The 452,552-nt window shown below is 40.7% G+C and carries 501 protein-coding genes, 2 tRNA genes, 1 other RNA gene, 31 pseudogenes and 2 riboswitches; of the genes and pseudogenes, 234 read left to right on the top strand and 301 right to left on the bottom strand.

All coding sequences use genetic code 11. From position 1 onward, the window contains the following. Window positions 1-148 precede the first annotated feature (148 nt). The 14 genes and pseudogenes from DXZ23_RS06930 to DXZ23_RS06865 form a co-directional block, all read right to left on the bottom strand. Complete coding sequence (locus tag DXZ23_RS06930; RefSeq protein WP_017806164.1) at window positions 149-478, bottom strand: hypothetical protein; 330 nt, start codon at window positions 476-478, stop codon at window positions 149-151. A gap of 238 nt (window positions 479-716) precedes the next feature. Next, complete coding sequence (locus DXZ23_RS06925) at window positions 717-1,457, bottom strand: hypothetical protein (protein WP_017806165.1); 741 nt, start codon at window positions 1,455-1,457, stop codon at window positions 717-719. Between the two features lie 3 nt (window positions 1,458-1,460). Next, the gene (locus tag DXZ23_RS15415; protein ID WP_017806166.1) at window positions 1,461-1,646 is read right to left on the bottom strand and encodes a hypothetical protein; all 186 of its coding nucleotides are present in this window, start codon (window positions 1,644-1,646) and stop codon (window positions 1,461-1,463) included. Between the two features lie 31 nt (window positions 1,647-1,677). After that, on the bottom strand, window positions 1,678-2,328 hold the full coding sequence (locus tag DXZ23_RS06915) for an IS1595-like element ISHpa1 family transposase (protein WP_035695512.1): 651 nt from the start codon (window positions 2,326-2,328) through the stop codon (window positions 1,678-1,680). A 53-nt stretch (window positions 2,329-2,381) separates the two neighbouring features. Beyond that, window positions 2,382-3,602 (bottom strand): annotated as a pseudogene (locus DXZ23_RS06910) (tape measure protein); the annotation flags it as partial. A 55-nt stretch (window positions 3,603-3,657) separates the two neighbouring features. Beyond that, window positions 3,658-3,897, bottom strand: coding sequence for a hypothetical protein (locus DXZ23_RS06905; protein ID WP_017806168.1), 240 nt, complete (start codon window positions 3,895-3,897; stop codon window positions 3,658-3,660). A gap of 71 nt (window positions 3,898-3,968) precedes the next feature. Further along, window positions 3,969-4,199 carry a phage tail assembly protein T gene (locus DXZ23_RS06900; RefSeq protein ID WP_026138525.1) on the bottom strand — a complete coding sequence of 77 codons (231 nt, stop codon included), beginning with the start codon at window positions 4,197-4,199 and terminating at the stop codon, window positions 3,969-3,971. Between the two features lie 44 nt (window positions 4,200-4,243). Continuing rightward, a complete protein-coding gene (locus DXZ23_RS06895; RefSeq protein WP_017806170.1) occupies window positions 4,244-4,660 on the bottom strand; it encodes a hypothetical protein in 417 nt (138 codons plus the stop codon). A gap of 58 nt (window positions 4,661-4,718) precedes the next feature. Continuing rightward, window positions 4,719-5,375 carry a hypothetical protein gene (locus tag DXZ23_RS06890; protein WP_026138526.1) on the bottom strand — a complete coding sequence of 219 codons (657 nt, stop codon included), beginning with the start codon at window positions 5,373-5,375 and terminating at the stop codon, window positions 4,719-4,721. A gap of 2 nt (window positions 5,376-5,377) precedes the next feature. Continuing rightward, window positions 5,378-5,722, bottom strand: a complete 345-nt coding sequence (locus DXZ23_RS06885) for a DUF3168 domain-containing protein (RefSeq protein ID WP_035695927.1) — start codon at window positions 5,720-5,722, stop codon at window positions 5,378-5,380. Further along, a complete protein-coding gene (locus DXZ23_RS06880; protein ID WP_017806172.1) occupies window positions 5,719-6,198 on the bottom strand; it encodes an HK97-gp10 family putative phage morphogenesis protein in 480 nt (159 codons plus the stop codon). The genes DXZ23_RS06885 and DXZ23_RS06880 overlap by 4 nt, the downstream gene beginning before the upstream one ends. Further along, on the bottom strand, window positions 6,191-6,514 hold the full coding sequence (locus tag DXZ23_RS06875; RefSeq protein ID WP_017806173.1) for a phage head closure protein: 324 nt from the start codon (window positions 6,512-6,514) through the stop codon (window positions 6,191-6,193). The genes DXZ23_RS06880 and DXZ23_RS06875 overlap by 8 nt, the downstream gene beginning before the upstream one ends. Before the next feature lie 10 nt (window positions 6,515-6,524). Then, complete coding sequence (locus DXZ23_RS06870) at window positions 6,525-6,848, bottom strand: head-tail connector protein (RefSeq protein WP_017806174.1); 324 nt, start codon at window positions 6,846-6,848, stop codon at window positions 6,525-6,527. Window positions 6,849-6,887: 39 nt separating this feature from the next. Continuing rightward, on the bottom strand, window positions 6,888-7,238 hold the full coding sequence (locus DXZ23_RS06865) for a phage major capsid protein (protein WP_242510704.1): 351 nt from the start codon (window positions 7,236-7,238) through the stop codon (window positions 6,888-6,890). A gap of 31 nt (window positions 7,239-7,269) precedes the next feature. On the opposite strand from DXZ23_RS06865, the gene DXZ23_RS06860 reads away from it, so the two are divergent. The 8 genes and pseudogenes from DXZ23_RS06860 (at window position 7,270) to DXZ23_RS06830 (ending at window position 14,067) form a co-directional block, all read left to right on the top strand. After that, entirely contained in the window at window positions 7,270-7,920 is a 651-nt protein-coding gene (locus tag DXZ23_RS06860; RefSeq protein WP_035695940.1) for an IS1595 family transposase, read from the top strand. Between the two features lie 22 nt (window positions 7,921-7,942). Next, window positions 7,943-8,299 (top strand): annotated as a pseudogene (locus tag DXZ23_RS06855) (terminase small subunit); the annotation flags it as partial. Further along, window positions 8,280-9,629 (top strand): PBSX family phage terminase large subunit, encoded by a 1,350-nt coding sequence (locus tag DXZ23_RS06850; protein ID WP_035695559.1) that lies wholly within the window; start codon window positions 8,280-8,282, stop codon window positions 9,627-9,629. The pseudogene DXZ23_RS06855 and the gene DXZ23_RS06850, both read left to right, overlap by 20 nt. A gap of 2 nt (window positions 9,630-9,631) precedes the next feature. Next, a complete protein-coding gene (locus DXZ23_RS06845; RefSeq protein ID WP_017806178.1) occupies window positions 9,632-10,939 on the top strand; it encodes a phage portal protein in 1,308 nt (435 codons plus the stop codon). After that, window positions 10,884-11,612, top strand: coding sequence for a phage minor head protein (locus DXZ23_RS15410; RefSeq protein WP_017806179.1), 729 nt, complete (start codon window positions 10,884-10,886; stop codon window positions 11,610-11,612). Before DXZ23_RS06845 ends, DXZ23_RS15410 begins: the two co-directional genes overlap by 56 nt. A gap of 33 nt (window positions 11,613-11,645) precedes the next feature. Then, window positions 11,646-12,365 carry a phosphoribosyltransferase gene (locus DXZ23_RS15405; protein ID WP_017806180.1) on the top strand — a complete coding sequence of 240 codons (720 nt, stop codon included), beginning with the start codon at window positions 11,646-11,648 and terminating at the stop codon, window positions 12,363-12,365. Window positions 12,366-12,583: 218 nt separating this feature from the next. Further along, the gene (locus DXZ23_RS06835; protein WP_017806182.1) at window positions 12,584-13,009 is read left to right on the top strand and encodes an HD domain-containing protein; all 426 of its coding nucleotides are present in this window, start codon (window positions 12,584-12,586) and stop codon (window positions 13,007-13,009) included. Between the two features lie 2 nt (window positions 13,010-13,011). Further along, window positions 13,012-14,067 (top strand): DUF2213 domain-containing protein, encoded by a 1,056-nt coding sequence (locus DXZ23_RS06830; RefSeq protein ID WP_026138527.1) that lies wholly within the window; start codon window positions 13,012-13,014, stop codon window positions 14,065-14,067. A gap of 132 nt (window positions 14,068-14,199) precedes the next feature. Here DXZ23_RS06830 and DXZ23_RS06825 read toward each other — a convergent pair. From DXZ23_RS06825 to queA, 8 genes are all read right to left on the bottom strand, one after another. Further along, a protein-coding gene (locus DXZ23_RS06825) for an IS3 family transposase (protein ID WP_114995481.1) occupies window positions 14,200-15,539 on the bottom strand; the annotation gives its coding sequence in 2 pieces (ribosomal slippage) (window positions 14,200-15,089 and window positions 15,089-15,539; 1,341 coding nt in all). 108 nt (window positions 15,540-15,647) lie between these two features. Further along, window positions 15,648-16,541 carry a protein translocase subunit SecF gene (gene secF, locus DXZ23_RS06820; RefSeq protein WP_021724529.1) on the bottom strand — a complete coding sequence of 298 codons (894 nt, stop codon included), beginning with the start codon at window positions 16,539-16,541 and terminating at the stop codon, window positions 15,648-15,650. 85 nt (window positions 16,542-16,626) lie between these two features. Further along, window positions 16,627-18,477, bottom strand: coding sequence for a protein translocase subunit SecD (gene secD, locus DXZ23_RS06815; protein ID WP_017806187.1), 1,851 nt, complete (start codon window positions 18,475-18,477; stop codon window positions 16,627-16,629). A 34-nt stretch (window positions 18,478-18,511) separates the two neighbouring features. Further along, the gene (yajC, locus tag DXZ23_RS06810; RefSeq protein ID WP_017806188.1) at window positions 18,512-18,811 is read right to left on the bottom strand and encodes a preprotein translocase subunit YajC; all 300 of its coding nucleotides are present in this window, start codon (window positions 18,809-18,811) and stop codon (window positions 18,512-18,514) included. A 276-nt stretch (window positions 18,812-19,087) separates the two neighbouring features. Beyond that, window positions 19,088-19,315: a hypothetical protein gene (locus DXZ23_RS06805; RefSeq protein ID WP_017806190.1), complete on the bottom strand. Its 228-nt coding sequence runs from the start codon at window positions 19,313-19,315 to the stop codon at window positions 19,088-19,090. Then, entirely contained in the window at window positions 19,308-19,826 is a 519-nt protein-coding gene (locus DXZ23_RS06800) for a hemerythrin domain-containing protein (protein WP_017806191.1), read from the bottom strand. The genes DXZ23_RS06805 and DXZ23_RS06800 overlap by 8 nt, the downstream gene beginning before the upstream one ends. After that, entirely contained in the window at window positions 19,819-21,021 is a 1,203-nt protein-coding gene (tgt, locus tag DXZ23_RS06795) for a tRNA guanosine(34) transglycosylase Tgt (RefSeq protein ID WP_021724525.1), read from the bottom strand. Before tgt ends, DXZ23_RS06800 begins: the two co-directional genes overlap by 8 nt. A 59-nt stretch (window positions 21,022-21,080) precedes the next feature. Further along, window positions 21,081-22,172 (bottom strand): tRNA preQ1(34) S-adenosylmethionine ribosyltransferase-isomerase QueA, encoded by a 1,092-nt coding sequence (queA, locus tag DXZ23_RS06790; protein WP_021724524.1) that lies wholly within the window; start codon window positions 22,170-22,172, stop codon window positions 21,081-21,083. Window positions 22,173-22,298: 126 nt separating this feature from the next. Between queA and DXZ23_RS06785 the strand changes: the two genes are divergently transcribed. Then, window positions 22,299-23,638 (top strand): IS3 family transposase gene (locus DXZ23_RS06785; RefSeq protein WP_114995479.1). Its coding sequence is split into 2 segments (ribosomal slippage): window positions 22,299-22,749 and window positions 22,749-23,638, totalling 1,341 coding nucleotides; the frame shifts between segments, so codons are not numbered across the junction. A 50-nt stretch (window positions 23,639-23,688) separates the two neighbouring features. On the opposite strand, the gene putP is transcribed toward DXZ23_RS06785, so the two are convergent. Continuing rightward, window positions 23,689-25,188, bottom strand: a complete 1,500-nt coding sequence (putP, locus tag DXZ23_RS06780) for a sodium/proline symporter PutP (RefSeq protein ID WP_017806195.1) — start codon at window positions 25,186-25,188, stop codon at window positions 23,689-23,691. 17 nt (window positions 25,189-25,205) lie between these two features. Next, window positions 25,206-28,646: a bifunctional proline dehydrogenase/L-glutamate gamma-semialdehyde dehydrogenase PutA gene (gene putA / locus DXZ23_RS06775; RefSeq protein ID WP_017806196.1), complete on the bottom strand. Its 3,441-nt coding sequence runs from the start codon at window positions 28,644-28,646 to the stop codon at window positions 25,206-25,208. A gap of 186 nt (window positions 28,647-28,832) precedes the next feature. Between putA and DXZ23_RS06770 the strand changes: the two genes are divergently transcribed. Then, window positions 28,833-29,483, top strand: a complete 651-nt coding sequence (locus tag DXZ23_RS06770; RefSeq protein ID WP_035695940.1) for an IS1595 family transposase — start codon at window positions 28,833-28,835, stop codon at window positions 29,481-29,483. Between the two features lie 170 nt (window positions 29,484-29,653). Here DXZ23_RS06770 and DXZ23_RS06765 read toward each other — a convergent pair whose 3' ends face one another. The 4 genes from DXZ23_RS06765 to DXZ23_RS06750 form a co-directional block, all read right to left on the bottom strand. After that, a complete protein-coding gene (locus DXZ23_RS06765) occupies window positions 29,654-31,012 on the bottom strand; it encodes a Na+/H+ antiporter family protein (protein ID WP_021724520.1) in 1,359 nt (452 codons plus the stop codon). Between the two features lie 40 nt (window positions 31,013-31,052). Then, complete coding sequence (rnt, locus tag DXZ23_RS06760; protein WP_021724519.1) at window positions 31,053-31,700, bottom strand: ribonuclease T; 648 nt, start codon at window positions 31,698-31,700, stop codon at window positions 31,053-31,055. A 93-nt stretch (window positions 31,701-31,793) separates the two neighbouring features. Then, complete coding sequence (gene gloA, locus DXZ23_RS06755; protein ID WP_017806198.1) at window positions 31,794-32,201, bottom strand: lactoylglutathione lyase; 408 nt, start codon at window positions 32,199-32,201, stop codon at window positions 31,794-31,796. Between the two features lie 85 nt (window positions 32,202-32,286). Beyond that, window positions 32,287-32,988, bottom strand: coding sequence for a YggS family pyridoxal phosphate-dependent enzyme (locus tag DXZ23_RS06750; RefSeq protein ID WP_017806199.1), 702 nt, complete (start codon window positions 32,986-32,988; stop codon window positions 32,287-32,289). A gap of 302 nt (window positions 32,989-33,290) precedes the next feature. Here DXZ23_RS06750 and thrA point away from each other — a divergent pair, with 302 nt between their 5' ends. From thrA to DXZ23_RS06725, 5 genes are all read left to right on the top strand, one after another. Then, entirely contained in the window at window positions 33,291-35,738 is a 2,448-nt protein-coding gene (gene thrA / locus DXZ23_RS06745; protein ID WP_021724517.1) for a bifunctional aspartate kinase/homoserine dehydrogenase I, read from the top strand. Between the two features lie 9 nt (window positions 35,739-35,747). Beyond that, a complete protein-coding gene (gene thrB / locus DXZ23_RS06740; protein WP_017806200.1) occupies window positions 35,748-36,692 on the top strand; it encodes a homoserine kinase in 945 nt (314 codons plus the stop codon). 525 nt (window positions 36,693-37,217) lie between these two features. Beyond that, window positions 37,218-38,492 (top strand): threonine synthase, encoded by a 1,275-nt coding sequence (gene thrC, locus DXZ23_RS06735; protein ID WP_017806201.1) that lies wholly within the window; start codon window positions 37,218-37,220, stop codon window positions 38,490-38,492. 2 nt (window positions 38,493-38,494) lie between these two features. After that, complete coding sequence (locus DXZ23_RS06730; RefSeq protein ID WP_017806202.1) at window positions 38,495-38,746, top strand: DNA methyltransferase; 252 nt, start codon at window positions 38,495-38,497, stop codon at window positions 38,744-38,746. A 137-nt stretch (window positions 38,747-38,883) separates the two neighbouring features. Then, on the top strand, window positions 38,884-39,765 hold the full coding sequence (locus tag DXZ23_RS06725; RefSeq protein WP_017806203.1) for a phage integrase N-terminal domain-containing protein: 882 nt from the start codon (window positions 38,884-38,886) through the stop codon (window positions 39,763-39,765). Between the two features lie 126 nt (window positions 39,766-39,891). Here the strand turns inward: DXZ23_RS06725 and DXZ23_RS06720 are convergent, their stop codons facing one another. From DXZ23_RS06720 to DXZ23_RS06700, 4 genes are all read right to left on the bottom strand, one after another. Continuing rightward, the gene (locus DXZ23_RS06720; protein WP_017806204.1) at window positions 39,892-40,260 is read right to left on the bottom strand and encodes a hypothetical protein; all 369 of its coding nucleotides are present in this window, start codon (window positions 40,258-40,260) and stop codon (window positions 39,892-39,894) included. A 304-nt stretch (window positions 40,261-40,564) separates the two neighbouring features. Continuing rightward, complete coding sequence (locus DXZ23_RS06710; protein WP_017806205.1) at window positions 40,565-41,272, bottom strand: AAA family ATPase; 708 nt, start codon at window positions 41,270-41,272, stop codon at window positions 40,565-40,567. A 2-nt stretch (window positions 41,273-41,274) separates the two neighbouring features. Next, on the bottom strand, window positions 41,275-41,871 hold the full coding sequence (locus DXZ23_RS06705; protein ID WP_017806206.1) for a C39 family peptidase: 597 nt from the start codon (window positions 41,869-41,871) through the stop codon (window positions 41,275-41,277). Beyond that, window positions 41,834-42,682, bottom strand: a complete 849-nt coding sequence (locus tag DXZ23_RS06700; RefSeq protein WP_103846642.1) for a hemin receptor — start codon at window positions 42,680-42,682, stop codon at window positions 41,834-41,836. The genes DXZ23_RS06705 and DXZ23_RS06700 overlap by 38 nt, the downstream gene beginning before the upstream one ends. Window positions 42,683-42,800: 118 nt before the next feature. Between DXZ23_RS06700 and DXZ23_RS06695 the strand changes: the two are divergent. Then, a pseudogene (locus DXZ23_RS06695) lies at window positions 42,801-43,465 on the top strand (integrase domain-containing protein); the annotation flags it as partial. A 404-nt stretch (window positions 43,466-43,869) separates the two neighbouring features. Here the strand turns inward: DXZ23_RS06695 and DXZ23_RS06690 are convergent. Both DXZ23_RS06690 and DXZ23_RS06685 read right to left on the bottom strand, forming a co-directional pair. Continuing rightward, window positions 43,870-44,670: a replication initiation protein gene (locus DXZ23_RS06690; RefSeq protein WP_021724514.1), complete on the bottom strand. Its 801-nt coding sequence runs from the start codon at window positions 44,668-44,670 to the stop codon at window positions 43,870-43,872. Between the two features lie 161 nt (window positions 44,671-44,831). Further along, the gene (locus DXZ23_RS06685) at window positions 44,832-45,968 is read right to left on the bottom strand and encodes an RNA-guided endonuclease InsQ/TnpB family protein (RefSeq protein WP_035695615.1); all 1,137 of its coding nucleotides are present in this window, start codon (window positions 45,966-45,968) and stop codon (window positions 44,832-44,834) included. A gap of 45 nt (window positions 45,969-46,013) precedes the next feature. Between DXZ23_RS06685 and tnpA the strand changes: the two genes are divergently transcribed. Then, entirely contained in the window at window positions 46,014-46,430 is a 417-nt protein-coding gene (gene tnpA / locus DXZ23_RS06680) for an IS200/IS605 family transposase (protein WP_017805593.1), read from the top strand. A gap of 90 nt (window positions 46,431-46,520) precedes the next feature. On the opposite strand, the gene DXZ23_RS06675 is transcribed toward tnpA, so the two are convergent. The 10 genes and pseudogenes from DXZ23_RS06675 to DXZ23_RS06630 form a co-directional block, all read right to left on the bottom strand. After that, complete coding sequence (locus DXZ23_RS06675; RefSeq protein ID WP_017806211.1) at window positions 46,521-47,186, bottom strand: DUF799 domain-containing protein; 666 nt, start codon at window positions 47,184-47,186, stop codon at window positions 46,521-46,523. Then, on the bottom strand, window positions 47,183-47,551 hold the full coding sequence (locus DXZ23_RS06670; RefSeq protein ID WP_017806212.1) for a DUF4810 domain-containing protein: 369 nt from the start codon (window positions 47,549-47,551) through the stop codon (window positions 47,183-47,185). Before DXZ23_RS06670 ends, DXZ23_RS06675 begins: the two co-directional genes overlap by 4 nt. Window positions 47,552-47,568: 17 nt before the next feature. Then, entirely contained in the window at window positions 47,569-48,237 is a 669-nt protein-coding gene (locus DXZ23_RS06665) for a CsgG/HfaB family protein (RefSeq protein ID WP_017806213.1), read from the bottom strand. A gap of 141 nt (window positions 48,238-48,378) precedes the next feature. Then, entirely contained in the window at window positions 48,379-49,176 is a 798-nt protein-coding gene (locus DXZ23_RS06660) for a 4Fe-4S cluster-binding domain-containing protein (RefSeq protein WP_017806214.1), read from the bottom strand. After that, window positions 49,176-50,706: pseudogene (locus DXZ23_RS06655) on the bottom strand (YjjI family glycine radical enzyme). Before DXZ23_RS06655 ends, DXZ23_RS06660 begins: the two are co-directional and overlap by 1 nt. A gap of 151 nt (window positions 50,707-50,857) precedes the next feature. Beyond that, window positions 50,858-53,107 (bottom strand): DNA topoisomerase IV subunit A, encoded by a 2,250-nt coding sequence (gene parC / locus DXZ23_RS06650; protein ID WP_017806215.1) that lies wholly within the window; start codon window positions 53,105-53,107, stop codon window positions 50,858-50,860. Window positions 53,108-53,166: 59 nt separating this feature from the next. After that, window positions 53,167-54,162 (bottom strand): copper-containing nitrite reductase, encoded by a 996-nt coding sequence (nirK, locus tag DXZ23_RS06645; RefSeq protein ID WP_026138532.1) that lies wholly within the window; start codon window positions 54,160-54,162, stop codon window positions 53,167-53,169. Between the two features lie 381 nt (window positions 54,163-54,543). Next, window positions 54,544-56,445 carry a DNA topoisomerase IV subunit B gene (gene parE / locus DXZ23_RS06640; protein WP_017806217.1) on the bottom strand — a complete coding sequence of 634 codons (1,902 nt, stop codon included), beginning with the start codon at window positions 56,443-56,445 and terminating at the stop codon, window positions 54,544-54,546. Window positions 56,446-56,557: 112 nt separating this feature from the next. Then, window positions 56,558-59,203: a PqiB family protein gene (locus DXZ23_RS06635; protein WP_017806218.1), complete on the bottom strand. Its 2,646-nt coding sequence runs from the start codon at window positions 59,201-59,203 to the stop codon at window positions 56,558-56,560. Further along, window positions 59,172-60,440 (bottom strand): annotated as a pseudogene (locus tag DXZ23_RS06630) (PqiA/YebS family transporter subunit). Before DXZ23_RS06630 ends, DXZ23_RS06635 begins: the two are co-directional and overlap by 32 nt. A gap of 324 nt (window positions 60,441-60,764) precedes the next feature. Between DXZ23_RS06630 and proQ the strand changes: the two are divergent. From proQ to DXZ23_RS06605, 5 genes are all read left to right on the top strand, one after another. Then, window positions 60,765-61,385 (top strand): RNA chaperone ProQ, encoded by a 621-nt coding sequence (gene proQ, locus DXZ23_RS06625; RefSeq protein ID WP_017806221.1) that lies wholly within the window; start codon window positions 60,765-60,767, stop codon window positions 61,383-61,385. Window positions 61,386-61,461: 76 nt separating this feature from the next. Further along, window positions 61,462-63,516, top strand: a complete 2,055-nt coding sequence (prc, locus tag DXZ23_RS06620) for a carboxy terminal-processing peptidase (protein WP_017806222.1) — start codon at window positions 61,462-61,464, stop codon at window positions 63,514-63,516. Window positions 63,517-63,596: 80 nt separating this feature from the next. Then, window positions 63,597-65,087 carry a L,D-transpeptidase family protein gene (locus DXZ23_RS06615; protein ID WP_017806223.1) on the top strand — a complete coding sequence of 497 codons (1,491 nt, stop codon included), beginning with the start codon at window positions 63,597-63,599 and terminating at the stop codon, window positions 65,085-65,087. Between the two features lie 96 nt (window positions 65,088-65,183). Next, window positions 65,184-65,744 (top strand): peptidoglycan L,D-endopeptidase MepK, encoded by a 561-nt coding sequence (gene mepK / locus DXZ23_RS06610; RefSeq protein WP_021724507.1) that lies wholly within the window; start codon window positions 65,184-65,186, stop codon window positions 65,742-65,744. A gap of 67 nt (window positions 65,745-65,811) precedes the next feature. Beyond that, a complete protein-coding gene (locus tag DXZ23_RS06605) occupies window positions 65,812-66,444 on the top strand; it encodes an MBL fold metallo-hydrolase (RefSeq protein WP_017806225.1) in 633 nt (210 codons plus the stop codon). A 188-nt stretch (window positions 66,445-66,632) separates the two neighbouring features. On the opposite strand, the gene DXZ23_RS06600 is transcribed toward DXZ23_RS06605, so the two are convergent. After that, on the bottom strand, window positions 66,633-67,571 hold the full coding sequence (locus DXZ23_RS06600; protein ID WP_017806226.1) for a Kdo(2)-lipid IV(A) acyltransferase: 939 nt from the start codon (window positions 67,569-67,571) through the stop codon (window positions 66,633-66,635). Between the two features lie 118 nt (window positions 67,572-67,689). On the opposite strand from DXZ23_RS06600, the gene hldE reads away from it, so the two are divergent. Beyond that, window positions 67,690-69,117 carry a bifunctional D-glycero-beta-D-manno-heptose-7-phosphate kinase/D-glycero-beta-D-manno-heptose 1-phosphate adenylyltransferase HldE gene (gene hldE, locus DXZ23_RS06595; RefSeq protein ID WP_017806227.1) on the top strand — a complete coding sequence of 476 codons (1,428 nt, stop codon included), beginning with the start codon at window positions 67,690-67,692 and terminating at the stop codon, window positions 69,115-69,117. 424 nt (window positions 69,118-69,541) lie between these two features. Here the strand turns inward: hldE and DXZ23_RS06590 are convergent, their stop codons facing one another. Both DXZ23_RS06590 and DXZ23_RS06585 read right to left on the bottom strand, forming a co-directional pair. Continuing rightward, entirely contained in the window at window positions 69,542-69,826 is a 285-nt protein-coding gene (locus DXZ23_RS06590; RefSeq protein ID WP_017806228.1) for a YcgL domain-containing protein, read from the bottom strand. Window positions 69,827-69,990: 164 nt separating this feature from the next. Continuing rightward, window positions 69,991-70,593: a peroxiredoxin C gene (locus tag DXZ23_RS06585; RefSeq protein ID WP_017806229.1), complete on the bottom strand. Its 603-nt coding sequence runs from the start codon at window positions 70,591-70,593 to the stop codon at window positions 69,991-69,993. Window positions 70,594-70,751: 158 nt separating this feature from the next. Here DXZ23_RS06585 and metC point away from each other — a divergent pair, with 158 nt between their 5' ends. Then, the gene (metC, locus tag DXZ23_RS06580; protein ID WP_017806230.1) at window positions 70,752-71,945 is read left to right on the top strand and encodes a cystathionine beta-lyase; all 1,194 of its coding nucleotides are present in this window, start codon (window positions 70,752-70,754) and stop codon (window positions 71,943-71,945) included. An 83-nt stretch (window positions 71,946-72,028) separates the two neighbouring features. Here the strand turns inward: metC and recR are convergent, their stop codons facing one another. Together recR and DXZ23_RS06570 are read right to left on the bottom strand one after the other, a co-directional pair. Next, window positions 72,029-72,634, bottom strand: a complete 606-nt coding sequence (recR, locus tag DXZ23_RS06575; protein WP_017806231.1) for a recombination mediator RecR — start codon at window positions 72,632-72,634, stop codon at window positions 72,029-72,031. 87 nt (window positions 72,635-72,721) lie between these two features. Further along, window positions 72,722-73,051 carry a YbaB/EbfC family nucleoid-associated protein gene (locus DXZ23_RS06570; protein WP_017806232.1) on the bottom strand — a complete coding sequence of 110 codons (330 nt, stop codon included), beginning with the start codon at window positions 73,049-73,051 and terminating at the stop codon, window positions 72,722-72,724. Between the two features lie 114 nt (window positions 73,052-73,165). Here DXZ23_RS06570 and DXZ23_RS06565 point away from each other — a divergent pair, with 114 nt between their 5' ends. From DXZ23_RS06565 to DXZ23_RS06545, 5 genes and pseudogenes are all read left to right on the top strand, one after another. Further along, window positions 73,166-75,103 carry a DNA topoisomerase III gene (locus DXZ23_RS06565; protein ID WP_021724503.1) on the top strand — a complete coding sequence of 646 codons (1,938 nt, stop codon included), beginning with the start codon at window positions 73,166-73,168 and terminating at the stop codon, window positions 75,101-75,103. Between the two features lie 51 nt (window positions 75,104-75,154). Continuing rightward, window positions 75,155-75,805 (top strand): annotated as a pseudogene (locus DXZ23_RS06560) (IS1595-like element ISHpa1 family transposase). Window positions 75,806-75,971: 166 nt separating this feature from the next. Beyond that, a complete protein-coding gene (locus tag DXZ23_RS06555) occupies window positions 75,972-76,919 on the top strand; it encodes an IS110 family transposase (protein WP_017805811.1) in 948 nt (315 codons plus the stop codon). A 173-nt stretch (window positions 76,920-77,092) separates the two neighbouring features. After that, window positions 77,093-77,431 carry a preprotein translocase subunit SecG gene (gene secG, locus DXZ23_RS06550; RefSeq protein ID WP_017806236.1) on the top strand — a complete coding sequence of 113 codons (339 nt, stop codon included), beginning with the start codon at window positions 77,093-77,095 and terminating at the stop codon, window positions 77,429-77,431. A 19-nt stretch (window positions 77,432-77,450) separates the two neighbouring features. Next, window positions 77,451-77,536 (top strand) — tRNA-Leu (locus DXZ23_RS06545). A 283-nt stretch (window positions 77,537-77,819) separates the two neighbouring features. On the opposite strand, the gene DXZ23_RS06540 is transcribed toward DXZ23_RS06545, so the two are convergent. From DXZ23_RS06540 to DXZ23_RS06530, 3 genes are all read right to left on the bottom strand, one after another. After that, window positions 77,820-77,969 carry a YadA-like family protein gene (locus DXZ23_RS06540; protein ID WP_165381621.1) on the bottom strand — a complete coding sequence of 50 codons (150 nt, stop codon included), beginning with the start codon at window positions 77,967-77,969 and terminating at the stop codon, window positions 77,820-77,822. Then, window positions 77,947-78,444 (bottom strand): hypothetical protein, encoded by a 498-nt coding sequence (locus DXZ23_RS06535; protein WP_021724500.1) that lies wholly within the window; start codon window positions 78,442-78,444, stop codon window positions 77,947-77,949. Before DXZ23_RS06535 ends, DXZ23_RS06540 begins: the two co-directional genes overlap by 23 nt. Before the next feature lie 451 nt (window positions 78,445-78,895). Continuing rightward, window positions 78,896-79,918, bottom strand: coding sequence for a branched-chain amino acid aminotransferase (locus DXZ23_RS06530; protein WP_017806238.1), 1,023 nt, complete (start codon window positions 79,916-79,918; stop codon window positions 78,896-78,898). 487 nt (window positions 79,919-80,405) lie between these two features. On the opposite strand from DXZ23_RS06530, the gene DXZ23_RS06525 reads away from it, so the two are divergent. Then, the gene (locus tag DXZ23_RS06525) at window positions 80,406-81,296 is read left to right on the top strand and encodes a transcriptional regulator GcvA (protein ID WP_017806239.1); all 891 of its coding nucleotides are present in this window, start codon (window positions 80,406-80,408) and stop codon (window positions 81,294-81,296) included. Beyond that, the gene (gene rlmM, locus DXZ23_RS06520; RefSeq protein ID WP_017806240.1) at window positions 81,289-82,380 is read left to right on the top strand and encodes a 23S rRNA (cytidine(2498)-2'-O)-methyltransferase RlmM; all 1,092 of its coding nucleotides are present in this window, start codon (window positions 81,289-81,291) and stop codon (window positions 82,378-82,380) included. The genes DXZ23_RS06525 and rlmM overlap by 8 nt, the downstream gene beginning before the upstream one ends. 150 nt (window positions 82,381-82,530) lie before the next feature. Here the strand turns inward: rlmM and DXZ23_RS06515 are convergent, their stop codons facing one another. Then, window positions 82,531-82,722 (bottom strand): hypothetical protein, encoded by a 192-nt coding sequence (locus DXZ23_RS06515; RefSeq protein WP_017806241.1) that lies wholly within the window; start codon window positions 82,720-82,722, stop codon window positions 82,531-82,533. 121 nt (window positions 82,723-82,843) lie between these two features. Here DXZ23_RS06515 and DXZ23_RS06510 point away from each other — a divergent pair, with 121 nt between their 5' ends. Next, complete coding sequence (locus tag DXZ23_RS06510) at window positions 82,844-83,212, top strand: helix-turn-helix domain-containing protein (protein WP_017806242.1); 369 nt, start codon at window positions 82,844-82,846, stop codon at window positions 83,210-83,212. Between the two features lie 173 nt (window positions 83,213-83,385). Continuing rightward, window positions 83,386-85,569 carry a DNA helicase II gene (gene uvrD, locus DXZ23_RS06505; protein ID WP_021724496.1) on the top strand — a complete coding sequence of 728 codons (2,184 nt, stop codon included), beginning with the start codon at window positions 83,386-83,388 and terminating at the stop codon, window positions 85,567-85,569. Between the two features lie 134 nt (window positions 85,570-85,703). Here uvrD and dolP read toward each other — a convergent pair whose 3' ends face one another. The 4 genes from dolP to DXZ23_RS06485 are packed head-to-tail and all read right to left on the bottom strand — an operon-like array spanning window position 85,704 to window position 89,027. After that, window positions 85,704-86,297, bottom strand: coding sequence for a division/outer membrane stress-associated lipid-binding lipoprotein (gene dolP / locus DXZ23_RS06500; RefSeq protein ID WP_017806244.1), 594 nt, complete (start codon window positions 86,295-86,297; stop codon window positions 85,704-85,706). Window positions 86,298-86,338: 41 nt separating this feature from the next. Continuing rightward, window positions 86,339-86,923, bottom strand: coding sequence for a D-sedoheptulose-7-phosphate isomerase (locus DXZ23_RS06495; RefSeq protein ID WP_017806245.1), 585 nt, complete (start codon window positions 86,921-86,923; stop codon window positions 86,339-86,341). A gap of 12 nt (window positions 86,924-86,935) precedes the next feature. Beyond that, window positions 86,936-87,298 carry a YraN family protein gene (locus tag DXZ23_RS06490; protein ID WP_021724495.1) on the bottom strand — a complete coding sequence of 121 codons (363 nt, stop codon included), beginning with the start codon at window positions 87,296-87,298 and terminating at the stop codon, window positions 86,936-86,938. 1 nt (window position 87,299) lies between these two features. Further along, window positions 87,300-89,027: a penicillin-binding protein activator gene (locus tag DXZ23_RS06485; protein ID WP_017806247.1), complete on the bottom strand. Its 1,728-nt coding sequence runs from the start codon at window positions 89,025-89,027 to the stop codon at window positions 87,300-87,302. 74 nt (window positions 89,028-89,101) lie between these two features. Here DXZ23_RS06485 and rsmI point away from each other — a divergent pair, with 74 nt between their 5' ends. From rsmI to DXZ23_RS06455, 6 genes are all read left to right on the top strand, one after another. Beyond that, entirely contained in the window at window positions 89,102-89,944 is an 843-nt protein-coding gene (rsmI, locus tag DXZ23_RS06480) for a 16S rRNA (cytidine(1402)-2'-O)-methyltransferase (RefSeq protein WP_017806248.1), read from the top strand. 135 nt (window positions 89,945-90,079) lie between these two features. Further along, entirely contained in the window at window positions 90,080-90,703 is a 624-nt protein-coding gene (locus tag DXZ23_RS06475) for an L-threonylcarbamoyladenylate synthase (RefSeq protein WP_017806249.1), read from the top strand. A gap of 44 nt (window positions 90,704-90,747) precedes the next feature. After that, on the top strand, window positions 90,748-91,743 hold the full coding sequence (gene rluB / locus DXZ23_RS06470; protein WP_017806250.1) for a 23S rRNA pseudouridine(2605) synthase RluB: 996 nt from the start codon (window positions 90,748-90,750) through the stop codon (window positions 91,741-91,743). 282 nt (window positions 91,744-92,025) lie between these two features. Next, window positions 92,026-92,997, top strand: coding sequence for an HTH-type transcriptional regulator CysB (cysB, locus tag DXZ23_RS06465; protein WP_017806251.1), 972 nt, complete (start codon window positions 92,026-92,028; stop codon window positions 92,995-92,997). Window positions 92,998-93,137: 140 nt separating this feature from the next. Further along, window positions 93,138-93,965, top strand: coding sequence for a 2,3,4,5-tetrahydropyridine-2,6-dicarboxylate N-succinyltransferase (gene dapD / locus DXZ23_RS06460; protein WP_017806252.1), 828 nt, complete (start codon window positions 93,138-93,140; stop codon window positions 93,963-93,965). 305 nt (window positions 93,966-94,270) lie between these two features. After that, window positions 94,271-95,089: an OmpA family protein gene (locus DXZ23_RS06455; RefSeq protein ID WP_017806253.1), complete on the top strand. Its 819-nt coding sequence runs from the start codon at window positions 94,271-94,273 to the stop codon at window positions 95,087-95,089. Window positions 95,090-95,153: 64 nt separating this feature from the next. Here the strand turns inward: DXZ23_RS06455 and uspE are convergent, their stop codons facing one another. Both uspE and fnr read right to left on the bottom strand, forming a co-directional pair. Continuing rightward, complete coding sequence (gene uspE / locus DXZ23_RS06450) at window positions 95,154-96,074, bottom strand: universal stress protein UspE (RefSeq protein WP_017806254.1); 921 nt, start codon at window positions 96,072-96,074, stop codon at window positions 95,154-95,156. 124 nt (window positions 96,075-96,198) lie between these two features. Continuing rightward, window positions 96,199-96,972: a fumarate/nitrate reduction transcriptional regulator Fnr gene (fnr, locus tag DXZ23_RS06445; RefSeq protein WP_017806255.1), complete on the bottom strand. Its 774-nt coding sequence runs from the start codon at window positions 96,970-96,972 to the stop codon at window positions 96,199-96,201. A gap of 126 nt (window positions 96,973-97,098) precedes the next feature. Between fnr and DXZ23_RS15400 the strand changes: the two genes are divergently transcribed. Beyond that, entirely contained in the window at window positions 97,099-97,257 is a 159-nt protein-coding gene (locus DXZ23_RS15400) for a hypothetical protein (protein ID WP_017806256.1), read from the top strand. A gap of 13 nt (window positions 97,258-97,270) precedes the next feature. Here the strand turns inward: DXZ23_RS15400 and ftnA (DXZ23_RS06440) are convergent, their stop codons facing one another. From ftnA (DXZ23_RS06440) to moeA, 5 genes are all read right to left on the bottom strand, one after another. Beyond that, window positions 97,271-97,771 carry a non-heme ferritin gene (ftnA, locus tag DXZ23_RS06440; RefSeq protein ID WP_017806257.1) on the bottom strand — a complete coding sequence of 167 codons (501 nt, stop codon included), beginning with the start codon at window positions 97,769-97,771 and terminating at the stop codon, window positions 97,271-97,273. 13 nt (window positions 97,772-97,784) lie between these two features. Then, window positions 97,785-98,273, bottom strand: a complete 489-nt coding sequence (gene ftnA, locus DXZ23_RS06435) for a non-heme ferritin (RefSeq protein WP_017806258.1) — start codon at window positions 98,271-98,273, stop codon at window positions 97,785-97,787. A 208-nt stretch (window positions 98,274-98,481) separates the two neighbouring features. Continuing rightward, a complete protein-coding gene (locus DXZ23_RS06430) occupies window positions 98,482-99,393 on the bottom strand; it encodes a LysO family transporter (RefSeq protein ID WP_017806259.1) in 912 nt (303 codons plus the stop codon). Window positions 99,394-99,396: 3 nt separating this feature from the next. Beyond that, window positions 99,397-100,143 carry a molybdopterin-synthase adenylyltransferase MoeB gene (gene moeB, locus DXZ23_RS06425; protein WP_017806260.1) on the bottom strand — a complete coding sequence of 249 codons (747 nt, stop codon included), beginning with the start codon at window positions 100,141-100,143 and terminating at the stop codon, window positions 99,397-99,399. A 2-nt stretch (window positions 100,144-100,145) separates the two neighbouring features. Continuing rightward, entirely contained in the window at window positions 100,146-101,360 is a 1,215-nt protein-coding gene (gene moeA, locus DXZ23_RS06420) for a molybdopterin molybdotransferase MoeA (RefSeq protein WP_021724491.1), read from the bottom strand. Window positions 101,361-101,502: 142 nt separating this feature from the next. Between moeA and folE the strand changes: the two genes are divergently transcribed. From folE to DXZ23_RS06380, 9 genes are all read left to right on the top strand, one after another. After that, window positions 101,503-102,156: a GTP cyclohydrolase I FolE gene (gene folE / locus DXZ23_RS06415; RefSeq protein ID WP_017806262.1), complete on the top strand. Its 654-nt coding sequence runs from the start codon at window positions 101,503-101,505 to the stop codon at window positions 102,154-102,156. A 247-nt stretch (window positions 102,157-102,403) separates the two neighbouring features. Then, window positions 102,404-103,630: an MBOAT family O-acyltransferase gene (locus tag DXZ23_RS06410; protein ID WP_017806263.1), complete on the top strand. Its 1,227-nt coding sequence runs from the start codon at window positions 102,404-102,406 to the stop codon at window positions 103,628-103,630. Next, window positions 103,617-104,771 carry an SGNH/GDSL hydrolase family protein gene (locus tag DXZ23_RS06405; protein WP_017806264.1) on the top strand — a complete coding sequence of 385 codons (1,155 nt, stop codon included), beginning with the start codon at window positions 103,617-103,619 and terminating at the stop codon, window positions 104,769-104,771. Before DXZ23_RS06410 ends, DXZ23_RS06405 begins: the two co-directional genes overlap by 14 nt. Window positions 104,772-104,779: 8 nt before the next feature. After that, window positions 104,780-105,922: a GDSL-type esterase/lipase family protein gene (locus DXZ23_RS06400; RefSeq protein WP_017806265.1), complete on the top strand. Its 1,143-nt coding sequence runs from the start codon at window positions 104,780-104,782 to the stop codon at window positions 105,920-105,922. Window positions 105,923-106,194: 272 nt separating this feature from the next. Continuing rightward, window positions 106,195-106,776, top strand: a complete 582-nt coding sequence (locus tag DXZ23_RS06395) for a fimbrial protein (protein WP_021724487.1) — start codon at window positions 106,195-106,197, stop codon at window positions 106,774-106,776. Between the two features lie 76 nt (window positions 106,777-106,852). After that, window positions 106,853-107,554 carry a fimbrial biogenesis chaperone gene (locus DXZ23_RS06390; protein WP_338010249.1) on the top strand — a complete coding sequence of 234 codons (702 nt, stop codon included), beginning with the start codon at window positions 106,853-106,855 and terminating at the stop codon, window positions 107,552-107,554. Window positions 107,555-107,589: 35 nt separating this feature from the next. Next, on the top strand, window positions 107,590-109,923 hold the full coding sequence (locus DXZ23_RS06385) for a fimbria/pilus outer membrane usher protein (RefSeq protein ID WP_021724485.1): 2,334 nt from the start codon (window positions 107,590-107,592) through the stop codon (window positions 109,921-109,923). Then, a complete protein-coding gene (locus DXZ23_RS15865; protein WP_341476326.1) occupies window positions 109,863-110,036 on the top strand; it encodes a FimD/PapC C-terminal domain-containing protein in 174 nt (57 codons plus the stop codon). Before DXZ23_RS06385 ends, DXZ23_RS15865 begins: the two co-directional genes overlap by 61 nt. 85 nt (window positions 110,037-110,121) lie before the next feature. Beyond that, window positions 110,122-111,105: a fimbrial protein gene (locus tag DXZ23_RS06380; RefSeq protein ID WP_017806269.1), complete on the top strand. Its 984-nt coding sequence runs from the start codon at window positions 110,122-110,124 to the stop codon at window positions 111,103-111,105. A 106-nt stretch (window positions 111,106-111,211) separates the two neighbouring features. Here the strand turns inward: DXZ23_RS06380 and DXZ23_RS06375 are convergent, their stop codons facing one another. Then, window positions 111,212-112,141, bottom strand: coding sequence for a gluconeogenesis factor YvcK family protein (locus DXZ23_RS06375; RefSeq protein ID WP_017806270.1), 930 nt, complete (start codon window positions 112,139-112,141; stop codon window positions 111,212-111,214). Between the two features lie 207 nt (window positions 112,142-112,348). Further along, window positions 112,349-112,490, top strand: a riboswitch (molybdenum cofactor riboswitch). Here DXZ23_RS06375 and moaA point away from each other — a divergent pair. The 21 genes and pseudogenes from moaA to cra all read left to right on the top strand — a co-directional run bounded on the left by moaA (window position 112,479) and on the right by cra (window position 130,481). Further along, entirely contained in the window at window positions 112,479-113,492 is a 1,014-nt protein-coding gene (moaA, locus tag DXZ23_RS06370; protein ID WP_017806271.1) for a GTP 3',8-cyclase MoaA, read from the top strand. (Overlaps the previous riboswitch by 12 nt.) Window positions 113,493-113,506: 14 nt before the next feature. Beyond that, entirely contained in the window at window positions 113,507-113,992 is a 486-nt protein-coding gene (gene moaC / locus DXZ23_RS06365) for a cyclic pyranopterin monophosphate synthase MoaC (RefSeq protein WP_017806272.1), read from the top strand. Further along, window positions 113,989-114,234, top strand: a complete 246-nt coding sequence (moaD, locus tag DXZ23_RS06360; RefSeq protein WP_017806273.1) for a molybdopterin synthase sulfur carrier subunit — start codon at window positions 113,989-113,991, stop codon at window positions 114,232-114,234. Before moaC ends, moaD begins: the two co-directional genes overlap by 4 nt. Before the next feature lies 1 nt (window position 114,235). Further along, a complete protein-coding gene (gene moaE, locus DXZ23_RS06355) occupies window positions 114,236-114,688 on the top strand; it encodes a molybdopterin synthase catalytic subunit MoaE (RefSeq protein ID WP_017806274.1) in 453 nt (150 codons plus the stop codon). Window positions 114,689-114,889: 201 nt separating this feature from the next. Further along, complete coding sequence (locus DXZ23_RS06350; RefSeq protein ID WP_017806275.1) at window positions 114,890-115,549, top strand: curli polymerization inhibitor CsgI-related protein; 660 nt, start codon at window positions 114,890-114,892, stop codon at window positions 115,547-115,549. A 58-nt stretch (window positions 115,550-115,607) separates the two neighbouring features. After that, window positions 115,608-116,258, top strand: a pseudogene (locus DXZ23_RS06345) (IS1595-like element ISHpa1 family transposase). Between the two features lie 78 nt (window positions 116,259-116,336). Beyond that, window positions 116,337-116,786: a methylglyoxal synthase gene (mgsA, locus tag DXZ23_RS06340; protein ID WP_017807593.1), complete on the top strand. Its 450-nt coding sequence runs from the start codon at window positions 116,337-116,339 to the stop codon at window positions 116,784-116,786. Window positions 116,787-116,822: 36 nt separating this feature from the next. Beyond that, window positions 116,823-117,005: pseudogene (locus tag DXZ23_RS06335) on the top strand (FUSC family membrane protein); the annotation flags it as partial. A gap of 53 nt (window positions 117,006-117,058) precedes the next feature. Continuing rightward, window positions 117,059-117,709: an IS1595-like element ISHpa1 family transposase gene (locus DXZ23_RS06330; RefSeq protein ID WP_017805306.1), complete on the top strand. Its 651-nt coding sequence runs from the start codon at window positions 117,059-117,061 to the stop codon at window positions 117,707-117,709. Window positions 117,710-117,726: 17 nt separating this feature from the next. After that, a pseudogene (locus DXZ23_RS06325) lies at window positions 117,727-118,296 on the top strand (YccS family putative transporter); the annotation flags it as partial. A 232-nt stretch (window positions 118,297-118,528) separates the two neighbouring features. Further along, entirely contained in the window at window positions 118,529-119,158 is a 630-nt protein-coding gene (rlmE, locus tag DXZ23_RS06320) for a 23S rRNA (uridine(2552)-2'-O)-methyltransferase RlmE (protein ID WP_017807398.1), read from the top strand. A 92-nt stretch (window positions 119,159-119,250) separates the two neighbouring features. Further along, a complete protein-coding gene (ftsH, locus tag DXZ23_RS06315; RefSeq protein ID WP_035660357.1) occupies window positions 119,251-121,143 on the top strand; it encodes an ATP-dependent zinc metalloprotease FtsH in 1,893 nt (630 codons plus the stop codon). 99 nt (window positions 121,144-121,242) lie between these two features. Further along, window positions 121,243-122,148 (top strand): peptide chain release factor N(5)-glutamine methyltransferase, encoded by a 906-nt coding sequence (gene prmC / locus DXZ23_RS06310; RefSeq protein ID WP_017807396.1) that lies wholly within the window; start codon window positions 121,243-121,245, stop codon window positions 122,146-122,148. Beyond that, window positions 122,148-122,966 carry a SirB1 family protein gene (locus DXZ23_RS06305; RefSeq protein WP_017807395.1) on the top strand — a complete coding sequence of 273 codons (819 nt, stop codon included), beginning with the start codon at window positions 122,148-122,150 and terminating at the stop codon, window positions 122,964-122,966. The genes prmC and DXZ23_RS06305 overlap by 1 nt, the downstream gene beginning before the upstream one ends. 16 nt (window positions 122,967-122,982) lie before the next feature. Next, window positions 122,983-123,837 carry a 3-deoxy-8-phosphooctulonate synthase gene (gene kdsA / locus DXZ23_RS06300; protein WP_017807394.1) on the top strand — a complete coding sequence of 285 codons (855 nt, stop codon included), beginning with the start codon at window positions 122,983-122,985 and terminating at the stop codon, window positions 123,835-123,837. A gap of 76 nt (window positions 123,838-123,913) precedes the next feature. Further along, window positions 123,914-124,855, top strand: coding sequence for a 2-hydroxyacid dehydrogenase (locus tag DXZ23_RS06295; RefSeq protein ID WP_017807393.1), 942 nt, complete (start codon window positions 123,914-123,916; stop codon window positions 124,853-124,855). 76 nt (window positions 124,856-124,931) lie between these two features. After that, a complete protein-coding gene (locus DXZ23_RS06290) occupies window positions 124,932-126,122 on the top strand; it encodes a lipoprotein-releasing ABC transporter permease subunit (RefSeq protein ID WP_026138616.1) in 1,191 nt (396 codons plus the stop codon). A 54-nt stretch (window positions 126,123-126,176) separates the two neighbouring features. Continuing rightward, window positions 126,177-126,866 (top strand): lipoprotein-releasing ABC transporter ATP-binding protein LolD, encoded by a 690-nt coding sequence (lolD, locus tag DXZ23_RS06285; protein WP_017807391.1) that lies wholly within the window; start codon window positions 126,177-126,179, stop codon window positions 126,864-126,866. Beyond that, entirely contained in the window at window positions 126,867-128,120 is a 1,254-nt protein-coding gene (gene lolE / locus DXZ23_RS06280; protein ID WP_017807390.1) for a lipoprotein-releasing ABC transporter permease subunit LolE, read from the top strand. 128 nt (window positions 128,121-128,248) lie between these two features. Continuing rightward, on the top strand, window positions 128,249-129,337 hold the full coding sequence (gene aroG, locus DXZ23_RS06275) for a 3-deoxy-7-phosphoheptulonate synthase AroG (protein WP_017807389.1): 1,089 nt from the start codon (window positions 128,249-128,251) through the stop codon (window positions 129,335-129,337). 157 nt (window positions 129,338-129,494) lie between these two features. Further along, window positions 129,495-130,481, top strand: a complete 987-nt coding sequence (gene cra / locus DXZ23_RS06270) for a catabolite repressor/activator (RefSeq protein WP_017807388.1) — start codon at window positions 129,495-129,497, stop codon at window positions 130,479-130,481. Here cra and DXZ23_RS06265 read toward each other — a convergent pair. Next, window positions 130,478-131,173 carry a SanA/YdcF family protein gene (locus DXZ23_RS06265; protein ID WP_017807387.1) on the bottom strand — a complete coding sequence of 232 codons (696 nt, stop codon included), beginning with the start codon at window positions 131,171-131,173 and terminating at the stop codon, window positions 130,478-130,480. The genes cra and DXZ23_RS06265 overlap by 4 nt on opposite strands. 170 nt (window positions 131,174-131,343) lie before the next feature. Here DXZ23_RS06265 and metX point away from each other — a divergent pair, with 170 nt between their 5' ends. Next, window positions 131,344-132,435 (top strand): homoserine O-acetyltransferase MetX, encoded by a 1,092-nt coding sequence (metX, locus tag DXZ23_RS06260; protein WP_017807386.1) that lies wholly within the window; start codon window positions 131,344-131,346, stop codon window positions 132,433-132,435. A gap of 30 nt (window positions 132,436-132,465) precedes the next feature. Here metX and DXZ23_RS06255 read toward each other — a convergent pair whose 3' ends face one another. From DXZ23_RS06255 to DXZ23_RS06225, 7 genes are all read right to left on the bottom strand, one after another. Further along, a complete protein-coding gene (locus DXZ23_RS06255; RefSeq protein WP_017807385.1) occupies window positions 132,466-133,293 on the bottom strand; it encodes a metal ABC transporter permease in 828 nt (275 codons plus the stop codon). After that, window positions 133,286-134,143, bottom strand: coding sequence for a metal ABC transporter permease (locus tag DXZ23_RS06250; RefSeq protein ID WP_017807384.1), 858 nt, complete (start codon window positions 134,141-134,143; stop codon window positions 133,286-133,288). Before DXZ23_RS06250 ends, DXZ23_RS06255 begins: the two co-directional genes overlap by 8 nt. Further along, the gene (locus tag DXZ23_RS06245; RefSeq protein ID WP_017807383.1) at window positions 134,143-135,042 is read right to left on the bottom strand and encodes an ATP-binding cassette domain-containing protein; all 900 of its coding nucleotides are present in this window, start codon (window positions 135,040-135,042) and stop codon (window positions 134,143-134,145) included. The genes DXZ23_RS06250 and DXZ23_RS06245 overlap by 1 nt, the downstream gene beginning before the upstream one ends. Beyond that, entirely contained in the window at window positions 135,032-135,922 is an 891-nt protein-coding gene (locus tag DXZ23_RS06240) for a metal ABC transporter substrate-binding protein (RefSeq protein WP_017807382.1), read from the bottom strand. The genes DXZ23_RS06245 and DXZ23_RS06240 overlap by 11 nt, the downstream gene beginning before the upstream one ends. An 86-nt stretch (window positions 135,923-136,008) precedes the next feature. Then, window positions 136,009-136,341 carry a TusE/DsrC/DsvC family sulfur relay protein gene (locus tag DXZ23_RS06235; protein ID WP_017807381.1) on the bottom strand — a complete coding sequence of 111 codons (333 nt, stop codon included), beginning with the start codon at window positions 136,339-136,341 and terminating at the stop codon, window positions 136,009-136,011. A gap of 60 nt (window positions 136,342-136,401) precedes the next feature. Continuing rightward, window positions 136,402-137,064, bottom strand: coding sequence for a Bax inhibitor-1/YccA family protein (locus DXZ23_RS06230; RefSeq protein WP_017807380.1), 663 nt, complete (start codon window positions 137,062-137,064; stop codon window positions 136,402-136,404). Window positions 137,065-137,192: 128 nt separating this feature from the next. Then, the gene (locus DXZ23_RS06225; RefSeq protein WP_017807379.1) at window positions 137,193-138,566 is read right to left on the bottom strand and encodes a Do family serine endopeptidase; all 1,374 of its coding nucleotides are present in this window, start codon (window positions 138,564-138,566) and stop codon (window positions 137,193-137,195) included. A gap of 299 nt (window positions 138,567-138,865) precedes the next feature. Between DXZ23_RS06225 and DXZ23_RS06220 the strand changes: the two genes are divergently transcribed. After that, complete coding sequence (locus DXZ23_RS06220; protein WP_017805306.1) at window positions 138,866-139,516, top strand: IS1595-like element ISHpa1 family transposase; 651 nt, start codon at window positions 138,866-138,868, stop codon at window positions 139,514-139,516. A gap of 18 nt (window positions 139,517-139,534) precedes the next feature. Here the strand turns inward: DXZ23_RS06220 and DXZ23_RS06215 are convergent. The 4 genes and pseudogenes from DXZ23_RS06215 to DXZ23_RS06200 all read right to left on the bottom strand — a co-directional run. Then, window positions 139,535-140,218 (bottom strand): annotated as a pseudogene (locus tag DXZ23_RS06215) (phage late control D family protein); the annotation flags it as partial. Beyond that, window positions 140,211-140,438 carry a tail protein X gene (locus DXZ23_RS06210; RefSeq protein ID WP_017807377.1) on the bottom strand — a complete coding sequence of 76 codons (228 nt, stop codon included), beginning with the start codon at window positions 140,436-140,438 and terminating at the stop codon, window positions 140,211-140,213. The pseudogene DXZ23_RS06215 and the gene DXZ23_RS06210, both read right to left, overlap by 8 nt. Then, entirely contained in the window at window positions 140,422-141,348 is a 927-nt protein-coding gene (locus DXZ23_RS06205) for a phage tail protein (protein ID WP_017807376.1), read from the bottom strand. The genes DXZ23_RS06210 and DXZ23_RS06205 overlap by 17 nt, the downstream gene beginning before the upstream one ends. Before the next feature lie 8 nt (window positions 141,349-141,356). Then, the gene (locus DXZ23_RS06200) at window positions 141,357-144,206 is read right to left on the bottom strand and encodes a phage tail tape measure protein (protein ID WP_114995477.1); all 2,850 of its coding nucleotides are present in this window, start codon (window positions 144,204-144,206) and stop codon (window positions 141,357-141,359) included. 46 nt (window positions 144,207-144,252) lie between these two features. On the opposite strand from DXZ23_RS06200, the gene DXZ23_RS06195 reads away from it, so the two are divergent. Continuing rightward, window positions 144,253-144,531, top strand: a complete 279-nt coding sequence (locus tag DXZ23_RS06195; protein WP_017807374.1) for a hypothetical protein — start codon at window positions 144,253-144,255, stop codon at window positions 144,529-144,531. Here the strand turns inward: DXZ23_RS06195 and DXZ23_RS06190 are convergent. The 10 genes from DXZ23_RS06190 to DXZ23_RS06145 form a co-directional block, all read right to left on the bottom strand. After that, a complete protein-coding gene (locus DXZ23_RS06190) occupies window positions 144,516-144,692 on the bottom strand; it encodes a GpE family phage tail protein (RefSeq protein WP_238544447.1) in 177 nt (58 codons plus the stop codon). The genes DXZ23_RS06195 and DXZ23_RS06190 overlap by 16 nt on opposite strands. Next, complete coding sequence (locus DXZ23_RS06185) at window positions 144,664-144,933, bottom strand: phage tail assembly protein (protein WP_017807373.1); 270 nt, start codon at window positions 144,931-144,933, stop codon at window positions 144,664-144,666. The genes DXZ23_RS06190 and DXZ23_RS06185 overlap by 29 nt, the downstream gene beginning before the upstream one ends. A gap of 90 nt (window positions 144,934-145,023) precedes the next feature. Then, window positions 145,024-145,542, bottom strand: a complete 519-nt coding sequence (locus tag DXZ23_RS06180; RefSeq protein ID WP_017807372.1) for a phage major tail tube protein — start codon at window positions 145,540-145,542, stop codon at window positions 145,024-145,026. 13 nt (window positions 145,543-145,555) lie between these two features. After that, window positions 145,556-146,941, bottom strand: a complete 1,386-nt coding sequence (locus DXZ23_RS06175; RefSeq protein ID WP_017807371.1) for a phage tail sheath family protein — start codon at window positions 146,939-146,941, stop codon at window positions 145,556-145,558. 10 nt (window positions 146,942-146,951) lie between these two features. Next, a complete protein-coding gene (locus DXZ23_RS06170; RefSeq protein WP_035695585.1) occupies window positions 146,952-147,422 on the bottom strand; it encodes a Gp37 family protein in 471 nt (156 codons plus the stop codon). 1 nt (window position 147,423) lies between these two features. Then, window positions 147,424-147,858, bottom strand: a complete 435-nt coding sequence (locus DXZ23_RS06165; RefSeq protein WP_017805317.1) for a gp436 family protein — start codon at window positions 147,856-147,858, stop codon at window positions 147,424-147,426. A 9-nt stretch (window positions 147,859-147,867) separates the two neighbouring features. Beyond that, the gene (locus tag DXZ23_RS06160; protein WP_017805318.1) at window positions 147,868-148,134 is read right to left on the bottom strand and encodes a DUF7210 family protein; all 267 of its coding nucleotides are present in this window, start codon (window positions 148,132-148,134) and stop codon (window positions 147,868-147,870) included. 66 nt (window positions 148,135-148,200) lie between these two features. Continuing rightward, window positions 148,201-149,124, bottom strand: a complete 924-nt coding sequence (locus DXZ23_RS06155) for a major capsid protein (protein ID WP_017805319.1) — start codon at window positions 149,122-149,124, stop codon at window positions 148,201-148,203. A gap of 23 nt (window positions 149,125-149,147) precedes the next feature. Continuing rightward, the gene (locus tag DXZ23_RS06150) at window positions 149,148-150,254 is read right to left on the bottom strand and encodes a hypothetical protein (RefSeq protein WP_017805320.1); all 1,107 of its coding nucleotides are present in this window, start codon (window positions 150,252-150,254) and stop codon (window positions 149,148-149,150) included. 387 nt (window positions 150,255-150,641) lie between these two features. Continuing rightward, window positions 150,642-151,133, bottom strand: a complete 492-nt coding sequence (locus tag DXZ23_RS06145; RefSeq protein WP_103846667.1) for a phage virion morphogenesis protein — start codon at window positions 151,131-151,133, stop codon at window positions 150,642-150,644. 71 nt (window positions 151,134-151,204) lie between these two features. Between DXZ23_RS06145 and DXZ23_RS06140 the strand changes: the two genes are divergently transcribed. Further along, a complete protein-coding gene (locus tag DXZ23_RS06140; protein ID WP_103846668.1) occupies window positions 151,205-151,411 on the top strand; it encodes a hypothetical protein in 207 nt (68 codons plus the stop codon). Here DXZ23_RS06140 and DXZ23_RS06135 read toward each other — a convergent pair. The 27 genes from DXZ23_RS06135 to DXZ23_RS06030 form a co-directional block, all read right to left on the bottom strand. Further along, window positions 151,371-151,550, bottom strand: a complete 180-nt coding sequence (locus DXZ23_RS06135) for a hypothetical protein (protein WP_026138637.1) — start codon at window positions 151,548-151,550, stop codon at window positions 151,371-151,373. The genes DXZ23_RS06140 and DXZ23_RS06135 overlap by 41 nt on opposite strands. A gap of 130 nt (window positions 151,551-151,680) precedes the next feature. After that, window positions 151,681-152,964 (bottom strand): phage minor head protein, encoded by a 1,284-nt coding sequence (locus tag DXZ23_RS06130; RefSeq protein WP_114995474.1) that lies wholly within the window; start codon window positions 152,962-152,964, stop codon window positions 151,681-151,683. Beyond that, window positions 152,965-154,419 carry a DUF935 domain-containing protein gene (locus tag DXZ23_RS06125; protein ID WP_021724090.1) on the bottom strand — a complete coding sequence of 485 codons (1,455 nt, stop codon included), beginning with the start codon at window positions 154,417-154,419 and terminating at the stop codon, window positions 152,965-152,967. Between the two features lie 119 nt (window positions 154,420-154,538). After that, complete coding sequence (locus DXZ23_RS06120; protein ID WP_114995472.1) at window positions 154,539-155,852, bottom strand: terminase large subunit domain-containing protein; 1,314 nt, start codon at window positions 155,850-155,852, stop codon at window positions 154,539-154,541. Further along, window positions 155,839-156,408 carry a DUF3486 family protein gene (locus DXZ23_RS06115; protein WP_114995438.1) on the bottom strand — a complete coding sequence of 190 codons (570 nt, stop codon included), beginning with the start codon at window positions 156,406-156,408 and terminating at the stop codon, window positions 155,839-155,841. Before DXZ23_RS06115 ends, DXZ23_RS06120 begins: the two co-directional genes overlap by 14 nt. 22 nt (window positions 156,409-156,430) lie before the next feature. Further along, window positions 156,431-156,721 (bottom strand): VpaChn25_0724 family phage protein, encoded by a 291-nt coding sequence (locus tag DXZ23_RS06110; protein ID WP_021724093.1) that lies wholly within the window; start codon window positions 156,719-156,721, stop codon window positions 156,431-156,433. A gap of 2 nt (window positions 156,722-156,723) precedes the next feature. Further along, window positions 156,724-157,053 carry a DUF2730 family protein gene (locus DXZ23_RS06105; RefSeq protein WP_017807569.1) on the bottom strand — a complete coding sequence of 110 codons (330 nt, stop codon included), beginning with the start codon at window positions 157,051-157,053 and terminating at the stop codon, window positions 156,724-156,726. Beyond that, window positions 157,050-157,178: a hypothetical protein gene (locus DXZ23_RS15860; RefSeq protein WP_017807568.1), complete on the bottom strand. Its 129-nt coding sequence runs from the start codon at window positions 157,176-157,178 to the stop codon at window positions 157,050-157,052. The genes DXZ23_RS06105 and DXZ23_RS15860 overlap by 4 nt, the downstream gene beginning before the upstream one ends. Next, on the bottom strand, window positions 157,171-157,428 hold the full coding sequence (locus DXZ23_RS06100; protein WP_114995470.1) for a DUF2681 domain-containing protein: 258 nt from the start codon (window positions 157,426-157,428) through the stop codon (window positions 157,171-157,173). The genes DXZ23_RS15860 and DXZ23_RS06100 overlap by 8 nt, the downstream gene beginning before the upstream one ends. Then, window positions 157,425-157,667, bottom strand: coding sequence for a DUF2644 domain-containing protein (locus DXZ23_RS06095; RefSeq protein ID WP_017807566.1), 243 nt, complete (start codon window positions 157,665-157,667; stop codon window positions 157,425-157,427). The genes DXZ23_RS06100 and DXZ23_RS06095 overlap by 4 nt, the downstream gene beginning before the upstream one ends. Further along, window positions 157,668-157,808, bottom strand: a complete 141-nt coding sequence (locus tag DXZ23_RS15390) for a hypothetical protein (RefSeq protein WP_165381614.1) — start codon at window positions 157,806-157,808, stop codon at window positions 157,668-157,670. A gap of 142 nt (window positions 157,809-157,950) precedes the next feature. Beyond that, entirely contained in the window at window positions 157,951-158,496 is a 546-nt protein-coding gene (locus DXZ23_RS06090; protein WP_114995468.1) for an N-acetylmuramoyl-L-alanine amidase, read from the bottom strand. A gap of 84 nt (window positions 158,497-158,580) precedes the next feature. Then, window positions 158,581-158,943, bottom strand: coding sequence for a Mor transcription activator family protein (locus DXZ23_RS06085; RefSeq protein WP_114995466.1), 363 nt, complete (start codon window positions 158,941-158,943; stop codon window positions 158,581-158,583). Continuing rightward, complete coding sequence (locus DXZ23_RS06080) at window positions 158,936-159,412, bottom strand: gp16 family protein (protein WP_243398576.1); 477 nt, start codon at window positions 159,410-159,412, stop codon at window positions 158,936-158,938. The genes DXZ23_RS06085 and DXZ23_RS06080 overlap by 8 nt, the downstream gene beginning before the upstream one ends. 58 nt (window positions 159,413-159,470) lie before the next feature. Continuing rightward, on the bottom strand, window positions 159,471-159,791 hold the full coding sequence (locus tag DXZ23_RS06075; protein ID WP_017806862.1) for a hypothetical protein: 321 nt from the start codon (window positions 159,789-159,791) through the stop codon (window positions 159,471-159,473). Next, window positions 159,788-160,099: a hypothetical protein gene (locus DXZ23_RS06070; protein ID WP_017806861.1), complete on the bottom strand. Its 312-nt coding sequence runs from the start codon at window positions 160,097-160,099 to the stop codon at window positions 159,788-159,790. Before DXZ23_RS06070 ends, DXZ23_RS06075 begins: the two co-directional genes overlap by 4 nt. A 2-nt stretch (window positions 160,100-160,101) precedes the next feature. Then, on the bottom strand, window positions 160,102-160,269 hold the full coding sequence (locus tag DXZ23_RS15385; RefSeq protein WP_017806860.1) for a hypothetical protein: 168 nt from the start codon (window positions 160,267-160,269) through the stop codon (window positions 160,102-160,104). Next, window positions 160,266-160,433, bottom strand: coding sequence for a hypothetical protein (locus DXZ23_RS15380; RefSeq protein ID WP_165381788.1), 168 nt, complete (start codon window positions 160,431-160,433; stop codon window positions 160,266-160,268). The genes DXZ23_RS15385 and DXZ23_RS15380 overlap by 4 nt, the downstream gene beginning before the upstream one ends. Next, complete coding sequence (locus DXZ23_RS15375) at window positions 160,423-160,596, bottom strand: hypothetical protein (RefSeq protein ID WP_165381789.1); 174 nt, start codon at window positions 160,594-160,596, stop codon at window positions 160,423-160,425. Before DXZ23_RS15375 ends, DXZ23_RS15380 begins: the two co-directional genes overlap by 11 nt. Window positions 160,597-160,751: 155 nt before the next feature. Beyond that, window positions 160,752-161,258: a host-nuclease inhibitor Gam family protein gene (locus DXZ23_RS06065; protein ID WP_017806857.1), complete on the bottom strand. Its 507-nt coding sequence runs from the start codon at window positions 161,256-161,258 to the stop codon at window positions 160,752-160,754. Between the two features lie 9 nt (window positions 161,259-161,267). Continuing rightward, complete coding sequence (locus DXZ23_RS06060) at window positions 161,268-161,468, bottom strand: hypothetical protein (protein ID WP_114995463.1); 201 nt, start codon at window positions 161,466-161,468, stop codon at window positions 161,268-161,270. A gap of 10 nt (window positions 161,469-161,478) precedes the next feature. Then, complete coding sequence (locus DXZ23_RS06055) at window positions 161,479-161,712, bottom strand: hypothetical protein (RefSeq protein WP_021723750.1); 234 nt, start codon at window positions 161,710-161,712, stop codon at window positions 161,479-161,481. Then, window positions 161,702-162,007 (bottom strand): HI_1482 family protein, encoded by a 306-nt coding sequence (locus DXZ23_RS06050; RefSeq protein ID WP_035695611.1) that lies wholly within the window; start codon window positions 162,005-162,007, stop codon window positions 161,702-161,704. Before DXZ23_RS06050 ends, DXZ23_RS06055 begins: the two co-directional genes overlap by 11 nt. Then, the gene (locus DXZ23_RS06045) at window positions 162,004-162,927 is read right to left on the bottom strand and encodes an AAA family ATPase (RefSeq protein WP_035695826.1); all 924 of its coding nucleotides are present in this window, start codon (window positions 162,925-162,927) and stop codon (window positions 162,004-162,006) included. The genes DXZ23_RS06050 and DXZ23_RS06045 overlap by 4 nt, the downstream gene beginning before the upstream one ends. Window positions 162,928-163,179: 252 nt before the next feature. After that, on the bottom strand, window positions 163,180-163,479 hold the full coding sequence (locus tag DXZ23_RS06040; protein WP_017806855.1) for a hypothetical protein: 300 nt from the start codon (window positions 163,477-163,479) through the stop codon (window positions 163,180-163,182). A gap of 17 nt (window positions 163,480-163,496) precedes the next feature. Next, window positions 163,497-165,491 (bottom strand): transposase domain-containing protein, encoded by a 1,995-nt coding sequence (locus DXZ23_RS06035; RefSeq protein ID WP_114995461.1) that lies wholly within the window; start codon window positions 165,489-165,491, stop codon window positions 163,497-163,499. A gap of 11 nt (window positions 165,492-165,502) precedes the next feature. After that, on the bottom strand, window positions 165,503-165,730 hold the full coding sequence (locus DXZ23_RS06030; protein WP_017807582.1) for a helix-turn-helix domain-containing protein: 228 nt from the start codon (window positions 165,728-165,730) through the stop codon (window positions 165,503-165,505). 212 nt (window positions 165,731-165,942) lie between these two features. Between DXZ23_RS06030 and DXZ23_RS06025 the strand changes: the two genes are divergently transcribed. Continuing rightward, complete coding sequence (locus DXZ23_RS06025; RefSeq protein WP_035695855.1) at window positions 165,943-166,437, top strand: DNA-binding protein; 495 nt, start codon at window positions 165,943-165,945, stop codon at window positions 166,435-166,437. Between the two features lie 364 nt (window positions 166,438-166,801). Here the strand turns inward: DXZ23_RS06025 and DXZ23_RS06020 are convergent, their stop codons facing one another. From DXZ23_RS06020 to DXZ23_RS05965, 12 genes are all read right to left on the bottom strand, one after another. After that, the gene (locus DXZ23_RS06020; RefSeq protein ID WP_017807486.1) at window positions 166,802-167,290 is read right to left on the bottom strand and encodes an N-6 DNA methylase; all 489 of its coding nucleotides are present in this window, start codon (window positions 167,288-167,290) and stop codon (window positions 166,802-166,804) included. A 34-nt stretch (window positions 167,291-167,324) separates the two neighbouring features. After that, window positions 167,325-168,038, bottom strand: a complete 714-nt coding sequence (locus DXZ23_RS06015; protein ID WP_051185311.1) for an HP1-YO09 family phage-derived protein — start codon at window positions 168,036-168,038, stop codon at window positions 167,325-167,327. 1 nt (window position 168,039) lies between these two features. After that, window positions 168,040-168,225 (bottom strand): hypothetical protein, encoded by a 186-nt coding sequence (locus tag DXZ23_RS06010; protein WP_017807558.1) that lies wholly within the window; start codon window positions 168,223-168,225, stop codon window positions 168,040-168,042. Between the two features lie 2 nt (window positions 168,226-168,227). Further along, entirely contained in the window at window positions 168,228-168,557 is a 330-nt protein-coding gene (locus DXZ23_RS06005; RefSeq protein ID WP_017807559.1) for a hypothetical protein, read from the bottom strand. Between the two features lie 2 nt (window positions 168,558-168,559). Continuing rightward, window positions 168,560-168,757 (bottom strand): hypothetical protein, encoded by a 198-nt coding sequence (locus tag DXZ23_RS06000; RefSeq protein WP_017807560.1) that lies wholly within the window; start codon window positions 168,755-168,757, stop codon window positions 168,560-168,562. A 15-nt stretch (window positions 168,758-168,772) separates the two neighbouring features. After that, window positions 168,773-169,006, bottom strand: a complete 234-nt coding sequence (locus tag DXZ23_RS05995) for a hypothetical protein (RefSeq protein ID WP_035695852.1) — start codon at window positions 169,004-169,006, stop codon at window positions 168,773-168,775. Window positions 169,007-169,060: 54 nt separating this feature from the next. Further along, the gene (locus tag DXZ23_RS05990) at window positions 169,061-169,456 is read right to left on the bottom strand and encodes a hypothetical protein (RefSeq protein ID WP_051185287.1); all 396 of its coding nucleotides are present in this window, start codon (window positions 169,454-169,456) and stop codon (window positions 169,061-169,063) included. Beyond that, the gene (locus DXZ23_RS05985; protein WP_021724380.1) at window positions 169,453-169,770 is read right to left on the bottom strand and encodes a hypothetical protein; all 318 of its coding nucleotides are present in this window, start codon (window positions 169,768-169,770) and stop codon (window positions 169,453-169,455) included. The genes DXZ23_RS05990 and DXZ23_RS05985 overlap by 4 nt, the downstream gene beginning before the upstream one ends. Before the next feature lie 84 nt (window positions 169,771-169,854). Next, complete coding sequence (locus DXZ23_RS05980) at window positions 169,855-170,700, bottom strand: hypothetical protein (protein WP_017807511.1); 846 nt, start codon at window positions 170,698-170,700, stop codon at window positions 169,855-169,857. A 16-nt stretch (window positions 170,701-170,716) separates the two neighbouring features. After that, window positions 170,717-171,337 carry a YqaJ viral recombinase family protein gene (locus tag DXZ23_RS05975; protein WP_017807512.1) on the bottom strand — a complete coding sequence of 207 codons (621 nt, stop codon included), beginning with the start codon at window positions 171,335-171,337 and terminating at the stop codon, window positions 170,717-170,719. Further along, window positions 171,334-172,113 (bottom strand): phage recombination protein Bet, encoded by a 780-nt coding sequence (bet, locus tag DXZ23_RS05970; protein ID WP_021724378.1) that lies wholly within the window; start codon window positions 172,111-172,113, stop codon window positions 171,334-171,336. The genes DXZ23_RS05975 and bet overlap by 4 nt, the downstream gene beginning before the upstream one ends. 205 nt (window positions 172,114-172,318) lie before the next feature. Next, window positions 172,319-172,966, bottom strand: a complete 648-nt coding sequence (locus DXZ23_RS05965; protein ID WP_021724377.1) for a P22AR C-terminal domain-containing protein — start codon at window positions 172,964-172,966, stop codon at window positions 172,319-172,321. Window positions 172,967-173,588: 622 nt separating this feature from the next. Between DXZ23_RS05965 and DXZ23_RS05960 the strand changes: the two genes are divergently transcribed. Continuing rightward, entirely contained in the window at window positions 173,589-173,771 is a 183-nt protein-coding gene (locus DXZ23_RS05960) for a ribbon-helix-helix protein, CopG family (protein WP_017806436.1), read from the top strand. 41 nt (window positions 173,772-173,812) lie between these two features. Here the strand turns inward: DXZ23_RS05960 and DXZ23_RS05955 are convergent, their stop codons facing one another. The 3 genes from DXZ23_RS05955 to DXZ23_RS05945 are packed head-to-tail and all read right to left on the bottom strand — an operon-like array spanning window position 173,813 to window position 175,297. Continuing rightward, window positions 173,813-174,748 carry a hypothetical protein gene (locus tag DXZ23_RS05955; protein ID WP_114995456.1) on the bottom strand — a complete coding sequence of 312 codons (936 nt, stop codon included), beginning with the start codon at window positions 174,746-174,748 and terminating at the stop codon, window positions 173,813-173,815. A gap of 2 nt (window positions 174,749-174,750) precedes the next feature. Continuing rightward, window positions 174,751-175,032 (bottom strand): hypothetical protein, encoded by a 282-nt coding sequence (locus DXZ23_RS05950; protein ID WP_114995454.1) that lies wholly within the window; start codon window positions 175,030-175,032, stop codon window positions 174,751-174,753. Beyond that, window positions 175,022-175,297, bottom strand: a complete 276-nt coding sequence (locus DXZ23_RS05945) for a hypothetical protein (protein ID WP_051185310.1) — start codon at window positions 175,295-175,297, stop codon at window positions 175,022-175,024. Before DXZ23_RS05945 ends, DXZ23_RS05950 begins: the two co-directional genes overlap by 11 nt. Between DXZ23_RS05945 and DXZ23_RS15370 the strand changes: the two genes are divergently transcribed. After that, the gene (locus DXZ23_RS15370; RefSeq protein WP_021724373.1) at window positions 175,277-175,447 is read left to right on the top strand and encodes a hypothetical protein; all 171 of its coding nucleotides are present in this window, start codon (window positions 175,277-175,279) and stop codon (window positions 175,445-175,447) included. The genes DXZ23_RS05945 and DXZ23_RS15370 overlap by 21 nt on opposite strands. A gap of 95 nt (window positions 175,448-175,542) precedes the next feature. Here the strand turns inward: DXZ23_RS15370 and DXZ23_RS15365 are convergent, their stop codons facing one another. The 6 genes from DXZ23_RS15365 to DXZ23_RS05920 all read right to left on the bottom strand — a co-directional run bounded on the left by DXZ23_RS15365 (window position 175,543) and on the right by DXZ23_RS05920 (window position 178,585). Further along, window positions 175,543-175,707, bottom strand: a complete 165-nt coding sequence (locus DXZ23_RS15365; RefSeq protein ID WP_017806441.1) for a hypothetical protein — start codon at window positions 175,705-175,707, stop codon at window positions 175,543-175,545. After that, window positions 175,704-175,949: a hypothetical protein gene (locus tag DXZ23_RS05940; protein WP_017806442.1), complete on the bottom strand. Its 246-nt coding sequence runs from the start codon at window positions 175,947-175,949 to the stop codon at window positions 175,704-175,706. Before DXZ23_RS05940 ends, DXZ23_RS15365 begins: the two co-directional genes overlap by 4 nt. Continuing rightward, window positions 175,927-176,265, bottom strand: a complete 339-nt coding sequence (locus tag DXZ23_RS05935) for a hypothetical protein (protein ID WP_035695848.1) — start codon at window positions 176,263-176,265, stop codon at window positions 175,927-175,929. Before DXZ23_RS05935 ends, DXZ23_RS05940 begins: the two co-directional genes overlap by 23 nt. Window positions 176,266-176,359: 94 nt before the next feature. Beyond that, window positions 176,360-177,031, bottom strand: a complete 672-nt coding sequence (locus DXZ23_RS15685; protein ID WP_017806444.1) for a P22AR C-terminal domain-containing protein — start codon at window positions 177,029-177,031, stop codon at window positions 176,360-176,362. Between the two features lie 384 nt (window positions 177,032-177,415). Further along, window positions 177,416-177,898, bottom strand: coding sequence for a hypothetical protein (locus DXZ23_RS05925; protein WP_103846589.1), 483 nt, complete (start codon window positions 177,896-177,898; stop codon window positions 177,416-177,418). A 465-nt stretch (window positions 177,899-178,363) separates the two neighbouring features. After that, window positions 178,364-178,585, bottom strand: coding sequence for a hypothetical protein (locus DXZ23_RS05920; RefSeq protein ID WP_017806446.1), 222 nt, complete (start codon window positions 178,583-178,585; stop codon window positions 178,364-178,366). A gap of 14 nt (window positions 178,586-178,599) precedes the next feature. Between DXZ23_RS05920 and DXZ23_RS05915 the strand changes: the two genes are divergently transcribed. Further along, window positions 178,600-178,770, top strand: coding sequence for a YegP family protein (locus DXZ23_RS05915; protein WP_017806447.1), 171 nt, complete (start codon window positions 178,600-178,602; stop codon window positions 178,768-178,770). A gap of 560 nt (window positions 178,771-179,330) precedes the next feature. Here the strand turns inward: DXZ23_RS05915 and DXZ23_RS05910 are convergent. The 5 genes from DXZ23_RS05910 to DXZ23_RS05890 form a co-directional block, all read right to left on the bottom strand. Then, entirely contained in the window at window positions 179,331-180,146 is an 816-nt protein-coding gene (locus DXZ23_RS05910; protein ID WP_026138546.1) for a DUF3037 domain-containing protein, read from the bottom strand. After that, entirely contained in the window at window positions 180,143-180,880 is a 738-nt protein-coding gene (locus DXZ23_RS05905) for a HipA family kinase (protein ID WP_017806449.1), read from the bottom strand. Before DXZ23_RS05905 ends, DXZ23_RS05910 begins: the two co-directional genes overlap by 4 nt. A gap of 31 nt (window positions 180,881-180,911) precedes the next feature. Continuing rightward, a complete protein-coding gene (locus tag DXZ23_RS05900; protein ID WP_017806450.1) occupies window positions 180,912-181,130 on the bottom strand; it encodes a hypothetical protein in 219 nt (72 codons plus the stop codon). A gap of 74 nt (window positions 181,131-181,204) precedes the next feature. Further along, window positions 181,205-181,672, bottom strand: a complete 468-nt coding sequence (locus tag DXZ23_RS05895; protein WP_017806451.1) for a helix-turn-helix domain-containing protein — start codon at window positions 181,670-181,672, stop codon at window positions 181,205-181,207. Beyond that, window positions 181,669-182,121, bottom strand: a complete 453-nt coding sequence (locus DXZ23_RS05890; RefSeq protein WP_017806452.1) for a helix-turn-helix domain-containing protein — start codon at window positions 182,119-182,121, stop codon at window positions 181,669-181,671. The genes DXZ23_RS05895 and DXZ23_RS05890 overlap by 4 nt, the downstream gene beginning before the upstream one ends. A 132-nt stretch (window positions 182,122-182,253) precedes the next feature. Between DXZ23_RS05890 and DXZ23_RS05885 the strand changes: the two genes are divergently transcribed. The 10 genes from DXZ23_RS05885 to DXZ23_RS05845 are packed head-to-tail and all read left to right on the top strand — an operon-like array spanning window position 182,254 to window position 186,562. Then, window positions 182,254-182,451, top strand: coding sequence for a helix-turn-helix domain-containing protein (locus DXZ23_RS05885; RefSeq protein WP_017806453.1), 198 nt, complete (start codon window positions 182,254-182,256; stop codon window positions 182,449-182,451). Window positions 182,452-182,499: 48 nt separating this feature from the next. Beyond that, complete coding sequence (locus tag DXZ23_RS05880) at window positions 182,500-182,940, top strand: YmfL family putative regulatory protein (RefSeq protein ID WP_017806454.1); 441 nt, start codon at window positions 182,500-182,502, stop codon at window positions 182,938-182,940. Between the two features lie 46 nt (window positions 182,941-182,986). Then, window positions 182,987-183,763, top strand: a complete 777-nt coding sequence (locus DXZ23_RS05875) for a Rha family transcriptional regulator (protein ID WP_017806455.1) — start codon at window positions 182,987-182,989, stop codon at window positions 183,761-183,763. Beyond that, window positions 183,760-184,101, top strand: coding sequence for a replication protein (locus DXZ23_RS05870; protein ID WP_017806456.1), 342 nt, complete (start codon window positions 183,760-183,762; stop codon window positions 184,099-184,101). The genes DXZ23_RS05875 and DXZ23_RS05870 overlap by 4 nt, the downstream gene beginning before the upstream one ends. Then, window positions 184,098-184,550 (top strand): hypothetical protein, encoded by a 453-nt coding sequence (locus DXZ23_RS05865; protein ID WP_017806457.1) that lies wholly within the window; start codon window positions 184,098-184,100, stop codon window positions 184,548-184,550. Before DXZ23_RS05870 ends, DXZ23_RS05865 begins: the two co-directional genes overlap by 4 nt. Continuing rightward, window positions 184,543-184,728: a hypothetical protein gene (locus DXZ23_RS15855; protein ID WP_243398552.1), complete on the top strand. Its 186-nt coding sequence runs from the start codon at window positions 184,543-184,545 to the stop codon at window positions 184,726-184,728. Before DXZ23_RS05865 ends, DXZ23_RS15855 begins: the two co-directional genes overlap by 8 nt. Next, window positions 184,664-185,395, top strand: a complete 732-nt coding sequence (locus DXZ23_RS05860; RefSeq protein WP_021724368.1) for an ATP-binding protein — start codon at window positions 184,664-184,666, stop codon at window positions 185,393-185,395. Before DXZ23_RS15855 ends, DXZ23_RS05860 begins: the two co-directional genes overlap by 65 nt. After that, a complete protein-coding gene (locus DXZ23_RS05855) occupies window positions 185,392-185,583 on the top strand; it encodes a hypothetical protein (protein WP_017806459.1) in 192 nt (63 codons plus the stop codon). Before DXZ23_RS05860 ends, DXZ23_RS05855 begins: the two co-directional genes overlap by 4 nt. A gap of 24 nt (window positions 185,584-185,607) precedes the next feature. After that, a complete protein-coding gene (locus DXZ23_RS05850; RefSeq protein ID WP_017806460.1) occupies window positions 185,608-186,147 on the top strand; it encodes a DNA N-6-adenine-methyltransferase in 540 nt (179 codons plus the stop codon). Then, window positions 186,137-186,562 carry a recombination protein NinB gene (locus DXZ23_RS05845; protein WP_017806461.1) on the top strand — a complete coding sequence of 142 codons (426 nt, stop codon included), beginning with the start codon at window positions 186,137-186,139 and terminating at the stop codon, window positions 186,560-186,562. Before DXZ23_RS05850 ends, DXZ23_RS05845 begins: the two co-directional genes overlap by 11 nt. A gap of 108 nt (window positions 186,563-186,670) precedes the next feature. On the opposite strand, the gene DXZ23_RS05840 is transcribed toward DXZ23_RS05845, so the two are convergent. The 4 genes from DXZ23_RS05840 to DXZ23_RS05825 all read right to left on the bottom strand — a co-directional run bounded on the left by DXZ23_RS05840 (window position 186,671) and on the right by DXZ23_RS05825 (window position 188,551). Further along, complete coding sequence (locus DXZ23_RS05840) at window positions 186,671-186,907, bottom strand: hypothetical protein (protein WP_017806462.1); 237 nt, start codon at window positions 186,905-186,907, stop codon at window positions 186,671-186,673. Between the two features lie 66 nt (window positions 186,908-186,973). After that, window positions 186,974-187,630: a KilA-N domain-containing protein gene (locus DXZ23_RS05835; RefSeq protein ID WP_021724365.1), complete on the bottom strand. Its 657-nt coding sequence runs from the start codon at window positions 187,628-187,630 to the stop codon at window positions 186,974-186,976. Between the two features lie 276 nt (window positions 187,631-187,906). Continuing rightward, on the bottom strand, window positions 187,907-188,335 hold the full coding sequence (locus DXZ23_RS05830; protein ID WP_017806464.1) for a type II toxin-antitoxin system HicB family antitoxin: 429 nt from the start codon (window positions 188,333-188,335) through the stop codon (window positions 187,907-187,909). Between the two features lie 30 nt (window positions 188,336-188,365). After that, the gene (locus DXZ23_RS05825) at window positions 188,366-188,551 is read right to left on the bottom strand and encodes a type II toxin-antitoxin system HicA family toxin (protein WP_017806465.1); all 186 of its coding nucleotides are present in this window, start codon (window positions 188,549-188,551) and stop codon (window positions 188,366-188,368) included. 75 nt (window positions 188,552-188,626) lie between these two features. Between DXZ23_RS05825 and DXZ23_RS05820 the strand changes: the two genes are divergently transcribed. The 5 genes from DXZ23_RS05820 to DXZ23_RS05800 all read left to right on the top strand — a co-directional run bounded on the left by DXZ23_RS05820 (window position 188,627) and on the right by DXZ23_RS05800 (window position 190,752). Beyond that, window positions 188,627-189,226 carry a recombination protein NinG gene (locus DXZ23_RS05820; protein WP_017806466.1) on the top strand — a complete coding sequence of 200 codons (600 nt, stop codon included), beginning with the start codon at window positions 188,627-188,629 and terminating at the stop codon, window positions 189,224-189,226. Further along, the gene (locus tag DXZ23_RS05815) at window positions 189,217-189,621 is read left to right on the top strand and encodes a hypothetical protein (protein WP_017806467.1); all 405 of its coding nucleotides are present in this window, start codon (window positions 189,217-189,219) and stop codon (window positions 189,619-189,621) included. Before DXZ23_RS05820 ends, DXZ23_RS05815 begins: the two co-directional genes overlap by 10 nt. A gap of 69 nt (window positions 189,622-189,690) precedes the next feature. After that, window positions 189,691-190,014 (top strand): type II toxin-antitoxin system RelE/ParE family toxin, encoded by a 324-nt coding sequence (locus DXZ23_RS05810; RefSeq protein ID WP_017806468.1) that lies wholly within the window; start codon window positions 189,691-189,693, stop codon window positions 190,012-190,014. Beyond that, window positions 190,004-190,288 (top strand): helix-turn-helix domain-containing protein, encoded by a 285-nt coding sequence (locus DXZ23_RS05805; RefSeq protein ID WP_017806469.1) that lies wholly within the window; start codon window positions 190,004-190,006, stop codon window positions 190,286-190,288. The genes DXZ23_RS05810 and DXZ23_RS05805 overlap by 11 nt, the downstream gene beginning before the upstream one ends. Window positions 190,289-190,434: 146 nt before the next feature. Continuing rightward, window positions 190,435-190,752 carry a hypothetical protein gene (locus DXZ23_RS05800; protein WP_147277873.1) on the top strand — a complete coding sequence of 106 codons (318 nt, stop codon included), beginning with the start codon at window positions 190,435-190,437 and terminating at the stop codon, window positions 190,750-190,752. A gap of 125 nt (window positions 190,753-190,877) precedes the next feature. Here the strand turns inward: DXZ23_RS05800 and DXZ23_RS05795 are convergent, their stop codons facing one another. Further along, window positions 190,878-191,204 (bottom strand): hypothetical protein, encoded by a 327-nt coding sequence (locus DXZ23_RS05795; protein WP_017807584.1) that lies wholly within the window; start codon window positions 191,202-191,204, stop codon window positions 190,878-190,880. Between the two features lie 103 nt (window positions 191,205-191,307). Between DXZ23_RS05795 and DXZ23_RS05790 the strand changes: the two genes are divergently transcribed. The 7 genes and pseudogenes from DXZ23_RS05790 (at window position 191,308) to DXZ23_RS05760 (ending at window position 193,665) form a co-directional block, all read left to right on the top strand. Beyond that, window positions 191,308-191,640, top strand: coding sequence for a phage holin, lambda family (locus DXZ23_RS05790; protein ID WP_017807585.1), 333 nt, complete (start codon window positions 191,308-191,310; stop codon window positions 191,638-191,640). After that, the gene (locus DXZ23_RS05785) at window positions 191,633-192,040 is read left to right on the top strand and encodes a M15 family metallopeptidase (RefSeq protein WP_017807118.1); all 408 of its coding nucleotides are present in this window, start codon (window positions 191,633-191,635) and stop codon (window positions 192,038-192,040) included. Before DXZ23_RS05790 ends, DXZ23_RS05785 begins: the two co-directional genes overlap by 8 nt. Next, window positions 191,997-192,362 (top strand): DUF2570 family protein, encoded by a 366-nt coding sequence (locus DXZ23_RS05780; protein ID WP_228523718.1) that lies wholly within the window; start codon window positions 191,997-191,999, stop codon window positions 192,360-192,362. The genes DXZ23_RS05785 and DXZ23_RS05780 overlap by 44 nt, the downstream gene beginning before the upstream one ends. Then, window positions 192,328-192,543: an Rz1-like lysis system protein LysC gene (gene lysC / locus DXZ23_RS05775; protein ID WP_046097555.1), complete on the top strand. Its 216-nt coding sequence runs from the start codon at window positions 192,328-192,330 to the stop codon at window positions 192,541-192,543. Before DXZ23_RS05780 ends, lysC begins: the two co-directional genes overlap by 35 nt. Then, window positions 192,527-192,781 (top strand): hypothetical protein, encoded by a 255-nt coding sequence (locus tag DXZ23_RS05770; RefSeq protein WP_021723600.1) that lies wholly within the window; start codon window positions 192,527-192,529, stop codon window positions 192,779-192,781. The genes lysC and DXZ23_RS05770 overlap by 17 nt, the downstream gene beginning before the upstream one ends. A gap of 10 nt (window positions 192,782-192,791) precedes the next feature. After that, a pseudogene (locus DXZ23_RS05765) lies at window positions 192,792-192,956 on the top strand (terminase small subunit); the annotation flags it as partial. Between the two features lie 58 nt (window positions 192,957-193,014). Then, a pseudogene (locus DXZ23_RS05760) lies at window positions 193,015-193,665 on the top strand (IS1595-like element ISHpa1 family transposase). A 21-nt stretch (window positions 193,666-193,686) separates the two neighbouring features. Here DXZ23_RS05760 and DXZ23_RS05755 read toward each other — a convergent pair. Further along, window positions 193,687-194,658: a calcium/sodium antiporter gene (locus DXZ23_RS05755; protein ID WP_017806477.1), complete on the bottom strand. Its 972-nt coding sequence runs from the start codon at window positions 194,656-194,658 to the stop codon at window positions 193,687-193,689. Window positions 194,659-194,839: 181 nt separating this feature from the next. Further along, a tRNA-Asn gene (locus DXZ23_RS05750) sits at window positions 194,840-194,915 on the bottom strand. 426 nt (window positions 194,916-195,341) lie between these two features. Between DXZ23_RS05750 and uvrB the strand changes: the two genes are divergently transcribed. From uvrB to DXZ23_RS05730, 4 genes and pseudogenes are all read left to right on the top strand, one after another. Beyond that, window positions 195,342-197,378 (top strand): excinuclease ABC subunit UvrB, encoded by a 2,037-nt coding sequence (uvrB, locus tag DXZ23_RS05745; protein WP_017806479.1) that lies wholly within the window; start codon window positions 195,342-195,344, stop codon window positions 197,376-197,378. A 229-nt stretch (window positions 197,379-197,607) separates the two neighbouring features. Further along, window positions 197,608-198,018, top strand: a pseudogene (locus DXZ23_RS05740) (glycosyltransferase family 25 protein); the annotation flags it as partial. Continuing rightward, window positions 198,011-199,060, top strand: a complete 1,050-nt coding sequence (locus DXZ23_RS05735) for a glycosyltransferase family 9 protein (RefSeq protein ID WP_017806481.1) — start codon at window positions 198,011-198,013, stop codon at window positions 199,058-199,060. The pseudogene DXZ23_RS05740 and the gene DXZ23_RS05735, both read left to right, overlap by 8 nt. Before the next feature lie 128 nt (window positions 199,061-199,188). Then, window positions 199,189-199,878: a glycosyltransferase family 25 protein gene (locus DXZ23_RS05730; protein WP_017806482.1), complete on the top strand. Its 690-nt coding sequence runs from the start codon at window positions 199,189-199,191 to the stop codon at window positions 199,876-199,878. 38 nt (window positions 199,879-199,916) lie between these two features. Here the strand turns inward: DXZ23_RS05730 and DXZ23_RS05725 are convergent, their stop codons facing one another. Then, window positions 199,917-200,072: a fructosamine kinase family protein gene (locus DXZ23_RS05725; RefSeq protein ID WP_114995452.1), complete on the bottom strand. Its 156-nt coding sequence runs from the start codon at window positions 200,070-200,072 to the stop codon at window positions 199,917-199,919. Here DXZ23_RS05725 and DXZ23_RS05720 point away from each other — a divergent pair. Next, entirely contained in the window at window positions 200,072-200,722 is a 651-nt protein-coding gene (locus DXZ23_RS05720) for an IS1595-like element ISHpa1 family transposase (protein ID WP_017805439.1), read from the top strand. The genes DXZ23_RS05725 and DXZ23_RS05720 overlap by 1 nt on opposite strands. Here DXZ23_RS05720 and DXZ23_RS05715 read toward each other — a convergent pair. Then, a complete protein-coding gene (locus DXZ23_RS05715) occupies window positions 200,719-201,507 on the bottom strand; it encodes a fructosamine kinase family protein (RefSeq protein ID WP_017806483.1) in 789 nt (262 codons plus the stop codon). The genes DXZ23_RS05720 and DXZ23_RS05715 overlap by 4 nt on opposite strands. A 152-nt stretch (window positions 201,508-201,659) precedes the next feature. Here DXZ23_RS05715 and DXZ23_RS16125 point away from each other — a divergent pair. The 3 genes and pseudogenes from DXZ23_RS16125 to DXZ23_RS05700 all read left to right on the top strand — a co-directional run. Continuing rightward, a pseudogene (locus DXZ23_RS16125) lies at window positions 201,660-201,725 on the top strand (glutaredoxin); the annotation flags it as partial. 216 nt (window positions 201,726-201,941) lie between these two features. After that, on the top strand, window positions 201,942-203,153 hold the full coding sequence (locus tag DXZ23_RS05705; protein ID WP_017806484.1) for a tyrosine-type recombinase/integrase: 1,212 nt from the start codon (window positions 201,942-201,944) through the stop codon (window positions 203,151-203,153). A gap of 88 nt (window positions 203,154-203,241) precedes the next feature. Further along, on the top strand, window positions 203,242-203,742 hold the full coding sequence (locus DXZ23_RS05700; RefSeq protein ID WP_017806485.1) for a hypothetical protein: 501 nt from the start codon (window positions 203,242-203,244) through the stop codon (window positions 203,740-203,742). Window positions 203,743-203,747: 5 nt separating this feature from the next. Here DXZ23_RS05700 and DXZ23_RS05695 read toward each other — a convergent pair whose 3' ends face one another. Further along, window positions 203,748-204,143, bottom strand: coding sequence for a helix-turn-helix domain-containing protein (locus DXZ23_RS05695; protein ID WP_017806486.1), 396 nt, complete (start codon window positions 204,141-204,143; stop codon window positions 203,748-203,750). Window positions 204,144-204,274: 131 nt separating this feature from the next. Here DXZ23_RS05695 and DXZ23_RS05690 point away from each other — a divergent pair, with 131 nt between their 5' ends. The 4 genes from DXZ23_RS05690 (at window position 204,275) to DXZ23_RS05675 (ending at window position 206,349) form a co-directional block, all read left to right on the top strand. Further along, window positions 204,275-204,652 carry a hypothetical protein gene (locus DXZ23_RS05690; RefSeq protein WP_017806487.1) on the top strand — a complete coding sequence of 126 codons (378 nt, stop codon included), beginning with the start codon at window positions 204,275-204,277 and terminating at the stop codon, window positions 204,650-204,652. A gap of 9 nt (window positions 204,653-204,661) precedes the next feature. Beyond that, a complete protein-coding gene (locus DXZ23_RS05685) occupies window positions 204,662-205,435 on the top strand; it encodes an LEM-3-like GIY-YIG domain-containing protein (protein WP_017806488.1) in 774 nt (257 codons plus the stop codon). A gap of 13 nt (window positions 205,436-205,448) precedes the next feature. Continuing rightward, window positions 205,449-205,802: a hypothetical protein gene (locus DXZ23_RS05680; RefSeq protein WP_017806489.1), complete on the top strand. Its 354-nt coding sequence runs from the start codon at window positions 205,449-205,451 to the stop codon at window positions 205,800-205,802. A gap of 400 nt (window positions 205,803-206,202) precedes the next feature. Beyond that, window positions 206,203-206,349: a helix-turn-helix domain-containing protein gene (locus DXZ23_RS05675; protein WP_017806490.1), complete on the top strand. Its 147-nt coding sequence runs from the start codon at window positions 206,203-206,205 to the stop codon at window positions 206,347-206,349. Window positions 206,350-206,415: 66 nt separating this feature from the next. Here the strand turns inward: DXZ23_RS05675 and DXZ23_RS15850 are convergent, their stop codons facing one another. Continuing rightward, on the bottom strand, window positions 206,416-206,958 hold the full coding sequence (locus DXZ23_RS15850) for a primase C-terminal domain-containing protein (protein ID WP_017806491.1): 543 nt from the start codon (window positions 206,956-206,958) through the stop codon (window positions 206,416-206,418). 177 nt (window positions 206,959-207,135) lie between these two features. Next, window positions 207,136-207,513 carry a replication initiation protein gene (locus DXZ23_RS15845; protein ID WP_017806492.1) on the bottom strand — a complete coding sequence of 126 codons (378 nt, stop codon included), beginning with the start codon at window positions 207,511-207,513 and terminating at the stop codon, window positions 207,136-207,138. Window positions 207,514-208,180: 667 nt separating this feature from the next. On the opposite strand from DXZ23_RS15845, the gene grxB reads away from it, so the two are divergent. Both grxB and thrS read left to right on the top strand, forming a co-directional pair. Beyond that, a complete protein-coding gene (grxB, locus tag DXZ23_RS05665) occupies window positions 208,181-208,738 on the top strand; it encodes a glutaredoxin 2 (protein ID WP_017806493.1) in 558 nt (185 codons plus the stop codon). Window positions 208,739-208,931: 193 nt separating this feature from the next. Then, complete coding sequence (thrS, locus tag DXZ23_RS05660) at window positions 208,932-210,863, top strand: threonine--tRNA ligase (RefSeq protein ID WP_021724351.1); 1,932 nt, start codon at window positions 208,932-208,934, stop codon at window positions 210,861-210,863. Window positions 210,864-210,947: 84 nt separating this feature from the next. Here the strand turns inward: thrS and DXZ23_RS05655 are convergent, their stop codons facing one another. Further along, entirely contained in the window at window positions 210,948-211,154 is a 207-nt protein-coding gene (locus DXZ23_RS05655) for a hypothetical protein (protein ID WP_017806495.1), read from the bottom strand. 180 nt (window positions 211,155-211,334) lie between these two features. Between DXZ23_RS05655 and DXZ23_RS05650 the strand changes: the two genes are divergently transcribed. Together DXZ23_RS05650 and DXZ23_RS05645 are read left to right on the top strand one after the other, a co-directional pair. After that, window positions 211,335-211,607 (top strand): BrnT family toxin, encoded by a 273-nt coding sequence (locus tag DXZ23_RS05650; RefSeq protein ID WP_017806496.1) that lies wholly within the window; start codon window positions 211,335-211,337, stop codon window positions 211,605-211,607. After that, window positions 211,588-211,875 (top strand): BrnA antitoxin family protein, encoded by a 288-nt coding sequence (locus DXZ23_RS05645; protein WP_017806497.1) that lies wholly within the window; start codon window positions 211,588-211,590, stop codon window positions 211,873-211,875. Before DXZ23_RS05650 ends, DXZ23_RS05645 begins: the two co-directional genes overlap by 20 nt. A 92-nt stretch (window positions 211,876-211,967) precedes the next feature. Here the strand turns inward: DXZ23_RS05645 and DXZ23_RS05640 are convergent, their stop codons facing one another. From DXZ23_RS05640 to tehB, 4 genes are all read right to left on the bottom strand, one after another. Then, on the bottom strand, window positions 211,968-213,569 hold the full coding sequence (locus DXZ23_RS05640) for a VWA domain-containing protein (RefSeq protein ID WP_017806498.1): 1,602 nt from the start codon (window positions 213,567-213,569) through the stop codon (window positions 211,968-211,970). A gap of 198 nt (window positions 213,570-213,767) precedes the next feature. Further along, on the bottom strand, window positions 213,768-215,291 hold the full coding sequence (locus DXZ23_RS05635) for an AAA family ATPase (RefSeq protein ID WP_017806499.1): 1,524 nt from the start codon (window positions 215,289-215,291) through the stop codon (window positions 213,768-213,770). A 147-nt stretch (window positions 215,292-215,438) separates the two neighbouring features. Further along, window positions 215,439-216,089 carry an IS1595-like element ISHpa1 family transposase gene (locus tag DXZ23_RS05630; RefSeq protein WP_017806138.1) on the bottom strand — a complete coding sequence of 217 codons (651 nt, stop codon included), beginning with the start codon at window positions 216,087-216,089 and terminating at the stop codon, window positions 215,439-215,441. A 176-nt stretch (window positions 216,090-216,265) separates the two neighbouring features. Next, entirely contained in the window at window positions 216,266-217,126 is an 861-nt protein-coding gene (gene tehB / locus DXZ23_RS05625) for an SAM-dependent methyltransferase TehB (protein ID WP_017806500.1), read from the bottom strand. Window positions 217,127-217,361: 235 nt separating this feature from the next. Here tehB and nrdR point away from each other — a divergent pair, with 235 nt between their 5' ends. From nrdR to degS, 3 genes are read left to right on the top strand one after another with little or no spacing between them, the layout of a single operon-like run. Beyond that, entirely contained in the window at window positions 217,362-217,811 is a 450-nt protein-coding gene (nrdR, locus tag DXZ23_RS05620) for a transcriptional regulator NrdR (RefSeq protein WP_017806501.1), read from the top strand. A gap of 1 nt (window position 217,812) precedes the next feature. Then, window positions 217,813-218,937, top strand: a complete 1,125-nt coding sequence (gene ribD / locus DXZ23_RS05615; RefSeq protein ID WP_017806502.1) for a bifunctional diaminohydroxyphosphoribosylaminopyrimidine deaminase/5-amino-6-(5-phosphoribosylamino)uracil reductase RibD — start codon at window positions 217,813-217,815, stop codon at window positions 218,935-218,937. 13 nt (window positions 218,938-218,950) lie between these two features. After that, window positions 218,951-219,973 carry an outer membrane-stress sensor serine endopeptidase DegS gene (degS, locus tag DXZ23_RS05610; RefSeq protein WP_035695864.1) on the top strand — a complete coding sequence of 341 codons (1,023 nt, stop codon included), beginning with the start codon at window positions 218,951-218,953 and terminating at the stop codon, window positions 219,971-219,973. A gap of 190 nt (window positions 219,974-220,163) precedes the next feature. Here degS and DXZ23_RS05605 read toward each other — a convergent pair whose 3' ends face one another. Beyond that, window positions 220,164-221,042 carry an RsiV family protein gene (locus DXZ23_RS05605; RefSeq protein ID WP_017806504.1) on the bottom strand — a complete coding sequence of 293 codons (879 nt, stop codon included), beginning with the start codon at window positions 221,040-221,042 and terminating at the stop codon, window positions 220,164-220,166. A gap of 138 nt (window positions 221,043-221,180) precedes the next feature. Between DXZ23_RS05605 and folP the strand changes: the two genes are divergently transcribed. From folP to sixA, 3 genes are all read left to right on the top strand, one after another. Beyond that, window positions 221,181-222,005 carry a dihydropteroate synthase gene (gene folP, locus DXZ23_RS05600; RefSeq protein WP_017806505.1) on the top strand — a complete coding sequence of 275 codons (825 nt, stop codon included), beginning with the start codon at window positions 221,181-221,183 and terminating at the stop codon, window positions 222,003-222,005. A 131-nt stretch (window positions 222,006-222,136) separates the two neighbouring features. Further along, window positions 222,137-223,471 (top strand): phosphoglucosamine mutase, encoded by a 1,335-nt coding sequence (gene glmM / locus DXZ23_RS05595; RefSeq protein ID WP_017806506.1) that lies wholly within the window; start codon window positions 222,137-222,139, stop codon window positions 223,469-223,471. 65 nt (window positions 223,472-223,536) lie between these two features. Further along, a complete protein-coding gene (sixA, locus tag DXZ23_RS05590; protein WP_026138554.1) occupies window positions 223,537-223,998 on the top strand; it encodes a phosphohistidine phosphatase SixA in 462 nt (153 codons plus the stop codon). A gap of 143 nt (window positions 223,999-224,141) precedes the next feature. Here sixA and DXZ23_RS05585 read toward each other — a convergent pair whose 3' ends face one another. Together DXZ23_RS05585 and DXZ23_RS05580 are read right to left on the bottom strand one after the other, a co-directional pair. Then, complete coding sequence (locus tag DXZ23_RS05585) at window positions 224,142-224,363, bottom strand: hypothetical protein (protein WP_017806508.1); 222 nt, start codon at window positions 224,361-224,363, stop codon at window positions 224,142-224,144. Between the two features lie 228 nt (window positions 224,364-224,591). Continuing rightward, window positions 224,592-225,803, bottom strand: a complete 1,212-nt coding sequence (locus DXZ23_RS05580) for an aromatic amino acid transport family protein (protein WP_017806509.1) — start codon at window positions 225,801-225,803, stop codon at window positions 224,592-224,594. A 222-nt stretch (window positions 225,804-226,025) separates the two neighbouring features. On the opposite strand from DXZ23_RS05580, the gene ribH reads away from it, so the two are divergent. From ribH to DXZ23_RS05530, 9 genes are all read left to right on the top strand, one after another. Then, window positions 226,026-226,499, top strand: coding sequence for a 6,7-dimethyl-8-ribityllumazine synthase (gene ribH / locus DXZ23_RS05575; RefSeq protein ID WP_017806510.1), 474 nt, complete (start codon window positions 226,026-226,028; stop codon window positions 226,497-226,499). Between the two features lie 17 nt (window positions 226,500-226,516). Continuing rightward, a complete protein-coding gene (nusB, locus tag DXZ23_RS05570) occupies window positions 226,517-226,945 on the top strand; it encodes a transcription antitermination factor NusB (RefSeq protein ID WP_370445005.1) in 429 nt (142 codons plus the stop codon). Window positions 226,946-226,971: 26 nt separating this feature from the next. Further along, complete coding sequence (gene thiL, locus DXZ23_RS05565; RefSeq protein ID WP_017806512.1) at window positions 226,972-228,006, top strand: thiamine-phosphate kinase; 1,035 nt, start codon at window positions 226,972-226,974, stop codon at window positions 228,004-228,006. A 5-nt stretch (window positions 228,007-228,011) separates the two neighbouring features. Further along, on the top strand, window positions 228,012-228,512 hold the full coding sequence (locus tag DXZ23_RS05560) for a phosphatidylglycerophosphatase A family protein (protein WP_017806513.1): 501 nt from the start codon (window positions 228,012-228,014) through the stop codon (window positions 228,510-228,512). 11 nt (window positions 228,513-228,523) lie between these two features. Then, entirely contained in the window at window positions 228,524-229,159 is a 636-nt protein-coding gene (locus DXZ23_RS05555) for a LysE family transporter (RefSeq protein WP_017806514.1), read from the top strand. A gap of 14 nt (window positions 229,160-229,173) precedes the next feature. Beyond that, the gene (dapB, locus tag DXZ23_RS05550) at window positions 229,174-229,986 is read left to right on the top strand and encodes a 4-hydroxy-tetrahydrodipicolinate reductase (RefSeq protein ID WP_103846582.1); all 813 of its coding nucleotides are present in this window, start codon (window positions 229,174-229,176) and stop codon (window positions 229,984-229,986) included. Between the two features lie 991 nt (window positions 229,987-230,977). Next, a complete protein-coding gene (yfaE, locus tag DXZ23_RS05540; protein ID WP_017806518.1) occupies window positions 230,978-231,226 on the top strand; it encodes a class I ribonucleotide reductase maintenance protein YfaE in 249 nt (82 codons plus the stop codon). Window positions 231,227-231,325: 99 nt separating this feature from the next. Then, window positions 231,326-232,633, top strand: coding sequence for a type II toxin-antitoxin system HipA family toxin (locus DXZ23_RS05535; protein ID WP_017806519.1), 1,308 nt, complete (start codon window positions 231,326-231,328; stop codon window positions 232,631-232,633). Next, a complete protein-coding gene (locus tag DXZ23_RS05530) occupies window positions 232,633-232,959 on the top strand; it encodes a helix-turn-helix transcriptional regulator (protein WP_017806520.1) in 327 nt (108 codons plus the stop codon). Before DXZ23_RS05535 ends, DXZ23_RS05530 begins: the two co-directional genes overlap by 1 nt. 40 nt (window positions 232,960-232,999) lie before the next feature. Here DXZ23_RS05530 and nrdB read toward each other — a convergent pair whose 3' ends face one another. From nrdB to DXZ23_RS05510, 4 genes are all read right to left on the bottom strand, one after another. Continuing rightward, window positions 233,000-234,130 carry a class Ia ribonucleoside-diphosphate reductase subunit beta gene (gene nrdB, locus DXZ23_RS05525; protein WP_017806521.1) on the bottom strand — a complete coding sequence of 377 codons (1,131 nt, stop codon included), beginning with the start codon at window positions 234,128-234,130 and terminating at the stop codon, window positions 233,000-233,002. Window positions 234,131-234,291: 161 nt separating this feature from the next. Beyond that, a complete protein-coding gene (locus DXZ23_RS05520) occupies window positions 234,292-234,714 on the bottom strand; it encodes a Z-ring associated ZapG family protein (RefSeq protein ID WP_017806522.1) in 423 nt (140 codons plus the stop codon). Between the two features lie 88 nt (window positions 234,715-234,802). Next, the gene (ycaO, locus tag DXZ23_RS05515) at window positions 234,803-236,572 is read right to left on the bottom strand and encodes a 30S ribosomal protein S12 methylthiotransferase accessory factor YcaO (protein ID WP_017806523.1); all 1,770 of its coding nucleotides are present in this window, start codon (window positions 236,570-236,572) and stop codon (window positions 234,803-234,805) included. A 106-nt stretch (window positions 236,573-236,678) separates the two neighbouring features. Then, window positions 236,679-237,410, bottom strand: coding sequence for a class I SAM-dependent methyltransferase (locus DXZ23_RS05510; RefSeq protein ID WP_017806524.1), 732 nt, complete (start codon window positions 237,408-237,410; stop codon window positions 236,679-236,681). A gap of 17 nt (window positions 237,411-237,427) precedes the next feature. On the opposite strand from DXZ23_RS05510, the gene gloB reads away from it, so the two are divergent. Both gloB and hemA read left to right on the top strand, forming a co-directional pair. After that, complete coding sequence (gloB, locus tag DXZ23_RS05505; RefSeq protein ID WP_017806525.1) at window positions 237,428-238,129, top strand: hydroxyacylglutathione hydrolase; 702 nt, start codon at window positions 237,428-237,430, stop codon at window positions 238,127-238,129. Between the two features lie 147 nt (window positions 238,130-238,276). Next, window positions 238,277-239,581: a glutamyl-tRNA reductase gene (gene hemA / locus DXZ23_RS05500; protein WP_017806526.1), complete on the top strand. Its 1,305-nt coding sequence runs from the start codon at window positions 238,277-238,279 to the stop codon at window positions 239,579-239,581. Window positions 239,582-239,623: 42 nt separating this feature from the next. Here the strand turns inward: hemA and DXZ23_RS05495 are convergent, their stop codons facing one another. After that, a complete protein-coding gene (locus DXZ23_RS05495; protein ID WP_017806527.1) occupies window positions 239,624-240,142 on the bottom strand; it encodes a PepSY domain-containing protein in 519 nt (172 codons plus the stop codon). Between the two features lie 138 nt (window positions 240,143-240,280). Between DXZ23_RS05495 and DXZ23_RS15680 the strand changes: the two genes are divergently transcribed. From DXZ23_RS15680 to DXZ23_RS15670, 3 genes are all read left to right on the top strand, one after another. Further along, window positions 240,281-240,853, top strand: a complete 573-nt coding sequence (locus tag DXZ23_RS15680) for a TonB-dependent receptor plug domain-containing protein (protein WP_017806528.1) — start codon at window positions 240,281-240,283, stop codon at window positions 240,851-240,853. 115 nt (window positions 240,854-240,968) lie between these two features. Beyond that, window positions 240,969-241,622: a TonB-dependent receptor domain-containing protein gene (locus DXZ23_RS15675; protein WP_017806529.1), complete on the top strand. Its 654-nt coding sequence runs from the start codon at window positions 240,969-240,971 to the stop codon at window positions 241,620-241,622. Beyond that, window positions 241,594-242,385, top strand: coding sequence for a TonB-dependent receptor domain-containing protein (locus DXZ23_RS15670; RefSeq protein ID WP_017806530.1), 792 nt, complete (start codon window positions 241,594-241,596; stop codon window positions 242,383-242,385). The genes DXZ23_RS15675 and DXZ23_RS15670 overlap by 29 nt, the downstream gene beginning before the upstream one ends. 79 nt (window positions 242,386-242,464) lie before the next feature. Here DXZ23_RS15670 and DXZ23_RS05485 read toward each other — a convergent pair whose 3' ends face one another. Beyond that, window positions 242,465-243,949 carry a leucyl aminopeptidase gene (locus DXZ23_RS05485; RefSeq protein WP_021724338.1) on the bottom strand — a complete coding sequence of 495 codons (1,485 nt, stop codon included), beginning with the start codon at window positions 243,947-243,949 and terminating at the stop codon, window positions 242,465-242,467. A 109-nt stretch (window positions 243,950-244,058) separates the two neighbouring features. Between DXZ23_RS05485 and lptF the strand changes: the two genes are divergently transcribed. Continuing rightward, entirely contained in the window at window positions 244,059-245,156 is a 1,098-nt protein-coding gene (gene lptF / locus DXZ23_RS05480; RefSeq protein WP_021724337.1) for an LPS export ABC transporter permease LptF, read from the top strand. 23 nt (window positions 245,157-245,179) lie between these two features. Next, window positions 245,180-246,247 carry an LPS export ABC transporter permease LptG gene (gene lptG, locus DXZ23_RS05475; protein ID WP_017806532.1) on the top strand — a complete coding sequence of 356 codons (1,068 nt, stop codon included), beginning with the start codon at window positions 245,180-245,182 and terminating at the stop codon, window positions 246,245-246,247. Window positions 246,248-246,289: 42 nt separating this feature from the next. On the opposite strand, the gene DXZ23_RS05470 is transcribed toward lptG, so the two are convergent. After that, window positions 246,290-247,629 (bottom strand): IS3 family transposase gene (locus DXZ23_RS05470; RefSeq protein ID WP_114995450.1). Its coding sequence is split into 2 segments (ribosomal slippage): window positions 246,290-247,179 and window positions 247,179-247,629, totalling 1,341 coding nucleotides; the frame shifts between segments, so codons are not numbered across the junction. A 47-nt stretch (window positions 247,630-247,676) separates the two neighbouring features. On the opposite strand from DXZ23_RS05470, the gene DXZ23_RS05465 reads away from it, so the two are divergent. The 4 genes and pseudogenes from DXZ23_RS05465 (at window position 247,677) to DXZ23_RS05450 (ending at window position 251,382) form a co-directional block, all read left to right on the top strand. Continuing rightward, complete coding sequence (locus tag DXZ23_RS05465; protein WP_017806534.1) at window positions 247,677-248,594, top strand: mechanosensitive ion channel family protein; 918 nt, start codon at window positions 247,677-247,679, stop codon at window positions 248,592-248,594. A 274-nt stretch (window positions 248,595-248,868) separates the two neighbouring features. After that, window positions 248,869-249,453, top strand: coding sequence for a fimbrial protein (locus DXZ23_RS05460; protein WP_017806535.1), 585 nt, complete (start codon window positions 248,869-248,871; stop codon window positions 249,451-249,453). A 95-nt stretch (window positions 249,454-249,548) separates the two neighbouring features. Further along, window positions 249,549-250,240: pseudogene (locus DXZ23_RS05455) on the top strand (fimbria/pilus periplasmic chaperone). Window positions 250,241-250,311: 71 nt separating this feature from the next. Continuing rightward, window positions 250,312-251,382, top strand: coding sequence for a fimbria/pilus outer membrane usher protein (locus DXZ23_RS05450; protein WP_238544420.1), 1,071 nt, complete (start codon window positions 250,312-250,314; stop codon window positions 251,380-251,382). Here DXZ23_RS05450 and DXZ23_RS05445 read toward each other — a convergent pair. Continuing rightward, a pseudogene (locus DXZ23_RS05445) lies at window positions 251,383-252,033 on the bottom strand (IS1595-like element ISHpa1 family transposase). Between the two features lie 31 nt (window positions 252,034-252,064). Here DXZ23_RS05445 and DXZ23_RS05440 point away from each other — a divergent pair. Beyond that, window positions 252,065-253,492, top strand: a complete 1,428-nt coding sequence (locus DXZ23_RS05440) for a fimbria/pilus outer membrane usher protein (RefSeq protein WP_026138557.1) — start codon at window positions 252,065-252,067, stop codon at window positions 253,490-253,492. An 11-nt stretch (window positions 253,493-253,503) separates the two neighbouring features. Then, on the top strand, window positions 253,504-254,640 hold the full coding sequence (locus DXZ23_RS05435) for a fimbrial protein (protein WP_017806536.1): 1,137 nt from the start codon (window positions 253,504-253,506) through the stop codon (window positions 254,638-254,640). 229 nt (window positions 254,641-254,869) lie between these two features. On the opposite strand, the gene pta is transcribed toward DXZ23_RS05435, so the two are convergent. Beyond that, window positions 254,870-257,008 (bottom strand): phosphate acetyltransferase, encoded by a 2,139-nt coding sequence (gene pta / locus DXZ23_RS05430; RefSeq protein WP_017806537.1) that lies wholly within the window; start codon window positions 257,006-257,008, stop codon window positions 254,870-254,872. Window positions 257,009-257,079: 71 nt separating this feature from the next. After that, window positions 257,080-258,282: an acetate kinase gene (locus DXZ23_RS05425; RefSeq protein WP_017806538.1), complete on the bottom strand. Its 1,203-nt coding sequence runs from the start codon at window positions 258,280-258,282 to the stop codon at window positions 257,080-257,082. A gap of 251 nt (window positions 258,283-258,533) precedes the next feature. Between DXZ23_RS05425 and yfbV the strand changes: the two genes are divergently transcribed. From yfbV to DXZ23_RS05380, 11 genes are all read left to right on the top strand, one after another. Next, window positions 258,534-258,974, top strand: coding sequence for a terminus macrodomain insulation protein YfbV (gene yfbV / locus DXZ23_RS05420; protein ID WP_017806539.1), 441 nt, complete (start codon window positions 258,534-258,536; stop codon window positions 258,972-258,974). Between the two features lie 148 nt (window positions 258,975-259,122). Then, complete coding sequence (locus DXZ23_RS05415) at window positions 259,123-259,632, top strand: CvpA family protein (RefSeq protein ID WP_017806540.1); 510 nt, start codon at window positions 259,123-259,125, stop codon at window positions 259,630-259,632. 13 nt (window positions 259,633-259,645) lie between these two features. Continuing rightward, window positions 259,646-261,157, top strand: coding sequence for an amidophosphoribosyltransferase (gene purF / locus DXZ23_RS05410; protein WP_017806541.1), 1,512 nt, complete (start codon window positions 259,646-259,648; stop codon window positions 261,155-261,157). Beyond that, entirely contained in the window at window positions 261,157-261,738 is a 582-nt protein-coding gene (locus tag DXZ23_RS05405; RefSeq protein WP_017806542.1) for a UbiX family flavin prenyltransferase, read from the top strand. The genes purF and DXZ23_RS05405 overlap by 1 nt, the downstream gene beginning before the upstream one ends. Before the next feature lie 357 nt (window positions 261,739-262,095). Continuing rightward, window positions 262,096-262,755, top strand: coding sequence for an IS1595 family transposase (locus DXZ23_RS05400; protein WP_017805094.1), 660 nt, complete (start codon window positions 262,096-262,098; stop codon window positions 262,753-262,755). Between the two features lie 159 nt (window positions 262,756-262,914). Further along, window positions 262,915-263,487 (top strand): tetratricopeptide repeat protein, encoded by a 573-nt coding sequence (locus tag DXZ23_RS05395; protein ID WP_021724328.1) that lies wholly within the window; start codon window positions 262,915-262,917, stop codon window positions 263,485-263,487. Beyond that, on the top strand, window positions 263,488-263,661 hold the full coding sequence (locus DXZ23_RS15360) for a hypothetical protein (RefSeq protein ID WP_017805851.1): 174 nt from the start codon (window positions 263,488-263,490) through the stop codon (window positions 263,659-263,661). Beyond that, window positions 263,661-264,674 carry a tetratricopeptide repeat protein gene (locus DXZ23_RS05390; protein ID WP_021724327.1) on the top strand — a complete coding sequence of 338 codons (1,014 nt, stop codon included), beginning with the start codon at window positions 263,661-263,663 and terminating at the stop codon, window positions 264,672-264,674. Before DXZ23_RS15360 ends, DXZ23_RS05390 begins: the two co-directional genes overlap by 1 nt. Window positions 264,675-264,730: 56 nt before the next feature. Next, entirely contained in the window at window positions 264,731-265,066 is a 336-nt protein-coding gene (locus tag DXZ23_RS05385; RefSeq protein WP_021724326.1) for a hypothetical protein, read from the top strand. Between the two features lie 12 nt (window positions 265,067-265,078). Further along, entirely contained in the window at window positions 265,079-265,339 is a 261-nt protein-coding gene (locus DXZ23_RS15235; protein WP_017806543.1) for a hypothetical protein, read from the top strand. Next, window positions 265,240-265,977, top strand: a complete 738-nt coding sequence (locus DXZ23_RS05380) for a tetratricopeptide repeat protein (RefSeq protein ID WP_081637496.1) — start codon at window positions 265,240-265,242, stop codon at window positions 265,975-265,977. The genes DXZ23_RS15235 and DXZ23_RS05380 overlap by 100 nt, the downstream gene beginning before the upstream one ends. Window positions 265,978-266,046: 69 nt before the next feature. Here the strand turns inward: DXZ23_RS05380 and purE are convergent, their stop codons facing one another. Continuing rightward, a complete protein-coding gene (gene purE, locus DXZ23_RS05375) occupies window positions 266,047-266,547 on the bottom strand; it encodes a 5-(carboxyamino)imidazole ribonucleotide mutase (protein ID WP_017806546.1) in 501 nt (166 codons plus the stop codon). Window positions 266,548-266,853: 306 nt separating this feature from the next. On the opposite strand from purE, the gene pepN reads away from it, so the two are divergent. The 7 genes from pepN (at window position 266,854) to DXZ23_RS05340 (ending at window position 274,830) form a co-directional block, all read left to right on the top strand. Next, the gene (pepN, locus tag DXZ23_RS05370; RefSeq protein ID WP_017806547.1) at window positions 266,854-269,463 is read left to right on the top strand and encodes an aminopeptidase N; all 2,610 of its coding nucleotides are present in this window, start codon (window positions 266,854-266,856) and stop codon (window positions 269,461-269,463) included. A 148-nt stretch (window positions 269,464-269,611) separates the two neighbouring features. Beyond that, window positions 269,612-270,628 carry a quinone-dependent dihydroorotate dehydrogenase gene (pyrD, locus tag DXZ23_RS05365; RefSeq protein WP_017806548.1) on the top strand — a complete coding sequence of 339 codons (1,017 nt, stop codon included), beginning with the start codon at window positions 269,612-269,614 and terminating at the stop codon, window positions 270,626-270,628. A gap of 343 nt (window positions 270,629-270,971) precedes the next feature. Beyond that, the gene (rnm, locus tag DXZ23_RS05360) at window positions 270,972-271,808 is read left to right on the top strand and encodes an RNase RNM (protein WP_021724321.1); all 837 of its coding nucleotides are present in this window, start codon (window positions 270,972-270,974) and stop codon (window positions 271,806-271,808) included. A 153-nt stretch (window positions 271,809-271,961) separates the two neighbouring features. After that, on the top strand, window positions 271,962-273,038 hold the full coding sequence (locus tag DXZ23_RS05355) for a 3-deoxy-7-phosphoheptulonate synthase (protein WP_017806549.1): 1,077 nt from the start codon (window positions 271,962-271,964) through the stop codon (window positions 273,036-273,038). Window positions 273,039-273,056: 18 nt separating this feature from the next. Then, on the top strand, window positions 273,057-274,181 hold the full coding sequence (gene tyrA / locus DXZ23_RS05350; protein ID WP_017806550.1) for a bifunctional chorismate mutase/prephenate dehydrogenase: 1,125 nt from the start codon (window positions 273,057-273,059) through the stop codon (window positions 274,179-274,181). Window positions 274,182-274,210: 29 nt separating this feature from the next. Then, the gene (locus tag DXZ23_RS05345) at window positions 274,211-274,501 is read left to right on the top strand and encodes an FMN-binding negative transcriptional regulator (protein ID WP_017806551.1); all 291 of its coding nucleotides are present in this window, start codon (window positions 274,211-274,213) and stop codon (window positions 274,499-274,501) included. A gap of 29 nt (window positions 274,502-274,530) precedes the next feature. Continuing rightward, entirely contained in the window at window positions 274,531-274,830 is a 300-nt protein-coding gene (locus DXZ23_RS05340; protein WP_081603141.1) for an FMN-binding negative transcriptional regulator, read from the top strand. 199 nt (window positions 274,831-275,029) lie between these two features. On the opposite strand, the gene DXZ23_RS05335 is transcribed toward DXZ23_RS05340, so the two are convergent. Beyond that, window positions 275,030-275,827 carry an MOSC domain-containing protein gene (locus DXZ23_RS05335; protein ID WP_017806554.1) on the bottom strand — a complete coding sequence of 266 codons (798 nt, stop codon included), beginning with the start codon at window positions 275,825-275,827 and terminating at the stop codon, window positions 275,030-275,032. 191 nt (window positions 275,828-276,018) lie between these two features. Between DXZ23_RS05335 and greA the strand changes: the two genes are divergently transcribed. After that, window positions 276,019-276,495: a transcription elongation factor GreA gene (greA, locus tag DXZ23_RS05330; RefSeq protein ID WP_017806555.1), complete on the top strand. Its 477-nt coding sequence runs from the start codon at window positions 276,019-276,021 to the stop codon at window positions 276,493-276,495. A 130-nt stretch (window positions 276,496-276,625) separates the two neighbouring features. Here the strand turns inward: greA and yhbY are convergent, their stop codons facing one another. From yhbY to xseB, 4 genes are all read right to left on the bottom strand, one after another. Continuing rightward, window positions 276,626-276,922, bottom strand: a complete 297-nt coding sequence (gene yhbY / locus DXZ23_RS05325) for a ribosome assembly RNA-binding protein YhbY (RefSeq protein ID WP_017806556.1) — start codon at window positions 276,920-276,922, stop codon at window positions 276,626-276,628. A 350-nt stretch (window positions 276,923-277,272) separates the two neighbouring features. Then, window positions 277,273-279,132, bottom strand: a complete 1,860-nt coding sequence (gene dxs, locus DXZ23_RS05320) for a 1-deoxy-D-xylulose-5-phosphate synthase (RefSeq protein WP_017806557.1) — start codon at window positions 279,130-279,132, stop codon at window positions 277,273-277,275. 78 nt (window positions 279,133-279,210) lie between these two features. Next, a complete protein-coding gene (gene ispA, locus DXZ23_RS05315; protein ID WP_021724314.1) occupies window positions 279,211-280,101 on the bottom strand; it encodes a (2E,6E)-farnesyl diphosphate synthase in 891 nt (296 codons plus the stop codon). Between the two features lie 41 nt (window positions 280,102-280,142). Beyond that, window positions 280,143-280,430, bottom strand: coding sequence for an exodeoxyribonuclease VII small subunit (xseB, locus tag DXZ23_RS05310; RefSeq protein ID WP_017806559.1), 288 nt, complete (start codon window positions 280,428-280,430; stop codon window positions 280,143-280,145). A gap of 586 nt (window positions 280,431-281,016) precedes the next feature. On the opposite strand from xseB, the gene thiI reads away from it, so the two are divergent. Beyond that, the gene (gene thiI / locus DXZ23_RS05305; RefSeq protein WP_017806561.1) at window positions 281,017-282,465 is read left to right on the top strand and encodes a tRNA uracil 4-sulfurtransferase ThiI; all 1,449 of its coding nucleotides are present in this window, start codon (window positions 281,017-281,019) and stop codon (window positions 282,463-282,465) included. 103 nt (window positions 282,466-282,568) lie between these two features. On the opposite strand, the gene folK is transcribed toward thiI, so the two are convergent. From folK to dksA, 3 genes are all read right to left on the bottom strand, one after another. Next, window positions 282,569-283,048: a 2-amino-4-hydroxy-6-hydroxymethyldihydropteridine diphosphokinase gene (gene folK, locus DXZ23_RS05300; protein ID WP_017806562.1), complete on the bottom strand. Its 480-nt coding sequence runs from the start codon at window positions 283,046-283,048 to the stop codon at window positions 282,569-282,571. Then, the gene (gene pcnB, locus DXZ23_RS05295) at window positions 283,048-284,355 is read right to left on the bottom strand and encodes a polynucleotide adenylyltransferase PcnB (RefSeq protein ID WP_256593727.1); all 1,308 of its coding nucleotides are present in this window, start codon (window positions 284,353-284,355) and stop codon (window positions 283,048-283,050) included. The genes folK and pcnB overlap by 1 nt, the downstream gene beginning before the upstream one ends. Before the next feature lie 300 nt (window positions 284,356-284,655). After that, window positions 284,656-285,093: an RNA polymerase-binding protein DksA gene (gene dksA, locus DXZ23_RS05290; RefSeq protein WP_017806564.1), complete on the bottom strand. Its 438-nt coding sequence runs from the start codon at window positions 285,091-285,093 to the stop codon at window positions 284,656-284,658. 354 nt (window positions 285,094-285,447) lie between these two features. Here dksA and DXZ23_RS05285 point away from each other — a divergent pair. Next, window positions 285,448-286,329, top strand: a pseudogene (locus tag DXZ23_RS05285) (aldehyde dehydrogenase family protein); the annotation flags it as partial. Window positions 286,330-286,346: 17 nt separating this feature from the next. Here the strand turns inward: DXZ23_RS05285 and DXZ23_RS05280 are convergent. Beyond that, a pseudogene (locus DXZ23_RS05280) lies at window positions 286,347-286,997 on the bottom strand (IS1595-like element ISHpa1 family transposase). 50 nt (window positions 286,998-287,047) lie between these two features. On the opposite strand from DXZ23_RS05280, the pseudogene DXZ23_RS05275 reads away from it, so the two are divergent. Then, a pseudogene (locus tag DXZ23_RS05275) lies at window positions 287,048-287,623 on the top strand (aldehyde dehydrogenase family protein); the annotation flags it as partial. Window positions 287,624-287,857: 234 nt separating this feature from the next. Here the strand turns inward: DXZ23_RS05275 and argA are convergent. Continuing rightward, complete coding sequence (gene argA / locus DXZ23_RS05270; protein WP_017806569.1) at window positions 287,858-289,171, bottom strand: amino-acid N-acetyltransferase; 1,314 nt, start codon at window positions 289,169-289,171, stop codon at window positions 287,858-287,860. 115 nt (window positions 289,172-289,286) lie between these two features. Beyond that, complete coding sequence (locus DXZ23_RS05265) at window positions 289,287-289,550, bottom strand: GrxA family glutaredoxin (RefSeq protein ID WP_017806570.1); 264 nt, start codon at window positions 289,548-289,550, stop codon at window positions 289,287-289,289. A gap of 174 nt (window positions 289,551-289,724) precedes the next feature. Here DXZ23_RS05265 and DXZ23_RS05260 point away from each other — a divergent pair, with 174 nt between their 5' ends. Together DXZ23_RS05260 and ycfP are read left to right on the top strand one after the other, a co-directional pair. Further along, the gene (locus DXZ23_RS05260) at window positions 289,725-290,669 is read left to right on the top strand and encodes an ATP-grasp domain-containing protein (RefSeq protein WP_017806571.1); all 945 of its coding nucleotides are present in this window, start codon (window positions 289,725-289,727) and stop codon (window positions 290,667-290,669) included. A 142-nt stretch (window positions 290,670-290,811) separates the two neighbouring features. Beyond that, window positions 290,812-291,351: pseudogene (gene ycfP, locus DXZ23_RS05255) on the top strand (alpha/beta hydrolase YcfP). Between the two features lie 41 nt (window positions 291,352-291,392). On the opposite strand, the gene DXZ23_RS05250 reads toward ycfP, so the two are convergent. Next, window positions 291,393-291,629: a hypothetical protein gene (locus tag DXZ23_RS05250; protein WP_017806573.1), complete on the bottom strand. Its 237-nt coding sequence runs from the start codon at window positions 291,627-291,629 to the stop codon at window positions 291,393-291,395. Window positions 291,630-291,690: 61 nt separating this feature from the next. Here DXZ23_RS05250 and DXZ23_RS05245 point away from each other — a divergent pair. Then, window positions 291,691-292,350, top strand: a pseudogene (locus DXZ23_RS05245) (IS1595 family transposase). Here DXZ23_RS05245 and DXZ23_RS05240 read toward each other — a convergent pair. Genes DXZ23_RS05240 through DXZ23_RS05225 form a run of 4 tightly spaced genes read right to left on the bottom strand, consistent with a single transcriptional unit; the run spans window position 292,318 to window position 294,901 of the window. Then, a complete protein-coding gene (locus DXZ23_RS05240) occupies window positions 292,318-292,734 on the bottom strand; it encodes a hypothetical protein (protein ID WP_021724308.1) in 417 nt (138 codons plus the stop codon). The pseudogene DXZ23_RS05245 and the gene DXZ23_RS05240 sit on opposite strands and share 33 nt — an antisense overlap. A gap of 53 nt (window positions 292,735-292,787) precedes the next feature. Next, complete coding sequence (locus tag DXZ23_RS05235; RefSeq protein WP_017806576.1) at window positions 292,788-293,177, bottom strand: SufE family protein; 390 nt, start codon at window positions 293,175-293,177, stop codon at window positions 292,788-292,790. 4 nt (window positions 293,178-293,181) lie between these two features. Beyond that, window positions 293,182-294,381: an aminotransferase class V-fold PLP-dependent enzyme gene (locus tag DXZ23_RS05230; RefSeq protein WP_017806577.1), complete on the bottom strand. Its 1,200-nt coding sequence runs from the start codon at window positions 294,379-294,381 to the stop codon at window positions 293,182-293,184. Then, window positions 294,371-294,901 (bottom strand): thermonuclease family protein, encoded by a 531-nt coding sequence (locus DXZ23_RS05225; protein WP_035660040.1) that lies wholly within the window; start codon window positions 294,899-294,901, stop codon window positions 294,371-294,373. Before DXZ23_RS05225 ends, DXZ23_RS05230 begins: the two co-directional genes overlap by 11 nt. A 124-nt stretch (window positions 294,902-295,025) precedes the next feature. Here DXZ23_RS05225 and DXZ23_RS05220 point away from each other — a divergent pair, with 124 nt between their 5' ends. From DXZ23_RS05220 to lolA, 6 genes are all read left to right on the top strand, one after another. Then, window positions 295,026-295,448 carry a CidA/LrgA family protein gene (locus tag DXZ23_RS05220; RefSeq protein ID WP_017806579.1) on the top strand — a complete coding sequence of 141 codons (423 nt, stop codon included), beginning with the start codon at window positions 295,026-295,028 and terminating at the stop codon, window positions 295,446-295,448. Beyond that, window positions 295,445-296,131, top strand: coding sequence for a CidB/LrgB family autolysis modulator (locus DXZ23_RS05215; RefSeq protein ID WP_017806580.1), 687 nt, complete (start codon window positions 295,445-295,447; stop codon window positions 296,129-296,131). The genes DXZ23_RS05220 and DXZ23_RS05215 overlap by 4 nt, the downstream gene beginning before the upstream one ends. Window position 296,132: 1 nt before the next feature. After that, on the top strand, window positions 296,133-297,485 hold the full coding sequence (locus DXZ23_RS05210; protein WP_017806581.1) for an anti-phage deoxyguanosine triphosphatase: 1,353 nt from the start codon (window positions 296,133-296,135) through the stop codon (window positions 297,483-297,485). Window positions 297,486-297,631: 146 nt separating this feature from the next. Next, the gene (gene lrp / locus DXZ23_RS05205; protein WP_017806582.1) at window positions 297,632-298,111 is read left to right on the top strand and encodes a leucine-responsive transcriptional regulator Lrp; all 480 of its coding nucleotides are present in this window, start codon (window positions 297,632-297,634) and stop codon (window positions 298,109-298,111) included. Between the two features lies 1 nt (window position 298,112). Next, entirely contained in the window at window positions 298,113-300,965 is a 2,853-nt protein-coding gene (locus DXZ23_RS05200; protein ID WP_103846577.1) for a DNA translocase FtsK 4TM domain-containing protein, read from the top strand. A gap of 81 nt (window positions 300,966-301,046) precedes the next feature. Then, window positions 301,047-301,667, top strand: coding sequence for an outer membrane lipoprotein periplasmic chaperone LolA (gene lolA / locus DXZ23_RS05195; protein WP_017806584.1), 621 nt, complete (start codon window positions 301,047-301,049; stop codon window positions 301,665-301,667). A gap of 51 nt (window positions 301,668-301,718) precedes the next feature. On the opposite strand, the gene DXZ23_RS05190 is transcribed toward lolA, so the two are convergent. Both DXZ23_RS05190 and DXZ23_RS05185 read right to left on the bottom strand, forming a co-directional pair. Next, complete coding sequence (locus DXZ23_RS05190) at window positions 301,719-302,027, bottom strand: helix-turn-helix domain-containing protein (protein ID WP_017806585.1); 309 nt, start codon at window positions 302,025-302,027, stop codon at window positions 301,719-301,721. Between the two features lies 1 nt (window position 302,028). Next, window positions 302,029-302,388 (bottom strand): type II toxin-antitoxin system RelE/ParE family toxin, encoded by a 360-nt coding sequence (locus DXZ23_RS05185; protein ID WP_017806586.1) that lies wholly within the window; start codon window positions 302,386-302,388, stop codon window positions 302,029-302,031. 187 nt (window positions 302,389-302,575) lie between these two features. Here DXZ23_RS05185 and DXZ23_RS05180 point away from each other — a divergent pair, with 187 nt between their 5' ends. The 3 genes from DXZ23_RS05180 to DXZ23_RS05170 all read left to right on the top strand — a co-directional run bounded on the left by DXZ23_RS05180 (window position 302,576) and on the right by DXZ23_RS05170 (window position 306,714). Beyond that, window positions 302,576-303,925 (top strand): replication-associated recombination protein A, encoded by a 1,350-nt coding sequence (locus tag DXZ23_RS05180; RefSeq protein WP_021724298.1) that lies wholly within the window; start codon window positions 302,576-302,578, stop codon window positions 303,923-303,925. Window positions 303,926-303,998: 73 nt separating this feature from the next. After that, window positions 303,999-305,288 carry a serine--tRNA ligase gene (serS, locus tag DXZ23_RS05175; protein WP_017806588.1) on the top strand — a complete coding sequence of 430 codons (1,290 nt, stop codon included), beginning with the start codon at window positions 303,999-304,001 and terminating at the stop codon, window positions 305,286-305,288. Between the two features lie 86 nt (window positions 305,289-305,374). Continuing rightward, a protein-coding gene (locus DXZ23_RS05170; RefSeq protein WP_114995446.1) for an IS3 family transposase occupies window positions 305,375-306,714 on the top strand; the annotation gives its coding sequence in 2 pieces (ribosomal slippage) (window positions 305,375-305,825 and window positions 305,825-306,714; 1,341 coding nt in all). A 302-nt stretch (window positions 306,715-307,016) separates the two neighbouring features. On the opposite strand, the gene asnS is transcribed toward DXZ23_RS05170, so the two are convergent. Then, window positions 307,017-308,420 carry an asparagine--tRNA ligase gene (gene asnS, locus DXZ23_RS05165; protein ID WP_017807517.1) on the bottom strand — a complete coding sequence of 468 codons (1,404 nt, stop codon included), beginning with the start codon at window positions 308,418-308,420 and terminating at the stop codon, window positions 307,017-307,019. A 261-nt stretch (window positions 308,421-308,681) separates the two neighbouring features. On the opposite strand from asnS, the gene DXZ23_RS05160 reads away from it, so the two are divergent. The 5 genes and pseudogenes from DXZ23_RS05160 to purU all read left to right on the top strand — a co-directional run bounded on the left by DXZ23_RS05160 (window position 308,682) and on the right by purU (window position 313,099). Then, on the top strand, window positions 308,682-309,332 hold the full coding sequence (locus DXZ23_RS05160; RefSeq protein ID WP_114995444.1) for an IS1595 family transposase: 651 nt from the start codon (window positions 308,682-308,684) through the stop codon (window positions 309,330-309,332). A gap of 38 nt (window positions 309,333-309,370) precedes the next feature. Continuing rightward, window positions 309,371-310,021, top strand: a pseudogene (locus DXZ23_RS05155) (IS1595-like element ISHpa1 family transposase). A gap of 140 nt (window positions 310,022-310,161) precedes the next feature. Next, the gene (locus tag DXZ23_RS05150; protein WP_017806591.1) at window positions 310,162-311,289 is read left to right on the top strand and encodes an ROK family protein; all 1,128 of its coding nucleotides are present in this window, start codon (window positions 310,162-310,164) and stop codon (window positions 311,287-311,289) included. A 64-nt stretch (window positions 311,290-311,353) separates the two neighbouring features. Further along, entirely contained in the window at window positions 311,354-312,082 is a 729-nt protein-coding gene (gene bioD / locus DXZ23_RS05145; protein ID WP_017806592.1) for a dethiobiotin synthase, read from the top strand. Between the two features lie 180 nt (window positions 312,083-312,262). Beyond that, window positions 312,263-313,099 carry a formyltetrahydrofolate deformylase gene (purU, locus tag DXZ23_RS05140; RefSeq protein WP_017806593.1) on the top strand — a complete coding sequence of 279 codons (837 nt, stop codon included), beginning with the start codon at window positions 312,263-312,265 and terminating at the stop codon, window positions 313,097-313,099. A 30-nt stretch (window positions 313,100-313,129) separates the two neighbouring features. On the opposite strand, the gene DXZ23_RS05135 is transcribed toward purU, so the two are convergent. Both DXZ23_RS05135 and cls read right to left on the bottom strand, forming a co-directional pair. Beyond that, the gene (locus DXZ23_RS05135; protein WP_017806594.1) at window positions 313,130-313,783 is read right to left on the bottom strand and encodes a histidine phosphatase family protein; all 654 of its coding nucleotides are present in this window, start codon (window positions 313,781-313,783) and stop codon (window positions 313,130-313,132) included. Between the two features lie 45 nt (window positions 313,784-313,828). Further along, the gene (cls, locus tag DXZ23_RS05130; RefSeq protein ID WP_017806595.1) at window positions 313,829-315,292 is read right to left on the bottom strand and encodes a cardiolipin synthase; all 1,464 of its coding nucleotides are present in this window, start codon (window positions 315,290-315,292) and stop codon (window positions 313,829-313,831) included. Between the two features lie 24 nt (window positions 315,293-315,316). Here cls and DXZ23_RS05125 point away from each other — a divergent pair, with 24 nt between their 5' ends. The 6 genes from DXZ23_RS05125 (at window position 315,317) to DXZ23_RS05100 (ending at window position 323,989) form a co-directional block, all read left to right on the top strand. Further along, window positions 315,317-316,021, top strand: coding sequence for a TIGR01621 family pseudouridine synthase (locus tag DXZ23_RS05125; protein ID WP_017806596.1), 705 nt, complete (start codon window positions 315,317-315,319; stop codon window positions 316,019-316,021). 84 nt (window positions 316,022-316,105) lie between these two features. Then, window positions 316,106-317,095, top strand: coding sequence for a phenylalanine--tRNA ligase subunit alpha (gene pheS, locus DXZ23_RS05120; protein ID WP_017806597.1), 990 nt, complete (start codon window positions 316,106-316,108; stop codon window positions 317,093-317,095). 42 nt (window positions 317,096-317,137) lie between these two features. After that, window positions 317,138-319,525 (top strand): phenylalanine--tRNA ligase subunit beta, encoded by a 2,388-nt coding sequence (pheT, locus tag DXZ23_RS05115; protein WP_021724293.1) that lies wholly within the window; start codon window positions 317,138-317,140, stop codon window positions 319,523-319,525. Window positions 319,526-319,529: 4 nt separating this feature from the next. Next, a complete protein-coding gene (locus DXZ23_RS05110; protein WP_017806599.1) occupies window positions 319,530-319,826 on the top strand; it encodes an integration host factor subunit alpha in 297 nt (98 codons plus the stop codon). 76 nt (window positions 319,827-319,902) lie between these two features. Continuing rightward, complete coding sequence (locus tag DXZ23_RS05105) at window positions 319,903-320,403, top strand: C40 family peptidase (protein WP_021724292.1); 501 nt, start codon at window positions 319,903-319,905, stop codon at window positions 320,401-320,403. Window positions 320,404-320,743: 340 nt separating this feature from the next. Continuing rightward, window positions 320,744-323,989 (top strand): S8 family serine peptidase, encoded by a 3,246-nt coding sequence (locus DXZ23_RS05100; protein WP_017806601.1) that lies wholly within the window; start codon window positions 320,744-320,746, stop codon window positions 323,987-323,989. A gap of 99 nt (window positions 323,990-324,088) precedes the next feature. Here DXZ23_RS05100 and ttcA read toward each other — a convergent pair whose 3' ends face one another. Beyond that, window positions 324,089-325,039 carry a tRNA 2-thiocytidine(32) synthetase TtcA gene (gene ttcA / locus DXZ23_RS05095; RefSeq protein ID WP_017806602.1) on the bottom strand — a complete coding sequence of 317 codons (951 nt, stop codon included), beginning with the start codon at window positions 325,037-325,039 and terminating at the stop codon, window positions 324,089-324,091. Window positions 325,040-325,283: 244 nt separating this feature from the next. On the opposite strand from ttcA, the gene mukF reads away from it, so the two are divergent. From mukF to ssrA, 8 genes are all read left to right on the top strand, one after another. Further along, window positions 325,284-326,609, top strand: coding sequence for a chromosome partition protein MukF (gene mukF, locus DXZ23_RS05090; protein ID WP_017806603.1), 1,326 nt, complete (start codon window positions 325,284-325,286; stop codon window positions 326,607-326,609). 12 nt (window positions 326,610-326,621) lie between these two features. Next, entirely contained in the window at window positions 326,622-327,521 is a 900-nt protein-coding gene (locus DXZ23_RS05085; protein ID WP_017806604.1) for a type II restriction endonuclease, read from the top strand. A gap of 1 nt (window position 327,522) precedes the next feature. Next, the gene (locus DXZ23_RS05080) at window positions 327,523-328,557 is read left to right on the top strand and encodes a DNA cytosine methyltransferase (RefSeq protein ID WP_017806605.1); all 1,035 of its coding nucleotides are present in this window, start codon (window positions 327,523-327,525) and stop codon (window positions 328,555-328,557) included. 11 nt (window positions 328,558-328,568) lie between these two features. After that, a complete protein-coding gene (gene mukE / locus DXZ23_RS05075) occupies window positions 328,569-329,285 on the top strand; it encodes a chromosome partition protein MukE (protein WP_021724291.1) in 717 nt (238 codons plus the stop codon). After that, window positions 329,285-333,796, top strand: a complete 4,512-nt coding sequence (mukB, locus tag DXZ23_RS05070) for a chromosome partition protein MukB (RefSeq protein ID WP_021724290.1) — start codon at window positions 329,285-329,287, stop codon at window positions 333,794-333,796. Before mukE ends, mukB begins: the two co-directional genes overlap by 1 nt. Before the next feature lie 77 nt (window positions 333,797-333,873). Then, window positions 333,874-334,749 (top strand): DMT family transporter, encoded by an 876-nt coding sequence (locus DXZ23_RS05065; protein ID WP_017806608.1) that lies wholly within the window; start codon window positions 333,874-333,876, stop codon window positions 334,747-334,749. Between the two features lie 4 nt (window positions 334,750-334,753). Then, complete coding sequence (gene sbcB, locus DXZ23_RS05060) at window positions 334,754-336,175, top strand: exodeoxyribonuclease I (RefSeq protein WP_017806609.1); 1,422 nt, start codon at window positions 334,754-334,756, stop codon at window positions 336,173-336,175. 451 nt (window positions 336,176-336,626) lie between these two features. Further along, window positions 336,627-336,991: a transfer-messenger RNA gene (gene ssrA / locus DXZ23_RS05055) on the top strand. A gap of 157 nt (window positions 336,992-337,148) precedes the next feature. On the opposite strand, the gene DXZ23_RS05050 is transcribed toward ssrA, so the two are convergent. The 7 genes from DXZ23_RS05050 to DXZ23_RS05020 all read right to left on the bottom strand — a co-directional run bounded on the left by DXZ23_RS05050 (window position 337,149) and on the right by DXZ23_RS05020 (window position 341,975). After that, window positions 337,149-337,631 (bottom strand): DUF2726 domain-containing protein, encoded by a 483-nt coding sequence (locus tag DXZ23_RS05050; RefSeq protein ID WP_081603142.1) that lies wholly within the window; start codon window positions 337,629-337,631, stop codon window positions 337,149-337,151. Window positions 337,632-338,424: 793 nt separating this feature from the next. Next, a complete protein-coding gene (locus DXZ23_RS05045; RefSeq protein ID WP_017806613.1) occupies window positions 338,425-338,895 on the bottom strand; it encodes a ClpXP protease specificity-enhancing factor in 471 nt (156 codons plus the stop codon). A 3-nt stretch (window positions 338,896-338,898) separates the two neighbouring features. Continuing rightward, window positions 338,899-339,537: a stringent starvation protein SspA gene (sspA, locus tag DXZ23_RS05040; RefSeq protein ID WP_026138565.1), complete on the bottom strand. Its 639-nt coding sequence runs from the start codon at window positions 339,535-339,537 to the stop codon at window positions 338,899-338,901. A 297-nt stretch (window positions 339,538-339,834) separates the two neighbouring features. Beyond that, window positions 339,835-340,227, bottom strand: a complete 393-nt coding sequence (gene rpsI, locus DXZ23_RS05035) for a 30S ribosomal protein S9 (RefSeq protein WP_017806615.1) — start codon at window positions 340,225-340,227, stop codon at window positions 339,835-339,837. A 16-nt stretch (window positions 340,228-340,243) separates the two neighbouring features. Then, window positions 340,244-340,672, bottom strand: coding sequence for a 50S ribosomal protein L13 (rplM, locus tag DXZ23_RS05030; RefSeq protein ID WP_017806616.1), 429 nt, complete (start codon window positions 340,670-340,672; stop codon window positions 340,244-340,246). 255 nt (window positions 340,673-340,927) lie between these two features. Then, entirely contained in the window at window positions 340,928-341,650 is a 723-nt protein-coding gene (gene truC / locus DXZ23_RS05025; RefSeq protein ID WP_026138566.1) for a tRNA pseudouridine(65) synthase TruC, read from the bottom strand. Then, on the bottom strand, window positions 341,643-341,975 hold the full coding sequence (locus DXZ23_RS05020; protein ID WP_017806618.1) for a YqcC family protein: 333 nt from the start codon (window positions 341,973-341,975) through the stop codon (window positions 341,643-341,645). The genes truC and DXZ23_RS05020 overlap by 8 nt, the downstream gene beginning before the upstream one ends. Window positions 341,976-342,115: 140 nt before the next feature. On the opposite strand from DXZ23_RS05020, the gene DXZ23_RS05015 reads away from it, so the two are divergent. Both DXZ23_RS05015 and DXZ23_RS05010 read left to right on the top strand, forming a co-directional pair. Beyond that, entirely contained in the window at window positions 342,116-342,892 is a 777-nt protein-coding gene (locus DXZ23_RS05015) for a Zn-ribbon-containing protein (protein ID WP_017806619.1), read from the top strand. A 54-nt stretch (window positions 342,893-342,946) separates the two neighbouring features. After that, a complete protein-coding gene (locus DXZ23_RS05010) occupies window positions 342,947-343,195 on the top strand; it encodes a hypothetical protein (RefSeq protein WP_017806620.1) in 249 nt (82 codons plus the stop codon). A gap of 16 nt (window positions 343,196-343,211) precedes the next feature. Here DXZ23_RS05010 and DXZ23_RS05005 read toward each other — a convergent pair. Continuing rightward, window positions 343,212-343,862 (bottom strand): annotated as a pseudogene (locus DXZ23_RS05005) (IS1595-like element ISHpa1 family transposase). Between the two features lie 253 nt (window positions 343,863-344,115). Here DXZ23_RS05005 and queF point away from each other — a divergent pair. The 4 genes from queF (at window position 344,116) to DXZ23_RS04985 (ending at window position 347,207) form a co-directional block, all read left to right on the top strand. Next, window positions 344,116-344,958 carry an NADPH-dependent 7-cyano-7-deazaguanine reductase QueF gene (gene queF, locus DXZ23_RS05000; RefSeq protein WP_017807410.1) on the top strand — a complete coding sequence of 281 codons (843 nt, stop codon included), beginning with the start codon at window positions 344,116-344,118 and terminating at the stop codon, window positions 344,956-344,958. 9 nt (window positions 344,959-344,967) lie between these two features. After that, entirely contained in the window at window positions 344,968-346,335 is a 1,368-nt protein-coding gene (ppnN, locus tag DXZ23_RS04995; protein WP_017807409.1) for a nucleotide 5'-monophosphate nucleosidase PpnN, read from the top strand. A 79-nt stretch (window positions 346,336-346,414) separates the two neighbouring features. Then, on the top strand, window positions 346,415-346,708 hold the full coding sequence (locus DXZ23_RS04990; protein WP_017807408.1) for a type II toxin-antitoxin system TacA family antitoxin: 294 nt from the start codon (window positions 346,415-346,417) through the stop codon (window positions 346,706-346,708). Beyond that, window positions 346,698-347,207 (top strand): GNAT family N-acetyltransferase, encoded by a 510-nt coding sequence (locus tag DXZ23_RS04985; RefSeq protein ID WP_017807407.1) that lies wholly within the window; start codon window positions 346,698-346,700, stop codon window positions 347,205-347,207. Before DXZ23_RS04990 ends, DXZ23_RS04985 begins: the two co-directional genes overlap by 11 nt. A 145-nt stretch (window positions 347,208-347,352) precedes the next feature. Here DXZ23_RS04985 and DXZ23_RS04980 read toward each other — a convergent pair. The 5 genes and pseudogenes from DXZ23_RS04980 to DXZ23_RS04960 form a co-directional block, all read right to left on the bottom strand. Continuing rightward, a protein-coding gene (locus DXZ23_RS04980; RefSeq protein WP_114995442.1) for an IS3 family transposase occupies window positions 347,353-348,692 on the bottom strand; the annotation gives its coding sequence in 2 pieces (ribosomal slippage) (window positions 347,353-348,242 and window positions 348,242-348,692; 1,341 coding nt in all). Window positions 348,693-348,748: 56 nt separating this feature from the next. Continuing rightward, window positions 348,749-348,952: pseudogene (locus DXZ23_RS04975) on the bottom strand (IS1595 family transposase); the annotation flags it as partial. Window positions 348,953-349,036: 84 nt separating this feature from the next. Beyond that, complete coding sequence (locus DXZ23_RS04970) at window positions 349,037-349,954, bottom strand: ABC transporter ATP-binding protein (protein ID WP_017807521.1); 918 nt, start codon at window positions 349,952-349,954, stop codon at window positions 349,037-349,039. Between the two features lie 92 nt (window positions 349,955-350,046). Next, on the bottom strand, window positions 350,047-350,583 hold the full coding sequence (locus DXZ23_RS04965; RefSeq protein ID WP_017807520.1) for an elongation factor P hydroxylase: 537 nt from the start codon (window positions 350,581-350,583) through the stop codon (window positions 350,047-350,049). A gap of 214 nt (window positions 350,584-350,797) precedes the next feature. Beyond that, window positions 350,798-351,745 (bottom strand): IS110 family transposase, encoded by a 948-nt coding sequence (locus DXZ23_RS04960; RefSeq protein WP_017805811.1) that lies wholly within the window; start codon window positions 351,743-351,745, stop codon window positions 350,798-350,800. A 189-nt stretch (window positions 351,746-351,934) separates the two neighbouring features. Here DXZ23_RS04960 and DXZ23_RS04955 point away from each other — a divergent pair, with 189 nt between their 5' ends. After that, window positions 351,935-352,594, top strand: coding sequence for an IS1595 family transposase (locus DXZ23_RS04955; RefSeq protein ID WP_017805094.1), 660 nt, complete (start codon window positions 351,935-351,937; stop codon window positions 352,592-352,594). 70 nt (window positions 352,595-352,664) lie between these two features. On the opposite strand, the gene htpX is transcribed toward DXZ23_RS04955, so the two are convergent. From htpX to malQ, 8 genes and pseudogenes are all read right to left on the bottom strand, one after another. Next, on the bottom strand, window positions 352,665-353,531 hold the full coding sequence (gene htpX / locus DXZ23_RS04950) for a protease HtpX (protein WP_021724283.1): 867 nt from the start codon (window positions 353,529-353,531) through the stop codon (window positions 352,665-352,667). 99 nt (window positions 353,532-353,630) lie between these two features. Continuing rightward, complete coding sequence (gene dinB / locus DXZ23_RS04945; RefSeq protein WP_017807403.1) at window positions 353,631-354,704, bottom strand: DNA polymerase IV; 1,074 nt, start codon at window positions 354,702-354,704, stop codon at window positions 353,631-353,633. 194 nt (window positions 354,705-354,898) lie between these two features. Continuing rightward, window positions 354,899-357,360: pseudogene (locus DXZ23_RS04940) on the bottom strand (glycogen/starch/alpha-glucan phosphorylase). Window positions 357,361-357,575: 215 nt separating this feature from the next. Next, window positions 357,576-359,015 (bottom strand): glycogen synthase GlgA, encoded by a 1,440-nt coding sequence (glgA, locus tag DXZ23_RS04935; RefSeq protein WP_021724279.1) that lies wholly within the window; start codon window positions 359,013-359,015, stop codon window positions 357,576-357,578. A gap of 75 nt (window positions 359,016-359,090) precedes the next feature. Next, window positions 359,091-360,398 (bottom strand): glucose-1-phosphate adenylyltransferase, encoded by a 1,308-nt coding sequence (gene glgC, locus DXZ23_RS04930; RefSeq protein WP_017807402.1) that lies wholly within the window; start codon window positions 360,396-360,398, stop codon window positions 359,091-359,093. Between the two features lie 38 nt (window positions 360,399-360,436). Continuing rightward, window positions 360,437-362,434 carry a glycogen debranching protein GlgX gene (gene glgX, locus DXZ23_RS04925; RefSeq protein WP_017807401.1) on the bottom strand — a complete coding sequence of 666 codons (1,998 nt, stop codon included), beginning with the start codon at window positions 362,432-362,434 and terminating at the stop codon, window positions 360,437-360,439. Window positions 362,435-362,446: 12 nt separating this feature from the next. After that, a complete protein-coding gene (gene glgB, locus DXZ23_RS04920; RefSeq protein ID WP_017807400.1) occupies window positions 362,447-364,726 on the bottom strand; it encodes a 1,4-alpha-glucan branching protein GlgB in 2,280 nt (759 codons plus the stop codon). A gap of 9 nt (window positions 364,727-364,735) precedes the next feature. Next, window positions 364,736-365,305, bottom strand: a pseudogene (gene malQ / locus DXZ23_RS04915) (4-alpha-glucanotransferase); the annotation flags it as partial. Between the two features lie 246 nt (window positions 365,306-365,551). On the opposite strand from malQ, the gene DXZ23_RS04910 reads away from it, so the two are divergent. Further along, window positions 365,552-365,830, top strand: coding sequence for a hypothetical protein (locus tag DXZ23_RS04910; protein ID WP_021723691.1), 279 nt, complete (start codon window positions 365,552-365,554; stop codon window positions 365,828-365,830). A gap of 3 nt (window positions 365,831-365,833) precedes the next feature. After that, complete coding sequence (locus DXZ23_RS04905) at window positions 365,834-366,022, top strand: DUF6900 domain-containing protein (protein WP_021724007.1); 189 nt, start codon at window positions 365,834-365,836, stop codon at window positions 366,020-366,022. A 20-nt stretch (window positions 366,023-366,042) separates the two neighbouring features. Here DXZ23_RS04905 and DXZ23_RS04900 read toward each other — a convergent pair whose 3' ends face one another. The 14 genes from DXZ23_RS04900 to DXZ23_RS04835 form a co-directional block, all read right to left on the bottom strand. Continuing rightward, window positions 366,043-366,897 carry a hypothetical protein gene (locus DXZ23_RS04900; RefSeq protein ID WP_114995432.1) on the bottom strand — a complete coding sequence of 285 codons (855 nt, stop codon included), beginning with the start codon at window positions 366,895-366,897 and terminating at the stop codon, window positions 366,043-366,045. Between the two features lie 58 nt (window positions 366,898-366,955). Beyond that, window positions 366,956-367,066: a Com family DNA-binding transcriptional regulator gene (locus tag DXZ23_RS04895; protein ID WP_082188684.1), complete on the bottom strand. Its 111-nt coding sequence runs from the start codon at window positions 367,064-367,066 to the stop codon at window positions 366,956-366,958. A gap of 161 nt (window positions 367,067-367,227) precedes the next feature. Then, a complete protein-coding gene (locus DXZ23_RS04890) occupies window positions 367,228-367,437 on the bottom strand; it encodes a cupin domain-containing protein (RefSeq protein WP_021724084.1) in 210 nt (69 codons plus the stop codon). Further along, entirely contained in the window at window positions 367,438-367,710 is a 273-nt protein-coding gene (locus DXZ23_RS15640) for a hypothetical protein (protein WP_035695718.1), read from the bottom strand. After that, the gene (locus DXZ23_RS15635; RefSeq protein WP_021724083.1) at window positions 367,688-368,326 is read right to left on the bottom strand and encodes a DUF4376 domain-containing protein; all 639 of its coding nucleotides are present in this window, start codon (window positions 368,324-368,326) and stop codon (window positions 367,688-367,690) included. Before DXZ23_RS15635 ends, DXZ23_RS15640 begins: the two co-directional genes overlap by 23 nt. Window positions 368,327-368,331: 5 nt before the next feature. Further along, entirely contained in the window at window positions 368,332-370,302 is a 1,971-nt protein-coding gene (locus tag DXZ23_RS15840; RefSeq protein ID WP_021724082.1) for a tail fiber protein, read from the bottom strand. 36 nt (window positions 370,303-370,338) lie between these two features. Then, complete coding sequence (locus tag DXZ23_RS04870; RefSeq protein WP_035695712.1) at window positions 370,339-370,908, bottom strand: phage tail protein; 570 nt, start codon at window positions 370,906-370,908, stop codon at window positions 370,339-370,341. Continuing rightward, window positions 370,901-372,013, bottom strand: a complete 1,113-nt coding sequence (locus tag DXZ23_RS04865) for a baseplate assembly protein (protein WP_035695710.1) — start codon at window positions 372,011-372,013, stop codon at window positions 370,901-370,903. Before DXZ23_RS04865 ends, DXZ23_RS04870 begins: the two co-directional genes overlap by 8 nt. After that, window positions 372,010-372,369: a GPW/gp25 family protein gene (locus DXZ23_RS04860; RefSeq protein WP_017807485.1), complete on the bottom strand. Its 360-nt coding sequence runs from the start codon at window positions 372,367-372,369 to the stop codon at window positions 372,010-372,012. The genes DXZ23_RS04865 and DXZ23_RS04860 overlap by 4 nt, the downstream gene beginning before the upstream one ends. A gap of 55 nt (window positions 372,370-372,424) precedes the next feature. Continuing rightward, window positions 372,425-373,036, bottom strand: coding sequence for a phage baseplate assembly protein V (locus tag DXZ23_RS04855; RefSeq protein WP_017807484.1), 612 nt, complete (start codon window positions 373,034-373,036; stop codon window positions 372,425-372,427). Beyond that, complete coding sequence (locus DXZ23_RS04850; RefSeq protein WP_017807483.1) at window positions 373,023-374,087, bottom strand: phage late control D family protein; 1,065 nt, start codon at window positions 374,085-374,087, stop codon at window positions 373,023-373,025. Before DXZ23_RS04850 ends, DXZ23_RS04855 begins: the two co-directional genes overlap by 14 nt. After that, a complete protein-coding gene (locus DXZ23_RS04845) occupies window positions 374,080-374,310 on the bottom strand; it encodes a tail protein X (RefSeq protein ID WP_026138631.1) in 231 nt (76 codons plus the stop codon). Before DXZ23_RS04845 ends, DXZ23_RS04850 begins: the two co-directional genes overlap by 8 nt. Next, a complete protein-coding gene (locus DXZ23_RS04840; protein WP_021724077.1) occupies window positions 374,291-375,217 on the bottom strand; it encodes a phage tail protein in 927 nt (308 codons plus the stop codon). The genes DXZ23_RS04845 and DXZ23_RS04840 overlap by 20 nt, the downstream gene beginning before the upstream one ends. Window positions 375,218-375,225: 8 nt before the next feature. Next, window positions 375,226-378,075 (bottom strand): phage tail tape measure protein, encoded by a 2,850-nt coding sequence (locus DXZ23_RS04835; RefSeq protein WP_021724076.1) that lies wholly within the window; start codon window positions 378,073-378,075, stop codon window positions 375,226-375,228. 46 nt (window positions 378,076-378,121) lie between these two features. On the opposite strand from DXZ23_RS04835, the gene DXZ23_RS04830 reads away from it, so the two are divergent. Continuing rightward, a complete protein-coding gene (locus tag DXZ23_RS04830) occupies window positions 378,122-378,400 on the top strand; it encodes a hypothetical protein (protein WP_035695708.1) in 279 nt (92 codons plus the stop codon). Here DXZ23_RS04830 and DXZ23_RS04825 read toward each other — a convergent pair. The 36 genes from DXZ23_RS04825 to DXZ23_RS04670 form a co-directional block, all read right to left on the bottom strand. Next, complete coding sequence (locus DXZ23_RS04825; RefSeq protein ID WP_238544447.1) at window positions 378,385-378,561, bottom strand: GpE family phage tail protein; 177 nt, start codon at window positions 378,559-378,561, stop codon at window positions 378,385-378,387. The two genes, DXZ23_RS04830 and DXZ23_RS04825, sit on opposite strands and share 16 nt — an antisense overlap. Next, entirely contained in the window at window positions 378,533-378,802 is a 270-nt protein-coding gene (locus DXZ23_RS04820) for a phage tail assembly protein (RefSeq protein ID WP_017807373.1), read from the bottom strand. Before DXZ23_RS04820 ends, DXZ23_RS04825 begins: the two co-directional genes overlap by 29 nt. A gap of 90 nt (window positions 378,803-378,892) precedes the next feature. After that, window positions 378,893-379,411, bottom strand: coding sequence for a phage major tail tube protein (locus DXZ23_RS04815; protein ID WP_017807372.1), 519 nt, complete (start codon window positions 379,409-379,411; stop codon window positions 378,893-378,895). Window positions 379,412-379,424: 13 nt separating this feature from the next. Further along, window positions 379,425-380,810 (bottom strand): phage tail sheath family protein, encoded by a 1,386-nt coding sequence (locus DXZ23_RS04810; RefSeq protein WP_017807371.1) that lies wholly within the window; start codon window positions 380,808-380,810, stop codon window positions 379,425-379,427. Window positions 380,811-380,820: 10 nt separating this feature from the next. Continuing rightward, window positions 380,821-381,291 carry a Gp37 family protein gene (locus DXZ23_RS04805; protein WP_035695585.1) on the bottom strand — a complete coding sequence of 157 codons (471 nt, stop codon included), beginning with the start codon at window positions 381,289-381,291 and terminating at the stop codon, window positions 380,821-380,823. A gap of 1 nt (window position 381,292) precedes the next feature. Then, window positions 381,293-381,727, bottom strand: coding sequence for a gp436 family protein (locus tag DXZ23_RS04800; RefSeq protein ID WP_017805317.1), 435 nt, complete (start codon window positions 381,725-381,727; stop codon window positions 381,293-381,295). 9 nt (window positions 381,728-381,736) lie between these two features. After that, window positions 381,737-382,003, bottom strand: a complete 267-nt coding sequence (locus DXZ23_RS04795; protein ID WP_017805318.1) for a DUF7210 family protein — start codon at window positions 382,001-382,003, stop codon at window positions 381,737-381,739. A gap of 66 nt (window positions 382,004-382,069) precedes the next feature. Continuing rightward, window positions 382,070-382,993, bottom strand: coding sequence for a major capsid protein (locus DXZ23_RS04790; RefSeq protein WP_017805319.1), 924 nt, complete (start codon window positions 382,991-382,993; stop codon window positions 382,070-382,072). Between the two features lie 23 nt (window positions 382,994-383,016). After that, window positions 383,017-384,123, bottom strand: coding sequence for a hypothetical protein (locus DXZ23_RS04785; RefSeq protein ID WP_017805320.1), 1,107 nt, complete (start codon window positions 384,121-384,123; stop codon window positions 383,017-383,019). 473 nt (window positions 384,124-384,596) lie between these two features. Then, window positions 384,597-385,088 (bottom strand): phage virion morphogenesis protein, encoded by a 492-nt coding sequence (locus DXZ23_RS04780; RefSeq protein ID WP_017805321.1) that lies wholly within the window; start codon window positions 385,086-385,088, stop codon window positions 384,597-384,599. Between the two features lie 196 nt (window positions 385,089-385,284). Next, window positions 385,285-385,515 (bottom strand): hypothetical protein, encoded by a 231-nt coding sequence (locus DXZ23_RS04775; RefSeq protein ID WP_017805322.1) that lies wholly within the window; start codon window positions 385,513-385,515, stop codon window positions 385,285-385,287. A gap of 129 nt (window positions 385,516-385,644) precedes the next feature. Further along, a complete protein-coding gene (locus tag DXZ23_RS04770; protein ID WP_017805323.1) occupies window positions 385,645-386,925 on the bottom strand; it encodes a phage minor head protein in 1,281 nt (426 codons plus the stop codon). Continuing rightward, window positions 386,926-388,380 (bottom strand): DUF935 domain-containing protein, encoded by a 1,455-nt coding sequence (locus DXZ23_RS04765; protein ID WP_021724090.1) that lies wholly within the window; start codon window positions 388,378-388,380, stop codon window positions 386,926-386,928. Between the two features lie 119 nt (window positions 388,381-388,499). Next, on the bottom strand, window positions 388,500-389,813 hold the full coding sequence (locus DXZ23_RS04760) for a terminase large subunit domain-containing protein (RefSeq protein ID WP_114995440.1): 1,314 nt from the start codon (window positions 389,811-389,813) through the stop codon (window positions 388,500-388,502). Beyond that, window positions 389,800-390,369 carry a DUF3486 family protein gene (locus DXZ23_RS04755; RefSeq protein WP_114995438.1) on the bottom strand — a complete coding sequence of 190 codons (570 nt, stop codon included), beginning with the start codon at window positions 390,367-390,369 and terminating at the stop codon, window positions 389,800-389,802. Before DXZ23_RS04755 ends, DXZ23_RS04760 begins: the two co-directional genes overlap by 14 nt. 22 nt (window positions 390,370-390,391) lie before the next feature. Next, window positions 390,392-390,682: a VpaChn25_0724 family phage protein gene (locus tag DXZ23_RS04750; protein ID WP_021724093.1), complete on the bottom strand. Its 291-nt coding sequence runs from the start codon at window positions 390,680-390,682 to the stop codon at window positions 390,392-390,394. 2 nt (window positions 390,683-390,684) lie between these two features. Continuing rightward, window positions 390,685-391,014 (bottom strand): DUF2730 family protein, encoded by a 330-nt coding sequence (locus DXZ23_RS04745; protein ID WP_017807569.1) that lies wholly within the window; start codon window positions 391,012-391,014, stop codon window positions 390,685-390,687. Continuing rightward, window positions 391,011-391,139 carry a hypothetical protein gene (locus tag DXZ23_RS15835; protein ID WP_017807568.1) on the bottom strand — a complete coding sequence of 43 codons (129 nt, stop codon included), beginning with the start codon at window positions 391,137-391,139 and terminating at the stop codon, window positions 391,011-391,013. The genes DXZ23_RS04745 and DXZ23_RS15835 overlap by 4 nt, the downstream gene beginning before the upstream one ends. Continuing rightward, the gene (locus DXZ23_RS04740; RefSeq protein WP_103846695.1) at window positions 391,132-391,389 is read right to left on the bottom strand and encodes a DUF2681 domain-containing protein; all 258 of its coding nucleotides are present in this window, start codon (window positions 391,387-391,389) and stop codon (window positions 391,132-391,134) included. Before DXZ23_RS04740 ends, DXZ23_RS15835 begins: the two co-directional genes overlap by 8 nt. Further along, complete coding sequence (locus DXZ23_RS04735) at window positions 391,386-391,625, bottom strand: DUF2644 domain-containing protein (protein WP_103846694.1); 240 nt, start codon at window positions 391,623-391,625, stop codon at window positions 391,386-391,388. Before DXZ23_RS04735 ends, DXZ23_RS04740 begins: the two co-directional genes overlap by 4 nt. A gap of 139 nt (window positions 391,626-391,764) precedes the next feature. Continuing rightward, complete coding sequence (locus DXZ23_RS04730) at window positions 391,765-392,310, bottom strand: N-acetylmuramoyl-L-alanine amidase (RefSeq protein ID WP_114995436.1); 546 nt, start codon at window positions 392,308-392,310, stop codon at window positions 391,765-391,767. A gap of 84 nt (window positions 392,311-392,394) precedes the next feature. Continuing rightward, entirely contained in the window at window positions 392,395-392,757 is a 363-nt protein-coding gene (locus tag DXZ23_RS04725; protein ID WP_035695609.1) for a Mor transcription activator family protein, read from the bottom strand. Further along, a complete protein-coding gene (locus tag DXZ23_RS04720) occupies window positions 392,750-393,223 on the bottom strand; it encodes a gp16 family protein (RefSeq protein ID WP_017806101.1) in 474 nt (157 codons plus the stop codon). Before DXZ23_RS04720 ends, DXZ23_RS04725 begins: the two co-directional genes overlap by 8 nt. A gap of 92 nt (window positions 393,224-393,315) precedes the next feature. Then, window positions 393,316-393,675, bottom strand: a complete 360-nt coding sequence (locus DXZ23_RS04715; RefSeq protein ID WP_017806102.1) for a hypothetical protein — start codon at window positions 393,673-393,675, stop codon at window positions 393,316-393,318. Further along, window positions 393,656-394,378 carry a DUF2786 domain-containing protein gene (locus tag DXZ23_RS04710; protein WP_017806103.1) on the bottom strand — a complete coding sequence of 241 codons (723 nt, stop codon included), beginning with the start codon at window positions 394,376-394,378 and terminating at the stop codon, window positions 393,656-393,658. The genes DXZ23_RS04715 and DXZ23_RS04710 overlap by 20 nt, the downstream gene beginning before the upstream one ends. Before the next feature lies 1 nt (window position 394,379). Beyond that, window positions 394,380-394,550, bottom strand: a complete 171-nt coding sequence (locus tag DXZ23_RS15355) for a hypothetical protein (RefSeq protein ID WP_017805651.1) — start codon at window positions 394,548-394,550, stop codon at window positions 394,380-394,382. Beyond that, the gene (locus tag DXZ23_RS15350; RefSeq protein ID WP_017805652.1) at window positions 394,547-394,714 is read right to left on the bottom strand and encodes a hypothetical protein; all 168 of its coding nucleotides are present in this window, start codon (window positions 394,712-394,714) and stop codon (window positions 394,547-394,549) included. Before DXZ23_RS15350 ends, DXZ23_RS15355 begins: the two co-directional genes overlap by 4 nt. Next, on the bottom strand, window positions 394,704-394,877 hold the full coding sequence (locus DXZ23_RS15345; RefSeq protein WP_017806104.1) for a hypothetical protein: 174 nt from the start codon (window positions 394,875-394,877) through the stop codon (window positions 394,704-394,706). The genes DXZ23_RS15350 and DXZ23_RS15345 overlap by 11 nt, the downstream gene beginning before the upstream one ends. 154 nt (window positions 394,878-395,031) lie before the next feature. Continuing rightward, window positions 395,032-395,538 (bottom strand): host-nuclease inhibitor Gam family protein, encoded by a 507-nt coding sequence (locus DXZ23_RS04705; RefSeq protein WP_017806105.1) that lies wholly within the window; start codon window positions 395,536-395,538, stop codon window positions 395,032-395,034. 9 nt (window positions 395,539-395,547) lie between these two features. Further along, window positions 395,548-395,748, bottom strand: coding sequence for a hypothetical protein (locus tag DXZ23_RS04700; RefSeq protein ID WP_017806106.1), 201 nt, complete (start codon window positions 395,746-395,748; stop codon window positions 395,548-395,550). Between the two features lie 10 nt (window positions 395,749-395,758). Then, entirely contained in the window at window positions 395,759-395,992 is a 234-nt protein-coding gene (locus DXZ23_RS04695) for a hypothetical protein (protein ID WP_021723750.1), read from the bottom strand. Then, entirely contained in the window at window positions 395,982-396,287 is a 306-nt protein-coding gene (locus DXZ23_RS04690) for an HI_1482 family protein (RefSeq protein ID WP_035695611.1), read from the bottom strand. Before DXZ23_RS04690 ends, DXZ23_RS04695 begins: the two co-directional genes overlap by 11 nt. After that, window positions 396,284-397,204: an AAA family ATPase gene (locus DXZ23_RS04685; RefSeq protein ID WP_021723751.1), complete on the bottom strand. Its 921-nt coding sequence runs from the start codon at window positions 397,202-397,204 to the stop codon at window positions 396,284-396,286. Before DXZ23_RS04685 ends, DXZ23_RS04690 begins: the two co-directional genes overlap by 4 nt. Before the next feature lie 252 nt (window positions 397,205-397,456). Further along, complete coding sequence (locus DXZ23_RS04680) at window positions 397,457-397,756, bottom strand: hypothetical protein (RefSeq protein ID WP_017807476.1); 300 nt, start codon at window positions 397,754-397,756, stop codon at window positions 397,457-397,459. Window positions 397,757-397,773: 17 nt separating this feature from the next. Next, entirely contained in the window at window positions 397,774-399,762 is a 1,989-nt protein-coding gene (locus tag DXZ23_RS04675) for a transposase domain-containing protein (RefSeq protein WP_114995434.1), read from the bottom strand. Beyond that, the gene (locus tag DXZ23_RS04670) at window positions 399,753-399,980 is read right to left on the bottom strand and encodes a helix-turn-helix domain-containing protein (RefSeq protein WP_017807536.1); all 228 of its coding nucleotides are present in this window, start codon (window positions 399,978-399,980) and stop codon (window positions 399,753-399,755) included. Before DXZ23_RS04670 ends, DXZ23_RS04675 begins: the two co-directional genes overlap by 10 nt. Before the next feature lie 229 nt (window positions 399,981-400,209). Between DXZ23_RS04670 and DXZ23_RS04665 the strand changes: the two genes are divergently transcribed. Further along, complete coding sequence (locus tag DXZ23_RS04665; protein WP_035695700.1) at window positions 400,210-400,695, top strand: DNA-binding protein; 486 nt, start codon at window positions 400,210-400,212, stop codon at window positions 400,693-400,695. A 386-nt stretch (window positions 400,696-401,081) separates the two neighbouring features. Here the strand turns inward: DXZ23_RS04665 and DXZ23_RS04660 are convergent. Then, window positions 401,082-401,576, bottom strand: a pseudogene (locus tag DXZ23_RS04660) (IS1595-like element ISHpa1 family transposase); the annotation flags it as partial. Window positions 401,577-401,695: 119 nt separating this feature from the next. Between DXZ23_RS04660 and DXZ23_RS04655 the strand changes: the two are divergent. From DXZ23_RS04655 to DXZ23_RS04560, 19 genes and pseudogenes are all read left to right on the top strand, one after another. Next, window positions 401,696-401,878 carry a DUF2635 domain-containing protein gene (locus DXZ23_RS04655; protein ID WP_017807454.1) on the top strand — a complete coding sequence of 61 codons (183 nt, stop codon included), beginning with the start codon at window positions 401,696-401,698 and terminating at the stop codon, window positions 401,876-401,878. After that, the gene (locus DXZ23_RS04650) at window positions 401,871-403,286 is read left to right on the top strand and encodes a phage tail sheath subtilisin-like domain-containing protein (RefSeq protein WP_017807455.1); all 1,416 of its coding nucleotides are present in this window, start codon (window positions 401,871-401,873) and stop codon (window positions 403,284-403,286) included. The genes DXZ23_RS04655 and DXZ23_RS04650 overlap by 8 nt, the downstream gene beginning before the upstream one ends. A gap of 9 nt (window positions 403,287-403,295) precedes the next feature. After that, window positions 403,296-403,670: a hypothetical protein gene (locus tag DXZ23_RS04645; RefSeq protein ID WP_017807456.1), complete on the top strand. Its 375-nt coding sequence runs from the start codon at window positions 403,296-403,298 to the stop codon at window positions 403,668-403,670. Beyond that, entirely contained in the window at window positions 403,670-404,041 is a 372-nt protein-coding gene (locus DXZ23_RS04640; protein WP_017807457.1) for a hypothetical protein, read from the top strand. Before DXZ23_RS04645 ends, DXZ23_RS04640 begins: the two co-directional genes overlap by 1 nt. A 77-nt stretch (window positions 404,042-404,118) precedes the next feature. After that, entirely contained in the window at window positions 404,119-404,256 is a 138-nt protein-coding gene (locus tag DXZ23_RS04635) for a hypothetical protein (RefSeq protein ID WP_238544448.1), read from the top strand. 46 nt (window positions 404,257-404,302) lie between these two features. Beyond that, on the top strand, window positions 404,303-406,732 hold the full coding sequence (locus DXZ23_RS04630) for a phage tail tape measure protein (RefSeq protein ID WP_017807459.1): 2,430 nt from the start codon (window positions 404,303-404,305) through the stop codon (window positions 406,730-406,732). A gap of 2 nt (window positions 406,733-406,734) precedes the next feature. After that, the gene (locus tag DXZ23_RS04625) at window positions 406,735-408,066 is read left to right on the top strand and encodes a DNA circularization protein (RefSeq protein WP_026138628.1); all 1,332 of its coding nucleotides are present in this window, start codon (window positions 406,735-406,737) and stop codon (window positions 408,064-408,066) included. Further along, window positions 408,056-409,201 (top strand): phage baseplate assembly protein, encoded by a 1,146-nt coding sequence (locus DXZ23_RS04620; RefSeq protein WP_017807461.1) that lies wholly within the window; start codon window positions 408,056-408,058, stop codon window positions 409,199-409,201. Before DXZ23_RS04625 ends, DXZ23_RS04620 begins: the two co-directional genes overlap by 11 nt. Continuing rightward, a pseudogene (locus DXZ23_RS04615) lies at window positions 409,201-409,858 on the top strand (phage baseplate assembly protein V). The gene DXZ23_RS04620 and the pseudogene DXZ23_RS04615 overlap by 1 nt, the downstream one beginning before the upstream one ends. Before the next feature lie 78 nt (window positions 409,859-409,936). Beyond that, window positions 409,937-410,287, top strand: a complete 351-nt coding sequence (locus DXZ23_RS04610) for a phage GP46 family protein (RefSeq protein ID WP_012341511.1) — start codon at window positions 409,937-409,939, stop codon at window positions 410,285-410,287. Between the two features lie 13 nt (window positions 410,288-410,300). Further along, complete coding sequence (locus tag DXZ23_RS04605) at window positions 410,301-411,365, top strand: baseplate J/gp47 family protein (protein ID WP_017807463.1); 1,065 nt, start codon at window positions 410,301-410,303, stop codon at window positions 411,363-411,365. Beyond that, on the top strand, window positions 411,365-411,952 hold the full coding sequence (locus DXZ23_RS04600) for a YmfQ family protein (protein WP_017807464.1): 588 nt from the start codon (window positions 411,365-411,367) through the stop codon (window positions 411,950-411,952). The genes DXZ23_RS04605 and DXZ23_RS04600 overlap by 1 nt, the downstream gene beginning before the upstream one ends. Before the next feature lie 3 nt (window positions 411,953-411,955). Further along, window positions 411,956-413,770, top strand: coding sequence for a tail fiber protein (locus tag DXZ23_RS15830; protein ID WP_021724071.1), 1,815 nt, complete (start codon window positions 411,956-411,958; stop codon window positions 413,768-413,770). After that, complete coding sequence (locus tag DXZ23_RS04585; RefSeq protein WP_035695702.1) at window positions 413,770-414,357, top strand: DUF4376 domain-containing protein; 588 nt, start codon at window positions 413,770-413,772, stop codon at window positions 414,355-414,357. Before DXZ23_RS15830 ends, DXZ23_RS04585 begins: the two co-directional genes overlap by 1 nt. Then, window positions 414,350-414,848 (top strand): annotated as a pseudogene (locus DXZ23_RS04580) (enoyl-CoA hydratase). The gene DXZ23_RS04585 and the pseudogene DXZ23_RS04580 overlap by 8 nt, the downstream one beginning before the upstream one ends. Window positions 414,849-414,855: 7 nt before the next feature. Next, entirely contained in the window at window positions 414,856-415,086 is a 231-nt protein-coding gene (locus tag DXZ23_RS04575; protein WP_017807578.1) for an Acb2/Tad1 domain-containing protein, read from the top strand. Window positions 415,087-415,238: 152 nt separating this feature from the next. Further along, complete coding sequence (locus tag DXZ23_RS04570) at window positions 415,239-415,370, top strand: Com family DNA-binding transcriptional regulator (RefSeq protein WP_080744072.1); 132 nt, start codon at window positions 415,239-415,241, stop codon at window positions 415,368-415,370. A 58-nt stretch (window positions 415,371-415,428) separates the two neighbouring features. Beyond that, the gene (locus DXZ23_RS04565; protein WP_021723659.1) at window positions 415,429-416,187 is read left to right on the top strand and encodes a class I SAM-dependent methyltransferase; all 759 of its coding nucleotides are present in this window, start codon (window positions 415,429-415,431) and stop codon (window positions 416,185-416,187) included. Further along, window positions 416,174-417,010: a hypothetical protein gene (locus tag DXZ23_RS04560; RefSeq protein ID WP_035695578.1), complete on the top strand. Its 837-nt coding sequence runs from the start codon at window positions 416,174-416,176 to the stop codon at window positions 417,008-417,010. Before DXZ23_RS04565 ends, DXZ23_RS04560 begins: the two co-directional genes overlap by 14 nt. Window positions 417,011-417,030: 20 nt before the next feature. Here DXZ23_RS04560 and DXZ23_RS04555 read toward each other — a convergent pair whose 3' ends face one another. The 3 genes from DXZ23_RS04555 to DXZ23_RS04545 form a co-directional block, all read right to left on the bottom strand. Continuing rightward, window positions 417,031-417,219 (bottom strand): DUF6900 domain-containing protein, encoded by a 189-nt coding sequence (locus DXZ23_RS04555; RefSeq protein WP_039088530.1) that lies wholly within the window; start codon window positions 417,217-417,219, stop codon window positions 417,031-417,033. 3 nt (window positions 417,220-417,222) lie between these two features. Then, window positions 417,223-417,501: a hypothetical protein gene (locus tag DXZ23_RS04550; protein WP_017806894.1), complete on the bottom strand. Its 279-nt coding sequence runs from the start codon at window positions 417,499-417,501 to the stop codon at window positions 417,223-417,225. Window positions 417,502-417,863: 362 nt separating this feature from the next. Continuing rightward, a complete protein-coding gene (locus DXZ23_RS04545; RefSeq protein WP_017807232.1) occupies window positions 417,864-419,387 on the bottom strand; it encodes a Na+/H+ antiporter NhaC family protein in 1,524 nt (507 codons plus the stop codon). Window positions 419,388-419,482: 95 nt separating this feature from the next. Further along, window positions 419,483-419,658, bottom strand: a riboswitch (Lysine riboswitch). Window positions 419,659-419,871: 213 nt separating this feature from the next. On the opposite strand from DXZ23_RS04545, the gene DXZ23_RS04540 reads away from it, so the two are divergent. Further along, window positions 419,872-420,267 (top strand): H-NS family histone-like protein, encoded by a 396-nt coding sequence (locus DXZ23_RS04540; RefSeq protein WP_017807231.1) that lies wholly within the window; start codon window positions 419,872-419,874, stop codon window positions 420,265-420,267. 231 nt (window positions 420,268-420,498) lie between these two features. On the opposite strand, the gene rnb is transcribed toward DXZ23_RS04540, so the two are convergent. The 3 genes from rnb to DXZ23_RS04525 all read right to left on the bottom strand — a co-directional run bounded on the left by rnb (window position 420,499) and on the right by DXZ23_RS04525 (window position 424,212). After that, window positions 420,499-422,478, bottom strand: a complete 1,980-nt coding sequence (gene rnb, locus DXZ23_RS04535; RefSeq protein WP_017807230.1) for an exoribonuclease II — start codon at window positions 422,476-422,478, stop codon at window positions 420,499-420,501. Window positions 422,479-422,548: 70 nt separating this feature from the next. Next, the gene (locus tag DXZ23_RS04530; RefSeq protein ID WP_017807229.1) at window positions 422,549-423,337 is read right to left on the bottom strand and encodes an SDR family oxidoreductase; all 789 of its coding nucleotides are present in this window, start codon (window positions 423,335-423,337) and stop codon (window positions 422,549-422,551) included. Window positions 423,338-423,456: 119 nt separating this feature from the next. After that, complete coding sequence (locus DXZ23_RS04525) at window positions 423,457-424,212, bottom strand: Nif3-like dinuclear metal center hexameric protein (protein ID WP_017807228.1); 756 nt, start codon at window positions 424,210-424,212, stop codon at window positions 423,457-423,459. Window positions 424,213-424,557: 345 nt separating this feature from the next. Between DXZ23_RS04525 and purR the strand changes: the two genes are divergently transcribed. Together purR and ppc are read left to right on the top strand one after the other, a co-directional pair. After that, window positions 424,558-425,568, top strand: coding sequence for an HTH-type transcriptional repressor PurR (gene purR / locus DXZ23_RS04520; RefSeq protein ID WP_103846672.1), 1,011 nt, complete (start codon window positions 424,558-424,560; stop codon window positions 425,566-425,568). A gap of 190 nt (window positions 425,569-425,758) precedes the next feature. Further along, window positions 425,759-428,398, top strand: coding sequence for a phosphoenolpyruvate carboxylase (ppc, locus tag DXZ23_RS04515; protein WP_021724126.1), 2,640 nt, complete (start codon window positions 425,759-425,761; stop codon window positions 428,396-428,398). A gap of 60 nt (window positions 428,399-428,458) precedes the next feature. Here the strand turns inward: ppc and miaB are convergent, their stop codons facing one another. Next, a complete protein-coding gene (gene miaB, locus DXZ23_RS04510) occupies window positions 428,459-429,883 on the bottom strand; it encodes a tRNA (N6-isopentenyl adenosine(37)-C2)-methylthiotransferase MiaB (RefSeq protein ID WP_017807225.1) in 1,425 nt (474 codons plus the stop codon). Window positions 429,884-430,196: 313 nt separating this feature from the next. Between miaB and DXZ23_RS04505 the strand changes: the two genes are divergently transcribed. Next, entirely contained in the window at window positions 430,197-431,369 is a 1,173-nt protein-coding gene (locus DXZ23_RS04505; RefSeq protein WP_026138601.1) for an FAD-dependent oxidoreductase, read from the top strand. Between the two features lie 48 nt (window positions 431,370-431,417). Here the strand turns inward: DXZ23_RS04505 and cpdA are convergent, their stop codons facing one another. The 6 genes from cpdA to DXZ23_RS04475 all read right to left on the bottom strand — a co-directional run bounded on the left by cpdA (window position 431,418) and on the right by DXZ23_RS04475 (window position 435,741). Then, complete coding sequence (gene cpdA / locus DXZ23_RS04500) at window positions 431,418-432,248, bottom strand: 3',5'-cyclic-AMP phosphodiesterase (protein ID WP_017807223.1); 831 nt, start codon at window positions 432,246-432,248, stop codon at window positions 431,418-431,420. A 132-nt stretch (window positions 432,249-432,380) separates the two neighbouring features. Further along, the gene (nudF, locus tag DXZ23_RS04495) at window positions 432,381-433,007 is read right to left on the bottom strand and encodes an ADP-ribose diphosphatase (RefSeq protein WP_017807222.1); all 627 of its coding nucleotides are present in this window, start codon (window positions 433,005-433,007) and stop codon (window positions 432,381-432,383) included. 118 nt (window positions 433,008-433,125) lie between these two features. Beyond that, a complete protein-coding gene (gene psiE / locus DXZ23_RS04490) occupies window positions 433,126-433,533 on the bottom strand; it encodes a phosphate-starvation-inducible protein PsiE (protein ID WP_017807221.1) in 408 nt (135 codons plus the stop codon). 19 nt (window positions 433,534-433,552) lie between these two features. After that, on the bottom strand, window positions 433,553-434,239 hold the full coding sequence (locus DXZ23_RS04485; RefSeq protein WP_017807220.1) for a M15 family metallopeptidase: 687 nt from the start codon (window positions 434,237-434,239) through the stop codon (window positions 433,553-433,555). Next, the gene (dapE, locus tag DXZ23_RS04480; RefSeq protein ID WP_017807219.1) at window positions 434,239-435,378 is read right to left on the bottom strand and encodes a succinyl-diaminopimelate desuccinylase; all 1,140 of its coding nucleotides are present in this window, start codon (window positions 435,376-435,378) and stop codon (window positions 434,239-434,241) included. The genes DXZ23_RS04485 and dapE overlap by 1 nt, the downstream gene beginning before the upstream one ends. 15 nt (window positions 435,379-435,393) lie before the next feature. Next, window positions 435,394-435,741, bottom strand: coding sequence for an ArsC family reductase (locus DXZ23_RS04475; RefSeq protein WP_017807218.1), 348 nt, complete (start codon window positions 435,739-435,741; stop codon window positions 435,394-435,396). A 411-nt stretch (window positions 435,742-436,152) separates the two neighbouring features. Between DXZ23_RS04475 and DXZ23_RS04470 the strand changes: the two genes are divergently transcribed. After that, window positions 436,153-437,100, top strand: coding sequence for an IS110 family transposase (locus DXZ23_RS04470; RefSeq protein WP_017805811.1), 948 nt, complete (start codon window positions 436,153-436,155; stop codon window positions 437,098-437,100). Here the strand turns inward: DXZ23_RS04470 and DXZ23_RS04465 are convergent. The 3 genes and pseudogenes from DXZ23_RS04465 to DXZ23_RS04455 all read right to left on the bottom strand — a co-directional run bounded on the left by DXZ23_RS04465 (window position 437,042) and on the right by DXZ23_RS04455 (window position 438,993). Continuing rightward, window positions 437,042-437,889, bottom strand: a pseudogene (locus DXZ23_RS04465) (DNA adenine methylase). The gene DXZ23_RS04470 and the pseudogene DXZ23_RS04465 sit on opposite strands and share 59 nt — an antisense overlap. Further along, the gene (locus DXZ23_RS04460) at window positions 437,886-438,506 is read right to left on the bottom strand and encodes an NlaIII/IceA1 family type II restriction endonuclease (protein WP_017807215.1); all 621 of its coding nucleotides are present in this window, start codon (window positions 438,504-438,506) and stop codon (window positions 437,886-437,888) included. Before DXZ23_RS04460 ends, DXZ23_RS04465 begins: the two are co-directional and overlap by 4 nt. Before the next feature lie 73 nt (window positions 438,507-438,579). After that, window positions 438,580-438,993, bottom strand: a complete 414-nt coding sequence (locus DXZ23_RS04455; protein WP_256593707.1) for a hypothetical protein — start codon at window positions 438,991-438,993, stop codon at window positions 438,580-438,582. 209 nt (window positions 438,994-439,202) lie between these two features. Between DXZ23_RS04455 and DXZ23_RS04450 the strand changes: the two genes are divergently transcribed. Together DXZ23_RS04450 and DXZ23_RS04445 are read left to right on the top strand one after the other, a co-directional pair. Continuing rightward, window positions 439,203-439,481 carry a hypothetical protein gene (locus tag DXZ23_RS04450; protein WP_021723691.1) on the top strand — a complete coding sequence of 93 codons (279 nt, stop codon included), beginning with the start codon at window positions 439,203-439,205 and terminating at the stop codon, window positions 439,479-439,481. Window positions 439,482-439,484: 3 nt separating this feature from the next. Continuing rightward, window positions 439,485-439,673: a DUF6900 domain-containing protein gene (locus DXZ23_RS04445; protein ID WP_021724007.1), complete on the top strand. Its 189-nt coding sequence runs from the start codon at window positions 439,485-439,487 to the stop codon at window positions 439,671-439,673. Between the two features lie 20 nt (window positions 439,674-439,693). On the opposite strand, the gene DXZ23_RS04440 is transcribed toward DXZ23_RS04445, so the two are convergent. The 20 genes and pseudogenes from DXZ23_RS04440 to DXZ23_RS15230 form a co-directional block, all read right to left on the bottom strand. After that, window positions 439,694-440,548 (bottom strand): hypothetical protein, encoded by an 855-nt coding sequence (locus DXZ23_RS04440; RefSeq protein ID WP_114995432.1) that lies wholly within the window; start codon window positions 440,546-440,548, stop codon window positions 439,694-439,696. A gap of 58 nt (window positions 440,549-440,606) precedes the next feature. Then, on the bottom strand, window positions 440,607-440,717 hold the full coding sequence (locus DXZ23_RS04435; protein WP_082188684.1) for a Com family DNA-binding transcriptional regulator: 111 nt from the start codon (window positions 440,715-440,717) through the stop codon (window positions 440,607-440,609). 161 nt (window positions 440,718-440,878) lie between these two features. Beyond that, the gene (locus DXZ23_RS04430; RefSeq protein ID WP_021724084.1) at window positions 440,879-441,088 is read right to left on the bottom strand and encodes a cupin domain-containing protein; all 210 of its coding nucleotides are present in this window, start codon (window positions 441,086-441,088) and stop codon (window positions 440,879-440,881) included. After that, entirely contained in the window at window positions 441,089-441,361 is a 273-nt protein-coding gene (locus DXZ23_RS15630) for a hypothetical protein (protein WP_035695718.1), read from the bottom strand. Beyond that, window positions 441,339-441,977 (bottom strand): DUF4376 domain-containing protein, encoded by a 639-nt coding sequence (locus DXZ23_RS15625; RefSeq protein WP_021724083.1) that lies wholly within the window; start codon window positions 441,975-441,977, stop codon window positions 441,339-441,341. Before DXZ23_RS15625 ends, DXZ23_RS15630 begins: the two co-directional genes overlap by 23 nt. Before the next feature lie 5 nt (window positions 441,978-441,982). Further along, entirely contained in the window at window positions 441,983-443,953 is a 1,971-nt protein-coding gene (locus tag DXZ23_RS15825) for a tail fiber protein (protein ID WP_021724082.1), read from the bottom strand. 36 nt (window positions 443,954-443,989) lie between these two features. Continuing rightward, window positions 443,990-444,559 (bottom strand): phage tail protein, encoded by a 570-nt coding sequence (locus DXZ23_RS04410; RefSeq protein ID WP_035695712.1) that lies wholly within the window; start codon window positions 444,557-444,559, stop codon window positions 443,990-443,992. Next, complete coding sequence (locus tag DXZ23_RS04405; protein ID WP_035695710.1) at window positions 444,552-445,664, bottom strand: baseplate assembly protein; 1,113 nt, start codon at window positions 445,662-445,664, stop codon at window positions 444,552-444,554. Before DXZ23_RS04405 ends, DXZ23_RS04410 begins: the two co-directional genes overlap by 8 nt. Next, window positions 445,661-446,020: a GPW/gp25 family protein gene (locus DXZ23_RS04400; protein WP_017807485.1), complete on the bottom strand. Its 360-nt coding sequence runs from the start codon at window positions 446,018-446,020 to the stop codon at window positions 445,661-445,663. The genes DXZ23_RS04405 and DXZ23_RS04400 overlap by 4 nt, the downstream gene beginning before the upstream one ends. A 55-nt stretch (window positions 446,021-446,075) precedes the next feature. Beyond that, window positions 446,076-446,687: a phage baseplate assembly protein V gene (locus tag DXZ23_RS04395; RefSeq protein ID WP_017807484.1), complete on the bottom strand. Its 612-nt coding sequence runs from the start codon at window positions 446,685-446,687 to the stop codon at window positions 446,076-446,078. Beyond that, entirely contained in the window at window positions 446,674-447,738 is a 1,065-nt protein-coding gene (locus tag DXZ23_RS04390) for a phage late control D family protein (RefSeq protein WP_017807483.1), read from the bottom strand. Before DXZ23_RS04390 ends, DXZ23_RS04395 begins: the two co-directional genes overlap by 14 nt. Further along, on the bottom strand, window positions 447,731-447,961 hold the full coding sequence (locus tag DXZ23_RS04385; protein ID WP_026138631.1) for a tail protein X: 231 nt from the start codon (window positions 447,959-447,961) through the stop codon (window positions 447,731-447,733). The genes DXZ23_RS04390 and DXZ23_RS04385 overlap by 8 nt, the downstream gene beginning before the upstream one ends. Continuing rightward, entirely contained in the window at window positions 447,942-448,493 is a 552-nt protein-coding gene (locus DXZ23_RS16120) for a hypothetical protein (protein ID WP_370444989.1), read from the bottom strand. The genes DXZ23_RS04385 and DXZ23_RS16120 overlap by 20 nt, the downstream gene beginning before the upstream one ends. Then, a pseudogene (locus tag DXZ23_RS16115) lies at window positions 448,494-448,774 on the bottom strand (phage tail protein). A 367-nt stretch (window positions 448,775-449,141) separates the two neighbouring features. Further along, on the bottom strand, window positions 449,142-449,306 hold the full coding sequence (locus DXZ23_RS15340; protein WP_172457184.1) for a hypothetical protein: 165 nt from the start codon (window positions 449,304-449,306) through the stop codon (window positions 449,142-449,144). Between the two features lie 954 nt (window positions 449,307-450,260). Beyond that, window positions 450,261-450,407 carry a hypothetical protein gene (locus DXZ23_RS15820; RefSeq protein ID WP_256593706.1) on the bottom strand — a complete coding sequence of 49 codons (147 nt, stop codon included), beginning with the start codon at window positions 450,405-450,407 and terminating at the stop codon, window positions 450,261-450,263. A gap of 230 nt (window positions 450,408-450,637) precedes the next feature. Beyond that, on the bottom strand, window positions 450,638-451,444 hold the full coding sequence (locus DXZ23_RS15815; RefSeq protein ID WP_256593705.1) for a phage tail tape measure protein: 807 nt from the start codon (window positions 451,442-451,444) through the stop codon (window positions 450,638-450,640). Window positions 451,445-451,476: 32 nt separating this feature from the next. Further along, complete coding sequence (locus tag DXZ23_RS04365) at window positions 451,477-451,662, bottom strand: hypothetical protein (protein ID WP_114995428.1); 186 nt, start codon at window positions 451,660-451,662, stop codon at window positions 451,477-451,479. A 309-nt stretch (window positions 451,663-451,971) separates the two neighbouring features. After that, on the bottom strand, window positions 451,972-452,076 hold the full coding sequence (locus tag DXZ23_RS04360; protein ID WP_256593704.1) for a GpE family phage tail protein: 105 nt from the start codon (window positions 452,074-452,076) through the stop codon (window positions 451,972-451,974). A 44-nt stretch (window positions 452,077-452,120) separates the two neighbouring features. Then, a complete protein-coding gene (locus DXZ23_RS15230) occupies window positions 452,121-452,393 on the bottom strand; it encodes a phage tail assembly protein (protein ID WP_147277872.1) in 273 nt (90 codons plus the stop codon). Window positions 452,394-452,552: the final 159 nt, after the last annotated feature.

The following is a 452,552-nucleotide window of genomic DNA, read 5'->3' as shown; positions in this document are numbered from 1 at the left end:
TAATCGTCTAATCATTATAATTTTATCCCACCTAATTATCAACATTTCTCGCCTTTTTACACGCATTTCGTCAAACTTACGTCAAACTAAAATTCCCTCTCTTTCATTATCAAAAAATGACCGCACTTTTATGCGGCCATCTTGATTATTAATTGTCTTTAACCTTACCACCTGCAAAGAGATAAGGATTAACATAGCCCTTATAGTCCTCTGGCACATAATCTTCTGGCTGCGCTTTGACTAATTCAGATAATGCCCACTCGTACGGGATTTGTGACCAATCAGGCACGCTCGGGATAGTAAAAGTATTGATCGACAATACCTCTTTACCCGCCTCTTTTTTAGCCTTAGACACATAAGATGCCATTGTGATGTAAGTAGAGTTATTCAGATAGTCCACTTGCAATCCTGTTACTTCGTGATAATTCACGCTCGCCCCTGTGCGGGCGTCTTCGATTTGTTTTTCGATGTATTTCATAAGTAGTTTCCTCTTGTTGAGATAAAAAAAACCGCCACGAGGGCGGTTGGTTTAATTAAATTAGGTTATTTTTATAGTTAAAGCATAAGGATTGGTGAACTGAACATTTTCATATATGCCGTTGGAGTATCTTGATGATGTCCGCTTTCTTTTTGCGTAACTACCAAAAAGAATACTATATTTTGATATGAGCCGTCCTCCCGCCCCAACGCCGATAGAGATTATGCCTGCGTGGTAATCAACCCGCCCCCCCACCACTCCAAGAACTAAAAGAAGAATCTTCGTGACCGATCGTATTAAGTAATACATATTCATCCGCCATAAGCCATTTATTCACTATTTTAGTCTTGCGATAAAAATCTGCGGGACTAACATCCGATTTGATGCAAAAAGACGGAAGATCCAATGGGATTATCCTATTCACATTGACAATACCATTTATTCCACTGCAATACACACACTCCCCTTGGCTTGAGTATGTGGCAATACCATATTTAGGGATTAAATGTGAGGGGATCGAGCGTATCACAACACCAATTTTTAGTTTTATATTAACCTCTTGTATTGGATATCGTGTATTCCTTAGATCGTATTGGGGATTTTTAAACCATTGCGCTTTTTCTAATTTATTATTATATAACCAATTATCTACTAGTGTGGGTAAATGCCCACAAATTAAAATCTGATATTTGTTTTGCCGAACCCTTATTTGTGGTGGTGCAATGGCTTGAATCCCTTCAAATACAAGTTCCCCGTTTGGATTTCTATAAAATTTTTCTTCAAAATCACCATATTTAACATAACAAGCATTTGAAAAAACCAATATATCACCTAAAGGTGTTCCTACAGGGATATTCGGTAAATCCAGCCATTTAGTTTTAAAAGATTTATCGCTAATATCTATTGTATCAACAATTCTAATCAATCTTTCTTTATCTAAATTAAATGGCAACCCCGCAGCATAAATTCCAAAATCCATTTTTTACCCCAACACGACCATTGCAACATCTTCCGCATAAACGCCACCACAAGGCACCCACTTCCAACTTATTGTGTTCCCATCAATGTGAATCTCTGGCCTTAACCTCTCAAGCGCAAATTCAAACCCAGATGGGGTTGACAAGATCACCCCAGAAACATTGGTTGTCAGCGTTTTTTGTCCTGCCATCCCATAATTTAAATGGGGCTGTCCTAGATAACTAGACTAAACTCCCTTTAACTAATTGTTTTAAAATAGAAATTTGACTTTTTATGTTGCTGTAATTAAAACGCCATTCACATTCCTTTAAATAAAGCTCAAAATGCGCTTTTGGGATACCATTAAATTTGCGTAAATGGCGTTTTGCTTGGCTCCAAAAATTCTCAATTCCGTTAATGTGGTTATGATTTTCAGCAAAATGTGTGCTGTGATTGATACGAAAATGACTAAATTCACTCACATCAAGCACGTCATAACTACGATAATTATCGGTGTAAACAATACTATCAGGCTTTACCTGCTCCCGAATAATGGGTAACAAGGTGGCAGATTGCGTATTTGGAACCGCAACGGTATAAACCTTGCCATTGTGCTTGAGAAGCCCGAATACCGCAATTTTCCCTGCCGCACCACGACCACGTTTGCCTTTGCGAGCACCGCCAAAATAACTTTCATCGGCTTCAATTTCACCTTCAAACATCTCTAAGTGAAGGCTGTTTTGATAGATGAGTTGGCGTAAACGATGAAAGTAATATGCGGCAGTCGTTTTGTTTACATTGACTAACTCTGCTGCTGTCCTTGCAGTAACACCTGCAACAAATAGCTCAATGAGTTTATTTTGTTTGTGCTGACTTAGACGACTTTTTCTCATTGGTTCATTCTAACCTAAATAGATTTTTTAGTTGTTATCTAGGACAGCCCCTTTTGTTTTGCGATGGCTTCTTCTTTAGTTAATGCAATAATTTGTGCCGCTTGAACTTTCATTTGTTCGCGTAATGCATGACGAGTTTTTTCAGATTGGGTTAATTTCAACTGTGCCGCAAGGCTTGCCATTTCTGTTTGAGCCGCAGTACGCATTGCAACGGCATTAGCATAAATTGCTTTTGTTTCATTTGTTACAGCAATAGTATTTTTAGCGTGCTGAAGGGCTTTTTGACCAAGAGAAAGAGAATACTTGGTAATATGACCAACTGCTAAAGCACCAATAAAAACTGCCGTTGCTTTGATGAGCACATCAAGGTTTTCAGCAACAAACTCTACGCCTTGCCCGAGTTTCTGTGTAACTCCATAGGCTGTATCAACCTGCCCCGCAAATTGGATCATTGATGTTTCAAGATTGGTAAAGGACATTGATAAGGTTTTGACACGTTTTTCAAAATCCGAATCAACTGAAGATTTAACTTTTTGAAGGGCTGCAATCACTTTACTGATCTGAAGCTCACCATTTTTCCCCATATCTTTTAAAGTACCAACACTTACACCCAATCCATCAGCGATCGCTTGTGCTAGTGCTGGGGTTTGCTCCATCACAGAATTTAGTTCATCTCCACGTAATTCACCACTTGCCATTGCTTGACCAAATTGCATTAATGCCGCTTCCGCAGATGCGGCACTTGCACCGGACATAGCAACTGATTTGGAAACCGTTTCAGTGAGCGAAGCAACATTCTCTTGTGATAATCCGAGTTGTTCCGCATTTTTTGCAAAGCGCTGGTACACTTCCGCAGTTGCGCTTACTGCCTGGTTAGTGCGTAATGAAATATCAAATACAGTATTAGTTACCGCAGCCATTTCATTTTGGCTATCTGTTACTAATCTCATCCGATTTTGCAATTCGGTGTAACTATCAGCATATCTCAATGTTTGCGATGCCGCAGATGACAAGTTGTTACCAGCCCAACTTGCTATGCTTGTAAAAAATGTTCTACTCGTTGTTTTATTAATTGAGATTGCCGCGCGTTCGATATTATTAAGGTATTCGGTTGTTCGTTCAGAGAATTGTCTTGCTTTGTTTTGTGCAGCAGAGAGATTGACTTCAAATTGTTTTGCGAATTTTTGAGACTGATAAGCGGACTTGCTAAGGCTTTGCTGAAATTGAACGCTATCTAATCCTAATCTAATGTTTAAACTGCCAAGCGATGACATATTTCCCCCAATAAAAAAGCTCGCCATAATGCGAGCTTCTTTCAAAAAATTGTTTTTAGTTGATGATAACGTATTTTACACGCACTTGTTCCTGCTTTATTTTTTCTAACTCAGCATAATATTTCTTCGTTTGAACGAATACCATAATCAACCGCACCAAAAAAGAAAGCACGAAAATACCAAAGAAAGCAAAAATATATTTAATATCAACTGCAAATAATAGAAAGAGTGAACCTAATGCAATTAATATACCAAAAAATACTTTTGCCCAAAACAGGATGAAATCAACTAGCATTTTTCTTTCCTTTATTTACTAATATCATTAAATTCATTATATTGCCTAGTGAATTACAAGGCAATAGATATTTAACGATTGGCTAGATAAGATTCTGAACCGTCATCATCGCTACCATCTTCTACATTCCTTTCAATAAAAAAAGGCATTAATTCATTCAGTGTTGTTGCTTTTTGTTTTGGATCACGATGGATAGCTGCCAACAAATGTGATATTTGGGCTGTACGATAATCTTCACGCCATAAGCCAAAAGGCTGTTCTTCATAAAATAGCATATATTCCTGAAAATGTGATTCAGGCATTGTCTCGATTTCAACCAGTGTTTTACCCAACGCAAGACTGAGAATTATTTGGAACTTGCGTCGGTCTGTGAGTTTTTTGGCTGTTCTCCCATTAATGCACGACTCAATTCTTCTGAAACAGATTTATCAAGTTTTGATAAGGCTTTCAAATCCTCTATATTTTCAAAATCAAATAGATTATTTCCATTTTCATCACATAAACGAATAGCTAGGTTTCTCGCCAATCGATAAGGATCATAAACTTTACTAAGTTGTTTAACTAATTCTTCAGGATCATCATAATTTAATTCAATCCCTTGTTCTTCAGCGAGATCGCACAGCACTTTTTGTTGCGCATATAAACTGTGATTCATATCTCCCACACTAAACTCACGGATAAAATACTCCGTATTACCAATTTTTACTTTCTGCAGTTTTGGTTGATTTTCTACCAATAATGATTCACGAGTGCCAATAGCCATTTTTTTTATCCTTATCAGAAATGAAAGGCCGCCCATACAGCAGCCTAATTTAAAACAATTACGCATTTACAGGTAAATGGTAATCACGTTTTGATTTTTTGATCGTTACACCAGATTCAAACTTACCTTTTACTTCGCCGCTCCAATTAACTCCAGTTTGAATAAATCCAGTTCCATACAATGAACCCTGTTTATTCTTTAACACCAGCATCCAGGGAAACGTTTCTTTAGCAAAGAATTTTTTGCGCAGATCAGCTTGTATCTCTGTTGCAGGAGCATAGCGAAAGGTGAGTTTTACGTTACCAAACTCAATATCGCCTGGTTCAGTTTCTGTGCCTTCACTGCACATTGTGGTCACATCTTCTTCTGTTAATGTATCCCCATCACCTTCAATATTTGTGATGGCACAGAAGTTATTTGACCAAATTACCCGCGCTACTTTGGCATTGGTAAACACGGTTGGTTTGTCTTGGTCTGCCCAATTCACTTCATCGGCAAAAATGATGTCATTGGTTTGAACATCTTTAACAGGGTAGTAGCCGTCTAACGAGCCAAGCCCAGTAATGCGGAGCAAATCCCCTTTTTTGTAACCGCTATTGGCGACGGTGATTTTGGCATTAGGGGTGATTTCGCACGCGGTGATATTTTTCTCCGCTTCAACCCCCTTGCCGATATAAAATTTTGTCCCCTGAAATGGGGTGGTTTGTGTGGCCATAGTTATTCTCCATAAGCTATTTGATACATCACTACACGACGGTGTAGTTTTGTATCGGGTTCATAATCACTAAAATCAGATAACCGTTCTGCAAAATCAAATTCATCTTCTACCGCTTCAAACAATGCTTCGCGCAAGTTAAAGATGTCATCAACTTGATTGCTGTAAATGTCGATTTGCACTTGGTAATCATCTAAATCCCCATCTTCTAGGGCAGAATTTGGGGTGATGGTGGGGAATTGATACACAATGACGGGATGGGGCGTATTGGTATCAGGGATCACTTCATAAAAACAACGCCCTGCAACCAAAGGCGACAGGGCGTTAAATAAGTCGTGTTGGATCATTTGTTTCCTTCCCTTAAGATTTCCTCTCGTAAGGTGGTAATAATGGCATTGGCGGCTTGGTCTTTCGTTTGTTCAAACGCTGTGCGCAAGAAAGGGCGTGCCGGCATTTTTGATGTGCCGAACTCAACAAATCGCCAATAATACGGATCGTTAGGGTTATATGCCCCGCCTTTCTGTGCTTTGGCTTTAAACTTTTCGATTTGTTTACCCGAAAGCTTTTTTACACCAATATAGGTGTTAGTTTTGCCATTTCGACCGACTTTGGTCTTGGATTGAATGGCTTTTTTTAATGTACCTGCACGTCGGTGCGGCACTTTCTCTTTTAAGGTTGGGGCGTTAGTGCGTGCTTTGTCGCGTACAATCGCCCCACCTTTGCGCATTGCTTTAACGGCAATACGGTTGCTTGCTTTTCGGCCGAGTTCTTTCATTGCTGCCGACAACACCCTTAATCCTTCCACTTTGACCGTGCTAGCCATTGACTTTTTCCTTACATAACAGTTGCAATGCGGTGTTTCGTCCTTGGTAATTCAGCACTTCAACAATCTCAAAATGCCGTTCGCCAAAAACCACCCGCATTGTGGGCGTAATGCCTGCCCGATAACGTAACCAAATTTGCATGGTAACTTCCGACTGCACCTGTTGCGCGGAAAAATATTCTTTCCCCGTTAAGGGTTTGACTTCCGCCCAACATCTAACAACATCTTGCCATTCGGTAACCAATGCACCGTAGTTGTTTTGGGTGTTAATTTGCTGCTGTAGGGTAATTCGATGGCGCAATCTTCCAATATTCATTGTATTTTCCCTAAATTGCTATATAGGTATAACGTTCGACAATCATTTTGACTGCTGGCGGAAAAGATGCATATTTAGCCTGATTTAGCTCATTAACCCCGCTACGATTTTCGTACAAATAAGCAACCAACATCAAAATAGCGATTTTCAGATCCGCACCCACTTCAAGTGCGTTATCTGGGGCATTATCAATTGGTAATTCTGAAAATAACTTGCGATTCGTATGATTCTCAATCATTGCTTTAGCAGATCTTAAAAATACTTTCAGCAATTCATCTTCTTCATTCCCATCGATTCGACACTGCAATTTAATTTCATCTAACGTAATGTCCATTTTTACCCCTTAATAGCGGCCGTTTGGCCGCTTTATACATTAACCTTTACCTGCCAATGCTTTGATTGCCGAAGCATCTTCAAGCACGCAGTCAAAGCGGTGGAAGGCTAAAAAGCCTACTTGATCAAACTCAGCATAACGCTCTACCAGACGACGTAATGTCATACCTGATACGCGACGGATCACGAAACGACTAAAATCACCGAAATAAACAAATTTTGCTCCTGCAGCAATATCTGCGATACCTTGATCAATAACATATTGATGACCGAGAATAGTCGCTGGTGCCACACCAGCCACATCAGGCAACCATAATGGACGTTTTTGTCCATCAACCATTTCTTTCAGTGCTTTTAAGGTTTTATCATTAGGGGCTGTCCTAGATAACAACTAAAAAATCTATTTAGGTTAGAATGAACCAATGAGAAAAAGTCGTCTAAGTCAGCACAAACAAAATAAACTCATTGAGCTATTTGTTGCAGGTGTTACTGCAAGGACAGCAGCAGAGTTAGTCAATGTAAACAAAACGACTGCCGCATATTACTTTCATCGTTTACGCCAACTCATCTATCAAAACAGCCTTCACTTAGAGATGTTTGAAGGTGAAATTGAAGCCGATGAAAGTTATTTTGGCGGTGCTCGCAAAGGCAAACGTGGTCGTGGTGCGGCAGGGAAAATTGCGGTATTCGGGCTTCTCAAGTGCAATGGCAAGGTTTATACCGTTGCGGTTCCAAATACGCAATCTGCCACCTTGTTACCCATTATTCGGGAGCAGGTAAAGCCTGATAGTATTGTTTACACCGATAATTATCGTAGTTATGACGTGCTTGATGTGAGTGAATTTAGTCATTTTCGTATCAATCACAGCACACATTTTGCTGAAAATCATAACCACATTAACGGAATTGAGAATTTTTGGAGCCAAGCAAAACGCCATTTACGCAAATTTAATGGTATCCCAAAAGCGCATTTTGAGCTTTATTTAAAGGAATGTGAATGGCGTTTTAATTACAGCAACATAAAAAGTCAAATTTCTATTTTAAAACAATTGGTTAAAGGGAGTTTAGTCTAGTTATCTAGGACAGCCCCAAAAATTATTAAAGGACACTCCGATCGCACTCCGTATTGAAGCATTACAAGATAAACATAAACAACGCCATAATTTAACGGTTGATGGGATTATTAATGATCTGCAAGAATATCTCGCTATATGTACAGGTAAGAAGCCATTAACCATTACTACTGTAATTAAAAACGCCCAAGAGGGAACAACGCAAGCGGTAGATGACCGATGTTTTGTGTTTGAACCAACTGGGGCTAATAAGGCGTTTGAATTACTTGGCAAGCATTTAGGAATGTTCAGCCAAAAAGTAGATTTAACCTCAAGCGATGGCTCTATGGCATTAGGCTCATTAAGGGATTTATTTTCAGATGACGCAGAAGCTGATTAGTAAATTTTTGCCTTTTATTGAGCCTCATCGCTACAAAGTGGCTTATGGTGGGCGTGGTAGTGGTAAGTCTTGGACGATAGCGAGGCTGTTAATTGAAATTGCCCGCCGATTATCAATCCGTTTTTTGTGTGCAAGGGAATTACAGAACTCGATTAGTGATTCGGTGATTCAGTTACTTGCCGATACAATCGAACGCTATGGCTATCAAGCCGAATTTGATGTGCAGAAAAACAAAATCTACAACCTTAAAACGGGGGCGATTTTCCTGTTTTACGGCATCAAAAATAACCCAACTAAAATTAAATCCCTTGAGGGGATTGATATTTGCTGGGTGGAAGAAGCCGAAAATGTGTCAAAAGAGAGTTGGGAAATTTTAATCCCAACTATTCGGAAAGAATATTCTGAAATTTGGGTTTCCTTTAACCCGAAAAATATTCTTGATGATACTTATCAACGCTTTGTTGTTTCGCCGCCAAGCGATATTGTCCTGATTAAAGTTAATTTCACAGATAATCCCTTTTTCCCCGAAACCTTGCGATTAGAAATGGAAGATTGCAAGGCGAAAGATTATGAGCTTTATCGGCATATTTGGGAGGGGGAACCCGTTGCAGATAGCGATAAAGTGATCATTAAGCCCGTATGGATTGATGCCGCCGTTGATGCACATATTCAACTCGGGTTTAAACCTGAAGGCAGAAAAATTGTCGGCTTTGATGTGGCTGATGAAGGGGCTGATGCAAATGCCAATGCGTTTTCGCACGGTTCAGTGGTGCTACGGGTTGATGAATGGAAAGGCGATGATGTGATTGCCAGTGCGGATCGCACAAGGCTCAACGCCATTGAGTTTAACGCTGATGAAATTGTATTTGATAGCATTGGCGTTGGGGCAGGAGTGAAAGCCCATTACAACCGCATTAAAGATAAAAGGCTCGTGATTAATGGGTTTAATGCAGGCGGGGCGGTGTTTGAACCTGAAGAAGAATATGTTTTCGGTAAAACCAATCGAGATATGTTCGCCAATATCAAGGCTCAAGCGTGGTGGCGGCTGCGAGATCGCTTTTACAAAACCTATCGAGCCATCAAGTATCAGGAAAGCTATCCCGTTGATGAGCTAATCAGCCTTTCATCGCAAATTCACGATCTGGATTATTTAAAAGCGGAGTTATCCCGCCCTTATGTGGATTATGACAATAACGGGCGCGTGAAAGTCGAGAGCAAAAAAGAAATGAAAAAACGGGGCATCCCCTCACCAAATAAAGCGGATGCCTTGGTGATGTGCTTTGCCCCGAAAGACGATGTGTTATCACGATTTATTGGATTAGGTAGTTAATTATGCCATTTAACCAAGACGGCTATGCCGATGCCTTAGGGCTAAACCACTTTCAAAAAACACCACAAAAAAGCACCGCACTTTTGGATTTAACCCTGTATGAACTAGGTGGGTTGGCGGCTCGGGTGGTAGATATGCCAGCCGATGCGGCGATTTCTCGTTCTGTTGAGATTGAAGGTGATGAGGATAACGTGATTTTCAATGACCTTGATCGCCTGAAAATTTTGCCAGCCTTGGCGGATATGGTGCGTTGGTCGCGGCTATTCGGTGGCTCGGTGATGTTGCTTTTAACCGATGACGGGGCGAAGCTCAGCGAGCCGTTGAACATCAATAAACTCAATCGCATTGATGAGGTGAGGGTGTTTGATTTAAGTCAAATTTCACCGACAACAAGACGCTATTTAGATCCACGCCAAACCAATTATGGGCGGTTTGAAACCTACCGCCTCAATATTGGGGCGGTGAATGGCTCTCTTGAAAGCCAAGTGGAAATTCACGAAAGCCGCTTGTTATTTATGGGTGGAGATCCAATGCCTGAGCGATTAAAAAAAGGGTTGCATTGGGTTGGGCGTAGTGTCGTGAAGACAGCGTATCAAAAAATCCGTGATTATCAAACATCGCTCACTTGGTCATCATTAATTCTGGAGCGTAAACAGCAAGCCGTGCATAAAATGAAAGGGCTTGCCCTTGCCATCGGTAACGGTTTAGAAGATCAGATTAGAGAGCGGATTAACCTTGTTGAACGGGGGCGCAATCTACTAAACGGGGTGGCGGTAGATTTTGAAGATGATTACACCATTTTAAACGCTGATTTAAATGGCATCGTTGATGTGCTTGATGAGTTCAAAATCGCCATCTCGGCAGATGTGAATATTCCCGTGGCAATTTTATTCGGGCAATCAGCAAAAGGAATGAACGCCACAGGAAAAAGTGATTTTGAGAGCTATTATGACCTGATTGAGGGTATCCAGCAGCACAAAATCAAACCTGTACTAGAGCGGTTGATTGAATTGATGATGTTGCAAAAACATATTAAGCCATTTGAAAACTGGCAAATTCACTTTCCATCACTCAATACGCCAACAGATAAAGAGCAAGCGGAAGCCCGTAAATTGAATGCCGAAGCCGCCAAAGCAGAAATCGGACGGCTGATTGACTTAGTAGATAGCGGGGCATTATCAACGCAAGAATTACGGCAGCAAATTGCAGAAGAATTGGGGATTACAGCGGCGGCTTTGCCAGAGGTAAGCGAAGATGACATTAACGACTATCAAAAAGCCCAAAAAGCAAAAACGGTGGCTGTTTCCTGAGGCGATTGAGCGGGAGTATGTGAAGTATTTGCAAGCTATCGCCAAGCAAATTAGTGATACAGCAAGAAAAAAACTGCCTGAAATTGCACCGCACTTAAAGAGAATGCTACGCCAAGATGACAGCATTGAGATTTTAGAGCAATGGCTAACCGAATTGTTACAGGCAACCACCTTTTACACCCGTGATAATGACATTCGCCCTGCTGTGCGACAATTCCTGTCGCAAACGGCAGAGTTTAACAAGAAACAATTTCACAAAGTGCTAAAATCTGCGTACAAAGTGGATATTTTTGTATCAGAGCCTTGGCTTGATGAGGCGTTAAAGCTCGCTGAATGGCAGAATATTAGTTTAATTAAAACGGTACCGCAGCAGTTACACGAAAAACTACGTTATCGAATGGTTGAAGCACTACGCAAAGGCGAAAGCTATAAAAGCCTTGCGGCGGATTTAGAAAAGCTCCTTGATATTCCTAAACGCCGTGCAACGTTAATTGCACGCGATCAAATCGGCAAGCTCAACGGACGACTCACCCAATTACGTCAAGAAAATATCGGCGTAAAATCCTATATCTGGCGTGGCAGTTTAGATGAACGGGAACGTTTATCACACATTGAACGAGAGGGAAAGGAATTTCGCTGGGACAATCCCCCTGATGACGGACACCCTAGGTAGCCGATTTTATGCCGTTGTAGTGCGGAGGCGGTATTGCCGGAGTTTGAGGAGTTGGTTAGTCAAGGTAATGTTGTTGCGACAGCTGCTGTTGCAGCAACTAATCTTAATAATGAAGAAAAGTCCGTTAAAAATGCTATAATTCGAACACCCCTAACCGCAAAAAGTAAAATTAGTATGCGTAGTGAATGGGATGATGATTTCCCAGATACAATAATTGACAGAAAATTAGGTGAGGCAACCTCACACCCTCTATATGAAAGGGCAAAGTCTGGCTGTGTGGGAGAGGCGTATAATCTCGCTAAGGATCTTGTTTCTGACGATGCCATTTCTAAACTGGAAAAAATGATACAGGGTAAAGATGTTATTTTAGTGCCGGTTCACGCGGAAGAGAGTGCGGGTAGAAATATGATTCCAATTGCTGTTGCAACAGTTATTGGAAAAAGATTGAATGTGCCTGTTGATTTGTCTATTGTGCAGTCCACAAAAGTTTCTCGTACTGGTAGTGATGGTTGGCATAGATTAATCTATACACCTAAATTTAGTGGCGATGTCCCCCAAAAGTTAGCCATTATATTAGATGATACTCAAACTCAGGGTGGGACATTAGCGAGCCTAAAAGGGTACATTGAAACAAATAATGGGAAAGTTTTAGGTTCTTATGCTTTAACTGGGAAACAATATTCAGTACAATTGAGACTGTCAAGAGATACATTATTAGAATTAAGGAGTAAGTATGGAGAAATTGAAAACTAGTGGATTCAAGAGTTCGGCTATGACTTCTCAAAGCTCACGGAATGGGAAGCAAGATTCATACTCAACTCACGTAAAACACCTGACGAAGTCCGAAATACGATCCTTGCAAGAAAGTAAACGAAATGCTTACTATGAAATGATGGCAATGAGTTAATTTAGTTTTCATAAAGAACCCCTGAAACGCATAAATTTTCAGGGGTTCTATTAAGGATCATTAAATGCTAGCCAAAAAAGCAGAACAGTTAGCAAGGGCTTTGCACCGTGATCAGGTAGATAAAGCGGGAAAGCCTTATGTAGGGCATTTGCAAGCGGTTGTAAATAATCTACATAATCCAACTGATGAAATGATAGCAGTAGCTTGGCTACACGATAGCGTAGAAGATACGTCTATAACACTTAATCATATTGCTTCTGAATTTGGACAAGTTATTTCCGATGCCGTGGAGGCTATTTCTAAACGATCTGGTGAAAATTATCAGGATTATTTATGCCGTGTTAAACAAAGTCCGATTGCAAGATGGGTTAAGATTGCTGACTTAACACATAATGCTGATTTAACGAGATTAGTGCAAATTACGGAAAAAGATATAGCGAGGCGAAATAAATATTTAATGGCAATGGATTTTTTATTAGCGGAGGACTAACCGTGGTAATGCGATACGATCGCCGTGCGATACAAGCAAGGCGAGATGATAACGGGTTTATTTTTGATACCCCAGTTCTAACAAGGACTGGGGTTTTTCTTTATCAGTTGCCTGATGGCACGGTACGGCGAGAATATCGCCCGCCTGAGGAAGTCTTTAATGCTGATAGTTTAAGGCTATATAAAGGCATTCCGATCACAGATGATCATCACGGGGTGATTACAAAAGATAACGCCCATCTGGTGGTGGGGTCTGTGTTATCTGAGGGCAAGCAAGATGGCAAACATTTAACGGCGGAGGTGGTGATCCATAATACCCAAGCCGTGGATTTTGGCAAAAAAGAATTATCGGTAGGCTATGCGGTAGAGCTTGAGCATAAAAGTGGCATTACTGAGGACGGCGAGCCTTATGATGCGATTCAACGCAATATTAAGCCGAATCATTTAGCTATCGTAAAACGTGGGCGTGCAGGTGATGCAAAGCTCAATATGGACGCGGCAGATGCCGTAGAATTTCGTGAAGATGGAGAACCTCAAATGAGTGAAACAAAACTTTCAGATATTCGCCTAGATAGCGGCATTACTTATCAAGCCGCCCCTGAGGTGATTGTTGAATTTAATAAATTGAAACAAGATGCCGCTAATGCGGTTGCTGAAAAGGATAAAGAAACCGCTCGGGCAGATGCGTTAGAAGCGAAAGTAAAAAGCCTTGAAATGGAGATGGAAAAGATCAAACAAGATGCGGTGAATATCGCCAAAGCCCGCGTTGAGTTAGAAGGTATTGCAAAAGCCCATAAGGTCGACGTGAAAGCGGATAGCTCAGATCGTGCTTTACGCGAAGCGGTGATTGGGGCTATTCGTCAAGATGGAGCGGATTTATCGCAAAAATCTGATGCCTATATTGAAGCGGCTTTTGATATGGCGATGGCTGAAGCAAAATCTCGCCAAGACGCGTTAGGTTCGCAACGTAGCCAAGTAACACAAACCTTTACCCAAGATGGGCAAAAAGGTGAAAAATTAACAGGTCGTGCGGCAATGCTTGCCAGCCGTAATCAATAAGGAGAACAGCAATGTACGAATCATTTCAACGCCCTGCGTTCGCAGGAATGAAAGGCGACAGCCGCTATGATTTAGTCGAAACCTTTGCCGCAGAAAGTGCGGTCAAATTTGATCTGCCCCCAAAAAGTTAGACTATATTCTAATTTCATTCAAGGACTGAGTTCTGTATTCCACAGGGCTTAGTCCTTTGAGCTTCACTTGAATACGCTCATTGTTGTAGTAATGAATGTACTCGTGAATCACTTTTTCAAGCTGTTCAAAGGTTTCAAACCGCTTGCCAAAGTAACATTCCGTCTTCAATCGCCCGAAAAAGCTTTCCATCGCACCATTATCAAGGCAATTGCCTTTTCTCGACATACTTTGCTTAATACCGTGTTTTTTCAATATCTCCCGATAACCCATCATTTGATACTGCCACCCTTGGTCGGAATGCAGTATCGGTTTTTCCCCCGCTAATCGGTTCACCGCCTGGGTCAACATTCTGGTTATCTGCTCAAAATTCGGACTTCTCGCCACATCATAAGCAATAATTTCGTTATTAAACAAGTCTTTAATCGGCGATAAATACACTTTGCCTTCCGCACATTTGAACTCGGTGATATCCGTTACCCACTTCTCATTCGGCATCGTTGCCGTAAAATCCCGTTGCAACAGATTATCGGCAATGTGTCCCACTTTGCCTTGGTAAGAACGATATTTTTTCTGCTTACTTTTTCCTTTTAACCCCAAACGTTGCATTATCGCTTGCCCCCTTTTGTGGTTGATAATCAAGTATTTCCTTAATTCCAAGGTAATTCGACGATAACCATAATTTTCGTCATTTTTGCGATAAATTTCCTCTATTTTCTGTGAAATCGCTACATTTTTATCCGACTTTGGCTTGAGATGATAAAAGAACGAACTGCGTGCCAATCCGATTAGCCTGAGTAACAATTCCAACGGGAAACGCGAGCGTAAGGCATTTACGATGACGGCTTTTTCTGCATTTTTTGTTGGTTGAGTTCCTGCAACTTTTTTAGCATTGCATTCTCCGCTTCTAATTCCAAAATTCGGTAACGCAAGCGTTCTTCTTCTGTTTTGGGCGTTGGTGGCATTTTAGGTGAGTTGAGTTTCATACTTGGACGACCTTTAGGTTTGAGTAATAACCCATCTATACCTTGTTTTTCAAAGCGTTGCAACCATTGACTAATTATCCCTGAACTGGGGATATCAAAGTGAAAGCAGGCGGCTTCAGCGGAGCACTGGCCTTTTTTGATAGCTTGAATAACCTTTAATTTAAACTCAACAGAATAACATCGTTTTTTACCTAACACAGCTAATCCATTGATTCCATTATGATTAAATTTCGCAATCCAACGTGCTAACGTGCTTTGGGGAAGCTGAAAATACTGGCGAGTAAGCGAACGGTTTTTTCCATTTTGATGATAAAAGTCGAGCACTTGTTGTTTGAAACGTTGAGTATATTTAGTCATAAAAAATCTGCACCTTAATCAGTTGGTTGTTTAGTCTAACTTTTGGGGTGCAGATCAATTTTAGTCTTTTTTTAGACCGCACTTTATAAGAAAAGTGCGGTGGAATTTTTACGGTATTTCATCAATATCGTCTTTATTCACTTTTTGAATAATCATATGCTCACGTTTTAAGCCGAGATCGAGTGCGATACTAATCGCGATATAGATGGTGGAATATGTACCAAATCCAATACCGATTAATAGGGCAAGGGAGAAGCTGTGAATGGTTGGGCCGCCAAACACAAATAACGCGATCACCACAAAAAGGGTTGTGATCGAGGTCATTAAGGTTCTTGATAAGGTTTGAGTGAGTGAAATGTCAATGATTTCCACCGTGTCAATACGGCGAATTTTGCGGAAATTTTCACGCACGCGGTCAAAAACCACGATACTATCGTTTAGGGAATAGCCCACCACAGAAAGAATTGCCGCGACGAAAGTGAGATCCATTTCAATTTGAAAATAAGAAAACACGCCGAGCGTTACGATCACATCGTGAGCAAGTGCCACAATCCCGCCAGCGGATAAACGCCATTCAAAGCGGAATGCGATGTAAGCAAGTAGCATTAAGAGCGTAATCAATGTGGCATAAATCGCTCCTTGAGTGAGTTCCTCACCCACATTTGGCCCCACAAATTCGACACTACGAATTTGAATATCGCTGTCTAGCTGACTTAGCATTCCTTTGATTTGCGTCCCAATATCCGCCCCGCCCGCAGAGGCAGGCAGGCGGATCATCACATCACGCACGCCGCCAGTGGTTTGCACCAATGGGCTTTCAATGCCATTTGCTTTTAAGGTGGCACGGATTTTTTCCAGATCTGCAGGCTGAGAAAAGTGGGTATCCACCACCGTTCCCCCAGTAAAATCCAAGCCCCAGTTAAAGCCTTTGGTTATGATGCTTGTAATACAAAGTGCAGTAATAATAAATGAGAAAATATAGCCGATAAGGCGATATTTCATAAATGGCGTAAACCGAAAAGGCAGAATAACCCCTTTATATTGATGCACTTTTTTATTTTGTGTTAATAAACTCACAGTAACCACCTTAGATTGATAATTTCTCTACACGTTTGCCGCCGTAAAGGAAATTGACGAGCATTCGCGTTCCTGTAATTGCGGTAAACATTGAGATCGCGACCCCAAGTGAAAGGGTAATGGCGAAGCCTTTAATCGGCCCTGTTCCCACAGCATAAAGGACGATAGAGGTTAAAATTGTGGTTAAGTTGGCATCAAAAATACTGCTAAACGCCCCGTTGTAGCCCTCGTTAATGGCTTGCTGCACGCTTCTTCCGTTGCGGAGTTCTTCTTTTATACGCTCAAAGATCAGCACGTTGGCATCAACGGACATTCCCACTGAGAGGATAATCCCCGCAATCCCTGGCATCGTGAGGGTTGCCCCTGGTAATAAGGACATTAAGCCCACAAGCAAGACCATATTTGCAAGTAATGCAAGGCTTGCGAACAAGCCGAATACTTTGTAGTAAATCACCATAAAGAGCAGGGTGATCGCTAAGCCCCAAAGCCCAGCTTGTAAGCCTTGTTCAACATTTTGCGCCCCAAGAGATGGCCCGACGGTGCGTTCTTCCACAATTTGAATTGGTGCGGTTAATGCACCAGAACGGAGCAATACTGCCAGATTTTGTGCTTCGCTTGGGCTATCAATCCCTGTAATTTGGAATTGGCTACCAAAACGCCCTTGAATTGTGGCGATATTGATCACTTCTTCATGTTTAGTAAGGAGGGTTTTGCCGTTTTCATCTTTTTTGCCACTATCTTTATATTCTACATATAAGGTAGCCATTGGCTTTTTCAGATTCATTTTGGTGGTTTGCGACATAATATCCCCACCTTCGCTATCTAGCGTTACGCTTACTTGTGGGCTGGCAGTGTGTTGATCCATACCAGATGACGCGTTGATAATATGATCGCCGCCCAATACCGCACGTTTATACAACACCACAGGGCGATTATTGCGGTCAAATTTTACTTCAGAATCTGAAGGTAGCATACCACGCATTGCGGCATCAACATTGGCATTTTGATTGACTAAGCGAAATTCTAAAGTGGCAGTTGCCCCCAAAATTTCTTTTGCTCGTGCGGTATCTTGCACACCCGGCAATTCAACCACGATACGATCTGCCCCTTGACGTTGAATGACTGGCTCAGAAACGCCAAGTTCTTCGACACGGCGACGTAAAATGCTTAAGTTTTGCTCAATGGCGTGATCACGAGTTTCATTGAGTGCTGCATCAGAAAGTGCCAACGAAAGGGTGTTATTAGACACTTCATTGACGACTAAATTCGGGTGAGCTTGGCGTAGCAACCGCTGAAGGCTAGAAAGTTGATCAGGGTTTTTCAAGGTGATCAAGGTACTATAATTTTCACCCGCACGAATGTTAGTGTATGGATATTTTGCTTTGCGTAATTCTGCATATAGCCCATCTTGCAACTGTTCTTGACGTTTGGTAAGAGCAGTATTCATATCTACTTCCATTAAGAAGCGAACACCACCACGCAAGTCCAAGCCCCATTTCATCGGGTTTCCACCAATATCTGCCAACCATTTTGGCGTAGCTGGGGCGAGGTTTAATGCCACAGAATAATTATTGCCTAATTTCTCGCTGATTTTATCTTTGGCAAGTAATTGATCGTCTGTATTATGAAAACGAGCAAGAATAGAACCGTTTTCTAATTTAATGGATTTTGTAGTGAGATGATTTTCGTTAAGAAGCGTTTGCACATTGCTAAGGGTTGTAGTGTTGGCTTCTTGGCCACGAGTTCCTGAAATTTGAACGGCAGGATCTTCGCCGTAAAGATTTGGAAGGGAGTATAAAACACCAATGGCGACCACGAGGATCACCATTATATTCTTCCATAAAGGGTAACGATTTAACATAGATTTTCCTGTTCCCTTGCGGAAAAGTTAAAAATTAAAGGCTTTTTAATGAACCTTTTGGTAACACAGCCACGATAAAATCACGTTTGATCGTGATTTCTGTGCTGTCATTTAATGCAAGAACAACGTAATCGCTTTCTGCACCAATTTTGGTGATTTTACCAATAATCCCACCAGAGGTTAGCACTTCCGTACCTTTTGCTAACTCAGCCATTAATTGTTTGTGGGCTTTATTGCGTTTCGCTTGCGGGCGATAAATCATAAAATAGAAAATCAGACCGAAAAGAACGAAAATAAATAACATTGACATTGGGCTACCTTGTTGCGCTTCCATTTTTTATCCTTCTATTAAAGTTAAATGATGAAAATATAGGGCGTTAAAATAGCACAAAATCCCTTTATTGACAAAGTGCTTTTGTGAAAGTGCGGGGAGTTATGAGGGCGTTTTTGCCAAAAAACGGGCTGAAAAAGCACCGCACTTTGGGTTTTGAGGAAAAGAAAACCTGTAAAAATACAGGTTTGGATAATTAATGTTTTTTAGCCAGCTGGGTTGCCAAATAAGCCCAACCAACCATAATGATTGCAAAAATCACTAAACCAAAGGTAAAGTTCATTTTTCTACCTCCTTTTTCATTTGATTAAATTTTCTACCCGCAATTAATCCGCTATATGCTGCAACAGCAAGTAAGCAGGAGTTGATTAATTTTAAATATAAAGGATCTTTTCCATAGAGTATAACAGGTATTGCTAAGATAGCAACTTTCGCAATATCGATAGAAATTTTTTTCCAATCCTCTAATGTTTCAGGCTCAATTGGACGCATTATAAGGTTAAACATTTATTCTCCTTCTTTCTCTCATCACTTCCCCCATCGACGCCAATTCCGCTTGTGGAATGTGCTGTTTGCCTAGTTCAAATAAAGGCTCTTCAATGGCGATATGGTTGTCGTAGCCCGCGATAAAATTTTCGATCAGATCGAGGGAAATGTGCGTTATTTCCTCATTAAGTAAGGCTTCAAGCTGGGCGGATAACGCCGCCCAGTTTTGATGCAGACTTTCGTGCTGGCTTTCTAACTGTTCCACCTCTGCCTTGGCTTGCGGATAATGTTTCAACAAAGCAGGGAAAAAATCTTTTTCTTCATCATCGTGGTGCAAAGGGGCGGCGAGATTGAAATAATTCAAAATCTGCTGCACGTCCTTTTTCACCGCTTGAATATTGCCGTTTTTTTCCAAATAGCTAGGCAAAATATTCAGCTGACGGCAGAACATTTTCACTTTGCCGTGGCAGGCGTAAAGCATTTCAATTGGCTCATTCCAGCTGGCAAATTGTTGCGGTTGAAGATTAAGCATTTTGTTCACCTTGTGGACTAGAAGATTGTGCATTAGCAGCTTGTGCGTTTTGTTGCACTTCACTTTGCAATGGAGGCACAGGTTTACCAATGCGAGCGTAGAAATCCACCACGAATTGATCGAAACGGTCTTCATCAATAGCTTGGCGAATTTGTGCCATTAAGCGTTGATAATAACGTAAATTGTGAATAGTGTTTAATCTTGCGCCTAAAATTTCACCGCACTTATCTAAATGGTAAAGATAGGCTTTGGTGTAATTTTTACAGGTGTAACAATCACATTCTGGATCAAGCGGGCTTGTGTCATCACGGTATTTCGCATTACGAATTTTCACAATCCCGTCTGTAACAAATAAATGTCCGTTGCGTGCGTTGCGGGTTGGCATTACGCAATCGAACATATCAATCCCACGACGCACGCCTTCCACCAAATCTTCAGGCTTTCCCACGCCCATTAAGTAGCGAGGCTTATCCGCAGGCAGTTGCGGGCAAACATATTCTAAAATGCGGTGCATATCTTCTTTCGGCTCGCCCACTGCCAAACCGCCCACCGCATAACCGTCAAAGCCGATCTCTACCAAGCCTTCAACGGAAACTTTGCGTAATTCTTCATACACGCCACCTTGCACAATGCCGAATAAGGCGTTTTGATTGCCTAACTCATCGAAACGGTTACGGCTACGTTTCGCCCAGCGGAGCGACATTTCCATTGATTTTTTCGCATAATCAAAGGTGGCGGGATAAGGCGTGCATTCATCAAAAATCATCACAATATCAGAGCCTAAATCATATTGGATTTCCATTGATTTCTCGGGGGATAAAAAAATGCGTTCGCCATTGATCGGATTTTGGAATTTCACGCCCTCTTCGGTGATTTTGCGTAATTTGCCAAGGCTGAACACTTGGAAGCCGCCGCTATCGGTTAAAATCGGGCGATGCCAGTTCATAAAATCGTGCAAATCGCCGTGCTTACGCATAATTTCTTGCCCTGGACGTAACCATAAATGAAATGTGTTGCCGAGTAAAATTTCCGCCCCCGTTTCACGCACTTCTTCTGGGGTCATTCCTTTCACTGTGCCGTAAGTTCCCACAGGCATAAAGGCAGGGGTTTGCACTTCAAATTCCCCTTGTGGACGTTGGAAAGTCATTGTGCCACGGCGTGCCGTGCCATCGGTTTTATGAAGTTTAAATTTCATTGTCATTATGTTTCCTTTTCGAATAAACAGTTCGAGGGTTAATTAATAGGCATTAGCGATTAATCTAAGCCCGTTACATTAGGATTTTTCGTAATAAACATTGCATCGCCATAGCTGAAAAAACGATAGTGATTTTGCACCGCACTTTGATAGGCATTCATCGTGTGCGAATAGCCCGCAAAGGCAGAAACCAGCATAATCAGCGTGCTTTCAGGTAAATGGAAATTGGTGATTAACGCGTCCACCACAAGGAATTTTTTCCCTGGGTAAAGAAAAATGGAGGTGTCGGAAAAATAAGGTTCAAGCAGTTGCGAATGATGATGTTCTTGGGCAAATAATGCCGCACTTTCGATTGAACGCACGGAGGTTGTGCCGACCGCAATGACTCGCTTACCTTGTGCTTTGGTGTGTAAAATCGCGTCCACGGTTTCTTGTAGCACTTCAACATATTCCGCGTGCATTTTATGATCTTCAATGTTTTCAACTCGCACAGGTTGGAAGGTTCCCGCCCCAACGTGCAAGGTAACAAAAGCAAAGTTCACGCCTTTGGCTTTCAGCTTTGCCAATAAGGCATCATCGAAATGCAAACCCGCAGTGGGGGCTGCCACCGCCCCTGGCACTTTGTTATACACCGTTTGATAGCGTTCTTGATCCGCTTCTTCATCTGGGCGATCGATATAAGGTGGTAGTGGTATATGCCCAATTTTCTGCAATACGTCTAAAAGTGCGGTGTTTTTTTCCGCGATTTTTACTTCAAATAAACTCTCGTGGCGGGCGGTCATTATCATTTTAATGCCCTTGCCTTCGCCCAATTTATCTTCCCCTAAAAAGAGTTCAGTTCCTTCTTTTGGTGCTTTTGATGAACGGATATGCGCAAGAAAACTGTCTTCGGATAAAATCCGCTCCACGAGCACTTCAATCTTGCCACCGCTAGCTTTGCGACCGTACATTCTCGCTGGGATCACGCGGGTATTATTAAAAATTAACAAATCCTCCTCGTTGATGAGATCTACCACATCAGCAAAAGTGCGGTGCGAAATTTCACCGTTTTCACCGTTAAGCTGCAACAAACGGCTAGCCGTGCGATCCGCTTTGGGATAACGGGCAATTAATTCATCAGGTAAATCAAAATAAAAATCGGAAACACGCATTGTTTTTGTCATCGTAAAAAATAATGGCGTAGTCTATTGGGATTTCATTGAGAGTACAAGAAAAATATCTGATCTGCACCCCAAAAGTTAGACTAAACAACCAACTGATTAAGGTGCAGATTTTTTATGACTAAATATACTCAACGTTTCAAACAACAAGTGCTCGACTTTTATCATCAAAATGGAAAAAACCGTTCGCTTACTCGCCAGTATTTTCAGCTTCCCCAAAGCACGTTAGCACGTTGGATTGCGAAATTTAATCATAATGGAATCAATGGATTAGCTGTGTTAGGTAAAAAACGATGTTATTCTGTTGAGTTTAAATTAAAGGTTATTCAAGCTATCAAAAAAGGCCAGTGCTCCGCTGAAGCCGCCTGCTTTCGCTTTGATATCCCCAGTTCAGGGATAATTAGTCAATGGTTGCAACGCTTTGAAAAACAAGGTATAGATGGGTTATTACTCAAACCTAAAGGTCGTCCAAGTATGAAACTCAACTCACCTAAAATGCCACCAACGCCCAAAACAGAAGAAGAACGCTTGCGTTACCGAATTTTGGAATTAGAAGCGGAGAATGCAATGCTAAAAAAGTTGCAGGAACTCAACCAACAAAAAATGCAGAAAAAGCCGTCATCGTAAATGCCTTACGCTCGCGTTTCCCGTTGGAATTGTTACTCAGGCTAATCGGATTGGCACGCAGTTCGTTCTTTTATCATCTCAAGCCAAAGTCGGATAAAAATGTAGCGATTTCACAGAAAATAGAGGAAATTTATCGCAAAAATGACGAAAATTATGGTTATCGTCGAATTACCTTGGAATTAAGGAAATACTTGATTATCAACCACAAAAGGGGGCAAGCGATAATGCAACGTTTGGGGTTAAAAGGAAAAAGTAAGCAGAAAAAATATCGTTCTTACCAAGGCAAAGTGGGACACATTGCCGATAATCTGTTGCAACGGGATTTTACGGCAACGATGCCGAATGAGAAGTGGGTAACGGATATCACCGAGTTCAAATGTGCGGAAGGCAAAGTGTATTTATCGCCGATTAAAGACTTGTTTAATAACGAAATTATTGCTTATGATGTGGCGAGAAGTCCGAGTTTTGAGCAGATAACCAGAATGCTGACCCAGGCGGTGAACCGATTAGCGGGGGAAAAACCGATACTGCATTCCGACCAAGGATGGCAGTATCAAATGATGGGTTATCAGGAGATATTGAAAAAATACGGTATTACGCAAAGTATGTCGAGAAAAGGTAATTGCCTTGATAATGGTGCGATGGAAAGCTTTTTCGGGCGATTGAAGACGGAATGTTACTTTGGCAAGCGGTTTGAAACCTTTGAACAGCTTGAAAAAGTGATTCACGAGTACATTCATTACTACAACAATGAGCGTATTCAAGTGAAGCTCAAAGGACTAAGCCCTGTGGAATACAGAACTCAGTCCTTGAATGAAATTAGAATATAGTCTAGCTTTTTGGGGGCAGATCAGATTTATCGCCCGTTTTTTAGCCTTATCTATTTTTGGTTATTATAACTTTCCACCGCTTTATCAAATGTATCTGCCACCTCTTTCGACACAGGCGAGAAGATCGAAGAAGTGAGAGTTACGCACGAGCAAGCCAAGAAGCCGGGAATGATTTCGTAGAGGTTGGCGAGATCTTTCCAGTTTAAGGTTTGCATTAGCGGTTTCCACGCCACCACAGTTAATGCACCCGCGATCATTCCCCAAAGGGCGGCGTTGGAGGTGATGTTGCGGTTGAATAGGGATAAGATGACTAATGGTCCAAAGGCTGCACCAAAGCCCGCCCACGCGTAGGAAACCAAGCCCATTACTTTGGAATTAGGATCTTGTGCGATAGCGATGGCAACAAGGGCGATGAGCAGCACCATTACACGCCCCACCCAAACAAGCTCGGTGCTGGAGGCGTTTTTGCGTAAGAAGCCGTGATAGAAATCTTCGGTGATCGCGGCAGAACACATTAGGAATTGTGCGGATAGGGTACTCATAATCGCAGCCAAAATGGCAGAGAGTACAATGCCGACAATCCAAGGATTGAAAATGGCTTTGGAAATTTCAATAAAGACGGATTCTGCAGAGTCTAATGCGATGCCTTTCACTTCAAAATAAGCTAAGCCAAAATAGCCTACCGCACAAGCACCACCAAGGCATAAAATCATCCAAGTGATCCCGATAAAGCGTGCTTTTTCTAAGGCTTGCACGGAGTTAGCTGCCATAAAGCGTGCCAAAATGTGTGGTTGCCCGAAATAGCCTAATCCCCAAGACAGGGCGGAGATCACGCCAATGCCAGACACGTTATATAACCAGTTAGAATAAGGAATGCCCGTTTGTTGCGATTTCACACTTAAAGCAAGGTTGATTTCTTCCCAGCTAATATTGAGCAGCACAATCACAGGGGCGAGTAATAAGGCGAAGATCATTAATGAGGCTTGGATCGTATCGCTCCAAGAAATTGCGAGATAACCGCCGATGAAGGTGTAAGCAATGGTGGCAATCGCTCCGAAAATAAGGGCGGTGCTATAATCAATGCCGAGTAAACTTTGGAATAATTTCGCCCCCGCGACAACGCCTGAAGCACAGTAAATGGTGAAGAAAAATAAAATCACGGAAGAAGAAATAATTTTTAAGGATTTCGCTCGTTTTGGGAAGCGAACCGCGAAAAATTCGGGTAAGGTGAGGGCGTTGCCGTATTGTTCGGTGAATACCCGCAAGCGTCCTGCTACAATGCGATAGTTCAGATATGCTCCAATGGTTAGCCCCACGGCAATCCAAGCTTCAGATAAGCCCGTTAGGAAGATCGCACCAGGCAAGCCAAGTAGCAACCAGCCTGACATATCGGAAGCTCCTGCGGACATCGCGGTAACGAAGCTACCCATTTTGCGACCGCCTAAAATGTAGTCGTTAAAATTTTTGGTTGAGCAATAAGCATAGATACCAATGCCTAAAATCACCAAAAGATATAACCCAAAAGCTGTGTAGATTTGATAATTCTGCATACTTTATCCTTCTCAAATTATTGTTCTTCAATCGCCATTAAGCTGGCGTTGCCTCCCGCAGCGGAAATATTTTCACTGCGGGAAAACTCATTATATAACAGCGTTAAATCTTGGCTGTTTGTCCAATCATATAGACAGAAAATGGCGGGATTATTCTCTGCAAATCGTTGGCGTGTCGCTAAGCTGAGCGGTGAAACAAACACGGCTTTCTGTAAATGTTGCCCTGCTTGCAAGCATTGTAGATCGGGTAACTCGTTGTTTAACAGCGGATTATCTTCTTCTACCACCACCTTGAATCCCGCTTGTTGTAGCCGTTGATAAGCGGCGATTAAGCGTGCCTGATGCTGACCGAGCAATAAAATCGTCGTGGTTTTGTAACTGATGCGATTTAATTCCCCTGTAATACTAGGCAATACCGTGTTTTTTGCAAGTAAAGAAGCATAATATTGTGATGTTTTGGTTAAACGTTGAACATAAAGCTCTCCGCCCGCCTTTGGTCCCGTGCCTGATAGCCCGTGTCCACCGAAAGGTTGCACGCCAACCACCGCACCGACGATATTGCGGTTAATGTAAAAATTGCCACATTCAAGGTGTTGTTCAACAAACTCGACATTTTTGCTAATACGACTATGGCAGCCCCCAGTTAATGCGTAGCCTTTGGCATTGATGGCTTGTAAATAATCCCCCAACTCGGCTTTTTTATAGCGAACAAAATGGAGAATTGGCCCGAACACCTCGCGGTTAATTTGCTCTAGGGAATCCACTTCATAAATAGAAGGTGCGACAAAATGACCTATTTTAGCGACATTCAGTTCAAAATATCGGCGAGAAAATGACCGCACTTTTTCTTGATAGGCTTGAAGATTGGCTTTCGCTTCTTCATCGATGACTGGTCCAATATCGGTATTGATCAACTCTGGATTACCGATCACCAATTCTTTCATCGCCTCTGTGAGCATTTGATATAAACGATCTGCAATATCTTCTTGCACCAATAAAATTCGCAATGCCGAACAGCGTTGCCCTGCGGAATCAAAGGCGGAGCTTAGCACGTCAGCGATCACTTGTTCCAACAAGGCGGAAGAATCCACTACCATTGTGTTTAATCCCCCTGTTTCAGCGATGAAAACGGGTTGATCTTCACGTTGAATGAGCTGTTGATGAATTAAATGAGCTACTTCTGTTGAGCCAGTAAACATCACCGCATTAAACGGCTGAGCCACCAATGCCGCCCCAACCTCACCTGCCCCAAGGGTGAGTTGCAAAGCGGATTGCGGAACGCCTGCTTGGTGCAAGAGTTTCACTGCATAATAAGCGATGCGTGAGGTTTGCTCCGCAGGTTTGGCGATGACATTATTACCCGCTGCCAATGCCGCTGCAATTTGCCCCGTGAAAATGGCTAAAGGGAAATTCCAAGGGGAAATACATAGCACCTTGCCTAGTGGCGGAGCGAGGGCATTTTTGCTTGCTAATAAACGGATTTGTTCAGCATAATAGCGTAAAAAATCCACCGCTTCCCGTAACTCACCAATGGCATTTTGCAAGGTTTTACCTGCTTCTTCAATAGCCAGTTTGAGCAACAAGCCCGTATTTTCTTCGTATAAAACTGCCGCACTTTCTAAAATCGCCGCACGTTCTTCCACGCTCTTTTCTTGCCAATCGCGGGTTTGCGTGACTTTAAACACCGTCTCCGCTTCCGTTGGCGAGATAAATTGCACCGGCGGTAAAGGCTGGCTTATTTCTGCGGGTTTTCTGCCTTGTTCGCTGAGGGCTGCTGCCACCTCCACGCCACAGAGCGAATGCACTTCGCCATATTCCGCTTGATTTAGTTGATGTTGTAAGGTGGCGAGATCCACTTCATTACTTAAATTAAAGCCAGCGGAATTGCGACGGTGTGGGAAAATCTCTGTAGGCAATTTGATCGCTTTATTAGGCTCACCCTTGAAGCGAGCAAATTTTTTCCACGGGGCTTCTACGAGAGCTTCAACAGAAATTTGATTATCCACTAATTGATGAACGAAAGAGGAATTTGCCCCGTTTTCCAATAAGCGACGAACCAAATAGGCGAGCAGGGTTTGATAAGTTCCCACTGGGGCGTACACCCGTACGCGATGGTTAAATTGATCCGCCCCAACAATATGATCATAAAGGGTTTCGCCCATTCCGTGTAAGCATTGAAATTCAAAGGTTTTTCCCTTGCCAAGTTGCATAATGGTGGCGAGGGTTTGCACATTATGGGTGGCAAATTGTGGGTAAATGACATCTTGGGCGGCGAATAATTTTTTTGCACAGCTTAAATAGGAAATATCCGTATGCACTTTACGCGTATAAACGGGGAAATCGGCAACGCCTTCGGTCTGTGCCCATTTGATTTCGCTATCCCAATATGCCCCTTTCACCAAGCGAACCATCATTTTACGTTGGAAACGGCGATTTAACGCAATAATGTAATCCAACACATAAGGACAACGTTTTGAATAGGCTTGCACCACAAAACCAATGCCGTCAAAGCCCGCCAAATCAGGATCTTGCAATAAACGCTCAAGCAAATCTAAGGAAATTTCAAGGCGTGCCATTTCTTCTGCGTCAATATTTAGCCCAATGTTGTATTGTTTGGCAAGGACGAAAAGCTGTTTTAAACGCGGATAGATTTCGCTCATTAAACGATCTTGTTGTGAACGGGAATAACGCGGGTGAATGGCGGAAAGTTTCACTGAAATCCCGTTTGCTTCATACAAGGATCTCCCCGTCAATTGTTTTCCCACTGCGTGAATGGCATCAACATAATCTTGCAGATAGCGATCTGCGTCTTCCATCGTCATTGCCGCTTCGCCCAGCATATCAAAGGAAAAGCAATAGCCCATTTTTTCTCGCGATTGAATATTTTTTAACGCTTTTTCCATTGTTTCACCCGTAACGAATTGCTCGCCTAAAATACCCATTGCTTTTTCAATGGCAGTTTTCATTACAGGGGCAGAAAGGCGAGAAAAACTTCGGCTCAGGGCGGAAGCAAGGTTTTCTTCATCTAGATTGACGCTGATTTTATTGCCCAACATCAAGCCTAGACTGGCGAGATTGGTGAACAGCGAACCTGATTTTTTCAAGTGTGCCTGCCAGTTGCCGAGCTGAAGTTTGTCATTAATCAACGCATAGCGAGTTTGTGCATCAGGAATACGCAACAATGCCTCGGCTAAACACATCAACGCAATGCCCTCATCACAGCCTAAAGAAAATTCGTGCATTAAGGCATCAACGCCATAGCGTTTTTGTTTTTTACTGCGGATTTTTGTGATCAACTGTCTTGTGACTTGTTCAATTTCCGTTTCTTGTTGAGGAGTAAAGTTTAAGGTGTGGAGCAAGTTTGTGATAGCGGGTTGTTCAGGGCAAGTATAGTGTTTACTAATAATTTTACGAAGTTCAGGTTCTATTGTCGGTAAAGGGGAATATTGATAGTACATTTTAAACTCCTTCCTATATTTAAGGCTCGACTTATTTATGTTGTCTAATTGTTAATATTATGTAAATGATTGTATGAAAAATTAGCAAGGAATACATATCGAATATTAAGAAATGTGACAGAGTTCAAAAAATAAGGGGCTGTCCTAGATAACAACTAAAAAATCTATTTAGGTTAGAATGAACCAATGAGAAAAAGTCGTCTAAGTCAGCACAAACAAAATAAACTCATTGAGCTATTTGTTGCAGGTGTTACTGCAAGGACAGCAGCAGAGTTAGTCAATGTAAACAAAACGACTGCCGCATATTACTTTCATCGTTTACGCCAACTCATCTATCAAAACAGCCTTCACTTAGAGATGTTTGAAGGTGAAATTGAAGCCGATGAAAGTTATTTTGGCGGTGCTCGCAAAGGCAAACGTGGTCGTGGTGCGGCAGGGAAAATTGCGGTATTCGGGCTTCTCAAGTGCAATGGCAAGGTTTATACCGTTGCGGTTCCAAATACGCAATCTGCCACCTTGTTACCCATTATTCGGGAGCAGGTAAAGCCTGATAGTATTGTTTACACCGATAATTATCGTAGTTATGACGTGCTTGATGTGAGTGAATTTAGTCATTTTCGTATCAATCACAGCACACATTTTGCTGAAAATCATAACCACATTAACGGAATTGAGAATTTTTGGAGCCAAGCAAAACGCCATTTACGCAAATTTAATGGTATCCCAAAAGCGCATTTTGAGCTTTATTTAAAGGAATGTGAATGGCGTTTTAATTACAGCAACATAAAAAGTCAAATTTCTATTTTAAAACAATTGGTTAAAGGGAGTTTAGTCTAGTTATCTAGGACAGCCCCAAAAATAATTTATTTTATTCTTGATTTGATATTGAGTTAAAAGAAATGGTAAATGTTTATTTTAGTTAATGGACAGTATAAATAATACAGCATTATTTCGATTTGTTTGTGTTATTTATACTGCCGGTAGGATGCCTGACTTATTTTGATATATTATAAATACATCGCAGCAAGCCAGCCGAAGATAATCAATGGGATATTGTAATGAATAAAAGTCGGTACGACAGAATCCCAAATGTGATCGTGTTTGCCGTCCATATTTAGCCCTGAAGTTGGTCCAAGAGTGGAGTCGGAAGCAGGCGAACCCGCATCACCCAACGCCGCTGCCACGCCCACAATGGAAACGGTGGCTAAAGGGCTGAAGCCTAGGCTCAAGCAAAGTGGCACATAAATGGAGGTGATAATTGGCACGGTGGAGAATGATGAGCCAATACCCATTGTGATAAATAGCCCTACGATAAGCATTAACAAGGCGGCTAAGCCTTTGTTATCTGCCCCCAGTCCGTGGCTGAAGGTTTCTACTAATTGGGTAACGCCGCCCGTGGCATTAATGACTGCAGCAAAGCCTGAAGCGGCGATCATTACAAAGCCGATCATTGCCATTAGGCGTAAGCCTTGTTGGAAAATGTCGTTACTTTCTTTTAATTTGAAAATGCCACAGACGGCGAAAATGATTAAGCCCGCTAAGCCGCCGATAATGGTGGAATCGGTGAAAAGTTGTAGCCCAAAAGTTACCACAATCGCAACAAGGCTTGCGATAACGTGGAAAGGTTTGATGTTGGCGATATGTTGCTCAATCTCTTCGGTTGTGAGGTGGTTGTCATCAACAGCGTATTCTCTTGGTTTGCGATAGGTGATGAACACGGCGGTTAATAGCCCTAAAATCATTCCAATCACAGGCAAGCCCATTGCGAGAGACACTTCGCCGACGCTGGTGTGTAAGCCTAATGGTTCGCCCACTTGGTTGATGTTTTTCACTAAAATGCTTTCGATAAAGATTTTCCCGAAGCCAACAGGCAAGAGCATATAGGTGGCAGTTAAACCAAAGGTTAGCACACAAGCCACCGCACGGCGGTCAATGTTGAGTTTATTGAAAATAGCAAGTAACGGTGGGATTACGATAGGAATAAACGCGATATGCACAGGAATGACATTTTGTGATGACATCGCAAAAATTAATAACACGGCAAACATCACATATTTGAAACTCGCCATTGAAAGCCCGCTTGGAGTGCGTCCGAGCTTTTGAATCACTTTGAATGCCAAGAGATCGGTAATACCTGATTTAGAAATGGCAACGGCGAAAGCCCCTAAAATGGCGTAGTTCATCGCCACTTCAGCACCACCACCTAAGCCGCCCGTGAAAGTTTGAATGGTTTCGCTCATTGTCAGGCTGCTGCATAAGCCGGCGGTTAAGGCAGAGATAATCAAGGCGATCACCACGTTGATCCGCAACAGGCTTAAGGCTAACAAGACAATGATCGAAATCACAACAGGGTTTGAGAGTAACATTGCATAGTCCTTATAAAAATAATGAAAAAAAGACCGCACTTTATTCCGCGATATGGTGCGGAAAACCACCTAATTGTTTGAGATGGTTCACCATATAACAGAATAATTCTGCGGTGCGTTCTGTATCATATAAAGCGGAATGCGCTTGTTTATGATCAAAAGGAATGTTCGCCGCTTGGCAGGCTTTCACCAGTACCGTTTGACCGAACATAAATCCGCTTAATGTGGCGGTGTCAAACATTCCAAAGGGGTGGAATGGATTACGCTTGGCTTGCACGCGTTCAGCCGCCGCCATTAAAAAACTTTGGTCGAAAGTGGCATTATGTGCCACGATAATGGAACGTTGGCATTCCGCTTGTTTTTGTGCTTGACGCACCATTTTGAATAATTCACTAATGGCGATATTTTCCGAAATCGCACCACGCAAGGGGTTATCAATATCAATGCCGTTAAATTTGAGTGAACCAGGATTAATATTCGCCCCTTCAAAAGGTTGAATATGAAAATGGCACTTTTGATCGGGCAATAAGAACCCATTTTCGTCCATTTTTACCGTAATAGCGGCGATTTCAAGTAACGCATCAGTTTTTGCGTTAAAGCCTGCGGTTTCTACATCAATAATTACGGGCAAGTAGCCACGAAAGCGGTTTTTCAGCAAATTATAATTAATTGGTTCGCTTGTTGTCATAACATTATGGACTATCAGATCAAAGGTGAGATAAAAAGTGCGGTGTAAAATTTGCGAAAATTTCCACCGCACTTTTTAACCGTTTATTTTAACTTAGTTGCCTAATCCGGCTTGTGCATTTTTATTTTCGATAAACTTGATTTTATAACCATCAGGATCTTCAACAAAGGCGATCACTGTTTTCCCCCCTTTTACAGGGCCTAGTTCGCGGGTAACTTTTCCACCCGCTTGGCGAACCGCTTCACAAGTGGCATAAATATCGTCCACGCCGATAGCGATATGCCCGTAAGCATTGCCCAGATCATATTCGTGTACGCCCCAGTTGTAGGTTAATTCAAGCACAGAAGCTTTGTCTTCATCGTCATAACCTAAAAAAGCAAGGGTATATTTATATCCTGGGTTTTCGCTGGTACGTAATAAACGCATACCTAACACATCTTGATAAAATTTAATCGAACGATCTAAATCGCCCACGCGTAACATTGTATGTAAAATTCGCATAATCATCTCCAATCATCAAAAAATTCTAGGCATTATGCCATAATTAGGGGGAAAAAGCATTACAGAGTTTTGTCTTAAATTTCGCTTATTTGCTATAGTCCCTTGCACCGAAAATCGCCGTGCCAACGCGTACCATTGTCGCACCGCATTCAATGGCGGCAGTTAAATCGTCTGACATTCCCATTGAAAGGGTGTCAATTTGACATTCGGGCAACGCGGTTTTTAATTGCTGGAAAAGCTGTTGCATTTGGCTAAAGGCCTGCTTTTGCTCAGCGATATTTTGCGTTGGGGCGGGGATCGTCATCAAGCCACGCAAACATAAGTGCGGTAGATTTTTGATGTGTTTTGCCAAATCGAGCATTTCCGCAGGTTGAATGCCTGATTTACTACTTTCATCGCTAATATTAATTTGAATCAGCACATTCAACGGTTTTTTGTAGTGGGGACGCTGATCATTAAGACGATCGGCAATCTTGGCACGATCGAGGGTTTGCATCCAATCAAAATGCTCCGCCACTAAACGGGTTTTGTTTGATTGCAACGGCCCGATGAAATGCCATTCGAGATCGAAACCTTGCCCCTCAAAATGCTGAATTTTTTCTACCCCCTCTTGCACATAGTTTTCGCCAAATTGACGTTGTCCCGCTTGATAGGCTGCTAAAATGGCTTCTACGGGCTTGGTTTTGCTCACTGCTAATAGAGTGATATCTGTGCTGGCTCGCTGAGCTTGCTCGCACGCTTGTTGGATTTGTGTTTGCAGCTGTTGTAAATTTTGTTGAATTGTCATTGTGGGCTTACCTATATCCTATGAAGTTTCGCATTATTTTAACAAAATCATTCTATATTATTCATTTTCTGTTTGACAAGGCGTGAAAATTTCGGTATTTCTAACACCATTATTTTTTTGTTAGGAAAATCACAATAATGCAACGCACAATGGCAATTATTACCACCACCATTATTACCATTACGATGAATGGGGCGGGTTAGTGCGTTAAAAACAGGATCACAGAAAACCCGCATTACAAAGTGCGGGTTTTTTTATAAGCATTTTTTGCATTCACAACATTTATACTGAGGAGAATTTCTATGCGAGTATTAAAATTTGGTGGCACTTCGCTGGCAAATCCAGAACGTTTTTCACAAGCGGCACGGCTGATCGAAAAAGCCTATTTAGAAGAGCAAGCCGCTGGCGTGTTATCTGCCCCCGCTAAGATCACCAATTATCTTGTTGCCCTTTCTGAAAAAGCAAGCCAAAACCTACCAACTGATACCGATTTTAATCAAGCACTTGAAATTTTCTATACCATTATTAATGGCTTATATGCGGAAAATGAAAATTTTGATCTCGCTGGAACAAAAGCTCTGATTGACGCAGAATTTGCCCAAATTGCAGAATTATTAGCAGAAATTCGTGCTAAAGGCGTGTTAGATGACGCGGTGAAAGCGACCATTGATTGTCGCGGGGAAAAATTGTCTATCGCAATGATGAAAGCCTGGTTTGAAGCCCGTGGCTACCAAGTTACCCTGATTAATCCTGTGGAAAAATTATTGGCTCAGGGTGGGTATTTAGAATCTTCGGTGGATATTGAAGAATCCACCAAACGCATTGATGCAGCAAGCATTCCGTCGAAAAATGTAGTGTTAATGGCAGGCTTTACTGCGGGCAATGAGAAAGGGGAACTTGTTTTACTCGGGCGTAATGGTTCAGATTATTCCGCCGCGTGCCTTGCTGCCTGTTTAAATGCCTCCGTGTGTGAAATTTGGACCGATGTGGACGGTGTGTTCACCTGTGACCCACGCCTTGTGCCTGATGCACGCTTATTGCCAAGCCTGTCTTATCGTGAAGCGATGGAGCTGTCTTATTTCGGGGCGAAAGTGATTCACCCTCGCACCATTGGACCATTGGTGCAAGCGAATATTCCTTGTTTAATTAAAAATACGGGCAACCCTGAGGCGAAAGGCACGATTATTGATAGCCACTCCCAATCAGAACAGCTCCAAGTAAAAGGCATTACCAATTTAGATAATTTGGCGATGTTTAACGTTTCGGGGCCGGGAATGCAAGGTATGGTGGGAATGGCGGCGCGTGTGTTCTCTACAATGTCGAAAGCGGGCGTTTCCGTGATTTTGATTACCCAATCCTCTTCAGAATATAGCATTAGCTTCTGTGTGCCTGTGAAAGCGGCAGAAGTGGCAAAAAATGCATTAGAAGCTGAATTTGCTCAGGAGTTGAAAAATCAAGATTTAGAAGCCATCGAAGTTATCAAAGATCTTTCTATTATTTCCGTTGTCGGTGAGGGAATGCGTCAAGCGAAAGGGATTGCGGCACATTTCTTCTCCGCATTAGCACAGGCGAATATCAGCATTGTGGCGATTGCACAAGGTTCTTCCGAACGTTCTATTTCTGCTGTAGTGCCACAAAATAAAGCCATTGAAGCGGTGAAAGCCACACATCAAGCCCTATTTAATAACAAAAAAGTGGTGGATATTTTTCTCGTTGGGGTCGGCGGTGTTGGTGGTGAGTTGATTGAGCAAGTGAAAAATCAGCGAGATTACCTCGCAAAGAAGGACATTGAAATTCGAGTTTGTGCGATAGCAAATTCGAATAAAATGCTGTTAGATGAGAACGGGTTAAATCTCGATCACTGGCAGGAGGATTTAGAAAACGCCACTCAGCCATCGGATTTTGATGTGCTACTTTCTTTCATTAAATTGCACCACGTTGTTAATCCCGTATTTGTAGATTGCACCTCGGCGGAAAGTGTTGCAGGCTTGTATGCCCGTGCGTTAAGTGAGGGCTTCCACGTGGTTACGCCAAATAAAAAAGCCAACACGCGTGAACTTGCTTACTATAATTTATTGCGTGAAAATGCCCACCAAAGCCAACACAAATTCTTATATGAAACCAATGTGGGGGCGGGATTGCCAGTAATTGAGAACTTGCAAAATTTGCTTGCCGCAGGGGACGAGTTAATCCACTTCAGCGGGATCTTATCAGGCTCACTTTCCTTTATTTTTGGCAAATTGGAAGAAGGCTTATCATTATCCGAAGTTACCACGCTGGCACGGGAAAAAGGCTTTACTGAACCTGATCCGCGTGATGATCTTTCAGGACAAGATGTAGTGCGTAAATTGCTTATTTTAGCTCGTGAAGCAGGCTTACAATTAGAATTAAGCGATGTGGAAGTAGAGGGCGTGCTGCCAAAAGGTTTTGCGGAAGGCAAATCAGTTAACGAATTTATGGCAATGTTGCCACAGCTTGATGCAGAATTTAAAGCTCGCGTGGAAAAAGCGAAAGCAGAGGGCAAAGTACTGCGTTATGTTGGACAAATTGAAAACGGCAAATGCAAAGTGTCGATTGTAGAGGTAGGGCAAGATGATCCACTGTATAAAGTAAAAAATGGTGAAAATGCCTTAGCATTCTACACCCGCTACTATCAGCCAATCCCATTATTATTGCGTGGCTATGGAGCAGGAAATGCGGTAACTGCGGCAGGGATCTTCGCCGATATTTTAAGAACATTACATCATTAAGGAGCATTTATGTTACGAATTTACGCCCCTGCATCTAGTGCGAATATCAGCGTCGGTTTTGATATCTTGGGGGCGGCTGTATCCCCGATCGATGGCTCGTTACTGGGCGATGTGGTGCAAATTGAAGCCATTTCGCAAGGCTTTGAATTAGAAAGTGCGGGTTATTTTGTGCGTAAATTACCCAAAGAACCACAAAAAAATATCGTCTATCAAGCCTACGTTCTGTTCAGTGAACGCTTAAAATTGCGTGGCGTGAACGTGAAGCCTCTCCGCCTCACGCTCGAAAAAAATATGCCGATTGGCTCAGGGCTTGGCTCAAGTGCTTGCTCCATTGTGGCAGCATTAGTTGCATTAAACAAATTCCACGATGAGCCGTTTTCCAAAATGGAATTATTGGAAATGATGGGCGAATTGGAGGGGCGGATTTCTGGCTCAATCCATTATGACAACGTCGCCCCTTGTTATTTAGGTGGCGTGCAATTAATGGTACAATCCCTTGGTAATATTTGCCAACAGTTGCCATTTTTTGATAACTGGTATTGGGTGCTAGCTTACCCAGGAATTGAGGTTTCTACCTCAGAAGCTCGGGCGATTTTGCCGAAAAGCTACACCAGACAAGATGTAATTACCCACGGTCGCCATTTAGGGAGCTTTGTTCACGCTTGCCACACACAGCAAGAAGCCCTCGCTGCTTATATGATGAAAGATGTGATCGCAGAGCCTTACCGCGAAGCCCTATTACCAAACTTCGCGGAAGTAAAACAAGCGGTACGCGATCTCGGTGCGATTGCCTCAGGCATCTCAGGCTCAGGCCCAACAATGTTTGCCATCGCCCCAGATTTAAATACCGCCAGCAAAGTAGCAACCTATTTAGAAAACTATTATCTACAAAACAACGAAGGCTTCGTCCACGTTTGTAAAGTGGATAATCAAGGGGCAAGAGAATTGGGTTAATGAGAACATTGAACCCCATATAAATTACCCGAATAGAAATAAAATTTTTAGAAAAGTAACGCCGAGCGATAGCGAAGCGAACATCAGGCTTACTTTTTGTTAAGAAAATTTTGTCGAAATGAGGAAGAGTAATTTGATCGGAGTTCCCTTTTCTTTGCTTTCTTTCTTTTTGGAACGCAAAATGAAGGAAGTCGCGTAACGAGCGAAATTCGTTATAGGTAAAAGGATTAAAATCCCCGTACAAATTACCCGAATGGAGATAAAATTTTTAGAAAAGTAATGCCGAGCGAGAGCGAAGCGAACATCAGGCTTACTTTTCGTTAAAAAAATTTTATTGGAATGAGGAAGAGTAATTTGATCGGGTTCCTTTTTCTTTGCTTACTTTCTTTTAGGAAAGCAAAAGAAAGTAAGTCACTCAACGAGCGAAACCCGTTATCAACCCTAAAGATAAAAGATTTTAACCAAAGAACTTTAAACAAAGAACTTTAAACAAAGAATATTAACCAACCCCAAAACGGAACAACTATGAATTTATACAACATTAAACACCCCGAAGAACAAGTAAATTTCGCCCAAGCGGTACGCCAAGGGCTAGGCAAAGATCAAGGACTATTTTTCCCTGAAATTATCCCGCACTTAGACAACATTGATGCCTTGCTTGAGTTACCTTTGGTTGAGCGTAGCGAGAAAATCCTAGGGGCATTAATTGGTGATGAAATTCCAGCGTATAAACTGGCTCAAATGGTGAAAAATGCCTTTATCTTCCCAGCACCAGTAGAAAAAGTGGCAGAGCATATTTATGCCTTAGAATTATTTCACGGCCCAACTCTTGCCTTTAAAGATTTTGGTGGACGATTTATGGCACAAGCCCTAGCAACCGTTCGTGGCGATGGCAAAATCACTATTTTAACCGCGACCTCAGGCGACACCGGGGCAGCAGTGGCTCACGCCTTTTATGGATTGGAAAATATTGACGTGGTGATTTTATATCCAAAAGGCAAAATCAGCCCATTGCAAGAAAAATTATTCTGCACCCTAGGCGGAAATATCCGCACGATTGCCATCAACGGTGATTTTGACGACTGCCAAGCCCTCGTTAAACAAGCCTTTGATGATGCAGAACTTCGCCAAGCTATCGGCTTAAATTCGGCCAACTCCATTAATATTAGCCGTTTATTAGCCCAAGTTTGCTATTATTTTGAAGCGGTGGCACAACTCCCTAAAGCCGAGCGTGAAAACATCGTGGTTTCTGTGCCAAGTGGTAACTTCGGCAACCTCACAGCGGGGCTTATCGCGAAAACAATGGGCTTACCGATCAAACGTTTCATCGCGGCTACCAATGCAAATGACACCGTACCACGCTATTTAAGTACGGGCGAATGGTCGCCAAATGACACCGTGGCAACCCTATCAAACGCAATGGACGTTAGCCGCCCAAATAACTGGCCTCGTGTAGAAGAACTCTTCAAACGCAACGGCTGGGCATTGTCAGAGCTTCATTCCGCCGCAATGAGTGATGAGCAAACTGAACACACCTTGCAAGCAATGAACGAGCAAGGCTATCTATGCGAACCGCACGGTGCGATCGCCTACGGCGTGTTAAAACAAGATTTACAAGCTGGTGAAACAGGCTTATTCCTTTGCACTGCTCACCCTGCAAAATTTAAAGAAAGCGTCGAGCGAATTTTATCCACCGAATTACCACTACCAGAAGCTTTGGATAAACACAACAAATTGCCATTGCTTTCCGATGAAATGGATAATGATTTTGCAACGTTAAAGGCGTATTTGTTGAAATAAATATGCAAGAAGATTGGAAATCAACAGATCTTAATGTAGATAGCCTTTGGCTATTTGGTGAGAGGGATAAAAGGGGTAAGCATAAAAATGTTTATCATGGAAATTTTATCCCTCAGATTCCATATCAGTTAATAAAACGCTATACGAAAGAAGAGGATACGGTTTTAGATTTATTTATGGGGAGTGGAACTACTCTATATGAATGCGAAAACCTAAATAGGAGTTTTATAGGATTTGATATAAAAATGACTTAAACATGCTTGTAACATTCAAAACTACACAAGATAAGATACGCCCTGTCTTGTTACGCTGTATTTCAGCGCATTTTATCGGTTACCTACGCTCTAATCGGTATCAAACTAACACTTAACAACATTTATCGGAGAGCACTATGCGCGATCTGGTCTATTCGGTTTCCGTCTTGTGTAAACACAACAAAGACGGGAGCTTTGGTACGGCTGCTGAACGTCATAAATCGCTTAAATCAGCAATGCAAGCAATTTCTGACGCAGGATATGGCATCCGAGACGTTAAACAGTTAAAAGGTAAACACATCAGATTTTTAGTCGAGAAATGGAAATCTGATCCCAATCTCTCAATCGGTACAATAAAAAACAGAATGAGCCATTTACGATGGCTCGCTGAACGGATCGGAAACCCTCGTATCGTAGAACGCTCTAATTCGAGCTATGCCATTGAAAATCGAAAGTACGTAGATAACCATACCAATAAAGCTAAAAATCTCTCTATGGAGCGTTTAGACGCATTAACGGATGATTTTGTGAGATACTCTCTTCTGCTTCAACAAGAATTTGGGCTAAGGCGGGAAGAGGCGATTAAATTTCAACCTAAATTCGCTGATCGAAACACTGAAATCTGTCTGAAAGGAAGTTGGTGCAAAGGCGGCAGAGAACGAACAATCCCCATCACATCACAATCTCAACGAGATTTGCTCGATGAAATACACACTTTTTGCCGGCAACGTGGCACAAAATCATTGATACCCACTCATAAAAATTATGAACAACAAATGCGAACTTACGAATACCAAACTGCAAAAGTGGGGGAGTTAAAAAATCACGGTTTGCGCCACGCATACGCGCAGAGACGATACGAAACTCTTTCAGGCTTATCTTCCCCTAAGAACGGTGGAAAAACCTCTAGAAAACTCTCTGATGGAGAAAAACAGCGTAATTTGGAGAGTAGGTTGCAGGTAAGCAGTGAGCTGGGACATAATCGAGAAGAAATTACAGCTGTTTATCTTGGACGATAGCAAGGCAAGCTACCGCAGTCGCTTCGTTCCTTTGCTTAATCCCCGTGATTATTACCGATAAACGCTAATAATCACGGGGATTTTTATTTTATGGAGTAAAGCTCTTTCGCTACAGGTATCACTTCTTCAAGGTATTAAATTAATAGTGTTATATATACAAGTTTCTATATAAAATTCAATATCATCTTTACTATAACCTAATAGCTTTCCTATTTTTCTTTCATAATTTGAATTAAAGCAGTTTTTACTCTTTTCTAGTAACAGCGATAGTTTTTTTGCTTTTCTTTTATGCTTTTGTTTATATATTATATAGTAATAAAAAAAATTTTTATTAGAAATATTTATTCTAATTTTTTTTACTTTAAAAAAACCACTCTCCAGATATGGAATAAACTCATCTGGAATATTATAATCAGTATAAAAAAGAGCTAAATTTTTTAAACCTCTTAACATTAAATCTAGCTCTTTTCCTTCATGGGGACCAATTACTCCCATAAAATTTATGGACGTCTAATACCGTTTATTCTAAATCCTTTATTGTAGCAGTTATAGCATACATTAGGAGAATATACCCCTCCATGTTTCGCTCCGCACACTGAGCAGGTATACACGGGTGATCTAGCCCCACCTTTAACCTCAGACATCTCTTTCTGAGATAACACAGTAGCACTGTTATTTTGAGATGACTTGAATAAGGATTGTAGTTCACTGCTACTCGCTAACGAAGCTGATGAAAAAATAATTGCTATTAATAAAATAAAAAATTTCTTCATTACTGTTACTCCTCTTAATTGATTATTCATAGATTTAGTATACTGCTTAGATAGGTGTGAGAATTATCTTGCATAATTTTACGATACATATAGTACACGTTTGTATCTCTAAAGTTAACTATTTTTACGCCGTTTTTTGTTACTTCTAGTAACTCTGAACTAGGGGTTTGCATGATAATAGGTGAATGGGTTGCAATGATGAATTGAGCCCCATCTCTACTTAGGGTTACGATTTTTTCAATAAATTTAAGCTGATTGTTGAGAGATAAGGATGCCTCGGGTTCATCTAATATGTACAGGCCATTTTTATGAAATCTATTTGTATATAGTGCATTCATTGATTCGCCATGAGATAACTTATGCAATTCAACTCCCCCATAGTAATATTTTATCTTCTCCCCTCCTGATTCTGGGGTATCTAACCTTTTCATCTCGCTCATAAAGGTATAGAAAGTTTCTGCTCTATAGAAAAATACATCCTTAGGAAATCTAGTTCCTTTTTTTACCACGATATCAGGTACTTGGATGTGTGTATTTTCAGTTGAAAAATTAAAATTTTTTGAACCTCCTTCTGCTGGGCATCCAAGGTGTACGGCTAGAGATTCCATTATAGTCGATTTACCTATTCCATTCTCACCAAAAAAGATTGATATTGGGTTATTAAATTTTATTGGAAATAAATAATCAAGAAAAAATTTATTTTTATTTTTTCTATATATTTCATATATATACATATTTAATTCCTTAGGAAGATTCTATGTTTTTTTTCAATATTATCAATAAACTCTAAGTAATCTTTTTTTTCACTATATAAGTATAAAATATCTCCTTTTTCACCATCCCTTAACATCCATATTTTTTCAAAATCTGATGCTCTTAATGAATAATTACCAATCGCTGGATCTGATATTAATAATTCTTTGTTAATAATACCATTAATGATGACAAAATGATCGTTGTTCAAATTGTTATTTACATACGCAATTACTGGTTGCTTTATATTCAATAACTCCTTTAATGTTAAGGATATTCCAATAGCGTTGATGTTGAATGTTTTTGAAATTTTTGCAAGTTCAAAAAAGGAGGCTTCTTCATTTTTATTTTTCATCTTGGATAAAATGACATCTTCATTAATTTCGCTAAGATGGAATTTATATTTAAGCATCGTAGCAAGAGCCGCTGCTCCACATGAATTGGTTTTTGTTTGCCTAATAACATTAAAATTTTTAAGCTCATTGTATGAGCTTATTTCTTTGGCTAGAAGAGAATCTGATATACATAATAGGAGTATTATATCACAAATCCTTCTCAAGGTTAAGGTAAATTGTAGCACCTGAGTTCCCCGTCGTATTAAAAGAAGTTTCAAAATATAAACGATTTTTCAAATCTAAATTATACGAAATCCCCATTGATAAGAAGTTTTCTATTCCAGATACATTTGTTACTTTTCCATTATATTTTTCACTGCTTCTTAATTGAATCTCTGTAGATAAACTTAAGGATATTTTTTGGTTAACTAAAAAATCCACTCTAGGCTTTATACTTATTTCATTTGATGGTTTAAAATCAAGATTACTGCTTTTTATTTTTGAGAAATATTTTACACCTGTTTTTAAAGATAAAACTATAGGATCTATTGTTTTGTCTATTATATAGTCAAAATAAAAGTTTTTGAATAAATTTGCTCTCTTGCTTATGGCGTCTACTGAAAAATATATAGATTTATTCCAGCCTGATTCAGAATCATTTAATTTAGTGGATAATCCAATATTTATTGTGTCAAACCTTAATTTATTAAATGATTTTTCCTTACCTATTTCTTCACTAGATAAAAATGAGTATTTACTATATGAACCACTAATATTTCCAAGTATGTTAATCTTATTTGTTAAACCATACCTAACCCCTTGTTCAAATGATAAAACTTGATACTTCTCACTTCCGTAAGAGTTATTATAACTTTCTATGTCAAATATATTTCTTCTCAAAAACTCATGACTATTTCTTAAATAGAATGAGGATGATGTCAATAATGTAAATTTTCCATAGCTATCAAATTCATCATTTAAGGTAATAAAATTATATTCACTTGAATAACATAGTATTGGATTTAATATAAATAAAAGTAATGTTTTCTTTTTCATACATATCCTTAATTTTTTAACTAACTCCATAACGTCAAATTACTATAGTTTCTCCCTCCTTGTCAAAAAATAAACAAGTCACATATTCATCAAGCATTCTTACTTGAATTGTTTTTGATCTGACCCCAACCTCTCAACCGGTACAATCAAAAACAGAATGAGCCATTTACGATGGCTTGCTGAACGGATCGGAAACCCTCGTATCGTAGAACGCTCTAATTCGAGCTATACCATTGAAAATCGAAAGTACGTAGATAACAAAAACCTCTCTATGGAGTGTTTAGACGCATTAACGGATGATTTTGTGAGATACTCTCTTCTACTTCAACAAGAATTTGGACTAAGACGAGAGGAGGCGATTAAATTTCAGCCTAAATTTGCTGTTCGAGGAACTAAAATTTGCTTGAAAGGAAGTTGGTGTAAAGGTGGTAGAGAACGAACAATCCCCGTTACATCACAATCTCAACGGAATTTGCTCGATGAAATACACACTTTTTGCCGGCAACGTGGCACAAAATCATTGATACCCACTCATAAAAATTATGAACAACAAATGCGAACTTACGAATACCAAACCTCAAAAGTGGGGGAGTTAAAAAATCACGGTTTGCGCCACGCATACGCACAGAGACGATACGAAACTCTTCCCCTAAGAACGGTGGAAAAACCTCTAGAAAACTCTCTGATGGAGAAAAACAGCGTAATTTGGAGAGTAGATTGCAGGTAAGCAGTGAGCTGGGACATAACCGAGAAGAAATTACGGCAGTATGTATTGGTCGCTGACTTAGCTTGTAGCTAACGCCCTACGCCTACGGCTTCGGTTGTTCAACCCTTGTCAAACGTGCAACAAGTTGCCCGCTCGACAAGGGTTTACATAAAACAAAAACCGCCCTTTTAGGCGGTTTTATGCTAAAATCATTCTCGCACTATGGCGGCGGCGGCTCGCACTACCGCTAATAGTGTGAGCCTAGCCGCTTAGCCTTGTAGTGCTAAGGAGGTGATTTATGTGAAAGTATCAGAATTATTCCTGATAGTAACGCTAGTTTTACTAGCTGTTACGGCTAGCTTAAAAGCACTCGCAATGCTTAATTTGCTAGTTTACTTGTTAAATAGATTAGCCTAACGGCTAGGAAGGGGGTAGGGTTGCAACCTGCCCCCGACCTAATTCCATTGTATGCCCGATCACCTTACTTTTCAAGTTTAACCAGTTCACAACCAGCAATCTTATAGCCACGCTGTCTAAGCTCATCAGCGAAGGTGTTTTTACTGCCTAATTTTGATTTGTGGCTTTGGTTTACCGCAAAAAAAATCCAGTAGTAAAGCAAATCTTCATTCGGTACGTCTTCAATATTTGAATAGAAATCTTCAAGGATTTTCAGGCAATCTCTTGCGTAATTGCCGTATTTAGCTGAACTCATTTTAGGATCGATACGATCTAACTTCACAAACTTGCCGTACTTGTTTTTATGTGGGAATTTTGGGCGTTTTTTTACGGTTTTTTCGTATGTAATGCTAAATTCAATGCCAACAATTTTTCGCCCTTTTTTTATTGGCTCATACTTAGCAAAGAGATCTGATTTTTCGTTAATCTCAGACAAAGCAGGAAGTAAAACCCACTGATTAAGATTGTTATAGCGTTCATATTTATCTTCCAACTGTAACCACTTTTTCAAATCTTCCACTGAAATATAGCGATCACCCAATCGCTTATACTGCGTAAATAACTCATACAAGCGAATTGCGTGAACACTGGAAAAGCCAGAGATATGATTTAACTGATATTGCGTAAATTGCCCTTTCAACTGCGTTAAATAAGGCATAATTTCATTAGTTAAGGCTATTTTAAATCGCCCCTCTTTCTTGAAATACGTTTGAGACGACACCCATCTAAATTTAGTAACGTGCCTTTCATCTTCCGTCTTTACCCAACGTTCAGATATACGCTCAATCGCTGATTTTATTTGTGTGTACGCCCTATCTGCGTTCACATCAGGGAATTGATTTTTGACATCCTCCCCTCCCTAAAGGACGGGGATTCCTACTAGTGCCCATTGCAAGCAATGGGCTACTCTCGGTGGGTTCTTGTTGCTGACCTCTCAATGAAGTTCACTTCACAAGCTCTACGGGCATGTCCTGCCCTGACATTTTATTACGCGTGGACGATAGCTCGCCCACGCCCCAATACATTTAACGCTCCAACCACATCGGCATTTTCTGTGTAGCCACATTCTACACACTCAAAATTAGCCTGTGTTTGGCGATTTTCTTTTGCTACATGACCACAACAAGGGCAAGTTCGACTGGTATTTTGCACTGGCACTGCCACTAAAAATCCACCTTGCCATTGCGTTTTGTAGTCCAACTGACGGCGAAACTCAAACCAAGATTGATCTAATATCGCTTGGTTCAACCCTGATTTTGCAGCAACATTTTTGCCTGGTGTTTCCGCCGTACCTTTGGCTGATTTTGACATATTTGACACCTGCAAATCTTCAATATAGATCATGGCGTGGTTTTTGCTGATTTTGCTTGAAGTCTGATGCAAGAAGTCTTTGCGACAATTAGCAATTTTATGATGCAGTTTGGCGATTTTCGCCTTTAATTTCTGCCAATTTTGGCTAAATTTTACTTTATTTTTAAGCCTCTTTTGCAGTTTAGCCAATTTTCCTTTGTAAGTTTTAAAGGCGTTAACCGGTTCAAAATATTCACCATTTGACAATGTTACAAAACGTGCAACGCCCATATCAATACCGATTTCACCGCCTTTATGTGTCGGGATTTCATACTCAAATTCAGTTTGAATACTAACAAAAAAGCGACCGCACTTTTGGCTGACGGTAACATTTTTGATTTCACCAACGATATCTCGGCTGTTGCGATAGCGAATCCAGCCGATTTTTGGCAAAAATAAGCGGTCATTTTCCTGTTCTAATTTGCAACCTTGCGGAAAACGAAAGCTCTCTTTCACGCCTTTTTTCTTGAATTTTGGAAAGTCGGCACGTTTCTGAAAGAAATTTTTAAACGCACTTTCTAGGTCTTTTAAAGACTGTTGAAGCACTTGAGAATGGCATTCTTTTAGCCAAACTAATTCTTTTTTCCATTGTGGAAGCAAGTTGGCGATTTTAGTGTAACTGAACTTAAAGCTGTTATCTTGCTCGTATTGTTCATTTTGCCAAGCCAATGCCCGATTGAACACAAAACGAGAACAACCGCAAAATTGCTTGATTTTACGGGTTTGTTCGCCATTCGGCATTATCTCGAACTTAAAGGCTTTGCGTAGTTGCATTGACAAGGTTTAGAATGTAAGTTTTCAACATTTTACCCTTGGTCTATGCAAAAAGAAACTGATATTCGACACGGAAGGCATTGTGTTTTTAACATACATGTTTACTTAGTCTTTGTCACTAAATACCGTAGAGATGTATTTACAAAAGAAATGTTGAGTGAATTACAGCTTATTTTTGACAGTGTATGCAACGATTTTGAAGCAAAACTAGTCGAGTTTGATGGCGAAGACGATCACGTTCATTTACTTGTGGAATATCCACCGAAAGTGGCTGTATCTACACTTGTAAACAGTTTAAAAGGTGTATCAAGCCGAATGATTAGGAAGAAAAACTACTCGAACATCCGCAAAAAACTTTGGGGTAATCAGCTTTGGTCTCCGTCTTATTTTGCAGGGAGTTGTGGTGGCGCTCCAATTTCCATTATTCGCCAATACATTGAGCAACAACAAACACCTGATTAGTTAGGTTTGAAACGGCTTACGCCGTTTGTGCCTTATATCTCCGCCCTGAAGGACGGAGTTTTACGGCACATAATCTGATAAATTATGAACTTATTTGTTTTTTTCTATCTTATATTCAGACGAACGAGGACCATATAAAATCCCATTTGTTCTTTGAGGTGAAAGCAATTGACTTCCCGCTATTTGGGCTACATCGAATCCTTTATCAAGTAATGTCCCAGAAATTTGGTTAATAATCGCACCAATCAATGCTCCTAATATTGTACTATTATTGCTTTTTTCTGCAGAATCACTAGCCGTAACAGAGCCTTGCCATAATGCTTTACCTGTTTTAGCATCAACTAATTTTGCCTCAGCTTGAACAATAGTTATGCTTTGAATTAATTGATATCGGGTTCCATAATCTTTCACTGTAATATATAGAACGGCATCATTATTAAAGATTGCACGTAATTTATCAAGTTTAAGATTATGGATATCGGCAGCATTAGTTAATCCGTTCTGTCTAAATGTTTCATTAACAACAGCAACAGGAAATACATAATAACCTGCTTCTGATAATGGATAGGTTGTTGCTGTCAACATTCCCCAACTAGCATTCACTTCTGGTGATTCATTCAATGGTGGAAGAACCAAAATAGAGCTAGGGCGGCTTTTTTTAAATTCAGTATAATCTATAGGTTTTTCTGTATAAGTTTGGCATCCTGCTAAAACGAATACAGTCAAAAAGGGAAATAAAAACTTTATTAGTCTCATTTTTGTTCTCCATTGACTTTATTTTTCATTAAAAAATTAATATATGAAGAAGATTCTGGGAAGAGTTTTTTCTCTTCTAAGAATTGTTGACGTGCAGCATCTAACTGACCAGATTGAACCAATAACAATCCCATATGAGCATGAGCCCCCGGAGCAACAGCTAGTTGTTTATCTTTAGCATCACTAAAGTACTTTTCCATTGTTTCAATTTGATTACTAATAGACGTGCTGTCATTTTTGAGATAATCATATACTGTATTATTATACCCTTTCCAATAATACATATTATTTGTAGAAGTTCCGCATGCAGATAGGAATATAGAAAAAATCAACAATAACGGTAGTTTAAACAAATCTTTAATCATTTTATTCTTCCCTTATATCAATTCGGTTTCCAAGCTCCGTTATCAATAGACTGAGTCAAATTATTGACAGCTTCACGAATAGCTAAATCTAACACCTTGCCATTTAATGTGGAGTCATAACCTGAAGTTCCACCAAATCCAATAATTTCTCTATTAGAGAGAGAGTACTCACCAGCTCCTTGTACGGAATAAACGACCTCAGATGTTGAGACATCAACGACATTTAATGCTACTTTTGCATAGGCAACCTGTGATTTTCCTCTCCCTAATATGCCAAATAATTGATGATCGCCTACATCTTTCCGGCCAAATTCAGTTACATCACCAGTAATAACATATTTAGCTCCTTTTAGATTTTGGGCTTTACGTGAAATATTTGCTTCTTGTTTTAACTGGCTTAGATTGGTTCTATTTAATACATTAAATCGATTTGTTTGTTGTAAGTGTGTAACAAGAATTGTTTGGGCTTGACTTCCTAAACGATCTTCAGAATCAGAGAATATACCTCTTTGAAAGTCAGAGCGGTTTTCAAACGCTCCAACGGAAATAGGCGTTCTTATGCCATGATATTGTGTGTTATAGGAATTCACTTTAGCAACATCTAAGCTTCGAGATGATTCTACTGCACAGCCAGAAAGAAGAGCGAGGCTAATTGTACTGATAACTATAATTTTTGAATTAATCATATGGATTCTCCTAAGTAAGTGATATCGTTTAAAAATATGAATGAGTGATACCTATATATTGTAATAGAAGCTATTTTATAGCTCAAGTCGATGGACTGTATTAGACTAACATATTTATTAATCTAATATCGCTCCATAAAATTAGATAATCGTAATCACTTTTTGCATACCGCATAGTTTAGCAAATGCTGCCAGTGCCTGAGTTTCTTCCACTGTAGGAATAAAAGGGGTTAAGCCAGCTTCATCTCTTGCCCCTTTGCGATGTACGCGAATAATTTTGAATAACCCATCGGGATAATCTCGTAGTAGTTGTGCGGCTTTTTCTACTAAGTGGTAGGCATCAAAAAAATCTTTGATAAAAACCAACCGCACTTCTTCAATTTTAGAGTGCGGTAATAATTTGGCGAGGTTTTGCCAATTTCGGGTAAGGTTTTCTGTTTTGATATGTTGTTTGGTTGGAATAATTTGATTTGGCATTTTGCCTTGTTGATTTCGGCGTTCAAAACAGAGCGTTTGTAAGCCTAAGCCATCGCCTTTGAGATCAAAGAGAAATTTATCCGTTACAGAAATAAGTTCTTGTGTGCTGTCATAATCAAAAAAGCCACTACTATCGAGATAGCAAGTTAGCCCCTGTTTGCGAAGTGCGGTGAAAAATGGCACTAGTTTTTTATGGTGAATGGTGGGTTCGCCGCCAGAAACGGTGATGCCGCGAATAAACGGCACGGAGTTCATTACCTGCTCATACAAATATTGCAAGCTGACCAATTTGGCCTCGCTATTTTTTCTTGGAATGGTTTCTGGGTTATGGCAATAAAGGCAATTTAGCTTGCAACCTTGCAAGAAAATGCTGGTACGATTGCCTTGTCCCTCTACATTGGAAAAGGGGATTATCCGATGTAGAGGAACATAGATCTCTGAGAGGGAAGCTGAGCTTTTCATTATGAATGAGCGGTTACATCTTCTTTATCGCGTAATTGGCGATCGAAAACCTTGGCACAATCGTCTGTACCTGAGCCATACCAAGTGGTATCCCGTAACACGGCTTCACCTTTACGATAGCGTTCCACTTCGCTTTTCTTCACTAAATAGCCGGTTACTCGAATGAGATCGGTATTTTTCAGGTAAGTTGTAATGTAGCGATAGCCTTGTGCAAAAGCACCATCAATAATATCCACCACCGCATCAAGATGATCTACATAAGTTTGGTCAAAAGCAAAAAGATCCCCCGTGCCAGAAGGGAAGTATTTATGGAATGGGGCGGATTGTTTTAAATGGGCCAATAATGTTGGCTCTTCACCTACGCGAATACGATGTGCTGGCGTATTCCTTTTATCTTCTTCATGATTGCTCGCTCCCACTTGTGCGTGCAGTAAATAACGGTTATTGGTACGCTCCACATAAAGCCCTTTGTGTGCGTTATTCACTTCTTCCAATTTATCCATAATGAGCGTGGCGATTTCATCACCTCGTTGGCTCTGCCCAAAGGTTTCATTAATGCCTTCTTGCTGTAAAAGATGATTGACCGCATCGGCTAATCCTACAATAGCGATCATACTGGTGAAGTTTTCACGCTTAATAAAACCTTCTTGCACTAAGAAATTGCTTTCAAAAAAATGGCTTTCTTCAATCAAGAATTTATGTCGTTTATCCATAGTGGAAAGGGCGAGTTTTGCCACTTTAGGGAGTAATTGATTGACCATTTCATCAACGCTTGAGCAAGCACGTCCGATTGTGCCTAATCGCAATCTGGTAAGGGTATAAGCACCTCCACATTCAGGCAGGGCATTGTAACAACTGGCGATACCATATTGTTCCCCCAAATCTTTAATGTAATAAGGATCATTGGCAAAAGAGGGTTTTGACACCAATAAACAAGCTTTAGCAGCAAGTTCTGCAAATTCACGCGAGGTTTTTTGTTTATCGTAGCGAATACTCATATTTGGCGTGGTGTTTTCTAGCTCAATGACCGCCTGTAAAATTAAACGCCCAGCCTTAGTGTCATAAGGACCAATATTGGCGTGGCAGAAAGAATCCGCAATAGTTTTATCAATGTGATTTAAGAAGCGTTTAATCTTGATGTAATCTTGCTTTTCGTCAGTAATGAAAGGATCGAGTAGCTCGTCTAAGCGTCCAATATAAACGGGATAAGTAGTAATAGATGGAACGTGGGAATAGAGAATGAGCAAACCATCTAGCACGTCATCAAGATCTTTGGGCGGTGGTAATTCAAGAAATTGGCAGCCTTTCTCAATATATACACTTATAGCGTGGACGATAAATAGCATAGCCTTCACATAAATCACAAATCATCTGATTTTGCAGATATTCCCATTCTTCTTCGGTGTAGCCTAATAAATCAATGGGGTTAAATAACCGCTCAGCAATATTGCCTAAGCTCATTAATTTTTGATGATAGGTTAGATTTTTCGCTTTAACCACATCGAGAATATCTTGTAGTGAGGCTTGCATTGTTTGCTCCTTATATAAAATCACGCTGAATAGAAAGGGATTTTACCTAAGGAAAGAAATAATTACCGTGATTTAGATCACAGACTAAAGGAATAACAGGGCGTGATAAAATAAAGAGCTGAACAAAAAATCTGTTCAGCTCTAATATCACTTATTGATTTGGTTCAATCACTTCAATTTCAGCACCACTGTGTAAACCTCTAGGCAATGCACTGCCTTTACGCCCTCGTTCTGCACGGAATTTTTGCAAATCTTCCGTTTTTAAGGTGATTTTACGTTTACCCGAGTGGAATACGAGGCTGGCTTGTTCGGAAATCAGCAACAAACGAACCAGTAATTCACTGCGATCTTTGGCGTTGGCTGCTGGAATGGAAATAATCTTGTTGCCTTTTCCTTTGGATAACTCAGGCAAATCTTGCACTGGGAAAATCAGCATTCTACCCGCAGAAGTGAGAGCAACGAGTAATGTTTTGTTGTCTTGTAATTTCAATGGTGGCAAGACTTGTGCATTTTCTGGTAAGGAAATCAAAGCCTTACCTGCTTTATTGCGTGCTACTAAATCGCTAAATTGGCAAATAAAGCCATAGCCCGCGTCTGATGCCATTAGTAATTTTTGTTCATCGCTGTCCATTAACACTTGAGAAACCGTTGCGCCTGCTGGTAAGGAAAGTTTGCCAGTGAGTGGTTCGCCTTGTGATCGAGCTGATGGCAAGGAAAGCGGTTCAACAGCATAGCTCCGCCCTGTGCTATCAAGGAATACGGCAGGTTGATTGCTTTTTCCGCAGGCGTGGGAGAGATAGCCATCGCCCGCTTTATAGCTTAATCCCTGTGCATCAATATCGTGGCCTTTGGCACAACGCACCCAACCCATTTGCGATAAAATCACGGTTACGGGTTCGGCTGGGGTCATTTCATTTTCAGACATCGCTTTTGCTTCCGCACGTTCCACAATCGGGGAAAGGCGAGGATTAGCAAAGGTTTTCGCATCTTGCTGAATTTCTTTTTTAATTAACGAATTTAAACGGTGCTCTGATCCCAAAATTTGCTCTAAATTTGACCGCTCTTCTTCTAATTTATCTTGTTCCGCTTGTAGTTCGTGTTCTTCCAATTTGGCTAATTGGCGTAAACGCAAGTTTAAAATGGCTTCGGCTTGTTCATCGCTTAAATGAAAGCGTGCCATAAGTTCTTGTTTTGGCTTGTCTTCGTTACGAATAATGGCGATGACTTCATCAATATTCAGGAATGCGATCATCAATCCTTGCAAAATATACAGGCGATTTAGTACCTTATCTAAACGATGTTGTAGCCGTCTGGTTACAGTGGTACGGCGGAAAGTCAGCCATTCGGTGAGAATTTGCACTAGATTTTTCACCGCAGGTTTGTTATCCAAACCAATCATATTCATATTGACGCGATAGCTTTTTTCTAAATCCGTGGTAGCAAATAAATGCGCCATTAGGGCATCGGTATCCACGCGGTTGGAACGTGGCACTAGCACGATACGGATTGGGTTATTGTGATCCGCTTCGTCACGAATATCTTCTACCATCGGCAGTTTTTTCGCATTCATTTGTTCCGCGATTTGGCTGATGATTTTTGATGGCGAGGCTTGGTGGGGCAGTGCGCTAATGATGATTTCGCCATCTTCTTTTTTCCATACCGCACGCATTTTGATTGAGCCGCGTCCTTGCTCGTAAATTTTACGAATATCTTCTTTGCTCGAAATAATTTCCGCTTCCGTTGGATAATCAGGCCCTTGCAGCACGCTCATTACATCATCTAAATTGGCTTTTGGGTTATCCAACAGCATTACCGCCGCATCGGCTACTTCATTGAGATTGTGTGGGGGAATATCCGTTGCCATTCCCACGGCGATTCCCGTTGTGCCATTAAGTAAAATATGCGGTAGGCGAGCAGGTAAATATTCAGGCTCTTCTAGCGTGCCGTCAAAATTGGGCTGAAATTCCACCGTGCCTTGGCCCAGCTCGCTGAGCAAAATTTCTGAAATTTTGGCTAAACGCGATTCGGTATAACGCATTGCCGCAAAGGATTTCGGATCATCCGGAGCCCCCCAGTTGCCTTGGCCGTCAATGAGCGGATAGCGATAAGAAAAGGGCTGAGCCATTAGCACCATAGCTTCATAGCAAGCGGTGTCGCCGTGCGGATGGAATTTCCCCAACACGTCCCCCACAGTACGGGCAGATTTTTTATATTTCGCCGTGGCGTTTAAGCCCAGCTCAGACATCGCATACACAATACGGCGTTGCACAGGTTTCAGCCCGTCGCCAATAAAGGGCAATGCCCGATCCATAATGACGTACATCGAATAGTTTAAATAAGCACTTTCCGTAAAGTTTTGCAGTGGCATTTGCTCAATGCCTTCGTAATTAATTTCAGCCATAAATTTATTTTTCTCTTATATTCGTTAAAATTAAAGTGCAGTGGTTTTTTGCGCGATTTTTAATGTTGAAACCCTGTGGATACGTCAGCATCAGGGTTGCGCTTGGTGTAAGGCTTATCTTTTAATTTTCCACTGAAAATCTGTGGATTTTCTTCCCCACTTACCATTAACACGCCTTTTGCACCTTTTTCGGTACGGAAAATAGAGTGATCCACGAAAGGATAAGGGCCGGGTACAGGAATGGTGGTTTCAGCCATCATCGCGCCGCCAGCAGGAATTAAAGTGGTTTGTACATTGTGATTTTGCAATGAACCACCTTCCACATACACTGTATCAAAAGGCTTGCCGATCAAATGGAAAGAGGACACCTTATTTGGCCCAGCGTTGCCGACATAAAAACGTAATTTTTCGCCCACTTTGGCTTTTAACGCATTATCACCGAGCATTGAGCCATAATGGCCGTTAAAGACCACATAGTCAGGCAGTTCATAGCTCGCTTTTTGCATACTAAAAACTTGCAAGCCTGCTTCACCAAATTCCCCTTGGGTATAAAATTCGTTCTGTACAATATAAAATTCTTTATCCACTGGGGGTAAGCCCTCTTTTGGCTCGACTAACATTAAACCGAACATTCCCTTGCCGATGTGAGTTGGCGCACCAGGCATTGCAGCACAATGATAAAGATACAGCCCGGGGTTTAACACTTTGAATTGATAAATGCTGGTATGCCCCGCGGCGGTATTGCTAGCGAGTGCCGTGCCTTCGGGAGCGGCTGCGGAATGAAAGTCAATGCTATGAGGGAGTTTGGAATTAATCGGGTTGGAAAAATGCACTTCCACCGTATCGCCCTCACGCACGCGGATAAAAGGGGCAGGCGTTGAGCCGTTGTACGTCCAATATTTGAATTGCACCTTAGGCATAATTTCCATTATTTTTTCCAACGCTTCCAGTTTTACCACGACACGAGCAGGATAATCTCGTTTAATGGGAGCTGGAACATTGGGGGCAGTGGTAAGCTCCGCCTCAATGACGGGTAAAACAGCAGAATTTTGCACCGCACTTTCATTGGTTGCGGGCGTGGTAGTCGCGTTTGGCTCGGCATTTTGTTGTGGTTTCTTCACGCTGTCTTTCAAGCGTTCGGCAAAATTTTCCACCGAACCTTGCACCACATTTTGCACGGCGGTCGCTAAATTTTCACTGGAATTTGCTACCGCACTTTGTACGCTCTCCGCTAATTTTTCCATTGAGGATTGTAAATTCGCGAAAGACTGAGCGAGCTTTTCATCACTTTGCTTTTCCGTTTTGCTTGCGGTATCGCCGTTGTTCACCGCCGTATTGGGCGTGGCGTTGTCTTGTGCAAGCACGACGTTGAGCGGGAAAGTGGCAAAAAGTGCGGTGATCATTAAGGCTAAAATAGATTTCTTCATTGGCTTTCCTTACACCGTGAGATCAACCTGATCGCCCTTCGCCTGTAGCCAAGTTTTGCGATCTTCAGAACGTTTCTTCGCCAACAGCATATCCATTAATTCAAAGGTTTCACTTTGATTTTCTTCATTATTTTGATCAAAGGTGAGTTGCACTAAGCGGCGAGTGTTAGGATCCATCGTGGTTTCTCGCAACTGGCTTGGGTTCATTTCCCCCAACCCTTTGAAGCGTTGTACATTGATTTTGCCTTTTTTCTTCTTCAGGCGATCTAAAATTCCGTCCTTTTCCCCCTCGTCAAGGGCATAAAAAACTTCATTGCCAAGATCAATACGATACAGTGGCGGCATTGCCACATAAACGTGGCCGTTCGACACTAATTGCGGGAAGTGGCGTAAAAATAAGGCACAAAGTAGGGTGGCGATGTGTAAGCCATCTGAGTCCGCATCAGCTAAAATACAAACCTTGCCGTAACGCAACTGGGAAAGATCGTTATTGTCTGGATCGATCCCCAATGCCACGGCAATATCGTGCACTTCTTGCGAGCCTAGCACTTGATCTGCAGACACCTCCCAAGTGTTCAGAATTTTTCCGCGTAAAGGCAAAATGGCTTGATATTCGCGATCGCGGGCTTGTTTGGCTGAGCCGCCCGCAGAATCCCCTTCCACAAGGAAAAGTTCGGTGCAAGCGAGGTCTTGCGAGCTACAATCTGCCAATTTCCCTGGCAGGGCGGGGCCACTCACTTGTTTTTTTCGTACCACTTTTTTGGCCGCACGCAAACGGCGTTCCGCTGAGCTAATCGCCATTTTGGCGAGTTCTTCCGCCTCTTGTACGTTTTGATTAAGCCATAAACTAAAGGCATCTTTCACCACACCGCTGACAAACACCGCACTTTGACGGGAAGATAACCGTTCTTTGGTTTGCCCCGCAAATTGTGGATCTTGCATTTTGATCGAAAGCACATAGGCACAGCGATCCCAAATGTCATCAGCGGTGAGCTTAACCCCGCGTGGCAACAAATTGCGGAATTCGCAAAATTCCCGCATTGCATCAAGCAAGCCTTGACGCAGCCCATTAACGTGTGTGCCGCCTTGAATGGTTGGGATCAAATTGACATAGCTTTCGCCGAGCAAATCGCCCCCTTCAGGCAACCAAATTAACGCCCAGCTAGCGGTTTCTTTTTCGGTTTCAAAATTGCCCACAAAAGGGGAGGCTGGCAATGTGGTGTAGCCCTCCACGCTTTCTGTTAAATAATCAGATAAACCGTCTTGATAGAGCCAAACATCTTCTGTGCCGTTGATTTTATCAATAAAACGAATTTCTAAGCCTGAACATAGCACCGCTTTGGCGCGTAACAAATGGCGTAAACGGCTGACGGAAAAATTAGGGCTGTCGAAATATTTCGGGTTGGGTTTGAAATGCACGGTTGTGCCTGTGGTGCGACGACCGCAAGTGCCGATGACTTCCAATTCTTCCACTTTAACGCCATTTTCAAAGGCGATTTTATACACTTGACCGTTGCGTTTAATTTGAATATCCACCCGTTCGGAAAGGGCGTTCACGACGGAAATCCCCACGCCGTGCAAGCCCCCTGAAAAGGTATAATTTTTATTGGAGAATTTGCCCCCCGCGTGCAGTTTGGTGAGGATCACTTCCACCCCTGAAACGCCCTCAGTAGGGTGAATATCAACGGGCATTCCTCGCCCGTTATCGATCACTTCAAGGGATTGATCTTTATGTAAAATCACTTCGATTTTTGTGGCGTGTCCTGCCAAGGCTTCGTCCACACTGTTATCGATCACTTCCTGCCCGAGATGATTGGGGCGAGTGGTGTCGGTGTACATTCCGGGGCGAAGTTGAACGGGTTCAAGATCTTTTAAAACGGTAATTTCATTGGCGGAATAATTTGTTGTCATTGGTTTTTTCCGTAATTTCAAATCAAAAAATTAGTGAAAGTGTAGCAAAAAAATGACCTGTATAAAATACCAGTAAGGTAAAATTAAAGTGCGGTCGCTTTTTTGTTAATTTTTATTCGTTATCTAAAATGCCTAAATTCCAGTTTATAGCTTCTTTAGGACGCTTGTCTTGCAACAAGAAACGCTGGTTGGCTTTTGCTTGCGGTTGCACTACGGAGCCAGAAGGCGTTGAAAAGGCGATACCGCCTTTGAGCAACTGTTGCATTGATCCCGTGTTAATGGATAAGCCTGTGAAGCCCAGCTCCATTCCATAGCCTGAAGCAATCCAAAATTCGGAATTTTGTCGCACTAAGGCTTTATGTTTATTCGCGATTAAAATATGCACTAAAACGCGATCGCCGATTGGGTTAAGCTCAAGGCTACGAATCGTTCCCACTTCCACGCCACGATACATTACGGGCGATCCTGTGGTGATATTCATTGCGTCTTTGGTTTCTAAAATGAGCGGGAAACCATCGCCATATTTATTGGTTGTTGGCACGGATTGAGCCAAACGGAAGTGCGTTCGTTCTTTGCCGTTGCCCGCTTCCACATCAATATAAGGTTGCAACAGGCTGTCTAAATTCTCAATCCCCCCTGCGGAGATTTGCGGGGAAATAAGGCGGAACTTGCTATTTTCTTTCGCGATAATTGCCATATATTTCGGGTTAATCAATGCGGTGGCAAGAATTTTGCGATCGGCAGAAAGCTCAACGCTGTCGATCTCTCCGATGCTCAAGCCCATATAGCGTAATGGCATTCCCTTGCTTAGATTGGTGGCATCTTCGGTACTGAGTTTAATCACTTGCCCTGCGGATTTGGCACGCATTTCATTTGGGTAAAGAATTTTGTTACCAGAGCCACTGTTATCAAAACTAATCGCACCTTTTAGCGTGCGGGTGATTGGGCTGGCTTGAATGCTAATTCCTTTTGGTGTGATGTCCACCTGTGCGGCACTTTCCACCCAGAATAGGCTTTTGCTGGTGAGCAAATCGCGATATTTCGGGTAGATAAATATATCCACATCAAAATGATCTTTTTTCGGGCGGATAGCCAGAATTTTGCCCACTTCATATTGGCGATAAAGCACTAATGAACCTTTATCAATGCTGGGTAATTGCGAGGTGGTGAGAGTGAGCGTTGGGCTGAGATTGTTGCTCACAATACCCGCTTCAGCATTGCTTAAATCGCTATACAGCGGGAACGTTGCGGGGAGTTTGCCCGCTTGATGCCCTGCCACAATGCGAATGCCGCCTTGCAACCATTTTTCAGGCGTGACCGCTTGCATTTTGATGCCATCAACGCCCACACTCACTTCAAAATTGGAAGCCGCGATAAACAGCGTATCGGGGTGAATTAAATGGCGATATTTGCCCGCAATAGCTATTTTAAAATGCACGTTATCTTGCTCAATGCGTTGGCTTACGATTTCACCAATGGCAAAATTGTTGTAGTAAATTTGTTGCCCTTCGCTGATATTATAGGTTTCAGGCGAGGTAAGAGTTAAAACCAGCGTATCAGGTTGTTTGAGTAACAATTCGTTTTCTTTAATTACTGTGAACTCGGTTTGTGGCTCACCCACTGCGGTGATTACGTCAAAATATTCACCGCGTAACAATTTTTGCGTACCACTTAACTCGCCCAGATTGAATTTGGTATTGCGGAGTACGATTTCACTATTTTTCGTAAACAGATTGATCGCACTTGGGTCAATCAGTAGCTTGCCTTGCAAAAAATCATCGTTATTTTCCACCGCACTTAATTCTGAAAGCAAACCGATTTGGCTATCCTGAGAATACACGGCAGTTTTCCCCGCTTTCAAACCCGAACTATTGGGAACGGTAATCGCCACTTCAACCCCGCGTTTCGCCGCTTGCAAGTTGGGATAAAGGCGATATTGTTGATCTTTTTTGGCTTGCGGACTGTCGTTTGGTGAGTCAAATGCCACCGCCCCTTGCACGATGGCATTTAGGCTATCCATCTTGACACTAATGCCTGATAGACCAATGTTGGCGTTAATTCCACTGATATTCCAGAAATGGCTGCTTTTTTTCACAAACTGGGCGTAAGGCTTATCAATCACCACATCAATTTCAATTTTCTTTTGATCTTTCGTGAAGCGATAATCATAAATTTTCCCCACGGGCATTTTTTTGAAATACACCGAAGCCCCAATGGAAATTGAACCTAAATCATCGGCGAGCAAATGGATGAGCAAATCCCCCTCATTCACTTGGGCGATAGGGCCTTCGTTTTCCGCGACAAATTCATCTTCGCTGTCGCCATCACCGGGTTGTAAGGTGATATAGTTCCCCGAAACGAGAGCGTCAATGCCTGAAATTCCTGCGAGGGAGGCACTTGGACGAACCAGCCAAAATTTGGTGTTTTCACGCAACACGGTTTTGGCTTCAGGGTAAATATTGGCTTGCACTTCCACCTTTTTCAGATCATCGGTGAAATTCACTTTTTTCACCACGCCGATCTGCAACCCTTGATAGCGAATTTGGGTTTTCCCCGCCACTAAGCCATCACCATTGTCAAAGGTGATTTTGATATTCGTGCCTTGTTCTTGCACAATTTGAAAGAACAAAATCGCCCCAATACACAACGCGATAAATGGTAACAACCAAAAAGGCGAAATGCGTTTATTTTTGCGAATGGCGGCTTGTATTTCGTTATAACTGTCCTTAATGGACGGCGTTTTTTTGTTGTCTGTCATAAATCTTCCAAAGTAAACGACTGTCGAATTGTGAAGCGGAAATCATAGTTAAAAACACGGCAGCACCAAAATAAAATGCCGCTGGACCGACGGAAAAATTGATAATTTGCCCTCGTGCAACTAAGGACATCATCAAGGCTAACACGAACAAATCAAGCATTGACCAACGTCCGACAAAATGTACGATATGAAAGAGCCGCATTTGCCATTTTATCGACTGGCGAAGCTTGAAATGTACACAAATTAGCAAATAAAGCAAAATAAAAATTTTGCTAATCGGAATAAAAATACTGGCAGCAAATACCACAAATGCCACGAAATAACTGCCCATTTCAATAAAGGTGATTACGCCAGACATTAGGGTATCCGCACTGGGCGTGCCATTCACATACACCACCGACATCGGCAATAAATTAGCAGGAATCAGCATAATAATGCCCGCAATCAAGGTTGCCCAAGTGCGTTGCAATTTTATCGCGATCGGCACATCAAGCAGGGTTAAACAACGGGGACAACGGTTATGCTGTTTCTCATCTTGATAAGGCTCAATAAAGGTATAATGGCATTCTGTGCAAACATTCGGCGGGCTGGTGGGTAGCTCAGTGAGTAGCCGATCTTGCGGATAAAAATCGTTCCACAGTGCATTCAAATTCAATTTAATGAACAGCAATGTGGTTAAAAGTGCGGTAAAAATAAAGGCAATTAAATACGCATCGAGGCTTAAGGTGGCATATTCCCGCACTTTAAACATTGTTACTCCTAATGCCACTAAATACACATCAAACATTACCCAAGGCTTGATATAGCCCAACGCGAGCAAAAGATTACGCGGTTTAATGCCGAAAAGCTGGGAAAGGCGAAGCAAAATCACCAAAATCGCAAAGGCAATGGGCATAAACACCGCACATAAAAAGATTAAAAACGCCGTGTAAGGATAGCCCTCCGTCGCCATTTTCTACACCCCTTGCCACACGGATGCATCCACTCGTGTTCCAAGCAAATCAATGCTCAATAGGGGATAATTCAAGGCAAAAGGCATTAAAATCAAAATAGATAAAGCAATCATCGAACAGCGGTGCAAACTCCAACGACTTCCCGAACTTAACACTTCATCACAACGAGGACATTCTGCGTATTGGTTGGGTGCTAGAGTTGGAATCACGAGTGTTTCATCGCAATGCGTACAGCGAGAAATGTGTTGTGTTGTGTAGTGATATACTTGTGATTGTTTTCTCATTGGGCTAGCGATGTGATTAAAAGAGGGCTATTTTAGCGGTATTTATCCAATTTTAAAATAGTGAGAGAGGAAGAGAAAAAAGTGTACTGGGTTTAACTTTGTATTTCTATTAAAAAATTGGTTAAAAAGAAACCGTGCTTTTAGGCTTGATGAGGCTAGATAATAGAGGGGATAAGGCAAGCTATTCTCTTTGATTGTGCTTAGCTTGAAGTAAAATAAAGAAAGTTTTCTCTAAAAGATTAAAAAATTGTCATTTCTGTGTAATTTACGCTAAAATGGCCGGCGTTTTTCTATTTAAAATAAGTGTTATACGAGATTTAAACAATGACAGAAGTAAAAAAATTGGCAAATAGCAAAGAAATTATTGCTTACTTAGCGGAAAAATTTCCCCTTTGTTTTACTGTTGAAGGGACGTTTAAGCCTTTAAAGATTGGAATTTTTCAAGATTTATCGGAAGCCTTAGCGGATGATGAAAGTGTGAGTAAAACACGTTTGCGTCAAGCATTACGCCAATACACATTAAATTGGAGTTATTTAAGTAGTTTCAAAGAGGGGGCTGAGCGCGTAGGACTTGATGGCGTAGCTGTTGCAGTGGTAGAAAAAGAACACGCAGATTATGCAGCAAAACAATTGGCTGAAGCAAAAGCTCAACTTGCACACAAACGTGCGGCGGAGCGAGTCAAGCAAAATAATGACGCTAAGAAAAAACAACATAAAAAGCCATATAAGAAAGTATTTGATAAAATATTTGATAAAAAGGGTGCACAGAAACCCGCGTTGACGTCCGTGGTTTTATCTCAGTTAGAGAAAGGAGCGAAGGTAAAAGTAAAAGCAGGAAATGCGGTAAAAAATGCGGTTGTATTAGAAATTGTGAAAGACAGTGTTCGCATTGAGTTAGATAATGGTTTAACCATTTCAGTGACAGCAGATCGCCTATTTGTGTAGGGTGTAGGTGATTTAAGTTTTTTAGTGGCAAAAGTGCCGAGGTTGTTTGCGTTGGCTTTAAATTAGGAACATTGTAATGAAATTTAATAAGAATAAAGCTTATATTTTAACTGTAGCAACGTTATTATTTGGCTTCTCGCAAGTTAATTCTAATGTTGCATTTGCGGTTGCACCCAAATTAAAATCAAGCGATATTACTATCCCGCAATTTAATGACAGCCAACAGCTCGTCACAAAACGCGTTACCGCTCGCTTAACACAATCGCATTATCGTAAATTTCAATTAGATGATGCTTTTTCACAAAAAATCTTTGATCGTTATTTAAGAAGTTTAGATTTTAATCATAATACTTTTTTGGCCTCTGACATCGAACAAATGCGAGAAGCATATGCTGATAAATTGGATGATCAACTTAATGAGGGGAAATTAGATATTGCATTTGCAATGTATAATTTAATGATGAAGCGTCGTTACCAGCGTTACCAGTATACCTTATCTTTGTTAGATAAAGAACCTAATTTAAAAAAGGATGATCAAATTGAAATTGATCGGAAAGATGCTGAGTGGCCTAAAACAGAGCAAGAGGCAAATGAGCTTTGGTTACAAAGAGTTAAAAATGATGTAATTAGCTTGAAATTGAAAGGAAAAAGCTGGAAAGAAATTAAGAAGAAGTTAATTAAGCGATATGATTTGGCAATTCGCCGCTTAACTCAAACTAAATCGGATGATATTGTTCAAGTGTATTTAAATGCGTTTGCGCGAGAGATCGATCCTCATACAAGTTATTTAGCACCAAGAACTGCAAAAAGTTTTAATGAAAGTATGAACCTTTCTTTAGAGGGAATTGGAGCGACTTTACAATCTGAAGATGGCGAAACTATTATTAAATCTCTGGTAGCTGGAGCTCCTGCGGAAAGAAGTAAAAAAATTAAGCCTGGAGATAAGATTATAGGGGTTGGACAGGCTACAGGGGAAATTGAAGACGTTATAGGCTGGCGTTTAGATGATGTTATTGACAAAATTAAAGGTAAAAAAGGAACTAAAGTCCGTTTAGAAATTGAGCCAGAGAAAGGTGGGAAATCCCATATTGTAACGTTAATTCGTGATAAAATACGTTTAGAAGATCAGGCTGCGAAGCTGACTATCGATACTATAGATGGTAAAAAAATTGCGGTTATAAAAATTCCAAGTTTTTACATTGGTTTATCTGAAGATGTAAAAAAATTACTTATTGAAATGAAGCAAAAAAAGGCTGATTCTCTTATTATTGATTTACGAGAAAATGGCGGTGGTTCATTGAAAGAGGTTGTTGAATTAACAGGACTATTTATTACAGATGGGCCTGTTGTTCAAGTACGGGATGCTTATCAACGTATTAAAGTTCACGAAGATCCAGATAGTGGTCAAATATATTCCGGTCCTTTGTTTGTGATGATAAACCGTTTTAGTGCATCCGCTTCGGAGATTTTTGCTGCTGCGATGCAAGATTATAACCGTGCAATTATTATTGGACAAAATACGTTTGGAAAAGGCACAGTTCAACAAAGCCGACCATTAAATTTTTCATTTGATGCAGAAGAAACTCCGATGGGGCTTATCCAGTACACAATTCAAAAATTTTATCGTATAAATGGTGGAAGTACGCAGCTGAAAGGTGTTAAACCAGATATTTCTTTCCCATCCATTATTGATATGAAAGAGTACGGTGAAGAAACGGAAGATAATGCATTACCTTGGGATAAAATCCCTCCGGCTAATTATTCTGAGATAGAAGGAAAAAAAGATAAGCTTATTAGTGAACTTGACCAAGCACATCAAAATCGAATGGAAAAAGATCCAGAGTTTATAGCGTTAAATCAGGATTTAAAGATATTGAATGAGAGAAGAGCACGGAAATATTTATCATTGAATTTTGATAAACGTAAAGCAGAACATGATATAGATGATGCTAAACGTTTAAATGATTTAAATGCACGTTTTAAACGTGAGGGCAAAAAAGCTTTAAAATCATTAGATGATCTTCCAAAAGATTATGAAGATCCTGATTTTTCTTTAAAAGAGGCTGAAAAAATGGCGGTTGATTTTCTTCGTTTGCAAGCACAAGAACCATTTTCAAATAAGCCGAATTAGGTTTATAAAATAAATGATTATTTTACCGCACTAAATAAGTGCGGTATTTTTTGCTGTTATTTTATATTAAGGAATCCGTGATGGGGAAAAGTTTATTTAAATTTGCTAATGCTTCAGTGTTATTAGGTATGCTCTACTGTATGGGCATATTGCTTTGTCCTAACACTCTTTTGGCTAGGGAAGGAGAAATATTAGGACAACAAACACCAATATTGACCAATGAGCAATTATTTCTGGAAAAAATGGTACTTTCAGAATATATGAAGGAAAGCCATAGTGATGAAAAATTCGCTAGAGAATATGGGCAATACTCTGAGCAATATTTGATAGATTTAGTGTCTTCCTTGCCAGTACAATTTAAGTCAACAATTACAAAAATTTATGCACAGAACAATGATATCTTATTATGGAATAATGAAGCGGAAAGACGATTTTTGCACGATTATGCGGCATTAGCTATTAGCGGTATATCAAAACACATAATGATAAAATTATCCGAACTTTATCAAATGGCTAATAGAGACCGTCTGACATACGATATTTTATTAACTGATGCTTTTTTAGGTTATCTTTATTATTCAAAGAATGTATTAAAATATGCTCAGAAATGGCTATATTCATCTAATACTTATGAAAGTCTTTTACCTAATGAAAATGATATTCAAGATTGGCTAAACGCAGTGAGGAATAATCAATCCCTTGATTTTATTTTAAAATTAGGGAGTGAAAATACTTTATATCGTCAAACTTTATATCAATTAGAAGCAATTGTTGCGGCTAAAAAATTAGATATAAATCAAATTTATAAATTAGCTATTAATTCCCAACGTTTGCGAATACTTCCAAATTTTTATAATGGTATTTTTGTAAATATTCCGAGTTATCAATTACATTATTATCGTGATGGGCATTTACTAATTAATTCTCGGGTGATTGTTGGCAAACCCGAACGTAAAACGCCAGTTATGTATAGTAAATTGGCTAATGTTGTTGTTAATCCACCTTGGATACCGACTTCTCGTTTGATTAATGAAGATCTTGTTCCTAAAATTAAACGTGATCCTAGTTATGTGGAACGTAATGGCTATACTATTTCAGATAAGAATGGAAAAACAGTTGATCCATATTCGATTGATTGGGAATCGATTACTAGCTATTTTCCTTATCATATCCGGCAGGCTCCAGGCGATAGTGCTTTAGGGCAGTATAAATTCAATATGCCTAGTACTGATGCAATTTATTTGCATGATACCCCTAATCATAGTTTATTTAAAAAGAAAAATAGAGCATTAAGTTCAGGCTGTGTAAGGGTGGAAGAGTCTGCTCAATTAGCAAATATTTTATTGAAGGAAGCTGGGTGGACAACGAATAAAACGAATGAAGTATTGAATACTAAGAAGACTGTTTCAGCAAGAGTTTTTTCTGATAATCCCGTTTATCTTTACTATGTTACAGCGTGGATGGACAATGGCAAATTATATACAGCCCCCGATATCTACCATTATGATGTTGTTCCAACAGATTTAAATAATATAGATTGGAATATGGTGAGAGAATACTTAACTCGATAGATAATAAATGGTAGGCTAGAATATTTATTTTATGAACTAATTATAAATAGGGTAGTCGAATCAAAAAACTACCAATATATTTAAATTTATTTGGCAATGAATAATATGAATCAAAACCGTAGAAAATGGCTTTCTCTTGGAGGGCTAACATTAGGTATGTCTTTACTACCTAAGCCACTGTTGGCAGTTATTGGAGTACCTAAACCGAAAGTATTAAGCTTTAGAAATATTAATACAGGAGAAAAATTTAGTGGAGAGTTTGATCCACAAAAAGGTTTTTCAGCTGAAAACTTGAAAAAATTAGATTATCTATTGCGTGATAAACGTAATAATCAAGTTCATAAGATTGATCCTAAATTATTCAATAAGTTTTATCAGATTCAAACTCGCTTAGGACTTAAGAATACAGAGATTCAAATTATTTGCGGATACCGATCAGCTAAAAGTAATGCTGCGATGCGTAAAAAAAGCCGTGGTGTAGCGAGTAATAGTTATCATATCCGTGGTCAGGCTATTGATTTTCGTATTAATGAGGTGGCTCTAGCTAAGTTGAAAAAAACAGCTGAAAGTTTAAATAATGGGGGAGTAGGATATTATCCCAAGAGTAATTTTATCCACATAGATACAGGACCAGTGAGAACTTGGCGGGGAAGCTGATATTTTTTGTTTGGCAAAATAATTAGGCTATTTGGAGCAAAACCCATAGCGAATTTAGGACGTGAAAATGAATATTGAAATTATCCCAGTGACTGAATTTAAACAAAATTGTTCCTTAATTTGGGATGAAAATAAAAATGCCGCAATTATAGATCCAGGTGGTGAGGCAAATAAGTTAATTAAACGTATTGAAGAGTTAGGTTTAAATTTAAAATTAATTTTACTTACACATGGGCATTTAGATCATATTGGTGCAGCAGAACAATTAAGAAATCATTTTAAGATTGAAATTTGGGGTTCTAATGAGGCGGATCGCTACTTATTTGAACATCTCCCTCAACAGGCAGAAAGGTTCGGTGTACTTTTTGAAAGTAATGCATTTGTACCCGATCGCTGGCTAAATGATGAAGGGGAAATTATTAATATTGGAGATTTATCTTTCGAAGTTTTAAATTTACCTGGACATAGTCCAGGACATATTGGTTTTATTAACCACAAGCAACGCATTGCTTTTACAGGTGATGTTTTATTTCAAAATACTATTGGTAGAACGGACCTTTATGGAGGAGATCAACCTACTTTGTTATGTTCTATTCGTGATAAACTCTGCGTATTACCCGATGATATGATTATCATTGCAGGTCATGGAAACTACACGACGATTGGTAGAGAAAAGAAACATAATCCATTTTTATTGTAGCGTAATCTGCGTTTATACTGTGAACGCAGATTGTTGATATGATTTTTTATAGTTATTAAATCAAATGATTTGACATTATATTCAATAAAATGTACACAAATAATCTAGGATAGTCCAAAATTAGAATAAAGGACTTGCGTAAAGAATGTTCTTTGGTTCGTCAAATATTTTAATGTAGTTAGAGAATCTTATTCTTCATATAAATTAGCATCACTTTCTTTCGGACGGGTTTTGAAGCGGCGGTGTAGCCACATATATTGTTCTACGCCTTGCAAAATTTCTTTTTCAACCACTTGATTCATTCGCGTTGCAATGTCCACTTCGTCATTCAGATCAGAAAAATCCACAGGGGCGGCAACCTTGATGGTGTAGCCTGAACCGTCCGCATTGCGTAGCGGGGCGAAGGGGATCACTTTGCTTTGCGGTGAGGATTTCAAAAGATAGTAGCTACCCGTGGTGGTGGCAGCGTCTTTCACAGCGAAGAATGGCACGAAGACCGCATTTTTTCTGCCGTAATCGTGATCGGGTGCGTACCAAATGATCTCACCGCGACGTAAGGCTTTGATCATACTGCGTAAATCTTTACGATCGAGCATATCTTTGTTTGAACGCAAACGCCCCCAAGTTTGTAGCCAGTCCATTAGTGGGTTATCGTTTGGGCGGTAAACGCCGATACCGGGGGTGTACATTCCTAAAATCCTCGCTCCAAGCTCAAGAGTTAAAAAATGTACGCCAACAAGGATAACCCCTGAAGCCTGATGGGTTTTAAGGTGTTCTAATCCCTCCACGTTTGACCATTTTTTCAGGCGTTTATCTGACCAAAACCACGCCATTCCCGTTTCGATAATCGCCATTCCTGTCGCTTTCACATTAGCTTTGGCGATGTCATCAATTTGCTGTTCGTTATAATTGGGAAAACAAAGTTTAAGGTTACGTTTGGCGATGTTCATTCGGCGTTTGCCGACACTTAATTGAGAAAATATCCAGCCAAGCCCATTACCGATGTGGCGTAAAATAGGATAGGGCAAAAAGAGAATGATTCGCCAAATGGCTAACCCTAGCCAAAACCCCCAATATTTTGGGGCGAGAAAGGCTCGTTGAAATGTGGGAAGTGATGAATTTGCCATAATAAATCAATAACTCATTATTAAAAGCTCGTAGTTTAGCGGAATTTTTAGTAAATAGCATTTATCCTATGGTAAAATTTGCGAAATTTTCAGTGTAAAACGAAAGGAATGAGAGTTAATGGCACAATATTCGACACAATTTCAGCAAGCAAAAGTGCTTGTTCTTGGTGATGTAATGTTAGATCGCTACTGGTTTGGGGCGACAAATCGGATTTCTCCCGAAGCACCAGTACCAGTGGTGCGAGTGCAGGAAAATGAGGAGCGTGCAGGTGGGGCGGCGAATGTGGCGATGAACATTGCTTCGCTTAATGTTCCCGTGCAGTTGTTAGGATTAACGGGGCAAGATGAGGCGGGGATTGCCCTTTCTTCAATGCTTGAAAAGCAAGGCATTGATTGCAATTTTGTTCAGCTTGCTAGCCACCCGACCATTACAAAACTTCGCGTACTTTCTCGTCATCAACAATTATTACGTCTTGATTTTGAAGAAGATTTCCATAACGTACAAAGTGATGAGCTATTAGCGAAATTACAAAGTGCGGTGCAAAATTTTGGTGCTTTGATTTTATCGGACTACGGCAAAGGGACGCTCAATGCGGTGCAATCAATGATCCAAATTGCACGACAAGCCAATGTACCTGTGCTTATCGATCCAAAAGGTACGGATTTTGAACGCTATCGCGGGGCAACGTTGCTCACCCCGAATATGTCGGAATTTGAAGCGGTGGTGGGGAAATGCCAGAACGAAGAAGACATTGTGGAAAAAGGCTTAAAATTAATCCGCGAGATTGAGTTGAAAGCCTTATTGGTAACGCGTTCAGAAAAAGGAATGACCTTGCTCCGCCCAGAGCAACCGCCATTTCATTTGCCGACAGAAGCGAAAGAAGTGTTTGATGTAACAGGGGCTGGGGATACGGTGATCAGCGTGTTGGCGACTGCATTGGCTGATGGGCGTAGCTTTGAAGAGGCGTGCTATTTAGCGAATGTGGCGGCGGGAATTGTTGTCGGCAAACTAGGCACATCGACTGTATCTAATGTGGAACTAGAAAATGCCATTCACGGACGCACCACCACAGGCTTCGGGGTAATGAATGAGCAACAACTAAAAGAGGTGGTAAGGCAAGCGAAGAAACGCGGTGAAAAAATTGTGATGACAAATGGCGTTTTTGATCTAATTCACCCAGGGCATATTTCTTATTTGGATAATGCTCGGAAATTGGGTGATCGCTTGATTGTGGCAGTAAATAGTGATGCTTCTGTTAAACGTCTGAAAGGCGAGAGTCGTCCAATAAATTCTCTTGACGCTCGAATGGCAGTGCTAGCGGGGCTTTCTGCGGTGGATTGGGTGGTAGAATTTACCGAAGATACACCACAACGTTTAATCAGCGAAATTTTGCCTGATTTGCTAGTCAAAGGCGGTGATTATAAGCCCGAAGATATCGCAGGCGGCAAAGAAGTTATCGCTAACGGCGGTGAAGTGAAAGTGCTAAATTTTGAGGACGGTTTTTCCAGTAGTAATGTGATTAACAAAATTCAGTCTTTGAAATAATGAGAGATATTCTATAAGGTCGAAAGCGTGGTAGAAAATTACGCTTTGGCGTTCTGACAAAGGTCTAGCTAAAAAGCTAGGCCTTTGTTTTTAGAAGGGAGCGATGTGCGAATATTTCAGGTGTGCTTTATCGGAGAGGCGTGTATGAAGATTTCTTGAAAAACAGATATTGATTGAGTAATTATGTCACTTTTATAATCGTTACCCGAATGTGCTGGCTCGTGATGAATACACATCAAAACTTGCACTAGGCAATTTGCCTGCTATGGTCGAAAGAGTTATTGGGAAAGTAACGGTTATTAAGGTATTTTAACAGGTAATATAGTTTAGCTTTAAAATGAAGTAGAGTGAATAAGATAGTACCCTTAAAACTAATAAGGGGAGACAAGAATCAACTTTTTAGGGGGGGGATAGTGTGAAAATATCAAAGTGCGGTCGGTTTTTGATGCTGCTTTTTGTGGAGTGCTAACAAATTTTCTTCTTGTTTAGGCATTTGTAGATAAAAGCCTTGTTGTTGGATTTTTTCTAGCACTTCTTGATTATCTGCGTTGATGAGTGATTTTTCGCCTTTAAGATTAAATAACATCACAAAAATAGGCGTGCCAAAACTGTCGCGTAGGGTTTCAGGTATGGACGAGAAATCATCGCGTTTGGCAATGTATAAATACATTCCTTCTTTTTTCTTACTTTTATAAATAGCACACAACATTTTTAGTCATATCAAAAAGGAAAGATTATAGATTTCTAGTATAACTAGCTAAAGATCAATAAAATTGCAATTTATGCTGAAATAGGATTATGCAATTGAATAGGGAATTAAACTAGTTTGATAGATTCCTGCTTAAGTAGAGGAATCTATCAATTATTTAACTATTATAGTTTATCGGCATTTTGTTTTAAGTATTTCGCAACGCCTTCTGGGCTGCCAGTCATACCTTCTTTACCTTTTTCCCATTGAGCTGGGCAAACTTCACCGTGCTCTTCGTGGAATTGTAACGCATCTACCATACGGATCATTTCGTCAATGTTACGACCAAGTGGAAGATCGTTTACAACTTGGTGACGAACCACGCCATCTTTGTCGATTAAGAACGAAGCACGAAGTGCAACACCAGCTTCTGGGTGTTCGATACCGTAAGCTTGTGCGATGTCGTGTTTAACGTCTGCTACCATTGCGAATTGAACTTCACCGATACCACCGGCATCAACAGAAGTTTTACGCCACGCATTGTGAGTGAATTGAGAGTCGATAGACACACCAACTACTTCAACACCGCGATTTTTGAATTCTTGATAACGGTGATCGAATGCGATGATTTCAGATGGACATACGAAAGTAAAATCTAAAGGCCAGAAGAAGATAACAGCTGGTTTACCTTTGATGTGTTCTTTTAAGTTAAAGTTATCAACGATTTCACCGTTGCCTAATACTGCTGATGCAGTAAAATCTGGTGCTTGACGAGTTACTAATACCATAGTACAAATCTCCTATAAAAAATTGATGATAGATATGCTTAAATAACAATAAGCGTAAATCGGCAAATATTCTAAAGAAAAGCACCGCACTTGAATAGCTGTTTTTATCTATTAAATTGATTATTTTTACCTAAATTTAATAAAAGTAAGGAAAATTTATGAAAGCAAATACTACATCAAACACCACTTTTGTTCACGCTGGACGCAAGAAGAGAATGACGCAAGGTAGCGTTAATCCTGTGATTCAGCGAGCTTCTTCGCTGGTTTTTGATTGCCTTGCAGACAAAAAAGAAGCAGGCAAAAATCTCACCAAAGGGGCGTTATATTATGGTCGCCGTGGCACGCTCACTCATTTTGCTTTGCAAGATTTAATGTGTGAATTAGAAGGTGGTGCGGGTTGTTATCTTTACCCTTGTGGCGCAGCTGCTGTAACCAATGCCATTCTATCTTTTGTTGCCACAGGAGATCATATTTTGATGACGGGGGCGGCTTATGAGCCAACTCAAGTATTTTGCAACGTGATTTTGCAAAAAATGGGTGTGAGTACCACTTATTATGATCCGCTTATAGGGGCGGAAATCGCCACTTTAATGCAGCCTAATACCAAAGTGGTGTTTTTAGAATCACCAAGTTCACTCACGATGGAAGTGCCTGATATTCCAGCCATTGTAAAAGCGGTGCGCGCGGTGAATCCTGACGTAGTAATAATGATTGATAATACTTGGGCAGCTGGTGTGTTGTTTAAGGCATTGGAACACGGTATTGATATTTCGATCCAAGCAGGCACGAAATATTTAGTCGGCCATTCCGATGCAATGATTGGTACGGCGGTTTCCAATGCTCGTTGTTGGGATAAATTGCGTGAACATTCTTATTTAATGGGGCAAATGGTGGATGCGGATACCGCTTATATGACTGCACGCGGTATTCGTACCTTAGCGGTTCGCCTTAAACAACACCAAGAAAATAGCTTAAAAGTAGCACAATGGTTGGCTCAACAACCTGAAGTCAAAGCCGTGTATCACCCTGCCCTGCCAAGCTGCCTCGGACACGAAAACTTTAAGCGTGATTTCACGGGGGCAAGTGGGCTGTTTTCTTTTGAGTTAAACGAAAAATTAACCCAAGAACAATTAGAACGTTTTATGGATCATTTTGAACTCTTCTCAATGGCGTATTCTTGGGGGGGATTTGAATCTTTAATTCTCTATAACCAACCTGAAGAAATCGCAAAAATTCGCCCGAATATTGCACGCAAACTCACTGGCACCTTAATTCGTGTGCATATTGGTTTTGAAGAGGTTGAAGAACTTATTCAGGATCTAAAACAGGGATTTGAACGTTTAAGAAATTAACTCATTAATGCTTATTTTCAGCGATTGTTGAAAATAAGCGTTTATAAAATTATGATTCCAAAAAAATTAATTTCTGAGTCATTTTAATATTGAATCTCTCTCCGTCCCGAAAAAGAATGCCCTAGGGTATTGCTATCCACCATTTCCAGTTCGCCGCCGACGGGAATGCCGTGGGCGATACGCGTTACTTTGATTCCTCGTTGCATACAAAGCTCGGCAATATAATTGGCAGTGGCTTCGCCCTCGATGGTCGGGTTGGTGGCTAAAATAACTTCGGTAAAAGCTTCATTTTCTAAGCGGCGATTGAGTAAATCCAGTCCAATCTCTTTTGGTCCAATTCCATCTAATGGGGATAAATGCCCCATCAGCACAAAATAACGCCCTGAAAATTGCCCTGTTTGTTCAATGGCTTGAATATCGGAGGGTTGTTCCACCACACAGAGTAAGCCCGAATTTTGACGGCGTGGATTTTCACAAATGGTGCAGACCGCTTCTTCGGTGAAGGTGCGACATTGTTCGCAATGTCCAATTTGCGACATCGCGGCGGTTAAGGCACGGGCGAGATCCATTCCACCGCTACGATCGCGTTGCAATAAATGATAAGCCATTCGCTGGGCGGATTTCGGCCCCACACCAGGTAAACAGCGTAATGTGTCAATCAGCGTTTCTAATAATGGACTGGTTTGCATTGTATCCCCAAAAAACGAAGAAAAAACACACCGCACTTTTTTCTGAATGGTGTGAATAAAAGTGCGGTGTGAATAAATGATGATTTTTTAGAATGGCATTTTAAAGCCAGGCGGTAATGACATTCCAGCCGTAACGGACGCCATTTTTTCTTTTTGCAATTCTTCCGCACGACGCACAGCATCATTAAATGCGGCAGCGATAAGATCCTCGAGCATTTCTTTATCGTCTTCCATCAGAGAGGGATCAATCTCAACACGGCGGCAATTATGCACCCCATTAATGGTGATTTTCACCAATCCCGCCCCAGATTCGCCCGTAACTTCTAACTGTGCGATTTCTTCTTGCATTTTTTGCATACGATCTTGCATTTGCTGGGCTTGCTTCATTAAATTGCCTAAGCCACCTTTTCCAAACATAATTTTATCCTCAGTGTTAAAAATCGCTACATTCTAACCAAAAATTAATAAATTGGGAACTATGAAATTTATGCTAGAATGGCGAACTTTGTTAAGTCGATTGATGTTGTCCCTATGCGATTATTTGTAGCTGAGAAACCAAGCCTTGCCCGTGCGATTGCTGATGTGTTGCCCAAACCTCATCAGCGTGGCGATGGGTTTATTCGTTGTGGCGAGCAAGATTGCGTAACTTGGTGCGTTGGGCATCTTTTGGAGCAAGCCGAGCCTGACGCTTATGATCCGCGATTTAAACAATGGCGGTTAGAACACCTTCCCATTGTGCCGATGAAATGGCAATTAATCCCGCGAAAAGCGGTGAAAAAACAATTAGATGTAGTGGTTAAACTCATTCATCAAGCCGATGAACTCGTCAATGCAGGCGACCCCGATCGCGAGGGGCAATTATTGGTTGATGAAGTGTTCAGCTATGCCAACCTTTCCGCTGAAAAGAAAGCACAAATCCAGCGTTGTTTAATCAGCGATTTAAACCCAAGTGCGGTGCAAAAAGCAGTAAAAAAATTACAATCTAATCAACATTTTATTCCTCTAGCCACCTCAGCGTTGGCACGAGCCAGAGCCGATTGGCTTTACGGCATTAATATGACGCGAGCCTACACCCTTCGCGGGCAACGAGCGGGCTATCGTGGCGTGTTATCCGTTGGGCGAGTACAAACGCCCGTGTTAGGGCTAATCGTTCGTCGTGATTTGGAAATTGAACACTTCCAACCGAAAGACTATTTTGAAGTACAAGCCTTTGTGCTAACGCTGGAAAAAACGCCGCAAAAATTCACCGCACTTTGGCAGCCCAGCAAAGCCTGTGAAGACTACCAAGATGACGACGGTCGCGTGCTTTCTCGTGCATTAGCGGAAAATGTAGTCAAACGCATCACGGGACAGCCTGCCACTGTCACGGATTATCAGGACAAGCGAGAAAAGGAAACCGCTCCGCTGCCTTATTCCCTTTCTGCCTTGCAAATTGATGCGGCGAAACGCTACGGGCTTTCCGCTCAAGAGGTGTTAGATACTTGCCAACGGCTGTATGAAACGCACCGTTTGATTACCTATCCCCGCTCTGATTGCCGTTATTTGCCCGAAGAGCATTTTGCGGATCGCCATAAAGTGATGAATGCCATTTCCGTTCACGCCTCCGATTATCAGTCACTGCCTAGCATCGTCAATCCAGAACAGCGGAATCGTTGTTGGAATGATAAAAAAGTGGAAGCTCACCACGCTATTATCCCCACAGCGAAAAATAAGCCCGTTAATCTGACGGCGACAGAGCGAAATGTCTATCAGCTTATTGCTCGTCAATATTTGGCTCAATTTTGTGCTGACGCAGAATTTCGCCGCTGCAAAATTACCCTCATTATTGCAGGTGGAAAATTTATCGCTCAAGCCAGTAATTTACAATTTGCGGGCTGGAAAGAGCTATGGGGCAAAGAAAATGAGGAACAAAATAACGCCGAGCCATTACTGCCCGAAGTGAAAAAAGGGCAAGAACTTTTTTGTGAAAAAGGGGAAATTTTAAGTAAGAAAACGCAACCGCCGAAACCCTTTAGCGATGCGACATTACTTTCCGCAATGACAGGTATTGCCCGTTTTGTTCAGGATAAAAACTTGAAAAAAATCTTACGCGAAACCGACGGATTAGGCACAGAAGCCACAAGGGCAGGGATTATTGAATTATTGTTTAAGCGTGGTTTTTTGCATAAAAAAGGGCGACATATTCATAGCACAGAAGCGGGGCGGATTTTAATTCAAGCCTTGCCAGATGTTGCCACGCTGCCAGATATGACCGCACATTGGGAGGCTCAGCTTAACGCAATTAGCCAAAAAAAACTTAGTTATCAACTATTTATACAAGATCTTGTGCAGTCATTATCGCCTTTACTTGCTTATCAAAATGACGCAGCTTTGCGTCAGTTAAGCCAAATTAACACGCAACAACAAACCCGCTTTAAACATAAAACACAGGCTAAAAAAGTGAAAAATGCACCTTGTATATTAAATTAAGGGGCTGTCCTAGATAACAACTAAAAAATCTATTTAGGTTAGAATGAACCAATGAGAAAAAGTCGTCTAAGTCAGCACAAACAAAATAAACTCATTGAGCTATTTGTTGCAGGTGTTACTGCAAGGACAGCAGCAGAGTTAGTCAATGTAAACAAAACGACTGCCGCATATTACTTTCATCGTTTACGCCAACTCATCTATCAAAACAGCCTTCACTTAGAGATGTTTGAAGGTGAAATTGAAGCCGATGAAAGTTATTTTGGCGGTGCTCGCAAAGGCAAACGTGGTCGTGGTGCGGCAGGGAAAATTGCGGTATTCGGGCTTCTCAAGTGCAATGGCAAGGTTTATACCGTTGCGGTTCCAAATACGCAATCTGCCACCTTGTTACCCATTATTCGGGAGCAGGTAAAGCCTGATAGTATTGTTTACACCGATAATTATCGTAGTTATGACGTGCTTGATGTGAGTGAATTTAGTCATTTTCGTATCAATCACAGCACACATTTTGCTGAAAATCATAACCACATTAACGGAATTGAGAATTTTTGAAGCCAAGCAAAACGCCATTTACGCAAATTTAATGGTATCCCAAAAGCACATTTTGAGCTTTATTTAAAGGAATGTGAATGGCGTTTTAATTACAGCAACATAAAAAGTCAAATTTCTATTTTAAAACAATTGGTTAAAGGGAGTTTAGTCTAGTTATCTAGGACAGCCCCAAAATTAATATAAAATAGCAACAAAACCCCGTTATCTGCATCTCGCGTCCGCCCCAGGCAACAAACCGAGTTGTAGCAATGAGAGCAGATAACATTTCACCAAAAAACCGAACAGTTGCCAGACTTAAACCCGAATGCAAGGCAGGTTAATGATGAATGAACAAACTTATTGTGGTATTGATGTTGCTAAACGTCATTTCGTCATTGGGCTTTCTACCCAAAAACGAACAAAAACCGAAACCAACAACCCGAAAGGGATTGCACATACCATTGAGTATTTACGTCGTTTCAGTGTGGACTTAATTGTCCTTGAAAGCACCGGTGGGCTTGAACTTCCATTAGCTAAAGCACTCCACCGCACAGGCTTTCGTGTGGTGATTGCTAACCCGCGACAAACCAATCAGTTTGCGATGTCGCAATCACTAGCAAAAACCGACAATAAAGATGCCAAAATGTTGGCTTTTTACGCCCAAATGCTCGCAATGCGTGATAATGTAGCACAGCAGCTTTACATACCACCCACTCCCGAGCAGGAACAGCTTGAAGCCCTTGTTTCACGCCGTAATCAGCTTGTTGAAATGCGTTTTGCGGAGAAAAACCGCCTTGAACAAGTTCATTCCACACAAGTATTCAGTGTTGAACAGCATATCGACTATCTCAGCCTGCGTATTGATGAGCTGGATAGGGAAATCGAACAGCATCTCAAACATTTTGACGATACAATAAAAAAGTTTAAAGACATCAAAGGGTTGGGTACACAAACAATAGCCGTTTTGATGTCAATGTTGCCTGAGTTAGGTCAATACACACATAAACAAATCGCTTCACTTGTTGGTGTTGCACCCCATCCTAAAGAAAGTGGCAACACCAAATGGAAAAGCCGCTGTTCAGGTGGTCGCAAAGCCGTACGAAATGCACTGTATATGGCAACATTTGTTTGTGTACGTTTTGAGCCTAAACTCAAACAATTTTACGAACGCTTACGTGCTAATGGTAAGGCGTTCAAAGTGGCGATTAACGCCTGTATGCGTAAGCTTCTCACCATTTTAAATGCGATTGTCCGCGATGACTCGCAATGGGACGCTCACGCACTTTAATTAACGAATTTGTATTTTTGCTTTTTAGCTGAATACAGTTGCTACAACGCCAGCGGTTTGATTATAATTGCGGCAATCAAACTTATTTTGGAAGAAAATCCCTTGCATCATAAAATTATATTCGTTAGTATTCGCTCGTTAATTTTTGGTATCCACTGGCGAAGAGAAAAATAATGTATCAAGCACTGTTAGTTATTTATTTACTTGTTTCTATTGCTCTTATTGGTTTTGTGCTAATTCAGCAAGGCAAAGGTGCGAATGCAGGTGCTTCTTTCGGTGGTGCATCGGGAACTGTTTTTGGTTCAAGCGGTGCAGGTAATTTCTTAACAAGAACAACCGCAATTTTGGCAGCTATTTTCTTTATCATCAATCTCGCTATTGCAAATATTAATAGCCATCACAATAATGTAACAGGAAGTAAATTTGATAACCTTTCACAAGTTGCAGAGAAAATTGGACAACAGCAACCTGTAAAAGTAGAAAGCAAACAAAATTCGGATATTCCGCAATAAAATCATCTCACAGAATTTAGCTCTGATGGTGGAATTGGTAGACACGCTATCTTGAGGGGGTAGTGTCCATAGGACGTGCGAGTTCAAGTCTCGCTCAGAGCACCAACTAGCCTAACTAAGCCTTTCGCAAGCACTCGAAAGGCTTTTTTAATGCCTGAAATATCAAGGTTTTAGACTATTTTACCCCTCGCAACTCATCATAATTGCATTTAATGTTAAAAACAATCAAGCAATCTTGCTTAAGCATAATATTTACAACCTCGAGCGGTATTGTTAGAACATCATTTTTCCTCACGTTTTACGGCACGTCTTCCCATTCTTGTCCCTCATCTTTGTTTTCTGTTATTAGTGTTTTATGGGCAAGCACTTATTCTATAAACTAGAATTGCTACCCAATAGAAGTTGATGTACTAAGATCTTTGTTGCTACCATTCATTCCAGTGGCAAGGCTAAATTTTGCTTTCCAATGTCCATTGTCACTTAATCTTGATACGCCGATAGCGACAGCACTACGATCACGATAAGTTCCTACGCCCAACAGCAATCATACTTTTTCCGTCTTTAGTCGCAGAAACTAAGCCTGCCATTGCATTGCTAGCAGCAATGCCACTAGCTAAGCGATTATCTAACAATTTTATATCACGTTGTAATTGCGTAATTTGTGTATTCAAATTTGGGATTAGTGTTCTGTTTTCAAGTTGTGTAATACGAGCATCGTGTGTATCTATGGCGGTTTCTAATTTCCCAATTATTGTGTTATTTTTTATATAGTTTTTCATTTCAGCAACAACCTCAGGGGTATTATCCTTACCATTAGGTATATAATTTGAAACCACATTATTGTAAAAGTCTGATCGCTCGTCGTAATCCTCATTTGTTACTGCTGTCCACGTATCAACACCAAGTATGGCATCAATAAGATCCAGCCTTTCACAAGGGGCACACTCATCAGCAGGTAGTACCTCGTTACCGTTACTTTCTCCCTTAGCTAAGGTGTTATAAGAAATTAACAATGTAAATAGGGTTAAAAATAAAGCAGGTATTTTTTCACTTTGATTAACATAATGATTCTCCTCATTTTAAGCAGTGGATAATTCGGTTTACGTTAATTTGTGGCATATCTCTAATATCATCATCAATTAAAAATTGCCTGTTGTATATTAAATATACTCGGGGGGGGGGGGTAAAAACAACTAAAAAAACGTAGATTTGTAATTTATATCTTATTTTTTTGATATCCATCAATAAGGATGTTTTTTAAGAGATATTGATGAAATATGATTACTGTTATTTTAATTTGAGGAAAAATTAAATGCTAAAATTGAAGATATGAGAATAGAGTCATAGATGCGTACATCGAACTTTGCAAAGGGTATTTTACAATACCCTTTGTATGTTGATACTGAAGATTTATATTCTAGACAGCACAAAAAAATATTAGTATTGATAAGGGCTGGTTAAGCCTTATTCAACTTTTACAATCCAATTATCAGGTGCGTCAATATCACCAAATTGAATGCTTGTAAGTTCGTTATACAGTTTTTGTGTGATTTCACCAACTTCAGTTTCCGAATAGAAAACGTGGAATTTATCACCATATTGAATACCGCCAATAGGGGTGATTACGGCGGCTGTGCCACAAGCACCAGCTTCTTTAAATTGATCTAACTGATTAATATAAATATCGCCTTCAATGGCTTCTAATCCTAATCGCTCTTTGGCAAGATATAGCAAGGAATATTTGGTAATACTTGGCAAGATTGAAGGAGAGAGTGGCGTAATGAATTTATTGTCTTTTGTGATACCAAAAAAGTTTGCAGCCCCCACTTCCTCTATTTTTGTATGTGTAGTCGGGTCAAGATAAATGCAATCACTGAAATGGCGTTCTTTGGCAAGTTTACCTGGATAAAGGCTTGCGGCGTAGTTTCCACCTACTTTAGCCGCTCCAGTGCCTTGTGGTGCAGCACGATCATAGCTTGAAACAATAAAATTGGTAGGCTTCATTCCACCTTTAAAATATGCCCCCACTGGGCTACAAAAAATAGAGAAAATGTATTCTTTTGCGGGGCTTAAGCCTAAATTATCGCCTACGCCGATCACAAATGGGCGTAAATAAAGCGTTGCACCTGTGCCATAAGGAGCAAGCCAATCTTGGTTGGCTTTAACCACTTGTTTACAGGCTTCCACAAACATTTCTGTTGGGATCTCAGGCATTAATAAACGTTGGCAACTTTTTTGCAAACGCAGCGCATTTTGTTCTGGGCGAAAGAGATTAATCGAACCATCTTTGCAACGATAGGCTTTTAAGCCTTCAAAACATTGCTGTCCATAATGTAATGAACTAGAAGCTTCACTAATATGTAGTACATTATCTTCGGTCAGTTCACCTTTTGACCATTCTCCATTTTTCCAATAAGCAATATAGCGATAATCTGTTCTGATATAACCAAAGCCAAGATTTTGCCAGTCGAGATTTTTAATTGTCATCGTTTTTCCTTAACCATTATTTTTTTGTCATAGAGTAGTTTTAATCTACACCATTCTTAAAAACTTGCAATAATAAAAGTGCGGTTATTTTTGAATTTATTTTGATTAGGAAAAATTTTGTGCATTCTTTATGGCGAGTGTGGAAATTTATTTCGGGAAAAAATGAAATTGTGGTAGGATCTCAGGCATAAAAAAACACCGCTTAAGGAAGCGGTGCTTAACCAAAAAAGGTCTAAAATATATACAGGAAGTGAAATGAGTAACTAATGAGTTACTCTGTTCGGTTTCCCGAACTATGCAAACACAACATCATACTTAAGTCGAAACTCTTAACCAATAAGGAATTACCAACCATTAAGTATGGGGATATTGTAGTTGAGATGTGTGTTTGAGGACAATGGATATTTTTTTATCCCTTGTATAAAAAAAACTAATAGATAAATCAGTTGTTTAGTATAACTGATTATTTTTCATTTGAGAAGATTTTATGTATAAACGTTTGCCTCCCTTGAATTCACTGAAAGCGTTTGAATGTGCGGCACGTCATTTAAGTTTTACTAAAGCAGCGGATGAACTTTTTGTTACTCAAGCGGCAGTGAGTCATCAAATTAAATTATTAGAAGATTTTTTAGGCATTGAATTATTTAAACGCCAACACCGCACGTTAGTTTTAACTGAATTAGGACAGATTTACTGTAAAGAAGTTAAAGATATTTTGTATCGATTATCTGATGTTACTCAAAAGTTAATGGCTCAGAAAAATGAAAAACACCTAGCAATCAGCGTACCACAAACATTTGGTATTCAATGGCTAGTGCCTCGTTTGAGTCAGTTTAATGCTCTTTATCCAGATATCGAAGTGCGATTGACAGGTGTAGATCAAGATGAAGGGTTACTTAACCGAGAAATTGATATTGCGATTTATTATGGTCGTGGTGCTTGGGAAAATTTGCAAGTAGAAAAACTTGCGGAAGAAAATTTACTTTTGCTGGCTTCGCCGAAATTGTTGGCTAAACAACCTGTTCGTTGTGCGGAAGATTTAAAAAAGCATACGCTGATTCATATTCATACTCGAGATAATTGGCAAAAAATGGCAGATTATTTACAGTTAGAGGAACTGGATATTCAACACGGACCAATTTTTAGCCATACGTTTATGGCATTGCAAGCAGCCGTACATGGGCAAGGAATTGTGCTGGCTAATCGCGTTTTAGCCCAGCAGGAAATTGATAATGAAAGATTGCAGATTGTTTTATCGACACAGTTAAAAGATCCTAAATCTTTTTATGTGGTCAATCAATTTGATAAAGCAAATGAAGAACAAATTTTAGCATTCCGCCAGTGGATTATTAACGAAATAAGAAATACTAATGAATAAACTCGCTTTATATTGCCGTATTGGTTTTGAAAAAGAATTAGCCGCCGAAATCACCGATAAAGCCAGTGAGCTTGGCGTGTTTGGCTTCGCTCGAGTTGAAAATAATTCGGGTTACGTTATCTTTGAATGCTTCCAAGCGGGGGAAGCGGATTACCTCGCAAAAACCTTGCCTTTTGAGCAACTGATATTTGCACGCCAAATGATCGTGGTTTCTGATTTGTTGGCAGACCTTTCACCGCAAGATCGAATCAGCCCGATCATCGCCCAATATGAACGAAGCCATTTGTCCACCAACTTGGCACTAAGCCGCGAGCTGTGGGTTGAAACGGCGGATACCAACGAAGCCAAAGAACTTTCAGGCTTTTGCCGTAAATTCACCGTGCCGCTGCGGCAAGCAATGAAATCCAAAGGCTGGCTCGGTGCAAAAGCAGAACAAAAGTGCGGTGTGTTTTTGCACCTATTTTTTATCCGTGCGAATTGTTGTTACGTTGGCTACTCTTATTGCCACAACCACTCCCCTTATTTTATGGGCATTCCGCGTTTAAAATTTCCGCCAGAAGCGCCAAGCCGCTCCACATTGAAGTTGGAAGAAGCTATTTTGACGTTCATTCCAAAGCAAAAAGAAAGCCAATATCTGAACGAAAATCACTATGCGGTGGATTTAGGTGCTTGCCCTGGCGGCTGGACGTATCAGCTAGTTAAACGCGGATTATTTGTTTATGCCGTAGATCACGGCAAAATGGCAGCCAGCCTGCACGATACAGGACGCATTGAACATTGTGCGGAAGACGGCTTCAAATTCCAACCACCAAAACGCCGCCGAATTGATTGGCTCGTGTGCGATATGGTGGAGCAGCCTAGCCGAATTACGCAACTCATCATTAAATGGTTGCTAAATGGCTGGTGTCAAGCCACCATTTTTAACCTCAAACTCCCAATGAAAAAGCGTTACGCCGAAGTGAAACAATGTTTAGAAATGCTACAAAATGCCCTTGAAAAACAAGGAATAGCCTTTGAATTAAAAGCAAAACATCTGTATCACGACAGAGAAGAAATCACCGTTTATCTTCGTTTACTTCCATAATTTGAGTGCGGTGCAAATTTTAGCTTAATTTTATTCGCGTTCGTTAAGATAAAATGCTTTAACTAAGTGTAACGCCAAAATATAAAAGGCGTTTTTCTTGAGATCAAAGAAAAACGCTTTTTCCGCTCATTTTCGTTAGTTGTATTATTTCTAATATTTTGAACCTAACGCTTTGCCAGCGGCTTCAGAAGCTTTTGAACTCGCTTCTATTTGAGCTCTTTGTACAGCACTATCCTTAGCTGATTTTCCAATGTTGCTTAATTCATTTTGTAATTCCGCACAACCTGTTAATGCTGCTGAAGTGATGATCATTGTGGCAAAAAATAATTTGTTAAATTTCATATTCATATCCTTTTAAATGAAAAATAATTGTGAAGTTTAAGACAACACTTAAACCGTTATAGTTTAATATTAAACTGTTATGGTTTACAAGAGTTTTTTTCGATCGGTCATAATTCGTCAAATGAAAATACCGAATGAAAAAGAAAAATTTAGTGAAAGATTAAAATTAGCCCTTGCAACAAAATATCCTAACACATTGAAAAATAGTGAAATTGCAACGAAATTTAATCTTCAGCACCCTAATGAACCCGTTACGCAGCAAGCCGTTTACAAATGGTTAAACGGCTTGGCAATTCCGTCATTGGATAAAATTGATACTTTGGCGAATTGGTTGAATGTGAAACCAGTTTGGTTAAGATATGGAGTGTCAGAGAACACACAAATAGATACAATGAATGAAACCTTAATTGAGCTGATTTCATCATTATCTGAAAAGCAGAAACGTGCTATTTTACAAATGATCTTGGCATTTCAGTCGGGAAGTGAATAGATATTGTCTTTAACTTATTGAACGTTAAGCCGTTATGCTAAGCTATAAGAAGTGCTTCATTTTATTTTTAACAAAAGTGCGGTGTAAAAATTACCTAAAAATTGCACCGCACTTCTTGCCTTTTAACAAAATCCCCCTATAATTAAGCTGTATAAAAAAACAGTGGTGATGTAATGGATATTTCTGAATTACTTGATGGATTAAATGACAAACAGCGTGAAGCCGTGGCTGCTCCGCTAGGCAATTATCTTGTACTCGCTGGGGCGGGGAGTGGTAAAACGCGGGTGCTGACTTATAGGATTGCTTGGCTTATCGCCGTTGAGCAAATTTCTGAGGGCAGTATTATGGCTGTAACCTTTACCAATAAAGCGGCGGCGGAAATGCGTCATCGGATAGAAAGCACGTTGGCGAAATACTCATCTCAACGCATTTTAGGAATGTGGATCGGCACATTTCATAGCATTGCTCACCGCTTGTTACGTGCTCATTATGCCGATGCGGGCTTACCGCAAGATTTTCAGATCTTAGACTGCGACGACCAACTTCGCTTGGTTAAACGTTTGATTAAACTTCACAATATTGATGAACAAGCTTTCCCGCCCAAACAGGCTTGTTGGTACATCAATAATAAAAAAGAAGAGGGGCTACGCCCGCAGCAGATTGATGATAATAATGATCGTCAAGAGCGGACTTGGATTAAAATTTATCAAATTTATCAAGATGCGTGCGATCGTGCGGGCTTGTTGGATTTTGCCGAATTGTTGTTGCGAGCTTACGAACTATGGTTGAAAAAGCCCTTGATTTTACAGCGTTATCAGCAACGCTTCTCACAAATTTTAGTGGACGAGTTTCAGGATACCAATAAAATTCAATACGCGTGGATCAAGCTCTTAGTGGGCGATACGGGCAAAATTATGATCGTGGGCGATGACGATCAGTCTATTTACGGCTGGCGTGGGGCACAGGTGGAAAATATCCATCGCTTCTTGGAAGATTTTCATCAAGCCCAAACGATCCGTTTGGAGCAGAATTATCGCTCAACCAGCAATATTCTTAACAGTGCCAATCATCTCATTGCCAACAACAGCAACCGTCTTGGCAAAGAATTGTGGACAGAGGGAGAGCAGGGCGATCCCGTTGGCATTTACGCCGCGTTTAATGAAATTGATGAAGCACAATTTGTGGCAAATCAAATCAATATCTGTCTTGATGAGGGCGGAAAGTTGAACGATTGTGCGATTTTATACCGCAGCAACAGCCAATCTCGCGTTATTGAAGAAGCCCTAATCCGTGCACAAATTCCTTACCGCATTTATGGCGGGCTACGCTTCTTTGAACGCCAAGAAATCAAAGATGCCTTAGCCTATCTGCGTTTAATCGCCAATCGTTTTGATGATGCTGCCTTTGAACGAGTGATTAACACTCCCGCACGAGGCATTGGTGATCGCACCTTAGACGTGTTGCGTCAATTAACCCGAGAACGGCAAATTACGCTTTGGCAAGCCATTCAAGTTGCAATCCAAGAAAATAGGCTCGCAGGGCGTTCCGCGACAGCGTTGTTGCGTTTTACCGAATTGATTAATTCCTTACAGCAAGACACCGCAGAAATGCCACTTTTTGCCCAGACTGATTTTGTTATTAAACATTCAGGCTTGTATCAAATGTACAAACAGGAAAAAGGGGAAAAGGGCGAAGTGCGGATCGAAAACTTGGAGGAATTGGTGAGTGCCACCAGAGAGTTTATCAAACCAGAAGACGCAGAAGAAATGACGGATTTAATGGCATTTTTGACGCATGCTTCATTGGAATCAGGGGAAGAACAAGCCTCGCCACATCAAGCCAGCGTGCAAATGATGACCTTGCATTCCGCGAAAGGCTTAGAGTTTGAACGCGTGTTTATTGTCGGCGTGGAAGAGGGCATTTTCCCAAGCGCTCGTTCTTTTGAAGAGGGGCGAATGGAGGAAGAACGCCGTTTGGCATATGTGGGCATTACGCGAGCGAAACAAAAACTCACCATTAGCTATGCGGAAAGTCGCCGTTTATATGGCAAAGAAGAGCGTCATTTACCCTCCCGTTTTATTGAAGAATTGCCGAAAGAATGTATTCAAGAAGTGCGTTTGCGAGGCACAGTAACGCGAGCCTGCAACCGTGCGGCGGTAGGGGCGTTAAATACGTCATCAACCCAAAACGATAGCGGTTGGAAAATGGGCCAAAAAGTCAAACACGCCAAATTTGGCAACGGCACGATTATTAATGTTGAAGGCTCAGACAACAACACCCGCCTACAAATCGCCTTTCAAGGTGAGGGGATTAAGTGGCTAATTGCAACTTTAGCTAATTTAGAAAGAATTAATTAATTTGTTAGTGTATATAACCGTTTAAATTAAAATAAGATATGCATTGGTTAGAAAAGGTATAAAAATACTTTTATTCGATATAATGCAGTATTATTCTAATAATTAAACGGTTATAGATACATATATTTCCAACCTTAGTCTAAATAATTAAATACTTTAATAACTTTTTTTACCCCAGATATATTACGAGCTATTTCGGCCGCTGAGCTTGCCTGTTGTTTGGTTAAATTACCCATTAAGAAAACTTCGCCATTTTCAGTAATCACTTTTACATCACTGCTTTTAACTTGGTTGCTAATGAAAAGCTTTGATTTAATCTGGGTTGTAATCCAACTATCTTGGCTAATTTGAGCTAACGAGATCTTTGAACCTATTCGTAATTCATTGTAGGTTTCGATAACGTGATTGACGCCGTTTGCAAGAGAGGTTGCAATATTTTTTAGATGCTCATTAGGAACTTGCCCAATAAGTAGAATTCTTCCATTATATGAGATAACGTTAATCCGTGCTTCAGCTTTTAATTGCTGGTCTTGATTGATTGCATAGAGTACCTTTTCTTCTAGGGTTTCATCATCAATTTGCGTTCCTACTGTTCTAGGATCTGTGGCAACTTTTGTGGCTACAGCAGTGGCTCCAGCGATTCCAGCAACAGTTGCAGTGACGCAACCTTGTAGCAAAAAGGCTGAGCTTAAGATAAGTGCAAATTTTTTTAAATTGTTTCGCTTCATTAGTAATATCTCCTTTAATTGGTTGAATATCCGTGTTGCTATTATGAATGAGAAAACAGAGAATAATCAATTAATTCACAAATTGCATTAATAATGAATAAATGCTGTTCTAAAATACGGCTTTCTTTAGTAGTTGGAGCGATAATTTCAATATCCTGCTCTGTCAAGAAACCTTGAATATGATCATTATTTGCCCCTGTTAAGGCAATAATATTGATTTCTTTATTTACTGCATCATTGATCGTGTTTAATATAATTTCTTCATTCCCTAAGGGAGCAAATACAACAAGCATATCACCTTGTTGTGCAATAGCGTTAAATTGTCGTTGATAAAATTGTTGCTTCGGGCGATCAGAGATAATGGCAGCCCCAACAGCATTATCTAAACTTAGTAAGACAGATGGAAAAGTTGGTCTTTCAAGCTCATATCTATTAAGTAGGTTTGCAACCAAAAATTGTGCGTTTGCATAGGATTTTCCTTCCCCACAAACGATAATCTTGTTGCCCCTCAGTAGGCAAGTTACCATATTTTTCACTGCGAGAAAAATAGAGTCAGGCAATAAACTTGAGGCTGAGATCTGAGTTTGTATACTTTCGCTATAGAGATCTTTTATTTTGTTTAACATTTTTATTTATCATTATTCGTCAAGAAAATTAGGGATCCATTCTAATTCAGAGATAGATTTACCAAATGCTACTAAATCAAAACGACAATCTGTATCATCTAAACTGCAGTTTTGTTTTGCGAGCCACATATTAGCAGCATCAAGCCATTTTTGTTGTTTATTCCAATCCACACTTTCAATTGCGGATCCAAACTGATTATTTTTTCTTTGTCGGACCTCAACAAAAACAATCGTATTGTTATCCCGCATAATTAAATCTAGCTCTCCACATTTAAAATGTTGATTAGCCGCAATAAAATGAAGACCTTGTGATTGTAAAAAGAGGCGAGCTTGTTTTTCAAAACTCGCACCTTGCTGTCGTTTAGATTTAAACATATCAATTATTGAGTACGAAGATTGTAGCATTTTGGTATTGATACCACGTCATTTCGCGTGCAATATTACAATTTGGACCCGCACTAAGTTTTCCTGTTAGCCCTGTAATATTGAAACCTGGGATTTGTCTTAGCTCATTTAATTGATTTATTAATAGCCAAGCATCTCGACCCATTGCATATAAACGCATTAGTGAATAATCTCCATTGGTGAACTTATATGCTTTTTGGTATTGAGGGGAATCTATATCTTTAAAGAAAGGAATATCACTAAACTCTAACCCATTCATTAATAAGCGATATTCGGGTGTATTGTTTGAGGAATTGCTGCGTGAACTCGAAAAAAGTTTTAAATTATTATTGTTATTATCAATAATCGTTTTTATTTCACTTAATTGATTGTTCGTTGCAATAATATACAATGCTTGAATATTTTGATTCAATCCTGATTGTAAGGCAAAACCAATGTCTTCCACCGTATTATAGAATTTGATATTAGCATCTGTTGCAGATAATTGCTGCCATCGAGCGTTGAATGCAGAAGCAGTACGGCGACCTAAATCATTCTGTGGAACAATGACTAGCGGAGCGTGAATACCTTGTTCCCAAATGCGGTTAGCGGCTGATTCAGCTTCATCCTCTGGTGCTAATCCATAGTAACACAATTGATTAATTGCTTTCGAATTGCTTGTTGAATTTAGAGTGAGAACAGTCAATCCTCCTAATGAATTCGCATTATTGATTAATTTATCAACGTTTTGTTTTAGGAGTGGGCCTACAATCGCATCAAATCCTTGTTGTTTCGCTTGTTCTATGATGGTTTCTATTGGTGTAGAAAGCGTGTCGAATACTTTAACGGAAGTTAGAGAATCTTCTCTTGCATCATCAAAACCCTGTTTGATTGTATTTCCTAGTAGTTGTCCGTTCCCACTTAATGGAAGTAATAAGGCGATTTTATGCAATTGAGTATGTTGGAAGTTTAATAGTCCTTTTAATTCTGTTGGAAATAAAACTGCGGCACTGTGATGAGGATATATTGTTTTCCAGTATTGCAATGCTTGGCTTAATTGATCAGGGCTATATAAGTTATCATTATAAAGTTTGATTAATGCAAGCCATCCAGATAATGCGGGGCTGATGTCCTGTGGAGGATTATTGATAATATCTTGATTTGCACTTCTTAATAGTGCCCAAATATGATCATTATTTTCTTGTTTTCGTTGTAGATCAGATAATAGCGAATCAATTTTTATCCTAGTATTGACAGCGTTGATAATCTGTCCTTGATTTTGAGCAATACGTGCGACAGTTTCATAATATCGTCTTTGCTGAGAAAGGCTTAGCAGTGGTAGATTAATTTGGTGAAGGTAATTATCAGCCATAGCATTATTACCTTTTACAGCAAAAAGGTGAGCCTCAATAAGGGATTTATCTAAGCGTTGTTCTTCATTTAAGTCATGTAACTCTGCTAACATCGCTTCAGCTTGAAGGAGTTTATTTTCATTCACTAAAACTCGGGCAGCAAGTAATTTATAAGTTTGTTGTTCTTCAATATTTTGAGCTTGCTCTATTTTTCTTATGTAGTAGTCTGAACTTGCGTCGGCATTATTTTTTAGTTGGTTAGTATAACTATTAAGAAATAGTAAGTTCGAGCAACCCGCAAGTAGGAAAATAAAGAAAAAAGGTATTAATCGATTTTTAAAATTAACACATTGTAATAGAATAGCCATAATGACTCCATGGTTAAAACGATTTTTAGGATCTTACTTATCTCAATAATTAAAATCAAATAAAAGAAGTAAAAATGGACAATTTAACAGGAATTTTATATATCGTCGCAACGCCAATCGGCAATTTGCAAGATATTACTCAACGAGCTTTACAGGTGTTAGAACAAGTTGATTTGGTCGCGGCAGAAGATACTCGCCATAGTGGATTGCTCCTCAGCCATTACGGGATTAAAAAGCCGTTTTTTGCTTTGTATGATCATAATGAACAGCAAAAAGCGGATATGCTATGCGAAAAACTTTTGCAAGGAATCAATATCGCCTTAATTTCTGATGCGGGAACCCCTCTTATTAGCGATCCTGGATTTCATCTGGTGAGGAAATGTCGTCAAGCAGGCATTAAAATCGTGCCAATTCCGGGAGCTTGTGCGGCTATTGCGGGGCTTTGTGCTTCAGGTATTGCCTCTGATCGTTTTTGTTTTGAGGGATTTCTGCCAGCAAAATCAAAAGCACGTTGCGACAAATTAGAAAAGTTGGCAAAAGAAGACCGCACTTTAATTTTTTACGAATCTACCCATCGCATTTTAGATTGTCTTGCGGATATGGAAAAAATATTAGGTGCGGATCGCTATGTCGTCCTTGCTCGTGAACTTAGCAAAACTTGGGAAACAATTTACGGTGATAAGTTGGGAGCGTTACGCCTATGGATAAGTGAGGATCCAAATCGTAGTAAAGGTGAAATGGTGCTTATCGTAGAAGGTTATGCGAATGCTGAGGAAGAAGAATTTTCCTCACAAGCAATTAAAGCACTGAGCTTAATTTCTCAAGAGTTACCCTTAAAAAAAGCAGCTGCTATTGTTGCGGAGCTTTATGGTTACAAAAAAAATGCCTTGTATCAGTTTGGATTGGATAATTTATAATCAATAGACAGTGGTAAGTTGTGGCAATGCTTATTTTGGGAAAATCAAATGACAAGACATTCAAATTTATTTTTTCCGAAATCTATAATCAATAGGGAATTTCGGTATAATGCTTAATGTTAAAGGATAAAGGTTATGAGCCAGTTTTTTTATATACACCCAGAAAATCCGCAGCCGCGTTTAATTAACCAAGCTGTGGATATTTTAAAACGAGGGGGTGTAATTGTGTACCCTACGGATTCGGGGTATGCCTTAGGTTGTATGCTTGGTGATAAACACGCAATGGATCGTATTGTGCAAATTCGACAGTTGCCAGAAAATCATAATTTTACACTTGTATGTAGTGATTTGTCGGAACTTTCAACTTATGCAACGGTGAATAACGTGGCGTATCGATTGATTAAGAATAATACACCGGGACGCTATACCTTTATTCTTACTGCAACCAAAGAAGTGCCGCGTCGTTTAATGACGTCAAAGCGTAAAACCATTGGCTTACGCGTGCCAGATAACCAAATTGCTTTGGCATTATTAAATACTTTAGGTGAACCCATTTTGTCTTGTTCCTTGATGTTACCGGGTGAAGCGTTTATTACACAATCTGATCCTGAGGAGATCCGTGATCGTTTAGAACATCAAGTGGATTTAATTATTAATGGGGGATATTTGGGACAAGAGCCAACAACGGTGGTGGATTTAACAGAAAATACCCCCGTTATTTTACGTGAGGGCAGTGGTTCAATTAGCCCATTTATTTAATCTTTTCAAATTATTAGACGCTTGGGAAAGCGACAAGAGGAAATATGAAAACAACATCTTATTCACAACGCAATGCCACAAAAGAGCAGTATTTTGCCGAAAAAAAACGCATAGAAAGAAAACGTACTGAAAAAAATTCTACAGAAAAAAAGACCGCACTTTCTTCTGCATCACATAAAACGGAAGGGGAAAAATTGCAAAAAGTTCTTGCCCGAGCAGGAAAAGGATCACGGCGTGAAATTGAAGCGATGATTGCGGCAAATCGTGTTAGTGTGAATGGCAAAATGGCGACGTTAGGTGATCGCGTTGTTGTGAATGCGAATTTAAAAATTCGTATTGATGGACATATCGTCAATTTACAACAAGCACAGAAAGAAATTTGTCGTGTGTTGATGTACTACAAACCAGAAGGTGAACTTTGCACCCGTCATGATCCAGAAGGACGAGCGACGGTTTTCGATCGTTTACCACGTTTAACAGGTTCGCGTTGGATTGCCGTAGGGCGTTTAGATATTAATACATCGGGTTTATTGTTATTTACCACAGATGGTGAACTAGCGAACCGCTTAATGCACCCAAGTCGTGAAGTGGAACGTGAATATTCTGTGCGAGTGTTTGGGCAAGTGGATGAAACTATGCTTGCACGTTTACGCAAGGGAGTGCAGCTTGAAGATGGACCAGCTAGTTTTAAGTCGATTAAACCTATGGGAGGGCAGGGAATAAACCAATGGTTTGATGTTACTCTTATGGAAGGACGCAACCGTGAAGTTCGCCGTTTGTGGGAATCACAAGGCATTCAAGTGAGCCGATTAATTCGCATTCGTTATGGGAATATAAAATTAATGAAAACCTTACCTCGCGGTGGTTGGGAAGAAATGGATCTTGCGAATGTAAATTACCTGCGAGAGTTAGTCGGGCTTGAGCCTGAAACACAAAGCAAATTGGATGTCACCAAACAACGCAGAAGAGCTAAAACAGGACAAATTCGTCGAGCAATTAAACGTTATGTAGATGTAAATAAACGTTATAAAAAAGCTTAAAAAAATACCGCACTTACTTTTCTAGGAATAAAATCATTTATTAGAATGTTTAGTAATAAATATTCTACTTGTTTATGAAAAAAGTGCGGTTTATTTCTTTTTTTCTCACTTTTCCTAATTAGTTACGCTAAAAAACATATTATTTGTTGATCTATTCTTTATTAGTAATGTCATATTGCTATGGAGGTTAGACCAAAGCTACTTTACCTATTCTAGAAAAATAAGATATAGTAATTTTCCTTATATCAAAATATTATATAGAGAGTTGATTTTGGGGGAGTAATGAAAATTCAGCAACTGCGTTATATCGTTGAGATTGTCAATCAAAATTTAAATGTAACAGAAGCATCTAATATATTATTTACCTCTCAACCAGGTATTAGTAAACAGGTACGCTTATTAGAAGAAGAGTTAGGGCTAGAAATTTTTGAACGTAATGGTAAACATATCAAAGCCCTTACCCCAGCTGGACAAAAAATTGTTGCAATTGCTAGAGAATTGCTCGTTAAAACACAGAGTATTAAAGCGGTTGCTGATGAATATACACGCCCTGATTATGGAGTATTGCGTATAGCAACGACGAATACGCAAGCACGTTATATGTTGCCAACGGTGGTGAAACAGTTTTCAGAAAAATATCCGAAAGTAAGTTTACATATTCATCAAGGATCGCCTACACAAATCTATGATGCACTACTTTCTGATGAGGTGGATTTGGCTATTACAACAGAAGGTCAGAATTTATTTGAAAATCTTGTATTACTACCTTGTTATATATGGAATCGTTCAGTCATTGTTAAGGTAGATCATCCATTGGCAAAATGTAATAATTTAACGATAAATGAATTAAGCAACTATCCTTTAGTTACCTATACTTTCGGATTTACAGGGGTATCAGATCTTGATTATGCGTTTAATAGTGCTGGATTATTACCAAATATTGTATTCACAGCTACTGATGCAGATGTGATCAAAACTTATGTTCGTTTAGGGTTAGGGGTTGGTATTATGGCATCAATGGCATATACGGAAGAGGATAAAGATCTGGTTGCTCTTGATGCTAAGCATATTTTTCGTTCAAGTATGACGCAAATTGCATTTAAAAGAAGTGTTTTTTTACGTAATTATATGTATGATTTTATTCATATGTTCTCTCCTCATTTAACCCGTTCTTTAGTGGAAAAGGCTGAACGATTGAATGATAATAATGCAATAAAAAAATTATTTGATGATATTCAATTAGAAGAACGGTAATTTCTATGAGAACGTTAAAGTAATATAATCATCTTTCGAGTCGTATATGAAATCGCATCAAAAATTAATAATAATAGATGAGATTTAAGTTAAAATATGATAAAAATAGCATTCTTCTCAAAATATAAATAGGATAAAAAATGGTAAATTTACAAACTATTATTGAATCAGCTTTTGAACGTCGAGCAGAGATTACTCCAAAAAATGTGGACAAAGAAACACGCTTAGCTATAGAAGAGGTCATTGAAGGGTTAGACAGTGGAAAATACCGTGTTGCGGAAAAAATTGATGGGAATTGGGTAACGCATCAATGGTTGAAAAAGGCAGTTTTACTTTCCTTCAGAATTAATGACAATCAGATTATAGACGGGGCTGAGACCAAATATTACGATAAAGTACCTCTGAAATTTGCAGATTATGATGAAGCCAGATTTCAAAAAGAAGGTTTTCGAGTAGTTCCTTCAGCGGTAGTTCGTAAAGGAGCATATATTGCTAAAAATACGGTATTAATGCCATCTTACGTCAATATCGGTGCTTATGTAGGCGAAGGGACAATGGTCGATACTTGGGCTACGGTTGGTTCTTGTGCTCAAATTGGTAAGAACGTTCACCTTTCTGGTGGAGTTGGAATTGGTGGTGTGTTAGAACCTTTGCAAGCTAATCCAACAATTATTGGCGATAATTGTTTTATAGGGGCTCGTTCAGAGATTGTTGAAGGGGTCGTTGTTGAGGATGGATGCGTTATTTCAATGGGCGTATTTATCGGGCAATCAACCAAAATTTATGATCGTGAAACAGGTGAAATTTTTTATGGACGCGTTCCAGCGGGTTCTGTTGTAGTATCTGGTAGCTTACCTTCCAAATGTGGTAAATACAGCTTATATTGTGCAGTTATTGTGAAGAAAGTCGATGCAAAAACTTTAGGTAAAGTTGGAATCAACGAGTTACTACGTACTATTGACGAATAAAAACTATTTTTCTCTGATATAATCTGTGCCTGTTGCTATGGCACAGATTTTATCTCTTATCTTTAACTTTTCATTTTTTATATATTCCTTTATTTAGAAATAATAAATACAAAGTTTTTGAGTATATTATTCTCTAATCTACCTAATCTAGGTTATAAAATTTATAATTATAGCGAATAATAGTTAAACTATTTAAATTTAAGTTTACTTTGTTAAAAATTATGATTACTATAGGATGATATAATGTTTTTTGATAAGTTTTAGAATTACATAGACATATATTTATTAACTTAAAGGTACGTTAAATGAAATTTTCATATTTTCTTGTTTCTGCCCTTGCGGTAAGCACTCTCACTGCTTGTGGTAATTTGAGCGAAGTAACAGATGAAGGGACATCAGAGCATTTGGTTTGGCCAAAAATTGAAGACTCCACTTTTAATCATAATGGAACACAATATGGTTCTTGGCCAAATTGGGATAACATTCGTATGATTGAAAGAGGAATGAATAAGGATCAACTTTATAATTTGATCGGGCGTCCTCATTTCGCTGAAGGATTGTTTGGTGTGCGTGAATGGGACTACGTATTCAACTATCGTGAAAATGGTGAACATAAGGTGTGTCAATACAAAATTTTGTTTGATACGGAAATGAATGCACAAAATTTCTTTTGGTATCCAAATGGTTGTAATGGCAGTTTATCTTTCAATTTAAAAAGTGATGTTTTATTTGATTTTGACAAATATAACTTAACTGAAAAAGGATTAGCTACAATTGATGCAGTTGCTAAAGAATTGAAAGAGGTAGGAGCGAAGGAAGTAAAAGTTTCTGGACATACTGATCCTATCGGTTCTGTTGAATATAATTTAGCTCTTTCTAAGCGTCGTGCTGAACAAGCTAAAGCTCGTTTAATCCAGCAGGGAGTTAAAGCGAATATAGAAGCAATTGGTTATGGAAAAGCATATCAGGTTAAATTCTGTAATGGGGTTACAGGTCAAGCTTTAAAAGATTGTTTACGAGCCAATAGACGCGTAGAAATAGCTTCATCTGGAGTAGTAGAAACTGAAAAAATGCCTAATCAAGAAGGTGGGATTGTAGGACCAGCTATTCTTTATAAGAAATAGTTTATCTTATAATTAAATCGATAAAAAAGCTGATTTCAATGTTGTAATCAGCTTTTTTATTATGTTAGGAACAGTTCGGTTTAATAGCTAAAAGGCTACAATTTAATTTATTAATGACTTGTTCTGCAGTATTACCTAAAAGTGCTGCGGAGAGTCCTGTCCTGCCTATTGTACCAAGTACAACGATTTCGGCCTCAATTTCTTTTGCTACTTCAGGGATAACATCTTCAGGGAATCCCTCTTTAACATGGGTATGTGCTTCATCAATTCCAAATTTTTGTCTCAATTCTTTCATATTAAGTAAATATTGATTTCGGATACTATTACTACAATCAGTGGAATTAAATTCAGGAAGGTCAATAGCCATATTAATTGGGGCAGGGGGATATGCGGTAACAAGATGAATATTTCCACGTTCTAAAATATCCGCAAGATCCAAGCCTAGATAAACTAATTTCTTGTTTATTAATATGTGGTTGTCATCATTATCAGCAACATTCACCGCAATAAGGATTCGGCGTTGATGTCGCCAGTCTCCATCTCTGATAAGCATTATTGGAATAGGGCATTTTCTTAATAGTTGCCAATCCATTGGCGTAAATATTAATGAGCTAATACTTTCTTGTTGAGTATATTTAACGACAAGATCATAATTAACCTTTGCAATTTCAGAAACAGCAGCTTCAGCTTCATTATTACTCCAAACAACGATGGAGTTAAATTCAATATTAGGAGATTTATATTTTTCGAAATAAGGTTGGATCATTTTTTGTCGTTGAGTAATAACACCTTGATGCATCAGATGACGTTCTTCAGGAGATAGCAATGTAGACATCTCATAGGATAGATCATAGACTGTCATAAAGGTTGTAATTTTTACTGGTGCATCGCTATTTTGTTCATTAACTAGGCGTACGGCTCTAGCTAAGGCATATTGTTTCTCATTTTCAGGATTTAAGATAACAAGTATATTTTTAAATTTCATAAAATGCTCCAAGGACAGTAGAATATTCTTTAGCATAGGCAAGATTCTTAAAAATAACAAGCTATTAAGAGTTAAAATATGATCTAGTGCAACATATTGTTACACTAATTAGAATAATCAACCATTAGCTAATTACTTGAATTGGTGTTTTAGTTATACCCGCTAGTTCGGATAGCTCTGCCATATTATTAATAGTGATATATTTACCTTGCACAGATAACATTCCTGATTTTTGGAACCGCCCAAGTAAACGGCTAATTGTTTCAACAGTGAGGCCTAGATAATTCCCTATGTCACTACGCGTCATTGTTAGACGAAATTCACGGGCTGAGAATCCTCTAGCTGAATAGCGACGAGAAAGATTATGGATAAAAGCGGCTAAGCGTTCTTCAGCATTCATTTTTGATAAAAGCAAGATCATTTCTTGATCGCTTTTGATTTCGTTACTCATTAGTCGCATAATTTGCAAGCGAAGCTTAGGCATTTTGCCTGAAAGATCGTCTAAAATATCGAAAGGGATTTCGCATACCATTGCGGTTTCTAATGCCTGAGAAAAACTAGGATGTTTCATATTTATAATGGCATCAAAACCAACAAGGTCACCAGGTAGATGAAAGGAAATGATTTGTTCTTCACCTGTTTCACTAATCGTGTAGGATTTAATAGTTCCTGAGCGGATAGCATAAAGAGATTCAAGAGGATCGCCCGCTTTAAAGAGAAGCTGAGATTTCTGAATTGGTTTTTTACGTTCTATAATATTATCAAGTTGGTTTAACTCGTGTTCATTTAACGTAAAAGGAATACAGAGCTGGCTAATACTACAGTCTTGGCAGTGAATAGCACAGCCTCCAGATTGAACGCGACGCCCAATTTTACTCTCATTGGCTAAAATTTTCATTTGATCCTCAAATCATTCGATAAAATAGAAAATATTATATAAAATTGATCTAACTCAATAAATCATATCATCAAATGAAAAAATTAAGAAGTTTTAAATAGTTAAATAATTGTTAAGGAAAAAAGAATGGCAGTTGAAAAGCTCACTAAGAAACGTTTAATACAAATTATTTTAATGCTTTTTGTTTTACTTTCCGCATTTTTCTACCGCACTTGTCATTATGATAAAAATCAAAGTGCGGTGGAAAATCAGCAAATTTCTGATAAGGAAAGAGCCAGTGAGTAACTGGCTCTTATAATTAGGCGTGGTTAAGTGCTAATTTTGCAAGATCTTTATCTACAAGGAATAATCCTTTACCGTCATCACCCAATAAATTAAGCTTATCTAAAATACTACTGAATAATTTTTCTTCTTCGTGTTGTTCAGCCACATACCATTGTAGGAAATTGAACGCGGAGAAGTCTTTTTCTTCAAAGGTACGGCCAACAAGTTCATTAATTTTACGCGTAATCAATTTTTCGTGCTCATAAGTCAGCTCAATGACTTGTTTTAATGAAGTAAACTCCTGTGGTGGTGCTTCAATTTCGCTGATAATTGGCAACGCCCCAGTTTCGGTTAAATAGGTGAACAGTTTACGCATATGTTGCATTTCTTCCGCCGCGTGTGCGGATAAAAACTGTGCTGCCCCTTCAAAGCCTTGTTGCTCACACCACGCACTCATTTGCAAATAAAGGTTTGAAGAATAAAATTCCAAATTCATTTGGTCGTTTAATAATTGGATCACATTGTTAGATAGCATTTTTTTCTCCTTTTTATTCTAATGTCGCAAGATCACGATCAATATAGTAAAGCCCACGTCCGTCTTCGCCGACAAGGTTAAATTTATCAATAATGCTATTGAATAATTTTTCTTCTTCGTGTTGCTCTGCCACATACCATTGTAGGAAATTGAAAGTAGAGTAGTCTTTATTTTCAAAGGTGACTTCCACTAATTCATTAATTTTTGCGGTAACGAATTTTTCGTGTTCAAGGGTGATTTCAAACACTTCTTTTAAGGATTGATAATCATTTTTTGGGGCTTCAATTTTGCCTAAAATCGGCATTCCGCTGGTTTCATTCACATAAGTAAATAATTTTTGCATATGCATCATTTCTTCGTCAGCGTGGCGTAACAAAAAGGCGGCAGCCCCCTCATAGCCTTTTGCACTACACCAAGCACTTATTTGTAAATAGACGTTGGAAGAATAAAACTCCAAATTAATTTGCTCATTTAATTTTTGAGCGATCGCGGCTTTTAACATAAGCTAACTCCTTTCCTGAATGGATTAAATAATGTGCATAGTTTAGTCAATTTTTTCTATTTTGCAAGAAAAAATATTTGTAAGTTATTAATTTTTAAAGAGAATTTTAATAAGAACTATTCGCTATAGAAGAACAGTTCTCATTGCATTTTGTATATGGAAAAGTGCGGTGCGAAAAACTCACATTTTTTTGACCGCACTTTTAGTTTTAGTTGAGGGGAATGGAGGAGAAAAATACCAGCAAAATGGGCGGGACAATATTGGTGATAAAACCAAAGCTGATCGCAAGGGGGACAACTTCAATGCCACCTGAACGTTGGATAATCGGCAAGGTGCAATCAAGGGCAGTTGCCCCTGCTAGCCCTACGGCGGTGGAGCGGTAGTTAAACATAAAAAAGGGAATGACGAACAGGCTCAAAATTTCTCTGGAAAGATCATTGAAAAAGGCGATGCTGCCGAAAACAGGCCCCCACGCATCATTAATCACAACGCTAGAGAGGGAGTACCAGCCAAATCCCGAAGCAATAGCAAGCCCTTGAGTGATTGGCAAATGGAGTACATAAGCAGAGATCACGCCACCGATCAAGGAGGTGAAAATAAAGATGATGCCCGTGTAAAGCCCGCGTTTGTTGAATAGCACTTCTTTAAGTGCGATGCCGTTATTGCGTAGTTGTATGCCGACGAAAAAAATCAGTAACACGAGGGCGTAAGTACTTGTGCTAAAAGGGAAAGCGAGCCATTGTTTGGTGAAAAGCCCGACCACAAAACCGAGCAACACCATTGAGCAAAGCTTGGCACTGTCTAATAATAATCGACCGCGAGAGGGGAGATCTTTGCCTAATCGTTTGAGCGGGAGGGGGACGCGTTTGTCATAGATGATTAACCCCATGAGATTGCAAAGCTGAATGATTACCGCAAAAGTGAGGGCAGAAATGCCAATACGCGGTAATGTGCGGGTAAGATCGTCCAAATGCCCCAAAGACACGCCCATAATGAACAAAATAGCATAGAGCAAGACCATTACGATTTGATTAATGCGTTGCAAAAGGGCGGCGTTTTGGGTTTTAACCAGATAGCCAAAGCACATTGGGGCAAGTACGATAAGTAATCCTTCAAACATTTTTTATCCGTTTTTGTTATTTGTGAGTGTCTGTGGAATGTTGATTTCACGAACTTTCATCGTTAAGCCATCAATCAGTAGTAATCGTCCGCATAAATTCTCGCCAATTTTTAACCGCACTTTGATCGCTTCAAGGGCTTGGATTGAGCCAATAATTCCTACAATCGGAGAAAGTACGCCAGTTTCTACGCAGCTTAGAGGGGCATTGCCGAAAAGTTGGCTAAGTTGATGATAGGTTAGGGTATTGTCTTCATAGGTGAACACCGAAACTTGCCCCTCCATTCGGATCGCCGCCCCTGAAATTAATGGGGTTTTGCATTGCTGGCAACAGCGATCTAACTGGTTGCGGCTGTCTAAATTGTCCGTGCAATCCAGCACAATATCCACGCTGGGAAGCAAAGCGAGCAAGTCGGCATCGGCTAATTTCTGCGGTATAGTTTCGATATGAACGTGAGGGTTAAGCCGCTGCAAGCTCAGCTTTGCCGACTCCACTTTCGGCATTGCTAAACGGCTATCATCGTGCAAAACTTGGCGTTGTAAATTGGAAAGTGCGACAGTGTCAAAATCCACCAAAATTAATTTGCCAACGCCTGCTACGGCGAGATATTGGCTTGCGGCACAACCTAAGCCGCCCAAGCCCATTATCAGCATTGTGCTGTCTTTTAGGGTTTCTTGACCGTCAAAATCAATGGCTTTCAGCACAATTTGGCGGTTGTAACGGAGTTCTTCTTCGGGGGTTAATTCGATCATTATTAGCTCAATAATTCGTTAAAAGGTTGAATGGTAACCACTTCGCCCGCTTGCACATTGCCGCGTTCGGCTTCCAACAGGATAAAACAGTTGCTTTCAATAAAGGCACTAAACATATGAGAGCCTTGAAAACCTACGGCTTTCACTTCAAGCTGTCCATTTTCATTCAGCCAATAGAAGCCACGCTGAAAATCTTTGCGTCCCACACCTTTTTTCAGATTTTCGCTCGCAATGGCATTGAGTTGTGGGGGCATTTGCCATTGGCTATAACCGCTGAGTTTGGCGATGGCAGGTTGAACAAGTTGATAGAAGGTAACTAATGCCGATACAGGATTACCCGGTAAGCCACAGAACCACGCGTTTTCCAGTTTGCCAAAAGCAAAAGGCTTGCCGGGTTTCATTGCGATTTTCCAAAAATTCACTGTGCCGAGTTTTTCTAAAATGTCTTTGGTGAAATCCGCTTCGCCAACGGAAACCCCGCCGCTGGTGATCACCAAATCCGCCTGTTCTTGTGCTTGCAAAAAGGCGTTTTCAAACAAGGCTTCATCATCAGGCAGAATGCCAAAATCGAGAACTTCACAAGGTAATTTTTCCAACAAGAGTTTCACGGTGAAGCGGTTGGTGTCATAAATTTTGCCCTCAGAAAGCGGTTCACCAACAGGGACGAGTTCATCACCCGTTGAAAGAATGGCGACTTTTAAACGGGGAAACACAGGCACTTCCGCAATGCCTAGCGAGGCAAGCAGCGGGAGAGAAAGTGCGGTCAGTTTTTCTCCCATTTTTAGCATTACCTCACCTTGTTTTACATCTTCCCCCGCACGGCGGATATTTTGCCCTAGCTTTGGCGTTTCATTAAGGGTGATCGTGCCGTCTTCGTTAAGTTGAACATTTTCTTGCATTACCACCGCGTCAGTGCCTTCGGGGATCATCGCACCCGTCATAATTCTGACCGCACTTTGTGGTTGCCATTCCCCCTTAAACGGATTACCCGCAAAGGCTTTTCCCGCAACACTCAAGCGATGGGATTGAGCCAGATCCGCCAGACGAACGGCATAACCGTCCATTGCAGAATTATCAAACGCGGGGACATTAATCGGCGAAATCATATCTGCGGCACAAATACGCTGGCTTGCTACCGCAAGGGGTAAGATCTCGCTGTGTTGCGGGGCGGGGAGCTGGGATAACATTTGGTCTAAGGCTTGTTCAATGCTCAACATAACATCGTCCTATCATTGGTTGTAAAGGTGAAAGAGGGGATTTATTTTACGCATTTTTTTCATATAAATTAACTATTATTCTCATTTTATTATTGTTTTAGACTTTGATAGAATAGCCCAATTTGAAATTGGAGAGTAGTTAATGAGTAAAATTTCACCCGAAGCGGAAAAGGTTCGCCAAGCATTGCTGAGCAAGGGCATTGAAACCCCGATGATCGACACGTCCCTAACAAAATCACAACGCCGTGAGGGCATTGAGCAACATATGCGTGAAGTGATGAAGTTAATCGGCTTAGATTTGCGTGATGATAGCCTTGAGGAAACCCCTGTCCGCTTAGCTAAAATGTTCGTTGATGAAATTTTTAGCGGTTTAGATTATGCCAACTTTCCGAAAATCACCAATATTGAAAACCGAATGAAAGTGAGTGAAATGGTGCTAGTGAATGATGTTACGCTCACCAGCACTTGCGAACATCATTTTGTTACCATTGATGGCACGGTGTCTGTGGCGTATTATCCGAAAAAATGGGTGATCGGGTTATCGAAAATTAATCGCGTAGTGGCGTTTTTTGCTCAGCGTCCGCAAGTGCAAGAACGTTTAACCGAACAAATTTTGCTGGCTTTCCAAACAATTTTAGAAACCGATGATGTGGCAGTGTATGTCAAGGCAACCCATTTTTGTGTGAAATGTCGTGGCATTAAGGATAGCAATAGCTATACGGTAACGTCTGCCTTTGGCGGAGTTTTCCTTGATGATCGCGAAACAAGAAAAGAATTTTTGACCTTGCTTAAATAAATGTACTGTTATGGTAATGTAGCCATTTAGTGATGAGAGTCCTATGCAATTGTTATCCATAGAATTTTTTGTTTGTTTCTTTTTTTTATTCTGTACTTATTGGTTATTACAAAAGCACATAGTATGGCAGAATAGGCTACTGCTCGTTTTTAGCCTGATGGGGCTTTACCTTCTGGAACCGTGCTTTTTATATGCTGTTTTTGTCTATAGTGTTTTCATCGCGGTGGTTTCAACGTTTATGGAGAAAATGCTGCAAGAAAAAAGACGTTATTATTGTTTGATTTTAGGCATTGTATTCACATTGCTTTTTTTATGTTTCTTTAAATACTTTGATTTTTTCAGACCTGAATTACAGCAACGATTAGGTACGGAGAGTGTGGATATTCTTTTTCCATTAGGCATTTCATACTATAGTTTTCAGGGAATTGCTTATTTGGTCGCTCTGTATAAAAAACAAACGAGAAAACTCACTTTTAGCCAAACTTTACTCTATTTTAGCTTCTTCTTGACTGTTACATCTGGTCCTATCGCTCGTATTAGTAAAAGCCGTTCTTATTTAGGCGAACAAATAGGAATGGGGGAACAAATACAAACCTTAACCCCTCGACAAATGCTTTCACCTGTTTTAGCGATTTATCTTATTATTCTTGGTATTGCAAAAAAGTGGTGGTTTAGCACGATTTTGGCAGATAACATTGTTACCCCCGTTTTTGATAACCCATTTCAATATGATGGAATCAGCGTATTATCTGCGATATATGGTTATACCATACAACTTTTTTTAGATTTTTCAGGCTATACCGATATAGTAATTGGGCTTGCTATGCTTTTGGGATTTAGACTTCCAAGCAATTTTTTTATGCCTCTAAGAGCGGTTAATTTAAAAGCCTTTTGGGAAAGGTGGCATATTTCTTTATCAACGTGGATAAGAGACTATATTTATATCCCTTTAGGCGGAAATCGCTGTTCTTTTATAAAACAATCAAGGAATATCTTAATTGCAATGATCCTCTCAGGGGTTTGGCATGGCTATGGATGGAATTTCTTTTTATGGGGATTGCTACACGGCATAGGATTAATTCTTTTCAACTGCATTCAACGTTTTAACCTAAATCGGTTTTTGCCTCTTAATGAATGGTGGGGAAACGCGATTGGCATTTTTCTCACTTTTCATTTTGTCGTATTTACCTTCGTTATTTTTGGAAGTGCCTCATTAGAAGAAACTACCTTGATTTTTTCAGCATTATTTCATAATGAATGGCATTTACCTGAAAATAATCTTATTCTTTTCTTAAGTGTAATGTTTGGTATATTGATTTTTTATCCTTTATTAAATCGATTTTCGGCCTTCATAATCAACGCCTTTTCAAGATTACCCGTTTTTATGCTTGCATTACCAATGATTATTGTAATGCTCATCATTATTATTGCATCGCCATCAGGAATACCGGGATTTATTTATGCAAACTTTTGAACAGCAAACAAAATGGTATCACGTCGCCACGCTTTTATTTTTTGTAGGTATTATTTTATTGTGGTTTAGTCAAGCTTCAATTAATCGCTACTGGCAACAAGTGTATCACCAGGAAAGCCCTCTTAGGATTTTAAATCCTTTACCTTTTTGGCAAGGTGGTGCGATAGTGCAGCAAAAAGCAACAAATCTATATGAAAAAATAACCGCACTTTATTTTATGCCTAAAGCTGAGCAAGATGGAGATAGCATAGAGCCAGAATCTACATTATCTTTACCGATACAGCCTCAAACAGGGCAAAAACTAGATAAACTTGTTTTACAGCAAGATGAAAAAATAATGCCTAGAGAGGGATCTTTAAATCAAATGGGCTTAGAAAAGGGAGAAAGTGCCTCTGTTATTGATCTTTCAGCTAATATGATTGCGGATACATCAAAATCTCAAATTCCAAAAAATGAAGAGGAATTGACGATAACAGGGCAGAACCAAACTGAGAAAAATAACAAAATCGTGCTACAAAAAGGAGATATTGTCTTTTTTGCGGGAGATTCTTTGATGCAAGGGATTGCTCCACATTTACGGCGTGAATTAAAAAATCAATACGGCATTAACTCTATTGATTTAAGTAAACAAAGCACGGGGTTATCTTACCCCAATGCCTTTGACTGGCCTAAAACGATTGAAACTACATTAACCAAAAATCAGAATATTAAGTTACTTATTTTATTCTTAGGTCCTAATGACCCTTGGGATATGCCTGGTGAACCCGCTTGGCGTTATGTTAAATTTAAATCACCAGAATGGGAAACGCTTTATAGGAAAAGAATTCAACGCATTGTGCAAGCGGCGAAAAACAATAATGTAGAGATAATTTGGCTAGGTATTCCATTTATGAAATCTAAAAAATTAAATAAACAGACTCGCTATATTGATAATCTCTACTTTGAAGAAACAAACGGCTATGTGCATTGGTTTCCGACGGATTATTTATTAAATAAGGGGGAAAAATATACGGATAGTATTGAAATTAATGGAAAAAATACCCGTGTAAGGAGCAAAGATGGTATTCATTTTTCCTTAAAAGGTCAGCAATATTTAGCACAACAACTTTTTGAACTGATTGAATTTAGAAATGATGATTAGAGCGTAAAATGAATAAAGTGAAATATTTTTTTTTCGTTGGTATTGTAATGCTATTAGTAGGTTGTGCCATATCTAGCACAAAAGAAACAGGGTTAATAAATTATGGCGAAACAACGCAACCTTGGTTGCTTAAATTACAACGGGTAAAACAAGAAAAGCAAGGAGTATTTCGAATTGTTCAGTTTGGAGATTCGCATACAGCTGCAGATTTTTTTACCAGTCAATTACGCAAAAGATTGCAAGCTTATTGGGGGAATGCAGGAATAGGGTGGATATATCCAAACCGAGTAAAAGGACAGCGTATAGATGGGGTGATTTACCGAGGTAAAGGCTGGCAAACAATGACAAGTAGGAAAGAAAAAACGGATTTTCCGCTTGGTGGGGTAACAGCGTTTTCACAGGGAAAAGAAGCCGTAACCATTGAAATTACTAAAGCAGCGAAAACAGCCTACCACGCAACCTTTTCTCTTTATCCACTTTTAACTCACTCACCATTGCAGATTACTGACGCAATGGGAAAAAGTGCGTATTTTAATCCTGATTCCAATCAATGGCATTATTTCTCTTTAGATGTTACCTTGCCATTGACGTATCAAACAAATGCAAATGATTTATGGCAAATTGGCTTGATTAATCTTGAAACTGGGCATTCAGGTATTACGCTTTCGGCGTTAGGATTGAACGGTGGTCGGTTTAGTGAATGGCAAAAATGGCGAAAAGATTGGGCATTAGATCTTAAACAAATGAATGCGGATTTGATTATCTTAGCATATGGGACAAATGAGGCATTTGATGAACAGCTAGACCTCGCTAAAACAGAACAAATGTGGCGACAGCAAATTAAGGAAATACGCAAAGCATTGCCCAATGCAGGAATCTTAATTTTGGGGGCTCCCAATGCGTTAGATAAAGGGCTTGGACATTGTGAACAACCTAGGCAGTTAGACCGAATGCAAGCATTACAGAAAAAAATTGCTCAATCGGAGAAATTATTTTATTGGTCATTGCAAGAAAGTATGGGAGGGCAGTGCTCAATGCAACAGTGGCAAAAAATGGGATTAGCTCGTTCTGATGGCATACATTTTACTCCACAAGGTTATCAAAAATTAGCAGACAGCCTCGCGAAACAATTAATCAATTTAGGGCAATAGGGTATTCATCAATTTTGACTAATATAAAAAGGCAGAAGATATTCTGCCTTTTTTGTTTCTGAAAGAAAAATGATGTGAGCTACAAGGAAAAAATGTCGCATTTATAATCCATTTATTGAGAAAAAAGCGTCATTTGCCTGTTTTTTTAGATGTAATTGAATAATTTATGAAACATTATTCCTATTTTTAGTTAATTTTACTTGCTACCCCCCCCCCGCATGTTACTATTCAATTCCTTTTAAAAAGTCAATACACCCTAAGGAGAATTTATAATGAAAAAATTGGTTTTAACCACATTAATTGGAGCAGCATTAGGTTTTGCAACTCAAAGTGCGTTTGCGGATGATTCTACTCCACCAGAAGGAGCAACTGGATTATTAACAGTAAAAGGTAAAGTAGTGGATACAACTTGTACAGTAGAAGGAACAAATGGACCAAATATTATTGTGACATTGCCTACTGTACCGACTTCAATGTTAACTAGAAAAGGGCAAACAGCAGGGGATACATCCTTTACAATTAAATTAAGTAACTGTACTTCTAGCACTACGTTAGCTACACAGGCGAGAGCATTTTTTTATAATGATGACCACGTTACTCCCGATGGACGTTTAGAAAATCAAGAAACATCCTCTAAAGCAAATATGGTTACTGTGCAATTAACAACAATGAGCGGGACACCAATTAATCCCACTAAGCAAGCTAAGGATCAAGGAGCTGATGCATACCCAATTACTAAAAGTGGTTCGACAGGCTCAGCTACGTTGATTTATAAAGCTCGCTATCATGCTGAAGGGCAATCAACGCTTGGAGGTGTTTTAGCTAAAGTAAAATATTTTGTAGATTATATGTAACCCAATTTTCGGCTTTTTTGTTTTATCGGGCTGAGATAATGCCCGATTTTTCTTTACAGTTTTGATAAATGGAGTGATGAATGTTCAACAGATGGCTATGTCTTTGTTTAGCATTTTTGGGGGTAAACAGTTTTGCAAATATTGTAATAACGGGAACAAGAGGGTTTATCCCTCAGATCAACCTTATGTGAATGTGCAACTTAACAATGTGGGCGATGTTCCCGCCTTAATGCAGGCTTGGATTGATATGGGCGATCCTGATGCTTCCCCCGAACAAATTAATGCCCCGTTTTTAATTACCCCACCGATTGCCCGTATTGAGGGGAATAAAGGACAAACCTTGCGTTTAACTTATACAGGGGAGCCGTTACCCTCTGACAGAGAAAGCATTTTTTATTTAAATGTGATGGATATTCCTCCTAATCCGAAAGATAAAAGCAAAAACTATTTGCAAATTGCCTTGCGTAGTCGGATTAAATTGTTTTTCCGTCCAATAACGTTATCTATGCCATTGGAAGCGGCTTTCCAACAAGTGAAATGGAAAATTGTTGGTAAACAAGTGGTGGCTGAAAATCCAACCCCTTATTACATTACTTATAGCAACATTGAACTTTTACAGGGAAAAAATAACGTTACTTTACCCCGTGCAGGAATGGTAGCACCTTTTTCACAAGCCTCGTTTAATGTTAATCATTCGCTAAAACAAGTTAAAAATATTAATTGGACAGTGATTAATGATTATGGTGGTCGTCAAACTGGGACGAGCCCACTACAGTAATTATTAGCAGAAAAGAAAAATTAAGTGCGGTGTTTATGTCATTCAAATTAAATCGGCTTTATTGTTTGCTATTTTGCGTATTAGGCTTAAATGGCTATGTAGAAGATGTGGAGTATGCAGAATTTGATGCGGGCTTTTTATATGGCAATCAAAATAAAGAAAATATTGATATGAGTCGGTTTAGTTATGGCAATCCGATTCCAGCAGGTGAATATCTTTCTGATGTGTATTTGAATAATGAATTGCGTGGGCGGATTCGTCTTCACTTTGTTGAGGATAATGCACAAAATAAAAGCGTGTTATGTGCCAGCGAAACGTTATTAGAATTGCTTGATTTGAGAAAGATGGCTTTAGCGACCGATAAGGTTGTACCTGGCTTGCAATGCGTGATTTTTACTCAAAAAGTTCCAAAGGCAAAGGTTCATTTTGATCTCGGTGAGTTTCGTTTAGATGTGGATATTCCCCAAGCATTTGTTGAACAACGGCCACCAGGCTATATTTCGCCTATTCAATGGCAAAGTGGCGTGCCAGTTGCTTTTTTACGCTATGACGCTACCCATTATCGCTATAGTTATTTACATACCCAAGCATATCAAACTTATTTAGGTATTAATGCGGGGGTGAATATATTTGGGTGGTCATTCCGTCATCGTGGAAATGTGAGTTGGGATAAGCAGAAAAGATCCCCTTATCAAAAGATTTCTACTTACGCTCAGCACGATGTGCCAGCTTTACGCGGGCAGTTTACGATAGGGGATTTTTATACAACAGGGGCGTTGATGGATAGCATTGCGATTCGAGGAATGCAATTAACCTCTGATGATCGAATGCTGGCAACCTCTGTTCGAGGCTATGCCCCAATAATTCGAGGGGTGGCAAATTCTAACGCGGTAGTCACTATTCGACAAAATGGGAATATTCTTCGTGAGATTGCTGTTCCTGCAGGGCCTTTTACGATAGATGATTTATATCCGACAGGCTATGGCGGTGATTTGCTCGTTGAGATTTTAGAAGCAAATGGAGAAAAACGCAGTTTTACTGTTCCCTTTACAGCGGCAGTTCAGCTTATTCGCCCTGGATATAGCAATTACCAAATTGCAATGGGACGTTACCGCTATGGCGATCGGGTGTTTAAGGAGAATGTTGCTAAAGTCACTTGGCAATATGGCGTAAATAATAATTTAACATTGAATGTGGGAGGGATTCTCGCCAAGAATTATCATTCCGAATTAATAGGGCTTGCTTTTAATACGCCAATTGGGGCGTTTTCAGCGAATTCTATCTTTTCAAATGCACGTTTTAAAACAATAACATCGCAAGATAAATATAAAGGGTATAGTTTATCTTTTAGTTATAATACGAGGCTTGAACCTACAAACACGAATGTGACATTAGCGACTTATCGTTACCTCTCCCGCTATTATTACAGTTTGCAAGATGTGATGTTAGCAAATAATGCGTCAATGTTAGGGCAAGCAAGCGGTATGCCTTCTGCGAAAGGTTATCGTCCTAAAAATCAGTTTCAAGTGTCAATTAATCAAACATTTAATGAAAAATGGGGGAGTGCCTATTTAATTGGGAGTACTTATACTTATTGGGGAACGAATAAAAAGCAAAATGAATATCAGATAGGGTATAGCAATACTTATAAGCGTTTAAATTATAGCCTCTCTTTTACGCAGGTAAAAAATAATTTTAGTCATAACGATCAACGAATTTATTTGAGCTTGTCATTACCACTTGGAAATGATGATTCTGTTTCCTACCTTTCTCAAAATATAAATTATGTGAAAAGTAATGGTTATGCTGCTTACACTTCGCTTTCTGGTTCATTGGGACAGGAACGACGTTATAGCTATAACCTTTCTGTGGGTAAACAGCAGGCAAGTAAAACGAGTAATCTTATTTTTAGTCAAAGTTATTTAGGCTCTCTCGCTAGAGTGGATAGTTCTTGGAGCCAAACTAATAAAGGCATTACGCTAGTAAATGATTTAGGCGAAACCTTTGCTATTATTCACGCAAAAGGGGCAAGAGGGGCAAAAATTCGCGGTTCAATTGGAAATGAAGTGGATTATTTCGGTAATGGCATTGTGCCTTATGTTGATCCTTATACGATTAATTATGTGGGATTAGATGATTTACCTGGAAATGTTGAATTATCTGCCACCGAACAGCAATTGATTCCCCGTGCAAATCAAGCAATGTTGGTAAATTTTTCCACTAAGATTGGTAATGTTGTCTTTTTTGAAATAACGAATAAAGACGATTTGCCTCCTTTAGGAACAGATGTTGTTGATCAAGAAAATAAATCTGTAGGTATGCTAGCACAAGGGGGGGGAAAATTTATACGCGTGGTATTGCCCCTATAGGACAGTTAAATATCATTTGGGGAGAGAAACGTTGTCGTATTGATTACCAAATCCCATCTAATACGAATAATGGAAAACCTTTAGTTATGCCTGTGAAATGCCAATTTTATTAAGGAAACAAAATGAAAAAGCAAATAATATTAATGGGGATATGTAGTTTATTTTTTTATTCTTTTACCAGAGGTAAAAGCAGCAACAATGACTATTGATGGGATTACAGTCGGTATTCCTGAAGAAGTAAGAAATGGGGTAACAAAGCCAGTTACACATCACCAAGAAGTCGCGAATATTTTTCCTTTCCCTGAAATGGCAAAGAAAAAAATTATTTATAGTTGGCGGTTAGAAAATTCTGAACGTTATTGTTTACAGCATGGGGAATATAGAAGCCCCGTTGATAAATATCATATGGAAGTCAAATTTTATCCTCTCGCTTTAAATATAGACAATAAGTTCTTTAATCAGCAAATTTTAATTAATGATATGAAAGTGTATGACGATGATCCTTATCAGCGTTTTCCTGTAAGTGGCTCGCAATCGATGTATTTTACTTTAGAACTTAGTTTAAAAGATGAGGCACTTTATCGACAAGCTATTGATTATACAGTGAAAAAGGGAACGAAATTAGGTGTGATGACATTGTTTTGTACGACGGGAAGCCGAGAAGCTGGGCATGAAGGGGAGTTTAGAGATCATAGATCGCTATATAATGCCTTTACCGGCTTTACATTAACAACAGCAGCAAATGCTTCATTCCGTATTTCTCGAACTTGTAGCTTGTCATCTGCTTCTTCTCAAACGGTAACTTTATCACCTGTGATGTTGTCAGATATTCAAAATAACCAAAAAATCAAGGGAGGAGATTTTACTATTCGTTTGGACTGTTCTGGGGTGGATATAAAAAACGCCTATATTGCATTTGCTGATGCGATTAAGGAGGATCAAAAGAATAGTCTTGGCATTTTAAATGTTAAAGAGGGGGCTGGATATGCTCAAGGTGTTAATATTATGGTGGAAGATGCCCAAACACAGCAGCCAGTAAGATTTAAACAGCTTTTATCTGATCCGTTATTGTTTAAGACAGATTATCCTTCTGCTCAATATGGTTCTAAAAGCTATGATGCACTTACCCTGTTTGGAAGTTTAACTGCAGGGCACTGCAGGGCAAACAATACTAAGCCGTAAATATAATGTTTATTATTGGAAATTTATGTATACACAAACTGCAGGAAATGTGGAAGCACGAATCCGCTATAATATTTATTATAATTAGCTGTTATGTATCCTGTTTTTAGGCAAATTCTCCGATTAAATCATCAATGGCTTTGCAAAGGAGTGTACGATCGTGGCGGTAGCTAATATCGTCAGCTCTTAAATGCCGTTCAATAATTTTTAACTGGGGATCAGGGTTTTCAGGCATTAAGCCGTTTTGCACGATTGCCCCGTTAATGATCTTTTGCCCAACGGTTTCGTTGATCCAGTTAATCCGATCTTGAAGTGAAAGCACCGCCGAGGGGCTATGTTCAATACCTAAATTATCAATAAAAATTTTTTTCGCTTGGCTTTGTTTGAGGGCTTCGATAATTTCAGGCAACAAAATCGGTGGCATTATGCTAGTGAGAAAGCTGCCTGGCCCGAAAAGGATCACTTCGGCTTTTTCAATGGCTTGCACCGCTTCTGGCGTCGCTTGAACCAATGGCACAAGAAAAATGGATTTAGGCAACTCTGCCAGCTCATCAATTTCTACTTCACCCACGATACTCGAGCCAGAGGGCAAGGCGGCAGCAAGATGTACGGGGCTTTCGGACATCGGCACAATAAAGGATTTTACGCGTAACAAATCACGAATTAAATTCACCCCCTCCGTGGGACGAATTTGCATATTTTCCAACGCTTTCAGCATTAAATTACCGAGATTATGCCCTGCGAGTTCCCCCGTGCCTGAAAAGCGATATTCAAACAATGAAGACGCGGTACTCGGTTCGGTGATGATTTGATTTAAACAATTCCGCAAATCGCCCCACGCGATCCCGCCCTGTTGCTGACGAATACGCCCCGTTGAGCTGCCGTTATCCGTAGTGGTAACAATACCTGTGAGGCGCTCATTCATAAAACTTAAAGCGGACATCACTCGCCCAAGACCGTGTCCCCCCCCGATCGCCACCATATGATTAATGTTATCGAGGTTTTCGTGCCGACTATGTGCGGTGAGGTCTGTCATTGTTGTTCCTTAAAATTATGCGGTAATTTTTCATCTGATTGCCAGTAAGTATAAACAAATTTACATAAAAGTGCGGTATAAATTTTGCGTAAATTCGTTATGTATTTGTTTATATAATTTATTTATAAGCAAAAAATTTCATTTTTTTGATGAAGATCTCATTTGAGGTATAGCAAAAATCACCTTCTCCCCTTAAAATAAGCGTAAATTTTCGCATAACTCCGAGCTTGTTCGCCTACGTTTAACTCACAAAATAAGGCGACAATGCCAGCAATGAATAGCATTGCTCAGGGATACGCTGGAAACGGTTTATCCTCTCATTTTAGAAAGGTGTCTAATGCAACGCATTCCCATAACGCAAGTGGGCGAAACGCGTCTTATCGATGGTTTTGCTCGCCAATATTACTATTTGCGACTGTCCATTACGGATATGTGCAATTTTCGTTGTAACTATTGTTTACCCAATGGTTATCAGCCCGAGCCGACTAAACCGAGCTTTCTGACTTTAAATGAAATTCGCCGTTTGGTACGAGCGTTCAGCCATTTAGGGACGGAAAAAATCCGCATTACAGGCGGTGAACCCACCTTGCGGAAAGATTTTTTGCCTATTGTGGAAACCCTGCGTCAAACAGAAAATATTAAACAAATCGCCCTCACCACCAACGGTTATCGTATGGCAAAAGAGGTAGCAGCTTGGCGACAGGCGGGCGTTACCTCCATTAATGTGAGCGTAGATAGCCTTGATCCCAAAATGTTTCAACGCATTACGGGCATTGATAAATTTGCCGACATAATGCAAGGCATTGAACGGGCTTTTGAAGTGGGTTATGAAAAGGTAAAAGTGAATGCCGTGTTGATGAAAAACCTGAACGATCACGAATTTGAGGCATTCCTTGCGTGGATCAAACACCGCCCGATCCAAATGCGTTTTATTGAATTAATGCAAACGGGCGAAATGGATCAATTTTTTCAGCAATATCATCTTTCGGGGCAAATCCTTGCGGATAAACTGTTGTCAGCGGGTTGGCAGCTTCAAACTCGTTCTTATTTAGACGGCCCTGCCAAAGTGTTCAAACACCCTGATTATCAAGGGGAAATCGGCTTGATAATGCCTTATGAAAAAAATTTTTGTGCCAGTTGCAACCGCCTAAGAGTTTCCGCAAAAGGCAAATTGCACCTTTGCTTATTTGGCGAAGAGGGCATTGAATTGCGGAATTTATTGCAAAATGACGATCAACAAGCCCAATTAGAAGCACGCATTTTTTCCGCTTTGCAAGGTAAACGCGAACATCATTTTTTACATCAAGGCGACAGTGGCGTGCGAAATCACCTTGCCAGTATTGGCGGTTAATCAAAGGAAAAATTATGACTAAATTCACTCATATCAATAACAATGGCGAAGCCAATATGGTGGACGTTTCCGCCAAGCAAGATACGGTGCGAGAAGCCCGAGCGGAAGCTTTGGTTTCAATGTCCGAAGCCACGTTGCAAATGATTTTGTCGGGGCAACATCACAAAGGCGATGTGTTCGCCACCGCACGCATTGCGGGCATTCAAGCGGCAAAACGCACTTGGGATTTAATCCCCTTGTGCCACCCGTTATTGCTCTCAAAAGTGGAAGTATCTTTGACCGCTTTGCCTGAAAGCAACCAAGTTCGCATTGAAAGCCTGTGCAAATTAACGGGCAAAACAGGGGTTGAAATGGAAGCTCTCACCGCCGTGAGCGTTGCGGCATTGACTATTTATGATATGTGTAAAGCGGTACAAAAAGACATCGTGATTGAGCATATCCGCCTTTTAGAAAAGTGCGGTGGTAAATCGGGGCATTTTTTAGCAGGACAACAGCAATGATAAAAGTATTATTTTTCGCACAAACTCGCGAATTGATCGGTGTTGATAGTATTGACGTGAACGAACCTTTCGCCAATGCGGAAGCATTACGCCAACATTTGAGTGCTAGAGGGGAAAAATGGGCGTTGGCATTAGATAAAGAAAAACTGCTCGTTGCCATTAACCAAACCCTCGCCAGCCTTGAAAGTGCGGTGCAAAATGGCGATGAAGTGGCATTCTTCCCACCGGTAACTGGGGGATAAAATGGCAGATATTCAAATCGCAGTGCAAAGCGAGCCTTTCGACCAAAATGCCGTTTATCGTTGGGTGGCTGAACCGCATTCTGTTGGGGCTGCAGTGATTTTTGTGGGTAAAGTGCGAGAAATGAATTTAGGCGACAACGTTTCTAGCCTCTTTTTGGAGCATTATCCTGCAATGACAGAAAAAGCCTTACGCGAAATCGTGGAGGAAGCCTGTCAGCGTTGGCAATTATTACGCATCGCCGTAATCCACCGTGTCGGGCTATTGTATACGGGCGATGAAATTGTTCTCGTGGCAGTGAGTTCACCACACCGTGGTGAAGCCTACCAAGCCAATGAATTTATTATGGATTTCCTCAAAAGCAAAGCCCCATTTTGGAAAAAAGAACAAACAGAAAACGGCGAACGTTGGGTTGAGCATAGAGAAAGTGATAGTGCGGCGTTAAGGAAGTGGTGAATATTGAGAGGGGGATTTGATATTTGTCATAATGGAAGTTTATTTGTAAATGAAATGGCATTGTATTTTAATTTAAATCATAAATTTATGTAAAAATGCTTTTTTCTATTTCCATTTTTACTAAATTAGAATAGCATATTCACCGAACCTTATTTTCTTAAGGTATCTTAGAACATTATCCCTTATATGGAAGGAGCTAATATGAAATTTCGTTTTGCGGCATTAGCTACCGCATTATTATTAACCAGTACAACAAGTTTTGCAGGTGTTGTAACGAGTTCGTCTAATGTTGATTTTTTAGCTATCGATGGACAAAAAGCCAGTAAATCTTTATTAAAATCAACAAACTCTTTCAATGCGAGTGAGTCTCAGCTTCATCAAGTTGTAGTACGTGTGAGTGAAGTGATCAGAACTGGTGGTTCAGAGCGTTCTTTATTTGAATCCGACCCAATTATTGTAACTTTCCAAGGCCATTCAGATGATTTAGTCATTTCTGCCCCGCATATTGAAAATGATCGTGAGGCGGCAGATTATAATGATCACCCAGTGATTTATTTGAAAACGGTTTCTGGTCAGGCAATTCCTTTTAAACTAGATAAGTTAAAACAAGAAGGTTTTTTACCAGGCTTAAATTTGATTGATAATCTTTCTGAATATAACGCATCTGGTGCTGTTGCAGCGGTGTCTTCGTTTGCTGTGAATATGATGCCATCAGTTGTTCCGACAATGGCAAAAGCTCAAAAAGGAAAAATTACGGTTCAGGGAGAGAATGTTGTGGAACAGCAATTACAATATTGGTTCCAACAGGCCGATAAAGAGACGCAGAAACGTTTCTTAAATTGGGCAACTAAACAGAAATAAAAGAATAGGGGCTGTCCTAGATAACAACTAAAAAATCTATTTAGGTTAGAATGAACCAATGAGAAAAAGTCGTCTAAGTCAGCACAAACAAAATAAACTCATTGAGCTATTTGTTGCAGGTGTTACTGCAAGGACAGCAGCAGAGTTAGTCAATGTAAACAAAACGACTGCCGCATATTACTTTCATCGTTTACGCCAACTCATCTATCAAAACAGCCTTCACTTAGAGATGTTTGAAGGTGAAATTGAAGCCGATGAAAGTTATTTTGGCGGTGCTCGCAAAGGCAAACGTGGTCGTGGTGCGGCAGGGAAAATTGCGGTATTCGGGCTTCTCAAGCGCAATGGCAAGGTTTATACCGTTGCGGTTCCAAATACGCAATCTGCCACCTTGTTACCCATTATTCGGGAGCAGGTAAAGCCTGATAGTATTGTTTACACCGATAATTATCGTAGTTATGACGTGCTTGATGTGAGTGAATTTAGTCATTTTCGTATCAATCACAGCACACATTTTGCTGAAAATCATAACCACATTAACGGAATTGAGAATTTTTGAAGCCAAGCAAAACGCCATTTACGCAAATTTAATGGTATCCCAAAAGCGCATTTTGAGCTTTATTTAAAGGAATGTGAATGGCGTTTTAATTACAGCAACATAAAAAGTCAAATTTCTATTTTAAAACAATTGGTTAAAGGGAGTTTAGTCTAGTTATCTAGGACAGCCCCAAAGAATATTGTTATCTAAGAAAAGTGGGCTTTATGCTCACTTTTTTATTCGGAGGAGAAGATGATTAGACAGCTTTCTAAACATAAAAATATAGCACTTGTTGCTCACGATCATTGTAAAGAAAAATTAATAAACTGGTGTAAAAAACACCGCGCTTTACTTGAGAAGCATTTTCTTTATGCAACGGGTACAACGGGAAATTTAATTCAGACAGAAGTGAATTTAACCGTGAATGCCTTGTTAAGTGGACCAATGGGCGGAGATCAACAATTGGGGGCACTTATTGCGGAGAAAAAAATAGATATTTTAATTTTCTTTTGGGATCCGATGAATGCAGTACCGCATGATCCTGATGTAAAAGCGTTAATGCGAATTGCAACCGTTTGGAATATTCCTGTAGCAATGAATGTTGCAAGTGCTGATTTTATAATTTATTCCGAGCTATTTCACCAGGAAACGGATATTTGTATCCCTAACTATGATGGTTATTTAAAAGAACGACTAAAATAAGTAAAGCTTGCCAATGCGTTGTTTAGGTATGTAAAGATGAATAATTGGTTAAATGCGAAAGTCATTGCGACAATCCCGGTGTTTATTGCGGTAAATATTGCAACATTCTCGGTGTGGATGTTAAATATATCTCAACAAAGTATGCCATTAGTTCTAGGAATTATTGCAGGTGGTTTGGCTGATTTAGATAATGGCTTAACGGGAAGAGTCAAAAATATTTTGGGGCTGTCCTAGATAACAACTAAAAAATCTATTTAGGTTAGAATGAACCAATGAGAAAAAGTCGTCTAAGTCAGCACAAACAAAATAAACTCATTGAGCTATTTGTTGCAGGTGTTACTGCAAGGACAGCAGCAGAGTTAGTCAATGTAAACAAAACGACTGCCGCATATTACTTTCATCGTTTACGCCAACTCATCTATCAAAACAGCCTTCACTTAGAGATGTTTGAAGGTGAAATTGAAGCCGATGAAAGTTATTTTGGCGGTGCTCGCAAAGGCAAACGTGGTCGTGGTGCGGCAGGGAAAATTGCGGTATTCGGGCTTCTCAAGCGCAATGGCAAGGTTTATACCGTTGCGGTTCCAAATACGCAATCTGCCACCTTGTTACCCATTATTCGGGAGCAGGTAAAGCCTGATAGTATTGTTTACACCGATAATTATCGTAGTTATGACGTGCTTGATGTGAGTGAATTTAGTCATTTTCGTATCAATCACAGCACACATTTTGCTGAAAATCATAACCACATTAACGGAATTGAGAATTTTTGGAGCCAAGCAAAACGCCATTTACGCAAATTTAATGGTATCCCAAAAGCGCATTTTGAGCTTTATTTAAAGGAATGTGAATGGCGTTTTAATTACAGCAACATAAAAAGTCAAATTTCTATTTTAAAACAATTGGTTAAAGGGAGTTTAGTCTAGTTATCTAGGACAGCCCCTTAAATAAAGTAAGTCATCAAGCGATACGGAGTGATGGGAAATACCTGCTTTATATTGTAAGTCAGTTGCAATTTGGAAAGTGCGATGGTTTACAGTATCGGATTGCCCGTAGGAAAGCACACGAGTATGCAATGGCGTTGAGTACAATAATGTCAAATATGAATAGTAATCCAGAAAAATATCAAGACTATTTACAAAGTGGATTTGAGATCTTGAAGCTAAATTATTCGTTATTGAGTTATATTTCAGCGTTAGGAGCATATCGAGAAAATATCAAACATATTTCATATAATAGTGATTTTTGGGCTGAGTTTTATCCGATTGCCAAGAAATTAATTTATGCTTTAGAGCATATTGAGTCTTTATCTGCGGCGGTATTTGATAAATTACTAAGTAACATTCAACAGGCATTACATCAACTTAATGAGAATACGGAAGATAAAGTGTCCCAATCTGAAATAGGTATTCCTATTCAACAACTTAATATGATTAGCCAAATTTTACCGCATATTTATGCATTTTTTCATCATACAAAGAATAGGGATAATTCATCACATTTATCAATGTGATATATTTTTATCAAGAAATCGTACCGCACTTTATTTATTGATAATTGTCTATAAATTCTGCAGGCTTCTTAGTTCGCAACAAAGTTTGGGCCAAGATATTCCTTCTTTTTATTGCATAGGTAGGGAGTTATATGAGTCTGTGGTTGTTTTATGTTAAAATTATTCATAACTTGAAATTTAGTGTTTTTGACCTTATATCAATGTGTACGGTATAAGCTAAAATTAAGAAATAATGGGAAAGAAAAAACGTTCAGCAAGTTCAACGCGTTGGTTGAATGAGCATTTTAAAGATCCGTTTGTGCAAAAAGCACATAAACAAAAGCTGCGTTCGCGGGCATATTTTAAGCTTGATGAAATTCAGCAAACGGATCGGTTATTTAAACCTGGTATGACTGTGGTAGATCTGGGAGCTGCACCGGGTGGCTGGTCGCAATATGTGGTAAGCCAAATTGGTGGCAAAGGGCGTGTGATAGCTTGTGATATTTTAGAAATGGATCCGATTGTCGGCGTGGATTTTCTGCAAGGGGATTTTCGTGAAGAAAATGTATTGAATGCCTTGCTTGAACGCGTAGGCGAGGCAAAAGTTGATGTGGTAATGTCGGATATGGCGCCAAATTTTAGTGGTATGCCATCAGTGGACATTCCTCGTGCAATGTATTTAGTGGAACTGGCTTTGGATATGTGTAAACAAGTATTGGTGCACAAAGGCAGTTTCGTTGTGAAAGTTTTCCAAGGTGAGGGCTTTGATGAATATTTAAGAGAAATTCGTTCTCTGTTTAGTGTCGTTAAAGTGCGTAAACCTGAAGCATCTCGTGGGCGTTCTCGTGAGGTGTATATTGTGGCAACGGGTTACAAATATTAACTATAAATTCAATAACTTCTCATTTTGGAATGAATGTAGTAATCTTGTAACAAATTATTAACTTAGAAAAACGAGGTCAAACCTTGAAAGATATGGTCAAAAACTTAGTTCTATGGATTGTGATTGCAGTAGTTATGATGTCTGCATATCAGGGCTTTAGCGGTAGTTCGAATGGTAATCTTACCGATTACACCACCTTTATTACGGATGTGGGTAATGATCAAGTACGGCAAGTGCGATTTGAAGAGAACGAATTACAAGTTACTAAATCTGATGGTTCAAAATATTCAACCGTAATGCCAATTTATGACGATAAATTATTGAATGATTTATTAAATAAAAAGGTAAAAGTAGAAGGAACGTTGCCAGAAAGACGTGGTATTTTATCGCAAATTCTCATCTCTTGGTTCCCAATGCTATTACTTGTTGGCGTATGGTTCTTCTTTATGCGCCAAATGCAAGGCGGTGGCGGCAAGGCAATGAGCTTTGGTAAAAGCCGTGCCAAAATGCTTACCAAAGAGCAAATTAAAACCACTTTTGCTGATGTGGCAGGCTGTGATGAAGCCAAAGAAGAAGTGGGGGAAATCGTTGATTTCTTGCGTGATCCAAGCAAATTCCAAAAATTGGGCGGTAAAATTCCAAAAGGGATTTTAATGGTTGGGCCACCGGGAACAGGTAAAACCTTATTAGCTAAAGCCATTGCGGGTGAAGCGAAAGTGCCATTTTCTACCATTTCAGGTTCTGACTTTGTTGAAATGTTTGTCGGCGTGGGGGCTTCTCGCGTGCGTGATATGTTTGAACAAGCGAAGAAAAACGCACCTTGCTTGATTTTCATTGATGAAATTGATGCAGTAGGTCGCCAACGTGGTGCAGGCCTTGGTGGTGGACACGATGAGCGTGAGCAAACCCTTAACCAAATGTTGGTGGAAATGGACGGTTTTGAAGGCAATGAAGGGGTGATTGTGATCGCCGCAACCAACCGTCCAGATGTGCTTGATCCTGCATTAACGCGTCCAGGGCGTTTTGACCGCCAAGTGGTGGTAGGCTTGCCAGATGTATTAGGACGTGAGCAAATCTTAAAAGTCCATATGCGTAAAGTGCCAGTTGCACCAGATGTGAATGCGATGACCCTTGCGCGTGGCACACCAGGTTATTCAGGGGCTGATTTGGCTAACCTTGTGAATGAAGCCGCATTATTTGCTGCTCGAATGAACAAACCATTGGTTTCAATGCTTGAGTTTGAAAAAGCGAAAGACAAAATCAATATGGGGCCTGAACGCCGCACAATGATTATGACGGATAAGCAAAAAGAATCCACCGCTTATCACGAAGCAGGACACGCCATTGTGGGTTATTTAGTACCAGAACACGATCCAGTACATAAAGTCACCATTATTCCGCGTGGCCGTGCTTTAGGGGTAACCTTCTTCTTACCAGAAGGGGATCAGGTAAGCATTAGCCAAAAACAATTAGAAAGTAAACTTTCCACCCTTTATGCAGGGCGTTTAGCGGAAGATTTGATTTACGGTGAAGAAAATATTTCTACTGGTGCATCAAATGACATTAAAGTTGCGACGAATATTGCACGCAATATGGTTACCCAGTGGGGCTTTTCTGATAAATTAGGTCCAATTCTTTATTCTGAAGATGAAGGTGAAGTATTCTTAGGACGCTCAATGGCGAAAGCGAAACATATGTCTGATGAAACAGCACATCTTATTGATGAAGAAGTCCGTGCGATTGTTACTCGTAACTACGAGCGTGCAAGACAGCTATTAATTGACAATATGGATATTTTACACGCAATGAAAGATGCGTTAGTGAAATATGAAACCATTGAAGAAGAGCAGATCAAACAATTGATGAATCGTGAGCCGGTTACGCCGCCGGCTGGTTGGGATGAGGAGATGAAAACAGCGAAAGTTGATGGTGTAAAAAATAAGGATACTGAAAATTCAGTAAAACAGGATAATTCAAATAACTAATCTTTATTTTTGTGTGGTAAAGGACTGATGTTGCTTATAAGCAATTCAGTCTTTTATTTTTATAAAGACTTTTATACATTCGATATTAGGGTATTAATAATGAATTATGCTGATTGGATCAGTTTGGCTGTATCTAAATTAGATAAAAACAAGACGGCTGATCCGTTTATGAATGCTAAAGTAGATGCAATGCTGTTACTAGAGTTTGTAACAGGGCATTCTCGTTCTTTTATTTTGGCATTTTCTGATACTACATTACCTAAGCATTTACTTATCAAACTCACCGCTTTACTTGAAAGAAGAGCAAATGGCGAACCAATGGCTTATATTTTAGGTTGTCAGCCTTTTTGGACACTTGATCTTATGACAACGCCAGATACATTGATACCACGTAGTGAAACGGAAATATTGATTGAAAATGCATTAGATTGCATTAAGAAATGCGTAACATCAAAAAACTTTGATGGTACATTGACAATTTTGGATTTAGGCACGGGGACAGGTGCTATAGCACTTGCTTTAGCAAAAGAATTGCGATCTGGCTTCCAAAATTTAATTAAATATTCGGTTATAGGCGTGGATTTGGTTGATAATGCAGTTAAGTTAGCTGAAAATAATGCGAGGTATAATAATATTGAAAATGTGTATTTTCATCAAAGTAATTGGTTTGAACATTTGAAAGGGCAATCTTTCGATATAATCGTTAGTAATCCACCTTATATTGATAAAGAAGATTTACATCTAACTATTGGAGATGTGCGTTTCGAACCCTTGACGGCTCTTGTATCTAACGATGAAGGATATGCTGATTTGCGACATATTATTATTAACGCACCTGCATATTTAAAGGCAAATGGTTGGTTATTGGTAGAACATGGCTGGCAGCAAGGAAATAAAGTGCGGTCTTTTTTTCAAACAGATTTTTGGCGTAATATTGTTACTATAAAAGATTATAGTCATAATGAACGTGTAACATTGGCTCAATTAATAGGAGAAAATCGTTAATGGATACAAATCGTAGTGCAATTTATAATGAAATGCTCAATTTTTATATTGTAACAGGAAATGATCAACAAAGAGAATTAGGGAGTATCCATTCTGTAATGGAGGAATTTTTGACTCAAGCGAAAAAGGAAATTTCTTCACAAAAAGATGATGAGAACAAAATAAGAAAACTTATTGATCTTGTTTATAATGATTGGGGGTTTCAAATTGATTTTAACAATGTTTTTGAGCATTCGAATTATTATTTACCAGATATTTTAGCCACTCGTAGAGGTGTAGCTGTTTCTATCGGGGGTATTTTGCTCTATCTTGCTGAAAAATTGGATCTTCCTCTCTATGCGGTTGATTTTCCGGTCAATATAATGCTAAAAGCTGAAGTAAATAGTAAACCTTTATTCTTTGATCCTTGGACTGGTCGTCAAGTTTCCGATCAATATATTGAATACACTTATAAAGTCTATTATGGAGAAAAGGTTCAAATTTCTGTTCCTTTATTAGGAAAACAAGATGAAGAAGAATTAGAAATGCGTTATGGACAGTTAGCCAAAAATGCTTTGATGAGAGAAAGCCTCAATGAAAAGGCATTAGCCTATGTAGAAAATATTCTACATCGTTACCCTGATTCTTTAGATGAGATTCGTGATAGAGGAATTCTAAAAATACAATTTGGACTTTTTAAAGAGGCTCTTAAAGATCTTGAAACTTTTATTGAAAAAAGACCTAATGATTCGTTCTCTAAAATGTTGAAGGAACAGTTACCTCTTATAGAAAAAGATGCTGAAGAACAGGAAAAAGCAAAAAAAGAATCCATTCATTAAAAATAGAGAAATGAGTATGAAAAATAAATTGATCACCTTGGGGAATATTGAGATTGCTAATAATAAACCATTTGTCCTTTTTGGAGGTATGAATGTATTAGAAAGTCGAGATATGGCGATGAAAGTATGCGAACAATATATTGAAGTTACGCAAAAATTGAATGTTCCATATATTTTTAAGGCATCTTTTGATAAAGCAAATCGTTCATCAATTCATTCTTTTCGAGGACCTGGAATGGATGAGGGGCTTAAAATTTTTCAAGAATTGAAAGAAACATTTAATGTTAAAATTATTACAGATGTACATGAGAGCTATCAATGTCAGCCAGTTGCTGAAGTGGTTGATATTATTCAACTACCCGCGTTTCTAGCTCGGCAAACTGATCTTGTTGAAGCAATGGCACGCACTGGAGCGGTCATTAATGTAAAGAAACCACAATTTTTGAGTCCGAGTCAAATGGGAAATATCGTAGAAAAAATAGAAGAGTGTGGAAATAACCAAATTATTTTGTGTGATCGTGGCACAAGTTTTGGTTATGACAACTTAATTGTCGATATGCTGGGATTCAATGTAATGAAGAAAGTTTCTAAAGGATGTCCTGTTATTTTTGATGTTACCCATTCATTACAATGTAGAGATCCGTTGGGGGCTGCTTCTGGAGGTCGCCGTGAACAAGTTTCCGAACTAGCAAGAGCGGGCTTAGCGGTAGGATTGGCTGGACTATTTATTGAAGCTCATCCTGAACCATTGAAAGCAAAATGTGATGGGCCATCTGCCTTACCATTAAATAAATTAGAAGCATTTGTTTCTCAAATGAAAGCAATTGATGAGCTTGTTAAATCTTTTGATGAGATTGATACAGCTAATTAGCTGATGAGAGTCTTTAGCAATAAAGTGCGGTATAATTTTACTGCATTTTAAGTTTTATTTTATATGGGGCTTTTATATGAAAATTGTTTTCCTTGATAGCACGGCAATTCCAAAACATATTCCTATTCCCCGTCCGAATTTTGAGCATCAATGGGTAGAATATGAATATACGTCGCCAGAGCAAACTGTTGAACGAGCAAAAGACGCGGATATTGTCATTACCAGTAAAGTGGTCTTTAATCGTGAAATAATGCAACAACTTCCCAAATTAAAATTAATTGCATTGACGGCAACAGGAACAAATAATGTTGATCTTATTGCGGCGAAAGAACTTGGTATTGAAGTAAAAAATGTGACGGGTTATTCATCAGTGACTGTCCCTGAGCATGTGTTAGGGTTAATTTTTGCCTTAAAGCATAGTTTAATGAATTGGTATAAAGATCAACTTAGTGCGAAATGGGCAGAGAGCAAACAGTTTTGTTATTTTGATTACCCGATCACCGATATTAGAGGCTCTACATTAGGTGTGGTAGGAAAGGGAAATCTTGGTGCAGAAATAGGACGCTTAGCGGAAGCACTCGGAATGAATGTGCTTTATGCTGAACGTAAAGGGGCATCAACAATACGTGATGGGTATTTACCTTTTGAGCAAGTATTGCAAGAGGCAGATATTATCACGCTACATTGCCCTTTAACTCCAGAAACGACAAACTTAATTAATGCTCAAACGTTGAAATTGATGAAGCCAACGGCGTATTTAATTAATACTGGTCGTGGGCCTTTAATTGACGAGCAAGCACTGCTCGAAGCCTTAGAGAGCGGGACGATTGCGGCCGCCGCACTGGATGTTTTAGTAAAAGAGCCTCCAGAAAAAGATAATCCACTTATTCAAGCAGCAACGCGTTTACCTAATTTAATTATCACGCCACATGTCGCTTGGGCTTCTGATGGTGCGGTGGAAATTTTGGTGAAAAAAGTCACGCAAAATATTGAAGATTTTGTGGCAATGGGTAAATAATGTATTCCGTTATTCCCTCTCCCCAACATAGTAGAGGTTGGGGAATATGATTATTGCTAACCCTTAACTATTAATGATGAGTGTTCCAATTTCCTTATTTATCGCCTTTCGTTATTGGCGTGCCAAAAGTGCTGATCGTTTTGGACGGTTAGTTACCAATCTTGCGATGATGGGCATTGTGCTAGGTATTATGGCATTGATTATCGTACTTTCAGTTATGAATGGTCTTGAAAATCAGCAAAAAAAACAAGTACTTTCTAGCATACCGCACGCCATTATTATGCCATTAGCGGGGCATCTATCTCACTCAGAACCTATTCCTAGTATGCCTACATTTGTGCAAAACGTGGTTCCCATTAATACTACGAATGTGATTTTGCAAGCACCACAAGGCGTCAGTGCGGGGCAAGTGATTGGGATTACCCGTTTTTCTGATGATCCTTTATTGCAGAATTTCGCAACGCAATCCTTTGAGCAAGTATTACCCGAAGGAGAGTTTAAGCTCATTGTCGGCTCACAACTTGCAGAAAAACTGCATTTACAAATTGGTGATAAAGTTCGTTTAATGATAACAGAGAACAGCCAATATACCCCTTTCGGTCGCGTGCCTGTGCAACGTTTATTTACGATTAGCGATATTTATTTTTCTGCTGGGCAGAATGATACTAATGAGATGTTTGCCAATCTTTCCGATATTGGGCGGTTGATGCGAATTCCGTCTGATCAAATGCAAGGCTACCGTTTATTTTTAAAAGATCCTTTTGACATCACTGAATTACCGCAATATTTTCCATCTGATAAATGGCTAATTAGTGATTGGCGTAGCCAAAAAGGCGAGTTTTTCCAAGCGGTGAAAATGGAAAAAAATATGATGGGATTACTGATTAGCCTGATTATTGTGGTCGCCATTTCTAATATTATCACCTCGCTTAGTTTAATGGTGGTGGATAAACAAGGAGAAATTGCGATTTTACAAACGCAAGGGCTAAATAAATCTGAGGTTCGTAATCTGTTTATCTGGCAAGGGCTATTAGTGGGACTAAGTGGGACGTTAGTCGGTACAATGCTTGGCGTATTAACAACATTAAATTTAGATCGCATTATGGCGTGGTTTAATCCTGAAAATATCATTTTGCCAACAGAACTCAACTTGTCTCAGCTTATAATGATTGTGGGCATATCATTGTTATTTTCATTAGGATCAACCATTTACCCCGCCTATCGAGCCGCACAAATTGAACCCGCTGAAGCATTGCGTTATGAATGATAAGTGCGGTGTTTTTTTGCCACGTTTTTAACTAAATTGAAGAAATGAGAAAGAATGATTGATAATAAAATCTTACTGAGTTGCCAAGGTTTAAGCAAAGTTTACCAAGAAGGTGAAAACCAAACCCAAGTGTTGAAAGAGGTGAGTTTTTCAATGGCAGAGGGGGAGTTAGTTGCGATTGTGGGCAGCTCGGGATCTGGAAAAAGTACATTATTGCACACCCTAGGCGGGCTAGATCAGCCAAGTAGCGGCGAAGTGTTCATAAAAGGGCAGTCTTTACAAAAAGCCAGTGCGAATGAATTAGCCAAATTACGCAATCAGCACTTAGGCTTTGTTTATCAATTTCATCATTTAATAGCTGATTTTACCGCCTTAGAAAATGTGATGATGCCGATGTTAATCGGCAAACAAAATCGTAGTGAAGCACAAGATCGTGCGGAGAAAATGCTTGGTGCAGTTGGATTATCACATCGTATTAAGCATCGCCCTTCTGCCTTGTCTGGCGGCGAGCGTCAGCGTGTTGCCATTGCCCGTGCATTGGTGAATAACCCCGCTTTGGTGTTGGCTGACGAACCCACTGGAAATTTAGACCGTAAAACAACAGAAAGTATTTTTGAACTAATTCTAAAATTAAACCAAGAGCAAAAAATCGCATTTTTATTGGTAACTCACGATCTACAACTGGCGGAAAAACTTTCCCGCCGAATGGTGATGCAAGATGGCATTTTGCGTGGAGAGAGCTAGATGAATGCACCTTTTTTTATTAGCTGGCGTTATCAGCGAGGTAAGCAAAAAAATCGCTTAGTGTCATTGATTTCAATGTTTTCTACCTTTGGTATCGCCCTTGGTGTTATGGTGTTGATTGTGGGATTAAGTGCGATGAACGGTTTTGAACGTGAGCTGAATAAACGCATTTTGGCGGTTGTTCCACATATTGAGATTTCTGCGTATTCAGGGCAAGGTGAAAGTACACCGATAAAAAATTGGCAAAATTTGACCGCACTTTTAAAACAAGATCCCGAAGTGCTAGCAAGCTCGCCTTTTATAAATTTTACTGCATTGATAGAAAATGGAACGAAATTGAAAGTCGTACAGGTTAAAGGTGTTGACGCTAATCAGCAGGAGCAAGTGAGTGCTTTAGGACAATTCGTGCTTGGCGATGGCTGGCAGAATTTTTCTCGTGAAGGAGGGCTTATACTAGGTTCTGGTATCGCCAAAGATCTTGAGGTTAAAGAAGGGGATTGGGTAACGTTGCTGATTTCGCAATCCGATGGTACAAATAATTTTATTCAACCAAGACGAGAGCGTATGCAAATCACGGGGATTTTACGCCTTGATGGACAGCTCGATCATAGTTATGCCTTAATCCCCTTAGCGATGGCACAGCAATTCTTGGATTATTCCACAGAGGAAGCAACGGGGGTTGAATTAAAAGTGCGAGATCCTTTTCAGGTGCAACAAATGGGATACTCAACCTTGCAGAATTATCCACAATTTTTATCAGCTCATAATTGGATTAGTCAATTCGGTTATATGTATCGCGATATTCAACTTATTCGTACGGTGATGTATTTAGCGATGGTATTAGTGATAGGGGTCGCGTGCTTTAATATTGTTTCTACCTTAATTATGGCAGTGAAAGATAAGCAAGGGGATATTGCGATTATGCGAACATTGGGTGCAAATGATCGCTTTATCCAACAGATTTTTATTTGGTATGGCTTGCTAGCTGGAATGAAAGGGTGCTTGATAGGCTTAATGCTTGGCTGTATTACCGCATTGAATTTAACTCAATTAATTAAAGGCATTGAGTTTTTGATTGGCAGAAAATTGCTTTCTGATGGCGTATATTTCGTGGATTTTTTACCAAGTGAATTGCATTGGCAAGATATGATGATTGTATTTGCCGTTGCCTTAGTGCTAAGTTTGATGGCAAGTTTGTATCCTGCAAGTCGTGCAGTGCGACTGCAACCAGCACAAGTTTTAAGCAATCATTGATAAAAAGTTAAAAATATTTTTAAACTAGTTTACCAGTACAAAAATGCGTGCTACATTGGCACGCATAATCATATATTCGCAATACAAGGCGAAGAAGATAAATACAAACAAGATGTAGAGAGTGATGTATGACTAAAAGCAAAAATGACATTTATATTGCAAATGATGATACGCGAATTGGTAAGGTAGAGCAGGTTCTCCCCCCAATCGCCTTGATCGAAAAATATCCAGCAACGGAGACTGCAGAGAAAACCGTTAAGCAGGCACGTAAAGAAACGCATAATATTATTCATCGCAAAGATGATCGCTTATTGGTTGTGATTGGGCCTTGCTCAATTCACGATCCTCAATCTGCTTTAGAATATGCTCAACGAATTAAAGCAATGCGAGAAAAATATCGTGATACGTTGCAAATTATTATGCGGGTTTATTTTGAAAAACCGCGTACGACAGTGGGGTGGAAAGGGTTGATTAACGATCCTTATTTGAATAATACCTATGCGTTAAATGATGGTTTACGCATTGCACGTAAATTATTATTAGATATTAATGATTTAGAAGTCCCTACGGCGGGCGAGTTTTTAGATATGATCACGCCTCAATATGTTGCAGATTTTATGAGCTGGGGGGCGATCGGGGCAAGAACAACGGAATCTCAAGTTCACCGAGAGTTAGCTTCAGGGCTATCTTGTGCCGTAGGATTTAAGAATGCGACAAACGGCGGTGTGAAAATTGCCCTTGATGCGATTGGTGCTGCAGAAGCTCCACATTATTTTCTTTCTGTAACAAAATTTGGTCATTCTGCGATTGTTTCTACAAAAGGTAATGCCGATTGCCATATTATTTTACGAGGTGGTGATAATGGGCCTAATTATAGTGCAAAAGATGTGGAAGAAATTTGCGGAAATATCGAAAAAACAGGTCGTATTCCTCACGTGATGGTAGATTTCAGCCATGCAAATAGCAGTAAGCAGTTTAAAAAACAGTTAGATGTGTGTGCGGATGTATGCCAACAAATTTCACAAGGATCACAGAAAATCTTTGGGGTTATGATTGAAAGCCATTTGGTAGAAGGTCGTCAAGATCTTGTAGAAGGTCAAGAGCTGGTTTATGGGCAAAGCATCACGGATGCTTGTATTGGTTGGGAAGATTCTGAGAAGGTGTTGCAGAATTTATCTGAAGCGGTGGTTGCTCGCCGTCAATATCTAAATAAATAATTTAAATTATGAAAAAGTTGGGGTAACTCAGCTTTTTTTATTTATCTTAGGCAAATTATTTTGCTAAGCAGATCAAGTTTTGGTGCTTTCAACCTAAATAAATACAAAATTCAGGGTATAATTCCTTTAAAAATTTCACACATTAAAAGGAGTTATTGTGAAACTAGATGAATTGGCAAAACTTGCAGGTGTATCAAGAACGACAGTTAGTTATGTAATAAATGGAAAAGCGAAGCAATATAGAGTAAGTGACAAAACCATTGAAAAAGTGGAATCTTTAATAAAGGAATATGATTTTAGACCTAATATAATGGCGGCGGGGTTGAGAGCTGGAAAGAGTAATGCGATTGGTTTGATTATTCCTGATTTTGAGAATATGAGCTATGCAAGAATTGCTCATCGTTTAGAACAGCTTTTTCGTGCTAGGGGTTATCAATTGTTAATAGCTTGTTCAAATGATAACCCTGATAACGAGATTGAATGTGCGAGGCATCTTTTTCAGCGTAAAATCGATGCTTTGATTGTTTCAAGTGTTTTGCCTGAGAGTAATTTGTTCTATCAAGAGAGTAATATTCCTGTTTTTGGGTTTGATAGGAAAATTAGCGGTAAGAATATTATTAATGTATTTTCAGATAATAAAAAAGATGCTTATAGCCTGACACAAAATTTATTGGAGTTAAAAAAGTATCGTAAAATTTTATTTTTCGGGGCGTTACCAGATTTACCAACAAGTCAGGATAGGGAAGCAGGATTCCGTCAAGCTTTGAATGAAAGTAAATTTAGTGCGGTAGAATATCTTTATACAACACAGTTTCATAGAGAATCAGCGTCACAGACTTTTGCTAAGTGGCTTGCTGCTAATTCGATGCCTGATGCATTATTTGTTACTTCTTTAACGCTGTTACAAGGTGTTTTTTTGGCATTAAAGCATAAGAGAGATATTCCGTCTTCTTTGGTTATTGCAACATTTGGTAATCACGAAATGCTTGAGTTTTTAGAAAACAAAGTATTATGTGCGGTGCAAGATCATAAGCAAATTGCTGATCGATTATTAGTATTAGTGCTTAAACAGCTCAATCATAAAGAACATTTGGAAAATGCCTCGAGTAAAATTTTGAGGCGTTTAATTTTTCGTCATTGTTAGTCGATTTTTATAGGAGGAGGTAGGGGTTCTGCTTCCCCAAGAAAGTGCGGTTTTTTTTCAAAAAGAAGATCTAATATTACTCTAGTGCGAGCAAAGAGTTCTCTTAATCGAACTAAAATATACTGATTAGGGGAATCAGCGGCAAAACAAATTGCATCAATATCATAATATCTTGCGATAAATAATGCCCTTTCACAATGAAAACGCTGGGTGATGATTGTTAATGAGTTAGCTTTAAATACCCGAGATGCTCTGATAACTGAGTCTAAAGTACGGAATCCAGCGTAATCCATATACATAAATTTTTCTGAAATGCCCATTTTTTTTAAATCTTTCAGCATCATACGCGGCTCATTGTATTCAATTGTTCTATTATCTCCACTTAATAATAGGTAATCTATTTTCTTTTGTTTGAAAAGAGTATCGGCAGCTAATAAACGGTAAGAATAAAATAAGTTAGGTGTATTTTTAGTGCGATATTTTGAGGTTCCAAGAAGTAAGCCATAGGGGCGATGAGGTAGTTTTGTAATATCTGTATAAATATGTTTATGGACGTAAAGTGCGATTCCTTGATCAAGGATAATTAATATAGAGCTTAAAAATAAAAGTGTGAGTAAGCCGTACTTGAATATTTTTTTTATCCAATAAGGAGAAAAATGCATATTAAAAAAGGGAACAAGCATAATATTCATATTTTTTCATCATCTTGGTTAAAGATAATAAAAAATAGTAGTAAACTCAAGCAAATTTATTTTAAAATACGTCTAGATGTTTAGATGTCTAAAATTTCTTGACAATAAGTCAGTTGGACAGTAGTTTATTTGTTGAAGTGTTTTTTTATATGATTTAGATAGGATAGGTAATGGCAGTACAGAAAGCAACGTTGTTTACTCACTCTCCTTTAGATTTAATTTTAGGGGGGCAACTTAAGCAAATTGAAGTTGCTTATCAAACCTATGGTGTGCTTAATAAAGATAAAACAAATGCAATTTTAATTTGCCACGCCTTGACAGGAGATGCTGAGCCTTGTGCTAAATCTCCTGATCAAAGAGGATGGTGGGAAAATTTTATGGGAGATGGGCTTGCTTTAGACACTTCTCGCTATTTTTTTATTTGCTCCAATGTATTGGGAGGTTGCAGGGGAACAACAGGACCCGCATCTATCAATATAGAAACACAAAAACCTTATGGAAGTCAGTTCCCACATATTGTTGTTCAAGATATTGTTAGAGTTCAACGAGCACTCTTAAAATATTTAGATATTCCTCATTTGTATGCTGTTATTGGAGGGTCTTTTGGGGGAATGCAGGCTACACAGTGGGCAATCGATTATCCAGACTTTATTGATAATGTAATTAATCTCTGCTCATCTTTATATCTTAGTTCTGAAGCGATTGGCTTTAATCACGTTATGCGTCAGGCTATTATTACCGATCCTAATTTTAATAATGGTAATTATTATGATGGAAAGCCGCCTTTGCAAGGTTTGGCTGTTGCAAGAATGCTCGGAATGCTAACATATCGTACTGATATTCAGCTTGAGAAAGCTTTTGGGCGAGCGGTAAAATCAGAGGGAAATTTTTGGGGAGATTATTTCCAAGTTGAGTCTTATTTAAGTTATCAAGGGCAGAAGTTTTTAGAGAGATTTGATGCAAATAGTTATTTATATTTATTAAGAGCATTAGATTTATATGATCCAGCATTAGGTTATGAAAATATAGGACAGGCCCTTTCTCGTATTAAAGCCCGTTATAGTTTGATTGGTGTGATTAATGATCAGTTATTCAAGATCGTTGATGTAAGGAAGAGCAAAATAATGTTGGAAAATGCGGGAGTAGATCTGCACTATAGTGAATTATCTTCTGATTATGGGCATGATGCTTTTTTAGTGGATTACGACTTTTTTTGTCGTCCAATCAAGCAAGCATTGGTGGATGTTAATTCAAGTGAGTGAAATTTAACATAGCTTCGGTTATTTTAGGATTTATCTAGAGCTTAGCAATTTGTTATAGCTTAAAGCTAGTATAAAGCACAGAGACTGTAATAATACAATAGTCGGAGCCGTTGATGAATTTATATGATAGCTGATTATTATGCCTAAAAAGCTGGTTAGACTTGCTGTAGAGATAGCTATCAATAGCATTTTATTAAAATTTTTAGTAACTATATAGGCAGTAATACCTGGAGCAATTAGCATTGCTGTGACCAAAATGATACCGACCATTTGCATAGTCGTAATAATTGTTAAAGCCAATAAGCATAATAAACTATAATGTAGAACTTTGGGGGCAAGACCTACTATGCGGGTATGACTGGGATCAAAACAATAAAGCAGGAAGTCCTTTTTTCTGAGCATAATAATCAAAAAAATTATACTGGAAATCAATAGCGTTTGTATTAATGCTTGAGGAGATACCCCCAATAAATTTCCAAATAATATGTGAGAAAGATGTTGCTCCGTATCCACTTTACTAAATAGAACCAAACCAAATGAGAACATTCCAGAGAACACAATTCCTATAGCAGTATCTTCCTTAATTCGGCTGTTTTCTTTTAAATATCCAATACTAAATGCACAGAATAATCCTGATAGTAACGCCCCAATAATAAGAGGAATTTTAAATAAATAGGCTAGCACAATTCCTGGTAGAACAGAGTGCGAAATAGCATCTCCCATTAATGACCAGCCTTTTAATATTAAATAGCAAGAAAGTACTGCACAAATAATCGCAATAATTAGAGCCATAAATAGGGCATTTTGCATAAAAGAATAGCTTAAGGGTTCTATAAACCAATTAATAAAACTAATCATTTTTTATCTCCTTGTAAGGTGAATATTTTTTTCGTAGAAGACCATATTTAGGAGAAAATAGAAAGCTGAGGAGAAAAAGTATTGTTTGAAAACAAATAATTATTCCTCCAGTAGAACAATCTAAGAAATAGCTAAAATAAACACCAAATAAGTTTGTTAGTATTCCTAGTATAACGGCAATAATGACGAGAGTTTTAAATTTGTCGGTAAGTAAAAAAGCGGTAGCACCTGGTGTGATCACCATTGCAATGACTAAAATTGCCCCTACTGTTTGTAGTGCTGCAACAATACTTGCACTTAGTAGTGTAAAAAAAAGTAGCTTATAATAGAAAGGAGATAATCCAACGGCAGTCGCTTGTATTTCATCAAAAAAGACTAATAGTAAGTCTTTCCAAAATAGGAAAAGAAGTAGAAAACAAAAGATGATCATTATTATGATTTGTAAAAGATCCTCATCTGAAATTCCCAATATATTACCTAAAATAATCTCATTAACATTAATTGAGGTGGGGTTTAAAGAAATGATAAATAAGCCTAACGCAAAAAATGTTGTAAATATAAAACCAATAACAGCATCTTGCCGTAAATTTGATAAAGCTTTAACCCATAAAATAGCAAGTGCGGCCAAAATTCCAGACAAAAAAGCACCTATAGCATAAGGGAAAGAAAATGCGTAAGCAATAGCAACACCTGGTACAACCGAATGAGAAAGGGCATCGCCAATTAATGACCAGCCTTTTAACATTAAATAGGCTGATAAAAAAGCACAAAGACCACCTATTAATGCACTTAGCAGGAAAGCCTTTATCATATAGTTATAATTAAATGGTTCTAATAGTAAACTGAGCATTATTTTTTTCCATTAGCTATATTGAGTGAACGCTCTCTAATGGTGGGGAGTGGAGGATCATTTTTCGTTTGTCCATAAAACACAGCAGGTAGTTCATCATCAGTTAATACCGTTACCGCTCTATCATCGTTATCATTATGTAAATCTTGCCCAAGTAGTTTTATATTTCGTAATGAGCCACCAAAAACCAATTCTAAATTTTTCTGTGTAAAAGTCGTTTTCGTATTTCCTTGTGCTAGAATTGTACGATTAATCATTATTACTTGATCACAATAATCAGGTATTGAACCTAAATTATGGGTTGATACTAAAATTAAATATCCAGATTTTCGTAATTCAGTTAATAGCACCATAATTTCATTTTCTGTTTGAACATCGACGCCAGTGAAAGGTTCATCTAATAAAATTATTTTACTTTTTTGGGCTAGAGCTCGGGCAAGAAAAACGCGTTTTTTTTGACCGCCAGATAATTCACCTATTTGACGTTGGGCGAGGTGAGATATTTTTAATCGCTCCATCGCTTGTAAGACTTCTTTCTTATCTAATTGTGAAGGAATTCTTAGGAAATTCATATAGCCATAGCGTCCCATCATAATAACATCATAAACAGAAACAGGGAACTGCCAATCTACCTCTTCACTCTGAGGAACATAAGCAATGATATTTTGTTTTAAAGCCTTTTTTATTGGTTGATGGCATAGAGAAATTTTTCCTGATTGAGGGATAATTAATCCCATTAAACTTTTAAATAAAGTAGATTTCCCGCTACCATTTATACCAACTAAGGCACAGGTAGTGCCTCCACTTAATTGGAAAGAAATATTATGAATTGCGGTATGACCATTATTATAACGAACCCTGACATCTTCTACCAAAATGGTTGGGGGATTATTTGTCATTTTTCCCGAATCCTTTAATTATAGTGATAATGGTTGTATTAAGTAAATCAAGATAAGTTGGGACAGGACCATTCTTATCTGACAAAGAATCAACATAAAGTTGCCCGCCATAATGTATATTTGTTTCTTTAGCAATTTGTTGGGCTGGTTTTGGTGAAATTGTACTCTCACTAAAGATAACAGGAATGTTATTTTTATGAATTAAATCTATCATTTTACGGACTTGTTGTGGTGTACCTTGTTGCTCGGCATTAATTGGCCATAAATAAACCTCTTTGAAACCATAATCCTGAGCCAAATAGCTAAATGCACCTTCTGAAGTAGCAAGCCAACGTTGGTTTTGAGGAATTGTCTCCAATCTTGGACGTAATTGCTTATCTAAAGAGAGAATCTGCTTAGTATAGTTCTCAGCATTTTGACGATAAACTTCGGCATTTTCAGGATTATATTTAATTAAAGCATTTTTAATATTTTCAATATAAATTAAAGCATTAGATGGAGACATCCAAGCATGAGGATTGGGTATTTCTTTATTATCATTTTCTGTAAGAAAAATAGGTTGAATACCTTCAGTGACAATAATAGCAGGCTTATCTTGAACATTTTGGAAAAACTGTTCGAACCAACGTTCTAAATTTAATCCATTCCATAATACGAGATCAGCAGATTGAACCTTCACTATATCTTCAGGCGTTGGTTCGTAACCATGAATTTCTGCACCGGGTTTAGTTATTGATTGCACTTCAGCAGCATTTCCAGAAATATTTTGAGCGATATCTTGGATAATTGTAAATGTCGTAATCACTTTAAATTTTGCATAACTAATCTGACTAAATAGAAGGAAACTGGCTATGATGAAATTGAATAATAGTTTTGACATAAGTCCTCTTTTATCTCTTGAATGTATGTGTGTTCATTATAAAAGGGAATAATTAACTTGTAAATAAAAATAATTATAAAATGGTGTCATAAACATTTTGCTGGTTTAGGTAATCCCGCAAGCTTTGTTGCTTGTTTAGCTGGCCCTTCAGGAAATAAGCGTTGTAGATATCTACTATTTCCTTTATCTTCACCAAATTTTTGGGAAACAGCTTTCACTAACATTCGGATAGAGGGAGATGTGTGATAATCTTCATAGAAATTACGTACAAAATAAATAATTTCCCAGTGTGCTTCAGAGAGTTCAATTTTTTCTTGTTTGGCAATGGCTAAGGCAACATCAGAGTTCCATTGTTCAATATTTAGTAGATACCCTTCATTATCTGTTTCGATCAGCTGCCCATTTATTTGAAGTGTCATTATTTCTCCCTAAATAACATACAAACGCCCTTAAAAGGGCGTTTAACCTATGATATTTATCTAATCATTACGTAGAATACCAAGTAAGTTTAATAGACTTACAAATATATTATAAATAGAAACATAAAGACTAACAGTTGCTCTAATATAATTCGTTTCTCCACCATGAATAATGCTACTCGTTTGGTATAAAATTCCCATACTGGAAAATACAATAAAGAGCGAACTCAATGCAACGTGTAATGCAGATGTTTTTAAGAAGAAGCTAGCAACCATTCCTACTAGGAGTACAATAAATAACGTGAATATGAGACCAGAAAGGAAAGACATATCTTTTTTTGTACTCAACACATAGAAAGAACAAGCAAAAAACACTGCAGCTGTGCCAGTAAAGGCAATGATGATCAAATCACCTAGACCTGCTCCAACATACATATTCAAAATTGGACCTAAAGAATACCCCATAAAACCAGTTAACGCAAAGGTAGATAGGATGCCCCACGCACTATTTTCTAACGCACTATTAAGAAATAGTAAACCATAGAAACCAATTAATAAAACGCCTACATGCAATGGAGCAACATCCAAATACATTGCAATATAGGCAACCAAAGCAGAAAAACTAAGCGTTAAAGCTAGCAAAAAATAAGTATTGCGTAAGACTTTATTAGAGGCTAAAACCGAGTCTTGTCGGGTGTTTTCCATAATTAGACGAGATTGCATAATATAGCTCCTGTTATTTTAAAGAAAATTCTCGTATAAAATATAGACCTAAAGAGAAAAAGTCAATTTACATAGAAATAATAAAGGCTTGATTTTTTATGATCAAGCCTATGTTGGACAATAACAACTTATTGTATTAATAAATAGAAATTATTTTTTCCTCTTAAAACATTTAAAGCGATAGTTGAACTTGTGTCTTTCAGAGCTTTACGCAGTTGCTCTAAATTTTCAATTGGCGTACGGTTCACGCCAATGATCACATCTCCCTCTTTTAAACCTAAACGCTGAGCCAAGGATTTTTCTTTGATTTTACTAATTTCAACCCCTTTTTTTCCTTTAACATTGTAGTTACTTAATTCAATACCCTCTAAAGCAGGGAGTAAATTGTTGATAGTGGTATTAGCTTGTTCATCTTGCTGTAAGATAACAGAGGTAGTGTTAGACTTACCATCACGCAAATAAGTTAATTTTACTTTTTGACCTGCTCCCGTAGTTGCAATTTTAGCTCGCAATTCAGAGAAACTGGAAAGTTTTTGTCCGTTAATGGCAGTAATCACATCTCCGGCTCGTAATTCTGCTTTTTCTGCAGCGGAATCGGGTAAAACCTCACTCACAAATGCACCCTGTTGAGCATCGATCTTAAGGGCTTTGGCTAAATCAGCATTCAGCTCAGTTCCCTTTATCCCCAATAATCCGCGTCGGACTTCACCAAATTCGAGAATCTGCTTAGCTAAACTATTTGCCATATTGCTTGGAATAGCAAAAGCGATCCCCGCATTACCACCACTTGGTGAAATAATTGCTGTATTGATTCCAATCAATTCACCATTAAGATTCAATAATGGCCCTCCTGAATTACCTTGGTTTACCGCAGCATCAGTTTGAATATAGTTTTCATAGCTACCTTTTTCTGAACCTGTAGAACGTCCTAATGCGGAAACGATACCAGAGGTAACAGTTTGACCTAAACCAAAGGGATTCCCAACAGCGACGGTGTAATCACCTACTCGTAGTTTATCTGAATCAGCGATCTTAATTTCAGTAAGATTTTTCGGATCTTCTAGCTGAATTAAGGCAATATCAGAAAGTTCATCTGCACCTACTAATTTGGCTTTAAATTCACGGCCATCCTGCAGTTTGACAGTAATTTTGTCAGCCTCGTCAATAACATGATTATTAGTCAGTACATAACCTTTTTCAGCATTGATAATCACACCAGAGCCAAGCCCTTTGAAATTACGTGGAGCGTTGTTCTTAAAAATATCTGGTCCGAAGAAAAATTTGAATTCTTCAGGAAGATCATCATTTTGGAAGCGTGATTTTTGTTTTCCTTCCACTGCAATAGATACGACGCTAGGTAGAACTTGCTCCAGCATTGGTGCTAAAGTTGGCGTGCCAGAAAGCGTACTTGGTGGGGGGAATGTCGCGGTTGCGTTCACCGAAGTGCCAAGTATAGTTAAGCCAAGAGCGATACTGGTTAATAAAAAATGTTTTCTTTTCACTTCATTTCTCCATTTCGTTACTAAGTGTCATTTTAAAATAAGAACAGATCTCAATTTTTAAAGGGACCTATCTCTATTTTCTTTCATTACTGAAAGTATGTTTGTTGTTTTGCCTAAGACAAAGAAAATAAAAAATTGTTCGTAAGGATTGTATGATTTTTGGGAAATGACAAAAAAAAGAGTAAATGACTAGATTTTTTTAAACTGATCCTCATTCTTATTAAAATTTACCTTTTTGTAAAAAACAAGGGGCTGTCCTAGATAACAACTAAAAAATCTATTTAGGTTAGAATGAACCAATGAGAAAAAGTCGTCTAAGTCAGCACAAACAAAATAAACTCATTGAGCTATTTGTTGCAGGTGTTACTGCAAGGACAGCAGCAGAGTTAGTCAATGTAAACAAAACGACTGCCGCATATTACTTTCATCGTTTACGCCAACTCATCTATCAAAACAGCCTTCACTTAGAGATGTTTGAAGGTGAAATTGAAGCCGATGAAAGTTATTTTGGCGGTGCTCGCAAAGGCAAACGTGGTCGTGGTGCGGCAGGGAAAATTGCGGTATTCGGGCTTCTCAAGCGCAATGGCAAGGTTTATACCGTTGCGGTTCCAAATACGCAATCTGCCACCTTGTTACCCATTATTCGGGAGCAGGTAAAGCCTGATAGTATTGTTTACACCGATAATTATCGTAGTTATGACGTGCTTGATGTGAGTGAATTTAGTCATTTTCGTATCAATCACAGCACACATTTTGCTGAAAATCATAACCACATTAACGGAATTGAGAATTTTTGGAGCCAAGCAAAACGCCATTTACGAAAATTTAATGGTATCCCAAAAGCGCATTTTGAGCTTTATTTAAAGGAATGTGAATGGCGTTTTAATTACAGCAACATAAAAAGTCAAATTTCTATTTTAAAACAATTGGTTAAAGGGAGTTTAGTCTAGTTATCTAGGACAGCCCCTTACCTTTTTACCATTGGCGTCAAAGCCCTTAACCTCTACTGCTCTGGCGGTGTCTTTAATGCGATCACGCAATCGTAGGCTGATGACATCTTGCTCATCAAGGACTGCGACAGGATTACTTTGTCCTAATTCGTCTTTATGGGTAAAGACTAATTGTTCACCTACAATCTTAAAACTGTGATGATATTCACGGGCAAGACGTGATAAAAACTCCACATCACGTTCTTGGTACTGAGTAACCCGTTTAATCGGAATAGGCTTAATAGTTCCTACCACCTTAAGTTTTAAATGTCCTGCTACTTGTGCCACAATCTGTGCAAGGGTAGTGTTTTCATAGGCTTTGGGTTTTAAAGTGCGGTAATTTTTGCTGATACCGCTACTTAAAGCCCGTAGCGTAATAGTTGAAGGGCGGGCTGCATATTCCACCTCATCAATTTCAAAGCCGCCAATTTCTACTAACGGCGAGCCTTTATAACCAATCGCTGCAATTAATTTATCTCCTTGAGTTGGAAACCACTGGCGTATCCATTTTCCTTGGATATCTTCAAAGGTTACGCTTAATTCATCACTTTGCCCTTCTAGATAATCGGTATAGCTCAGTTCAATTAAGTGCGGTTCAATTTCGGCGGAAATATTAGTTTTTTCATAAAACAGCGAAAAATCATATTGAGCGACATTAGTCATTGTTTCCCCTTAGCCAAGGTGGCATCTGTTCATTATTGGTGGGTTGTACTTGTAAGACAGGGATATAAACCGTCACCCCCATTGGCAACACTTCGTAAAAACTGAGTTGCTGATTGGCATCAATAATACGACTATAGGCTAAAGGATCACCATAGTAATAGTAGGCAAGGTTGTCCCAACGCTCACCCAGTTTCACAGTATGCTTAATCACGGTTCTCATTATTTTCTTCCTCATCATTGCGTAATACCACCCAAGCTGTCATTTCGGCAGTAGTTGTGGCGAGGTTATCAATATGTTCAATCACTTCATTTAAAGCATTATCAGCAATCGCAAATCCTTTATCCCAATCAGCGATATCCAATTGTTCAAAGCTCGTTTTAGCAAATGATAGCGTATCGTAAATAGCTTGCCCTGACTGCACAAATTCTCCTACAGCATTCAAATAAGGTGACACACTATCCAAAACTGAACGCATACCAACAAGATCACTAAATGCCCCTAAAGATTGATCTAGACCAGATAAGGCTTGAGGTAAGTGATTGAGAGCTGATAGAGGATCTGTTTTTAACTGCCGCATCACCGCCACGATATTTTTCACATCATCAACAGCACGCTTACCTGCTTGATAAAGCTGTACCCCTTTATTGACTAGACTTTTTATTTCACTTAGTGCATTCGTAAGATTTTTAGGCAAAATTGAGCCTAAAATGCGATTATTACCTAACTGTAATGCTGCTCCTTGTAATGTCGCCTCTAATTTACCTATATATTCGGTAAGACTAACGTTAATCTCTCGGCACAACACATTACCTTTATCATCAGTAAAGAGCGTAGTTGAGCTTAGATTAGTGATCACATAATTACCTTTAAGCCCATTACGCCCCCATACTAAAGCCAATGGTTTTTGTGTAGATTTTGCTGCACTTAACGCACGCCAGCGACTTTCCACGTTACCGAGTTGGTGGTGTAATCTTGCTGCAAACTGTAATGTAGTTAGTCCATCACCTGTGGCTTGTAGTCTGGGTTTACCACGCATTACAGCATGTTCAGCAAAACTGGCTTGCTGAGTTTCGGAAAATTCTGTTAAATCAATAGGTTCAAAAACAATGTCACCAAGTAAACAATACATCTTTCCTCCTAATAAGCTCTACGCCCACGCTGGTCAATTATCTGGTCAAAAATACGTTCAACAACGTGCTCAAGCTCACGGTTACCACGTTGCATGGCTTGGGTAATATCCGCCAAAATATCCGTTTTCTCTTGGTTACCATTAACATTGATCACAGGGCTAAAATGCACCACAATAGGTGATTTATGTTGCATTGGCTCAGCTTTTTCTTTTGCACGTTGCGATAGGGCTTGCTGTACGCCTGCTTGATGTGATTTTTTCTTCACACCTGTTTTTGTTTTTGGCGTTAAGTGCGGTTGTTTTTTTGCCTCTTTTTGTCCGCTTGTTACGGTGTTTGCTGCAATAGTACTTTTAGGCTGTTTTACCTCCGTCATCACAGGCTCTAAGGGGCTTACTGCCGCAAAGGCAGATTGCCCAGCAACCATTGCAATATTGGCTAAACGTTGGATATTAGCCACGCCAAGACGCGAGGTGATTTCTTTATTCAGGACATATTCGCCTTTATGCACCACGCCAGCCACTTCGTGTTTGCCACCATCGCCTGTGTAACCACCCGTAGAAAAACCTCGTTTTTTTGCATTTTCAAGGGCAAGTTGCGTGCCACGCGTTGCCATTTCGCCTGTGCCTATGGCAGATTGAGCAATATTGGCTTGCTTGGTTGCAATAGTTTGTTCAGCTTCAGTGGCGAAACCAAGCTTGCCTTTAATCCAGTTGACGGTGCCATTAATAAAGCTTTTCACCCCCTCAAAGGCTTTGCCAATCCCCTCGCCAAGTTTATTGATCATACCCTTACCAAACTCACTGAAGCTACTTGGCAACTCTACACCAAACCAGCTCAATACCGCTGCAAAGGCTTTATAAAATAATCCGATTGGCGACCAATCAAGGATAGTTGCGGTGATATTCCCAATCCCTGAATTAAAGAAGCCTTTCACGTTTTCCCACATATCTGAAAAGAATGTTTTAATCGGCTCCCAATATTGATAAATTAAGAACGCCGCACCTGCGATAGCCATAACGGCTATACCAATAGGATTTAGACCTAAGGCACGACCAATAAATAAAATGCCTTTACCCACAAGTTGTAAGCCACCAAATAGCTTACCTGCTAACGTCATACCAAGTTTAAATCCCCACTTATTCGCAGAGATAAACGCTGACGCGACGCGTTTTGTCGCCCCGAATATGCCACCAGATAACCCTTTAGCCAGTCGCCAACTTCCTCCGCTGACGAAACTAAACGCTCGATTTAAAAGACGCAATTTCAGGCTTAGTTTAGAGAAATCCCCTGTTAGACGCGCTAAACGTATCGCATTAAATGCACCATTTAACTTTGTTGCACCAACATAAAGCCTTACAAAAGGACTAAAAAGCAAATTGAGCCCATAACCCACGCCTAGAAAGCTAAGTTTCATCGCTAATAGTCCACCGACAAAACCCACGAAAGTTCTAATTAGCCCTTTATTTTCGCTAATCCACGGTGTTAATGTATCTTCAATAAAATGCTGGCCTGCTTTGGCTATCTCTTTTAAGTCATCTGCAAACGCCGAGCCTATTGTTCCTACCGCACTTTCCCATACGCCACCTAGGGCTTCCATCGCTGCGCTTAGGGTGCGTGTTTTTTGGGCGATACGTTCCTCAAGGCTGGCTTGTTCGCGCATTTTCTGCAAAAACTCTTCCAGTCCCTGCTTACCTTTTTGTGCAAGTAATAGGGCCACACGTTTCCCTTCAGTGCCAAAGAGCGCATCGGCTACAAGACCCGCACCTTCATCACCATACTTCTGTCGAATAATGTCGAGCTTTTCTAGCTCGCTCATCATGCCATCAATACCTTTAAAATTGCCCTTTTTGTCCCAGAAATTAAATTCAACGCCTGAGCTTTCCAAAATATCGCGTGCTTCGGCTTTCATGCCTTTTTTGGCTTCAGCGATCATCTTCGGGCCTTTATTCATGCGGTCAAGCATCGTGGAAAAGTTTGTACCAAAAGAGGTGCCTTCTAACCATTGTTGCGCCGCCAATCCTTGGATAGCAAAAATTTTCTTGGCATTTTCTTCCCCAGTGAGTTTCATAGAGCGCACATTAGCCGCATAGTAAGTCATAGCCCCATACATTTGCTCTTTGTTCATACCACCAGCAAACATTGCACGCTGTAGGTTATCCGCGGAGGATTTCAATTCCGCATCGGAAAGCCCGTGTCCCTCCATCAGTTTTGCAAGAAACTCGCCTCCCTCAAATTGATCCATACCTAAAAGTACATTGAGTTTTGCCGCTGTTTGCAATCCTCCACCGATAAGGATGTCATCGCTTACCCCTTGCATTTTTAAGGCGCGAGCAAGGTTATAAAAATCTTTTTTTGTGCCAGGTAAATCACGTCCTAAATCATCGGCAATTTTGCCGATTTCTTTAAATTTCCCGAACGAACCATCAGCTTTCATCATCGTAATTTTTAGGTCATTAGCGGCATCCTCCTGATCCATATAAGTCCGAATTGATGTCATTAATGGGCGACCTACCGCATAGCCGTGAGCAGCGGTCTCCATTAATTGACCTTGCATACGTTTTTTAGCGTTACCCCATCGTTCAGAAAGTGCCATTGCACCATTGAGGCGTTGCTGACTTTTTTCAGCTCGGCTAATCGCACTATCTAACTGCTTATAGCGCTTTGCTATCGCATCAAGGTTTTTGGCAGGATAGTTCATTCGTTGTAATTCACGCCCGAAACGGTCTTGCTGTGCTGTAGCCTTTTCAATTTGGCTAGATAGGCGAGAGGATAGCTTAGTGACTGTGGTAAATGCGGCACCCACACCTTTAAGCGTTGCGCCAATCACTAAGCCGATCATTAATTCATTTGTTGCCATTTTTTCTTTCTCACGGTAAAGTTAGCTAATAAGACTAGGAGGGAGCATGAAGCAAGAGATATATTCAGAGAGAACATTGACCATTGCCAAAGCTATTATGGTTTGCTCATTTATTGTGGCTGGGGTTTGGGCTGCGATAGATATTTTCCCTGCTACACAATTTGCAGCGGCCACTGGATTTGCTGAAATCGGTTTTATTGCGATTTTCTACCTCTTCTTTTGGGTGTTTATCGCATTACTTTACTCAGTCGCTGTCGCAGTAATAATGCCTATCCCAGCCCTACTTATTGGCTTTTTCATTAACTGGGGCTATACTCGCATATAGCCCGCTTTTACTTGTCTATTAGCCTGTGTAAGCCAGCAATCAAGCTCCTCCATTGTGAGGGCATCAATATCAGATTGCGTCCAGCCATACCACCACGCTAAATCCGCATAGAGTGTATAAAGTTCATCAATATCAACTTGCTGAATCGAACAGAAAGCCACGAATAAGTTGCACGTCCTCCCAATCTAACGCATCAAAATCTTCTTGCTGTAAACCACTTACCATTGCCATCACAGCATATTCCGTAGCAACAGGATCATTTTTACAGCGTGCAGCTGCTTTACGATGATCACCTGCTGTAACACGGCGTACGGTTACCTCTTCTAAAAGATCTCCTGAGCCTAATGTAATTGGGCGAGATAATTTGATACGGTTACTTGGTTGTTCAGTTTGTTTAGACATAAAAAAACTCCTTGGTTGGTTTTGTTTAACTTCGCCAAGGAGTTTACTTAAATCGCCTTTAAATTGATTTTAAAGTGGTTTAAAGACTTTTTATTGCCCGATGTTCGTGCGGTATTTTTGCAACACATCTTGTCCGTTTACACGGTAGATGTTGGCAAAGGTATCCACGTAGAGCAATTCTTTCCCCTCTAAGGTCTGCTTAATGCTGTAGATTTGGAAACTATCTTGCAGCTCAACCGCCTCTTTAGGTTTAAAACTTCCGCCTGCGGTTTTACTAAACTGCACATTCATTACCGTAACTAATGGGGCTTCTTCTGCCAAGCCCATTGCGTTAAATACTTGCAAATTAGAGCGGATCATTAATTGCTGGTGTTTAAATGGGTTAGTATTTTGTACACGAACTTCAGGGTAGAAACTATCCCAAGTTATTTCACCCTCTAGGGCATTTAAACCCGCTGGCAGTTTAATGGTTGCCACTAAACCAAGCCCTTTATGCTCAATTTGTTCAAACTCAATATCGGCAACCTTAATTTCTTTGGCTTTACCTAGCAAAGAGTTACCGTTGAAATACACATTGGCATTGACGATTTGATTAATTGCTGTACTCATTCTTGCTCCTTAATTATTTTTGACCAACCAAATTCACCAAATATTTACGCGTCATCACTGAGCGATTGCTAATGCGTTCAGCTGGCAGTTTTGGTGTGTAATCATAGGTCAAGGGGATCTGCCCTTGACTAAAAGCATCTGCCAAGTCGTAGTCGTAATCGAGCCCCACTTCAAAACCTACGAGGCTTTTTTGCGTTCCTAAGTAGGTGCGAATGGTTTCCAATAGGCTGTCAATTAACGCATCATCAATCGGACGGTCGATATATTGCAACTCGGCACGGCGAATGCTTTCATCAATTAAATCCCCTGTACGCAAGGCGGTCTCAAAGTTGATGATATGGGTAACCGTTGGGAAACAGCTTGAGCGGTTGCCCCATAATCTAAACCCTGTGCCAAAGCTATTAAAAATCGTGGTAATCCCCACGGCATTTAAGCGATTGGTTTCACTTTGTAAGTCATCAATACGCGCCGTTAATGGCACTTCCATACCAATCACGCCCAACAGTTCGCGGTTAGAGGTACTAAACCAATAACCCTGTTCCACATCGGTTTTCATTCGCAGCCCCGCCGCGTGCGTGGCAAGACTTTCAAGCCCACCACTCATTCCTGTGACATAAGGGTAAAAATGGCGTACTCGTTCTGAGCTGGCTTTGGCATTAAGGTTACCCAGTGGACCTCGTGCTTCAATGGCTTTAGAAAGGGTTGTTCCTTTTGGCAATTGCACATAGGCAACCGCTTTTAGTTGCTCCGCCAGCACTTGAAGGGCGGCAGCACAAGTCGCCGTTTTATCAAACTCAGGGCAAATCAACACCTTGGCATCTGCCCCAAATTTATTAAAGCCATCACGCAATAACTCAAAGCCTTTGCGTTGCCCCGTACTACTTTCCACGCCGCCTTTAATATCTTCTTCCGTAACCTTACTTGGGTCAGCATAGGTATAGGTCACAGTGAGGCTGGTTTTGCTGGCTTTAAAGCAGATTTCCCCTGTTTGCATATTGACCGTGTAGTCTGTCCCCTCAGTGAGAGCCACATTGTTTGCTTTCACCGTTAAGGTGAGCAATGCCGCTTTTTCCGTTACGGCAATTAAGGTGTTTGGGTCTTGGGTTAATACCTCATCATTGACTTGGGTTTTATGACGAGTGGGGTCTAACACATTGACCACATAAACCTGCCCACTGGCATAACGGCTTAAAATCTCAAAGGCATCAGGGAGGGTGAAGCCTTTACCTGTAAGCGTGCCAAATTGGGCAAAATCTTTCTTCGTTTGGCACAGCGTAAGCTGGTTTACCGCTCCCATTGGGGCTGTGCCGACAATGCCAATAATCGCCCCATCAACGGTTTGAACGGGAACAGATCCGCCTGTTTCACGTTTGGTTTCAGTTCCGTGGTGAAAAGCCATATTTTTCTCCTTAATGTTGATCCGCACGGCGTAAAAGTGCGGTGGTAAATTTGTGTGAATTTTGCAGGTCGCGTTGTTCCACCTGCCACGTGCTGGTTTGCACAATCAGTTGATATTGCCAAAGCCCTTCGTCTTCACCCGCGAACTCTTCGCTAATTAATACACAAGGTTCGCAATTAGTGGGGCGAAAGCCCACAATCGCCAAGCGAACCTTATCCAGCACCTCTAATGCCCCGCTATCATCGTGCTGACTACGGGCAATAATGGTTAAAGCAAGATGCACATCACGGCGTTGATGTACAAGGTCGGTGCTACCTTGGGTTTCAAACTTCGAGCCTGCGTATTGCACTAAGATGACCCCGTATTCGTCTTTAACGTAGTAATTCGCCAAATCATCGGGGAAAAGCTCAATGCTAAAGCGATCTATTCGCTCAAGTAAGCGTTCTTGGACGCTCGTTAAAATCGGCAAGGTGGCAGACATTTTAATACCCCGATAAATCCACTTTTTCAGGTGCTCGTGCCACAAAACGCGGTACAGCAGGCACATTGTCGTCCATCGTATCGACAAGCTCGGTCAGCCCTAAATGCAATTTGCCTGATTGGATACGCTCCAAATCTTTCAGCGCTTGGGCATAACTGTCTTTGACTTGGTCAGGAAAACCTTTGCCATCAGGACGGCGTGAATACAGCCAATAGCGTGCCAGTTGCAAACAGAGATTACGCACAAGGGTTGGCACTTGATGCAGCGGCAGAACATAACGCGAACGCAAATACCCATCGACAATCTCCGTGGCATACAAACACGCCTTATCTAACACCGCAAAGTTAATGCTTGTGGCACGGCTGTTGTCATTCGAAAGATCCATTAAGGCACGTTCACTTAATAGCTCGTTTAAATCCTCTGCATTAATGTACATTGTGCCGCCTTATGCCTGATTTTCCGTGTTGGCATTCGCCGTATTAGTGGTCGCTTCTTTGTTGTTTTTGGCTTCTTCAGCTTTACGTTGTGCTTCCTCAGCATTGCGTTGCTGTTGGGCGAGCTTGACTTTGCCGCTTTCGGTAAGTTCCACATACAAGGCGATGTTTTGTGCTTCTTCTTGCGTGAGTTCAAGGGTTTCGCCCACTTCATAACGTTTACCGTTATGCAAAACAGCCACTGCGCCAATCACGGCGTAAAGTAATTTTTCGTTCATTGCATTCTCCAAAATTTAGGATTTTTCAACCGCACTTAAAGGACGTTTAAATGCGGTTTAAAGGGGTTACGCGATACAGTCTTTCACTAAATAACCCGCAGGCTTGCCCACCAAATGCGGTTTATAAATATCGGTACAACGCACCACTTCTAACTTGCCACCGCTTTCTTGGTAGGTATCCACAAATAATCCTTTACGACGGCGAACGGTATAGCCAAAACTTGGCTGATACACCGTGCCTTTCTTATCGGCGGTTTTCGGCACATAAGCCAACACCACGGTTTTAGTCCAAATATCTTTTAACTGACCGCTTTCTTCATAAACTGCCTCGCCAATTTTGACGGTGTCAATATCAATTAAGCCCGCAAAAATTTCTGGCGTAATCACGCCTTTTTGCACATACTTAATTTTTTCAATCACTTTCGGGTGGGATTTCAGCACCTCCCACACATCGCCTGCAATCACGCACACATTGGCTTTATGCCCAATGGTGCGTTTAATCGCACGTTTTGCTGCGTCAAAGACGGCAAATGGGTCGGAGTCTTTGTGACTAAATTGACTTGTGCCAGATAATGCCACTTTATTGGTGCTGTCATAGCTCGCCTCATTTTGCGCAAGGGTGGCGATTTGTTTTTCGCGGTCTAACGCAATCACATCTTGGATAACGCCTAGGGCGTATTGACGCAATGGAAAACTGGCTTCATTGCTTTCGCGGTAATCAATGGCATATTCTGCGTCGTGTTCTTCCAGTGCCACATCAATCGCGCCCAAATCTTCAGGCTCTAAGCGGTTAGATGCCCCGCGTAGGCTTCGCGTGGTCGTCGGAATACGGAAGGCTAAACGCCCAAATGTCGGGATTTTTGCCGCTTCTTTGTCGATTTCAACGATAGGCATAAGGCTATCGCCAATCAGTTCATTGTTGTGATAGCCATAAGCCAAATTGGTGAGTACAGGGTCTTGTACGCGTAATTTTGATAAATCCAGTGCCATAAAAATTGCTCCTTGTTGGTTAATTAGTTAAATAACGCATTAAATGCGGTGGTGTAATCCACATTGTGCTCGCCCATATAAGCACGAATGCGTTTATCCGCATCAATGCTGGCTGGGCTTGTGCCTTCGGCATAGTCCACCGTCTCGTCAGCAGGCTGTGCGGCCTTGTCTTTGGTCGCTACCTCTGAAAACTCAACCACTTTAGGCTGGTCTTTAAGATAGGCTTTAAACTGCTGAACAAGGCTTTCACCCTCTTCAAATTCCACGACACCACCTTGGGCTTGCACCGTCATGGCATTGAGCATTGACACCACCTTGTCTTTATTTTTCGGGGCAAGTTTGCCTTCCGAAATTAAGGCTTCGGCAAAACTGGCATTCTCGGCTTTGGCTGAGTTAAGTTCTGCTTCGGCTTTTTCAGCTTCGGCTTTGGCTTTTGTCGCTTTTAGCTGCTCATTTTCTTGACGCAAGCGGTCAAGCTCGGCTTTTTCTTCTGCACTCATTGCGGGTTCTCCTTCTGGTTGCACATTATTTTCATTAAAGTCTGGAACAAGGACGTCAGTATGGCGATACTCCTCACGGATACTTTCCTCTTGCACCGAACTCACCAAATAATCAGGCAGGGCTTTATCTGCTTCCTCCTGTCCATACTTACCAATCACCCAATCCCGTAGTCGCCGCCAAAGGCTTGATTGCGCCCAATCGCTAAACTCAACGATGCCTTGTTCTTCCTCATTAAATTCAGGATTACGCAAGCCTTTTACCGCAGGTGGTACAGCACCTAAAAAGCCCACGTGGCGTAAATACAACTTGCCAGCAACAGGGTTGTTCGGGCTATCAGGTAAGTAAAAAGATGCCGACACCTTTTTAAATCGTCCATTCTGTACCATTTCGGCAAAATCAGGATCAATCTGGGTCAGTTCTGCTTGCAATGTATCCCCGTTGAGCTGTAAGCCTTTCACCCACGCATAAGCAGGGTGATTGTCTTTAGGGTGTCCGATCACCACGGGGGACTCGTGGAATTGCGGGTTATAGGCATCAATCGCCTGTTGCAACGACTCCGTGGTAATGTTCACCACATTGCCATTGGCGTCAGGGCGAGAGCCTGCTCGAAAAATATCAATAAGGGTCATATCGGTGTCCTTGTTTGCTGAAACACCGATAGAGTAACGAAAGAGAGACGAAAAAGATTTTAAAGTCCTTTAAAGATTTTTTTGCGTGATTTTCCCAGCGGTATTCCAAAAAATACTCCACTTAAATCAAAAGGCGATTAAAGAGGCATTAAAGACCGCTTAAAGAGAAGAGATAATTTACAAGATGACCCAGCATAAGGGTAAAAATAAAAAACGCCATAACACGCGATTATGGCGTTATTTTGAAATAATGGCTAAATGGTATTTTATACGTCGTTCAAACCCCGTTCAAAACTTTCACAGTGCGTTCAAAAAATTTAACGTAAGGCAATATACCACTTAAAAAGAAAACTTCGCTATGGACGTTTTAAACCACGATTTTAAATACTATAACCCTTGCTCAATTTGTCGCTGTAAAAGTGCGGTGGCTTTTTTTAGCAATCTTTGCTCATCTTGTTTGTTTATCCCTAACCAAGGGCGGGCAGGAATATCCGCTTTTTTGGCAAAAATCTTGCTTTTGCCAAAGCGTAGCCGTTTTGCTTTTTTTGGCACAATCTTGCCTCCAAATTGGTGTAGGCGGGCATATTTGGCATCGCTACCAAATTCCACATGATGATCATCATAATTGTAAGCTGTCTTCTGCGACAGGTAACCATCTTGCTTTAAGATTTTATTATTGCCTTTAATTTGACGGGTAATCGGCGAAAGGGCTTGCCACTTTTTGCCATCAGGGGCGACTTCTTTTTTAAAGCGTTCCGCGTGAATTTTTTTCAAGGTTTCACCCAACACGCCATAGAGCTTACGTGGGTTTTTTAAGGTGCGTGCGATACGCTCTAACTGCTGTTTTGGCAGCGTATCATCAAGGGTAATTTTAATCATTGTGTTACCTCACAAATTGGATTAAAAAGAAAGCGTGGTAATGTTGCCACGCTTTAATTTAAGGAATGATTATGCAAAAAGAAATTGCTGATACTATTGGTTTAATGATTTTAAAAGAATTGCTTATGAGTAAGTTGGAGGCTTTCCCGTCAGCAGGTGCACATCAGAAACTCGCGATTGAGTTTGTTGATTTTGCCAAAGCACTTTCTTCAGAATTACAAACCAATTATGATGAAATCAATTTACCTCTTTTTCAGGGTAATCAGCTAGATTCTTAATATCTATTAAGAATTGATCAAAACTTGTCTTGCCATTGGTAAGCCGTTGTAGCAAAGCCGATTTAATGTCGGCTTTTTCTTGTTTTGTAAGATATTCAGGATAACTTTCCCGATATTTAGGATTTTCCCAGAATTTCATTTTGTCTCTCCTATTGATTAAAAAATAAGTTAGAGGTATAGTGTTCATAGCGGTGGGGGTTTCCTACTGGAAAGGTTGGCGGCAATGTTTCATCCGTCATTATCCTGTTCGAATCAGGCAAACCACCGCATTAATCTAAATTTCCCCACAGTAAGTCATAGCTTTTCTTAAAATCATTCCATTCGACATCGCTTTTTATCGTGCTTGCCGTTCTCACCATATTCACTTTTACCCGCTGTTTTTTCTGTGTGAGTTGATCGCGATGTTGAATGTCATAATCCATTTTGACCGCCACCTTGCCTTGCTCGGTATCATACACAAACACTAAGGTCGGTTGCTTCTGCTGGCTTTCGAGCAAAATCGCTTTGGGATGGCGTAGCTTTTCAGGCAGCCGTTTCCAAAACTCAACAGGTAAGTTAATACCTTTTGCTTGTTTGTTATCTCGCAAAGCGTGTAACACATCTTGATCACGCACCGCAATCACCGCACTTTGTGGAGCTTTGTCTAGCACCTCTAACTTAGTCAAAACATCATCAGACAGCACGCCCACATATTTCATTTGACCGCGCGCCATTTTCTCTTTGGCTACAGTTTCGACCATCTCTGCCATTGCGGTGTTTAACATTGCAACCGCTTGCGGGCGTTGACCGATCACATCATTAATCAAACGGCTCGCAAGGCGTGGCTCAGACTGGCTTAATTTTTGCATTAAGACCGCATCCACCGATTGATTTCGGCTTGCGGTGAGATTGTCAAAATTATGCGGAGCAAAACCTGCATCATAGCCTTTGGGCAGATTGATGGTTCTTGGGTTACCACTTCGCACGCCAACCAATTTCTCTTCAAATTCAATTTCCACGGGAGGTGATACCTGCTTGCCCATTTCCCTTAAATCATCTTCATCGTGTGCTTCGACGGTACAATGACAACCGTAGGCTTTAACAGGGTAGTAATAACGCCAAAACGGATCATTGGCTGGGCGAATGGTGCCATCTAAATCAATATGCGCCTGACGTGGGTGGGCGTTGTCGTGGTGATGATATTCCCAATAAGGCATCACATCGGCTAAATCCAAATGCTGCTTTAACCGCCCACGGTTATAAGCGCCATACACATTGGTGTCATAAATGATCCGTGTACGCCAGTTGCGCCCACCTTTATACTGCCAACCTGTTTTTGCCACAATCTCATCAAAGCGCTTGCGAAAGCCTTCTAGGGTTTCACCTCGTGCAATGGCATCATCCACCGCTTGACGAAACTGTGCGATGATTTCATTGCGATTTGCCCCTGCGACCATAAAAAAATAGTCGTGTTCTTCGCCTAACACATCTAAATAGCTGTCAGTGGGTAAATTGAGTTTTTTCTCAAAATAGCGCACTTGCTCTTTAAAGGTGAAACCGTTTTCTATTGCCATTTAGCGTTCCTTTTTACTTTCTTTATTGACGCTATAACGCCCCGCCAGCTCCGCACTGGTTGATGCCCACGCCATGACTTGGGCGTACTCGCTAAAATCTAATTCTGGGATAAGGCTATCTAATTGCGTGCGAAAATCCTCAAGACTTTCAGCCGATGCTAGTTTATCTTGTACCGCTTGCAACCAATTATCCACGTGGCTTTCTGCTTCAATTTCCAGCTGTTCCACAATGCCATCGGCAATATTGCGTGGCATTGTGGGAGCTGGCTCATTAAATTCTGCCGATTTTTGCGCCGCACTTTGCTGCGGTAACGGTTGTTGTTTTAGGGTAATATCTCCCTGCTCAAAGCCATAAGTGCGAGCGAGATACTGCTCGCTAAATTGCACCCCCATACTCGCCAGCAATTGGTCACGCTCGGCTTGCAATTTATCAATACTTTCTTGCTCAAAGAGTTCAAAGGTTGGCAAGGTGTCCACATTAAAATTGAGTTTGCAAATCCACCTTAAAAGCTGATTAAAACAGCTTTCTACAATCGCCGCGTCTTCATCGCGAATGGCTTTGGCTACTTCAAGCCCCGCCGTTGCGCTAGCGCGGTTAGCTTCGGCTTCGGTGGTTTGATTTTGCCCTAGAATGGCAATAGCAATCTCTGATTTACAATAACGCAGGAAATCATCAAACACCTGTGATGAGCCACCTTTGCTACCACTTTCTAACAGCTCAATGGTGCTGTCATTTGGGATAGCCGCAACCGCAGTTCCCAGCATTTTTTCCATACTATCCAGCAAGTCTTCAATTTCGTGCGGCTGGGTTTGTCTTGGATGTTTACCCACCAGCCAAGGGCTGCCGTATTTTTCCACAAACTCGAGCCAAAATTTTAGCCCGCCTTTTTTAAAGGTGGCCGCCCAAAAGCACATGGCTAAATCGGCACGGCCATAAGGGTTCATATAATCTGCTTGCTGGGTGGCAAGTAAAAACTTCATTTCAGGGAGAGGCTTACCATCGCGCTCCTCTTTATCACGCAGTAGCAATTCATTTTCTTCATTAAACACAAACCATTCTTGCGGTTTACCCACAATCTCGGCAGGTAATAACAAGCCGTTTTCTTCCGCCCACATCACCTCAAGAGCTTGATAGCCAAAGAGGGTGGCATCTAAAATCTGGTTAATGATATGGTTGAGAGGTAAGCGTTCAAAAAGTGCGGCCAGAATTTCATCGACTTTTTTATTACCTGTTGGTGTAAGTCGCCATTCTAACCCTTTAATTGCAGCTTTACGTCGGCGTACACAACCGCCCACATGGCTATCAGATAAAATTTCACGATAGGCGGAAATATCCTTACCCATTTTTTTCAACACAGGGTCAGGGTTTGGCAAATAGTGCATAAATGCCCAATAATCCACAGCACTGGCACGGGTTGCAATTTCACGCACTAAATCTTGTTTTTTTGGTGTCATTGTTTATCCTCCAAATGCTAATACGGCGATAACTAAAAACCACCACCAACCTTCAATATTGTGAAATTTCAAATAGGTAGCACAAATGGCACAAGCTGTCATAAAAATATATCTCATCGTTAATATCCTTGTGTTAATTTTTGGCTCGTTCTGGGTCTTCTGCTATGGGCTTTCACGGGCAGCAATACGGCATCTTTAGCCGCAAGCAAGGCCAAAAAACACGCCCACGTACGGTCGGCGTGTCCCGCGCTATCACTTTCTGCCACAAAGCGTGGTTGTCCCGTTGAGCCTGTAATTTTTTTGAGTTTGTGCAAATCGGCACGCAAATCGCTATCCCCTTGCGGGATACGAATTTGTTTGTCTTCAAAGGCATTTTTGCCAAGGGTCGCCATATTGAGCTTGGTCACCACATTAAACAGCACACCTTGCACCCGTTGCTCGCCGTGTTGATATTGGGCATCTTCCACCATTTTTTCGCCCATGCCTGTTTGGTCGAGATTGCACGCAACCACATTATATTGACGCATCACACGGTTTAACTCGTCCAACTGATGGCGTAACTTAGTACGTTTTAAGGTGATGATTTCGCGCGTCCAATACACATCGCCCACCAGTTCCAGCACCCAAATCACCGTTAAGTTACCCCGCACTGCAATATCCATACCTACAAAGCAAGGGTTGCCCGTGTAATTTTCGGGTTTTCCTGCTTGCGGATGCTCGACGCCGTCAATTAAGTCATAAGAAAGCCAACTACTGGCTTCATCAAGCCACTTAAGTTCAAATTCTTGCGCCCACGCATCTTCATCATTTAAGCCCTTACGGAGCTGTTCAATGTTGCGTGGAAGACCATCAGCAACGGCTTGATAAATATCTACTTGATGACGCGACCATTCAGTATTGTCAAGATCAGTCATCAGCTCATAAAATTTATTGCCCTTGCCATTAGGCGTACTCACTACCCGCAATTTCCAGCCTGCCGAAATCACAGGGAACAAGGCTTTCCAAATCTCACGGCTGTCTTGGTGAAAAGCAAACTCGTCCAAAAACACGTTAGCCGAAAAGCCCCGAGCGGTGTCAGGATTGGCTGGGAGCGCGGTAATTTTTGACCCATTGGGAAAAATTACTTCAAGGGCATTGATCGTGGTGTCTTCTTTGAACGGCACTTCCATAATTTCACAGGCAATGCCCATCGCATTTAAGTGAACTTTCACGCCTTCGTTCATTGCTTCTTTCGCTTGGCGTTCCCCACGGCTTAAAATCACCCAACGGACTTTTTCACCCCGTGCTTCGGCCTCCAAGCAATCCAGCACAATTTCAAGGGTGGTAGTAAAAGTTTTCCCAGTTTGTCGTGCAAACATCGCTACCTTAAAACGGCTTTTATCATTCAACCATTTTTTCTGATAGCCATAGAGAACCGTGTTATTCGATGCCATAGACTGCTTTCACCATTTTTGTTACATCGTCCATACTCACCCCTGTTTCTTTCGCGGCTTCTTCTACCGCTTCCGCCGCACGTTTAATGGTTTCTTGACGGATAGCCTGCTCACGTTTAAAACTCAGACTTTCTGCCTGCTCTAAACGTTGTACTGCAGCAGAGAGTAGCGCAATAGACTTCGGATCAGCACTACCGTCCTCACTCATTCCAAGCGAGGTTTCAAAGGCAATGTTTTTCACAATTTCCATCAACATTTTGCCAATATCAGACTGTGGTGCCTCACCAAATTGCTTCGTCCAAATTTCTGCAATTTCGCGAGATTGACGGATTTTTGCCCCCATTTTTTCCATTCGGCTGGCATAACGATTAAGCCCTGTTTTGCTTAACAAGGCTGTTTCAGGTAATCCACAATCACGGATCAAATCATTGATCTCTTCCAAAATTTCCGCTTGGGAATATTGCTTGTCGCGCAACATCATTGCGAGCTGGGTTTTGATATTCGGTGGCAATAAATCCACTTTGCTTGCACGCCCACGCTTGAGTTTTTCGCTCATTTAAACCTCCTTTAAATACGGTTTAAAACTTCGGGGCAGGTTTTTTCACGCCATCAACAACCGCTTCGCCGTTAGCTACATCAAGCCCTCGCTGGGTGATGGTTGCAATCATAAAACCACTTTTGAGTCGCTCAATTTGCACAAGTCCTTGTTCTTCCAGCCAATTCAAATGGTTACGCACTAAATCTCGGCTAATGTTATGCCCATAAAGGGCAAGGCAATCATCTAAAATAGACTCATTGGCGTCATAACCCGCATCTACAAGAGAGCGTAAAATGACAAGGCGTTGGTCTTTAATAAAAATCTCTCGCATAGTTATCCTTTTACACGTTCTTCAATTAATAATGCCACCTGATGACTTAGGGTGGATAAACGAGCATTGGTGGTATTCGTCTCCCCCTTGATTTCCGTCATCAAAATCTTCAAGGCAGATAAATCTTCTTTTGTCGGCATATGCTCAAGGGTATCCTCCACCTTTGTAAGCCGTTGCTCCACCTCATCAATATTTTTTCGGATAGCGTCAATTTCACTGCGTTTGGGGTATTTGCTGTCCATTGATAGTTTCATCCCTGCCCAAACAGAGCCAATGACGGTTGCGACCAATCCCCAATGCTTTTGGATAAACTCTAATAACTCCATCATCATTTTTTATCCTCTTGGCAAATCGCCCGATAAGTGGCGTTATGCACCGCAATTTGGCGCAGGGTTTCAGTGGTATCCTGCCGACTGGCTTGGATTAAGCCAAAGCCAGAGCAACTCGGATTAATCACAGAGATCGCCTTGTTGCTGCAAGCGGTCAATAAGGTCATTGCGATCAGCAGTGCGGTGTTTTTTTTCATTGTTTTTTCTCACTTCAAACTGTTTTACTTGGGCTTGTGCCACGGCTTTTTCTTGCTCAAGGCGCTCTACGGTGGCAAACATTTGTTCTAGGCTTCGCTCAGCTTTTTTAAATCGCCATACGGCGTAAACCACAAATAAGGCAAAACCGCCGAAGGCAATTAAACTTGCAGATAACATCATTGCTCTTCTCCTTGTGGCAGTGAGGATTTACGGCGATTAAGGGCATTAGCAAAGCCTTTCGTTGCCACACCACCGCCACAAAATAGTGCAAAAGTGGTGAACAGTTCGCTTACATTTGAGCGGTCTAAATAGACGCTATACGCCAAAATGCCTGCCATTAGCATTGCACCGAAAAACTGGATAAAGGCGGTGGTGCTAAGCCTGCCGTTATCGTTAGTAATTAATTCTTTCAGTGCCATTTAGTAACCCCATAACAAATAAAACTGTTGTGCTGCAGTATGTCCGCCATTAATCGCTTTGTTGCGCTTGGCGTTATTGCTCATTTTCCATCCACGGGAGAATTTTTTACCCCAGTAAAATTTCATTGATACACTCATCATTTACTCCTTAGCTAGTTACAAACACTTGCTATAAAAACAGTAACTAAACCCAAAGCTAAAAAGCCCAATCCCCAAGGATTATCTAACCCTAACAAATACGCTGACGCCCCTACACAAGCAGTGCTAAATAGGTATTTCATCATTACTCCTTAAATAAATGCTCAACGTTAATAATCTGCTCGCTATCAAGCCAACTCCAAACGTCAAAGCACGGACAATCCTTGAGCCACTCATTGGGCGTAATCGTGCCGTCGCCATTAAGGTCTGGGCTTAAATCGCGATGTCCACAAATTCGTGCATCTGGATATTTAGCCTCTAACTCTTGTAATAGCTTGTGTAATGCGTGCCATTGTTTGGCGGTGTAGCGTCCGTAGTTTTTGCCTGTGATACTAATGCCACCCACCAGACAAATCCCTAGGCTGTGGGCGTTATGCCCTTTGACATGCGCCCCGTTTTCTCCCTCTTGACGACCAGTTTCAATCGTGCCATCGGTATCAATAACAAAGTGGTAGCCAATATGTGGCAAGTGCGGGTTAAAATGTTTGGTGTTGATAGGGTTACGCTTAAAACCACGCTGCTTATGCCAGCTGTCAATCACTTGAGCGGCGGATTTTGTTTTATTGCGTAAGGATTTACCGTTCTGCGTGGCAGAACAGTGGATCACGATTTTGGTAATGGGAAAGGGCATATAACATAAACTCCTTCTAAATGCTTTTAAAAGGAGTTTAAAGATTTTGTTTAAAGAACTATTTTAAAGTGGTTTAAAGATTTTTTACTTAAACATATCAAACTGCCGACGGTCGATCTCTTCCTTTTGCATCCGTTTAACTATCTGATATACCCATTGCATTGATACGCCATACTTACGGGCAAGCTCACGGTGATTAACGCCATTAAACTCACGCCAAATTTTCAAATCACGTTCAGATAATGCTAATAGCAAAGCACGAGGGATATAAATAATCTCCCCCGCCCAAGCTCTTGAAATCCGCATTGCCACATCAACTCCCGCTTGTTTGGCTTGTTCTCCGAGCATTTCATAACGATTGATTAACTCTTGCTCAACATGAGCTGCTAAATCTGCCAACACTTCTGGGGCTTTGCGTTCAAACACATCTAATTTGTCTTTATCCATTTTTTCTCTCCACCCGTTGCTGCCATTTTTTGAGTCGCTCGACAACAATTGTTGCCATTGTATTATCTATTGTATGTAAGAAGCCTACATACAGCATTTTGGGATCTGGACGTTGCCTTTGCGTTACTTCATTCACAATCCTCATAATATACACATTTAATGCTTTTTCAGAACCATCTCGAATAATGCCTTTACGTGCCATATCAATCCAAAGTGCAAGGATTTTCTTGGCAATATTGCTTTTAGTTTTTAGTTGAGTAGTGCTTGGTGATTTCCCTTTACGTGACGTTTTTTTAAAGCCTTTATTCTCTAGCTCGTTGTATACTTTTGTGAGCTCGGGAATAGTCATTTGCTTCGTTGAGCTTTTGCCCGTGAGCCGTTCTAGCATTGCGCGATAGCTAAGATCATCCATACCGAGCTTTTGCTTGGCGATATGGATAAGCTGAATATATTTGGGTTTAGTGTACATTAGACCTCCCTTAAAACACATTATTCCGCCCTCTGAGCCAAAGGGCGGTAAATGGGTTTTAAGTAACACTTTCGCCCTTAAAATCATCAGTATCAAACATAAGGTCGCTCCTTGGTGTAAACAAATACCGAGGTTGTACATAATAAACCTCAAAGTCTTCACTATCGGCTTTTTTTACAGCAAGACAGACACCATCAGCTTCTTCATCATAAATCCCCCATTCTAAATGATTTTCTTTTAAAATTTCTTCAGCAATAGTATCAAGGCAACTATAATCGCTCTCAAAACGCATCCACGTTTTCCCCTCAAGGCTTTTTAACACTTCTTCTTTGCTTGTATATTCATCGCAATCTAGCAGTATGTATTCATATTCTTTCATTTTTCACTCTCCAAAATTGCCTTACGTTTATCTTTGATAATTGGCGTGATAGCTCGTTTAATGGCAAGTTGTAATTCATTAACAAAATCCTCATTGTCTAGGTTATCAAAAAGGATCATCATTAAATTCGGATCTACTGTGTCAAATAAAGCACGATAGGCATCAACCTCATCAAATACGCCTCCCTCCCAATCAAGTCGCACAATATTGCCACCTAAAACGTCCGTTTTGCTTGATATTTCTAGCTGTTCAAGCTGGTGGCGTTCCATTTCTATTTCGATTGTCATTCGGACTTTTTCGTCAATCATCTTTACCCCCTTACCTGCCATCTCACCTTCGGCAGTTGGTTTTGCACCATTTCCATATACACCCCCGCCGCAATATAGTTACCCGTATTAATCGCTCTAACCGCCTGTTGAAGCTGTCCGATCATCATATCCAGCTTGAGTGCAAGTTCACTTTGCTTTTGCGTTGTCATAGCTCTTCAACCTCCACAACCTCGTCAATTTCAGTGATTTGATGTGGTAATTTATTTAAATCTAAGGTATTCAAATCACATTGTGCCATTGCCTGCTCAATACTTTCGGCTTCCACTGTGATTTCAACCATTCCATAAACTCTGACAAGGTATTTATTCTTCATCTTCGCCTTCCTCATTGACAAAATTAATTCGATACTTCAGACCAATAGCGCATCCTTCATGGATTTCTTCCAGTAGTTGGTCGATATAACATATCGCATCGTCTTTGGTTTCAGCTTCAATACCCAAAGTCAATTTAACGTCTATTTCAGCGTGATAATTCATTGTCAGCTCCTATTTTTTGATTTAAAACACTTTATAAACGCCCCTTAAATCAGGTTTAAAGAGCGTTGAAAAGGGCTTTAAATTGATTTAAACACCAGCCACATCAGCCACCCCATTAAGACAAAATACCCCAGCATTACAATCACATCGTCCATTTACACCTCCTGTTCAAAGGGTTTAATCACAAAATCTTCTACCGCAGTTTTAATCGTAATGTCCGCGATAGTTGAAGCAATATTCGGTTCGGCAAGCATGGCTTCTTTGTTTGGCTCTTCTTTGGTGCGGATAAACTGAGTTAATCCTAACGCACGCAATCTTGCCAACACTTCGTCCGCTTTGCGGATTGATACACTCGGTGGACGTTGTCGCCATTGCACTTCGCCCGTGTTAAAGCTGCCCGTTTTCGTTTTACCGTTTTGTGTCAGCTCCGCACGGTTGGCTTCACACCACACTTCGATAGCTTTTTGTAAAGGCTTCATTTGCTCCTGAAGAGCGGTGATTTTTGGGGCATATTTTTCGGTAATCGCCGCCAATTCGTCATTTTGGTGGGTTGCAAGGCGTTGTAACTCACGTTGCAAATCGCCAATATCTTTAATCGCAATCTCCACTTCTTCTCGGGTTTGATAGCGGATGGTGTCGCTTTTTAGTCTGGTTTTACTCATTGTTTTCTCCTATGGGTTAGCTGATTGATTACAGGTATAAACGTCATAATTGCCGTTGATTTTTGGGGTGATGCCGCCGTTATTAACAACTAAATACACCACGCCACCTTTGCAAATTTCCGCAATTCGCACGTCGGTAAACTTGGCACAGGTTTGTCCATCACACCCTGCCAATAAAAGTGCGGTGCAAATTAGGGTGAGTTTTTTCATTTTTTTCTCCTTATAGTTCATCGGTGGTATAACCGATTTTGATTGCCATTAAGCGGTTTGGATTTTGTTCTGCTAACTTATGTATTCTGCTACTGGCTAGCATACGGATATAACCTTGGCTTTTGTTTAATCGTCTTGCTAGCTCTGCGGCTGTGCCATCAGCGATATTGATTTCGCCTTTATAGATTGCATAAACGGTATGGCATTTTGCTTTCCCCCGTTCGCCGCACTTTCTAGTTGGCATAACTCCTCCAAACTACCTTGATGCCTTCCACTATCATTTGCCACTCGTCAAAGCGTTGTCCATCATTGCCGAGGATATACCGCATCGCTTGAGCGGTTTTTTCTAGTTCTTTGGTGTTATGGTTGGGTTGCACCCGCACTTTTGGTTTGATATGTTCAAAATGCACATTAATCACGTGCAAGCCCATTTCTTCCAGCTTTCTAATGCACTTTTGCACTTGGCTTAGGTAGTTCAACACCATCTCGTTATTGCCTCGTAAAACAGGGTTTGGGTGGGTTAATGTGGTGCGTTTCATACCGTTCCCCCTTGCAATTCATTTTTCGCCGCTAAAATGTAGTCATAATCAAGGCGTTTGTTGTCGCCGTTGGCACTAAACCACGCAAGGCGTAGCACTTGGGTTAAAATGCGTAAGCCACCACCTCGCTTGCCGGTTTCTGCTAATAAGCTGATCAGTTTTTTATCTGTGGTATCCAGTTGCCACGCATTGGCAATGGCGACAATGTCTTCTTTTTTGCAATGCTGAATGCTTTCGTTTTTCGCACTACGCGACCAAAGGCGGGCAAAATCGTGGCTTTGGTTAATGCCGCCACGCATACGGGTGTAAACCTTGTCGTTGCCGATTAAGGTCATTCCAATGTCGCAGGCTTCCTTAATAAGTCGGAGCTCCTCCAAGGTTTCGTAAGAAAGGTGATCCGCTTCGTCAATAATCAACAAGCCTTTAGTATCTTTCATTCGTGCTTCGATTAAGCGTGCAAGGGCGGCTTTTCGCTTCGGCGGTTCACCAACGCCTAAAGCAAGAGCGATTTCGTAGAGCATTTCCGCAAGGCTAGCACGGCTTGGGCTAGCGGTAACCAGCCATACATTACGGTGGCGTTTTTGGTATTCTCGCGCCGCGACGGTTTTGCCTGCGCCACTCATTCCAAATACGGTGGTGATACAACCTAACGCGTGCGCATAGCTAATGATGGTGTGGATCAGCTTCGCGGTTGGCGTTTCGATAAAATCAGGGGCAGAGATAAATTGGCTGCGTTTGATTTCACGTTGTTCTAACCAATTTTCTAAAACCTGACGAATTTTCTGGTTATCCCCTTTATACTTGCCATTTAAAAAGCTAGACAACGCGCCACCGCTTAAATCAACCTCTCTCGCCAGTGCCGCTTGAGCAATCTCACCGCTTTCAATAATTTGCTTGATTTGTTCAATAATTTCTGTCATTTTTTTGTCCTCTTGTTCCACTGGAGTAACTTATGGATCCTGTGATTGTTAAATTTGCCAAAAAACATCAAAAAACCGTGTTTAAAGGCATTCATAAATCGCTTAAAAAACGATTAAATTTCATCTTGCATAAAATTGATTTTTCTCGTTACACGCTGATTGAACAGCGTTTTTTGCCTTACGTTGAAGAATTTACCTATGCAAAGAGTAAAGAACATCAAGTCAACTTGGTTTACTGGTTTAGCCGTCATTTCAAAATCCCCCCAAAAGACGTCTATTTACTTTTACTTTTTGCGAAATGGCGATACTTAACGCGGCTTGATAGTCTTTCAACGCGACTTGCAAAGAGTGGGGAAGTGTCGTATCGGCAAGAAATTGTTCAGTCAATTCCCACTTTCTTGCAACGCTACTCAAGGCTTGCTTTTCAAGTTGAGCGACAACTTCCTCGTTTTCTTTGGCTTGATTGAGTTGCTCCGCATTTTCACGTTCAAGGGCTTTGAGTACGTTTGCGACTTTTAGGCTCTTTTTGCGTTGTAGATTTCGTTGTTTCATTGTTTACTCCTGTTGGGTTAATCGGCATTGTTCTGTTCAATAAACTTCGCCACACCTTTGGCAAAGCCGCTTTCTGTCGTTGTGTTGTCATCGGCCAGCCAGTCGGTGTCTTGCACTTTGCGTTGCAGGTTACCTTCAAATAATTCCAGCGTTTTGACTTTCTTCGGTTCAACCAATTCGGCCGCTGGCGTTTCGTCAAAATGCTTGCGGTATTGTTCGTGTTGGTGTTTATCCATTTTCTCAATGGTTTGTAGTTGTTTTTTGGTTTGTCGCGCTTCTTGGCTCTCAAGTCGTCGTTGCATTGCTGCACCTTTCACGCTGTCAAAGGCAAGTGGTTTGTCGCAAATGGCATCGCACAAATACACCCCATTTAAGTCATATACATACACCGTGCCGTGTAAGTCGTCGGGGTCAAAACGCACTACAACATAAGGGTATTGCCCACCTTGTAGGGCTTCGGCGTAGTAAGTGTTTTTCTCGCCGTCTAGGCGGTAGCCCGCTTTGAGGGTAAAACAGCCGTATTTGTCCACTTTGGTGCTTTCGCCTAACATCATTAATTGGCGTAACTGCTCATCGGTAGGTTTTATCACTTCAACTTGGGCATAATCCCTTGCCCATAACTCATCGGCACTGTAAATGCCTTGCCCTAGCTCACTTTGGCGTCCTTTCTTGGCGTTCCACTTACGCACACCCTCTTCAACAATTTGTAAAAATGTCGCTTTATCTAAGCCTTTTTTGTATTGGTAGTTTTCGGGTTTTTCCGTTGGGCTATCCCCCGTAAAAAAGCCTTCACATAAGCGGTTTCGGTCAATGTAAGCGGGCAATCCATCACGTCTAAACGCACGCTCAATCGGCTTGGCTCGTCCATTGCCTCGCCCTTTAAATACAAGGGTTCGGATCACTTGGATACCAAGGCGTTCAAACAACCCATCAACCACAATGGCTTTATTCCGCTTACCTCGTTTGGTTTGGGTGGAGGTTTGCAAATCGGAGGCGGCTCGGGTGTTATCCATTAAAATTTTCTTTGGGATGCCATATTGTTTGATTAATCGCAGGGTGGCTTGACGGATTTGATCGCCGTTTTCGCTGTCGTCCACGCAGTACGCCAAAATGCGACGGGTGCGAACATCTTGCCAAAACCAGGTTTTTGGGCGGATAGGGCGCGAGCCGTCTTCATACCAATCCACAAACACGTTATGCTGATAGCCATCGCCATTGATAATCTCAAGAGCTTCAAGGTGGGCGACGCTACGGCGTTGCGGTTTAACCAACTCACGCAGGGCGTGATCACCGCCCCGCATCAGGGCAATTTGGGCGGGCGTCAGCTCTCGGTTAAATTTGCGTTTTAAGGTGTTAAGACTTGGCACTGCCCAGCCGTTTTCCTCCGCTGCATACATCAGTTCTTCATAACAAATGGCAAAGTTAGGTTGCGATTGACGACAGTATTCCCCTAAAAAGAATTGCCACGCTTTATCATCAATTTCGGCATAGCGGTTTGTGGTATCACGCTCAACCCTGTCTAACAATAAGGGCAACCAGTTACTTTGCGGGTGATTTTTCACTTTGTACCACCAACGCTTCAGACTTCCACGGCTCACCGCTTCACCTTCTTGCCCCGCAAAATGCTCAACCACCCGATCCATGGCGTCCATTAATTTAAGACGCATATCAAGCAACCCTTTTAGCTTCATCACCGCATTAAAACGACGTTCAGCACGGCGTTCTTGTTCAGTGGTTGCGGAGGCAAAAACGTTCCAAGCACTTTCGGTCATTTGCTGTTCAGCCTGTTTTTCCACCGCACTTGGTTTTGGTAAGGTGGTGTTTTTAAGTAAATACTCCGCTTGGACTTCTTGGGGGAGAGAGGTGAAGGCGTATTCGTATCCTCCCCCTTGAACTCCTTTTACTTTTCTAAACTTCCATTGCTCTTTTCTTGCCAGTCTATTTACATTACTTGGGTGCGTTGATAAGCCAGCAATTCCAGCAATTTCTTTAGCTGTAACCCATTCTTTCATAATCCAAACCCTTATCTTTGATTGGCGTAACGACTAGGCCATATATCCCAAGGCTCTAGACCTAAAGCATCAGCGATAATCTTCTCTCCTTTGGGGTAGGGTTTATCTAACGCATTGCGAACAGTCGTTTTTGCTAACCCGTTTTCAATTCCTAATCGAGATAAGGATTTGCCTCTTTTCATCAGCTCACCACGAATTTCGTGGTTACTCATATCTTGAGATCTTTTATTTCTGCTCATTATGTGAGATCCTTAAAAATTAGTTTTTATAACTACTTCAACAATGTAAATCATTTAACTATGTCAGCATTATGTTACCAATTCATTATCAAGTCAATATTTGATTTGATAAAAATTTTAATGATTTACCTTATTTTTATTTAACTAATTGATTTATATTGATATTTATTTTTAAATCAAATTAAGTCAATTTTGATTTGATAAGGTGGTTTATGAAATCAAAAAAAGAATGGTATTTACCAAAGGATTTGGCTGGTATTGGTGGGCTTTCTCCATTTCCATCAAATGTAACTAGAAAAGCAAGACAAGAGGGCTGGATAAAAAGAGAGGCTAAAGGAATAAAAGGCGGTGGCTTTGAGTTTCATTATTCTAGCCTGCCAGACAACGTTCAACGAGCTTTGGGATTTTTAAAACCTCTAACAAAAGAAGTGGGTAATCCCATAACACCAAGTCAAGACGACTTGCAAAAACGGATAGATCAACTAGAAAACAAGCTACAAGCCCTAGAAACAAAGGCACAAGGCTTTGTTCAGCCTAAACCGCCTGAGGGCTTAACGAATGACGAATGGCAGCTTGTGTGTGCGTTTAGGCGGTGTAATAAAGATAGACAAGTTGGTTTGTTGGCAACAGCCGAAGCATTAGCAGCCCAGACTGAAAAGGAACAAAAAGAGAGCCTGGCCGCCCTTGAGGTTCGTGCCGTAGCCTAAGGTTTCAGACAAAAAGCCATCTAAGGTGCTTATTTTTGAATTTTTAAGCACCTAGTGAGTTGATAATAAAAAGGTTTTTAGACTTTTTCAAGATGAGATAACGCTAAATGATTAAAGGCTAGCCATATAAATTTAAACATCATTTAAAGGCATTTAAACTGGATTTTAACCGCCGTTAAATTTTCTCACTTTATGTGGATTTTTTAACGGCTTTTTACAGTTTTTTCTCATTTTGGCTTTTCTGACTTTTACCCATAAAAAAAGGGACTGACTTAGCTCAATCCCTTATTCTATAAGACTTCTGACCCACTTAATTCCGTTTAATTCAACATAAGTCCTAATTTCTCACTTTGTGTGGATGTTCTCAGCTATCTTGTGGCACATCAATATCCGTGCGGCTACCCTTGAAAAACACTTCAAGATCGAGAAACATAAACGTATCTTCAAGCGCATTTCCGCGTCTGATATTGTTGCCTAGGATAGTATCAACCAGTCCTTCGTTGGGTTTTATACCGAGCATTGCGAGGCGTTCGTAAAATAGGGATTTGAGGCGAGATTGGCATTCAATCACGTTATCAAGTTGAATATCTACGCCGTAAACGCTCGCTAGTGCTTGATACATATTCAGCACTTTGTAATAAGGGTGCTTTGGACCTACGAGGATTTTACATAGCTTGCGGTTGAGTATGTCATATAAAAAATTCCCCGTGCCACAGCTGGGTTCGAGGATTTTCTTTTCAGGCTCAAAGCTCTCTTCGGGTAAAAGTGCGGTCATTTTTTGCACCAGTTTTTGAGGTGTGTACACCTCGCCAAAGTCTCTTACCCTCGCTTTGGATTTGGTGAGTTTTTCCATAGGGTTTCCTAATAAAAAAGCCTAACTTGCTAGGTTAGGCTTGTGGTAGTTTTGGTAGTGGCTGCCAGTGCGTGACATCAACCGCTTTATCATCAAATGTACCGTAAATATTAACGGGTGAAAACCAATACTCACTACCGACAAGCTTTTTTACGATAATAAGTATTAACACTTTACCATCTATAACACATCTACCAATCACTTTGGTTCCTAGTGGTGGGAGTTGTTTATTTATATCAATCCAACCATTATTAGCATAGGCGTTATCATCATTTTTATACTCTACGTTATAATTTAACAATGCTTTCATCATTGCTTCAGCACCTTTCTTAGTTTTAAAAACTAACCCTTGTGAAATCATTCGCTCATCTCTTTTACTGTATTTATAAAATGGGTCATCTTGCACACATTCAGGTGCGGTAAACCTTACATACCAGTATTTTCTACCATTTTCCCAAGTATTTAACGTTACTGGTTCAGGAACTTCGATACCGTTAATAAAACGTTTTGGTTTAGGTTCTTCCCACATACCTACAATGTCATCATCTGATATGTCGCCTGGAATACAATCCCCGTTAGTACCCCAATGCAGAAATTCTACATGAATACCATTGCGTGCATACCCAATAACCGAATAATGCCTGAGACCTTTTGGTTGTTCAATTACGGCTTTTACAAAGGCTTTTCGCCCATCTCGCAATTGAACTGGTTTACCGTCTAATGCTGCGTTTAAATCAAATGGTTTCATTTTAAGCTCCTTTACTTTGTTCTGTTTGCTTTGGTTCATCTTGTGGAATATCGGGTAATCGTACCCAACCACAATCTAATGCCGCAGTAAGCCCCCATATACTTCCATCATCACATAAAGCGTATAGTGTTTCACCGTTGATAATCTTGCTATTGGAATTACTGCTTATTTGAATTATTTTTCTCATTATTAAATTTCCTTTGAAAATTGATATAAATCGGTAATTAACACACGTTTGTTATAAGATGTACTTTTTAGGTTATCGGTGATAAATACATTACCTAACCTCGAAACATTAATAAATTTATGCTTAACCCCTTCATACATACAATATAAAGGGAATTGTTTAACATACTCCTCAATGTCAAAACTTAAGGTGGCGGGGACATCGTGCATTAACATAACCCAACGTGCGTAATTAATATCCCCCGGCTCTTTTAGTAGGGGGCAACCTTCCGAGACAAAACGCAAGCCGTGATAAATAAAGTCTCGTACGTGTAAGGTTTCTTTAATTTCCATAATCAATCCTCCACTGGCACAATCAATAAATTTTTAGGGCTAATATCACGATATTTAATTTGATATGCGTGTACTTGTTTTATTTCATCAAGTGGCAAACCATATCTTGTTTCTCGGACTATATCCCAGCCAGAGGATTTGGAATATTCTAAAAGAATGTATTTCCCTTTTTGTGGATTTATATATTCTATTTCTGTCATTATTTATTCCCCTTGCTATTTTCTTTTACGTTTAAAGTGCGGTCTTTTTTCTGCTTGTTTTCTTAATTTAAGAATATCTGCTTTTTGATTTTCGATAACTGTTTTCAAGCCAACAATAGTTTTATCTCGCTCTTCAATTATCTTCTGATATTCTTTACTTAATTCACTAACTTTTTCTGCAACTTTTCTTTCGAGGTAAATAAAATCATCTCTAAGCACTCGTTCAGCTAATCGTTTTATAATCTTCATACGCTTTCCTTTTCTCCAATAAAAAACCGCTATTTAGCGGTTAAATTTTATTGATCATTCACTGCAACCACCAAAGAACTGATCAAATATTAATTTGTTAGGCATATTGGTAACCTTACCCGCTTCATCAATATGTAAATCAATATAATCGCCATAATCATTAGGTAAACAATCAGGAATATAATTATTAATCAGTGAGCTAATAACATTTTTATTTTCATCTAGTAAATAATATTCTCCCTCATCACAGATTTTCATATTCATTTTTGCGGGATGGTTTTCTGGCCAGTTTTCAATTTTAGATGTATCTAAATCAATTATTCCGCACCATTGATCACCATCGCGCAACGGAAAATTATAAGGGATATCTTCGTCGTCATATCTAACAGGGATTACTAGTTTTATATATTTGATATTAACTTGTTTTGTTGTTGGTATTTCGATAATCATATGTTTTCTCCTCCTAAGTCTGGATGAATATGTTGAGCAAAAGGCAGGCTTACTGTCCCAGTTGGCTCAAATTGCTTACCAGTGGCTAATTGAGCGTAGCCGATGATGTCGGCCCAGTGGTCGGGGAAGGTTTCATCACCGTTACAAATTCGGGTGAGTTTGGCGGCAATCATTGTGACTGCGTAGGCTTTGACTTTGTTGCGTTCAAAAAGCTGGCTTTCAATAATCGGTTTCATCAGGTGATAAAAGCTTTCCGCACCGCTGACAAAGTCTCCGTGCGTTTTTTCTCGTTCATTGAGTAGGTCTGTGTTCATTTTTGCCTCATAAAAAAGCCCTCATTTGAGGGCGGTTGTCTAAAATTGTCTAGGATTGTCTAAGCTAGACAAGTTAAATTAGGATTATTTCAACGCATCTTTCAACGCATTCAGCACATTATCAAGCTCCGTTGAGGTATCAAGGAGTTCATTTAAGAGCCGTTCATATTTTCCTTTCGCTTGTACCGCATTAAGGATTAACGGATCAAGAAGGGTTCTTAAATTGTGCTTTTCTTCAGCTTCCTGTTTTTTCGCTCTTGCTAATTCTGCCGCTTGTTTAGCTAAGTTTTCCAGCATTTCGGGGGAGAGTTTGTCTAATTGTTGCATATCTTTTTCCTTTGTTGTTGGTGTAATTGGGGATGTTGGGCGTAATTCTTTTTTTAGATCAAGTTTTGCGACCCAAAGTTTCGGCCCGTATTTGTTACTTGTGATTCTAATCAATCCAAATTCTTGCAGATCGTTGAGAATTAACTTTGTTTCGTCATCAGTTAAGTGGATAGCACCACATTTCCTGTTCTTAAATGATTTTTCCGCATCAATAATGCGTCCCTGCCGAGTTCTATTGCTCCATAGGACTTCCAGAAATACTGTGGCAACATTCGCTAATCTAATCCCGAGTTTGTTTGCCTTAATATATTCATCAATCACCTTTTTCATATTTTTCACTGTATAATCTCCATAAATTAATCCCGCACTTTGGTTAGTAATACAATCATTGCCTAATAGCTCCACCCGTTTTTCATCAATAAATAACGCTGCAGAAATAGCGTCATTGAAAGAAGGGAAAAAGACAGTAGAACCATTAAGTGAGATGTGAGGCTTAAAATCATTATTTTGAGTTTTTATTACGCCAATAAACCCTGATTTGCTCTTAAAAGCTCCGCGTAATAAATAGGAATACCATTTGTCTGATGTGTAAAAGAGGCTCATACCGCCCTCCTAACTATTAATTTTCGGCTTTCAATGCCTTAAGTGCGGTCAAAAATTCGGGAATATGGTAATCAAACGCTTCCATCAATGCTTGATTTCGTTCTACCGTGAATAAATAAAGCGGCTGCTTTTGATATTCGGGGCAGTAGCTGACGAAATCCCACGTTTCATAGCCTGTTACCCACAGATTCGCTTGCACTTGGATAACATATTCAAGCGGTATGCCCCCTTCAATAATGTAAGTAATGTGTGTACTCATTTTCGGGCATTTAATTTCTAACCCTTTTTTCAGTTCGGGAATGAGTCCATCAGGGCTAACCATTACTTCTCGTTTCTCATCAAGGTACACGCCGCCGACTTGCTGTACTTTGTTGCCAGTCAAGAACTCATAAGCACCGCGTGCAAGCGGTTCAAGCTGGTTGCCACGCTCCATATAATCAGATTTATAACGGCTGTCAGGTAAACCTAAAATGCTTTCTTCGACCAACTCGGCAAGGTATTTTATATAGGTAGCGGATCTATCACCGCTTATTCGCACGATATTTTTGAACCCCGTACCGGTAGGAATGCCTAGCCGTGCGGCTAGCCATTCTTCCGAGCCTTGTTCACAATCAAGGGTGATCAAACCGTCTATCATAGTGGAATTTCCTCACTCGCCTTGTTGTTGGCATTTTGTGCAGATTCATCTAATCGACCATTAAGCGTTTTGATAAAGTGTTCCGCTTTTGCTTTTGACAACTGCTCAATGCTTTGCACACTGCAGTAGGCAAAGGCTTTTTCAGTGTCAGTGTTCGTGAGCTGAATAAGCTGATTGAGGGTGGCGATTTGTTCAGATGTGGCTAATTCGACTGCTTGCCCTTCAATCACATTCGGTTTTAGCGTTACATTTAACGGTTCTTTTTGATTTTCTACAATGCGTTCAGCTTCGTCTTGGTCGTAAATACCTGTAAAGCCAAAAGCTAACCTTGCACATTGAATCATTGCCTTGTGGCGTAACATCCTTTTAGGGTGCGTTCTCCAAGGGCCTTGTATATCACGATAGCATTCACTCATATATTCTGTAATGCTAATCGGTCTTGATCTATCTTTACGATAAATACGACAAGTACACTTTTCTTCGTCTAAATCGAATTCAATACCGTCAAATTGAGGGTTTTCATTTAAAATCCTTGCCCATCCATCAATACCAACAATTGGTGTAATACCGCCCCCTTTATCAGGGAAGGCATAAATTTCTTTTGTCCAAGGATTTAAGCCATATTGATTGGCTACAATTAAAAGTGCGGCCATCTGGCTGTCATTTACATCGCCTTTGAATGCCGTGTTTTTCAGGGTTTGTATTAAACCTGAACTGTCTGCAATTTCAAAGCGTTCAGCGAGTTTTTGGGTTAAAGTTTGAAGTGCTGTTGTCATTTTATTTTCCTTTGTTTGCTATTAAATCTGTTGTTATTCCACAATAATGCCCGTCGCAGTCTGAGCCTAAATCTAATTCATATGCACACCACAACAAGCCGATAATCATTAAAATTTTGAACATAATTTCACCTTTTGGCTGAATTTAGGTTGAGCAAAACCGCCACACGGTTCACGGGGAAGTGCGGTCGGTTTTTGTTAAATTTTAGAAATCGAGATAATTTCTTGTTGGGGTGATTTTGGGTATCACTCTTTGCCAGTTGAGTTTGGTGGATTGTTTGAATGGCTCAATCAAGCGTTGCATTGTGGCTTGGCTTTCCTCGTGGTGGCGGTGATATTCGTGGGCGTGGCTGTACACGCTGCCGCTGAAAGTTGATCCAAGGGCATTGAGCGGTTCGTAAAGGTCAGCAAGTAGGGTGTTCATTCTTTTGTGGCTGAACCAAAGCCAAGCAAGTTGTTCAAGCTCGTACTCGGTGAATTCAAAGGTGTATTTTTTCTCGGGTTCGGGTAAAGCGAGTTGTTTTGGTTTTTGTCGTTCTACTTCTTTATCGAGAATATCCAGCACCCACTTACGAAAATCTTTAGCGACTTTGGTATGTGAAAGCATTCCGATTAGGTGAGCACCACGCAAGCTGAAAATTCGCACTTTTTGCATTCCGCCGTTGGTTTGCATTTCGATAAGTGCGGTCATATTTGGGGTAAATTCGTCAGCGTGGCGATCGTAGATATTTTTAACTGACTTAAATGGATCTGAATAACCTAATGCGTTACCAATTTCTGTAACCGTCATCCAAAGTTGATTATTTTGATTGATAACCGAAAGATTTTTATTTTGAAAAGTTAATGTAGTCATTTTGACTGCTCCTAGTACAAGTTTTAAAAACTCATCACTAGTCCTGCAATAACTGGTGATGAACTGATCAAGGTTTGCAGTGCCGCTGTACTAGGTAAACGGTGGATCTTTCGATCCCCTTAATCAGTCCATCATTGACTACTTTCAAAGGGGGGGATCAATTTGATGTACCCCTTTTAAAAGGTTTGATTTTCTGATTTTCGGCTATAAAAAAAGCCACCATAAGGCGACCTACTATTCTAACCGCCTAGTACTTATTCAGGGCTGCAAATCCCGACTTTCGTTTGAAAGTGGGGATAGTTTACGCTGAAGTTTGGGCGGTGTCAAATTAAAAAATATTTTAGCTTAAACCAAAAAATAACTTGTTTTGTTTGTTAGTTTAACCTAAAATACATTTGTTTTTAGCAAGGGGCTAGAAATGAAGAAGCCGCCCTTGTTGAGAGCGGCAACAAAAAGGAACTGGATTATGTTGATTAAAGTCTTAATCCTAGTAATTTTAATCTTAGTGAGCCTGCCAGCTTACTAGATTAGAGTTCTAAAAGCCCTAGCGGTGGCTGCCACCATCGCTAGGCAGTTCCTAAATCTTAATGTATTCATTTCATCAATGCAAGGGGTTTTTATTATGGGGCGTCCTAAATCAGGGTTAACATTGCGAGAATTGCAAGCTAAAAGTGATAAAAAACGCGGTGTGCGTTTGGCTGGCTTTAAGCTGAAAGAAGAAACCATTTCACGCTTAGCAGAATTAAGCGAACGCACTGGGAAATCTAAAACCGCCCTAATTGAAGAGATGATTTGGAATTATTAATTTACCGTTGTTTTAATCAGAAGTAGGGCGGTTGTAACGTCTTATTTTTTCACAATCGTTGCAGTAATTCCCAACGCTTTCACTGGAGCGAAATATTCTCTTAATTGTTCAAGCGTTCCTGTAAATGGGATTTCTTGAGCAGGGATTTTAAGAATAAATTGCGTTGTCGCTGGTGGCGTTGCTTGGCTTGGCGTTTGCGGTCCACTATTCGCCGTATTTTCATTGATGTTTTCCTGTTGGCTGTGGGCGTTTTCTTGTAACTTCGCTTCCGCACGGGCTTTTGCCTCTTGTTCCGCTTTGGCTTTTATTTCCGCTTCGCGTTTTTCTTCTTCGGCAATTCGTGCTTGAATGAGTGGTTCAAGTTCGTCATCGCCAGTAATCAGATTGAGCCAATCCTTAAAGAGATACTCATAAGAGATAGGGATTAGCTTACGACGCGCAGAAAGTCGAGCAGCTTCGGTTGCAATTTCTGCCCCGATAAGGGTTTCTTCGGCATTTACAGCTTTCGTGAGAGTGGCAAGAGTGCTACGGCGTTTGGTTGCTTCGTCTAAGCGTTTTTTAATCGTGGCTTTTGAGATAACCTGTTCAAGTGCAATGCACACATCGTTTTCAAAGCCTGATTTGACGGCGGCAAGTCGTTCAAATGCGTCATTAACAATGCTCGCTTTGATTTCCGCTTCTTTGGTTTTCACCAGCTTTTCACGCTCTAAACGAGCTTGGCGGAAACGTTCTGCTATCGCTTGAGCCTGTTCAATAAGCTGTTTAATTTCGCCATTTTGAGCATTGGCAATGGCTTCTTTAGTGCGTTTTTCTAGCTCGGTTAAATCTTTAATGTCTTGCTTTGCTTGGGCGAAGTCGTCATCCGTTTCAAATCTGTTGCTAAGCCCGGCAAGATAGTTTTCGGCTTGTTGTTGGAAGGTGGAAATGTTGGTAGAAAGCACTTTGCTTTCGGTGGATAAAATTAAATTGAATTCCATTATTAAATCCTCTGAATGATTTTTTGCTTGGCTAATTTCTCGATGGCTTGTTGTCGGTAGGGGAGGTAATCCGCCCCGCTTCCTACGGCAAGCCAAAATAAATCGTTGTCGCACAGTGTTTGGGTGAAATCGTCAAAGAGCGTTTCATCGCCCTTTCTGATTTGCTCGTCAATGCGTTGGATTTCTGCTTGTAACCGTTCTTCAAAGCCATCTTCAGCGTAATGGGCTTCACACTGACGATCGCGTTGGGTATCCACCGCTCGGGCAAGTTCGCTATCGTTCATTGGTTATCTCCTGTTGCAAAAGTGCGGTGTAATTTTTGAGGTATTTTTCAGCCTCAATGGTTAAATTGGGCGGTAAGTCGCCTTGTTCTTGTTGCCACTCAAGGTTGGCTTGGCGTTCCATTTCGGCGAGTTGTTCAGGGCTGAAACCTTGCATTGCGTAGTAATCTTCCGCCGTTTGTGCGTAGGCATCGGCAAGGCTTAGCACGGTGATAACGGCAACAAGAAAGAGTAGGGTTTGTAGTGTATGTTTAATAAGATCGTTCATTTTTCGCTTCCTTATATTTCGGCGATTTATTTAACCACGCTCGCCAACGTGGTATATTGGCGTTTGCGTACAACCAATATAGGAGAGATTGATAATGAAAAATTTAACGTACTCAGAAAGGTTGCAGTTGGCGGCGAGCATTCTTCCTAAAGAACAGATTGCCAGCACCTTGCAGTCCCGTTTACAAAGGGCAAATAAAGAACCTACCCTTGAGCAACTTTATTCCCGTTTAATTTGGGAAACATTCAAGATTGCTGATCTGATTGAGATTGAGGAGAAAAATCGTCAGGCTTAACCCATTCTTCGCCCGCCATAGGCATAAAAGCGGGCTTTAATTGCGTTTCTTGTTGAGGGTTAATGTGAAGATGAATATGAATTTCACCGTGAAAATTAACGTGTTGAATGTTCATTTTTGTTTCCTTTTTAATTGCTTTGTGATGGTTTGAGCAAATTGCTTTGCCCACTGATAAGCCTCTTCTTTATTTGTAAAACGTTTCCGCTTCCGTGAGATTTGATGTGGATATCCATCAATGATTTGAAATATCCTCACATCACCACGAAAACAGTCGTGCCGTTTATGTTTAATGTCGTGGCGAAATCCTTTAGTTGAGCCATCGTGGTAAGCACTGCTATGTACGCGATAAATTGGCATTGTTCTTCTCCATCTGTTTTAGATGTCTGAGTAAATAACTTACTTCTGGTTTTAGTAAGCGTTGGGTTTCAAAGGTCAGTAGTTTTCGTCCCGTTCGATAAATTAGCTCATGCGTGAAATGTACTGCGAAGAGTTGGCGATTAATGTCGTCTATCTGTAGGGTGGTTGGATTATCAAACACTGCGATATACAGTTTATTGTTGTGATAAAGGCTAACCTCGCCATATTGCGTTGCAATCTGACTTGTGGTGATGTTTTCACCTAATTTTGATTTAACGTAACCTGCCACCAATGTTTCATAACCACGCTGTTTCATCTCTGTTTCCTTTTTAATCAAATTACTGAATTTAGGGTGCAAGAAACCGCCACACGATTTTCGGGTGAAAAGTGCGGTCGGTTTTGGTTAAATTTTAGAAATTGCGGTGTGGGAGTCGTTTTCTTGGGTTAAGAATTTCGTTATCCCGAATAGTCGGCAGTACTCTATTCCAATTTTCATCGCCCCAAGTTTCGATTTCAAATTGGGCGGTGAGCTTTTGGATTAGTGGTTGATGACGGCGGAGCATAGAGCCATATTCGGAGACGATACTCCGTGCTTGTGGGGCAAATTTGGATTGAATGGCATCTAATGCTGGCACAATGTCTTTGGTAAATTCCACACATTTGAAAAGGGCGAACCAATCCCACGCTAAATTTTGTAGCTCTTTTTCGCTATGCTCGAAAGGATATTTCTTTTCGGGTTCAGGCAAGGCGAGTTGTTGCGGTTGTTGCAAAGCTTTGCGTTCGCACTCGATGAAATATTTGCGAACTTGTCGCCCTTTTTCGTTGCGTTCGACCATTGCCAGTTCTTTGCCCATATCAAGGGTGATGTGATATTCCTTGCGTGGTCTGCCGTTGGTGCGTTCGGTGACGATGATGTAGTCTTCGTTTTGAACAAAGCCGTAGTCTGATATGCGATCTTTGATCCAGTCGCCATATTGTCGTTTACTTTCTACAAATGCGTGTAGTTCACGAGCATTACAGAGTTGTACAGGTTGATTTGCAATTAAACCGTTGAAGACTGGAATTAAATTTGAATTTGTCATTTTTAGTTTCTCGTATTAAGTTTTTAGAACTCACCACGAGCTACTGCGAATAACTGGTGGTGAACTGAACAAGGTTCGCAGTACCGCTATACGAGAAAACGGCAGACCTTTCGGTCTCCTCATTCAGCTCACCATTGACGACTTTTTCACAAATTTGTGAAAAAGGTAGATTTGCTGATTTTCGGCTATAAAAAAAGCCACCATTTAGGCAGCCATTACTCACCACCTCGTATATTCAGGACTGCGATCCCGACTTTCGTTTGAAAGTGGTTATATCCTAATATAAGAGCGGGGCGGTGTCAAATAAAAAAGCCCACCTGTTACAGTGGGCAACCTAGGAGTATTTATGTCTGCACGGGGTTTAACGCCTTCCGTGTGGGCGTATTAGTTGTTCAACCTTGATTTAGCGACTTCAATCAAAAGCTGATATTCTCGTTTTGTTTTTTCATCGTGAACTTCCGCGGATTTTTTCAAAAACTCCTCAACAGAGCCACTAAAACAGCCTCTAGTAGCCCACAATACTCCTTGCTTAGTTTTAAATACGGTTAATGTACCGTACTCCGTACCCACGTTTGAAAACCAGACAATATCAGATCTTTCACACACCACGGCATCACCGTACACCTTGGCATTACCGTACACCTTGGCATTACCGTACACCTCGGCATTACCGTATACCACGGCATTACCGTACACCCAGGCATTACCACTCTGATCTAAGTTTGACTCTTTCTCGACATATCCACCCAAATCACCAGCACTAACGCCGATTGATGCGATTGCTACTAAAGCTTTTATGCGATAGAGTTTAATTTTAGTTGTAAGTCCGATCTCGATATATTCATCGGTTAATTCATATTTTTTCATTGAGTTTCTCCTTTCTCATTCAGAACCACACTCAAAGCCACGAGGAAAAAAGACTAAAAACGAGCGACTAAGAATGCGGTTTTGAATGAGTGCTGTCTCGTCTCTCCAAGCTGTCACGCCCTTATAGCCGCGTTTGCTAGATTATTTTTTCGTTAATTCCGCTTTGGTAGTTACCTCGCCCTTGCTTCAACATTCCTTTCAACCTCACTACGAGTCATCGGATCGGTCAAAAATAATCAAAAAGTCCTACTGTTCTTTTCGGCTACTCCCTTGCACCTTATTATGTGCGACCAGCTTTCACCTAAACACCTTGTCGGATTATGTCTGTTTCCCTTATTGGGCATAATGCTGTTGTAGCGGTGGTGCTATAGGGTCTTCCACGCTTTGACTAACTACTCACCATCAGGCGACAAGGTGTTTTATCTAAATTGTTAAAGAGCATCATCACCAAGATGAAATATTGAATTAGCTAAATTTATGTAGTAGCTTTAAAAGCAACCTTGCAATGCGTGATTGTGGCTTGACTGGAACATATATTGAACAGTAAAGCTCACCATCAATAGTTGCTTGGGACATTGCTTTGACTTTTTCTTGTGCTTCTTCAAATGAGTTGGCGTAGACATCTGAACACCACTTCTTCCCTTTGAAGAAGTAAGAAATTGCATAGCGTTTCATTTCGTTTTGCATAAGGAGTTACCTCTATGTATTTTGAAATTTTCAAAGGTGTTAATGGTCAGTGGTATTGGCGACTAAAAGCCGCCAATCACGAACCTATAGCTCAAAGTGAAGGTTATACGATCAAACAAAACTGCTTACATTGTATCGGGCTTGTTATGGACACTAACCGACAAACACCTGTTCGCGAAGTTTAATTATCCAAGCCCTGTTACCGCAGGGCTTTTTATTTCATCTTGATTGTTAAAGAGCATTAAACGTTGTTTTGTTTTGATGTGTTCATTAAATCAAAAATTTAATGCTTTGTAAATATTTAATTTATTTAGTAAACGTAAAATTTATTAAAAAGATAAATATACTATTGATTTTTAAAGAAAAATAAATTGATAAATTTTGTTTAATTGCTTGTTTTTTATTCAATAAAGGAGGTTTTTTCTGAAATTTGAATAGAAAAATGAACAAATAAAAGAGGTTGATAGCCATTACAGTTAGTAAAATGGTTGCATTCAAGATAATGTTTTAGGTGATTTGTTTTGGTTTCAATAAGTTATAGTTGAAAATTCAGCTTTTTCTAGGCGTGAATTAAATAAAATTAGTGTAGTTTGATACCATTTTCGTGGCGTTACGAAAATGGTTAAGCAAGGAAAGGTTGATTATCTAACAGATTGAAATGATTGTAGTTTATGGATTTAAGCACGATTTGAGTAGGGATAAGCAAGATTTGGGCAAAAGAAAACCGCCGAGAGGGCGGTTTTTATTAGACATTTTTAGCAAAGGCAATCAAATCGCTATTATTATTCCAATCAATATGCCGAATGTTAAACCGATCAAACGTACGTTTAATTACATTCAGGACATTGATTTTATTTGCCGTATCAGCAGTATCAAGTGTAAAAAGAATGTTTTCTTTCTTCAACAACCCTTCTTCATCTGCGCGATTGATTTTTGATACCCAATTATCGCAATGTTCAATCATACTTGGACTTTCAATTTGATCAAAGGCCAAGGGTTTAACCGCTTTTAGGATTTCTTTTTCACCTTCATTTTTTAATGCAAGGGGCAATTTGAATTTTGTTAATTCCCCTGCTACCGTATATTCCTTGTAGCTCTGCAGAATTTCATCATTTTCTGCCCTAAAAAGTGCTTTAAAGCGTTGAACCATTATACTTTCTTGGTTATCGGATTTTACGCCACACAGATGGATATATCTTGTATAGAGATCGTTAAAGTAATCTTGTGGATTTTCAACTAAACCTACTGCAGCATTACTATATTGAATGATACCTTCCTTAACATCAGTATAGTGATGGAAAAAGCGTGCCATTTCTTGTGGTGTAAAATCAAATGCTTGTTCTGTAATGTAGTGTAATTCTTCGTTAATCGTATCGCGTACACTTGCAAATATCTTACTACGATAGAAAAAATCATTCACGCGTTTGTCATTTTTTGCAACGAGTCGATAAGTAAGTTGGCGTTTTTCAGGCTCGCACATCAATAATCCAACATTGACGAACTCGCCAGTTTCAAAGTAAGGCTTAAACCTTACAAAGCTATATAGTATTGGTTGTTTCATTCGATGTCGTCCCAGTAATGTTCTTCATTAATTCGATTTAATAATGTTTTTATTTTGCTGATACAGTCGTCTATCTCTTGATTTTCATCATCAAGCAAGAACCATTTATCAGGTATATTTTGGTAAATATGATCAAAGTTATTCAAAATGTCAATGGCTTTATCTGTAAAGAGCTGTTTATCAACCCAATCCAATTTCCAGTCTCTATTAGCAGGTGCAAAAATATGTTCATCGAATGTCGCACATTCGTCAAATGCAAGGTTATGATCGATCACAAAAATCTTCTGCTGCCATTCATTAAATAGTAAATTGATATTTCCAGTGCCTATGTTTGAAGCGGCTCTATCCGAATTAAGAATCCAGCGGTCAAACATATAAAGTAACTTTTGTAAATCTTCGGGGAAATAGCGAGGATTTTTAGCTTGCACTGTTTTGGCCACTTTTGCTTGGGCAATATGTTCGGAAGCAAAAGCCAATCCTGCAGGGAGCATTGGTTGCCATTCTGGTGAAGTGTATTCACTTGCCTGCTTAGGTATATCAACAAAACAGAATGGAGGGCAAGGCAGGCCTATTTCAATTGCTAATGCGGTTCCTATTGTTTCTGCTAATAGTTGCTCCATTGGCATCATTGCCGTTGTTTTTACGACAAACCACTGTCCATTTTCAACCTGGCAAATAAACGGACTAGTTATTCCCATCTCCATTCTTTCTCGAATGAAGGTTACTTTATTCATTTCTATCCTTTCCTTAATTGACAACCCCAGCCTATGCCCCACCTTTATCTTCACCTACTACCACATCAGCAAACTGATGTAGATTCTCCAATTCAATGGATAGCATACAGGTGATTAGATTCCGTAAAGATGCTGGCTCAAATTCCCGCAGCAAACTTTCTAAATAAGACTTTTGTTCGGCTCTGGTTAGTTCTGTACGACTTAGTGCTTCTTTCAACAGCCCAACAAGGAATTGATCGTGTTCTTTCATTTTATGCCCCATATAACAGTTACAATACCTGTTAACAGTTACAATACCTGTCGATACTCAACCGCCACTCCAGACTAGCCTATGCGCAGTAAATGTTGGATAACCGTATCTAGTTTTTGCTCAACTCTATCTAGTTGGGCTCTTAGCCTATTTCTATCCTCTTTATCCGTAGAGAGCATTTTTTCGATTGCCTCTAATTTAGAGGTGGAATTATCTCCATCTCTTTCTTGAGATGGAGATTCGGCGTAATAATTATTTGTTGTCGTATTAGTTGAATGTGTCGTTGTAATGGTTGAGTTATCCAGCTCAGAGTTTTGTATGCTATTTAGAGTATTATTTTGGCTGTCACCAACTCTCAGATAATCCTCACTCACCTCAAGAGCAAAAGCAAACTCACTGATTAGGTCAGTAGATAATTTTGTTAAGCCTTCTTCGTAACCAATAAGCGCTTCAACTGGGATATGTAGGTTGTCAGCAAGATCCTCTCTCGATATACCTTTTTGCTCTCTGATTTCTTTAATTCGTTTGGCTATATTTTTCATTTCTCTTTCTGCATTAGTATTACATCAATTTTAGTTTCAATACGCTGCAATAGATCCAATTTAGTCTCAAGGCGTGCCAATTGAGCTTTGATCTCAACCAAATCTTCCGCACACAAAGAGCCTTCATTATTTACTTGATTTACCAAACCGCCATTCATTGTTGTACCAACGACATTTAGTGATTTATTACCAGATATAACTGAATTATCGCTATTATCCTTTCCTAATATCCACTCAACAGGATAGCCAAAGTGCTTGTGTAACTTTAGCGCTGAATCAACACTGACCTTGCCATTCTTAAACCAGTTATTTACGGCTTGAGGAGATACATCTGCTATTTTTGCTAATCCGATTTTGCTTCCAATTTCTCTAACCATTTGCTCTAAACGCTGAATCACGAGCTGATCTTTCAGACTTAATTCTACTTCTTGATGATCCAAACTTTCCATTTACTTCTCCTTGTTTTGATTTTGCATAGATTAAATAAATTATTTAGTTTTTCAATAAACTGAATATTTACAAAGACAAACAATTAATTTATCATTTGTTGATTATGATTAAATTTATAGTTGAGGTTATTTATGACACCGATAGAAAAAGCAATCTTGGCTGTAGGCTCACAAGCCAAACTTGCCAAAGCTCTAGGCAAAAATTCTCAATTCATTTATAGAATGAAAAAATCTAGGGGAAGAATCTCTACGCAAGATATTTCTGCTGATAAGTGGAAAGAAGTAACAGGGCTATCTAAAAGAGAGCTTTTCCCAGAATTTCAGGATTAATTTACCAACCCCACCCAAAAACAAAACCACAAAATCCACAAGGAATTTATGGCAATGAAGAAAACGATTATTGAAATGATAGAAAAGTGCCAAGGCGGAAAAGCAGCCGTTGCGGGCTTTCTTGGTATGACAGAGCAGGCATTGAATAACCGCTTGTATCAAACGAAAGGACAGCGTTTCACCTGCGAAGAATTGATTGCCATTGAGCTTGAATATGGCGTAAGTAATTGGTCGGATGAAATCAATCGGCGTTTAGGCAAGGTGAGTTTTGCTGTACCGAACGAAAACGAAACTGACTTAGTCGAGCTATCGCAGTTACAACTGCAAGAACTGGCAGAGCGTGGGATTTTATTTGCCAAGCTCAACGAGTTTTTGAGCGACGGCGTACTGACGCAGGAAGAGCAAGATGTGTTGCATAAGTTATTGCACAAATCACAACAGACCACGGCAAAAGCGATCGAAGTGGCGATTGCTATTCATAAGCAATAAAAAACCACCGCAGCAACGGTGGTAATTCATTAAAAAGGAATTATCTATGAGCAGATTATCAATAATTTCGGAACAAAATGCAAGCATAAAAATGAGCAGTCGTGAGATTGCGGAGCTATGCGAAAAACGCCACGACAATGTATTAAAACTTGTTCGTGATTTGATTAAAGGGGGTGTCCTAAAAAATACGACACCCCATCAATACCAACACAATCAAAATAATCAATTTTATACAGAATATCTTTCAGACAAGCGAGATAGTCTTGTTATCGTTGCTCGCTTGTCTCCAGAATTTACAGCGGCAATCGTTGATCGTTGGCAAGAGCTAGAAAATCAACAACAAAGCACCGCACTTTTGCCTAACTTTAGCGATCCTGTTGCTGCCGCTCGGGCTTGGGCGGACGCAAAAGAACGCGAGCAGCGGGCATTGGTTCGAGAGCAACAGGCGTTGTTGGAAAATCAACAAAAATCTGAACAAATCGCTTCGATGGAAAGTTATTTCCGCAATGGAATTTCTCCATTTGAATTTGTGAAAGGGTTGAATGGGGTTAATGCGTTAAAAGTGGGTGAGTTTTTGATTGGCAAAAACTGGCTGTATCAAGATAACCGAACAAAACGCGTTAAGTCCTACGCCCGAGATCAATATCTCACGGAAGAAACCACAGAAATTTCTCAACACGGTAAAGATCCATTTATCGCTTATAAACCCGTGTTGTTAAAGAAAGGAGCAGCAAAGCTCTATGAATGGTATGTGAAAGGCAATTTGCCGATGAAAGCAAATTGGAACGGTGAATTTACACAAGATAAGGCGGTGGGGCTATGAGTAACCAATTTATCCCAAATTCATTCCAGCTTCCTAATGCAGTGGTTGATGGCTTAATCTGCGATTTAACTGGTTCAGAACTTAAATGTTACTTAGTGATTGTGCGTAAAACAAAAGGCTGGAACAAAGATTGTGATGCGATTTCTATTAGCCAGTTAATGGAAGTGACAGGGTTGAGCAACAGAGCTGTGATTGATGCCTGCAATCATTTAACGGAAATCGGGTTATTAACTCGCCAAAAAGGGGCAAGAGGGGTGAATGTTTTCACGCCTAACCTGTGTAAAAAGTTCACTAGTGAAGAAAGTTCACCTGTGAAGAAAGTTCACAAGATCCTGTGAAAAAAGTTCACACACAAAATAACAATAAAAACACTACTCAAAATAACAATAAAAAAATAAATAAAAAAAACTCCGCTGAACAATCTGAATTTGAGCTGTGTTTTGCCGATTTCTGGCAGGCAGGCTTGGTTAAAGTTAACCGTGCAAAAGCACTAAAAAGTTTTGGCACCGCGTTTAAGTCATCAGGTAAATCCATTCGTGAGTTTACCGATATGCTCGTTTTGGATATTCGCAGGCGATTTTCACTTGGGCAGTTCGGTTTTGAAAAATTACATCCGACAACATACCTGAACAACCGCCGTTGGGAAGATGATTATTCACAACCTGAAAATGTGAAAGCATTGCCAAATTCGTTGAATAACAAGCCAGATGCACACAGTGGATTTGCAAAAAAAATATACGGGGAAACCAAAACACCAGAATGGGCGGAGGATTTTGTTAATGTTTAAAGTAACGCTAGAAGGCCTGCAAAAGGAATTGAAAAATGCTTTAGAGGGGTTTAATTCCGAAGTCGAAAATGCCGAAGTCGAAAATGCCGAAGTGAAAGAACAAATTGCTGACTGTGAAAAGCACGGATCGTATCGCCAATTTTATCGAAAAATACACTTTCCTATGGGGGGGGATTGAGTCAAAAACGCAATGTCCTCAATGCCTCAAAGAAAAAATTCTTAAACTTGAGGCTGAGAAAGCGCGTCAGGAACAAACGGAACGTGAGCATAACATTAACGTATTAAAAAAGACTTCTGGCATTGCCAAACGTTTTGAACAGGCTTGTTTTAGTAATTATCACGAAACCGAATATAACCGTAAAGCTAAACGTTTTTGCGAAGCTTATGCAGCCAAATGGATAGATCGCAAATCAGTCGGCGGAGGGTTAATTCTTTGTGGGAAACCTGGCACAGGGAAAAATCATCTTGCTAGTGCGATTGCTCATCACATTATCGAACAACATCAAGACGAAGTGCTGATAACTACAGCGTTAAGAATTATCCGCAAAGTAAAATCAACTTGGGATAAAAATTCCTCTTTAACCGAGAATGAAGTAATGGAGATCTACACAGATAAGGACTTACTTATCATTGATGAGGTAGGCGTTCAATTTGGCTCTGAATCGGAAAAGATCATTTTATTTGAAATCATCAATGAGCGTTATGAGCAAATGAAACCAACAATTTTAATCAGCAACCTATCGGAAGATGAATTGAGCAGATATGTCGGTGAGAGAATCATTGATCGAATGCGGGAAGGTAAAGGTGCAGTGATAAATTTTGATTGGGAGAGCTACAGAAAATGACCTCATACAAATGCCCGAAGTGCGGTGGAGAACTGTCGGATTTATGGGATAGACAACCTGTGAATGCTTTTATTGGTGAATATTCAGACGATAGATTCCGCTGCGAAGGGAAGCTGAAAGAAGCTAAACACGATCGTATGGGGGAATTTGTGTGGGTGAACCGCACAAAATCTTGTGGTTTTTTTTAGTCTTGATGAATTGGAGAGAAAGTGATGACCGAACAGCAATTTGACCGTGATACCTGGTGCACGCCGAAATATGTTTTTGACTGGCTAAATAAGCGATTTAATTTTGATTTAGATGGTTGTGCTACGAAAAATAATGCAAAACTGCCTTATTATCTTGGGCCAGATCAGGATATTGAATGGACAAAATCATTTTTGACAGATGAAATCTGGTTAGATTTAGAGTCAGGTTTTGGGCATTGTTCTATTTTCGTTAATCCACCTTACTCAGACGTTACACCGTTCGTCAAACAAGCTAAACGCTTGCGAGATGCTGGGCATTTAGTGGTGATGTTACTCAATAACGATAAATCAACGCAATGGTATCAAAACCATATCCACAATGTGGCAAATGAGGTGATTGATATTGTTGGTGGTCGCATTAATTTTATTCACCCTATCACGGGCGAAGAAATCAAAGGCAACACCAAAGGGCAAATGGTCGTAGTGTTCGATCCAGCAATGGAGGATTTTGTACAGCGTTCGGTTACGTTAGATTTTGTGAAGTGCGGTGGGTATGGAAACTAAACAACGCTTTTTCTTGCGTAACGCACGCATACAGGCGAATGCGATTGGGGTAATACATTCCCTTACCTTAGATGATAAAAACCCCGTAGTGGTGGAAATAAAGCCCTTAACGCGTACGTTAGCACAGAATGCAAAACTCCACGCAATGCTAACGGATATTGCCAAGCAATGTACCTTTAACGGCAAGAAGCAAACATTGGAAACGTGGAAAATGCTTTTTGTGAGCGGACATAAAATTGCCACTGGCGAGCAAGCGGAGATGGCGATTGGCTTTGAGGGTGAAGTGGTAAATTTGCGTGAAAGCACCGCACAAATGGGCGTAAAGCGGTTGGCGAGCTTGATTGAATATATTCAGGCGTGGGCTGCAGAACAAGGCGTGAGATTTAGCGACAAGCAAGGGTTTTACGGGTATTAAAAACCGCTCAAAAGAGCGGTTGGTAAGGGGATTATTTAATGTATTTTTGTACGAAGAACGCGAACAGAAACATCATTAGAGCAAACCCTGCTAGGGCAAAGGTTAGGTTCATTGTTTTTCCTCCTTCTTACTTAGTTTTATCCGTCTTAAGTGGCGAGTGCCTGCAAGCCCAAAATAGACAGCAAAAACGAGTAAAACTGTGTTGATGATTTTTAAATAAATTGGATCATTTCCATACAGAATAACAGGAAACGCTAAAATTGCAACTTTGGTGATGTCGGCGGCAATTTTCGCCCAATCATCAAGGGTTTCAATTTCAATTGGTTTTTTGAATAAATCTAACATTTTGTCCTCCCTGTGGATAAGTATAACAAAAACCGCACCGAAGTGCGGTTGGATTTTGGGGAGTTTTTAGAAATCGCCGTGATAGTGCAGGCGTGCAGTGGATTTGTTTTTGTGCTTTTGGTGAAGCTGTATAAGCCGTTTAATGAGTGGTTTGGTGTCTTGAATGGCTTTGTTACAGCGGTGTAAATCGTTGTCAGCGTGCTGATAAAGATTGATGTTGAGCAAATCACGCACTTTATTGAGGAAGTGTTGCACGCTTTCGGCAAAGCGAGTGAATAAGAACCAGACGTTGATGAGTTGGTTGAGTTCTTTTTCTGTCATTGGCACTTGAATCATTGGCTCTGGCTCAGGCAAGGCGATTTGTTGGGGTTGTGTGTTGATACCGTTAATTGCCATAAATGCACGAATAACTTTGAGATGAAAAGCGGCACTGATCCACGCAGCATAGGCGATAACGAGTTCTTGGCAGACCCAGTAACCTCGAATGGTAGTATCACAACCGCCACGGATAATTTTACTGGCAGGAATGGAAGGTAATTGCCCAGAGATCGAATTTGATCTTTGGGAATTTATTTCAGCAATAAGTTCTTTAGTTTGCTGATTTCTCATAAATAAAGTTGGGCGATGTTTATCTGAACTACCGCTTGCACGATGCAAATCATTAAGAGAATAGAGATTATCTAAAGTGCGGATTTGAGTGTTAAGAATGGTTAAGTTTTTCATTGAACATTTCCTTTTGAGAGAAATCCCTAGTTTATTAGGGTGATCGACAGCTCAAAACCAGTGTTCAGTCTGGCGGAGTTATTCCCTTGCGGTGTTGTATTCCTCGCACTGTCGATCATTGATTTAAATTGTTGTTTTTGTATCAGGTATGAGAAATAGGAGAAACCCAGATACAAAAAAATCACGCTAACGGGGTGAATTACCGCTGTTTGTAAGGCTTTTGAGACCTGTGGTAAATCCTACGCTTGACCGAGGAGAATGTCAAGCGTAGGGGGATTATTCTCGTAGCTCTTTTTGTGAAGCAATGGCTAAAAAATGACTACGATCTTTGTAAATTGGGTTGCTTGCTACACGGCTATCAATGCGTTTGATGAGATATTCGGGCAAGCTGATATTAATACGGTGGCGTTTGCCTTGATAAGCGGAAATATCCACATCAAGCAGTAACCAAGTATCGCAGTAGTTAAAGTCTTCTAAGGTTTGGTAGTGCTTATAGCCTTTATCTTGAAGCTCACTGATATTTGTGCCGTCTTCAAACATCATTTCTAAGATGGAATGAATGGCGTCTGTAGCTTGAATAGGGATTTCTTCAAGGGTATCTGCTGCACTAATGCAAGCGTATTTATCTGTAAATAATACTGGCACGGCAATGCCGTAAGCCTCATTTTCGTTATCAGGGGTTTCAATGCCGATAGTAAATAACATAGTCGCTCCTTATGGATTAGCTCGGCAGAGCTATAACAGCCCTGCCGATTTTTTAATGGATCTTAATGTGCCGATTGGAACGTGTTGCTTGGGGTGTGGTACGGGAAATATTTTTCCTGTAATGGGCGACTGCCAAATCTGGTGATCGCCTTTACCGTGCCGAACAAACGTGCAACCGGCATTTTTAAGCTCCTTGATTAAGTCGCGTGAGTGCATGCTTCCTCCTTGTCGTCTTAATCGAGAACAACTATACGCAAATATACACACAAATCAAGAGGTTTTTAGTTATTAATGCGAAAAAAATTTAAACGAAAATGCAAAATCTGTGGTGAACGTTTTGAAACCTATGACAGTTTTCGAGGGTGGTGTAGCCCTGAATGTGGGGTGGCGTTGGCGAGGCTGAAGCAGGCGAAGCAGCGGGAAAAAGCGGAGCGTGAAAAAGTGCGGTTAGAAAACGCGAAAATTCGAGCAGTAAAAGAGCGGTTGAAAACGCATCATCAGCTCATTGCTGAAGCTCAAAGTGCGGTGAATAAATATATCCGTGTGCGAGATGAGAACAAGGAATGTATCTCGTGCGGTACGCCGTTGATTAGCGAGAAATTAGGTGGGGGATTTGATGCGGGGCATTATCGTAGCCGTGGTTCAGCCCCGCACTTGCGGTTTTATACGCTTAATATTTTTGGTCAATGCAAACGCTGCAATCGATGGTTGGGCGGAAATTACCACGAATATCGCGTAGGGCTGATTGAGCGTTTGGGAATCGAAAAGGTGCGAGAAATCGAAAGCGATCAACGCCCAAGACATTATAGCGATGAGGATTTAAGGCGGATTAAGCGGATTTTTGAGCGGAAAGTGAAGTTATTAGAAAAGCGAGGGAAGCAATGGAATTAGTTTTTAACGATATTAAAAAAGTCTGCACACAATGGGGGTACTGGGCAACGCCTAGATTAGGCACGGAATATCCTTGCCTTTCGGTGAGCATTCCCACGCCGATTGATGAGAGCAAAAGACGAGTTGATCCCATTAGTGAGTCGTTAGCTGAGGAAATCGAGCGTTGCGTGCTAGTGATGCGTAAAGCAACACCTGAGCTTTACGATTTATTTATGGCAACTTATGCTTACCGTTTGCCGCTTTATACAGAATATGATCGAAATCGTGTGCCAGTGCGGGTTGGGATTTTGGAGAGGTTTGGGATTGGTCGCCGCACTTATTTTGAACGCTTAAAAATAGCAGAAACATCACTGATGCTAATGTTAAGTCAAAATGAGTGTGTTTTTATTGCTTAAATATAACTCTTGAGTTATGGTGTAAACGTATTGTATAATAACTCATAGTTTATAATATATGTGTAAATAATGATGTTCGAATTGTTTTTTCACCCAGAGGCAGTATCTGAAATTGAGCATTTAACGCCCGCAATGAAAGCTAAGGTATTAAATGCATTAGATAAACTGGAATCGCAAGGTAATTTGCTTCGCTTTCCTCATACAAGACCAATCAGAGATGGTTTATTTGAATTAAGAGCAGGGAGTAAAGACATCTCACGCACATTCTTTGCCTTTGCTGTGGGGCAAAAAATTTATATTTTGCGTACCTTTGTGAAAAAGTCCCAGAAAACACCAGTAAGTGAAATTGAATTAGCATTTAAGCGATTAGAGGAGATGACCGATGAAAGTTAAGCCAGTAAGTTATAAAACAGTAAAAGAGAAACTTCTGCAAGATGAGGAAACTAAAGTACTTTATGTTCAAGAGAGAAAAGTTGAAGAATTACAATTTTTGCTTAAATCTTTACGTCAAAAAGCGGGCTTAACTGTTTCTCAAGTTGCTGAGCGTATGGGGATTTCTCAACCAGCAGTTAGCAAATTAGAAAAGAATGCGAGCCGAGCTTCAATGATGACACTGTTGCGATATGCTCAAGCTTGTGGTTCAGAATTATTTATTTCTTATCACTAAAATGCTTGACGAGTGCGCATTAAAATACTACCATATTATCTATAGTGCGGTTTTGCACGTTTAAAACGCACGAATGAATTTTAACAGCCCTGATCGGAAACGGTCGGGGCTTTTTATTTGAAACTTAGAAGCTCAATATTGGAGGAATGATGAAAGCTGAAAGCGGTTTTATTCAACCTTTTACTTTTTTAGGTATAGAGCTTTGGATAGATGAAAACGATAGATTAATGCTTTCCGTTCCTAACTCTTGCCAGAAAAAGGAACTAGAAGAGGTTTTATTACCTATTCGTAATCAGTCAGGTGAATTAATAGCAAATCTTGTGTTTAAGAAACAGATTTCTGCAAGGACTCAAACGCTATTTTCAGCAGAGGGATTGCTTGAACCGCATTCTCAAATCCAAGATCTACCAATTTCGTTATTACCCGCTCTAGGGCTTTTCCGCTCAACCCTTTTAAAATGTTGAGTAGTGATGATTTTTCCTCTTTAGGAAGAGAAGATGATTCTATTTTGGTTGATAAAATAGATTTAATTGTATCCTCATGGAATTTTATTGTAATAGTGCCAAGAATTGCAGAAAGTCCGCCATCGTCAAGTAAAAAATCCGCACCTTTGTTTGTTAATCTTGCACTTTGACATCCTCCCCGCCCTGAAGGACGGAGTTTTACGGCACATAATCTGATAAAAATTTTCAATAGATGTTCCACCTAATGCATATTTTATAGAAAAACCGTCAACAAGTTGGTGTTCTTGTAAATAAAATAAGTTGGCGACAATATAATCATAAGGGTATTCATTAAAACCAGTATATTCTCTTTTATTTTTAATGTAATGAACTAAGTTTTCTCCATTTGGATGATGATATGTTTCAGCAAGTTTTAATAATATTTCCTTTTGTATAGTTCTATCGAGTTTCATTTTAAACCTCTGCTATTTTATTGTGTGGAAACTTTATCTTAGCAGAACTTATAGCCCACTGTAACAGGTGGGCTTTTTATTGCCTCAAAAAGGAGGCGGAGTGATGAAAATGCCAAACAACGATCCGAATATATGGCTTATTTTAGGGGCATATATTCATCAAAATTACAACGCCATTGTGGGTTTCACGATGGCGTTTTTTATGTCTTTGCTACGCGCTGCCTTTTTGCGTCAGAAAACGAGTTTTCGCCAACGGATATTGGATGGGGCAATTTGTGGAGCTTTGACCTTGTCAAGTATGTCGCTGTTAAATCATTTAGGTTTTTCAGAGGGGCTAGCTACCTTTATCGGGGGAATGCTTGGGTTTATTGGTGCGGAGAAAATCCGTGAATATTTAATGCTGGTGTTAAAAAAACGGGTAGAAAAAGATGTTTAAATTTAGCCAACGTAGTGAAAAGCATTTACAAGGTGTTCACGGTGATTTGGTTAAGGTCGTGCGAAAAGCCCTTGAATATAGCACCGTTGATTTTGCGGTGATTGAAGGGGTAAGAACAAAAGCACGCCAAGCCCAACTCTTTAAGCAAGGGGCAACTAAAACAATGAATAGCCGTCATTTAACCGGTCACGCGGTGGATTTAGCCCCGCTGGTTGAAGGAAAAATCCCTTGGTCAGAACGGGATAAATTTAAGGAAATTGCGAAGGCAATGTTTCGAGCGGCCAAAGAATTAAATGTCACCATTCGCTGGGGTGGAGATTGGAACGGTAATGGGAAAAGTGAAGATGAACGTTTTTATGATGGCCCGCATTTTGAATTACATCGTGCCGTTTATCCGTAAATATTCCTCGCTGTTGTGGTTATGCGTGATTTTGGGCTTGTGTGGTTGGGTTTGGTATCAGTCGCAGAGGATAAGTAGCTTGAGAGCCAAAAATCAAATGCAAGCTCAAACCATACAGCAACTGAACCATAATCTCGCAGAAAGAACAAAACAGCTCGAAGATGAACGAAAAACGACACAAAAACAGACCGCACTTGAACAAGTACAGCGAGAAAAAGCCGATGAAGATATTCGCGTTATTTATAAAAGGATTAAAGGGCAGGATTGTAGCCGCGAGCCTTTGCCTGATGATGTTATTAAGCGGTTGCAGCACAAAAATTAAAACAGAGTATCACCTACCACCGAGCATTTATTTAATCCCTTGTCAGCAAACCGCATTTAACGGCTCAACGTATGGTGATGCGATTATTTATTTGCGAGTGGTGCAGAAAGAACGTGAGATTTGTGCGGGGCGGTTAAGTGGGGTGATTGAGTGGAGTAAATCAAATGGGAATGCTTTATAAGTCGAAAAAGAAATTGATTGAGGAAGGCTTCACGCATTATGGATGGCTTTGGGGTATTCCTGTTTATGTCAAAGATATTGATAGTGAAGCCCCCATTATTGGGGCGGCTAATTTTATTCCTGAATGGGTTTTAACTGTCGCAGATCAAATCGGCTTTTTTATTGAGGGACTGCTGAATATCCACAACCCTGAATATGTGCCAATGTTTAAAATTCGTATTACTGGAGAAATTAAATAAGGATTAACCTATGCCAAAGAAAGACGGGGTTAAGTCCACGTCTAAAGGGCGTGGGTTGACACCAAAACAAGAAAAATTCTGTCAGCTCTATATTGAGCTTGGGAATGCAAGTGAAGCGTATCGGCAGAGTTATGATTGTTCTAAAATGAAATCAAGTGCAATCAACTCAAATGCAAAAATTAGGGGCTGTCCTAGATAACAACTAAAAAATCTATTTAGGTTAGAATGAACCAATGAGAAAAAGTCGTCTAAGTCAGCACAAACAAAATAAACTCATTGAGCTATTTGTTGCAGGTGTTACTGCAAGGACAGCAGCAGAGTTAGTCAATGTAAACAAAACGACTGCCGCATATTACTTTCATCGTTTACGCCAACTCATCTATCAAAACAGCCTTCACTTAGAGATGTTTGAAGGTGAAATTGAAGCCGATGAAAGTTATTTTGGCGGTGCTCGCAAAGGCAAACGTGGTCGTGGTGCGGCAGGGAAAATTGCGGTATTCGGGCTTCTCAAGCGCAATGGCAAGGTTTATACCGTTGCGGTTCCAAATACGCAATCTGCCACCTTGTTACCCATTATTCGGGAGCAGGTAAAGCCTGATAGTATTGTTTACACCGATAATTATCGTAGTTATGACGTGCTTGATGTGAGTGAATTTAGTCATTTTCGTATCAATCACAGCACACATTTTGCTGAAAATCATAACCACATTAACGGAATTGAGAATTTTTGAAGCCAAGCAAAACGCCATTTACGCAAATTTAATGGTATCCCAAAAGCGCATTTTGAGCTTTATTTAAAGGAATGTGAATGGCGTTTTAATTACAGCAACATAAAAAGTCAAATTTCTATTTTAAAACAATTGGTTAAAGGGAGTTTAGTCTAGTTATCTAGGACAGCCCCAAAATTAAAGTGCGGTGTAAATTAGTAGAGAATTATAAGCTACATAGCATAAAAACAATATTAGTCCTTCAATGCGGTTGATTTTTCCGTTGTTGTCTTTGAAGCCGTAGCCGAAGAAAAAGAGCAGGGCGGTTAAGGCGATCATCACTAACATATCACGATTAAATACTTCTGGCGTGGCTGTAATCGGGCTGATAGCCCCCGCGATACCGACAACCGCAAGGGTGTTAAATAGGTTTGAGCCGATGATATTTCCCACTGCAAGATCTAGCTCGCTCTTTTTGGCAGCCATAATGGAAGCGGCTAATTCGGGTAAGGACGTGCCGATGGCAACAATGGTTAAACCGATGATTAAATCGCTCACACCTAAATATGTGGCGATGTTTACTGCTCCCCAAACTAAAAGCTGAGAGCTGCCCATCAATAGCAGAAGCCCAATAACGAGCCAAAATAAAGCAGTTTTCAATGACATCTTCGGCTTTTCTTGCAATTCTTCTGTAATGTCTTGCTCGAGGCTGTCGCTTGGTTGTTTTCTGCCTTGCCAAATTGTCCAGCCCATATAGAGCGTGAACGCCGTCAATAAAATCAGTGCGTCAAGTCGAGAAATCGTGGCATCATAAATTAATAGGTCAGAAAGTAAGGTAACCAGCATTAAGACTGGCAATTCTTTTTTTAGCACTTGCGAATTGACCATAATTGGCTTAATCATTGCGGTTAAGCCGAGAATTAAAGCGATATTGGTAATGTTAGATCCGTAGGCGTTTCCTAAGGCGATGCCGGGGTTATGGTTTAAGGCGGAGAGAGCAGAAACCATAATTTCAGGGGCGGACGTGCCAAAGCCAATAATCACGATGCCAATCAATAAAGGCGACATTCCTAAATAGCGAGCAAGAGAGGCTGCTCCGTCGATAAAGCGATCGGCACTCCAAACTAAGATGAGTAATCCCACAACAATGGCGAGAATCGATAAAAGCATTTGTATATCCTATAAATATAAAATGTAGATTGTATTACCACCTATTTTAGCGGTTATACACAATGAATTGCGAATTTTAGAAAAAATAAAAGCCCATAAGGAGGATATGGGCTTTAAACTCTTTTGGCATTCAATAGCTTTTATAAAAGGAGACAAATAAAAACCACCAAAAAGAGAAATTTGGCTCCTCCTGCTGGACTTGAACCAGCGACATACGGATTAACAGTCCGCCGTTCTACCGACTGAACTAAGGAGGAATAATTCTGTATCACAAGGAATTGGTCGCAGATGATAATGATCTCGCATTACATTGTCAACAGGCGAATGAAAAAATTTTTGAAAAATTATGTTCTTTTTTTATATCCACAGAGCCTGTGGATAAGTCTGTGAGTTTTTATTTGAAAAATGCGTCAATCCCTTGTAAAAACTGGTATTTTTAGTATTGGATATAAAATTGATTGTAAAATAACATTATGATATTTATCAATGAGTTATAAAAAATCTAGAAAAATTTTCAAAAAAAATATATATTTTTTGCTATTTCAATCTTGACAAATCTAAGTCTGTGTAAAACTTGAATTTTTACTCTGAGCAAAAAGCAAAAAGCAAAAAGCAAAAAGCAAAAAGCAAAAAGCAAAAAACTATGCTAAAATTAACCGCACTTTTGGGACAAGGCATTTTTTATGAGTAACAAAATTAAGGGCAAACCTTTTATTCTCCATTCTGATTTTTCACCTTCAGGTGATCAACCACAGGCGATCGAAATGCTCTGTGAAAATCTTAATGCTGGTTTAGCACATCAAACCCTACTTGGTGTAACGGGGTCAGGAAAAACGTTCACAATCGCCAACGTGATTGCAAAATTAAATCGTCCAGCAATGTTACTCGCTCCAAATAAAACCCTTGCCGCTCAACTTTATGCAGAAATGAAAGCTTTCTTTCCTGAAAATGCGGTGGAATATTTTGTGTCGTATTATGATTATTACCAGCCTGAAGCCTATGTACCGAGTAGTGATACCTTTATTGAAAAAGATGCTTCAGTTAATGATCAAATTGAACAAATGCGATTGTCTGCCACGAAATCTTTTTTAGAACGCCGCGATACCATCGTTGTTGCCTCAGTGTCTGCTATTTATGGATTGGGTGATCCGGATAGCTACCTCAAAATGATGTTGCATTTGCAAACAGGAGCGATTATTAATCAGCGTCAAATTTTGGCAAAACTGGCGGAGTTGCAATATACCCGTAATGATCAAGCTTTCCAACGAGGAACATTCCGCGTACGTGGTGAAATTATTGATATATTTCCTGCGGAATCGGATAACCAAGCTATTCGCATTGAATTATTTGATGACGAAATCGAACGGCTCAGCTTATTTGATCCGTTGACTGGAGCAAATTTTGGTGCTGTGCCACGCTACACGATCTACCCGAAAACGCATTATGTCACCCCTCGTGAAAGGATTTTAGAGGCTATCGATCAAATCAAAATCGAGTTAGCCCAACGGCGAGAATACTTCATCAAAGAACATAAATTGCTGGAAGAGCAACGCGTAACTCAACGCACACAGTTCGACATTGAAATGATGAATGAATTGGGCTACTGCTCAGGGATTGAAAATTATTCCCGCTATTTATCAGGGCGTAAAGAAGGCGAGCCACCACCTACTTTATTTGATTATATTCCCGCAGATGGTTTATTGATTATTGACGAATCGCACGTTACCATTCCTCAAATCGGCGGAATGTACCGTGGCGACCGCTCACGCAAAGAAACGCTCGTGGAATATGGCTTCCGCTTGCCTTCTGCACTGGATAACCGCCCATTAAAATTTGAAGAATTTGAACGCTTAGCACCGCAAACGATTTATGTTTCTGCCACACCTGGCCCTTACGAATTAGAAAAATCGGGCAGTGAAATTATCGATCAAGTGGTGCGACCAACGGGCTTGCTTGATCCTGTAATTGAAATCCGCCCTGTTGCCATTCAGGTTGATGACTTGCTTTCTGAAGCCAAACAAAGAGCGGATAAAAATGAACGCGTTTTAGTTACCACGCTCACCAAACGAATGGCGGAAGATCTCACGGATTACCTTGAAGAACACGGCGTGCGTGTGCGTTATTTGCATTCCGATATTGACACGGTGGAACGGGTTGAAATTATCCGCGATCTCCGCTTAGGGGAATTCGACGTGTTAGTGGGAATTAACTTATTGCGGGAAGGGCTGGATATTCCCGAAGTGTCCCTTGTTGCTATTTTAGATGCGGACAAAGAAGGCTTCTTGCGTTCCGAACGTTCGCTAATCCAAACCATTGGGCGTGCTGCGAGAAACTTAAATGGTAAAGCCATTTTATACGCGGACAGCATCACCAAATCAATGGAAAAAGCCATCACAGAAACCAACCGCCGCCGCGAAAAACAAATGAAATATAATGCAGAGCAGGGCATTGTACCGCAAGCATTAAACAAAAAAGTGGGTGAATTGCTCGACATCGGACAAGGTGCGACAAATAACAAAGCGAAAAGCAAACAAAAACAAAAAATAGTGTCAGAACCGACCGCACTTTACCAACCGCTCAACGCCAAGGAATTTCAGCAACAAGTTAAAAAACTGGAACAACAAATGTACAAACACGCCCAAGATCTGGAATTTGAAAAAGCCGCTGCAGTGCGGGATCAGCTGCAGCAATTGAGGGAAAGATTTTTAGATTTGAAGTAAATGAAATTTGAAATACTCAGGTTTTATATAAATCAATATAAATATATAAAATAGGTTTTTATTATCAAAAAATAGGAGGCTATAATGCTGAACGAACGAACGAACGAACGAACGAACGAACGAACGAACGAACGAACGAACGAACGAACGAACGAACGAACGAACGAACGAACGAACGATACCACCGATATTTGTAATTAGTTTAAAACATTCTTCACGAAGAGAGTTTATTTCTGAAGCAATTATTCTTGAAGATGATGCAATTGTATCACTTTATTTTGAAGATATTTTAAGAGCGGCTTTAAAAAAACTTTCGTCATCTAAAGAAATTTTATTTTTAGATCATGGCAAAGCGAAAGTATGGCCTTTAATGCGTAGTTTACCAGAACGTTATCGTTTAGCTAGATATCGTTCTCCATCTAGAAAATCTAAACGTTGTATTATTAAGACCACGGCTTATTTGATTACTTTAAATGGTGCGAAAAAATTGTTAAAGCAGGCTTATCCAATTAGAATGCCGGCTGATTTCTTGACAGGGTTGCTTCAATTAACAGGAATAAAAGCCTATGGCATTGAACCTCCTTGTGTATTTGGAAGTAATGACTCTGAGATTGATAAAATAGAAAATCGTTATGAATAATATGAAACATTTATTAAGAAAATTCCGGTTAAAAGCAGGAAAGCTTTTACTTGATAAAAAAATTTTAGATAATTTGCCAGCCAGCCAGCCAGCCAGCCAGCCAGCCAGTATTCTTTTTCTTCGGCAAGATGGGAAGATTGGGGACTACATTGTGAGTTCGTTTGCATTCCGAGAAATAAAGCGTTTTAATCCAACGATTAAAATTGGTGTGGTATGTACGAAGCAAAATGCTTATCTATTTGAGCAAAATCCCTATATTGATCAATTATATTTTGTGAAGAAAAAGAATATTTTTGATTATATAAAGTGTGGGTTAAAACTTAGAAAAGAACATTATGATCTAGTTATCGATCCTACCATTATGATACGTAATCGTGATTTACTCCTATTACGCTTGATTAAAGCAAAAAATTATTTTGGATTTCATAAAGAAGATTATAAGTTATTTAACCTAAATCTATCTCAACAAGATATACACTTTTCTGAGGTATATAGGAAAGCATTAGAAAAAGTAGGTATTCTAGTAAGTGATGTAAATTATGATGTCCCTTTTAGCCAAAAGGAGGCGGAGGAAATTAAGTTATTTTTACAAGATCATCAAATTGAAAATTATATTGCCATAAATTTTTATGGTGCAGCTAGAATAAAAAAAGTTAATGATGAAAATATACTAAGGTATTTAAATTATTTAACAAGTATTCTTCCTAATAAAAAGTTTATTTTGCTTAGTTATCCTGAGGTTACGGAGAAATTAATTACTTTATCTAAAGCTTATGAGAATGTATTTGTTCATAATACAAAGAATATTTTTCATACTATAGAATTGATTAAGAAGTGTAAGCAGCTTTTATCTACTGATACATCAAGTGTTCATATTGCTTCAGGATTTAAGAAACCTATAATAGGGATTTATAAAGATGATGAGGAAAGCTTCAATCACTGGAAGCCAATATCAGAAAAAGTAGATATTCTATTCTATAAAAATGATATTAATGAGATTGATCCTGAAAGTGTTCCTAAAAAGTGGTTTGATATTGATTAAATTTATATTGTTACCGCATTTTTTATTCTTGAAGATATTAAGATATAAGTAATTTTATTAGCTCATATCTTTAATAGAAATAACAAATTGGAAATATAAGTTTTATTATTTAAATATAGGAAACTATAATGCTAAACAAACAAACAAACAAACAAATGCTACCACCGATATTTGTAATTAGCTTAAAACATTCTTCACGAAGAGAATTTATTTCGACACGATTATTTGATTTAGGGCTCCAATTTGAGCTTTTTGATGCAGTATATGGAAAAAACTTAGCTCAAGAAGAGCTAGATAAGATCGATTTTGAATTTTCACTTAAATATGGTTTTAAAAAACCGATGACTTTGGGCGAAATTGGTTGTGCAATGAGCCATATAAAATTATATGAGTATATTGCTAAGAATAAGATAGAGAGTGCGATTATTTTAGAAGATGATGCAATAGTTAGTTTATATTTTGAAAATATTGTTACTGAAGCATTAAAAAAAGTACCAAAATCTATGGAAATACTATTTTTAGATCACGGTAAAGCAAAAATTTTTCCATTTACTCGTCGCTTGCCAGAACGATATCGCCTTGCCCGTTATTTAACGCCATCTAAATCCTCAAAAAAAGTGGTGTTCAAAACTACGGGGTATTTGATTACTCTTGATGGAGTTAAAAAATTACTTAATCAGGCTTATCCAATTAGAATGCCAGCTGATTTGTTAACGGGGTTGCTTCAATTAACACGCATAAAGGCCTATGGTGTTGAACCTCCCTGTGTATTTGGTGGTAGTGACTCTGAAATTGATAAAATAGAAAGCCGTTATTAAATAGTATAATTTAGCTTTAATGTACTTATGAAGTAATTTTATTGTTCTTTTATTTGTTGGATTATTTTTTTTGCTAGTTTCACATAATGCCCAAAGAATCGATGACTAAAATTCAATAAGTAATAAAGCTGATAAATTTTTTGGGGCTGTCCTAGATAACAACTAAAAAATCTATTTAGGTTAGAATGAACCAATGAGAAAAAGTCGTCTAAGTCAGCACAAACAAAATAAACTCATTGAGCTATTTGTTGCAGGTGTTACTGCAAGGACAGCAGCAGAGTTAGTCAATGTAAACAAAACGACTGCCGCATATTACTTTCATCGTTTATGCCAACTCATCTATCAAAACAGCCTTCACTTAGAGATGTTTGAAGGTGAAATTGAAGCCGATGAAAGTTATTTTGGCGGTGCTCGCAAAGGCAAACGTGGTCGTGGTGCGGCAGGGAAAATTGCGGTATTCGGGCTTCTCAAGCGCAATGGCAAGGTTTATACCGTTGCGGTTCCAAATACGCAATCTGCCACCTTGTTACCCATTATTCGGGAGCAGGTAAAGCCTGATAGTATTGTTTACACCGATAATTATCGTAGTTATGACGTGCTTGATGTGAGTGAATTTAGTCATTTTCGTATCAATCACAGCACACATTTTGCTGAAAATCATAACCACATTAACGGAATTGAGAATTTTTGGAGCCAAGCAAAACGCCATTTACGCAAATTTAATGGTATCCCAAAAGCGCATTTTGAGCTTTATTTAAAGGAATGTGAATGGCGTTTTAATTACAGCAACATAAAAAGTCAAATTTCTATTTTAAAACAATTGGTTAAAGGGAGTTTAGTCTAGTTATCTAGGACAGCCCCAATTTTTTTTCGTTGTGGATAGCCTTCGTCAAGCGGAAAAGTGCGGTGGTAATTTTGATAGAATTTTTCGGGGAAAGGTTGGAATAATTCGCTAAAAGCGAGATCACATTCACGATCACCCCAGTAGCAGGCGGGATCGTAGATGAATGGTTGGTGATTTATCATCGCACAGTTTTCAATCCAAAGATTGCCGTGCAATAAGGACGGTTTAGGTTGATGCTTGGCTAAACGGTGGGCGACTAATGAAACCAGTTCATCAATATTAGCAAATTCTAGCCCTTTCTCTTTACAGATCTGTAATTGCCAGCCAATGCGTTGTTCGCTGAAAAATTTTGCCCAATTATCTGACCAACCATTTGGCTGATAAACTGGCCCAAGCCAAGTGTCAAAATCGAGTCCGTAATGCTCGGCATTGCCCCATTGGTACAAGTTGGCTAATTGCGAGCCAAATTGTGCCATTGATTGTTCGTTAGGTTCGCTGAATGGAAGGGCTTCTAGCAGTAGAAAACTGTGGTTTTGTGAACAGCCTACGCCGTAAACTTGCGGTACTTGACTTGTCCCTGTTTTGGCTAGTAATTCCAGCTGATCGGCTTCGGCACGAAACATAGAGCGGTAGGATTTCTGATTAATTTTAACAAAAACAGGTTGGATTCCATCATCAATAATCCAAGCCTCGTGCATTTCGCCAGTATGCACTTTGCGTTTTTGCTTGATAAAATAATACGCACCAAGATGTTCGGCTAAAACTTGAGAAATTGATTTCCACATAAGTCCTCCCATATTCAACTTGAATTGCACTTTAATGGTAAAGGAAATTGGCAAAATAATCTGTGATGAACTTCAAGTTTTTTATTTTCGGATGGAAAAATTTGCGGTAAGGTGTGAGAAATGAGTGAAAGTCCATTTATTGAGGAGAAAAAATGAAATTATACGTTTATGATCATTGCCCATTTTGCGTGCGTGCTAGAATGATTTTTGGTTTAAAAATTTCTCATATATTCCATAATGTATCAATATATATCTAAACCCCTTGATTATCAAAGGATTTACACGATTTTAGTAACCTATTATAATTCAGAATATATCACTATAATTCAGTTTTTTAGTAACCATCTTGGTACCTAAGAATAATGAAGCTAAATTTAGTGGTTACCAAAATCTGATTTATGTCTATATTTTGAGCTGATTATATGAGGTGGTTTATGGCCAAAAAGGTTCATCAACTTGTTGATACTGAAATCAAAAAAGCAAAAATACGAGATAAACCCTATACATTAACTGATGGTGGCGGACTGTTTTTATTGATTTCAACAACAGGTTCAAAATCTTGGCGTTTCAACTATTATCACCCAATGACTAAAAAAAGAACAAAAATGTCACTGGGTATGTATCCAACTGTTGGTTTATCAAAAGCTCGTTCATTACGAGATGAATATAAGAAACTATTGGCTGATGATATTGATCCACAAGAACACATCAAATCTCAAAAACAAGACAAATTACAATCAGCAAAAAATACTTTTTTGGCTGTTGCTGAACAATGGAAACAAAAGAAATCTGCTGAAATCAAATCGGCAACACTAAACAACCATTGGCGTAGATTGCAACTTTATGCCTTTCCTGAATTAGCTGATGTACCCATTTCTCTAATTAAACCACTGCAAGTGACTGAAATGGTAGCCCCTTTATTCCAACGTGGTGTCAAGGCTACTGGCATATCTTTATTGCAAACAATCAATGAAATTATGAGATTTGCTGTCAATCGTGGTATTATTGAATTTAACAAATGTGCTGATATTGCTGATACTTTTACCAAAGCTAAATCAACACACCACCCAACAATTCGTCCAGAAGATTTACCTGAATTTTTTGCGACATTACGTGATTCACACACTGATTTAGTGATTAAATCATTGATTGAATTTTCATTACTAACAATGGCAAGGCCAAAAGAAGCAGCTAATGCTCAATGGGCTGAAATTGATTTTGAACAATCATTGTGGAACATACCAGCTGAACGAATGAAAATGAAACGAGAATTTACCATTCCGTTATCCAAACAAGCAATCAAAATTTTACATAAATTGCAAAAAATAACTGGTCGCAGTCCTTATATTTTCCAAAGTATGAAGAAACCTTCACAGCCGATTGGTTCACAAGTTGCAAACAACACCATTAAACAAATGGGATATAAGGGTAAATTAACCTCTCACGGTTTACGTTCAATCGGCAACACTTATTTGAGTGAAAAATTTATTAATGTGAATGTTGAAATCATTGAGGCTTGTTTATCACATAAGAGCCAGAATCAGGTGCGAAATGCCTATAACCGTTCAACTTATTTAGAGCAACGTAAGCCACTAATGAATGATTGGGGGGATTTTGTTGAACAATGTATTAAAAGTAGCCTATAAGTGGGTAACAAGCATACTAATAGTTGTTACAGTTAGCAAAATGATAAATGTATAATAGGTATTATATGTGTTTATGAGATGATATCCGATGTATTTAGAAAATTTTTCAAATATTGAAATAGAACAAAATTGTTCAGATATGATTACACAATCAATGGATTATAACTGTGCAATTATTGGTTTAATACCTGAAGATTTTGAATATCAAGTAGCAATGATTTGTGCTGAATTTGGTTATAAAACAATAAAGTGCGGTAACATTGAACGACATTTTGTATTGCTATTTGATGTATCTAACGATCCTGATTTTATCGAAAATGCTGAAAAATTGAGCTTGCTATTTACACAGAAAGATGCAATTTTTATTCCCTATTCATCCTCGAATACAAAAATAAGATCTTTTTATCAATATAGCCTTGATTATGTTAAGAAATTTCTAGCACAACGAAATATCAAGGATTTTACTATTGAATATTGTGTTGAGATTAGAAAATACCAGCCAGATCATTATTTTGGCAAACATGCTAAATCAGTGGTAATGAAAAAAATAGTTGAACAAATATCACAACTTCAGATTACCAAAGAATAGTAATATTATTTGTTGTATTCTTTTAATAAATCAATCATATCCTTTAAAAGCTGAATTTCGTTCTCTTTTTGCTCAAGTAATTGTTGGCTATGAGTTAATGAAAGTTTCAGCTTCTCAATTTCTATTGTCAATGCTTCATTACTTGCGTAGTAATTTGAACTCAAATGGCTACTATTTTCACCAATCACAAAACAAATAGCTTTTTCATTTGTATTCATTAAATCCACAACATCAATGTTGAATATTTGAGCAATTTGTTCTAGTTTTTCAAGGTATAACTTCGTTTCACCACGCTCAATTTTGGCATAGCCATTCAATGACATGCTCATTTTTTCCGCCATATCTTCTTGAGACCAATGATTATCTTCTCGTAATTTTTTGATTTTGCTATGAATATTCATATATACCTACAAATTGAGTAATTAGACATACTGTCAATGTGTTTTTTTACACACTAATGGTTGCTACACATATTTGATTTACAAACTAGAATAGAGATATTTTACACTAGATTAACGGAGAATTGTAGACTATGGATTCAGATACTATAGTGAAGGTAATTTTATATGGTGCAATGATTTTAGCAGGGATCTTGGTAGTATTTATTGGTGGAGCCATAATTTGGGGTATTCTTTCTGCAATTTTTGAACTTACATTAAAGCCTATTTTGAAATTATTTGGTTTTTTTATCGAGCGTTGTCCACAATGTAAAAAACCTGAAAATTTTATTTGTGATGGAACAAAAATTATTGATCGCTACGATACAAGTAAAGAAGTTGTTGAGCGAACAGCGACAGGCAAGCGTAAGACTCGTTATATGAAATGCACTAAGGTGGTAAAACAAAGTATTTATCATTGTGCTCATTGTGGATATAAATTTTCACAAAAAACAACGGAAGAACTTAGATAAGGACATTTTATGTTTTCAACAGGTGTTATCGAAAAAATCGGTTATTACATTTATTGTTTAGTTGATCCGAGAAATCAAAATATTTTTTATGTCGGTAAAGGCAAAGGGAATCGTGTTTTTCAGCATTCTAAGGGGGCATTATCAGGCAAAATTAGTGAAAGTGATAAGATCGCATTAATTAACGAAATCCACCAAGCAGGATTAGAACCAATTTATTATATTTTGCGTCATAATATTCAAAATGAGTTACAAGCTCTTGAATATGAAGCTCTTGCAATAGATTTATTATCATTAGTTAAACCAAATCAAAAGCCATTAACAAATATTCAAGGCGGTACATATTCATCTGAAAAAGGATTAGTGACTTTATCGGAAATTAAGAAACTTTATGAACCACAAGAATTAAACACTGATTTGCCAATTATGTTAATCACAATTAATCGAAATTACAAAGATTTAAAACGTAAACTTAAATCAGGTGAAATTAGCGAACAAGATCTTGAACAAGAAATTTATAATCGTACTCGTGGCTATTGGAAAATGAGTGCTAGACGAGAAAAAGTAAAATATGCTGTGGCGGTTTATCGTGGTTGGACATTAGCCGCTTATGAAATTGAACGTTGGGTTGATGCTCCGATTGAGCGAAAAGGGCGTAAAGGCTTTGACGGTAAAATATTGCCAAAAGATTCGCCTATTTATCAAGAATTAGTTGATAAATTAACCTATTCTTCAAATGAAGATTATAAAGCACCACAAAATCCGATTACATATCGTAATTGTTAATAAGGATAAAATAGTGAAAAATAAATTAATTATTTCTATATTATGTATTTTATTCAGCAGTATGATTAATGCAGCTGGCGTAAGAACTATTGAACAATCACCTGAACAAGGTGGTTTAATCCCATTAAAATGTGGTGATTATATTTATTTTGGCGAAAAACGTTCGCCTTATGATGTGTGTATGATTACAGGTTTATTGAAAGAATATGAACATGGGCAATGTATGAGTCGTAATGATTATAAGCTATTAGATAAATCTTGTAGCACAAAACCTGATAATATTCCGCAAGCATATAGAATGCGAGATCGATCTTATTATGTAGATTATTCTCCTGAAAATGGCGATGGTTTTGTTGATGGTGATTAGTCAGTTAAAAATATGACGTTAAAGATCCCTAAATGAATGTCTAAGGATCTTTTAGCATTTGCTAATGGTAACCATTAGGTTTTTATCAAAATCATTATATGATGATCTAGTGCTTAAATATGATTAAATGGATTAGATAAGATTACTACAATGAAAACAGTACAGCAATTAATCAACGAAATCACGCAGAAATAGGTAAAGCCCACAGAAACTAAAAAAGTGCAACTTGCTCAATTAACAATCAATTAGTTGTATTTTATTTTTAAAGAAATCAATAAAAATCAAATGATTAAGAATAAGATTAATCAACTGCTCAAGAATCAAGCAAAGTTAAGTTAAGAAATCCATTTTTTGTTATAGGCTTAGTTAAGTCATTAACCACAATGGAGAAAACTTAACAATGAATGATACTATCGATTACTATTTTTCTATCGCTGAACTTCAAGAACGATTAAGTATTAGTCGTTCAACTGTATTACGATTAATTGAAGCTAAAAAATTATTTTCTATTAAAATCGGGCGACAAGTTCGTATTCCTGAAACATAGATAAAAAACTATTTGGCAACTTGTCAATAATAAAAAAGCTACTAAATTTTTAGTAGCTTTAATTTTTTAATTTAAACTATCACAATAGCGTTTGAATAACATCTTAGCATTTCCAACAGTTAAATTTAATTGTTTTGCGATATCTTGCCATTTTATTTTTTGGCTTCTTAATTTTAAAATTGTTTCCCCTTGATTTTTCTTATCAATTTTAACTTTTGATTTGTAATAATTTGTTTCTTTAAGCCAACGATTGATTGTACTTAAGCTGACATTAAATTCTTTAGCGAGTTGTGTCAATGATTTATTAGGTTTCACTAAATCAAATTGGCTTATAAATTCAGATTTAACTTTTTGTTGTTCAGCCCAACGTGATTTACTTCTTTTTGATTGTATTTCACTAAATTTTTCAGGTGTAAATTTAGACCAAATCCAATTTGACGAACTTTTAGCAATACCTTTTAATTCAGAATCATTTAACGGTGAATCCAATTTTTGATTTAGAATCATCAATTCAGACATCAAGTAACGATGAAAATCATTGAAATGTTTTCCTGATTTTTTGAAATGTAACACTTCACGATAGCCAATTGATTTTATTTCATCAAACAAATAACAATTTCTTCCTTCAATAATTTTATCATTATCACGTTTTATTTTGGCTCTTGTATTTGAAAGATCGACATAATCAGCTAATAAATCTAAACTGTATGCTGGTACATTAAATACGATTGTCTGCCAAAAATCTGAATTAGGATTTTTCGTTAATAAGCCAACATAATGTCTGTCCTAGTTTAATTTTTGTGTATAAGCACTCTTAATTCGTTCAAAATAAGCAATCGGTCGCCATCTTGCATTTGCAGTATTACAAATAGGTGATTCAAGGGCATAAATGTAATGACAACGACCGTTTAATTTATTTTTTACAACAATATTTGGCGATGGTAAGCCAACAAGTTCCCAATTCATTGTTGAATTTTCTTCATCTAAATCAAGCACCATAAATTTGATAAACAAATCGTTAAATTGAATATACTTATGTGTTAATGCAACTTCTTTTTGATTAAAATACACACCGTTGTCAAAATTATCTGTTGATTTAAGTCTTTCACTTAAACTGTTATTAAAATCATTGAGTGTAAAAACTTTTCGATTGAATACATACATATAAAATCCTCCATTATTAATTATTATGTTCAGCTGAAATATCAATTTCAACATAACATGAAAAATTTAATTCTTAACATTTTTTGTTTATTTTGTAATCAGTTGATTAGTTGTTAATGATTGTTTGATTGAATATCAACCAATAAATGTATTTGTACCCTTTATACGTATTAAGTCCATTTAATTACATCTACTAATCAATTCATTTAAATTAATTTCTAATCATAATATCTTGAAATGGTATGATATTGTGTTACGAATACAAGTAATGTAATTATAAACAGTTTAATCATTCAATTAATCTTGTTATCAATTCATTTAAATTAACTTCTAATCATTATTATCTGAAATGGTATGATATTTTGTTACTGTGAGATTATGGTAAGGCTTGAGTTATTTATGCTACATCATGGAAATGTTTAACTTGGTAGAATGGTTGTATTATAATGGGAGCAAGAGTATTTTCAGACTGATGTGATATGTAGCTTAGATATAACGATCTAGTGATCGTTTTTTATACATAGTTTAGGATAGACATTTCATTATAGTAACCATATTAGTAACCAAGGTGATGTTGTTTCAAATTAAAATGCTATAAATTACAATTAGTTATATAGTTATAAGCAATTTTTGGTTTAAAAATATACCAGTGGAAAAGGTGGTATTGTTGAGTGATGATGAAACTACGCCCGTTTCGCTTATCGGCAAAAAAATGGCACCAATTTTGATTAAAGAAGACGGCACAGCAATGCCAGAAAGTTTGGATATTGTGCATTATGTGGATCAAAATTATGGTGATCTGTTGTTGCCAGATGATGAGGTGCGTAGCGATCTTCAAGCGTGGATGCAGGCAGTGAGCCGTTATTATAATCATCTTTTATTACCGCGTTTTGTGAAATTAGGCTTACCTGAATTTGCTACCCAAAGTGCGGTGGATTATTTCGTTAAAAAGAAAACCGAAAGTATTGGGGATTTTTCCGAAAATCTGGCAAATTCCGCCCAATATATCGAAAAATTACAGCAAGATTTCACCGCACTTGAGTATTTGATTTTGTCAGAAAATGGTGTGAATGATCAGCTTTCTATGGAAGACATTTTGCTTTTCCCAATGTTGCGTAATCTCACTTGCGTGAAAGGGCTTGTATTCCCGCCGAAAGTAAAAGCCTATGTGGAAACAATGGCAAAATTATTTCAAGTGGAATTATATTTCGATAAAGCTGTTTAAGCGTAAAGAACGTTGGTTTTCACGACAAAATAGCGTATGATCGCCTATTCATTTTAGACCAACGAAGTTCACCAAAGTGCCGTGCTGGGCAATACATTGTAGGTATGAAAAGTGCGGTGCTTTTTTACTTCATTTTTTTAATTTTATCAACAAGTTACCTCTCGTATGGGTAACCACTGTATAAGGATTTTATATGCCAATTATTACTTTACCCGATGGCTCACAACGCCAATTCGACAAACCCGTTAGCGTGCTTGAAGTGGCGCAAGATATTGGTGCGGGGCTAGCCAAAGCCACTATCGCGGGGCGTGTGAACGGTGAACGCCGTGATGCCTGCGATTTGATCGAAGATGATGCAACGTTAGAAATTATCACCGCAAAAGATGAAGACGGATTAGAAATTATTCGCCACTCTTGCGCGCATTTATTAGGACACGCCATTAAACAGCTTTTCCCTGATGTGAAAATGGCAATCGGGCCAACCATTGAAAACGGTTTCTATTATGATGTGGATTTAGACCGCTCTTTAACGCAAGAAGATCTTGATGCCATTGAAAAAAGAATGCACGAGCTGGCAAAAACCAATTATGACGTGGTGAAAAAACGGGTAAGCTGGCAAGAAGCAAGAGATACCTTTGAATCGCGTGGCGAGCCGTATAAAATGGCAATTTTAGATGAGAATATCGAAAAAACCGCAACGCCAGCACTGTATCATCACCAAGAATATATTGATATGTGCCGTGGGCCGCACGTGCCAAATATGCGTTTCTGTCATAATTTTAAATTACAAAAAGTGGCGGGGGCATACTGGCGTGGTGATAGCAAAAATAAAATGTTACAACGTATTTACGGCACGGCTTGGGCAGATAAAAAACAACTTGCCGCCTATTTACAACGCCTAGAAGAAGCAGCAAAACGGGATCACCGTAAAATTGGTAAAGCCCTTGATCTTTATCATATGCAAGAAGAAGCACCGGGTATGGTGTTCTGGCACAATGACGGCTGGACGATTTTCCGTGAGCTGGAAACCTTCGTGCGTACTAAATTGAAAGAGTACGATTACCAAGAAGTGAAAGGCCCATTTATGATGGATCGCGTTCTGTGGGAAAAAACAGGGCATTGGCAAAACTACGGTGATTTAATGTTCACGACTTCATCAGAAAACCGTGAATATGCTATCAAGCCAATGAACTGCCCTGGACACGTGCAAATTTTTAACCAAGGCTTGAAATCTTATCGTGATCTGCCTATTCGTATGGCGGAATTTGGTTCGTGCCACCGTAACGAGCCATCAGGTTCATTGCACGGTTTAATGCGTGTACGCGGTTTTACTCAAGATGACGCACATATTTTCTGTACAGAAGATCAAATTGAAAGCGAAGTAACCAGTTGTATCCGTATGGTGTACGATATTTACAGCACCTTTGGTTTCAACAATATTCAGGTAAAACTTTCTACTCGTCCAGAAAAACGCATTGGTTCTGATGAAATGTGGGACAGAGCAGAACAGGGTTTAGCCAATGCCTTAAAACACAATGGCTTAGATTATGAAATTCAAGAGGGCGAAGGGGCATTTTATGGGCCGAAAATTGAATTTGCCTTGCGTGATAGCCTAGATCGTGAATGGCAATGTGGCACAATTCAGCTTGATTTCGCCTTACTGGGGCGTTTAAATGCCTCTTATGTGGCGGAAGATAATGACCGCAGAACGCCAGTGATGATCCACCGTGCGATTTTAGGGTCATTAGAGCGTTTTATCGGAATTATCACCGAAGATTACGCGGGCTTCTTCCCACCTTGGCTTGCTCCAACCCAAGCGGTGGTGATGAACATTACCGATAGCCAAGCGGATTATGTGAAAGATGTGGTGAAAGCCCTTTCTGACGCAGGATTGCGTGCCAAAGCAGATTTACGCAACGAAAAAATCGGCTTTAAAATCCGTGAACACACCTTAAAACGTGTGCCTTATATGTTAGTCTGTGGTGATAAAGAAATTGCTGAGGGCAAAATCGCCGTGCGTACCCGTAAAGGCGCTGATTTAGGCACGTTCACCGTGGCAGAATTCACCGACATTCTGAAAAACCAAGTGAAAAATCGAGAATTGAAGTTGTTGGGTGAAGAATAATCATCGTTTAAAATCAAAGGCTTAATTTATTAAGCTGAAAGTGAAAAGTATAAGAGGGAGTATAGCTCTCTCTTATTTTTACCATTATTCAGAAGAACAAAAATAGTCGTATAGACAATAGCCAGCGTAGGCAATACCCGCAACAAGTGCTGTTTGACCTGTGAAGATGGCTACTTTTGTTGCTGTGCAGGGTTCAGTTTCTTCTTTAATTTTTTCAAGTACCTCTTCGAGTGATTCGTCTTCAAGGTTTTCGTTTTCCATTTTGTTTTCTATCAGAAGTTGATTTTCCATTGAAATGCTCCTTTGTTTGTTAATCTTGGCATTATTCTAATTGAGCAATGAAAAATCCGTGCGTCAGGTTGTGTCGTGAGGGAAAATTTTTTTATTTTTCTAATCAAAGAGCATTAAAAAGATTGCCACTTTACTATTTTGTATATACAATTAATTTAAATAGATGAACGGAAGCTCAAAATGAAAATTGAATTTGATCCGAATAAATCATTAAAAAATGAGAAAGAACGTGGCTTACCTTTTACGAAGATGGTGAAATTTGATTGGACAACCGCACTAATTTGGCAAGATCTTCGTTTTAATTATCCAGAGCCTCGTTATATTGCGTTAGGTTTAATTGATGACCGAGTACATATGGCTTGTGTTACGCCAATAGAACAAGGTGTGAGAGTGATCAGCTTTAGAAAGGCAAATAAGAGAGAGGTTAAGCGTTATGTCGAAAGTAGAAAATGAATTTAATGATATTCCATTAACAGACGAAGAATTGGCACAATTTCGCCCTGTGGCAGAAGTTATGCCAGCTGCTTTCACTAAAATGGTTTTTGAGCATACTGAAGCCATAAAGAAAAGTAGAGGCAAACAAAAAGCCCCAACTAAACAAGCGGTGAGCTTACGTCTTTCGCCCGAAGTGATTACGGCGTTTAAGGCGACAGGGAAAGGCTGGCAAAGTCGGATTAATGACACCTTATTAAAGGCGATTAAAACCCTTGAGGTGAATTAATTTACGAGTTTTGCGAATTAGTTTTGGACGTTGTGAAAGGGGTTGAAGCAAAAGAAACCGCCGTTAGGGCGGTTTTTATCTTTTTTCTTCGGCTATGGCGATGAAGTTGGCTTGATAAGATCAACAATTTCGCCCGTTTTTGGGGAGTATTTCCATTGGTTGTCGAAAATGGAAAGTAACGAATTTATATTGTTCTGACTGGATATAGCTAAGGCATTAAATTTGGTTTTCTTCTGTTTTTGCATTTCTATCTTCTCGTGTATTTCTAAGCTAAATGGAGGTATTTCAAAATCAGAAATCACTAAGACATCTGCTTTTGCATAGTTTTTTCGTTGCAACAAATCTAATGCATAGTTCAATGCTGGTTCGACATCTGTGCTGCCGTGGAATGAACCTTGAAGGAAAGAAATAAGGTTTTCAATAGTTTTTCTCTTAGTATGTTCATAAGTTACAATTTGCTTAGAAAAGTTAATAATAAAATAAGCCCTTTTTTGTGCTTTCGCTTCTTGACCTGGATAAAGTGCTATCGCTTTAGCAATATTTTCAGGATCGCCCATCATTGAACCGCTGGTATCGACGCATAAAATCATTGGACCTGTACGTTCATCTTCAGCCACCTCTTTTGGCGTGCTTTGGCTTTGTGTGGCAAAGGTTATTCCTTGTTGTTGAAAGCACATTAATTTATTTTCTAAAAATTTAAGGTCAAATAACACCGCACTTTCTTCATTATTTAATAATGCTAATTCAGCAGGTAAAATATTTTCTAGCTCTTTGCCTAAATAAAGCCCTACTATTTCTTCTTTTGCTCGATAATCAATGACAGGATTATGTTGTTCAGCATTTTCCATTTCTTTTTTTATTTTAGTCGCATTGTTTTTACCAAAGGCACGTCCCAATAAATCAAGGATCTCTTTGAGTTTTTTCACCTTTTTTAATTGAGTATTTAATATTTCTAAAAATTTCGTATCTTGCGGCGTGAGATTATCGATATCATCACTAATACCCAACAAAAAGAATATAGAAAGGTTTAATTTTTCTTTAAATGATTTAATATTTAAAGATATTTTTGCTTGTTGCCATTTATATTCCACTTTATCAAGTTCTTTTTTCCATTGTTGCAGAAGGTAATCATAGAGCATTTTTTGTTCTTCCCCTGAGTTTATCTTTTTTTCAAGAAATGTAAAATCAAAAGATAGATTATTGGCATTACAAAAGGCTTTATAGTCGTCAAGAAGTTGAGTAGTAAACGAATTATCTGTATCTTGTTTATTTTCATCTTTAGAATTTGTAGGGTTAGCATTGTTTTCATAATGTGCAATTTTATGATAATAGGATTTAAAAGGATTTTCCTGCTGTAATTTTTTATATTCAGGCAAGAATTGTTTCTCTATTAATTCATTGAGTTTGGAAGAATTTCTTTTTTCTTTCCTCATTCCTTTATAAATATATTTTTTGAAATGCTGATAGAGCGTTTCTATTTTTTTTAGATCATTTTTCCATTTAAATCTAGCAAAATCACAGAAAAGATCATTCTCTTCGGTTTGTAGTTTTTCTTGCCAAAATTCTGAATCAAAATGAATTGCCATATCTTGACAAAATGATTGATATGATTTGAATAATTCTTCTGCATTTGATTCATCTTCTAAAATAGTCAAATACGTTTGTCTTTTTTTCTGATATTGTGAAGATTTCATTTTTTCCCTCAGGATAATCGTTTTAGCATTCTCTATATTGAATTGGTCGAAGTTCCGCAATTCGCTCTAATTCCAATTGTGCAATTTTTAGATCTTTTTCATTATCTTTAAATGGTATTAGACTTATTCTTTTTTCTTGTTTAGATAAAAAAAGATTTTTGTTATTATTTTTTATTTTTATTGTATTTAATTCTGTATTTATTTTAGCATTTTTATCTTTTCATTTAGACTTTTTGCTAAAATTAACTCTTTTTCTGTTTGTAATGTTTTTGGAGAATTTTTATTAAATAGGAGACTGGGGTAAAAAAGAATAGGGATTCTCATTGTAAAAATACCATTTCTTACAGAACGAACAGAAAACATATCTACATCAAGCTTTTTTATATAACAATTTTTTATTTCTTTTCCCGAATGATCGATAGGGTGGAAAAAAGCATTATTTTTTTCATTGGCTGGAATGTAAAAAAGAATATCTCCCACTGCATCTACATTAATATCATTATAAAATCTTTTTTTAGTAAGAAGATCTATACTGTCATTATTGACGGATTGAGTAGTAAAAGCATAATATTCCTTACCATCGTTCAACGTTACTGTATGATAAACATCTTCCTGATAATAATATAATTCTGAAATTTTTTGCTCTAATTGGTTTAAATTAAAGTGTTGAATATAATCCATTCCAAATGGTTTAGTAATAACCGAATCAACAACCTCCGCAATATATTCTCGATTTTCTGGCGTTGTCCATAAACAATATTTAAGTAAAAACAGATCGGTAAGATTGGTTTCTGTGCGATCATTACAAAAGGCAGAGGCTTTTAATAACATTGCTGCCCGTTGCCAACGGCGGTCAGACACATAGATAGATGGAGTTTCTTCTTTCTCTTCCTCTGCGTTTTCTTCAGTGGTAGCAGTTTCTGCCGTGCCTTTCTTTGTTTTAGACGCTTTTTTCTTTTTCTCTTGCTCTGCTTGGTTCAACCGCTGGCGAATTTGTTGAATCGCCTCAAGGGTTTCTTCGCTGAGTTGCACTTCTTGAATTTGCTGCCTCCATTGCTGCATTTCGTGATTGCTAATAATCAGATCTTGATCGAGATACAATTTTTCTGCACTCGGCTTGCTATTGAGCAGTTGGTTGAAAGTGGCATTGCTTTGAATAGGCGGCACGAGCATACGCACAATAAAGCGATCATAAAGTGCTTCTAAGCCTTGATTTTCTTCAGGAATTTCATTAGATGCCGCAATCAAAGATTTCAACGGCACATCAATGCGATCGCTCCCATTTTTGAACAAATGTTCATTAATAATTGTGAGCAAATTGTTCAAAATTGCAGGGCTAGATTTCCAAATTTCATCTAAGAAAGCAAAATCTGCCGTCGGCAAGTAGCCTTCAATCTGTCGTACATAATTATCTTCTTTTAACGCTTTAAGCGAAATCGGGCCAAAAATCTCTTCAGGCGTGGTGAAGCGGTTCATTAAACATTCAAAATAATTTTTGCTTTCAAAAGCACAGGCTAAACGGCGAGAAATCAAACTTTTCGCCGTCCCTGGTGGGCCATAAAGAAAGGTGTTATGCCCTGCAATTGCAGCCAACAAACTCACCGCAAGAATATGCTCCCGCTCGTGCATTCCCTGATTAAGCTGACGCAACAGTTTTTTCAATCTCGCCTGCTTCCCTTGACCATCGATAACGTTGCTTTCTAAATCATATTGATTTTCCATTAAAATCCCTCTCTGTTTGTTAAGTTGAGCATTATTTTAATAGCACAATGAAAAATCCGTGCGTCAGGTTGTGTCGTGGGGGAAATTTTTATCAAGAGAAGATATTGACGGGTAAAATAAAATTATTTTTGGGGCTGTCCTAGATAACTAGACTAAACTCCCTTTAACCAATTGTTTTAAAATAGAAATTTGACTTTTTATGTTGCTGTAATTAAAACGCCATTCACATTCCTTTAAATAAAGCTCAAAATGCGCTTTTGGGATACCATTAAATTTGCGTAAATGGCGTTTTGCTTGGCTCCAAAAATTCTCAATTCCGTTAATGTGGTTATGATTTTCAGCAAAATGTGTGCTGTGATTGATACGAAAATGACTAAATTCACTCACATCAAGCACGTCATAACTACGATAATTATCGGTGTAAACAATACTATCAGGCTTTACCTGCTCCCGAATAATGGGTAACAAGGTGGCAGATTGCGTATTTGGAACCGCAACGGTATAAACCTTGCCATTGCGCTTGAGAAGCCCGAATACCGCAATTTTCCCTGCCGCACCACGACCACGTTTGCCTTTGCGAGCACCGCCAAAATAACTTTCATCGGCTTCAATTTCACCTTCAAACATCTCTAAGTGAAGGCTGTTTTGATAGATGAGTTGGCATAAACGATGAAAGTAATATGCGGCAGTCGTTTTGTTTACATTGACTAACTCTGCTGCTGTCCTTGCAGTAACACCTGCAACAAATAGCTCAATGAGTTTATTTTGTTTGTGCTGACTTAGACAACTTTTTCTCATTGGTTCATTCTAACCTAAATAGATTTTTTAGTTGTTATCTAGGACAGCCCCTTATTTTTGTATTTATCTATATAGGTAGTTAAAGACATTTAGTCATTAAAGTGAAATAGGATAAAGAGGGAAAAACAAGGCGAATATGAGGATCCGCCTCGTTTTTTTAGCATATTGTGTAATATTTATTTTTTCTTCGCCAACATCGTCACAAATTTCATTTTGATGCGGTTGCCGTTTTCATCGGTTTTGTGCAGTTCGCCCATTTCTTCTTGATATTTAATGAGTTCCCAGCCTTGGTAATAATGTTTTAGTTCGCCCTCTTTGAACGTGAAAGAAAACGGCAGCGGGCAAGGCACATCATTGGTACTCATTGCGGCGACAATTAAATTATAACCGCCCGCGTTGGTGTGGGCTTGCATATTTTCGATAATTGCAGGAATGGCATTGCGATCAAGGAACATAAAGACCACCGTAGAAAGAATAAAATCGTAATTTTCTTGGATATTGGCAGTATTAATATTATAAAGTGCGGTCTGAATTTTTAGCGTTTCTTTCTCCGCGGTGCTGGTGAGGAAAGCAAGGCTATTTTCATTGTGATCCCAAGCGGTTACCTCATAACCGAGCAGGCTTAAAAAGAGCGAATTACGCCCCTGTCCACAGCCGAGATCTAATACTTTGCAAGGCGGGATAATTTCCACCGCACTTTTTACTTCGGAATGGGTTGGGGTCATATTGTATTTTTTACTGAAATAATCTTCTTTTTTGCAATAAAATTCCAAGTAGCATTCTAAATCCTCAGAGGCGGCTTCGACACGATGCCAAACTTGTGGCTCAACGAAAGGCGTGTCATCTTGAGCGGTAAAAATATGCTCGCTCATCACTTCACCTTCTTCCGTTAAAACAAAAAATTTGAGTTTGCCTTGCAAGACGGTGATTTTCCCCCAAGTGCCGACTTTGGTGTTGTGTTTTTCTTGGAACATTTTTGGCAGGCTGTCTTTATTCCACACGGGCATTTTTTTGTAGCAGATGAGTTCGTTTTTCATTATGTTCTCCAAAGGTCAAAATAGTTGAGTAATATAGTAGGAAATAAAGTTTGACTAAGCAATATCTTGTCAATAAAAAATTGATCTAGCTCATTATCCACGAATGAGTGAGCGTTCACTGAAAGAGATCGTAAATTAAGGTAAATTTTGTTAAACTACGCCTATTTTTATAATGAATGCCAATCCCTTTTTGATTATACAAAAATGAAAGGGGAAGCGAGAAAATAGAGGTGTTATGCGTTGTCCTTTTTGTTCGACCGAAGAAACAAAAGTGATCGATAGCCGCTTGGTTTCTGATGGTTTCCAAGTTCGCCGCCGTCGCGAATGTGGTAAATGCCACGAGCGTTTTACCACCTTTGAAAGTGCGGAATTAGTGATTCCGAAAATTATTAAAAGCGATCAATCCCGCGAGCCATTTCACGAAGAAAAATTACGCCGCGGCATTTTACACGCCCTTGAAAAACGTCCCGTGAGTGCTGATGATGTGGAAAAAGCCATCAGCCATATAATTCACCAGTTGAGAGCCACAGGCGAGCGGGAAGTACCAAGCGAATTGGTGGGGCGATTGGCGATGAGTGCCTTGAAAAAATTAGATAAAGTTGCCTATATTCGTTTTGCTTCTGTTTATCTAAGTTTTGATAACATCAATGAATTTAGCAAAGAAATTGAGAAACTGAAGGATTAATATGCAAGAGAAATTTACTCAGCGAGATCACGAATTTATGCAAATGGCACTGGATCTTGCCAAATTAGGGCGTTTTACCACCACGCCAAATCCTTCCGTTGGCTGTGTGTTAGTGAAAAATGGCGGGGTCATTGGCAAAGGTTTTCACTTGAAAGCGGGGGAACCGCACGCGGAAGTAATGGCATTGCGTGAAGCGGGGGAAAATGCACGGGGGGCAACTGCTTACGTTACGCTTGAGCCTTGTTCCCATTTTGGTCGCACACAACCTTGTGCGAAAGGATTAATTGAAGCAGGTGTGGCGAAAGTGATCGCCGCAATGACTGATCCGAACCCTCAAGTGGCAGGGCGTGGGTTGGCAATGTTACAACAAGCGGGCGTTGAAACTGCGGTGGGCTTATTGGCTGAAAAAGCGGAATTGCTCAATCAAGGCTTTTTAACCCGAATGCGGCATAACCGCCCCTTTGTGCAACTCAAAATGGCGATGAGCCTTGATGGTCGCACCGCAATGGCAAATGGCGAAAGTAAATGGATTACTGGGGAATTGGCTCGCCAAGATGTTCAACAATATCGTGCGAGTGCGAGTGCGATTTTATCGACCAGTGAAACCGTGCTAATGGATAATCCGATGCTGAATGTGCGTTGGACACAGCTTCCCGCTGAAGTGCAACAACAATATCCCGATACAGCACTTCGCCAGCCAGTGCGGATTATTTTAGATAGCCAACATCGCGTTACGCCAGAATGTCAATTATTTCAACAACCTACCCCTGTATGGTTGGTGGGGTATCAAGAACGGGATTTATCCGCATTCCCTGAATTTTGTCAATCTATTCAAATTGAAAAAACACCAGATTTTTTCACCGCACTTTTAAAGTACTTATCAGAACAGCAAATTAACACCTTGTGGGTTGAAGCTGGCTCAGGGTTAGCTGGGGCATTAATTGAGGCGAAATGGGTGGATGAATTGATCGTTTACATTGCTCCAAAATTATTAGGAGATCAAGGCAAGGGGCTTTGTCACTTGCCTCATTTACATAAACTTGCTGATGCTCCGCATTGGACATTACAATCTGTTACACCGATTGGCGATGATTTAAAACTAATCTATCATCCAAAAAATGAATAAAATGGGAGTTTTAATGTTAAAAAAAATAATCCAATCTATCTTTATTGGTTTAGTTGCGGCAGCTTTCATCTTGTTTGTGATACCCTTTTTTAATCAAGGAGGAGCTTTATTCCAAAAAGACATTTTTTCTTTTAAAGATGCCGTGCGTATAGCATCTCCCGCAGTGGTGAATGTGTATAGTCAATCTTTTTCTGCTACCAATAATCATTCAGAAACAACGAGTTTAGGTTCTGGCGTGATAATGGCAAAAGAGGGGTATATTCTCACTAATAAACATGTTATTCAAAATGCGGATCAAATTGTGGTCGCGATGCAAAATGGACGTATTTTTGAAGCAAGTGTGATTGGTTCTGATAGCTTGACAGATCTTGCAGTGTTAAAAATCCGTGCTGATAATTTAGCAACTATTCCGAATACCAAGCGTAAACTACACGTTGGTGATGTAGTACTGGCTATTGGTAATCCTTATAATTTAGGGCAAAGCGTATCGCAGGGGATTATTAGTGCCTTGGGGCGTAATGCTGTAGGGGATTATATGGCGCGTCAAAATTTTATTCAAACAGATGCATCTATTAATCGTGGAAATTCAGGTGGTGCTTTGATTAATTCTTTGGGGGAATTGGTTGGGATTAGCACGTTAAGCCTCGGTAAAAATGCCAATGAAATTGCTGAAGGGTTGAATTTTGCTATTCCTATTGATCTTGCAAATGATGTTATGAAAAAAATTATTCGTGATGGGCGAGTGATACGCGGTTTTCTAGGTATTCAGACGGATGTCCTTTTTAATGATGGACAAAGTGGAAAAACAAAAGGTATTGAAATCACGAGTGTAATGGAAAATAGTCCAGCAGCAAAAGCGGGATTACAAGCTGGAGATATTATGTTGCAATTTGGTGATGTGAAAGCACAATCACCCGCACAAATGATGAATGTCATCAGCAATACTAAACCGAATACTACAGTAAATGTTTTAATTTCTCGTCTTGGTAGAATTTTTACTTTACCCGTTGTTATTGAAGAATATGCTGTTGAGTAAATGCTTTTTATTACTTAGTATTTATCAAATTTTGAGATGTTAGTCACAAATTTAGATATTCCTTTTTGCATTTTTTCTTAGAAGAGATATGCTATTGAAGCATAAGATAAGTGCTATTCTAATAGCCAATAGTGGTCATATTTTGCTTTCCTAATTGTGCCTCAAATGAGGCACATTTTTTATATTGTCATTACCACTCAAATTTTATCAATTCTGCTTCCTCTTGCTCCCAAGGTAACGTTAGGGTAATTTCACCGAAAGCGTAGGGGAATAGAGCATAAGGCTGATAAACGAAGTTCACGCCGTCTTGATCAAAATAAAAATCGGGCGAAATATAAAAATCGGTTTTCTCTATATAATTTGTATTAAAATTAGCCTCTTTGCTGAGATCATCGTAGACTTTCCATAGTGCGTTTAGGATAGCAGGTTGATCTTTTTTATCTATCAGTTGATCTAAAGTAACAAGGGATTGCTTATCTACATCAATATTAAGATATTCTGATATTTCTATCCCGTGAGCCCCCCCTTCATAGGAATAAATCGTATTATGAAATCCTACCCAATTATTTTTTTGCCCAAGATAAGTCGTTTGCACAGCAAATTCCATTCCGCGGTTTCCATTTTTCTTTGCAACCTCAAGAGAACGCTGATGAATAAGAGTAAAAAGCTGCGTCAGATTGGCTTTACTGAGGATTGTGGGCAATACTTCTGGTTGTGATTCTTGCGTTTCATTGATTTGATTAAGATGCTTTAAATAATTTATGCCTTGCTTGTATTGTGTATTAAGAAGTAATTGGTTAAGCCAAGGTACTTGTGTTTCCGCGAGATTTACATAAGTGAACAGGCTAGCTTGTTCTTTTTCACCATTGTTTGAGGATATTTCAATGGTTTCTCCTTTGTTAAAAATATTAACAGTTTTCACATTTAAAGCGGGAAATTCAGCTTTTTGTTCTGTTGCTACTTGCGTTTGTGTCGCAGCTTTAGGTTCAATTTTGACATTGTCTTTATCATTGCAGGCAGAAAGCAATAAAACAGCACTAACGCTCAGTGTGAGAAATGTTTTTTTCATTAAGATGGCTCCTTCTAGTTTCATAAGCTTCACTAGTATAAGCAATATCATCTTCTTTTACGATAAGAAATCCTGTGTATTTTGTTTAGCCAAATATTCCGCTATAATTGACCGCACTTTTATTGCGTGAAAAAAATGATGAAGTTACAAGCAAATAATAAAATCCTTTCTTTATCTCAGCCCCAAATTATGGGGATTTTGAATGTGACACCAGACTCATTTTCTGACAGTGGGCGATTTTTTCAAAAGGATAACGCATTATTCCAAGTTGAAAAAATGCTCAATGAAGGTGCGACGATCATTGATATTGGCGGGGAATCAACCCGACCAATGGCGGAAGAAGTTACACTTGAACAGGAATTGGCACGTGTTGTTCCCATTGTTGAAGCGGTGAGAATGCGTTTTGATTGCTGGATTTCTGTGGATACCTCAAAAGCGGAGGTAATGGCAGAAAGTGCGAAAGTGGGAATGGATCTCATCAATGATATTCGGGCTTTGACAGAGCCAAATGCCTTGCAAACTGCTGTGCAATTAGGTTTACCCACTTGCATAATGCATATGCAAGGGCAGCCTCGCACAATGCAGCAGAATCCGCATTATGATGATGTGGTGCAAGAGGTGCTAAATTTCTTAAAAAATCGCACCGCACTTTGTTTGACAGCAGGAATGAAAAAAGAAAACATCATTTGGGATCTTGGTTTCGGGTTTGGCAAAACCGTGCAACATAATTATCAACTTTTGCAACAGCTAGCACAATTTACCCAAGATTATCCCGTGTTAGCGGGAATGTCGCGTAAATCAATGATTGGGGCAGTTTTGGATAAGCCCGTTAATGAACGCGTAACGGGTAGTGTTGCCGCCGCTTTGATTGCGGTGAACAATGGGGCAAAAATTGTACGAGTTCACGATGTTGCTCCCACGGCTGAAGCATTAAAAATTTGGCAAGCCACGCAAGAGGCGTAATTTAATCAATAAATAGCGTTATTGTTGTTAGGCTTCAAAATCATATTGGCTCACTTCGCTTCTACCGTACTATTTGTGCCTTACCTATTTTGAACCTTAATGGCAATATTTTTATATCATAAGGAAAATCAATGACAGAACGTAAGTATTTTGGCACCGATGGCGTGCGTGGAAAAGTTGGCATTTCACCTATTACTCCCGATTTCGTGTTAAAACTCGGCTGGGCAGCGGGGAAAGTTTTGGCCACACAAGGCTATGGTACAGTATTAATTGGTAAAGATACCCGCATTTCGGGTTATATGTTGGAATCCGCCCTTGAGGCAGGTTTAGCCGCTGCGGGGCTTTCCGCCGCCTTCACAGGTCCAATGCCAACGCCCGCGATTGCGTATTTAACACGCACTTTCCGTGCCGAAGCGGGCATTGTCATCTCCGCGTCGCATAACCCTTATTATGATAACGGAATCAAATTTTTCTCCACGCAAGGCACGAAGTTGCCCGATGATGTGGAAGAAGCCATTGAAGCGATGTTAGAACAGCCGATAGATTGCGTAGAATCCGCTCAACTAGGGCGTGCTAGCCGTATTAATGACGCGGCTGGGCGTTACATTGAGTTTTGTAAAAGCACGTTCCCCGCACATTTGAGCCTAGAAAATTACAAAATCGTGGTGGATTGTGCCAATGGGGCGACCTATCACATTGCCCCTAATGTAATGCGTGAATTAGGGGCGGAGGTGATTGAAATCGGCACACAGCCGAATGGTATGAACATCAACGAAAAATGCGGGGCGACAGACATTAAAGCTTTGCAAGACAAAGTGTTAGAAACTAAAGCGGACATCGGTTTAGCCTATGACGGCGATGGCGATCGCTTGATCTTAGTGGATCATCTCGGTAACAAAGTTGATGGCGACCAAGCCCTGTTCATTATTGCCCGCGAAGCTTTGCGTGCAGGCAAATTAAAAGGCGGCGTGGTTGGTACGTTAATGAGTAATATGCGTCTTGAATTGGCATTGAAAGAATTAGCCATTCCTTTCGTGCGTGCCAATGTGGGCGACCGCTATGTATTAGAAAAAATGCAGGAAAAAGGCTGGTTGCTCGGCGGTGAAAACTCAGGGCATATCATCATTGCGGATAAAAATACCACGGGCGACGGCATTGTTGCCTCTTTAGCGGTGTTAGCAGCAATGGTTGAACATCGTTTATCCCTTCACGAATTGGCAAGTGCGGTGCAACTTTTCCCTCAAGTGCTGATTAATGTTCGGTTTGCGGGCGGCAACAATCCGCTTGAGAGTGAACAAGTGAAAGCCGTAGCGGAACAAGTAGAACAACGCCTTGCGGGCAAAGGGCGTATTTTGCTCAGAAAATCAGGTACAGAACCACTTATTCGCGTAATGGTGGAATGTGAAGATGGCACGCTTGCTCAGCAATGTGCAGAAGAGATCGCCGACGCAGTGCGTGCAAATTAAAAGTGTGGTAGGAAAAAGAAGCGATTTTTTCGCTTCTTTTATTTGAAAATAAATAGAGTAGTCATATGAAAATTTTTGTAATGCGGCACGGTGAGGCTAAATCAATGGCTTCTTCAGATAAATTGAGACAATTGACTGAAAAAGGTAAATTGCAATCTTATCAACAGGGGCAATGGTTGCAATCATTTTGCAGTGAGTTAGATAAAGTGCTAGTAAGTCCTTATATTAGGGCTCAAGAAACCTTTGAGCAAATTGATCTTGCTTATAAAAATCAATTAAATAGCAAATTTGAAACTTGGTCTGGAATTACGCCTTATGGTGATGCGAGCGTGGTGAAAGATTATCTTGACGTACTTTCTCAAGAGGGAGTTAAACATATTCTTATTATTTCTCATTTACCTCTTGTTGGTGATATTGTTCGTGAATTATGTGGTAAAAATACGGCTAATTTCTATCCTGCAACCATAGTAGAGATTGAATATAATGTTGCTCATTGCGGTATAGTGAAACAAATTCAATTACCTTAAGGATAAGGTTAATTAGGATAGGTCATTAAATATAAAGATTAGAAAAAGCTAAGTTTCATTGGACTGAACTTAGCTTTTGTACTACTTTAAATCACTAAACCTTATGAAAGTTAGTAATCATTTAAATTAGTTAAAAATGACTATTACTCTACAGTATAAGGAATATTAGTAATTCCTGATTCAGCTAAGGCTGCAATAACATCAGCAACTTCCACAGTATCTGTAAATTCAGCAGTGACTTCTGCGGAATCTTCACCTTTTATTTTCGTTTCTTCTGCAGATAGAGCACCGATAGTTAAAAGCTCAGACACAAGATCGTGAGCAAAAGTTCTAGAGGTTGTAAATGTCATTTTGATTTTATTCATATTTTTTCCTTATATAAATCCTATAGGTTATAAAATTTAGAGAGAGTTTGCTAAATTATAGCGAACTGATTGTAACATTATTTTGTAAAAATAATATGAAAGAACATATCACTAATAGATGTTATTTGCTGTTTGAGGAGAAATTTAGAGATTAGATAGGTATTCAATATATTTGGTAGGAGGTCAATATTCTTGATAGGAGGCAAAAGTTTGCCTCCTCATTTTTGTTTAACCAATTACATTGGGTAGATAGCCTGCTTTAATTAAAAATGGCACGTTCATAATCAATACGCCTAATAATAAAGCGATGAGCAAGCTGAGGTTGCCGCCAAGAACACGGTAAGGCAGGTTTGGATAGATTTTTCTTGCACGCCAAGCCATACCCACTGGCAACACTAAGCCGTAGAAGGTGAACATTTGCCCCGCATAGCCTAGTGCCGCGATAAAGCCGTCAGGGTAGAAAAGGGCGAAGGCGAGAGGCGGTAAAAAGGTTAATAAGCCTAGTTGAATGCGGTTGGCTTTGATATTGATGCGTTTTAGCAGATCATCTAAGCAGTCAAATAAAGACAACGCTACGCCAAGGAATGAGGTTACCAATGCTAGTGTGGAGAATGTCCGCACCGCACCGCTAATTATTGAGCTGCCAGTCGCTTGGTATGTGGCATTAATTAAGCCGTTCAAGGTTGGATCGGTGTTAATAATGGTAACAAATTCCGATTGCGGGAAAACGCCGTGGGTGGCGAGTTGCCATAAAATATAGGCGACCAATGGGATCGCTGTCCCGCCAATAATGGTGATGCGTAAGCGTTTAATATCGCCATCTAAGTATTTGTTAATGCTCGGAATAATCACGTGGAAGCCAAATGAGGTGAAGAACACGGGGCTGGCTGACACAATTAAGAAATCTTTCAGTGGCATTGCGAGCAGATTATCGCTGCTGACCAATGGCAACATCATTCCCAGCACAAGCACAAACGCGATCAGTTTGATGATGAAAAGCAGGCGAGTTAAGCCATCGACGGCCCCTGTGCTGATAACGATAAATACGCCTAGCACAACCGTAAAGAGAACGATAGAAACGGAGGTCGCATTGTCGCCTAAAAACGGCAATAGCCCTGCTAATAATGAGCCGCCGCCCGTAACATAAGCGGACAAAATGGCATACATAAACACAACCAAAGAGAGGGTAGCAAGAACGCGACCCGTTAGCCCGAAATATTGCTCGGCAAGGGTGGCGATCCCAGCGTCTTTGCGTTCGGCTTTTTGGTAAACTTCAACGAAAAGTAACGCACTGTAAGAAAGTAAAATCCACAGAATGAATAACAGGGCTAAGGTGTAGCTGAAGCCCATTTCTGCGGAAGTGAGGGGCATTGCGAGCATTCCCGCCCCAATGGTTGTTCCCGCAACCAACAAGGCACTGCCAAAGGTTTTATTTTGCATTGTTTCTTCCTATGTGATGAGTGAAATAAAAGTGCGGTAAATTTTACCGCACTTTTTTGCAGTTGTAATTATATTTTTACATAGTGTTTTTATTTGTTTACAAAAATGGGCGGGTTTGCAAAATGAGATCACTTGGTAGGCGATAAAAGCGGATTACTAAGGCTATTTTTTATGATAAAATCCCCCGCCAATTTATTAAGAGAAAAGAGAATAGGATTTTTTATGAAAGTATTAGAAGGCGTAATTGCGGCTCCAGAAGCCAAAGTGGCAGTTGTTATTGCTCGTTTTAACAGTTTTATTAATGAAAGTTTGCTTGAAGGGGCGTTAGATGCCTTGAAACGTGCTGGGCAAGTGAAAGAGGAAAATATCACCCTCGTGCGTGCACCAGGGGCGTATGAATTACCATTGGTGGCTCGCCGTTTAGCGGAAAGTAAAAAATATGACGCGATTGTGGCACTCGGCACGGTGATTCGTGGCGGCACAGCCCATTTTGAATATGTGGCAGGGGAAGCCAGTAGCGGTTTAGGTCAAGTGGCAATGCAGGCAGAAATCCCAGTGGCATTTGGTGTACTGACTACCGAAAACATCGAGCAAGCCATTGAACGTGCAGGCACAAAAGCGGGCAATAAAGGGGCAGAAGCCGCGTTGGTTGCTCTCGAAATGATTAACCTATTAGCCCAAATTGATAATGCGTAATAATGGCTGAGCAAATGATGAACGATAAAGTAAAGAAACCTAGCCCACGGCGTCGTGCAAGAGAATGTGCGGTGCAAGCCTTGTATTCTTGGCATCTTTCGCAAAACCCTATTGACGAAGTGGAACTCGCTTTTGTTAGCGAGCAGGATATGAATGGCGTAGATATGCCTTATTTCCGCAAATTGCTACGTCAAACGGCGGAAAATATTGATGCCGTAGAAGCCAGCGTTGCCCCGTATTTGGATCGTAGCCTTGAAGAATTAGACCCGATCGAGCGTGCGATTTTACGCTTAGCCGTGTATGAATTGCGTTTTGAGCTTGATGTGCCTTACAAAGTGGTAATCAACGAAGCCATTGAAGTGGCGAAAGTGTTCGGGGCTGACGATAGCCATCGCTATGTGAACGGCGTGCTAGACAAAGTTGCACCCGCGTTGTCGCGTAAATAATTCAGGTTTTTCAAGGAAGGAAAGCAATGAGCAGTGGTGAATTTGATCTGATTAAGCGGTATTTCACTGCCTCAAAGCGTCCTTCTCGCCGAGATGTGATTTTGGCGATTGGCGATGATTGTGCGATTACTGAACATCGACAAAATCAGCGGATCGCCATCACCACCGATACAATGGTAGAAAATACCCATTTTCTGCCCTCTATTTCTCCCGCTGATTTGGCTTACAAAGCCGCCGCGACAAACCTTAGCGATCTTGCTGCAATGGGGGCTGAACCCGCGTGGTTTTCCCTTGCCCTCACCTTGCCACATATTGATCACCAATGGCTGAGTGCCTTTAGCCAAAGCCTTTTTGAGGTGATGGATCATTACAATGTGGAGCTTATCGGCGGCGACACCACCAAAGGGGCGTTGCACGTGATTAGCATTACCGCTCAGGGGATCATTCCCAAAGGCAAAGCCTTGTGCCGCCACAGTGCAAATGTAGGGGATTGGATTTACGTTTCGGGATCATTAGGCGACAGTGCGGCGGGCTTGGCATTTTTACTCGGAACGGCTCAGCCTGTACTTGCTTCAGAGGCGAAAAGTGCGGTACAAAATGAACGCGATTTTTTCCGCGATTATCTCATTCAACGCCACCTTCGCCCAACGCCACGCGTGTTGCTCGGGCTAGAATTAGCGGTGTTCTCCCTTGCTAGTGCTGCTATTGACATTTCAGACGGTTTGATCGCCGATCTCGGGCATATTTTGCAACGCAGTGAATGCAGTGCGGTGATTTATTTGGATAAATTGCCGCTTTCTGAGGCATTGGTAAAGACCTTTGGCTTACCGCAGGCAGAGCAATTTGCTCTTACGGGCGGAGAGGATTACGAACTTTGCTTCACCGTGCCAGATCGCCAACGTGAGAAATTAGATCAGCATTTAAAGCACATTGGCGTCAATTATACTTGTATCGGGCAGATCCGTGCTTGGCGACCTTCAGCGAAAAAACGCATTATTTTTCAACGTGATGGGCAAGAGGTGGAAATCGCCTACACTTCAGGATTTGATCATTTTAAATAAAGATTATGCAAGAAAAAACGCAAACTCGAGATCCCCGTCATCGCCTTCGTTTAACTAACCCTGTTCATTTGCTTGCTGTCGGGCTAGGCTCAGGCTTACTTCGCCCCGCACCGGGAACGTGGGGCAGCCTTGCTGCCACCTTGCTTGGCGGATTGCTATTGCAAGGTATTTCGCAAAATCTATTCCTTTTTTTGACCGCACTTTGTTTTATCGCAGGTTGCTGGATTTGCCAGAAAACCGCTGAGGATATGGGCGTGCACGATCACGGAGCAATCGTGTGGGACGAATTCGTCGGCATTTTTATGGTGCTAAGCGTACTGCCTGAAGTGAATTGGCTGTGGTGTAGCTTGGGCTTTGTGATTTTCCGTGTTTTTGATATTTTGAAGCCTTACCCGATCCGCTATTTTGATCGTAAATTGGAAAGCGGATTTGGCATTATGATTGATGATGTGCTTGCCGCGATTTATAGCATTATCGTCATCAAAGGCATTGTGTATTTATTTTAAGGATTTCGCCAATGTGGACAGTGTTATTAGTGAATCTTGCGGGTTTATTAAGCCCAGGACCCGATTTTTTCTATGTCAGCCGTAAAGCGGTGAGCGATACCCATCGCAATGCCGTAGCGGGGGCATTTGGCATCGCACTGGGCATTTTATTTTGGTCGGCTGTGGTGATTTTTGGGTTGGCAATGCTAAATCGCACAAACCATCTCGCCCAGTATATTATTATGTGTCTAGGGGGAAGTTATCTGGCTTACAGTGGCATCAAAATGTTACGCGTAACCCAAAATGCACAGCTTACCGACCCGAGTAAACATAAAGAGAAGCCCACCTCCATTTTTCGCGAAATAATGAAAGGCTTGCTCATTAACCTAAGTAATGGAAAAGCTATCGTATTTTTCAGCAGCGTGTTGTCAGGACTTATGGCGAATATCTCTGGAAATACCGAAATTGTATTGGTTATCGTGCTATTAGCATTAGAAACCTTTCTTTATTTCACCTTGATTGCGTTTTTCTTTTCCCGCAAAATGGTGCGGGAGTTTTACAACCGCTATAATCGCTACATTGATAATTTAGCAGGGATTGTTTTCGTCTTTTTTGGTGGAGAACTCATTTATTCGGGGCTATCCACAATGATTTATCCTACAGTATAACAGGAGCGTGGAATATGACATTAAAAATTGCCGTTGTCGGTGCAGGTGGCAGAATGGGACGCCAACTTATTCAAGCCGTGCATAACGCAGAGGGTGTTGAATTAGGAGCCGCCTTTGAGCGTAAAGGCTCATCATTGGTGGGGGCTGACGCTGGGGAATTAGCGGGCATCGGACAACTTGGCATCATCGTTTCAGATGATTTAAACGAAGAAAAAGATCGTTTTGACTTAATCATTGATTTTACCCGCCCAGAAGGCACATTGGCTCACCTTGATTTTTGTGTACAACATCAGAAAAAAATGGTGATCGGCACAACGGGCTTTGATGACGCAGGCAAAGCTGCGATTGACAATGCCGCAGAAAACATCGCGATCGTTTTTGCCTCAAATTACAGTGTTGGCGTAAATTTAGTATTCAAATTATTAGAAAAAGCTGCCAAAGTGATGGGCGATTATTGCGATATTGAAATTATCGAAGCACATCACCGCCACAAAGTGGATGCACCATCAGGCACAGCTTTATCAATGGGCGAGCATATTGCCAAAACCTTAGGACGTGATTTAAAAACTCACGGCGTATTCTGCCGCGAAGGCATCACAGGTGAACGCAAACGCGATGAAATCGGCTTTTCTACCATTCGAGCCAGTGATGTGATAGGCGAACATAGCGTCTGGTTCGCCGATATTGGTGAACGGGTCGAAATCGCTCACAAAGCCTCAAGCCGAATGACCTTCGCAAATGGTGCAGTGCGTGCCGCAAAATGGCTAGGCGAAAAAGAAAAAGGCTTATTTGATATGACGGACGTGTTGAGTTTGAATGAACTTTAAGGTTTGTTGAATTAAAAGTGCGGTGGGATTTTTCTAATTTTTAAAATTCTGTGGAAAATGACCGCACTTTATTGATTGCTTTTTTCTTTGGGATTGATAACCTGTTTCGCTCGTTGAGCGACCTACTTTCTTTTGCTTGCTCAAAAGAAAGTAGGCAAAGAAAAAAGCACCCCGACTAAATTGCTGATCTTCATTTTGAACAAATTTTCTTCACGAAAAGTAAGCCTGATGTTCGCTATGCTCTCGCTCGGCGTTACTTTTCTAAAAATTTGTTCAAAATGAAGATCAGCAATTTACACGGGGAAAGAAGCTCTCTGCTAATGCTCGTTTTTATTTAAAATCGATATAGCAAAAGCAGAAAATTTGTTTTTATATTATTTTTAATAAATGTTCTTAACAAAAAGTAAGTCTGATGTTCGCTAAGCTCTCGCTCGGCATTACTTTTCTAAAAATTTGTTAGAAATGAAGGCAATTTACACGGGGAGTTAATCTTTTCACTTATTAAGATTTTTTCAAAATTTATATAAAAAAGAGGAAGTTTGTTTTATTTTTCTATTTTATAAGGTGCAAAGAAATGGTGATGCTTTTACACAATCTGAAAAGCTTAAAAATTTCCACCACACTTTAACATTTAATCTGGCATTCCCCGTCCAAACCCGCCCGAATGGAAATAAAATTTTTAGAAAAGTAACGCCTGAACGCAGCGTAGCGAGTATGGGCTTACTTTTCGTTAAGAAAATTTTGTTGGAATGAGGAAAAAGCGGTTTGATCGGGGTTCCCTTTTCTTTGCTTCCTTTCTTTTGGGAATGCAAAAGAAAGGAAGTCGCTCAACGAGCGAAATACATTATTACTTGCAAAGAAAAACGAAATTTAGCCAGAAAAATTTTTCTCTTACTTCCCATTAAGAACGCAAAAGAAAGTAAGTTTCTCGACAAGCAAAATTCGTTATTTACAAAAAAATGTTATTTTTATATTTCACTTTTATAAAAAAATGAAAATTACCCTATTAAAACAAAAAATCACCCTTGAACACTATAACGAAATGCCGTTACTCCAAAAATTAGAAATCAACGGTATTTATCCTGAATATCAATGCCGTTCTGGCTATTGCGGTGCTTGTCGCACAAAAATAAAGAGTGGTAAAGTCAGCTATACCGAACCGCCACTTGCTTTTATGAATGAAAACGAAGTGCTACTTTGCTGCTGCCAAGTGGAAAGTGATTTAGAGCTGGAGTTATAAGTGCGGTGTTTTGTCTGATTTATTTGCTAAATTGCTTTTGATTGGTATATCATTCAAATAATAACTGTTTAACTAAAATTTGTTTGATATATCACGCAAATGGAAAAATTAACACTTCAGACTTATATTGATCAAGAATGGCGGGATATAGCTGAGCTTCATTTTGAAGAGGAAACCTATCAACTATCCAATCTTGTTTATTTTCCCGATTATATTACGCAGTATTTCGGGCAAGAAGGCTCTCGTGCAGTTTCAATTAATTATCCTGTCCATATTTTTATTGAAAATCGAAAAGCATTGTGGTCTTGCATTGGTGACATTGCCCCAGCTGGAGCAAGTCGTCGTTATTGGATTGAAAGTTTAGATATTAAGCATTTACCTGAATCTGAACAAAATTACCGATTATTGAAATATGGTGCGATTTCACCAGTGGGAAATTTACGTATAAAGGAAGCGACGCCTCAAAAAACAGAAGTACGTTATTTTGATATTGAAAAAGTCAAAGATCGCCAAAGTGATTTTCTTGAATATGCTAACCAAAGCGGTGCTATGGTGGGCGGTGCAACAGGTGCTGGCGGTGAAGCACCTAAACTATTATTAAAACGTCATAATGGTAAAGTTTGGATTGATAATCTGCAAGATGGAAAAGATCAAGATATTAGTTATTTAGTAAAATATCCTCGTGGACGTTATTCACCCATTGATTGTGATATTTTGCGTGCGGAATTTCATTATTATCAAGAAGTAGCTGAATTAGGTTTTGATACTATCGATATTCACCATATGTGCCTTGAAGAAGGCGAGCGTTATCCATCGCTTTGGTTGCCACGTTTCGATATTACAAAGAAAGAGGGAAAATACAACCGTTTGGCTTTAGAGTCTGTTTATTCAATGTTACAAAAACAAGGTGGAACATTAGAACACGAAGCGACAATTCGTCAATTAATAAAAATAATTTCTGCTTCAAATTTAGAATTTGATCAGCAACATTTTGTCCTTGAGTGGGTTAAACGAGATTTACTGAATATTGCCTTTGGGAATAGTGATAATCACGGTAGAAATATGGCTTTTTTGCGAGATGAACAAAAAATCTGGCTTGCACCAATTTATGATTTTGCACCAATGCGTGCTGATCCTGAGGGGATTATCCGTTCAACAACGTGGAATCGAAAAGGGAGTTTGCCACAAGAATTTGCAGGTGAATATCGATTTGATTTAATTGCGGAATCATTGTCTGACCTTATTGAACCGAGTTTGTTGCTTACAGAACTACAACAACTCGCAATAAGGTTAGTGGATTTAAAATCACGTTTAACACAACGCGGTGTGCCACAAGCTATTTTAGATCATCCCTCCATTGGATTTGATTATTTGCCAGAAAAACTAAAAGCATGGGGGCTTGTGTAATGATAACAAGAAAAAATGTGTCTAAAGTTGGTGCAACGATTTCTACAACTGAGCGTAATAATGTTAGAAATAGAATTATCAAAGCGTTGTTATTAGGTAAAATGACGCAAGGGCAGGCCCTGCGTAAATTACGCATAGAAATGCTTGGCGTTAATCAGCAACAATATATGAAGATGGTTAAGGTTTCACGTCAAACCCTTTCTAATATAGAAAATGACAAAGGAAATTACAGCGTTGAAACCATAAATCAAGTATTCAAACCCTTTGGATTTGAGTTGGGATTAGTGCCTATTTCTAAAGAGTTACTCACTGAAATTATGCAATAAAAAGGGGCTACCAGATTAGCCCCTGATTTTAGGAAAATTCTTACAGATCAAAATCACCAAAATCATTGGTATCCACTTTGGCATCAATTTGTCCAACGAGGTAAGAACTCACTTCCACTTCTTGCGGGGCAACTTGTACATTATCAGACACCAGCCACGCGTTGATCCAAGGAATTGGGTTTGAGCGGGCTTCAAATGGCAATGGTAAGCCCACTGCTTGCATACGGATATTGGTGATGTATTCTACATATTGCACCAAAATATCGCGGTTTAAGCCGATCATTGAACCGTCTTTGAACAGGTAATCTGCCCATTCTTTTTCTTGTTCTGCAGCAGCGAGGAATAAATCATAAGCCTCTTGTTTGCATTCTTCGGCAATTTCTGCCATTTCAGGGTCATCTTGTCCAGCTGCCATAATGTTGAGAATGTGCTGTGTTCCCGTTAAGTGTAGTGCTTCATCACGGGCGATAAATTTGATGATTTTGGCGTTGCCTTCCATTAATTTCCGTTCCGCAAAGGCGAAAGAGCAGGCGAAAGACACATAGAAACGAATGGCTTCTAAGGCGTTTACGCTCATTAAGCAGAGGTAAAGTTGTTTTTTCAAATTGCGTAGCGTTACCACACATTCTTTACCGTCCACTTGGTAAGTGCCTTCGCCATATAAGCCATAAAGTTGGCTATCGCGGATTAAATCGTCGTAATAGGCAGAAATATCTTTCGCCCGTTTAATGATTTCTTCGTTGGTAACAATGTCATCAAAAACGATAGAAGGATCATTGACGATATTGCGGATAATGTGGGTGTATGAACGGCTGTGAATGGTTTCGGAGAATGTCCAAGTTTCAATCCAAGTTTCTAATTCTGGAATGGAAACGAGGGGAAGCAATGCCACATTTGGGCTGCGTCCTTGAATAGAGTCCAACAGGGTTTGATATTTTAAGTTACTGATAAAAATATGTTTTTCGTGTTCAGGTAGTGCAGCATAGTCAATGCGATCTTGCGACACGTCCACTTCTTCGGGACGCCAGAAGAAAGAAAGTTGTTTTTCAATCAGTTTTTCAAAGGTTTCATATTTTTGTTGATCGTAACGGGCGACGTTCACATTTTGTCCAAAGAACATTGGCTCTTTGAGTTGATCGTTTTTGGTTTGTGAGAAAGTGGTATATGCCATAGTCAGTCCTTAAATGTTGTAATTGAGAATTACTCTTATTCTACATGAAAATACAAGATAAGTTTAATTGATTTTATTATATAGATAAAAACAATCAGCAAGAAAAACGGTGAATTATGTTAAAACTCACCGTTATTCATTGGTTAGCTGCTTAGCAAAAATTATTTTTCTGCTTTTAAGATGCCTGATGATCCTTCAGAATAATCTCTTGGAGGGTTTTCTTCTGAATTGTTTTCAGCAACGGTCTTATCTTGTTCTGCTTTTTTCTCTTCTAATTGATTTTCAAACAGAATTTTATTCTCTAGCTGAGGAAGTAATTCCGCTGAAGAATTGGCTAAATGCTGATAAAGTTTCTGGTAATCCTGTGCAAGGGTTTTGAGTAATTCAGCACTTTCTGAAAAGTGTTTTTCCAGATTTTGCTTTTGCTGATCAAGTTCAGATTTGACTTTTTTTAACTCAGTTTCTGTTTGCAGTTGTTTTTTTACTGAGCCTTTAGTAAGACGCAATAATAAGTAACCGAGAATCAAACCAACGACTAAGCCAACTAAGGCTGATTGCCACATTTCAGGTGTCCAATTTTGCATAAAAACTCCTTATTGTTAGTAATAAAAAACGCTAATATCCTAGCATTAAATAAGCATAATTTCTTTGGGGCAGATCACAAAATAGGGTTTAATTCTCTGCTTTCCAATAGTCTGTTTTGGCTTTTTGCAATTTATGATAGGCGCTGAGTAATTTTTGATGTGCGTGGAATTGTTGTAAATGCTCATCATCAGCCAATAAATCATAGAACGGATTACCGCCTTGAATAGCATTCCAAGCAAATTCCACCGTACTTTTGCCATACATTTTCTCAAATACAGCACGATATTGAGCGGGATCGCGGTTTTCATCAAGGAATAATTCTAGGCTGTTTACTAAACAGCGGTAATAATTCGCACGCTCTGGGGTAAACACTGATTGATTCATATTTAGCGTCCAGTTTGCCCAATCTAAGGCATTTTCTAAATCTTGTGTGGCAAGATAGAGCATGGCTTTGAGTTCACCAATACGCAAGGTTGTCCAGCCCGATTTTGGTGGTGGCACGATACCAATAAATTCGCGTACACGAGTGGCATCATCAATGCCTTGTTCGTCAAGCTCATCAAGCAATTCTTGATAAGTGTCTTGATCGTGATGGAAATGGGGTAAATCAAGCAAAATTTCACGCCAATCCATTCCCATATTGTTATTGGCGTAAATTAAATCGTCCGCAGGGTAAATATCCGACATTCCCGGCATGATAATGCGACAAGCATACACGCCGAGATGCTGATAATCCATAATATAGACTTCTTGATTGAGCATTTGAAAAATTGCCATCAGATTTTGATATTCTTGCTCCGTTGTGCCAGAAAAATCCCAGTCCACAAAAGGATAATCGCTCTCTTGTTTGAATAAATCCCAAGAAATCAAACCGCTTGAATCAATGAAATGTGTTTCCAAATTGGCGTGTTCCGCTACATCATCATTATTGAAAGAAGGCGGTGTAAACACATCAAGATCTTTCAGACTGCGGCCTTGTAGTAATTCGGTTACTGTGCGTTCCAATGCCACGCCAAAATTAGGGTGCGCGCCGAAAGAGGCAAAACAAGAGCCATTTTGTGGATTGAGCAACACCACACAGATTACAGGATATTTTCCCCCTAAGGACGCATCGTAAGCGAGAATTGGAAAGCCTTCTTGTTCAAGGGTGACAATGGCTTCTTGCACCGCAGGGTAGCGATCCATTACGTCTTGCGGAATAAGCGGCAAGCTGATGGCATCTGCAATAATTTTATTTTTGACATAACGCTCAAACACTTCTGAAAGCCCTTGCACACGCGCTTCAAACAAGCTGTTGCCAGCGGACATTCCATTGGAAACATAAAGATTAGCGATAATGCTTTGTGGAATATACACCGTTTGGTTATCCGATTGACGCACATAAGGCATTGCCACAATGCCACGTTCTGCATTGCCTGATTGGAGATCGATCAATAAATCCGGCGTCAATTCACCATTGGGATCATAATAAGCCAATAAATGGTCATCTAAAATGCCTTCGGGCAGCTCGGTTTCATCTTCAATTTCAAACCATTTTTCATTGGGATAATGCACAAAAGGTGCATTGGCAAGATCTTGCCCAAGGTAATAATCGGCAAAGAAATAGTTCGTGGAAAGGCGTTCAAAATATTCTCCTAAGGCAGAAGCCAGTGCGGCTTTTTTGCTTGCCCCTTTACCGTTAGTGAAGCATTGCGGGCAATCTTTATCACGAATATGCACAGACCAAACATTCGGCACGGGATTGAGCCACGAGGCTTCTTCAATATCAAAGCCAAGTGCGGTCAATTTTTGCTGAAATTTTGCAATGCTGTCTTCAAGGGCGGCATCTTTGCCGGGAATAAAGGTTTGTTCTGTCATTTCATATTCTCCAATGGGGAAATACCACTTGTTTTGAGCCGTGCATAATAGGCAAGTTTCGTCTATTCAGCAAGGGGAAATCGTGTTAAAAAGCAAAACCAGTTTGTTATTTCAATGGTGTGTCTTTGATGAGCCTTTCCGCTTTGGCGGCTTGGCGAAAAGCCGTAGCAGGATTGAGAACAGGGGCAAAGGGCGATGTTTGGGGATTTAAGGTCATTGGCAACGTGCGTTTTTGTGCCACAATGATCATCATTTCGCCAAAATAATGGGGTTTCCCTTGTAAGGATAAACATTGCTGATCGAGCAGATCGAAATTGAGCAGGCTCAGCCAATCCACAATCCGACTGGCAAAATAAGGTTTAAACGGTAATTTATTTGTGCCAAAAGGCAAATGTTGTTTAAGGAAAAATAGGCTAAGTGGGTTAAATAAGGAAAGAAATAAGATCCCTTCTTGGTTGAGTGTTCGGGTAACTTCGCGTAACACTTGGTGCGGATCAGCGGTGAAATGTAAGCCGTGTGTGAGTAAGCAGGCGGAGAAACATTCATCGACAAAAGGCAGTGCAGTGGCCCGTGCTTGTATTAAATCAATGTGTGGACATTGTGAAAGTGCGGTCAAATTTTGCGGAATTTTTTCGCTGACAATAATTTGGTGATCGCAAGGGTAATAAGCTATCTCACCACTTAACGAACCCAATTTTAAACAATAATCCCCAGCCTGTCGTGCAAAGTGCTTTGTTAAATATTGCCCAATTAGGCTACAATAACGCTCACCTTGTGGCAGTTGTTGCCAACTTAGCGGAGCGTCCATTTTAGGATTGCCGAGAATATTCCACTTCATTTTCAATAAGGATCAATATGTTAGTTCCCATTCCAGCCCTTGATGATAACTATATTTGGCTGTATGCACGAGAAAATTTACCTGTAATTGTGATCGACATCTCAGAAAGCGAACCTTTATTAACCTATTTGCAACAGCACCAGCTTGAAGTGGAAGCAGTGTTGCTTACCCATAAGCATCAAGATCACGTTGGTGGCTTGGCAGAATTTAAACAGCATTATCCTAATGTTCCTGTGTTTGGCCCACAAGAAACCGCAGAATTAGGTGCAACGCAAATTATTAATGAAGGGGAAATTCACACCAAGCATTATCAAATCCAAGTGCTACCCTCGGGCGGACACACGGAAAATCACGTGAGTTTTGTGGTGGACGGCCATTTATTTTGTGGTGATACCTTATTTTCAGGCGGTTGCGGACGCGTGTTTACGGGGGATTACGCCCAAATGTTTGATTCGCTCCAAAGGCTCAAAGCCTTGCCTGATAGCACCATTGTTTGCCCTGCACACGAATATACCTTAAGCAATTTAAAGTTTGCTGAGAAAGTGTTAGGCTTGTCTGACTTTCTAACCGATTATACGAGAAAAATTGCAACATTACGCCAACAGAATCAACCGAGTTTGCCCACTACCTTAGCATTAGAAAAACGGATTAATCCTTTTTTACAGGCGGAAAATTTAACCCAATTTACCCAATGGCGAAAATTGAAAGATCAGGGTTAAATTAAACAAAAGTTTTGCTTTTTCCTAGGAAAGGGCAATCCGATTTGCTCAAGGGGAAATAATTGCTTAGAATGAGCAAGTTTTTATTTTCTTTCTTTTTATTTTGTGGGGGCTTGACCGAAAGTGCGGTCAAATTTCAATTAATTTATGACAATTCTTGTTTTAGGCATTAACCATAAAACCGCTTCTGTGGCATTGCGTGAAAAAGTGGCGTTTTCTGATGAAAAGCGTCAGCAGGCATTGCAACAAATTGAGCAATCTGCTTTGGCAGACAGTGCGGTGATTTTGTCCACCTGCAACCGCACCGAAGTGTATTTTCATAATAAAGCCATTTCTCCACAAGATGATGCCCAATGGCAACGCCAATGTATTGACTGGCTGAGCGAAATTCATCACATCGACAAAGAAGAACTCAACCACAGCCTTTATGTCAAACAAAATCAGTTCGCTACGCAACATTTAATGCGTGTCGCGTGTGGATTGGATTCCCTTGTATTGGGTGAGCCACAAATTTTAGGGCAAGTGAAGCAAGCCTATCAGCTAAGTGAAGATTATTATCAGCAACATCAAGGCACGATTTCTGGCCAGCTTTCTCGCTTATTCCAAAAAACCTTTTCTACGGCGAAACGGGTGCGAACAGAAACCCGTATTGGTGAAAATGCGATCTCTGTGGCTTATACGGCTTGTACTTTGGCTCGCCAAATTTTTGATAGCCTACGCCAGCTTAATATTTTGTTAGTTGGGGCTGGAGAAACCATTGAATTGGTAGCACGTCATTTATTACGCCACGGCGTGAAAAGTTTAACCATTGCCAACCGAACCCTTGCTCGTGCTGAACAGTTAGTGGAAAAGCTGGGATCGGCACAGAAAATTCGTGTGATAGGGCTAAATGAGATTCAAGAGGGCTTAAATCAAGCGGATATTGTGATCAGCTCAACAGGCAGCCCAAACACCTTAATCAGCCAAGCAATGGTGCAGCAAGCACAGAAAAAGCGTTGCTATAATCCAATGCTAATTGTTGATATTGCCGTACCGCGTGATGTAGAAGAAAGTGCAGGCGAAGTGGAAAGTGTTTATCATTACACCGTTGATGATTTGCAAAATATCATTCAGCGTAATCTCACCCAGCGGGAACAGGCTTCCGCTGAAGCAGAACAAATTATTGAGGAAGAAAATCAGGCCTTTTTTGAATGGCTTAAAATTCACCAGTTTTCCGATTTAATTCGCCGTTATCGCGAAGAGGCGGAACAAACCCGCCAAGAAATGCTTGAAAAAGCCTTGAGTGCCTTACAGCAAGGGGAAAGTGCGGAGCAAATTTTGCAAGAATTAAGCTACAAATTAATGAACAAGTTGATCCACACCCCAACTCAAGCTATGCAAGCTATGATGAAGTTGGGGAATGCTCAAGGATTACAAGCTTTTTCTAAAGAAATTCAATCAGAAGAAAAATAAGGTGAAAAATCGCCTTATTTTGTACCGCACTTTCATTTTTCTTTAATCTGTCAAAATGACAATAGCCGCCATTATTGCACCAGCCAAAATAAAATAGAGACTGCGTTTTAGCATTTTTCTTGAGCCAGGAATGAGCCATAGGGAACTAACGCAAAAGAAAAACAGTACCACGCCAAATAGCGTGCTTAACCACGAATATTTGTATTGTGAATTTGCCAAATGTAAGCGGTTAAGTTCGGCTAACCAAGTGGGATATTCCATTGAATAATATTTTGCTTCACCAGTTTTGAGGTGATATTCACCTTGCTCAAAATACATCACATCATTTTTTTCATCGATAATCGTTAAATTTTTAATCCGTAACTTTTGTTTTAGCTGCTCCGTATTTAATTGCGGGGCAATGGTTTTTTCAATATAAACTGAGTGTTTGAAGATCGTGGTATCTCGATAGATGAGGACAATGCCAGTAAAAGCATAAATAGCCATAATAACAAGAAGTAGAAATCCGAAATAGCGATGCAAAATTCGCATCCATTTTGCTGTTGTTTTATTCATTTTCATATTGCTTAGCTTAAAAATGGGGCAATTATATAGAAACTTTTTATTTATTAAAATGAAAATAATTATTGTTTGTTGAATTAATAATAATTATCAATAGAATAGATGGCTGTTGTTTAATAGATAAGGAGTTCTAATTTTATGAAACTAGCTTGCCCTCTAAATTTTCCTTTAAAAACGACCGCACTTTTAGTTATAAGTATTTGTTCTAGCAAGGTGTTATATGCGGAGGAAATTTCTTCATCAACAGAGTATATGGCAGTGTTACCAACGATTGATGTTGTTACCACACAGGAAACAGCCAACACAAAAGGCTATGTGGGGTATGAGGAAGCACAGGCAACACGCAATCTTCTTACGATCAAAGAAATGCCACAAACGATTGATGTGATTAATATTCAGAAAAACAAAAATTACGGTACTAATGATTTAAGCTCTATTTTAGAAGGGAATGCTGGCGTTGATGCCACTTATGATATGCGTGGCGAGAATATTTATTTACGTGGTTTTCAGGCTGACGCGAATGATATTTATCGTGATGGTATTCGTGAGAGCGGGCAAGTTCGCCGTAGCACCGCGAATATTGAACGGGTCGAGATTTTAAAAGGTCCATCATCGATTTTATATGGACGCAGTAACGGTGGTGGCGTGATTAATATAGTGAGTAAATTCGCTAATTTTAAAACTAGCAGAAATATATGGTTCTTGGAATAATCGTAGTTTTAACTTAGATGTAAACCAAAAAATTAACGAAAATGTTGCCGTTCGTTTAACTAGTGAGCTTTCTGCGGCAGAGGCTTATCGCTATGGGGTTAGAAATAAAGGGAGAATGTTTTCGCCAAGCATTAGCCTACAAAGTGATGATGGGCGACTACAATGGATTGGGCAATATACCTACGATTATCAATGGCGTATTCCAGATCGCAATCCAGCTAAATCTGTTTATGATGAAATGGGAATAGGCTATCGAAATAGTTTTTTCCGTGATGGAGACTATGTCGATGATAAATTGCAAGTTTGGCGTTCGGATCTCAAATATTTTATTAATGATCAGTGGTTGGTAAATTGGCAGCTGGCTTATCGTCAAGCAGATCAGGATTTTGATCATTATTTTGCAGGAACTTATTCTGCAACGGATAAAACGTTAAAGCAAAGCTATGCGTGGCAAAAAACACGGAATAAAACGTTCACCAATAATATTACCTTTAATGGTGAATTTGACACAGCTAGTCTTAAACATAAAGTCACCATTGGGCTGGATTATAGTCAGGAAGAACGCCACCCTATTTTGGCTGTTTTGCGTAATCAAGAAATTGATCCTTTTCTCAGCCGACATCAATGGCCAGCTCGTCAGCACCCAAATGCGACGGTAAATAATCGCCATAAAGTGTATAGTACAGGTATTTTTGTACAGGATTTAATTTCATTAACCGATAACGTAAAAGTGCTATTAGGTGGGCGTTACGATTTTTTATCGTTTTAACTCCACAAATATTAAGCAAGAACGTCGTGATACAAAAGGGCATTCTTTTAGCCCAAATGTGGGGGTTGTGTGGGAAGTTACACCAGAACATACGCTTTACGCCTCCTTTAACCGTAGTTTCTCACCTTATGGAGGGCGTGGCTATTTAGGGATTAGCACCGATCAAAAAGACGTGTTTAATGCCTCACCCGAATATAATCAACAATATGAAGTGGGCATTAAGAGCGATTGGTTTGACAAAACCTTAAGTACCACCTTATCTGCTTATCAATTGGAACGCCGTAATATTCGTTATCGTCCTAATAAAGATATTCTTGATGTTTGGGCGGTGCGTGGAAAAGATCAATCCAAAGGTGTGGAATTAAGCCTATTAGGGCAGCTCGCACCGAAATGGTATATCCGTTCTTCAGTAGGCTGGATGGTCGCAAAAATTAAGGAGGATAAACAAAATCCGCAAAATAACAACCGCACTTTAAATAATACGGGAAATTTCACGAGTAACCTGTTTGTGCGTTATGTGCCAACAGAAAAACTCTATTTAGAAACAGGAGTAACCCATTTAGGAAAATGTTATTATTTCAATAACAATAAACAAACCATTCTGCCAAGTTTTACGCGTGTTGATGCGATGGTGGGGTATAATCTTAATCCTGTTAATATCACCTTTGCGGTATCAAATTTATTTAATAAAACTTATTGGCGTTCTGATTCAATGCCCGGTAATCCGCGTTCATTTAATTTGCGTTTGACGTATATGTTCTAAATTTGGTTAAGCTATTTTTATTAAAGGTCTAGTTTTAAGCTAGACCTTTGATAGTGATATAAATTCTTTATTATCGAGATTATTTGACTTGATTGAGTAAGAATTGGGTGAGGAGGTTTACAGGTCGTCCTGTTGCGCCTTTGTTTGCCCCTTGAAGCCAAGCCGTGCCAGCGATGTCTAGGTGTGCCCAAGTGTAGTTTTTGGTGAAGTTGGATAAAAATTCACCTGCAGTAATCGCACCGCCCCAGCGTCCGCCGATGTTAGCGAGATCGGCAAATGGCGATTTTAATTGCTCTTGGTACTCTTCGCTTAATGGCAAACGCCACGCTTTATCAGCACTTTGCTCGGCGGCGGATAATAATTGGTTGGCTAAGGCATCATTTGGCGACATTAGCCCGCTGTTATGTTGCCCTAGTGCCACCACGCACGCCCCTGTGAGGGTGGCTACATCGATCACTAATGCGGGGTCAAAACGTTCCACATAGGTGAGGGTGTCGCACAGCACCAAACGGCCTTCCGCATCGGTGTTCAGCACTTCAACGGTTAAGCCTGACATTGTGGTGAGAATATCACCTGGACGGTAAGCATTGCCGTCAGGCAAGTTTTCGCAGCCCACGAGTACGCCGATCACATTTAATGGCAATTCCAATTCAGCTAAGGCATTCATTACGCCGTAAACGGAAGCTGCTCCGCCCATATCGTATTTCATTTCGTCCATACTGTCGGCTGGTTTTAGGGAAATGCCGCCTGCGTCAAAGGTTAAGCCCTTACCCACAAGCACAATTGGTTTCGCATTTGGGGCTGGGTGATTGCGGTATTCCATAATGGAAAGTTGAGCTTCATTGTGGCTACCTTGCGAAACAGCGAGATAAGCGTTCATTCCCAATTCTGCCATTTCTTTTTCGCCGATGATGGTGGTGCGTAAGTGCGGTGATTTTTGTGCGAGTTTTTTCGCTTGCTCTGCTAAATAGGCAGGGTTGCACACATTCGGTGGATAGTTTGCTACATCTTTAGCGAGGCGAACCCCTAATGCTACCGCTTGCCCTTGTTTTACGGCATTTTCGGCTTGGGTTTGCTGATCGTCATTCACGACAAAAACCACTTCTTGCAGTGCGGTTGTGCTGTCTGCTTTTTTGCTTTTGAATTGATCGAATTGGTAAAGGCTTTCTTCTAGGCTTTCAATAGCAAAACGCACATTCCAATACAGATCGCGATCGGCAAGGGTTACTTCAGTTAAGAAGCTATGCACTTGTTCGGCATTGGTGGCTTTGACGGCTTGAAAGGCGGTTTTGATCAGCTGTTTATATTGGCGAGCGGTTAATTCTCCTTGCTTTCCACAGCCCACGACAAAAAGACGTGCGAAATTGGCATTTGGCAAACGCAAGGTGATTACTTCACCTTGCTTGCCCTTCATATCGCCTGAAGCGATCAGTTGGCTAATTGCCCCGTTGCTTAATTGATCCAGCGTTTGTGCGGTGGGGGAGAGTTTACCTTCTTCAAAAACGCCGACGATCCCATTTCCTGTTCCCGCAGAAAGTGCGGTGCTTTTTACAGTATATTTCATTTGTTCCTCACTAATTTACTGCCATCGTGTTAAAAATACGGTATTATACGCCATTCCATTTGAAATGACTTTGATAAAAATTGCAAGTGAAAACAAGATAGGCAATGCTGTGATTTTAACGAGATATTTAACCAAAGAAGTATTAAAAAGCCAAACTGCGATTCTTTTCATTTTACTTCTCATCTTTTTCTGCCAACAACTTGTTCGAGTGCTGGGATCGGCAGCAAACGGTAATGTTCCCGCCGATTTAGTGCTTTCGTTATTGGGATTAGGGATGCCCGCAATGGCACAATTAATGTTACCACTCTGTTTGTTTATTGCTCTGTTGCTCACCTTTGGGCGGTTGTATGCGGAGAGCGAAATCACAGTAATGCGGGCTTGTGGCGTAGGGCAGGGATTATTGGTGAAAGTGGCGTTATTGCTTTCATTGGTTACAGCCAGCTTTGCGGCTTATAACGTGTTGGAACTTTCTCCTTGGGCATTGCAAAAACAAAGCCAAATTGTCAAAGAAGCCAAAGCCAATCCTACAGTGGGGGCATTAGTCGCTGGGCAGTTTATCTCAGTGAGTAGCAACGATCAGGTGCTATTTATTGATAAAGTCCAAAATAATGCCATTTCAGGTGTGTATGTTTTCCAAATGCAAAATAAGAAGAATCAAAAGCCTTCGGTGATTGTGGCGGATTTTGGAGAGATCACCGCATTACCGAATGGCGATCAGGTGCTTAATCTCAATCATAGCCAGCGGGTGGAGGGCAGTGCGGTATTGCCTGATTTCCGCATTACGGATTTTGAACGCTATCAAGCCTATCTCGGTTATAAAGCGACAGCCAATGATGAAGACGATGCGGAAACCTTATCTTTCCAGCAACTTTTAGCAAATACAACGCCTGCGGGAAAAGCGGAACTACATTGGCGGATTACCCTTGTTTTAGCCGTGCCGTTAATGGCATTAATTGCTGTGCCGATGAGCCGTGTTAATCCACGTCAGGGGCGTTTTGCGAATATTCTGCCCGCTTTGTTGCTCTATTTGATTTATTTTTTATTGCAAAGCTCGTTGAAATCCGCAGGGGCTGCGGGGAAATTAGATGCCAGCCTATGGCTTCCTTTGGTGAATATAGGCTTTTTTGTGTTAGGCATTTTGCTCAATAGCTGGAACAGTGCCGTGATGTATAAAGTGCGTTATGCGTTGTTCAAAAAACGTCGCTAGGAAAAAAGTTAGGAACAAAAATAATGATGAATACCTTAGACCGTTATATTGGCAAATCCATTTTGGGGGCGATTTTTGCTGTGTTGCTCACATTGGTGGGGCTTTCGGCGATTATTAAATTTGTTGAACAGTTTCGTAGCGTAGGAAAGGGAACATATGATGTGTTGCAAGCAGGGCTGTTTACGCTTCTCACCATTCCTAAAGATATTGAAACCTTTTTCCCAATGGCAGCATTATTGGGGGCGTTGATTGCGTTAGGAAATTTAGCCAGCCGTAGTGAATTGGTAGTAATGCAGGCTTCGGGCTTTTCGCGTTTAAAAATCGGGCTTGCGGTGATGAAAACCGCAATTCCACTCGTGATTATCACAATGGCGATCGGCGAATGGGGCATTCCGCAAACGGAACAATTTGCCCGCGATATGCGAACCCGTGCGATTTCAGGCGGTGAAATGCTTTCAGTGAAAAATGGGGTTTGGGCGAAAGAAGGCAATGATTTTATTTATGTCAGACAGATTATCGATAACGTCAAACTGAACGACATCTATATTTACCACTTCAATGATAATCGCCAATTAACCCAAGTAAGCCACGCCAATCAAGCGGAATTTAGGGACGGAAATTGGCAATTAAATCAAGTCAATAAATCTCAAATCGGCACGGATAAAATTGATACGACTAACTATCTGTATGAAACCTGGCAAACGACGCTCACGCCCGATAAATTAGGTATCGTTTCCCTCCGCCCGACTTCCTTATCCATTTCAGGGCTGGCGGAATACATTGCGTTTATGAAAGAAACGGGGCAAGACGCAAAACGCTTTGAACTGACTTATTGGCGGAAACTATTTCAACCCATTTCTGTGGGTGTGATGATGTTGTTGGCGTTATCCTTTATTTTCGGGCCATTGCATAGTGTAACAATGGGGGCAAGAATGCTCACAGGTATTTGCTTCGGTTTTCTTTTTTATGTGGTTAATGAGATTTTCGGACCACTCAGTTTAGTTTATAATGTGCCACCGAACGCAGGGGCATTAATGCCAAGCGGATTATTTATTCTCATCACTTGGTGGCTGTTAGCACGCAAACGCTAAGCCAAAAGTGCGGTGTAAATGATCTGCCCCCAAAAAGTTAGACTATATTTTAATTTCATTCAAGGACTGAGTTCTGTATTCCACAGGGCTTAGTCCTTTGAGCTTCACTTGAATACGCTCATTGTTGTAGTAATGAATGTACTCGTGAATCACTTTTTCAAGCTGTTCAAAGGTTTCAAACCGCTTGCCAAAGTAACATTCCGTCTTCAATCGCCCGAAAAAGCTTTCCATCGCACCATTATCAAGGCAATTGCCTTTTCTCGACATACTTTGCGTAATACCGTGTTTTTTCAATATCTCTCGATAACCCATCATTTGATACTGCCATCCTTGGTCGGAATGCAGTATCGGTTTTTCCCCCGCTAATCGGTTCACCGCCTGGGTCAGCATTCTGGTTATCTGCTCAAAATTCGGACTTCTCGCCACATCATAAGCAATAATTTCGTTATTAAACAAGTCTTTAATCGGCGATAAATACACTTTGCCTTCCGCACATTTGAACTCGGTGATATCCGTTACCCACTTCTCATTCGGCATCGTTGCCGTAAAATCCCGTTGCAACAGATTATCGGCAATGTGTCCCACTTTGCCTTGGTAAGAACGATATTTTTTCTGCTTACTTTTTCCTTTTAACCCCAAACGTTGCATTATCGCTTGCCCCCTTTTGTGGTTGATAATCAAGTATTTCCTTAATTCCAAGGTAATTCGACGATAACCATAATTTTCGTCATTTTTGCGATAAATTTCCTCTATTTTCTGTGAAATCGCTACATTTTTATCCGACTTTGGCTTGAGATGATAAAAGAACGAACTGCGTGCCAATCCGATTAGCCTGAGTAACAATTCCAACGGGAAACGCAAGCGTAAGGCATTTACGATGACGGCTTTTTCTGCATTTTTTGTTGGTTGAGTTCCTGCAACTTTTTTAGCATTGCATTCTCCGCTTCTAATTCCAAAATTCGGTAACGCAAGCGTTCTTCTTCTGTTTTGGGCGTTGGTGGCATTTTAGGTGAGTTGAGTTTCATACTTGGACGACCTTTAGGTTTGAGTAATAACCCATCTATACCTTGTTTTTCAAAGCGTTGCAACCATTGACTAATTATCCCTGAACTGGGGATATCAAAGCGAAAGCAGGCGGCTTCAGCGGAGCACTGGCCTTTTTTGATAGCTTGAATAACCTTTAATTTAAACTCAACAGAATAATATCGTTTTTTACTTAATACAGCTAATCCATTGATTCCATTATGATTAAATTTCGCAATCCAACGTGCTAACGTGCTTTGGGGAAGCTGAAAATACTGGCGAGTAAGCGAACGGTTTTTTCCATTTTGATGATAAAAGTCGAGCACTTGTTGTTTGAAACGTTGAGTATATTTAGTCATAAAAAATCTGCACCTTAATCAGTTGGTTATTTAGTCCAACTTTTGGGGTGCAGATCAATTCATTAGATTTAGTTACCCACACCCTTACGCAATGGAAAGATTGGCTCATTGGCTTCATTCCTAACATTGTGTCAGCCATTATTTTACTTGTTTTATTTTATTTCCTCGCCAAAATTTTGAGTAAAACGGCGTTACGCATTTACAGCCGTCTGTTCCCAGCCAATCGCCGTGCGGCAAAGGGCATCGAAATTAGCGTGAAAATTCTCATTTGGTTCTGTGGTGTAATTTTAGCCTTACAAGTGTTGCATTTAGCCTCATTTCTTACCCACTTACTTGCTGGAGCAGGAATTGTGGGAATTATCGCAGGGTTTGCCTTTAAAGACATTGCGTCAAACGCTTTTTCTGGCTTGTTGATTAAATCCGAACAGCCTTTCGACATCGGCGACTGGGTAAATATTAATAATTCTATCGGAAAAGTGGTGAACATCGGCTTAGTAACCGTCGAGCTGGAAACCATCGAGGGCGAAACCGCGTTGATTCCTAACCAATTGATTTATAGTGCTGAATTTTTCAACTATTCAAAATTGAAAAAACGTCGCGTGATTTTATCCACAGGGGTTTCTTATGGCGACGATTTGGAAAAAGTGCGTCAAACCACGTTGGCATTAATGCAGGAATGGGATTTTGTGATTGATAAAAATGACATCAACTTTTATTTCACCGATATTGGTAGCTCCACCTATGATTTCATCGTGCATTTTTGGGTCGATTTAATTACCTATGAAGACTATTTAGAATCTAAAAGCCAAGCCATAATGGCATTGAAAAAACGCTTTGAGCAAGAAAACATCAGCATTGCCTATAACGTAACCACCCTTGATTTTGGTGTGAAAGGCGGTGTGAATTTGTTTGATAAAGCCGTAAAATTTGAACAAGATATGACCCCGCAAGCAAAGGCTGAATAATTTTTGTGGCGTTGAAGAAGTAAAAAGTCTATGTAAAAATCTATTTAAATGGGCTTTAGAGGACAGATATAGGTCTAGCACAAAGTGTTAGACCTTTAATGTAATAAGAGTGTCTATATTATTCTTTCAATGTTAAACCCTTTATCAAATACTACTATTATTTTTCATTAACTAAGTGATAAATATTTCATTTTATTTGTAATATTTACTTGCCCCCCCCGAAATTTTGTATACTCTAGGCGAATTTACTTAATCCTTAAGGAGTATTGAAAAAATGAAAAAATTGGTTTTAACAACTTTAATTGCCGCTGGATTGGGGGTTGCTCAAACAGCATTTGCCGACCAAACAAACTCAGGAACTATTACTATTACAGGTAAGGTACTAGATACGACTTGTAAAATTAATGGGCAAGATAGTGGTGATCTTACTGTAAAATTACCACCAGTTTCTACGAAAGCATTAGCTTCAACAGGAAAAACTGCAGGTACTACATTATTCACTATTGATCTAAGCGAATGTTCTTCAGCAAGTAGTAAGCTTGCAAGTAAAGCAGCTGTCTATTTTTCAAATGATGCTGACAAAGTGACGGCTGATGGTAAACTACTAAATAAACCAGGTGGTTCTCCAGGTGATGCTGCTCAAAATGTGGTTGTTCAGTTGCTTCATAAAGATGATACTGTGATTGATATTACTCAAGCATATGATCAATATACACAAGATAAAGATAAAGTTGCAATTACTGGAAACTCTCCGAATGGGAAAGCGAAACTTCAATATAAAGCACGTTATTATGCAACTGATGTAGCTGGTGCTGGTGAAGTGAAGTCTACCGTGAATTATACCATCGCATACGAATAATCTTTTTTATTTATCGGGCAGATTTCCTGCCCGATTTTTTAATTATCTTATTATTTTTTATTACTTACTTTTTTGTGTGTTTTATTGGGGGGCTTATGTTGAAATTTTTTTTCACCATCATTATTGCGTTTATGGCAATGTCTGTTTCAGCCAATGTGATTATCACAGGCACCCGTGTGATTTATCCTTCTAATCAGAAGAATGTAAGTGTACAACTTACGAATGCGGGAACTAATCCTTCTTTAGTTCAAGCTTGGATTGACAATGGTGATCCGAAAGCTTCACCAGAAACAATTAAAACGCCCTTTGTGATTACACCGCCGATTTCTCGCATTGATGGAAATAAAGGGCAAACACTGCGTATTACCTATACAGGTGCCTCACTGCCTAAGGACCGTGAATCTATTTTCTATTTAAATGTATTAGATATTCCACCAAAGCCAAAAGACCAAAATCAAAATTATTTACAAATTTCCTTGCGTAGCCGTATCAAACTTTTTTCCGCCCAGTGGAATTAACAATTTCGCCGAGTGATGCCTATTCACAAGTAAAATGGCGTGGGCAGGGTAAACAATTGTTTGTGGACAATCCAACTCCTTATTACATCACTTATCCAGAAGTGAAAATTGGCACAGCAGAAACCCTGAGTGCGAATATGATAGCACCGTTTTCACAAGCCACTTTTCAATTAAATAAACCGATTCCAGCTAAAGCAACCACCGTAACTTGGACTGTTATTAACGATTATGGTGCAACGCCAAGTGGCACTAGTGCTATGCAATATTAATAATAAATATGATAAAACCTAAATTTTTCAGCAAACCAACAAAATTCAAACTAAGCTATTTATCATTAATTTTGTTAAATAGTTGGTTTAGTTATGTTTATGCTAATGAATATGTGGAGTTCGATTCTGATTTTTTGTTTGGCAGTGAGAGTAGAAAAAATGTTGATGTTCAACGTTTTAGTTATGATAACGCAGTGCCAGCAGGTGAATATACTGTAGATGTTTATTTGAATGAAAATTTGCTTGGGCGTATTAATATTCAATATGCTGATGTACCTAATCAAAAACGTACCGCACTATGTGCGACAGAAACATTACTTACGTTGTTAGATTTAAAAAATGAAGCGTTGGCAGATAAGCCTAAAGCAACGAAGGCAAATTGTCAGTTTTTCTCTGAACTCGTCCCTGAAGCCACAGCGAGCTTTGATATAGGGCAATTACGATTAGATGTGAATATCGCACAGGCTCTAATTACCCAACGTCCACAGGGCTATATTTCACCAGCACAATGGCAAGATGGCACTCCCGTTGCTTTTGTGCGTTATGATGCAACACATTATCGTTATAAGTATTCAGATATAAACGCTCAACAGACCTATTTGGGCATTGAGGCAGGTGTTAATTTATTTGGTTGGGCATTGCGTCATCGTGGTTCTCAGACTTGGACTGATCAACAAAAACAGAGCTATCAGCGAATTGCAACCTATGCTAAACACGATGTTCCTCTGCTACGCGGTCAATTTACCATTGGAGATTTTTATACCAATGGCAGATTAATGGACAGTATCGCAATTCGAGGGGTGCAGTTAGAATCCGATGATAGAATGCTTGCAGCTTCTGAACGTTACTATGCACCAGTTATACGAGGCGTTGCCAATACTAATGCGATTGTTAGCGTTCGACAAAACGGTAATCTATTACGAGAAGTTTCTGTACCTGCGGGAGCTTTCTCCATTGATGACCTATTCCCAACCGGTTATGGTGGTGATCTTGAGGTGGAAGTGTTAGAAGCAAATGGCGAGAAACGCAAATTTACAGTGCCATATACTGCTACTGCGCAATTAATCCGCCCAGGTTATAGTCGTTATCAATTAAGTGCGGGGCGTTATCGTTATAATAATGAAAGGGGCTGTCCTAGATAACTAGACTAAACTCCCTTTAACCAATTGTTTTAAAATAGAAATTTGACTTTTTATGTTGCTGTAATTAAAACGCCATTCACATTCCTTTAAATAAAGCTCAAAATGCGCTTTTGGGATACCATTAAATTTGCGTAAATGGCGTTTTGCTTGGCTTCAAAAATTCTCAATTCCGTTAATGTGGTTATGATTTTCAGCAAAATGTGTGCTGTGATTGATACGAAAATGACTAAATTCACTCACATCAAGCACGTCATAACTACGATAATTATCGGTGTAAACAATACTATCAGGCTTTACCTGCTCCCGAATAATGGGTAACAAGGTGGCAGATTGCGTATTTGGAACCGCAACGGTATAAACCTTGCCATTGCGCTTGAGAAGCCCGAATACCGCAATTTTCCCTGCCGCACCACGACCACGTTTGCCTTTGCGAGCACCGCCAAAATAACTTTCATCGGCTTCAATTTCACCTTCAAACATCTCTAAGTGAAGGCTGTTTTGATAGATGAGTTGGCATAAACGATGAAAGTAATATGCGGCAGTCGTTTTGTTTACATTGACTAACTCTGCTGCTGTCCTTGCAGTAACACCTGCAACAAATAGCTCAATGAGTTTATTTTGTTTGTGCTGACTTAGACGACTTTTTCTCATTGGTTCATTATAACCTAAATAGATTTTTTAGTTGTTATCTAGGACAGCCCCTAATGAAATTTTAGATAATGTTGCACAAGCAACCTGGCAATATGGATTAAGCAATAATATCACATTTAACCTTGGTGCAATCTTAGCTAAAAATTACCATTCAGAATTAATTGGTGTTGCAATTAACACGCCTATTGGTGCATTTTCTGGAAATGCAACATTCTCAACGGCTAAACTTTTGGATTCGCAACAAAAATATAAGGGATATAACCTTCATTTCAGTTATAACACCCATATTGAACCAACCAATACAAATGTAACATTGGCAGCATATCGCTATTTATCCCGTAAGTATTACAGTTTGCAAGATACGATATTGGCGAACAATCGTGATTTTGTTGATAGACAAGAGATTGATATGTCGTCATATTATTATCGTCCAAAGAATCAATTTCAAGTAACAGTCAGCCAAGTGTTTAAAGACAATTGGGGAAGTGTTTATGTTAATGGTAGCACCTATACCTATTGGGATAGCAATGAGAAACGCAATGAATACCAAATTGGTTATGGTAATAGCTATAAAAGACTCAGTTACAGTTTTTCTTTTTCACAAGGGAAAACAAGTGATGGCAACAATGATAGAAGAGTTTATCTGTCATTATCCTTGCCGTTAGGTAATAGCGTTAATAGTGCTTATATTTCGCAAACGCTTAATTATAATAAAGAAAATGGCTATTACGCCTCAACTTCGTTATATGGGTCATTGGGCGAACAAGGCAAATATAACTACAATATTGCAGTGAGCAAACAGAAAGATAACAGTAATATTTCCTTTAACAATAACTACTCAAGCCCACAAGCACGCCTTAGTGCTTCTTGGAGCCGTGATAATAAAGGCAGTCAGCAAATATCATTCGGTGCATCTGGTGCTGTTGTGGCTCATCCAAAAGGCATTACATTATCCAATGATTTAGGCGATAGTTTTGCAATTATTCACGCCAAAGGTGCAAAAGGGGCATTAATTAATGGTTCGGTAGGTAATAAAATTGATTACTTCGGTAACGGTATTGTGCCTTATATTGAACCTTACGCAATTAACTATGTAGGGCTGGATGGGAATTCGCTACCAAGCACGGTTGAGCTATCAGCCACAGAACAATCGGTAATTCCGCGTGCCAATCAAGCAATATTAGTGAATTTTGAAACAGAGCAAGGTGCGGTTGTCTTCTTTGAATTAACTAATGATGAAAAAGAGTTGCCACCATTAGGTACAGAAGTATTTGATCAAAATAATCAATCAGTCGGTGTGGTGGCACAAGGTGGCACAATCTATACTCGAGGCATTGCAGAAAGTGGTGAATTAAAACTTTCTTGGGGCGAAACACGTTGCCATATCAATTATCAATTGCCACAAGAGAGCGATAACACAATGCCTGTTATTGTGCCAGTACAATGCCAGTTTTATTAAAAGGGGAAAAAATGAAAGGGAAAATAATTCATTGGTTTATATCAATGATGGCTTTGGTGATTTTGTTTAAACCATCATTTTCTTTTGCCTATATATTTGAAGGGAAAGATGTTGGAGGATCGACAGTACCACCAAAGCAAGAACGTTATTTTAACGTTAATTATCATCGTGTTGGTTATAATGAGGTGGTTTATCGTTGGAATATAGGTGAAATAATGGCGGGAAACTACTGTAGGCAACGTGCTGGTGTAATGAATCCAGTGGATAAATATTGGTTAGAAATTAAATATTTTGATACACAAGAAAAAAATAGTCAGTATTTTGAAAGAAGGTTACTGGAAGTAAATAATCGTCTAGTAACAATTAATGATGCAAGCTCATATCAATTTGCTATTGTTGAGCGTGGACAATCATTGACATTTGATTTAAGACTAAAGCTAAAAGATACTTTTCTCTATAATACAACGCCATCGGATATTTCTATTCCAGCAGGCACGCCATTGGCAATCATTACGATGTTATGTGTGGATAAAACGACACCAGGTAATACCGTAACGGATTATCAAGATAAAGATAATAGGGAGTATAAATATAATTCATTCTCTATGATAAAAATTACCTCCGCGGATTCGGCAACCTTTAGTTTTGCCCGGACTTGCACACTGGAAAATAATAACCAAACGATTAAACTAAAAGATGTGACTGTAAAAGAACTTAATGAGAATGACGAAGTGCTAGGTAAAACTTTTGATATTGGGCTTAATTGCCCCGGAGGAAGTGTAAAAAATGCTTATATTCTCTTTACTGATGCTCTTTCTCCATCAAATACAGGCACGCTACCGCGTGTTGGGGCAATTGGAAGATTATATTCAGATGAAACTATGGCTACAAAGACTGTATTAAGCGTAAAAGATTCAGTGACTGGACAGTATTTAACTTATAGACAACCTTTAATAGCAAATGGTGATTTTTTTAATAAGCCAACAGGAAATCAAGCGGCAGGTTTTTACTCATTTAATCAGGAGACATTAACTATTAACCGAAAGCCTAAGCATCGTTATGAGGTTTATTATCGTAAGTTACCAAATAGCACGCCGAAAGCTGGAACAATATCAGCCAAGATGACTTACAATATTTATTATGATTGATTACGCATAATCTTATTGCTTCTTTAGCATAATCAAATTGTTGATAAAACGTTCTCCCCTTGGCTAAGAGGAGAGCGTTTTTATTTCTGATGAGTATGAAGCTATTTTTCATTAAGTGGGGGATAAAAAACAAACCTATGACAAATATCATAGGTTTGTGACTAGTCTAAGTTTAAAAATCTGCACAATTTGTGCAGATTTCAAAGTGCGGTCTATTTTTTCGCTGTTTTTATTGTGTTGCTTGGATTGCGGTTAAGGCAATGGTGTACACAATATCATCCACTAATGCACCGCGAGAAAGATCGTTCACTGGTTTACGCATACCTTGTAGCATAGGACCAATCGAAACGAGATCTGCTGAGCGTTGTACCGCTTTATAAGTGGTGTTACCCGTATTCAGATCTGGGAAAATAAACACCGTTGCTTTACCGGCAACTGGCGAGTTTGGTGCTTTAGAACGTGCCACATCTTCCATAATTGCCGCATCATATTGTAATGGACCGTCAATAATCAGATCTGGGCGTTTTTCTTGGGCGATGCGGGTGGCTTCTTTCACTTTTTCTACATCTGCACCGCTACCTGATGTACCTGTAGAGTAGGAAATCATTGCCACTTTTGGATCAATACCGAAGGCTTTAGCAGAATCTGCAGATTGAATCGCGATTTCTGCAAGCTGTTCTGCCGTTGGATCTGGGTTTACCGCACAATCGCCATAAACCAGCACTTGATCAGGCAATAACATAAAGAAGATAGAAGAAACAATAGAATTACTTGGAGCCGTTTTGATGATTTGCATTGGTGGGCGAATAGTATTGGCTGTGGTATGAACTGCACCTGAAACTAAGCCATCAACTTCGTTTGCTTCGAGCATCATTGTACCAAGAACCACGGTATCTTCTAATTGTTCACGAGCGGCTTCTTCCGTCATTCCTTTGTTTTTACGTAATTCGACAAGACGATCAACATAATTTTCACGTACGCTGGCTGGATCGATAATTGTAATCCCAGCACCTAATTTCACTCCTTGAGCTTCAGCAACACGTTGAACATCTGCAGGGTTAGCTAATAGCACACATTCTGCAATGCCACGTTCAGCACAAAGTGCGGCAGCTTTTACGGTACGAGGCTCATCACCCTCAGGTAAGACGATACGTTTTTTCGCTTGGCGTGCTAATTCGGTTAATTGGAAGCGGAACGCTGGTGGCGACAAACGGCGTTGGCGAGATGAGGCAGCAACGATTGAAGTAATGAAATCAGCGTCAAATTGTTGGCTAGTGTATTGTTTGATATTCTCAATACGCTCTTTATCATCTACAGGCACTTCAAGATTAAAGCTTTGTAAGGTTAATGCTGTTTGCCAAGTGTTGCCTTCAATACGGAAGATAGGTAAGCCTGAGTTTTCAAAAGCAGGTTGGCAGAGTTTTTTGATTTGGTTATCAATTTTATAGCCACCAGTTAAAAGTAAACCACCTAGCTCAATGCCATTACTTGCAGCGAGGGCAGCAGCCACAAGCACATCAGGTCGGTCTGCCGAGGTTACTAGCAAGCTCCCAGTGCGGAAATGCTCAACCATATTTGGTAATGTTCTTGCACAGAAAGTGATGCCACGAATACGGCGAGATTGAATTTCACCCTCATTAATAATTGCTGCACCAAGATGATTGACTAAATCAATTACTCGAGTAGCAATGAGTTCAGCACTCCAAGGAATGCAAGCTAAGATTTTAATAGGGCTTTGTTCAAATAGTTTGTAAACCTCTGATACATTATTGTGACTGTGCTGATAAGCATCAAAAATTTCGCTTAGATCTGGACGAGTACGGCCTGTTTCATCAATTGGTGCATTGAATTTGTTAATCACAACACCCAGTAAGTTTTTGTTATTTTTACCACCAAATTGTGAAGCCGCTGCTTCTATACGTTCTTTTAATTCCGCAGGCGTTTCGGTGGCTGGAGCTGCAACTAAAATAATCTCAGCATCTAAAGCTTGAGCAATTTCATAGTTAATGCTGTTGGCATAGCTATGTTTACGTGTTGGGATTAAACCTTCAACAATGATAATTTCATTGTTTTTAGCCAACTGTTGGTGATTTTCAACAATTTTCTCTAATAAAACATCAGATTGATTTTGCCCGATTAAACTTTCAGCTACGCTAAGCATAAATGGCTCAGCGGTTTCAATAGAAGTGCTAGTGCGAACAATTGAGGTGCTACGATCAAGCTTATCTTCACCGGTATTAGGCTGTGAAATTGGCTTCATAAAACCGATTTTGGCACCTTTTTCTTCAAGGGCACGAATTAAGCCGAGGCTAACACTGGTTAAACCTACACCAGTGCTGATAGGAATAAGAATAATTGTACGAGACATAATAAACCTTAAGGTTAAAACTGAATGAAAAAGAAACTGCCGAAGTACTCGGCAGTCTGTTTATTGCAAAATTAGATGCAAAGTTTTGCAGTATCTTGTGCGATTACTAATTCTTCGTTTGTTGGGATAACCATTGCAACAGGGGTGTTATCTGCGGTGATCACGCCTTCGTTACCAAAGCGTGCTGCAAGGTTTTTGTCGTTATCTAGTTTATAGCCGAAGAGTTTTAAATGCTCTAAGGTTTTTTCACGAACAAGTCCTGAGTTTTCACCAATACCACCAGTGAACACAATCGCATCTAAACGTTCGCCGATAACCGCCATATATGAACCAATATATTTTGCTAAACGGTAGCAGAATACATCTAAAGCACGTTTGGCAGGCTCTTCGGTTTCATAGTTATCTTCCGCATAACGACAATCGCTAGTTACTTCTGTTAAACCTAATAAACCTGACTTTTTGGTTAATAGGGTGTTAATTTCTTCAACGCTCATACCTAGGTTATCGTGTAGGTAGAAAATGATCGCGGGATCTAAATCCCCTGAGCGAGTTCCCATCACTAAACCTTCTAATGGGGTTAAGCCCATTGAGGTATCAATACATTTGCCGTGACGAACTGCCGCTACTGATGCACCGTTGCCTAAGTGACAAGTGATTACATTAACTTGATCCGCAGGCACGTTTAAACGCTCAGCCGCTTGTTGGCTTACATAGAAATGGCTTGTCCCGTGTGCACCGTAGCGGCGAACACCGTGTTCTTTATAAAGCGAATAAGGTAATGCGTAAAGGAATGCTTCTTCAGGCATTGTGGTATGGAATGCGGTATCAAACACTGCCACATTTTTATCTTTTAAATGCGGGAACATTTTGAACGCTTCTTCAATACCGATTAAGTGCGCAGGGTTGTGTAATGGCGCAAATTGGATCGCGTCTTTAATCCCTTGAATAACTCCATCATTGATGATTACAGAAGAAGTGAATTTCTCACCACCGTGAACAATACGGTGACCAATTGCCACAATCTCATCTTTTAATGATGGATCTAATGGGAAAATATTGTTCACAATAAATGCAAGTGCTTCACTATGTGCCGCACCAGCACCTAATTCTGCATTGCCTTTTTCGCCGTGTAATTTCCATTTGATACGCGCATCTGGCAGGTGGAAAGCTTCTGCAAGACCAGATAATTTTTCTTCACCTGTTACAGGGTCTAAAATAGAAAATTTAAGTGATGAACTACCGCAGTTAAGTACGAGAACTAATTTTTGAGACATAAGTAACCTATTTTTAATTAAGTTAAAAGGATTCCGTCTAAATAGCCTAAACGGAGCGACATTTATAAAGCCGTTAAACCTATATAGGATACACCTTTCAACAGATAAAATAAATTCTCAAGCTAGAAAAAATACGATTTTTATCAAAAAAATGATTAAAAATTAAAATATTTTTATAAGAATTAAGCGAGAAGTCCTAAACCGAGATCGGCTATAATGGGAATATGACAACCATAAACAAAGGAAAAACAATGAATTTTCTCACCGCACTTAAACAAGGGCAAGGTTATTTAAACACTTGGCCGTTAATCCCTAAACTTGGAATGATCTTCCCTGAAAACCGTGTGATTAAAGCGACAAAATTTGCACAGAAGCTAATGCCGTTTCTCGCCGTGTTCGCCTTAGTTTGGCAACAGATTTATGCCAAAGAGGAGATAATGGCATTTGCCGCCGCCATTTTAACCGCACTTTTTGCCTTGTGCTTACCCTTGCAAGGATTATATTGGCTAGGCAATCGGGCTAGCTCTCCATTGCCTGCGAAAAGTGCGGTGCAATTTTCAGCCCTTTTTTCACAATTAGAAAAAGCGGGTTGTGTGCTTGCTAAAGTCGATCAGCCAACTTATCAAGATTTAGCCCAATTATTACACAAAGCCCAGAAGCATTTACCTGCTGATTTTTGGCAATCTCTGTGATGGTGTGTGTGTTGATCCCCTTGAGGGCGGGTGATATAGTACGCCACTTTTTAACCCTCAGGATAAAAAACTGCAAATAATGCTACGCAAACGTTTTCGTTTTTTGCTAGAATAGTGCGGTCATAAATATCCTCCTTTTTGTTGAGAGATGATTTCTGTGAACAACTATATAGATTTTATTATTATCGGAATTATTGCCTTTTCTATTATTGTCAGCTTACTGCGTGGTTTTGGGCGTGAGGTGATGTCTTTAGCCAGTTGGGTGGTTGCCTTTTTAGTGGCGAATCACTTTTATCCTTATGTCGCCAGTTTTCTTACTCAAATTGAATCCAACTATATGCGTAATGGGGCGGCGATTGCCATTTTATTTATTGCAACCTTAATTATGGGGGCGTTGGTCAATTATCTTGTGAGCCAATTAGTGGATAAAACAGGGTTGTCAGGCACGGATCGCGTATTAGGCGGCTGTTTCGGTTTATTGCGAGGTGTCCTCATCGTTGCAGCCTTATTATTCTTTGTGGATACCTTCACCAATTTCAACCAAAGTGATCTATGGAAAGAATCAAAATTAATCCCGCACTTTGGTTTTATTGTGGAATGGTTCTTCCAAAAAATTCAGGAAAATTCCAGTTTATTAAACTCAACATTAACTCAATAGGGGATAACACGAAATGTGTGGTATTGTCGGTATTATCGGTCAAAGTCCAGTAAACCAAGCTATTTATGATGGCTTAACTGTGTTGCAACATCGCGGGCAAGATGCCGCAGGAATTGTAACCATTGACGATGAAAATCGTTTTCGCTTACGCAAAGCCAATGGGCTGGTGAGCGATGTTTTCCAACAAGTGCATATGTTGCGTTTGCAAGGCAATGCAGGGATTGGACACGTTCGTTATCCGACAGCGGGAAGTTCAAGCGTTTCAGAGGCTCAGCCCTTTTATGTCAATTCGCCTTATGGCTTAACCTTAGTGCATAATGGCAATTTAACCAATTCGGAACAGCTGAAGAAAACCTTATTTGAACGGGCGAGAAGGCACGTTAATACCAATTCAGATTCTGAAGTGCTACTTAATATTCTCGCTTACCACCTAGACCACATCTACACCCAACACCTTTCCGCCGAAGACATTTTCCACGCCATTAAAGCTACGAATAATGACATTCGTGGGGCTTATGCTTGCATCGCAATGATTATCGGACACGGAATGGTGGCTTTTCGCGACCCGAATGGTATTCGCCCATTGGTGCTAGGCAAACGCGAAGAAAAAGGCAAAACAGAATATATGTTTGCCTCTGAAAGCGTAGCATTAGATGTGGTGGGCTTTGAATTTGTGCGTGATGTTCAGCCGGGCGAAGCGGTGTATATCACCTTTGACGGCAAACTTTACGCCCAGCAATGTGCAGACAAACCAAAGCTCAACCCTTGTATTTTTGAATATGTTTATTTTGCCCGCCCAGATTCTTATATTGACGGCGTTTCTGTCTATGGGGCAAGAGTACATATGGGCGAGCGTTTAGGGGAAAAAATCGCCCGTGAATGGCCAGATTTAGACATTGATGTGGTGATCCCTGTGCCTGAAACGTCCAATGATATTGCTTTACAAATCGCCCATATTTTAAACAAGCCCTATCGTCAAGGCTTCGTGAAAAATCGCTATGTGGGTCGCACCTTCATTATGCCAGGGCAAACTCAGCGTGCCAGTGCGGTACGCCGTAAACTCAACACCATTTCTTCTGAGTTTAAAGGGAAAAATGTGCTGTTAGTGGACGATTCCATTGTGCGTGGCACAACCTCGCAACAAATTGTGGATATGGCACGGGCTGCGGGAGCGAAGAAAATTTATTTTGCCTCTGCCGCGCCTGAAATTCGCTATCCCAATGTGTACGGTATTGATATGCCAACCAAACATGAGCTGATCGCCTATGGACGGGATGTGGACGAGATCGCTAAGCTCATCGGCGTGGATAAATTGATTTTCCAAGATTTAGATGCACTCACCCAATCCGTACAACAAGAGAACCCAGCCATTAAAGGTTTTGATTGTTCTGTGTTTACAGGCGAATATATTACAGGCGATATTACCGCCGAATATCTTGACCAAATTGCTGATTTACGCAATGATAGTGCAAAGAAAAAGCGTGAAAAAGACGCAACCAATCTTGAAATGCACAACGAGAGCTAATGACAAAACAACGTTTAATTATTGGGATCACAGGGGCTTCTGGGGCGATTTATGCGGTACGCCTGCTTGAAGTTTTGCGATCCCAAACCAATATCGAAACCCACCTGATTATCAGCAATGCTGCCAAACAAACCCTCACGGTAGAAACGGATTACAGCATTCAAGCGGTGAAAGCCCTTGCGGATAAAACCTACGACGTGCGGGATATTGGCGCGGCAATTTCTTCAGGATCATACCGCACTTTAGGAATGGTGATTTTACCCTGTTCAATCAAAACCTTATCGGGCATCGCCCACAGCTACACAGATGATTTAATTACCCGTGCCGCTGATGTGTGCTTAAAAGAACGTAACCCATTGTTTTTATGTGTGCGAGAAACCCCGTTACATTTAGGGCATTTACGCTTAATGACGCAAGCCGCAGAAATTGGCGCAACCATAATGCCTCTAATGCCCGCCTTTTACCACCGCCCAGCAAGCCTTGACGACATCATCAACCAAAGCATTAACCGCCTATGCGATCAATTTGGCATTGAGCTTGAGGAAGAACTTTTTCAGCGTTGGGGAGAACATTCGTTTTAGCATTATTGATGTTTATAATCCTCCCAAACTGAACGCAAAAAGAGAATAGCGTTACAGGCTCAACAGCACATAAGCATTTGCATCAGGTGTAACTTATTTTAACCTACGATAGCTTGTATTTTTTATCTTTTCCCTATAACGCTTTTTATTGTAAGACGATTAAAATTACAGCCTAATCCATTCATATTTTTATTACCATTTTTAGCATTTTCCCACCCTTAAAATTAGGTTAAATATTCAACAACTTCAAGGGAGTATACTCCCTGTTGTTCTCTCTGTAAAGAGAGAACAAAACCCTTTGCCGAAAGGAAAAAATTTGGGGCTGTAGTAGATTAGTAACAATGCTATACTACAAAAATGAAGATAACATATTGTAAATTAAAGCAATCCATACAGAAAAAACTGCTTGAGTTTTTTGTCGCAGAAGTTACTGCAAGAACAGCAGCAAATTTGCTAGATATTCAACCGAATACAGCCGCTTTGTTCTACCATAAAATCAGGCTTGTGATTGGCTATCATTTATCCCTTGAAGTTAACGAGATTTTTGAGGGGGAAATTGAACTAGACGAAAGCTATTTTGGTGGTCATCGAAAGGGAAAACGAGGACGAGGACGAGGAGCGGCTGGAAAAGTTGCTGTTTTTGGGTTACTAAAACGACAAGGAAAGGTATTTACTGTTGTGGTTGAAAACACCAAGAGTGAAACATTACTCCCTGTTATTAAAAGAAAAATCAAGCCTGATAGCTGGGTTTATACGGACACTTATCGCAGTTATGATGCGCTTGATGTGAGTGAATTTCACCACGAACGAATCAATCATTCCGAGCTATTTGCGGTGAAACAAAATCATATTAATGGCATTGAAAATTTTTGGAATCAGGCGAAGCGGATACTGCGAAAATATAATGGAATTAACCGAAAAAACTTTCCTTTATTCTTGAAGGAATGTGAATTTCGGTTTAACTTTGGGACACCAAAAGAGCAGTTAAAAATATTGCGAAAATGGTGTGAAATTTAGGGCTAATCTACTACAGCCCCAAAAATTTTGTTACTTAGATTGAAATATGTACAGCAGAGAGAAGGGAATATTCTTACTGCTTTTTTCTTTGTGGAGAGCCTTCTCTTTGCTTTATCGTTTCAATCATTGGTTTAAATCACTTTATATAAGGAAAACACAATGAAATTCACAAAAACGTTATTAACCACCGCTCTTTTTTCACTTTCTGTATTGAGTACCACGCAAATGGCGTATGCAGAAACCAATAACGCTGAGCTTGTTCAGCAAGCTGTTTTATCGGGGGGAGAACAATTAAAACAAGTAAGGGAGGCTCTTGAAAAGAACGAATTTGATACGGTTATTTCTTTGACTCAACCATTAGCAGAGCAAGGGAATGTGGTGGCACAAACTGCTTTGAGTATAGCATATGAGGGTAAAAAAGAGCATTTCCAAGCGTTTAAATGGAGTCAAAAAGTAGCAGAACAGGGATTGTCATTCGCTCAATATAAATTGGGGAGAATGTATGACAACGGACAAGGAGTAAAACAGGATTATTTCCAAGCGGTGAAATGGTATCAAAAAGCCGCAGAGCAGGGAGATGCATCGGCTCAAAATAATTTGGGGATAATGTATCGCTTAGGGAAAGGCGTTAAACAAGATGATAATCTTGCCAAAATGTGGGCGGGCAAAGCTTGTGAGAATGGAGAGCAAAATGGGTGTGATGTGTATCGTATGTTAAATGAGGGAAAATAAATGCGAGCAAAATTAGCTTCATTCTTTGGCAAGATGGCGTTTTTGGCGTTTGCGATTTTAGCCGCTTGCATTGCCTTTTTACCCTATGTGGGAGTGAAAATTACTTATGTGTGCTTACCCGTGGGCGTGATAAGTGGGCTGTTATGGTATTGGTTTAGCGAAAAGGAAGAATAATGAAAAATACAACAAAAATTTTCACCGCACTTTTTATTTCTGCGGTCATCAGTGGGGGCGTTTACTATACACAATTCACTCCTGAACAACGGGAAATTCGCCAGTTAGAAAAAAATGTACAACTAGTGCGAGATTATGACGATGAAGAAGCTTGGAAAGCCCTTGAACAAGTTCCCCATGAGCGTTTACGATTGCTGGCGGAAAAAGGCAACGCTGCAGCACAATATCAATTAGGGGTTTATTACGATAGTAAAGATAAAAAAGCACTAGCAGAAACGTGGTTTAAAAAAGCAGCAGAACAGCATTTTGCAATGGCTTATCGCCAGTTAGCCCTTATTGAAGCACGAAAACACGACAACCAACAAAAATATATCGAATTTCTGAAACAAGCCTATCAGCTTGGGGATAAAGGTAGTCAGATGTTATTGGCAGTAAACGCACTAGAAGAGGATGATAAGCTCACCGCCTTAATGTTAGTGGAGGAAGTGGCACAGCAAGATTATGCTTGGGCTCAAGCTCAATTAGGTCAATGGTATTTTGATGGGAATGTCGCATCAAGGGATTGGAAAAAGGCGTTTTATTGGTTTAATAAAGCTTATGCCAATTCCAAAATATACCATCAGGATGGCGTTTATCAGGTTGCACGAGGACAGTCTAGACCGATAATAATACAAAGAGAATTGGCGATTTTGTATTTATTAGGCATTGGCACAGCAAAAAATGAGGATAAAGCGGTAGCGTTGTTGGCTGAAATTCCAGAAATCGCACAGGAAGAGGATATTGCTACCTTATCGGATTTAAAAATTTATATTGTAGGAATGAAAGATAAAATTGATGATCCGCTTGTTCAAGATAAAATTGAGCAGTTAGAAGAGGAAATGGTGGCGAGTAAAGAGCCAAAAATCTTGATCTTGCTAGGCGAAAAGGAAAGCGATCAGTCTAAAGCGAAAGTCTATTTTGGCGAAGCCTGTGATGCAGGGAGTCAAAAGGGCTGTGATAATATCGAGAGCTGAATGAGAAAGGCGTTAAATAAGCCTTTTTAGCTTGTATTCAACCAAGAGGAAAAACAATGAAAAAAACAACCGCACTTTTAAGCCTTGCTTTCGCCCCTTTAGTGCAAGCAGGGAATTGGGGATCTGAGTTGAAAGCGGAAATGACTTATTCCATTTATCAAAAATGTAACGATGACGAAAGCAAAATAGGTACACTTGCAAAATTGATGGATATTTCAAAAGCCACTTGGTGCGGTTGTTTGCTTTCACAAATGCAAACAGAATTTGATAAAATGCAGTTGGAACAACGCTTAAATCAAGGTGAGATGACCATTAAGCAATTTGAGCAAAGTATGGAGCAAGTGGGCGAAAAGGCTGCGGATTATTGCGTTGAAAGACATTGGAAAAATTAACTAGGAAACGAGATGAAATTAAGTAGAAATTTATTGGCTATGGTGTTGTTGTCTTTTACTGTGTTGGGAGCAACTCCTGTGTTTGCACAACTCAATGATGATTTAATTGAGCAAGCTATATTATCAGGCGGTGAGCCGTTGCAACAAGCCTTTGAAGCAGCGGATCGTGGTGAATGGCACAAGGCAGCGAAATTATTCCCGCCATTGGCAGAACAAGGCAATGTGGGGCACAATTTATGTTGGCTGCGATGTTTAACGAGGGAATGGGAGTAAAGCAAGATTTCCAACAAGCGGCTAAATGGTATGCAAAAGCCGCTGAGCAAGGGGTAGCGGAAGCCCAGTTTAGTTTGGCGAATGCTTATCACGAGGGTAAGGGGGTAAAACAAGATGATTTCCAAGCGTTTAAATGGACTCAAAAAGCGGCGGAACAGGGTTTAGCTAAAGCCCAATACTTTTTGGCGTTGAGTTATTATCGGGGCGAGGGCGTGGCTCAAGATTATGCACTTGCGGCAAAATGGTTTGAAAAAGCCGCAAAGCAACGAGAGGCAGATGCACAATATAATTTGGCATTGATGTATGCTCAGGGGCAAGGGAGGAAACAGGACAATCGCCAAGCCGTGAAGTGGTTTCAAGCCGCTGCAGAGCAAGGCGAGGCAGACGCACAATACGACCTTGCAATGATGTATCATCAAGGCAACGGCGTAGCCCAAGATTATCAGCAAGCACGAAAATGGCTGAAAAAATCAGCTGAACAGGGTAATGAATTAGCCTTAGTCGCACTGGGCGGTTATTATTTAGAGGGGTTTGGTGTACCAAAAGATCAACAAAAAGCCAAAGCCTATTTTGCACAAGCCTGCGAAGCGGGGGCTGATATGGGGTGTAGAATGGGAATGGAGTTAGAAGAAAAATAAGCATTTCCCTTTGGTTTAGATTGAGTTTTAAACAGGAAATGCCCACTTTATATAATGAATCGCAATAGGCTATTCCAATCTAGGATCAGGATTATCCAACACCATTTGCGTTTGATTTTGGCGGAATTGGTGTAAACGCTCAGCCAATTCAGGGTTAAAACGTGCTAAAATTTGAGCCGCTAGTAATCCCGCATTAACCGCACCTGCAGAACCAATGGCTAATGTTCCCACAGGAATGCCTTTTGGCATTTGCACGATAGAATAAAGACTATCCACACCATTTAAAGTGGCACTTTTCACGGGAACACCCAACACAGGCACAAGGGTTTTTGCTGCGATCATTCCAGGTAAATGAGCCGCACCGCCCGCTCCCGCAATAATGACTTTGTAGCCCTTTTGCTCAGCGGTTTCGGCAAAGTGGAAGAGTTTATCAGGGGTTCGGTGAGCAGAAACGATTTCAACGTGGTGAGGCACATTTAAGTCGGTTAAAACTTGTGCGGCTTCTTGCATTGTTGCCCAGTCGCTTTTTGATCCCATTACAATGGCAATTTCAACATTTTGATTTGGCATAATACTTCCTTTCTGTGAAAAATGGCGATAGTCTAGCATAGGATTTTTACACCAAGCAAACGTTTGCTTAGTTTTATGCGTAGTATCGTTCATAAATTTAGCGGCGATGATTTTCCAAGTTTGAAAGCCTATTAATAATTAAGGGAAAATGAGAATGTTAAACCCACAGTAAACCCATAAGGCGAAATGGGTTTTTCTTGCAACTTTTCGCTAAAAATCATATCCTAAGCGAAGTTTTTCTTATCTTTAAAAGCGTCTATTTTTCCAGCACAATGGAAAGAAAAATAGTCCAATTTAGGTATCATTATGCAGACTAAAGCAAAATATAGAAAAGATTATCGAACCCCTGACTTCACCGTAACGGATATTTTTTTTGATTTCCAACTTGATCCTGAAAAGACCATTGTAACGGCGAAAAGCCAATATCAACGCTTGAACCCAGAAAGCACCACATTGCATTTAGACGGACACAGTTTTCAATTCGCCGCCATTCGTTTAAACGGGGAAGATTTCAAACATTATCAACAAGATAGCGAAAGTTTAACGCTAGACTTAACGGGCGTAAGTGCGGATCAATTTCAGCTTGAAATTACAACTTACCTAAAACCTGCAGAAAATACCTCATTGCAAGGGCTGTATCAATCTGGTGAGGCATTATGTACTCAGTGCGAAGCGGAGGGTTTCCGCCAAATTACTTATATGTTGGATCGCCCTGATGTGCTTGCTCGTTACACCACGAAAATTACTGCGAATAAAGCCCAGTATCCTTATTTGCTTTCTAATGGTAATCGTATTGCCAGTGGTGATCTTGATGACGGACGGCATTGGGTGGAATGGCAAGATCCGTTCCCAAAACCAAGCTATTTGTTTGCCTTAGTGGCAGGGGATTTTGATCTGTTGCAAGATACCTTTACCACACAAAGCGGGCGTGAAGTGTTGCTTGAGCTTTATGTGGATCGTGGCAACTTAAATCGTGCCGATTGGGCGATGCAAAGCCTGAAAAAATCAATGAAGTGGGACGAAGAACGCTTCGGGCTAGAATATGATTTAGATATTTATATGATCGTCGCGGTGGATTTCTTCAATATGGGTGCAATGGAAAACAAAGGGTTGAATATTTTCAACTCAAAATTTGTGCTAGCCAACCCACAAACCGCCACAGATGAAGATTATTTGGCGATTGAAAGCGTGATCGCACACGAATATTTCCATAACTGGACAGGCAACCGTGTAACCTGTCGCGATTGGTTTCAACTGAGCTTAAAAGAAGGGCTGACCGTATTCCGCGATCAAGAATTTTCTTCTGATACGGGATCCCGTGCCGTAAATCGTATTAACAATGTGAAATTTTTGCGTACCGTGCAATTTGCTGAAGATGCAAGCCCAATGTCGCACCCAATCCGCCCTGAAAAAGTGATTGAAATGAATAATTTCTACACCGTAACCGTGTATGAAAAAGGGGCGGAAGTGATCAGAATGTTGCATACCTTATTGGGCGAACAAGGCTTCCAAGCGGGAATGCGGGAATATATTGCTCAAAATGATGGCAAAGCGGCTACTTGTGAAGATTTTATTCTTGCAATGGAAAAAGCCACAGGCGTGGATTTAACCCAATTCCGCCGTTGGTATAGCCAATCAGGTACGCCTGAATTAACCATCAGCGACAGCTATGATGAACGCAATCACATTTACCGTTTACAGGTTTCGCAAAACACCCCTGCGACGGCAGATCAAATGGAAAAAGTGAATTTACATATTCCATTAAAAATTGCCCTTTATGATGAGAACGGCGTTGAGCAGTCATTGCAACATAATGGGGAAGTGGTGAGCGATGTGCTGAATATTACCGCACAACATCAAACCTTTGAGTTTCATAATCTTTATGCTCGCCCCGTGCCAGCACTGTTATGCGATTTCTCAGCCCCTGTGAAATTGGATTATGATTACAGCACAAAACAGCTCATCACTTTGCTTAAATTCGCGAAAAATGATTTTATTCGTTGGGACGCAGCACAAATGCTGTTTAATAACGAGTTACGTCGTAACTTATCCAATTATCAGCAAGGGCAAAGCTTGGCATTTTCGAGCGAAATTTTGACCGCACTTCATCAAGTGCTGGAAAATTATCAACAAGATCCTGAGTTAACCACCTTAATTCTCACCTTGCCGAAAGAAACCGAATTTGCCGAGCTGTTTAAAACGATCGATCCTGAAGGTATCGCCGTGGTGCGTGAATTTATGTTGCGTACCCTTGCGGAACATTTGAAAGGGGATTTATTCCGCATTTATCAGCATATTCAGCTTGAAAGTTACCAAATAACCCAACAAGATATTGCGTTGCGAGCCTTGCGGAATTTATGTTTAAGCTACTTGGCATACACCCATTTAGGCAATAATTTAGTGTATAAACATTATATGAATGCCAATAATATGACAGATTGCCTTGCCGCACTCACGGCTGCGACCAAAGCACAGCTTCCTTGTTGTGAGGAATTGTTGAGTGATTTTGAACAAAAATGGCAACACGATGGCTTGGTAATGGATAAATGGTTCACCTTGCAAGCCACCCGCCCGAATGCGGAAGTCTTGCATAATGTGGTGCAATTAATGGATCACCCAAGTTTTAACTTTACCAATCCAAACCGCGTGCGTGCGTTGATTGGTAGCTTTGCGGGGCAAAATCCGCGTGCGTTCCATATGGCGGACGGCTCGGGCTATCGGTTCTTAACGGATATTTTAATCCGCCTAAACGAAACCAATCCGCAAGTGGCATCAAGATTAATTGAACCGTTGATTCGCTTTAAACGTTATGATGCACAGCGTCAAACTTTGATGAAACGAGCCTTAGAGCGATTAAGCGAAGTGGAAAATTTATCTCGAGATCTATTCGAGAAAATCGAAAAAGCACTTCAATAATGTAGCAAACAAAAGTGCGGTAATTTTTTACCGCACTTTTTTACCGTTGTTTCGATTCAAAATAAGACAAACTAACACCTATCTTGAAATCAAACGACAATGCAGTTTAACTATCCAGTGAGATAAACGAGCCAGAGAGACAATGAGTATGTACCCTTTAATTAGAAAAGCCTTGTTTTCCCTTGATGCGGAAAACGCCCACAATTTCACCATTCAAGCCTTAAAATTAGCGGGAAAACCGCCCTTTAACCAACTCTTCAAAACCCTCTTTCTTTGTCCGCAAGGCCAAGCAAAAACCGTTATGGGGATTAAATTTAAAAATCCCATTGGGCTTGCCGCGGGGGCAGATAAAAACGCCGAAGCCATTGATGGCTTTGGAGCAATGGGCTTTGGTTTTATTGAAGTAGGAACAGTAACGCCTTTAGGGCAAGAGGGCAACCCGAAGCCCCGCCAGTTCCGCCTTGTTGAAGCGGAGGGGATTATTAATCGTAATGGCTTTAATAATCGCGGCATTGATTATGTGATTGAAAATGTGAAAAAATCGCACTTTGACGGGGTTATCGGCATCAACATTGGGAAAAATAAAATTACCCCCATTGAACGCGGTAAAGAGGATTATCTTTATTGCTTAAACAAAGCCTACAACTATGCGGATTACATCACGGTGAATATTTCATCGCCCAACACGCCTGATTTACGCCAGTTGCAATATGGCGACGCGTTGGAGGATTTGTTGCGAAGCATTAAGGCTCGTCAGCAGATTTTGGCGAACCAATATAACAAATATGTGCCGATCGCGGTGAAAATTGCCCCCGATTTGACAGAGGCGGAGCTAGTACAAATCGCCGATACTTTACGCCGTAACAACATTGACGGTGTGATCGCCACCAACACGACCATTGCAAGGGAGAATGTGCAAGGGCTTAAACACGCTCAAGAAATTGGCGGGCTAAGCGGAAAACCGTTGCAACAAAAAAGCACCCAAATCATCGCAAGACTACAGCAAGAGTTACAAGGCGAAATCCCGATTATCGGCAGCGGCGGCGTTGATAGCCTTGCTAGTGCGAAAGAAAAAATCGCCGCAGGGGCAGAGCTTCTGCAAGTATATTCGGGCTTGATTTATCACGGCCCTGCGTTAATTCGTGAGTTAGTGAAGCATATTTAATTATGCCTTGTTCTCGCAATCACCTTAGTGATAAAACGGGTGGACGAATGCGTCCGCCCCTATTTTTTGCGGAAAAACGCTTGAAAAACGCACCGCACTTTTATCGTTGCTTGTTTTCAACATCATAGGGCGTTGCTCATTCCCTTACTTTGTTACATTGTATTTGAACAAAAACGGTGAGACGAAAGCCTTGAGCGTTAAAATTATTGTCGTTTACGTTCAACATTGATCCGCTGGCAGTACAATGAGTACGGTAAAGCAAGCTAATGCGGTATTCCTTTGAAATCGAGTGCCCTTAAAAAGCAAAACGCGGGATTATTACCCCTTTTATTTAGGAAACAGAATGAATCAAATTTATGACTTACATTGCCACAGCACCGCTTCAGACGGGGTGTTAAGCCCGAGTGAAGTGGTGCAACGTGCCTATGAACAGCAGGTTTCGGTGTTAGCCTTGACGGATCACGATAGCATTTCAGGCTTGGACGAAGCTCAGGCTCAGGCTGATCGATTGGGAATGCGGTTGATTAATGGCGTTGAGATTTCTACCCAGTGGGAAAATCGAGCCATTCACATTGTGGGATTGGATTTTGAAAAAACGCACCCAAAAATGACCGCACTTTTACAACAACAAGCGGAGAAACGCTTAGAAAGAGCGGTGAAAATTGGCGAAAAACTGGCTAAGATCGGTGTTGAAAATGCCTTTGAAGGGGCGAAAAAATTTACCCAAGGGGAAGTAACCCGAGCCCATTACGCCCGCTATTTAGTGGAAATCGGCAAGGTATCCAATATCAATCAAGCCTTTAAAAAGTATCTCTCGCAAGGAAAATCTGCCTATGTTAAAGCAGAGTGGGTGGATATTCCCAATGCCATTGAGATTATTCATCAAGCGGGCGGGCAAGCGGTGTTGGCACACCCGTTACGCTACACCTTAACCACAAAATGGATTAAAAAATTAATTGCCGATTTTGCACAAAGTGGCGGCGATGCCATTGAGGTAGCTGGCTGTGGGCAAACCAAAGATCAGCGGTTATTGCTTGCTCGTTGGGCAGTGGAACAGGGGCTTTATGGCTCGGTAGGGTCAGATTTTCACTTTCCTTGCGGTTGGATTGAACTAGGGCGTTCCCTCCATTTGCCTGAAACTGTTCTGCCAATTTGGCAAAAATTTTCTGCCGTTGCGTAAAAAGAAGTTGAACTTGGGAAAATTTAAGTGTAATTTACACCTTACATTTGTTGTATATAAAAATTTACACTCTAATTGGTAGCCGTAAAGGCAATGAAACAAAGAAAATGAAACAAAAACAATGAAACATAAAAAAGCAAATAGGAAAGCAAAATGAACAATGTCGCTCATAAAGATAGTATACATAATGTGAATATTGTGAATGAAAAAGTGTTAATCACGCCAAGCGAGCTAAAAGCCAAATTACCCCTGCCCGCTCATTTACGTCAGCAAATTGAACAATCTCGCCGAGATATTGCCAATATCATTCATAAAAAAGATCCGCGTTTGTTGGTGGTGATTGGGCCTTGTTCCATTCACGATCCCTTGGCAGCGATTGATTATGCGAAAAAATTAAAAGCCCTCGCGGACGAAGTGAAAGATCAGCTTTACATCGTAATGCGGGTATATTTTGAAAAGCCCCGCACTACCGTCGGTTGGAAAGGGTTGATTAATGATCCAAAAATTGACGGCAGTTTTGATGTGGAACACGGCTTGCACATTGCCCGCCAATTATTATTAGAATTGGCAGAAATGGGTTTTCCACTGGCAACCGAAGCCCTTGACCCGATTACACCGCAATATATGGCGGATTTATTTAGCTGGTCGGCGATTGGGGCGAGAACCACGGAATCTCAAACCCATCGCGAATTAGCCTCAGGCTTATCAATGGCTGTGGGTTTTAAAAACGGCACTGACGGCAGTATCGCCACCGCGATTAACGCAATGAAAGCCTCCGCAATGGGACATAGTTTTATCGGCATTAATCAGCAAGGGCAAGTGAATTTATTGCATACGGCAGGCAACCCTGACGGGCATATTATTTTACGCGGCGGCAAAGCACCGAATTACCAAGCGGAATTTGTGCAACAAGCGGAGCAAGAGCTACAAAATTCAGGGCTAGAAGCAGCGATTATGGTGGATTGTAGCCACGGCAATTCAAATAAAGACTACCGCCGCCAGCCGATTGTAGCAGAAGATGTCATTCAGCAAATTGTGAATGGCAATCAGTCGATTATTGGTGTAATGTTAGAAAGTCATCTTAACGCGGGCAATCAATCGGCAGAGCAGCCTGTGAGCGAAATGCAATATGGCGTGTCGATCACCGATGCCTGTATTGATTGGGTGACAAGTGAGCAACTTTTACGCCAAATGACGCACGCATTAGCCAATAAATCAAAATCACTGTAAAGAAATAAGGACAGTCAGGTGGACGCATTAAACGCATTACGCACAGAAATTGACGAGCTGGATCACGAATTATTACATCTCTTTGCCAAACGGCTTGCTTTGGTGAAAAAAGTGGGAGAAATTAAGCATCAGCAAGGTTTGCCGATTTATGTACCTGAGCGAGAAGCGGCGATGTTGCAAGCCAGACGGCAAGAGGCGGAAAATCTTGGCATTCCCCCTGATTTGATCGAAGATGTGCTACGCCGTTTAATGCGAGAGTCTTATAGCCGTGAAAATCAGTTTGGCTTTAAAACGGTCGATCCGCATATCAAAAAAATCGTCATTGTTGGCGGAAACGGGAAACTGGGCGGGCTATTTGGGCGTTATTTGCAACTTTCAGGCTATCAGGTTGAAAATTTAGGGCGAAACGATTGGGAGAGGGCTGAGCAGATCTTAGCGGGGGCGAATGTGGTGATAGTGTCTGTGCCGATTGTGAATACGGTGGAAACTATTGAACGCCTCGCCCCGTACCTCAATGAAGAAATGTTGCTGACGGATCTCACCTCAGTGAAAAAAGCTCCGCTGGCTAAAATGTTAGCTGTGCATAAAGGGGCAGTGGTGGGCTTACACCCAATGTTTGGGCCTGATATTGCGAGTATGGCAAAACAAGTGGTCGTACGTTGTGATGGGCGTTTTCCTGAACGTTATCAGTGGTTGCTTGATCAAATTAGCATTTGGGGAGCGAAAATCTACCAAGTGGACGCAGGCGAACACGATCAAAGTATGACCTATATTCAAGCCTTACGCCATTTTGCTACCTTCGCCAATGGCTTGCATTTATCTAAGCAACTAGTGGATTTAGCTAAATTGCTTGCGTTGTCTTCGCCGATTTATCGTTTGGAATTGGCTATGATCGGGCGTTTATTTGCTCAAGACGGGGCGTTGTATGCGGATATTATTATGGATAAGCCCGAAAACCTTGCCGTGATTGAAAGCTTAAAACAAAGTTATGAAGAAAGCCTCAAATTCTTTGAGCAAGGGGATAAACAAAGCTTTATCCAAGCCTTTAACCAAGTTCGCGACTGGTTTGGCGATTATTCGGAACAATTCCTCAAAGAAAGCCGCCAGCTTTTGCAACAGGCGAATGATAATCGCCATATTTAAGCGAAAGAAAAGTAGAACGGAACAGCATAATGTACACCCCAAGCAAATTTAAACAGCAAGAGCTTCAGGAATTACGCCAGTTTGTCGTACAAAATCCTTTTGCGATACTCGTTGCCGCAAGCTCGAATGGGGGGGATGCGAGCTATTTACCGTTAATTTGGGCGGAAGAGGACGGGGCTGAGTTTGGTTGTTTATATGGACCTTTTGCCAAAGGTAATCGTTTTTGGAAAAATGCACATCCCGAGCAATCTTGGCTGATTATTTTTCAAAATGCGGGGCATTATATTAGTGCGAATTTTAGTCGTTTCAGTTCAAAATAAGACAAGGCAACGAGCCGCAGACAGTATAAATAATACGGCAAGGCGAAGTAACGCAGGATTATTTTGAAATCAAACGACTATATTACCTATCGAAAGCACGAGATCACAAAGCTGTTCCTACTTGGAATTATCAAGTGGTGCATATGCGAGGAAAATTCCAACTCATTGATAACTTTGAGGAAATGAAAGCGATTCTAGCCAAGCAAACGCATTACTTTGAACAACACCAAACCCCGCCTTGGCAACTCAGTGATGCCCCAGAGAGCTATATTCAATCAGAATGTCGAGGCATTATCGGATTTAAAATTGTGATTGAACAGTGTGATTGAACAGATTGAAGGCAAATATAAATTGAGCCAAAATCAATCCGATGAAAACAAACAAAGCGTTGTTCATTGCTTACGGCAAGCAAACCATTTCCCCGCTACGCAAATGGCTGAGTTGATTGAGAAATATTTAAAAAATTAGTTCTGATAGATTTATTAGTTAAATAGCGATATTTTACTTGAGAAAAATACCGCACTTAATTTAACGATAAGATAAAACTTTTACCTCATCCCCATTTCTGATGGTGCCAGTGCTAAGTGGAATTAGGTTGATTCCAAATAAAGGCATTCCTTGCTCATTTGTATTCATTTTTTTCAATGTTCTGAATGGCTCCATTTTAGGCTCCATTTGATATTTATCCAGTAGATTTCTTGTGATCAATGTACAACGCTCACAAGGTTTACTATGTAAAAAAATAACATTACCAATTTGAATTTTTTCCCATTGCTGTTCTTCAAAAGGTGATAATCCTTCAATAATAATATTAGGTCTAAACTGTAGGGCAGAAATTGAAATTGGGCCAGATTGTTGAACTACATTGAATGAAGACTCGGTCGTAAGTAATAGCGGATAACCATCTGCAAAAGAAAGGGGGTGATTAGGGTAGCGTTTTATGGTTCGCTGTGAGTTTTTACCTAGCCAGCGTAATTGTACTGATCTTCCAATGATTTTACTAAACCATTGATTAATCTCTTCAGGGGCGACGAAAGATCGAAAATTATTATGCCATACTTCACAGGGCTGGATTTGTTGAAAATCTTGATATTCAACTTGAATATCGGAATAATTTTTGTATTGAATATACAGACCAGATGGAGTAGGGAAAGCCGAAAATGAATAAAGCAGGGCATCTTTTCTTGCTGTAATAAATGTGCCATCAAGTTCAGTGAGCATAAATTCTCTATCAAAATTAAGCCCTTGGGGATAAACAACAGCCTGAGAAACTTCGTAAGGTTGTGTTGATTTTATTGGATATAAATAAATATGTTGAAGTTTCATCTAATTCCTTATTATTTTAGATATAAGAAGCCATCTTAGTTGCTATTTTTTTATAGAAGAACAATAATATAGAGGATTTAATTCTGAGTAAAATTATTTCTCGGGTTAGGGTAGAATTTTTATTTGTGATAACGAAGAGGTATGACTTCGTTGTGGGTTTATTTTAGTTAGAAAAGGAACAAGGATTGATTATGCGACAGATTCCAATGACAGTACGTGGAGCGGAACAATTAAAAGAAGAACTTGAGTTCTTAAAGAATATACGTCGTCCTGAGATCATTAAAGCGATAGCTGAAGCGCGTGAACATGGCGATTTAAAAGAAAATGCGGAATATCATGCAGCACGCGAGCAACAAGGATTTTGTGAAGGAAGAATTCAAGAAATTGAAGGAAAACTTGCAAATAGCCAAATAATAGATGTTACGAAAATACCCAATAATGGAAGGGTGATATTTGGGGCTACAATAGTGCTATTAAATGTAAATACCGATGAAGAAGTGAGCTATCAGATTGTGGGGGATGATGAGGCTGATATTAAGCAGGGGCTAATTTCCGTTAATTCGCCAATTGCTCGCGGATTAATTGGTAAAGAGATTGACGATAGTGTGACTATTTCAACCCCCGGGGGTATGGTTGAATTTGAGATTATTAGTGTGGAGTACAAATAAAAATAGAGCGTATAGAAATATACTTCAAAAGTTAGATATCTTTAGCTCAAAAACTAAGCCCTGTATTGCACAGGGCTTAGCTTTTTATTTAGTTGTATAATCATCCTGTTAGGTGCTGTTCATAGGGTCGCTATTTTTTAGGCAAAACAATCTTATGCTCTTCGCTTGGTCGGTAGAGTACGAGAATATGCCCAATTGTTTGAATAGCAACAGCCTGAGTTTCTCTTAAGATTGCATTAATAATAAGTTGCTTAGTTTCACGATCGGCACCAGAAATTTTTACTTTAATCAATTCATGGTGATTTAGTGTATTGTCTATTTCCGCAATCACCCCCTCGGTTAATCCATTCCCACCTAACATGACAACAGGATTTAAATGATGGGCTAATCCTTTTAAATATTGTTTTTGTTTTGTTGATAGTGACATTAAAGTTTTACCTTAACTATTGAGTTTTACAAATTCCATTAATTTGACTATTTTAACCTTAAATTAATATTTAATAAAGTTAATGGTATATTTCATAGAGATGTTATATCTTTAAATTATATCTATCTAGATTAAAAAATAATATGCCATTCTATTGGATTAAAACCTTATTAAGATTTCTTTGGCTCTCTATCTTTAACTTAAAAGGGAAATAAAAAAATGCCACATTTAATAAAATGTGGCAGAGAGGTTTTTAATGAAAAATTTTTTGAAAAAGACTGTCGCACTTATCATTACAACACACTAGCATTTACTAAGACCATTGCGGCGGCAAATAGTTCATCGAGATTTTAGATTTTTTCACTTTTTTGTAAAAAATTTATAATTTGCTCTTCAATGCCTTCTACGTCGAGTTTTAAATCTGCCAAAATTTCTTGTTGTGTTCCTTGTGGGATAAAGAAATCAGGCAAGCCGAGTTGTAAAAGTGCGGTGTTTTTTTGTTGAGAATTTAGCACTTCCGCAACGGCACTTCCCGCCCCGCCTTGAATGGCATTTTCTTCCAGCGTAACCAATAAAGAATGGTTTTCGGCAAGTTGTAAAATTAAGGCTTCATCAAGCGGTTTGACAAATCGCATATCAACCAGTGTAGCGTTTAATTTCTCTGCCACCGCTTTCGCATTTGGCAGCAGCGTCCCAAAGTTTAAAATGGCGATATGTTGTCCTTCTCGCAGGATTTTCCCTTTTCCGATTTGCAGCATAGCGAGAGGTTCAAGGGCGACACCTAAAGCATTGCCACGCGGATAACGCACGGCGGCAGGTTTGCCACATTGATAGCCCGTGTAAAGCATTTGGCGACATTCATTTTCATCGCTTGGGGTCATAATCACCAAATTCGGAATGCAACGCAGAAAACTGAGATCGAACGCCCCTTGGTGCGTTTGCCCGTCAGCCCCTACAACACCTGCCCGATCAATAGCAAAAAGCACGGGCAGATTTTGAATTGCCACGTCGTGGATTACCTGATCGTAGGCGCGCTGTAAAAAAGTGGAATAAATGGCAACCACAGGTTTAAAGCCTGCAATGGCAAGCCCCGCGGCAAAGGTAACGGCGTGCTGTTCAGCAATGGCAACGTCAAAATATTGCTCAGGGAAACGGTTGGAAAATTCCACCATTCCTGAGCCTTCACGCATTGCGGGGGTGATGCCGATTAATTTCGGATCTTGCGCTGCCATTTCGCATAGCCAGTTGCCGAAAATTTGTGAGTAGGTTGGCGTGTTGGATTTCGGCAATTTGCCACTTGAGGGGTCAAATTTTGGCACGCCGTGGAAGCCGATAGGATCTTTCTCCGCGGGTTCATAGCCTTTGCCTTTTTTGGTTTTGATGTGCAGAAATTGCGGGCCTTTTAGGGTTCGCATATTGCTCAAGGTGGTAATTAATTCTTCCACATTATGACCGTCAATCGGGCCAATATAATTAAAACCCAGTTCTTCAAACATCGTGCCGATCGGGGAAACAAAGCCTTTAACGTGCTCTTCCGTCTTTTTGACAAATTCTTTGATCGGCGGCACACCCGCTAAGATTTTTTTTCCACTTTCTCGTAGGGTAGAGTAGAGCGAGCCTGAAAATAAGCGGGCAAGATAATTGTTCAATGCCCCGACATTTTCTGAAATCGACATTTCATTATCATTGAGAATAACAAGCATATCTGTATGTAATGATCCAGCGTGATTTAAGGCCTCAAACGCCATTCCTGCGGTAATCGCCCCATCGCCAATCACACAAATGGTTTTACGCCCTGCGTTTTCTTTTTGTGCGGCTACCGCAATCCCCAATCCTGCACTAATAGAGGTGGAAGAATGCCCCACGCTCAGCACATCAAATTCGCTTTCATCACGCCAAGGGAACGGGTGAAGCCCATTTTTTTGCCGAATGGTGGACATTCTTTCGCGGCGACCTGTGAGAATTTTGTGCGGATAGGCTTGATGCCCCACGTCCCAAATCAGCTGATCGAAAGGGGTTTTAAACACATAATGCAATGCTACCGTTAGTTCCACTGTGCCAAGCCCAGATGCCAAATGTCCACTGCTTTGACTAACACTTTCCAATAAATATCCGCGTAGTTCCTTACACAACTGAGGGAGCTGATCTTTATTTAAAAGACGTAAATCGTCTGGTGAATTAATCAGTGATAAAAGAGGATAATTTTCCATTGTTAATCAAATCCAAAAAAGGGTTAAATTTAGACCGCACTTTATTTTATCGTTGTTTAAGGCGGTGTCCTATGCTGTTTAATGTTTTCTTGTTACGATAAATTCCGCAAGAGCTTTAAGTGCGGTACTATCAAATGGCACATTTTCTAGTGCATCAAGGGCTTGTTGATAAAGCTGTTGAGCTTTTTGTTTTGCCCCCGCTAAGCCTAATAATTTCGGATAGGTGCTTTTATCTGCTGCCACATCAGCCCCCGCGGTTTTGCCGAGAATCTCGCTCTCGCCCTCAATATCTAAAATGTCATCTTGCACTTGAAACGCAAGCCCAATGGCGGCGGCGTAGCGTTCAAGTTGTTCAGCTAATAGCTGATTTTGATAGTGCGGGGAACAAATAAAGCCCATTTTTAACGCACAACTGAGTAACGCCCCCGTTTTGTTACGGTGAATTTTTTCCAACTCCGCAAGGCTAACCTGTTGGTGTTCTGCTTGTAAATCAAGGCTTTGCCCTAAGCACATTCCTTTCACACCCGACGCTTGAGCCAGCTCAGCCACTAAGGCAAGACGCTGTTCAGCAGACAAGTTAGGCATTTGGCTCAACAGCTCAAAAGCAAAGGCTTGCAACGCATCACCCGCTAAAATTGCCGTGGCTTCATCAAAGGCGATGTGGCAGGTGGCGTGTCCACGTCTGAGGCTGTCGTTATCCATCGCGGGCAAGTCATCGTGTACCAAAGAATAGGCGTGGATCGCTTCAATGCTTGCCGCGGCATAATCTAAATGAGCAGGCTCGGCCCCGAGCATTTTCCCCGTGGCGTAAACTAAAAAAGGACGAACCCGCTTGCCAACAAGCAATAAGGCATATTTCATCGCCTCAGCAAGGGGCGAGGGATGGCTATCAATCGGCTCAAATTGCTGAGCGAGAAAATGATTGATCCGCACTTGGCATTGTTGTAAATCTTGTGAAAATTGATACATAGCAGTGGCTGATTGGTTAATTTTTTGTGTTTGGTTTCGCATTAAAAGGAAAAATTTTCCTCATCATTTTGCTTCTCATTTTTCGCTGGGTAATCGCTTAATGCCGCTTTATCGCTTTTCGACAGTAAAATTTGGATACGCTGTTCCGCTTGCTGCAAGCGTTCTTGCCCTTGCTGTGCTAATTTGATCCCGTCCTCAAAATCTTTTAACGCTTGTTCTAAGGGCAAATCGCCGTTTTCCAAGCGTGAAACCAAGGTTTCAAGCTGGGTTAATGTGCTTTCAAAATCTAAAGCGTTCCCGTCCGCCTTTTGCGTTGCTTTGCGTGCCATTGTTTATCCTATTATGAAGCCAAAATAAATGCCACATTGTACGGTATTTTTGCGTGCTTGTTAATGAATATAGGTAAACTTCTTTCGGTTTTATGTTGGGGTGAATAGCTTTTTTCTTTGAGGGGATAACGGTTTCGCCGTTGGTGACTTACTTTCTTTTGCTTATCCAAAAGTGAGTAAGCAAAGAAAAGTATACCCCGACTATCGCAAAATTTCTTTTACTGTCATACTGCGTTGTTTTGCCTTGCCGTACTTTTGTACTGTCTGCGGCAAAACGCCTTGTCTGGCAGTAAGAAATTTTGCGAACATTGCTGTTCCTCATTTCAATAAAATTTTGTAAGCCTGATGTTCGCTTCGCTCTCGCTCGGCGTTACTTTTCTAAAAATTTTTGCGGAATGGGGGCAATTTGTACGGGGAAGAAAAAGAGCGATTTTAAAAAGTGCGGTGTTTTTTTAGGGTGTTTTTGCATTGAGAAAAAACGGCATTAGAAACCACCGCACTTTTAAATATACGTTGATGCTTTGGGGATTGGGGAAAGATGTTGTACAATATCGCCCAATTTTTTGCTTGATATAGAAACGTGCTAATGAAATTTATTATTAAACTTTTCCCTGAAATTATGATTAAAAGTGAAAGCGTGCGGAAACGTTTTATTAAAATCTTAACGGGGAATATTCGCAATATTTTGAACAAGTATGATGACAGCGTTGCGGTGGTGAAGCACTGGGATTACATTGAAGTGCGGTCGAAAAATGAGGCAAATCGGGCGTTGCTCATCGAATTGCTGGGGCGGATTCCTGGCATTCATCATTTTCTTGAAGTGGAAGAGAAGCCTTTCGCTGATTTGCACGATATTTTTCAGCAAACCTTGCAAGATGTCGCTCCGTTATTAGAAAACAAAACTTTTTGCGTTCGCGTGAAACGCAAGGGGAAACACGATTTTTCTTCTTTAGACGTGGAACGCTATGTGGGTGGCGGCTTAAATCAGCATATCGCCAGTGCGAAAGTGAAGCTGAGCCAGCCTGAGGTTACGGTTCGCATTGACATTGAAGATGACAAAATGATGTTGGTGAAAGCCCGTCATCTTGGGCTTGGCGGTTATCCGATTGGCACGCAAGAAGATGTGCTTTCGTTGATCTCGGGCGGTTTTGACTCTGGCGTATCCAGTTATATGCTCGTTCGTCGTGGTTCAAGGGTGCATTATTGCTTCTTTAATCTTGGCGGTGTGGCACACGAAATCGGCGTGAAGCAAATGGCATATCACATTTGGAATCGTTTTAGCGGATCGCACAAGGTGCGTTTTGTGGCGATTAATTTTGAGTCTGTGGTCGCAGAGATTTTAGAAAAAATTGACAATGGACAAATGGGCGTAGTGTTGAAGCGTATGATGGTGCGAGCGGCGAGCAAAGTTGCGGAGCGTTTCGGCATTCAAGCCATTGTTACGGGTGAAGTCTTAGGGCAAGTTTCTAGCCAAACCTTAACCAATTTGCGTTTAATTGATGAAGCAGCAGAGGCGTTGGTGCTACGTCCGCTTATCACCCACGATAAAGAACAAATTATCGCAATGGCGAAAGAAATTGGCACGGAGGATATTGCAAAATCAATGCCGGAATTTTGTGGGGTGATTTCTAAAAATCCGACGGTTAAAGCGGTGCGAGAAAAAATTCTCCACGAAGAAGCCCAGTTTGATTTCAGCATTTTAGAAAGTGCGGTGCAAAATGCACAATATTTAGACATTCGCCAAATCGCCGAGCAAACTGAAAAAGAGGTGATGGAAGTGGATACGGTTTCCATTTTAGGCGAGAACGATGTGGTGCTTGATATTCGCAGCCCCGAAGAAAGCGATGAAAACCCGTTGCAATTAGCGAATGCCAAGATTCAGCTAATGCCGTTTTATAAACTCTCCAGCCAATTTGCTGAGTTAGATCAAAGCAAAACCTATGTACTTTATTGCGAACGCGGGGTAATGAGCAAACTTCAAGCACTTTATTTAAAAGATAAAGGGTTTAAAAATGTAAAAATACTGAGCAAGTAAATAGGTTATTCCTCGTTTTTATTTGGGGAGAGGGATTTGAACTTAATTAGTCTGGCATATTGCTCATTGTTAGGTTACATTTAGTTACAATTTCGTTACAAAGTTACGTCAATTTTTGCATATTATGCTGAGTAAAATGTGCCATTAATGTTTCCACCGCTGTGCCATCAGGCAAAATGAGATCGGGGGCGATGTCGTAGAGTGGCACGATCACAAACTCGCGATTTTTCATATCATAATGGGGCAGAGTAAGGCGTTCTGACTGCCTTATTTCTTTGTCATAAAGCAGTATATCTAAATCTAGCGTGCGTTCGCCCCAACGGCGTAAACGCACACGCCCCTGTTCCTTTTCAATGCGTTGTAGCTCATCGAGCAAGGCTAAGGGGGAAAGGGCGGTGTGCAGGCAAGCCACCGCATTAACGTAGTCGGGCTGATCTTGCGGCCCGAGCGGTTTGCTTTGGTAGAACGGGCTAACGGCGATTAATTCGCTATCCGCCAGCTCCGCTAAGGCTTTGAGGGCATTTTCAAGCTGTTGTACTGGGGTGGCTAAATTGCTGCCCAAAGCGATATAGACGCATTTCATTAGGCTGATGCCTCTTTATTGGTGCGGCGTTTGCGAGGGCGATAGCGTTTTTTCTTCGCCGCGGGATAACGCTTTTGCTGCTCTTGCATGAGGGCATTACGCTGTTCTTCATTGCTGAATTGATATTCGTGCCACCACGTCGCTAGCTCAATAGCTTCGCCACCTTCCACTTGGGCACGCATTGCCAGCAAATCAAAAGCTGCCCTAAATTTAGGGTGTGCCATCACGCGAGCGGGCTGGTTGCCTGTACGTTTTAAGAGCTGTAATTGCAAGAACCAAATATCGCGAATTACCGTAGTATGACGGCGTGGGGCAGCCAGTGCGGTGCAAAATTGATCAATAATTTCATTGCCTGCCAAAGCGTAAGCGTCGTGATTATTCAGCCCTCCCTCGTTTTTGAGGACTTCCACTTTTTCCCTGAGCGGATACCAGAAAAAACAGGCAAACAAAAAGGCAGGATTAATGCGTAAATTATCCGCAATACGTTCATCGGTAGAGGTTAACACGGTGAGGATCATTCGCTCCGCAAAGCTGTCTTGTTTTTCCGTGAAGTAGGGTATTAAGCTCGGGAATAATTGTTCAAATAAGCCAAATTGACGCAACAGATGGTAGGTTTTCACCCCGTTGCCCGTTTGCAGAAGTTTTTGGCTTTCATCGTATAAACGTGCAGGTGGAATGTGGCGTAACAAATGAGCCATTTCTCGAATTGGTGTTTCCGTTGGCTTTTCTAAGAACATATCTAACTTCGCCATAAAGCGGATTGCACGCAGCATTCGCACAGGATCTTCTTGATAGCGAACCACAGGATCACCAATAAGGCGTAATTTGCCCGCTTTCAGATCTTCCACCCCGTTAAAATAATCGCGTAAGCTGTTATCTTGCGGATCGTAATACAAAGCATTTACGCTGAAATCACGGCGTTCTGCATCTTGCTCAAGCGTGCCGTACACGTTATCTCGCAACAGCATACCTTCATCGCTTTGCTTGGATTGGCGTTCGCTGTGATGTTCGGAATGATTCGCACGGAATGTCGCCACTTCGATAATATCCCGTCCGAACATTATGTGAGCAAGGCGAAAACGGCGACCAATCAGGCGACATTGGCGTTGGAAAATGGCTTGCACTTGTTCAGGGCGTGCATTGGTTGCCACATCAAAATCTTTTGGTTTTTGCTTTAACAGTAAATCTCGCACACAGCCACCGACGATGTAGGCTTCATAGCCGTTACGTTGTAATTTTTGTACTACCGTCAAGGCATTTTTACTCATCATTCGCGACTGAATGCCGTATTGTGAAGCATTAAGAATATGCTTATTGGCGTGGCGTGAAAGTGCAGGTTTCCCTTTTGCTTTGGATTGTGCAAAAGCGGGAGCGGGACGCTGGGTTTTGCTCGTGGTTTTATTGCCTTTTCGAGGATTTGTTTTACGAGCACTCGCAGGCGTTTTGTGTTGGGTTTCGTTTTCCGTTTTTTCTGTTTTCTTTTTAAACAGATTTTTGATTAAGGTTAAAATAGTCAGCCCCTTGCTTGAAAAAGCGAAAATTAAACGTGTGAAAAGTGCGGTTAAAAATGACCGCACTTTTTGGTAAAGCAATGTGATTAAACGGCATTAACCGATCATTTGTTTTTCACGAATTTCGGATAAGGTCTTGCAATCAATACATAAATCAGCCGTTGGACGTGCCTCTAAACGGCGAATGCCAATTTCAATGCCGCAAGAATCGCAGTAACCAAAATCGCCCGTGTCGATTTTTTTCAGCGTATTTTCAATTTTTTTCATTAATTTACGCTCGCGATCGCGGTTGCGTAACTCTAAACTGAATTCTTCCTCTTGTGTTGCTCGGTCGGCTGGATCAGGGAAGTTTGAGGCTTCATCTTGCATATAGGCAACGGTGCGAGTGGTTTCTTCTTGGATTTGATTACGCCAAGCTTCAAGAATTTTTCTGAAATGAAGCAGTTGCTCATCATTCATATATTCTTCGCCTTCTTTTGGTTGATAAGGCTCAACGCCAGCTAAGGCTAATAAACTTAAAGATGATGTTGTCATTGTCGGTATCTCCTAATAGTAATTCTTCCATTTATGACGTTATAACTGACCTTCATATCATTGTAGCAATAGTCAAATTCAGCTATATTTTTAACCGCACTTTGGAGGGTTAAGATTATTTTGAAAAATTCCGCATTAATGGAATAGGGCATTTTTAAAAGCGGTATAAATATCAGAACTTGAAACAATTAGCAAATAAATTTACATCATAGTAAAAAATTTTCTAAATTAAATACGAAATTTGAGAATTATAGAACAACTTTTAGGTAAAAAAATACAAAGAGATATAGAAGAAAGTAGAATAAGTGGTAAAGTGGAAACAGCTAAAATCTCAGTAAACATAAAGGAATGTATATGCAAGCATTTTCGTTAATTAAAACACAAGGGTATATTAATGGGGAATATGTTGATGCACAAAGCGGACGTACATTTTCCGTGTTAAATCCTGCGACACAACAAGAAATTTGTCAGGTTGCTGATTTAGGTAAAACTGAAACAGAACAAGCCATTGTGGCAGCTGAACAGGCTCAAAAACAGTGGAAACAGATTTTACCCAAAGAACGAGCAGCCATTTTGATGCGATGGTATGCCTTAATTTTGCAAAACCAAGAACAACTCGCACAAATTATTAGTCTTGAACAAGGGAAGCCTATCACAGAGAGTCGTGGTGAAGTATTGTATGGTGCAAGCTTTATTCAATGGTTTGCGGAGGAAGCAAAAGGCGTTCAAGGAGAGATTTTAGCTTCAGATAAAGCAAACCATCGTCTGATGACAATAAAGCAACCTATTGGCGTAGTTGCTGCAATTACGCCTTGGAATTTTCCTAACGCAATGATTACTAGAAAAGCAGCTCCTGCATTGGCATCGGGCTGTACTGTGGTGTTAAAGCCTGCTCCTGAAACCCCACTTTCTGCATTGGCATTGGCAGAGCTTGCCAACCAAGCGGGATTGCCTAAAGGGGTATTTAATGTCATTCCAACAACACAAGCCGTAGAGGTGGGGCGGGTGATTTGCGAAAGTCCGATCGTGCGTAAACTGACTTTTACAGGATCTACTCGAGTGGGAAAATTATTAATGGCACAATCGGCAAATACCGTCAAAAAATTGGCTTTAGAACTGGGAGGAAACGCACCAGCGTTAATCTTTGATGATGCCGATTTGGATAATGCTGTAGAAGGTGTTTTTGCTTCAAAATTCCGTAATGCAGGACAAACTTGTATTTGTAGTAATCGAATTGGGGCTGTCCTAGATAACTAGACTAAACTCCCTTTAACCAATTGTTTTAAAATAGAAATTTGACTTTTTATGTTGCTGTAATTAAAACGCCATTCACATTCCTTTAAATAAAGCTCAAAATGCGCTTTTGGGATACCATTAAATTTGCGTAAATGGCGTTTTGCTTGGCTTCAAAAATTCTCAATTCCGTTAATGTGGTTATGATTTTCAGCAAAATGTGTGCTGTGATTGATACGAAAATGACTAAATTCACTCACATCAAGCACGTCATAACTACGATAATTATCGGTGTAAACAATACTATCAGGCTTTACCTGCTCCCGAATAATGGGTAACAAGGTGGCAGATTGCGTATTTGGAACCGCAACGGTATAAACCTTGCCATTGCGCTTGAGAAGCCCGAATACCGCAATTTTCCCTGCCGCACCACAACCACGTTTGCCTTTGCGAGCACCGCCAAAATAACTTTCATCGGCTTCAATTTCACCTTCAAACATCTCTAAGTGAAGGCTGTTTTGATAGATGAGTTGGCGTAAACGATGAAAGTAATATGCGGCAGTCGTTTTGTTTACATTGACTAACTCTGCTGCTGTCCTTGCAGTAACACCTGCAACAAATAGCTCAATGAGTTTATTTTGTTTGTGCTGACTTAGACGACTTTTTCTCATTGGTTCATTCTAACCTAAATAGATTTTTTAGTTGTTATCTAGGACAGCCCCATCGAATTTATGTGCAATCGGGCATTTATGATGCGTTTTTACAAGCATTTATGCAAAAAGTGCAACAAATCCAGCTTGGCGAGGCCAATCAAGCAGGGGTAACGATGGGGCCATTGATTCGTGAAAGTGCGGTTGAAAAAGTGCAAAATCATATTGCTGATGCATTACAAAAAGGGGCTAAATTAATGCTAGGCGGTAAACGCCATTCATTGGGCGGAACGTTTTTTCAACCAACAATTTTAAGTGAAGTCAATCAAACAATGCTTGTAGCAAAAGAAGAAACTTTCGCCCCGTTAGCCCCTATTTTTAAATTTGAAACGGAAGAAGAGGTGATCGCAATGGCAAATGATACGGAATTTGGTTTAGCAGCTTATGTTTTTACGCAAAATATGAATCGTATTTGGCGTTTGTCTGAAGCATTGGAATACGGTATTGTCGGCATTAATGAAGGCTTGGTGAGTAATGAAATTGCCCCTTTTGGTGGTGTGAAAGAGTCAGGCATTGGGCGGGAAGGATCACATTATGGTATTGATGAATTCTTAGAAATAAAATATCTTTGTCTGGGACTGAATTAATATAACCTAAATTTAGTGGAGGGCATTTGATTTTTATTGGTCGTGGCTTTATCGATTTTTCTTTAATGAAGATCAACAATGGGGTGTATAGCCCCCCCTCTTTTGAAAGAGTATTATTTCAAAACTGCTAAAAAAAGTACCGCACTTTTTATATTTAAGACAACGTACTCATCAAATGAAATCATTTCACTAATTGGAAGGGCAATATATATTGCCCATTATCCTGAGCCGTCCTTAATCCACTAAGTTTTGAATTAAAATTTTGGAGCGGCGTTGGTAGTTATAATGCTCTCTTTTTTCTTGTGGCAAATCTTCCACATTCGCTAAATAAAATCCCCGTTCTTGGAACCAATGCACGGTTCGAGTGGTTAGCACAAATAGTTGCTTGATGTTTTTCGCTTTTGCCCGCTTTTGAATGGCTTCTAATAAAATATCGCCACGCGAAGAATTGCGGTAATCAGGGTGAACGGCAACGCAAGCCATTTCAGCCATATTTTCTTGTGGGTAAACATTTAAAGCGGCACAAGCGATTACCACGCCATCGCGGTCAATGATCGTATAGTTCGCAATATCCATTTCTAGCTGTTCGCGAGAGCGTTTTACTAAAATGCCTTGTTGCTCTAATGGATGGATTAATTCGAGCAAGGCTGGAATATCTGCTACATTCGCAAGGCGAATGGTTTCTGAATTTTCCATTGAAAGCTGTGTTCCCACCCCGTCGCGGGTGAATAATTCTTGCAATAATGAACCGTCTTCTTCGTAGCTGAGCAGGTGTGAGCGTTTTACTCCTGCACGACAAACCTCAATGGCAGCTTGCAAAAAACGTGCTTGCGAACTGTGGTATAAATCTTGTGCGATTAAGGTTTGTAAATGCAGTTCCGCGTCCTGTGGCAACAAGTCGGCAATGGTTTCGTGCTGGGGATTTAGAATCCCTTGTGTATCTGAAAAACCGATTAATTTTTCTGCCTTGAGTTTAATCGCGACCTGTGTCGCCACTTCCTCGAAAGGCAAATTAAAGGTTTCTCCCGTAACAGAGGGAGCAATCGGGCTGAGTAAAACGATGGCGTTTTGATCGAGCTGTTGCTGAATTTTCTCAATATCAATACGGCGAATTTTACCGCTTAGTTGATAATCTACGCCATCATCAACGCCAATGGGCTGAGCAAGAATAAAATTGCTACTGACCACATTAATCACCTCAGAATGAGGCAGACGCAGGGATAAGCGAGCGGAAATATCATAATTTAATTTCCCTACCGCCTGTTTCACCAAATCTAAGGTTTGCGGATCGGTAATGCGAATATTTTTATGGTAGTGCGGGGTGATGCCTTGTTGAGATAAGAGCGTATTAATTTGAAACCTCGCACCAAAAACAATCACCAGTTTAACGCCTAAACTATGCAGTAGGCTGATGTCATTGATAATATTGATAAAATTTGGGCTGGCAATGGTATCGCCATCAAGCATAATCACAAAGGTTTTCCCTCTGTGCATATTCACATAGGGGGTGGATTGTCTAAACCACTGAACGAGTTCTGTGCTACGCATAAGTTATTTCCGTATAATTATTCATTTATATTGAATTTATATTCATTTCTGTAAATATGCAAGCAAAATTCTACCAATATAAAAAATGCGGTGAAATTTCACCGCACTTTTATCATTAATTTACAATATTAAATTGTTCTTTCATTAACGCAGCGAAATCCGTGTAGCCGCCCACTGGTTTTTCATCAATGAAAATTTGTGGTACGGTTTCAACGGGTTTACCTACTGAAGCGGATAAATCCGCTTTGCTGATGCCTTCTTCGATAATATCCACATAGCGATAATCGAAATCGCTAAGGTTGGTTTTTAATTTCTCGGCAAGCTCTTTTGCACGCACGCAATAAGGGCAGCCTGAACGACCAAAAATAACAACAAACATTGTGTTTTCCTTTTGTTGAGGCTAAGCAGAGGGCTTTGTGGCTCAAATGCTTAGCAAGCTAAAAAATTGCGTTGATTGTACTGATTTCATAAAAAAGAATAAAGGAATTTTTTAGCATTGCTGTAATTGGTGTAATATATCGAAAATTTAACCCCGTGATGTGGAAACAGATCAATGAAATTATTAATGTTATGCCGTGAGCCTCGCCTTTATAGCTGTCAGCGTTTAAAAGCGGCGGCGGAAAGTTGCGGTCATCAAATGGATATTCTCGATCCCAATCGTTTTATTTTGAAGCTGAACGAAAAAAATAGGGTGGGAAAACCACCGCACTTTCAGTTGTATTATCAATCCGCCCGTGATGCCAAAGCGGACTTATTGCCCGAATATGACGGCGTGTTGCCGCGATTTGGTTCTGCCAGCACGCAAATGGGCTGTGCGGTGTTGCAACATTTGCAGGCTCAGGGCGTGGCTTGTTTAAATGAGGTTGAGCCTTTTTTAAAAGCCCGCGATAAATGGCAGAGTTTGCAACTGTTGTTACAACGGGGCATTGCCGTGCCGCCTTCGTTATTGGCAGGCAATGAAACCCAGCCGAAAGAGAGCCTTGAGTTGATTGGCTCGCCAACGATTTTGAAAACCCTTAGCGGTTCGCAAGGGATCGGGGTGATCTTGGCGGAGAGTGCCAGCAGTGCGAATAGCATTGTAGAAACCCTCACCCATTCTAATGTCCCCGTGCTAATGCAACAGTTTATCGCCGAAGCACAAGGGGGAGATTTGCGTTGCTTTGTGGTTGATGGCAAAGTGATTGCGGCAATGGAACGCAAGGGGCAAAATGGCGAGTTTCGTGCCAATATTCATCGTGGCGGCGTGGGGGAGCAAGTTTGGTTAAGCGAGGAAGAAAAGCACATCGCCATTTCAGCCACGCAAGCACTGGGTTTAGATGTGGCAGGGGTGGATTTAATTCGCTCTCGTCAAGGGCTGTTGGTATTAGAAGTTAATGCCAGCCCGGGGCTTGAAATGATCGAAAAGACCAGTGGCTTAGACATTGCCTTGCAGATGATTTTGCATTTGGAGCGAAAAATCCGAGCGAGATCAAAAAATGTGGAAGAAATTTCTCGCTAAATCAAAGTGCGGTAGTAAAACGGCAAGGTTTTTGCTTTGATAGAGGGGCGTTTGATGTGGAAATGCGTTGTTTTCGCGTTGAACTTTGCTTTAGAGAAGAAATGCTACTTCCATTGCTCCATTGATATTGATGAGGTTTCTTATGATTATTTATTTACACGGTTTTGATTCCAATAGCCCTGGTAATCACGAAAAAATAATGTAGCTCAAATTCATTGATGACGATGTGCGTTTTATCAATTACAGCACCTTGCACCCGCGTTATGATATGCAATTTTTGCTTAATGAAGTACATAAGCTGGTTTCGGAGAGCAAAGATTCCTCACCCTTAATTTGTGGTGTGGGGCTAGGTGGTTATTGGGCAGAACGCATTGGCTTTTTGTGCGGTATTAAGCAGGCGATTTTTAACCCGAATTTGTTCCCCTATGAAAATATGCAAGGCAGAATCGATCGCCCTGAAGAATATCAAGACATTGCGACCAAATGCGTAGAAAATTTCCGTGTGAAAAATCAAGGAAATTGCCTTGTTTTCCTTTCGACACAAGATGAAGTACTCGATTCTCAACGCAGTGCGAACGTGCTTTCACCATTTTATGAAATTGTTTGGGACGACAACGAAGGGCATAAATTCAAGAAAATTTCGCAACATTTACAACAAATAAAAGCCTTTAAAACGGCATAAAAAATAGAGCGGATTAAAATTATCCACTCTTTTATTTGTTGCTAAACTTCTTCCTGAGTTTGGCGATCAAGTTCGAATTGTGGGGGAAGTTGAGGTTTTAGTTCTTCCTCGTTGATTTTTTCCACATCAGGCGTATCGAGTAGATGTTCTTTTGGGCTATGTTGGCTTTTTTCTTTGCCAAGTAGCTGGGGGAGAATTTTGCTATAACTACCTTGCGGAGATAACAAGCTAGTGATTAATGCGTGGTTGAAATTATCGTCAAATTCATTATCTAACACGGTATCATTTAGAATAAAATAGGGGGCTGTAGTAGATTAGCAACAATGCTATACTACAAAAATGAAGATAACATATTGTAAATTAAAGAAATCTATACAGAAAAAACTGCTGGAGTTTTTTATCGCAGAAGTTACTGCAAGAACGGCAGCAAATTTGCTAGATATTCAACCGAATACAGCCGCTTTGTTCTACCATAAAATCAGGCTTGTGATTGGCTATCATTTATCCCTTGAAGTTAACGAGATTTTTGAGGGGGAAATTGAACTAGACGAAAGCTATTTTGGTGGTCATCGAAAGGGAAAACGAGGACGAGGACGAGGAGCGGCTGGAAAAGTTGCTGTTTTTGGGTTACTAAAACGACAAGGAAAGGTATTTACTGTTGTGGTTGAAAACACCAAGAGTGAAACATTACTCCCTGTTATTAAAAGAAAAATCAAGCCTGATAGCTGGGTTTATACGGACACTTATCGCAGTTATGATGCGCTTGATGTGAGTGAATTTCACCACGAATGAATCAATCATTCCGAGCTATTTGCGGTGAAACAAAATCATATTAATGGCATTGAAAATTTTTGGAATCAGGCGAAGCGGATACTGCGAAAATATAATGGAATTAACCGAAAAAACTTTCCTTTATTCTTGAAGGAATGTGAATTTCGGTTTAACTTTGGGACACCAAAAGAGCAGTTAAAAATATTGCGAAAATGGTGTGAAATTTAGGGCTAATCTACTACAGCCCCTAAAATAGCCTTTGTTTGACAATGCAATATAGCTCAAAACATCTTTGGGAGAGAAATCTGGAAAGATTTTTTGTAATGCACTTAACCAATTCTGAATCTCTTTTTCATCGTTAATCGATTTAATTTCTTTAATTAAACTGATGGCAAAACTTTTTCCTTCCACAGGCTTATCAAAATTGAAAGAAAGCATGAGCGGACGTTGGTTTTCTTGGTAACTCCCCGTTTCAGTGTAAAGGCTGAGGGTGTAAATTTGGAAAGGTCCCCAGTTGTAATCAGCATTGCCCACCATTTCCCACTGGGCGAAAAGTGTGGTGGAAAATAGTGTTGAAAGTAAAAATGCAGAAAATGTTTTTTTCATCATCATTCCTGAGACTTTGATTTGTGGCAATTATAGCAAGTTTTTTTATTTCGACAGCCTTAATTCGTACAAGTTGCTAAATTTTGCACAAGTCGCTCGATCTGTTTTAAGCCGTTTAGTCGCGTACTACTTAACCGTTGTGCGATACCTAAATCTGAAAAATATGCCGTCAAATCAAACTGTTGCAGTTGTTCGGCAGTTTTGCCGTTGATCTCTTGTAATAACAGCCACAATAAGCCGTTGATAATCCGTGCTTCGCTAAAAGCGTGAAAATGAAAAGTGCGGTCGTTTTGTGGCTCGATTTTAAACCACACATTCGCTTCGCAGCCCGAAATGGGTTGCATTTGGGTGAGTTGTTGTTCATCAGGGCGGGGCAGATTTTTTCCGCTCTGAATCAGTAAACGGTAGCGTTCTTCCCAACTTGGGGCGTTCTTGATTTGTGTTCTCATCGGTTTACTCTAATAATGCGAGGGCGTTATCTAACGCGGTAAAAAACTGTTCAATATCTTGTGCATTGTTGTAGGGGGCGAGGGAGAGGCGTAGTGTGCCGCGTTGTTGCAACCTTGCCAAATAGGGTTGAGCACAATGTTCGCCTGCACGCAATGCGATGTTTTGTTCTGCCAAAAGGGTAGCGAGATCAGAAAGATCGATGCCGTTAAATAAAAAGCTAATGATCGGGCTGTGTGTGTCGCAAGTAAACAGCTGACAGTTTGGATATTGTTTCAAGCGTGCAATGAGGTTTTCGCTTAATGTGGCGACATAGCGATGAGCGGCGTGTTTATCCCATTTTTCTAGCCATTCCAACACCGCATTAAAGCCAATTACCCCCGCAATATTTGGCGTGCCTGCCTCTAAACGATAAGGCAACTCCGCAAAGCTGGTGTGGGTTGGGCTAACCTGTTGCACCATTTTGCCGCCGAATAATAAGGGCTGAAGTGGGTTTAGTGCGGTTAATTTTCCCGCTAGCACCCCAAGCCCGGTTGGGCCATAGATTTTATGGGCGGAAAAGGTGAGGAAATCGGCATCAAGTTGTTGAAAATCAATGGGAAGATGATTAATGGCTTGGGCAGCGTCCACTAAAACAAACGCCTGACTGTGCTGACGAATAAAGGGGATAAATTCCGCCAACGGTTGCACCGCTCCCGTTACATTAGACATCACATTCAGGGCGACAATTTTGGTGTTTTTATTGACCGCACTTTTAAATGCACGATCATCAATAATGCCGTTATCAAGTAACGGGAGAACCACCAGCTTTGCCCCTGATTTTTCGCTGATCTGCTGCCAACTGACAAAATTGGCGTGGTGTTCGGCTTCGCTGATAATAATGTTATTTTGTGGTGAAAGCTGGGAAAGTAAGCCGTTGGCGACCAAATTAATCGCGTGGGTTGTGCCTGATGTCCAGATGATCCCCTGTTCGCTTTCAGCATTGATGAGATGCTTCACGCGGCAGCGAGCCTGCTCATAAAGTGCGGTCTGTTTTTCATCATATTGACTACGATGCACGGATCCCGCTGAACAATAAAAGGCGGTGGTGGCATCAATCAGCACTTGCGGTTTTAAGCTGGTTGCCGCACTGTCGAGATAAACCGCAGCCCCTGCTTGGTGGAAATAGGGAAAATCGCGGCGAAAGGCGACGGGATCAAAAGCCATAGAATAATCCTTCTTTTTGCTGAGGTTTCTGTTTGCGTTGTTCACTTTGCATTTTTCGCCATTGTTCAGGATAAATCGGGTTAGGATCTCGCCATAAACCGAGACGGCGTTGCTGGGCCTGCTGTTGTGCTTGGAAATATTGCGGATCTTTGGCATAGCGTTGATACGCCCACGCCATTCCCAATTTTACCATTGCGAGATTGATATTTTGGTGGTGTGAGTTATACACTGTGGCGAGGGTGCGTTGGTAGCGATCATAGCCCTTAATTTCAAGACGGACTTGTTGTTTATGAATGAAATCCGCTAAGGTTTGGCGAGCTTTTGAACCAAAGGGCTGTTTTTTTTCGGGGGCGTCAATGCTGTCTAAACGCACCTTAATTTGCTTATTATTGGCGAGTAAACAGCGAAAGGTATCACCGTCTGAAACAGCCACCACAAGGCATTGCACGGAGCGAACTGCTTTTGCCTGAGGGAGCACAAATAATGTAAAAATGAAGAAGAATAAATGCTTTCTTAACATTCTAATCATATTGATTTTAAAAAAGGTTGAATTTTTCAGCGTATTGTAACGAAAACTCATAACAAAACGAATAAAATAAGAGTAGAATTATCTCGATTTTGATGAATTTATAATTTATAGCCTTATGATCCAGAAGATTTTTCAGTTATTGCGTTCTTTTATTATTCTTTTCTCAATGTATTTTCTCGGGGAGCAAATCGCCCATTTTATCCCGCTCGGTATTCCAGGCAGTATTTGGGGGCTGTTGCTGTTATTTATGTGTTTGATGTTGCAAGTGATTAAAGTGCATTGGATTTTTGCTGGTGCAAGTTTGTTAATGCGTTATATGGCAGTGCTGTTTGTGCCGGTTAGCGTTGGGATTATTCAATATTCCGATCTTCTCGCTCGCCAAGCCAAAGTGTTGCTCATTCCTAATATTGTGGCAACAATGCTCACCCTCGTATTAAGCGGAATTTTGGCGGATTATCTGTTTTCACAAGGCTCATTTTCTGGCTTGCGTAAAAAAGTGTTAAAAAAACGGGCGAAAGAGAGTAGGGGGAATCAATGATTTACGCTTACACATTGCTGACGATTGTTGTCTTTGCACTGGCATTGCAAATAAGTAAACGATTGAAATCCTTAGTATTTAACAGTTTTATTTTGACCGTGGCGATGTTGATTGCCATCGTGTTGATTTTTCATTTACCTTATGAGGATTACTATCAAGGCAATGCTCCGTTAAATCATTTGCTTGGCGTGAGCGTCGTGGCATTGGCATTGCCTCTCTATGAACAATTCCGCCAAATTCAGGCTTATTGGAAAACGATTTTATTTATCACCGCACTTTCATCTTTCTTTTCAATGTGTGTTGGGGCGATTTTGGCTTTATTGTTGGGGGCTGAGCCTGAGATCGTAGCGACCATTTTGCCGAAATCTGTAACTACGCCGATTGCAATGGAAATTGCGGACAATTTAGGCGGCATTCCCTCTGTGGCAGCGGTGGCAGTGCTATTGGCTGGGCTGCAAGGCTCAATGTTCGGCTATGTCATTTTAAAGACCATAAGGATTAAGCATTCGCAAGCGATAGGCTTATCCGTGGGAGCAGTTTCCCACGTTTTGGGAACGGTAAGCTGTATGGAAACTGATCCTAAAGCGGGGAATTTTAGTTCCATTTCCCTTGTGCTTTGTGGTATTTTAAGTTCAATTTTTGCCCCTTTTGTGTTCAAATTCATTTATCTTATGGTGGCATAATATGAAAAATAGTATTAACCCCCTTTGGCTTGAACGGTTTATTAACGATAATCCAAGAGAAAAAGATCATCGTCCGCCATTTCGCCGTGATCGCGGACGAATTTTGCACAGTGCCGCCTTTCGTTGTTTACAAGCGAAAACCCAAATTCACGCGGTGGGGGAGAATGATTTTTATCGCACTCGCTTGACTCATTCTTTAGAGGTGGCTCAAATTGGCAGCAGCCTTGTTTCTCAACTGAAATTTAGCGAAGCTTTCACCCATCTAGCCCAACAGCTCAACATCGAAAATGCACAGTTACAAAAGCAACTCAAACCGTTGTTGCCCTCTAATGATCTGATTGAAAGCCTGTGTTTTGCACACGATATCGGACACCCGCCTTTTGGACACGGTGGGGAAGTGGCATTAAATTATATGATGCAATCCCACGGCGGTTTTGAGGGTAACGCCCAAACTTTCCGTGTTTTAACCAAATTAGAGCCTTATACTCCCAACGCAGGAATGAATTTAACCCGCCGCACATTGCTCGGTGTGGTGAAATATCCAGCGATTTTAGATGAGGTCTCCCCGCAATATGCGGATCTGGCGATGCCAAATCATAGCAATCCCTTTTCCATTAAACTGACGGACTGGATTCCTGGGAAGGGATTGTTCTGCGAGGATAAAGCGATGTTTGATTGGTTACTCGCTCCACTGAGCAAGGCGGATCGCCATTTATTTCAAACCCTTAGCTCACTACGCAAAACCCCGCAACAAACCTTAAAAACCCGTTATAAATCCTTAGATTGCAGTATTATGGAGCTGGCAGACGACATTGCCTACGGTGTTCACGATCTGGAAGATGCCATTGTGGTGGGGGTTATCCATTTGCAACAATGGCAAGAAGCCTTAGCACAATTAAAAAATAGCTCGTCCCCGTGGATAAGAGAGCATATTGAAGCACTTAGCGAGAAATTATTTTCAGCACATCATTATGAGCGAAAAAATGCGATTGGGGCATTAGTGAACTATTTTATCACCAATGTGCGGTGGAAAATCACAGCAGATTTTACTGAGCCTTTGTTACGTTATAATGCAGAGCTTCCCGAAGATGTCCTCGCGGTGCTGAAAGTGTTCAAAGATTTTGTGTTGAAATATGTCATTTGCGATGTAACCACCCAACGCATTGAATATAAAGGGCAAAGAATGCTCACCGAAATGTTCCAAATTTTTGAAAGCGACCCCGAACGCTTGTTACCCCGTAACACAGCAAATCGCTGGAAAATGGCTTCAGCGGAGCAAAAAAAGCGGATCATCTGCGATTACATCGCAGGAATGTCTGATGCCTATGCAATAAAAGTGTATCAACAGCTTTAGCGATTTATAAAGTGTTATCATTTTTTATGAAAAATTTTAACCTTTCAAGAATGAATCTCTCCCTATAAAATTGCATAAAATAGTGTAAAATTAAATGTTATTTTTATTTTAAGCGGTGAATTCCGCAATTTGTGGTGAAAAATATTATGGAAAAGAAATTACCTAAAGCACTTGACGCGATAGATATAAAAATTCTCAATGAATTACAACGTAATGGCAAAATTTCAAATATTGATTTATCAAAAAAAGTGGGACTTTCGCCAACGCCTTGTTTGGAGCGGGTAAAGCGTTTGGAAAAACAAGGGGTGATTATGGGCTATCGTGCCTTGCTTAACCCTGAGCTGTTGGATTCTCCGCTATTGGTGATTGTGGAAATTACCCTTGTGCGTGGTAAGCCTGATGTGTTTGAAGAATTTAATGATGCAGTGCAGCAGCTTGATGAAATTCAAGAATGCCATTTGGTTTCGGGGGATTTCGACTATTTATTGAAAACCCGCGTGGCAGATATGGCAGCTTACCGCAAATTACTTGGCACGACCTTATTGCGTTTGCCGGGCGTGAATGACACGCGTACCTATGTGGTAATGGAAGAAGTGAAACAGACCAATTTTTTACAATTAAAATAAAATGATTAAACGAATAACAACAAATCTCACGCCAAAGCAATATATGGGTGAATTATGCTTAGGCATTATTTCTCTGTTTGGCTTATATTTGATTGTCGCGTGGTCAAGTTACAGTCCATTTGATAACACTTGGGCGGTGTCTTCCTCGCAGCCAGAAACGATCAACAAGGCAGGGGCGTTAGGAGCTTGGCTCATAGGCTTATTTTTCACCTTGTTTGGGCATATCGGCAATGTGATCCCCTTTATATTGTGCTTTGTGCCGATTTATTTATTTAAAACGAAAAAATTTACTCAGCTTACTGCGATCAAAGCTGCCATTCGCACCCTCGGCGGCGTGATATTATTCGCGGGATTAACCACATTAGCCACGCTGTTGCTTTCCAACACCAGCGCGTATTTGGCGGGTGGCGTGTTGGGGGGCAGTTTGGTCGTTTCCCTTTATCCCATTTTAGGCAAAGCGGGGCTGATTTTGTCCGCTTTATTGTTTACCGTAGCGGGCTTTGTACTGTGTTCGGGTAAAGTGCTAATACAGCTTTTTGTACGGTTTTATTATTGGCTTACAATGAATGAACACAAAACTCCCACAATGACAACGCCTGAAGAACCGCAAGAACAAAGCGAGCCAGTGCCTTTGGAGGAAATCATCATTCATAAAGTTGAGCCTCGCCCAGAACCACAACAGGCAGAAAACACGGAGCAAAGCGAAGAGGCTGAATCGCCTAAATCCAATCCGCCGTTTATCCAAATTAGCGGCTTGAAAGAATTAACCCAACCAGTGGCTTCTGATAATGCTTCTTCCTCTGCAGAAAATACGGAAAATAATGCGACGCTTTTTGATCCGCGTAAAATGGAATTATTTTCGCGTTATGATGTTGGGCAGAACGACAGCTTGCCAAATGTGAGCCTTCCGCAATCTACCTCAGCGGTTGCACCTGTGGTGCAAGTTGAACTTGTCAGTCCACAAATTTCACCGCCCATCACTCCGCAAAAGCCTGAGTTGCACGCCATATCGCAACCTGCAAATACACAAAGTGCGGTCAGTTTTTCGGAGGAATTTTTGCCGTATGAAGCACCTAGTGAACCTGAGTTAAAAGTTTCCATTCCAGACTATTCGGTGGAGGCTTATCAGGTTACAGAAGATTTCGCCGAGCCAACCGATGAAATGGACGATTTGGCACGTCAATTTGCCGCACAAGAGCAACAGCGTTTAGCTGAAATGCAACAACGGGCGAAAGAGATCAACGAAGAGGACACGTTAGAACACATTTTGGCAGAACAAGAACCCGCGTCAAATCAGCCAAGCTATAAGCCTTACGGCGATTCCTTAATCCACCCCGCATTACAAAAGCAGGTGAGCATTAAAGAAAAGCCGAAAACACCGTTGCCGAGCTTGGATCTGCTAGAAAAGCGTCAGGTGGAAGTGCAAGAAATCACCCGAGAGGAAATTTTAGACACCTCGCAACGCATTGAGCAGCAACTGCGAAACTTCAATGTGAAAGCCACCGTGAAAGATGTGTTAGTTGGGCCTGTGGTTACCCGTTATGAATTGGAACTCCAGCCAGGCGTGAAAGCCTCGAAAGTTACCAGCATTGATACGGATTTAGCCCGAGCGTTAATGTTCCGCTCAATCCGTGTGGCTGAGGTCATTCCGAGCAAGCCTTACATTGGCATTGAAACACCAAATTTGCACCGCCAAATGGTACCACTGCGTGATGTGTTAGACAGCCCCGAATTTCGTGAATCAAAATCCCTGCTTTCAATGGCATTGGGGAAAGACATCAGCGGTAACCCGATTGTGGTGGATTTAGCCAAAATGCCACATTTATTGGTGGCAGGCTCAACGGGATCAGGGAAATCCGTTGGCGTGAATACAATGATTTTAAGCTTGTTATTTCGCGTGAAACCTGAAGAAGTCAAATTTATTATGATTGACCCGAAAGTGGTCGAGCTTTCGATTTACGATGGCATTCCTCATCTCTTAACCGAAGTGGTTACGGATATGAAAAAAGCCGCCAATGCCCTGCGTTGGTGCGTGGACGAAATGGAACGTCGCTATCAATTACTCTCCGCGTTACGGGTGCGGAATATCGAAGGCTACAATGAAAAAATCGAGGAATACAACGCAATGGGAATGCCGATTCCTAACCCAATTTGGCGACCGGGCGACACAATGGACGCAATGCCACCTGCATTAGAAAAACTCAGCTACATCGTGGTGATTGTCGATGAATTTGCTGATTTAATGATGGTGGCTGGGAAGCAAATTGAAGAATTGATCGCACGCCTCGCACAAAAAGCCCGTGCCATCGGCATTCATTTGATTTTAGCCACCCAACGCCCGTCGGTGGACGTGATTACAGGGCTAATCAAAGCCAATATCCCAAGTCGTATCGCCTTTACGGTGGCGAGTAAAATCGACTCGCGTACCATTTTAGATCAAGGCGGGGCAGAAACCTTGCTCGGACGCGGGGATATGCTGTATTCAGGACAAGGCTCTTCCGATCTAATCCGCGTACACGGGGCATTTATGAGCGATGACGAAGTGGCACGCGTGGCGGATGATTGGCGGGCAAGAGGGAAACCGAACTACATTGAGGGCATTTTGGATAGTGCAGAAGAGGAAGACAGCGACACGCCACGCACGGGCGATGACGGGGAGCTGGACGATCTTTTCGATGAGGTGATGAATTTTGTGATTGAAACAGGCACAACCTCCGCCTCTTCAATTCAACGCAAATTCCGTGTCGGCTTCAACCGTGCCGCACGCATTATGGATCAGCTTGAGGAACAAGGCATCGTTTCGCCATTGCAAAATGGCAAGCGAGAAATTCTCGCTCGCCGTTCAGATTATTAATTAGACCCAATGCAACAAATGAGGGAAATCGTTGTCTGATAAACAATGATTTCCCATTATTTTAGAATTAAAGGAAAATTTATGAAAAAAATGGCTGTAAAAATGACCGCACTTTTATGTTTAGGCTTAAGCCCACTGGCTTGGGCTGACGCCGTGAGTGAATTGCAGGCGCGCTTAAACAAAGTTGAGGCACTCAGTGCGGATTATGTGCAAAAAGTCAGCGACCCTAAAGGCAAAGAAATTCAGCAAGGAAAAGGTAAAATTCAAATCAAGCGCCCAAATTTATTCCGAATGGACAACCAAGCCCCGCAAGAAAGCCAAATTATTTCTGATGGCAAAACCCTCTGGTTTTACGATCCATTTGTGCAACAAGTTACCACAAATTGGGTGGCAGACGCGGTGAATAACACGCCTTTTGTTCTCTTAACTAGCAACGATACTCAATATTGGAAACAATATAATGTGGAGCAAAAAGCCGATACTTTCACCTTAAAACCGAAATCAGCCAAAAGCCAAATCAAACAATTTGATATTCGCATCGATGGGGAGGGCGTGCTGAAAAATTTCAGCACCACGGAAAAAGACGGGCAAACCAATTTATACTTATTGCGTAATATCACCAACCAACCACTGGCAGATAGCCTGTTTAAATTTAGCGTACCAAAAGGCGTGGAACTAGACGATCAGCGTAAGAAAAAATAGTTTGGTAGGAAATGATAAAAGAAAAGTGCGGTCGGTTTTGACCGCAGTTTTTTAAAGTGGAAAAATTTGGCTATAACCCGTAGGCATTTTGACGGTTAAGCTTAATTCACCGCCCATTTTCTCAATGTAGCGTTTAAGCGTAGAAAGTTTTACATCATTTCCGCGTTGTTCAATCTGAGCGATTGCAGATTGAGAAACGCCAATCGCTTGTGCTAATTCTTTTTGTGAAAGTGCGAGTTGTTCGCGGATCATTGCAAGACCTGTTTCTAGAATGAGTTCTTCGGACATTTCTTTAATGCATTGTTGTGTTTCAGGGGATTCTTGAGCGATAAGCTCATCAAGTGTAGTATATTGTGTCATTTTATTTCTCCAATGTGGCTAAATAATCGGTAAATTCTGCATCTGCAATCGTAATCATTTGTTTGTAAAATTGTTTATTATTACTTTTATTTCCAGCACATAGAACAATTGCTTGCCTGAGCGGATCGAATGCAAAAAATGCTCGTAGTGGCTTGCTTTTATGTTGAATACGCAACTCTTTCATATTGGGATATTGAGAACCTTTTATGGTATCTACATAGGGACGAGATAATTGAGGACCATAGAACCGTAAATTATTTAATGCATTAAAAACAGAAATCCTTGTAGCCTCATCTTGCTCTTTTAACCATATTTTAAATCTCGCTGTTGCAATGACTTCCCATTTTTTCTTTACCACCATAATAAGTCCCAAACCATAGAATGATAGCAAAATTATAATATAGAGATTATATTTTTCAATAATCTCTATATTATTTTTTACGGGGAAAGATATGCGAACAGATTCTATTCTTCTTGCTAGAGGTTATTTCCCCTCTCTTCTATGCTATAATCCCGCAAATTTCCCATTATTTTTCTGAGAAAAAACAATGTCGAATTTTGCGTTTGATTTCGCTGAGAATGATTTTCGTCCGTTGGCGGCGAGAATGCGTCCTACGAATTTAGAGGAATATTACGGGCAACGCTATTTGATTGGTGTTGGTAAACCATTACGCAAAGCCATTGAGACTGGGCATATTCATTCAATGATTTTATGGGGGCCGCCAGGGACGGGGAAGACGACCTTAGCAGAAATTATTGCACAACGCATTAATGCTGAAGTGGAACGAATTTCAGCAGTAACGGGGGGAGTGAAAGAAATTCGCGAAGCCATTGAGCGAGCTAAACAAAATCGCCTAACAGGACAACGCACGATTTTGTTTGTGGACGAAGTGCATCGTTTCAACAAAAGCCAGCAAGATGCGTTTTTGCCCTACATTGAAGACGGCACGATCACTTTTATTGGGGCGACCACAGAAAATCCCTCCTTTGAGCTGAACAGCGCCTTGCTTTCTCGTGCCAAAGTGTACATTTTAAAACCGCTCACGCCTCAAGATATTGAGCAAGTTTTGCAGCGTGCCATTCAGGATAAAGTGAAAGGGTTAGGCAATGAGCATTTTGTATTGGAAGATAATGTGTTGCAACTACTGGCGGAATATGCGAATGGCGATGCTCGCTTAGCCTTGAACAGCCTTGAATTAATGGCGGATATGGCAGAAGAGGGAAAAAATGGCAAAATTTTACACCGCACCTTATTAACGGAAGTGCTGGGGGAACGACAAGCTCGTTTTGATAAGCAGGGGGATCGTTTTTACGATCTGATTTCCGCTTTGCATAAATCCGTGCGAGGTTCATCGCCTGATGCGGCGTTATATTGGTATGCACGTATTCTCACCGCAGGCGGCGACCCGCTTTATGTGGCACGGCGGTTGCTTGCGATTGCGTCAGAAGATGTGGGCAATGCTGATCCGCGAGGAATGCAAGTAGCTCTTTCAGCGTGGGATTGCTTCACCCGCGTGGGAGAGGCTGAGGGGGAGCGAGCCATTGCACAAGCGATCGTTTATTTAGCGGTTGCACCAAAAAGTAATGCGGTGTATCAAGCCTTTAACGCAGCGAAGAAAATGGCAGTGGAAAGCCCTGATTATGATGTACCAGAGCATTTACGCAATGCACCAACGAAGTTGATGAAAGAATTGGGCTATGGGGCGGAATATCGTTACGCTCATAATGAAGAAAATGCTTATGCGGCGGGAGAAAATTATTTTCCTGAAGCCTTGAAAGAAACGAAATTTTATTTTCCAACACAACGGGGAATGGAAATTCAGATCGGTGAGAAATTAGAAAAATTACGCCAACTTGACGAAAAAAGCCAAATTCAACGCTATAAAGCCGTCAAGTAACTAGTTTATTTTTTCAATCCGATCTAGAATAAAAGGCTATATTGACAATCTCTATTTTCAGAAAGGTAACAAAATGATCGATCCAAATTTATTACGCAATAATCTTGCCGAAGTAGCTGAAAAATTAAAAATCAGACGGGGTTTTGAACTTGATGCGGCTCGCATTAGTGAATTAGAAGAGCAACGCAAAGCCCTTCAAGTGAAAACCGAAACCTTGCAAGCAGAGCGTAATACGCGATCCAAAGCCATCGGTGCGGCAAAAGCACGCGGGGAAGACATTGCTCCGTTATTGGCTGAAGTGGATAATATGGGTATTGAATTAAGTATGGCGAAAAGCCAACTTGATGACGTGCAAGCAGATCTGCAAGAAATTGCCCTTAGTATTCCAAATATTCCTGCCGATGAAGTGCCACTAGGCAACGATGAAAACGACAATGTGGAGATTTCTCGTTGGGGCGAGCCAAGAACCTTTGATTTTGAAGTGAAAGATCACGTTACCTTAGGCGAGCATTTGCAAGGGCTAGATTTTGCTGCGGGCGTGAAATTAAGCGGCGCGCGTTTTGTGGTAATGAAAGGACACATTGCCAAAATGCACCGTGCGCTAGCGCAATTTATGCTGGATTTGCATACCGAACAACACGGTTATAGCGAAACCTATGTGCCTTATTTAGTTAATCACGCCACCCTTTATGGTACAGGGCAGCTGCCAAAATTTGGTGAAGATTTATTCCACACCAAACCGCTAGAAGGGGAGCAACCTTACGCCTTAATCCCAACGGCGGAAGTGCCAGTTACCAACCTTGTGCGTGATGAAATTTTAGAGCAAGCGGAACTGCCAATTAAAATGACCGCACATACCCCTTGTTTCCGTTCAGAAGCAGGATCTTACGGCCGTGATACCCGCGGTTTGATCCGTATGCACCAATTCGACAAAGTAGAAATGGTGCAAATCGTAGAGCCAGAAAAATCAATGGAAGCCTTGGAAGAACTCACTGGCCACGCGGAAAAAGTGTTGCAGTTGTTAAATCTGCCTTATCGTAAAGTGTTACTATGTACGGGCGATATGGGCTTTGGTTCAGCTAAAACTTACGATTTAGAAGTTTGGGTGCCAGCACAAAATACTTACCGTGAGATTTCTTCTTGCTCAAATATGTGGGATTTCCAAGCACGCCGTATGCAAGCACGCTACCGCGTAAAAGGTGAGAAAAAACCACGACTTGTCCACACCCTAAATGGCTCAGGCTTAGCCGTTGGACGCACCCTTGTTGCTGTACTTGAAAATTACCAAAATGCAGATGGTAGCATCACCGTACCAGAAGTGTTACGTCCATATATGGGTGGATTGGAAGTGATTGGGAAATAACCTTAATTTCGGAATTTAAAATAATTTAATGATCTGCACCCCAAAAGTTAGACTAAACAACCAACTGATTAAGGTGCAGATTTTTTATGACTAAATATACTCAACGTTTCAAACAACAAGTGCTCGACTTTTATCATCAAAATGGAAAAAACCGTTCGCTTACTCGCCAGTATTTTCAGCTTCCCCAAAGCACGTTAGCACGTTGGATTGCGAAATTTAATCATAATGGAATCAATGGATTAGCTGTATTAAGTAAAAAACGATATTATTCTGTTGAGTTTAAATTAAAGGTTATTCAAGCTATCAAAAAAGGCCAGTGCTCCGCTGAAGCCGCCTGCTTTCGCTTTGATATCCCCAGTTCAGGGATAATTAGTCAATGGTTGCAACGCTTTGAAAAACAAGGTATAGATGGGTTATTACTCAAACCTAAAGGTCGTCCAAGTATGAAACTCAACTCACCTAAAATGCCACCAACGCCCAAAACAGAAGAAGAACGCTTGCGTTACCGAATTTTGGAATTAGAAGCGGAGAATGCAATGCTAAAAAAGTTGCAGGAACTCAACCAACAAAAAATGCAGAAAAAGCCGTCATCGTAAATGCCTTACGCTCGCGTTTCCCGTTGGAATTGTTACTCAGGCTAATCGGATTGGCACGCAGTTCGTTCTTTTATCATCTCAAGCCAAAGTCGGATAAAAATGTAGCGATTTCACAGAAAATAGAGGAAATTTATCGCAAAAATGACGAAAATTATGGTTATCGTCGAATTACCTTGGAATTAAGGAAATACTTGATTATCAACCACAAAAGGGGGCAAGCGATAATGCAACGTTTGGGGTTAAAAGGAAAAAGTAAGCAGAAAAAATATCGTTCTTACCAAGGCAAAGTGGGACACATTGCCGATAATCTGTTGCAACGGGATTTTACGGCAACGATGCCGAATGAGAAGTGGGTAACGGATATCACCGAGTTCAAATGTGCGGAAGGCAAAGTGTATTTATCGCCGATTAAAGACTTGTTTAATAACGAAATTATTGCTTATGATGTGGCGAGAAGTCCGAATTTTGAGCAGATAACCAGAATGTTGACCCAGGCGGTGAACCGATTAGCGGGGGAAAAACCGATACTGCATTCCGACCAAGGGTGGCAGTATCAAATGATGGGTTATCGGGAGATATTGAAAAAACACGGTATTACGCAAAGTATGTCGAGAAAAGGCAATTGCCTTGATAATGGTGCGATGGAAAGCTTTTTCGGGCGATTGAAGACGGAATGTTACTTTGGCAAGCGGTTTGAAACCTTTGAACAGCTTGAAAAAGTGATTCACGAGTACATTCATTACTACAACAATGAGCGTATTCAAGTGAAGCTCAAAGGACTAAGCCCTGTGGAATACAGAACTCAGTCCTTGAATGAAATTAGAATATAGTCTAACTTTTTGGGGGCAGATCATTTCAGTTCAAAATAAGACAAGGCTTTGATCCGCAGACAGTACAGAGAGTACGGCAAGGCGATGTAACGCCGTATTATTTTTGAAATATTTTTCTAAGTTGAAATAGAGTAGTGAAAACCTTGTAATACTATTTTGGACGGTAATGAAAGATATGGGGCATTTCCAGTGAGGAATGGATTTATTGGAATATAAAATTTATCTAGTATCAATGAAAAAGTGCGGTCTAAAAATTCAATGATTTTTACCACCGCACTTTTATTTTGCTTATTTACAAGCAATTAGAAATTCGCATTTCTCGGGGCGCGAGGGAATGGGATCACATCGCGGATATTTTGTACACCTGTTACATAAACAATCAAGCGTTCAAAGCCTAAGCCAAAGCCTGAGTGTGGTACAGTGCCGTAACGGCGGAGATCGCGATACCACCAGTAATCTTCAGGGTTTAAGCCCATTTCAAGCATACGTTTATCCAGCACCTCTAAACGCTCTTCACGTTGTGAACCGCCGATGATTTCACCAATTCCAGGAGCGAGAACGTCCATTGCCGCAACGGTTTTGCCATCGTCATTTAAACGCATATAGAAGGCTTTGATGTCTTTCGGATAATTTTTCACCACCACTGGCGATTTGAAATATTCTTCCGCCAAATAGCGTTCGTGTTCAGAAGATAAATCAATGCCCCAAGAGACTGGGAATTCAAATTTTTTGCTTGATTTCAGTAAAATTTCAATGGCATCCGTGTAGTCAATTTGTGCAAAATCAGAATTAATGAAGTTTTCTAAACGGCTGATAACGTCCTTATCAACGTGTTTTTCAAAGAATTTTAAGTCATCTTTGCGTTCAGCTAACACAGCACGGAACACATATTTCAACATATCTTCCGCCAGTTTTGCGTTATCGTTGAGATCGGCAAACGCCATTTCTGGTTCAACCATCCAGAATTCTGCCAAGTGACGAGTGGTGTTAGAATTTTCTGCACGGAAGGTTGGGCCAAAAGTATAAATTTTACTTAATGCACAAGCGTAAGTTTCGCCGTTTAGCTGACCAGATACGGTTAAAAACGCTTCTTTTCCGAAGAAATCTTGCGAAAAATCCACCGCACCTTGTTCTGTGCGTGGCAGGTTTTCTAAGTCAAGGGTGGAAACACGGAACATTTCTCCCGCACCTTCGGTATCAGAAGCGGTGATAAGTGGGGTAGCCACCCAGTAGAAGCCTTGTTCGTGGAAGAAACGGTGAATCGCTTGGGCTAAGCAATGGCGTACACGCGCTACTGCACCGATAATGTTGGTACGCGGGCGTAAATGTGCCACTTCACGCAAATATTCGATGCTATGGCGTTTAGCTGCCATTGGGTAAGTGTCGGGATCTTCCACCCAGCCTGTTACTTCCACGTTTTCCGCCTGCAATTCCACCGCTTGCCCTTGTGCTGGGGATTCCACCACCTTTCCTGTTACAATCACCGAACAGCCTGTGGTGAGGCGTAGGATTTCATTTTGATAATTGGCAATGTCGCTATTGACGATCACTTGGATTGGGTCAAAGCAAGAGCCGTCATAAACAGCTACGAAGGAAAGACCTGCTTTGGAATCACGGCGAGTACGCACCCAACCGCGAACGGTAACTTGATCACCGATTTGAATTTTGCCTTGTAATACATCTACGATAGGGGCAATTTGTATCATATAAACCTCAATCAAAAAATTAGCGTAAAAACGTGCTTAGTTTACCGCAAGTGAAAAGATTTTCCAAAGTGTATTAAGGATTTGTTTTTGTGAGCTTTTCCGCAAAATTGTATTAATGTACTTGTTTTTAGGTAGGAAGCTGATATAAAAGCAAGAATTTTATTTAAAAATTTAATTAATGGTTGGGGATTATGCTTAAGGAAAGAAAACAGAATAAATTTAGGGGCTGTAGTAGATTAGTAACAATGCTATACTACAAAAATGAAGATAACATATTGTAAATTAAAGCAATCCATACAGAAAAAACTGCTTGAGTTTTTTGTCGCAGAAGTTACTGCAAGAACAGCAGCAAATTTGCTAGATATTCAACCGAATACAGCCGCTTTGTTCTACCATAAAATCAGGCTTGTGATTGGCTATCATTTATCCCTTGAAGTTAACGAGATTTTTGAGGGGGAAATTGAACTAGACGAAAGCTATTTTGGTGGTCATCGAAAGGGAAAACGAGGACGAGGACGAGGAGCGGCTGGAAAAGTTGCTGTTTTTGGGTTACTAAAACGACAAGGAAAGGTATTTACTGTTGTGGTTGAAAACACCAAGAGTGAAACATTACTCCCTGTTATTAAAAGAAAAATCAAGCCTGATAGCTGGGTTTATACGGACACTTATCGCAGTTATGATGCACTTGATGTGAGTGAATTTCACCACGAACGAATCAATCATTCCGAGCTATTTGCGGTGAAACAAAATCATATTAATGGCATTGAAAATTTTTGGAATCAGGCGAAGCGGATACTGCGAAAATATAATGGAATTAACCGAAAAAACTTTCCTTTATTCTTGAAGGAATGTGAATTTCGGTTTAACTTTGGGACACCAAAAGAGCAGTTAAAAATATTGGGGCTGTCCTAGATAACAACTAAAAAATCTATTTAGGTTAGAATGAACCAATGAGAAAAAGTCGTCTAAGTCAGCACAAACAAAATAAACTCATTGAGCTATTTGTTGCAGGTGTTACTGCAAGGACAGCAGCAGAGTTAGTCAATGTAAACAAAACGACTGCCGCATATTACTTTCATCGTTTACGCCAACTCATCTATCAAAACAGCCTTCACTTAGAGATGTTTGAAGGTGAAATTGAAGCCGATGAAAGTTATTTTGGCGGTGCTCGCAAAGGCAAACGTGGTCGTGGTGCGGCAGGGAAAATTGCGGTATTCGGGCTTCTCAAGCGCAATGGCAAGGTTTATACCGTTGCGGTTCCAAATACGCAATCTGCCACCTTGTTACCCATTATTCGGGAGCAGGTAAAGCCTGATAGTATTGTTTACACCGATAATTATCGTAGTTATGACGTGCTTGATGTGAGTGAATTTAGTCATTTTCGTATCAATCACAGCACACATTTTGCTGAAAATCATAACCACATTAACGGAATTGAGAATTTTTGAAGCCAAGCAAAACGCCATTTACGCAAATTTAATGGTATCCCAAAAGTGCATTTTGAGCTTTATTTAAAGGAATGTGAATGGCGTTTTAATTACAGCAACATAAAAAGTCAAATTTCTATTTTAAAACAATTGGTTAAAGGGAGTTTAGTCTAGTTATCTAGGACAGCCCCAAAATATTGCGAAAATGGTGTGAAATTTAGGGCTAATCTACTACAGCCCCTAAATTTTTATTAAAATTACAGCAATTAGGACGGATTTATCGCCTGATTGAGCAGTTTGAAGAAATTTCTCGTATGGATCTTTCAAAACTTTCTCGCCTTGCTCCAGCAACAATTACAACTTTAACAAGGCAATTAATTAATGAGCGATTGATTATTGAAAAAGCTGTGCGAAATACAGAATATCGCGGTCGCCCTGCGATTGGATTATGTGTTTCGCCTTTTTATTGGCAATCTCTATGTGCAGTATTAAGCGAGAATCGATTTGATATTTTTTTATGTGAACTAAATGGTACGCCCATTGCTGAGCGTTCCTTTCCATTACGCACAGAGGAGTTTGCACAGCTTGGGTCTATTTTGATTGAGTACCTAGAGATTTTTCTCCAAGAAACGAAACTTGATCCTAATAAAATCATTACCTTTTCAATCGCTGTAACTGGAATATTAGATGAAAAGCAACATTATGTTTATCAATTAGGAAATCGCCAGCTAACACTTGATTTAAAAGCGTTATTTAATCCCTATTTTAAAATGCCTATTATGGTGACAGATTATTTTCAAACTTGGTTATTTGCAGAAAGCTCAGTAGGCAGTGTTATTGGCTGTGATAACGTTTTGTTTTTACAACTCGATGAGCGGGTGAATTTAAGTGTGCTATCACAAGGCGATGTGTTACGTTGTAATAAACATCCTATAATGAAAATCGATAAACTTATTACACCGCACTTACATTCTATGCAATCTCAAATCGGGCATTCATTACCTGAAATAGAGCGTTACCAAATTATTAATCAGCTTACACATAAAGCGATTTATCAATTCATTGATTTGGCTTACCCTAATCATCAACAAGAAAATAGCATTGAAAAAATCCATTTTTTATGTGAGAAAGCACAGCATAAAGATCCTAAAGCCATTGAAATTATTCATCATATTGCCGATGTAACTGCGTACCATTTGAGCTGTTTGGTCAATATGTTCGCCTCTAAAAAAGTAATGTTACATACTTATTTATTAGCAGCTAAAGATATTTTTTTACCTTATTTAAGCCAGCGTTTAGCATTCTACCATTGTGATGTTGATGTGGTGATTAGTCGTTATAAATGGAATAGTCCTGAAGTATTAACGGCAGCAATAAAGCAAGGCATTTATGAGGGGAGCTTGATTGGTGATTTATTGAAAAATAAAGAAAAATTGTGTTAGCTCAATATTTTGTGATGTAAATTCTTTTAGAATTCCATAAAACTGGATTATAAGGAAAGATATTATGAGCTGTTTTTTTGTCACGGGGACAGATACGAATGTCGGTAAAACAGTAGCAAGCCGAGCGATTATTCAGGCATTGCAAAATGAAGGAATTCAAATTGTAGGTTATAAGCCTATCGCTTGTCGTCAAGAAGATTGGGGGTATCAAGAAGCCCCTAATTTAACTGAAAGTGATTATGGTTTAGAGAATAATTCTGATGTCTTAACATTAATGAGTGCAACAAAGGAAAGCGTTACCTATCAAGATGTAAACAGTTATAGTTTTTCTCATAAGCTGCCTATGTTAAGTGAAGAAGGGCAGCGTATTGATATTGCAAAAATTAATTATGATCTTATGGCGTTAAGTCAGCGCTTCCAATCAGTATTGGTTGAAGGGGCTTTTGGTTGGCTTACGCCAATGAACCAAGAATATAGTTTTGCAAGCTGGGCTGTTTCTCATAAAATGCCTGTTGTGCTTGTTGTGGGAATTAAGGAGGGGTGTATTAATCACGCACTGCTTACAGCTCAATCCATTGAACAATCGGGCTTGCCTTTATTAGGCTGGATTGCTAATCGAATTAACCCAGGATTAGCACATTACGCCGAGATTATTGCTATGCTTAGTGAAAAAATTGAAGCCCCTCTGCTTGGGCAGATCCCCTATGTTCATAAGCCAGAAGAGCAAGAATTAGGGCATTATATTACGAACCTTGAGCGTTTAACTTATATGCAAACAACGTTGGTAAAATAACATTATTTTATCGCCAAAATTCTTGATGTTACCTAGTATTATTTATATTATGTATGAGATTTAAACAAGATAAGATTTAGTTGATTACTTTGGTAATGGCTAAATTTTTAATAATTAGTGGCATTGTAATCGTTTATTGCATTGCTTGTATTCATAGGTTTTTAACTCAAACACAATATTATGCTAGAAAATAAAATTCTTCTTACTCATTGTCCTGATGATAAAGGGCTTATCGCAAAGATCACCAACATTTGTTATAAACATCAACTGAATATTATTCATAATAACGAATTTGTGGATTTTGACACAAAACATTTTTTTATGCGTACAGAACTCGAGGGAATTTTTAATGAGAATACCTTGCTGGAAGATCTCCGTCTTAGTTTGCCGATGGGGACGCATAATCAGTTAATCAGTGCAAAACGTAAAAGAATAGTGATTTTAGTTACCAAAGAAGCCCATTGCCTAGGTGATATTCTGATGAAAACCTCTTACGGCGGGTTAGATGTTGAAATTGCGGCGGTGATTGGTAACCACGACAATTTAAGGGGCTTAGTTGAGCGTTTTGATATTCCTTTCCATTGCGTAAGTCATTTAGGGTTGAGTCGTGTTGAGCACGATAAATTATTGGCTGAAAAAATCGATGAATACAGCCCAGATTATATCGTATTAGCCAAATATATGCGGGTATTAAATCCTGAATTTGTGGCTCGTTATCCTAATCGTGTGATAAATATTCACCATTCATTTTTGCCTGCTTTTATTGGGGCAAAACCCTATCAACAAGCCTACGAGCGAGGCGTGAAAATTATTGGAGCGACAGCACATTTTATTAATAATGAGCTTGATGAAGGTCCAATTATTATGCAGAACGTCATTAATGTTGATCATACTTATAGTGCGGAAGCGATGATGAAAGCAGGGCGGGATGTTGAAAAAACCGTTTTAACCAGAGCGTTAGACTTAGTCTTGCAAGATCGCGTTTTTGTGTATAAAAATAAAACGATTATTCTTTAACCCTATAAAAGCAGCGAAATTGCCGCTTTTTTATGCGATGTAATTCAAATGCTCCGTCCCATTCACCACCTCTAAACTAAACCGTCCTAGTGTTTCGTTTTCAGATTGTTCATAGCGAACAATGCTGATTGAGGTATTAGCAAGGCGTGTAACACGGGGATTTTCTCGATGGGTTTGCCAGCTTGAGCCGTCAAGTAAGGCGAGGAGCAAATGTAGGGTATGCCCGTGAGAAACCACCAAAATATTCCCCTTGTCGTGAACTTGAATAATGTCATAAATTGCCTGCATTGCCCGTTCTGCCAGCTCTGCAAAGGTTTCACCACCGTTGCTTTTAGCCTGATAGTTGGCTGGGGATTGCGTCATTTGTTGGTATTCTTCGCTATGACGAATGCTGTCCACCAACACGCCCTCCCAAGCGCCGAAAAAATGTTCGTTTAAGCCTTTGTGCTGAAAGAAAGGAATATTTCGCTCACCAAGAATGTATTGCGTGGTATCCATTGCCCGTTTTAGCACACTGGAATAGGCTGCAATGAAAGGCACATCAGCTAAGTATTTACCTGTTTTGATCGCACCTTCTATGCCTTCCACCGTTAATGGCGAATCCCCTTGACCTTGTAATAAGCCTTTTTCATTCCATTCCGTGCGTCCGTGCCGTACAAAATAAAAGCTAAGTTGTTTTTTCATTGCTTCCTCAATCAGTGTAAAAATAGGTAAAATTCATACCGCACTTTATAACAGCGGGCTGAATAAGAAAAATAAACGTTCAATCACGCGTTGATACACGGGGCGTTTCACCCAATCTTCATAGCCTAAAAGTGAGGCGTGCTGGCGATAGTTTTGTTGTAACAACGTCACTTCATTGGCGAATGCCACGTCTTCCACCACCATTGTTACTTCAAAGTTCAACATAAAACTCCGCATATCCATATTCACCGTGCCAACTAAGGCGAGGCGGTTATCAATCAACACACTTTTGGTATGCAACAAGCCTTGTTCAAATTGATAAATTTTTACCCCCGCCGCAAGCAAGTCTTCAAAGAAAGTGCGGCTCGCCCAGCTCACCATTAAGGAATCATTTTTCTTCGGCAGAATGAGGGTTACCTCAACACCACGCAACGCGGCAATGCGTAAGGCTTCGGCGATGCTGTGGCTTGGCACAAAATAAGGCGAGGTAATGGTGATACTTTTCCGTGCGGAAAAAATGGCAATCGAAAGAGATTGTGCCATTAAATCATCAGGAAAGCCCAGACCCGTGGCAAGAATTTGTACGGCGTGAGAGTTATTATGATCAACGGGTAACAAAGGGCAATCTGGCAATTGCAATGGGATTTCTTTGTCCGTTTCAATTTGCCAATCCCACGCATATAGCCCGTTTAACACCGCAGACACCGCCCCGTTAATGCGAACCATAATGTCCACCCATTCACCAACGTGGCTGTTTTGTTTGAAGTATTTGGGATCAACCATATTCATACTGCCCGTGTAAGCAATTTGATTATCGATCACAATAATTTTGCGGTGTTGGCGTAAATCAATACGGCTAAAAAACATACGCAGTAAATTAACATGTAGCGCTTCGGTGATCTCAATGCCCGCCTCTTTCATTTGACGATAATTTTGGCTTTTGAAAAATTGGCGGCTGCCAACACTATCCAGTAATAACCGCACTTTTACTCCGCGTTGTTGGGCGGCGATGAGCGCGGTTTGCACCTCTTGCACTAAGCCACCATTCCACCAAATATAGAACACCATATTAATGCTATGTTTAGCTTGGTGAATGTCTTGAATAATGCTTTTTATAATGCTCTCAGGGGTATCTAAAATATGCAGTTCATTACCCAGCACACAAGGGATATTCAAACGGCTTTTCGCTAGATCAAATATCGGGCGATAGAGCAGGGTATTATGATGATTAATCAACTGCGGGCATTGGGAGAAGCTACCAAACCATTGATTGAATTTAGGAGCAAGGCGGCGGAACGTGTTCGCACGCTTTGTTCCCAATCTCACTTCGCCAAAAATTAAATAGGCGAGGATTCCCACCACTGGCACTAAATAGATGATCATCAACCACGACAGCATCGCGGAAACCGATTGTTTCTTGATCACTAAACGCATTGTAATGGAGATCGTTAAAATCCAAATTAGGACAGGCAGCAGATATGCTATAATTTGTTCAAAAGAAAAACTCATTGATTTTTAACCGCACTTTTATTAATGACTACGACACCTATCACAACACCTATTTTCGACATTGTGTTTCGGCACGCGGATTTTATCATTATTCACAAGCCTTGTGGGATTTCTGTGCATAAAGATGATCAAGCCGTTGGTCTAACCAGCCTAGTGGCGCAACAATTAAATGTGCCTCAAGTGTGGCTGGTTCATCGCCTCGACAAAGTAACGTCGGGGCTATTGATCCTCGCCTTGAATGCCCAAGCGGCGGCAGAACTGTCGCGTTTATTTGCTGATCATTTAATCGAAAAAACCTACCTTGCCTTATCCGCTGAGAAGCCGAAGAAAAAGCAAGGGCGAATCGTGGGGGATATGAAAAAATCCCGCAACGGCAGTTGGAAACTCTGCCAAACTAAGGAAAACCCTGCGATAACAAGGTTTTATTCTGTGAGCCTTGACGCCCCTGTACGGCTGTTTTTTCTCTTTCCCAAAACAGGCAAAACCCATCAATTACGCGTTGCGATGAAAAGCCTCGGTAGCCCTATTTTAGGCGATGTGCTTTATGGCGGAAATAAGCAAAAATCTGACCGCACTTATTTGCATTGCTATCAACTGCGATTTGCTTACCAACAGCAACAAATTTGCGTCAAAACCTTACCCAAAACAGGGGAATTTTTCACCGCACTTGGTTTAGCAGAAAAAATCGCCCAATGGGCGGCGGAGAATAATTGCGAAAAACCAGAATAAAAACGTGATTTTTTAAGGCGTTAGTATTATTATTAAGGCATTTTTTCAACTCTTATCAGATTTATTTACTCATAGAGGATAGGTATGCAACACCTTAAAGACATTACAGAACAGGCAAAAGACGCGATTGAGAAATTGCACGATAAAAGCCTCGAAACCCTAGATGCGATTCGCGTAGAATATTTTGGTAAAAAAGGGCATTTTACCCAATTAATGCAAGGGTTGCGTGATATTGCCGCCGAAGAACGTCCTGCAATGGGAGCGAAAATTAATGAGGCAAAACAGAAAGTTTTAGACTTATTAAACAGCAAAAAGGCTGAGTGGGAGCAAGAAGCCTTAAATGCTCAGCTTGCCAAAGAAAGTATTGACGTGAGCTTGCCGGGGCGTAAAACGGAACTTGGTGGCTTGCACCCTGTTTCTGTAACCATTGGGCGTGTGGTGAGCTTTTTCTCTAATTTAGGTTTCACGGTGGAAGTGGGGCCTGAAATTGAAACGGATTATTACAATTTTGATGCGTTAAATATCCCCGCTCATCACCCCGCACGAGCCGATCACGATACTTTCTGGTTTGATGCACAGCGTTTATTGCGTACCCAAACCTCTGGGGTGCAAATTCGTACAATGGAAAAAGCCAAACCACCTATCCGTATTATCGCGCCAGGGCGTGTTTATCGTAATGATTACGACCAAACCCACACCCCAATGTTCCACCAAATTGAATTACTTTATGTGGATAAGCACGCCAATTTCACCGAATTAAAAGGTCTGTTACACGATTTCTTGCGTGCATTCTTTGAAGAAGATTTAAAAGTGCGTTTCCGCCCATCTTATTTCCCATTTACCGAGCCTTCCGCTGAGGTTGATGTAATGGGGAAAAATGGCAAATGGCTTGAAGTGTTAGGTTGTGGAATGGTTCACCCTAATGTGTTACGCAATGTGGGGATTGATCCTGAAGAATATTCTGGCTTTGCGGTGGGTATGGGCGTAGAGCGTTTAACAATGCTTCGTTACAATGTAACAGATTTGCGTTCATTCTTTGAAAACGATCTGCGTTTCTTAAAACAATTTAAATAATTAATCTGATTGACCGAATAAAATTTACGATAGAGAAAGAATATGAAATTTAGTGAATTATGGGTGCGTGAATGGGTAAATCCTGCCATTAGCACTGAACAATTATGTGATCAAATTACTATGCTCGGCTTGGAAGTTGATGGCGTTGAGCCAGTGGCTGGAGCATTTTCAGGTGTTGTGGTGGGTGAAGTGGTGGAATGCGCTCAACACCCCGACGCAGATAAATTACGCGTAACCAAAGTGAATGTAGGCGGTGATCGTTTGTTAGACATCGTCTGCGGTGCACCAAATTGCCGTCAAGGCTTAAAAGTGGCTTGTGCGGTAGAAGGGGCAGTGCTACCGGGTGATTTTAAAATTAAGAAAACCAAATTGCGTGGGCAACCCTCTGAAGGAATGCTGTGTTCATTTAGCGAACTCGGTATTTCTGACGATCATAACGGCATTATTGAATTGCCTGCTGACGCACCAGTGGGAACAGATTTGCGTGAATATTTGCAATTAAATGATAACAGCATTGAAATCAGCTTAACGCCAAATCGTGCGGACTGTTTAAGCATTGCGGGGATTGTGCGTGAAGTGGGCGTGGTAAATCAAGCAGCAGTAAATGCCCCTGTGATTGAAGCCGTGCCAGCGACCATTGCGGACAAAGCACAAATTGAGGTATTAGCCCCTGAAGCTTGCCCTCGTTATTTATTGCGTGTGGTTAAAAATGTGAACGTAAAAGCGGAACCCCCGATTTGGCTAAAAGAAAAATTACGCCGTTGCGGTATCCGCTCTATCGATCCTGTAGTGGATATTACCAATTATATTTTGCTTGAACTCGGTCAGCCAATACACGCTTTTGATGCCGCCAAAGTGGCACAACCTGTGCAAGTGCGTATGGCGAAAGAGGGCGAAGAGCTGGTGTTATTAGACGGCACAACGGCTAAATTACAACCAAATACCCTTGTCATTGCGGATCAAAATGGGCCATTAGCAATGGCAGGTATTTTCGGCGGTGAAGCAAGTGGTGTAAACGCCGAAACCAAAGATGTCATTCTTGAAGCGGCATTTTTCGCCCCATTAGCTATTACTGGCCGAGCCAGACAATACGGCTTGCATACCGATGCTTCACACCGTTTTGAGAGAGGTGTGGATTTTAATCTTCAGCATAAAGCAATGGAACGTGCAACCGCATTATTGTTAGAAATTTGCGGTGGGGAAGCCTGTGAAATTTGCGAAGTGGTCAGCGAAGCTGATTTACCAAAAGTGAAACAAGTGCAATTACGCCGTGAAAAATTGGATCACTTATTAGGTCATCATATCCCAACGGAAACCGTTACAGACATTTTGCAACGTTTAGGCTTACAAGTGAGCTACCAAGAGGGTTTATGGACAGCTATTTCACCAAGCTGGCGTTTTGATATTGAGATTGAAGAAGACTTAATCGAAGAAGTGGCGCGCATTTACGGTTATAACAACATTCCGAACAATGCCCCATTAGCCCATTTACAAATGAAGCCAATCCCTGAAAGCTTGCTTGAAATGGTGCGTGTGCGTACCGCTTTTGTGGATAGCGATTATCAAGAAGTGGTGTCTTATAGCTTTGTTGATCCTGAAGTGCAACAACTTTTACACCCAGAGCAAGAAGCGTTAATTTTACCAAATCCGATTTCGCGTGAAATGTCAGCAATGCGTGTTTCCTTGCTCCTAGGTTTATTAACCACGATTGCCTATAACCAAAACCGTCAGCAAAGTCGTGTGCGTATTTTTGAGAGCGGACTACGCTTTATTCCTGATGCGGAAGCGGAAAGTGGCGTGCGTCAAGAATATGTTATCGGTGCAGCGATTGTAGGGGATAAACGCCCTGTTCACTGGGAACAAAAAGGGGAAAACGTTGATTTCTTTGATCTTAAAGGGGATTTAGAGCGAATTTTATCCTTAACAAAGTCTGGAAATCGTTTGCGTTTTGTTGCAAAATCATACCCAGCGTTACATCCTGGGCAATCTGCTGCCATTATCCTTGATGATAAAGAAATCGGCTATATCGGTACGGTTCACCCGAAAGTGGTGCAACAATTAGGGTTATCGGGTAAACCGATTGTCTTTGAAATTGAATGGGCGCCAATTGCAGAACGCACTGTGCCTAATGCCAAAGAGATTTCTCGTTTCCCAGCGAACAAACGGGATCTTGCTATCGTCGTGGATAGTGCAACGCCAGCGGGTGATGTGCTAGAAGTTTGTCGCCAAGCAGGTGGAAAACAACTTGTAAATGTGAGCCTGTTTGACGTGTATCAAGGGGCGAATTTACCAGAAGGTAAGAAAAGTTTAGCCATTAGCTTAACCATTCAAGATACTGAAAAAACCCTTGAGGAAAAAGAGATTAATGCGGTAATTTCAGCAGTATTAGACGCATTAAAACAACGCTTTGATGCTTATTTGAGAGATTAATATTATGACATTGACCAAAGTTGAATTAGCCAACAGCTTAATTGAAAAGCACAATTTAAATAAACGTGATGCCAAAGCCTTGGTGGAAAGTTTTTTTGAAGAAATTCGTGTCGCACTAGAAAACGGGCAGGAGGTAAAATTATCAGGATTTGGTAATTTTGAATTGCGTGATAAGGCTTCTCGCCCTGGACGCAACCCCAAAACAGGGGAAAGTGTTCCCGTTTCTGCACGCCGTGTTGTGGTGTTCAAACCCGGTCAGAAATTGCGTTCTCGTGTAGAAAAATCAAGACCAAAAGGGTAATGATTTTCTGGCAAACTATCTGCGTTATTGCAGATAGTTTTTTTACCCTTTCTTCTCGTTAAAATATAGGTAAAAAATGCGTTTAGCGAATAGTCTTTTTGTCATTTTAGGAATGACGATGTTGGCAGCTTGCTCAAGCACTTCGTCATCTCATCATCATAGCACAGGGCGAAGTATTTCATATCAAGGAAGCCTTGCCGATCAAATTATGGCGATTACGTTATTGACAGAGCATCAACGCGAATGGGCTGGCACGCCGTATCGATTAGGCGGGCAAAGCCGCCGTGGCATTGATTGTTCTGGCTTTGTACAGAAAACATTTCTTGAGCGTTTCAATATTCAGCTGCCTCGCACCACAAAGGAGCAGGTCAAATATGGCACAAGAATAGCAAAAGAAGAAATCCAAACAGGAGATTTGGTGTTTTTTAAAACGGGGCGTGGACCAAATGGTTATCACGTTGGTATTTATGTACAAAATGATCAGTTCCTTCACGCCTCCACAAAAGGGGGAGTTATTTATTCTTCATTAAACAGCCCTTACTGGAAACGTACTTATTGGCAGGCTCGTCGAATGTAAATATTGAAAAGTACAAAAATAAAAGAGCGGTAGAAAAACTTACATTTTTTATACCGCTCTTTTTCTATAGATAACTTTCTATAGTAATTTGGCTTAATAGGGAAATTGACGATGGTTTGTTCAGGTTTATTTTTCCTGTGGTAGGGAACATTGATCTTGCGCATTGTTAAATAAACTAAAGTCTATTTTATTGAGAAAATGATAAATCTGATTTACGCTATCACCTACAGTCGTATATAATAAAGCCCAAGCTGACTTTAATTGATCTTGTTGTCAATTTATTCAGTGGTTACCTTATTATTTTTATAAATGACACTTAATTTTTACTATTACAATCCTTATGAAAACACATTCTTTACATCTTACCCCTATCACCTTAGCGTTGGCGGTGGCATTGAACAGTCATTACCTGTTCGCAGCTGATACCTTTAATCGCCAAAGTGCGGTTGAAAAATTAAAAGATTTATCTGAATCCACTGAACAGTTCGGTTTTTGGCAAGATTCCGATCGTTATCATAACAATAATAAAAATATTGCTAATGCTGTTGCGTTATTAGTGGATACTGGAGTGGATAGTCGATCTTTTGGTGCAAGTGAGCTTTATTCTGAAGGCATCAAAACCATACCTTACGGGAAAAATCAATTTGAAGTTGTTACCACATTGAGCCCTGATAAATTTGATTATGTATTCCACGGAACTAAAATGGGGCGCGTATTGCTTAATACTGCTGGCAGTGGGCAATTATATGTGGTACAAGGCCTAAAAGGGGGAGACAGCTACTGGAAACCTTTGTTAAATGGCACTTATCAAGCTAATGAACGTTTATACCAGCAAACACAGCAGTATGCGACGGTTGTTTCGAATGCTTGGACAGATAATGGTATTTTCAGTGATTCTAAACAAGCTTATTGGGAAGCTATCCAAAAAATTTACGCTCAAGGTTCGCTACAAGTGATGGCAACAGGAAATAGTACGTTAGACGACTATTTCAGCAAAAATCCTTCTGCTACGATTGAAACCTTAGTGCCTTATGCGGATCAAAATGCGATCAAAGAAGGTTTTATTGCGGTAACTGGAGTTAAAAATGATGGAATAAAAGTTTTCCAACCTTGTGGTAAAGCAAAGTCCTTTTGTTTAACTGCGACAGTGAGCACAAGAATTCGCTATATTGATCCAGATACCAATAGCGCAACTTATAGTACCCCAGGAGGCAGTTCCAGTGCAACGGCCTATACCAGTGGTGTTGCCCTTGCGTTGAAGCAAAAATATGATTGGTTTAGTGCCAAAGATATTAAAAATACCCTTTTCACCACAGCGATTGATCGCGGAGATACTGGGATTGATGCCATTTGGGGCGTAGGTGAACTTGATAAAAATCGTGCGTTGTTAGGCTATGGACGTTTTGATGCAGATAAGAATAATGATCTTAATGTAACTGGTGTCGCTCAACGCTATTATTTTGATAATAATATTGCTGGAGACGGTGGATTTATTAAACGCGGTGAAAAGGAGTTGGTACTCAATGGCGATAACACTTTCGCTGGCATAGGGGTGATTAAACAGGGTAAAGTCACGTTAAATGGCGATAATACAGCCAGTTTTACGGTGGAAAAAGATGGCACGCTGGCTTCAGGTACACGTTTTAAACTTGATCGGAGCTCAATGCAGTCACTTCCTATTACCTCTGGTTCGGTGGATAATGCGGGAACCCTAGAGTCTCTTAATCGTACGAACTGGAAAATTAACGGCGATTTAACAAACCAAGATTCAGGCGTGATTAATAAAAATATTGGCGCTAAAATTGAGGTTACTGGCACGGCAACCTTAGGTGGGAAGTTAAATGTGCGCAATATCGCCACAGGCTATATTCCCAAAACAGGCCACCGTGAAGTGCTGCTAGAGGCAGGCAATTTTGTTGATCGCGGCATTCAGCTTTCTATTGACTCAGCGCTATTGGCTGTGGCAGATACTATTGCCTTTGATCAAGACAAAAAACAAATCTATGTAGGTTTAGCACGACGTTCTGTACGCGAAGCCTTCGAAGAACAAGCATCGCCTAATCCTCAACCAAGTGAAGAACCAACTATTACCGAGGTGGCAGAGAAAGAACCTCTTGTTGAAACGGCAGAGCAAAATCAAGCGCAGCCAGCAGAAGAGAGCAATAATCCAGTTTCTGCCCCTGAAACTAACACTTCACCACCTATCGTAATGGTTGATGATAAACAAATTGAATCTACAACGATTGTGCCTGATGAGAAAAATGAGATTATCTCTGATCAAACGCAATTCATTGAAATGGTTAAGAATAAGGAAATTACGCCATCGGCTGATGCACCAGCGAAAAGCGTGGAAGAGAATGAGCCAGAAGAAGCGACATCACTGCCTGCTGAATCAGAAAGTGAAACCGTGAAAAATAATAAAACTGAGCAAGACGCATCTTTATCAGATGATATTGATGATACGTCCATTAAAATGGTAGAGAATCATTCCAAAGACCAGGCTGAAATGACCGTGGTTTCTTCTGGTATAGCAGAACAAGGAGAGCAAAAACAATATTTTGGTTGGCTGAATGATGCAGAAGTAATGGATAATTTATCTGCACAATTTGATAAGTTAAATGCTCAAGCTATGCTTACTGCCGAACAGCAAAAGTGGTATGCAGAATTATTAAATAAAGATGCTAACCATTTTGCAGAATATGTTTTTGCTCAAGGTTTCCAGACAGTAGTACACCAGCAACAGGCAAGCTTAAATGAACAGCAAAATGCGAGTTTACGTTGGGTAAATGACGGGCTTAATCGTCGCCATAGCACCCTTTGGGTGAGTGTGGATAAAACGAGTAATCACCCTGATTTAACTTATATAAATGCTGACTTCAAGGCGGATATGCTTTCACTGAATGGATTAAAAGTGGAGGATAAGCATCGATTAATGGTGCGTTTAAGTCGCAATAATCAGCGTTATGAGGAAAATTACCAAGCCGTTCATAAAACAGTTAAAGAACGCTCGGTGCAAGGACAGTTAGCTTATGGCTATGATTTTTCCCCATTCTTGTCATTGATTGGTTCGGCTAGCTATGGCAAAGGAAAGGTGAAATATCAAACACAGTTTAATGGCATCAGTCAGATAAATGATGGTCATTTGACAAGTTACGGCGCAAGTCTTGCTCTTGCATTGCGTTATCCAATTAGCTCCCAATGGCAATGGGAAAATATGATAAGCTTTGGCTATGGGCAGCAAAAATTGACGAATTTAGCCTTGTCAGATGTCAGCAAAATCCGTTCATTGAAAACAACCCTAACCAGCTTAGGGGGAATCTCTACATTAAGTTACCAATGGGGTGGCTTGAATGCCTTTGCGCAGTTTATGGTGCAAAAGAACTTATCAAGCAAAACCACGGGTGAGGCAGAATATGTAGGAATTCCAGTGCATATCGCGCAACAAGAACGGATTTATCCTCAGTTACAACGCCAAATTGGCTTAGGTGTAGGGTATCAATATGCCAATTGGAAAATTGCCGCTAGTGCTAATGTTGGCAATGCCGATCAACGAAACGTACATTTTGATGTAGGTTATCTTTTCTAGATGTTAAAAAGAGTAAGAGCACGGCATTCCGTGCTCTTTTTTTTTTAGGGATTACATTACGGTAGTAAAAATTAACCTGTAGAGGCTATCATTAATCAACTAATCAACCACTTTAAAGGTTATTTGCTCATTTTGGCTGAAATCTGTTTGTTCATCTTCATCTTGGAATAATGGGGTAGCAGGCAGATCTTGTTTATCAAAAGCAATATCCCCCTCCACGCCATCTAAGTTTTGTCCGCGTTGGATATCTTTGAAATTAAACAAATTTTTATCGCATAAATGGGACGGGACAATATTTTGCATTGCACTGAACATTGTTTCGATACGTCCTGGGTATTGGCGATCCCATTTTTGCAACATTTCTTTCACCACTTGGCGTTGTAAATTGGGCTGTGAGCCACAGAGATTACAAGGAATAATCGGGAATTGTTTCGCAACGGCATATTTTTCAATGTCTTTTTCTTTGCAATATGCCAAAGGGCGGATCACAATTTGATTGCCATCATCGCTGATTAATTTTGGGGGCATTGATTTGAGTTTGCCGCCATAGAACATATTCAAAAACAAGGTTTCTAACATATCATCACGGTGATGCCCGAGTGCGATTTTAGTTGCACCTAGCTCGGTCGCCGTGCGGTATAAAATCCCTCGTCTGAGGCGTGAGCAAAGGGAGCAGGTGGTTTTTCCCTCTGGGATTTTTTCTTTTACAATCCCATAGGTATTTTCCTCGACGATTTTATAATCCACGCCGATACTGGCTAAATATTCAGGTAAAACCTGTTCGGGAAAGCCTGGTTGTTTTTGATCTAGATTTACGGCCACAATGTCAAAATGAATCGGCGCGTTGAGGCGTAAATTGAGCAAAATATCCAATAGGGTATAGCTGTCTTTCCCTCCAGACAAACACACCATTACCTTATCGCCATTTTCAATCATATTAAAATCGGCAATGGCCGCGCCCACATTACGGCGTAGGCGTTTTTGTAACTTATTGAAATTATAGATTTGTTTCTTATTTTTTTCGTTTTGAGAAGTTAGATTTTCGCTCATTGGATTTATTATTCGGTTAGGTCAAGTTAAAAAACTTGCGTATAGTAAGGGGTAATCGCATTTTTTCCAATAGGCATTATGCGGGTTTTAAGGGGAAGCGTAAAAAACGTAGTAAATTTAGACCGCACTTTGATTTTCCACAGCATAAAAAATGGGGCAAAAAAACGATCTACAAGATCGGGAAAAAATCCTGTATAATCAAGCCAATTTTTGTCTAATTTTTATTTGCTTGTGAGAAAACACAATGCTTGAAACATCACAAACAATCCCTGAATTGGTTTCTTGGGCGAGGGAGCGGGAGTTTTCTCTCAGCCTGCCTACAGAGCGTTTAGCCTTTTTGCTTGCCATTGCGATTTATAATAATGAACGCTTAGATGGCGAAATGCTCGAAACGGATTTAGTGGATATTTTTCGTCATATCGCCTCAGCCTTTGAGCAATCTTCAGACAATATCGCCACCAAAGCCAACAATGCCATTAATGAATTGGTGAAACAGCGTTTTCTTAACCGTTTTAGCAGTGAATTTACTGAGGGGCTAGCGATTTACCGTTTAACGCCGCTTGGGGTTGGCGTGTCAGATTATTATATTCGCCAGCGTGAATTTTCTGCCTTACGCCTTTCTGTGCAATTAGCCATTGTGGCTGATGAAATCCAAAGTGCTTCAGAGGCAGCCGAGCAAGGTGGCGATGAACATCATTGGCGGCGTAATGTGTTTGCTCCGTTGAAATTTTCGGTGGCGGAGATTTTTGACAGTATCGATCTTTCTCAGCGAATTATGGACGAAAATCAGCAAAGCATTAAAGAAGAAATCGTTGAATTATTAACCAAAGATTGGCAGGCGGCGATTTCAAGCTGTGAACGCTTACTTGATGAAACCTCGAACAATTTACGCGAGTTGCAAGATACGCTCAATTCCGCAGGTGATAAGCTCCAAGCCCAATTATTACGCATTCAAGATTCGCTAATCGGTCAAGAAAATTTATCCTTTATCGATCAACTGATTACGGATTTACAAGCCAAATTAGACCGCATTATCAGCTGGGGGCAACAGTCTATTGACTTATGGATTGGCTATGACCGCCACGTGCATAAATTTATCCGTACTGCCATTGATATGGACAAAAATCGCGTCTTTTCTCAGCGTTTACGCCAATCTATTCAACATTATTTTGATAGCCCTTGGTATTTATGGACAGCCCAAGCCGAACGTTTGGTGGATTTGCGTGATGAAGAATTAGTCTTGCGTGAAGAAGATGCCCTTGGGGAATTGCCTGAGGAATTGCAATACGAAAGTTTAGCCGATTTGCACGAACAAATTGTCGAGCATATGCAAAACTTGCTGATCGCTTATCGTGAAAACCGTCGCCCGATTAATCTCAGTGAGGTGCTTAGAACGCAACTGGAAAACTATCCGCTCGCCCGCCATTTTGATGTCGCTCGCATTATTGTGGATCAAGCGGTGCGATTGGGAATGGCAAGTGGCGACTTAAGCGGGGTTTATCCGCAATGGGAAGCCATTAACCAACAAGGGGCAGAAGTGCAAGCCCATCGAATTGATGAGTATAATTGAAAGGAATAGATAGTGGCAAAACAAGAAGATCTAGAAATATTAATTAAATTATCGGAAAAAGAAGAGAAGGAGTTCTCTAACTTTATTAAAACTAAGAGGAATGAATTAATCTCCAGCCCTAAAGACAATGCCAAAAAAGCAACAAAAGAACATAGTAAAAAAGTAGAAAAATGGTTACAAGATAAGAAAATTTCTCAAGTTATTATATATCTGAGAGAATTTGCATATAATGAATATTTAAAAGAAGAAGCTATTTTTAATGGTGTTATTTTAAAAGAGATTAGTTCAAAATTTGATACTCCTAAAGAGGTTATCAAAATACTGACAGATAAATTAATTAATGAAAATATTCAAGATTCTGAAGAAATAAGAAAAAGATTAGTTAATTTAGTTGGCGATTATGCAACTCATATTAGCCCCTATATTTATCAGCTTTGCTTAAGCAATACTCAATCAAGACGTTCAAGAGCAGGCAAGACATTTGAAGGAATTATTTACTATTTATATGAATATTTTAATTATTCTTTTGATTCTCAAACTAAAGTAGGAAAAAAATGTTTTTCGTCTTTAGGATTAGGAAAAGTTGTTGATTCTATTTTACCGAGTGTTGAAGCATTTAATGAGCGTAGGGACAAGACAATTATTGGCTCAATGAAAACAACACTCCGAGAACGTTGGCAAGAAGTTGTTGAAGAGGTTAGTCGCTCTAATATTCCTAACATTTATTTATTAACTGTAGATGATGATATTTCGGAAAGTAAAGCAATACAAATGGGAACTCATAATATTGTATTAGTTGTTTTGGATTATGTAAAAAAGCAATCTCATCTAAAAGACAAGAGAAGTATCATTGATTTTGAAACTTATTTTTTTGAAGAAATTTCTACAATTCAACATTATTGGAGTAAATAAGATGCTTAAATTTATTGATCTTTTTGCTGGAATTGGTGGAATTCGTTTAGGGATAGAACAAGTTTTTAATGATGCACGTTGTGTGTTTTCTTCAGAAATCGATAAATATGCTATAAAAACCTACCAAACAAACTTTGGCAATGAACCAGTCGCTGGAGATATTACGAAAATAAATGAGCTAGAAATACCCGATCATGATTTATTATTGGCGGGGTTTCCATGTCAACCTTTTTCACAAGCAGGATTGAAGAAAGGTTTCTCTGATACAAGAGGAACATTATTTTTTGATATAGAACGAATTTTACTGGCAAAAAAACCCCAAATATTTTTACTTGAAAATGTTAAGCAGCTAAAAGGTCATGATAACGGTAATACGCTAAAGATAATATTGGAGCATTTACAATTAGCTGGTTATAAAGTTTATGTTGATGTATTGCGTGCCAGAGATTTTGGTATCCCTCAAAATAGAGAAAGAGTATATTTAGTAGGCTTTTTAGATCATAGCCTTTCTTTCTGTTTTCCAAAACCACTAAATCGAGATACTAAAGTGGGGGATATTTTAGAAAAAGAAGTAGATAGCAAATATACAATATCGGATCGATTATGGGCTGGGCATCAACGCAGAAAAGAAGAAAATAAAAAGAATGGAAAAGGCTTTGGCTATGGTTTGTTTAATCATAATTCAGAATATACCAATACTATTTCAGCACGGTATTATAAAGACGGTAGTGAGATATTAATTGAGCAGGTAGGTAAAAATCCTCGAAAGCTTACGCCTAAAGAAGCTTCTAGATTACAAGGATTCCCTGAAAATTTTATTATTCCTGTTTCAGATGCTCAAGCTTATAAACAATTTGGTAATAGTGTATGTGTGCCAGTTATAAAAGCTATTGCAATGGAGATCAAAAACGCGATTTGCCATATTGAGAAAATGCACATAAAGAGAAATGAATCTTTTATTGCAGAAAAAAGTATTTCTCAACTTACATTAGTATCAAGAAAAAATCTTAATCAACAACTATTTTTAGATTTTTAGTAGAGAAAAATATGATTGATAATATTCAAGACATTATCCCAGCCAAATTAGCCCAAGCCATTGCTAATCCACTTTTTCCTGTGGTAGATAGCCAGTTGCGTGCGGGGCGACATATTAGTCTGGAGCAATTAGACAATCACGCCTTTTTGATGGATTTTCAGCACGAGCTGGATCATTTTTATCGCCGTTATAATGTGGAATTAATCCGTGCACCTGAGGGCTTTTTCTATTTGCGTCCTAAAGCGACCACGCTGATTGCACGTTCGATACTATCTGAATTAGAAATGTTGGTGGGGAAAGTGTTGTGCTATTTGTATTTAAGCCCTGAACGCCTTGCTCAGCAAGGAATTTTCAGCACGCAAGAAGTGTATGATGAATTGTTAAATCTCGCCGATGAAAACAAATTGCTCAAGGCGGTTAATCAACGTTCTTCGGGATCAGATTTGGATAAGCAAAAACTTGCCGAGAAAGTGCGTGCAGCATTAAATCGCTTACGCCGTTTGGGTATGATTTCAACAGTGGGCGAACAACATAGCGGTAAATTTGTTATTTCTGAAGCGGTGTTTCGTTTTGGGGCAGAAGTGCGTGCAGGTGATGACCCAATGGAAGCCCAATTACGCTTGATCCGCGAGGGAGAAGCGGCAACGCCACAGTCTTTACAAGAAGAGAAAAGTGCGGTGCTAAAAAATGACGAATTTGAAGAAATTGATGAAGAAGGGGAAGAATAATGTCGAAGGAATTTGAATTAGAAAATGATGATTTAACCCTTGTCGATCAAGAAACGGAACAGGCAGAAAACGCACAAGAAAGCCTTGTCGCCACTTCACAAAGCGTTGAGCGAGGAAAATTCCGCTCCCTTACCCTAATTAACTGGAACGGTTTTTTCGCCCGCACTTTTGATTTAGACGAACTCGTTACCACCTTATCAGGGGGAAACGGGGCAGGGAAATCCACCACAATGGCAGGTTTTGTTACTGCACTGATTCCTGATTTAACCCTTTTACATTTCCGCAACACCACTGAAGCGGGAGCGACCTCAGGCTCGCGGGATAAAGGGCTACACGGGAAATTAAAACCAGGTGTGTGTTATGCGGTGTTAGATGCGGTGAACTCACGTCATCAACGTGTTTTAGTGGGGGCAAGGCTGCAACAAGTGGCAGGACGCGATAAAAAAGTGGACATTAAAACCTTTTCTATTCAAGGTTTACCACTGTCTGTTACCCCAACCGCCGTGTTTACCGAAACCGTCAATGAACGCCAAGCACGCGTGCTAACGCTCAATGAATTAAAAGAGAAAATGGAAGCCGAAGGCGGACAATTTAAGCAATATCATTCCATCACCGATTATCACGGAATGATGTTTGATCTCGGTATTATCCCGAAACGATTACGCTCTTCATCAGATCGAAGCAAGTTTTATAAATTGATCGAAGCTTCCCTTTACGGGGGGATTTCCAGTGCGATCACCCGTTCTTTGCGTGATTACTTATTGCCCGAAAATTTGGGCGTGCGTAAAGCCTTCCAAGATATGGAAAGTGCGTTGCGTGAAAACCGAATGACCCTTGAAGCCATTAAGGTTACCCAATCCGATCGTGATTTGTTTAAACATCTCATCACCGAAACCACAAACTATGTGGCATCGGACTATATGCGTAATGCTAACGAACGCCGTGGAAATGTGGAATCGGCATTGGCTCATCGTAAAGAATGGTATTTAGCCAAATCTGAGCGGGATTTATCGCAACATCGTTTAGTAGATTTCAGCCGCGAATTGGCTGAGCTTAATGACAATGAGCAAACCTTAGAGGTGGATCACCAAAGTGCGGTGGATCATCTCAATTTAGTGTTAAATGCACTACGTCATCAAGAAAAAATTTCTCGTTATCAAGAGGACGTGGAAAGTTTACGCGAAAAATTAGAAGAACAAAAATTTGTTGTGGAAGAGGCGAGTGAGCAGCACGAAGAAAGCCAAGCCCAATTAGAGCAGTATGAGCAAGAAGTGGATCAACTGCGTGGGCAACTAGCGGACTATCAACAAGCCCTCGATGCCCAACAAACTCGAGGTTTGCAATATCAACAAGCCATTCAGGCTCTTGAAAAAGCGAAAACCCTTTGCGGTTTAGCGGATCTTTCCACTAAAAACGTGGAAGATTACCACGCCGAATTTGCTGCACAGGCAGAGGATCTCACCAACAAGGTCTTAGAGCTAGAACAAAAAATGTCTATCTCTGAAATGGCAAAATCGCAATTTGATAAAGCTTATCAACTGGTTTGCCAAATTGCCGGTGAAATGCCTCGCTCAGCGGCGTGGGAAAGTGCGAAAGCCTTATTGCGTGAATATCCAAGCCAAAAAGTGCAAGCTCAGCAAACGCCTCAACTGCGTAGCAAATTGCACGAATTAGAGCAACGTTATCAACAACAACAAAGTTCTGTGCGTTTATTAAGGGAATTTAATCAACGTGCGGAATTGCAACTGGAAAATGCGGACGACATTGAAGCCTACTATGCTGAGCAAGAAAATTTGGTCGAAGAGCTCAATGAAGAATTATCTGAACAGGTTGAGCAACGTTCGACATTACGCCAAAAACGCGAGCAATTAAACGCCCGTTATAACGAGAATGCCACTAAAGCTCCAGCGTGGCTGACCGCACAATCTGCCTTAGAGCGTTTGCAAGAGCAAAGCCATTCCCGCTTTGAAGACAGCAAAGATGTAATGAATTTTATGCAATCGCTGTTAGTAAAAGAGCGTGAATTGACGATTAAACGGGATCAGCTTGAGCAAAAACGCCAGCAACTTGATGAGCAAATTTCGCGTTTAAATCAGCCCGATGGCTCGGAAGATCCGCGTTTGAATGTGCTTGCTGAGCGGTTTGGCGGTGTGTTGCTTTCTGAACTTTATGATGATGTGCCGATTGATGACGCACCTTATTTCTCGGCATTATATGGCCCCGCTCGCCACGCCATTGTGGTGCGTGATCTGGAAGCGGTGAAAGCCCAATTAGCTCAACTTGATGATTGCCCTGATGATTTGTATCTGATTGAGGGCGATCCAAGTGCTTTTGATGACAATGTGTTATCCGCACAGGAATTAGAATTAGGCGTAGTGGTTCAGGTTTCGGATCGTCAGTTACGTTATTCTAAATTCCCTGAAATTCCATTATTTGGGCGAGCTGCACGGGAAAAACGCCTTGAGCAATTACACATTGAGCGTGATGAAATATCAGAGCAATACGCAGAATGTGCTTTTGATGTGCAAAAATGCCAGCGTTTACACGAACATTTCAGCCAGTTTGTGGGCTTACATCTTGCTTTAGCGTTCCAGCCAAATCCTGAAGAATTAATGGCAGAAATTCGCCGTGAACAAACGGAAATTGAGCGGGAATTAGGGCTGTTTAGCAGCACCGAGCAACAACTTCGTATTAAGTTAGACGGGGCAAAAGAAAAATTACAGCTACTCAATAAACTCATTCCGCAATTAAATTTACTTGATGATGAAAGTTTAATCGATCGCATTGAAGAATGCCGTGAGCAGTTGGATTTAGCGGAGCAAGACGAACATTTCATTCGTCAATATGGCGTTACATTGTCACAGCTTGAACCGATTGCCAATTCTTTACAAAGTGATCCCGAAAATTATGAGCGGTTAAAAGCGGAATACGATCACGCGGTTACTCAGCAAAAACAAGTGCAAATGCGAGTTTTTGCCCTAGCAGATGTGGCGCAACGCAAAGCCCATTTTGATTATAAAGACAGCGTACAATCAGAAACCTCCGAGCTAAACGAACAGTTGCGTCAGCGTTTAGAGCAAGTACAGCAACAGCGTGAGCAACAGCGTGAACAAGTGCGGCAAAAACAAATTCGTTTTGCTCAATACAACCAAGTGTACATTGAATTACGCAGCTCTTATGAAGAAAAAAATAAGGTGCTTAATGAACTGTTGGAAGAAATCAACCAGCTTGGCGTGCGTGCTGATGAGGGGGCAGAGCAACGTGCACAAGCCCGCCGTGATGAGCTTTCGCAACAGCTTTCAACCGTGCGTAACCGCCGCCGTTATTTAGAAAAACAATTAACGCTTATCGAAAGTGAAAGCGAAAACCTAAACCGCCGTATTCGCAAAGCGGAGCGTGATTACAAAACACAGCGTGAACTTGTGGTGGCAATGAAAGCAAGCTGGTGCGTAGTGTTGCATTTATCTCGTAATAGTGATGTGGAAAAACGCTTGAACCGCCGTGAATTAGCCTATCTTTCTGCTGATGAATTGCGTTCAATGTCAGATAAAGCCCTTGGGGCATTGCGAACCGCCGTGGCGGATAATGAATATCTGCGTGATGCCTTGCGTTCATCAGAAGATAATCGCAAGCCAGAAAACAAAGTGCGGTTCTTTATTGCGGTGTATCAGCATTTGCGTGAGCGGATTCGCCAAGACATCATCAAAACAGAAGATCCGATTGATGCCATTGAGCAAATGGAAATTGAACTTTCTCGTTTGACCGCAGAATTGACAAGTCGCGAGAAAAAATTGGCGATCAGCTCTGAAAGTGTGGCGAATATTATGCGAAAAACCATTCAACGTGAGCAAAATCGCATTCGTATGCTGAACCAAGGGTTACAAAACATCGCCTTTGGACAAGTGAAATCCGTGCGTTTAGTGGTGAATATTCGCGATACCCACGCAATGTTGCTTGATGCCTTGTCCGGTCATCAAGAAGAATATCAAGATCTGTTTAGCGATAATCGCATTACGTTCTCGGAAGCCATTGCGAAGCTGTATCAGCGATTAAATCCGCATATTGATATGGGGCAACGTACCGCCCAAACCATCGGCGAAGAGTTGCTTGACTACCGTAATTACCTCGATCTCGAAGTGGAAGTATTCCGCGGTGCAGACGGCTGGTTGCGTGCAGAAAGTGGCGCATTATCCACCGGAGAAGCCATCGGTACGGGTATGTCGATCTTGCTAATGGTGGTGCAAAGTTGGGAAGAAGAAAGCCGCCGTATTCGTGGTAAAGACATCGTGCCTTGTCGCTTGCTATTCCTTGACGAAGCGGCACGTTTAGACGGCAAATCCATCTCCACCTTATTTGAGCTTTGCTCTCGCTTGGATATGCAATTACTCATTGCTGCCCCTGAAAATATCAGCCCAGAGAAAGGTACAACCTATAAACTGGTGCGGAAAATTTCAGGCAACCAAGAGCAAGTTCACGTTGTTGGCTTGCGAGGCTTCGGCGTAAACACCTAACTTAATCAAAGTGCGGTATAAAATTCTCTTATTTTTCGACCGCACTTTATTTCTCCTTCTGAATTTACGGAGCAAAAATGCATTATTTGTTTCTTGCTATTCTTTGTAGTGTTGCTGTTTCCGTATTGTTGAAAACAGCGAGAAGGTTTAATGTTGCAATTGAGCAATCTATTGCCTTTAATTATGTGGTTGCACTACTATTAAGCTATTTTTTACTGATACCTAATTTTCAAGGGCTGAGTTTTACTGATTTTATTATTCAAAATGAAAATAGCGGAATTTTTCTCACTCTCGGGTTGTTATTACCGAGTATTTTCCTCATTATGTCAAAAGCAGTGGAACTTACGGGTATTGTGCGTGCTGATGCCGCTCAACGCTTATCGCTTTTTCTTCCTATTTTATCCGCTTTTATTTTGTTTGATGAAACACTTAATTTAGCTCGAGTTATCAGCCTTATTTTGGCCTTTTCCGCATTATTTTGTTTGATCAAAAAGCCTCGCGGACAAAATCAGCTTTCTATCAAGGGTGGGCTGAGTTTATTAAGTGTATGGCTAGGTTACGGTATGATTGATATTTTATTCAAACAAACTGCTAAAATGGGCAATGCCTTTCCTACAACTTTATTTATCGCCTTTACAATAGCGATGTGTGTAATGTTTGTATTTTTATTAATAAAACGCACGCAATGGCATTTATCAAGTTTGCTCGCCGGCATCATATTAGGTAGTTTGAATTTTATGAATATTCTATTTTATATTCGAGCACATCAATTCTTTAACCAAAACCCAACATTTGTTTTTGCTGGAATGAATGTTGGTGTAATCTGCCTTGGTGCAATTATCGGCGTGGTTATATTCAAAGAAAAAATAAGTAAAATCAATGGGGTAGGCATAGTGCTTGGTATTTTAGCTATCCTCAGCCTATTTTATTTAGAACCTTTTTTAGCAAGGTAAGACAATGAAAGATGATTTCAGCTTTTTTATTTATGATTACGAAAGTTTCGGCATCAATCCCGCGACGGATCGCCCCGCACAGTTTGCGGGCATTCGTACCGATAAAGATTTCAACATTATTGGCGAGCCTGTGATGTTTTATTGCAAGCAAACCAATGATTATTTGCCTTCGCCCAGTGCGGTAATGGTAACGGGGATTACACCGCAAGAATGCAATGAAAAAGGCTTACCCGAACCGGAATTTGCTCAGCGAATTTTGCAAGAATTTTCCGTGCCGAACACCTGCGTAATGGGGTTTAATAATATTCGTTACGATGACGAAATGACCCGCTATACTTTTTACCGCAACTTTATTGATCCCTATGAATATAGCTGGAAAAACGGCAATTCTCGCTGGGATCTGTTGGATTTGGTGCGGGCTTGTTATGCTTTGCGTCCTGAGGGAATAAATTGGGTTTATGATGACGCAGGAATGCCTTCATTCCGCTTGGAAAATCTCACCAAAGCCAATGGAATAGAGCATAGCAATGCACACGATGCAATGGCTGATGTGTATGCCACCATTGAAATGGCGAAGCTGATTAAGCAAAAACAACCGAGATTGTTCCAGTTTTTCTTTGAACATCGCGATAAAAAATCCCTTGAAGCAATGATTGATACGGCGACGATGACCCCCTTAGTTCACGTTTCAGGAATGTTGGGGAATTATCGTGGCAATACCACTTGGATCGCCCCGCTTGCGTGGCACCCAACCAATAAAAATGCGGTGATTGTTTGTGATTTAGATAGCAATATCGAGGATTTGCTGAGTAAAAGTGCGGTCGAATTACAGCAACATTTATACACGAAAAAATCCGAACTCGAACAGCAAGGGATTTTACCTGTTCCGTTAAAATTGGTGCATATTAATAAATGCCCAATTCTTGCCCCCGCGAAAACCTTATTACCTGAAAATGCTCAGCGTTTAGGCATTGATCGCCAGCGTTGTTTGGATAATCTCGCGAAATTGCGTGCAAATACGGAAATTCGCGATAAAGTGCTACAAATTTTTACTGACGAGCGGGTATTTGAGCCAAGTGATAATGTGGAAACGGAATTATACAGTGGCTTTTTTGGCATTAATGATAAAAATAATATGGCGATTTTGCGTGATTTACCGCCTGAAAAACTCTCAGAACACAATCTAACATTCCAAGATAAGCGGGTAGAGGCGTTGTTATTCCATTACCGTGCGCGACATTTCTATAAAACTTTGAGCAGAGCAGAGCAGGTGCGATGGGATAAATACCGCCGTAACAAGCTAGAAAAAAGTGCGGTGCAATTTGAGCAAGAGTTACAAAACCTTGTGGAAGAAAACCAAAATCACCCTGAAAAATTGGCATTGTTGCAGCAAATTTATGAATATGGAGTGAAGTTATTAGGCTAAATTTGTGATGACGTAACAAATAAATCAATTTGACAACGCGAGTTTAAAAATCGAGTACATTGGTAACTCGATTTTTTTATTTTTTGCGTAGCGTTAGCATTCTTCGTTGTGCAATCATTTTATAGTCGTTTAAGTTCAAAATAAGACAAGGCTTTGATCCACAGACAGTACAGCAAGGCGATGTAACGCCGTATTATTTTGAAATCAAACGACTATAGTTAAAGGCAAGGCAATCTTCCTTATATGCAAGAGAAGGCAACATAACCCAATGTAAAGTGCGGTGCAGATCAAAAACAAGCATTTTTTAACACCGCACTTTTATTGAGCTAAGCGTAACGCCAAAGCCTCAAGCGACACCGTTTATCAGGCTAAGGTTTGTGCTTATCATAGCGGTATCGCAAAATTTGCTTTGATAAAAAGGAAATCCTTTGCTAGAATTAACGGAAATTTTGGGGCTGATTCTGGATTCGACGGGATTAGCGAAGCCCAAGGTGCACGTCGAGGTGCGGTAGGCCTCGTAAATAAACCGCAAAAAATAGTCGCAAACGACGAACAATACGCTTTAGCAGCTTAATAACCTGCTCATAGCCTTCTCTCCCCAGCTTCCGCTCGTAAGACGGGGATAAAGAGGAGTCAAACCCAAACGAGATCGCGTGGACGCCTCCGCTTGAGGATCGAAACGTTAAATTAAATCAAGCTAGCTTAACTATCGCGTGTCTGTCCGCAGTGGTTAAGTGAAATTAAAGATAGACTAAACGTGTAGTGCTGAAGGTAGAGTAGTTTCGGACGGGGGTTCAACTCCCCCCAGCTCCACCAATCCTTATTTTTGTATCTTTTCTGTTTTAACAATTCAATAGAATCAATCACTTAGCTATTTTTATTGTTTTCCTTGTTCAATCTCGCTTTAGTAATGGTTCTTTCATTTTTTCTGTAAAGTTCCCACGTTTTATTTTGCAGAAAACAAGGGGCAGTTTCAGTTTTTTATTTTCTCCCAAACCTGCTTTTTCAACGTTTCTAAATCTAATGCTTTTAGTGCTTCAACATCAATTCTTAATGTATTTAACCCAATACATTTGAAAAACTTATCTCTTTCTTTATCTGATTGTTTTTTGCTCTTATGAATAGGCCCGTCAAGCTCAATAATCAACAAGGCTTCTAATTGTTGATTGCAAAGGAGAAAATCAACGCGTTTTTGATTGATCTTCCAAAATAACTTCTGGTTGTATTGTTTCGGTGTTGCAATACAAGAAAAGGGGATTTGAGGGAAAATATAGTAATTGGGAAACGCCATTTTTAATTTTTGAAATAATCGCTGTTCAGAATGATTCATTAACCTTGTTCTTTTATATAAACGCCCGTCTAATGGGCGAGGTTTTCTTTGCCTAAATACGGCAATTAAAAAGAGAGCCAAAGCAACTAAGCACGAAATCAATATCTGCAAAGTGGTTATCTTCATTTGTTATTTATCTCATTAATCATATTTTTAGCATTACGTCCTTATTTGAATTTTATTTAAGTAACCCGTTAATAGCAATGAATCTTTTCGCTTCATAATTCTTTAATCTTTCTTTACATTTTATTCCATTCAGTGCGTAAGCCATTAAAGTAATGCGTTACAACGTTGTGAGTTTCCTTGATTTTATCTCGTTTAACTAGTAAAAGTGATTTATGCATAAGTCTGTGATTTATTTAATTCGTAGTTTTTACTAACCCGATAACATATTTCGCATAATGAATATTATGTTAAATAAAAGGAATAAAAAGTAACATAGCTACTTGTCTAACCCTTGCCCTCGTTCACTTTCGTTATTGAGTATTAATCGTAAAAGAAAGAATGTGAATTTTTAGATATTATGAGTAAGCATTATTAGGTGAAATGTGGGTTGCTATTTGTTTAGCATTCAAAGAAATTATATCAAGGTAATAAAATTTAAATCGTTACAATGTAACGATTTGAAATTATTATAGAAGAATAAAACGGAATAACGATGAGTATTCTAAAAATTATTTTGGTAAAAATAAGAGTTGAGTGACTCAATTTTAAAATAGCGTATTCTGCTTCTCGGTTTATTATTAATATGATTTTAAATACAGGTGCTTTTATTAGTTTAGACGGTGAGAATTTCAATTGTTTATTACAAATTTTTATTAATTTTCAATAATTCAATAACAAAAGCAAATGAAGGGTGAATAGATGTATTGGCAATATTTACAAAAAAATCTGTACCAATGGCACAGATTTTTTTATGTTAATCAACAAAACGGAGTTTAGGTGGCGATTTTTTACTTTTTTGTTGCTCTGTTTGCTTAGGGTTTTCTTTAGGAGGATCGACAGCTTCAACAAAACTTAATGGCTGGCTTGCTTTAATTTGTTGCCCCTTCTCTACTTCTTCGTAGATTTCTTCAGGCTCAAACATAATTCCATCGCCATTTTCTCGAGCGTAGATTGCCATAGCAGCCCCCATTGGAACAAACACTTCTTGCGGCACACCTCGAAAACGTGCGTTAAATTGAATAAAATCATTGGTTAATGCCAAATTCCCCGTAGCATTACTCGACACATTCAGCACAATTTGCCCGTCTTGCACATATTCTTCAGGTACCTTGACTTCTGGATAGGTAGCATCAACAACCAAATATGGCGTATAGTCATTATCGATCAGCCAATCATAATAAGCCCTTAATAAATAAGGGCGTTTAGGAGAAGGTTTACGTTTCATAAATTATTTATCATCCATTAAATTTCTTGGTGCTAATTCCCCTACTGATTGTCTAAATGAATCACGTTGGGATACTCGTTCAATATAATTGCGAATAGCTTTGCTACCCGCCCCAGTAAATTCAATGCCTAGCTGCCGCATACGCCACAATAACGGTGCAACATAGCAATCAACAAGACTAAATTCTTCGCTCATAAAGTAGGGAGTTTGATTAAAAATTGGACCAATGGCCAGAAGCTCTTCTTTTAATTGTTTTAATGCTGCTGCCCGTTCAGTATCATCGCCTTTTTCTGCTTTAGTGAGCAAAGAATACCAATCTTGCTCAATTCTTAACATTAATAAGCGGCTTTTGCCACGTGATACGGGGTAAACTGGCATTAATGGCGGATGCGGAAAGCGTTCATCAAGATATTCCATAATAATACGAGAATTGAATAAGACAAGATCGCGATCGACTAAAGTCGGCAATGTGCCATAAGGGTTTAATTCCATTAAATCTTCAGAAATCGTATTTGGGCTGATTTCTTCTGTTTCGTAAGCTACCCCTTTTTCAGCTAAAACAATGCGTACTTGATGGCAGTAAATATCTTCTTTATTTGAAAAAAGCGTCATTATTGATCGTTTATTTGCCGCACTAGTCATTTATTCCTCCGCGAAATCTAAATTTATCTTTAAAAATATAACGCACTATTCTAGCATAATTTCTTGTGAAATAGCTAAGTAAATTTATCGTTTATCCGGCTATCCTATTGATAATACATTGAAATTCTTTGTTATTTAGCTCCGTACTCTGTTGTTTATATCCTTATCAATGCCTAATAGAAAGCTAAGGTACAGGCTATTTGTGGAAGTGGTTCGAAAAAATAGAGATGACTGATAGAAAAGAAAAATGGCAAGTTGAAACTTGCCATTTGAAATGAAATTTGAATACAGAATGTATTAACGTTTTGAGTATTGTGGGCGACGACGTGCTTTGTGTAAACCCACTTTTTTACGCTCAACGCGACGAGCATCACGAGTAACAAAGCCTGCTGCACGTAATGCTGGACGTAATGTTTCATCGTATTCAATTAATGCACGAGTGATACCGTGACGGATTGCACCCGCTTGACCAGAAATACCACCACCTTTAACTGTGATGTATAGGTCTAATTTATCAGTTAATTCAACCAACTCTAATGGTTGACGTACGATCATACGAGAAGTTTCGCGACCGAAATAAACGTCTAATTCGCGTTGGTTAATAGTGATTTTACCACTGCCCGGTTTGATAAATACACGAGCTGAAGAGCTTTTGCGGCGACCTGTGCCGTAGTTTTGATTCTCTGCCATTTTTTTCACCTCGTGATTAAATATCTAAAACTTGTGGTTGTTGTGCTGCGTGTTCGTGGTTAGGCCCAGCGTACACTTTCAATTTACGATACATTGCACGGCCTAATGGACCTTTTGGCAACATACCTTTAACCGCAATTTCAATCACAGCTTCTGGACGGCGAGCAATCATTTCTTTAAATGTCGCTTGTTTGATACCACCTACATAGCCAGTGTGCCAGTAGTAAATTTTATCGCTTTCTTTTTTACCTGTTACGGCAACTTTGTCCGCATTGATAACGATGATGTAATCACCTGTATCAACGTGTGGAGTATATTCAGCTTTATGTTTACCACGAAGGCGACGTGCTAATTCAGTCGCTAAACGACCTAAAGTTTTACCTGTCGCATCTACTACATACCAGTCGCGTTTAACCGTTTCTGGTTTTGCTACAAAAGTTTTCATTAATTAATTACCAATAAAATAATATTAATACCCAGTGTTCAAATTTGAACACAACCATGAATCTCAATCTTCACCCCTTCGAGTGTGATCTCGATAAAATAATGTGCGGTGGGAAAGCCGACACATTCACAGGGTCGGGCAATTATACAAGAGCTTTAACAAAAAAACAAACGAAAAAAGCACCGCACTTTGAAATTCCTAGGAAATTTCTCGTATTTTTACGCATTTGATGTTTCATCTTTTCTTTTTGCACGTTTACGCTACCCCATTCCAAGAAAACGCATCGAATAAGCATTGCCATTGTTCATCTAAAGGTGCGGTGATTTTTAACCGATTTTTTGTTATAGGGTGGTTAAACGCAAGCGTTTCTGCGTGTAACATTAGCCGTTGCACGCCAGTATGTTCGGTTAAAGCGCGGTTTTGATGTAAATCGCCATATTGCGTATCCCCTAAGATAGGGTGAAAAATATGCTTTAAGTGACGACGTAACTGATGTTTTCTGCCCGTATGTGGAATGAGTCTAACCAAAGAATAACGGCTGGTTTGATAACGCCCTACCCCATAAGGCATTTCCACTGTTTTTAAGCCTTCATAATTTGTGATTGCGTCTTGCGGTGCTTTATCTTGCTGAGAAAATTTATCGGCAATTTTATCTAATTGAACTTTCAGCGGATAATCAATCCTGCCCTGCTCTTTCAAATAACCACGCACCACCGCCAAATAGCTTTTTTCCACCTGCTTTTGTTCAAATTGTTCACACAGCAATTTGGCAATTTCCCCATTCAAGGCAAACAGCAACACGCCAGATGTCGGGCGATCTAAGCGATGAATAGGAAAAACGTGCTGCCCAATTTGATCACGCAAAGTTTGCATCACAAATTGGGTTTCGTGGCGATCAAGCCAGCTACGATGTACCAACATTCCCGCTGGCTTATTCACCGCAACTAAATATTCATCTTGGTAAAGAATATTAAGCACGGTCATTTTGAGCACTGCAAATTTCTTCGATGGCTTTCAACGGCTCAATTAAGCGTTGCACTTCCACAATATCCTTTTCTTTTAAGGCTTCTTCAATATAAGGCACAATCGCCATTTTGTGCGGTAACGGTTCGTTGCTTTCAATAACGGCATACATTCTCGGAATAAACACCCATTGCAACCATTCGTATGCATTCATTGTGTCGATGCAAAACGGCTCAACGCTATCAAATGCTGCCGCTTCAGGTGCAACGGCTTGCCAAAGGGCTAATTCTTCCATTGCTTTTTGTAACTGTTGTAACTGATATTTTGTTTGTTCACGCATTGTGGTTTCCTTAATTTGCTTTCTCATCTTATTCTGCCTAAAATGTGGCATTCACCTTTCGTGCAGAAACAAAGGCGTTATGATACCACAAAGCTAAGTGCGAAAAAACGCAATCGCTTTCCTATAAATTAAGGCAGAGAATGTATTTAATTGAAGCTTTTTTTACCCTTACCGAACCCAACAATGCGGTTTACCCATTGATTAATCAAGTGATTGAACAATGGCGTTATAACGGGCAAATTCTTGGGCGAGAAATTCCCCTTTTTCACGCTGAATTAGAAGCTCAGCAAGGCATTGCTGTGCGTGTAGTTTGCCCCGAACAACAAAGCTTGTTGCCCGAATTTAATAATTCATCAGTACAAAATGCCTTAGGTAAGGCACAAAGTGCGGGGATAAATTTTGATAGTTTTCAAGTGATTGCCGATGACATAAATTCTGATCTCACCTATCAAGGCGAGCGACCAAGCTGGCAAGTGCTTTACACCACCTATTTACAATCTTGCTCACCGTTGCACAGTGGCGATGATAACTTGCCTGTTCCACTGTATAAATTTTTCAAAAATGCACCGCACTTGAGTTTAGACCTCATCAAATGGCAAGAAAATTGGCAGGCTTGCGATCAGTTACAAATGAACGGCACGGCTCTAGAAAGCCAAGCCCTTGCTGAAATTTCTGATTTGCACAGCAATTTATCCAAACACGGTTATGCCTTATGCCAAGAAATTGAGCAATACACCGGCATTCCGACTTACTATTATTTATATCGCATTGGTGGCGAAAGTTTGGCCGCAGAACAACAACGCCGCTGTCCAAGCTGTAATAAAAACTGGGCGTTAAACGCACCGCACTTTGATCTGTTTGATTTTAAATGTGATGACTGCCGTTTGGTATCAAATTTATCTTGGCACTGGCAATAAAAATAATAAAAGACTATATTTGCTTAACATAACTGTAATAAAAGGAATAAAACAATGAGCCGTTATTTAATTACTTTTGATATGGATACAAATTGCCTTAAAGAGAACTATCACGGAAATAGCTATAACAATGCCTATTATGATATTAGAAATGTATTAGAACAACACGGCTTTGATAATTTACAAGGAAGCGTTTATTTAGGCAGAGAAGGGATTAGTGAAGCACACGGCACAATTGCAATCCAAGAACTTACCGCTAAATTCGATTGGTTTTATCCTTGTACTTCAAATATTAAATTTTAGGGGCTGTCCTAGATAACTAGACTAAACTCCCTTTAACCAATTGTTTTAAAATAGAAATTTGACTTTTTATGTTGCTGTAATTAAAACGCCATTCACATTCCTTTAAATAAAGCTCAAAATGTGCTTTTGGGATACCATTAAATTTGCGTAAATGGCGTTTTGCTTGGCTTCAAAAATTCTCAATTCCGTTAATGTGGTTATGATTTTCAGCAAAATGTGTGCTGTGATTGATACGAAAATGACTAAATTCACTCACATCAAGCACGTCATAACTACGATAATTATCGGTGTAAACAATACTATCAGGCTTTACCTGCTCCCGAATAATGGGTAACAAGGTGGCAGATTGCGTATTTGGAACCGCAACGGTATAAACCTTGCCATTGCGCTTGAGAAGCCCGAATACCGCAATTTTCCCTGCCGCACCACGACCACGTTTGCCTTTGCGAGCACCGCCAAAATAACTTTCATCGGCTTCAATTTCACCTTCAAACATCTCTAAGTGAAGGCTGTTTTGATAGATGAGTTGGCGTAAACGATGAAAGTAATATGCGGCAGTCGTTTTGTTTACATTGACTAACTCTGCTGCTGTCCTTGCAGTAACACCTGCAACAAATAGCTCAATGAGTTTATTTTGTTTGTGCTGACTTAGACGACTTTTTCTCATTGGTTCATTCTAACCTAAATAGATTTTTTAGTTGTTATCTAGGACAGCCCCAAATTTTATCGTATCGAAAGTGATCTTAATGCTGATTTCATTGCTTATCAAATTCATCAGGCAAAACAAAGATTTAATCAAAGATTAGCAATGCTAGAAAAAAATCTCATTGACGCTGGATTAACGCAAAAGCAAATCAAAGAAATATTAAGTAAAGAAGTTTTTGCTTTAGAAGATATGAAATAATAAAACAAGGAAAAATATGAATTACAACCACCAAAGTTTACACGCCTTAAAATTAGGGCAAGAAACAAAATATGCACAACATTATGACCGCACTTTATTGCAAGCTGTGCCACGTCAATTAAACCGTGAACAGCTTGGCATTGTGGCAACACAGCCTTTTACCTTTGGCGCAGATATTTGGACGGCTTATGAAATCTCGTGGCTTAATCCCAAAGGTGTGCCGCAAGTGGCGATTGCGGACGTGGAAATTGATTTTCGTAGCGAGAATTTGATCGAATCAAAAAGTTTTAAGCTCTATCTCAACAGCTTCAATCAAAGCCATTTTGACAGCTCTGCCCAAGTGCAACAGATTTTGCAACAGGATTTAGCGGATTGTGCCAAAGGGCAAGTCAAAGTGCGGTTAAATTCTTTAGCAAATTATGACCGCACTTTTATTGCCAGCCTACAAGGTGAATGTATTGATGAACAAGATATTGAAATCACCGATTATCAATTTAACCCACATTATTTGGAAAACAGCACGCAAGGCGAACAGGTTGTCGAAGAATATTTAGTCAGCCATTTGTTAAAATCAAATTGTTTAATCACACAACAACCCGACTGGGGTTCGTTGCAAATTCATTATGTGGGCAAACGGATTGACCGCGAGAATTTGTTGCGTTATTTGGTTTCTTTCCGTCAGCATAACGAATTTCACGAACAATGCGTTGAGCGAATTTATTGTGATTTAATGCGTTTTGCTCAGCCTGAAAAGCTCACCGTTTACGCCCGTTACACACGCCGCGGTGGGTTGGATATTAATCCGTTCCGCTCGAACTTTGAAACCGTGCCGCACAATGCACGCTTAGCCAGACAATAGGAGGTCGTAATGGCGAATATTCATTATGTGAATCCCCGTGGGAGTATGGAACAGCTCTCCCATTTTGAAGTGGAAATGCTAACAAAGCAGGCGAAAAGTGCGTTGTATCAACTTTATCGCAACTGCTCGCTTGCGGTGCTGAATTCTGGTGCGGTAACGGATGATAGCCGTAAATTGCTCAGCCAATATCCCGATTTTGACATTGAGCTAGTGGCAACAGAGCGAGGCATTACGCTGAAATTATATAATCCCCCTGAAAGTGCGTTTGTGGATCAGCATATTATCCGCAATATTCAGTATCATCTTTTTGCGGTGCTGCGTGATATTGTGTTTGTAAATGTGCTGAACCAACGCATTAACCCTTGCCATAAGCAAGACAGCGAATCCATCACCAACCAAGTTTTTTCCATTTTGCGTAATGCCAAAGCCTTAATTGTGGGCGAATTGCCTAATCTCGTGGTGTGTTGGGGTGGGCATTCTATCAATCAAACAGAGTACCAATATTGCCGTGCGGTGGGGCTAGAGTTAGGGCATCGAGAGCTGAATATCGTAACGGGCTGCGGGCCGGGTGTGATGGAAGCACCGATGAAAGGGGCGGCGATTGGCCATTCCAACCAACGCTATAAAAACAACCGTTTTATTGGCATCACTGAACCTTCAATCATTGCTTCTGAGCCACCTAACCCAATTGTTAATGAGCTGATCATTATGCCTGACATTGAAAAACGCCTTGAAGCCTTTGTGCGAATGGGACACGGCATTATCATTTTCCCTGGTGGACCAGGGACATTTGAGGAATTACTGTATATTCTGGGCATAAAACTCAACCCAGCCAATCAAGCCCAACTGCTTCCACTTATCTTGACTGGGCCAAAAGAAAGTTCGGATTATTTTGCCACCATTGATCGCTTTATCGGCGAAACGTTGGGCGAAGAGGCACAATCTTTGTATCAAATTATCATTGATGATCCTGCGGCGGTGGCTCGTCATATGAAATCGGCAATGGAAAAAATTCGCCAATCACGCTACGAAAATAACGAAGCCTATGGTTTTAATTGGTCGTTAAAAATCGATCCAGAATTTCAAACGCCTTTTATTCCAACCCACGAAAATATGGCAAATCTTGATCTTCATATGAATCAAAGCAAAGTGAGCCTTGCCGCTAATTTACGCCGTGTGTTTTCTGGCATTGTGGCTGGCAATATCAAACCTGATACGCAAGATCGCATCGCTGAGCTAGGCAAATTCCAGCTCAAAGGAGATAAGGATTTAATGCAAAAGGTAGACAAGGTGTTACAAGATTTCATCGAACAACACCGAATGAAATTGCCTGACGGCGAGGCTTATGAGCCTTGTTATGAGATTATTCAATCGTAGAAAATTCTTTCCTTATCCTTGAATTATACGGCTGGCAGCCGTATAATTTTACCCATCATTAACGCAGTAGGAAAATATTATGCAAGTGAAAACAGCCAAAGCACGCTTAGAAGCAAAAGTAAATCCTGAAATTTATCAATTATTTAAACAAGCCGCGGCAATTACGGGACGTACGATAACAGATTTTATTATTGATGTCGTGTATAAAGAATCCGTAAAAACAATTGCAGAACACCAATCCATACAATTATCTGTGGCAGATCAAGCACATTTATTGGAACATCTTGATTCTTATGAGATCAATCCCGCAATGGAAGAAGCCCTTTCAATGCACCAACAATTTTTAGCAAGGAAAAATACTCGTGCAGATTGATTTGGATAATATTGATGTCATCACCCTCTCCCAGTTAAAAATAGAGAGAAAATCTTTCTGCAGTCTTTCGCCTGAGTTAAATCGCTATTTCTACACCCAAGTTTCACAAGATGAAAGAAAAGCATTATCAAAATGTTTCATCTTAGTACATCAAAAACCCGCTCAAATTATTGGTTATTACACGCTTTCCGCCACCGCAATTAATGTGAGCGATATTCCTGAAATACAAATCAAACAAGAAATTCGTTATCCCAATATTCCTGCCGCATTAATTGGACGATTGGCGATTGATGAACGCTTTATTGGTCGTGGTTATGGCAAGTTTCTCATTGCTGATGCTATCAGTAAAATCAAAGATTCAAATCTTGCCGTTGCCGCCTTATTAGTTAATGCGAAAGATGAACAAGCCATGGTGTTTTACCGCAAACTAGGCTTTATTGCTTTTCTTGAGCGGCAGAACACCCTATTTCTTCCTCTAACTAAATTGCTCAAAAAATAATAATGTTACCGCTCAGAACAAACGGCAATTAATGCCGTTTTAGTTATCCTCTTGAAAGGTAAGAATCAGCGGGCAGATTCCTTTTGGGGATTGGGTCAGTAAGGAAAAAAACTGCTTCAGATTGATCTACCCCCAAAAAGTTAGACTATATTCTAATTTCATTCAAGGACTGAGTTCTGTATTCCACAGGGCTTAGTCCTTTGAGCTTCGCTTGAATACGCTCATTGTTGTAGTAATGAATGTACTCGTGAATCACTTTTTCAAGCTGTTCAAAGGTTTCAAACCGCTTGCCAAAGTAACATTCCGTCTTCAATCGCCCGAAAAAGCTTTCCATCGCACCATTATCAAGGCAATTACCTTTTCTCGACATACTTTGCGTAATACCGTGTTTTTTCAATATCTCCCGATAACCCATCATTTGATACTGCCATCCTTGGTCGGAATGCAGTATCGGTTTTTCCCCCGCTAATCGGTTCACCGCCTGGGTCAACATTCTGGTTATCTGCTCAAAATTCGGACTTCTCGCCACATCATAAGCAATAATTTCGTTATTAAACAAGTCTTTAATCGGCGATAAATACACTTTGCCTTCCGCACATTTGAACTCGGTGATATCCGTTACCCACTTCTCATTCGGCATCGTTGCCGTAAAATCCCGTTGCAACAGATTATCGGCAATGTGTCCCACTTTGCCTTGGTAAGAACGATATTTTTTCTGCTTACTTTTTCCTTTTAACCCCAAACGTTGCATTATCGCTTGCCCCCTTTTGTGGTTGATAATCAAGTATTTCCTTAATTCCAAGGTAATTCGACGATAACCATAATTTTCGTCATTTTTGCGATAAATTTCCTCTATTTTCTGTGAAATCGCTACATTTTTATCCGACTTTGGCTTGAGATGATAAAAGAACGAACTGCGTGCCAATCCGATTAGCCTGAGTAACAATTCCAACGGGAAACGCGAGCGTAAGGCATTTACGATGACGGCTTTTTCTGCATTTTTTGTTGGTTGAGTTCCTGCAACTTTTTTAGCATTGCATTCTCCGCTTCTAATTCCAAAATTCGGTAACGCAAGCGTTCTTCTTCTGTTTTGGGCGTTGGTGGCATTTTAGGTGAGTTGAGTTTCATACTTGGACGACCTTTAGGTTTGAGTAATAACCCATCTATACCTTGTTTTTCAAAGCGTTGCAACCATTGACTAATTATCCCTGAACTGGGGATATCAAAGCGAAAGCAGGCGGCTTCAGCGGAGCACTGGCCTTTTTTGATAGCTTGAATAACCTTTAATTTAAACTCAACAGAATAACATCGTTTTTTACCTAACACAGCTAATCCATTGATTCCATTATGATTAAATTTCGCAATCCAACGTGCTAACGTGCTTTGGGGAAGCTGAAAATACTGGCGAGTAAGCGAACGGTTTTTTCCATTTTGATGATAAAAGTCGAGCACTTGTTGTTTGAAACGTTGAGTATATTTAGTCATAAAAAATCTGCACCTTAATCAGTTGGTTATTTAGTCCAACTTTTGGGGTGCAGATCACTTTCATCGGCTTCAATTTCACCTTCAAACATCTCTAAGTGAAGGCTGTTTTGATAGATGAGTTGGCGTAAACGATGAAAGTAATATGCGGCAGTCGTTTTGTTTACATTGACTAACTCTGCTGCTGTCCTTGCAGTAACACCTGCAACAAATAGCTCAATGAGTTTATTTTGTTTGTGCTGACTTAGACGACTTTTTCTCATTGGTTCATTCTAACCTAAATAGATTTTTTAGTTGTTATCTAGGACAGCCCCAAATAGTTTGAAAGGCAACCCAAGCTAAACTCATTATTGCACTCCTTTATTCAATGCCATTGAAACAAATAATTCTTCTAAACGGTTGGCTTTATTACGCATACTCAACACTTGCACACCTTGTTGCGTCAGTTGTAAAAATAGCTGATTTAAACCCTGTTCTCTTTTCACTTCCACTTCAAGCGTATTGTTATCTAACCAAGTGACGTTGTAACCCATTATTTCAGGCTTAACCGCTTGCGGCGCTAAATCAAAAATAAAGGTTTCCGTTTCCAGCTTCGCCAATAAGGCTTTCATTGACATATTTACCACTAAACGCCCGTGCTGAATAATGCCAATATGACGACAGAGCATTTCCGCTTCTTCCAAATAGTGCGTGGTAAGAATAATCGTTGTGCCTTGCTGATTTAGCTCACGCAAAAACTCCCACATTGTGCGGCGCAGTTCAATATCCACGCCCGCCGTAGGCTCATCAAGAATCAGCAATTTAGGGTGATGCATTAAGGCGCGCACAATCATTAAACGGCGTTTCATTCCCCCTGAAAGTTGGCGTGATTGCTGATGGCGTTTATCCCACAAATCGAGCTTTTTCAGCCACACTTCCGCGCGCACTAAAGCCTCTTTGCGTGGAATACCATAATAACCCGCTTGATTGGTGAGAATATCAATCACGCGCTCAAATTGGTTAAAGTTAAACTCTTGCGGCACTAGGCCGATATACTGTTTTAACTGACTGGGATTGCTATCCAAATCCGCGCCAAACACTTTCACATCACCTGATGTTTTATTCACCAAAGAACAAATAATCCCAATGGTGGTGGATTTTCCCGCACCATTATGCCCAAGCAACGCATAAAAATCCCCTGCTTCAACACTCAGATCAATGCCGTGCAAGGCTTTGACCCCGTTTTTATATTCTTTGGTTAATCCTTTGATTTCTAATGCTAACATTCAATGTTCCGTTAAATTTATTAACATTTTACACCGCACTTTTTTAGAGCATAAGTAAACAAAGAGCGGTGCAAATTTCGCTGATTTTTGACTTAAATTTTACTCACGTCAAACAAATCCAAATTAATGCACTCTGGTGTGCCGTAAAATTTAGCAAGGGCTTGGCGTAAGGTTTCTGCGCGTTTTGGTAACCCTTTCGCGGCATAGCTTTTCACTTGTTCATAAACGGCTTGTTTGAAAGGCTGGGTATCGCCGAGGTTGCCATTGAGATTATCACTGCTCGCAATATAGCGAAATCCTGCCGCGGTGGCTAAAATCCATTCTAATGCTTGTGGCTTTACTTCCACTTGCTCAAATTCTCGCTGACGTTGTTCAGAACGTCCGTCAGGTTCGTACCAATAGCCAAAATCTTCTAATTTACGCCGCTCTTTGCCGGCAATCAGCCAGTGCGAAATCTCGTGCAAGGTGCTACTGTAAAAGCCCCGTGCAAAATAAATGGCATTGTAAGGGCAGTATTCATTCGCTGGCACATAAAGCGGTTCATCGCCCCCTTTAACCAATTTGGTATTATATTCTTGCTCAAAGCATTGATTAAAAATGGCAATAATATCTTCTAAACGATGTTCCATCACAACTCCAAAAAATAATAAGGCACAAAATCTGTGCCTGAAAATTTGAAAACGCCCTATTTTAACATTTATGGCGGTTTAGCTACATTAATTATTTTAAAGGGCGGACACACAGGTCCGCCCCTACACTCGAATATAATGGTAACTGATTGTAATTAAATAAATTTTCGTAGCAACTGTATTCCGCTAAAAAGCAAAAATACAAATTCGTTAATTAAAGTGCGTGAGCGTCCCATTGCGAGTCATCGCGGACAATCGCATTTAAAATGGTGAGAAGTTTACGCATACAGGCGTTAATCGCCACTTTGAACGCCTTACCATTAGCACGTAAGCGTTCGTAAAATTGTTTGAGTTTAGGCTCAAAACGCACACAAACAAATGTTGCCATATACAGTGCATTTCGTACGGCTTTGCGACCACCTGAACAGCGGCTTTTCCATTTGGTGTTGCCACTTTCTTTAGGATGGGGTGCAACACCAACAAGTGAAGCGATTTGTTTATGTGTGTATTGACCTAACTCAGGCAACATTGACATCAAAACGGCTATTGTTTGTGTACCCAACCCTTTGATGTCTTTAAACTTTTTTATTGTATCGTCAAAATGTTTGAGATGCTGTTCGATTTCCCTATCCAGCTCATCAATACGCAGGCTGAGATAGTCGATATGCTGTTCAACACTGAATACTTGTGTGGAATGAACTTGTTCAAGGCGGTTTTTCTCCGCAAAACGCATTTCAACAAGCTGATTACGGCGTGAAACAAGGGCTTCAAGCTGTTCCTGCTCGGGAGTGGGTGGTATGTAAAGCTGCTGTGCTACATTATCACGCATTGCGAGCATTTGGGCGTAAAAAGCCAACATTTTGGCATCTTTATTGTCGGTTTTTGCTAGTGATTGCGACATCGCAAACTGATTGGTTTGTCGCGGGTTAGCAATCACCACACGAAAGCCTGTGCGGTGGAGTGCTTTAGCTAATGGAAGTTCAAGCCCACCGGTGCTTTCAAGGACAATTAAGTCCACACTGAAACGACGTAAATACTCAATGGTATGCGCAATCCCTTTCGGATTGTTGGTTTCGGTCTTAGTTCGTTTTTGGGTAGAAAGCCCAATGACGAAATGACGTTTAGCAACATCAATACCACAATAAGTTTGTTCATTCATCATTAACCTGCCTTGCATTCGGGTTTAAGTCTGGCAACTGTTCGGTTTTTTGGTGAAATGTTATCTGCTCTCATTGCTACAACTCGGTTTGTTGCCTGGGGCGTATGCGAGATGCAGATAACGGGGTTTTGTTGCTATTTTATATTAATTTTAGGGGCTGTAGTAGATTAGTAACAATGCTATACTACAAAAATGAAGATAACATATTGTAAATTAAAGCAATCCATACAGAAAAAACTGCTTGAGTTTTTTGTCGCAGAAGTTACTGCAAGAACAGCAGCAAATTTGCTAGATATTCAACCGAATACAGCCGCTTTGTTCTACCATAAAATCAGGCTTGTGATTGGCTATCATTTATCCCTTGAAGTTAACGAGATTTTTGAGGGGGAAATTGAACTAGACGAAAGCTATTTTGGTGGTCATCGAAAGGGAAAACGAGGACGAGGACGAGGAGCGGCTGGAAAAGTTGCTGTTTTTGGGTTACTAAAACGACAAGGAAAGGTATTTACTGTTGTGGTTGAAAACACCAAGAGTGAAACATTACTCCCTGTTATTAAAAGAAAAATCAAGCCTGATAGCTGGGTTTATACGGACACTTATCGCAGTTATGATGCGCTTGATGTGAGTGAATTTCACCACGAACGAATCAATCATTCCGAGCTATTTGCGGTGAAACAAAATCATATTAATGGCATTGAAAATTTTTGGAATCAGGCGAAGCGGATACTGCGAAAATATAATGGAATTAACCGAAAAAACTTTCCTTTATTCTTGAAGGAATGTGAATTTCGGTTTAACTTTGGGACACCAAAAGAGCAGTTAAAAATATTGCGAAAATGGTGTGAAATTTAGGGCTAATCTACTACAGCCCCTAATTTTAATATACAAGGGGCAGACCTATGTGTCTGCCCCAAAAAAGCGTTTATTTTAAACTATCGCTTTGTTGCAACGCTTCAATACGCTTTTCCAACGGAGGGTGGCTTAAAAATAATGAGGCTAAACCGCCTGTTCTGCCGTTAATACCGAAAGCCGCAAATTGCCCTTCCATTTGTTGTGGTTCGTGAAGTTGTTGTAAGCGGCGTAATGCGGCGATCATTTTTTGTTTGCCGACTAAATGGGCTGAACCTGCGTCCGCACGGTACTCACGATAACGTGAGAACCACATTGCGATCATACTCGCCAAGAAACCAAACACCACTTCTAGCACCATTGAAACTAAGAAATAAATTCCGCTGCTGCTTTCTCCGTTGTCGTTGCGATTGCTCGCCACCACGTTAGCGATAAGACGAGAAATAAAAATCACGAAAGTATTTAACACGCCTTGAAGCAACGTCATTGTAACCATATCGCCATTTTGAATATGGCTGATTTCGTGCGCTAGCACTGCTTCCGCTTCGTCTTTGGTCATTGCGTTGAGCAATCCTGTACTCACGGCAACCAGAGAGTTGCTTTTACTTGCGCCAGTGGCAAAGGCATTGACGTCCGCAGAATGGTAAATCGCCACGGTTGGCATTGGAATATTTGCTTGGCGTGCCTGCGTTTCAACAGTGTTGAGCAACCAACGTTCTTGCTCTGTGCGAGGCTGCTCGATCACCTGCCCATTCACCGATTTTAATGCTATTGTTTTGGATAAAAATAAGGAAATCAACGAGCCACTGAAACCGAACAGTGCCGCCATAATAAGTAGCCCGCTGGCATCTTGGGCGCGGATTCCCGTTAAACTCAAAATAATGTTGAAAACGATCAACACCGCCATATTCGTGGCTAAAAATAATAAAATTCGCATCATAAAACGTTCCTCGCTGTGAGTATGTGGTTGATTATCCAATAAATAATTAAAGGAATAACCAATATAATTATAAATTTTGTAATTTCAAGATTTAACGGATCAGTTTTCCCATAAACTCATCTGTTTTTCTTCTTGTTGCTCGGGTAAATTAACCTGTAAGCCAATTAATCGAATGGATTTATCCTGACGACGTTGCCAAATTCGCGATAACAATGCACGAAAATTTTCGTACTGAAAACTGACCGCACTTTTTTCTAGCGTGGTAATTTGAAAATCCTCAAATTTGAGTTTAATCCCGATTTTATTGAGTTTTTCCAAAGAAATATGCGGACAAGCCCGCTGCACACGCTCTATTAATTGCGGGTAGAGGTGCTCTAAAACCGCCTCGCCGTCACGCAGATCAGTGATATTTTGCAATAATGTTGTTTCCACCCCAACAGATTTGCGTAACCGTTCAGGTTGCACTTTTCGTTCATCAATTCCGTGGCTAAACGACCAAATACGCTGCCCCACTTTACCTAATTGATTTAACAATAGATGTTGTTCAAAATCTTGCACGTCAGCACAGGTTTTCAGCCCCATTTCTAACAAACGTTGCGTTGTCACTTTTCCGACACCAGGAATAGCACTTAATGGCAACTTTTTCACAAACTCCGCCACCTCATCAGGGTGAATCACAAACTGCCCATTAGGCTTATTTTTATCCGAGGCAATTTGGGCTAAAAATTTCAATGGTGCAACGCCCGCTGATGCAGTCAGTTGGGTTTCCTGCCAAATTTTTTGACGGATTTCTTGGGCAATCCAAGTGGCTGAGCCTGAGCATTTATCGCAATCTGTAACATCTAAATAGGCTTCATCAAGAGATAACGGCTCAACCAAGTGTGTGTAACGATAAAAAATTTGCCGAATTTGTTGCGACACCTGTTTATACAATGCCATATTTACAGGTAACAGAGTCAAATTCGGACAAAGCTTCAATGCCTGTGCTGTTGGCATCGCACTATGCAAACCGAATTTCCTCGCTTCATAATTGCAGGTACTCAACACACCACGCTGATCTGCCCCTCCCCCAACAGCCACAGGCTTCCCTCTGAGATGCGGTTTATCTCGCAGCTCAATAGAAGCATAAAAGCAATCCATATCAATATGAATAATTTTTTGCGTAGTTGGCATAGTTTAAATGTAAAGTGCGGTATGATTATGAGGATATTTTACTGTATATTTATGCAGTATTAAAATTTTTTTTATTATATTGATAATGTGAGAAAGTTTTTAAGACCTCTAAAGAGGTGGAATGCAAGTAAAATTTAAGTATAAAATCTGTGCCTTAATATTTTAAAGGCACAGATTTTCTTAGTTTTTTCTAATTATTTCACCATTAATGGCTTCACTTTCCAGATTTTTTCTGCGTATTCTTTGATCGTGCGGTCTGAGGAGAAGAAGCTCATATTGACGATATTTTGTAACGCACTGTTTGTCCAAGCCTTTTGATCACGGTATTTTTTATCAACCCGTTTTTGGGCTTCCACATAGCTTTGGAAGTCGGCAAAGGATTGATAATAATCGTGATAGCACAAGCCATTGAGTAAATCTTGATAACGGTGCGGGTCATTCGGGGAAAAGAAGCCTGATGTGATTTGGTCGATCACCCGGCGTAGCTTTTCATTGCTTTGGTAAATATCGTAAGGGCGGTATCCGTTACGACGTAACGCTTCCACTTCCTCAACGGTATGACCAAAAATGAAAATGTTATCTTCGCCCACGTTTTCCAAGATTTCTACGTTTGCCCCGTCTAATGTGCCAAGGGTTAATGCGCCATTAAGAGCGAACTTCATATTACTTGTGCCTGATGCTTCCGTTCCTGCGAGAGAAATTTGCTCGGAAATATCCGCAGCAGGAATGATGATCTGAGCAAGGCTGACGCTGTAGTTTGGAATAAACACCACTTTCAGGCGACCTTGCAAGCGTTCATCGTTATTGATGATTTTCGCCACATCATTGATTAAATTAATGGTTTGTTTCGCCGCATAATAGGCTGATGCCGCTTTTCCTGCAAGAATGAATACGCGTGGTGTCCAGTCTTTTTCTGGATTCTCTAGCATTTCATTATAACGTGCAACAATATGCAAGACGTTGAGAATTTGGCGTTTGTATTCGTGGATACGCTTCACTTGCACATCAAATAAGGCATCAGGGTTTAATTCAATCCCCAATTCTTTTTTCACATAGTCGGCTAAACGCTGTTTGTTCGCACGTTTAATCGCGGGAATGGCTTGTTGCACTTCTGCGTCATTGATATGGGCTTTGAGTTCCGTCAATAAGCTCAAATCACGTCGCCATTCTGTGCCGATATAACGGTCAAATAAGGCGGAAAGTCTGGGTTTGCCACCGCAATCCAACGGCGTGGCGTAATCCCATTGGTTACATTGGTGAAGCGTTCTGGGTAAATGTGGGCAAAGTCGGCAAAGGTAGAGGTTTTCATTAAATCCGAATGAATGGCAGCAACCCCATTAACTTTGTGTGATCCCACCACAGAAAGCCAGCCCATACGCACTTTACGCGTATCGCCCTCTTCGATCAGAGAAACACGGCGAATAAAATCATCGTCGGTTGTTACATAAGTGCGGACATATTCCAAGAAATAATCGTTGATTTCAAAGATAATTTGCAAATGGCGAGGGAGGTTTTTCGCCATCATTTCCACTGGCCAAGTTTCCAAGGCTTCAGACATTAAAGTGTGGCAAGTGTAGGAGAAAATACGGCGGCACATATCCCACGCAGTTTTCCAATCATAGCCTTCTTTATCCACCAAAATATACATTAATTCAGGAATGGCAAGGGCTGGGTGAGTGTCATTGAGGTGAATAGCAACTTTATCGGCTAAATTTTTCACTGTGCCGTGGGTGCGTTTGTGGCGTTTGATAATGTCTTGCAATGAGGCTGACACTAAGAAATATTCTTGACGTAATCGCAATTCACGCCCAGCCCAAGTGGAATCATCAGGGTATAACACACGAGAAACATTTTCGCTTGCGGCACGGGTTTCAATGGCACGGAAATAATCCCCACGGTTAAATTCTGCCAAATTGAAAGAATCCCCCGCGTGGGCACTCCATAAACGTAAAGTTGCCGCACTGTCATTGTCATAGCCAGGGATCATTTGATCATAAGCAAGTGCGGTGATTTCTTCGCTTGAATCCCAAACGCATTTTTTGCCTTCAAAATAAATGTGTCCGCCAAATTGGATATTAAAGCGTTTAGACGGCCGCATAAATTCCCAAGGTGCGCCTTTTTCTAGCCACGCATCAGGTTTTTCTACTTGTTTGCCCTCTTCAATGGCTTGTTGGAACATTCCATATTCGTAGCGGATACCATAGCCCATCGCGGGAATCGCAAGGGTGGCGATAGAATCCATAAAGCAGGCAGCTAAACGCCCCAAGCCCCCATTTCCTAAACCAGGATCTACCTCTTTTTCGATGATTTCTTCTAAGTCCACGTCAAGCTCTGCCAATGCGTCTTTAGCGAGCGTGTAAACGCCCTCTGCGATTAATGCGTTGGACAGGGTGCGTCCCATTAAATATTCCATTGATAAATAATAAACGCGACGGGTATCTTCACTGCGGGCTTCTTTCGCGGTGGAAATCCAGCCTTCGGTAACCAGATCACGCACGGCATAAAGGGTGGCATTTAGCCAATCACGCTGGCTTGCCTCTTGCGGGGAACGTCCAATTAAGAAAATCAATTTATACACAATCGCCTTTTTCAGCGATTCTGTGGTTTGCTCCGGTTGGTTATAAGAAAATGGAAAATCGGTATTATCCATTGTCATAGATGGCTCTCCTAATCTATTTCAATTTAAAATCGGCGTATTTTTACGCCTTTTGCATAAAAATACAACAAAAATTCACTAAAAAACGTGCGTTTTTATGACCGCACTTTGGTTTCGATAACCTTACGCCCGTTGAGGTCAAAATAATACGGCATTATCCATTTCTAAGTTGAACCTTGCCGTATTATTTACCTCGCCTATGTTGAGCGTTTTAATCACACACCCAACAAGCGTTGATACAAGGTTTGGTAATGCTTCGCGGCAATTCGCCAGCTAAAATCTTGCTCCATTGCCACCGCTCTTACGCCTTGCCATAAACGCTGTTTTTGCCATAAGGCGAATGCGTTATTGATCGCCCAACAAAGCCCCTCTACATTGGCATCATTAAAAACGAATCCCGTGGCTCGGCGGGCTTTGATGTTTTCTGAATGGCTGTCCACCACTGTATCTGCTAATCCGCCTGTAGCACGCACGAGCGGTAATGTGCCGTATTTCAAGCCATAAAGCTGGGTTAAACCACAAGGTTCAAAGCGACTTGGCACGAAAATCACATCGCCCCCTGCGATAATGAGATGGGATAAGGCTTCATCATAGCCAATTTTCACCGCGATATTTTTAGGATAATAGGCGGCAAGTTGGCGTAACCCCTCTTCTAAATGGGCTGCTCCCGAACCTAACACCACAAGCTGACCGCCTTGTTGTACCAAAGTTTCGGCACTTTGTAGCAATAAATCCACGCCTTTCTGTTCCGTGAGGCGGGTAACCATCACAAATAATAATGTCTCTGGATTTTGCGGTAAGTTGAAATAGGCCTGTAATTTTTCTTTGTTTTTACGCTTGCCTGCCATTGCTTTTAATTTGTAATGATCTTCAATGTACTGATCCACATTCGGGTTCCAAATTTGCTCATCAACACCATTAAGAATGCCGATTAAACGCCCCTCGTGGCGTAAAGCACTTAATAAGCCTTGCAAGCCGTAACCAAATTCTGGCGTGGTAATTTCTTGGGCGTAGGTTGGGCTAACGGCAGTAACCACATTAGAATAATAAAGCCCTGATTTTAAATAGGAAATTTGTCCGTGTAGCTCTAAACCATTAATATTGAACATTTCCCAAGGTAGCCCTAACTCAAATAAATGATGATAAGAAAATACCCCTTGATAGGCGAGATTGTGAATGGTAAACACCGATTTTGCGGGGCGACCTTTCGCCGCCAAGTAGGCACTGGCTAAGCCTGCGTGCCAATCGTGGGCATGTACCACCTCTGCTTGCCACCACGCATCTAAGCCCACCGCTAACTCAGCTCCCACCCAGCCTAGCAAGGCGAAGCGTTTATAGTTATCGGCGTAATCGTTGTACCATTGATCGTGATAAGGGTTGCCCTCTCTTGAATATAAGTGCGGTGCGTCAATCAAATAAACGCCCAGCCCGTTGTATTCTCCATAACGCAGCACAATATGCCCTGCGAAATTATCAAATTCTGCCACCACAACGGTGTGAGGAATACCCGCTACAATAGCAGGATAGGCTGGTAATACAACACGGCTATCAATGCCAATTTGCTGTTGTGCGAAAGGTAATGCCCCCATTACATCTGCTAATCCGCCTGTTTTCAGTAAGGGATAAAGCTCCGAACAAACGTGTAAAACTCTCATTATTTTTTTATCCTTAAAACACAGAAATACGGTGAAAATTTCGCAAAATTTCACCGCACTTCTCTTTACGTTGTATTAATCTAAATGCGCTTCAAACGCAACTGTTTCACCATTTAACTTCTTTAACATTGATGCAGTAACTAGCACTACACCACTGCTACTTACTCTAAAGCGTTTGCTATCAAGTTCTAAATCAACACCAATTTGCATTCCGTCAGGAATCACCGAATGGCGATCCACAATACAACGTTTGAGTATGCAATTTTTGCCAATGGTAACTTGTGGCAACACCACACTATGATCGACGAGCGATCCCTCTTGCACTGTAACACGATCAAACAGCACCGAATAGCTAATGGACGCATCGGTAATCACACAGCCCCCCGAAATCAAGCAGTTATCGACGGGCTTAATGTCCGATTTGCTATAAAAGAATTTTGATGGATAAGTTTGCGTTGGGTTACCGCGAATCGGCCAGCGTTGATCGTAAATATCCAACTGCGGATTTTCTGACACTAAATCAATGTTAGATTGCCAGAAGCTATCCAATGTTCCCACATCACGCCAATAGATTTCGCCATCGGTGTTACGTCCCATACAAGAACGGCTAAATGGGTGGGCGTACAATGTGCCTTCTTCAAGGCATTTCGGTAAGATGTCTTTACCAAAATCGTGGGAGGTGTAAGGGGTGTTCACTTCACGCTCTAAAATATCGTAAAGATAATCGGCGTTAAATACATAAATTCCCATCGAAGCTAAGGATACGTTAGGTTTGCCTGCCATTGCTGGGGGATCTTTCGGTTTTTCCACAAAGGCTTTTACTTTAAGATTTTCGTCCACTGCCATTACACCAAATTCGCAGGCTTTTTCTCGCTCTACTTCAATACAACCCACCGTACATTTGGCATTGCTAGAAACGTGATCGAGCAACATTTGGCTGTAATCTTGTTTGTAGATGTGATCACCTGCCAAAATCAGAATGTATTTCGGGCAGTAATGATCGCGAATAATCGCCATATTTTGATACACTGCGTCCGCTGTGCCACGATACCAAGTGGAATCATCAATTTGCTGACGCGCTGGGAGCATATCAATGAACTCACCCCGCTCTTGCGGTAAAAATGACCAGCCTTTTTGCAAATGGCGTAGCAGTGAGTGTGCGGCATATTGAGTAACTACGCCAATCTTATTAAGCCCTGAATTAAGACAATTTGATAGGGCAAAATCAATAATTCGTCTGTTGCCACCAAAATATAACGCAGGTTTTGCCCGTTTATCTGTTAGCTCATAAAGCCGTGAACCACGCCCACCCGCAAGAATTAACACCAAGGTATCTTTCACAAGATCATATTTATTGGGTGATTTTGAAATACTGTTGCTCATTGCATTTTCCTCGCATTAATTTATTGATTGCTCAATAGTCATTTCCTTTTTTTCGTGCAACATACGAATGCGAGATCATTTACAGCCCATCGATTTCCTTGCATTTGTACTGACGCACCACAATATACAACTTCCCATTTCCCTTCAGGCAACAAGAATGTTTGTAATTCTGCTTTTGCATTGATTAAAAGTAACCAGTTTTCATCTAACTGGATTTGCATTGCTTTGCTGTGCGGATTATGCCAATCCGCCACGGTCATTCTTTCCCCTTGCACATTTCGCCATTGCACATTTTTTTCACTCCACCACTCATCGCGTTGTAAACTCGGTATCGCTTTTCTCAAGGCAATGAACTGTTTTGTGGCTTCAAATAAGTGCGGTTGAAATTTTTGCCAATTTAGCCAAGTGATTTCATTATCTTGGCAATAGGCGTTATTGTTGCCTTGTTGGCTATGTCCAAATTCATCGCCCGCTAACAGCATTGGCGTACCGTTGGCAAGCAACAAACTGCCAAGCAAACCGCAACAAGTTAAAAAGCGTTGATATTTCACGTCATCGGGAATATTTTCCACGCCCTCTATACCGTGGTTATAACTGTAATTTTCATTGCGACCATCACGATTATCTTCCCCATTCGCGAGATTATGCTTTTGGTTATAGCTGGTGAGATCGCACAGGGTAAAGCCATCGTGTGCTGTAATAAAATTCACCGAATTATGTGGCTTGCGATCGCCATTTTGATAAATGTCGCTTGATCCTGCGAAACGTTGAGCAAAACCACCCAGCTCCCCACTTTTCCATAACCAAAAACGACACAGATCATCACGAAAGCGATCGTTCCATTCGGCAAAATAAGGCGGGAAATTTCCCACTTGATAGCCCCTCTCGCCAATGTCCCAAGGTTCTGCAATAAATTTACAGTGTTGTAAACGTGGCTCTTGTGCAATTTCTATAAACAGCCGTGCTTGCGGGTTAAAGTCTGGGGTTTCTCTGCCTAACACTGTGGCGAGATCAAAACGGAAACCGTCAATATGGCATTCTTCCACCCAATAACGCAAACAATCAATGATCCAACGGCGTGTAATGTCATTGGCTAAATTGAGCGTGTTGCCGCAGCCTGTGGCATTGAGATATTCCCCCTGTGCGTTTTGCCAATAATACGTCCGATCATCAATTCCCCGTTGGCTAAAGGTTGGGAACGTTTTTTCTGATTCTACGCTATGGTTAAACACCACATCTAAAATCACCTCAATGCCCGCTTGGTGCAAGGTTTTCACCATTGTTTTAAATTCACTTAACGGTGTCGTTCCCGCCTGCCCTGACCAATAGTCCGATTCCACCGCAAACATTGCCAATGGGCTGTATCCCCAATAATTGGTTAAGCCTTTTTCCTGTAAGTGCGGTTCGTTTAAATGATAATTTATGGGTAAAATTTCCACCGCACTTATGCCAAGTGCTTTTAAATAGGCAATCATTGTGGGGTGAGCCAGCCCCGCATAAGTGCCTCGAATGGCTTCGGGTAAGTCTTGGCGAAGCTGGGTGAAACCTTTGATGTGCAATTCATAAATCAAGGTTTCCGCCCAAGGGGTAGCAAGTGGTTTATCCCCTTGCCAATCAAAATGTTCATCAACTAACACCGCTTTCGGGGCGAGGCTGGCGTTATCTCGACTATCGCTTAACAAAAACCATTCACGCTTTTCCGCACTGCTTAAATCTGGCTTACCGATCACCGCTTTAGCATAAGGATCGAGCATTAATTTTTGCGGATTACACAATGTCCCCGCTTTGCCCTCAAGCCGAAAGCCGTATTCTGTGCCATAGGGCAGATCGCCTACCCACAAATGCCAAATATCCCCCGTTTGATACATTTCTAAAGGTAACTCTTGCCCATCAAAAAATAAGCATAATCTGACATTTTCCGCATAGGCAGAAAAAATCGCGAAGTTCCACCCCGCCTCGCCTTGATGACTTCCCGTCTGCGGGCGACTAAAGGTGCTTCCTAAGGGATAAGGTTTGCCGATTGCCGTGTTAATCATTGCTTATCTTGCCTATTTTCTTTTATTTGTTCTCTGCCCTTTGGCAGCTTTAACCCCTTTGCCTTTTGTGCTTTGAGGCTTGTGCGTTTTTTCCGCTTTTGCGGGTTTCTTCCATTTCAAATACAAGGTTGCCAGTGGCGGAATGGTGATGGAAATAGATTGGGCTTTATCGTGGCTCGCGATAGCTTCGCTGACCACCACGCCTTGATTGCCTAAATTTGAGCCTTGATAGAAGGCCGAATCAGAATTAAGAATTTCTTCATACTCCCCTGCTTCGTTCACGCCAAAACGATAATTATAGCGAGGCACTGGGGTGAAATTGCTTACCACAATAAGGCGTTCGCCCCCACGGCTACAACGTTCAAACACAAAGACGGAGTTTTGATAGTCGTCCACCACCAGCCAATTAAAGCCTGCGGGGTCATAATCCAACTCGTATAAAGCGGGGTACGTTTGATAAGTGCGGTTCAAATCTTGCACAAATTTTTGTACGCCGTTATGCCAACCGCCACCGATATTTTCATCGAACAAGAACCAATCAAGGCTTTCTTGATAGTTCCATTCTCGCCCCTGAGCAAATTCATTGCCCATAAAGAGCAATTTTTTACCCGGATAGCCCCACATATAGCCGTAATACGCCCGTAGGTTGGCAAATTTTTGCCACGCATCACCGGGCATTTTGCCGATAAGTGAGCCTTTGCCGTGTACCACTTCATCGTGCGAAAGAGGAAGCACGAAATTTTCGCTGTATTGATACATCATTCCAAAGGTCATTTGGCTATGGTGATGTTGGCGATAAATGGGATCTTTTTGCATATAGGATAGCGTGTCGTTCATCCACCCCATATTCCATTTGAAGTGGAAACCTAGCCCGCCATCTTGCGGTGGGTGCGTAACGCCCGCAAAAGAAGTGGATTCTTCTGCAATGGTGATCGCCCCCGCATTTTCTGTTCCCAATACATAATTGGTGTGTTTTAAAAATTCGATCGCCTCTAAATTTTCCCGACCGCCATATTGATTTGGAATCCACTCGCCGTCTGCGCGGCTGTAATCACGGTAAATCATTGATGCCACCGCGTCCACACGCAAGCCGTCTAAACCAAAGCGTTCTAGCCAATATAACGCATTGCCAGATAAGAAGTTTTTAACTTCATAACGACCGTAGTTATAAATCAACGTGTTCCAATCTTGATGATAGCCCTCTTTCGGATCAGCATACTCATATAACGCCGTGCCATCAAAGGCAGCCAAACCGTGGGTATCACTTGGGAAATGCCCTGGAACCCAATCTAAAATCACATTAATTCCCGCCTCGTGAGCTTTCTCGATTAAACGTTTAAAGCCCTCCGCCGTGCCGAAACGGCTAGTTGGGGAATAAAGCCCGATAGGTTGATAACCCCAAGAGCCGTCAAAAGGAAATTCTGACAACGGCAAAAATTCAATATGGGTGAAACCCATTTCTTTCACATAAGGGATCAGCTCATCAGCGATTTCATCGTAATCTAACCAAAAATTGTTCGCGAGATTTCGCCGCCAAGAGCCTAAATGTACTTCATAAATGGAAATCGGCTGATCAAACTGGTTGGCTTTGCGACGTTTTTCCGTCATTTCCACCACATTCGGCAATGGGCTAATTTGCGAAGCCGTATCAGGACGAAGCTGTGAGCTAAAGGCATAAGGATCGGCTTTCAAACGGAGCTGATCGTTACAATCCAATAATTCAAATTTATACAACTGTCCTAATGCCACTTTAGGGATAAACAACTCCCAAATACCACTTGAGGAATGAAAACGCATCGGGTGGCGGCGACCGTCCCAATAGTTGAAATCCCCCACCACCGAAACCCGCTTCGCATTCGGCGCCCATAAGCGGAAATTCACGCCTGATACGCCTTCGCATTGCATAAAGTGTGTGCCTAAAATTTCATAAGGGCGTAAATGAGAACCCTCTGCTAATAGCCAATTATCCAGCTCTTGAATCATTGGGTGAAAACGGTACGGATCTTCTACAATCTGTGGTTCATTGCCCCAATAGACTTCTAATTGATAAGCAAAAAAACTGTGTGTGTTTGGAATGATACCCGCAAAAAAGCCGCGTTCATCAAGGCAATCTAAGGGATAAACCTTACTTGGATTTTCTTTATCCAGCACCTTAACCTGATTGGCATCAGGCAATAATACGCGAACTTCAATGCCCTTTTCTGTTTCGTGCATACCCAGCACAGAAAAGGGATCGGAATGCGTGCCGTTGAAAAAGGCATTAATGGCTTGTTGTGGAAGCAATGTATTCATATAAACCTCTTATCGCTGACGTGCTTGGTTAATTTCAGTTAAAAGTGCGGTGATATTTTCATCAGAAAAAATGTCCTCAATGGTTCGGGCTAATTTCATACGCCAATTTGGATATTCCATTGATGTGCCAGGAAGATTGAAGGAAATTTCCTGCTCAATTAAATTTTCCAGTTGAACGCCAATGAGCTTGGTTTGGCTTTCGGCTAAATAAAGGTGGATTACCCGCATTAAATTTTGGTGCATTGCCATTGTGAGGGCATCGCCCCAGTAATCGTCGGGTAAATATTGATCGCGGTGCAAGCTGTTTAATAGGGCTTGTTTATCTAATAACCGCTGATCGTATTTTTGTTTTAGCCTCTCGCCTGCCAATATGCTGAGCTGAGCAAAATGGGCTAAATCACGGCAATGCCAAAAACTCGCGAGTGAGGGAACATCGTGCGTGCCGATAGTGGCAAAAGCATTTTGTGGAAAGGTCTTTTTATCAGGATAATGCAAACCCTGTTTTTCAAAATACAACACAAAATAAGAAAAAATCTGAAATTCGTTTAATTTCCACCGCACTTCATCAGGCACAGTGCCTGAAGCCGTCCGCGAAAAATGAGAAAAGCGTCCACATAACTTGAGAAAAAAATTTCCCACGTTATGTGGATTTTTTTATGATATTTAAACGCTATTTAAACCGCTTTTAAACGATGCTGAAATAGACCTCCATACCTCCCCAGCTACATTGTTAGCCAGCCAGCTTAATTACCCGCTTATTTCCCCTTTACTCCTCGTCCCCAACGAGCAATGATGCCCCCAACATAAAACAACAGGGACATAAAAATGAAATTTAATACACGAGAATTTATTCAACACTTAACCACCAGACTTGAAAACCATCACGGCTTTAAAAATAGGGAATTTGTGCAAGGGAAACGCCGCTTTCAAGTCCGTCAAGATAGTTATCAAAATGAGCCAACAATTTATTTACTTTATATGCCACAAGGCACGCTGGTTGAACACTCTGAACATTGTCGCCAACGCGTTTCAATCGAGACTAACTTTGACATTGTCGCCCAGCAAATCGCTGACAAAATCGCAAACATTTTAAGAGGGAAATAAACAATGAAAAAACCAACTGAAAAAACCATCGCAAAAATATTAGAAACCATTGCAAAAGAGGTGGGGGATATTGAAACATTAGAAACCCGAATGAGCGACCATTTAGATTTTTATGATATGGGCGTGTGGAATATCAAACGCCTTATGCGTGCGGCTTATGAGGCAGGCTATAAGGCGGGCGTTGAAAAATAGGGGCGTTAGCCCCTTAATTTTTAGAATTTAAACACCAAATTATCCTCATAGCTAACCTGATAGTTTAACGATGTTTGAAGGACTATCCGCTCAGCTCCATCAAAGGCTTGCCAGTTATCCTTTTTCGCCTGCACCATATACGCAATAAACCGCACAAACTCTGACTTAGTGGAGCTAAAAAACACATAAGGCGGTCGTGTTCGGTCAATAAGCTGCAAGAAATCAATCAAATCAAAATAATTTGCCATTTTATAGCTGTTTTGCTTGGTGCAAAGATAAGGCGAGTCTAACACAAACAGGGCTTTAGGGTTGTCGGCAAACTTAGGCAGAAGCTGTTGAAATGGCTCGCTGACTATCTCAAGCCCATCAAGATAATCCTCTGCACTAGGATAATCAGCCAGCTTTATTCCATTCCAAAATGTCTTGCTAAATAGCTCCTCAAATGAGCTGACTTGTTGCCCACTGAAAAGCAACCAACTTGCAATGGTATTGAGGTCTTTAAACCCATTAAAATCATTGATTTTATTGATAATTTCTTGCTTTTTATTGTTATCTAATCGCTTGTTTTTTGGTACAATATCGCCAACAATTTGAAGCAGTTCAGCTCGTAAACGATTTGTATCGCTTATGTGTTTTAGTCTGTCTGCGTATCCATCAAAATCATTATAAATCACCCGTGCTTTGGGTTTTATTCGCTTTGCCACGTGGCTTAACAGTCCGCTCCCGCCGAAGGTATCTATAATCGTCCAGCCCTCACCATCATTAGGAATATTGTCATTTAAAACCTGTTTAAAGGCGTTTAAAAACAGCCGTTTTTGCCCAACGAAAGGCAGTGGTGCTTGTTTATAGTGAGTAGGATTTGTTTGATTTGCCATAATTTATCCTTAAATTATGGCGTTCTGACGCTCAAGGCGTTCGGACACTCTGAGTTGTTTAACGAGTAGGTTTAAATGTGTTTAAGGTTTTACACCGCACACATTTAATTTCTAAATATTGATTATCTTTTGTGCGTGCAAGGAGCTTTTTACAGCACTTGCACCGCATTTCTTGCAAATCTTTTTGCATAGACTTTCTCACTTTACGCGGTTTTGTTACAATCCGCCCGTCTGGTCAGACAAAGCGGTCTCGGGTCTATGCAGGTGCTATCTGCTTAGGCTGATGTGGTAGAGGTCAGAGCCTACCACATCGCCGCTTCTTCTTTTGCTCTAAACGGTTACTTCATTTTGCCCCTCCCAAATAATATCTAACTCATTTGAAATAACCTGATTATCCTCGTCTTTATGGTAAGAGCCATCGGCATTATGCCAATGCACTGCGGGCAGCTCCGAGTCTGTTTGCTCAACCACTAATAGCTTGCCAAATGGGCTTTCATAAACAATTTCAGCGTAATTGCCGTTTCTTAATGTTACTTTCATTTAGATCACCTCTGAAAAATCTGTAGGATATTGCCGCCGTTTCACCTCGCTTTCATAGGCGGTTTTGCAATGGTCTTTGTCGAAAAACAGCCCATTCACCAGCCGAAACCAAAACCGCCAGCGGGCTTTGGGCTTGCTCTCTAACACGGCTCGGCGGTAACAACGGCTGGAAAAGGTTTCATCTGCCCCACCGCCCGTTAAGGCGTTGCAAAGTTGGTCGAGGGCAATCAAAACGTGATAGCCCCACGTTTTAAATGGATTTTTCTTGCTCATTTTGGTATTCCTCATAGGTTTGCGACCAGCCGATTGACCAGTCATACTCAAGCGGATTTTCCGCTTGTTCTAACAAAATCTTGTGCATATAGGCGTTTTCAAACATTTTTTCTTTGAGCGTTTTCGCCGCGTTCCACACCGCTTTGAATTTGTCAAAATCCAGTGGCTCTGCGGTGTTATCCGCACAAATCAGGGTGAAAATACGCGGCTCGCCGTTTTCTTCCGTTTTGCCGTTTAAGTCAAAATCCGCTTTGATTTCAACCAAGGTGGCACGCCCTTTTTCATCTGTATCCACCCATTTGCCGATTTCTGGCACATACACGCCGCCGTTTACGCACGCATCGCGTTTGGTGTTGATTTGTGTTCGGATTTGTTGGCGTTGTTGGGTGAGTAGCTCGGCTTGTTTGTCCTCATCAATTACCCATTCTGAGCCTTGCAATCTGTGATAAGGACTAGGCTGTGGATCAACGAGTATCGGATAGCCTTGCTCATTAGCTATAATTTGTTTGCCTTGCGATTGCCCTTCAAGCAAAGTGCGGTAGGTTTCGTCACTTATTTCCACCGCCCCTTCAGGAGCTTGTGCTAAATCTAAATAAAATCCTGCTCTGTAGTACATTGTCATTATTTCCATCTCCCGATTGCCAAAAACTGGATTCTAACATCGCCTTGATTATGGCCACCGTGCTCATACTCGTGATAATAACAAGTTGCATTATTAGATTTTGTTAATATATTTACACCTGCATTGTGAGAACCTCTGATAGAAGTTGTTACCTTTGAAAAAATTAATGGTGTATCAACAAAAGCTATAGCCCAGTTAAATGATTTCTCAAACCATTCGTACAAGTCGTTCTGATTGATTACATAAGTTTGTATCATTGTCCCATCGGGATATTTCCTAACCTCGAAATTGCCAATTTTTTGATAAGTGATGAGACTTTGGATTTTCTCGTCGACCCAACCCCGATACGCTACAACCTCATTTTTAGTAAGCTGCGGAAATGCTAAATAGCGTTGCTCGCCACTTGCAGAGCAATAGATATAATTAAATCTTGGGTCGGTTGCTGAGGCAGGATTGACTTCCCACTGCCAATAACCACCATCGGGTAGGATGGCACGGATGCGCCCCCAGGCGTTACTTTTAATCTCTACTCGTCCACTGGCAAAATAATTAACAGCCGATAAACTTGCGTTACCTGCGTCGCCTGTTTTTTTGTAAGTGCTGTCAGACTGAAAATGAAAGGTGTTGCTGTTGTCATCGTGCCAAATACCATCAATATTCTTGCTATTGATAAAATGTGTTGTATCTGCGCTAAATCCCAGCATGTTATTATTAAGGTTAATGTCACCTCTAAATATCCCTCCTAACTCGGTCATAATCTGTTTTTGTCCGAGATAAGTGCCATTTGCGTCAAATGCCGTGGTAAATATATCCCAAGCCTGATTGCCGTTATAACTACCATAACTAAAACCAATCCCTCTTGCGTGGGCATTGGTGGTGTAGGATGGGTGTGTGATGTGCATCATCAAACTGGCAAGCGGCAGGTTGTTAAGTTTATCGCCGTTTGGTCGGTAAAAACCGCTGTAGGCATAACCCTCTGCCTTGGTGTAATCAATGGTCTTTTGGCGTATCTCACTCTTATCATCAGCACTCATTACCCAATTTGTCCAATTGCCGCCGACCTTACGACGGTTGAAAACTTGGCGCGAATGAAACGTGGTAAAGCGCTGAAAATACCCGTTACCAAAGACTTCTAATGCCCCATCACCTCTTTCTACGGGGTAATTTTTGGCTAGTGTTGCTTTAGAAGTACCAACAATATAATAATTGCCGTCTGTGGTTATCTCATCAAGATTTTGGTCATCACCGATGGGGGTAGTTAAATTATCAAGTCTCACCCAGCCATCAGCCCAGTTATTGTTTGACTTATAGCGCTTATATATCCTGCCGTTAGCTGCAAAATAAACTTGCTCTGCGTTTGATAAGACAAGCAGAACACCAGCTACCTTCTCGGGATAATTGTTATCTGTCGTGTTGCGGTATGTTGTATTGTTATAGATACCTTTGACCGTGATGTCATTGAGATTGTCGCTTGCAGTTAAAGACCGCACCGAAAAATCGGTAATGCCATAGCCTGCAAGGGTCGCGGCTGGGGATTGTTTGCTGTTTGCTTTATTTAATGCCTCAACCGCCTTATCATAGGCTGTTTTAGCGGCCGCACTTGTCGCCACTGTGTCGGCACTTGGTGAGGTTACGGAGTTTGATTTTTTGCTGTTGGGGATATAATTCCCTAGATTGCGAGTGAGCGCGTCAATTAACCCCTTGAGCTTTTTAACTACTTTAGGGGTGGCCGCTTCAGTTTCGCTCTCGCTATTATCACTGCTATTTAATTGCACCGTCCCTGTTTGCGCTGTGGTTGCTGACCGCTCAACATAGCGTCTTTCCACCTCTTTTTTTAGGTATTTTGTGCGGTTAGCGAGTTGTTTAATGGGTTTATTGGTAACGCCATCTGCGCCACCGTGAACAGGATCACTTTCTTCAATTTGATAAATCCCCGTTTCCCATTTTTCTTTTTCTTCTAAATTCGCCATGTGTAATCCTTAAATGTCTTTTAAATGATGTTTAAACTATGCCGAGCCGTGGTTATATGCGCCGTTATAGGTAGCTTTGTTGTTATAACGGATAGGGGCTGCTTTATAGTCCAGCACTGCCAGCACACAACGTGCTGGAGCAAAGCTAAGTAATATCTTACGGATTTCAGCAGATTGCTCGTTGGTGATAGGTTGATTTAGCCGAATGGCATAAGCTGCCCAGCGTTCGTCTTGGGGTATGGCTGCCACACCTTGATGAGACTCGTAATTACGCGCTTTTAGCCCCTCATCAATTTCAATTTCGCCAAAACCTAACTGACGCAATACATCACGAATTGCCCAAGGGGTGCCTTTATAACGATGCAGTTTTACTGCATTGCGTACCAGTTGGCGCTTAGACTCATTATTTTCAGCGACAAAAAGCCCGTCATAACCTGTAACACTCCATTTTTCCGCCAATAGCTCAATCCATTTGTCATCAAGTAATTCCACAAGGCTGGTCATAATTTGACGCTTTTCGGTCAAATTCAATTTATTACCAAGGTCGGCAAGTGCGGTGTATTTTTCTGAACTTTCAATGATGCTTGGATACTGTAATTTAGCCATCTTGTCGCACTCCATTGACGTTTAGGGTAACTTTGGTGCAGTTAGCCCATTCGGTGGCATTTAGCACCATTTTTGCGGGTTGCTGGATTGTCACATCATAGACCCCCTCAACACGCAACACTTGCATTAGTGCGGAGGGGACGACATCCATCCCCAGCTTTTTAGTGCGGCTTGCCAAATAATCCAGCAAGGCATCACGTGCTTTGGTTTTAACAATATCTTCACGGTAGCCCTCAAGTAGCGTGAGTTCCGCAACGATTTGATAAGTGCGGATGATTGGGTCTTTAACGCTCACCACATCACACAGCGGACGGCGATGCTCTGGGCTTAAATAATCTTGGATAGCTTGTTTTAAGCGTCTATCAGGCACGCCTGTAACAGTAAGTGGGTAAATATTTACCTTGCCACCGCCACCATTAATCACTTGCACGTCCACAATCTCTTGCGATACGGCTCTAGTGTGGTATTGATAAGCAGCAATAGAGCCACAGGTATTAAACGCTTCAGGGGCTTGCAAAATGCGCTCGCGATAAGCCTCATCATCTTCTTCTGCAATGCCGCCACTGGTGACATCAATATTGCTAACCGTAATGGTTTTGTCAGTATTTAAAGGGCGTTTTAATTGCTTCACACGCCCAATTTCCCAACCATTGCCAATAGAGCCTGTTTTATTAGCTTCCGCTTCAATTTCCACATAGCCAATGAGTGGCGTAATAACATCATCAGCCAGCGTAACAAAGCTCAATTCAGGAGTGACCATTACTTCAGTGCCTTTCGGCACTAAAATACTGCTATGCTCGCCCTCTACACTAAAACGCAACACACAGCGTGCGGCTTTATCACGCAGACGGTAACAGCCAAAAGGTTCACCGCATAAATCCAATGCTAGTCCCACCGCAAATTGCGGAAAGGTTTGCAAAAAGGCTTCATTGATACCTTTTCGCACCAACAATTCGCGGTAGGCATAGGTTTGGATAATAGAGCGTTCAATATGCGCAGGCTGTAGCGTTTTGCCTGTACGCTGCTCATAATCTGCAATGGCATCACTTAAAATTTGTTTTACGTCTTCGTGGACAATTTTTACGTCATCTTTTAGCCAGCTCATACCTTGACCACCGTTTGATAAATTTCTCGGTACACTGCGGTTTTTAAATGCCAGTAAATCAGGCATTCAAATTGTGGTGCAGTGCCTGTTATCTCTATGCGCTCAACCTCAATGCGTGGTTCCCACTTGCTTAATGCGTGGCTAATTTCACGCACGATATTGGGGATAGCAATATCTTCGGGCTGATCTAAATAGTTAAAATGATCACTGCCAAACTGTGGGCGCAAAATATCGGTGCCTTTGATTGTGTTGAGTATATTGGCAATGCACAGATGGATATCATCAAGCCCTTGTTGAGGGGCGTTGTTATCTAATTCTGGGGCAAGTTGCCAATGTGTCGTGAGTTGTGTATTCATAGCCCTGAGAATACAGGGCTGAAAGGGAAATTGATTTTAAAGTCCTTTAAAGATTTTATTTGGCTGAGCTGGTGTCGTTACCATCACCTTGCTCAGTATGCACGTGGTTTTTAAGACTAATATCATCCGCAGTAATGTCACCACCTTTGGTTTTAAGCGTACCATTGATCACCGCTGTAGCCCCACCCTTGCCACCGTTACCTGTCATGCCTTGCATATAGGTTAATGAGCCTTCCACAAGCAAATTGCCTGTGGTTTTGGTATCAGGGCAATCAAGGGTAATAAGGCTTGGGGATTTGATTAACACCGTTCCCACCGCATCAATCACGACATCGCCTGTCGCCCTATTGTGCGAGATGGTTGTGCCGTTTTTAAATTTGAGCATAAACATCTCACCATTCGCCACAGGCACAGGGTCTTGCTGGTTATAGATTGCACCTAACACACAGCCGCCTTCACCGCGGGCATCTAATAACAACGCCACAAGCTCTCCCACATCAGGTAAACAATAAAATTGATTTCCGCCCGCATTAGGCACAGGGTAATGTAACCACGCCGTTTCTAGGTCATCAAGGGCAGGGATTTTACACCGCACTTTATGGGTGTTGATATCAACTGCGGACACAATGCCCTCTTGATAGGTGGCGGTAAAATTATGGGTTTGCATGGGTTGCCTCCATACCTAAAGTAATCAAATCATCAGGGATAAATTCAAGCATTCGTACCTCAATTTCGGTTTGATAGCCGCTAAAACGACTAAAACTATGCCTTGCGCTTTTAATCAGATATTTGCCACTAAACACGCCCAAATTACGTAACAAAATCGTATTGCCTGCCACCAGTTTCGGATTACCCCAAAGGACGATATTGCCTGCTTGCTGGTCATCATTTTGCTCCGCAAGTGCTGCATCAGCTCTGGCATCAATTTGCTCTTGGCTTTCGCCACGGGTCACAATGCGTAAGGTGTCCCCACTGGCTTCGGCAGATTGCTTGATATTTTTGCGCCGTTTTTTAGCATTTTTGCGTTGCTTGATGACCTTTTTACCATTGGCGTCATAGCCCGTAATTTCCACCGCTTTAGCGGTGTCTTTAATGCGATCACGCAATCGTAGGCTTATCACATCTCGCTCATCAAGCACCGCAACAGGAGCGGTTTGCCCTAGTTCGTCTTTATGAGTAAACACCAGCTGGTTACCCACAATTTTAAAACTGTGATGATATTCACGGGCAAGGCGAGATAAAAACTCCACATCGCGCTCTTGGTATTGGGTTACGCGCGTGATGGGGATTGGCTTAATTTGCCCCACCACCTTCAGTTTTAACCGTTCTGCCACCTGTGCCACGATTTGTGCAAGGGTGGTGTTTTCATAGGCTTTGGGTTTTAAGGTGCGGTAGTTTTTACTAATCCCACTGCTTAATGCCCGCAAGGTAATGGTTGAGGGATGTGCCTCGTATTCCACTTCGTCAATCTCAAAGCTGCCAATGTCCACTAATGGTGCGCCTTTATAGCCAATGGCTGCAATCAATTTATCTCCTTGCGTTGGGAACCACTGGCGGATCCATTTACCCTGAATATCTTCAAAGGTTACCGTCAGCTCATCGCTTTGTCCTTCAAGATAATCGGTATAACTCAGCTCAATTAAGTGCGGTTCGATTTCCGCGGAAATATTGGTTTTCTCATAAAACAACGAAAAATCATACTGGGCCACATTAGCCATTATTTCCCCTTAGCCAAGGTGGCATTGCTTCATTTTGAGTAGGTTGCACTCGTAAAACGGGGATATAAACGGTTACCCCCATGGGTAATACTTCGTAAAAACTTAAGTGTGGGTTGGCATCAATAATGCGACTATATGCCAAGGGATCACCATAATAATAGTAAGCCAAGCTATCCCAGCGTTCACCCAGTTTAGCTGTATGCTTAATCACGGTTTGCATCATCGCACTCCTCATCATTACGCAACACCACCCACGCAGTCATTTCTGCTGTCGTGGTAGCAAGGTTATCAATATGTTCAACGGCGTCAGCAAACGCATTATCGGCAGGAACAAACCAATTTTCCCAGCCTGTTGCATTGGATTGCTCAAAATGTGTTTTGCTAAGGGCAAGAGCATCATAAATCGCTTGGCCAGCCTCAACAAACTCACCAACCACACCCAAATAAGGGCGAACACTATCAAACGCACCCCGCATCCCAACAAGCTCACCAAATGCCCCCAAAGACTGATCCAACCCTGATAAGGCGTGAGGCAAATAAGCAAGGGCAGACTGTGGATCGCTTTTAAGTTGCCGCATGATGGCTACGGTATTTTTCACTTCATCAACCGCACGCTTACCTGCTTGATACAGTTGGACACCACGATTAACGGTATTTTTTACCGCACTCAGCGTATTAGTAAGATTTTGAGGTAGAATTGAACCTAAAATGCTACTGTCGCCTAGCTGTAATGCCGCACCCAATAACCCCTCATCTAATTCCCCCACATATTCAGTAAGGCTAATCGAAATCTCACGACACAACACATTACCTTGCTCATCGGTAAACAGGGTAGTTGAGCTTAAATCTGTGATCACATAATTGCCTTTGACCCCATTACGCCCCCACACAAGGGCAAGTGCCTGTTGTGCCGATTTTGCCGCACTTAATGCACGCCAACGGCTTTCCACACCGCCGATTTGATGATGTAGCCTTGCCGCAAATTGCAAGGTGGTTAGCCCATCACCTGTAGCTTGCAGTCTCGGTTTACCGCGCATTACTGCGTGTTCCGCAAAACTGGCTTGCTGGGTTTCAGAAAACTCGGTTAAATCAATCGGTTCAAATACGATGTCGCCAAGCAAACAATACATCTTTCCTCCTAATACGCTCTACGCCCACGCTGGTCAATCATCTGGTCAAAAATACGTTCAACAACGCGCTCAAGCTCACGGTTACCACGTTGCATGGCTTGGGTAATATCCGCCAAAATATCCGTTTTCTCTTGGTTACCATTAACATTGATCACAGGGCTAAAATGCACCACAATAGGTGATTTATGTTGCATTGGCTCAGCTTTTTCTTTTGCACGTTGCGATAGGGCTTGCTGTACGCCTGCTTGATGTGATTTTTTCTTCACACCTGTTTTTGTTTTTGGCGTTAAGTGCGGTTGTTTTTTTGCCTCTTTTTGTCCGCTTGTTACGGTGTTTGCTGCAATAGTACTTTTAGGCTGTTTTACCTCCGTCATCACAGGCTCTAAGGGGCTTACTGCCGCAAAGGCAGATTGCCCAGCAACCATTGCAATATTGGCTAAACGTTGGATATTAGCCACGCCAAGACGCGAGGTGATTTCTTTATTCAGGACATATTCGCCTTTATGCACCACGCCAGCCACTTCGTGTTTGCCACCATCGCCTGTATAACCACCCGAAGAAAAGCCTCGTTTTTTAGCGTTATCAAGAGCAAGTTGTGCACCAGTGGTTGCCATTGAACTACTACCAATGGCTGACTGTGCAATATTGGCTTGCTTGGTTGAAATAGCTAGCTCAGTTTCTGCTGCAAAGCCAAGTTTCCCCTTGATCCAATCTACTGTACTGCCAATAAAATTTTTAACGCCTTCAAAGGCTTTGCTTATACCTTCGCCAAGTTTATTAATCATGCCCATACCAAATTGACTAAAACTACTTGGCAAATCAACGCCAAACCAGTTCAATACAGCAGCAAAGGCTTTATAAAATAATCCGATTGGCGACCAATCAAGGATAGTTGCGGTGATATTCCCAATCCCTGAATTAAAGAAGCCTTTCACGTTTTCCCACATATCTGAAAAGAATGTTTTAATCGGCTCCCAATATTGATAAATTAAGAACGCCGCACCTGCGATAGCCATAACGGCTATACCAATAGGATTTAGACCTAAGGCACGACCAATAAATAAAATGCCTTTACCCACAAGTTGTAAGCCACCAAATAGCTTACCTGCTAACGTCATACCAAGTTTAAATCCCCACTTATTCGCAGAGATAAACGCTGACGCGACGCGTTTTGTCGCCCCGAATATGCCACCAGATAACCCTTTAGCCAGTCGCCAACTTCCTCCGCCGACGAAACTAAACGCTCGATTTAAAAGACGCAATTTCAGGCTTAGTTTAGAGAAATCCCCTGTTAGACGCGCTAAACGTATCGCATTAAATGCACCATTTAACTTTGTTGCACCAACATAAAGCCTTACAAAAGGACTAAAAAGCAAATTGAGCCCATAACCCACGCCTAGAAAGCTAAGTTTCATCGCTAATAGTCCACCGACAAAACCCACGAAAGTTCTAATTAGCCCTTTATTTTCGCTAATCCACGGTGTTAATGTATCTTCAATAAAATGCTGGCCTGCTTTGGCTATCTCTTTTAAGTCATCTGCAAACGCCGAGCCTATTGTTCCTACCGCACTTTCCCATACGCCACCTAGGGCTTCCATCGCTGCGCTTAGGGTGCGTGTTTTTTGGGCGATACGTTCCTCAAGGCTGGCTTGTTCGCGCATTTTCTGCAAAAACTCTTCCAGTCCCTGCTTACCTTTTTGTGCAAGTAATAGGGCCACACGTTTCCCTTCAGTGCCAAAGAGCGCATCGGCTACAAGACCCGCACCTTCATCACCATACTTCTGTCGAATAATGTCGAGCTTTTCTAGCTCGGTCATCATTCCGTCAATGCCTTTAAAATTGCCCTTTTTATCCCAAAAATTAAATTCAACGCCTGAGCTTTCTAAAATATCGCGCGCTTCGGCTTTCATACCTTTTTTGGCTTCGGCGATCATCTTCGGGCCTTTATTCATTCGGTCAAGCATCGTGGAAAAGTTTGTCCCAAAAGAGGTTCCCTCTAAGCCTTGTTGAGCAGCCATTCCTTGGATAGCAAAAATTTTCTTGGCATTTTCTTCCCCAGTGAGTTTCATAGAGCGCACGTTAGAGGCATAATAGGTCATCGCCCCATACATTTGTTCTTTGTTCATCCCACCCGCAAACATCGCACGTTGTAGGTTATCTGCTGAGGCTTTTAATTCCCCCTCAGAAAGACCGTGGCCTTCCATCAGTTTTGCAAGAAACTCACCACCCTCAAATTGATCCATACCTAAAAGTACATTGAGTTTCGCCGCTGTTTGCAATCCTCCACCAATAAGGATGTCATCGTTCACCCCTTGCATTTTTAAGGCGCGAGCAAGGTTATAGAAATCTTTTTTTGTGCCAGGTAAATCACGTCCTAAATCATCGGCAATTTTGCCGATTTCTTTAAATTTCCCGAACGAACCATTAGCTTTCATCATCGTGATTTTTAGGTCGTTAGCAGCATCTTCCTGAGCCATATAAGTTTGAATTGAGGTCATTAATGGGCGACCTACCGCATAGCCGTGAGCAGCGGTCTCCATTAATTGCCCTTGCATACGTTTTTTAGCCTTATCCCAATTTTCAGAGAATGCCATAGCCCCATTAAGACGTTGTTGGCTTTTTTCGGCACGGCTAATCGCATTATCTAGCTGCTGATAACGTTTTGCTATAGCATCAAGGCTTTTGGCAGGATAGTGCATTTTTTGCAAAGCAAGACCAAATCGGCTTTGTTGTGCTGTGGCTTTTTCGATTTGACTAGATAGGCGAGAGGACAGCTTAGTTACCGTTGTGAATGCCGCACTCACACCTTTAAGCGTTGTACCAATGACTAAGCCGATCATTAATTCATTTGTTGCCATTTTTTCTTTCTCACGGTAAAGTTAGCTAATAAGACTAGGAGGGAACATGAAGCAAGAGATACACTCAGAGAGAACATTGGCGATTGCGAAAGCCATTATGGTTTGCTCATTTATTCTTGCGGGCATTTGGGCTGCTATAGACATATTTCCAGCCGAACAATTTGCCACCGCAACGGGATTTGCTGAAATCGGTTTTATTGCGATTTTCTACCTCTTCTTTTGGGTGTTTATCGCATTACTTTACTCAGTCGCTGTCGCAGTAATAATGCCTATCCCAGCCCTACTTATTGGCTTTTTCATTAACTGGGGCTATACTCGCATATAGCCCGCTTTTACTTGTCTATTAGCCTGTGTAAGCCAGCAATCAAGCTCCTCCATTGTGAGGGCATCAATATCAGATTGCGTCCAGCCATACCACCACGCTAAATCCGCATAGAGTGTATAAAGTTCATCAATATCAACTTGCTGAATCGAACAGAAAGCCACGAATAAGTTGCACGTCCTCCCAATCTAACGCATCAAAATCTTCTTGCTGTAAACCACTTACCATTGCCATCACAGCATATTCCGTAGCAACAGGATCATTTTTACAGCGTGCAGCTGCTTTACGATGATCACCTGCTGTAACACGGCGTACGGTTACCTCTTCTAAAAGATCTCCTGAGCCTAATGTAATTGGGCGAGATAATTTGATACGGTTACTTGGTTGTTCAGTTTGTTTAGACATAAAAAAACTCCTTGGTTGGTTTTGTTTAACTTCGCCAAGGAGTTTACTTAAATCGCCTTTAAATTGATTTTAAAGTGGTTTAAAGACTTTTTATTGCCCGATGTTCGTGCGGTATTTTTGCAACACATCTTGTCCGTTTACACGGTAGATGTTGGCAAAGGTATCCACGTAGAGCAATTCTTTCCCCTCTAAGGTCTGCTTAATGCTGTAGATTTGGAAACTATCTTGCAGCTCAACCGCCTCTTTAGGTTTAAAACTTCCGCCTGCGGTTTTACTAAACTGCACATTCATTACCGTAACTAATGGGGCTTCTTCTGCCAAGCCCATTGCGTTAAATACTTGCAAATTAGAGCGGATCATTAATTGCTGGTGTTTAAATGGGTTAGTATTTTGTACACGAACTTCAGGGTAGAAACTATCCCAAGTTATTTCACCCTCTAGGGCATTTAAACCCGCTGGCAGTTTAATGGTTGCCACTAAACCAAGCCCTTTATGCTCAATTTGTTCAAACTCAATATCGGCAACCTTAATTTCTTTGGCTTTACCTAGCAAAGAGTTACCGTTGAAATACACATTGGCATTGACGATTTGATTAATTGCTGTACTCATTCTTGCTCCTTAATTATTTTTGACCAACCAAATTCACCAAATATTTACGCGTCATCACTGAGCGATTGCTAATGCGTTCAGCTGGCAGTTTTGGTGTGTAATCATAGGTCAAGGGGATCTGCCCTTGACTAAAAGCATCTGCCAAGTCGTAGTCGTAATCGAGCCCCACTTCAAAACCTACGAGGCTTTTTTGCGTTCCTAAGTAGGTGCGAATGGTTTCCAATAGGCTGTCAATTAACGCATCATCAATCGGACGGTCGATATATTGCAACTCGGCACGGCGAATGCTTTCATCAATTAAATCCCCTGTACGCAAGGCGGTCTCAAAGTTGATGATATGGGTAACCGTTGGGAAACAGCTTGAGCGGTTGCCCCATAATCTAAACCCTGTGCCAAAGCTATTAAAAATCGTGGTAATCCCCACGGCATTTAAGCGATTGGTTTCACTTTGTAAGTCATCAATACGCGCCGTTAATGGCACTTCCATACCAATCACGCCCAACAGTTCGCGGTTAGAGGTACTAAACCAATAACCCTGTTCCACATCGGTTTTCATTCGCAGCCCCGCCGCGTGCGTGGCAAGACTTTCAAGCCCACCACTCATTCCTGTGACATAAGGGTAAAAATGGCGTACTCGTTCTGAGCTGGCTTTGGCATTAAGGTTACCCAGTGGACCTCGTGCTTCAATGGCTTTAGAAAGGGTTGTTCCTTTTGGCAATTGCACATAGGCAACCGCTTTTAGTTGCTCCGCCAGCACTTGAAGGGCGGCAGCACAAGTCGCCGTTTTATCAAACTCAGGGCAAATCAACACCTTGGCATCTGCCCCAAATTTATTAAAGCCATCACGCAATAACTCAAAGCCTTTGCGTTGCCCCGTACTACTTTCCACGCCGCCTTTAATATCTTCTTCCGTAACCTTACTTGGGTCAGCATAGGTATAGGTCACAGTGAGGCTGGTTTTGCTGGCTTTAAAGCAGATTTCCCCTGTTTGCATATTGACCGTGTAGTCTGTCCCCTCAGTGAGAGCCACATTGTTTGCTTTCACCGTTAAGGTGAGCAATGCCGCTTTTTCCGTTACGGCAATTAAGGTGTTTGGGTCTTGGGTTAATACCTCATCATTGACTTGGGTTTTATGACGAGTGGGGTCTAACACATTGACCACATAAACCTGCCCACTGGCATAACGGCTTAAAATCTCAAAGGCATCAGGGAGGGTGAAGCCTTTACCTGTAAGCGTGCCAAATTGGGCAAAATCTTTCTTCGTTTGGCACAGCGTAAGCTGGTTTACCGCTCCCATTGGGGCTGTGCCGACAATGCCAATAATCGCCCCATCAACGGTTTGAACGGGAACAGATCCGCCTGTTTCACGTTTGGTTTCAGTTCCGTGGTGAAAAGCCATATTTTTCTCCTTAATGTTGATCCGCACGGCGTAAAAGTGCGGTGGTAAATTTGTGTGAATTTTGCAGGTCGCGTTGTTCCACCTGCCACGTGCTGGTTTGCACAATCAGTTGATATTGCCAAAGCCCTTCGTCTTCACCCGCGAACTCTTCGCTAATTAATACACAAGGTTCGCAATTAGTGGGGCGAAAGCCCACAATCGCCAAGCGAACCTTATCCAGCACCTCTAATGCCCCGCTATCATCGTGCTGACTACGGGCAATAATGGTTAAAGCAAGATGCACATCACGGCGTTGATGTACAAGGTCGGTGCTACCTTGGGTTTCAAACTTCGAGCCTGCGTATTGCACTAAGATGACCCCGTATTCGTCTTTAACGTAGTAATTCGCCAAATCATCGGGGAAAAGCTCAATGCTAAAGCGATCTATTCGCTCAAGTAAGCGTTCTTGGACGCTCGTTAAAATCGGCAAGGTGGCAGACATTTTAATACCCCGATAAATCCACTTTTTCAGGTGCTCGTGCCACAAAACGCGGTACAGCAGGCACATTGTCGTCCATCGTATCGACAAGCTCGGTCAGCCCTAAATGCAATTTGCCTGATTGGATACGCTCCAAATCTTTCAGCGCTTGGGCATAACTGTCTTTGACTTGGTCAGGAAAACCTTTGCCATCAGGACGGCGTGAATACAGCCAATAGCGTGCCAGTTGCAAACAGAGATTACGCACAAGGGTTGGCACTTGATGCAGCGGCAGAACATAACGCGAACGCAAATACCCATCGACAATCTCCGTGGCATACAAACACGCCTTATCTAACACCGCAAAGTTAATGCTTGTGGCACGGCTGTTGTCATTCGAAAGATCCATTAAGGCACGTTCACTTAATAGCTCGTTTAAATCCTCTGCATTAATGTACATTGTGCCGCCTTATGCCTGATTTTCCGTGTTGGCATTCGCCGTATTAGTGGTCGCTTCTTTGTTGTTTTTGGCTTCTTCAGCTTTACGTTGTGCTTCCTCAGCATTGCGTTGCTGTTGGGCGAGCTTGACTTTGCCGCTTTCGGTAAGTTCCACATACAAGGCGATGTTTTGTGCTTCTTCTTGCGTGAGTTCAAGGGTTTCGCCCACTTCATAACGTTTACCGTTATGCAAAACAGCCACTGCGCCAATCACGGCGTAAAGTAATTTTTCGTTCATTGCATTCTCCAAAATTTAGGATTTTTCAACCGCACTTAAAGGACGTTTAAATGCGGTTTAAAGGGGTTACGCGATACAGTCTTTCACTAAATAACCCGCAGGCTTGCCCACCAAATGCGGTTTATAAATATCGGTACAACGCACCACTTCTAACTTGCCACCGCTTTCTTGGTAGGTATCCACAAATAATCCTTTACGACGGCGAACGGTATAGCCAAAACTTGGCTGATACACCGTGCCTTTCTTATCGGCGGTTTTCGGCACATAAGCCAACACCACGGTTTTAGTCCAAATATCTTTTAACTGACCGCTTTCTTCATAAACTGCCTCGCCAATTTTGACGGTGTCAATATCAATTAAGCCCGCAAAAATTTCTGGCGTAATCACGCCTTTTTGCACATACTTAATTTTTTCAATCACTTTCGGGTGGGATTTCAGCACCTCCCACACATCGCCTGCAATCACGCACACATTGGCTTTATGCCCAATGGTGCGTTTAATCGCACGTTTTGCTGCGTCAAAGACGGCAAATGGGTCGGAGTCTTTGTGACTAAATTGACTTGTGCCAGATAATGCCACTTTATTGGTGCTGTCATAGCTCGCCTCATTTTGCGCAAGGGTGGCGATTTGTTTTTCGCGGTCTAACGCAATCACATCTTGGATAACGCCTAGGGCGTATTGACGCAATGGAAAACTGGCTTCATTGCTTTCGCGGTAATCAATGGCATATTCTGCGTCGTGTTCTTCCAGTGCCACATCAATCGCGCCCAAATCTTCAGGCTCTAAGCGGTTAGATGCCCCGCGTAGGCTTCGCGTGGTCGTCGGAATACGGAAGGCTAAACGCCCAAATGTCGGGATTTTTGCCGCTTCTTTGTCGATTTCAACGATAGGCATAAGGCTATCGCCAATCAGTTCATTGTTGTGATAGCCATAAGCCAAATTGGTGAGTACAGGGTCTTGTACGCGTAATTTTGATAAATCCAGTGCCATAAAAATTGCTCCTTGTTGGTTAATTAGTTAAATAACGCATTAAATGCGGTGGTGTAATCCACATTGTGCTCGCCCATATAAGCACGAATGCGTTTATCCGCATCAATGCTGGCTGGGCTTGTGCCTTCGGCATAGTCCACCGTCTCGTCAGCAGGCTGTGCGGCCTTGTCTTTGGTCGCTACCTCTGAAAACTCAACCACTTTAGGCTGGTCTTTAAGATAGGCTTTAAACTGCTGAACAAGGCTTTCACCCTCTTCAAATTCCACGACACCACCTTGGGCTTGCACCGTCATGGCATTGAGCATTGACACCACCTTGTCTTTATTTTTCGGGGCAAGTTTGCCTTCCGAAATTAAGGCTTCGGCAAAACTGGCATTCTCGGCTTTGGCTGAGTTAAGTTCTGCTTCGGCTTTTTCAGCTTCGGCTTTGGCTTTTGTCGCTTTTAGCTGCTCATTTTCTTGACGCAAGCGGTCAAGCTCGGCTTTTTCTTCTGCACTCATTGCGGGTTCTCCTTCTGGTTGCACATTATTTTCATTAAAGTCTGGAACAAGGACGTCAGTATGGCGATACTCCTCACGGATACTTTCCTCTTGCACCGAACTCACCAAATAATCAGGCAGGGCTTTATCTGCTTCCTCCTGTCCATACTTACCAATCACCCAATCCCGTAGTCGCCGCCAAAGGCTTGATTGCGCCCAATCGCTAAACTCAACGATGCCTTGTTCTTCCTCATTAAATTCAGGATTACGCAAGCCTTTTACCGCAGGTGGTACAGCACCTAAAAAGCCCACGTGGCGTAAATACAACTTGCCAGCAACAGGGTTGTTCGGGCTATCAGGTAAGTAAAAAGATGCCGACACCTTTTTAAATCGTCCATTCTGTACCATTTCGGCAAAATCAGGATCAATCTGGGTCAGTTCTGCTTGCAATGTATCCCCGTTGAGCTGTAAGCCTTTCACCCACGCATAAGCAGGGTGATTGTCTTTAGGGTGTCCGATCACCACGGGGGACTCGTGGAATTGCGGGTTATAGGCATCAATCGCCTGTTGCAACGACTCCGTGGTAATGTTCACCACATTGCCATTGGCGTCAGGGCGAGAGCCTGCTCGAAAAATATCAATAAGGGTCATATCGGTGTCCTTGTTTGCTGAAACACCGATAGAGTAACGAAAGAGAGACGAAAAAGATTTTAAAGTCCTTTAAAGATTTTTTTGCGTGATTTTCCCAGCGGTATTCCAAAAAATACTCCACTTAAATCAAAAGGCGATTAAAGAGGCATTAAAGACCGCTTAAAGAGAAGAGATAATTTACAAGATGACCCAGCATAAGGGTAAAAATAAAAAACGCCATAACACGCGATTATGGCGTTATTTTGAAATAATGGCTAAATGGTATTTTATACGTCGTTCAAACCCCGTTCAAAACTTTCACAGTGCGTTCAAAAAATTTAACGTAAGGCAATATACCACTTAAAAAGAAAACTTCGCTATGGACGTTTTACTCGCAATTTTCGCAATAGCGAAATTTGCTCGGGCTTTTAGCCCCATCGGCATAGCCGATGTTCAAAAAAGCATCCGCTTTTTTGTAAGCACGATTTTAAATACTATAACCCTTGCTCAATTTGTCGCTGTAAAAGTGCGGTGGCTTTTTTTAGCAATCTTTGCTCATCTTGTTTGTTTATCCCTAACCAAGGGCGGGCAGGAATATCCGCTTTTTTGGCAAAAATCTTGCTTTTACCAAAGCGTAGCCGTTTTGCTTTCTTCGGTACAATCTTGCCTCCAAATTGGTGTAGGCGGGCATATTTGGCATCGCTACCAAATTCCACGTGATGATCATCATAATTGTAAGCGGTTTTCTGCGACAAATAGCCATCTTGCCTTAGAATTTTATTGTTACCCTTAATTTGACGGGTAATGGGCGAAAGGGCTTGCCACTTTTTGCCATCAGGAGCGACTTCGTTTTTAAAGCGTTCGGCGTGAATTTTTTTCAAGGTTTCACCCAACACACCATAGAGCTTACGCGGGGCTTTTAAGGTGCGTGCGATACGCTCTAACTGCTGTTTGGGTAGCGTATCATCAAGGGTAATTTTAATCATTGTGTTACCTCGCAAATTGGATTAAAAAGAAAGCGTGGTAATGTTGCCACGCTTTAATTTAAGGACTTTCAAATGAAAGATAAACAAACTGAACTATTAGAACAGCTTTTAACTGCTCAAGTTTTAACTTTGGCAGCAGCGAAATGTAATAATTTCAACCTTTCGCATAAAGCCTACAACGATGTTTATACTGATTTTATTCAGTCAGCCGTAACTGACATCGCTGAATTTCAGCCTGAAGTTTTAAAGCTACTTCGTCAAATTTCGCCTGATCACTCTTAACAGTCTGAAAATTGAGTAATATTAGTTCAATTTGTTTTAATACAAATTGAGCATCAACCATCATTAAGCCTTGAAACTCTGGTACGAGTTTTAGGGCTTTTAATTTTAATTCGGCTTCTTTAAGTTCTTCTTCAAAAATGTTCATTTTATTTTCTCCTATTGATTAAAAAATAAGTTAGGGGTATAGTTTAACTAGCCACAGGGGTTTCCTACTGGAAAGGTTACGCTAGGCAACTACCGTATTATCCTGTTCGAATCAGGCAAACTGTGGCTATTAATCCAAGTTTCCCCATAAAACCTCAAACCCTTTTAAGCTTTCCCATTGACGTTTATCAGCAATCACACTTGCCGTTCTCACCATATTCACTTTTACCCGTTGTTTTTTCTGCGTCAGTTGATCGCGATGTTGAATGTCATAATCCATTTTGACTGCCACCTTACCTTGTTCCGTGTCATGCACAAACACTAAGGTCGGTTGCTTCTGTTGGCTTTCGAGCAAAATCGCTTTAGGATGGCGTAGCTTTTCAGGCAGCTGTTTCCAAAACTCAACAGGTAAGTTAATACCTTTTGCTTGTTTGTTATCTCGCAAAGCGTGTAACACATCTTGATCACGCACCGCAATCACCGCACTTTGTGGAGCTTTGTCTAGCACCTCTAACTTAGTCAAGACCTCATCAGACAGCACGCCCACATATTTCATTTGACCGCGTGCCATTTTCTCTTTGGTAACAGTTTCGACCATCTCCGCCATTGCGGTGTTTAACATTGCCACCGCTTGCGGGCGTTGACTGATCACATCATTAATCAAACGGCTCGCAAGACGTGGCTCAGACTGGCTTAATTTTTGCATTAAGACCGCATCCACCGATTGATTTCGGCTTGCGGTGAGATTGTCAAAATTATGCGGAGCAAAACCTGCATCATAGCCTTTGGGCAGATTGATGGTTCTTGGGTTACCACTTCGCACGCCAACCAATTTCTCTTCAAATTCAATTTCCACGGGAGGTGATACCTGCTTGCCCATTTCCCTTAAATCATCTTCATCGTGTGCTTCGACGGTACAATGACAACCGTAGGCTTTAACAGGGTAGTAATAACGCCAAAACGGATCATTGGCTGGGCGAATGGTGCCATCTAAATCAATATGCGCCTGACGTGGGTGGGCGTTGTCGTGGTGATGATATTCCCAATAAGGCATCACATCGGCTAAATCCAAATGCTGCTTTAACCGCCCACGGTTATAAGCGCCATACACATTGGTGTCATAAATGATCCGTGTACGCCAGTTGCGCCCACCTTTATACTGCCAACCTGTTTTTGCCACAATCTCATCAAAGCGCTTGCGAAAGCCTTCTAGGGTTTCACCTCGTGCAATGGCATCATCCACCGCTTGACGAAACTGTGCGATGATTTCATTGCGATTTGCCCCTGCGACCATAAAAAAATAGTCGTGTTCTTCGCCTAACACATCTAAATAGCTGTCAGTGGGTAAATTGAGTTTTTTCTCAAAATAGCGCACTTGCTCTTTAAAGGTGAAACCGTTTTCTATTGCCATTTAGCGTTCCTTTTTACTTTCTTTATTGACGCTATAACGCCCCGCCAGCTCCGCACTGGTTGATGCCCACGCCATGACTTGGGCGTACTCGCTAAAATCTAATTCTGGGATAAGGCTATCTAATTGCGTGCGAAAATCCTCAAGACTTTCAGCCGATGCTAGTTTATCTTGTACCGCTTGCAACCAATTATCCACGTGGCTTTCTGCTTCAATTTCCAGCTGTTCCACAATGCCATCGGCAATATTGCGTGGCATTGTGGGAGCTGGCTCATTAAATTCTGCCGATTTTTGCGCCGCACTTTGCTGCGGTAACGGTTGTTGTTTTAGGGTAATATCTCCCTGCTCAAAGCCATAAGTGCGAGCGAGATACTGCTCGCTAAATTGCACCCCCATACTCGCCAGCAATTGGTCACGCTCGGCTTGCAATTTATCAATACTTTCTTGCTCAAAGAGTTCAAAGGTTGGCAAGGTGTCCACATTAAAATTGAGTTTGCAAATCCACCTTAAAAGCTGATTAAAACAGCTTTCTACAATCGCCGCGTCTTCATCGCGAATGGCTTTGGCTACTTCAAGCCCCGCCGTTGCGCTAGCGCGGTTAGCTTCGGCTTCGGTGGTTTGATTTTGCCCTAGAATGGCAATAGCAATCTCTGATTTACAATAACGCAGGAAATCATCAAACACCTGTGATGAGCCACCTTTGCTACCACTTTCTAACAGCTCAATGGTGCTGTCATTTGGGATAGCCGCAACCGCAGTTCCCAGCATTTTTTCCATACTATCCAGCAAGTCTTCAATTTCGTGCGGCTGGGTTTGTCTTGGATGTTTACCCACCAGCCAAGGGCTGCCGTATTTTTCCACAAACTCGAGCCAAAATTTTAGCCCGCCTTTTTTAAAGGTGGCCGCCCAAAAGCACATGGCTAAATCGGCACGGCCATAAGGGTTCATATAATCTGCTTGCTGGGTGGCAAGTAAAAACTTCATTTCAGGGAGAGGCTTACCATCGCGCTCCTCTTTATCACGCAGTAGCAATTCATTTTCTTCATTAAACACAAACCATTCTTGCGGTTTACCCACAATCTCGGCAGGTAATAACAAGCCGTTTTCTTCCGCCCACATCACCTCAAGAGCTTGATAGCCAAAGAGGGTGGCATCTAAAATCTGGTTAATGATATGGTTGAGAGGTAAGCGTTCAAAAAGTGCGGCCAGAATTTCATCGACTTTTTTATTACCTGTTGGTGTAAGTCGCCATTCTAACCCTTTAATTGCAGCTTTACGTCGGCGTACACAACCGCCCACGTGGCTATCGGATAAAATTTCACGATAGGCGGAAATATCTTTACCCATTTTTTTCAACACAGGGTCTGGGTTAGGCAAATAGTGCATAAATGCCCAATAATCCACAGCACTGGCACGGGTTGCAATTTCACGCACTAAATCTTGTTTTTTTGGTGTCATTGTTTATCCTCCAAATGCTAATACGGCGATAACTAAAAACCACCACCAACCTTCAATATTGTGAAATTTCAAATAGGTAGCACAAATGGCACAAGCTGTCATAAAAATATATCTCATCGTTAATATCCTTGTGTTAATTTTTGGCTCGTTCTGGGTCTTCTGCTATGGGCTTTCACGGGCAGCAATACGGCATCTTTAGCCGCAAGCAAGGCCAAAAAACACGCCCACGTACGGTCGGCGTGTCCCGCGCTATCACTTTCTGCCACAAAGCGTGGTTGTCCCGTTGAGCCTGTAATTTTTTTGAGTTTGTGCAAATCGGCACGCAAATCGCTATCCCCTTGCGGGATACGAATTTGTTTGTCTTCAAAGGCATTTTTGCCAAGGGTCGCCATATTGAGCTTGGTCACCACATTAAACAGCACACCTTGCACCCGTTGCTCGCCGTGTTGATATTGGGCATCTTCCACCATTTTTTCGCCCATACCTGTTTGGTCGAGATTGCACGCAACCACATTATATTGACGCATCACACGGTTTAACTCGTCCAACTGATGGCGTAACTTAGTACGTTTTAAGGTGATGATTTCGCGCGTCCAATACACATCGCCCACCAGTTCCAGCACCCAAATTACGGTTAAATCTCCCCGCACTGCAATATCCATACCTACAAAGCAAGGGTTGCCCGTGTAATTTTCGGGTTTTCCTGCTTGCGGATGCTCGACGCCGTCAATTAAGTCATAAGAAAGCCAACTACTGGCTTCATCAAGCCACTTAAGTTCAAATTCTTGCGCCCACGCATCTTCATCATTTAAGCCCTTACGGAGCTGTTCAATGTTGCGTGGAAGACCATCAGCAACGGCTTGATAAATATCTACTTGATGACGCGACCATTCAGTATTGTCAAGATCAGTCATCAGCTCATAAAATTTATTGCCCTTGCCATTAGGCGTACTCACTACCCGCAATTTCCAGCCTGCCGAAATCACAGGGAACAAGGCTTTCCAAATCTCACGGCTGTCTTGGTGAAAAGCAAACTCGTCCAAAAACACGTTAGCCGAAAAGCCCCGAGCGGTGTCAGGATTGGCTGGGAGTGCGGTAATTTTTGAACCGCTAGGGAAAATCACTTCAAGGGCATTAATGGTGGTATCTTCTTTAAAAGGGACTTCTAAGATTTCGCAAACCATCCCCATTGCTTCCATATGGCGTTTTACACCCTCGTTCATCGCTTCTTTTGCTTGGCGTTCCCCACGGCTTAAAATCACCCAACGGACTTTTTCACCCCGTGCTTCGGCCTCCAAGCAATCCAGCACAATTTCAAGGGTGGTAGTAAAAGTTTTCCCAGTTTGTCGTGCAAACATCGCTACCTTAAAACGGCTTTTATCATTCAACCATTTTTTCTGATAGCCATAGAGAACCGTGTTATTCGATGCCATAGACTGCTTTCACCATTTTTGTTACATCGTCCATACTCACCCCTGTTTCTTTCGCGGCTTCTTCTACCGCTTCCGCCGCACGTTTAATGGTTTCTTGACGGATAGCCTGCTCACGTTTAAAACTCAGACTTTCTGCCTGCTCTAAACGTTGTACTGCAGCAGAGAGTAGCGCAATAGACTTCGGATCAGCACTACCGTCCTCACTCATTCCAAGCGAGGTTTCAAAGGCAATGTTTTTCACAATTTCCATCAACATTTTGCCAATATCAGACTGTGGTGCCTCACCAAATTGCTTCGTCCAAATTTCTGCAATTTCGCGAGATTGACGGATTTTTGCCCCCATTTTTTCCATTCGGCTGGCATAACGATTAAGCCCTGTTTTGCTTAACAAGGCTGTTTCAGGTAATCCACAATCACGGATCAAATCATTGATCTCTTCCAAAATTTCCGCTTGGGAATATTGCTTGTCGCGCAACATCATTGCGAGCTGGGTTTTGATATTCGGTGGCAATAAATCCACTTTGCTTGCACGCCCACGCTTGAGTTTTTCGCTCATTTAAACCTCCTTTAAATACGGTTTAAAACTTCGGGGCAGGTTTTTTCACGCCATCAACAACCGCTTCGCCGTTAGCTACATCAAGCCCTCGCTGGGTGATGGTTGCAATCATAAAACCACTTTTGAGTCGCTCAATTTGCACAAGTCCTTGTTCTTCCAGCCAATTCAAATGGTTACGCACTAAATCTCGGCTAATGTTATGCCCATAAAGGGCAAGGCAATCATCTAAAATAGACTCATTGGCGTCATAACCCGCATCTACAAGAGAGCGTAAAATGACAAGGCGTTGGTCTTTAATAAAAATCTCTCGCATAGTTATCCTTTTACACGTTCTTCAATTAATAATGCCACCTGATGACTTAGGGTGGATAAACGAGCATTGGTGGTATTCGTCTCCCCCTTGATTTCCGTCATCAAAATCTTCAAGGCAGATAAATCTTCTTTTGTCGGCATATGCTCAAGGGTATCCTCCACCTTTGTAAGCCGTTGCTCCACCTCATCAATATTTTTTCGGATAGCGTCAATTTCACTGCGTTTGGGGTATTTGCTGTCCATTGATAGTTTCATCCCTGCCCAAACAGAGCCAATGACGGTTGCGACCAATCCCCAATGCTTTTGGATAAACTCTAATAACTCCATCATCATTTTTTATCCTCTTGGCAAATCGCCCGATAAGTGGCGTTATGCACCGCAATTTGGCGCAGGGTTTCGGTGGTATCCTGCCGACTGGCTTGGATTAAGCCAAAGCCCGAGCAACTCGGATTAATCACGGAGATCGCCTTGTTGCTGCAGGCGGTCAATAAGGTCATTGCGATCAGCAGCGCGGTGGTTTTTTTCATTGTTTTTTCTCACTTCAAACTGTTTTACTTGGGCTTGTGCCACGGCTTTTTCTTGCTCAAGGTGCTCTACGGTGGCAAACATTTGTTCTAGGTTTCGCTCAGCTTTTTTAAATCGCCATACGGCGTAAACCACAAATAAGGCAAAGCCACTGAGGGCAATTAAACTTGCGGATAACATCATTGTTCTTCTCCTTGTGGTGATGACTTACGGCGATTAAGGGCGTTAGCAAAGCCTTTGGTTGCCACACCACCGCCACAGAAGAGCGCAAAGGTAGTGAAAAGCTCGCCTACATTGGAGCGGTCTAAATAGACGCTATAAGCCAAAATCACCGCCATTAACAGCGCACCGAAAAACTGGATAAATGCCGTGGTGCTAAGGCGACCGTTGTCGTTAGTAATTAATTCTTTTAATGCCATTAGTAACTCCATAATAAGTAAAATTTTTGTGCCGCTGTGCGGCCACCATTAATTGCCTTATTACGTTTGGCGTTATTACTCATTCGCCATCCGCGTGTAAATTTTTTGCCCCAATAAAATTGTATTGATGCACGCATTTTTACCCCTTAAACAGATGATCTACGTTAATAATCTGCTCGCTATCAAGCCAACTCCAAACGTCAAAGCACGGACAATCCTTGAGCCACTCATTGGGCGTAATCGTGCCGTCGCCATTAAGGTCTGGGCTTAAATCGCGATGTCCACAAATTCGTGCATCTGGATATTTAGCCTCTAACTCTTGTAATAGCTTGTGTAAGGCTTGCCATTGTTTGGCGGTGTAGCGTCCGTAGTTTTTGCCTGTAATGCTAATGCCACCCACCAGACAAATCCCTAGGCTGTGGGCGTTATGCCCTTTGACATGCGCCCCGTTTTCTCCCTCTTGACGACCAGTTTCAATCGTGCCATCGGTATCAATAACAAAGTGGTAGCCAATATGTGGCAAGTGCGGGTTAAAATGTTTGGTGTTGATAGGGTTACGCTTAAAACCACGCTGCTTATGCCAGCTGTCAATCACTTGAGCGGCGGATTTTGTTTTATTGCGTAAGGATTTACCGTTCTGCGTGGCAGAACAGTGGATCACGATTTTGGTAATGGGAAAGGGCATATAACATAAACTCCTTCTAAATGCTTTTAAAAGGAGTTTAAAGATTTTGTTTAAAGAACTATTTTAAAGTGGTTTAAAGATTTTTTACTTAAACATATCAAACTGCCGACGGTCGATCTCTTCCTTTTGCATCCGTTTAACTATCTGATATACCCATTGCATTGATACGCCATACTTACGGGCAAGCTCACGGTGATTAACCCCGTTAAACTCACGCCAAATTTTCAAATCACGTTCAGATAATGCTAATAGCAAAGCACGAGGGATATAAATAATCTCCCCCGCCCAAGCTCTTGAAATCCGCATTGCCACATCAACTCCCGCTTGTTTGGCTTGTTCTTCGGGCATTTCATAACGATTGATTAACTCTTGCTCAACATGAGCTGCTAAATCTGCCAACACTTCTGGGGCTTTGCGTTCAAACACATCTAATTTGTCTTTATCCATTTTTCCTCTCCACCCGTTTTTGCCATTGTTTTAACCGCTCTAACACCTGTGTCGCCAACTTGTTATCCCCATTTAACCCTGCCACCGTCATAATCAGCACGTTATTGCCTTTTTTCACTAGCTCAACATTGACAATATTGCGGGCAAACTGGTCAAGGGCGGTATCTGACCCATCACGAATAATGCCCTGCTTGTGCATTGCTCGCCAAAGCACGCGGATTTTATCCACAATAGTCGGTTTCGCAGTTCTCATTTTGCCTGTTGTCCGAACGGCTTTTTTTGCGGTGTTACGAAAGCCTTTATCTTCCAATTCGTGTAAAACCTGACTAAGTTCTTTAATCGTCATTTGCTTCGTTGAGCTTTTGCCCGTGAGCCGTTCTAGCATTGCACGATAACTAAGCTCATCTATACCGAGCTTTTGCTTGGCGATATGGATAAGCTGGATATATTTGGGTTTAGTGTACATTAGACCTCCCTTAAAACACATTATTCCGCCCTCTCAGTTCCCCTCTTTTGTAAAGAGGGGCTAGGGGAGATTAAAAGGGCGGTAAATGGGTTTTAATCTGCTTGCCCCATTGTTCCCCACATCACTTCTTTAATAGTCTGTTCGGGGTGCTTACGTTGGGCTTTAATCAATTTTTTCAAAATTGGGCGAACGTGTTTGATATATCGCATCGCTTCATCTAAATCCATCACAATAAGCTCTAGGCAATCTAAGGGGGAAATACAATCCGCAGAAAGCGTTTCTACTGTTTCCCCCTCTGCTAGCTCAATCGCTTTAATTGCCTCATATTCTTGCTGTACTTCGCCATCAATATAGCGATCCCACAGAGCTAAAGCCTCATTTAGGCAATCATCAGCAATATCCATTGAGATCCAAATACTGCCTCGTTCTTGATTAGTTAATATCGTTTTCATTTTTTGCTCCTAATTTCTTTGTTTCGGTTCCATTTACACCGTGATTTAACTCAACTTTTCGCCCTTCCTCAAAACCAAGCCAACGAGAGTTATCATTTTTTTCTTTTGTATTTCCGCTTTCTCGACTTTTGCACTTCCCAAAATTTCTTGCGGATTCCACTTTTGTTTTATAATAAGCACTCATCAATTGGCTTTCTTCTTCAGATACAGCAAATTTTTCCACATTTTTAGCGACACCCATTACCCACCCTTCGCAAAAGGCATCGGCTCTCGCAATCAATGTACTGCGTTTTAATTTCTTATTTTGTTTTGCATTAAAAGCTTTTCGGGCTTTTTGTAATTGTCGATATAGCACATCAAAACAATATGAGGCGATAGTGGGCTTTTCTTGCACACCGAAAAACACCATGTGACATAGACCTTCGCCATATTCGCTACCATCGTCATAATAATTAGCGACATAGGCTTCAACCCCAAATGCTTTGCGTATTACGCCTGAAAGCATTAAGACATATCGTGCAGTCTTCATTGCAAATCTCTTTTGGTTATGTATTGATGACACCTCAATATCAACCTGATTTATTTGATGTTCAGCCATTAATTTCTGTGCCATCTCTAACGCTTTTGCTGCCTCGTGAGGATTGCTTGATTTACTTAGTGCAAGCAACTTTTTTATTTTTCTTAATAGTTTTTCGCGTTTCATTTTATCCCCTCACTACTTGCCATCTCGCTTTGGGCAACTGATTTTGCACCAGCTCCAGATACACCCCCGCCGCAATATAGTTGCCCGTATTAATCGCTCTGACTGCTTGTTGAAGCTGTCCGATCATCATATCCAGCTTGAGTGCAAGTTCACTTTGCTTTTGCGTTGTCATAGCTCTTCAACCTCCACAACCTCGTCAATTTCCGTAATCTGATGAGGCAATTTATTCAGGTCTAAGGTGTTTAAATCACATTTTTCCGCCGCCTGCTCAATGCTTTCGGCTTCTACGGTGATTTCAACCATTCCATAAACTCTGACAAGGTATTTATTCTTCATCTTCGCCTTCCTCATTGACAAAATTAATTCGATACTTCAGACCAATAGCGTAGCCTTCATGGATTTCTTCCAGTAGTTGGTCGATATAACATATCGCATCGTCTTTGGTTTCAGCTTCAATACCCAAAGTCAATTTAACGTCTATTTCAGCGTGATAATTCATTGTCATTGCTCCTATTTTTTGATTTAAAACACTTTATAAACGCCCCTTAAATCAGGTTTAAAGAGCGTTGAAAAGGGTTTTAACTCTTTGTAAATAGCCACATAATCCAACCCATTAAGGCAAAATAGCCCAGCACAATAATCACATCACCCATTTACACCTCCTGTTCAAACGGTTTGATCACAAAATCTTCCACGGCAGTTTTAATCGTAATGCCCGTGACCGTTGATGCGATATTTGGCTCTGCGAGCATCGCTTCTTTGTTTGGCTCTTCTTTGGTGCGGATAAACTGAGTTAATCCTAACGCACGCAATCTTGCCAACACTTCGTCCGCTTTGCGGATTGATACACTCGGTGGACGTTGTCGCCATTGCACTTCGCCCGTGTTAAAGCTGCCCGTTTTCGTTTTACCGTTTTGTGTCAGCTCCGCACGGTTGGCTTCACACCACACTTCGATAGCTTTTTGTAAAGGCTTCATTTGCTCCTGAAGAGCGGTGATTTTTGGGGCATATTTTTCGGTAATCGCTGCCAGTTCGTCATTTTGGTGGGTCGCAAGGCGTTGTAACTCACGTTGCAAATCGCCAATATCTTTAATCGCAATCTCCACTTCTTCTCGGGTTTGATAGCGGATGGTGTCGCTTTTTAGTTTGGTTTTACTCATTGTTTTCTCCTATGGGTTAGCTGATTGATTACAGGTATAAACGTCATAATTGGCGTTGATTTTTGGGGTGATGCCGCCATTATTAACAACTAAATACACCACGCCACCTTTGCAAATTTCCGCAATTCGCACGTCGGTAAACTTGGCACGGGTTTGTCCATCACACCCTGCCAATAAAAGTGCGGTGCAAATTAGGGTGAGTTTTTTCATTTTTTTCTCCTTATAGTTCATCGGTGGTATAACCGATTTTGATTGCCATTAAGCGGTTTGGATTTTGTTCTGCTAACTTATGTATTCTGCTACTGGCTAGCATACGGATATAACCTTGGCTTTTGTTTAATCGTCTTGCTAGCTCTGCGGCTGTGCCATCAGCGATATTGATTTCGCCTTTATAGATTGCATAAACGGTATGGCATTTTGCTTTCCCCCGTTCGCCGCACTTTCTAGTTGGCATAACTCCTCCAAACCACCTTAATGCCTTCCACTATCATTTGCCACTCGTCAAAGCGTTGTCCATCATTGCCGAGGATATACCGCATCGCTTGAGCGGTTTTTTCTAGTTCTTTGGTGTTATGGTTGGGTTGCACCCGCACTTTTGGTTTGATATGTTCAAAATGCACATTAATCACGTGCAAGCCCATTTCTTCCAGCTTTCTAATGCACTTTTGCACTTGGCTTAGGTAGTTCAACACCATCTCGTTATTGCCTCGTAAAACAGGGTTTGGGTGGGTTAATGTGGTGCGTTTCATACCGTTCCCCCTTGCAATTCATTTTTCGCCGCTAAAATGTAGTCATAATCAAGGCGTTTGTTGTCGCCGTTGGCACTAAACCACGCAAGGCGTAGCACTTGGGTTAAAATGCGTAAGCCACCACCTCGCTTGCCTGTTTCTGCTAATAAGCTGATCAGTTTTTTATCTGTGGTATCCAGTTGCCACGCATTGGCAATGGCGACAATGTCTTCTTTTTTGCAATGCTGAATGCTTTCGTTTTTCGCACTACGCGACCAAAGGCGGGCAAAATCGTGGCTTTGGTTAATGCCACCACGCATACGGGTGTAAACCTTGTCATTCCCAATTAAAGTCATTCCTACATCGCAGGCTTCCTGAATAAGACGTAACTCTTCCAGCGTTTCATAAGAGAGGTGATCCGCCTCATCAACAATCAGCAAGCCTTTTGTGCCTTTCATTCGGCTTTCAATTAAGCGTGCAAGGGCTGCCTTGCGTTTTGGCGGTTCGCCCACGCCCAATTCAAGAGCGATTTCATAAAGCATTTCCGCAAGGCTGGCACGGCTTGGGTGGGCGGTAACCAGCCACACATTACGGTGGCGTTTTTGATACTCCCGTGCGGCGACTGTTTTACCTGCACCACTCATTCCAAACACAGTGGTAATACAGCCTAACGCATGAGCATAACTAATAATGGTGTGAATAAGCTCGGCGGTTGGGGTTTTAATAAACTCAGGTGCGGTCATAAATTGACTGCGTTTTATTTCACGCTGTTCTAGCCAACTTTCTAGCGATTGGGTGATTTTGTCATTATCCCCTGTATATTTACCATTGAGATAACTTGAGATAACAGGTGGCGTTACCCCAATTTCTTTTGCAAGTTGCATACGGTTAATTTCACCGCTTTCAATAATTTGCTTGATTTGTTCAATTAATGTCATAATGTCATTCCCTTGTTCTAGTGGATCAGCTTATGGATCGTGTTATTATTAAATTTGCCCAAAAACATCAAAGAACAGTGTTTAAAGGCATTCCTAAATCAGTTAAAAAACGTTTAAATTTCATCTTGCATAAAATTAACTTTTCCCGTTACACTCTTATTGAACAGCGTTTTTTGCCTTACGTTGAAGAATTTACCTATGCAAAGAGTGAAGAACATCAAGTCAACTTGGTTTACTGGTTTAGCCGTCATTTCAAAATACCCCCAAAAGACGTCTATTTACTTTTACTCTTCGCGAAATGGCGATACTTAACGCGGCTTGATAGTCTTTCAACGCGACTTGCAAAGAGCGGGGAAGTGTCGTATCGGCAAGAAATTGTTCAGTCAATTCCCACTTTCTTGCAACGCTACTCAAGGCTTGCCTTTCAAGTTGAGCGACAACTTCCTCGTTTTCTTTTGCTTGATTGAGTTGTTCTGTATTTTCACGTTCAAGGGCTTTGAGTACGTTTGCGACCTTTAGGCTCTTTTTACGTTGTAGATTTCGTTGTTTCATCACTTTCTCCTGTTGCTTTAATCATCATTTAATAACTGTTTAAACTTCGCTACACCTTTGGCAAATCCGTTTTCGGTAGGGGGATCGTCATCCACCACCCAATCCATTTCTTCGACTTTGCGTTGTAAATTCCCCTCGAACATTACTAGTCGCTTGACTTTCTTCGGCTCAACTAACTCCGCCTCTGGTACGTCGTCAAAATGCTTGCGGTATTGTTCGTGTTGGTGTTTGTCCATTTTCTCTAGGGTTTGTACTTGCTTTTTGGTTTGGCGTGCTTCTTGTGCCTCTAAGCGACGTTGCATTGCCGCCCCTTTCACGCTGTCAAAGGCAAGTGGCTTATCACAGATCGCATCACACAAATACACGCCATTTAAGTCATATACATACACCGTGCCGTGTAAGTCATCGGGATCAAACCGCACCACCACATAAGGGTATTGCCCGCCCTGTAAGGCTTCGGCATAGTAGGTGTTTTTCTCGCCGTCTAAGCGGTAGCCCGCTTTGAGGGTAAAACAGCCGTATTTGTCCACTTTGGTGCTTTCACCGAGCATCATTAATTGGCGTAATTGCTCATCGGTAGGTTTTATCACTTCAACTTGGGCATAATCCCTTGCCCATAACTCATCGGCACTGTAAATGCCTTGCCCTAGCTCACTTTGGCGTCCTTTCTTGGCGTTCCACTTACGCACACCCTCTTCAACAATTTGCAAAAATGTCGCTTTATCTAAGCCTTTTTTGTATTGGTAGTTTTCGGGTTTTTCCGTTGGGCTATCCCCCGTAAAAAAGCCTTCGCAACGGCGGTTTCGGTCAATGTAAGCGGGCAATCCATCACGTCTAAACGCACGCTCAATCGGCTTGGCTCGTCCATTGCCTCGCCCTTTAAATACAAGGGTTCGGATCACTTGGATACCAAGGCGTTCAAACAACCCATCAACCACAATGGCTTTATTCCGCTTACCTCGTTTGGTTTGGGTGGAGGTTTGCAAATCGGAGGCGGCTCGGGTGTTATCCATTAAAATTTTCTTTGGGATGCCATATTGTTTGATTAATCGCAGGGTGGCTTGACGGATTTGATCGCCGTTTTCGCTGTCGTCCACGCAGTACGCCAAAATGCGACGGGTGCGAACATCTTGCCAAAACCACGTTTTCGGGCGGATAGGGCGAGAGCCGTCCTCATACCAATCCACAAACACGTTATGCTGATAACCATCGCCATTGATAATCTCAAGGGCTTGGAGGTGGGCGACGCTACGGCGTTGCGGTTTAACCAACTCACGCAGGGCGTGATCACCGCCTCGCATCAGGGCAATTTGGGCGGGCGTCAGCTCTCGGTTAAATTTGCGTTTTAAGGTGTTGAGGCTTGGCACCACCCAGCCATTTTTTTCTGCCGCATACATCAGTTCTTCATAGCAAATGGCAAAATTGGGCTGGGCTTGGCGACAGTATTCCCCTAAAAAGAATTGCCACGCTTTATCATCAATTTCGGCATAGCGGTTTGTGGTATCACGCTCAACCCTGTCTAACAATAAGGGCAACCAGTTACTTTGCGGGTGATTTTTCACTTTGTACCACCAACGCTTCAGACTTCCGCGGCTCACCGCCTCGCCTTCTTGCCCCGCAAAATGCTCAACCACCCGATCCATGGCGTCCATTAATTTAAGGCGCATATCCAACAACCCCTTGAGCTTCATCACCGCATTAAAACGACGTTCAGCACGGCGTTCTTGTTCAGTGGTTGCGGAGGCAAGAATGTTCCAAGCACTTTCGGTCATTTGCTGTTCAGCCTGTTTTTCCACCGCACTTTGTTTTGACGGCTTGCTGTTTTTAAGCAAATATTCTGCTTGGACTTCTTGGGGTAGGGAGGTGAAGGCGTATTCAAATACGTTGCCTTTTGCTCCAGCTTTGCGACGGCGTTCCCAATTTTCATTTCGTGCTTTAAAAGTAATGCCTTGTAATGTTGTAGGCATTGTTTCTAAGCCTAATAATTCTTGCGATGTTAACCACATAAGCGGCTCTCCCGTTCCGCGTAGCGTTTTGCCCAAATTTCTTGAGGTGGTACGCCAATGGCTTCAGCGATAATGCGTTCACCTTTCGGGTAGCTCATTCTTAACGCATTTTTTAGTGTTGATGGTGATAATCCAGCTTTAACAGAAAGCGATGCTAATGTGATATTTCGCTCGTGTAGCTCATATACAATTCGCTTTCTGCTCCAGTCTTCTTGCATAAAACACCCCTTGCATTTTCTTTAAATTCAATTTAAGTTAAACTTTGGTGTAAATCTAAAGTGTTACTCCTTAATTTCGTTTAGATTTTAATTTAAACCTTAAACGAAAGTCAAATGCTTTCTTTTAAAATTTTTAATTATTTTAATTTTTATTTTTAATCATTTGATTTATAAGGAGATTTAATTTTAACTCAAAAAGAAAGTCATCCTTTCTTTTAAGGTGGTTTAAATGAAAGAGTGGGAACTAGTAAAAAATCTACTTGGAATAGGGGGATTGCCTAACACTCCCCAAGGCGTTCTACTAAATGCCAAAAAAGGAAATTGGCAAAGAAGACGGGTAGCTGGGGTTAAAGGAAATGTATTTGAATATTATATTGGCGATATGCCATTGGCAGTGCGGCAGGCTTTGGGATTTTCTGAGCCACTAACAAAAGCACTAGATAAGCCAATGGAACGAAGCCAAGATGATTTACAAAAACGCATAGATCAGCTAGAAAACAAGCTACAAGCCTTAGAAACTAAGGCTCAAGGCTTTGTTTCGCCTAAGCCACCAGAAGGCTTAACAAATGATGAATGGCAACTTGTGTGTGCGTTTAGGCGATGCAATGAAGATAGGAAAGTTGGTTTGTTGGCAACAGCCGAAGCATTAGCAGCCCAGACTGAAAAGGAACAAAAAGAGAGCTTGGCCGCCCTTGAGGTTCGTGCCGTAGCCTAAGGTTTCAGACAAAAAGCCATCTAAGGTGCTTATTTTTGAATTTTTAAGCACCTAGTGAGTTGATAATAAAAGGTTTTTAGACTTTTTCAAGATGAGATAACGCTAAATGATTAAAGGCTAGCCATATAAATTTAAACATCATTTAAAGGCATTTAAACTGGATTTTAACCGCCGTTAAATTTTCTCACTTTATGTGGATTTTTTAACGGCTTTTTACAGTTTTTTCTCATTTTGGCTTTTCTGACTTTTACCCATAAAAAAAGGGACTGACTTAGCTCAATCCCTTATTCTATAAGACTTCCGACCACTTAATTCCGTTTAATTCAACATAAGTCCTAATTTCTCACTTTGTGTGGATGTTCTCAATGGCGTTTTGCTTGGCTTCAAAAATTCTCAATTCCGTTAATGTGGTTATGATTTTCAGCAAAATGTGTGCTGTGATTGATACGAAAATGACTAAATTCACTCACATCAAGCACGTCATAACTACGATAATTATCGGTGTAAACAATACTATCAGGCTTTACCTGCTCCCGAATAATGGGTAACAAGGTGGCAGATTGCGTATTTGGAACCGCAACGGTATAAACCTTGCCATTGCGCTTGAGAAGCCCGAATACCGCAATTTTCCCTGCCGCACCACGACCACGTTTGCCTTTGCGAGCACCGCCAAAATAACTTTCATCGGCTTCAATTTCACCTTCAAACATCTCTAAGTGAAGGCTGTTTTGATAGATGAGTTGGCATAAACGATGAAAGTAATATGCGGCAGTCGTTTTGTTTACATTGACTAACTCTGCTGCTGTCCTTGCAGTAACACCTGCAACAAATAGCTCAATGAGTTTATTTTGTTTGTGCTGACTTAGACGACTTTTTCTCATTGGTTCATTCTAACCTAAATAGATTTTTTAGTTGTTATCTAGGACAGCCCCATTAATTTTAATCTTTACAACCCAGATACTAACGCCGATCACCCTTTTGTGGTGGCGATGGAGGAAAAATGAAAGTAAAAGCCGCAGTTGGCATTAAAGTGCCAATGGAAAATCAACCTTACCGCTATATTGAGCAAGAGCCAGTGGAGGTTGAAGACAGTATCTATTATCAACGTCGCATTAATGACGGGGATTTAATCGTGGTCAATGAACCGCGTAACCGAAGAAATCAGGAGGCAAATAATGACTGATACTAATATCGAATTTGAGCATATTCCAACAAGCCTTAGAATGCTGGGTGTATATAGCGAATATAACGCTCAAAATGCTGTGAGTACCTTACCAACTAATGAGCAAAATGTATTGATTATTGCTCCAATGGTCGGGGGCGATACGGCTTATTCTGCCCCTGTGCCGATTTATTCCGATATTGATGCGAAAAATGCTTTTGGGGCAGGCTCTTGGGGGCATTTAATGGCTCGTATTGCCATTCAAAACAACCCGATGATCCGTTTAACGGCAATTGGCTTAAAAGATAGTAGCTCAGGCGTTGCGGCAACAGGAAGCTTGACCTTAAACGGCACAGCAACAGGTGCGGGCGTAATTAAAGCGATGATTGGCGGGGTGGAATATGCCATTTCAGTGGCAAAATCGGAAACCGCCAGCGACTTAGCCACCCGATTAAGTGCGGTGATCAACGCGGGTGAATATTGCCCTGTTACGGCATCGGTGAGTACGGCAACCTTAACTTTGACAGCAAAATGTAAAGGGGAAATTGGCAATGAGATTGAACTTAGCGTACAAAGTACTGCACAAGGCATTTCAGCACAAGCCCGTGCCTTTGCGTCAGGTTCGCAAAATGCCGATATTGCCCCTGCACTTGCCAGTGTGGCAGGCTCGCATTATCACATTATCATCTCGCCGTTTGCTGATGATAAAAATGCCACCGCACTTCGCAATCATCTTGAGCTTGTTGCAAGTCCAACGGAGAAAAAGCCTGCGATTGGGGTGCTGGGTTGGCGTAGCACGATGGCAGCCGGCACAACCTATGCGAGCAAAATTAATGCCAACCGTATCACTTGTGCGTGGTACAAAGGAGCGGTTGAGTCCAATGCCTTACTTGCGGCGGCTTTTGGGGCGGTGATTGCCAGCGAAGAAGACCCAGCCCGTCCGCTCAATACCTTAGAGTTGAAAGGCTTAACCCCTGTTGATGCCACGCAAACGCCATTAAAAACCGAGATTAATCAAGCCTTATTTAATGGGCTAACGCCGATTACGGTGGTAAATCATCGGGTGCAAATTATGCGGGCGATTACCACTTACACCAAAAATCCTGCCAATGTGGACGACCCCGCGTGGCTTGATTTAACTACCATTCGCACGATGGACTATGTGCGTAAAGCGGTTGAACAGCGTGTTGCCTTGCGTTTTCCGCGTTCAAAACTGTCTAAACGCACACCACCAAAAGTGCGGTCAGAAATTTTAGATGTTTTATACCGCTTGGAAAATCAGGAAATTATCGAAAATGTGGACGAGCATAAAGACAAATTGTTAGTGGTGCGTAATGGACAAGATCCAAACCGTCTGGATACGCAAATCCCAACAGATGTGGTGAATGGCTTGCACGTGGTGGCAAATCGTATTGATTTAATTTTATAGGAGTAAGTAATGGCTGAAAAATATGCAGGCTCTGCGGTGTTAGAAGTGGACGGCGTAGAGATTGAGATTACCGATCTAAACGTAACCAAACAAACAGGGCGTAAATTGGTGAAGACAATGAACTCCGAAGGGCGTGCTAGAGGCTTTGCCAAAGGGATTGCCACTTGGGAGATCAGTTTAACCGCAGCCCTCCCAATTGATGGTTCTGAAATTGATTGGGCGGAAATTAGTGATGCCAAAATCACTATCTATCCCCTTAATCAAGAAGATAAACGCACCTCTTATTTAGGCTGTTTCACCACCCAAGTGGGCGAAAAATACACCGTAGATAACGAAGCGGTGATTGATATCCAGATGAATGCACTTAAAGAGGTGAATGAATAATGGATGGACGTTTGTTATTAGGATTGCCCGTAAACGGCAAGTGCTATTTTGATTTTAAAGTGCATTTGCTTACCCTTGGCGATGAGTGTAATGCCCTTGAGATGATTGCAGAGCTTGGTATTGTGCAAAAAGAGGATAAGCCATTAAGCCAAGCAGAAAAAATGTTGATGGATTTGGCTTATCTTATCCAGCAAGTGGAATTTGTGGGCGTAGATAACACGCAGATTACCCCACACTATTTGCTGGATAATCTTGCCACCGATGATTATGTGTTGATTAATGAGGCTATTTTGGCATTGCGAAAAAAGCATATCTCCGCTGGGGAGAGCCTAAGCCAAGAAAACAGCCACGCCCCAACTGCTATGACTTAAAGGCGGCAGAGCAACATTATCGAAGTGCGGTGATTTTTTTAGCGAAATTAGGCTTTACACCCCAGCAGGTGCGGGAAATGAGCCATTTAGAAGTGTCGGCTTGGGTGGAAAGTCTGTTGCAATCTCAAGGGGCAAAACCGCAAGCGAGCGGCATAAGCAAAGGCGATACAGTGCATTACAATCTTGTACGCCGTAAAAAACAAGATGGGGCGTAAGCCCCTTTTTTTGTGGGTTTAAAATCAATTTAATTAGGGTTTAAAAATGGCAAATATGAAACTCTCCTTGCAACTTAAAGCGCAAGATTATGCAAGCCGTGTGATGGATAAGCTACGCAGTAACATCAACAAAGCCAATAAGGATATTGAAAATCAGGCGGTGCGTAGCGGACAGAAGCAACAAGAAACCGTAAAGCGTACAGCGCAAATTACCGAGCAATCTTATCGCAAAGCTCAACAAGCTGCTCGTGTCGTGGCGAGCGCACGACAAAGTTTAGGCGTACGCAGTGAAAATGCGATCCAACGCGAGATCAATCAAACTATTGCTGCTTACCAACGCTTAAAAGCCAGTGGCACCGCATCAAGCCGTGAGATTGCCCGAGCAGCAGTGGCAGCGAAACAAAAAATTGCCCAGCTTAATGCGGAAATGGGCAAAGTGCCGACAGGGCAACGGATTGGGAATTTTGTTGAAAAAACAATGGCGATTGGTGGAGCGATTTATGGTGTAGCCAGCACATTAAAGCCAGCAATGGATAATAAAAAACAGTGGGATCACAATGTTGCTCAAGTCGCATTAACAGCTTTCAACGAACAAGATGCAGATTATATTAAGACAACGGGCGTTGCGCGAGTAAATAAAGCGGTGTATGAAACTACAAAATCCGTTGGTGGTGGTACAACGGATATGGCGTTATCCGCGTTAGATGGAATGATTAAAAATGGTCTATCTTTTGAGCAAGCGGAGTCTTCTTTAGATATGGCTCAAAAGATGATGATTTCGGGACAGGCAAGTGGCGATCAAGTAGGTTCGCTTCTTAAAGTGTTGAAAGATTATGGATTTAACGGCGATGAATTGCAAAAAGCACTAGAAGTTACCTTGCAATCTGGTTTCGATGGTAAGTTTGAGGTATCTGATATGATCCAACACCTACCTAATTTGCTTTCTATTTCTAAAAATGCGGGCTTTCACGGTTTAGAAGATTACAAATATTTACTTTCAATGACACAGGTGGCAGCTAATCAAGCGGGGTCAAATGATATTGCTGCCAATAATGTTGCCAACTATTTGAATAAATTAAATAGTGTCGATACCGCACAACGGTTAAAAAAAGTGGATATTTCCAATAAAAAAGGTTTGCAAGGCATTGATTTAGAAAAATCCTATCAGCGTGGTTTAGCCAGTGGGAAAAATGCTTCACAGGTAATGGTAAGTATTGCTGAAACGTTGCTTAAAAACGATCAGGAATATGTGAAATTACAGCAAAAACTGCTACAAACCAAAGATAAGCAGAAGAAGGAGATGATCAAAGCCCAAATGGACTTAAAGAAAGGGGCTGTGCTTGGTAAGTTGTTGCCTGATGTGCAAGCAAAAGCAGGGTTTAATGCGGTAACAACTAAACAAGAAATGGATAAATATCAAGCAAATTTAGCCGATGATAAATTGGGCGAAAATATGGATAAATCCGTTAAGGTGCTTGCAGGAACGGATCTAGCTAAAGAAGAGCTAGCCAATTCCTTAAATAAATTTAGTCAAGGCGAAGTCAGCGGCTGGTTAAATAGTATTGAACGTAAAATTAATGACGAAGTGATTTCTGCACATCAAAACGGCAACGGGCAAATGGTGGGTAATTTAGGCTTAGCAATGGATGTGGGAAAATCAGCAGTGGGCTATGGTTTTGGTGGCTGGGCGTTAGGAAAAGGATTATCTGGCGGTTTGGGGCGAGCAGGCGCTGGTGCGGCGACGGGAGCAGGTTTAGGTGTTGTCCCCCTTTTAAAAGCGGTAGGTAAAGTGGGCGTTGTTGGCACAATCGCAAGCTTAACTACATCACCTGAATTAGATGGTAAATCTCAACAACTTCTTGATTTACAACATAAAGTACGTTCAGGAACAGCCACAGAGGAAGAAAAACAAGCGTTAATGCAACAAATTAACCAATCTAGAGAAGAAGCAAAATTACAAGACGCACTTTATAACACAGGTAATTCACTTGGTGCGTATTTTACCCGTAAAAGTGTAGAAAAGTCTTATATGGCTTATCTCAATAGCCGTTTAGAAAAAGGTGATATTTCGGAAGAGGTTCGGGCTCAAATTGAAGAACGAAATGCCTATTATCAGAAAGAGCAGGCAAATTCATTTCGTATTCGTAAAGGATCACCTTATGTTGCTTCTTCTCATTTTAGTGAGCAAGCTGATCAAAGCACTACTCGCATTGCAGGCCTTAGCTCGCCTATCGGTTTGACAATGCCAACCGCGGAGGGAGGAACACTTGCAAAACTTGAGCCCGCCTTGTCGAACTTAGCCAATTACCGAGCTGACTTTGAGCAATTTGGGCAAACCTTGAGTGATGCCTTAAAACAAGCCATTGAGAGCCAAAATTTTGTGATCCAAAATCAAATTAAGGTGGATTTAGATGGGCGAATTGTGGCTGAACAAACTTCAGAATATCACTATCAAGATTTAAAACGTTGGGGGTAAAAATGAAAGGTTGGACAATGCCTATTCAACGCGCCAGTTATCGTGGTGTGCGTTTTGAGGTGATTTCGGTGGATGATGAGTTAAACCGAGCTACCATTGATCACGCCTACCCTTTTGTTAATGGGGCGGATATTGAGGATTTGGGGTTAAACCCTCTTACGGTACGAATGCAAGCAGTGTTTTATGGCGAGGGCTACTACACGGATTTCAAGAAGTTTTTAAGTGCGTTACAAAAACAAGGGGCAGATGTGCTAGTCCACCCTATTCGGGGGCGGTTGCCGAATATGCTTTGCACTTCGGCAAATTTTCGCCACGATGCGGAAATGATTGATTATGTGGCGTTAGATTTAACTTTTGTAGAAAGTACACCTGCCAAGCCGATTTTTGTTTTTGAGTTTTCTTTTTTGGCTAAAATTGATGAACTTTTAACACAATTGGAAGATTTTATTGATGAGGTATTAGCGGTTTTTGCTCAAATCATGGAGGTGGTTGCCTTTGCGATGAATGTAAAATCACGTTTATTAGGGGCTTTTGGTGCATTGCAAGGTTGTTTTGAACAGCTTTGTGGTTTATTTGATATGGGCAAAACTTTTTTTTCATTGCCTTCTACATTTGGTGCAATGGATTTTAAAGCAAAATCTTCTCATACCGCTAAAGCAATTACACATATTATAGAGCAAGGGCTAACCCAAGTTGCTCAGCGTTCTGAGCTCACAACTAAAGCAAAATTTGATGAAACAATAAGAACGGTAAAGCAAATTCAAGCCATTCCTCAAAATTTACTTTCAGGTAAAAATATGAATTTATCGCAACAACAGGGGATAAAATCATTAACAATGTCATTGTCAACTGAAAGTATTGAACCAGTGCATTTGTTGATGCAATTAACTTGTACAGCGACGTTAATTCATTTGGCAACGGGGTTTATTGAAGACGAAACATTATTGCCGCAAGAGATTGACTATATTACAACCCTTATAAGGACTCATATTGTGTCAACCTTGCAATTATTGCGTCATCAAGCCCAAAAAGAGCAAGCAAATTCTGCACTAAATTCAACCGCACCTAATACTGGGGTTTATACCGCTACTCAGCAAATTGCGGAGAGATTACGAGCTTTATCCCATCATTTTACCCAGCTTGCAATTTCGGCGATTAATCGTAAACCACCATTAACGGTTAGGGTTGTACCATTTAATGGCACTATTCAACAGATCGCTCATGCGTTTTATGGAGATTATCGCCGTTCCGATGAACTGCTACGCTTAAACCCACAAGTTAGGTTTCCGAATTTTATTGCTCAGGGGGAGTTATTAAATAGTTATGTCAATTAATTATCCTTATGAAAATGATGTGGTGGTTGAAATTGCGGGACAGCAGCATAACCACTGGAAAAGCTATGACATTGACAGTGATTTTTTAATCCCTGCGGATGCCTTTCGTTTTGAAATCGGCGTGGCTTCAGAACATACCCACTTACCCGATTTTTCGGGGCAAGAAGTAAAAGTGCGGATCAATGGTGAGGTGGTGCTGACGGGCATTGTGGACACCACCCAGCACGGGATTAGCAAAACGAACCGCACTTTTAGCCTAAATGGGCGAGATAAAGCCAGCATTTTAGTGGATTGCTCTGCCCCGATAACCAATGTGAAAGGGCTAACGGTGCTTGAGGCAGTGCAAAAAATTGTTAATCCTTTGGGGATTACAAAGGTTGAGCTTAACGCCGAAAATAACCCGACTTTAGACAAGGTAGATATTGAGATAGGCGAAACAGCTTGGCAGGCGGCTATCCGTTGTGCTAATTCTGCGGGTTTACATTTATGGTTTGACCCTAAAGGCACGTTGATTGTCGGTGGGGCGGATTACTCGACGCCCCCAGTGGCGACCTTATGTTGTCTAAAAGACGGCAAGCGTAATAATTTTGAGCGTGCAGAGTTGACCTATGATGTATCACAGCAATTTAGTGAGATTACCTTTTTGGCTCAACGGCACGGTCGTTCGGGCGATGACAATAAAAACGATTTAAAATGGGTTTACAAAAATGAGGCAATGACGGCGTATAAGCCCAAAACCGTGGTGGTGCCAGATGTCGAAAACCTTGAAGCACTCAAAAAATGGGCGAAAAAATATATTTCAGACAGTATTTTAGAGGGCTTTACTTTGACCATTACTGTGCCAGACCATAAAACCCAATCAGGGCAATTATGGATGCCAGGGCAACGGATACATGTAATTTGTGAAGAATATGATATTGACGCCATTTTTTTTCTGATGGGGCGACGTTTTACCCTTTCTCGCTCGGGCGGGACGCAAACAGAACTCCGATTAAAGCAAGATGGCGTGTGGACGCCTGACGCCTATGTTGCCAAAGCCAATAAAGCCCGTAAACGAAAAGGCAAAAAAGGTAAAAATGGGCCGTTAATGGCAACAACAGGTGATGGTAAATGGGAGATAGTTAGGGGTAAATAATGCGTCGATTTAGTCAAGCAATACAACAAACCGCACAAACGACATTAAATGGCGTGCGTCAGGCTTTTCGCGGTATGCTTAATTTAGTTAAAAGTACGGACAATATCCAAAAAACACAAGTGTCAGGATTGGCGGATGAGACCTTGCAAGATGTGGAGCTAATGCAACATTTTGGCTTTACCTCCGTGCCACCTGCAGGGACGCAAGCGGTGATTATCCCCATTGGTGGGCAAACCTCACACGGGATCGTCATTGCCACGGAAAATGGGGCGTTTCGGGTCAAAAATTTACAAGATGGCGAGGTGGCTATCTACGACCAAAGCGGCTCAACCATTATGCTAAAAAATGGACGGTTAATTGAGGTGGATTGTGATAATTTTGTACTTAATTGCAAAACCTATCAAGTAAATGCCACTCAGGGGGGCAAATTTTGATACGCCAAAGTTAGAGACCACGCAAGTTTTAACCGCTCAAGGGAAAATTAATGGCAACGGTGGTATGGCGGTGCAAGGTGGCAGCGGGGCAACCTTTAACGGTGATGTGACGCAAATCGGTGGTAACATTACGACTGATGGCGATGTTAACGCAAGCGGCAAGTCTTTGGTTAATCATACTCACAGAGGGGATAGTGGCGGCAATACCGGCTCACCACAATAAATCTATTTACAACAATAAAAAGCGGTGTGGAACTCCATCACCGCTTTTTTTATGTCTGTTTTAAGTATCTTTGTCAGCATGGACAGAGAGTTAAGCCCGCTTACTGGGGACTATACAAGTAAGACAATCAGTACGCTCGCTAATGCGGCGTATATCAGACTAACCACTCCTTTAGGCTCTTGGTGGGCAGATGGGCGTGTAGGCTCTCTGCTCCACTTAATTCAGCGTGAAAAAGACTTAACGCGTGTTGGACTTATCGCCCAACAATACGCCGAAGAAGCCTTACAGCCCTTGCTTGATGATGGGCGAGCAAGTCAAATCCAAGTAACGCACCAGCAACCACATAATGGCTGGTTAATTTTACATATTGAAATCATTGATAATCGGGGTGAAACATATCGCTTTAAACACCCTGTAAAAGTAATTTAAAGGGAGTTTAAAAATGTTTGTTGTACCCACCTTAGATGAGATAAGAGCAAGCATTTTACGCGATATGCAAGCCCTTGATCCTCAAGCCGATGTGAGCGTAGACAGTGATAATTACGCCCGTGCCTCAAGTTTAGCGGCGGTGGCTGAAGGCATTTATGCACATCAAAAATGGCTGATTAAACAGTTTTTCCCCGATACCGCCGATACAGAATTTTTAGAAAAGCACGCGGGATTGCGAGGCATTCGCCGCCGTAATGCCACCTATGCCAGCGGACGAGGGGCAACCATTACGGGGCAAGAAAATGCGGAGATCCCCGCAGGATTGCAAATAAAAACGGAAGATAACCGCTTTTATGAGACAACGGACAGTGCGGTGATTTCTGATGGTGGTTCTGTTGTTGTGCCTGTACGCTCACTTGCTACAGGTGCGACGCAAAACATCAAAGTCGCCACAAAAGCCAGCTTTATGGCAGCCCCTGTTGGGGTGCAAACAGACGTTATCCTTAATGAGGTGATTGGTGCAACCGATGCGGAGACCGATGCCTCATTGTTAGAGCGATTACTGGAGCTTATCCGTCGTCCACCAGCGGGCGGCAATAAATATGATTATCGCAATTGGGCATTATCTGTTGATGGGGTGAGTGCAGCTTATGTCTACCCTTTACGCCGTGGATTGGGGACGGTTGATATTGCCATTACGGCAGATAATGATGTACCTAGCGATGAGACGATTAGACGCGTCCAAGCCTATATTGATGATGTGTGCCCTGTTACCGCTAAAGAGAGCAAAGTAGTTAAGCCTGATGTGACAAAAATCAATTTTAACATCCAAGTTAAACTTAGTGGCGTTACGTTGCTTGAGATTAAACAGGCTATCCAAACTGCGTTGGCGGATTATTTTAATACGCTAATCCCCGGTGATAGCTTGATTGTGTCGCAATGCGAGGCAGTGGTGAATAATTTAGTGGGTGTTGTGGATCGCAAATTTATTACCCCAACTGCGAATCGTACCGCTGACGTTACCCACAAAATTGAGTGGTTTAGATTGGGGAACGTGAATGTGTCGGAGATGCACTAATGGCTAATGATTACAAACACGCCCTTGCTCAGCTCTATCCGCCTGTTTCCTACAATATTAACGGTAAACAATTTTTAGCCCAATGTGAGGTTGATGGAAAGGTTTTTCAACGTTTAGAACAGCGTGCAACGGAAGTGTTAAATGTGATTAACCCTGAAACTTCGGGGCAAATGCTCGCTGATTGGGAACGGATTTGTGGAATAAAAACCGATACCCAAAAGACCTACACTGAGCGAGTGAAACGGGTCATTTTGCAGCTTAATGCCATTGGTGGGTTGTCTATCCCCTATTTTATGCAACTGGCTCAAAGCATTGGCTATCAAATTGAGATTAAAGAATTTTCACCATTGCAACAGGATTTGCCTGATCCCGGTGATATTGTGCAATTTAGAGACGAACCGCAAGAAAGCCTGATTTTTATGTGGCGAGTTTCTGTTTTAAATGGTGATGACAATATTGTGTATTTTCGAGCGGGGCAGTCTTTAGCGGGTGAGCGACTAGTTGAGTTTGGCGATCCCATTATTGAAGCCTTTTTTAAAGAGTTAAAACCCGCTCATACTTACTGTTATTTTGCATACAAAGGTTAAAAAATGAAAGATTTACTCCCTAAAATTGATAGCCAAGATGGCGAATTTCACAATGGCGACCCAGCCAGTGGCACACAAGGCACGCGGGTAACTGCCGAATGGTTGAATAACGTGCAGGCTCATTTGCGAGATGTAGGCGAAGAGGTGAAATATTTGTTATTACAAGCTGGGCTTACACCTATCCCAAGCAAAAACACACAAATTTATGAAGCGATTATGGCGGTTATTAATGCCAACCGCAGAAATGGCAACACAACCCAAAAAGGGGAAATCCAACTTACCGACAGCATCAATATGGCATCAAGTGTGTTTGGGGCAAGTGCGTTGGCGGTGAAAACGGCGTTTGATAAAGCCGAAAGGGCTTACCATTTGGCTGAAAGCAAACAATCCCCTGCCACAACCTTAGCGGGCTATGGGATTGGTGATTTTAAGGTGGGGACATCCACCGGTGATGCCAATGATTGCAAGATTGACGGCAATTATTATTTTGCCAGCGGGCAAAATTTACCGAGTGCAGGTGAGTGGCATATTGAGGTGATTAGCGGCGGGCAAAATAATGCTATCCGACAAATTGCCCGTAAAGCCAATGAGAGCAAGGTTCAAACCCGTTATTTTAACGGCACGTCTTGGAGTGCGTGGAAAGAGGTGGGCGGTGATGGGGTGCCTGTTGGCTCTGTTGTTGCGTTTCCAAGTGCGGTACAAAATCCGCACGGATTTTTACGCTGTGACGGCTCAACCTTTGGGAGAACAACTTATCCCGCCCTTTATCAAGCCTTAGGGGTGAACACATTGCCCGACCTGCGTCGCTCTGATGTGGGAATGACCGCCTATTTTGCCACCGACAATATCCCCGAAGGCTGGATTGCCTTTGATGACATTGAAGAGCAAGTTAGCGAGCAGGCTTATCCCGAACTGTATCGCCATCTTGTGGCGAAATATGGCAGCCTTTCCGCCGTGCCGAAAGCGAAAGACCGCTTTATTCGTAACGCGGGAGCATTGCTTGCGGTGGGTGAGGTGCAACAAGACGCCCTTCAAGACCACTTTCACTATATTCCTACCGAAGCCGGGGGCGATTATCAAGCCGAGAAAGGTATCACTATCGTCATTCATGATAGTGATACCACCAATGTAGTGCCGGGTGCGTTTAAGCCCGCACAAAAAGGCAGGGTGCAGGCAAACAACGTGGCGGTCGCCGATGGGGCAAGGGCAAAAACCTACCTTGCTTCTACGAAGGATACGACAGAGAAAGATACGCGAACTGCGGAAGAAACGCGCCCGAAATCCCTTGTTCTCAAACTCTGCATTAAAGCACAAAACACGCTCGATGGGGTGCAGTTTTGGATTAAGGCGTTTGGAGAGATTGCTAATGCTGGGCAACTTGATGCAAGTAGATTGGCACAAGATATTCAAGAAGTGAAGGCAAAAAAAGCGGACGTGTTACATACGCATACCGCAAGTGATATAACGGATTTTGATACAGGGGTGGATAACCGTATCGCACAATTATTTACTTATCAAAAAATAGGTGATTTTGAGGTGCGCAAATATCCCGATGGGACAATGATACAAACTTATACAATCAGGCAGAATGATTTGTATGAATGGTTTGAAAAATCATTTAACTGGGCTATAGCTTTTGTTGATACACCATTAATTTTTTCAAAGGTAACAACTTCTATCGGAGGTTCTCACAATGCAGGTGTAAATATATTAACAAAATCTAATAATGCAACTTGTTATTATCACGAGTATGAGCACGGTGGCTCTAATCAAGGCAATGTTCGCATACAATTTTTAGCAATCGGGAGATGGAAATAATGACAATGTATTACAAAGCGGGATTTTACCTAGATTTAACACAAGCACCTGAAGGTGCGGTAAAAATCAGCGAAGAAACCTACCGCACTTTACTTATCGGGCAAAGTGAGGGAAAACAGATTATCCCCGATGAGCGGGGCTATCCCGTTTTGATTGAGCCCCAGCCAAGCCCTTATCACAGATTGCAAGGGGGAAAATGGGTGATGGATGAGGAGCAAAAAGCCGCTTGGTTAGCTGCACAACAAGCCGAAGTATGGAAAAAAATTAAAGAAGAACGTTATCGTCGCACGCATAGTGGGGTGTATGTTGCGAGTGTGAATAAATGGTTTCACACCGATGAGGTAAGTCGCCAACAATATACCTTTATGCGGACATTACCCAGTTTTCCTGAAACGCAATGGAAAACAATGGATAACAGTTTTGTATTGATGAATGAGGCATTATTAGACCAGCTAGCATTAACGCTAATGCAACAAGAGCAAGCCAATTTTGACAACGCTGAAAAGCACCGCTTGGCGATGTTGGCGGTGGATAACCCGTTAGATTATGACTACAGCACAGGCTGGCAGGAGGTTTATCATGGATAATCGAGTTTATTTAGCTCTCTATAAAGGCAACCGCAGTGGCAAAGGTTTTGCCGTGCTTAAAGCCAAATTAGGTGACTGGCTCACTCGTAAGCTCACTAAAGGCCAATACTCCCATTGTGAGATTGCCGTTGCTCGGCGTGAGTGGCTAAGTGGTCATCATTATGACCACGAGATTGTTTACGACTGTTACAGCTCATCAATCCGAGATGGTGGGGTGCGTTGCAAGCAGATTGACCTTGATAACGGCAAGTGGGATTTAATTCCGCTTTATGGGGTCGATGAGGCTAAAGTTAAGGGATATTTTTGGCAAACTAAAGATAAAAAATACGACTGGTTAGGGGCGTTAGGGATTGTGTTATTTACCCCGCAAGCACGCGACAAATTTTTTTTGCAGTGAGTGGTGTGCAAATGCGATTAATGGCGGTGATGAGGGCTGGCGGTTTAGTCCAAATCATTTAGCGGCAATTTTTAAATTAAAACATAAGGAGTAAATTGTAGATGAAAGGAAATCTAACATTTGGACAAAAAGCAGTAGGATTAACTTTTAATCCTGATAATAACGATGAAGTGACAAAGTGCAAACGGCTTTATGCGGATATCATTGATCAACTTAATGAGTTACGTAACTCAACAAATATACTAGAGGTTAAGCGTTTAGCCAGCGTGGCAATCACTGAAGCACAAACCGCTCAAATGTGGAGTGTAAAAGCGATTACTTACAAAGATTGAGAATGTAACAAGTAAACATAAAGAAGCGGCGATGTGGTAGGCTCTGACCTCTACCACATCAGCCTAAGCAGATAGCACCTGCATAGACCCGAGACCGCTTTGTCTGACCAGACGGACGGATTGTAACAAAACCGCGTAAAGTGAGAAAGTCTATGCAAAAAGATTTGCAAGAAATGCGGTGCAAGTGCTGTAAAAAGCTCCTTGCACGCACAAAAGATAATCAATATTTAGAAATTAAATGTGTGCGGTGTAAAACCTTAAACACATTTAAACCTACTCGTTAAACAACTCAGAGTGTCCGAATGCCTTGAGCGTCAGAACGCCATAATTTAAGGATAAATTATGGCAAACAAGAAAATCATTGTTTGGGCGTTATTTGATAGCGGCAACGGCTGCTATACCCAAGCAGCAAAAGCATTTCGCAATATTAAAATCTATCCTATCGGCATTGATATTGAGCGTAAAAATCGGCATTTTCTACCGCTGAATTTAGCGGATTTTGGGCGGTTGTTTGGTGATAAAACCCTGTTTAATAAGCTAGATAGCCTCCCTAAACCCGATGTCATTTTAGCCAGTCCGCCTTGTGAGAGTTTTTCCGTTGCCAACTCTATTAAGGGCGGGAATGTCTGTTGGCAATGGCAGGGAAATACACGCTTTGCTATTCGTCGTCGCAAAGATTTTGACGCGGCAGCGGTTAAAAAGCGACGTTATCGTTATGAGACCTCTTTTTTAAATCGAATTAATGGTGAGCTTTGCATTTATAACACCATTGAGATTATTAAACGGTATCAGCCGAAAATTTATGTGATTGAAAACCCTTATGCGAGCCGCCTTTGGCACTATCTTGATGAGATTTTAGCCTTTCCTCTTCCTTATGCGAACCCTACCTATTATGGGAATTATGGCTGGCCCTGCAAAAAGGCGACTAAGTTTAAAAGCAATATTCCGCTAAATTTGCGTTATCAGCATTATATTTCGGGCAAAACGATGTTTGACTGTTTACACAGTTATAACGCCCGTTCAGCCATTCCGTTGCCGCTTATCCACGATATTTATCGTCGTATTATTGAGGTATTAGGGGGTAACGATGCGTCATTTTAATCAAGCACCGTTGCCGTTTGTCGGGCAAAAACGGCTGTTTTTAAACGCCTTTAAACAGGTTTTAAATGAGCATATTTCTGATGATGGGGAGGGGTGGACGATTGTCGATGCTTTTGGAGGAAGTGGTTTATTAAGCCATGTGGCAAAGCGTATCAAGTCCAAAGCACGGGTGATTTATAATGATTTTGATGGCTATGCCGACAGGTTAAAACACATAAGCGATACAAATCGTTTACGAGCTGAACTGCTTCAAATTGTTGGCGATATTGTACCCAAAAACAAGCGATTAGATAACAATAAAAAGCAAGAAATCATCAATAAAATCAATGATTTTAAGGGATTTAAAGACCTCAACACCATTGCAAGTTGGTTGCTTTTCAGTGGGCAACAAGTCAGCTCATTTGAGGAGCTATTTAGCAAGACATTTTGGAATGGAATAAAGCTGGCTGATTATCCTAGTGCAGAGGATTACCTTGATGGGCTTGAGATAGTCAGCGAGCCATTTCAACAGCTTCTGCCTAAGTTTGCCGACAACCCTAAAGCCCTGTTTGTGTTAGACTCGCCTTATCTTTGCACCAAGCAAAACAGCTATAAAATGGCAAATTATTTTGATTTGATTGATTTCTTGCAGCTTATTGACCGAACACGACCGCCTTATGTGTTTTTTAGCTCCACTAAGTCAGAGTTTGTGCGGTTTATTGCGTATATGGTGCAGGCGAAAAAGGATAACTGGCAAGCCTTTGATGGAGCTGAGCGGATAGTCCTTCAAACATCGTTAAACTATCAGGTTAGCTATGAGGATAATTTGGTGTTTAAATTCTAAAAATTAAGGGGCTAACGCCCCTATTTTTCAACGCCCGCCTTATAGCCTGCCTCATAAGCCGCACGCATAAGGCGTTTGATATTCCATACGCCCATATCATAAAAATCTAAATGGTCGCTCATTCGGGTCTCTAATGTTTCAATATCCCCCACCTCTTTTGCAATGGTTTCTAATACGTTGTTAATAGCTTTTTCAGTTGGTTTTTTCATTGCTTATTTCCCTCTTAAAATGTTTGCGATTTTGTCAGCGATTTGCTGGGCGACAATGTCAAAGTTAGTCTCGATTGAAACGCGTTGGCGACAATGTTCAGAGTGTTCAACCAGCGTGCCTTGTGGCATATAAAGTAAATAAATTGTTGGCTCATTTTGATAACTATCTTGACGGACTTGAAAGCGGCGTTTCCCTTGCACAAATTCCCCATTTTTAAAGCCGTGATGGTTTTCAAGTCTGGTGGTTAAGTGTTGAATAAATTCTCGTGTATTAAATTTCATTTTTATGTCCCTGTTGTTTTATGTTGGGGGCATCATTGCTCGTTGGGGACGAGGAGTAAAGGGGAAATAAGCAGTAGTTAAGCCGACTGACTAACAATGTAGCTGGGGAGGTATGGAGGTCTAAATGATAAAAAATTTGAAATAATTTTGCATAATCTGAGACTCAATAGCTATGCAAAATAAATTTAAATTTTATGCGAAATGTTTTGCGATTTTATAGATAAAATTTTTTAAAATTCTAAAATAGAAATATTTTATAAAATAAAATTCAGCTTAAAATAAAAAAAATGCGACAATCTGCCGCATTTTATAAAATAGACGAAATAAAATTTTATTTTCAATTTTGTGATCTAGATCACACTCTAACGTCTTTTAAATAAGAAAATGAGTGCAACCAAGGTGATTGCTGTGGCTATAAAGCCAAACACGCCTGATGCGGTGTAACCAACCACAAGATAGCCCACAATGGTTGCTGCGGCTAAGGTTAAGGCATAAGGTAACTGGGTGGTAACGTGATCCATATGATTACATTTCGCCCCAGTGGAAGACAAAATAGTCGTATCGGAAACTGGTGAACAGTGGTCGCCACACACAGCCCCAGCCATTACGGCTGAAAGGCAAGGCAACATTAATTCTGGCGCGGCATTGGCTGCAATGGCTGCGGCAATTGGCAACATAATTCCAAATGTCCCCCAGCTTGTTCCTGTTGAGAACGCCATTACTGCCCCTAATACGAACAATAACGCAGGCAACACTGCCACAGGTAAATTGCCAGACACAAGGCTAGATAAATAAGTCCCTGTTTTCATATCGCCCACAACATTATTAATTGTCCAAGCGAAGAATAAAATCAAAATCGCACCAAGCATTGATTTTACGCCAACGATCCAAGATTTAGCGTATTCTGCAAAACGCACTTGACGATCAATCAAAATACAAAGGGTTGCCACAATAATTGATGCACAGCCGCCCACAACAAGTGAAATACCCACCGTCGTATTTTCAAATGCACCTAATACGGAGAAAGGTTTGCCCTCTGCGGCAAGGGCTTCATTACCTGTGTGCAACATCATAAATACCGTTGCACCAATTAAGGTAACAATAGGTAAAATCAAGTTGCGAACGTGGCCTTTTACACCTGTTTGCTCATTTTCATCATCTTCAGTGTGTTCGAGGGCGAGTTTTTCGTGTCTTGCCATTGAGCCAATATCGAAAGAGAAATACGCCACGAAGAACACCATTAAAATAGAGAAAATCGCGTAAAAATTCATCGCACTCATCGCCATAAATGCCCCAATTGGGGTGTAATCCGTAATGGCGTAAGTAGCAAGCAAGCCTGAAATTAAGGTGATAATGTACGCCCCCCAGCTTGAAACAGGCATAATCACACACATTGGTGCTGCGGTGGAATCCAAAATATAGGCTAGTTTCGCACGAGAAACTTTGAATTTATCCGTAATCGGGCGGGCAATCGCGCCCACTGCAAGGCTGTGGAAATAATCGTCGATAAAAGTAACAAAAACTAACGATGCTGCCATTAACTTTGCACCACGACGATTTTTAATACGTTTTTGTGCCCATTCAGCAAAAGCACGATTACTACCTGACACCGTTAAAAGTGCGGTTAAAATGCCTAATAATAATAAGAATAAAATGATGTTGATGGTATCAAAGTTCCAACCTTCATCACCATATACCAAAGACTGCACGGTATTCTTTAAATAAATCGCCGTGTTGGCAATATTGTAATCAGCCAACATTAATGCGCCAATTAAAATACCAATACTTAAAGATAAAATAACTTTACGAGTAAAAATTGCTAATAATAAAGCTAATAACGGTGGGACAACCGACCAAATTGATGTGGAATAATCTAAAAGTTCCATTATTGTTCTACCTAAGGATAAGGGAGAACCACTGAGGTTTACTATTTTAAAGAAAAAATAATTTAAAATAAAAGCTAAGTATAATTATACCCAACCTAACCAGTAGCGCTCCATAGTTGTTAAAAAGACTATGACAGTAACGTTTCTTTCGAAAACGCTCCCAACCAATTAAAACGACTTTTAATTGATTTCGGCAACTATTCCTTTCCTTTTTCCTCATCGTTATCCACTCAGAAAAAATACTTATAATAGCGGCTCCTCTACATATGTAGGATACATAAAGGTTACAATAATATCCGAAAAATTCCAAGTACTATCTAAGAAGATAGCTTTTTAACCCATCTTATAGACTAGAAAAACAAATAAAAGTAGCTAGTTCTAACTATTAAAATTAAATATTTAATGGTTCTAGTATTTATCTTAAATAATATTTTCGCTATTATTAAATCAACTTATTTAGTACCATTCAATTTAGGAGATGAAAATGACTGATGCATTAAAAATCTTAAAAAATATTCGTAGCTTGCGTGCAATAGCTAAAGATGTGGAATTAGAACAATTAGAAGAAATCTTAGAAAAGATAAAAATTGTTATTGAAGAAAAACGAGAAACATTAGCTAAAATTGCTCAACAAAAGGCAGAAAAATTAAAAGCACTAGAAGAAGTGCATAATTTATTAAGAGAAAAAGGTATTTCTACCGAAGAACTCCTTTCTTCAAGTATAAATAATGTAGGAAAAACAAAACAGCCTGCTCGTCCAGCTAAATATCAGTATACAGATAATGGACGCGTAAGAACTTGGACGGGCAAAGGAAGAACTCCTTTAGCTATTCAACGTGAATTAGAAGCTGGTAAATCTCTATCTGATTTCGAGATTTAAACTATTTTACTATACAGCGATTCAGTGTAAATGATCTATAAGTTGTTACAGTTCATTTACACTTTTTTTATCCATCTTTATCCTAAAAAATAAAAACGTGAAGCTAGTTTATACAGTATAAATTTAAAGATAAAACAAACATTAGACCTAAAATAAATACATTCATTTTGAGTCTAATGTTGTTTTAAATTTAAAATCAAGTGAAACAATAATCCTATTTCAAAATGACTATTATTCAATAATATTGCCAATAATACTACGTGTCTCCTCCTTTATTTCCATCAATCCAACCTTTACCCTATCGCCAAGTTTATAAACTCTTTCGCCTTTGATATAAAGGGCGATTTCGTCAGGATTGACTTGCATTTCTTCTTTGTTATTGTGCAAGGTGGAAGCAGGAATAAACATTGAAGCACCGTTTTCCAATAATTGAACGCGTAATCCACCTCGCATTACATCTTGGATTTCGGCACTGAATTGGGGGCGGCTTTCCAGTTTTTCCGCGAGATAGCGGCAATAGAGCCAGTCGGCAATGTCGCGTTCAATTAAGCGGTTTTGGAGGCGCGCTTCTTGCAAACGTTGTAAAACTTCATCGGCAGGCTTTTGGTATTGCTGGGTGGTGAGGCTCGCTTTGATGAGGCGATGATTCACCATATCGGAATATTTGCGAATTGGCGATGTCCAAGTGGCATAACCCGCTAAGCCTAAACCAAAGTGCGGTGCTAATTCTGCCTTAAATTCGGCAAAGGTGAGATAGCGACGTAGGCGTAACTCTAAATAATCCCCCTCAATAGGTTCAATATCGTGGCGCATACGGCAGTAGCCTTCTAGGGTTGCCAAGTTTTCGCTAGAATAACGATCTTTTAGTTCTACTTCATTTTCTTCATTGGCTAATTGTGAAAGTAAAAATTGTTGTGCGGCGGCAAGATTTTTCTGATCAAAGCCACTGTGGGTGTTGAAAATGCCACATTGTGCCGTTTCATTGAGATATTGCGCCGCACAAATATTCGCTAAGATCATTGATTCTTCCACAATTTGATTGGCGATACGGCGGTATTCCGCCACAATGGCTTCCACTTTGCCATTTTCAGCTAGTTTAAAGCTGTAATCAGGCTTCTCGTTAAACAGTAGCGAGTGGGTTTTACGCCATTGAATGCGGGCAAGGGTGAATTGATGGAGCAAATCAATCTGATTTTTCGTAGCAGGAGATTCTGGTTGCCACGCATTTTCTTGCTGTTCTAAATAATCTGAAACCTTGTCATAAGCCAATTTAGCTTTTGACTTCACATAAGCCGAAACAAATGTCGGCTTGTTGCGAAGGCTGCCGTCTAAATTCACGTCAATAAAGCACACCAACGCAGGGCGAGTTTCATTTTCCATTAATGAACAAAGCTCATCAGAAAGCTTACGCGGCAACATTGGAATGTTGAAACCAGGTAGATAGTTAGTAAAGCAACGCTGTTTGGCTTCTTGCTCGATAATGGAGTTTTCATCAATGTAAGCCGTAGGATCAGCGATAGCGACCACTAATTTCCAGCCCACTTGTTGCCCGTTTTCTTCCAGAGCTTCAATGTAAAGGGCATCGTCCATATCTTGCGTGCTTTCGCTATCAATGGTTACAAAATCCAATGCGGTGAGATCTTCACGCGGTTGTTGATCCAACATCTCGTAACTTTCTTGCCCTTGAACAGGATAACGGGATTGCTGATGACGTGCCAAGGTTACCCACCAAGGGGCAAATTCATCGTCTTTCTGACAAATAAATTGTGTGATTTGGGCGAAGAGAAAACGATCATCGCGTAAGGGGTGAGTTTTAAGCTCTGCCACTACCCAATCGCCCTCTTGCAAGTCTTCTGTTACCGCTTTGGCTTTGTTCGCACCGATAGGCTGGTTAATTTGTGGGTGATCCACTAACACTTGTAATTTCTTGTCTTTATTGTACCGCACTTTGGCGATGAAACGGGTGAGCATTGGCTCAATCAATTCTTCAGGCTCAGCCTGCTCTTTATCACCAACGGTTTCAATGCGGGCTTTGATTTTATCGCCGTGCATTACTTTTTTCATCGCTTGCGGTGGAATGAAATAGCTTTTTTTATCGCATTCTAAAAAGCCAAAGGCCTTGTCAGAGCCACGCACCACGCCTTCCACGATGGGCTTGCTATCACGAATTTGTTGTTTTAATTGGGAAAGTAAAGGGTTGTTTTGAAACATAATGATCTTTTCTTAATAAACGACAAAAGGCAGACGCCATAGGTCTGCCTTATTTTGTGTTGGGTTAAACTTATTCCGCACCTAATTCGCTCATTGCGGTAATGCTAAAGCCTGCATCAACGTGCAATACTTCGCCTGTTACCCCTGAAGCAAGGTCAGAACATAAGAATGCCGCTGAATTACCTACATCTTCAATGGTAACGGTGCGGCGTAATGGGGCGGTGTTTTCAAAAGTCGCAAGCATTTTCTTGAAGTTTTTAATGCCAGAAGCCGCGAGTGTACGGATTGGGCCTGCAGAAATAGCATTAACACGAATACCATCTTTGCCTAAATCTGCTGCCATTACGCGGGTGCTGGCTTCTAATGAGGCTTTGGCTAAACACATCACATTGTAGTTTGGAATGGCACGCTCCGCACCTAAATAGGTGAGAGTAACAAGCCCTGAATTTGGATTTAACATCGGACGTGCCGCTTGTGCCATTGCTACGAAGCTGTATGCACTGATGTCGTGAGCAATGCGGAAGCCTTCACGCGTTGCGGCGTTTACATAGTCGCCATCTAGTTGATCGCCTGGGGCGAATGCGATCGCGTGAACGAAGCCATCGAATTTTTCCCAGTGCTTGCTTAATTCCGCAAAGCAGTTTGTGATGTTCTCATCGCTTGCCACATCAAGAGGCAGAATGATGCCTGAGCCAAATTCTTTGGCAAATTCTTCTACACGCGGTTTTAATTTATCGTTTAAATAAGTGAAAGCCAGTTCCGCACCTTCACGTTTCATTGCCGCGGCAATCCCATAAGCGATAGAGCGATTGCTCGCTAAGCCTGTAATTAAAATACGTTTACCTGTTAAGAAACCCATTTTTTATTCCTATTTTGATGAAAAAATTGTGCATAGTATAAGGGAAAACTCGCCGTTACACAAAGCTGACCTGAAAATGTGCAAAAAATCTGACCGCACTTTGCTAGCCTTATGTCTTACTATGCGGGATTATAAATCTCTTTAAATTCCACTTCAAAACCGTGTTGTTCCACCAGCCATTCGCCCAAGGCTTTTACCCCATACCGCTCCGTGCAGTGATGCCCAGCGGCAAAAAAGTTAATGCCTTGCTCAGTAGCAGAATGAATGGTTTGCTCGGACACCTCGCCCGTAATAAAGGCATCAAGCCCCTGCTGTGCGGCAAGATCAATATAGCCCTGACCGCCGCCCGTGCAAATCCCCACTGTGCGGATAAAGTGCGGTGCGTTTTCAGCACAAAAAAGCGGTTTACGCTGTAATTGTTGCTCAATACGCTCAGCAAATGCTTCCCCGCTGATAGGTGTGGCGAGCGTGCCATAAACAGGAATGCTGAATTTACCTTGCTCTAAGGGTTGCAGATTTTCAATACCCAATAACGCCGCAAGTTGGGCGTTGTTGCCTAGCTCTGGGTGAACATCAAGAGGCAGGTGGTAAGCGTATAAATTAATATTATTTTGCAATAAGGCTTTGATTCGCTTGCCTTTCATTCCTCGAATGCAAGGGTTTTCGCTTTTCCAAAAATAACCGTGATGGACTAAAATCGCATCGGCGTTTTGGCTGATAGCATAGTCAATCAACGCAAGGCTTGCAGTTACGCCTGTGATGATTTTTTTCACCTGCTCCCTGCCTTCCACTTGCAAGCCGTTAGGGGCATAGTCAGAAATCGCCGCTGCGTTAAGTTTTTCGTTAAGAAGTTGTTCTAATACTATGTTGTTCATAATAAAAATGTAATAAAAGCCTTTTCTTATATTGTGTTGATTATATTTTCTTTCTACCAAGAATTATTTACTTACGTCTATAGATTTATTCTATCAAAATAGAAACTTTTTTAATACAAATAAAAACGCTTTGGTTATCCCTACATTGCTACCTGCCGTTAAAGATTTGTTTAAAATGCTCTATTTAAACAGTTACCATTCATAATAAATTCCTATTAATGAAAAAGAATTTCATTATTTAAGTTGGCTCATCAATAACTTGTGATCAGTGACAAATTTTTCATTGATAGCCCTTAACAATTCCATTCTGATCTTTATAATATTGCCAAATTTTTTGGAGGAACTATGGCAACAATTAAAGATGTCGCGAAAATGGCGGGCGTTTCTACAACAACAGTATCCCATGTAATAAATAAAACACGTTTTGTTGCTGAAGAAACAGAAAAGCAAGTTAGAGAAGCCATTCGAGTACTAAATTACTCTCCGAGTGCAGTAGCACGAAGTTTAAAAGTAAATACTACAAGATCTATAGGAATGGTTGTCACAACAAGTGAAGCACCTTATTTTGCTGAAATTATTCATTCTGTAGAAGAACATTGTTATCGACAAGGTTACTCATTATTTTTATGCAATACACAAAATAATCCTGAAAAAATCAAAAATCATTTAGAAATGCTTGCTAAAAAGCGTGTTGATGGAATTTTAGTAATGTGTGCTGAATATATTCAGGATTCATTGGATCTACTCGAAAATTTTACTGATATACCTATGGTAGTAATGGATTGGGGGCCGCATAGTAAAAATACAGACCTTATCCAAGATAATAGCTTTATTGGTGGATACCTTGCCACCAAATACTTAATTGATAATGGTCATAAAAAAATTGGCATTATTGCTGGAGAACTTATCAAAACAACAGCCAGAACACGCTATGAGGGGTTTGTTACAGCAATGAAAGAAGCAAACCTTGAAATAAATCCTCTCTGGGTTATGGAAGGTTTTTTTGAACCTGAAGATGGCTACGAATGTATGAATAGAATTTTGACACAAGATAATCTACCTACTGCTGTTTTCTGCTGTAATGATGTAATGGCACTAGGTGCGATTTCAGCTATTGGAGAAAAAGGATTAAAAGTCCCCGATGATATTTCTATTATTGGTTATGATAATATTCATTCATCACGTTTTTACTCCCCACCTTTAACGACTATACATCAATCAAAATCACGTTTGGGAGCTCAAGCAGTTAACTTACTATTTCAACGAATTAGTGATAAATCCGGAAAATATGAAGTTATTGAAATTCATCCTGAATTAGTGATTAGAAAATCAGTAAAATCTTTAGATAAAAAATAAAAATCCTTGAATATACTAAGAAAATGTTCTCTAAAAATAACAATTTTATAACCTTATTAAAGGTTGTATAAAAGATGTTAAAAAAATATAAAAAAAGTACCGCACTTTTCATCTGTACTGTTTTTTATATTTGACCTTTTTCTTATTTTTGCTTATATCTAGCCAATAAATTTATTTAATTGAGGTCATTATGATTCAACACTATGCAACACTTCGTCACAATATCAATATGCTCGGCCACTTTCTTGGGGAAACGATCAGCGATGCCCAAGGAAAAGAGATTCTTGAACTGATTGAAAACATTCGTATTTTATCAAAAAAATCTCGAGCTGGAGATGACGAATCTAGACAACAGCTCTTAACAATACTTGCAACAATTTCTGATGAAAAAATTATTCCTGTAGCCAAAGCATTCAGCCATTTTCTTAACCTCACAAATATTGCAGAGCAATATCAAACTATTTCCCGCAACCATATTGATCAAGAATCATCCAACAGAAGTTTAGAGTCCCTGTTTAAACGATTAAAAGAACAAGGCGTTCCTCAAGACAAAGTTCTCGAGTCAATACACAAATTACTCATTGAGTTAGTCTTAACTGCTCATCCTACAGAAGTTACCCGACGCTCTTTAGGACAAAAATATATTGAAATTAATCGCTGTTTAAGTCTTCTTGAACACGATGATTTAACTGAAGCTGAAACAACAAAATTGAAGCGTCGGCTAATGCAATTAATCGCATTGGTTTGGCATACTAACGAAATTCGTACACGACGCCCTACGCCAGTTGATGAAGCTAAAGCAGGAATGGCAGTAATTGAGAATAGCTTATGGCAAGCCGTCCCAGATTTCTGCCGTATTGTTAATTTCCATCTAGAAAAATATTACAATATACAATTTCCTATTGATCTTACCCCTATACGTTTTTCTTCTTGGATGGGAGGAGATCGAGATGGAAATCCATTTGTTACAGCTCAAACTACACGCCAAGTTTTATTAATGAATCGCTGTAAAGCAGCTGAACTTTTTTTAGAGGATATCAAATTATTAGCTGATGAACTTTCAGTCATTGAATGTACATCTGAATTTCGTGAAAAATATGGTGCTCATTTAGAACCGTATCGTTTCGTCATAAAAGAATTACGCACAAAATTAATTAAAACTGTTTCTTATTACAATGACCTTTTAGAAAATAAAGTATCTATCATTGATCAAAATGATTTAATTTCTCGAGATGAACAATTATGGGAACCTCTCTATGATTGTTATCAATCTTTGCTCCAATGTGGAATGCGTATTATTGCTAATGGTGCATTATTAGATTGCTTACGTAGAATTCGTTGCTTCGGGTTATCATTATCTAGACTAGATATTCGCCAAGAAAGTACTAAACATAGCGATGCCATTGCAGAAATTACACGTTATATTGGCTTAGGTGATTATTCACAATGGACAGAAGATGATAAACAAGCCTTTCTCATTCGTGAATTAAGTTCTCGTCGTCCTCTATTACCTCAAAATTGGACGCCTTCTAAAGAAACACAAGAAATATTAGATACTTGTAAAGTTATTTCAGAGCAAAAAGAAGGTATTATTTCTTGTTATATTATTTCAATGGCTCGCACCGCATCCGATGTACTTGCTGTACATTTATTATTGAAAGAATGTGGTCTGCCTTATCATTTGCCTGTCGTTCCATTATTCGAAACACTTGATGATCTAGAGGCCTCAGAAACAGTGATGCGTCAATTATTTAATATTGGGTGGTATCGTGGTGTTATTAATAATAAACAAATGGTAATGATAGGATACTCTGACAGTGCGAAAGATGCCGGTATGATGGCCGCTTCTTGGGCACAATATCGTGCTCAAGAGCAATTAGTTAATTTATGTGATGAACTCGGCATTGAACTTACATTATTCCATGGTAGAGGAGGAACAATAGGTAGAGGTGGAGCACCAGCCCACGCGGCATTGCTTTCTCAGCCCCCTCGTTCTTTAAAAAATGGTCTTAGAGCAACAGAACAAGGGGAAATGATACGATTTAAATTAGGCTTGCCTGCTATAGCAGTAGGATGTTTAGAACTTTATGCCAGTGCAATTTTAGAAGCTAACTTACTCCCACCACCCGAACCTAAATCAAGCTGGCGTGAGGTTATGGATGAATTAGCCGTTATTTCTTGCAAAATTTACCGTGGTATCGTTAGAGAAAATAAAGATTTTGTTCCTTATTTCCGCTCTGCAACACCAGAACAAGAACTCTCTAAATTACCTCTTGGTTCTCGCCCAGCCAAACGCAACCCAAATGGTGGTGTAGAAAGCCTACGTGCAATCCCTTGGATTTTCGCTTGGATGCAAAATCGACTAATGTTGCCTGCCTGGCTTGGAGCTGGTGCATCTATACGTCTTGTCATTGAGCAGAAAAAGGGACATATAATTGAAGAAATGTGTAAACAATGGCCATTTTTTTCTACTCGTATCGGAATGTTAGAAATGGTATTCAGTAAAACTGATAGTTGGCTATCTGAATACTACGATAGACACTTAGTAAAACCTGAATTTTGGGTCTTAGGAGAGGAACTACGAGAGCAATTAAAAGCAGATATAAAAACTGTTTTATCATTATCTCACGAAGATCAACTTATGTCTGATTTACCTTGGATAGCTGACTCTATTGCCTTACGTAATATTTACACTGATCCACTTAATTTACTACAAGTAGAATTACTACGTAGATTAAGAGAATTTCCACAACACCAAAATTTTGACGTAGAACAAGCCCTAATGATAACAATCACAGGCATTGCAGCTGGTATGCGAAATACAGGATAATTGATCTATTATTCAGCCACAATGACAACATTGTGGCTGATCTTTATGTTAAATTCTAATTTATCCCTGATAATGCCCCACACCCAATTCATCTTCTTTACGGGTGCGGTTGATTACGGCTTGCGGGGATTGCACTACGCGAAGTCCCATTTGATCTTCAGTGCGAACCACATCGCCACGCAGGGAGTTGGTGAACACATCGGTGATTTTAATATCAACAAATTTGCCGATCATACCTGGCGTACCCACAAAGTTCACGATACGGTTGGTTTCCGTGCGTCCTGTGAGTTCCATTAAATCTTTTTTCGATGGGCCTTCAACCAACACGCGTTGCTCAGTGCCTAACATCGCTCGACTATATTGTGCCGCTTGGTTGTTAATTCGTTGTTGTAGCACATAAAGACGTTGTTTTTTCTCTTCTTCACTTACATCATCAGGAATGTCTGCCGCGGGTGTACCAGGGCGTGCGGAATAGATAAAGCTAAAGCTCATATCAAAATTCACCTGAGCGATGAGGTTCATCGTGTCCTCAAAATCCTGTGCGGTTTCACCAGGGAAACCAACAATAAAATCTGAGCTGATTTGAATTTCAGGACGCACTTTTCTGAGTTTGCGAATGATCGATTTATATTCCAACGCCGTATGCCCACGTTTCATTAAATTCAAAATGCGATCTGAACCGCTTTGCACAGGGAGATGCAAAAAGCTGACTAGCTCAGGCGTATCGGCATACACCTCAATAATATCATCGGTAAATTCAATCGGGTGGCTGGTGGTAAAACGAACGCGGTCGATACCATCAATCGCTGCCACTAAACGCAGTAATTCGGCAAAAGAGCAAATCCCTCCGTCGTGGGTTGGTCCACGATAGGCATTCACGTTTTGCCCCAATAAATTCACTTCACGCACGCCTTGCTCGGCAAGTTGAGCAATTTCAAACAACACGTCATCAAGAGGACGGCTCACTTCTTCGCCACGGGTATAAGGCACAACGCAGAAGGTGCAATATTTGTTACAGCCTTCCATAATCGACACAAACGCCGTAGGGCCCTCTGCTCGCGGTTCTGGCAGGCGGTCGAATTTCTCAATCTCAGGGAAACTCACGTCCACCACTGAGCTTTTTCCGCCACGAATTTGGTTAATCATTTCTGGCAAGCGGTGTAAGGTTTGCGGCCCGAAAACAATATCCACATAAGGGGCTCGGCTACGAATATGCTCGCCCTCTTGCGAAGCCACGCAACCACCCACGCCGATCACAAGTGCGGGGTTATTTTTCTTTAATTCCTTCCAACGCCCCAACTGGTGGAACACTTTTTCTTGTGCTTTTTCACGAATGGAGCAAGTGTTGAGCAATAGCACATCGGCTTCTTCGGGAATGTCGGTGAGCTCTAAACCGTGCGTGCTGTTTAATAAATCTGCCATTTTCGAGCTGTCATACTCGTTCATTTGGCAGCCCCACGTTTTAATATGTAATTTTTGCGTCATAATTTATTTAAACTGTTTAACCTGTAAAAAATCAACTGGCTATAGCCAAATTGATTTCACTTTCATACAAGCCGTTGATCCGAAGACAGTACAAATAGTACGGCAAGGCGAAGTAACGCCGTAGGAAAGTGAAAAAAATGAGCTATATTTTACCGACTTGTGCGGGTGGTGGCTAGTTAAAATAATCTTTTCTTTTGAATTTTAAACATTAGGGGTAAACTAGCGAAGCATAAATGCGATGGAAAAATTATCACAAAAAAGCACCGCACTTTTAATTTGGCTCAAATCGTACAAAGAGATAAAAGAGGGAAAAATGGAAAATCAGAAAGACATTATCATCGTTGGCGGCGGAATGGTGGGAGCGGCTTGTGCCGTAGGATTGGGGCAACTTGGGCTGAATGTTCATCTGATCGAAGCCTCGCCCTTGCCACAATTTCACGCCCATTCCCCTTATGATCTACGAATTTCTGCCATTAGCCTTGCCTCCGTGCAATTATTGCAACAGCTACAAAGCTGGCAATTCATCGAACAAATGCGAGTCTGCCCTTATCGCGGTTTGGAAACCTGGGAAATTGAGGGCTTTGCGACCCGTTTTCGTTGCGAAGAGTTGGGTTACGATAAATTGGGCTATATGGTGGAAAATAATGTGATTCAGCTTGGCTTGTGGCAAGCACTATCCCAGTTAGACAAGGTGCAAAGTAGCATTGGCGTGAAAGTGTCGCGGGCGGAAAAGTGCGGTCAAAATTGGAAACTGTTTTTGGATAACGGCGAACAATACTCTGCCCCATTAGTCATCGCTGCAGACGGGGCTAATTCCCAATTCCGCCAGCTTGCGGGCATTGGGATTACGGGGTGGCAATATCGTCAAGATTGTTTATTAATTTTGGTGGCCACCGAGTTACCACAACAAGACATCACTTGGCAGCAATTTTTCCCTTCTGGCCCAAGAGCCTTTTTACCCCTTGAAGGGCAGCAGGCTTGCCTTGTATGGTATGACAGCCCAGAAAAAATCACTCAACTGAAACAATTATCCAAAGAAAAATTAACGCAAGCGGTAGAGCAAGCCTTTCCCGCTCGATTAGGCAAAATCAACGTGCAACAAGCGGGCAGCTTCGCCCTCACCCGCCGCCACGCACAGCAATATTTTAAGCAAGGCATTGTGCTTGTCGGCGATGCCGCTCACACTATCAACCCGCTAGCAGGACAAGGGGTCAATCTTGGGTTTAAAGATGTGAAAGCCTTATTGTTGGTAATACAAAGTGCGGTGCAAAATCAGCAAGATTTTTCTGCTGATGAAGTGCTGAAGAAATATCAAGATTTACGCCTGAAAGATAATTTAATGATGCAATCGGCAATGGATTTATTTTACAAAGGCTTTAAAACGGAATTATTGCCCGTCAAAGCCTTGCGAAACCTAGCCTTACTAATGGCAGAAAAAGCCACACCATTGAAAAAACACGCGTTGAAGTATGCGTTGGGGCTTTGAACTTGATATAGATAAAAGTACGGCAAAAAAATACCGCACTTTTTCTCTTTAATACCCCTCACTTAGCATATTCGGCAAAAATTGTGCGTGTTGAATGCGTTTTACACGGCTTTCAATACGTCCATCAGAATAAAGTTCAATTTCACGCCAACCGGGTTGTAAGGTGTCTAGGGCGAAGGTGTTGCTATCTGGCTTGAATTGAATACAGGTGGATGGGGTTGCCATTACTTTATAGCCTCGCCATTCGCTATCCACCGCTTGGTGGATATGTCCGTATAAAATGCCTTTCACGTTACTAAAAGGGGATAGGGTGTAAGCGAGATCAAGAGCGTTGCGTAAATTATGTTGATCCAACCAAGCTGAATTAGTGGATAAAATATGATGATGTAACACGACGAGGGAATAGCGTTCGGGGTAATCGCGTAATTTGGAAAGTAGCCAGTCGATTTGGTATTGTCCAAGCTGTCCGTGTGGTACGCCAGATACTTGACTATCCAACATTAAAATTTGCCAATGTTTACCAATAAGTAAATGTTTTAGCGGGTTAATATTGCCATTGTTTTGATTAAGAATATCAAACATTTTTGGCTGAAAATCGTGATTTCCCGGTATCCAAAAAACCGTTTTCTCTAAACATTGCACGCTTTCACAAAAACGTTGATACCCCTCGTTACTGCTGTCTTGCACTAAATCGCCTGTAGCTAGTACCAGTTCATAATCAAATGGGCTTTGCGTGATTTCACGCAGAACTTGGTTGAAACTCGCTTGGGTGTTAATGCCGAGCAACTCACCGTTTTCGTCCTTAAATAGATGAGGATCGGTAATCTGAACCAAACGAACAACGTCTTTCTCCGTTGGGTATGTATAAGTATTCACCAAAGTACGTTCTCCTCTGTTATGATTGTCGTTTGTTCAAAATAATCGCCTGTTATTCCGCCTAGCATGATTTACTCACTTGGCTCAACCGGTTGCTATTTTCAACTTAAACGACGGTAATGCGTTTCAAATTATTTATTGATTCCATTCATTTTGTAACGATTGATAATTCAACTGCAACCATAATAGCCCAGTTACAGCTAAGCCATTATCAATATTGCCATTGCATACCCAATCATAGGCGGTTTGGCGTGGGATAACGTGAACGCGAATGTCTTCGTTTTCATCAGCAAGCCCGTGAATGCCTTGTGCTTTGCGGCTATCCACTTTGCCAACAAACAGATGAATACGTTCCACAATTCCGCCGGGGCTATCCCAAAAGCTCATTACTTCGCGTAAGTGTTCCACTTGCACACCCGCTTCTTCTTGGCTTTCTCGCTGTGCCACTTCGTTAGGCAGCTCGCCTTCTTCCACCATTCCCGCGATAAGTTCCAATAACCAAGGGGATTGCGTGGATTGGGGATCATAAGCCCCGATTCGCACTTGTTCCACCATAACAACGCTATCCTCTACAGGATCATAAGCCACCACGACAGAAGCCGCACCTTTGACTAATAACTCACGGGTAACGGTGCCACTTTCCCCACCCGCAAACAGTTTATGTCTAAAATAAACTTTCTTTAAATGAAAAAAACCGTTATAAAGCGGTTCTTCCTTGATAATTTGAATATCCTGTTGAGAAAACTGCTTCAACTTCCCCATAAAACTCTCCCTATAAAATTATCTTATTAAGGATACGCCAGTTTTTTATAAAAAAATACTACTCATCTTACTTTTATTAAGAAATTTGAACTAGCTCACAAAAATTTTTATTTATTGCTTAACTTTTTTTCAATCGTTCTGTACTAACTAGAAACAATGCAATAACCATCAAAAGAATTGCCCCAGAAAACAATAATGTATTTATCGAACTGGAATGATCTACAATAATGAGCCTTACCATCGCTGTAATACCGATATACAAAAAATAACGTAGCGGAAAATGGTAATCCGTTTTGAAATATTTCACGATTAACGCGAGGAACTCGAAATATAAAAAGTACACCACGATTTTTTCAATCAGCACATAAGAGGCTTCTTCGGATTGCTCAAACAACACCATTATTAAGCCATAGGTTTCTTTGGCTAAAAAGACCACCAAAATGAAGGCTAACACCAATAAGGAAATATTCAGCACCCATTGCAAAAATGCGGAAATGGCTTGTGGGAAATAATTTTTATCACTCATTTTTCGTCCTATTCATATTTCAAATAAAAAAATGATTAAAAATTTGCGTTAATTGTGCCGTTAGCACGGGCTTTCCTTCAATCTCCTCATCTTGCCAAGATTGCAATAAAACTTCTGACGTAAAGGTTTGTTGAGCCTGTTCTGCCACAGGGAAATAGCTCAAATGCCAAGGCTCGATACCGATTTTTAATCGCTCAGGCATTTGAGAAAAAGGGAAGTAAAAATCAAACTTTTGCACATTTTCTTTTAGCCATTCACTCAGCTCAAAAAAATAGCCTTTCTCACCATATTCCCAAGGCTCAAGTTGTAATTTTTGATCTGCTGGCAATAAATCAGGATCAAAAATATCCACTTCCGTTCCCCAGTGATGACGGCTTCCCCCCGGCAAGGCTGACCAACGCAAAATCGCTTGGCATTTTTCCCAATCAGAACAACAAGATAAGTCAAGTGCTTGTCCTTCATCATTATGCACTTTACGCTTACCCGCAAATTTCTCATTCCAAATCATTTGCTGACGCTGGAAATCACGAAAGCTACTGACGGGCTGTAAATTGAAGCCATTTTTGACCGCACTTTGCTGTAAGCCTTGAAAGGCTTTTAAGGCATCTGGCTGAAGAAAATGTTGTGTTGAGAACGGGCAAGGCAAAGGGGATAAATGCTCACGCGATTTTCCCGTGAGCATTGCAGGCGTAAAACTCGCTTTCATTATGCGTCCTTATTCAGCAAATTCACTAACATTTGCTGATAAACCTCGCCCAAAGTGGCGAGATCTTGACAACTTACGCATTCATTCACTTTATGAATGGTGGCATTTAATGGCCCAAGTTCCACCACTTCAGCCCCCATTAAGGCAATAAAACGCCCGTCTGACGTGCCACCACCCGTTTCAAGTGCGGGGGTAATTTGGGCAATTTTTTCAAGACTATCCATCACAGCATTCACCAGTTTACCCGGTTTTGTTAAAAATGGCTTGCCCGATAAATTCCATTCAATGCGATAATCAAGCTGATGTTTTTTCAGCATTTGTTCTACGGTTTGCTTAATTAACTCGTCTGTTACTTCGGTGCAATAACGCAAATTAAACTGCACATAAAGCTCACCAGGGATCACATTATTACTCCCCGTTCCCGCTTGAATATTAGCAATTTGTAAGCTCGTCGGTGGGAAAAATTCATTGCCTTGATCCCATTGATAAGTGGTTAATTCTTTTAGAAAATCAACGGATTTATGCACGGGATTATCGGCTAAATGGGGATAGGCAACGTGGCCTTGCACGCCTTCAATATACAGATTGCCTGTAATGGAACCACGACGGCCATTTTTCACCACATCGCCCAAAATTTTCGCACTCGAAGGCTCGCCCACAAGGCAATAATCAATGGCTTCACCGCGAGCCATTAAGGTTTCCACTACGCGAACCGTGCCATCTTTTGCGGCGGCTTCTTCATCGGAAGTAATCAACAATGCAATCGTCCCTGCGTGGTCGGGGTGAGCTTTTACATAGTTTTCTGCCGCCACAATCATTGCGGCAAGCGAACCTTTCATATCCGCCGCACCACGTCCGTAAAGCATATCGTCCACAATTTTTGCGGAAAACGGCGGATATTGCCATTGGTTTTCATCACCCACTGGCACAACATCGGTATGCCCTGCAAAAGCCACCACAGGACGCGCTGAACCGTGCGTTGCCCATAGATTTAGCGTGTCGTTAAAAGGCAACCATTCAATATGAAAACCTAATTTTTCTAACCGTTCTGCGATCAACTGCTGACAACCTTGATCATCAGGACTAATAGAGGGACGCTGGATCAACTGTTGGGCTAAGTTGAGAATCGAATTTTTCATTTTATCTTGCCTCAGTTATTTTCCAAACGCTTGGCTGTACGCTGTTGCGTCAAATCCAATTAACGCCAGCTTATCTTGCAAAATAATCGGGCGTTTGATTAAGGTCGGCTGTTCAAATAAAACCTCAAGTGCGCTGCTTTTTGACAACGTTTTTTTCACTTCATCAGGCAAATTACGCCACGTTGTGCTACGTTTATTCACCAGATTTTCCCAACCAAACTGAGCTTCCGCCTGCGCTAACCAAGCCTTATCCAGCCCGTCCACACGATAATCGTGCAAACGATGTTCAATGCCATTATCTGCCAACCATTTCAACGCTTTTTTCACCGTATCGCAATTCTTAATGCCATAAAGAGTAATCATTTTTTGTCCTTTTAAAATTTCTCACATAAATGTAAATATTCAATTGTAGAATCAGAACTATAAGATCGATTTTTAGAAGCATCAGAACGAAAACGTTGATAATCAATAGAAAAACAATCATACCTTCCATATCGACTCATAATTTCTCTTATTCTATCTAAACTCATTAAACCCTCATTATTATAGCTTAAAAAGATATATTTAAATTTTGCCGATTTAATTAAAAATTCAAACTCACTTTCAACCTTAGCCCTTGTATATTAAAATTAATATAAAATAGCAACAAAACCCCGTTATCTGCATCTCGCGTCCGCCCCAAGCAACAAACCGAGTTGTAGCAATGAGAGCAGATAACATTTCACCAAAAAACCGAACAGTTGCCAGACTTAAACCCGAATGCAAGGCAGGTTAATGATGAATGAACAAACTTATTGTGGTATTGATGTTGCTAAACGTCATTTCGTCATTGGGCTTTCTACCCAAAAACGAACTAAGACCGAAACCAACAACCCGAAAGGGATTGCACATACCATTGAGTATTTACGTCGTTTCAGTGTGGACTTAATTGTCCTTGAAAGCACCGGTGGGCTTGAACTCCCATTAGCTAAAGCACTCCACCGCACAGGCTTTCGTGTGGTGATTGCTAACCCGCGACAAACCAATCAGTTTGCGATGTCGCAGTCACTAGCAAAAACCGACAATAAAGATGCCAAAATGTTGGCTTTTTACGCCCAAATGCTCGCAATGCGTGATAATGTAGCACAGCAGCTTTACATACCACCCACTCCCGAGCAGGAACAGCTTGAAGCCCTTGTTTCACGCCGTAATCAGCTTGTTGAAATGCGTTTTGCGGAGAAAAACCGCCTTGAACAAGTTCATTCCACACAAGTATTCAGTGTTGAACAGCATATCGACTATCTCAGCCTGCGTATTGATGAGCTGGATAGGGAAATCGAACAGCATCTCAAACATTTTGACGATACAATAAAAAAGTTTAAAGACATCAAAGGGTTGGGTACACAAACAATAGCCGTTTTGATGTCAATGTTGCCTGAGTTAGGTCAATACACACATAAACAAATCGCTTCACTTGTTGGTGTTGCACCCCATCCTAAAGAAAGTGGCAACACCAAATGGAAAAGCCGCTGTTCAGGTGGTCGCAAAGCCGTACGAAATGCACTGTATATGGCAACATTTGTTTGTGTGCGTTTTGAGCCTAAACTCAAACAATTTTACGAACGCTTACGTGCTAATGGTAAGGCGTTCAAAGTGGCGATTAACGCCTGTATGCGTAAGCTTCTCACCATTTTAAATGCGATTGTCCGCGATGACTCGCAATGGGACGCTCACGCACTTTAATTAACGAATTTGTATTTTTGCTTTTTAGCGGAATACAGTTGCTACTACAATAGTTAGATTTCACATATTCTCTTAATCCTGTTTTTCCTTTAGGTTCAAATCTTTTGTACTCTGAAATAGTATTTAGCAAATGATAATTTGCACCATATTGGCGAGCATTATAGGGAGGATCTAAATAGAGAATATCACCTTCAATATCATTAATTAATTGATTTGCATCTTTATTATAAACTTTATGTGAATTATTGTTTATTTCAAATAGTGCAGGTTCTATGATCAGCTGTTTTTGTGCAGAACGCTTTATTTTTTTTAAAAACGCACCATAAACGGAAGCCGTATTTGCTATCTTATCAGCACTTTCAAGTAAAGAACAGAGTAGAAAATAATATTGACTATCTGATAAATAATTTGTTTCTCGCCAGTTCTCTATCTTAAGTCTAATTGCATCAATCTTTTTCCCATTTTCCTCTGAGAAATAAAGCCTGTTTCCTCTTCCATTCTCTGAATACTCTTCAAAAATAAATCCTGATACTCCATCTAAAGAGTTTAATTCATCTAATAATTCTTCATAGAGGATTAAAGAATGATTTTCTATATAATTTTTATTTAAAATATAACTATATCATTACTAATTACTTGTTTAACTAAAGGCTTAAACTTCCTTCCGATAGCACCTGTTCCTGCAAAAAGATCACAAAATATAATATCAGATAGATCTTCTCTTATTACTGAAGTAACGCTATCAAAAATAAATTTTGATAGTTTATTCTTTGATCCTATATAGTTCATTCTTTTTCATCATCTTCGTATAAAGTTTTGAATACAACATCAACTGCACGATGTGCTGCTAATTCACTTACCTTCTTAATCACAGTTTTTCTATATTGTACTGGGTCATATTGATAACAACCAACACAGCCAAGTTCATCATTGTAATTTTCATTTCCCTCATAAAAATCATAAGGGTTACCTTTAATATTTTTTGCACTCCAACGGATATTAGTTTCTTTACAGCGTTTACATATTTGCCTTTTTACATCATTTGCCGCTTTACATAAAGGCTGAAAATCATTTAAAGATTGAGAGTTCATATCTGAGACTCTTAAATCATTCTTTCTACCATCTTTATGATCAATCTCAATTTTAGTATTTTCTGAAAATCCTTTTACTCCAAGCATTACACAAGGTTTATCTTTATAATAATTCTTAATATCTTGTCTAATTGCTTGATTAAAATAATTTTTTCGATTAAATCCATTTAATCTAATCGCATCAATCCCATTACCAGAAGAATGCGTCTTATCAGTTTCTACTATATATTCTTTTGCAAGACTAGAACTTCCACGCCCCCAGCTAAATCCATTTCCTAACTGAAGCTCAAGATAATCACCAATAAATTCACTCACTAAAACCCAACGGCTATACCTTGTTCATTGGGCTTAGCTAGCTCAAGAAATAATTCTTTTTTAGACTTCTTTTTCATTTTAATTTTTTAAATACCATTATATATTCATGTTTAAATAAAAAATAATCACTCTTTAATGCTCTGTATTTCCAAATATCTTGCTTACCAAGTTTCCCCCGATTTCCTTCAATATTTTTTACTACTATACCTTTTAGTTTTACTTTAAAATGCTTTCTTATCGAGTACATTAAATAAAATCCTAACGGAACAACCTCACTATTCTTATAAACATCACCTATAACAATAGCAAAATATTTGTTATCCTCAAGAAAAGAGAAGGCGTTAGATATTACTTGAGTAAACTTGTCAATAAAAAGATTAATATTGGATATCTGAGATAAATCTTCTATCTTATCAGTGAATTTAATAATATCCATATAAGGAGGATGAGTGAAGCCGTCCGCGAAAAATGAGAAAAGCGTCCACATAACTTGAGAAAAAAATTTCCCACGTTATGTGGATTTTTTTATGATATTTAAACGCTATTTAAACCGCTTTTAAACGATGCTGAAATAGACCTCCATACCTCCCCAGCTACATTGTTAGCCAGTCAGCTTAATTACCCGCTTATTTCCCCTTTACTCCTCGTCCCCAACGAGCAATGATGCCCCCAACATAAAACAACAGGGACATAAAAATGAAATTTAATACACGAGAATTTATTCAACACTTAACCACCAGACTTGAAAACCATCACGGCTTTAAAAATAGGGAATTTGTGCAAGGGAAACGCCGCTTTCAAGTCCGTCAAGATAGTTATCAAAATGAGCCAACAATTTATTTACTTTATATGCCACAAGGCACGCTGGTTGAACACTCTGAACATTGTCGCCAACGCGTTTCAATCGAGACTAACTTTGACATTGTCGCCCAGCAAATCGCTGACAAAATCGCAAACATTTTAAGAGGGAAATAAACAATGAAAAAACCAACTGAAAAAACCATCGCAAAAATATTAGAAACCATTGCAAAAGAGGTGGGGGATATTGAAACATTAGAAACCCGAATGAGCGACCATTTAGATTTTTATGATATGGGCGTGTGGAATATCAAACGCCTTATGCGTGCGGCTTATGAGGCAGGCTATAAGGCGGGCGTTGAAAAATAGGGGCGTTAGCCCCTTAATTTTTAGAATTTAAACACCAAATTATCCTCATAGCTAACCTGATAGTTTAACGATGTTTGAAGGACTATCCGCTCAGCTCCATCAAAGGCTTGCCAGTTATCCTTTTTCGCCTGCACCATATACGCAATAAACCGCACAAACTCTGACTTAGTGGAGCTAAAAAACACATAAGGCGGTCGTGTTCGGTCAATAAGCTGCAAGAAATCAATCAAATCAAAATAATTTGCCATTTTATAGCTGTTTTGCTTGGTGCAAAGATAAGGCGAGTCTAACACAAACAGGGCTTTAGGGTTGTCGGCAAACTTAGGCAGAAGCTGTTGAAATGGCTCGCTGACTATCTCAAGCCCATCAAGATAATCCTCTGCACTAGGATAATCAGCCAGCTTTATTCCATTCCAAAATGTCTTGCTAAATAGCTCCTCAAATGAGCTGACTTGTTGCCCACTGAAAAGCAACCAACTTGCAATGGTATTGAGGTCTTTAAACCCATTAAAATCATTGATTTTATTGATAATTTCTTGCTTTTTATTGTTATCTAATCGCTTGTTTTTTGGTACAATATCGCCAACAATTTGAAGCAGTTCAGCTCGTAAACGATTTGTATCGCTTATGTGTTTTAGTCTGTCTGCGTATCCATCAAAATCATTATAAATCACCCGTGCTTTGGGTTTTATTCGCTTTGCCACGTGGCTTAACAGTCCGCTCCCGCCGAAGGTATCTATAATCGTCCAGCCCTCACCATCATTAGGAATATTGTCATTTAAAACCTGTTTAAAGGCGTTTAAAAACAGCCGTTTTTGCCCAACGAAAGGCAGTGGTGCTTGTTTATAGTGAGTAGGATTTGTTTGATTTGCCATAATTTATCCTTAAATTATGGCGTTCTGACGCTCAAGGCGTTCGGACACTCTGAGTTGTTTAACGAGTAGGTTTAAATGTGTTTAAGGTTTTACACCGCACACATTTAATTTCTAAATATTGATTATCTTTTGTGCGTGCAAGGAGCTTTTTACAGCACTTGCACCGCATTTCTTGCAAATCTTTTTGCATAGACTTTCTCACTTTACGCGGTTTTGTTACAATCCGCCCGTCTGGTCAGACAAAGCGGTCTCGGGTCTATGCAGGTGCTATCTGCTTAGGCTGATGTGGTAGAGGTCAGAGCCTACCACATCGCCGCTTCTTCTTTTGCTCTAAACGGTTACTTCATTTTGCCCCTCCCAAATAATATCTAACTCATTTGAAATAACCTGATTATCCTCGTCTTTATGGTAAGAGCCATCGGCATTATGCCAATGCACTGCGGGCAGCTCCGAGTCTGTTTGCTCAACCACTAATAGCTTGCCAAATGGGCTTTCATAAACAATTTCAGCGTAATTGCCGTTTCTTAATGTTACTTTCATTTAGATCACCTCTGAAAAATCTGTAGGATATTGCCGCCGTTTCACCTCGCTTTCATAGGCGGTTTTGCAATGGTCTTTGTCGAAAAACAGCCCATTCACCAGCCGAAACCAAAACCGCCAGCGGGCTTTGGGCTTGCTCTCTAACACGGCTCGGCGGTAACAACGGCTGGAAAAGGTTTCATCTGCCCCACCGCCCGTTAAGGCGTTGCAAAGTTGGTCGAGGGCAATCAAAACGTGATAGCCCCACGTTTTAAATGGATTTTTCTTGCTCATTTTGGTATTCCTCATAGGTTTGCGACCAGCCGATTGACCAGTCATACTCAAGCGGATTTTCCGCTTGTTCTAACAAAATCTTGTGCATATAGGCGTTTTCAAACATTTTTTCTTTGAGCGTTTTCGCCGCGTTCCACACCGCTTTGAATTTGTCAAAATCCAGTGGCTCTGCGGTGTTATCCGCACAAATCAGGGTGAAAATACGCGGCTCGCCGTTTTCTTCCGTTTTGCCGTTTAAGTCAAAATCCGCTTTGATTTCAACCAAGGTGGCACGCCCTTTTTCATCTGTATCCACCCATTTGCCGATTTCTGGCACATACACGCCGCCGTTTACGCACGCATCGCGTTTGGTGTTGATTTGTGTTCGGATTTGTTGGCGTTGTTGGGTGAGTAGCTCGGCTTGTTTGTCCTCATCAATTACCCATTCTGAGCCTTGCAATCTGTGATAAGGACTAGGCTGTGGATCAACGAGTATCGGATAGCCTTGCTCATTAGCTATAATTTGTTTGCCTTGCGATTGCCCTTCAAGCAAAGTGCGGTAGGTTTCGTCACTTATTTCCACCGCCCCTTCAGGAGCTTGTGCTAAATCTAAATAAAATCCTGCTCTGTAGTACATTGTCATTATTTCCATCTCCCGATTGCCAAAAACTGGATTCTAACATCGCCTTGATTATGGCCACCGTGCTCATACTCGTGATAATAACAAGTTGCATTATTAGATTTTGTTAATATATTTACACCTGCATTGTGAGAACCTCTGATAGAAGTTGTTACCTTTGAAAAAATTAATGGTGTATCAACAAAAGCTATAGCCCAGTTAAATGATTTCTCAAACCATTCGTACAAGTCGTTCTGATTGATTACATAAGTTTGTATCATTGTCCCATCGGGATATTTCCTAACCTCGAAATTGCCAATTTTTTGATAAGTGATGAGACTTTGGATTTTCTCGTCGACCCAACCCCGATACGCTACAACCTCATTTTTAGTAAGCTGCGGAAATGCTAAATAGCGTTGCTCGCCACTTGCAGAGCAATAGATATAATTAAATCTTGGGTCGGTTGCTGAGGCAGGATTGACTTCCCACTGCCAATAACCACCATCGGGTAGGATGGCACGGATGCGCCCCCAGGCGTTACTTTTAATCTCTACTCGTCCACTGGCAAAATAATTAACAGCCGATAAACTTGCGTTACCTGCGTCGCCTGTTTTTTTGTAAGTGCTGTCAGACTGAAAATGAAAGGTGTTGCTGTTGTCATCGTGCCAAATACCATCAATATTCTTGCTATTGATAAAATGTGTTGTATCTGCGCTAAATCCCAGCATGTTATTATTAAGGTTAATGTCACCTCTAAATATCCCTCCTAACTCGGTCATAATCTGTTTTTGTCCGAGATAAGTGCCATTTGCGTCAAATGCCGTGGTAAATATATCCCAAGCCTGATTGCCGTTATAACTACCATAACTAAAACCAATCCCTCTTGCGTGGGCATTGGTGGTGTAGGATGGGTGTGTGATGTGCATCATCAAACTGGCAAGCGGCAGGTTGTTAAGTTTATCGCCGTTTGGTCGGTAAAAACCGCTGTAGGCATAACCCTCTGCCTTGGTGTAATCAATGGTCTTTTGGCGTATCTCACTCTTATCATCAGCACTCATTACCCAATTTGTCCAATTGCCGCCGACCTTACGACGGTTGAAAACTTGGCGCGAATGAAACGTGGTAAAGCGCTGAAAATACCCGTTACCAAAGACTTCTAATGCCCCATCACCTCTTTCTACGGGGTAATTTTTGGCTAGTGTTGCTTTAGAAGTACCAACAATATAATAATTGCCGTCTGTGGTTATCTCATCAAGATTTTGGTCATCACCGATGGGGGTAGTTAAATTATCAAGTCTCACCCAGCCATCAGCCCAGTTATTGTTTGACTTATAGCGCTTATATATCCTGCCGTTAGCTGCAAAATAAACTTGCTCTGCGTTTGATAAGACAAGCAGAACACCAGCTACCTTCTCGGGATAATTGTTATCTGTCGTGTTGCGGTATGTTGTATTGTTATAGATACCTTTGACCGTGATGTCATTGAGATTGTCGCTTGCAGTTAAAGACCGCACCGAAAAATCGGTAATGCCATAGCCTGCAAGGGTCGCGGCTGGGGATTGTTTGCTGTTTGCTTTATTTAATGCCTCAACCGCCTTATCATAGGCTGTTTTAGCGGCCGCACTTGTCGCCACTGTGTCGGCACTTGGTGAGGTTACGGAGTTTGATTTTTTGCTGTTGGGGATATAATTCCCTAGATTGCGAGTGAGCGCGTCAATTAACCCCTTGAGCTTTTTAACTACTTTAGGGGTGGCCGCTTCAGTTTCGCTCTCGCTATTATCACTGCTATTTAATTGCACCGTCCCTGTTTGCGCTGTGGTTGCTGACCGCTCAACATAGCGTCTTTCCACCTCTTTTTTTAGGTATTTTGTGCGGTTAGCGAGTTGTTTAATGGGTTTATTGGTAACGCCATCTGCGCCACCGTGAACAGGATCACTTTCTTCAATTTGATAAATCCCCGTTTCCCATTTTTCTTTTTCTTCTAAATTCGCCATGTGTAATCCTTAAATGTCTTTTAAATGATGTTTAAACTATGCCGAGCCGTGGTTATATGCGCCGTTATAGGTAGCTTTGTTGTTATAACGGATAGGGGCTGCTTTATAGTCCAGCACTGCCAGCACACAACGTGCTGGAGCAAAGCTAAGTAATATCTTACGGATTTCAGCAGATTGCTCGTTGGTGATAGGTTGATTTAGCCGAATGGCATAAGCTGCCCAGCGTTCGTCTTGGGGTATGGCTGCCACACCTTGATGAGACTCGTAATTACGCGCTTTTAGCCCCTCATCAATTTCAATTTCGCCAAAACCTAACTGACGCAATACATCACGAATTGCCCAAGGGGTGCCTTTATAACGATGCAGTTTTACTGCATTGCGTACCAGTTGGCGCTTAGACTCATTATTTTCAGCGACAAAAAGCCCGTCATAACCTGTAACACTCCATTTTTCCGCCAATAGCTCAATCCATTTGTCATCAAGTAATTCCACAAGGCTGGTCATAATTTGACGCTTTTCGGTCAAATTCAATTTATTACCAAGGTCGGCAAGTGCGGTGTATTTTTCTGAACTTTCAATGATGCTTGGATACTGTAATTTAGCCATCTTGTCGCACTCCATTGACGTTTAGGGTAACTTTGGTGCAGTTAGCCCATTCGGTGGCATTTAGCACCATTTTTGCGGGTTGCTGGATTGTCACATCATAGACCCCCTCAACACGCAACACTTGCATTAGTGCGGAGGGGACGACATCCATCCCCAGCTTTTTAGTGCGGCTTGCCAAATAATCCAGCAAGGCATCACGTGCTTTGGTTTTAACAATATCTTCACGGTAGCCCTCAAGTAGCGTGAGTTCCGCAACGATTTGATAAGTGCGGATGATTGGGTCTTTAACGCTCACCACATCACACAGCGGACGGCGATGCTCTGGGCTTAAATAATCTTGGATAGCTTGTTTTAAGCGTCTATCAGGCACGCCTGTAACAGTAAGTGGGTAAATATTTACCTTGCCACCGCCACCATTAATCACTTGCACGTCCACAATCTCTTGCGATACGGCTCTAGTGTGGTATTGATAAGCAGCAATAGAGCCACAGGTATTAAACGCTTCAGGGGCTTGCAAAATGCGCTCGCGATAAGCCTCATCATCTTCTTCTGCAATGCCGCCACTGGTGACATCAATATTGCTAACCGTAATGGTTTTGTCAGTATTTAAAGGGCGTTTTAATTGCTTCACACGCCCAATTTCCCAACCATTGCCAATAGAGCCTGTTTTATTAGCTTCCGCTTCAATTTCCACATAGCCAATGAGTGGCGTAATAACATCATCAGCCAGCGTAACAAAGCTCAATTCAGGAGTGACCATTACTTCAGTGCCTTTCGGCACTAAAATACTGCTATGCTCGCCCTCTACACTAAAACGCAACACACAGCGTGCGGCTTTATCACGCAGACGGTAACAGCCAAAAGGTTCACCGCATAAATCCAATGCTAGTCCCACCGCAAATTGCGGAAAGGTTTGCAAAAAGGCTTCATTGATACCTTTTCGCACCAACAATTCGCGGTAGGCATAGGTTTGGATAATAGAGCGTTCAATATGCGCAGGCTGTAGCGTTTTGCCTGTACGCTGCTCATAATCTGCAATGGCATCACTTAAAATTTGTTTTACGTCTTCGTGGACAATTTTTACGTCATCTTTTAGCCAGCTCATACCTTGACCACCGTTTGATAAATTTCTCGGTACACTGCGGTTTTTAAATGCCAGTAAATCAGGCATTCAAATTGTGGTGCAGTGCCTGTTATCTCTATGCGCTCAACCTCAATGCGTGGTTCCCACTTGCTTAATGCGTGGCTAATTTCACGCACGATATTGGGGATAGCAATATCTTCGGGCTGATCTAAATAGTTAAAATGATCACTGCCAAACTGTGGGCGCAAAATATCGGTGCCTTTGATTGTGTTGAGTATATTGGCAATGCACAGATGGATATCATCAAGCCCTTGTTGAGGGGCGTTGTTATCTAATTCTGGGGCAAGTTGCCAATGTGTCGTGAGTTGTGTATTCATAGCCCTGAGAATACAGGGCTGAAAGGGAAATTGATTTTAAAGTCCTTTAAAGATTTTATTTGGCTGAGCTGGTGTCGTTACCATCACCTTGCTCAGTATGCACGTGGTTTTTAAGACTAATATCATCCGCAGTAATGTCACCACCTTTGGTTTTAAGCGTACCATTGATCACCGCTGTAGCCCCACCCTTGCCACCGTTACCTGTCATGCCTTGCATATAGGTTAATGAGCCTTCCACAAGCAAATTGCCTGTGGTTTTGGTATCAGGGCAATCAAGGGTAATAAGGCTTGGGGATTTGATTAACACCGTTCCCACCGCATCAATCACGACATCGCCTGTCGCCCTATTGTGCGAGATGGTTGTGCCGTTTTTAAATTTGAGCATAAACATCTCACCATTCGCCACAGGCACAGGGTCTTGCTGGTTATAGATTGCACCTAACACACAGCCGCCTTCACCGCGGGCATCTAATAACAACGCCACAAGCTCTCCCACATCAGGTAAACAATAAAATTGATTTCCGCCCGCATTAGGCACAGGGTAATGTAACCACGCCGTTTCTAGGTCATCAAGGGCAGGGATTTTACACCGCACTTTATGGGTGTTGATATCAACTGCGGACACAATGCCCTCTTGATAGGTGGCGGTAAAATTATGGGTTTGCATGGGTTGCCTCCATACCTAAAGTAATCAAATCATCAGGGATAAATTCAAGCATTCGTACCTCAATTTCGGTTTGATAGCCGCTAAAACGACTAAAACTATGCCTTGCGCTTTTAATCAGATATTTGCCACTAAACACGCCCAAATTACGTAACAAAATCGTATTGCCTGCCACCAGTTTCGGATTACCCCAAAGGACGATATTGCCTGCTTGCTGGTCATCATTTTGCTCCGCAAGTGCTGCATCAGCTCTGGCATCAATTTGCTCTTGGCTTTCGCCACGGGTCACAATGCGTAAGGTGTCCCCACTGGCTTCGGCAGATTGCTTGATATTTTTGCGCCGTTTTTTAGCATTTTTGCGTTGCTTGATGACCTTTTTACCATTGGCGTCATAGCCCGTAATTTCCACCGCTTTAGCGGTGTCTTTAATGCGATCACGCAATCGTAGGCTTATCACATCTCGCTCATCAAGCACCGCAACAGGAGCGGTTTGCCCTAGTTCGTCTTTATGAGTAAACACCAGCTGGTTACCCACAATTTTAAAACTGTGATGATATTCACGGGCAAGGCGAGATAAAAACTCCACATCGCGCTCTTGGTATTGGGTTACGCGCGTGATGGGGATTGGCTTAATTTGCCCCACCACCTTCAGTTTTAACCGTTCTGCCACCTGTGCCACGATTTGTGCAAGGGTGGTGTTTTCATAGGCTTTGGGTTTTAAGGTGCGGTAGTTTTTACTAATCCCACTGCTTAATGCCCGCAAGGTAATGGTTGAGGGATGTGCCTCGTATTCCACTTCGTCAATCTCAAAGCTGCCAATGTCCACTAATGGTGCGCCTTTATAGCCAATGGCTGCAATCAATTTATCTCCTTGCGTTGGGAACCACTGGCGGATCCATTTACCCTGAATATCTTCAAAGGTTACCGTCAGCTCATCGCTTTGTCCTTCAAGATAATCGGTATAACTCAGCTCAATTAAGTGCGGTTCGATTTCCGCGGAAATATTGGTTTTCTCATAAAACAACGAAAAATCATACTGGGCCACATTAGCCATTATTTCCCCTTAGCCAAGGTGGCATTGCTTCATTTTGAGTAGGTTGCACTCGTAAAACGGGGATATAAACGGTTACCCCCATGGGTAATACTTCGTAAAAACTTAAGTGTGGGTTGGCATCAATAATGCGACTATATGCCAAGGGATCACCATAATAATAGTAAGCCAAGCTATCCCAGCGTTCACCCAGTTTAGCTGTATGCTTAATCACGGTTTGCATCATCGCACTCCTCATCATTACGCAACACCACCCACGCAGTCATTTCTGCTGTCGTGGTAGCAAGGTTATCAATATGTTCAACGGCGTCAGCAAACGCATTATCGGCAGGAACAAACCAATTTTCCCAGCCTGTTGCATTGGATTGCTCAAAATGTGTTTTGCTAAGGGCAAGAGCATCATAAATCGCTTGGCCAGCCTCAACAAACTCACCAACCACACCCAAATAAGGGCGAACACTATCAAACGCACCCCGCATCCCAACAAGCTCACCAAATGCCCCCAAAGACTGATCCAACCCTGATAAGGCGTGAGGCAAATAAGCAAGGGCAGACTGTGGATCGCTTTTAAGTTGCCGCATGATGGCTACGGTATTTTTCACTTCATCAACCGCACGCTTACCTGCTTGATACAGTTGGACACCACGATTAACGGTATTTTTTACCGCACTCAGCGTATTAGTAAGATTTTGAGGTAGAATTGAACCTAAAATGCTACTGTCGCCTAGCTGTAATGCCGCACCCCAATAACCCCTCATCTAATTCCCCACATATTCAGTAAGGCTAATCGAAATCTCACGACACAACACATTACCTTGCTCATCGGTAAACAGGGTAGTTGAGCTTAAATCTGTGATCACATAATTGCCTTTGACCCCATTACGCCCCCACACAAGGGCAAGTGCCTGTTGTGCCGATTTTGCCGCACTAATGCACGCCAACGGCTTTCCACACCGCCGATTTGATGATGTAGCCTTGCCGCAAATTGCAAGGTGGTTAGCCCATCACCTGTAGCTTGCAGTCTCGGTTTACCGCGCATTACTGCGTGTTCCGCAAAACTGGCTTGCTGGGTTTCAGAAACCGGTTAAATCAATCGTTCAAATACGATGTCGCCAACAAACAAAACTTTCCTCCTAATACGCTCTACGCCCACGCTGGTCAATCATCTGGTCAAAATACGTTCAACAACGCGCTCAAGCTCACGTTACCACGTTGCATGGCTTGGGTAATATCCGCCAAAATATCCGTTTTCTCTTGTTACCATTAACATTGATCACAGGGCTAAAATGCACCACAATAGGTGATTTATGTTGCATTGGCTCAGCTTTTCTTTTGCACGTTGCGATAGGCTTGCTGTACGCCTGCTTGATGTGATTTTTCTTCACACCTGTTTTTGTTTTTTGGCGTTAAGTGCGGTTGTTTTTTGCCTCTTTTGTCCGCTTGTTACGGTGTTTGCTGCATAGTACTTTAGGCTGTTTTACCTCCGTCATCACAGGCTCTAAGGGCTTACTGCGCAAAGGCAGATTGCCAGCAACCATTGCAATATTGGCTAAACGTTGGATATTAGCCACGCCAAGACGCGAGTGATTTCTTTATTCAGACATATTCGCCTTTATGCACCACGCCAGCCACTTCGTTTGCCACCATCGCTGTATAACACCCGAAGAAAGCCTCGTTTTTAGCGTTATCAAGAGCAAGTTTGCACCAGTGGTTGCCATTGAACTACTACCAATGGCTGACTGTGCAATATTGGCTTGCTTGGTTGAAATAGCTAGCTCAGTTTCTGCTGCAAAGCCAAGTTCCCTTGATCCAATCTACTGTACTGCCAATAAATTTTAACGCCTTCAAAGCTTGCTTATACCTTCGCCAAGTTTATAATCATGCCCATACCAAATTGACTAAAACTCTTGGCAATCAACGCCCAAACCAGTTCAATACAGCAGCAAGGCTTTATAAAATAATCCGATGGCGACCAATCAAGGATAGTGCGGTGATATTCCCAATCCCTGAATTAAAGAAGCCTTTCACGTTTTCCCACATATCTGAAAAGAATGTTTTAATCGCTCCCAATATTGATAATTAAGAACGCCGCACCTGCGATAGCCATAACGGCTATACCAATAGGATTTAGACCTAAGGCACGACCAATAAATAAAATGCCTTACCCACAAGTGTAAGCCACCAAATAGCTTACCTGCTAACGTCATACCAAGTTTAAATCCCACTTATCGCAGAGATAAACGCTGACGCGACGCGTTTGTCGCCCGAATAGCCACCAGATAACCCTTAGCCATCGCCAACTTCCTCCGCCGACGAAACTAAACGCTCGATTTAAAAGACGCAATTTCAGCTTAGTTTAGAGAATCCCCTGTTAGACGCGCTAAACGTATCGCATTAAATGCACCATTTAACTTTGTTGCACCAACATAAAGCCTTACAAAGGACTAAAAGCAAATTGAGCCCATAACCCACGCCTAGAAAGCTAAGTTTCATCGCTAATAGTCCACCGACAAAACCACGAAGTTCTAATTAGCCTTTATTTCGCTAATCCACGGTGTTAATGTATCTTCAATAAAATGCTGGCCTGCTTTGGCTATCTCTTTTAAGTCATCTGCAAACGCCGAGCCTATTGTTCCTACCGCACTTTCCCATACGCCACCTAGGGCTTCCATCGCTGCGCTTAGGTGCGTGTTTTTGGGCGATACGTTCCTCAAGGCTGGCTTGTTCGCGCATTTTCTGCAAAAACTCTTCCAGTCCCTGCTTACCTTTTTGTGCAAGTAATAGGGCCACACGTTTCCCTTCAGTGCCAAAGAGCGCATCGGCTACAAGACCCGCACCTTCATCACATACTTCTGTCGATAATGTCGAGCTTTTCTAGCTCGGTCATCATTCGTCAATGCCTTTAAATTGCCCTTTTTATCCAAAAATTAAATTCAACGCCTGAGCTTTCTAAAATATCGCGCGCTTCGGCTTTCATACCTTTTTTGGCTTCGGCGATCATCTTCGGGCCTTTATTCATTCGGTCAAGCATCGTGGAAAAGTTTGTCCCAAAAGAGGTTCCCTCTAAGCCTTGTTGAGCAGCCATTCCTTGGATAGCAAAAATTTTCTTGGCATTTTCTTCCCCAGTGAGTTTCATAGAGCGCACGTTAGAGGCATAATAGGTCATCGCCCCATACATTTGTTCTTTGTTCATCCCACCCGCAAACATCGCACGTTGTAGGTTATCTGCTGAGGCTTTTAATTCCCCCTCAGAAAGACCGTGGCCTTCCATCAGTTTTGCAAGAAACTCACCACCCTCAAATTGATCCATACCTAAAAGTACATTGAGTTTCGCCGCTGTTTGCAATCCTCCACCAATAAGGATGTCATCGTTCACCCCTTGCATTTTTAAGGCGCGAGCAAGGTTATAGAAATCTTTTTTTGTGCCAGGTAAATCACGTCCTAAATCATCGGCAATTTTGCCGATTTCTTTAAATTTCCCGAACGAACCATTAGCTTTCATCATCGTGATTTTTAGGTCGTTAGCAGCATCTTCCTGAGCCATATAAGTTTGAATTGAGGTCATTAATGGGCGACCTACCGCATAGCCGTGAGCAGCGGTCTCCATTAATTGCCCTTGCATACGTTTTTTAGCCTTATCCCAATTTTCAGAGAATGCCATAGCCCCATTAAGACGTTGTTGGCTTTTTTTCGGCACGGCTAATCGCATTATCTAGCTGCTGATAACGTTTTGCTATAGCATCAAGGCTTTTGGCAGGATAGTGCATTTTTTGCAAAGCAAGACCAAATCGGCTTTGTTTGTGCTGTGGCTTTTTCGATTTGACTAGATAGGCGAGAGGACAGCTTAGTTACCGTTTGGAATGCCGCACTCACACCTTTAAGCGTTGTACCAATGACTAAGCCGATCATTAATTCATTTGTTGCCATTTTTTTCTTCTCACGGTAAAGTTAGCTAATAAGACTAGGAGGGAACATGAAGCAAGAGATACACTCAGAGAGAACATTGGCGATTGCGAAAGCCATTATGGTTTGCTCATTTATTCTTGCGGGCATTTGGGCTGCTATAGACATATTTCCAGCCCGAACAATTTGCCACCGCAACGGGATTTGCTGAAATCGGTTTTATTGCGATTTTCTACCTCTTCTTTTGGGTGTTTATCGCATACTTTACTCAGTCGCTGTCGCAGTAATAATGCCTATCCCAGCCCTACTTATTGGCTTTTTCATTAACTGGGGCTATACTCGCATATAGCCCGCTTTTACTTGTCTATTAGCCTGTGTAAGCCAGCAATCAAGCTCCTCCATTGTGAGGGCATCAATATCAGATTGCGTCCAGCCCATACCACCACGCTAAATCCGCATAGAGTGTATAAAGTTCATCAATATCAACTTGCTGAATCGAACAGGAAAGCCACGAATAAGTTGCACGTCCCTCCCAATCTAACGCATCCAAAAATCTTCTGCTGTAAACCACTTACCATTGCCATCACAGCATATTCCGTAGCAACAGGATCATTTTTACAGCGTGCAGCTGCTTTACGATGATCACCTGCTGTAACACGGCGTACGGTTACCTCTTCTAAAAGATCTCCTGAGCCTAATGTAATTGGGCGAGATAATTTTGATACGGTTACTTGGTTGTTCAGTTTTTTAGACATAAAAAAAACTCCTTGGTTGGTTTTGTTTAACTTCGCCAAGGAGTTTACTTAAATCGCCTTTAAATTGATTTTAAAGTGGTTTAAAGACTTTTATTGCCCGATGTTCGTGCGGTATTTTTGCAACACATCTTGTCCGTTTACACGGTAGATGTTGGCAAA

This window comes from Avibacterium paragallinarum, from assembly GCF_900450705.1.
In the GTDB taxonomy this organism is placed as follows: domain Bacteria; phylum Pseudomonadota; class Gammaproteobacteria; order Enterobacterales; family Pasteurellaceae; genus Avibacterium; species Avibacterium paragallinarum.
The sequence above is the reverse complement of the archived record's forward strand: the minus strand, read 5'-3'. Positions and strand labels throughout refer to the sequence as shown.

Coding starts and splice junctions, on each gene's coding strand:
- DXZ23_RS06130 (WP_114995474.1), bottom strand. CDS start 152,964: ATGGCAATAGAAAACGGTTTCACCTTTAAAGAGCAAGTGCGCTATTTT.
- DXZ23_RS05980 (WP_017807511.1), bottom strand. CDS start 170,700: ATGAGCCTCTTTTACACATCAGACAAATGGTATTCCTATTTATTACGC.
- uvrD (WP_021724496.1), top strand. CDS start 83,386: ATGGATATTTCTGAATTACTTGATGGATTAAATGACAAACAGCGTGAA.
- DXZ23_RS04865 (WP_035695710.1), bottom strand. CDS start 372,013: ATGAGCTGGCTAAAAGATGACGTAAAAATTGTCCACGAAGACGTAAAA.
- DXZ23_RS06165 (WP_017805317.1), bottom strand. CDS start 147,858: ATGTACATTAATGCAGAGGATTTAAACGAGCTATTAAGTGAACGTGCC.
- ycaO (WP_017806523.1), bottom strand. CDS start 236,572: ATGACAGAACAAACCTTTATTCCCGGCAAAGATGCCGCCCTTGAAGAC.
- DXZ23_RS05830 (WP_017806464.1), bottom strand. CDS start 188,335: ATGTTATTTACTATCGGCATTGAAACCCCTGATAACGAAAATGAGGCT.
- DXZ23_RS06400 (WP_017806265.1), top strand. CDS start 104,780: ATGAATAAAGTGAAATATTTTTTTTTCGTTGGTATTGTAATGCTATTA.
- DXZ23_RS05965 (WP_021724377.1), bottom strand. CDS start 172,966: ATGACTACATTAACTTTTCAAAATAAAAATCTTTCGGTTATCAATCAA.
- DXZ23_RS04680 (WP_017807476.1), bottom strand. CDS start 397,756: ATGAAACAACGAAATCTACAACGTAAAAAGAGCCTAAAGGTCGCAAAC.
- DXZ23_RS06180 (WP_017807372.1), bottom strand. CDS start 145,542: ATGAGTACAGCAATTAATCAAATCGTCAATGCCAATGTGTATTTCAAC.
- DXZ23_RS05945 (WP_051185310.1), bottom strand. CDS start 175,297: ATGAACGATCTTATTAAACATACACTACAAACCCTACTCTTTCTTGTT.
- cls (WP_017806595.1), bottom strand. CDS start 315,292: ATGAGTTTTTCTTTTGAACAAATTATAGCATATCTGCTGCCTGTCCTA.
- DXZ23_RS06570 (WP_017806232.1), bottom strand. CDS start 73,051: ATGTTTGGAAAAGGTGGCTTAGGCAATTTAATGAAGCAAGCCCAGCAA.
- DXZ23_RS06730 (WP_017806202.1), top strand. CDS start 38,495: ATGCAAGAAGATTGGAAATCAACAGATCTTAATGTAGATAGCCTTTGG.
- DXZ23_RS05460 (WP_017806535.1), top strand. CDS start 248,869: ATGAAAAAATTGGTTTTAACAACTTTAATTGCCGCTGGATTGGGGGTT.
- DXZ23_RS05815 (WP_017806467.1), top strand. CDS start 189,217: ATGGAATTAGTTTTTAACGATATTAAAAAAGTCTGCACACAATGGGGG.
- folK (WP_017806562.1), bottom strand. CDS start 283,048: ATGAAATGCGTCTATATCGCTTTGGGCAGCAATTTAGCCACCCCAGTA.
- DXZ23_RS04410 (WP_035695712.1), bottom strand. CDS start 444,559: ATGGCTAAATTACAGTATCCAAGCATCATTGAAAGTTCAGAAAAATAC.
- DXZ23_RS06020 (WP_017807486.1), bottom strand. CDS start 167,290: ATGGAAAAACTCACCAAATCCAAAGCGAGGGTAAGAGACTTTGGCGAG.
- DXZ23_RS05950 (WP_114995454.1), bottom strand. CDS start 175,032: ATGAACGATAGCGAACTTGCCCGAGCGGTGGATACCCAACGCGATCGT.
- DXZ23_RS05395 (WP_021724328.1), top strand. CDS start 262,915: ATGAAATTCACAAAAACGTTATTAACCACCGCTCTTTTTTCACTTTCT.
- DXZ23_RS05150 (WP_017806591.1), top strand. CDS start 310,162: ATGGATCTTTCAAAACTTTCTCGCCTTGCTCCAGCAACAATTACAACT.
- DXZ23_RS06600 (WP_017806226.1), bottom strand. CDS start 67,571: ATGGCAAATTCATCACTTCCCACATTTCAACGAGCCTTTCTCGCCCCA.
- DXZ23_RS05730 (WP_017806482.1), top strand. CDS start 199,189: ATGCTAAACAAACAAACAAACAAACAAATGCTACCACCGATATTTGTA.
- DXZ23_RS16120 (WP_370444989.1), bottom strand. CDS start 448,493: ATGAGGGGTTATTGGGGTGCGGCATTACAGCTAGGCGACAGTAGCATT.
- DXZ23_RS05380 (WP_081637496.1), top strand. CDS start 265,240: ATGGCACAAGGCAGCGAAATTATTCCCGCCATTGGCAGAACAAGGCAA.
- lptG (WP_017806532.1), top strand. CDS start 245,180: ATGATGAATACCTTAGACCGTTATATTGGCAAATCCATTTTGGGGGCG.
- DXZ23_RS05795 (WP_017807584.1), bottom strand. CDS start 191,204: ATGAAACTCGATAGAACTATACAAAAGGAAATATTATTAAAACTTGCT.
- DXZ23_RS06380 (WP_017806269.1), top strand. CDS start 110,122: ATGACTATTGATGGGATTACAGTCGGTATTCCTGAAGAAGTAAGAAAT.
- DXZ23_RS06675 (WP_017806211.1), bottom strand. CDS start 47,186: ATGAGACTAATAAAGTTTTTATTTCCCTTTTTGACTGTATTCGTTTTA.
- DXZ23_RS04620 (WP_017807461.1), top strand. CDS start 408,056: ATGTCAATTAATTATCCTTATGAAAATGATGTGGTGGTTGAAATTGCG.
- DXZ23_RS06140 (WP_103846668.1), top strand. CDS start 151,205: ATGCAAAAAGAAATTGCTGATACTATTGGTTTAATGATTTTAAAAGAA.
- DXZ23_RS05780 (WP_228523718.1), top strand. CDS start 191,997: ATGATGGCCCGCATTTTGAATTACATCGTGCCGTTTATCCGTAAATAT.
- nrdB (WP_017806521.1), bottom strand. CDS start 234,130: ATGGCATATACCACTTTCTCACAAACCAAAAACGATCAACTCAAAGAG.
- DXZ23_RS05555 (WP_017806514.1), top strand. CDS start 228,524: ATGTGGACAGTGTTATTAGTGAATCTTGCGGGTTTATTAAGCCCAGGA.
- DXZ23_RS06495 (WP_017806245.1), bottom strand. CDS start 86,923: ATGTTAAACAAAATAAAAGATCTCTATAGCGAAAGTATACAAACTCAG.
- glgA (WP_021724279.1), bottom strand. CDS start 359,015: ATGAGAGTTTTACACGTTTGTTCGGAGCTTTATCCCTTACTGAAAACA.
- DXZ23_RS15390 (WP_165381614.1), bottom strand. CDS start 157,808: ATGATGAGTGTATCAATGAAATTTTACTGGGGTAAAAAATTCTCCCGT.
- DXZ23_RS06870 (WP_017806174.1), bottom strand. CDS start 6,848: ATGGACATTACGTTAGATGAAATTAAATTGCAGTGTCGAATCGATGGG.
- DXZ23_RS04525 (WP_017807228.1), bottom strand. CDS start 424,212: ATGAACAACATAGTATTAGAACAACTTCTTAACGAAAAACTTAACGCA.
- prc (WP_017806222.1), top strand. CDS start 61,462: ATGAAATTTAATAAGAATAAAGCTTATATTTTAACTGTAGCAACGTTA.
- DXZ23_RS05605 (WP_017806504.1), bottom strand. CDS start 221,042: ATGAAAAAAACATTTCTCACACTGAGCGTTAGTGCTGTTTTATTGCTT.
- DXZ23_RS04400 (WP_017807485.1), bottom strand. CDS start 446,020: ATGAATACACAACTCACGACACATTGGCAACTTGCCCCAGAATTAGAT.
- pta (WP_017806537.1), bottom strand. CDS start 257,008: ATGTCTCGTACAATTATTCTTATTCCTATCAGCACTGGTGTAGGTTTA.
- DXZ23_RS05520 (WP_017806522.1), bottom strand. CDS start 234,714: ATGCAAAATTGGACACCTGAAATGTGGCAATCAGCCTTAGTTGGCTTA.
- psiE (WP_017807221.1), bottom strand. CDS start 433,533: ATGAGTGATAAAAATTATTTCCCACAAGCCATTTCCGCATTTTTGCAA.
- DXZ23_RS05755 (WP_017806477.1), bottom strand. CDS start 194,658: ATGCTTTTATCGATTCTCGCCATTGTTGTGGGATTACTCATCTTAGTT.
- DXZ23_RS06665 (WP_017806213.1), bottom strand. CDS start 48,237: ATGATTAATTCAAAAATTATAGTTATCAGTACAATTAGCCTCGCTCTT.
- DXZ23_RS05530 (WP_017806520.1), top strand. CDS start 232,633: ATGATAACAAGAAAAAATGTGTCTAAAGTTGGTGCAACGATTTCTACA.
- DXZ23_RS04725 (WP_035695609.1), bottom strand. CDS start 392,757: ATGGATAAAGACAAATTAGATGTGTTTGAACGCAAAGCCCCAGAAGTG.
- DXZ23_RS04835 (WP_021724076.1), bottom strand. CDS start 378,075: ATGGCAACAAATGAATTAATGATCGGCTTAGTCATTGGTACAACGCTT.
- DXZ23_RS06000 (WP_017807560.1), bottom strand. CDS start 168,757: ATGACAGAAATAGAATATATAAATCCACAAAAAGGGAAATACATTCTT.
- DXZ23_RS06235 (WP_017807381.1), bottom strand. CDS start 136,341: ATGACACTTCAAATAAATGGGCAGCTGATCGAAACAGATAATGAAGGG.
- DXZ23_RS05405 (WP_017806542.1), top strand. CDS start 261,157: ATGACAAAACAACGTTTAATTATTGGGATCACAGGGGCTTCTGGGGCG.
- thiI (WP_017806561.1), top strand. CDS start 281,017: ATGAAATTTATTATTAAACTTTTCCCTGAAATTATGATTAAAAGTGAA.
- DXZ23_RS04530 (WP_017807229.1), bottom strand. CDS start 423,337: ATGGGTTTCTTAACAGGTAAACGTATTTTAATTACAGGCTTAGCGAGC.
- yajC (WP_017806188.1), bottom strand. CDS start 18,811: ATGGAAGCGCAACAAGGTAGCCCAATGTCAATGTTATTTATTTTCGTT.
- DXZ23_RS04690 (WP_035695611.1), bottom strand. CDS start 396,287: ATGAAACGCACCACATTAACCCACCCAAACCCTGTTTTACGAGGCAAT.
- DXZ23_RS05335 (WP_017806554.1), bottom strand. CDS start 275,827: ATGAAACTTCAACATATTTATTTATATCCAATAAAATCAACACAACCT.
- DXZ23_RS04740 (WP_103846695.1), bottom strand. CDS start 391,389: ATGATGTTATCCGCAAGTTTAATTGCCCTCAGTGGCTTTGCCTTATTT.
- DXZ23_RS06635 (WP_017806218.1), bottom strand. CDS start 59,203: ATGACAGACAACAAAAAAACGCCGTCCATTAAGGACAGTTATAACGAA.
- DXZ23_RS04755 (WP_114995438.1), bottom strand. CDS start 390,369: ATGAGCGAAAAACTCAAGCGTGGGCGTGCAAGCAAAGTGGATTTATTG.
- DXZ23_RS05925 (WP_103846589.1), bottom strand. CDS start 177,898: ATGAAAAAATATGAATTAACCGATGAATATATCGAGATCGGACTTACA.
- DXZ23_RS05190 (WP_017806585.1), bottom strand. CDS start 302,027: ATGACACAATATACTACACTTGATGAGCTTATCGCTCAAGAATCCCCT.
- nusB (WP_370445005.1), top strand. CDS start 226,517: ATGAACGATAAAGTAAAGAAACCTAGCCCACGGCGTCGTGCAAGAGAA.
- rlmE (WP_017807398.1), top strand. CDS start 118,529: ATGGGAAAGAAAAAACGTTCAGCAAGTTCAACGCGTTGGTTGAATGAG.
- DXZ23_RS04775 (WP_017805322.1), bottom strand. CDS start 385,515: ATGAACATTTTTGAAGAAGAACTTAAAGAAGCCGAATTAAAATTAAAA.
- DXZ23_RS05015 (WP_017806619.1), top strand. CDS start 342,116: ATGTATTTAATTGAAGCTTTTTTTACCCTTACCGAACCCAACAATGCG.
- DXZ23_RS06585 (WP_017806229.1), bottom strand. CDS start 70,593: ATGGTATTAGTAACTCGTCAAGCACCAGATTTTACTGCATCAGCAGTA.
- lolD (WP_017807391.1), top strand. CDS start 126,177: ATGATTGATAATAAAATCTTACTGAGTTGCCAAGGTTTAAGCAAAGTT.
- DXZ23_RS06770 (WP_035695940.1), top strand. CDS start 28,833: ATGAGAAAAAGTCGTCTAAGTCAGCACAAACAAAATAAACTCATTGAG.
- yfaE (WP_017806518.1), top strand. CDS start 230,978: ATGAAAATTACCCTATTAAAACAAAAAATCACCCTTGAACACTATAAC.
- DXZ23_RS15415 (WP_017806166.1), bottom strand. CDS start 1,646: ATGGCAGGACAAAAAACGCTGACAACCAATGTTTCTGGGGTGATCTTG.
- DXZ23_RS05825 (WP_017806465.1), bottom strand. CDS start 188,551: ATGCACTCACGCGACTTAATCAAGGAGCTTAAAAATGCCGGTTGCACG.
- DXZ23_RS05485 (WP_021724338.1), bottom strand. CDS start 243,949: ATGAAATATACTGTAAAAAGCACCGCACTTTCTGCGGGAACAGGAAAT.
- DXZ23_RS06880 (WP_017806172.1), bottom strand. CDS start 6,198: ATGGCTAGCACGGTCAAAGTGGAAGGATTAAGGGTGTTGTCGGCAGCA.
- sbcB (WP_017806609.1), top strand. CDS start 334,754: ATGAAAGATGATTTCAGCTTTTTTATTTATGATTACGAAAGTTTCGGC.
- DXZ23_RS06160 (WP_017805318.1), bottom strand. CDS start 148,134: ATGAACGAAAAATTACTTTACGCCGTGATTGGCGCAGTGGCTGTTTTG.
- DXZ23_RS06390 (WP_338010249.1), top strand. CDS start 106,853: ATGAATGTTCAACAGATGGCTATGTCTTTGTTTAGCATTTTTGGGGGT.
- DXZ23_RS05105 (WP_021724292.1), top strand. CDS start 319,903: ATGCGTTTAGCGAATAGTCTTTTTGTCATTTTAGGAATGACGATGTTG.
- secG (WP_017806236.1), top strand. CDS start 77,093: ATGTATCAAGCACTGTTAGTTATTTATTTACTTGTTTCTATTGCTCTT.
- mukE (WP_021724291.1), top strand. CDS start 328,569: ATGATTGATAATATTCAAGACATTATCCCAGCCAAATTAGCCCAAGCC.
- DXZ23_RS06125 (WP_021724090.1), bottom strand. CDS start 154,419: ATGACACCAAAAAAACAAGATTTAGTGCGTGAAATTGCAACCCGTGCC.
- DXZ23_RS15640 (WP_035695718.1), bottom strand. CDS start 367,710: ATGAGCAAGAAAAATCCATTTAAAACGTGGGGCTATCACGTTTTGATT.
- DXZ23_RS05645 (WP_017806497.1), top strand. CDS start 211,588: ATGTCGAAAGTAGAAAATGAATTTAATGATATTCCATTAACAGACGAA.
- ttcA (WP_017806602.1), bottom strand. CDS start 325,039: ATGAGCGAAAATCTAACTTCTCAAAACGAAAAAAATAAGAAACAAATC.
- DXZ23_RS05890 (WP_017806452.1), bottom strand. CDS start 182,121: ATGGAAAGTTTGGATCATCAAGAAGTAGAATTAAGTCTGAAAGATCAG.
- DXZ23_RS06475 (WP_017806249.1), top strand. CDS start 90,080: ATGAGCCAGTTTTTTTATATACACCCAGAAAATCCGCAGCCGCGTTTA.
- purF (WP_017806541.1), top strand. CDS start 259,646: ATGTGTGGTATTGTCGGTATTATCGGTCAAAGTCCAGTAAACCAAGCT.
- DXZ23_RS04870 (WP_035695712.1), bottom strand. CDS start 370,908: ATGGCTAAATTACAGTATCCAAGCATCATTGAAAGTTCAGAAAAATAC.
- DXZ23_RS06510 (WP_017806242.1), top strand. CDS start 82,844: ATGAAAATACCGAATGAAAAAGAAAAATTTAGTGAAAGATTAAAATTA.
- DXZ23_RS06850 (WP_035695559.1), top strand. CDS start 8,280: ATGACGCAGAAGCTGATTAGTAAATTTTTGCCTTTTATTGAGCCTCAT.
- DXZ23_RS06700 (WP_103846642.1), bottom strand. CDS start 42,682: ATGAAAAAGAAAACATTACTTTTATTTATATTAAATCCAATACTATGT.
- pyrD (WP_017806548.1), top strand. CDS start 269,612: ATGTACCCTTTAATTAGAAAAGCCTTGTTTTCCCTTGATGCGGAAAAC.
- DXZ23_RS06530 (WP_017806238.1), bottom strand. CDS start 79,918: ATGACAATTAAAAATCTCGACTGGCAAAATCTTGGCTTTGGTTATATC.
- DXZ23_RS15370 (WP_021724373.1), top strand. CDS start 175,277: ATGTTTAATAAGATCGTTCATTTTTCGCTTCCTTATATTTCGGCGATT.
- DXZ23_RS06245 (WP_017807383.1), bottom strand. CDS start 135,042: ATGACAAATAATCCCCCAACCATTTTGGTAGAAGATGTCAGGGTTCGT.
- DXZ23_RS15635 (WP_021724083.1), bottom strand. CDS start 368,326: ATGTACTACAGAGCAGGATTTTATTTAGATTTAGCACAAGCTCCTGAA.
- bet (WP_021724378.1), bottom strand. CDS start 172,113: ATGACAACAGCACTTCAAACTTTAACCCAAAAACTCGCTGAACGCTTT.
- DXZ23_RS06805 (WP_017806190.1), bottom strand. CDS start 19,315: ATGTTTAACCTTATAATGCGTCCAATTGAGCCTGAAACATTAGAGGAT.
- DXZ23_RS06150 (WP_017805320.1), bottom strand. CDS start 150,254: ATGACCCTTATTGATATTTTTCGAGCAGGCTCTCGCCCTGACGCCAAT.
- purR (WP_103846672.1), top strand. CDS start 424,558: ATGGCAACAATTAAAGATGTCGCGAAAATGGCGGGCGTTTCTACAACA.
- DXZ23_RS04860 (WP_017807485.1), bottom strand. CDS start 372,369: ATGAATACACAACTCACGACACATTGGCAACTTGCCCCAGAATTAGAT.
- DXZ23_RS04440 (WP_114995432.1), bottom strand. CDS start 440,548: ATGGCAAATCAAACAAATCCTACTCACTATAAACAAGCACCACTGCCT.
- DXZ23_RS05385 (WP_021724326.1), top strand. CDS start 264,731: ATGAAAAAAACAACCGCACTTTTAAGCCTTGCTTTCGCCCCTTTAGTG.
- moeA (WP_021724491.1), bottom strand. CDS start 101,360: ATGTTGAGCATTGAACAAGCCTTAGACCAAATGTTATCCCAGCTCCCC.
- DXZ23_RS04735 (WP_103846694.1), bottom strand. CDS start 391,625: ATGGCATTAAAAGAATTAATTACTAACGACAACGGTCGCCTTAGCACC.
- rnb (WP_017807230.1), bottom strand. CDS start 422,478: ATGTTTCAAAACAACCCTTTACTTTCCCAATTAAAACAACAAATTCGT.
- DXZ23_RS05125 (WP_017806596.1), top strand. CDS start 315,317: ATGACTACGACACCTATCACAACACCTATTTTCGACATTGTGTTTCGG.
- DXZ23_RS05735 (WP_017806481.1), top strand. CDS start 198,011: ATGAATAATATGAAACATTTATTAAGAAAATTCCGGTTAAAAGCAGGA.
- DXZ23_RS06005 (WP_017807559.1), bottom strand. CDS start 168,557: ATGGAAATTAAAGAAACCTTACACGTACGAGACTTTATTTATCACGGC.
- bioD (WP_017806592.1), top strand. CDS start 311,354: ATGAGCTGTTTTTTTGTCACGGGGACAGATACGAATGTCGGTAAAACA.
- DXZ23_RS15680 (WP_017806528.1), top strand. CDS start 240,281: ATGAAACTAGCTTGCCCTCTAAATTTTCCTTTAAAAACGACCGCACTT.
- DXZ23_RS05200 (WP_103846577.1), top strand. CDS start 298,113: ATGATTAAACGAATAACAACAAATCTCACGCCAAAGCAATATATGGGT.
- DXZ23_RS06605 (WP_017806225.1), top strand. CDS start 65,812: ATGAATATTGAAATTATCCCAGTGACTGAATTTAAACAAAATTGTTCC.
- metC (WP_017806230.1), top strand. CDS start 70,752: ATGAAAGCAAATACTACATCAAACACCACTTTTGTTCACGCTGGACGC.
- DXZ23_RS15345 (WP_017806104.1), bottom strand. CDS start 394,877: ATGAATTATCACGCTGAAATAGACGTTAAATTGACTTTGGGTATTGAA.
- DXZ23_RS04505 (WP_026138601.1), top strand. CDS start 430,197: ATGGAAAATCAGAAAGACATTATCATCGTTGGCGGCGGAATGGTGGGA.
- miaB (WP_017807225.1), bottom strand. CDS start 429,883: ATGACGCAAAAATTACATATTAAAACGTGGGGCTGCCAAATGAACGAG.
- DXZ23_RS06720 (WP_017806204.1), bottom strand. CDS start 40,260: ATGGGAGTAATTGGTCCCCATGAAGGAAAAGAGCTAGATTTAATGTTA.
- rplM (WP_017806616.1), bottom strand. CDS start 340,672: ATGAAAACTTTTGTAGCAAAACCAGAAACGGTTAAACGCGACTGGTAT.
- DXZ23_RS04585 (WP_035695702.1), top strand. CDS start 413,770: ATGACAATGTATTACAAAGCGGGATTTTACCTAGATTTAACACAAGCA.
- DXZ23_RS04565 (WP_021723659.1), top strand. CDS start 415,429: ATGGCAAACAAGAAAATCATTGTTTGGGCGTTATTTGATAGCGGCAAC.
- DXZ23_RS05510 (WP_017806524.1), bottom strand. CDS start 237,410: ATGAAGTGGAATATTCTCGGCAATCCTAAAATGGACGCTCCGCTAAGT.
- DXZ23_RS05850 (WP_017806460.1), top strand. CDS start 185,608: ATGACCGAACAGCAATTTGACCGTGATACCTGGTGCACGCCGAAATAT.
- DXZ23_RS04540 (WP_017807231.1), top strand. CDS start 419,872: ATGACTGATGCATTAAAAATCTTAAAAAATATTCGTAGCTTGCGTGCA.
- purE (WP_017806546.1), bottom strand. CDS start 266,547: ATGCCAAATCAAAATGTTGAAATTGCCATTGTAATGGGATCAAAAAGC.
- argA (WP_017806569.1), bottom strand. CDS start 289,171: ATGCGTAGCACAGAACTCGTTCAGTGGTTTAGACAATCCACCCCCTAT.
- DXZ23_RS04965 (WP_017807520.1), bottom strand. CDS start 350,583: ATGGAACATCGTTTAGAAGATATTATTGCCATTTTTAATCAATGCTTT.
- DXZ23_RS04745 (WP_017807569.1), bottom strand. CDS start 391,014: ATGATGATGGAGTTATTAGAGTTTATCCAAAAGCATTGGGGATTGGTC.
- DXZ23_RS05240 (WP_021724308.1), bottom strand. CDS start 292,734: ATGATGATGAAAAAAACATTTTCTGCATTTTTACTTTCAACACTATTT.
- DXZ23_RS04990 (WP_017807408.1), top strand. CDS start 346,415: ATGCAAGTGAAAACAGCCAAAGCACGCTTAGAAGCAAAAGTAAATCCT.
- ftsH (WP_035660357.1), top strand. CDS start 119,251: ATGGTCAAAAACTTAGTTCTATGGATTGTGATTGCAGTAGTTATGATG.
- DXZ23_RS06015 (WP_051185311.1), bottom strand. CDS start 168,038: ATGAAACCATTTGATTTAAACGCAGCATTAGACGGTAAACCAGTTCAA.
- DXZ23_RS04895 (WP_082188684.1), bottom strand. CDS start 367,066: ATGCGGTGCAAGTGCTGTAAAAAGCTCCTTGCACGCACAAAAGATAAT.
- DXZ23_RS06350 (WP_017806275.1), top strand. CDS start 114,890: ATGAAATTTCGTTTTGCGGCATTAGCTACCGCATTATTATTAACCAGT.
- DXZ23_RS04665 (WP_035695700.1), top strand. CDS start 400,210: ATGAAAGAGTGGGAACTAGTAAAAAATCTACTTGGAATAGGGGGATTG.
- DXZ23_RS15350 (WP_017805652.1), bottom strand. CDS start 394,714: ATGAAGAATAAATACCTTGTCAGAGTTTATGGAATGGTTGAAATCACC.
- DXZ23_RS04685 (WP_021723751.1), bottom strand. CDS start 397,204: ATGACATTAATTGAACAAATCAAGCAAATTATTGAAAGCGGTGAAATT.
- DXZ23_RS05425 (WP_017806538.1), bottom strand. CDS start 258,282: ATGTCTCAAAAATTAGTTCTCGTACTTAACTGCGGTAGTTCATCACTT.
- DXZ23_RS15830 (WP_021724071.1), top strand. CDS start 411,956: ATGAAAGATTTACTCCCTAAAATTGATAGCCAAGATGGCGAATTTCAC.
- htpX (WP_021724283.1), bottom strand. CDS start 353,531: ATGATGCGAATTTTATTATTTTTAGCCACGAATATGGCGGTGTTGATC.
- DXZ23_RS04385 (WP_026138631.1), bottom strand. CDS start 447,961: ATGATGCAAACCGTGATTAAGCATACAGCTAAACTGGGTGAACGCTGG.
- DXZ23_RS05585 (WP_017806508.1), bottom strand. CDS start 224,363: ATGAATAAAATCAAAATGACATTTACAACCTCTAGAACTTTTGCTCAC.
- rsmI (WP_017806248.1), top strand. CDS start 89,102: ATGGACAATTTAACAGGAATTTTATATATCGTCGCAACGCCAATCGGC.
- DXZ23_RS06430 (WP_017806259.1), bottom strand. CDS start 99,393: ATGTTTGAAGGATTACTTATCGTACTTGCCCCAATGTGCTTTGGCTAT.
- DXZ23_RS15400 (WP_017806256.1), top strand. CDS start 97,099: ATGGCAGTTGAAAAGCTCACTAAGAAACGTTTAATACAAATTATTTTA.
- DXZ23_RS06290 (WP_026138616.1), top strand. CDS start 124,932: ATGAGTGTTCCAATTTCCTTATTTATCGCCTTTCGTTATTGGCGTGCC.
- purU (WP_017806593.1), top strand. CDS start 312,263: ATGCTAGAAAATAAAATTCTTCTTACTCATTGTCCTGATGATAAAGGG.
- asnS (WP_017807517.1), bottom strand. CDS start 308,420: ATGATACAAATTGCCCCTATCGTAGATGTATTACAAGGCAAAATTCAA.
- ftnA (WP_017806257.1), bottom strand. CDS start 97,771: ATGCTATCTAACAATGTGATCCAATTATTAAACGACCAAATGAATTTG.
- DXZ23_RS05265 (WP_017806570.1), bottom strand. CDS start 289,550: ATGTTTGTTGTTATTTTTGGTCGTTCAGGCTGCCCTTATTGCGTGCGT.
- DXZ23_RS15630 (WP_035695718.1), bottom strand. CDS start 441,361: ATGAGCAAGAAAAATCCATTTAAAACGTGGGGCTATCACGTTTTGATT.
- DXZ23_RS05770 (WP_021723600.1), top strand. CDS start 192,527: ATGGGAATGCTTTATAAGTCGAAAAAGAAATTGATTGAGGAAGGCTTC.
- DXZ23_RS06175 (WP_017807371.1), bottom strand. CDS start 146,941: ATGGCTTTTCACCACGGAACTGAAACCAAACGTGAAACAGGCGGATCT.
- DXZ23_RS04545 (WP_017807232.1), bottom strand. CDS start 419,387: ATGGAACTTTTAGATTATTCCACATCAATTTGGTCGGTTGTCCCACCG.
- DXZ23_RS04830 (WP_035695708.1), top strand. CDS start 378,122: ATGAAGCAAGAGATACACTCAGAGAGAACATTGGCGATTGCGAAAGCC.
- thrS (WP_021724351.1), top strand. CDS start 208,932: ATGCCAATTATTACTTTACCCGATGGCTCACAACGCCAATTCGACAAA.
- DXZ23_RS05975 (WP_017807512.1), bottom strand. CDS start 171,337: ATGATAGACGGTTTGATCACCCTTGATTGTGAACAAGGCTCGGAAGAA.
- DXZ23_RS05935 (WP_035695848.1), bottom strand. CDS start 176,265: ATGAAACAGCGTGGTTATGAAACATTGGTGGCAGGTTACGTTAAATCA.
- DXZ23_RS05835 (WP_021724365.1), bottom strand. CDS start 187,630: ATGAAAAACTTAACCATTCTTAACACTCAAATCCGCACTTTAGATAAT.
- xseB (WP_017806559.1), bottom strand. CDS start 280,430: ATGGCACGCAAAGCAACGCAAAAGGCGGACGGGAACGCTTTAGATTTT.
- DXZ23_RS15675 (WP_017806529.1), top strand. CDS start 240,969: ATGTTTTCGCCAAGCATTAGCCTACAAAGTGATGATGGGCGACTACAA.
- DXZ23_RS06525 (WP_017806239.1), top strand. CDS start 80,406: ATGTATAAACGTTTGCCTCCCTTGAATTCACTGAAAGCGTTTGAATGT.
- DXZ23_RS06255 (WP_017807385.1), bottom strand. CDS start 133,293: ATGATTAGTTTTATTAATTGGTTTATAGAACCCTTAAGCTATTCTTTT.
- DXZ23_RS05675 (WP_017806490.1), top strand. CDS start 206,203: ATGAATGATACTATCGATTACTATTTTTCTATCGCTGAACTTCAAGAA.
- nudF (WP_017807222.1), bottom strand. CDS start 433,007: ATGGGGAAGTTGAAGCAGTTTTCTCAACAGGATATTCAAATTATCAAG.
- DXZ23_RS04705 (WP_017806105.1), bottom strand. CDS start 395,538: ATGAGTAAAACCAAACTAAAAAGCGACACCATCCGCTATCAAACCCGA.
- DXZ23_RS06800 (WP_017806191.1), bottom strand. CDS start 19,826: ATGCTTAATCTTCAACCGCAACAATTTGCCAGCTGGAATGAGCCAATT.
- gloB (WP_017806525.1), top strand. CDS start 237,428: ATGTTAGTTCCCATTCCAGCCCTTGATGATAACTATATTTGGCTGTAT.
- DXZ23_RS06220 (WP_017805306.1), top strand. CDS start 138,866: ATGAGAAAAAGTCGTCTAAGTCAGCACAAACAAAATAAACTCATTGAG.
- DXZ23_RS04760 (WP_114995440.1), bottom strand. CDS start 389,813: ATGGCATCGAATAACACGGTTCTCTATGGCTATCAGAAAAAATGGTTG.
- putP (WP_017806195.1), bottom strand. CDS start 25,188: ATGCAGAATTATCAAATCTACACAGCTTTTGGGTTATATCTTTTGGTG.
- DXZ23_RS06305 (WP_017807395.1), top strand. CDS start 122,148: ATGGATACAAATCGTAGTGCAATTTATAATGAAATGCTCAATTTTTAT.
- DXZ23_RS05990 (WP_051185287.1), bottom strand. CDS start 169,456: ATGATTATCGAAATACCAACAACAAAACAAGTTAATATCAAATATATA.
- DXZ23_RS04445 (WP_021724007.1), top strand. CDS start 439,485: ATGAAAAAACCAACTGAAAAAACCATCGCAAAAATATTAGAAACCATT.
- lolA (WP_017806584.1), top strand. CDS start 301,047: ATGAAAAAAATGGCTGTAAAAATGACCGCACTTTTATGTTTAGGCTTA.
- DXZ23_RS04555 (WP_039088530.1), bottom strand. CDS start 417,219: ATGAAAAAACCAACTGAAAAAGCTATTAACAACGTATTAGAAACCATT.
- DXZ23_RS05160 (WP_114995444.1), top strand. CDS start 308,682: ATGAAGATAACATATTGTAAATTAAAGCAATCCATACAGAAAAAACTG.
- DXZ23_RS04450 (WP_021723691.1), top strand. CDS start 439,203: ATGAAATTTAATACACGAGAATTTATTCAACACTTAACCACCAGACTT.
- DXZ23_RS05210 (WP_017806581.1), top strand. CDS start 296,133: ATGAAAAATAGTATTAACCCCCTTTGGCTTGAACGGTTTATTAACGAT.
- dxs (WP_017806557.1), bottom strand. CDS start 279,132: ATGGAAAATTATCCTCTTTTATCACTGATTAATTCACCAGACGATTTA.
- DXZ23_RS05875 (WP_017806455.1), top strand. CDS start 182,987: ATGAGCAGATTATCAATAATTTCGGAACAAAATGCAAGCATAAAAATG.
- DXZ23_RS05690 (WP_017806487.1), top strand. CDS start 204,275: ATGGATTCAGATACTATAGTGAAGGTAATTTTATATGGTGCAATGATT.
- DXZ23_RS06895 (WP_017806170.1), bottom strand. CDS start 4,660: ATGGCTATTGGCACTCGTGAATCATTATTGGTAGAAAATCAACCAAAA.
- DXZ23_RS05010 (WP_017806620.1), top strand. CDS start 342,947: ATGAGCCGTTATTTAATTACTTTTGATATGGATACAAATTGCCTTAAA.
- ppc (WP_021724126.1), top strand. CDS start 425,759: ATGATTCAACACTATGCAACACTTCGTCACAATATCAATATGCTCGGC.
- DXZ23_RS06845 (WP_017806178.1), top strand. CDS start 9,632: ATGCCATTTAACCAAGACGGCTATGCCGATGCCTTAGGGCTAAACCAC.
- DXZ23_RS06710 (WP_017806205.1), bottom strand. CDS start 41,272: ATGTATATATATGAAATATATAGAAAAAATAAAAATAAATTTTTTCTT.
- DXZ23_RS06210 (WP_017807377.1), bottom strand. CDS start 140,438: ATGAGAACCGTGATTAAGCATACTGTGAAACTGGGTGAGCGTTGGGAC.
- DXZ23_RS04810 (WP_017807371.1), bottom strand. CDS start 380,810: ATGGCTTTTCACCACGGAACTGAAACCAAACGTGAAACAGGCGGATCT.
- DXZ23_RS15230 (WP_147277872.1), bottom strand. CDS start 452,393: ATGTCTAAAAAACTGAACAACCAAGTAACCGTATCAAAATTATCTCGC.
- DXZ23_RS05100 (WP_017806601.1), top strand. CDS start 320,744: ATGAAAACACATTCTTTACATCTTACCCCTATCACCTTAGCGTTGGCG.
- yhbY (WP_017806556.1), bottom strand. CDS start 276,922: ATGTCACTATCAACAAAACAAAAACAATATTTAAAAGGATTAGCCCAT.
- uspE (WP_017806254.1), bottom strand. CDS start 96,074: ATGAAATTTAAAAATATACTTGTTATCTTAAATCCTGAAAATGAGAAA.
- mukF (WP_017806603.1), top strand. CDS start 325,284: ATGCTTGAAACATCACAAACAATCCCTGAATTGGTTTCTTGGGCGAGG.
- DXZ23_RS05715 (WP_017806483.1), bottom strand. CDS start 201,507: ATGTGGAAATCAATTTCTCAAGTTTTAGCCGAACATCTTGGTGCGTAT.
- DXZ23_RS04625 (WP_026138628.1), top strand. CDS start 406,735: ATGAAAGGTTGGACAATGCCTATTCAACGCGCCAGTTATCGTGGTGTG.
- DXZ23_RS05225 (WP_035660040.1), bottom strand. CDS start 294,901: ATGTTAAGAAAGCATTTATTCTTCTTCATTTTTACATTATTTGTGCTC.
- DXZ23_RS06590 (WP_017806228.1), bottom strand. CDS start 69,826: ATGTTGTGTGCTATTTATAAAAGTAAGAAAAAAGAAGGAATGTATTTA.
- DXZ23_RS05400 (WP_017805094.1), top strand. CDS start 262,096: ATGAAGATAACATATTGTAAATTAAAGCAATCCATACAGAAAAAACTG.
- secF (WP_021724529.1), bottom strand. CDS start 16,541: ATGAAATATCGCCTTATCGGCTATATTTTCTCATTTATTATTACTGCA.
- DXZ23_RS06010 (WP_017807558.1), bottom strand. CDS start 168,225: ATGAGAAAAATAATTCAAATAAGCAGTAATTCCAATAGCAAGATTATC.
- glgC (WP_017807402.1), bottom strand. CDS start 360,398: ATGAGCAACAGTATTTCAAAATCACCCAATAAATATGATCTTGTGAAA.
- DXZ23_RS06200 (WP_114995477.1), bottom strand. CDS start 144,206: ATGGCAACAAATGAATTAATGATCGGCTTAGTGATTGGCGCAACGCTT.
- DXZ23_RS04435 (WP_082188684.1), bottom strand. CDS start 440,717: ATGCGGTGCAAGTGCTGTAAAAAGCTCCTTGCACGCACAAAAGATAAT.
- lolE (WP_017807390.1), top strand. CDS start 126,867: ATGAATGCACCTTTTTTTATTAGCTGGCGTTATCAGCGAGGTAAGCAA.
- folE (WP_017806262.1), top strand. CDS start 101,503: ATGAGTAAAATTTCACCCGAAGCGGAAAAGGTTCGCCAAGCATTGCTG.
- parC (WP_017806215.1), bottom strand. CDS start 53,107: ATGGCTGAAATTAATTACGAAGGCATTGAGCAAATGCCACTGCAAAAC.
- DXZ23_RS04955 (WP_017805094.1), top strand. CDS start 351,935: ATGAAGATAACATATTGTAAATTAAAGCAATCCATACAGAAAAAACTG.
- mepK (WP_021724507.1), top strand. CDS start 65,184: ATGAATAATATGAATCAAAACCGTAGAAAATGGCTTTCTCTTGGAGGG.
- DXZ23_RS05685 (WP_017806488.1), top strand. CDS start 204,662: ATGTTTTCAACAGGTGTTATCGAAAAAATCGGTTATTACATTTATTGT.
- rnt (WP_021724519.1), bottom strand. CDS start 31,700: ATGACAACAAGCGAACCAATTAATTATAATTTGCTGAAAAACCGCTTT.
- DXZ23_RS06205 (WP_017807376.1), bottom strand. CDS start 141,348: ATGTATTGTTTACTTGGTGACATTGTTTTTGAACCTATTGATTTAACA.
- moeB (WP_017806260.1), bottom strand. CDS start 100,143: ATGATCGAATTAACCCCCGAAGAAGAACTCCGTTACAACCGCCAAATT.
- DXZ23_RS05910 (WP_026138546.1), bottom strand. CDS start 180,146: ATGAAACAACCAATACTATATAGCTTTGTAAGGTTTAAGCCTTACTTT.
- DXZ23_RS06135 (WP_026138637.1), bottom strand. CDS start 151,550: ATGAAATTCTGGGAAAATCCTAAATATCGGGAAAGTTATCCTGAATAT.
- proQ (WP_017806221.1), top strand. CDS start 60,765: ATGACAGAAGTAAAAAAATTGGCAAATAGCAAAGAAATTATTGCTTAC.
- DXZ23_RS04905 (WP_021724007.1), top strand. CDS start 365,834: ATGAAAAAACCAACTGAAAAAACCATCGCAAAAATATTAGAAACCATT.
- DXZ23_RS04805 (WP_035695585.1), bottom strand. CDS start 381,291: ATGTCTGCCACCTTGCCGATTTTAACGAGCGTCCAAGAACGCTTACTT.
- DXZ23_RS06045 (WP_035695826.1), bottom strand. CDS start 162,927: ATGACAGAAATTATTGAACAAATCAAGCAAATTATTGAAAGCGGTGAG.
- DXZ23_RS04470 (WP_017805811.1), top strand. CDS start 436,153: ATGATGAATGAACAAACTTATTGTGGTATTGATGTTGCTAAACGTCAT.
- tnpA (WP_017805593.1), top strand. CDS start 46,014: ATGCAAAAAGAAACTGATATTCGACACGGAAGGCATTGTGTTTTTAAC.
- rnm (WP_021724321.1), top strand. CDS start 270,972: ATGAATCAAATTTATGACTTACATTGCCACAGCACCGCTTCAGACGGG.
- DXZ23_RS05995 (WP_035695852.1), bottom strand. CDS start 169,006: ATGAAGATTATAAAACGATTAGCTGAACGAGTGCTTAGAGATGATTTT.
- secD (WP_017806187.1), bottom strand. CDS start 18,477: ATGTTAAATCGTTACCCTTTATGGAAGAATATAATGGTGATCCTCGTG.
- DXZ23_RS04960 (WP_017805811.1), bottom strand. CDS start 351,745: ATGATGAATGAACAAACTTATTGTGGTATTGATGTTGCTAAACGTCAT.
- DXZ23_RS06765 (WP_021724520.1), bottom strand. CDS start 31,012: ATGTTACTCTCAAACCCTGTTGTGATTTCGATCATTGTCTTGTTAGCC.
- folP (WP_017806505.1), top strand. CDS start 221,181: ATGAAGTTACAAGCAAATAATAAAATCCTTTCTTTATCTCAGCCCCAA.
- rluB (WP_017806250.1), top strand. CDS start 90,748: ATGAAAACAACATCTTATTCACAACGCAATGCCACAAAAGAGCAGTAT.
- DXZ23_RS05810 (WP_017806468.1), top strand. CDS start 189,691: ATGATGTTCGAATTGTTTTTTCACCCAGAGGCAGTATCTGAAATTGAG.
- yfbV (WP_017806539.1), top strand. CDS start 258,534: ATGAATTTTCTCACCGCACTTAAACAAGGGCAAGGTTATTTAAACACT.
- ftnA (WP_017806258.1), bottom strand. CDS start 98,273: ATGTTAAAAGCCGCGATCGCTCAAAAATTAAATGAGCAAATTAATTTG.
- DXZ23_RS04550 (WP_017806894.1), bottom strand. CDS start 417,501: ATGAAATTTAATACACGAGAATTTATTCAACACTTAACCACCAGACTT.
- DXZ23_RS05790 (WP_017807585.1), top strand. CDS start 191,308: ATGAAAATGCCAAACAACGATCCGAATATATGGCTTATTTTAGGGGCA.
- DXZ23_RS04795 (WP_017805318.1), bottom strand. CDS start 382,003: ATGAACGAAAAATTACTTTACGCCGTGATTGGCGCAGTGGCTGTTTTG.
- DXZ23_RS04655 (WP_017807454.1), top strand. CDS start 401,696: ATGAAAGTAAAAGCCGCAGTTGGCATTAAAGTGCCAATGGAAAATCAA.
- DXZ23_RS05920 (WP_017806446.1), bottom strand. CDS start 178,585: ATGCAAAACGAAATGAAACGCTATGCAATTTCTTACTTCTTCAAAGGG.
- DXZ23_RS04715 (WP_017806102.1), bottom strand. CDS start 393,675: ATGAAAACGATATTAACTAATCAAGAACGAGGCAGTATTTGGATCTCA.
- DXZ23_RS05215 (WP_017806580.1), top strand. CDS start 295,445: ATGATTTACGCTTACACATTGCTGACGATTGTTGTCTTTGCACTGGCA.
- DXZ23_RS05855 (WP_017806459.1), top strand. CDS start 185,392: ATGACCTCATACAAATGCCCGAAGTGCGGTGGAGAACTGTCGGATTTA.
- DXZ23_RS06155 (WP_017805319.1), bottom strand. CDS start 149,124: ATGGCACTGGATTTATCAAAATTACGCGTACAAGACCCTGTACTCACC.
- DXZ23_RS06410 (WP_017806263.1), top strand. CDS start 102,404: ATGCTGCAAGAAAAAAGACGTTATTATTGTTTGATTTTAGGCATTGTA.
- DXZ23_RS04815 (WP_017807372.1), bottom strand. CDS start 379,411: ATGAGTACAGCAATTAATCAAATCGTCAATGCCAATGTGTATTTCAAC.
- DXZ23_RS06110 (WP_021724093.1), bottom strand. CDS start 156,721: ATGCGAGAGATTTTTATTAAAGACCAACGCCTTGTCATTTTACGCTCT.
- serS (WP_017806588.1), top strand. CDS start 303,999: ATGATCGATCCAAATTTATTACGCAATAATCTTGCCGAAGTAGCTGAA.
- queA (WP_021724524.1), bottom strand. CDS start 22,172: ATGCGTGTTTCCGATTTTTATTTTGATTTACCTGATGAATTAATTGCC.
- DXZ23_RS05080 (WP_017806605.1), top strand. CDS start 327,523: ATGCTTAAATTTATTGATCTTTTTGCTGGAATTGGTGGAATTCGTTTA.
- tehB (WP_017806500.1), bottom strand. CDS start 217,126: ATGAAAAACGAACTCATCTGCTACAAAAAAATGCCCGTGTGGAATAAA.
- cysB (WP_017806251.1), top strand. CDS start 92,026: ATGAAAATTCAGCAACTGCGTTATATCGTTGAGATTGTCAATCAAAAT.
- DXZ23_RS04630 (WP_017807459.1), top strand. CDS start 404,303: ATGGCAAATATGAAACTCTCCTTGCAACTTAAAGCGCAAGATTATGCA.
- rpsI (WP_017806615.1), bottom strand. CDS start 340,227: ATGGCAGAGAATCAAAACTACGGCACAGGTCGCCGCAAAAGCTCTTCA.
- DXZ23_RS15235 (WP_017806543.1), top strand. CDS start 265,079: ATGAAATTAAGTAGAAATTTATTGGCTATGGTGTTGTTGTCTTTTACT.
- pheS (WP_017806597.1), top strand. CDS start 316,106: ATGCAACACCTTAAAGACATTACAGAACAGGCAAAAGACGCGATTGAG.
- prmC (WP_017807396.1), top strand. CDS start 121,243: ATGAATTATGCTGATTGGATCAGTTTGGCTGTATCTAAATTAGATAAA.
- DXZ23_RS15360 (WP_017805851.1), top strand. CDS start 263,488: ATGCGAGCAAAATTAGCTTCATTCTTTGGCAAGATGGCGTTTTTGGCG.
- DXZ23_RS04395 (WP_017807484.1), bottom strand. CDS start 446,687: ATGCAAACCCATAATTTTACCGCCACCTATCAAGAGGGCATTGTGTCC.
- DXZ23_RS05235 (WP_017806576.1), bottom strand. CDS start 293,177: ATGAGAACACAAATCAAGAACGCCCCAAGTTGGGAAGAACGCTACCGT.
- DXZ23_RS05985 (WP_021724380.1), bottom strand. CDS start 169,770: ATGAACACAGACCTACTCAATGAACGAGAAAAAACGCACGGAGACTTT.
- dapE (WP_017807219.1), bottom strand. CDS start 435,378: ATGAAAAATTCGATTCTCAACTTAGCCCAACAGTTGATCCAGCGTCCC.
- pheT (WP_021724293.1), top strand. CDS start 317,138: ATGAAATTTAGTGAATTATGGGTGCGTGAATGGGTAAATCCTGCCATT.
- DXZ23_RS04970 (WP_017807521.1), bottom strand. CDS start 349,954: ATGTTAGCATTAGAAATCAAAGGATTAACCAAAGAATATAAAAACGGG.
- glgB (WP_017807400.1), bottom strand. CDS start 364,726: ATGAATACATTGCTTCCACAACAAGCCATTAATGCCTTTTTCAACGGC.
- DXZ23_RS06025 (WP_035695855.1), top strand. CDS start 165,943: ATGAAATCAAAAAAAGAATGGTATTTACCAAAGGATTTGGCTGGTATT.
- DXZ23_RS05885 (WP_017806453.1), top strand. CDS start 182,254: ATGACACCGATAGAAAAAGCAATCTTGGCTGTAGGCTCACAAGCCAAA.
- DXZ23_RS15825 (WP_021724082.1), bottom strand. CDS start 443,953: ATGGCGAATTTAGAAGAAAAAGAAAAATGGGAAACGGGGATTTATCAA.
- DXZ23_RS15355 (WP_017805651.1), bottom strand. CDS start 394,550: ATGACAACGCAAAAGCAAAGTGAACTTGCACTCAAGCTGGATATGATG.
- DXZ23_RS05840 (WP_017806462.1), bottom strand. CDS start 186,907: ATGTTAGATTTATTCAAAAAACCAATTGAAATTGAAACCCTTGATGAT.
- DXZ23_RS04610 (WP_012341511.1), top strand. CDS start 409,937: ATGGACAGAGAGTTAAGCCCGCTTACTGGGGACTATACAAGTAAGACA.
- DXZ23_RS06930 (WP_017806164.1), bottom strand. CDS start 478: ATGAAATACATCGAAAAACAAATCGAAGACGCCCGCACAGGGGCGAGC.
- DXZ23_RS05050 (WP_081603142.1), bottom strand. CDS start 337,631: ATGAAGATAACCACTTTGCAGATATTGATTTCGTGCTTAGTTGCTTTG.
- DXZ23_RS06860 (WP_035695940.1), top strand. CDS start 7,270: ATGAGAAAAAGTCGTCTAAGTCAGCACAAACAAAATAAACTCATTGAG.
- DXZ23_RS05805 (WP_017806469.1), top strand. CDS start 190,004: ATGAAAGTTAAGCCAGTAAGTTATAAAACAGTAAAAGAGAAACTTCTG.
- DXZ23_RS06375 (WP_017806270.1), bottom strand. CDS start 112,141: ATGACAGACCTCACCGCACATAGTCGGCACGAAAACCTCGATAACATT.
- thrA (WP_021724517.1), top strand. CDS start 33,291: ATGCGAGTATTAAAATTTGGTGGCACTTCGCTGGCAAATCCAGAACGT.
- DXZ23_RS05185 (WP_017806586.1), bottom strand. CDS start 302,388: ATGGTGGTAAAGAAAAAATGGGAAGTCATTGCAACAGCGAGATTTAAA.
- DXZ23_RS04720 (WP_017806101.1), bottom strand. CDS start 393,223: ATGTACACTAAACCCAAATATATCCAGCTTATCCATATCGCCAAGCAA.
- DXZ23_RS05580 (WP_017806509.1), bottom strand. CDS start 225,803: ATGCAAAATAAAACCTTTGGCAGTGCCTTGTTGGTTGCGGGAACAACC.
- greA (WP_017806555.1), top strand. CDS start 276,019: ATGCGACAGATTCCAATGACAGTACGTGGAGCGGAACAATTAAAAGAA.
- DXZ23_RS06405 (WP_017806264.1), top strand. CDS start 103,617: ATGCAAACTTTTGAACAGCAAACAAAATGGTATCACGTCGCCACGCTT.
- DXZ23_RS04820 (WP_017807373.1), bottom strand. CDS start 378,802: ATGTCTAAACAAACTGAACAACCAAGTAACCGTATCAAATTATCTCGC.
- DXZ23_RS04675 (WP_114995434.1), bottom strand. CDS start 399,762: ATGTGGTTAACATCGCAAGAATTATTAGGCTTAGAAACAATGCCTACA.
- DXZ23_RS04405 (WP_035695710.1), bottom strand. CDS start 445,664: ATGAGCTGGCTAAAAGATGACGTAAAAATTGTCCACGAAGACGTAAAA.
- hldE (WP_017806227.1), top strand. CDS start 67,690: ATGGCACAATATTCGACACAATTTCAGCAAGCAAAAGTGCTTGTTCTT.
- DXZ23_RS04850 (WP_017807483.1), bottom strand. CDS start 374,087: ATGGCTAATGTGGCCCAGTATGATTTTTCGTTGTTTTATGAGAAAACC.
- sspA (WP_026138565.1), bottom strand. CDS start 339,537: ATGACTAGTGCGGCAAATAAACGATCAATAATGACGCTTTTTTCAAAT.
- DXZ23_RS04800 (WP_017805317.1), bottom strand. CDS start 381,727: ATGTACATTAATGCAGAGGATTTAAACGAGCTATTAAGTGAACGTGCC.
- DXZ23_RS04790 (WP_017805319.1), bottom strand. CDS start 382,993: ATGGCACTGGATTTATCAAAATTACGCGTACAAGACCCTGTACTCACC.
- DXZ23_RS06195 (WP_017807374.1), top strand. CDS start 144,253: ATGAAGCAAGAGATATATTCAGAGAGAACATTGACCATTGCCAAAGCT.
- thiL (WP_017806512.1), top strand. CDS start 226,972: ATGAGCAGTGGTGAATTTGATCTGATTAAGCGGTATTTCACTGCCTCA.
- rlmM (WP_017806240.1), top strand. CDS start 81,289: ATGAATAAACTCGCTTTATATTGCCGTATTGGTTTTGAAAAAGAATTA.
- moaD (WP_017806273.1), top strand. CDS start 113,989: ATGATAAAAGTATTATTTTTCGCACAAACTCGCGAATTGATCGGTGTT.
- DXZ23_RS05180 (WP_021724298.1), top strand. CDS start 302,576: ATGTCGAATTTTGCGTTTGATTTCGCTGAGAATGATTTTCGTCCGTTG.
- ribH (WP_017806510.1), top strand. CDS start 226,026: ATGAAAGTATTAGAAGGCGTAATTGCGGCTCCAGAAGCCAAAGTGGCA.
- DXZ23_RS06485 (WP_017806247.1), bottom strand. CDS start 89,027: ATGGCTATTCTATTACAATGTGTTAATTTTAAAAATCGATTAATACCT.
- DXZ23_RS05955 (WP_114995456.1), bottom strand. CDS start 174,748: ATGGAATTCAATTTAATTTTATCCACCGAAAGCAAAGTGCTTTCTACC.
- DXZ23_RS04700 (WP_017806106.1), bottom strand. CDS start 395,748: ATGAAAAAACTCACCCTAATTTGCACCGCACTTTTATTGGCAGGGTGT.
- DXZ23_RS06230 (WP_017807380.1), bottom strand. CDS start 137,064: ATGCAATCTCGTCTAATTATGGAAAACACCCGACAAGACTCGGTTTTA.
- DXZ23_RS05045 (WP_017806613.1), bottom strand. CDS start 338,895: ATGAAACGTAAACCTTCTCCTAAACGCCCTTATTTATTAAGGGCTTAT.
- DXZ23_RS05940 (WP_017806442.1), bottom strand. CDS start 175,949: ATGCCAATTTATCGCGTACATAGCAGTGCTTACCACGATGGCTCAACT.
- DXZ23_RS05135 (WP_017806594.1), bottom strand. CDS start 313,783: ATGAAAAAACAACTTAGCTTTTATTTTGTACGGCACGGACGCACGGAA.
- pepN (WP_017806547.1), top strand. CDS start 266,854: ATGCAGACTAAAGCAAAATATAGAAAAGATTATCGAACCCCTGACTTC.
- DXZ23_RS05230 (WP_017806577.1), bottom strand. CDS start 294,381: ATGGCTTTTGATCCCGTCGCCTTTCGCCGCGATTTTCCCTATTTCCAC.
- DXZ23_RS05220 (WP_017806579.1), top strand. CDS start 295,026: ATGATCCAGAAGATTTTTCAGTTATTGCGTTCTTTTATTATTCTTTTC.
- DXZ23_RS04750 (WP_021724093.1), bottom strand. CDS start 390,682: ATGCGAGAGATTTTTATTAAAGACCAACGCCTTGTCATTTTACGCTCT.
- DXZ23_RS04635 (WP_238544448.1), top strand. CDS start 404,119: ATGAGCCATTTAGAAGTGTCGGCTTGGGTGGAAAGTCTGTTGCAATCT.
- DXZ23_RS06080 (WP_243398576.1), bottom strand. CDS start 159,412: ATGTACACTAAACCCAAATATATTCAGCTTATCCATATCGCCAAGCAA.
- fnr (WP_017806255.1), bottom strand. CDS start 96,972: ATGAAAATTTTAGCCAATGAGAGTAAAATTGGGCGTCGCGTTCAATCT.
- DXZ23_RS06095 (WP_017807566.1), bottom strand. CDS start 157,667: ATGGCACTGAAAGAATTAATTACTAACGATAACGGCAGGCTTAGCACC.
- DXZ23_RS06385 (WP_021724485.1), top strand. CDS start 107,590: ATGTCATTCAAATTAAATCGGCTTTATTGTTTGCTATTTTGCGTATTA.
- moaC (WP_017806272.1), top strand. CDS start 113,507: ATGACTAAATTCACTCATATCAATAACAATGGCGAAGCCAATATGGTG.
- DXZ23_RS04670 (WP_017807536.1), bottom strand. CDS start 399,980: ATGCAAGAAGACTGGAGCAGAAAGCGAATTGTATATGAGCTACACGAG.
- DXZ23_RS04560 (WP_035695578.1), top strand. CDS start 416,174: ATGCGTCATTTTAATCAAGCACCGTTGCCGTTTGTCGGGCAAAAACGG.
- DXZ23_RS06890 (WP_026138526.1), bottom strand. CDS start 5,375: ATGGCCACACAAACCACCCCATTTCAGGGGACAAAATTTTATATCGGC.
- DXZ23_RS05845 (WP_017806461.1), top strand. CDS start 186,137: ATGGAAACTAAACAACGCTTTTTCTTGCGTAACGCACGCATACAGGCG.
- DXZ23_RS06070 (WP_017806861.1), bottom strand. CDS start 160,099: ATGATTGACGAAAAAGTCCGAATGACAATCGAAATAGAAATGGAACGC.
- DXZ23_RS05695 (WP_017806486.1), bottom strand. CDS start 204,143: ATGAATATTCATAGCAAAATCAAAAAATTACGAGAAGATAATCATTGG.
- DXZ23_RS06455 (WP_017806253.1), top strand. CDS start 94,271: ATGAAATTTTCATATTTTCTTGTTTCTGCCCTTGCGGTAAGCACTCTC.
- DXZ23_RS04710 (WP_017806103.1), bottom strand. CDS start 394,378: ATGAAACGCGAAAAACTATTAAGAAAAATAAAAAAGTTGCTTGCACTA.
- moaE (WP_017806274.1), top strand. CDS start 114,236: ATGGCAGATATTCAAATCGCAGTGCAAAGCGAGCCTTTCGACCAAAAT.
- mgsA (WP_017807593.1), top strand. CDS start 116,337: ATGATTAGACAGCTTTCTAAACATAAAAATATAGCACTTGTTGCTCAC.
- DXZ23_RS15410 (WP_017806179.1), top strand. CDS start 10,884: ATGACATTAACGACTATCAAAAAGCCCAAAAAGCAAAAACGGTGGCTG.
- DXZ23_RS05895 (WP_017806451.1), bottom strand. CDS start 181,672: ATGAAAAATATAGCCAAACGAATTAAAGAAATCAGAGAGCAAAAAGGT.
- DXZ23_RS15380 (WP_165381788.1), bottom strand. CDS start 160,433: ATGAAGAATAAATACCTTGTCAGAGTTTATGGAATGGTTGAAATCACA.
- DXZ23_RS15855 (WP_243398552.1), top strand. CDS start 184,543: ATGTTTAAAGTAACGCTAGAAGGCCTGCAAAAGGAATTGAAAAATGCT.
- DXZ23_RS06115 (WP_114995438.1), bottom strand. CDS start 156,408: ATGAGCGAAAAACTCAAGCGTGGGCGTGCAAGCAAAGTGGATTTATTG.
- DXZ23_RS06915 (WP_035695512.1), bottom strand. CDS start 2,328: ATGAGAAAAAGTCGTCTAAGTCAGCACAAACAAAATAAACTCATTGAG.
- DXZ23_RS06750 (WP_017806199.1), bottom strand. CDS start 32,988: ATGACAATTCAACAAAATTTACAACAGCTGCAAACACAAATCCAACAA.
- mukB (WP_021724290.1), top strand. CDS start 329,285: ATGTCGAAGGAATTTGAATTAGAAAATGATGATTTAACCCTTGTCGAT.
- DXZ23_RS05800 (WP_147277873.1), top strand. CDS start 190,435: ATGATGAAAGCTGAAAGCGGTTTTATTCAACCTTTTACTTTTTTAGGT.
- DXZ23_RS04360 (WP_256593704.1), bottom strand. CDS start 452,076: ATGGGCTGGACGCAATCTGATATTGATGCCCTCACAATGGAGGAGCTT.
- DXZ23_RS05905 (WP_017806449.1), bottom strand. CDS start 180,880: ATGAATAAAGTAACCTTCATTCGAGAAAGAATGGAGATGGGAATAACT.
- DXZ23_RS04890 (WP_021724084.1), bottom strand. CDS start 367,437: ATGAAAGTAACATTAAGAAACGGCAATTACGCTGAAATTGTTTATGAA.
- DXZ23_RS04785 (WP_017805320.1), bottom strand. CDS start 384,123: ATGACCCTTATTGATATTTTTCGAGCAGGCTCTCGCCCTGACGCCAAT.
- DXZ23_RS05345 (WP_017806551.1), top strand. CDS start 274,211: ATGTACACCCCAAGCAAATTTAAACAGCAAGAGCTTCAGGAATTACGC.
- DXZ23_RS04605 (WP_017807463.1), top strand. CDS start 410,301: ATGTTTGTTGTACCCACCTTAGATGAGATAAGAGCAAGCATTTTACGC.
- DXZ23_RS06185 (WP_017807373.1), bottom strand. CDS start 144,933: ATGTCTAAACAAACTGAACAACCAAGTAACCGTATCAAATTATCTCGC.
- dinB (WP_017807403.1), bottom strand. CDS start 354,704: ATGCCAACTACGCAAAAAATTATTCATATTGATATGGATTGCTTTTAT.
- DXZ23_RS05820 (WP_017806466.1), top strand. CDS start 188,627: ATGCGAAAAAAATTTAAACGAAAATGCAAAATCTGTGGTGAACGTTTT.
- DXZ23_RS04600 (WP_017807464.1), top strand. CDS start 411,365: ATGGCTAATGATTACAAACACGCCCTTGCTCAGCTCTATCCGCCTGTT.
- DXZ23_RS05435 (WP_017806536.1), top strand. CDS start 253,504: ATGAAAGGGAAAATAATTCATTGGTTTATATCAATGATGGCTTTGGTG.
- DXZ23_RS05640 (WP_017806498.1), bottom strand. CDS start 213,569: ATGAAATCTTCACAATATCAGAAAAAAAGACAAACGTATTTGACTATT.
- DXZ23_RS05560 (WP_017806513.1), top strand. CDS start 228,012: ATGCAAGAAAAAACGCAAACTCGAGATCCCCGTCATCGCCTTCGTTTA.
- sixA (WP_026138554.1), top strand. CDS start 223,537: ATGAAAATTTTTGTAATGCGGCACGGTGAGGCTAAATCAATGGCTTCT.
- DXZ23_RS05260 (WP_017806571.1), top strand. CDS start 289,725: ATGAAATTATTAATGTTATGCCGTGAGCCTCGCCTTTATAGCTGTCAG.
- DXZ23_RS04640 (WP_017807457.1), top strand. CDS start 403,670: ATGGATGGACGTTTGTTATTAGGATTGCCCGTAAACGGCAAGTGCTAT.
- DXZ23_RS04695 (WP_021723750.1), bottom strand. CDS start 395,992: ATGCCAACTAGAAAGTGCGGCGAACGGGGGAAAGCAAAATGCCATACC.
- DXZ23_RS06670 (WP_017806212.1), bottom strand. CDS start 47,551: ATGATTAAAGATTTGTTTAAACTACCGTTATTGTTGATTTTTTCTATA.
- DXZ23_RS06030 (WP_017807582.1), bottom strand. CDS start 165,730: ATGAGCAGAAATAAAAGATCTCAAGATATGAGTAACCACGAAATTCGT.
- DXZ23_RS06565 (WP_021724503.1), top strand. CDS start 73,166: ATGCGATTATTTGTAGCTGAGAAACCAAGCCTTGCCCGTGCGATTGCT.
- DXZ23_RS06035 (WP_114995461.1), bottom strand. CDS start 165,491: ATGAAAGAATGGGTTACAGCTAAAGAAATTGCTGGAATTGCTGGCTTA.
- DXZ23_RS04780 (WP_017805321.1), bottom strand. CDS start 385,088: ATGATTAAAATTACCCTTGATGATACGCTACCCAAACAGCAGTTAGAG.
- DXZ23_RS06555 (WP_017805811.1), top strand. CDS start 75,972: ATGATGAATGAACAAACTTATTGTGGTATTGATGTTGCTAAACGTCAT.
- dapD (WP_017806252.1), top strand. CDS start 93,138: ATGGTAAATTTACAAACTATTATTGAATCAGCTTTTGAACGTCGAGCA.
- glmM (WP_017806506.1), top strand. CDS start 222,137: ATGACAGAACGTAAGTATTTTGGCACCGATGGCGTGCGTGGAAAAGTT.
- DXZ23_RS06660 (WP_017806214.1), bottom strand. CDS start 49,176: ATGAAAAGCTCAGCTTCCCTCTCAGAGATCTATGTTCCTCTACATCGG.
- DXZ23_RS04390 (WP_017807483.1), bottom strand. CDS start 447,738: ATGGCTAATGTGGCCCAGTATGATTTTTCGTTGTTTTATGAGAAAACC.
- lrp (WP_017806582.1), top strand. CDS start 297,632: ATGGAAAAGAAATTACCTAAAGCACTTGACGCGATAGATATAAAAATT.
- DXZ23_RS06120 (WP_114995472.1), bottom strand. CDS start 155,852: ATGGCATCGAATAACACGGTTCTCTATGGCTATCAGAAAAAATGGTTG.
- DXZ23_RS06040 (WP_017806855.1), bottom strand. CDS start 163,479: ATGAAACAACGAAATCTACAACGCAAAAAGAGCCTAAAAGTCGCAAAC.
- metX (WP_017807386.1), top strand. CDS start 131,344: ATGGCAGTACAGAAAGCAACGTTGTTTACTCACTCTCCTTTAGATTTA.
- DXZ23_RS06515 (WP_017806241.1), bottom strand. CDS start 82,722: ATGAAATTTAACAAATTATTTTTTGCCACAATGATCATCACTTCAGCA.
- DXZ23_RS06090 (WP_114995468.1), bottom strand. CDS start 158,496: ATGCCCTTTCCCATTACCAAAATCGTGATCCACTGTTCTGCCACGCAG.
- DXZ23_RS06055 (WP_021723750.1), bottom strand. CDS start 161,712: ATGCCAACTAGAAAGTGCGGCGAACGGGGGAAAGCAAAATGCCATACC.
- recR (WP_017806231.1), bottom strand. CDS start 72,634: ATGCAAACCAGTCCATTATTAGAAACGCTGATTGACACATTACGCTGT.
- dksA (WP_017806564.1), bottom strand. CDS start 285,093: ATGACAACATCATCTTTAAGTTTATTAGCCTTAGCTGGCGTTGAGCCT.
- DXZ23_RS05415 (WP_017806540.1), top strand. CDS start 259,123: ATGATTTCTGTGAACAACTATATAGATTTTATTATTATCGGAATTATT.
- degS (WP_035695864.1), top strand. CDS start 218,951: ATGTTAAAAAAAATAATCCAATCTATCTTTATTGGTTTAGTTGCGGCA.
- DXZ23_RS06075 (WP_017806862.1), bottom strand. CDS start 159,791: ATGAAAGAATATGAATACATACTGCTAGATTGCGATGAATATACAAGC.
- DXZ23_RS04365 (WP_114995428.1), bottom strand. CDS start 451,662: ATGGCAACAAATGAATTAATGATCGGCTTAGTCATTGGTACAACGCTT.
- DXZ23_RS06250 (WP_017807384.1), bottom strand. CDS start 134,143: ATGCTCAGTTTACTATTAGAACCATTTAATTATAACTATATGATAAAG.
- DXZ23_RS06085 (WP_114995466.1), bottom strand. CDS start 158,943: ATGGATAAAGACAAATTAGATGTGTTTGAACGCAAAGCCCCAGAAGTG.
- DXZ23_RS15820 (WP_256593706.1), bottom strand. CDS start 450,407: ATGGAAGCCCTAGGTGGCGTATGGGAAAGTGCGGTAGGAACAATAGGC.
- thrC (WP_017806201.1), top strand. CDS start 37,218: ATGAATTTATACAACATTAAACACCCCGAAGAACAAGTAAATTTCGCC.
- kdsA (WP_017807394.1), top strand. CDS start 122,983: ATGAAAAATAAATTGATCACCTTGGGGAATATTGAGATTGCTAATAAT.
- DXZ23_RS06060 (WP_114995463.1), bottom strand. CDS start 161,468: ATGAAAAAACTCACCCTAATTTGCACCGCACTTTTATTGGCAGGGTGT.
- DXZ23_RS04430 (WP_021724084.1), bottom strand. CDS start 441,088: ATGAAAGTAACATTAAGAAACGGCAATTACGCTGAAATTGTTTATGAA.
- DXZ23_RS05900 (WP_017806450.1), bottom strand. CDS start 181,130: ATGAAAGAACACGATCAATTCCTTGTTGGGCTGTTGAAAGAAGCACTA.
- DXZ23_RS06490 (WP_021724495.1), bottom strand. CDS start 87,298: ATGTTTAAATCTAAACGACAGCAAGGTGCGAGTTTTGAAAAACAAGCT.
- DXZ23_RS05110 (WP_017806599.1), top strand. CDS start 319,530: ATGACATTGACCAAAGTTGAATTAGCCAACAGCTTAATTGAAAAGCAC.
- DXZ23_RS04840 (WP_021724077.1), bottom strand. CDS start 375,217: ATGTATTGTTTGCTTGGCGACATCGTATTTGAACCGATTGATTTAACC.
- DXZ23_RS05655 (WP_017806495.1), bottom strand. CDS start 211,154: ATGGAAAATCAACTTCTGATAGAAAACAAAATGGAAAACGAAAACCTT.
- DXZ23_RS05635 (WP_017806499.1), bottom strand. CDS start 215,291: ATGGAAAATCAATATGATTTAGAAAGCAACGTTATCGATGGTCAAGGG.
- DXZ23_RS04855 (WP_017807484.1), bottom strand. CDS start 373,036: ATGCAAACCCATAATTTTACCGCCACCTATCAAGAGGGCATTGTGTCC.
- DXZ23_RS15845 (WP_017806492.1), bottom strand. CDS start 207,513: ATGTATGTATTCAATCGAAAAGTTTTTACACTCAATGATTTTAATAAC.
- DXZ23_RS05630 (WP_017806138.1), bottom strand. CDS start 216,089: ATGAGAAAAAGTTGTCTAAGTCAGCACAAACAAAATAAACTCATTGAG.
- DXZ23_RS06240 (WP_017807382.1), bottom strand. CDS start 135,922: ATGTCAAAACTATTATTCAATTTCATCATAGCCAGTTTCCTTCTATTT.
- DXZ23_RS15625 (WP_021724083.1), bottom strand. CDS start 441,977: ATGTACTACAGAGCAGGATTTTATTTAGATTTAGCACAAGCTCCTGAA.
- DXZ23_RS06170 (WP_035695585.1), bottom strand. CDS start 147,422: ATGTCTGCCACCTTGCCGATTTTAACGAGCGTCCAAGAACGCTTACTT.
- ribD (WP_017806502.1), top strand. CDS start 217,813: ATGCAAGAGAAATTTACTCAGCGAGATCACGAATTTATGCAAATGGCA.
- DXZ23_RS05495 (WP_017806527.1), bottom strand. CDS start 240,142: ATGAAAATGAATAAAACAACAGCAAAATGGATGCGAATTTTGCATCGC.
- DXZ23_RS06265 (WP_017807387.1), bottom strand. CDS start 131,173: ATGAATATTATGCTTGTTCCCTTTTTTAATATGCATTTTTCTCCTTAT.
- DXZ23_RS15385 (WP_017806860.1), bottom strand. CDS start 160,269: ATGACAACGCAAAAGCAAAGTGAACTTGCACTCAAGCTGGATATGATG.
- thrB (WP_017806200.1), top strand. CDS start 35,748: ATGTTACGAATTTACGCCCCTGCATCTAGTGCGAATATCAGCGTCGGT.
- DXZ23_RS05915 (WP_017806447.1), top strand. CDS start 178,600: ATGTATTTTGAAATTTTCAAAGGTGTTAATGGTCAGTGGTATTGGCGA.
- DXZ23_RS06725 (WP_017806203.1), top strand. CDS start 38,884: ATGCGCGATCTGGTCTATTCGGTTTCCGTCTTGTGTAAACACAACAAA.
- DXZ23_RS06685 (WP_035695615.1), bottom strand. CDS start 45,968: ATGCAACTACGCAAAGCCTTTAAGTTCGAGATAATGCCGAATGGCGAA.
- DXZ23_RS06905 (WP_017806168.1), bottom strand. CDS start 3,897: ATGCTAGTTGATTTCATCCTGTTTTGGGCAAAAGTATTTTTTGGTATA.
- DXZ23_RS15365 (WP_017806441.1), bottom strand. CDS start 175,707: ATGAACATTCAACACGTTAATTTTCACGGTGAAATTCATATTCATCTT.
- DXZ23_RS04845 (WP_026138631.1), bottom strand. CDS start 374,310: ATGATGCAAACCGTGATTAAGCATACAGCTAAACTGGGTGAACGCTGG.
- DXZ23_RS04475 (WP_017807218.1), bottom strand. CDS start 435,741: ATGATTACTCTTTATGGCATTAAGAATTGCGATACGGTGAAAAAAGCG.
- ppnN (WP_017807409.1), top strand. CDS start 344,968: ATGGCGAATATTCATTATGTGAATCCCCGTGGGAGTATGGAACAGCTC.
- DXZ23_RS05700 (WP_017806485.1), top strand. CDS start 203,242: ATGTATTTAGAAAATTTTTCAAATATTGAAATAGAACAAAATTGTTCA.
- DXZ23_RS05020 (WP_017806618.1), bottom strand. CDS start 341,975: ATGCGTGAACAAACAAAATATCAGTTACAACAGTTACAAAAAGCAATG.
- aroG (WP_017807389.1), top strand. CDS start 128,249: ATGACTAAAAGCAAAAATGACATTTATATTGCAAATGATGATACGCGA.
- DXZ23_RS15815 (WP_256593705.1), bottom strand. CDS start 451,444: ATGCGATTAGCCGTGCCGAAAAAAAGCCAACAACGTCTTAATGGGGCT.
- DXZ23_RS06615 (WP_017806223.1), top strand. CDS start 63,597: ATGGGGAAAAGTTTATTTAAATTTGCTAATGCTTCAGTGTTATTAGGT.
- tgt (WP_021724525.1), bottom strand. CDS start 21,021: ATGAAATTTAAACTTCATAAAACCGATGGCACGGCACGCCGTGGCACA.
- glgX (WP_017807401.1), bottom strand. CDS start 362,434: ATGATTAACACGGCAATCGGCAAACCTTATCCCTTAGGAAGCACCTTT.
- DXZ23_RS05065 (WP_017806608.1), top strand. CDS start 333,874: ATGCATTATTTGTTTCTTGCTATTCTTTGTAGTGTTGCTGTTTCCGTA.
- DXZ23_RS04485 (WP_017807220.1), bottom strand. CDS start 434,239: ATGAAAGCGAGTTTTACGCCTGCAATGCTCACGGGAAAATCGCGTGAG.
- DXZ23_RS05355 (WP_017806549.1), top strand. CDS start 271,962: ATGAACAATGTCGCTCATAAAGATAGTATACATAATGTGAATATTGTG.
- DXZ23_RS05650 (WP_017806496.1), top strand. CDS start 211,335: ATGAAAATTGAATTTGATCCGAATAAATCATTAAAAAATGAGAAAGAA.
- DXZ23_RS06105 (WP_017807569.1), bottom strand. CDS start 157,053: ATGATGATGGAGTTATTAGAGTTTATCCAAAAGCATTGGGGATTGGTC.
- DXZ23_RS04570 (WP_080744072.1), top strand. CDS start 415,239: ATGCAAAAAGATTTGCAAGAAATGCGGTGCAAGTGCTGTAAAAAGCTC.
- DXZ23_RS06925 (WP_017806165.1), bottom strand. CDS start 1,457: ATGGATTTTGGAATTTATGCTGCGGGGTTGCCATTTAATTTAGATAAA.
- DXZ23_RS05880 (WP_017806454.1), top strand. CDS start 182,500: ATGGCAATGAAGAAAACGATTATTGAAATGATAGAAAAGTGCCAAGGC.
- DXZ23_RS04770 (WP_017805323.1), bottom strand. CDS start 386,925: ATGGCAATAGAAAACGGTTTCACCTTTAAAGAGCAAGTGCGCTATTTT.
- DXZ23_RS06885 (WP_035695927.1), bottom strand. CDS start 5,722: ATGATCCAACACGACTTATTTAACGCCCTGTCGCCTTTGGTTGCAGGG.
- DXZ23_RS06050 (WP_035695611.1), bottom strand. CDS start 162,007: ATGAAACGCACCACATTAACCCACCCAAACCCTGTTTTACGAGGCAAT.
- parE (WP_017806217.1), bottom strand. CDS start 56,445: ATGACAACAAATTATTCCGCCAATGAAATTACCGTTTTAAAAGATCTT.
- dapB (WP_103846582.1), top strand. CDS start 229,174: ATGACATTAAAAATTGCCGTTGTCGGTGCAGGTGGCAGAATGGGACGC.
- DXZ23_RS06395 (WP_021724487.1), top strand. CDS start 106,195: ATGAAAAAATTGGTTTTAACCACATTAATTGGAGCAGCATTAGGTTTT.
- DXZ23_RS15840 (WP_021724082.1), bottom strand. CDS start 370,302: ATGGCGAATTTAGAAGAAAAAGAAAAATGGGAAACGGGGATTTATCAA.
- DXZ23_RS04455 (WP_256593707.1), bottom strand. CDS start 438,993: ATGTGGACGCTTTTCTCATTTTTCGCGGACGGCTTCACTCATCCTCCT.
- putA (WP_017806196.1), bottom strand. CDS start 28,646: ATGTACTATCAATATTCCCCTTTACCGACAATAGAACCTGAACTTCGT.
- queF (WP_017807410.1), top strand. CDS start 344,116: ATGAATTACAACCACCAAAGTTTACACGCCTTAAAATTAGGGCAAGAA.
- DXZ23_RS05785 (WP_017807118.1), top strand. CDS start 191,633: ATGTTTAAATTTAGCCAACGTAGTGAAAAGCATTTACAAGGTGTTCAC.
- DXZ23_RS04575 (WP_017807578.1), top strand. CDS start 414,856: ATGAAAGGAAATCTAACATTTGGACAAAAAGCAGTAGGATTAACTTTT.
- DXZ23_RS04650 (WP_017807455.1), top strand. CDS start 401,871: ATGACTGATACTAATATCGAATTTGAGCATATTCCAACAAGCCTTAGA.
- DXZ23_RS05870 (WP_017806456.1), top strand. CDS start 183,760: ATGAGTAACCAATTTATCCCAAATTCATTCCAGCTTCCTAATGCAGTG.
- uvrB (WP_017806479.1), top strand. CDS start 195,342: ATGAGTAACAAAATTAAGGGCAAACCTTTTATTCTCCATTCTGATTTT.
- DXZ23_RS04645 (WP_017807456.1), top strand. CDS start 403,296: ATGGCTGAAAAATATGCAGGCTCTGCGGTGTTAGAAGTGGACGGCGTA.
- DXZ23_RS06330 (WP_017805306.1), top strand. CDS start 117,059: ATGAGAAAAAGTCGTCTAAGTCAGCACAAACAAAATAAACTCATTGAG.
- dolP (WP_017806244.1), bottom strand. CDS start 86,297: ATGAAGCGAAACAATTTAAAAAAATTTGCACTTATCTTAAGCTCAGCC.
- DXZ23_RS05720 (WP_017805439.1), top strand. CDS start 200,072: ATGAGAAAAAGTCGTCTAAGTCAGCACAAACAAAATAAACTCATTGAG.
- DXZ23_RS06100 (WP_114995470.1), bottom strand. CDS start 157,428: ATGATGTTATCTGCAAGTTTAATTGCCTTCGGCGGTTTTGCCTTATTT.
- moaA (WP_017806271.1), top strand. CDS start 112,479: ATGCAACGCATTCCCATAACGCAAGTGGGCGAAACGCGTCTTATCGAT.
- DXZ23_RS06065 (WP_017806857.1), bottom strand. CDS start 161,258: ATGAGTAAAACCAGACTAAAAAGCGACACCATCCGCTATCAAACCCGA.
- DXZ23_RS04730 (WP_114995436.1), bottom strand. CDS start 392,310: ATGCCCTTTCCCATTACCAAAATCGTGATCCACTGTTCTGCCACGCAG.
- DXZ23_RS06875 (WP_017806173.1), bottom strand. CDS start 6,514: ATGAATATTGGAAGATTGCGCCATCGAATTACCCTACAGCAGCAAATT.
- DXZ23_RS06295 (WP_017807393.1), top strand. CDS start 123,914: ATGAAAATTGTTTTCCTTGATAGCACGGCAATTCCAAAACATATTCCT.
- DXZ23_RS06835 (WP_017806182.1), top strand. CDS start 12,584: ATGCTAGCCAAAAAAGCAGAACAGTTAGCAAGGGCTTTGCACCGTGAT.
- DXZ23_RS04900 (WP_114995432.1), bottom strand. CDS start 366,897: ATGGCAAATCAAACAAATCCTACTCACTATAAACAAGCACCACTGCCT.
- gloA (WP_017806198.1), bottom strand. CDS start 32,201: ATGCGAATTTTACATACAATGTTACGCGTGGGCGATTTAGATCGTTCG.
- lysC (WP_046097555.1), top strand. CDS start 192,328: ATGATGTTATTAAGCGGTTGCAGCACAAAAATTAAAACAGAGTATCAC.
- DXZ23_RS05535 (WP_017806519.1), top strand. CDS start 231,326: ATGGAAAAATTAACACTTCAGACTTATATTGATCAAGAATGGCGGGAT.
- DXZ23_RS05390 (WP_021724327.1), top strand. CDS start 263,661: ATGAAAAATACAACAAAAATTTTCACCGCACTTTTTATTTCTGCGGTC.
- hemA (WP_017806526.1), top strand. CDS start 238,277: ATGACAATTCTTGTTTTAGGCATTAACCATAAAACCGCTTCTGTGGCA.
- DXZ23_RS04910 (WP_021723691.1), top strand. CDS start 365,552: ATGAAATTTAATACACGAGAATTTATTCAACACTTAACCACCAGACTT.
- nrdR (WP_017806501.1), top strand. CDS start 217,362: ATGCGTTGTCCTTTTTGTTCGACCGAAGAAACAAAAGTGATCGATAGC.
- DXZ23_RS15685 (WP_017806444.1), bottom strand. CDS start 177,031: ATGACAAATTCAAATTTAATTCCAGTCTTCAACGGTTTAATTGCAAAT.
- ispA (WP_021724314.1), bottom strand. CDS start 280,101: ATGTATCAATTTTCACAAGATTTACAACAATGCCAAGTGCGGATCAAT.
- DXZ23_RS05705 (WP_017806484.1), top strand. CDS start 201,942: ATGGCCAAAAAGGTTCATCAACTTGTTGATACTGAAATCAAAAAAGCA.
- DXZ23_RS15375 (WP_165381789.1), bottom strand. CDS start 160,596: ATGAATTATCACGCTGAAATAGACGTTAAATTGACTTTGGGTATTGAA.
- DXZ23_RS04765 (WP_021724090.1), bottom strand. CDS start 388,380: ATGACACCAAAAAAACAAGATTTAGTGCGTGAAATTGCAACCCGTGCC.
- DXZ23_RS06145 (WP_103846667.1), bottom strand. CDS start 151,133: ATGATTAAAATTACCCTTGATGATACGCTGCCAAAACAGCAGTTAGAG.
- DXZ23_RS06900 (WP_026138525.1), bottom strand. CDS start 4,199: ATGCCTGAATCACATTTTCAGGAATATATGCTATTTTATGAAGAACAG.
- DXZ23_RS05960 (WP_017806436.1), top strand. CDS start 173,589: ATGGGGCGTCCTAAATCAGGGTTAACATTGCGAGAATTGCAAGCTAAA.